The sequence below is a fragment of the Bradyrhizobium sp. HKCCYLR20261 genome, from assembly GCF_051168435.1.
GTDB lineage: Bacteria > Pseudomonadota > Alphaproteobacteria > Rhizobiales > Xanthobacteraceae > Bradyrhizobium.
Window position 1 is genome coordinate 1 of sequence record NZ_JBNPUZ010000008.1, and the last position, 343,417, is coordinate 343,417.

305 protein-coding genes, 3 tRNA genes and 1 riboswitch are annotated in these 343,417 nt (G+C 65.9%); of the genes, 180 read left to right on the forward strand and 128 right to left on the reverse strand.

The window, feature by feature from the left end:
* Positions 1 to 594: 594 nt before the first annotated feature.
* Positions 595 to 1,851 carry an aminopeptidase gene (locus ACQR1L_RS19805; RefSeq protein WP_434859605.1) on the forward strand — a complete coding sequence of 419 codons (1,257 nt, stop codon included), beginning with the start codon at positions 595 to 597 and terminating at the stop codon, positions 1,849 to 1,851.
* Positions 1,852 to 2,176: 325 nt separating this feature from the next.
* Positions 2,177 to 4,858, forward strand: a complete 2,682-nt coding sequence (locus ACQR1L_RS19810) for a methyl-accepting chemotaxis protein (protein WP_434859606.1) — start codon at positions 2,177 to 2,179, stop codon at positions 4,856 to 4,858.
* A gap of 93 nt (positions 4,859 to 4,951) precedes the next feature.
* On the opposite strand, the gene ACQR1L_RS19815 is transcribed toward ACQR1L_RS19810, so the two are convergent.
* Positions 4,952 to 5,422 carry a DUF4399 domain-containing protein gene (locus ACQR1L_RS19815; RefSeq protein ID WP_434859607.1) on the reverse strand — a complete coding sequence of 157 codons (471 nt, stop codon included), beginning with the start codon at positions 5,420 to 5,422 and terminating at the stop codon, positions 4,952 to 4,954.
* A gap of 326 nt (positions 5,423 to 5,748) precedes the next feature.
* Between ACQR1L_RS19815 and ACQR1L_RS19820 the strand changes: the two genes are divergently transcribed.
* Positions 5,749 to 6,201 carry a cupin domain-containing protein gene (locus ACQR1L_RS19820; RefSeq protein ID WP_434859608.1) on the forward strand — a complete coding sequence of 151 codons (453 nt, stop codon included), beginning with the start codon at positions 5,749 to 5,751 and terminating at the stop codon, positions 6,199 to 6,201.
* Here the strand turns inward: ACQR1L_RS19820 and ACQR1L_RS19825 are convergent.
* A complete protein-coding gene (locus ACQR1L_RS19825) occupies positions 6,198 to 7,013 on the reverse strand; it encodes an MBL fold metallo-hydrolase (RefSeq protein ID WP_434859609.1) in 816 nt (271 codons plus the stop codon). The genes ACQR1L_RS19820 and ACQR1L_RS19825 overlap by 4 nt on opposite strands.
* Before the next feature lie 111 nt (positions 7,014 to 7,124).
* Here ACQR1L_RS19825 and ACQR1L_RS19830 point away from each other — a divergent pair, with 111 nt between their 5' ends.
* Positions 7,125 to 8,027, forward strand: a complete 903-nt coding sequence (locus tag ACQR1L_RS19830) for an alpha/beta fold hydrolase (RefSeq protein ID WP_434859610.1) — start codon at positions 7,125 to 7,127, stop codon at positions 8,025 to 8,027.
* Positions 8,028 to 8,032: 5 nt separating this feature from the next.
* On the opposite strand, the gene ACQR1L_RS19835 is transcribed toward ACQR1L_RS19830, so the two are convergent.
* The 3 genes from ACQR1L_RS19835 to ACQR1L_RS19845 all read right to left on the reverse strand — a co-directional run bounded on the left by ACQR1L_RS19835 (position 8,033) and on the right by ACQR1L_RS19845 (position 11,220).
* Complete coding sequence (locus ACQR1L_RS19835; protein WP_434859611.1) at positions 8,033 to 9,559, reverse strand: permease; 1,527 nt, start codon at positions 9,557 to 9,559, stop codon at positions 8,033 to 8,035.
* Entirely contained in the window at positions 9,556 to 10,305 is a 750-nt protein-coding gene (locus ACQR1L_RS19840) for an ABC transporter ATP-binding protein (protein ID WP_434859612.1), read from the reverse strand. Before ACQR1L_RS19840 ends, ACQR1L_RS19835 begins: the two co-directional genes overlap by 4 nt.
* Before the next feature lie 195 nt (positions 10,306 to 10,500).
* Positions 10,501 to 11,220 carry a transglutaminase-like cysteine peptidase gene (locus ACQR1L_RS19845; protein ID WP_434859613.1) on the reverse strand — a complete coding sequence of 240 codons (720 nt, stop codon included), beginning with the start codon at positions 11,218 to 11,220 and terminating at the stop codon, positions 10,501 to 10,503.
* Between the two features lie 621 nt (positions 11,221 to 11,841).
* Between ACQR1L_RS19845 and ACQR1L_RS19850 the strand changes: the two genes are divergently transcribed.
* Positions 11,842 to 18,141, forward strand: a complete 6,300-nt coding sequence (locus ACQR1L_RS19850) for an Npun_F0296 family exosortase-dependent surface protein (protein WP_434859614.1) — start codon at positions 11,842 to 11,844, stop codon at positions 18,139 to 18,141.
* Between the two features lie 108 nt (positions 18,142 to 18,249).
* Positions 18,250 to 20,481 (forward strand): CHASE2 domain-containing protein, encoded by a 2,232-nt coding sequence (locus tag ACQR1L_RS19855; RefSeq protein ID WP_434859615.1) that lies wholly within the window; start codon positions 18,250 to 18,252, stop codon positions 20,479 to 20,481.
* 277 nt (positions 20,482 to 20,758) lie between these two features.
* Here the strand turns inward: ACQR1L_RS19855 and ACQR1L_RS19860 are convergent, their stop codons facing one another.
* Positions 20,759 to 22,354, reverse strand: coding sequence for an ABC transporter substrate-binding protein (locus ACQR1L_RS19860; RefSeq protein ID WP_434859616.1), 1,596 nt, complete (start codon positions 22,352 to 22,354; stop codon positions 20,759 to 20,761).
* 26 nt (positions 22,355 to 22,380) lie between these two features.
* Positions 22,381 to 22,623 carry a hypothetical protein gene (locus ACQR1L_RS19865; protein WP_434859617.1) on the reverse strand — a complete coding sequence of 81 codons (243 nt, stop codon included), beginning with the start codon at positions 22,621 to 22,623 and terminating at the stop codon, positions 22,381 to 22,383.
* Here ACQR1L_RS19865 and ACQR1L_RS19870 point away from each other — a divergent pair.
* The 10 genes from ACQR1L_RS19870 to ACQR1L_RS19915 all read left to right on the forward strand — a co-directional run bounded on the left by ACQR1L_RS19870 (position 22,604) and on the right by ACQR1L_RS19915 (position 34,131).
* Positions 22,604 to 24,220: an ABC transporter substrate-binding protein gene (locus ACQR1L_RS19870; RefSeq protein WP_434859618.1), complete on the forward strand. Its 1,617-nt coding sequence runs from the start codon at positions 22,604 to 22,606 to the stop codon at positions 24,218 to 24,220. The two genes, ACQR1L_RS19865 and ACQR1L_RS19870, sit on opposite strands and share 20 nt — an antisense overlap.
* Positions 24,221 to 24,477: 257 nt before the next feature.
* A complete protein-coding gene (locus ACQR1L_RS19875; RefSeq protein WP_434859619.1) occupies positions 24,478 to 25,431 on the forward strand; it encodes an ABC transporter permease in 954 nt (317 codons plus the stop codon).
* Positions 25,432 to 25,433: 2 nt separating this feature from the next.
* Positions 25,434 to 26,336, forward strand: coding sequence for an ABC transporter permease (locus ACQR1L_RS19880; RefSeq protein WP_434859620.1), 903 nt, complete (start codon positions 25,434 to 25,436; stop codon positions 26,334 to 26,336).
* Between the two features lie 223 nt (positions 26,337 to 26,559).
* Positions 26,560 to 27,606, forward strand: a complete 1,047-nt coding sequence (locus ACQR1L_RS19885) for an ABC transporter ATP-binding protein (protein ID WP_434859621.1) — start codon at positions 26,560 to 26,562, stop codon at positions 27,604 to 27,606.
* 25 nt (positions 27,607 to 27,631) lie between these two features.
* The gene (locus tag ACQR1L_RS19890) at positions 27,632 to 27,829 is read left to right on the forward strand and encodes a hypothetical protein (RefSeq protein WP_434859622.1); all 198 of its coding nucleotides are present in this window, start codon (positions 27,632 to 27,634) and stop codon (positions 27,827 to 27,829) included.
* On the forward strand, positions 27,826 to 29,238 hold the full coding sequence (locus tag ACQR1L_RS19895; protein WP_434859623.1) for an amidase: 1,413 nt from the start codon (positions 27,826 to 27,828) through the stop codon (positions 29,236 to 29,238). Before ACQR1L_RS19890 ends, ACQR1L_RS19895 begins: the two co-directional genes overlap by 4 nt.
* 247 nt (positions 29,239 to 29,485) lie before the next feature.
* Entirely contained in the window at positions 29,486 to 30,469 is a 984-nt protein-coding gene (locus ACQR1L_RS19900; RefSeq protein WP_434859624.1) for an ABC transporter ATP-binding protein, read from the forward strand.
* A 123-nt stretch (positions 30,470 to 30,592) separates the two neighbouring features.
* Positions 30,593 to 30,862: a GlsB/YeaQ/YmgE family stress response membrane protein gene (locus ACQR1L_RS19905; protein WP_009030922.1), complete on the forward strand. Its 270-nt coding sequence runs from the start codon at positions 30,593 to 30,595 to the stop codon at positions 30,860 to 30,862.
* Between the two features lie 189 nt (positions 30,863 to 31,051).
* Positions 31,052 to 32,794, forward strand: coding sequence for a type I secretion system permease/ATPase (locus tag ACQR1L_RS19910; RefSeq protein ID WP_434859625.1), 1,743 nt, complete (start codon positions 31,052 to 31,054; stop codon positions 32,792 to 32,794).
* Positions 32,791 to 34,131 (forward strand): HlyD family type I secretion periplasmic adaptor subunit, encoded by a 1,341-nt coding sequence (locus tag ACQR1L_RS19915; RefSeq protein WP_434859626.1) that lies wholly within the window; start codon positions 32,791 to 32,793, stop codon positions 34,129 to 34,131. Before ACQR1L_RS19910 ends, ACQR1L_RS19915 begins: the two co-directional genes overlap by 4 nt.
* 209 nt (positions 34,132 to 34,340) lie before the next feature.
* Here ACQR1L_RS19915 and ACQR1L_RS19920 read toward each other — a convergent pair whose 3' ends face one another.
* The 3 genes from ACQR1L_RS19920 to ACQR1L_RS19930 form a co-directional block, all read right to left on the reverse strand.
* Positions 34,341 to 34,823: a CinA family protein gene (locus tag ACQR1L_RS19920; RefSeq protein WP_434859627.1), complete on the reverse strand. Its 483-nt coding sequence runs from the start codon at positions 34,821 to 34,823 to the stop codon at positions 34,341 to 34,343.
* Between the two features lie 82 nt (positions 34,824 to 34,905).
* Positions 34,906 to 36,267, reverse strand: coding sequence for an MFS transporter (locus tag ACQR1L_RS19925; protein WP_434859628.1), 1,362 nt, complete (start codon positions 36,265 to 36,267; stop codon positions 34,906 to 34,908).
* A 123-nt stretch (positions 36,268 to 36,390) separates the two neighbouring features.
* Positions 36,391 to 37,308, reverse strand: coding sequence for a transcriptional regulator GcvA (locus ACQR1L_RS19930; protein ID WP_434859629.1), 918 nt, complete (start codon positions 37,306 to 37,308; stop codon positions 36,391 to 36,393).
* Between the two features lie 113 nt (positions 37,309 to 37,421).
* On the opposite strand from ACQR1L_RS19930, the gene ACQR1L_RS19935 reads away from it, so the two are divergent.
* Together ACQR1L_RS19935 and ACQR1L_RS19940 are read left to right on the forward strand one after the other, a co-directional pair.
* Complete coding sequence (locus ACQR1L_RS19935; protein ID WP_434859630.1) at positions 37,422 to 37,625, forward strand: DUF1127 domain-containing protein; 204 nt, start codon at positions 37,422 to 37,424, stop codon at positions 37,623 to 37,625.
* A gap of 75 nt (positions 37,626 to 37,700) precedes the next feature.
* Entirely contained in the window at positions 37,701 to 38,282 is a 582-nt protein-coding gene (locus tag ACQR1L_RS19940) for a GNAT family N-acetyltransferase (RefSeq protein WP_434859631.1), read from the forward strand.
* Between the two features lie 282 nt (positions 38,283 to 38,564).
* Here ACQR1L_RS19940 and ACQR1L_RS19945 read toward each other — a convergent pair whose 3' ends face one another.
* Positions 38,565 to 39,266, reverse strand: a complete 702-nt coding sequence (locus ACQR1L_RS19945; protein WP_434859632.1) for an SDR family NAD(P)-dependent oxidoreductase — start codon at positions 39,264 to 39,266, stop codon at positions 38,565 to 38,567.
* A 101-nt stretch (positions 39,267 to 39,367) separates the two neighbouring features.
* A complete protein-coding gene (locus ACQR1L_RS19950) occupies positions 39,368 to 40,387 on the reverse strand; it encodes a glutathione S-transferase family protein (RefSeq protein ID WP_434859633.1) in 1,020 nt (339 codons plus the stop codon).
* Between the two features lie 105 nt (positions 40,388 to 40,492).
* On the opposite strand from ACQR1L_RS19950, the gene ACQR1L_RS19955 reads away from it, so the two are divergent.
* Complete coding sequence (locus ACQR1L_RS19955; RefSeq protein WP_434859634.1) at positions 40,493 to 42,277, forward strand: acyl-CoA dehydrogenase family protein; 1,785 nt, start codon at positions 40,493 to 40,495, stop codon at positions 42,275 to 42,277.
* A 279-nt stretch (positions 42,278 to 42,556) separates the two neighbouring features.
* Positions 42,557 to 43,645, forward strand: coding sequence for a Zn-dependent alcohol dehydrogenase (locus tag ACQR1L_RS19960; RefSeq protein WP_434859635.1), 1,089 nt, complete (start codon positions 42,557 to 42,559; stop codon positions 43,643 to 43,645).
* A 175-nt stretch (positions 43,646 to 43,820) separates the two neighbouring features.
* On the opposite strand, the gene ACQR1L_RS19965 is transcribed toward ACQR1L_RS19960, so the two are convergent.
* The 3 genes from ACQR1L_RS19965 to mbfA form a co-directional block, all read right to left on the reverse strand.
* A complete protein-coding gene (locus ACQR1L_RS19965; protein WP_434859636.1) occupies positions 43,821 to 45,290 on the reverse strand; it encodes an amidase in 1,470 nt (489 codons plus the stop codon).
* A gap of 84 nt (positions 45,291 to 45,374) precedes the next feature.
* The gene (locus ACQR1L_RS19970) at positions 45,375 to 45,905 is read right to left on the reverse strand and encodes a cytochrome b (RefSeq protein WP_434859637.1); all 531 of its coding nucleotides are present in this window, start codon (positions 45,903 to 45,905) and stop codon (positions 45,375 to 45,377) included.
* Positions 45,906 to 45,977: 72 nt separating this feature from the next.
* A complete protein-coding gene (mbfA, locus tag ACQR1L_RS19975) occupies positions 45,978 to 46,949 on the reverse strand; it encodes an iron exporter MbfA (protein WP_434859638.1) in 972 nt (323 codons plus the stop codon).
* Between the two features lie 202 nt (positions 46,950 to 47,151).
* Between mbfA and ACQR1L_RS19980 the strand changes: the two genes are divergently transcribed.
* Complete coding sequence (locus ACQR1L_RS19980; protein ID WP_434859639.1) at positions 47,152 to 47,874, forward strand: hypothetical protein; 723 nt, start codon at positions 47,152 to 47,154, stop codon at positions 47,872 to 47,874.
* Positions 47,875 to 48,122: 248 nt separating this feature from the next.
* On the opposite strand, the gene ACQR1L_RS19985 is transcribed toward ACQR1L_RS19980, so the two are convergent.
* The 4 genes from ACQR1L_RS19985 to ACQR1L_RS20000 form a co-directional block, all read right to left on the reverse strand.
* On the reverse strand, positions 48,123 to 48,509 hold the full coding sequence (locus ACQR1L_RS19985; RefSeq protein WP_315722176.1) for a hypothetical protein: 387 nt from the start codon (positions 48,507 to 48,509) through the stop codon (positions 48,123 to 48,125).
* A gap of 97 nt (positions 48,510 to 48,606) precedes the next feature.
* Positions 48,607 to 49,677: an alpha/beta fold hydrolase gene (locus ACQR1L_RS19990; protein ID WP_434859883.1), complete on the reverse strand. Its 1,071-nt coding sequence runs from the start codon at positions 49,675 to 49,677 to the stop codon at positions 48,607 to 48,609.
* 236 nt (positions 49,678 to 49,913) lie between these two features.
* Complete coding sequence (locus ACQR1L_RS19995; protein ID WP_434859640.1) at positions 49,914 to 51,449, reverse strand: acyl-CoA synthetase; 1,536 nt, start codon at positions 51,447 to 51,449, stop codon at positions 49,914 to 49,916.
* A 172-nt stretch (positions 51,450 to 51,621) separates the two neighbouring features.
* Positions 51,622 to 52,794, reverse strand: coding sequence for an acetyl-CoA C-acetyltransferase (locus ACQR1L_RS20000; RefSeq protein WP_434859641.1), 1,173 nt, complete (start codon positions 52,792 to 52,794; stop codon positions 51,622 to 51,624).
* Positions 52,795 to 52,949: 155 nt separating this feature from the next.
* Between ACQR1L_RS20000 and ACQR1L_RS20005 the strand changes: the two genes are divergently transcribed.
* The 8 genes from ACQR1L_RS20005 to ACQR1L_RS20040 all read left to right on the forward strand — a co-directional run bounded on the left by ACQR1L_RS20005 (position 52,950) and on the right by ACQR1L_RS20040 (position 62,385).
* Positions 52,950 to 53,609: a TetR family transcriptional regulator gene (locus ACQR1L_RS20005; protein WP_434859884.1), complete on the forward strand. Its 660-nt coding sequence runs from the start codon at positions 52,950 to 52,952 to the stop codon at positions 53,607 to 53,609.
* A 57-nt stretch (positions 53,610 to 53,666) separates the two neighbouring features.
* Entirely contained in the window at positions 53,667 to 54,425 is a 759-nt protein-coding gene (locus tag ACQR1L_RS20010; RefSeq protein WP_434859642.1) for an SDR family NAD(P)-dependent oxidoreductase, read from the forward strand.
* Positions 54,426 to 54,578: 153 nt separating this feature from the next.
* Positions 54,579 to 55,385: an enoyl-CoA hydratase/isomerase family protein gene (locus ACQR1L_RS20015; RefSeq protein ID WP_434859643.1), complete on the forward strand. Its 807-nt coding sequence runs from the start codon at positions 54,579 to 54,581 to the stop codon at positions 55,383 to 55,385.
* 41 nt (positions 55,386 to 55,426) lie between these two features.
* Entirely contained in the window at positions 55,427 to 57,295 is a 1,869-nt protein-coding gene (locus ACQR1L_RS20020) for an AMP-binding protein (RefSeq protein WP_434859644.1), read from the forward strand.
* 158 nt (positions 57,296 to 57,453) lie between these two features.
* Complete coding sequence (locus tag ACQR1L_RS20025) at positions 57,454 to 58,581, forward strand: acyl-CoA dehydrogenase family protein (protein ID WP_434859645.1); 1,128 nt, start codon at positions 57,454 to 57,456, stop codon at positions 58,579 to 58,581.
* A gap of 185 nt (positions 58,582 to 58,766) precedes the next feature.
* Complete coding sequence (locus ACQR1L_RS20030) at positions 58,767 to 60,011, forward strand: acyl-CoA dehydrogenase (RefSeq protein WP_434859646.1); 1,245 nt, start codon at positions 58,767 to 58,769, stop codon at positions 60,009 to 60,011.
* Positions 60,012 to 60,245: 234 nt separating this feature from the next.
* The gene (locus ACQR1L_RS20035) at positions 60,246 to 61,493 is read left to right on the forward strand and encodes an acyl-CoA dehydrogenase (RefSeq protein ID WP_434859647.1); all 1,248 of its coding nucleotides are present in this window, start codon (positions 60,246 to 60,248) and stop codon (positions 61,491 to 61,493) included.
* A gap of 238 nt (positions 61,494 to 61,731) precedes the next feature.
* Positions 61,732 to 62,385, forward strand: coding sequence for a nitroreductase (locus ACQR1L_RS20040; RefSeq protein ID WP_434859885.1), 654 nt, complete (start codon positions 61,732 to 61,734; stop codon positions 62,383 to 62,385).
* 628 nt (positions 62,386 to 63,013) lie between these two features.
* Here the strand turns inward: ACQR1L_RS20040 and ACQR1L_RS20045 are convergent.
* The 4 genes from ACQR1L_RS20045 to ACQR1L_RS20060 form a co-directional block, all read right to left on the reverse strand.
* Complete coding sequence (locus ACQR1L_RS20045; protein WP_434859648.1) at positions 63,014 to 63,697, reverse strand: acyl-homoserine-lactone synthase; 684 nt, start codon at positions 63,695 to 63,697, stop codon at positions 63,014 to 63,016.
* 82 nt (positions 63,698 to 63,779) lie between these two features.
* A complete protein-coding gene (locus ACQR1L_RS20050) occupies positions 63,780 to 64,514 on the reverse strand; it encodes a helix-turn-helix transcriptional regulator (protein ID WP_434859649.1) in 735 nt (244 codons plus the stop codon).
* A 158-nt stretch (positions 64,515 to 64,672) separates the two neighbouring features.
* Positions 64,673 to 65,467: an enoyl-CoA hydratase/isomerase family protein gene (locus ACQR1L_RS20055; RefSeq protein WP_434859650.1), complete on the reverse strand. Its 795-nt coding sequence runs from the start codon at positions 65,465 to 65,467 to the stop codon at positions 64,673 to 64,675.
* The gene (locus tag ACQR1L_RS20060) at positions 65,464 to 66,579 is read right to left on the reverse strand and encodes a cyclic nucleotide-gated ion channel (protein WP_434859651.1); all 1,116 of its coding nucleotides are present in this window, start codon (positions 66,577 to 66,579) and stop codon (positions 65,464 to 65,466) included. The genes ACQR1L_RS20055 and ACQR1L_RS20060 overlap by 4 nt, the downstream gene beginning before the upstream one ends.
* Positions 66,580 to 66,864: 285 nt before the next feature.
* On the opposite strand from ACQR1L_RS20060, the gene ACQR1L_RS20065 reads away from it, so the two are divergent.
* From ACQR1L_RS20065 to ACQR1L_RS20080, 4 genes are all read left to right on the forward strand, one after another.
* Complete coding sequence (locus ACQR1L_RS20065) at positions 66,865 to 67,533, forward strand: Crp/Fnr family transcriptional regulator (RefSeq protein WP_434859652.1); 669 nt, start codon at positions 66,865 to 66,867, stop codon at positions 67,531 to 67,533.
* Between the two features lie 21 nt (positions 67,534 to 67,554).
* A complete protein-coding gene (locus tag ACQR1L_RS20070) occupies positions 67,555 to 68,436 on the forward strand; it encodes a DUF6537 domain-containing protein (RefSeq protein ID WP_434859653.1) in 882 nt (293 codons plus the stop codon).
* 292 nt (positions 68,437 to 68,728) lie between these two features.
* Positions 68,729 to 69,079, forward strand: a complete 351-nt coding sequence (locus tag ACQR1L_RS20075) for a DUF3307 domain-containing protein (RefSeq protein WP_434859886.1) — start codon at positions 68,729 to 68,731, stop codon at positions 69,077 to 69,079.
* A gap of 122 nt (positions 69,080 to 69,201) precedes the next feature.
* Entirely contained in the window at positions 69,202 to 69,594 is a 393-nt protein-coding gene (locus ACQR1L_RS20080; RefSeq protein ID WP_434859887.1) for a hypothetical protein, read from the forward strand.
* Positions 69,595 to 69,610: 16 nt separating this feature from the next.
* Here the strand turns inward: ACQR1L_RS20080 and ACQR1L_RS20085 are convergent, their stop codons facing one another.
* Positions 69,611 to 69,919, reverse strand: coding sequence for a YkgJ family cysteine cluster protein (locus tag ACQR1L_RS20085; RefSeq protein ID WP_434859654.1), 309 nt, complete (start codon positions 69,917 to 69,919; stop codon positions 69,611 to 69,613).
* Positions 69,912 to 70,610 carry a helix-turn-helix transcriptional regulator gene (locus ACQR1L_RS20090; RefSeq protein ID WP_434859655.1) on the reverse strand — a complete coding sequence of 233 codons (699 nt, stop codon included), beginning with the start codon at positions 70,608 to 70,610 and terminating at the stop codon, positions 69,912 to 69,914. The genes ACQR1L_RS20085 and ACQR1L_RS20090 overlap by 8 nt, the downstream gene beginning before the upstream one ends.
* 218 nt (positions 70,611 to 70,828) lie before the next feature.
* Between ACQR1L_RS20090 and ACQR1L_RS20095 the strand changes: the two genes are divergently transcribed.
* Entirely contained in the window at positions 70,829 to 71,557 is a 729-nt protein-coding gene (locus tag ACQR1L_RS20095; RefSeq protein ID WP_434859656.1) for a glutathione S-transferase family protein, read from the forward strand.
* A gap of 178 nt (positions 71,558 to 71,735) precedes the next feature.
* Here ACQR1L_RS20095 and ACQR1L_RS20100 read toward each other — a convergent pair whose 3' ends face one another.
* Entirely contained in the window at positions 71,736 to 72,356 is a 621-nt protein-coding gene (locus ACQR1L_RS20100) for a pyridoxamine 5'-phosphate oxidase family protein (protein WP_434859657.1), read from the reverse strand.
* A gap of 120 nt (positions 72,357 to 72,476) precedes the next feature.
* On the opposite strand from ACQR1L_RS20100, the gene ACQR1L_RS20105 reads away from it, so the two are divergent.
* The gene (locus ACQR1L_RS20105; RefSeq protein ID WP_434859658.1) at positions 72,477 to 73,361 is read left to right on the forward strand and encodes a LysR family transcriptional regulator; all 885 of its coding nucleotides are present in this window, start codon (positions 72,477 to 72,479) and stop codon (positions 73,359 to 73,361) included.
* A gap of 200 nt (positions 73,362 to 73,561) precedes the next feature.
* Here ACQR1L_RS20105 and ACQR1L_RS20110 read toward each other — a convergent pair whose 3' ends face one another.
* Complete coding sequence (locus ACQR1L_RS20110; protein ID WP_434859659.1) at positions 73,562 to 73,975, reverse strand: PaaI family thioesterase; 414 nt, start codon at positions 73,973 to 73,975, stop codon at positions 73,562 to 73,564.
* Between the two features lie 406 nt (positions 73,976 to 74,381).
* Here ACQR1L_RS20110 and ACQR1L_RS20115 point away from each other — a divergent pair, with 406 nt between their 5' ends.
* The 4 genes from ACQR1L_RS20115 to ACQR1L_RS20130 all read left to right on the forward strand — a co-directional run bounded on the left by ACQR1L_RS20115 (position 74,382) and on the right by ACQR1L_RS20130 (position 77,964).
* Entirely contained in the window at positions 74,382 to 75,401 is a 1,020-nt protein-coding gene (locus tag ACQR1L_RS20115; protein WP_434859660.1) for a TRAP transporter substrate-binding protein, read from the forward strand.
* 251 nt (positions 75,402 to 75,652) lie between these two features.
* Entirely contained in the window at positions 75,653 to 76,162 is a 510-nt protein-coding gene (locus ACQR1L_RS20120) for a TRAP transporter small permease (RefSeq protein WP_006611344.1), read from the forward strand.
* A gap of 6 nt (positions 76,163 to 76,168) precedes the next feature.
* On the forward strand, positions 76,169 to 77,488 hold the full coding sequence (locus ACQR1L_RS20125; RefSeq protein WP_434859661.1) for a TRAP transporter large permease: 1,320 nt from the start codon (positions 76,169 to 76,171) through the stop codon (positions 77,486 to 77,488).
* Positions 77,485 to 77,964, forward strand: a complete 480-nt coding sequence (locus tag ACQR1L_RS20130; RefSeq protein WP_434859662.1) for a DUF3237 domain-containing protein — start codon at positions 77,485 to 77,487, stop codon at positions 77,962 to 77,964. The genes ACQR1L_RS20125 and ACQR1L_RS20130 overlap by 4 nt, the downstream gene beginning before the upstream one ends.
* Positions 77,965 to 78,176: 212 nt before the next feature.
* On the opposite strand, the gene ACQR1L_RS20135 is transcribed toward ACQR1L_RS20130, so the two are convergent.
* Positions 78,177 to 78,515 (reverse strand): hypothetical protein, encoded by a 339-nt coding sequence (locus ACQR1L_RS20135; RefSeq protein ID WP_434859663.1) that lies wholly within the window; start codon positions 78,513 to 78,515, stop codon positions 78,177 to 78,179.
* A 1,005-nt stretch (positions 78,516 to 79,520) separates the two neighbouring features.
* Between ACQR1L_RS20135 and ACQR1L_RS20140 the strand changes: the two genes are divergently transcribed.
* The 6 genes from ACQR1L_RS20140 (at position 79,521) to ACQR1L_RS20165 (ending at position 85,955) form a co-directional block, all read left to right on the forward strand.
* Entirely contained in the window at positions 79,521 to 80,321 is an 801-nt protein-coding gene (locus ACQR1L_RS20140) for a crotonase/enoyl-CoA hydratase family protein (RefSeq protein WP_434859664.1), read from the forward strand.
* 1 nt (position 80,322) lies between these two features.
* The gene (locus tag ACQR1L_RS20145) at positions 80,323 to 82,224 is read left to right on the forward strand and encodes a feruloyl-CoA synthase (RefSeq protein WP_434859665.1); all 1,902 of its coding nucleotides are present in this window, start codon (positions 80,323 to 80,325) and stop codon (positions 82,222 to 82,224) included.
* A 24-nt stretch (positions 82,225 to 82,248) separates the two neighbouring features.
* Positions 82,249 to 83,013 (forward strand): SDR family NAD(P)-dependent oxidoreductase, encoded by a 765-nt coding sequence (locus ACQR1L_RS20150; RefSeq protein WP_434859666.1) that lies wholly within the window; start codon positions 82,249 to 82,251, stop codon positions 83,011 to 83,013.
* Between the two features lie 256 nt (positions 83,014 to 83,269).
* Positions 83,270 to 83,689 (forward strand): acyl-CoA thioesterase, encoded by a 420-nt coding sequence (locus ACQR1L_RS20155; RefSeq protein ID WP_011924132.1) that lies wholly within the window; start codon positions 83,270 to 83,272, stop codon positions 83,687 to 83,689.
* Positions 83,690 to 83,903: 214 nt separating this feature from the next.
* Entirely contained in the window at positions 83,904 to 85,049 is a 1,146-nt protein-coding gene (locus ACQR1L_RS20160; protein WP_434859667.1) for an ABC transporter substrate-binding protein, read from the forward strand.
* 99 nt (positions 85,050 to 85,148) lie between these two features.
* Complete coding sequence (locus ACQR1L_RS20165) at positions 85,149 to 85,955, forward strand: shikimate dehydrogenase family protein (RefSeq protein ID WP_434859668.1); 807 nt, start codon at positions 85,149 to 85,151, stop codon at positions 85,953 to 85,955.
* Positions 85,956 to 85,984: 29 nt separating this feature from the next.
* Here the strand turns inward: ACQR1L_RS20165 and ACQR1L_RS20170 are convergent, their stop codons facing one another.
* From ACQR1L_RS20170 to ACQR1L_RS20180, 3 genes are read right to left on the reverse strand one after another with little or no spacing between them, the layout of a single operon-like run.
* Positions 85,985 to 86,710, reverse strand: coding sequence for an ABC transporter ATP-binding protein (locus ACQR1L_RS20170; RefSeq protein WP_434859669.1), 726 nt, complete (start codon positions 86,708 to 86,710; stop codon positions 85,985 to 85,987).
* A complete protein-coding gene (locus ACQR1L_RS20175; protein WP_434859670.1) occupies positions 86,707 to 88,476 on the reverse strand; it encodes a branched-chain amino acid ABC transporter ATP-binding protein/permease in 1,770 nt (589 codons plus the stop codon). Before ACQR1L_RS20175 ends, ACQR1L_RS20170 begins: the two co-directional genes overlap by 4 nt.
* Positions 88,477 to 88,479: 3 nt before the next feature.
* Positions 88,480 to 89,520 carry a branched-chain amino acid ABC transporter permease gene (locus ACQR1L_RS20180; protein WP_434859671.1) on the reverse strand — a complete coding sequence of 347 codons (1,041 nt, stop codon included), beginning with the start codon at positions 89,518 to 89,520 and terminating at the stop codon, positions 88,480 to 88,482.
* 192 nt (positions 89,521 to 89,712) lie between these two features.
* Here ACQR1L_RS20180 and ACQR1L_RS20185 point away from each other — a divergent pair, with 192 nt between their 5' ends.
* Positions 89,713 to 90,219, forward strand: a complete 507-nt coding sequence (locus ACQR1L_RS20185) for a MarR family winged helix-turn-helix transcriptional regulator (protein WP_434859672.1) — start codon at positions 89,713 to 89,715, stop codon at positions 90,217 to 90,219.
* Between the two features lie 12 nt (positions 90,220 to 90,231).
* On the opposite strand, the gene ACQR1L_RS20190 is transcribed toward ACQR1L_RS20185, so the two are convergent.
* The 9 genes from ACQR1L_RS20190 to ACQR1L_RS20230 all read right to left on the reverse strand — a co-directional run bounded on the left by ACQR1L_RS20190 (position 90,232) and on the right by ACQR1L_RS20230 (position 100,187).
* Positions 90,232 to 91,512, reverse strand: coding sequence for a glycerate kinase type-2 family protein (locus ACQR1L_RS20190; RefSeq protein WP_434859673.1), 1,281 nt, complete (start codon positions 91,510 to 91,512; stop codon positions 90,232 to 90,234).
* Positions 91,513 to 91,540: 28 nt separating this feature from the next.
* Positions 91,541 to 92,764, reverse strand: coding sequence for an ABC transporter substrate-binding protein (locus ACQR1L_RS20195; RefSeq protein ID WP_434859674.1), 1,224 nt, complete (start codon positions 92,762 to 92,764; stop codon positions 91,541 to 91,543).
* Positions 92,765 to 93,007: 243 nt separating this feature from the next.
* Positions 93,008 to 94,231: an ABC transporter substrate-binding protein gene (locus ACQR1L_RS20200; protein WP_434859675.1), complete on the reverse strand. Its 1,224-nt coding sequence runs from the start codon at positions 94,229 to 94,231 to the stop codon at positions 93,008 to 93,010.
* Positions 94,232 to 94,571: 340 nt separating this feature from the next.
* Positions 94,572 to 95,795, reverse strand: a complete 1,224-nt coding sequence (locus tag ACQR1L_RS20205) for an ABC transporter substrate-binding protein (protein ID WP_434859676.1) — start codon at positions 95,793 to 95,795, stop codon at positions 94,572 to 94,574.
* A 10-nt stretch (positions 95,796 to 95,805) separates the two neighbouring features.
* Complete coding sequence (locus ACQR1L_RS20210) at positions 95,806 to 96,822, reverse strand: branched-chain amino acid ABC transporter permease (protein WP_434859677.1); 1,017 nt, start codon at positions 96,820 to 96,822, stop codon at positions 95,806 to 95,808.
* A 2-nt stretch (positions 96,823 to 96,824) separates the two neighbouring features.
* Positions 96,825 to 97,703 carry a branched-chain amino acid ABC transporter permease gene (locus tag ACQR1L_RS20215; RefSeq protein WP_434859678.1) on the reverse strand — a complete coding sequence of 293 codons (879 nt, stop codon included), beginning with the start codon at positions 97,701 to 97,703 and terminating at the stop codon, positions 96,825 to 96,827.
* A gap of 13 nt (positions 97,704 to 97,716) precedes the next feature.
* The gene (locus ACQR1L_RS20220) at positions 97,717 to 98,430 is read right to left on the reverse strand and encodes an ABC transporter ATP-binding protein (RefSeq protein ID WP_434859679.1); all 714 of its coding nucleotides are present in this window, start codon (positions 98,428 to 98,430) and stop codon (positions 97,717 to 97,719) included.
* Entirely contained in the window at positions 98,427 to 99,224 is a 798-nt protein-coding gene (locus ACQR1L_RS20225) for an ABC transporter ATP-binding protein (RefSeq protein ID WP_434859680.1), read from the reverse strand. Before ACQR1L_RS20225 ends, ACQR1L_RS20220 begins: the two co-directional genes overlap by 4 nt.
* Positions 99,225 to 99,290: 66 nt before the next feature.
* On the reverse strand, positions 99,291 to 100,187 hold the full coding sequence (locus tag ACQR1L_RS20230) for an IclR family transcriptional regulator (RefSeq protein WP_434859681.1): 897 nt from the start codon (positions 100,185 to 100,187) through the stop codon (positions 99,291 to 99,293).
* Positions 100,188 to 100,399: 212 nt separating this feature from the next.
* Here ACQR1L_RS20230 and ACQR1L_RS20235 point away from each other — a divergent pair, with 212 nt between their 5' ends.
* From ACQR1L_RS20235 to ACQR1L_RS20260, 6 genes are all read left to right on the forward strand, one after another.
* On the forward strand, positions 100,400 to 102,493 hold the full coding sequence (locus ACQR1L_RS20235; RefSeq protein ID WP_434859682.1) for a 3-hydroxyacyl-CoA dehydrogenase NAD-binding domain-containing protein: 2,094 nt from the start codon (positions 100,400 to 100,402) through the stop codon (positions 102,491 to 102,493).
* A gap of 181 nt (positions 102,494 to 102,674) precedes the next feature.
* Positions 102,675 to 104,339 carry a dicarboxylate--CoA ligase PimA gene (gene pimA, locus ACQR1L_RS20240; RefSeq protein WP_434859683.1) on the forward strand — a complete coding sequence of 555 codons (1,665 nt, stop codon included), beginning with the start codon at positions 102,675 to 102,677 and terminating at the stop codon, positions 104,337 to 104,339.
* Positions 104,340 to 104,358: 19 nt separating this feature from the next.
* Positions 104,359 to 105,546: an acetyl-CoA C-acyltransferase gene (locus ACQR1L_RS20245; RefSeq protein ID WP_434859684.1), complete on the forward strand. Its 1,188-nt coding sequence runs from the start codon at positions 104,359 to 104,361 to the stop codon at positions 105,544 to 105,546.
* Positions 105,547 to 105,785: 239 nt separating this feature from the next.
* Positions 105,786 to 106,976 (forward strand): pimeloyl-CoA dehydrogenase large subunit, encoded by a 1,191-nt coding sequence (pimC, locus tag ACQR1L_RS20250; protein WP_434859685.1) that lies wholly within the window; start codon positions 105,786 to 105,788, stop codon positions 106,974 to 106,976.
* 144 nt (positions 106,977 to 107,120) lie between these two features.
* A complete protein-coding gene (gene pimD, locus ACQR1L_RS20255; RefSeq protein ID WP_434859686.1) occupies positions 107,121 to 108,263 on the forward strand; it encodes a pimeloyl-CoA dehydrogenase small subunit in 1,143 nt (380 codons plus the stop codon).
* Between the two features lie 235 nt (positions 108,264 to 108,498).
* Positions 108,499 to 109,272 carry an SDR family NAD(P)-dependent oxidoreductase gene (locus ACQR1L_RS20260; protein ID WP_434859687.1) on the forward strand — a complete coding sequence of 258 codons (774 nt, stop codon included), beginning with the start codon at positions 108,499 to 108,501 and terminating at the stop codon, positions 109,270 to 109,272.
* 17 nt (positions 109,273 to 109,289) lie between these two features.
* Here the strand turns inward: ACQR1L_RS20260 and ACQR1L_RS20265 are convergent, their stop codons facing one another.
* Positions 109,290 to 110,909, reverse strand: coding sequence for an ABC transporter substrate-binding protein (locus ACQR1L_RS20265; protein WP_434859688.1), 1,620 nt, complete (start codon positions 110,907 to 110,909; stop codon positions 109,290 to 109,292).
* A gap of 147 nt (positions 110,910 to 111,056) precedes the next feature.
* Here ACQR1L_RS20265 and ACQR1L_RS20270 point away from each other — a divergent pair, with 147 nt between their 5' ends.
* The 3 genes from ACQR1L_RS20270 (at position 111,057) to poxB (ending at position 115,264) form a co-directional block, all read left to right on the forward strand.
* On the forward strand, positions 111,057 to 111,785 hold the full coding sequence (locus ACQR1L_RS20270) for an SDR family oxidoreductase (RefSeq protein WP_434859689.1): 729 nt from the start codon (positions 111,057 to 111,059) through the stop codon (positions 111,783 to 111,785).
* A gap of 518 nt (positions 111,786 to 112,303) precedes the next feature.
* The gene (locus ACQR1L_RS20275; protein WP_434859690.1) at positions 112,304 to 112,720 is read left to right on the forward strand and encodes a hypothetical protein; all 417 of its coding nucleotides are present in this window, start codon (positions 112,304 to 112,306) and stop codon (positions 112,718 to 112,720) included.
* Positions 112,721 to 113,533: 813 nt separating this feature from the next.
* Positions 113,534 to 115,264 (forward strand): ubiquinone-dependent pyruvate dehydrogenase, encoded by a 1,731-nt coding sequence (poxB, locus tag ACQR1L_RS20280; RefSeq protein WP_434859691.1) that lies wholly within the window; start codon positions 113,534 to 113,536, stop codon positions 115,262 to 115,264.
* Positions 115,265 to 115,699: 435 nt separating this feature from the next.
* Here the strand turns inward: poxB and ACQR1L_RS20285 are convergent.
* Positions 115,700 to 115,774 (reverse strand) — tRNA-Thr (locus tag ACQR1L_RS20285).
* 453 nt (positions 115,775 to 116,227) lie between these two features.
* Between ACQR1L_RS20285 and ACQR1L_RS20290 the strand changes: the two genes are divergently transcribed.
* The 10 genes from ACQR1L_RS20290 to ACQR1L_RS20335 all read left to right on the forward strand — a co-directional run bounded on the left by ACQR1L_RS20290 (position 116,228) and on the right by ACQR1L_RS20335 (position 123,748).
* Positions 116,228 to 116,407, forward strand: coding sequence for a hypothetical protein (locus tag ACQR1L_RS20290; protein ID WP_434859692.1), 180 nt, complete (start codon positions 116,228 to 116,230; stop codon positions 116,405 to 116,407).
* 22 nt (positions 116,408 to 116,429) lie between these two features.
* The gene (locus ACQR1L_RS20295; RefSeq protein ID WP_434859693.1) at positions 116,430 to 118,148 is read left to right on the forward strand and encodes an FAD-dependent oxidoreductase; all 1,719 of its coding nucleotides are present in this window, start codon (positions 116,430 to 116,432) and stop codon (positions 118,146 to 118,148) included.
* A 134-nt stretch (positions 118,149 to 118,282) separates the two neighbouring features.
* Entirely contained in the window at positions 118,283 to 119,572 is a 1,290-nt protein-coding gene (gene murA / locus ACQR1L_RS20300; RefSeq protein WP_434859694.1) for a UDP-N-acetylglucosamine 1-carboxyvinyltransferase, read from the forward strand.
* Positions 119,573 to 119,590: 18 nt separating this feature from the next.
* On the forward strand, positions 119,591 to 120,034 hold the full coding sequence (locus ACQR1L_RS20305; RefSeq protein ID WP_434859695.1) for a DUF2948 family protein: 444 nt from the start codon (positions 119,591 to 119,593) through the stop codon (positions 120,032 to 120,034).
* An 87-nt stretch (positions 120,035 to 120,121) separates the two neighbouring features.
* Positions 120,122 to 121,417, forward strand: a complete 1,296-nt coding sequence (gene hisD / locus ACQR1L_RS20310; protein WP_434859696.1) for a histidinol dehydrogenase — start codon at positions 120,122 to 120,124, stop codon at positions 121,415 to 121,417.
* Positions 121,414 to 121,920, forward strand: a complete 507-nt coding sequence (locus ACQR1L_RS20315; RefSeq protein WP_015663966.1) for a UPF0262 family protein — start codon at positions 121,414 to 121,416, stop codon at positions 121,918 to 121,920. The genes hisD and ACQR1L_RS20315 overlap by 4 nt, the downstream gene beginning before the upstream one ends.
* 51 nt (positions 121,921 to 121,971) lie before the next feature.
* The gene (locus ACQR1L_RS20320; protein WP_434859697.1) at positions 121,972 to 122,442 is read left to right on the forward strand and encodes a low molecular weight phosphatase family protein; all 471 of its coding nucleotides are present in this window, start codon (positions 121,972 to 121,974) and stop codon (positions 122,440 to 122,442) included.
* A gap of 180 nt (positions 122,443 to 122,622) precedes the next feature.
* A complete protein-coding gene (locus tag ACQR1L_RS20325) occupies positions 122,623 to 123,252 on the forward strand; it encodes a Maf-like protein (protein ID WP_008962300.1) in 630 nt (209 codons plus the stop codon).
* Positions 123,253 to 123,300: 48 nt separating this feature from the next.
* Entirely contained in the window at positions 123,301 to 123,498 is a 198-nt protein-coding gene (yacG, locus tag ACQR1L_RS20330; RefSeq protein ID WP_434859698.1) for a DNA gyrase inhibitor YacG, read from the forward strand.
* Between the two features lie 174 nt (positions 123,499 to 123,672).
* Positions 123,673 to 123,748, forward strand: a tRNA-Phe gene (locus ACQR1L_RS20335).
* A gap of 798 nt (positions 123,749 to 124,546) precedes the next feature.
* On the opposite strand, the gene ACQR1L_RS20340 is transcribed toward ACQR1L_RS20335, so the two are convergent.
* Positions 124,547 to 125,416, reverse strand: coding sequence for a hypothetical protein (locus ACQR1L_RS20340; RefSeq protein WP_434859699.1), 870 nt, complete (start codon positions 125,414 to 125,416; stop codon positions 124,547 to 124,549).
* 961 nt (positions 125,417 to 126,377) lie between these two features.
* Here ACQR1L_RS20340 and ACQR1L_RS20345 point away from each other — a divergent pair.
* The 3 genes from ACQR1L_RS20345 (at position 126,378) to ACQR1L_RS20355 (ending at position 127,658) form a co-directional block, all read left to right on the forward strand.
* Entirely contained in the window at positions 126,378 to 126,683 is a 306-nt protein-coding gene (locus ACQR1L_RS20345; RefSeq protein ID WP_434859700.1) for a HigA family addiction module antitoxin, read from the forward strand.
* A gap of 257 nt (positions 126,684 to 126,940) precedes the next feature.
* Positions 126,941 to 127,237 (forward strand): hypothetical protein, encoded by a 297-nt coding sequence (locus tag ACQR1L_RS20350; protein ID WP_434859701.1) that lies wholly within the window; start codon positions 126,941 to 126,943, stop codon positions 127,235 to 127,237.
* Between the two features lie 187 nt (positions 127,238 to 127,424).
* The gene (locus ACQR1L_RS20355) at positions 127,425 to 127,658 is read left to right on the forward strand and encodes a hypothetical protein (RefSeq protein ID WP_434859702.1); all 234 of its coding nucleotides are present in this window, start codon (positions 127,425 to 127,427) and stop codon (positions 127,656 to 127,658) included.
* 337 nt (positions 127,659 to 127,995) lie between these two features.
* On the opposite strand, the gene ACQR1L_RS20360 is transcribed toward ACQR1L_RS20355, so the two are convergent.
* Both ACQR1L_RS20360 and ACQR1L_RS20365 read right to left on the reverse strand, forming a co-directional pair.
* Positions 127,996 to 130,158 carry an exonuclease domain-containing protein gene (locus ACQR1L_RS20360; RefSeq protein WP_434859703.1) on the reverse strand — a complete coding sequence of 721 codons (2,163 nt, stop codon included), beginning with the start codon at positions 130,156 to 130,158 and terminating at the stop codon, positions 127,996 to 127,998.
* 193 nt (positions 130,159 to 130,351) lie between these two features.
* Positions 130,352 to 131,068 (reverse strand): acyl-homoserine-lactone synthase, encoded by a 717-nt coding sequence (locus tag ACQR1L_RS20365; protein WP_434859704.1) that lies wholly within the window; start codon positions 131,066 to 131,068, stop codon positions 130,352 to 130,354.
* A 537-nt stretch (positions 131,069 to 131,605) separates the two neighbouring features.
* Here ACQR1L_RS20365 and ACQR1L_RS20370 point away from each other — a divergent pair.
* Positions 131,606 to 132,556 (forward strand): helix-turn-helix transcriptional regulator, encoded by a 951-nt coding sequence (locus ACQR1L_RS20370; RefSeq protein WP_434859705.1) that lies wholly within the window; start codon positions 131,606 to 131,608, stop codon positions 132,554 to 132,556.
* Between the two features lie 133 nt (positions 132,557 to 132,689).
* Positions 132,690 to 134,255, forward strand: a complete 1,566-nt coding sequence (locus tag ACQR1L_RS20375; RefSeq protein WP_434859706.1) for an ABC transporter substrate-binding protein — start codon at positions 132,690 to 132,692, stop codon at positions 134,253 to 134,255.
* Here the strand turns inward: ACQR1L_RS20375 and ACQR1L_RS20380 are convergent.
* The gene (locus ACQR1L_RS20380) at positions 134,242 to 135,159 is read right to left on the reverse strand and encodes a LysR substrate-binding domain-containing protein (RefSeq protein WP_434859707.1); all 918 of its coding nucleotides are present in this window, start codon (positions 135,157 to 135,159) and stop codon (positions 134,242 to 134,244) included. The genes ACQR1L_RS20375 and ACQR1L_RS20380 overlap by 14 nt on opposite strands.
* 86 nt (positions 135,160 to 135,245) lie before the next feature.
* On the opposite strand from ACQR1L_RS20380, the gene ACQR1L_RS20385 reads away from it, so the two are divergent.
* The 7 genes from ACQR1L_RS20385 to ACQR1L_RS20415 all read left to right on the forward strand — a co-directional run bounded on the left by ACQR1L_RS20385 (position 135,246) and on the right by ACQR1L_RS20415 (position 141,923).
* Positions 135,246 to 136,364 (forward strand): NAD(P)/FAD-dependent oxidoreductase, encoded by a 1,119-nt coding sequence (locus tag ACQR1L_RS20385; protein WP_434859708.1) that lies wholly within the window; start codon positions 135,246 to 135,248, stop codon positions 136,362 to 136,364.
* The gene (locus ACQR1L_RS20390) at positions 136,345 to 136,638 is read left to right on the forward strand and encodes a (2Fe-2S)-binding protein (RefSeq protein ID WP_434859709.1); all 294 of its coding nucleotides are present in this window, start codon (positions 136,345 to 136,347) and stop codon (positions 136,636 to 136,638) included. The genes ACQR1L_RS20385 and ACQR1L_RS20390 overlap by 20 nt, the downstream gene beginning before the upstream one ends.
* Positions 136,635 to 138,029, forward strand: a complete 1,395-nt coding sequence (locus ACQR1L_RS20395; RefSeq protein ID WP_434859888.1) for an FAD-dependent oxidoreductase — start codon at positions 136,635 to 136,637, stop codon at positions 138,027 to 138,029. The genes ACQR1L_RS20390 and ACQR1L_RS20395 overlap by 4 nt, the downstream gene beginning before the upstream one ends.
* A gap of 76 nt (positions 138,030 to 138,105) precedes the next feature.
* Positions 138,106 to 139,044 (forward strand): ABC transporter permease, encoded by a 939-nt coding sequence (locus ACQR1L_RS20400; RefSeq protein ID WP_434859710.1) that lies wholly within the window; start codon positions 138,106 to 138,108, stop codon positions 139,042 to 139,044.
* The gene (locus ACQR1L_RS20405; protein WP_434859711.1) at positions 139,041 to 139,910 is read left to right on the forward strand and encodes an ABC transporter permease; all 870 of its coding nucleotides are present in this window, start codon (positions 139,041 to 139,043) and stop codon (positions 139,908 to 139,910) included. The genes ACQR1L_RS20400 and ACQR1L_RS20405 overlap by 4 nt, the downstream gene beginning before the upstream one ends.
* 4 nt (positions 139,911 to 139,914) lie before the next feature.
* On the forward strand, positions 139,915 to 140,910 hold the full coding sequence (locus tag ACQR1L_RS20410; RefSeq protein WP_434859712.1) for an ABC transporter ATP-binding protein: 996 nt from the start codon (positions 139,915 to 139,917) through the stop codon (positions 140,908 to 140,910).
* Complete coding sequence (locus ACQR1L_RS20415) at positions 140,910 to 141,923, forward strand: ABC transporter ATP-binding protein (RefSeq protein WP_434859713.1); 1,014 nt, start codon at positions 140,910 to 140,912, stop codon at positions 141,921 to 141,923. Before ACQR1L_RS20410 ends, ACQR1L_RS20415 begins: the two co-directional genes overlap by 1 nt.
* Before the next feature lie 46 nt (positions 141,924 to 141,969).
* On the opposite strand, the gene ACQR1L_RS20420 is transcribed toward ACQR1L_RS20415, so the two are convergent.
* A complete protein-coding gene (locus tag ACQR1L_RS20420) occupies positions 141,970 to 142,851 on the reverse strand; it encodes a winged helix-turn-helix transcriptional regulator (RefSeq protein ID WP_434859714.1) in 882 nt (293 codons plus the stop codon).
* A 241-nt stretch (positions 142,852 to 143,092) separates the two neighbouring features.
* On the opposite strand from ACQR1L_RS20420, the gene ACQR1L_RS20425 reads away from it, so the two are divergent.
* From ACQR1L_RS20425 to ACQR1L_RS20445, 5 genes are all read left to right on the forward strand, one after another.
* Positions 143,093 to 143,995, forward strand: a complete 903-nt coding sequence (locus tag ACQR1L_RS20425; protein WP_434859715.1) for a sugar phosphate isomerase/epimerase family protein — start codon at positions 143,093 to 143,095, stop codon at positions 143,993 to 143,995.
* Positions 143,996 to 144,343: 348 nt separating this feature from the next.
* Complete coding sequence (locus ACQR1L_RS20430; RefSeq protein ID WP_434859716.1) at positions 144,344 to 145,483, forward strand: NAD/NADP octopine/nopaline dehydrogenase family protein; 1,140 nt, start codon at positions 144,344 to 144,346, stop codon at positions 145,481 to 145,483.
* Between the two features lie 134 nt (positions 145,484 to 145,617).
* Positions 145,618 to 146,478: a DMT family transporter gene (locus ACQR1L_RS20435; RefSeq protein ID WP_434859717.1), complete on the forward strand. Its 861-nt coding sequence runs from the start codon at positions 145,618 to 145,620 to the stop codon at positions 146,476 to 146,478.
* A gap of 204 nt (positions 146,479 to 146,682) precedes the next feature.
* On the forward strand, positions 146,683 to 148,062 hold the full coding sequence (locus tag ACQR1L_RS20440; RefSeq protein WP_434859718.1) for an MmgE/PrpD family protein: 1,380 nt from the start codon (positions 146,683 to 146,685) through the stop codon (positions 148,060 to 148,062).
* Positions 148,063 to 148,662: 600 nt separating this feature from the next.
* Positions 148,663 to 149,112, forward strand: a complete 450-nt coding sequence (locus tag ACQR1L_RS20445) for a hypothetical protein (protein ID WP_434859719.1) — start codon at positions 148,663 to 148,665, stop codon at positions 149,110 to 149,112.
* An 82-nt stretch (positions 149,113 to 149,194) separates the two neighbouring features.
* Here the strand turns inward: ACQR1L_RS20445 and ACQR1L_RS20450 are convergent, their stop codons facing one another.
* The 3 genes from ACQR1L_RS20450 to ACQR1L_RS20460 form a co-directional block, all read right to left on the reverse strand.
* The gene (locus ACQR1L_RS20450; RefSeq protein WP_434859720.1) at positions 149,195 to 149,980 is read right to left on the reverse strand and encodes a class I SAM-dependent methyltransferase; all 786 of its coding nucleotides are present in this window, start codon (positions 149,978 to 149,980) and stop codon (positions 149,195 to 149,197) included.
* A gap of 56 nt (positions 149,981 to 150,036) precedes the next feature.
* Complete coding sequence (locus ACQR1L_RS20455) at positions 150,037 to 150,849, reverse strand: GntR family transcriptional regulator (protein ID WP_434859721.1); 813 nt, start codon at positions 150,847 to 150,849, stop codon at positions 150,037 to 150,039.
* Positions 150,850 to 150,940: 91 nt separating this feature from the next.
* Positions 150,941 to 151,975, reverse strand: coding sequence for an ABC transporter substrate-binding protein (locus ACQR1L_RS20460; RefSeq protein WP_434859722.1), 1,035 nt, complete (start codon positions 151,973 to 151,975; stop codon positions 150,941 to 150,943).
* A 544-nt stretch (positions 151,976 to 152,519) separates the two neighbouring features.
* Between ACQR1L_RS20460 and ACQR1L_RS20465 the strand changes: the two genes are divergently transcribed.
* Complete coding sequence (locus tag ACQR1L_RS20465) at positions 152,520 to 152,705, forward strand: hypothetical protein (protein ID WP_434859723.1); 186 nt, start codon at positions 152,520 to 152,522, stop codon at positions 152,703 to 152,705.
* Positions 152,706 to 152,756: 51 nt separating this feature from the next.
* Here the strand turns inward: ACQR1L_RS20465 and ubiG are convergent, their stop codons facing one another.
* From ubiG to ACQR1L_RS20485, 4 genes are all read right to left on the reverse strand, one after another.
* Positions 152,757 to 153,539: a bifunctional 2-polyprenyl-6-hydroxyphenol methylase/3-demethylubiquinol 3-O-methyltransferase UbiG gene (ubiG, locus tag ACQR1L_RS20470; RefSeq protein WP_434859724.1), complete on the reverse strand. Its 783-nt coding sequence runs from the start codon at positions 153,537 to 153,539 to the stop codon at positions 152,757 to 152,759.
* Between the two features lie 28 nt (positions 153,540 to 153,567).
* Positions 153,568 to 153,963 (reverse strand): DUF4149 domain-containing protein, encoded by a 396-nt coding sequence (locus ACQR1L_RS20475; RefSeq protein WP_434859725.1) that lies wholly within the window; start codon positions 153,961 to 153,963, stop codon positions 153,568 to 153,570.
* Positions 153,960 to 154,775: a methyltransferase family protein gene (locus ACQR1L_RS20480; RefSeq protein WP_434859726.1), complete on the reverse strand. Its 816-nt coding sequence runs from the start codon at positions 154,773 to 154,775 to the stop codon at positions 153,960 to 153,962. The genes ACQR1L_RS20475 and ACQR1L_RS20480 overlap by 4 nt, the downstream gene beginning before the upstream one ends.
* A gap of 89 nt (positions 154,776 to 154,864) precedes the next feature.
* Entirely contained in the window at positions 154,865 to 155,275 is a 411-nt protein-coding gene (locus tag ACQR1L_RS20485) for a flagellar basal body rod protein FlgC (RefSeq protein ID WP_434859727.1), read from the reverse strand.
* A gap of 213 nt (positions 155,276 to 155,488) precedes the next feature.
* Between ACQR1L_RS20485 and ACQR1L_RS20490 the strand changes: the two genes are divergently transcribed.
* Positions 155,489 to 157,117: a hypothetical protein gene (locus ACQR1L_RS20490; protein WP_434859728.1), complete on the forward strand. Its 1,629-nt coding sequence runs from the start codon at positions 155,489 to 155,491 to the stop codon at positions 157,115 to 157,117.
* On the opposite strand, the gene ACQR1L_RS20495 is transcribed toward ACQR1L_RS20490, so the two are convergent.
* Both ACQR1L_RS20495 and ACQR1L_RS20500 read right to left on the reverse strand, forming a co-directional pair.
* Positions 157,099 to 157,410 carry a hypothetical protein gene (locus ACQR1L_RS20495; protein WP_434859729.1) on the reverse strand — a complete coding sequence of 104 codons (312 nt, stop codon included), beginning with the start codon at positions 157,408 to 157,410 and terminating at the stop codon, positions 157,099 to 157,101. The two genes, ACQR1L_RS20490 and ACQR1L_RS20495, sit on opposite strands and share 19 nt — an antisense overlap.
* A gap of 83 nt (positions 157,411 to 157,493) precedes the next feature.
* Entirely contained in the window at positions 157,494 to 157,886 is a 393-nt protein-coding gene (locus ACQR1L_RS20500) for a hypothetical protein (protein ID WP_434859730.1), read from the reverse strand.
* A gap of 226 nt (positions 157,887 to 158,112) precedes the next feature.
* Between ACQR1L_RS20500 and ACQR1L_RS20505 the strand changes: the two genes are divergently transcribed.
* From ACQR1L_RS20505 to ACQR1L_RS20555, 11 genes are all read left to right on the forward strand, one after another.
* On the forward strand, positions 158,113 to 159,063 hold the full coding sequence (locus ACQR1L_RS20505) for a sugar-binding transcriptional regulator (protein ID WP_434859731.1): 951 nt from the start codon (positions 158,113 to 158,115) through the stop codon (positions 159,061 to 159,063).
* Between the two features lie 385 nt (positions 159,064 to 159,448).
* The gene (locus tag ACQR1L_RS20510) at positions 159,449 to 160,738 is read left to right on the forward strand and encodes an ABC transporter substrate-binding protein (protein ID WP_434859889.1); all 1,290 of its coding nucleotides are present in this window, start codon (positions 159,449 to 159,451) and stop codon (positions 160,736 to 160,738) included.
* A 462-nt stretch (positions 160,739 to 161,200) separates the two neighbouring features.
* Positions 161,201 to 162,073 carry a carbohydrate ABC transporter permease gene (locus tag ACQR1L_RS20515; protein ID WP_434859732.1) on the forward strand — a complete coding sequence of 291 codons (873 nt, stop codon included), beginning with the start codon at positions 161,201 to 161,203 and terminating at the stop codon, positions 162,071 to 162,073.
* Between the two features lie 2 nt (positions 162,074 to 162,075).
* Positions 162,076 to 162,906, forward strand: a complete 831-nt coding sequence (locus ACQR1L_RS20520; protein ID WP_315722290.1) for a carbohydrate ABC transporter permease — start codon at positions 162,076 to 162,078, stop codon at positions 162,904 to 162,906.
* Between the two features lie 14 nt (positions 162,907 to 162,920).
* The gene (locus ACQR1L_RS20525; protein ID WP_434859733.1) at positions 162,921 to 163,928 is read left to right on the forward strand and encodes an ABC transporter ATP-binding protein; all 1,008 of its coding nucleotides are present in this window, start codon (positions 162,921 to 162,923) and stop codon (positions 163,926 to 163,928) included.
* A 47-nt stretch (positions 163,929 to 163,975) separates the two neighbouring features.
* The gene (locus tag ACQR1L_RS20530; protein ID WP_434859734.1) at positions 163,976 to 164,749 is read left to right on the forward strand and encodes an SDR family NAD(P)-dependent oxidoreductase; all 774 of its coding nucleotides are present in this window, start codon (positions 163,976 to 163,978) and stop codon (positions 164,747 to 164,749) included.
* Positions 164,750 to 164,778: 29 nt separating this feature from the next.
* Positions 164,779 to 166,425, forward strand: coding sequence for an FGGY-family carbohydrate kinase (locus tag ACQR1L_RS20535; protein ID WP_434859735.1), 1,647 nt, complete (start codon positions 164,779 to 164,781; stop codon positions 166,423 to 166,425).
* 2 nt (positions 166,426 to 166,427) lie between these two features.
* The gene (locus ACQR1L_RS20540) at positions 166,428 to 167,375 is read left to right on the forward strand and encodes a carbohydrate kinase family protein (protein ID WP_434859736.1); all 948 of its coding nucleotides are present in this window, start codon (positions 166,428 to 166,430) and stop codon (positions 167,373 to 167,375) included.
* Positions 167,376 to 167,533: 158 nt separating this feature from the next.
* Positions 167,534 to 168,799, forward strand: coding sequence for a glucose-1-phosphate adenylyltransferase (gene glgC / locus ACQR1L_RS20545; protein WP_434859737.1), 1,266 nt, complete (start codon positions 167,534 to 167,536; stop codon positions 168,797 to 168,799).
* Positions 168,796 to 170,262: a glycogen synthase GlgA gene (glgA, locus tag ACQR1L_RS20550; protein WP_434859738.1), complete on the forward strand. Its 1,467-nt coding sequence runs from the start codon at positions 168,796 to 168,798 to the stop codon at positions 170,260 to 170,262. Before glgC ends, glgA begins: the two co-directional genes overlap by 4 nt.
* 357 nt (positions 170,263 to 170,619) lie before the next feature.
* Positions 170,620 to 172,089, forward strand: a complete 1,470-nt coding sequence (locus ACQR1L_RS20555; RefSeq protein WP_434859739.1) for an N-acyl-D-amino-acid deacylase family protein — start codon at positions 170,620 to 170,622, stop codon at positions 172,087 to 172,089.
* On the opposite strand, the gene ACQR1L_RS20560 is transcribed toward ACQR1L_RS20555, so the two are convergent.
* Positions 172,090 to 173,139, reverse strand: a complete 1,050-nt coding sequence (locus ACQR1L_RS20560) for a LacI family DNA-binding transcriptional regulator (RefSeq protein ID WP_434859740.1) — start codon at positions 173,137 to 173,139, stop codon at positions 172,090 to 172,092.
* A gap of 131 nt (positions 173,140 to 173,270) precedes the next feature.
* Here ACQR1L_RS20560 and ACQR1L_RS20565 point away from each other — a divergent pair, with 131 nt between their 5' ends.
* Together ACQR1L_RS20565 and ACQR1L_RS20570 are read left to right on the forward strand one after the other, a co-directional pair.
* Positions 173,271 to 174,572, forward strand: coding sequence for a M24 family metallopeptidase (locus ACQR1L_RS20565; protein WP_434859741.1), 1,302 nt, complete (start codon positions 173,271 to 173,273; stop codon positions 174,570 to 174,572).
* A 25-nt stretch (positions 174,573 to 174,597) separates the two neighbouring features.
* The gene (locus ACQR1L_RS20570) at positions 174,598 to 175,563 is read left to right on the forward strand and encodes an NAD(P)-dependent oxidoreductase (RefSeq protein ID WP_434859742.1); all 966 of its coding nucleotides are present in this window, start codon (positions 174,598 to 174,600) and stop codon (positions 175,561 to 175,563) included.
* Between the two features lie 204 nt (positions 175,564 to 175,767).
* Here ACQR1L_RS20570 and ACQR1L_RS20575 read toward each other — a convergent pair whose 3' ends face one another.
* The 3 genes from ACQR1L_RS20575 to ACQR1L_RS20585 form a co-directional block, all read right to left on the reverse strand.
* On the reverse strand, positions 175,768 to 177,081 hold the full coding sequence (locus tag ACQR1L_RS20575) for a tetratricopeptide repeat protein (RefSeq protein ID WP_434859743.1): 1,314 nt from the start codon (positions 177,079 to 177,081) through the stop codon (positions 175,768 to 175,770).
* A gap of 1 nt (position 177,082) precedes the next feature.
* Positions 177,083 to 178,093, reverse strand: coding sequence for an aldo/keto reductase (locus tag ACQR1L_RS20580; protein WP_434859744.1), 1,011 nt, complete (start codon positions 178,091 to 178,093; stop codon positions 177,083 to 177,085).
* 188 nt (positions 178,094 to 178,281) lie between these two features.
* Positions 178,282 to 178,704, reverse strand: a complete 423-nt coding sequence (locus ACQR1L_RS20585; protein WP_434859745.1) for a PaaI family thioesterase — start codon at positions 178,702 to 178,704, stop codon at positions 178,282 to 178,284.
* 82 nt (positions 178,705 to 178,786) lie between these two features.
* Between ACQR1L_RS20585 and ACQR1L_RS20590 the strand changes: the two genes are divergently transcribed.
* Complete coding sequence (locus ACQR1L_RS20590; protein ID WP_434859746.1) at positions 178,787 to 179,416, forward strand: NUDIX hydrolase; 630 nt, start codon at positions 178,787 to 178,789, stop codon at positions 179,414 to 179,416.
* 25 nt (positions 179,417 to 179,441) lie between these two features.
* A complete protein-coding gene (locus ACQR1L_RS20595) occupies positions 179,442 to 180,611 on the forward strand; it encodes a hypothetical protein (RefSeq protein WP_434859890.1) in 1,170 nt (389 codons plus the stop codon).
* A 253-nt stretch (positions 180,612 to 180,864) separates the two neighbouring features.
* On the opposite strand, the gene ACQR1L_RS20600 is transcribed toward ACQR1L_RS20595, so the two are convergent.
* A complete protein-coding gene (locus ACQR1L_RS20600) occupies positions 180,865 to 181,167 on the reverse strand; it encodes a hypothetical protein (RefSeq protein ID WP_434859747.1) in 303 nt (100 codons plus the stop codon).
* A gap of 178 nt (positions 181,168 to 181,345) precedes the next feature.
* Between ACQR1L_RS20600 and ACQR1L_RS20605 the strand changes: the two genes are divergently transcribed.
* The 5 genes from ACQR1L_RS20605 to ACQR1L_RS20625 all read left to right on the forward strand — a co-directional run bounded on the left by ACQR1L_RS20605 (position 181,346) and on the right by ACQR1L_RS20625 (position 186,424).
* A complete protein-coding gene (locus ACQR1L_RS20605; protein ID WP_434859748.1) occupies positions 181,346 to 181,825 on the forward strand; it encodes a hypothetical protein in 480 nt (159 codons plus the stop codon).
* A gap of 200 nt (positions 181,826 to 182,025) precedes the next feature.
* Positions 182,026 to 182,988 (forward strand): TAXI family TRAP transporter solute-binding subunit, encoded by a 963-nt coding sequence (locus ACQR1L_RS20610; RefSeq protein ID WP_434859749.1) that lies wholly within the window; start codon positions 182,026 to 182,028, stop codon positions 182,986 to 182,988.
* A 154-nt stretch (positions 182,989 to 183,142) separates the two neighbouring features.
* Positions 183,143 to 185,236 (forward strand): TRAP transporter permease, encoded by a 2,094-nt coding sequence (locus ACQR1L_RS20615; RefSeq protein ID WP_434859891.1) that lies wholly within the window; start codon positions 183,143 to 183,145, stop codon positions 185,234 to 185,236.
* Positions 185,233 to 185,604, forward strand: a complete 372-nt coding sequence (locus ACQR1L_RS20620; RefSeq protein ID WP_434859750.1) for a DUF1850 domain-containing protein — start codon at positions 185,233 to 185,235, stop codon at positions 185,602 to 185,604. Before ACQR1L_RS20615 ends, ACQR1L_RS20620 begins: the two co-directional genes overlap by 4 nt.
* Before the next feature lie 19 nt (positions 185,605 to 185,623).
* The gene (locus ACQR1L_RS20625) at positions 185,624 to 186,424 is read left to right on the forward strand and encodes an SDR family NAD(P)-dependent oxidoreductase (protein ID WP_434859751.1); all 801 of its coding nucleotides are present in this window, start codon (positions 185,624 to 185,626) and stop codon (positions 186,422 to 186,424) included.
* A 132-nt stretch (positions 186,425 to 186,556) separates the two neighbouring features.
* Here the strand turns inward: ACQR1L_RS20625 and ACQR1L_RS20630 are convergent, their stop codons facing one another.
* A complete protein-coding gene (locus ACQR1L_RS20630; RefSeq protein WP_434859752.1) occupies positions 186,557 to 187,327 on the reverse strand; it encodes a hypothetical protein in 771 nt (256 codons plus the stop codon).
* Between the two features lie 286 nt (positions 187,328 to 187,613).
* Here ACQR1L_RS20630 and ACQR1L_RS20635 point away from each other — a divergent pair, with 286 nt between their 5' ends.
* The 5 genes from ACQR1L_RS20635 to ACQR1L_RS20655 all read left to right on the forward strand — a co-directional run bounded on the left by ACQR1L_RS20635 (position 187,614) and on the right by ACQR1L_RS20655 (position 193,361).
* A complete protein-coding gene (locus ACQR1L_RS20635) occupies positions 187,614 to 188,381 on the forward strand; it encodes a tetratricopeptide repeat protein (RefSeq protein WP_434859753.1) in 768 nt (255 codons plus the stop codon).
* Positions 188,382 to 188,483: 102 nt separating this feature from the next.
* On the forward strand, positions 188,484 to 189,866 hold the full coding sequence (locus ACQR1L_RS20640) for a tetratricopeptide repeat protein (RefSeq protein ID WP_434859754.1): 1,383 nt from the start codon (positions 188,484 to 188,486) through the stop codon (positions 189,864 to 189,866).
* Between the two features lie 122 nt (positions 189,867 to 189,988).
* Complete coding sequence (locus ACQR1L_RS20645) at positions 189,989 to 191,893, forward strand: propionyl-CoA synthetase (protein ID WP_434859755.1); 1,905 nt, start codon at positions 189,989 to 189,991, stop codon at positions 191,891 to 191,893.
* Between the two features lie 275 nt (positions 191,894 to 192,168).
* A complete protein-coding gene (locus ACQR1L_RS20650) occupies positions 192,169 to 192,441 on the forward strand; it encodes a hypothetical protein (RefSeq protein ID WP_434859756.1) in 273 nt (90 codons plus the stop codon).
* 185 nt (positions 192,442 to 192,626) lie between these two features.
* Complete coding sequence (locus ACQR1L_RS20655; protein WP_434859757.1) at positions 192,627 to 193,361, forward strand: OmpW/AlkL family protein; 735 nt, start codon at positions 192,627 to 192,629, stop codon at positions 193,359 to 193,361.
* Between the two features lie 283 nt (positions 193,362 to 193,644).
* On the opposite strand, the gene ACQR1L_RS20660 is transcribed toward ACQR1L_RS20655, so the two are convergent.
* The gene (locus tag ACQR1L_RS20660) at positions 193,645 to 194,343 is read right to left on the reverse strand and encodes a DUF1013 domain-containing protein (protein ID WP_434859758.1); all 699 of its coding nucleotides are present in this window, start codon (positions 194,341 to 194,343) and stop codon (positions 193,645 to 193,647) included.
* 284 nt (positions 194,344 to 194,627) lie between these two features.
* Here ACQR1L_RS20660 and ispH point away from each other — a divergent pair, with 284 nt between their 5' ends.
* From ispH to rnhA, 3 genes are all read left to right on the forward strand, one after another.
* The gene (gene ispH, locus ACQR1L_RS20665; protein ID WP_035641886.1) at positions 194,628 to 195,596 is read left to right on the forward strand and encodes a 4-hydroxy-3-methylbut-2-enyl diphosphate reductase; all 969 of its coding nucleotides are present in this window, start codon (positions 194,628 to 194,630) and stop codon (positions 195,594 to 195,596) included.
* A 147-nt stretch (positions 195,597 to 195,743) separates the two neighbouring features.
* The gene (locus tag ACQR1L_RS20670; protein WP_434859759.1) at positions 195,744 to 196,715 is read left to right on the forward strand and encodes a homoserine kinase; all 972 of its coding nucleotides are present in this window, start codon (positions 195,744 to 195,746) and stop codon (positions 196,713 to 196,715) included.
* Positions 196,712 to 197,176 (forward strand): ribonuclease HI, encoded by a 465-nt coding sequence (gene rnhA, locus ACQR1L_RS20675; protein WP_434859760.1) that lies wholly within the window; start codon positions 196,712 to 196,714, stop codon positions 197,174 to 197,176. Before ACQR1L_RS20670 ends, rnhA begins: the two co-directional genes overlap by 4 nt.
* Before the next feature lie 187 nt (positions 197,177 to 197,363).
* Here the strand turns inward: rnhA and ACQR1L_RS20680 are convergent, their stop codons facing one another.
* The 5 genes from ACQR1L_RS20680 to ACQR1L_RS20700 all read right to left on the reverse strand — a co-directional run bounded on the left by ACQR1L_RS20680 (position 197,364) and on the right by ACQR1L_RS20700 (position 204,441).
* Positions 197,364 to 197,849: a peroxiredoxin gene (locus ACQR1L_RS20680; RefSeq protein WP_434859761.1), complete on the reverse strand. Its 486-nt coding sequence runs from the start codon at positions 197,847 to 197,849 to the stop codon at positions 197,364 to 197,366.
* Positions 197,850 to 198,017: 168 nt separating this feature from the next.
* A complete protein-coding gene (locus tag ACQR1L_RS20685; protein WP_434859762.1) occupies positions 198,018 to 199,709 on the reverse strand; it encodes a long-chain fatty acid--CoA ligase in 1,692 nt (563 codons plus the stop codon).
* Positions 199,710 to 199,907: 198 nt separating this feature from the next.
* The gene (locus ACQR1L_RS20690) at positions 199,908 to 201,335 is read right to left on the reverse strand and encodes a D-alanyl-D-alanine carboxypeptidase family protein (RefSeq protein ID WP_434859763.1); all 1,428 of its coding nucleotides are present in this window, start codon (positions 201,333 to 201,335) and stop codon (positions 199,908 to 199,910) included.
* Between the two features lie 174 nt (positions 201,336 to 201,509).
* On the reverse strand, positions 201,510 to 203,300 hold the full coding sequence (locus ACQR1L_RS20695; RefSeq protein ID WP_434859764.1) for a glucan ABC transporter ATP-binding protein/ permease: 1,791 nt from the start codon (positions 203,298 to 203,300) through the stop codon (positions 201,510 to 201,512).
* An 88-nt stretch (positions 203,301 to 203,388) separates the two neighbouring features.
* Positions 203,389 to 204,441: an ABC transporter substrate-binding protein gene (locus tag ACQR1L_RS20700; protein WP_434859765.1), complete on the reverse strand. Its 1,053-nt coding sequence runs from the start codon at positions 204,439 to 204,441 to the stop codon at positions 203,389 to 203,391.
* A gap of 278 nt (positions 204,442 to 204,719) precedes the next feature.
* Between ACQR1L_RS20700 and ACQR1L_RS20705 the strand changes: the two genes are divergently transcribed.
* The 5 genes from ACQR1L_RS20705 (at position 204,720) to ACQR1L_RS20725 (ending at position 208,011) form a co-directional block, all read left to right on the forward strand.
* Positions 204,720 to 205,118 carry a hypothetical protein gene (locus tag ACQR1L_RS20705; RefSeq protein ID WP_434859766.1) on the forward strand — a complete coding sequence of 133 codons (399 nt, stop codon included), beginning with the start codon at positions 204,720 to 204,722 and terminating at the stop codon, positions 205,116 to 205,118.
* 106 nt (positions 205,119 to 205,224) lie between these two features.
* On the forward strand, positions 205,225 to 205,626 hold the full coding sequence (gene hisE, locus ACQR1L_RS20710) for a phosphoribosyl-ATP diphosphatase (protein ID WP_434859767.1): 402 nt from the start codon (positions 205,225 to 205,227) through the stop codon (positions 205,624 to 205,626).
* Positions 205,627 to 205,699: 73 nt separating this feature from the next.
* A complete protein-coding gene (locus tag ACQR1L_RS20715; RefSeq protein WP_434859768.1) occupies positions 205,700 to 206,281 on the forward strand; it encodes a YqaA family protein in 582 nt (193 codons plus the stop codon).
* Positions 206,281 to 206,898 carry a hypothetical protein gene (locus ACQR1L_RS20720; protein ID WP_434859769.1) on the forward strand — a complete coding sequence of 206 codons (618 nt, stop codon included), beginning with the start codon at positions 206,281 to 206,283 and terminating at the stop codon, positions 206,896 to 206,898. The genes ACQR1L_RS20715 and ACQR1L_RS20720 overlap by 1 nt, the downstream gene beginning before the upstream one ends.
* Before the next feature lie 144 nt (positions 206,899 to 207,042).
* Complete coding sequence (locus tag ACQR1L_RS20725; RefSeq protein WP_434859770.1) at positions 207,043 to 208,011, forward strand: NAD(P)H-dependent flavin oxidoreductase; 969 nt, start codon at positions 207,043 to 207,045, stop codon at positions 208,009 to 208,011.
* Between the two features lie 302 nt (positions 208,012 to 208,313).
* On the opposite strand, the gene ACQR1L_RS20730 is transcribed toward ACQR1L_RS20725, so the two are convergent.
* The 4 genes from ACQR1L_RS20730 to ACQR1L_RS20745 all read right to left on the reverse strand — a co-directional run bounded on the left by ACQR1L_RS20730 (position 208,314) and on the right by ACQR1L_RS20745 (position 214,049).
* The gene (locus ACQR1L_RS20730; RefSeq protein ID WP_434859771.1) at positions 208,314 to 209,885 is read right to left on the reverse strand and encodes an ABC transporter substrate-binding protein; all 1,572 of its coding nucleotides are present in this window, start codon (positions 209,883 to 209,885) and stop codon (positions 208,314 to 208,316) included.
* A 213-nt stretch (positions 209,886 to 210,098) separates the two neighbouring features.
* Entirely contained in the window at positions 210,099 to 211,622 is a 1,524-nt protein-coding gene (locus ACQR1L_RS20735) for an ABC transporter substrate-binding protein (RefSeq protein ID WP_434859772.1), read from the reverse strand.
* A gap of 133 nt (positions 211,623 to 211,755) precedes the next feature.
* Positions 211,756 to 213,372, reverse strand: coding sequence for an ABC transporter substrate-binding protein (locus ACQR1L_RS20740; protein WP_434859773.1), 1,617 nt, complete (start codon positions 213,370 to 213,372; stop codon positions 211,756 to 211,758).
* A gap of 41 nt (positions 213,373 to 213,413) precedes the next feature.
* Positions 213,414 to 214,049 (reverse strand): hypothetical protein, encoded by a 636-nt coding sequence (locus ACQR1L_RS20745; protein ID WP_434859774.1) that lies wholly within the window; start codon positions 214,047 to 214,049, stop codon positions 213,414 to 213,416.
* Positions 214,050 to 214,572: 523 nt separating this feature from the next.
* On the opposite strand from ACQR1L_RS20745, the gene minC reads away from it, so the two are divergent.
* From minC to ACQR1L_RS20765, 4 genes are read left to right on the forward strand one after another with little or no spacing between them, the layout of a single operon-like run.
* Positions 214,573 to 215,262 (forward strand): septum site-determining protein MinC, encoded by a 690-nt coding sequence (gene minC / locus ACQR1L_RS20750; protein WP_434859775.1) that lies wholly within the window; start codon positions 214,573 to 214,575, stop codon positions 215,260 to 215,262.
* 20 nt (positions 215,263 to 215,282) lie between these two features.
* Entirely contained in the window at positions 215,283 to 216,098 is an 816-nt protein-coding gene (minD, locus tag ACQR1L_RS20755; protein ID WP_315722251.1) for a septum site-determining protein MinD, read from the forward strand.
* Positions 216,095 to 216,370, forward strand: a complete 276-nt coding sequence (gene minE / locus ACQR1L_RS20760; RefSeq protein WP_009029981.1) for a cell division topological specificity factor MinE — start codon at positions 216,095 to 216,097, stop codon at positions 216,368 to 216,370. Before minD ends, minE begins: the two co-directional genes overlap by 4 nt.
* A 21-nt stretch (positions 216,371 to 216,391) precedes the next feature.
* The gene (locus tag ACQR1L_RS20765; protein WP_434859776.1) at positions 216,392 to 217,165 is read left to right on the forward strand and encodes a thioesterase family protein; all 774 of its coding nucleotides are present in this window, start codon (positions 216,392 to 216,394) and stop codon (positions 217,163 to 217,165) included.
* A gap of 287 nt (positions 217,166 to 217,452) precedes the next feature.
* Here the strand turns inward: ACQR1L_RS20765 and ACQR1L_RS20770 are convergent, their stop codons facing one another.
* On the reverse strand, positions 217,453 to 219,144 hold the full coding sequence (locus ACQR1L_RS20770) for a methyl-accepting chemotaxis protein (protein ID WP_434859777.1): 1,692 nt from the start codon (positions 219,142 to 219,144) through the stop codon (positions 217,453 to 217,455).
* 213 nt (positions 219,145 to 219,357) lie between these two features.
* Here ACQR1L_RS20770 and ACQR1L_RS20775 point away from each other — a divergent pair, with 213 nt between their 5' ends.
* Positions 219,358 to 219,768 (forward strand): DUF1801 domain-containing protein, encoded by a 411-nt coding sequence (locus tag ACQR1L_RS20775; protein ID WP_434859778.1) that lies wholly within the window; start codon positions 219,358 to 219,360, stop codon positions 219,766 to 219,768.
* A 122-nt stretch (positions 219,769 to 219,890) separates the two neighbouring features.
* On the opposite strand, the gene ACQR1L_RS20780 is transcribed toward ACQR1L_RS20775, so the two are convergent.
* Positions 219,891 to 220,292: a hypothetical protein gene (locus ACQR1L_RS20780; protein WP_434859779.1), complete on the reverse strand. Its 402-nt coding sequence runs from the start codon at positions 220,290 to 220,292 to the stop codon at positions 219,891 to 219,893.
* A gap of 241 nt (positions 220,293 to 220,533) precedes the next feature.
* Here ACQR1L_RS20780 and ACQR1L_RS20785 point away from each other — a divergent pair, with 241 nt between their 5' ends.
* Together ACQR1L_RS20785 and ACQR1L_RS20790 are read left to right on the forward strand one after the other, a co-directional pair.
* Positions 220,534 to 221,370: a hypothetical protein gene (locus ACQR1L_RS20785; RefSeq protein WP_434859780.1), complete on the forward strand. Its 837-nt coding sequence runs from the start codon at positions 220,534 to 220,536 to the stop codon at positions 221,368 to 221,370.
* Between the two features lie 4 nt (positions 221,371 to 221,374).
* A complete protein-coding gene (locus ACQR1L_RS20790; protein ID WP_434859781.1) occupies positions 221,375 to 221,662 on the forward strand; it encodes a hypothetical protein in 288 nt (95 codons plus the stop codon).
* 1,190 nt (positions 221,663 to 222,852) lie between these two features.
* Here the strand turns inward: ACQR1L_RS20790 and ACQR1L_RS20795 are convergent.
* Entirely contained in the window at positions 222,853 to 224,415 is a 1,563-nt protein-coding gene (locus tag ACQR1L_RS20795) for an AMP-binding protein (protein ID WP_434859782.1), read from the reverse strand.
* A 154-nt stretch (positions 224,416 to 224,569) separates the two neighbouring features.
* Here ACQR1L_RS20795 and ACQR1L_RS20800 point away from each other — a divergent pair, with 154 nt between their 5' ends.
* From ACQR1L_RS20800 to ACQR1L_RS20815, 4 genes are all read left to right on the forward strand, one after another.
* Positions 224,570 to 225,169: a hypothetical protein gene (locus ACQR1L_RS20800; RefSeq protein ID WP_434859783.1), complete on the forward strand. Its 600-nt coding sequence runs from the start codon at positions 224,570 to 224,572 to the stop codon at positions 225,167 to 225,169.
* Positions 225,170 to 225,225: 56 nt separating this feature from the next.
* The gene (locus ACQR1L_RS20805; protein WP_434859784.1) at positions 225,226 to 226,194 is read left to right on the forward strand and encodes an NAD(P)H-dependent flavin oxidoreductase; all 969 of its coding nucleotides are present in this window, start codon (positions 225,226 to 225,228) and stop codon (positions 226,192 to 226,194) included.
* A gap of 96 nt (positions 226,195 to 226,290) precedes the next feature.
* Positions 226,291 to 226,557, forward strand: coding sequence for a hypothetical protein (locus ACQR1L_RS20810; RefSeq protein ID WP_434859785.1), 267 nt, complete (start codon positions 226,291 to 226,293; stop codon positions 226,555 to 226,557).
* 184 nt (positions 226,558 to 226,741) lie between these two features.
* Positions 226,742 to 227,368: a hypothetical protein gene (locus tag ACQR1L_RS20815; protein ID WP_434859892.1), complete on the forward strand. Its 627-nt coding sequence runs from the start codon at positions 226,742 to 226,744 to the stop codon at positions 227,366 to 227,368.
* A gap of 91 nt (positions 227,369 to 227,459) precedes the next feature.
* On the opposite strand, the gene ACQR1L_RS20820 is transcribed toward ACQR1L_RS20815, so the two are convergent.
* Together ACQR1L_RS20820 and ACQR1L_RS20825 are read right to left on the reverse strand one after the other, a co-directional pair.
* Positions 227,460 to 227,939, reverse strand: a complete 480-nt coding sequence (locus ACQR1L_RS20820) for a hypothetical protein (RefSeq protein ID WP_434859786.1) — start codon at positions 227,937 to 227,939, stop codon at positions 227,460 to 227,462.
* Positions 227,940 to 228,056: 117 nt separating this feature from the next.
* Positions 228,057 to 228,989 carry an SDR family NAD(P)-dependent oxidoreductase gene (locus tag ACQR1L_RS20825; protein WP_434859787.1) on the reverse strand — a complete coding sequence of 311 codons (933 nt, stop codon included), beginning with the start codon at positions 228,987 to 228,989 and terminating at the stop codon, positions 228,057 to 228,059.
* 87 nt (positions 228,990 to 229,076) lie between these two features.
* On the opposite strand from ACQR1L_RS20825, the gene ACQR1L_RS20830 reads away from it, so the two are divergent.
* On the forward strand, positions 229,077 to 229,733 hold the full coding sequence (locus ACQR1L_RS20830) for a TetR/AcrR family transcriptional regulator (protein ID WP_434859788.1): 657 nt from the start codon (positions 229,077 to 229,079) through the stop codon (positions 229,731 to 229,733).
* Between the two features lie 11 nt (positions 229,734 to 229,744).
* Here ACQR1L_RS20830 and ACQR1L_RS20835 read toward each other — a convergent pair whose 3' ends face one another.
* Positions 229,745 to 230,596, reverse strand: coding sequence for an SDR family oxidoreductase (locus ACQR1L_RS20835; RefSeq protein ID WP_434859789.1), 852 nt, complete (start codon positions 230,594 to 230,596; stop codon positions 229,745 to 229,747).
* A gap of 179 nt (positions 230,597 to 230,775) precedes the next feature.
* On the opposite strand from ACQR1L_RS20835, the gene ACQR1L_RS20840 reads away from it, so the two are divergent.
* The 5 genes from ACQR1L_RS20840 to ACQR1L_RS20860 all read left to right on the forward strand — a co-directional run bounded on the left by ACQR1L_RS20840 (position 230,776) and on the right by ACQR1L_RS20860 (position 237,118).
* The gene (locus ACQR1L_RS20840) at positions 230,776 to 232,812 is read left to right on the forward strand and encodes an NAD(+) synthase (RefSeq protein WP_434859790.1); all 2,037 of its coding nucleotides are present in this window, start codon (positions 230,776 to 230,778) and stop codon (positions 232,810 to 232,812) included.
* A 391-nt stretch (positions 232,813 to 233,203) separates the two neighbouring features.
* Positions 233,204 to 233,893, forward strand: a complete 690-nt coding sequence (locus tag ACQR1L_RS20845) for a substrate-binding domain-containing protein (protein WP_434859791.1) — start codon at positions 233,204 to 233,206, stop codon at positions 233,891 to 233,893.
* 16 nt (positions 233,894 to 233,909) lie between these two features.
* The gene (locus ACQR1L_RS20850) at positions 233,910 to 235,337 is read left to right on the forward strand and encodes a DUF6880 family protein (RefSeq protein WP_434859792.1); all 1,428 of its coding nucleotides are present in this window, start codon (positions 233,910 to 233,912) and stop codon (positions 235,335 to 235,337) included.
* Between the two features lie 148 nt (positions 235,338 to 235,485).
* A complete protein-coding gene (locus ACQR1L_RS20855) occupies positions 235,486 to 236,712 on the forward strand; it encodes an MFS transporter (protein WP_434859793.1) in 1,227 nt (408 codons plus the stop codon).
* A 163-nt stretch (positions 236,713 to 236,875) separates the two neighbouring features.
* Positions 236,876 to 237,118 (forward strand): hypothetical protein, encoded by a 243-nt coding sequence (locus ACQR1L_RS20860; RefSeq protein ID WP_434859794.1) that lies wholly within the window; start codon positions 236,876 to 236,878, stop codon positions 237,116 to 237,118.
* Between the two features lie 168 nt (positions 237,119 to 237,286).
* Here ACQR1L_RS20860 and ACQR1L_RS20865 read toward each other — a convergent pair whose 3' ends face one another.
* Both ACQR1L_RS20865 and ACQR1L_RS20870 read right to left on the reverse strand, forming a co-directional pair.
* On the reverse strand, positions 237,287 to 237,565 hold the full coding sequence (locus ACQR1L_RS20865) for a hypothetical protein (RefSeq protein ID WP_434859795.1): 279 nt from the start codon (positions 237,563 to 237,565) through the stop codon (positions 237,287 to 237,289).
* Between the two features lie 193 nt (positions 237,566 to 237,758).
* Entirely contained in the window at positions 237,759 to 237,881 is a 123-nt protein-coding gene (locus ACQR1L_RS20870; protein ID WP_434859796.1) for a hypothetical protein, read from the reverse strand.
* Between the two features lie 254 nt (positions 237,882 to 238,135).
* Between ACQR1L_RS20870 and ACQR1L_RS20875 the strand changes: the two genes are divergently transcribed.
* Entirely contained in the window at positions 238,136 to 239,425 is a 1,290-nt protein-coding gene (locus tag ACQR1L_RS20875; protein WP_434859797.1) for a hypothetical protein, read from the forward strand.
* A 765-nt stretch (positions 239,426 to 240,190) separates the two neighbouring features.
* Here the strand turns inward: ACQR1L_RS20875 and ACQR1L_RS20880 are convergent.
* Positions 240,191 to 240,275, reverse strand: a tRNA-Leu gene (locus ACQR1L_RS20880).
* A 171-nt stretch (positions 240,276 to 240,446) separates the two neighbouring features.
* Between ACQR1L_RS20880 and ACQR1L_RS20885 the strand changes: the two genes are divergently transcribed.
* On the forward strand, positions 240,447 to 240,986 hold the full coding sequence (locus ACQR1L_RS20885) for a disulfide bond formation protein B (RefSeq protein WP_434859798.1): 540 nt from the start codon (positions 240,447 to 240,449) through the stop codon (positions 240,984 to 240,986).
* On the opposite strand, the gene ACQR1L_RS20890 is transcribed toward ACQR1L_RS20885, so the two are convergent.
* Together ACQR1L_RS20890 and ACQR1L_RS20895 are read right to left on the reverse strand one after the other, a co-directional pair.
* Entirely contained in the window at positions 240,983 to 242,068 is a 1,086-nt protein-coding gene (locus tag ACQR1L_RS20890) for an AbrB family transcriptional regulator (protein WP_434859799.1), read from the reverse strand. The genes ACQR1L_RS20885 and ACQR1L_RS20890 overlap by 4 nt on opposite strands.
* 82 nt (positions 242,069 to 242,150) lie before the next feature.
* Positions 242,151 to 242,465: a hypothetical protein gene (locus ACQR1L_RS20895; RefSeq protein ID WP_434859800.1), complete on the reverse strand. Its 315-nt coding sequence runs from the start codon at positions 242,463 to 242,465 to the stop codon at positions 242,151 to 242,153.
* 191 nt (positions 242,466 to 242,656) lie between these two features.
* Here ACQR1L_RS20895 and ACQR1L_RS20900 point away from each other — a divergent pair, with 191 nt between their 5' ends.
* The 3 genes from ACQR1L_RS20900 to ACQR1L_RS20910 all read left to right on the forward strand — a co-directional run bounded on the left by ACQR1L_RS20900 (position 242,657) and on the right by ACQR1L_RS20910 (position 244,739).
* On the forward strand, positions 242,657 to 243,154 hold the full coding sequence (locus ACQR1L_RS20900; protein WP_434859801.1) for a hypothetical protein: 498 nt from the start codon (positions 242,657 to 242,659) through the stop codon (positions 243,152 to 243,154).
* A gap of 132 nt (positions 243,155 to 243,286) precedes the next feature.
* Positions 243,287 to 244,072, forward strand: coding sequence for a sulfite exporter TauE/SafE family protein (locus ACQR1L_RS20905; RefSeq protein WP_434859802.1), 786 nt, complete (start codon positions 243,287 to 243,289; stop codon positions 244,070 to 244,072).
* A gap of 4 nt (positions 244,073 to 244,076) precedes the next feature.
* Entirely contained in the window at positions 244,077 to 244,739 is a 663-nt protein-coding gene (locus ACQR1L_RS20910; protein ID WP_434859803.1) for a DsbA family protein, read from the forward strand.
* A 66-nt stretch (positions 244,740 to 244,805) separates the two neighbouring features.
* Here ACQR1L_RS20910 and ACQR1L_RS20915 read toward each other — a convergent pair whose 3' ends face one another.
* The 11 genes from ACQR1L_RS20915 to ACQR1L_RS20965 all read right to left on the reverse strand — a co-directional run bounded on the left by ACQR1L_RS20915 (position 244,806) and on the right by ACQR1L_RS20965 (position 255,799).
* A complete protein-coding gene (locus tag ACQR1L_RS20915; protein WP_434859804.1) occupies positions 244,806 to 245,012 on the reverse strand; it encodes a hypothetical protein in 207 nt (68 codons plus the stop codon).
* Between the two features lie 90 nt (positions 245,013 to 245,102).
* On the reverse strand, positions 245,103 to 245,921 hold the full coding sequence (locus tag ACQR1L_RS20920; RefSeq protein ID WP_434859805.1) for a hypothetical protein: 819 nt from the start codon (positions 245,919 to 245,921) through the stop codon (positions 245,103 to 245,105).
* A 4-nt stretch (positions 245,922 to 245,925) separates the two neighbouring features.
* On the reverse strand, positions 245,926 to 247,284 hold the full coding sequence (locus tag ACQR1L_RS20925; RefSeq protein ID WP_434859806.1) for a hypothetical protein: 1,359 nt from the start codon (positions 247,282 to 247,284) through the stop codon (positions 245,926 to 245,928).
* Between the two features lie 137 nt (positions 247,285 to 247,421).
* Positions 247,422 to 248,486 (reverse strand): phospholipase, encoded by a 1,065-nt coding sequence (locus ACQR1L_RS20930; protein ID WP_434859807.1) that lies wholly within the window; start codon positions 248,484 to 248,486, stop codon positions 247,422 to 247,424.
* A gap of 226 nt (positions 248,487 to 248,712) precedes the next feature.
* The gene (locus ACQR1L_RS20935) at positions 248,713 to 249,684 is read right to left on the reverse strand and encodes a S1C family serine protease (RefSeq protein WP_434859808.1); all 972 of its coding nucleotides are present in this window, start codon (positions 249,682 to 249,684) and stop codon (positions 248,713 to 248,715) included.
* Between the two features lie 169 nt (positions 249,685 to 249,853).
* Positions 249,854 to 250,159 carry a hypothetical protein gene (locus ACQR1L_RS20940; protein ID WP_434859809.1) on the reverse strand — a complete coding sequence of 102 codons (306 nt, stop codon included), beginning with the start codon at positions 250,157 to 250,159 and terminating at the stop codon, positions 249,854 to 249,856.
* Positions 250,143 to 251,246, reverse strand: coding sequence for a hypothetical protein (locus ACQR1L_RS20945; protein ID WP_434859810.1), 1,104 nt, complete (start codon positions 251,244 to 251,246; stop codon positions 250,143 to 250,145). Before ACQR1L_RS20945 ends, ACQR1L_RS20940 begins: the two co-directional genes overlap by 17 nt.
* Positions 251,243 to 251,683, reverse strand: coding sequence for a DUF4383 domain-containing protein (locus ACQR1L_RS20950; RefSeq protein WP_434859811.1), 441 nt, complete (start codon positions 251,681 to 251,683; stop codon positions 251,243 to 251,245). The genes ACQR1L_RS20945 and ACQR1L_RS20950 overlap by 4 nt, the downstream gene beginning before the upstream one ends.
* Positions 251,680 to 253,125 (reverse strand): FAD-binding oxidoreductase, encoded by a 1,446-nt coding sequence (locus ACQR1L_RS20955; RefSeq protein ID WP_434859812.1) that lies wholly within the window; start codon positions 253,123 to 253,125, stop codon positions 251,680 to 251,682. Before ACQR1L_RS20955 ends, ACQR1L_RS20950 begins: the two co-directional genes overlap by 4 nt.
* A gap of 69 nt (positions 253,126 to 253,194) precedes the next feature.
* On the reverse strand, positions 253,195 to 254,712 hold the full coding sequence (locus ACQR1L_RS20960; RefSeq protein WP_434859813.1) for an AMP-binding protein: 1,518 nt from the start codon (positions 254,710 to 254,712) through the stop codon (positions 253,195 to 253,197).
* A gap of 67 nt (positions 254,713 to 254,779) precedes the next feature.
* Complete coding sequence (locus ACQR1L_RS20965; protein WP_434859814.1) at positions 254,780 to 255,799, reverse strand: helix-turn-helix domain-containing protein; 1,020 nt, start codon at positions 255,797 to 255,799, stop codon at positions 254,780 to 254,782.
* A 154-nt stretch (positions 255,800 to 255,953) separates the two neighbouring features.
* Between ACQR1L_RS20965 and ACQR1L_RS20970 the strand changes: the two genes are divergently transcribed.
* On the forward strand, positions 255,954 to 257,939 hold the full coding sequence (locus ACQR1L_RS20970) for a primary-amine oxidase (RefSeq protein ID WP_434859893.1): 1,986 nt from the start codon (positions 255,954 to 255,956) through the stop codon (positions 257,937 to 257,939).
* Positions 257,940 to 258,284: 345 nt separating this feature from the next.
* Complete coding sequence (locus ACQR1L_RS20975) at positions 258,285 to 258,689, forward strand: four-helix bundle copper-binding protein (protein ID WP_434859815.1); 405 nt, start codon at positions 258,285 to 258,287, stop codon at positions 258,687 to 258,689.
* A 122-nt stretch (positions 258,690 to 258,811) separates the two neighbouring features.
* Here the strand turns inward: ACQR1L_RS20975 and ACQR1L_RS20980 are convergent, their stop codons facing one another.
* Positions 258,812 to 258,982, reverse strand: a complete 171-nt coding sequence (locus ACQR1L_RS20980) for a Flp family type IVb pilin (protein WP_434859816.1) — start codon at positions 258,980 to 258,982, stop codon at positions 258,812 to 258,814.
* Between the two features lie 160 nt (positions 258,983 to 259,142).
* Positions 259,143 to 260,690 (reverse strand): winged helix-turn-helix domain-containing protein, encoded by a 1,548-nt coding sequence (locus ACQR1L_RS20985; RefSeq protein WP_434859817.1) that lies wholly within the window; start codon positions 260,688 to 260,690, stop codon positions 259,143 to 259,145.
* A gap of 144 nt (positions 260,691 to 260,834) precedes the next feature.
* Here ACQR1L_RS20985 and ACQR1L_RS20990 point away from each other — a divergent pair, with 144 nt between their 5' ends.
* Complete coding sequence (locus tag ACQR1L_RS20990; protein ID WP_434859818.1) at positions 260,835 to 261,881, forward strand: alpha/beta fold hydrolase; 1,047 nt, start codon at positions 260,835 to 260,837, stop codon at positions 261,879 to 261,881.
* Here ACQR1L_RS20990 and ACQR1L_RS20995 read toward each other — a convergent pair.
* Complete coding sequence (locus ACQR1L_RS20995) at positions 261,878 to 262,459, reverse strand: GNAT family N-acetyltransferase (protein WP_434859819.1); 582 nt, start codon at positions 262,457 to 262,459, stop codon at positions 261,878 to 261,880. The two genes, ACQR1L_RS20990 and ACQR1L_RS20995, sit on opposite strands and share 4 nt — an antisense overlap.
* A gap of 331 nt (positions 262,460 to 262,790) precedes the next feature.
* Here ACQR1L_RS20995 and ACQR1L_RS21000 point away from each other — a divergent pair, with 331 nt between their 5' ends.
* The 3 genes from ACQR1L_RS21000 to ACQR1L_RS21010 all read left to right on the forward strand — a co-directional run bounded on the left by ACQR1L_RS21000 (position 262,791) and on the right by ACQR1L_RS21010 (position 267,473).
* A complete protein-coding gene (locus ACQR1L_RS21000) occupies positions 262,791 to 264,218 on the forward strand; it encodes a hypothetical protein (RefSeq protein WP_434859820.1) in 1,428 nt (475 codons plus the stop codon).
* Positions 264,219 to 264,235: 17 nt separating this feature from the next.
* The gene (locus ACQR1L_RS21005; RefSeq protein ID WP_434859821.1) at positions 264,236 to 265,627 is read left to right on the forward strand and encodes a hypothetical protein; all 1,392 of its coding nucleotides are present in this window, start codon (positions 264,236 to 264,238) and stop codon (positions 265,625 to 265,627) included.
* 289 nt (positions 265,628 to 265,916) lie between these two features.
* Entirely contained in the window at positions 265,917 to 267,473 is a 1,557-nt protein-coding gene (locus ACQR1L_RS21010) for a hypothetical protein (RefSeq protein ID WP_434859822.1), read from the forward strand.
* Positions 267,474 to 267,482: 9 nt separating this feature from the next.
* Here ACQR1L_RS21010 and ACQR1L_RS21015 read toward each other — a convergent pair whose 3' ends face one another.
* From ACQR1L_RS21015 to ACQR1L_RS21035, 5 genes are all read right to left on the reverse strand, one after another.
* Entirely contained in the window at positions 267,483 to 268,739 is a 1,257-nt protein-coding gene (locus tag ACQR1L_RS21015) for an Hsp70 family protein (RefSeq protein WP_434859823.1), read from the reverse strand.
* A 277-nt stretch (positions 268,740 to 269,016) separates the two neighbouring features.
* Entirely contained in the window at positions 269,017 to 270,186 is a 1,170-nt protein-coding gene (locus tag ACQR1L_RS21020) for an IS481 family transposase (RefSeq protein ID WP_434859824.1), read from the reverse strand.
* Positions 270,187 to 270,417: 231 nt separating this feature from the next.
* Positions 270,418 to 271,041, reverse strand: a complete 624-nt coding sequence (prfH, locus tag ACQR1L_RS21025) for a peptide chain release factor H (RefSeq protein WP_434859825.1) — start codon at positions 271,039 to 271,041, stop codon at positions 270,418 to 270,420.
* A complete protein-coding gene (locus tag ACQR1L_RS21030) occupies positions 271,038 to 272,177 on the reverse strand; it encodes an RNA ligase RtcB family protein (RefSeq protein WP_434859826.1) in 1,140 nt (379 codons plus the stop codon). Before ACQR1L_RS21030 ends, prfH begins: the two co-directional genes overlap by 4 nt.
* A 357-nt stretch (positions 272,178 to 272,534) precedes the next feature.
* On the reverse strand, positions 272,535 to 272,987 hold the full coding sequence (locus ACQR1L_RS21035) for a hypothetical protein (protein ID WP_434859827.1): 453 nt from the start codon (positions 272,985 to 272,987) through the stop codon (positions 272,535 to 272,537).
* Between the two features lie 346 nt (positions 272,988 to 273,333).
* Between ACQR1L_RS21035 and ACQR1L_RS21040 the strand changes: the two genes are divergently transcribed.
* Together ACQR1L_RS21040 and ACQR1L_RS21045 are read left to right on the forward strand one after the other, a co-directional pair.
* Entirely contained in the window at positions 273,334 to 274,563 is a 1,230-nt protein-coding gene (locus tag ACQR1L_RS21040) for an APC family permease (RefSeq protein WP_434859828.1), read from the forward strand.
* 28 nt (positions 274,564 to 274,591) lie between these two features.
* Positions 274,592 to 275,866 carry an MgtC/SapB family protein gene (locus tag ACQR1L_RS21045; protein WP_434859829.1) on the forward strand — a complete coding sequence of 425 codons (1,275 nt, stop codon included), beginning with the start codon at positions 274,592 to 274,594 and terminating at the stop codon, positions 275,864 to 275,866.
* Positions 275,867 to 275,876: 10 nt separating this feature from the next.
* Here the strand turns inward: ACQR1L_RS21045 and ACQR1L_RS21050 are convergent, their stop codons facing one another.
* From ACQR1L_RS21050 to ACQR1L_RS21070, 5 genes are all read right to left on the reverse strand, one after another.
* A complete protein-coding gene (locus ACQR1L_RS21050; protein ID WP_434859830.1) occupies positions 275,877 to 277,835 on the reverse strand; it encodes a putative bifunctional diguanylate cyclase/phosphodiesterase in 1,959 nt (652 codons plus the stop codon).
* Positions 277,836 to 278,083: 248 nt separating this feature from the next.
* The gene (locus tag ACQR1L_RS21055; RefSeq protein ID WP_009025578.1) at positions 278,084 to 278,641 is read right to left on the reverse strand and encodes an HNH endonuclease; all 558 of its coding nucleotides are present in this window, start codon (positions 278,639 to 278,641) and stop codon (positions 278,084 to 278,086) included.
* A 219-nt stretch (positions 278,642 to 278,860) separates the two neighbouring features.
* A complete protein-coding gene (locus ACQR1L_RS21060; RefSeq protein ID WP_434859831.1) occupies positions 278,861 to 279,835 on the reverse strand; it encodes a peptidyl-alpha-hydroxyglycine alpha-amidating lyase family protein in 975 nt (324 codons plus the stop codon).
* Positions 279,836 to 279,865: 30 nt separating this feature from the next.
* Positions 279,866 to 281,638, reverse strand: a complete 1,773-nt coding sequence (locus ACQR1L_RS21065) for a flavin-containing monooxygenase (protein WP_434859832.1) — start codon at positions 281,636 to 281,638, stop codon at positions 279,866 to 279,868.
* Between the two features lie 84 nt (positions 281,639 to 281,722).
* Positions 281,723 to 282,367: a DNA-3-methyladenine glycosylase family protein gene (locus tag ACQR1L_RS21070; protein ID WP_434859833.1), complete on the reverse strand. Its 645-nt coding sequence runs from the start codon at positions 282,365 to 282,367 to the stop codon at positions 281,723 to 281,725.
* Between the two features lie 90 nt (positions 282,368 to 282,457).
* Between ACQR1L_RS21070 and ACQR1L_RS21075 the strand changes: the two genes are divergently transcribed.
* The 3 genes from ACQR1L_RS21075 to ACQR1L_RS21085 all read left to right on the forward strand — a co-directional run bounded on the left by ACQR1L_RS21075 (position 282,458) and on the right by ACQR1L_RS21085 (position 285,838).
* Entirely contained in the window at positions 282,458 to 283,324 is an 867-nt protein-coding gene (locus ACQR1L_RS21075) for a nucleotidyltransferase domain-containing protein (RefSeq protein WP_434859834.1), read from the forward strand.
* On the forward strand, positions 283,324 to 284,193 hold the full coding sequence (gluQRS, locus tag ACQR1L_RS21080) for a tRNA glutamyl-Q(34) synthetase GluQRS (RefSeq protein ID WP_434859894.1): 870 nt from the start codon (positions 283,324 to 283,326) through the stop codon (positions 284,191 to 284,193). Before ACQR1L_RS21075 ends, gluQRS begins: the two co-directional genes overlap by 1 nt.
* A gap of 469 nt (positions 284,194 to 284,662) precedes the next feature.
* On the forward strand, positions 284,663 to 285,838 hold the full coding sequence (locus tag ACQR1L_RS21085; protein WP_434859835.1) for an ATP-binding protein: 1,176 nt from the start codon (positions 284,663 to 284,665) through the stop codon (positions 285,836 to 285,838).
* Here the strand turns inward: ACQR1L_RS21085 and ACQR1L_RS21090 are convergent.
* Positions 285,765 to 286,658 (reverse strand): YihY/virulence factor BrkB family protein, encoded by an 894-nt coding sequence (locus tag ACQR1L_RS21090; RefSeq protein WP_434859836.1) that lies wholly within the window; start codon positions 286,656 to 286,658, stop codon positions 285,765 to 285,767. The two genes, ACQR1L_RS21085 and ACQR1L_RS21090, sit on opposite strands and share 74 nt — an antisense overlap.
* A 130-nt stretch (positions 286,659 to 286,788) precedes the next feature.
* Between ACQR1L_RS21090 and ACQR1L_RS21095 the strand changes: the two genes are divergently transcribed.
* The 6 genes from ACQR1L_RS21095 to ACQR1L_RS21120 all read left to right on the forward strand — a co-directional run bounded on the left by ACQR1L_RS21095 (position 286,789) and on the right by ACQR1L_RS21120 (position 290,667).
* Entirely contained in the window at positions 286,789 to 286,983 is a 195-nt protein-coding gene (locus tag ACQR1L_RS21095) for a twin transmembrane helix small protein (protein WP_434859895.1), read from the forward strand.
* 57 nt (positions 286,984 to 287,040) lie between these two features.
* Entirely contained in the window at positions 287,041 to 287,613 is a 573-nt protein-coding gene (locus tag ACQR1L_RS21100; RefSeq protein ID WP_434859837.1) for a cob(I)yrinic acid a,c-diamide adenosyltransferase, read from the forward strand.
* A gap of 118 nt (positions 287,614 to 287,731) precedes the next feature.
* On the forward strand, positions 287,732 to 288,481 hold the full coding sequence (locus tag ACQR1L_RS21105) for an electron transfer flavoprotein subunit beta/FixA family protein (RefSeq protein ID WP_008964844.1): 750 nt from the start codon (positions 287,732 to 287,734) through the stop codon (positions 288,479 to 288,481).
* Positions 288,481 to 289,419 (forward strand): electron transfer flavoprotein subunit alpha/FixB family protein, encoded by a 939-nt coding sequence (locus tag ACQR1L_RS21110; RefSeq protein WP_434859838.1) that lies wholly within the window; start codon positions 288,481 to 288,483, stop codon positions 289,417 to 289,419. Before ACQR1L_RS21105 ends, ACQR1L_RS21110 begins: the two co-directional genes overlap by 1 nt.
* Before the next feature lie 98 nt (positions 289,420 to 289,517).
* The gene (locus ACQR1L_RS21115; protein ID WP_434859839.1) at positions 289,518 to 290,396 is read left to right on the forward strand and encodes a 3-hydroxybutyryl-CoA dehydrogenase; all 879 of its coding nucleotides are present in this window, start codon (positions 289,518 to 289,520) and stop codon (positions 290,394 to 290,396) included.
* Positions 290,397 to 290,469: 73 nt separating this feature from the next.
* A complete protein-coding gene (locus ACQR1L_RS21120; RefSeq protein WP_172111345.1) occupies positions 290,470 to 290,667 on the forward strand; it encodes a putative motility protein in 198 nt (65 codons plus the stop codon).
* A gap of 150 nt (positions 290,668 to 290,817) precedes the next feature.
* Here ACQR1L_RS21120 and tlpA read toward each other — a convergent pair whose 3' ends face one another.
* Entirely contained in the window at positions 290,818 to 291,507 is a 690-nt protein-coding gene (gene tlpA, locus ACQR1L_RS21125; protein WP_434859840.1) for a thiol:disulfide interchange protein TlpA, read from the reverse strand.
* Positions 291,508 to 291,604: 97 nt separating this feature from the next.
* Here tlpA and argH point away from each other — a divergent pair, with 97 nt between their 5' ends.
* The 3 genes from argH (at position 291,605) to lysA (ending at position 295,011) form a co-directional block, all read left to right on the forward strand.
* The gene (argH, locus tag ACQR1L_RS21130) at positions 291,605 to 292,996 is read left to right on the forward strand and encodes an argininosuccinate lyase (RefSeq protein WP_434859841.1); all 1,392 of its coding nucleotides are present in this window, start codon (positions 291,605 to 291,607) and stop codon (positions 292,994 to 292,996) included.
* Between the two features lie 112 nt (positions 292,997 to 293,108).
* A complete protein-coding gene (gene lptM, locus ACQR1L_RS21135; RefSeq protein WP_434859842.1) occupies positions 293,109 to 293,387 on the forward strand; it encodes an LPS translocon maturation chaperone LptM in 279 nt (92 codons plus the stop codon).
* A 358-nt stretch (positions 293,388 to 293,745) separates the two neighbouring features.
* Positions 293,746 to 295,011 (forward strand): diaminopimelate decarboxylase, encoded by a 1,266-nt coding sequence (gene lysA / locus ACQR1L_RS21140; protein WP_434859843.1) that lies wholly within the window; start codon positions 293,746 to 293,748, stop codon positions 295,009 to 295,011.
* 220 nt (positions 295,012 to 295,231) lie between these two features.
* On the opposite strand, the gene ACQR1L_RS21145 is transcribed toward lysA, so the two are convergent.
* Positions 295,232 to 295,528: a HigA family addiction module antitoxin gene (locus ACQR1L_RS21145; protein WP_434859844.1), complete on the reverse strand. Its 297-nt coding sequence runs from the start codon at positions 295,526 to 295,528 to the stop codon at positions 295,232 to 295,234.
* 192 nt (positions 295,529 to 295,720) lie between these two features.
* Here ACQR1L_RS21145 and argC point away from each other — a divergent pair, with 192 nt between their 5' ends.
* The gene (gene argC / locus ACQR1L_RS21150; RefSeq protein WP_434859845.1) at positions 295,721 to 296,695 is read left to right on the forward strand and encodes an N-acetyl-gamma-glutamyl-phosphate reductase; all 975 of its coding nucleotides are present in this window, start codon (positions 295,721 to 295,723) and stop codon (positions 296,693 to 296,695) included.
* Positions 296,696 to 296,796: 101 nt separating this feature from the next.
* On the opposite strand, the gene ACQR1L_RS21155 is transcribed toward argC, so the two are convergent.
* Positions 296,797 to 300,045 carry an NACHT domain-containing protein gene (locus ACQR1L_RS21155; RefSeq protein ID WP_434859846.1) on the reverse strand — a complete coding sequence of 1,083 codons (3,249 nt, stop codon included), beginning with the start codon at positions 300,043 to 300,045 and terminating at the stop codon, positions 296,797 to 296,799.
* Between the two features lie 741 nt (positions 300,046 to 300,786).
* Here ACQR1L_RS21155 and ACQR1L_RS21160 point away from each other — a divergent pair.
* Positions 300,787 to 303,414 (forward strand): TIGR02302 family protein, encoded by a 2,628-nt coding sequence (locus ACQR1L_RS21160; RefSeq protein ID WP_434859847.1) that lies wholly within the window; start codon positions 300,787 to 300,789, stop codon positions 303,412 to 303,414.
* 122 nt (positions 303,415 to 303,536) lie between these two features.
* Here the strand turns inward: ACQR1L_RS21160 and ACQR1L_RS21165 are convergent, their stop codons facing one another.
* Positions 303,537 to 304,412: a MurR/RpiR family transcriptional regulator gene (locus tag ACQR1L_RS21165; RefSeq protein ID WP_434859848.1), complete on the reverse strand. Its 876-nt coding sequence runs from the start codon at positions 304,410 to 304,412 to the stop codon at positions 303,537 to 303,539.
* Between the two features lie 168 nt (positions 304,413 to 304,580).
* On the opposite strand from ACQR1L_RS21165, the gene ACQR1L_RS21170 reads away from it, so the two are divergent.
* Positions 304,581 to 306,929 (forward strand): phosphocholine-specific phospholipase C, encoded by a 2,349-nt coding sequence (locus ACQR1L_RS21170; RefSeq protein ID WP_434859849.1) that lies wholly within the window; start codon positions 304,581 to 304,583, stop codon positions 306,927 to 306,929.
* A 53-nt stretch (positions 306,930 to 306,982) separates the two neighbouring features.
* Here ACQR1L_RS21170 and ACQR1L_RS21175 read toward each other — a convergent pair whose 3' ends face one another.
* Both ACQR1L_RS21175 and greA read right to left on the reverse strand, forming a co-directional pair.
* Positions 306,983 to 307,444, reverse strand: coding sequence for a metallophosphoesterase family protein (locus tag ACQR1L_RS21175; protein ID WP_434859850.1), 462 nt, complete (start codon positions 307,442 to 307,444; stop codon positions 306,983 to 306,985).
* A 29-nt stretch (positions 307,445 to 307,473) separates the two neighbouring features.
* Complete coding sequence (gene greA / locus ACQR1L_RS21180) at positions 307,474 to 307,956, reverse strand: transcription elongation factor GreA (RefSeq protein ID WP_434859851.1); 483 nt, start codon at positions 307,954 to 307,956, stop codon at positions 307,474 to 307,476.
* A gap of 183 nt (positions 307,957 to 308,139) precedes the next feature.
* Between greA and ACQR1L_RS21185 the strand changes: the two genes are divergently transcribed.
* The 7 genes from ACQR1L_RS21185 (at position 308,140) to ACQR1L_RS21215 (ending at position 314,698) form a co-directional block, all read left to right on the forward strand.
* On the forward strand, positions 308,140 to 309,003 hold the full coding sequence (locus tag ACQR1L_RS21185) for an IclR family transcriptional regulator (RefSeq protein ID WP_434859852.1): 864 nt from the start codon (positions 308,140 to 308,142) through the stop codon (positions 309,001 to 309,003).
* A 25-nt stretch (positions 309,004 to 309,028) separates the two neighbouring features.
* A complete protein-coding gene (locus ACQR1L_RS21190; RefSeq protein WP_434859853.1) occupies positions 309,029 to 309,973 on the forward strand; it encodes a dihydrodipicolinate synthase family protein in 945 nt (314 codons plus the stop codon).
* Positions 309,974 to 310,050: 77 nt separating this feature from the next.
* A complete protein-coding gene (locus tag ACQR1L_RS21195) occupies positions 310,051 to 310,872 on the forward strand; it encodes an ABC transporter ATP-binding protein (protein ID WP_434859854.1) in 822 nt (273 codons plus the stop codon).
* Positions 310,865 to 311,704 (forward strand): ABC transporter permease, encoded by an 840-nt coding sequence (locus tag ACQR1L_RS21200; protein WP_434859855.1) that lies wholly within the window; start codon positions 310,865 to 310,867, stop codon positions 311,702 to 311,704. Before ACQR1L_RS21195 ends, ACQR1L_RS21200 begins: the two co-directional genes overlap by 8 nt.
* Positions 311,705 to 311,721: 17 nt before the next feature.
* A complete protein-coding gene (locus ACQR1L_RS21205; protein ID WP_434859856.1) occupies positions 311,722 to 312,792 on the forward strand; it encodes an ABC transporter substrate-binding protein in 1,071 nt (356 codons plus the stop codon).
* The gene (locus ACQR1L_RS21210; RefSeq protein ID WP_434859857.1) at positions 312,789 to 313,496 is read left to right on the forward strand and encodes an SDR family NAD(P)-dependent oxidoreductase; all 708 of its coding nucleotides are present in this window, start codon (positions 312,789 to 312,791) and stop codon (positions 313,494 to 313,496) included. Before ACQR1L_RS21205 ends, ACQR1L_RS21210 begins: the two co-directional genes overlap by 4 nt.
* Before the next feature lie 32 nt (positions 313,497 to 313,528).
* Positions 313,529 to 314,698: a mandelate racemase/muconate lactonizing enzyme family protein gene (locus ACQR1L_RS21215; protein WP_434859858.1), complete on the forward strand. Its 1,170-nt coding sequence runs from the start codon at positions 313,529 to 313,531 to the stop codon at positions 314,696 to 314,698.
* Positions 314,699 to 315,686: 988 nt separating this feature from the next.
* Here ACQR1L_RS21215 and ACQR1L_RS21220 read toward each other — a convergent pair.
* Positions 315,687 to 316,067 (reverse strand): response regulator, encoded by a 381-nt coding sequence (locus ACQR1L_RS21220; protein ID WP_434859859.1) that lies wholly within the window; start codon positions 316,065 to 316,067, stop codon positions 315,687 to 315,689.
* Between the two features lie 54 nt (positions 316,068 to 316,121).
* The gene (locus tag ACQR1L_RS21225) at positions 316,122 to 316,970 is read right to left on the reverse strand and encodes an MJ0042-type zinc finger domain-containing protein (RefSeq protein ID WP_434859860.1); all 849 of its coding nucleotides are present in this window, start codon (positions 316,968 to 316,970) and stop codon (positions 316,122 to 316,124) included.
* 215 nt (positions 316,971 to 317,185) lie between these two features.
* Here ACQR1L_RS21225 and ftsE point away from each other — a divergent pair, with 215 nt between their 5' ends.
* The 4 genes from ftsE (at position 317,186) to ACQR1L_RS21245 (ending at position 320,552) form a co-directional block, all read left to right on the forward strand.
* Positions 317,186 to 317,845 carry a cell division ATP-binding protein FtsE gene (gene ftsE, locus ACQR1L_RS21230; protein ID WP_008962119.1) on the forward strand — a complete coding sequence of 220 codons (660 nt, stop codon included), beginning with the start codon at positions 317,186 to 317,188 and terminating at the stop codon, positions 317,843 to 317,845.
* Entirely contained in the window at positions 317,838 to 318,806 is a 969-nt protein-coding gene (locus ACQR1L_RS21235; protein ID WP_434859861.1) for a cell division protein FtsX, read from the forward strand. Before ftsE ends, ACQR1L_RS21235 begins: the two co-directional genes overlap by 8 nt.
* Positions 318,807 to 319,058: 252 nt before the next feature.
* Positions 319,059 to 319,772, forward strand: coding sequence for a YdcF family protein (locus ACQR1L_RS21240; RefSeq protein ID WP_434859862.1), 714 nt, complete (start codon positions 319,059 to 319,061; stop codon positions 319,770 to 319,772).
* A 12-nt stretch (positions 319,773 to 319,784) separates the two neighbouring features.
* Entirely contained in the window at positions 319,785 to 320,552 is a 768-nt protein-coding gene (locus tag ACQR1L_RS21245; RefSeq protein WP_434859863.1) for a lysophospholipid acyltransferase family protein, read from the forward strand.
* Positions 320,553 to 320,558: 6 nt separating this feature from the next.
* Here ACQR1L_RS21245 and ACQR1L_RS21250 read toward each other — a convergent pair whose 3' ends face one another.
* Positions 320,559 to 321,158: a gamma-glutamylcyclotransferase gene (locus tag ACQR1L_RS21250; protein ID WP_434859864.1), complete on the reverse strand. Its 600-nt coding sequence runs from the start codon at positions 321,156 to 321,158 to the stop codon at positions 320,559 to 320,561.
* 99 nt (positions 321,159 to 321,257) lie between these two features.
* On the opposite strand from ACQR1L_RS21250, the gene ACQR1L_RS21255 reads away from it, so the two are divergent.
* Positions 321,258 to 322,442, forward strand: coding sequence for a DUF2125 domain-containing protein (locus tag ACQR1L_RS21255; RefSeq protein WP_434859865.1), 1,185 nt, complete (start codon positions 321,258 to 321,260; stop codon positions 322,440 to 322,442).
* A 2-nt stretch (positions 322,443 to 322,444) separates the two neighbouring features.
* On the opposite strand, the gene ACQR1L_RS21260 is transcribed toward ACQR1L_RS21255, so the two are convergent.
* The 3 genes from ACQR1L_RS21260 to ACQR1L_RS21270 are packed head-to-tail and all read right to left on the reverse strand — an operon-like array spanning position 322,445 to position 325,347.
* Positions 322,445 to 323,380 carry a prephenate/arogenate dehydrogenase family protein gene (locus tag ACQR1L_RS21260; protein WP_434859866.1) on the reverse strand — a complete coding sequence of 312 codons (936 nt, stop codon included), beginning with the start codon at positions 323,378 to 323,380 and terminating at the stop codon, positions 322,445 to 322,447.
* Entirely contained in the window at positions 323,377 to 324,474 is a 1,098-nt protein-coding gene (gene hisC / locus ACQR1L_RS21265) for a histidinol-phosphate transaminase (RefSeq protein WP_434859867.1), read from the reverse strand. The genes ACQR1L_RS21260 and hisC overlap by 4 nt, the downstream gene beginning before the upstream one ends.
* 39 nt (positions 324,475 to 324,513) lie before the next feature.
* Entirely contained in the window at positions 324,514 to 325,347 is an 834-nt protein-coding gene (locus ACQR1L_RS21270) for a chorismate mutase (protein WP_434859868.1), read from the reverse strand.
* Positions 325,348 to 325,522: 175 nt separating this feature from the next.
* Positions 325,523 to 325,602: riboswitch (SAM riboswitch) on the forward strand.
* Positions 325,603 to 325,693: 91 nt separating this feature from the next.
* Here ACQR1L_RS21270 and metX point away from each other — a divergent pair.
* The 3 genes from metX (at position 325,694) to ACQR1L_RS21285 (ending at position 328,199) form a co-directional block, all read left to right on the forward strand.
* Entirely contained in the window at positions 325,694 to 326,908 is a 1,215-nt protein-coding gene (gene metX, locus ACQR1L_RS21275) for a homoserine O-acetyltransferase MetX (RefSeq protein ID WP_434859869.1), read from the forward strand.
* A gap of 3 nt (positions 326,909 to 326,911) precedes the next feature.
* Entirely contained in the window at positions 326,912 to 327,574 is a 663-nt protein-coding gene (gene metW / locus ACQR1L_RS21280; RefSeq protein WP_434859870.1) for a methionine biosynthesis protein MetW, read from the forward strand.
* Between the two features lie 334 nt (positions 327,575 to 327,908).
* Positions 327,909 to 328,199, forward strand: a complete 291-nt coding sequence (locus ACQR1L_RS21285; protein ID WP_434859871.1) for a GIY-YIG nuclease family protein — start codon at positions 327,909 to 327,911, stop codon at positions 328,197 to 328,199.
* A 674-nt stretch (positions 328,200 to 328,873) separates the two neighbouring features.
* Here the strand turns inward: ACQR1L_RS21285 and ACQR1L_RS21290 are convergent.
* The 4 genes from ACQR1L_RS21290 to ACQR1L_RS21305 form a co-directional block, all read right to left on the reverse strand.
* The gene (locus tag ACQR1L_RS21290; protein ID WP_434859872.1) at positions 328,874 to 330,850 is read right to left on the reverse strand and encodes a S8 family peptidase; all 1,977 of its coding nucleotides are present in this window, start codon (positions 330,848 to 330,850) and stop codon (positions 328,874 to 328,876) included.
* Between the two features lie 98 nt (positions 330,851 to 330,948).
* The gene (locus ACQR1L_RS21295; RefSeq protein WP_434859873.1) at positions 330,949 to 331,179 is read right to left on the reverse strand and encodes a hypothetical protein; all 231 of its coding nucleotides are present in this window, start codon (positions 331,177 to 331,179) and stop codon (positions 330,949 to 330,951) included.
* 113 nt (positions 331,180 to 331,292) lie between these two features.
* Positions 331,293 to 332,420 carry a hypothetical protein gene (locus ACQR1L_RS21300; RefSeq protein ID WP_434859874.1) on the reverse strand — a complete coding sequence of 376 codons (1,128 nt, stop codon included), beginning with the start codon at positions 332,418 to 332,420 and terminating at the stop codon, positions 331,293 to 331,295.
* Between the two features lie 178 nt (positions 332,421 to 332,598).
* Positions 332,599 to 333,330, reverse strand: a complete 732-nt coding sequence (locus tag ACQR1L_RS21305) for an AfsR/SARP family transcriptional regulator (RefSeq protein WP_434859875.1) — start codon at positions 333,328 to 333,330, stop codon at positions 332,599 to 332,601.
* A gap of 390 nt (positions 333,331 to 333,720) precedes the next feature.
* On the opposite strand from ACQR1L_RS21305, the gene ACQR1L_RS21310 reads away from it, so the two are divergent.
* A complete protein-coding gene (locus tag ACQR1L_RS21310) occupies positions 333,721 to 334,140 on the forward strand; it encodes a secondary thiamine-phosphate synthase enzyme YjbQ (protein WP_434859876.1) in 420 nt (139 codons plus the stop codon).
* 210 nt (positions 334,141 to 334,350) lie between these two features.
* Here ACQR1L_RS21310 and ACQR1L_RS21315 read toward each other — a convergent pair whose 3' ends face one another.
* Both ACQR1L_RS21315 and ACQR1L_RS21320 read right to left on the reverse strand, forming a co-directional pair.
* On the reverse strand, positions 334,351 to 334,758 hold the full coding sequence (locus ACQR1L_RS21315; protein ID WP_434859877.1) for a hypothetical protein: 408 nt from the start codon (positions 334,756 to 334,758) through the stop codon (positions 334,351 to 334,353).
* Positions 334,759 to 335,622, reverse strand: coding sequence for an alpha/beta fold hydrolase (locus ACQR1L_RS21320; protein ID WP_434859878.1), 864 nt, complete (start codon positions 335,620 to 335,622; stop codon positions 334,759 to 334,761). It lies immediately after the preceding gene.
* Positions 335,623 to 335,890: 268 nt separating this feature from the next.
* Between ACQR1L_RS21320 and ACQR1L_RS21325 the strand changes: the two genes are divergently transcribed.
* A complete protein-coding gene (locus tag ACQR1L_RS21325; protein WP_434859879.1) occupies positions 335,891 to 336,541 on the forward strand; it encodes a TIGR02594 family protein in 651 nt (216 codons plus the stop codon).
* A 332-nt stretch (positions 336,542 to 336,873) separates the two neighbouring features.
* Here the strand turns inward: ACQR1L_RS21325 and ACQR1L_RS21330 are convergent, their stop codons facing one another.
* A complete protein-coding gene (locus tag ACQR1L_RS21330; protein ID WP_434859880.1) occupies positions 336,874 to 337,659 on the reverse strand; it encodes an MOSC domain-containing protein in 786 nt (261 codons plus the stop codon).
* 224 nt (positions 337,660 to 337,883) lie between these two features.
* Between ACQR1L_RS21330 and clpB the strand changes: the two genes are divergently transcribed.
* Complete coding sequence (gene clpB, locus ACQR1L_RS21335) at positions 337,884 to 340,523, forward strand: ATP-dependent chaperone ClpB (RefSeq protein ID WP_434859881.1); 2,640 nt, start codon at positions 337,884 to 337,886, stop codon at positions 340,521 to 340,523.
* Between the two features lie 98 nt (positions 340,524 to 340,621).
* Here the strand turns inward: clpB and ACQR1L_RS21340 are convergent, their stop codons facing one another.
* Positions 340,622 to 342,679 carry a peptidoglycan DD-metalloendopeptidase family protein gene (locus tag ACQR1L_RS21340; RefSeq protein ID WP_434859882.1) on the reverse strand — a complete coding sequence of 686 codons (2,058 nt, stop codon included), beginning with the start codon at positions 342,677 to 342,679 and terminating at the stop codon, positions 340,622 to 340,624.
* Positions 342,680 to 343,417: the final 738 nt, after the last annotated feature.

The window sequence follows — 343,417 nt, forward strand, 5'->3', positions numbered from 1 at the left end:
CCGCACGGTCAAGTCGCGTGGTCCTGACACCCCGATGCTGGTGTCCCGCGCAAGGCGCGAGAAGCGCCTTGTCGCGAAAGGTGGCCAGAAAGCCCGGTGCACCTGGGAGAGCGCGAAGCAGCCGTAACGCCATCGCGCAGGGAGGGCCGGGTCGTTCCGGCTGGACCTGTGGTACCTGCCGCCTGCATTTTTTTCCGCAGGCGGGCCACGGGCCTCAGTCGAGGCCCGGCTCTCCCTGCACCCTCGGTGGAGAGGGTGACTGAACGAGCAACACTCGGACGCGAAAGCGGGCGCGAGGATGAATGTCTGTGCCACAATCCGTTGTCGTCCCGGACAAGCCGTGACGCGCAAGGCGCGTCGCGGCGCTGATCCGGGACCCATACTCCGCAGCGTTCGTATGAGGCACGCTGGAGCGGCCAGCTCGCGCAACGACTCCCCCGGTGGCTATGGGTCCCGGGTCGGCGCCACATCGCGCTGGCGCGCGCCGTGGCTTGCCCGGGACGACGGTGGAGAATGCGGCGCGGCCTTCGCCATTGACCGCTCCATCCATTGGCCTATCTCTTCAACATCCCAAGCAACGGAACTGGATACAAGATGACCGCACACCCCCGAAGCTTCGATACCGCTATCGATCCCGTGAAGCTTGACCGCCTTGCCGAGGTGGCGGTGAAGGTCGGGCTGCAACTGCGGCCGGGGCAGGATTTGCTGCTGACGGCGCCGTCGGTGGCGCTGCCGCTGGTGCGCAAGGTGGCCGAGCACGCCTACAAGGCCGGCGCCGGCATCGTGACCTCGTTCTTTTCCGACGAGGAGCTGACGCTCGCTCGCTATCGCTATGGTCACGACACCAGCTTCGACCGGGCCGCGGACTGGCTCTACCAGGGCATGGCCAAGGCGTTCACCGAGAACACCGCGCGGCTCGCGATCGTCGGTGACAATCCGATGCTGCTGTCGGGCCAGGATCCGGCCAAGGTCGCGCGCGCCAGCAAGGCCAACTCCAAGGCCTATCAGCCGGCGCTGGAGAAGATCACCAATTTCGAGACCAACTGGAACATCATCGCCTATCCGAGCCCGGCCTGGGCCAAGCTGGTTTTCCCTGATGTGCCGGAGGAGGTCGCGGTGGCGAAGCTTGCCGACGCGATCTTCGCCGCGTCGCGAGTCGACCGCGAGGATGCGGTGTCCGCCTGGGAGCGCCACAACGCGGTGCTGCGCGAGCGCACCGAATGGCTCAACGGCCAGCGCTTCCATGCGCTGCATTACACCGGCCCCGGCATGGATCTCACGATCGGCCTGGCCGACGGGCACGAATGGGAAGGCGGCGCCTCGACCGCGAAGAACGGCATCACCTGCAACGCCAACATCCCGACCGAGGAAGTGTTCACGACGCCGCATTGCCGCCGCGTGTCCGGTCACGTTCGAAGCTCCAAGCCGCTGTCCTACCAGGGCACGCTGATCGACGACATCCAGGTCAAGTTCGAAGAGGGCCGCATCGTCGAAGCAAAGGCGTCGAAGGGCGAGGAGGTGCTGAACAAGGTGCTCGACACCGACGAGGGCGCGCGCCGCCTCGGCGAGGTGGCACTGGTGCCGCACTCCTCGCCGATCTCCAAGAGCGGCCTGTTGTTCTACAACACGCTATTCGACGAGAACGCCGCCTCGCACATCGCGCTCGGCCAGTGCTACTCGAAGTGCTTCGTCAACGGCACCTCGCTGTCGCCGCAGCAGATCGCCGCGCAAGGCGGCAACCAGAGCCTGATCCATATCGACTGGATGATCGGCGCCGCCGAGACCAACATCGATGGCGTTCATGCCGATGGCCGCCGCGTGCCGGTGTTCCGCAACGGCGAGTGGGCGTAATCTGATTCGCGTGTTGGCGGTCCGTCGCATGACGGGCCGCCGACTGCACGAGAGCGTGAGTAGGGCTGTTGGGCAGCGCGTAGGTCGACGGGAAATCCCGTAAATCTACTGCATCCATGAGTTGAATTGTTTCGTCGTGCCTATCGTAATTAGTTCGTCATTAAGCAAAACGCATAAAACTCGCCGCTGTTACTTCATAGACGCATAGGGAACAGCGATGGTCGTTTCGGATGTGAGTCCGGCGCGCGGCGGAATTCGATTTGGGCTGAGAGGCCAAATTCTTTGTCTTGGAGTGGCCGGTGTTGCGGTCATCGGCTGCCTGTATTTGGCAGGCCTTTCGATCGAGCGGCGCAGCCAGCAGATCGCGGATCGCGTTGCAACGCTGGCCGGCCTGAGCGGCGGCATCCGGGAAGGGCTGTTGCAGGCGCGGGGGATTGCGACTGAATTCCTGCAGAACCCGTCGGACGCCAAGGTCGCGGCGCACGACCAGACCGTTACGTCGATCACGTCGCGGCTCGACCAGGTCGACCAGATCCTCGCGGCGAACCCGGATGACGAGACCGCGCGGCAGGCCGCCGCGTCGCGCGAGGCCGTCAACGGATATGCGAGCCGGTTCGCCAACCTCGTCGCCGCGCAGAAGCTCATCGGCTTCAACGAGAACGACGGCCTTCAGGGCAAGCTGCGCGGCGCCGTCCGCTCGATCGAGAGCCAGCTGACGAAATACGACCAGCCGCGCCTCGCCGTGCTGATGCTGATGATGCGCCGGCACGAGAAGGATTTCATGCTGCGCGGCGATCCCAAATATGGTGACGATCTGCGCAAGCGCGTCGACGAGTTCGGCCCCGAGCTCGCCAAGGCCGATCTGCCGGAGGCGGTCAAGGCCGAGATCGTCAAGCTGATGACCATCTATCGCGAGAGCTTCCTAGCCTACATGGCTGGACAAACCAAGCTGATGGCTGAAGCGGCCGAGCTGACGCGGCACTATGACAGCATCAGCCCGACCTTGCAGGCGATCAGGTCCGCGGCCGACCAGCGGCTCGGGGTGGTCAAGGCCGAGCTTGCCGCGGTCAAGGACTACGTGTTCTGGTCGATCTGCATCACGCTGCTGGTCACCGCCGCAGGCGCGTTCCTGTTCGGCCGCTGGCTCGCTTCGCCGCTGCTGCAGATGGCCCGCGCGATGGAGCGGCTGGCGCAGAACGATCTCGACGTCCGCCTCGAGAAGGTCAAGCGCCGCGACGAGGTCGGCCAGATCTCGCACGCGCTCGGCATCTTCCACGGCAAGCTGTTGGAGAACCGGCGCCTCACCGAGGAGCAGGCCAGGGCCAAGGAGGTTGCCGAGCGCGAGCGCAAACGGATGTTCGCCGAGATGTGGGAGCTGCTCGAGACGGATCTCGATTGCGCCGTCGCCGAGGTGATGACGATCAGCAGCGACGCCTCGACGCGCAGCGCGCAGGCCGTGTCGGAGGCGAAGACGATCGCGAGCGAGGCCGGCATGGTCGCGCAGGCCTCCGCCAGCGCGAGCAGCAACGTCACCACGGTGTCGAGCTCGGCGGAAGAGCTGTCGGCGACGGGACGGGAGATCGCGCAGCGCGCGGCCGAGACGGCAGAGCTCGCCAGCCGCGCGGCGCGCGAAGCGCAGCAGGCGGGATCGACGGTCGCTGCCTTGAGCGATGCCGCCGAGCAGATCTCCTCGGTGGTCAGCACGATCGCGGAGGTGGCGGCGCAGACCAATCTGCTGGCGCTCAACGCCACCATCGAGGCGGCGCGCGCCGGCGAGGCCGGCGCCGGGTTCGCGATCGTCGCGCATGAGGTCAAGGCGCTGGCGCGCAAGACGTCCGAGGCTGCCGACGACATCGCTCAGCGCATCGACCGCATCTCGAGCGCCACCTCGGACTCGACCGCCGTGATCAGCAAGATCAGTGCGGCGATCGGCAGCATCGATGGCGCGAGCGCCGCGATGGCCGCGGCGGCCGAGGAGCAGGAGGCGACCTTGCGCGAGGTCGCGCGCAGTCTCGCCGAGGCCTCGTCCGGCGTGGCCCTGGTCGCGGAGAATGTCACCCGGATCTCCAGCCGCTCGTCGCAGATCGAGCAGCAGACCCAGGCCGTGTCGGAGCTCGTGACCGGCACCAATGGCCGGGTCTCGGAGTTGCGCGCCAACCTCATGGTGTCGCTGCGCAGCTCGAGCGTCGGCGACCGCCGGACGTCCGACATGCGCCGGCCCGTGAGCATTGCCGCGCGCCTCCATGGCCGCGGAGGACATATCGACGGGACCGTGCTCGATCTCTCCGCGGGCGGCCTGCGCTTCCGCGCCGCGATGGATGTCGTCGGTCTTGCCGAGCAGCAGCCTGTGAAGGTGGACTGCGCGGCGTTCGGCGCGGTCGAAGGCGAGATCGTTGCGATCGGCAATCGCGACGTTCACGTCAGCTTTCGCGATGCCGGCGAGAGCGAGCATCGCGGTGTCACGGCCCTCCTCGCCAAGATCGACGGCGCCGACCAGGCTCAGGTCGATGCGGCAATGGCGGTGGCCGACAGGATCACGGCCGCGATCGAGCAGTCGATCGCGTCAGGCGAGAGCACCATCGCGACCTGGTTCGATTTCGACTACCGGCGGATTGCGGGCACCGATCCCGAGCAGTTCGAAGCTCCGTTCACGACCCTCTGCGACCGCTTGTTGGCGCCGCTCCAGGAGGCGGCCTTGGCCGCCGATCCGAACGTCGTGTTTTGCGTCGCGATCGACAGGAATGCCTACATCCCGACCCACAACCGCAAGGTCTCGCAGCCGCAACGGCCGGGCGACCAGGCCTGGAACGTCGCAAACAGCCGCAACCGCCGCTTCTATAAGGACCGCGCCGGCATGGCGGCTGCGCGAACGCTCCGCGGGCATCTCGCGCAACGCTACGAGCGCGACATGGGCGGCGGAGTCACGATGATCGTGAAGGAGATCGATGTGCCGATCAGGATCAGGGATCGCCACTGGGGCGGCCTGCGGCTGGCGTTCAAGACGTAGATGAGCGCGGGGTGTCAGAAATGCAGCAACGGGAGGCGGCGCAGCTCGCCGGATCACAAGCTGCGCGGCTCCGGACTCATGGAGACTTCGGACTTATGGAGACTTGGCCTGGGTGCTGGGCTCGACGGTGATGGTGATGCGCTCCGACATGACCGGCTTGTTGTGCGGGATGTGGCTCCAGTCGCCGAGCACGAGCTGCAGCGTGTGCTGGCCGGGCGTCAGAGGGACCGAGGCCTCGGTCTGGCCCTTGCCGAAATGCACGTGGCCGGCGTCCACGGGAATGGCCTCGTTCAGCGCGTCGCCCTCGAGCGCGGGCGCGTCGATCAGGAGGTGATGGTGGCCGGTGTTCGGGGCCTCGGTGCCGGACGGCGCGACGCCCATGCCGGACAGGCCGAAGCGGATCAGGACCGGCGAGGTCACCTTGTCGCCGTCCTTCAGGTTGATGAAGTAGGCCTTGGCGTTGTCGGGAGCCGGCGTCTCGCCGGCCATGACGAGGCTGGCGGCTGCGAGCGTGGTTGCGAGCGTGGCGGCGGACAGCGTGAGGGCGAGTCTCAGTCGGCGCATCCTGGAAATCCTTATCTCTGCGACGTCGGCAAATCTCTAAAGGTGAAGGCACGGCACAAGGCGGCGGAGGGCTACCGGAGGTGGCGCGACCGCATCTTGCAGTGCGGGCAAACAGTAGATCATCAGGTTTGGCGAGGCCGCGAACAAATTGCGGCGCCCGCGTGATGTTTATAGCGCTGGCGTGGTTGTGATGCGACCGCAGGTCGCGGCGATCCGATCAAATCTTAACGACCGCGGAAAGCACCGGTTAGGTGCAACCCGCTACGGTCGCGGGCTCATGCCGGCGCCCGCCGGAACATTTCAGCCCGATGCATTTGAGGTCCATGATGTCGCCGTCCCTGATCGAAACCGCCAATCTCACCGTCGACCTGGCGCCGGCGCCGATCGAGCCGTCCTGGATCATCGAGGGCAATCCGACCGCGACCTCCTGCACCATCGCGCGCAGCAGCGACGGCCTCGGGTCGACCATCGTCTGGCATTGCACCGAGGGCAAGTTCAACTGGTACTACGATTTCGACGAGACCATCCTGATCCTCGAAGGCGCGATCGTGCTGGAGAGCGAGGGGATGCCGGCGAAGCGTTACGGGCCGGGCGACGTGGTCTTCTTCCGCGACGGCGCGCATGCGAAGTGGCATGTCGAGGGCCACGTCAAGAAGCTCGCCTTCTGCCTGAAGACGCAGCCTTACGTGCTCGGGCTGGCGGTGCGCGTGATCAACAAGCTCAAGCGCATGTTCCTGACCCCGGAAGGTCGCCGCGGCACCAGCCTCGCGGGCGCCTAGACCCCGTCCAGGATAATAACGGTCGGACTCGACGGCAAAAGCTCGCGCGACATCTTCAAGGACCGCTCGGTGCGGCGGTCGATCTCGAACTGCTGGCCGATCTTGCGCATGAACTCATCGAGCGGCGTCGCGAAGCGGTGCATCGGCAGCACCACCGAGGCGCGCAGCCGCTTGGTGATCTCCGAGATGCCGTCCAGCGACATCGTGTAGGTGCCGTCGATCGGCACCATCACCACGTCGAGCCGGCCGATCGCGGCGAAATGCGTCTCGTCGAGCTTGACGTGCAGATGGCCGAGATGGCCGATGCACAGGCCGGCGACCTCGAAGATGAAGATCGAGTTGCCGTCCTTGATCATGTCGGCGCCGAGCGAGTCGCTGAAATAGCGGCGGATGTCGGTGGTGATGTTGCGGACCAGCACGTCGCCGATGCGCTCGAAGATCTGCGCCGGCTTGCCGTCGTCGCCCCAGCCGCGCAGCACGTGCGGGATGCGCGGATCGGGCGCCAGCGTGTAGTGCGTCGAATGCGCCCGGTTCATGGTGATGACGTCCGGCAGCCGCCCGACCTGATAGGCGCCGCTGTAGTCGGTGGCGATGCGGATGCCCATCGGCGTGTCGATGAAGTAGGTCGAATGACCGGCATAGGTGATCGTCACCTCGTTGGCGGCGGCCGTCCGGCGCAGGCTGACAGGCATCGCGCGCGGCGTGTTGCCGGCCATCGCGAGACACTCGCTGGTGCGCGGCCCCGATTGCGCCAGCGCAGGCGTTGCGAACGAGATCAGGACGGCGAGCAGCGAGACCAGCGAGCGCAGCATGTCGGTTCCCCTTCAACGGCAGCTGCGAGTGTAGCGCCTAAACCGCATCTTCACTATCCTCACCACAACGCACCGATCGATGAGGGCGGGTGGACGACGTGGGAGGATGTCATGACTGCTCGACTACAGCCGCTGCGCGAGATTGATGCAGGCGTGCTGCGCATTGCCTATTTCGAAAGCGGACCGGCCGATGGTCCGGCCGTCATCCTGCTGCACGGCTATCCCTACGACATCCACTCCTATGTCGACGTCGCGCCGCGCCTCGCCGCGCAGGGCTGCCGGGTGATCGTGCCCTACGTCCGCGGCTACGGGTCGACGTGCTTCCTTGATCCGTCGATACCGAGATCGGGTCAGCAGGCGGCGATCGGCGCCGACCTCATCGCGCTGATCGATGCGCTGGCGATCCCGCGTGCCGTGTTCGCCGGCTATGATTGGGGCGGACGGGCGGCCTGCGTTGGCGCGGCGCTGTGGCCGGAACGCTGCGCCGGTCTGGTCTCGGTGGGGGGCTATGCCATCCAGGATATCGCGAAGGCGCTCAAGCCTGCTTCGGTCCCGCAGGAATTTGCCTATTGGTATCAATGGTACTTCCAGACCGAACGCGGCCGCGCCGGGCTCGCCGCCCACCGCGCCGAAATCGCGCGGCTGCTGTGGCAGCAATGGTCACCGAACTGGCGCTTCGACGATGCGACCTTCGCGCGCTCGGCCGAGGCCTTCGACAATCCGGATCACGTCGATGTCGTGATCCATAGCTATCGCCACCGCTACGGCCTGGCCGAGGGGGACCCGCGCTATCAGGAGCTCGAACAACGGTTGGCGGCGCAGCCCGTCATCACCGCGCCCACGATCACGCTCGATGGCGATGCCGATGGCGTCACCCCGGCGACCGACGGCCGTGCGCACGCTGGAAAATTCAGCAACCGGATCGCGCATCGCGTGATCCCGCGCGCCGGCCACAATCTGCCGCAGGAGGCGCCCGAGGCGTTCACGGCTGCCGTCATGGAGGTGCTGCGCTGAAACTGTCAGGCCCGAGCCGGGCTCAGCTTCCAGGCGAAGAACAGCAGCGCTGCGGTCATCAGCCCGCAGATCACGGCCCCTTCGGGCAGCGCCAGCGCGAGCGCTGCAGTCGCAGCCCAGCCGATCGAGGAGAAGGCTTCCGCGAAGGTCGCGAGCCGGGACGAGGTCTGGCGGCGGCGGAACTGGCTGCGCCGCGCCTGGATGCGGAACCAGAGCTGGATCGCGGTGGAGGAGACGGTTGCGATCAGCACCGCGGCGGCGGTAACCGCCGCCTGGGCCGGAGCGATCCAGCCGAACGCGAGCACCAGGGGGGCGAAGATCAGCGTGATCGCGATCAGCACCACTTCGATCTTGGCGCGCACGATCCGCGAGGCCGGCAGGGGCGCCGTGGCGACCAGCTCCGGCGCGTCCTCGCCGGAGATCGTGAGCCAGGCCAGGCCGCCGGCGAGCTGGCCGGCGGCCATGACGATGACCGGCGTGATCAGGATGACGGCCTGCGAGCTGTCGGAATAGCTCCGCCACAGCAACAAGGCCGGCGGCACCAGATAGAGCAGCTGCATCAGCGTCTGCGAGATCAGCCAGGGGTCGCGCCGCAGCAGCATGAATTCCTTGCGGCGCAGCGCCTGCTGCCGCGAGCCGCCGCGGAACGCCCGGATCTTCGCGCCGGCGCGGGTCGAGACCCCCTGGGCCGCAGCGCTGATCGCCGTGTCGGCAAAGCGCGGCGAGAACACCAGCATGACGACGCCGAGCAGCAGCAATCCGGCAGCCAGCAGGATCAGCAGCGCCTGGCCGTCGCCGAGCGCCGCGCGCGCCGGCAGCCAGACGAGACTGTCGGGATCGGGCGCGATCGCCGCCGCGGCATCGGAGGTGAGGATGGCGAAGCGCGACAGCGTGCCATAGGACATGATGGCCGCGATCTGCAGCATGATCACGAACCCGGCGCCGATGACCGCGGCCAGGATCTGCGCCACCAGCCGTGTGCGCGCAGGACCGATCAGGCGGAACAGGATGATGGTGATGGCGATGGCGATCGCGGCGGCAGACAGTCCCACCGCTGCGACCACGACGAAGGCCGCGAGCCAGCGCACGCCGCCTTCGATCAGCAGGACGTCGACGAACGGTGTTGCCAGAAGCAGCGCCATGCTGGTCACGGACAGCGCGATCGCGGCAATCCGGACCGAGAAGATCTCGGCGAGTCGCACCGGCGACGACATGATCAAATCGAGATCGGCACGGGCGTAGAACACGCGCGTCACCGACTCGATCGCCTGCGACAGCATCAGGGCCCAGGACAGCATGATGGTCGCGGTGACGACGATCAGCGCGGTCTTGTCGAGCGGCGGCGCGAGGTCGGCATAGCGGCCGACCACGACCCAGGCCGGCACGTGCATGACCGCGCCGAACAGCACGAGGCCGATGATAGCCGCGCGCGTGCGGCGGCGCTTGCCGGCGGTGATCATGCCGAGCCATTCGCGCCAGGCGAGCCGGAGCTCGTGGCGCGCGAACCAGGCCAGCGTCGCCGCCCGCGTCATGCCGCGGACTCCACCTCGACGAGAGCGATGAAGAGTTCCTCGAGGCTGGTGTCGGTGCGGCCATTCTGCTGGCGCAGTTCGGCGAGCGTGCCCTCGGCAACCACGCGACCGGCGGCGATGACCCCGATCCGGTCGGCCATGCGCTCGGCGACTTCGAGGATGTGGGTCGTCATGATCACCGTGCCGCCGCGGCGGACGCGCTCGGCCAGCAGGCCCTTGACGTGGCGTGCGGAGACGGCGTCCAGACCGGTGAGCGGCTCGTCCAGGATGATCAGCCGGGGATCATGAATGAGCGCGCCCGCCAGCGCCACCTTCTGGCGCATGCCCTTGGAAAAGCCCTCACAGCGCTCGTGCAGATGCGGCTCGAGCCCGAGCGAGATCAAGAGATCGCGGGCGGTCTGGCCGGACGTCGAGGGATCGATGCCCCACAGCCCGGCGACGAATTCCAGATATTCGAGCGGCGTGAGCTTGTCGTAGATCATTGGCTCGTCGGAGACCCACGCCATCACCTGCTTGGCGGCGATCGGATCGCGCAGCGCATCGATGCCGAAGATTTCCACCTGTCCGGCATCCGGCCGCAGCAGCCCTGCGACCATGCGCAGGGTGGTGGTCTTGCCGGCGCCGTTGGGACCGACCAGCGCGTAGAACTCGCCCGAACGCACCACGAGGTCGAGGCCATCGACCGCCGGCCGTTCGAAGCATTTGGTGAGACCTCGCACGGCGAGGGCAGGGCTGTCTGGCATCATGACCGCTCGTTGGTTCGCGTCGGCAACTTGAACGCAACTCGTTGCGGCGCGGTGAACGGCCGCTCGATCACGTCGGCGGACGCCAGGTCGCGCCTCGAAGCAACGCGTTCCCCGGCGATTGGACCACCGCGTCCGGACGGGATCACGGCGATGATGGGGGCATCGATCCGATCTTTCCAGCTCGAATGCTGGAGGCTAGCGGGTCAAACCGGCCATCTCCGCCAGCATGGGGGCCGGCTGGAATCGGCCGATGCCTGTCTCGTCGAGCACGAACAAGGGGTGGATGCGCTGCGCATCGCTGTCCTCGATCATGGCCATGCGCTGGTTGTCGAGCAGCAGCCAGTGTCCGTCGAGGCGGGCGGCGGCGACGGCGTGATCCTCGCCGCGGACGATGTCGCGCAGGATCACGATGCGCAGGTCGTCCGCGTCGATCCCCGCCAGCCGCAGGGCGACGAACTTGGCGATCGCATAGTCCTCGCAGTCGCCGGCATGGCGATCGAAGGTCGCCAGCGGCGAGGCCCAGACGTCCATCTGGCCATACTGGTCGAGGTCGCTGGCCGGCCGGATGGACAGATTGATGGCGCGGTTGATCTCGCCGAGCCGGGCCCGGCCGGTGCGGAGACGGCCCTGGTCGACGATGGCCAAGAGGCTGAGCGCGGCCGGCGAAACGCAGTGCGCGCGGTCACCGTCGCACAGCGCCAATTGAACCCGCTCGTCGTCGAGCTTGCGCGCGAGCGCCGCCCATTTGCTGGCCAGCGAGCCCGTCTGCAGGTCGACGCGTATCAGCCCGAAAGGTTCTGCCGTCGCGCGAATGGTGGTTGCCAGTCCCAACGGCTGGCCGATCGGGCCTGCCCCTGCCGGATCGCCCGTCCAGACGACCGCGACGGTCGCGGCGACGGCCAGCGACGCGCGCATCAGCTTGAGAATAGTCATGTGACGCCCCATGCCCCAGATCTCCTCCGGCGCAATGCAGCGCCTGGCGGAACCCGATGTTGCATGCAGCATGGGCGGGGACCCCTTGGCCCAGACTTAAGGCCGGCGCACGGGCGATCAAATCTCGACCTTCACGCTGAACGTTGTGTTGCGCCGATGCGACAAATTCTAACGAAAGGCGAGCCAGGGTCGCGACCATCTCTCGGATTCGCGGCAAGGTTGTGGCCTGCGTCGAGCCGCAGCTCCTGCTAAATTGATGCAAATCTTTGATTCTTGTTGGCCCGATCACACTGCTCGACTTGAAATCCGATCATAAGGGTACGCCGGTGAGGATGCCGAGGTCAGGAAAGGTAATCATGTCTTCCAAAGTACTTCAGATTACTTTGGTTAGCCAAATGACGCTGACTGAATACTTGTAAGTGTTTTGCGGCGTCAGCCGAAAAGACGGCGAAATCTTGACATTATCGAAGCAATCCCGCGGGAGGCGCAGTTTCCAGCCCTCGGGGGCACAAGCTGAAGATGGTTCCTCCAGGCACCCACCAGTGATATGGACGCTTTGAACGCTCATTCTTATGTATTCATTAACCATAGTTCGGTGGCCCCGTGAATTACGCTGGCAAGTCTGACGCCGCGCTTTTCTCCGATGGCCTGGGCACCCCCGCGCACGCGTCTGTGCGGCTGGACGTGCCACCCGCTCACGCGCCGGCGGATGCGATCGTCGTTCCGGATGCGCATTTTCTGTTCAGTGCCGATTTCAAGCGATCCGGCGTCGATCTGATCCTGTCGTCAGACGGTCGAGACCTCGTGCTCCCCGACTATTTCAAGGGCGAGAAGCGGGCGCCGCTGGCCTCGCCGGATGGCGCGCATCTGACCGGCGACCTCGTCAATGCGCTGTCGGGCGCGGTGCAGGTCAGTCAGGCCGGCGCCGCCGCTGCGGGCGGCAAGGTGATCGGGCACGTGACGAAGCTGGTCGGCACCGCGACGGTGATCCGCAACGGCGTGTCGATCCTGCTTCACAACGGCGACAACGTCGAGAAGGGCGATATCGTCCAGTCCGGCTCGAATTCGACGCTCGGCATCACCTTCATCGACGGCACCGTGTTCGGCCTCTCCTCGAATGCGCGGATGGTGCTGAACGAGATGGTCTACGACCCCAACGGGTCGAACAACTCGTCGCTGATCAGCCTGGTCGCGGGCACGATCTCTTTCGTCGCCGGCGAGACCGCCAAGCATGGCGACATGAAGGTCGACACGCCGGTCGCGACCATGGGCATTCGCGGCACCGCCGTCCTGGTCGAGATCGATTTCAGCGTGCCGGGTCAGGGCGGTTTGCCGGACGCCAAGTTTCAGGTGCTGGTCGAGCCCGACGGGCGCACCGGATCCTACGTGCTGTTCGACAAGACGACGCTGCAGCCGATCGCCGTGGTCAACCAGGCCGGCCAGCAGATTCAGATCAGCAACGGCGTGGTGAACCAGAGCGCCGTGCCGCTCTCGCCGGATATCCAGAAGCTCATCAACGACGTGTTCTCGCTGAAGTTCACCGACAACACGAATCCGAAATCGAACACCCACTTCACCGATATCGGCGTGCTGCAGCCGTTGGCGCCCCTGACGCTGCCCAACGGCACCAGCGCGACGCCGATCATCAAGCTGACCGACACCACCACCCCGACCACGCCGTCGAGTACGACATCCGAGCAGCCGTCGCATCTTCCGGGCGCGCCGGAGGTCCGGATTCTCGACAGCAACGGTAAGCTGACGACGTCGTTCGGTCTGGTCGAGCGCGCCGGCCAGACCGGGAATACGACCGATTTCGACACCGTCCTCAGCCGGGTCAATTTCCTCGACGTCAATGCCATCGACAAGCCGACGGTCTCCGTCAGCTTCAAATCCTACGCCTACAAAAGCGTGGATCAGGCCGATGTCACGGGTTCGTTGAACGCCCTGCAAGTGCAGGACGTGATGGCGACGGCCGTGAAGATCACGGTGGTGCCCGATCCCACGAACAAGAACTTCGGCTCGGCAACGCTGACCTACAGCGTTCCGGACAAGTCCTTCGACTTCCTGGCCGCCGGCGAGACGCTGACGCTGACCTACGTGGTGCGTGTCGACAACAATTTCGCGCCGTCCAACGAGTATACGGAGGTGCCGATCACGATCACGGTGACCGGCACCAATGACAAGCCCGAGATCGTCGCGAGCGTCCCGACGGTTGCGTTCGAGGGCGGCACCAGCGTTCCCGGCGGGCCGCTGACATCAGATGATCCGACATCGGGCACGTTGACCTTCAAGGATGTCGATCTCACCGATACCCATACGGTCTCGGCCAAGCTGAGCAGCGCGGTTCTCGAGGGCGGTGGCAGCATCCCGCCGGCTCCGCTGGCGCTGTTCGAGCAGGCGCTGACGGCGTCGCTGGCGTTGGACAGCACCGGCAGCGGCACGGGCAAGATCAATTGGACCCTGGCCGACCTTCCGGTCTATGTCGCCGATTTCATCCCGGCCGGGAAGACCCTGACGCTCACCTACACGGTGACCTTGAAGGATTCGCAAGGCGCGACATCGACGCAGACGGTCACGGTCACCATTACCGGTACCGACGATCCCGCGGTGGTCTGGATCGCCACGACCCAGCCCGATGGGCAGAGCGGCGCCCAGGTCATGCTGTGGAGCGACGGCGCGAATTGGGCGACGGGCCTTGCTCCGACCGCGGCCGACGACGTCATCATCATCACCGATCAGTTGCACGGGTTGACGCCCGCCTTCCCGGTGACGATCGACTCGGCCGCCTTCGCCAAATCGGTGAGCCTGAACGATTTCGGCGGCGGGGCGGTCCCGCAGCTCGACAATCACAGCACGCTGACGATCAGCGGCGCGCTGACGGCCAAGGCCGATTCCCGCATCTACAATTTCTCGGATGCGATCCTCAGCGTCGGCGGGTCGGCGCAACTGCTCGACCAGAGCGAGCTGCACAATTCCGGCACGGTGCTGCTGGCGGGCGGCGGCGTGTTCGGCGCCTCGGCGATCATCAGCAACGTCGGAACGATCGAGCTCAGCGCCGGCACGCTGGTCGTGCATGCCGACGTCGAGAACGCCGGTGAGGATCGCTCCGGCTTGATCCAGGTCGACCTCGGCGCCACCCTGACTCTCGATGGCGGCAGCATCGACGGCGGCACCATCCTGATCCAGGGCGTGCCGGTCATCCAGAATATCGGGACGCTGCAGGACGGCGAGGAGAGTCCGGAGCAGCCCGGCGGGGTGCTGCAGTTGACGGGCGGAGCTGAGATCCGTGGCGGCGAGCTCGATAATTTCGGCACGGTCGATGTATCCGGTACAGGGAACACTCTCTCGAATGAGAGCGTGACCAATGTCGGCCTCATCGACATCAAGGCCGATGGCGAACTGACGCTGGACGGCGACACCAGCATCGACAATGCGGGCGGCAGCATCACGGTGGAAGACTCCGCGACGCTGGCTTTGACGCGCGCGAGCATCACCGCGGGCACGATCACCAACGAGTCTGGCGGAACGATCGCCTTTGCTGGCCATGGCGCCCTGATCGGAGGCATCGTCGACAATTCCGGCATCATCGCTGTGTCCGGCAGCGGCAATGCGTTGGAAGACGAAACGATCACGAATGCGGATGCCGCGGCGATCACCATTGCGCTGAGCGGGGCGCTGTCGCTGAGCGGCACGACCATCGCGGGCGGGGCCATCACCAGCGCTGGGACGATCTCGGTCGACGGCGACAGCGCCATCGACGGCAGCGCCGTCCAGGGCGGTGCCGTTCTGATCGGCGACAGCGTCGGACAGCTGGCGGAAGGTTCGGTGGTCCTCACCCTCGAGGGCGGCGCCGTGTTGACCGGCGTCGACGTGACGATCGGCGAGGGGGCGACGCTCGAGGTCGCATCGGCCGCGGGGGCGACCCTCGTCGATGTGTCCGTCGACAGCTCCGGCATCGTGCAGGTGGACGAGGGCGCGCTGCTGCTGATCGAGGACAGCACCATCACCGGCGGCGATCTCGTCAATCGCGGCACGGTGCACGTCGAGACCGAGGCGGCGACCACGTTCGACAATGTCACGATCGACAATGCCGGCGGCGTGATCATCATCGATGATGCCGGCGATATGCCGGTGCCGTCGACCCTGGTCCTGGACGGCAGCACAAGCCTCACTGGCGGAACGCTGAACGTCCAGATCGCGGGGACTCTGGAGATCGCCGGCCAGGGCGTAACCTTGTCGGGCGTGCAGGTCGAGAATTCCGGCGTGTTCATCGTCGATCTCGACGCGACCCTGGAACTGATCGGCACCACGGTCAGCGGCAGCGGTGAGCTGCACATCAGCGGCACGATCACGGCGAGTGGCCTGAGCGGCCTCAGCGGAACGATCTACAACGAAGGCACCATCGAGATCGTCGCCGGCACGTTCGAGATCACCGGCACTGTCGAAGGCTCTGGCCAGATCAAGGTCGATGCCGGCGCGACGCTGAAGGTCGATGGACATGTCGATCAGACCATCGACTTCAGCAGCGAGGGCAGCAGCGAACTCGTCGTCGACGACACCGGCCTCTCGGCCAAGATCGCCGGCCTCGGCGTCGGCGACAAGATCGACCTGACGACGATCGCCTGGAGCGCCACGACCACCGCGTCCTACGACGCGGAAACCGGCGTGCTCACCGTGACGGACGGTCAGGGGCACAGCATCAATCTGACCCTCGTCGGCGACTACAGCAACGCACATTTCGCCGGAAGCACCGACGGCCATGGCGGAACGCTGATCACGCTGATGGCAGAGGATGCTGCGCCTGTCATCGCCGATCCGGACCAGGCGGGTACGATCGCTGAAACGGCCGGGCAGACCGGGGTGGCCGACGCGCACAGCGTTGGCGGCACCATCGCGTTCACCGATATCGACCTGACGGATCGCCCGACCGCCTCGGTGCTTGCCGACGGACAGAGCGTGACCTGGACGGCGGCTGATCATCAGACAGACTTGTCAGGTCAACTGACCTCCAGCCAGATCGCGGCGCTGGAGCAGGCGCTTCAATTGAGCCATGGCGCCAACACCAACAATGGTGCGGTTGACTGGACCTATGCGATCGCCGACGGCGCGCTCGATTTCCTCGGTACCGGCGAGACCGTCACGGTGACCACCAAGGTCACGGTCGACGATCACCAGGGCGGTACCGCGATCTCGACGGTCGTCGTCACCATCACGGGGACCAACGATCAGCCCGTCATCACCTCAGACGCGCAGGCCGCGGAGATCTCCGAGCGGGAGGATACGTCCGGCTCGAAACTCCGAGATACGGCAACTGGCACCATCACCTTCATTGACGCCGATGTCACTGACACTCACGCAGTGAAGGTGACCGGCGTCGCGGTCGAGGGCGCGCAGGACGGTCTTCCGTCGGACAGTTCGGTCTTGCTGAGCTGGCTGTCGCTGGGGCCGCTGACGGATTCCGGCTCCGGAGGCACGGGATCTCAGTCCTGGACCTTCTCGGCCAAGGACAAGGGCTTCGACTATCTCGGCGTCGATCAGCAGGTGACGCTGACCTACACGGTGGAAATCGCGGACGGTCGTGGTGGCGTGGTCGACGTGCCCGTGACCATCACGGTCAAGGGCGCCAATGATGCGCCCGTCATTGTCGGTGAAACCAACCCGCCGGTTCAGACCGTGATCCTGGCGGAGCGGGCAATCGTGCTGGCGAGTTCCGCCACCACCAACACCGCGGGCATGGCAACCGAGACGTTCGATCACAACTCGCGGGACTTCGAAGGCGAGGGCCGCGGTCATGACGGCTTCTACAGCCAGGCCCTGCACGCAACCTTCACGGCGAGCGGCGCCGCGGGGATCGTGCAAGGCTCCTCGTCGGTGTCGTCGGCGCCCTACATGGATGGCGGCCGCGACCAGACCAAATATCTCACCATCGGCGCCAACGCGCACGAGACGATCACCTTCGACAGCATCAAGAACAGTTTCGGGCTGTATTGGGGATCGGTCGACAACTACAACAGCATCTCGTTCTACAACGGCACCAAGCTGGTCGCGTCCTATACAGGCAGCGACGTCGCGCCCTTGATCGCCAATGGCGGCCAGACGTCGTCTGCGTCGAACGGCTATGTCGAATTTCTCGGCCTGACGCCGTTCAACAAGGTCGTGCTCGCCAGCAGCCAGAACGCCTTCGAGCTGGACAATGTGTCGGCCGGCTACATCCCGGATCAGCCGGTGAAGCTGTCGAGCGACATGTCGGGCACTCTGACGGTTCGCGACAAGGATATCGGCGATACGCTGACCGCGTCCGTGCTCGGCCAGGGCATCGTCAAGTACAATGGCTCGTCGAGCTTGCCCGAGAATGTCCATCTTGACGCCCTGGCCAGCGCCGCGGCGATCACCTTCGACACCGCGACCTCCGATGGCCACAAGGAGGTGCTGCACTGGACCTATCATCCGGATGCTGTGAACCTGGATTTCCTCAAGCCGGGCGATACGCTGACCGTGACCTATCAGGCGGTCGTCAGCGATGGTCACGACACGTCCGGCGCCAAGTCGCTCACGATTACGCTGGCCGGCAACGGCGCATCGACGATCAACGGCACGGGCCAGGACGACAATTTCGTCAATGTCGGCGGCGGCGTCACGATCTTCGGCAAGGGCGGCAACGACACCTTCGTCTTCAACCCGAACTTCGGCAGCGCCACGATCGGCGACCTCAACCTCAACAAGGACGTCGTCGAGTTCGACCATTCGCTGTTCGCCAGCGTCGACGCGCTGGTGGCTGCGGCGCAGTCCGCCAACAACGGCCACGACACCGTCATCACCGATGCGGCGCATGATACGCTGACGCTCAAGGGCGTGACGCTGGAGCAGTTCAAGGCGCAGCACGACGGCTTCCACCTGGTTTGAGTCTGCGCTCGCCGCCGCGATGCGGATGGCGGGTTTGCCGAGCGCGACATCCCTTCGGGATGATCAGAAGTCTCGGATCGTCGGCCTCGGCGTGATATCGGATTCTTTATGAAGCGGTTGAGAGCAGTCCCACGATGGTTCGCGCGCAGGTTCGGCTATGCGCGTGCGATCTGCCTGCTGCTGATGATGGCCTTCGCGGCGCTACGCGTTGCCGACCCTGCGCTGGTGCAGGAACTGCGCCTGCGGACGTTCGACAATTTCCAGGCATTGAGTCCGCGGGTCAAGACTATTCGCCCGGTCACGATCGTGGACATCGACGAGAAGAGCGTTGCCGATCCCAAGCTCGGGCAGTGGCCCTGGCCCCGGACGCGAATTGCCGAGATCGTCGACAGATTGACCGAACTCGGTGCCCTCGTCATTGCATTCGACGTCGTGTTCGCCGAGCCCGACCGGCTCAATCCCGCCCTCGCCGCGGAGACCTTTCCCAATCTCGACGAGGCAACGCGAGAAAAGCTGAAGGCGCTGCCATCCAACGATCAGGTTTTGGCCGACGCCATACGACGGTCGCGCGTCGTTCTCGGGGAGACGGCGAGCCGCGACGTCCGGGCCGAACCCGACAAGACGCTGCCGGAGACCGGCTTTGCGGAACTGGGAGACCCGGTCCCTTTCATGGAGCCGTTCCCGGGGCTGCTGCGCAACGTACCGCTGATCGAGCACGCCGCAGCCGGGCGTGGCCTCTTCACCATCGAGCCGGAGCGCGACGGCATCGTCCGCCGGGTGCCCATGGTGATGCGGGCGCAGGACATCAAGATGCTGGCGCTGAGCTTCGAGACGCTGCGGGTCGTGGCCGGCGTGGACACGGTTCGGGTCAAGGCCGATACAGGTGGTATTACCAGCATCGGTTTCGGCCCCCTTCAGATTCCGACTGACGGCAACGCCAAGATCTGGGTGCATTACGCCAATCACGATCCGTCGATCTACGTCTCCGCGATCGATGTGCTCGAGGGGCGTGTGCCGCCGGAGAAGATCTCAAGAAAGCTGATCCTGATCGGACCATCCGCGATCGGCCTGAGCGACATCAAGACCACCCCGGTCTACGCGGCCATGCCGGGCGTAGAGGTGCATGCCCAGGTGCTTGAGTCGGTGCTCACGGGCTCGATCCTGACCAGGCCGTATTGGGGCATCGTCGTTGAATTCTTCGGCGCCGTGCTGCTCGGCCTGCTCGTCATCGTGTTCGCGCCCCGGCTCGGTGCCGTCACGCTGGTGCTCGTCGGAGCTGTGTTCGCGAGCGCGCTGCTGGGCGTCTCCTGGTACTTCTACAAGCAGCACCGGATCCTGATCGACTTCACCTATCCGATGCTGTCGACGACATCCATCTATCTGACGCTGATCTTCGCGAGCTTCATCCGCGAGCAGCAGCAGCGCAGGGAAATCCGCGGCTGGTTCGCGCAATACATGTCGCCGGTGCTGGTCGAGCAGCTCGCGCAATCGCCGGAGAAGCTCGTGCTCGGCGGCGAGGAGCGCGAGATGACAATCATGTTCTCGGACGTCCGCGGCTTCACCTCGATCTCGGAAAGCTATAAGCACGATCCGCAAGGTTTGACGGCGCTCATGAACCGCTTCCTGACACCGTTGACCGACGCGATCATCGCGCGCAAGGGCTACGTCGACAAATACATGGGCGATGCCATCATGGCATTCTGGAACGCGCCGCTCGACGATCGGGAGCACCAACTCAATGCCTGCACGGCTGCGCTCGACATGCTGGACAGGATCGACGAGGTCAATCGCGAGCGTGAGCAGGAGGCGGCCCATGGCGGTCATGTCTATATTCCGCTCAACGTCGGCATCGGCCTCAATACCGGCATCGGTGTCGTCGGCAACATGGGCTCGGAGCTGAAGAAGAACTATTCTGTGCTCGGCGACAGCGTGAACCTCGCCTCGCGTCTCGAAGGCCAGACCAAGGAATACGGTTTTCCGATCATCGTCGGCGCGGCGACCGCGATGGCGGTGAAGGACCGGCTTGCGATCCTCGAGCTCGACTTCATCATGGTGAAGGGCAAGTCCGAACCTGAAGTGATCTATGCGATCACCGGCCGCGAAGACGTGATGTATTCCGAGCGCTTCCAGCTGCTGCGCAACCTGACGATCGAGATGCTGGCTGCCTACCGCAGCCGCGACTGGGACGAGGCGCTGGCCGCGATCGCGCGAGGCCGGAAAAAGGATGAGGCGAAGGAACTGGCAAAGCTGTTCGATCTCTACGAAGAGCGTATCCGCGCCTATCAGCAGAGCCCGCCGCCGGACAATTGGAACGGCGCGCACGCCCTGACGTCGAAATAGCGCGGATGATCTGTAGGGTGGGCGAAGCGAAGCGTGCCCACCATCTTGCCAAAGAATATTGAGCGAGAACGGTGGGCACGGCGCTGCGCGCCTTTGCCCACCCTACGACGCGTCATTGTGCCGAGCCTGAACGCCAACGGTGTCATACCGTGTCGATTGGCGACGACAGCCTCTCCGCATCATTGCGAGGAGCGGAGCGACGAAGCAATCCAGAGTCGTTGGCGTGGCCCTGGATTGCTTCGCTTCGCTCGCAATGACGGAAGAGGGGGAGCTAACGTTACTCCGCCCCGATCGTCGTGAGGTCCTGGAACCAGTGCTGGGCCTGGACGAACTTCTTCACCTTCGGCGACAGCGCATGCGGGTTGGTGTCGTGCACGACCCAGACCAGCACGGCATCATCGACGACCTGCGCATGGGCCTGCGCAATCAGCTCGTCCTGCTTCGCCGGATCGAACGTCTGCTTGGCCTCGGCGATCAGCGCATCCACCTTGGGGTTCTTGTAGCCACCCCAGTTGACGCCCACAGGCGCGATCTGGTCGGAGGCGAAGAAGCGGACGATGGCGTAGAGCGGATCTGAGGTGACATAGGCGATGTTGTTGGCGGTGATGCCGGCGTTCATCTCGTCGGCCGCGCCCTTGCGCCAATGCGTGTAGAGCGTCTCGAGCTCGACGACCTTGAAGTCGATGTTGATGCCGATCTCCTTGAAGCTCTGCTGCAGATACTCGTTCATCGGCAGCGACAGCATCTGGCCGGTGCCGCCCTGTGCGATGATGAAGGTGGTCTTCAGCGGCTTGGCGGGCGAGTAGCCGGCCTCCTCGACCAGCTTCTTGGCGGCGGCGAGATCATATTTCAGCTCGAAGCTCGGCTTGCCGAACCACGGGCTCGACGGGTCGACCTGGCCCTTGGCCGGCTTGGCGAGACCGTTCATCAGGCCCACGACCTCATCGCGATTGATCGCGAGGTTGAGCGCCTTGCGCAGGCGGATGTCGGTCCAGGGCGAACCTGGAAGAACGCTGAGATGATAGTTCCAGACATGCGGCGTGACGTTGTCGACGAGCTTCATGCCGGCGGCCTTGAGCTGCGGCACCGCATCCGGTGCCGGCGTCTCGATCAGGTCGACTTGGCCGGCGAGCAGCGCATTGGTGCGCGTCAGCGCCTCCGGCATCGGCACCAGCACGAGCTTGTCGGTCCTCGGCAGCCGGTCCTTGTTCCAATATTCGGAATTCTTTGTTAGCTCCGCAAGCTCGCGCGGCACCAGTCTGGTCAGCTTGAACGGGCCGGTGCCCGAGGGCTGGCTGGCGAACTTGTCCCAATCCTTGCCGAGTTTCTCATATTGCGCCGGGCTTGAAATCAGGAACCACAGCATCTGATAGGGGAAGAAGGAGTCGACCGTCTTCGTCGTGATCTCGACCGTGGAGTCGTCGATCTTGGCGTAGCTCGCCACCGACGGAAGCCGTGTCTTGACCTGCGCGCTCTGCCGCTTGTCGAACTGCGGTGCCTTATCGTTGAGCACCTTGTCCAGATTCCAGATCACCGCATCGGCATTGAAGTCGCTGCCGTCGTGGAACTTCACGCCCTTGCGCAGAGTGAAGCGCCATTTGGTCTTGTCGGAATCGTCGACCTTCCACTCGGTGGCAAGGCCCGGGATCAGCTTGCCCGGCTTGTCGGCGACGCTCATGTCCCACGCAACCAGCGGATCGTAGATCGTGTATCCGGTAAACTGATAGGCGCCGGCGCCGCGATCGGGCTGGCCGGTCGTCAGCGGGATGTCGGCCATCGAGATGCCGTAGCGCAGAACCGTTTCAGCATGCGCGGCCATAGTAGAGATGCCGAGCGCAAGCGCAGTCGCCAGCAAGGACAATTTCATACGCATCAGTGTGAAGCTCCGTAAAAACCGGATCAAATTCGACGCGCCAAACCTGCAATACGGGTGCCAAGCCCTCCGGCGGGATCGTTTGAGCACAAACGGTTGTGACCACGCGTCGCAGGCGGGCGCTTGGGAGCACCGCTGGCATAGGCGTTGCATAATGCTGCCCAGAAATTAGCCAGCTGATCGGAGATCTCCATCGTGCTTTTGCGTCTTGCGACCTCACTGAAAAAGCGCGCGGCCGTTGCGACCGCGATGATGACGAGCGCCGCCATCCTCATGCTGCCGGCGCAGGCCGGCGCGGAGTCGGTGCTGCGCATCGGCATGACTGCCGCCGATATTCCGCGCACGCTCGGCCAGCCCGACCAGGGTTTTGAGGGGAACCGCTTCACCGGCCTCACGATGTACGACGCGCTGACGATGTGGGACCTGTCGTCCGCGGACAAGCCGAGCGTCGTCATTCCCGGCCTTGCCACCGAGTGGAAGGTGGACGACGCCGACAAGACCAAGTGGACCTTCAAGCTGCGTCCGGGCGTGACCTTCCACGATGGCGCGCCGTTCAATGCCGACGCCGTGGTGTGGAACGTCGAGAAGGTGCTGAAGCAGGACGCGCCGCAGTTCGATCCGAGCCAGGTCGGCGTCACCGCCTCGCGCATGCCGACGCTCGCCTCTGCGCGCAAGATCGATGATCTCACCGTCGAGCTGACGACCAAGGAGCCGGACAGCTTCCTGCCGATCAACCTCACCAATCTGTTCATGGCGAGCCCGGCGAAGTGGCAGAAGCTCTATGAGTCCGCCACCGGCGCCGATGACAAGGCGAAGTCGCAAGCCGCGTGGGCGGCGTTCGCCAAGGACGCCGCGGGCACAGGCCCGTGGAAGATGGCGAAGTTCACGCCGCGCGAGCGGCTGGAGCTCGTCAAGAACGAGGCCTATTGGGACAAGGCGCGCGTCCCAAAGACCGACAAGATGATCCTGTTGCCCATGCCGGAAGCGAATGCGCGCACCGCGGCGCTGCTGTCGGGGCAGGTCGATTGGGTCGAGGCGCCGGCGCCGGATGCGCTGCCGGAGATCAAGCAGCGCGGCTTCAAGCTCTACGCCAATGAGCAGCCGCATGTCTGGCCGTGGCAGTTCTCGCGCATCGAGGGCTCGCCGTGGAACGACATCCGCGTCCGCAAGGCCGCCAATCTCTGCATCGATCGCGAGGGCCTGCGCGACGGCCTGCTGGCCGGTCTGATGGTGCCGGCGAGCGGCACCTTCGAGAAGGGCCATCCCTGGCGCGGCAACGTCACCTTCGAGATCAAGTACGACAAGGCGGCCGCGCAGAAGCTGATGCAGGAGGCCGGCTACGGTCCGAACAAGAAGCTCGAGGTGAAGACGCAGACCTCGGCCTCCGGCTCGGGCCAGATGCAGCCGCTGCCGATGAACGAGTATCTGCAGCAGGCGCTGGCGGAGTGCTATTTCGACGTCAAGCTCGACGTCATCGAGTGGAACACGCTGTTCACCAACTGGCGCCGCGGCGCCAAGGATGCCTCGGCCAACGGCGCCAACGCCACCAACGTGACTTATGCGGCGATGGACCCGTTCTTCGCGCTGGTGCGCTTCCTGCAGTCGTCGATGGCGCCGCCGGTGTCGAATAATTGGGGCTTCATCAACAACCCGAAGTTCGATGAGCTGGTGAAAAAGGCGCGCCAGACCTTCGATCCGACCGAGCGCGACAAGGCGCTGGCCGAGCTGCATGCGGCGTCGGTCGATGATGCCGCCTTCCTCTACGTCGCCCACGACGTCGGCCCGCGCGCGATGAGCCCTAAGGTGAAAGGCGTGGTGCAGCCGAAGAGCTGGTTCATCGACTTCTCGCCGATCTCGGTGGAGTAGTTGTTGGCGTGGTGGAGTATTCGTCCACGTTCGCAGGCTGATCTCGCCGCTTGCCCCGCTGCGCTCCCTCCCCCCTTGCGGGGGAGGGGTGGGGAGGGGGGTACCCCGGCGGCAGTCTTCGTGGGGACCCCCACCCCCGACCCCTCCCCGCTGCCGACAATCGCTTCGCGATTGCGGCGTGGAGGAGGGGAGCTTTCTTCGTGACGCTTGTTTCTCGCGACTCTCTGCAGCGGTGGAGAGTCAACCGAAGGTGACTCGTGCTCTCTTATGCTGCCAGGCGGATGGTCTATGCGATCCCGATCATCATCGGTGTTGCGCTCGTCTGCTTCATGCTCGTTCACATCACGCCCGGTGATCCCCTCGTCGCCGTGCTGCCGGCCGACGCCTCGCAGGAACTGGCGCAGCAACTGCGCACCGCCTACGGCTTCGACAAGCCGCTGCCGGTGCAGTTCGGCCTGTGGCTGTGGCGCGCGGTCAATGGCGACCTCGGCAGCTCGATCGCGACCGGCCGTCCCGTGCTCGCCGAGGTCCTGCGCGCCGTGTCGAACACCGTGACGCTCGCGATCGCCGCCGCCATCATCGGCTTCTCGCTCGGCCTGTTCTTCGGCCTCGTCGCCGGCTACTTCCGCGACACCTGGATCGACAAGGTCGCGACCTCGATCGCGATCGCCGGCGTGTCCGTGCCACATTATTGGCTCGGCATGGTGCTGGTGATCATCTTCTCGGTCGAGCTGAACTGGCTGCCGGCTGTCGGCGCCGGTCCATCCGGCTCCGGCGCGTGGGCGTGGGACTGGGCGCATATCCGCTTCCTGATTCTGCCGGCGATCACCACCTCCGTCATTCCGATGGGCATCATCACGCGCACCGTGCGCGCGCTGACCGGCGACATCCTCAGCCAGGACTTCGTCGAGGCGCTGCGCGCGAAGGGACTGCTCGAGACGCAGGTGTTCCGCCACGTGCTGAAGAACGCCGCGCCGACGGCGCTCGCGGTGATGGGCCTGCAGCTCGGCTACATGCTGGGCGGTTCGATCCTGATCGAGACGGTGTTCTCCTGGCCGGGATCGGGCCTGCTGTTGAACTCGGCGATCTTCCAGCGCGATTTGCCGCTGCTGCAGGGCACGATCCTGGTGCTGGCGATGTTCTTCGTCATCCTCAACCTCGTGGTCGACATCGCGCAGGCCGCGATCGATCCGCGCATCAAGCGGGGCTAGCGATGAGCGTGAGTTCCCCGAGCGCGGTCAACGACCCGTCCCTGCAGGCCGCGCCAATGGCCAACGCGCGCGGCTATTGGGCCACCGTCGGCCGCCGCATCGTCCGGGACAAGGTCAGCATGGTCTGCGTCGCGATCCTGCTGCTGATCTTTCTCTCCGCCTTGCTCGCGCCCTATCTGCATCTCGCCGATCCCTATCAGGGCTCGATGATCCGCCGCCTGCGCCACATCGGCACGCCGAACTATCCGCTCGGCACCGACGAGCTTGGCCGCGACATGCTGGCGCGGCTGATCTATGGCGGCCGGCTGTCGCTCCTGATCGGGATTTCGCCGGTGATCCTGGCCTTCGGCATCGGCACCGTGCTCGGCCTCGTCGCCGGCTATGTCGGCGGCTGGGTCAACACGATGATCATGCGCACCATCGACGTGTTCTACGCCTTCCCCTCGGTGCTGCTGGCGATCGCGATCTCCGGCGCGCTCGGAGCGGGCATCACCAACTCCATCGTGTCGCTGACCATCGTGTTTGTGCCGCAGATCACGCGCGTCGCGGAGAGCGTCACCACGGGCGTGCGCAATCGCGACTTCGTCGAGGCGGCGCGGGCGTCGGGTGCGAATGCCTTCACGATCATGCGGGCGCACATGCTGGGCAACGTGCTCGGGCCGATCTTTGTTTATGCGACTGGCCTGATCTCGGTGTCGATGATTCTCGCGGCAGGTCTGTCGTTCCTCGGCCTCGGCACCAAGCCGCCGGAGCCGGAATGGGGGCTGATGCTCAACACGCTCCGCACAGCGATCTATGTGAATCCCTGGGTGGCCGCGCTACCCGGTGTGATGATCTTCGCTGTGTCGATCTGCTTCAATCTGCTGAGCGACGGCCTGCGCAGCGCGATGGATATCCGGAGCTGATGGTGATCATGCTGATTTGGAGCGACAATCGCGCGGCATCGGCAGTGCACCTCGCCCCGCTTGCGGGGAGAGGTCGGATCGCATCGACAGATGCAATCCGGGTGAGGGGGTACAGGTCTCACTTGAGGTACTTCCCATGCGGCTGCCCCTCACCCCAACCCTCTCCCCGTGAAGAACGGGGAGAGGGAGCGCACCGTCTCTGTCGCGTAAGTTCGGGTGCATCATGAGCGAAGCAGCAACCGTGACCGGTCTCGCGCCGATCGAAGACCTTGGCGGCAAGGCGCAGCCGTTGCTGCGCGTCGATGGGCTGACCAAGCATTTTCCCGTCCGCGGTGGCCTGTTCGGCGCGCGCAAGACGGTGCGGGCGGTGGATGATGTCTCGTTCAACATCGGCAAGGGCGAGACGGTCGGCATCGTCGGTGAGTCCGGTTGCGGCAAGTCGACGACGGCGCGGCTGCTGATGCACCTGATGGACCGCGATGCCGGCGAGATCATCTTCGACGGCCGGCAAGTTGGGCACGAGATCTCGCTGCGCGAGCTGCGCAGGGGCATGCAGATGGTGTTCCAGGACTCCTATGCCTCACTCAATCCGCGACTGACGATCGAGGAGTCGATCGCGTTCGGGCCGAAGGTGCATGGCATGGCCGACGGCGCGGCCCGCGCGCTGGCGCGCGAACTGCTCGGCAAGGTCGGTCTGCGACCGGAAACCTTCGCCAACCGCTATCCGCACGAGATCTCCGGCGGCCAGCGCCAGCGTGTCAACATCGCCCGCGCGCTCGCTCTCTCGCCTCGCCTCGTCATTCTCGACGAGGCCGTCTCCGCGCTCGACAAATCGGTCGAGGCGCAGGTGCTGAACCTGCTGATGGACCTGAAGCGCGAGTTCGGTCTGACCTATTTGTTCATCAGCCACGACCTCAACGTCATCAACTACATCTCCGACCGTGTGCTGGTGATGTATCTCGGCGAGGTGGTCGAACTCGGTCCGGTCGAGCAGGTCTGGGCCAAGCCGGCGCATCCCTATACGCGCGCGCTGCTGGCGGCGATGCCGTCCTCCGATCCGGACCGGCGCACCGAGACGCCGCCGCTGTCCGGCGATCCGCCCAATCCGATCGACCCACCGGCCGGCTGCCGCTTCCACACCCGCTGCCCGTTCGCCGAGGCGCTATGCGCGAATGCCGCGCCAAAACTGACGGAGCTGGATACAATGGGCCATCAGGCCGCCTGCCACATGGCGATCCCAGGCTCGGGACACAGCCGTGCACCGGCCTGACGGACACCAGAAGCGAGAAGCGCAGATGACCAGACCCACGCCCCAGCAAGTCCATGCCATCGCGGAGGCCTCCGGCCTGCCGGTCGACAAGGAGGTCGCGACCCGCATCGCCGAGTCGATCGGACCGGCCTTTGACGGCTTCGCCGCCGTCGCCGGGACGCTGCCGTTCGATCTGGAACCGGCGAGCTACGTCGTGGCGCAGACGCTGAAGGTGAGCCGATGAGCACCGAACCCGCATTGATGACGCTGACCGAGGTCGCCAAGGCGATCGCCGAGAAGAAGCTGTCCTCCGTCGAGGTCACGCGCTCCTGCCTGCACCGAATCGCGCAGTGGCAGCCGAAGCTGAACGCCTTCATGGCGATCGAGTCCGAGCCGGCGCTGAAGGCCGCCGCCGAGGCCGACGCGGTTCTGGCGAAGGACGGCCCGAAAGGGCCGCTGCACGGCGTGCCGCTCGCCCACAAGGACATGTACTACGAGGCCGGCCACGTCTCGACCTGCGGCTCGCTGATCCGCCGCGACTTCGTCGCGACGACCACCTCGACCGCGCTGCAGCGCCTGAAGGATGCCGGCGCGATCCGGCTCGGCACCCTGCAGATGGCCGAGTTCGCCTACGGCCCGACCGGCCACAACGCGCATTACGGTCCGGTGCACAATCCGTGGAAGCTCGGCTACGTCACCGGCGGCTCGTCGTCCGGTTCGGGCTCGGCGGTCGGTGCGCGCCTGACCTTCGCCGCGCTCGGCTCGGACACCGGCGGCTCGATCCGCATGCCCGCGAATTTCTGCGGCGTCACCGGCCTGAAGGTCACCTGGGGCCGGGTCAGCCGCGCCGGCGCAATGCCGCTGTCACAGTCGCTCGACACGGTTGGGCCGCTGGCGCAGACGGCGGAGGATTGCGCGCTGCTGCTCGGCCTGATGGCCGGCCCGGATCCGGAGGATCCGACCGCCAGCGCCGCGCCGGTGCAGGACTATGTCGCGGCCGTCAGAGCTTCGATGAAGGGCCTCAAGATCGGCGTGCCCAAGGCGTTCTATGTCGACGACCTCGATCCCGAGGTCGCGCGCTGCCTCGATGCGACGATCGTGGTGCTGAAGACCGAGGGCGCCGATGTCGTGCAGGTCGAGCTGCCCGACCAGCGCCAGCTCACCGCCGCCTGTCAGCTCGTGCTCGCGGTCGAGGCGGCCGCCTTCCACAAGCGCTGGATGATCGAGCGGCCGCAGGACTACGGCCCGCAGGTGCTGATGCGGCTGCAGAATGCGCTGGCCGTCTCCGGCGTGGCCTATCTCGAAGCGCTGCGCTGGCGCGGCGCGGCGCTGGCCGCGCATGTTGCGGCGACGTCGGGTGTCGACGCCGTGATCGCGCCGGTCTCGCCGCTGGTGACGCCCTCGATCGCTGACAGCGATGTCGGTGGCGCGCCGGGCGCGGAGGCCGTGATCCAGCGCATCACCCGCTTCACGCGGCCGGTCAACTACCTCGGCCTGCCGTCGCTCGCGATTCCAACGGGCTTCACGTCGACGGGGCTGCCGGTCGGCATGCAGCTGATCGGTCGCTCTTTCGACGAAGCCACGATCCTCACGATCGGCGCCGCGTTCCAGCGCGCCACCGACTTCCACGCGAAGGTGCCGACGCTGCAATGAGTGCTGGAGCCCTCACCGTTACCGCGAGGACGCTCGGCTCCCTCTCCCCGTTCTTACGGGGAGAGGGCTGGGGTGAGGGGCAGACGCACGGGAAGTGTACGCGGATAGACCTGTACCCTCTCACCCGGATTGCATCTTCGATGCAATCCGACCTCTCTCCGCAAGCGGGGAGAGGCTTGCACCGCATCTGCCGCAACAGCGGAGGACTCATGCCGGCGGCGTTCATTGCACCAGCGACAACTCAACCATGACCAACCTCGTCGAGATCAATAACCTCACCATCCGCTTCACCGGCGAGCGCACGGTGCATGCGGTGAACGATGTCAGCCTGTCGCTCGGCGACGGCGAGGTGCTGGGCCTGCTCGGCGAATCCGGCTCCGGCAAGAGCGTCACCATGCGCGCCCTGATGCGGTTGTTGCCGAAGAAGCGTTCGCAGATCTCAGGACAGGTCCATGTGATGGGCCGCGACGTCCTCGCCATGAGCGACGAGGAGCTGTCGCAGTTTCGCGGCCGCACGGTGTCGATGATCTTTCAGGAGCCGGGGCTGGCGCTCGATCCGGTCTACACAATCGGCCGGCAGATCGCCGAGACGGTGATGCGCCACGAAGGCAAGAGCTACGCGGAGGGTATGGCGCGGGCGCTGGAGATGCTCGATGTCGTCCGCATCCCCTCGGCCAAGCGCCGGCTGGAGTCCTATCCGCACGAGATGTCCGGCGGCATGCGGCAGCGCGCGATGATCGCGCTCGCGCTTGCCTGCCGACCGAAGGTTCTGCTCGCCGACGAGCCGACCACCGCGCTCGATGCCACCGTGCAGATCCAGATCCTGCTGCTGCTGCGCGAACTGCAGCGTGAGTTCGGCATGTCCGTCATCTTCGTCACCCACGATATCGGCGTCGCCATCGAGATCTGCGACCGGGTCGCGGTGATGTATGCTGGCCAGATCGTGGAGCAGGGATCCTTGCGCGACATCGTGCGGCAGCCCGTCCATCCCTATGCGCGCGGCCTGCTGGCGTCGACCGTCCATGGCGCCAAGCGCGGCGAGCGGCTGCAGACCATCCCCGGCACGCCGCCGTCGCTCGACCAGGCGCCGCAGAGCTGCTCGTTCGCGCCCCGCTGCAGCCACGCCCAGCCGCGCTGCTCGGAAGCGCTGCCGCCGCGTGTCGAGCTCGGACCGCAGCGGCTGGCGCGCTGCGTCCTCGCCGAAGCCCCGCCAAGTGTGGCGGCGACGTAACGGTTCGCGCGAAACAAGCTGGTCGCACGCGGGAACCATGCATCGCGTGTCGAAGCGCCGCAGCCGCCTCGCTAAGGTGCCGCCGTGCCGGACCGCCCGTCCGAGCCACGTCGAGGACACGCCATGCACGTATCGAACGAAGGTATTCTGGTCATCCTGTTCGTCGGCCTGATCGCGGGCTGGCTGGCCGGCAAGATCGTGCGCGGCACCGGCTTCGGTCTCATCGGCGACATCGTGATCGGCGTGCTCGGCGCGCTCGTCGCCAGCCTGATCTTCCCGCGGCTCGGCATCCGCCTCGGGACGGGCCTGGTTTCCGAGATCGTTTATTCGGCGCTCGGCGCCATCATCCTGCTGCTGGTGGTCCGGCTGGTGCGCACCGGCGGACGTCTCTGAGGCCGCGCATCGACGGCGCTGAACGTTTGCGCAGCGCCGCAAGACCTATCGGAGATATCGCCCGTTTACGCTGAATTGAGCGTCGTTGGACGCTCGCCTGAGGAATCAGTATATTTTGCCTTGGTTGCCGCCCGTTTCTGGTTTTGATCGGCGGCCACGCAGCTCATTTGATCGAAAGAGATGGTGGTGATGGCGGCCGCACCTCACGTGAGGCAATCCGAGCTGAGCGATGCCTTGCGCGGTTGCCGCAGCGCCTTCATCGGCGTCGGGCTGATGAGCTGCATCATCAACCTGCTGTATCTCACCGGCTCGATCTTCATGCTGGAGGTCTATGACCGGGTGCTGCCGAGCCGCTCGGTGCCGACCCTGATCGGCCTCATCATCATCGCCGCCGGTCTCTACATCGCCCAGGGCGCGCTGGACATGATCCGCAGCCGGATCCTCGGCCGCATCGGATCGGCGCTGGACGAGAGCCTGAATGCGCGCGTGTTCGACACGGTGGTGCGCTTGCCGCTGTCGGCCGGCGGCCGCAACGAAGGCCTGCAGCCGCTGCGCGACCTCGACAACATCAGGAGTTTCCTGGCGAGCCAGGGTCCGGGCGCATTCTTCGACCTGCCGTGGCTGCCGCTGTATCTGGCGATCTGCTTCGCGTTCCACGTCCTGCTCGGCGTCACCGCGCTGGTCGGCGCGATCATCCTGGTGACCTTGACGCTGATCACCGAGTTCCTCACCCGCACGCCCGCCAAGGAGGCGATGGGCCTCGCCGCCCGCCGCAACGATCTCGCCACCACCAGCCGCCGCAATGCCGAGGTGTTGGTCGCGATGGGCATGACCGGGCGGATGCTGCAGCGCTGGAACGAGACCAACGAGAAATATCTCGCCGGCAACCAGCGCGCCAGCGACGTCGCCGGCGGTCTGGGCGCCATCGCCAAGGTGCTGCGCATGATGCTGCAGTCCGCGGTGCTCGCGGTCGGCGCCTATCTCGTCATTCATCAGGAGGCGACCGCCGGGATCATCATTGCCGGCTCGATCCTGAGCGCGCGGGCGCTGGCACCGGTCGATCTCGCGATCGCGCATTGGAAGAGCTTTGTCGCGGCACGCCAGAGCTGGCATCGCCTCAACCAGCTGCTGCAGACCATGCCGCAGCGCGCGGCGCCCACGCTGCTGCAGCCGCCGGTCAGCAAGCTCGCGGTCGAGGGTGTCTCGATCGTCGCGCCTGGCGACACCAAGGCGATCGTCCAGGACGTGACGTTCGCGCTGTCGGCCGGCAACGGCTTGGGCATCATCGGCCCGAGTGCGTCGGGCAAGTCGTCGCTGGTGCGCGCGCTGGTGGGCGTCTGGCGTCCGGTGCGCGGCCATGTCCGGCTCGATGGCGCGGCGCTCGATCAATGGTCCTCGGACGAGCTCGGCCGCCATGTCGGCTACCTGCCGCAGGATGTCGAGCTGTTCGCCGGCACGGTGGCGCAGAACATCAGTCGCTTCGATCCGCAGGCCTCCGCCGACGGCATCATCGCCGCCGCAAAGGAGGCCGGCGTGCACGACATGATCATCAAGATGCGCGAGGGCTATGACACCCAGATCGGCGAGCAGGGCACAGCGCTGTCCGCCGGCCAGGCGCAGCGCGTGGCGCTTGCGCGCGCGCTCTATGGCAATCCGTTCCTGATCGTGCTGGACGAACCCAACTCCAATCTCGACACCGAAGGCGACGAGGCGTTGTCCCGCGCGGTGCGCTCGGCGCGGGCGCGCGGCGCGATCGTCGTCGTTGTCGCGCACCGGCCGATCGGCATCGAGGCGGTCGATCAGGTGCTGGTCATGAAGGATGGCCGCGCCCAGGCGTTCGGACCGAAGGAGACGGTGCTGGCGCAGGTGCTGCAGCCGCGTCCGCCGGCGCCGATCAAGATCGTGTCCGAGGCGGGAGTGACGAAGTCATGAGCAGCCAGGTGATCACCGGCCCCATTCCAGGCCTGCGCAAGCCGGCGAGTGTGCGCGAGTCGATCCGCCGTCACCTCCTGGTCGGCATGGGCGTCGTCATCGCTGTCGCCGGCGGGATGGGGGGCTGGGCGGCCACGCAGGAGATTTCCGGCGCGCTGATCGCGCCCGGCCAGATCGTGGTCGAATCCAACGTCAAGAAGGTGCAGCATCCGACCGGCGGCGTGGTCGGCGAGCTGCGCGCGCGCGACGGCGACGTGGTCAAGTCCGGCGACATCGTCGTCAGGCTCGACGACACCGTGACCAAGGCGTCGCTGGCCATCGTCACCAAGAATCTGGATGCGCTGCAGGCGCGCGCCGCCCGGCTCGAGGCCGAGCAGCGCGGCTGGGCCAAGATCCTGTTCCCGCCGCAGATCCTGCAGCGGATGAGCGATCCCGACGTCAAGAGCTTGACCGCAAGCGAGACCAAGCTGTTCGAGGTGCGCGTCAACGGCCGCATCGGCCAGAAGGCCCAGCTCCGCGAGCGCGTCGCCCAGCTGAGCGAGGAGATCGAGGGGCTGTCGGCGCAGGTCGCCGCCAAGGACCAGGAGATCGCGCTGGTGCAGAAGGAGCTCGATGGCGTGCGCCAGCTCTACGAGCAGCACCTGGTGCAGCTGTCGCGCCTGACCAGCCTGGAGCGCGACACGGCCCGCCTCAATGGCGAGCGCGCGCAATACATCGCCGCCCGCGCTCAGGCCAAGGGCAAGATCAGCGAGACCGAGCTGCAGATCATCCAGATCGACAAGGACATGGTCAGCGAGGTCTCCAAGGACCTGCGCGAGACCACCGACAAGATCGGCGAGTTCGTCGAGCGCAAGGTCACCGCCGAGGACCAGCTTCGCCGCGTCGACATCCGCGCGCCGCAGGACGGCATGGTGCTGCAGTCCTCGGTCCACACCGTGGGTGGCGTCATCACCGCGGGCGACACCATCATGCTGATCGTGCCGCAGAGCGACGACCTGCAGGTCGAGGCCAAGGTCAATCCGCAGGACATCGACAAGCTTCAGGTTGGCCAGAAGACCCTGCTGCGTCTGTCCGCCTTCAACCAGCGCACCACACCGGAGCTGAACGGCGTCGTCAGCCGCGTCTCGCCTGACGTCACCACCGACCAGCGCACCGGCCAGAGCTACTACACCATCCGCGTCTCGATGCCGCCCGAGGAGATCGCCCGGCTCGGCGACGTCAAGCTGATCCCGGGCATGCCGGTCGAGGCCTTCGTGCAGACCGGCGATCGCACCGTCATCTCGTATCTGATGAAGCCGCTGCACGACCAGCTGATGCGGGCGTTCCGGGAGAAGTGAGGGCTGCGGCTGTTCACTGGGCCACATCCGGCGCCACACATTCAGTGTCATCCCGGCGAACGCCGGGATCCATAGCCACAGGACCCCGTTGTGGCGCGAGATGCTCGTGACCTCCAGCGTCGCGCCTCACTTCTGCTGCGGCGTATGGGTCCCGGATCGGCGCCCGCCGACGCTTCGCTTCACCGGGCTTGTCCGGGACGACAGCGGGGCTATTCGGCGAGCTTCGTCAACAACAGCTGCAGCGCACTTTTCGCGAACAGCTGCATGTTGGCCGCTCGGTCGCTGCGGCCGCTCTCCAGCGTGACCACAGCGGACGCAGGCCCGGACACTGCAAAACACGCATGTCCCGCCGCATCGCCGTAGCGATTGCCGGTCGGGCCGGCCGCTCCGGTCTCCGACAATCCCCAATCGGTCGCAAAGCGTGTCCGGATTTGCCGCGCCAGCAGCTCGGCATAGGGCTCCGACGCCGAGCGGATGCCCTTCATCGCCTCGTCCGGAATGTCCATCAGCACGCGGCGGGCATCGCGCGTATAGACCACGACGCCGCCGAGGAAGTAGGCCGAGGCGCCGGGCACGGCGAGCAGCGCCGCGGCGATCAGGCCGCCCGCGGAGGATTCCGCGACCGCAATGGTCTGCTTGCGGGCGATGAGCCGCTCGGCAACCTTGCCGGCGACGGCGATCAGTTCATCCATGGCGATCCTCGTGTCCGCGCCGACCGGTAACAAAAAGGGCGGCATCCGATGATGCCGCCCTTGCCGTAAACAAACAACCCGGTCAGGCCGTCACCGGCTCGCGCGCCTGCACGGCCTGCTGGCCGCCGCGATAGACGATGGAGACGGCGATGAAGCTGAGCGCAGCCGCGAACATCAGCCAGATCCCCGGCGAGGCCGCGGCGAATGGCTTCACCGCAGCTCCCAGCCACTCGGCATGCGCGGTCTTTTCGGTCAGCCAGGTTGACGCCAGCGGCGTGAACGTGCCGAACAGCGCGGCCGCGAGGGCGAAGGCGATCGAGAAGCAGGTGGTGCGGACGTGGGCCGGTACGATCTCGACCAGCGCACCCAGCATGGCACCGCTGTAGACGCCGAAGTAGAACGAGAACAGCATCTCGACGGCGATCAGCTTGCCGAAGGTCGGCGACTGCACCAGCCAATAGAGCGCCGGCAGCGCCGTGAGGAACGAGAGGCCGGCGATGAAAAGGAGCACGGGCTTGCGGCCGATTCGATCGGAGACGGCGCCACCCACCGGGTTCCAGATGAAGTTGGTCACCGCGACCGCAAGCGTCACCAGCAGGCCGTCAGCCGTCGACAGATGCAGCTCCTTGCCGAAGCGAGGCGTGTAGACCGTCACGAAGTAGAACATCGTGGTGGTCAGAATGGCGATCATCATGCCAAGCAGCACGATCCGCCAGTTGGCGAGCGCCGACGCGAAGACTTCATTCGCCGTGGGATGCTTCTTCATGGCAAGGAAGGCCGGCGTTTCCTCGAGCGTGCGCCGCAGGAAGAAGATCAGCGGGATGATGAGGCAGCCGACGAAGAACGGGATCCGCCATTTGGCGACGCCTCCGCCGAAGACATCCAGCACCGTGTTCGACGGAATGTATTCGCTCAGCAGGTAGCCCAGGATCGACGCCACGAAGATCGCCACCTGCTGGCTCGACGACTGGAACGAGGTGTAGAAGCCGCGATTGCCGGGCGTGGCGATCTCGGCGAGATAGACGGACACTCCGCCGAGTTCCACGCCGGCCGAGAAGCCCTGCAGCAGGCGGCCGATCACGACGATGATAGGCGCGGCAATCCCGATCGCTTCATAGGTCGGGCAGAAGGCGATCACCACGGTCCCGACGGCCATGATTCCGAGCGTCACGATCAATCCTTGGCGCCGGCCGATCTTGTCGACATAGGCGCCGAGCACGATGGCGCCCAAGGGCCGCATCAGCGCACCGACCCAGAACACGGCGAACGCCTTGAGGACTGCGGTGGTCTCGTCGGCGGAAGGGAAGAACGCCTTCGCGATCGCATCGGAATAGAACCCGAACAGGAAGAAATCGAACTGTTCGAGGAAATTGCCGCTGGTGGCGCGCAGGATCGCGCCGATGCGCGATTGGAGGTTGGCCGGTGGGGTGGGGGGTGGTGACACGCGAAGAAACTCCTACCGTCGAGTGGCTCGTGTGCGGAAGAATTTCTGCGCCGGCCGAGGGGATGAGGTGCGGCAATCTGCCACGCCAGGCGGCCCTCGGCCAATCGATTTTCCGTCGATTCCTTAACGCAGTGACGGCTCTGCCGCGCGGTTCTGCTGCGCCGCACCCTTCAGCCACTGCCGGAACGCCTTCAGCTTCGGCGGATCGGTGCGGCCCTCGGGCGTGACCAAGTAAAAGCCGGCGTCGCTCGGCAGCGTCATCTTGAACGGGACCACCAGGCGCCCCTTGGCGATGTCGTCCTGGACATAGGCCGTGCGGCCGATCGCGACGCCAAGGCCGTCGATCGCGGCCTGGACGGTCATCAGCGACAGGTCGAAACTCAGCCGGCTCTGCCGGGACATCTCGACCGGCAGGCCCGCGGCAGTGAGCCACAGCCGCCAATCATCGTCATAGCCGCCGCTCGCCTGCAGCAGGGTGTGATGCGCGAGGTCTTCGGGGCAGCGCAGCGGCTTCGGTCCCTGCAGCAGTGTCGGGCTGCACACCGGAAACAGCTCGTCCGCCATCAGCCATTCCGCGCGCACGCCCGGCCAATGGCCGCGGCCATAGCGGATGGCGGCGTCGACATCGTCCTTGCGGAAGTCGACCAGGCTGGTCGAGGTCGTGATGCGGACATCGATCGTCGGATGGGCCTCCTGAAAGGTGGTCAGCCGTGGCAGCAGCCATTTGGCGGCCAGCGAGGCGATGGTCGAGACCGTCAGCACCTTCGCATTGTCCTTGCGCACCAGCCGCTCTGTCGCCAGCCGGAGATCGTCGAAGGCGGCGCGGACCAGCGGAAGGTAGTCGCGCGCCTGCGGTGTCAGCGCGAGGCTGCGGTTCTGGCGGACGAACAGGCGAATGCCGAGTTCGTCCTCCAAGCGCTTGATCTGATGGCTGATTGCGGTCTGCGTCACGTTCAACTCGGAGGCCGCGCGGGTGAAGCTGAGATGCCGCGCCGCAGCCTCGAATGCCCGCAATCCATTCAGCGACGGCAGCCGGGTCATCCAGGGCCTCCCAATAGCATGAGCTTATTTCATCCGAAACGGTAGTAAATGTCGTTTGTAGATGAAGAGCAAGCCTTTGATAGTGCAGCCTCACTGCTTTTCAGGAGGCTTTCATGTCCCTTTACGTCTCCTCGTCAATGACGAAACATCATGGTCCGGGCTTCTGGTCCGGGGTGGCCGAGCTGCTCTCCGCCTGGCGGTTCCGCTACCGCACAAGGCACGAGCTGGCGCAATGGTCGGAGCGTGACCTGCATGACCTCGGCCTGTCCCGCAGCGACATCGCCGCCGAGATCGACAAGCCGTTCTGGCGGGGTTGAGCCCCTCACTCATCCCGCCCCGCCGGCGCCGCTCCGCAAAGGAGGGCGCCGGCAACTCTCTCGCCGGAGCCCGCCATGTCGACGCCCGCCATCGCTGCATTCGCGTCCGCGTCCGACGTCATCACCACACGGCGTGGCGAGGAGGTGCGGCTGCGTTTCGTGACGCCCGGCGATGCCGAGGCGCTGCAGGACTACGTACGGTCGTTGAGCCCGCGCTCGCGGAATAAGCGCTTTCTTGGCGCGCTCAGCGAACTGCCCAAGGCCGTGCTCGACGATTTCGTCGCGCTCGGCCGCAATGATCGCTACAGCCTGTTCGGTGTGATGGAGCACGACGGTGTCGAGAGCATCGTCGCCGAGGCGCGCTATGCTCTGGATCGCAGCACGGGGCGCGTCGAATTCGGCCTGTCGGTGCATGACCGCTGGCAGGGTCACGGCATCGGCCCGGCGCTGATCGCGGATCTTGAGCGCCGCGCAGCCGCTCTCGGCGGGGTCACGCTGTCAGGCGACGCGCTGCGCACCAACGACGTGATGATCGCGCTGGCCAGGAAAGCCGGCTTCACGATCCAGCCGCACGCGGATGATTGGACTTTGGTGCGGTTCGAGAAGGGCGTAAGTGCCAGCCACGTGCATGTCGCCTTGCTTGACTTGATGAAATGACAGTCATCAGCTCTCCAGCGCTGCGGCCAAACTCGCAAGAACGTACGACGCACGGGGATCGATCGCGATGCCAATGATTGCGTCCTCTCCCCTTGTGGGAAAGGGCATGTAGGAAGGTGCTGCAAACTCGCTCGGGTGAGGGGTTTCTATCCACGAGCGTTGTTTGCCGAGAGAGACCCCTCACCCGACCGCGCTTGTGGACGGGCCAAACTTGCCCTCTCCCACAAGGGGAGAGGGCGCATTCACGTGCAGCCTGCTTCGTTGTCAGATGTTCAAGCGTACTCAGAACGTCTCCACCCACGGCCGCAGCTCCATCTCCCAGCTCCACGCGCTGCGCGGCTGCTGCAGCACGCTCCAATAGCTTGCCGCGATCGCGTCGGGGTCGAGCATCGAATCCGGGCGCTCGGCCGGCTCCTGCCGTGCGGCGCTCTTGATGCCGCCGTCGATGACGAAATGGGCGACGTGGATGCCCTGCGGCGACAGTTCGCGGGCCATGCTTTGGGCGAGGCCGCGCAGCGCGAACTTGCCCATCGCGAACGGCGCCGACTGCGCATAGCCCTTCACGCTGGCCGAGGCGCCGGTGAACAGGATGGCGCCGTGCTTGTTCGGCAGCATGCGCTGCGCCGCCTGCTGCGCCACCAGGAAGCCGCCGAAGGCGCTGACGGCGATCGATTCCTGCACCTCGGCCGGCACGAGGTCGGTGAGCGGGCCGCGCGCCCGGGCGCTGGCATTGTAGACGACGAGATCGGGCTCGCCGATCTCGCGCGAGACGAGGCCGAACAACCGCTCGACCTCTTCCGGATTGGTCGCATCACAGGGATAGGCGCGCGCGCCGGTTTCGCTGCACAGCGCGCCGAGCTTCTCGGTCTTGCGCGCGGCCAGCGCGACGCGGATCTTCTCGCGCGCGAACAGCCGCGCCAGCGAGGCGGAGAGCCCTTCGCCGGCACCGACGATCAGGGCGATCTTGTAGGCAGGGATGTCCATGGGCATGTCCTTGAAGGGGGCGTGGCCACGCGGCCGCTGTGCTCAAGCTAGTGCGGCGAGAGCCAACTTCCCACCACTCATTCCCACAATTTTGCCGCAGCTCAGGCCGCGGCGGTCTGTAGGGCTGCGAGGCAGCCGATCTCTTCCAGCACCACGTCCAGCCGGCTGCGGTCGTGCAGGAAAGCGTATTTCGAGCGCAGCATCGCCAGCGATCGCGCGTGATATTTTTGCGGCTTCTGCGTCCACACGACATCGCCGAGCTCGACGCTGAACGTGGCGCGGCTGTCCTTGATCGCCTTCTCGTTCGCGAGCGACCACGGCATGAACAGACCGCCGACCTGGCGTGTCAGGATTGGCATCAAGGTGAGCGACAATTCCGGCCACAGCTCGAACTCGCCTTCCGCGCGCGGCCACAGCATGCGCTGGATCCAGGCCAGCACATGCGGCGCCCGACCCTCGATCAGGGCGCCGGCGGTCGGGTCGGTCCAGAGTTCGTAGAACTGGCCCCACAGGCCGAAATCGCCATAGGCCGGCCTGCCGCCGAACAGATAGGGCCTCAGCGCGAGATGACGTTCCAGGAGATCGAGCATCTCGACGAAGCCCTGCTCGATTTGCGGCGCGTTGGCCTCGTTCGATCCGACATAGGCGAGGCGCGCGACCATGCGCGCGCGGATCTTGTCGGCGAGCCGCGCGACGTCGGCATCGGCGGCCTTCGGCGCGACCATGCGGGCGATGCGCCCGGCCGAGGCGCGCTGGTCGAGATCGCCGGCCCAGCGATAGTGGAACATCCACTTGTTGCCCCACTCGTCGCCGAACTCCTCAATGAGAGCGGAGATGAAACTGGTCAGCACGTCGCCGGGGTGGACCGAGGGTTCGGGAAAATCGAGCTCGAGCGCGTCGATGATCGGCGTCGAATCCTGCAGCGGCACCTCGTCGGGCGCGACCACCAGCGGCACGAGCGGCAGCTTGGCGTGGCGGGTGAACTCCGCCTCGGTTTCCGCGCTGCGCAATATCCACTGATGCGGAATGCCCTTGTAACGCAGATACGATCGCACCTTGACCGAATAGGGCGACATCTCCGCCCCGAAGATGCGATAAACATCCGTCGGCTGATTGGTCATGGACCGGCTCCCTCGAACCTGCGGGCGTGGGACTGGTGTACCCGATCAGATGCAACCTGAAGAGTCCATCAGAGACTTGAGAAAACGAACGGGGGCTTAACGCTCATGCACCAGTTCCTGAAGCGCGACGACGTCATGACGGGCGGGAAGAGGCCGGAGCTGCTGGCGCCCGATACCACCGGGCTGAACTTCTATCGCGCCGATCCCGCGCTTGCGGACCTCCTGCGCATCCACCTGCCCGACGCGCTGTTTCGTCACCTGGTGCCGCACCTCGATCGGCTCGGCGAGCTTGCCGGCGGCTATCTCGACGAATGTGCTAGGCTCGCCGACCGCCATGGGCCCGTGCTGCATCAGCGCGACCGCTTCGGCCGCGACGTGCAGTGGATCGAATATCATCCGGCCTATCGCGAGCTGGAGCGCGCGGCGTTCGGCGAGTTCGGCATTCACGCAATGTCGATCCGCAAGGGCATTCTCGGCTGGCCGAGCAAATATCCTGTTGTCGCGAAGCACGCCTTCACCTTCCTGTTCAATCAGGCGGAGTTCGGTCTCGGCTGTCCGATCAACGTCACCGACGGCTGCGCCAAGCTGCTTTCGAGCTTCGGCAGCGAGGCGCTCAAGGCCAGATATCTCGACGGCCTGACGCAGACCGACATGCGCAAGCTGACCCAGGGCGGCCAGTTCATGACGGAGAAGGAGGGCGGCTCCGATGTCGGCACGCTGACGACGGTCGCCGTGCCTGAGGGCGATCACTGGCGGCTGCACGGCGAGAAATGGTTCTGCTCGAACGCCGATGCGAAAGTGGTGATGCTGCTGGCGCGGCCCGAAGGCGCCGAGCTCGGCACGCGCGGCGTCGGCCTGTTCCTGATGCCGCGCTTCCTCGACGACGGCAGCCAGAACCGCTACCGGATCGTCCGTTTGAAGGCGAAGCTCGGCACCCGATCGATGGCGTCGGGTGAGATCAAGCTGGAGGGCGCGATCGCCTACGCGGTCGGCCGGCTCGACCGCGGCTTCGTGCAGATGGCCGAGATGGTCAACTCCTCGCGGCTGTCCAACGGCGTCAAGTCGACGGCGCTGATGCGGCGCGCCTGGCATGATGCGATCACGGTCGCGCGCAACCGCGTCGTGTTCGGACAGCGGATCGTCGACCTGCCGCTCGGCCGTCGCCAACTATTGAAGATATTGCTGCCGACCGAGCAGGCGCTGTCGATGAGCTTCCTCACCGCCGATGCGCTCGACCGTGCCGAGGGCGGCAGCCAGGATGCCGCTGCGCTCTTGCGCATCCTGACGCCGACCTTGAAATTCCGCGCGACCCGCGATGCCCGCAAGGTCTGCGGCGACGCGTTGGAGATGCGCGGCGGCATCGGCTATGTCGAAGAGTTCGCCACCTCCAGGCTGTTGCGTGATGCGCATCTCGGCTCGATCTGGGAAGGTACCGGCAACATCGTCGCGCTCGATGCACTCAAGCGCGCGGTCGGCCGTCATGGTGCGGAGGCGGCGCTGGCAGCCGATCTGCATGCGCGGCTCGACGACAGCGCCGCCGTGCCGCAGGCTTGGCGCGATCAGCTGCATCGACTTGTCGATCGCGCGGTCGGCTTTGCCCGTGAGGTGGCAGGTCGTGCCGACAACGAAGCGGAGTCGCGCCGCGCCACCAGCCTGCTGTATCACACGGCGAGCGCCGTCTCCCTCACCTGGGAAAGCGCGCGCATCCACGCGATGCGTGGCGATGCACGCCGGCTGTTGCTGGCGAAGTTGGTTGTTGATCATCGGCTGACGCCGTCAGATCCGTTCCGGCTCGCGGAAAATAAGACGGATGATACGATTGCCACGCTGCTGCTCGGTGAGCACGATGCGACCATGGCGGAGGTTGGCGAACTGATAGCTACGGCGTAGGCTGCTTTCAGTCGGATGGTCGTGATGAGCAAGGTGGTTGCCGCGGGCGCGGTTCTTACCTCGCCCCGCCAGGGCGAAGCGAAGCTTCGCTAGGGCGGGGAGAGGTCGGATTGCATCGGCAGATGCAATCCGGGTGAGGGGGTACAGGTCTTACTAATTCGCACCACTCGTGCGGCTGCCCCTCACCCCAACCCTCTCTCCGTGAAGGACGGGGAGAGGGAGCGCGGCGAGTGCGTCGAAACAGATGAGTAGCAAAAGAAAACAACAGGGAGAACGTCAATGAAAGCCGCCGTGCTGATGGAGGTCAACAAGCCGCTCGTCATCGAGGACATCAGCGTCCCTAAGCCGGGCCCGCGCGAGGTGCTGATCCGCACGAGCGTGGCCGGCCTCTGTCATTCGGATCTGCATTTCATCGAAGGGCTCTATCCGCATCCGCTGCCGGCCGTGCTCGGTCATGAATCGGCAGGGATCGTCGAACAGGTCGGCTCCGACGTCACCTATGTGAAGCCCGGCGATCATGTCGTCACCTGCCTGTCGGTGTTCTGCGGCACCTGCGACAACTGCACGACGGGCCGGCCGGTGCTGTGCACCGACACCACGGTGAAGATGCTGCCGGGTGCCGCCAACCGCCTGTCGTGGGGACGAAGTGAGAAGCTGCACCAGTTCCTCAATCTGTCGTCCTTCGCCGAGCAGATGCTGGTGCACGAGAACGCGATCGTGAAAATCCGCCAGGACATGCCGCTCGAGCTCGCTGCGCTGATCGGCTGCGGTGTGATCACCGGCTATGGCGCGGTCGTCAACACCGCGCGGGTGACGGCCGGCGAAACCGTCGCGGTGATCGGCTGCGGCGGCGTCGGCATGGCGGCGATCAACGGCGCGGAGATCGCCGGCGCGGGGCGCATCATCGCCATCGATACCAACCCCGCCAAGCTGCAGCTTGCGACGAAGCTCGGCGCCACCGACATCATCAATCCGGCCGATGGCGACGTCGTGGCGCAGGTGCGCGAACTCACCAGGGGCGGCGTGCATCACGCCTTCGAGGTGCTCGGACGCAAGGAGACCGCGGAGCAGGCCTTCGCGATGCTGGCGCCGGGTGGCACCGCGACCATCGTCGGCATGATCCCGTTTGGCCAGAAGATCGAGCTGCACGGCTTCGACTTCCTGCGCGAGCGCCGCATCCAGGGCTCGTCGATGGGCTCCAACCACTTCCGCGTCGACATGCCCAGGCTGGTCGAATTCTATCTGCGCGGCAAGCTGCACCTGGAGGACTGGATCTCCGCCAAGCTGAAGCTGTCCGAGATCAACGAGGGTTTTGCCAACATGAAGGCCGGCAAGACGCTGCGCAGCGTGATCATGTTCGATGCGTAGGGGGCTTGGTCACGTGTGACGTGGCTGAGACGTGGCGGCCTGCGTATCAGTTGCTCGTCATGCCCGGGCTCGACCCGGGCATCCATCCTCTCCCGAACGATGGATGGCCGGGTCAACCCCGGCCATGACAATGGAGAGGTTGGGTGAGACGCCGCCGAATAACTCGAAGACCGGACTAATCCGCAAACAGCGGTGGGGGCGTGAAGCCGCCGAACTCGCGCTCGATCAGTTCGGCGAGCTTGATCGGCGTGCGGTCTTCGAGGAAGGGGCCGACGATCTGCACGCCCACGGGCAGGCCGTCGGCGAGTCCGAGCGGAATCTGCGTGGCCGGCAGGCCGGGCAGGGTGGCGATGCCCGGCCAGGCGAGCTGGTCGTTGTAGTCGTGCTCGACGCCATCGATCTTGATGCGGCGCTCCCGCTGATCCGGCGAGTGGTCGTGCGGAAATGCCGGCGTCGGCATGATCGGGCAGATCACCGCGTCGAACTGCGCGAACAGGGCTCGCCACTGCGCGCGCAGGCCGAAGCGGGCGTTGTTGGCCTGCACCCAGTCGCGATGGCTGAGCGTGAGGCCGCGCAGCCGCTCGGCCGCGAGGCTCATCGCTTCCTTCGGCAAATGCGCGGCGGCCTGGCTGGCCTCGGCATGCACCTGCGGCGGCATGGTCGCGCCGAGGAAGCCGAGCAGCAGGCGCATATAGAGCCGGCTGGTGGTGGCGAAGTCCGGCAGCAGCGGGCTTTTCCTCACGACATTGACGCCGGCCTTCGCCAGATCAGCCGCGAGCCGCTCGATCGCGCCGCGCACGGCGCTGTCGGTTGGCAGCAGCGGATCGCTAGCGACCACCAGCACGCGGAAATCCTGCAGTCGCGCATGCCGCGGCGGCGGCAGCTCCAGCCGATACGCCTTGCCCGCTTCGAGCGGATCGGGGCCGGCCATCACGTCGAGCAGCAGCGACAGATCAGCCGCCGAGCGCGCCATCGGGCCGACCACGGCGAGGTCGGCCTCGTTCGGCAGCGGCTGGAACGGCGGCGGCGTGTGGCCGCGCGTCGGCACGAGGCCATAGGTCGGCTTGTGCGCGGTGACGCCGCAATGAAACGCCGGCACCCGCAGCGAGCCGCCGATATCCGAGCCGAGCGACAGCGAGCCGTAGCCGGCGGCGAGCGCCGCCGCCGATCCGCCGGACGAGCCGCCCGGCGTGCGGCCGAGATCGTAAGGGTTATTCGTCGTGCCGTAGATGTCGTTGTAACTCTGCCAGTCGCCGAGCCCGAGCGGCACGTTGGTCTTGCCGAGCACGATGCCGCCCGCGTCCTTCACGCGCGTCACCGTCAGCGCATCCTCGGCCGCGACGAAATTCTTCTGCTGCGGAAAGCCCCAGGTCGTCGGCAGGCCGGCGACGTTGTAGGATTCCTTAACCGTCAGCGGCAAGCCGAGCAGCGGGGCGCGCTCGCCACGTGCCAGCCGCGCGTCGGCCACGCGGGCGGCCTCCAGCGCGCGGTCGAAATCGCGCACGCACACGGCGTTGATCTTGTCGTCATGTCGCTGGATGCGGTCGATCGCGAGCTGAGTCAGCTCGACCGATGAGACCTCTCGATGTTCCAGAGCTTTTGCCGTCTCGACGGCGGTTGCGAACGTCCATTGCGATGCAGCCAAGGTCCTGCTCCCCGTACGCGTGGAGGTTCCTTTCTACCCCAGGTGCGCGGCAGGCGCTTGATCGAAATTGCGGAGGGCGCGCCGTCAACCGGGCAGCATGCGCTGCATGACGCGGTCGCGATAAACGAAGATGTGGGCCAGCGCCGCGCCGACATGCACGACGATCAGGATCAGCAGCAGCCACTCCGACGCCTGGTGCAGCCCGTCGATGGTGCGATTGCCGGCGGGATTGCGCGCCGCCAGCATCGGCAGCTGGAACAGATAGAAGTACGACACGCTCCAGCCGCGATAGGAAGCAAACAGCCAGCCGGTGATGGTCGTCGCCAGCACCATCACATAGAGCATCCAATGCACCGCCTCCGAGCTCAGCCGCTGCCACGCCGGCAGCGAGCCTTCCGGCGCAACGGGATGGGTGAGCCGCCAGACAAAGCGCAGCACGATCAGCAGCAGAATGGTGAGGCCGAACGAGACGTGCAGGATCATCGGCGCGCCCGGCGGCGTGTTGGCGTGCAGGTCGGGCATCAGCCAGCCGATCGGATATTGGATGGCGAGCAGCGCCACCACCAGCCAATGCAGGACCTTCGCGGGCGTGCCGTAGTGCAGGCGTGGTGTCATCACGAGCCTTCCGTTGCGATCGATGGGGCGCAATCGGCGCCGTGGCTGGACGTTCCGCCTGCCGAGGCGATGCTAGGCTGCGCCGATCAATATTCCCACACCCAGCACGATGATGCCGCCGAGCACGATCTGGAACACGGCCTGCATGAACGGCGTGTCCATGTAGCGCGCGCGAATATAGGCGATGGCCCAGAGTTCGAAGAACACGACGAGAGACGCGATCGCCGTCGCGATCCAGAACGCGTTGGGCCAGGAGTCCGGCACCAGATAGGGCATCGTATGGCCGAGGCCGCCGAGCGTCGTCATCGCGCCGCAGACAGCGCCGCGCAGCCACGGCGACCCGCGCCCCGTGAGCGAGCCGTCATCGGACAGCGCCTCGGCAAAGCCCATGCTGATGCCGGCGCCGATCGAGGCGGCGAGGCCGACCAGGAAGGTCTGGAAATTCTGATGCGTGGCAAAGGCGGCCGCGAACAGCGGCGCCAGCGTGGAGACCGATCCGTCCATCAATCCGGCGAGACCCGGCTGCACATATTGCAGCACGAACACGCGGCGCCGCGTCTCGTCTTCCTTGTCCCGGACGTCCGGGCTGAGGATCTTGTCGGTCAGTTGCGCGGCGACCTTCTCGTGGCCCTTCTCCGCCTCGGCGAGATCGCCGAGCAGCCGGCGCACGCCGACGTCCTTGGCCTGTTCGGCGGCCTTGGCATAGAAGCGCTCGGCTTCGAATTCCATGGTGCCGACTTCCTTGCGGATGGCGTCGAGCGACAGGTTCTTGGTCAGCCAGATCGGCCGGCGCTGCATGAAGCCCTTGACGTTCTCGCGCCGGATCGGCGGCAGGTTCTTGCCGAAGCGCTCCTCGTAGAGCTCGAGCAGCATGTGGCGGTGGCCCTTCTCCTCCTCGGCCATCTGCTCGAACAGTTTCGCCGAATCCGGATACCGCTCCGCCAGGTCTTCCGCGAAGCTCATGTAGATGCGGCCGTCTTCCTCTTCGGCCGAGATCGCGATCGCCAGGATCTCGCGCTCGGTGAGGTCGGCGAAATTCTTCATTCCAAGGTCCCCGGATTGCCGTTCTCAACGCAGTCGAGTTTAGAACGTTTCTAAACGCTATATGGTTTTGCCGCAGCGCGGTCAAACTGCCGCCGCGCGGTGGTCGCGAAACGTTTTCGTGAGGTCGCATTCAGGCCCCAGTCAGGGAACCCCTGGGCAAATTCACGGTTCGCGTTTCCGCTTGGCTACCTAAGGAGTTCCAATGACCAGCGTCAAATACCGGCTGAATGATCCGAGACTGGCGCCGCGACGGACCAGGATGGATATTCCGGGCTGGGCCGGCGAGCGGCAGCCGCGCGCGAATGGCTCGCACGAGCAGGTCTGGCACTGCGTGCCGTTCTCCGAAGGCGCGCAATACGGCATCGAGCTGTTCTATCCGTATGATTTCGAGCTGCAGGTGACGACGCGCGACGGCAAGCTGGAGCTGTCGGGCGATTGGGGCGAGCCGCCGAGCCCGAGCCTGCAATGGCCGCCGTTCCGCAATTTCGGCGATGCGTTCTACACCTATCAGATCCTGATCGATCTCAAGGTGCCGCCTGGCTTTGCGATCCGCACCGAGCCGCATCCGCGCTTCTACACCGACCGCACCGACACCTGCCCGATCGCGGTTCCGGCGCTGGTGCGCAATTTCTGGCCGATGCTGTTCTTCTGCGTGTTCAAGGCGCCGGCCGAGGGGCGCACGCATATCTTCCGTCCGGGCGAGCCGTTCGCGCAGGTGATCGTGATTCCCGAGGAGGCCAACTTCACGGTGGAGCCGATGAGCCCCGACGAGGCCGCCGAGCGCGAGCTGCAGTCGCGCCGCATCCACGCCAGCCGTCCGGTGCTCGCCAAGGAGACCGAATGGGTGTCGAGCACCGACACCGTGTTCGACGGCACCTACCGCCATCTCCACCGCGCGGCGAAGGAGAAGGCGCGCAAGTCCTGAGACCCGCGCCAAAGGAAAGCAGGACGATCGCATACGGCCCTGGAAGTTTTGCGCTCTCCTCTCTCCGCGTCGTCATACCCGGGCCTTCGCCGCGCCGAAGCGGCTTCGGTCGCGCAGGCGGGACAAGCCCGACCATGACGGACTAACAAGCTGCAGCCTCGCGATGCGGCAGCACCTTATTCAGCGCTTTCTCAAACGAAAGGGCGCCGACCTCATGGTCAGCGCCCTCAGCCTTCACCTTGCTACGATCAATAGCGATCGTAGTACCAGTGGTGATGGTGATGATGGTGGTGGTGATGGTAGTACCGGCGCGGCACCACATAGACCCGGGGACCGTAGCCATATCCATAGCCGGGGCCGTAGCCATAGCCGCGCCAGTAGCCATGGTGATGGTGGTGATGATGATGGTGGTGATGGTACCACTGCGCCAACTGCACCTTCGGCTCGGCCTCCGGCGGCGCCTGCTCGTCGAGCGCCTGCAGCACCTTGGCCGCATTCGGGATCGGCTCGAGCAGATCGGCGTAGGAATTGGCCTTCAGCACGTCGGTGGGGGCCGGAGCCGCTGACGCCTGGCCCGTGCCGAGCGCGCCGACAGCGGCGACCGCGCCCAACAAGCCTGCGATCTTCTTATCCATGAATTCATCTCCTGATGCGCATCGCCCGGATGCCAAAACGTCGCACCCCGAATGTTCGTTCCTCGATTCGCCTGGTGAGGCCGCAACGCGTCCAAAATCAGGCTGTCGATTTGTTCAGGAACGTGAACAGGAGCTCATTGACTTTGTCATGCTGCTCTTGCTGCACCCAATGTCCGGCGCGATCGATCAGCTCGCACAGGATCATGTTGGTGCACACGCGGGACTGCATCGTTTCAAGCACGCCGGGCCGTTGGTAGATGCCCCAGTCTTGCAGCCCTGAGATGAATGCGGACGGAACGTCGATGGTGCGGTCGGACCATGTCTGCAATTCCGCGTCGAACAGGCCTGACGTGCCGCAGCGATACCATTGCAGGCCGCCCTGGAAGCCGGTCCGTTCATATTCGGCGGCGTAGACCGCGAGCTCATGATCCGGCAGCCAGCGATTGCCCGCGATCGTCGCAGAGTCAGGCATCACCTCGGCGACGGTCTCGGCCATCGTCTTGTCCAGGTCCATGACGTAGTAGGTCGGTAGCTTCGACAGCTCGCTCGCTGTCCATGCCTGCAACGGCGCAGGCTTGTTGTCGGGCCAATCCGCGCTCTTGTGGTGATAATAGGCGCGCAGGAAAGCATGCAGACCCTGCGGCGCGCGATGCATGTCGGCGTTGGCCTCTCGCGTCGAGTAGTACCATTGATAGTGCTTGCGCGGCCGAGATAGCGCGGCCAGTTCGCGATGCACGGGATCCTCGGACGGAGCGAGAGCATGGTCAGCGGTGTCGAACGGTGCCGCCGGTGGGCCCGGGAACGGCGCGCTCATCATCACGACCGATCGAAACACGTCGGGGCGGATCAGGGCGCACCACGCCGCGACCGGGCTGCCGAAATCATGTCCGACGACCGCCGCGACGTGGCGATGGCCGAACGCATAGACGACGCCCAGCGCATCGCGCACCAGATTGGTGAAGCGGAACGGCGCGAGGTCGCCGTCATAGTCGGCGCTCCAGCCGGTGGTGCGGCCATAGCCGCGCTGGTCCGGCGCCAGCACGTGGTAACCCGCCGCCGCCAGCGCCGGCATCACCTTGCGCCAGCTATAGGCGAGCTCGGGAAAGCCGTGCAGCAGCAGTATGCATGGCCGGCCGGGCGTCTCGAAGCCAGCTTCGAGCACGTGCATGCGCAAGCCGTTGATGCCGTCGACGAAGCGGGAGCGGATGGTGGGAGGGAGAGGGAGCGGTGGCAGTGAGGAAGGAAAGATCATCGCGGCCCTCATCAGTGTCGTCCCGGCCTTGAGCCGGGACCCATAACCACAGGATAACGTGGGAAGGCGTGCTGGCAGCTCCAGCCTTCGCAAAACTTGCAACGGTGGCTATGGGTCCCGGCTCGAGGCCGGGACGACTCCGTTGCTTGTAGCTACGCCGCGCCCTTCTTCGGCCAATAGCGCTCGCGCAGGTGGCGCTTGACCAGCTTGCCGGTCGGGGTGCGCGGCAGCTCCGGCTCGAAGTCGATCGAGCGCGGGCATTTGATCGGCGACAGATGCTGGCGGCAGAACAGCATCAGCTGTTCCTCGAGCGCCTTGCCGGCGCGCGCCATGTCGTGCGGCTGCACGACGGCCTTGACCTCTTCGCCCATCTCCTCGTTCGGCACGCCGAACACCGCGACATCGGCGACATCCGGATGCGTGATCAGGACGTCCTCGGTCTCCTGCGGGTAGATGTTCACGCCGCCGGAGATGATCATGTAGGACTTGCGGTCGGTCAGATACAGGAAGCCGTCGGCATCGAGATAGCCGACATCGCCCAGCGTCGACCAGCCCTTGTCATTGTAGGCGCGCTTCGTCTTCTCCGGGTCGTTGTGATAGGAGAAAACAGGCGCATCGGCGAAATACACCGTGCCGATCTCGCCGGTCGGCATCTCCTGGTCGTCCTCGCCGAGGATCTTGATCTTGCCGACCACGGCCCGGCCGACGCTGCCGCGATGCTCCAACCATTGCTTGGAGGTGCAGACCGTGACGCCGTTGCCTTCGGAGCCGGCATAGTACTCGATCAGGATCGGCCCCCACCAGTCGATCATCCTGGCCTTGACGTCGACAGGGCAGGGCGCCGCCGCATGGATCGCGCCCTTCAGGGTGGAGACTTCGTAGCGCTTGCGGACATCCTCCGGCAGCTTGAGCATGCGCACGAACATCGTCGGCACCAGCTGCGACTGCGTGATCTTGTACGTCTGGACGAGCTTCAGGAACTCCTCGGCGTCGAAATGCTCCATGATGATCGACGTGCCGCCGAGCGTGATCGCTATCATGTTGAAGCGTAAGGGTGCCGCATGATACAGCGGCGCCGGCGAGAGATAGATGCTCTCGGCGTTCATGCCGCACATGTCGGCGCAGAGCACGCGCAGGAACTGGTTCGGCTGATCGATCGGGTTGCCCTCGAAATCCTTCTTGATGCCCTTCGGCCGCCCGGTCGTGCCCGACGAGTACAGCATGTCATAGCCGGCGACCTGGTCGGCGATCGGCGTCCTGGGCTGCGCGCCGGCTTCCTTGTCCCAGGAGCGAAAGCTGGGCTCGGGCTCGTCGACCATGAAGAACAGCGGGCCGTCAGCCGTGACGAGGTCGCGCACCTGCTCGGCGCATTTCGGCGAGGTGATGAAGACCTTGGCGCCGCAATCCTTGATGATATAGGCGATCTCGTCCTTGGTGAGGTAGCGGCTGATCGCGGTGTAGTAGAGGCCCGAGCGCTGCGCGGCCCAGGCGATCTCCATGAAGGCGAGCCGGTTCTCCATCAGGAAGGCGACGTGGTCGCCGGCCTTCAGCCCGAGCGATCGAAACAGCTGGGCGCCCTGGTTGGAGAGCTCGTCGAGCTCGCGATAGGTGATGGCCTTGCCGGTGCCGGCCATCTGATAGGCGATCTTGTCGGGATGGCTCTGGGCGTAAATGGACGGGTGGGTCATGATGGGCTCACCGCTAAATTAGGAAAAAGCTGTCGTCCCGGCCTTGAGCCGGGACCCATAACCACAGGGGCCTGTGGTGAGAGCGAGCTGTGGCTCCAGCTCGCCCAAAATCGATTTCGGTGGCTATGGGTCCCGGCTCAAGGCCGGGACGACACCGGTGGTGTTGCGAGAGCTACAGCCGCTCGACGATCGTCACGTTCGCCATGCCGCCGCCTTCGCACATCGTCTGCAGGCCGTAGCGCTTGTTGCGCTGCTTCAGCGCATGCAGCAAGGTCGTCATCAGCTTGGTGCCGGAGCCGCCGAGCGGATGGCCGAGCGCGATCGCGCCGCCATTGACGTTGAGACGGCTCGGATCGGCGCCGGTGGTCTTCAGCCACGCGGTCGGCACCGAGGCGAAGGCCTCGTTGACCTCGTAGAGGTCGATGTCGTCGATCGACATGCCGGCCTTCTGCAGCGCGCGCTGGGTCGCCGGCAGCGGCGCTTCCAGCATGATGACGGGATCGCCGCCCATCATGGTCATGTGGTGCACGCGCGCCAGCGGCTTGACGCCGAGCGACTTCAGGCCGCGCTCGTTGACGACCATCACGCCGGAGGCGCCGTCGCAGATCTGGCTGGCGGAGGCCGCCGTCAGCTTGCCGTTCTCGGCAATCAGCTTGACGCCCTTGATACCGTCGAGGCTGACGTCGAAACGGATGCCCTCGTCGATGTGGTGGGTGTCGGTGGAGCCGTCCGCGCGGGTGATCTGCAGCGGGATGATCTCGTCCTTGAAGTGCCCGGCTTGCGTTGCCGCGATCGCGCGCTGGTGGCTGTTATAGGCGTATTCGTCGAGCTCATCCTTCGAGAGACCGTACTTCTCCGCCATCATCTCCGCGCCGGTGAACTGGCTGAACTGGATGTTCGGATAGCGGCTCTCCATGCTCGGGCTCTTGTAGTGCCCGAAGCCGTTCTTCGCCGGCAAGGTGGAGGACAGGCCCATCGGCACGCGCGTCATCGACTCCACGCCGGCGGCGATCACCACATCCATCGCGCCCGACATCACCGCCTGCGCGGCGAAGTGCAGCGCCTGCTGCGACGAGCCGCACTGGCGGTCGATCGAGGTGCCCGGCACGCTCTCCGGCAGCTTCGAGGCCAGCACCGCATTGCGCGCGATGTTGGTCGACTGCTCACCGGTCTGCATGACGCAGCCCATGATCACGTCCTCGACCTGGTCCGGCGCGGCGCCGGAGCGCTCGACCAGCGCGTCCAGCACCTTCGCCGCCAGATCCGCCGGATGCCAGCCGGACAGACGCCCGCCTTTGCGACCGCCGGCCGTGCGCGCAGCCGCGACGATATAGGCTTCCGCCATGAGGTTTCCTCCCTAGACTTGGTTCGTTGATTGGGAGGGATTTAAATGCGCGATTGAGCTTTAGTCAATCGATCAATTAACTCTTGAGATCGCCTCCGGCTTCGGCTTATCTGGCCCCAACAATCAGGTGGGAAACGTCCAAGGTGGGCACCGTTTTGGGACCTCAGCTGCAGACCAGCGCGCCGGAGAAGCTTGCCGTGGGGCGGAATGCCACCGCGGAAAAGCTGCTGGATGCCGCCAGCGAGCTGATGATCCAGCGGTCCTCGATCGAGATCTCGCTCAGCGATATCGCCCAAAAGTCCGGCTCCAACGCCGCGCTGGTGAAATACCATTTCGGCAACAAGGACGGCCTGCTGCTGGCGCTGCTCGCGCGCGACGCGGCCACTGAGGTCGCCAATCTCGAATATCTCTTGGCGCAGCCCCTGCCGCCGACCGCCAAGCTGAAGCTGCACATCAGCGGCATCATCCGCGCCTATCACCGGTTTCCTTACATGAACCGGCTGATCCACTATCTCCTGCACGAGAGCAGCGCCGACGCCGCCAACGAGGTATCGAAATTCTTCGTCGCGCCGCTCTTGGAATTCCATCGCCGGCTGATCGAAGAGGGCATCGCCAAGGGCGAGTTCCGCGCCGTCGATCCCGTGCTGTTCTACACCAGCCTGATCGGCGCCTGCGATCACCTGTTCTTCGGCCGCCACGCCATGTCGCGCGCGATCGGCGTCGGCCCTGTCACCGACGAAGTCTGCCGCCAGTACATCGCCCACATGGAGGCGCTGATCTGCGGCGGGATATTGAAGAGGGCGAATGGCGAGTAGGTGTTTGCCGCTCGCTCCTTGCCGCCAACAAGAAACATCCACGGAGGAAACCTAACCATGCAGTTGAACAACGTTGCCGTTCTCATCACCGGCGGTGGCTCGGGTCTCGGCGCCGCCACGGCGCGCGCCATGGCCGCGAAGGGCGCCAAGATCGCCGTGCTCGATCAGAGCCTGGAGAATGCCGAGAAGGTCGCGGCCGAACTGAAGGGCGTCGCCCTGCATGCCGACGTCACCAATGAGGAGCAGGTCAAGGCCGGCATCGCCAAGGCCGAGGCCGCGCACGGCGTCGCCCGTGTGCTGGTGAACTGCGCCGGCATCGGCGGCTCGCAGCGCATCGTCGGCAAGGACGGCGTCTATCCGCTGGCGAAGTTCGCGCGCATCATTAACGTCAACCTGATCGGCACCTTCAACGTGCTGCGCCTGTTCGCCGAGCGCCTGGTCACCGCCGAGCCCATCGGCGAGGAGCGTGGCGTCGCCATCAACACCGCCAGCGTCGCGGCCTATGAAGGCCAGATCGGCCAGATCGCCTATTCGGCGTCGAAGGGCGGCGTCGTCGGCCTGACCCTGCCGGCCGCGCGCGATCTCGCCAGCCAGAAGATCCGCGTCAACACCATCGCGCCCGGCCTGTTCCTGACGCCGCTGCTGATGGGCCTGAACGAAGAAGCGCGCAAGAGCCTCGGCGCCCAGGTGCCGCATCCCGCCCGCCTCGGCGACGCCTCGGAATACGGCAACCTCGCCGTCCACATCGTCGAGAACCCGATGCTCAACGGCGAAACCATCCGCCTCGACGGCGCCATCCGCATGGCCCCGCGCTGACGGCAACCTCCGCTGTCGTCCCGGCCTTGAGCCGGGACCCATACTCCGCGGCGTCTGTGAGAAGCACTCTGGCAGACGCCGCGCCCTAACCAATGAAGCCGGTGGCTATGGATCCCGGCGTTCGCCGGGATGACGGTGAGGAAAGCGCGCGCCATGTCCCAACCGCTGCTGATCGAGCACGACAACGGTGTCGACCGGGTGACGCTCAATCGTCCGGAAAGCCTGAACGCGCTCGATCCCGCGCTGATCGACGCGCTTAATACCTATTTCGAAAGCCTGCAGCGCAATCGCACCACGCGCGTCGTCGTGCTCAAGGGCGCGGGCAAGAATTTCTGCGCCGGCCTCGATCTCAAGGCCGCGATGCAGCGGCGCGGCGGCGTCAACGAGCCGCCTGGTGTGACCGAATCCCTGGACTCGCAACGCCGCATCGCCGACATCGTGATGCTGATGCGGCGCTGTCCGCAGCCGATCATTGCGCTGGTGCAAGGCGCGGCCGCCGGCGGCGGCTTCGCGCTGGCGCTCGCCGCCGACATTCGCATTGCCACGCGCTCGGCCCGCATGAACTGCGCCTTCATCAAGCTCGGTCTGGGCGGCTGCGACATCGGCACCAGCTACTTTTTGCCGCGCCTCGTCGGCGTCTCCGTCGCCTCCGAGCTCATTCTCACCGGACGTTTCATCGGCGCCGAGCGCGCGCTGATGGTCGGGCTGGTGTCGGAGATCGTCGAAGAAGATCAGCTCGATGACGCCGCTGCGCCGATCATCGAGGCCATGATGACGGCCTCGCCGGTCGGGCTCCGCCTGTCGAAGGAATGTCTCAACATGAGCGTCGATGCCTCATCGATCGAGGCTGTCATCGCGATGGAAGACCGCAACCAGGTGCTGTGCAGCCGCTCGGAAGATTTCAAGGAAGGCATTGAAGCCTTTCTCCAGAAGCGCAAGCCGGTCTATACCAACCGCTAGATATCAAGATCCGCAAAGGACGATATTTCGGGAGACGCAAAATGGACGGGACGGCAGCGAAGGTGTTGGAGAAGCCGGCATTCCGCAAGGTCAATTGGCTGGCGCGCGACATCGATGTCGACAGGCGCGCGGATGGCGTGATCGTCATCAAGTCGCGGATTCCGCTGCAGGCCTATGAGCCGCATCTCGCCGCGCCGCTCGCGCGCTGGGCCAAGGAGGCGCCGACGCGGACCTGGCTCGCGCAGCGCACCGGCCCGGAGCGGCAATGGCGAAAGCTGTCCTATGCGGAGGCCAAGCGCACCGTCGACGGACTGACGCAAGGCCTGCTCAATCTGAAGCTCGACGGCCGTCCGGTCGCGATCCTCTCCGGCAATTCCATCGAGCATGCGCTGATGACGTTCGCCGCGATGCAGGCGCGCTCCCCGGCGGCGCCGGTATCGCCGGCCTATTCGCTGATGAGCCACGATCATCTCAAGCTGAAATATCTGTTCGGCCTGGTGAAGCCCGGCGTCGTGATGGTGCAGGACGGCCCGACCTTCGAGAAGGCGCTGAAGGCGCTCGATCTCGACGGCGTCACCGTGGTTCATGTCGCGCGTCCCTGCGAGGGCATTCCGAGCATCAGCTTCGCTGACCTCGCTGCAACGCCCGCGACCCACGACGTTGATGCCTCCATCGCGCAGATCACGCCCGACACCGTCGGCAAGCTGCTGTTCACCTCCGGCTCGACCGGGATGCCCAAGGCGGTCATCAACACCCAGCGCATGATGTGCGCCAATGCGGCGATGATGATGCAGACGCGCCCGCGCGCGCCGGGTGCGCCGATCTCCACGGTCCTGGATTGGATGCCGTGGAATCACACGATGGGCGGCAATGCGGCGTTCAACCCGCTGCTGATCGATGGCGGCACGCTGTACATCGACGACGGCCGCCCGATGCCCGGGATGTTCGAGGAGAGCCTCCGAAACTTGCGCGAGGTGTCGCCGACCTACTATGCCAACGTTCCCGCCGGCTACGCCGCGCTCGCCGCGGCGATGGAGAAGGACGACGCGCTGTGCCGCTCCTTCTTCAAGGATCTCGGCATCATGGCCTATGGCGGCGCGCGGCTGCCGGACGATCTCTACGAGCGCATGCAGGCGCTGGCCGTGAAAACCACCGGCGAGCGCATCGTGTTCTACACCGGCTGGGGCTCGACCGAGACCGCGCCGACCTCGACCGGCACCTATTGGAACACCGAGCGCGTCGGCCTGATCGGCCTGCCATTCCCCGGCGTCGAGCTGAAGATGGTGCCGACCGGCGACAAATACGAGCTGCGCCTGCGCGGCATCAACGTCATGCCCGGCTATTTCGGCCAGCCCGAGCTGACGGCAAAGGCGTTCGATGACGAAGGCTTCTATTGCATCGGCGACGCCGGCGTGTTCGTCGATCCCAATGATCCCGCGCAGGGCATCATTTTCGCCGGCCGCGTGGTCGAGGACTTCAAGCTGACCACCGGCACTTTCGTCCATGTGGGCTCGCTGCGCACCGATGCGATCGCGGCGGCGACGCCGGCGATTCATGACGCCCTGGTGGCGGGACAAGACCGTGAGTTCATTGGCCTGTTGGCATGGCCGAACCTGCATGCCTGCCGACAACTGGTCGGTAATCCCGAGGCGACGTTCGACGATGTAGTGAAGCATCCTGCGGTGATCGACTGCGTTCGCCGCGGCCTTCAGGCGCACAACAAGGACTGCGAGGGCGCCAGCAGCCGGCGCATCGGCCGCGCCATGCTGATGGCCGAGCCACCGTCGATCGACGGCCATGAACTGACCGACAAGGGCTACATCAACCAGCGCGCCGGCCTCGAACGCCGCGCCGCGCTGGTCGAGCGGCTCTATGCTGCCACGCCCGACAGCGACGTGATCGTGCTGTGATGAGGTCCCACTCTCTCCATTCGTCATTCCGGGATGCGTGCGAAGCACGCAGGCCCGGAATCCATAACCACGATCGTGCGTATGGATTCCGGGCTCGCGCTCCGCGCGCCCCGGAATGACGGCAACTTTAGATCCGACTTCCAAGGCGAGTGACATACATGAACTTCGATTTCTCCGACGACCAGAAACAGCTGCGGGACCAGGCGCGGAAATTCCTTGCCGAGAAGTGCCCGCCGAAAGCCGTGCGCGTCGTGCTCGACGGCAAGGAAACCTATGACCGCGCGCTGTGGAAGGGCTTTGCCGAGATGGGCTTTCTCGGCGTCGCCATCCCCGAGGAATATGGCGGAGCGGGCGCCGGCCACCTCGAACTCTGCGTGATCGCAGAAGAAGTCGGCCGCGCGCTGGCGCCGGTGCCGTTCTCGTCCACGGTCTATCTCGCGGCGGAAGCGCTGATGCTCGCTGGCAGCGATGCGCAGAAGCAGGCCTGGCTGCCGAAGATCGCGAGCGGCGAGACGATCGGCACGCTCGCTTTGTTCGAGGGTACCGGCAATCCGTCGCCGAAGGCGATCAAGCTCGAAGCTGGCAACGGCGTGCTCAACGGCACCAAGAAGCCGGTCGCCGACGGCGCGATCGCCGATCTCATCATCGTCGCTGCGCGCACCGCATCGACCGGACGCGACAGCGACATCTCGCTGTTCCTGGTCGACGCCAAGGCCGGCGGTGTCGAGGCCAAGGCGCTGACCAATCTCGATCCGACCCGCGGCCAGGCCGAGCTCACCTTCACGAATTGCAAGGCCGAGCCGCTCGGCGCGGCCGGCGAGGGCTGGAGCATCATCAGCCAGGTGCTCGACCGCGCGGCGGTGCTGACGGCGTTCGAGCAGGTCGGCGGCTCCGATCGCGCGCTGGAGATGGGCCGCGACTACGCGCTCGACCGCATCGCCTTCGGCCGGCCGATCGGGTCGTTCCAGGCGGTCAAGCACATGCTCGCCGACATGTACGTCTCGGCGACGCTCGCGCGCTCCAACGCCTATTACGGCGCCTGGGCGCTGTCGACCAACGCGCCGGAACTGCCGGAGGCCGCGGCCTCGGCGCGCATCAGCGCGACGCAGGCCTATCAGCACTGCGGCAAGAACAACATTCAGGTTCATGGCGGCATGGGCTTCACCTGGGAGTTCGACTGCCACATGTACTACCGCCGCGCCAACGCGCTCGCGCTCGGCCTCGGCAGCCTGTCCTATTGGGAAGACCAGCTGATCGACCGCATGCGCAAGCGCAACGCGGCGTGAGCCAAGCTTGAATGTGCCGTCGTCATTGCGAGGAGCCCACCGGGTCTCGCCTCCGGCGAGCCCGATGGCAGGCTCCGGCGACGAAGCAATCCAGAATCTTCGTTTGGCACTGGATTGCTTCGCTTCGCTCGCAATGACGATGTGGAAATTGACGGGTCAATTGCTACAACAGCAGGGTTTAGACCATGAACTTCGATGACACCCCGCAGGAGGCCGCGTTTCGCAGCCAGGCGCGTGCCTGGATCGCCGCGAACGCGCCCAAGCAGTATGAGGACGAACTGCGCGCGTCCTCGCTCGGACGCACCGCGCTGAAGAACGCCAACATTCTCGAGGTCGCAAAAGCCTGGCAGAAGAAGAAGGCCGACGCCGGCTGGGCCTGCCTGCACTGGCCCAAGGAATATGGCGGCCGCGGCGCCTCGCCGATCGAGCGCGTGATCTGGCAGCAGGAGGAGGGGCCGTTCGGCAAGCTCTCCGCGATGTTCATCATCGGCCACGGCATGTGCGGCCCGACCGTGATGGCCTACGCCTCCGAGGAGCACAAGCGGCAGTATCTGCCGCCGCTCGCCTCGGGCGAGAAGGTGTGGTGCCAGCTGTTCTCCGAGCCCGCCGGCGGCTCCGACGTGGCGGGCCTGCGCACCCGCGCCGAGAAGCGCGGCGACGAGTGGGTGATCAACGGCCAGAAGATCTGGACCTCGGGCGCGCACTACTCCGACTACGGCATCCTGCTGACGCGCACCGATCCGACGGTGCCGAAGCACAAGGGCCTCACGATGTTCTTCCTGGACATGAAGAGCCCCGGCGTCGAGGTCCGCCCGATCAAGCAGGCCAGCGGCCACTCGGATTTCAACGAGGTCTATTTCACCGACGTCGTGATCCCGGACTCGCAGCGGCTCGGGGCCGTCAATGACGGCTGGAACGTCGCGCTCACCACGCTGATGAACGAGCGTATGTCGATCGGCGCCGGCGTTGCCACCGGCTTCCCCGAACTGTTCGACTTCTGCTCCAACATCATGCTCGACGATCGCCCCGCGATCGAGGATCGCAACGTGCGCTCGAAGCTGGCGAACTGGGCGGTGAAGGCGAGCGGGCTGAAATACACCAGCATGCGCGCGATCTCGGCGCTGTCGAAGGGCGAGCGTCCCGGGCCGGAGAACTCGATCGGCAAGCTGGTCGCGGGCTCGATGGTGCAGGACGTCGCGACCTATGCGCTGGATTTGCAGGGCGCCGCCGGCGTGCTCAGCGGCCCCGAGGCTGACGTCGCCGGCAAATTCCAGGCGATGCTGCTGCGCGCGCCCGGCACCCGCGTCGAAGGCGGCACCGACGAGATCATGCGCAACATCATCGCCGAGCGCGTGCTCGGCCTGCCCGGAGACATCCGCGTCGACAAGGACCTGCCGTTCAACCAGGTCCCGACCAAGGGACGGGCGTAGACCCTCATCCTGAGGAGCTGCGCAGCAGCGTCTCGAAGGATGAGGCCGACATCACAGGCCTCATGGTTCGAGACGGCGCCAAGGGGCGCCTCCTCACCATGAGGAGAGATATTCAACGAAGTCGTAGGGCGGGTTAGCGCAGCGTAACCCGCCGATGGCTTCATCGATGTCAATCAAGCGGCGGGTTACGCCTTCGGCTAACCCGCCCTACGCATATCAAGTGAGGGTCAGGGCATGAACTTCGACGACACTCCGCAGGAAGCCGCATTCCGCGACACCGCGCGCGCCTGGGTCGCGGCCAATGCGCCGAAGGAGCTGGAGGAGGAGCTCGCGAGCTCCTCGCTCGGGCGCATCCGGCTCAAGCACGCCGACATCGTCGAGGTGGGCCAGGCCTGGCAGAAGAAGAAGTCCGATGCCGGCTGGGCCTGTCTGCACTGGCCGAAGGAGTATGGCGGCCGCGGCGCGACGCCGATCGAGCGCGTGATCTGGCAGCAGGAGGAGGGCGTCTACGGCAAGCTGACGCAGCCGTTCCAGATCGGCGAAGGCATGTGCGGCCCGACCGTGATGGCCTATGGCAGCGAGGCGCATAAGCGCCGCTATCTGCCGAAGCTGGCCTCGGGCGAGGAGATCTGGTGCCAGCTGTTCTCCGAGCCCGCCGGCGGCTCCGACGTCGCGGGACTGCGCACCCGCGCCGAGAAGCGCGGCGACGACTGGATCATCAACGGCCAGAAGATCTGGACCTCCGGCGCGCACTACTCGGACTATGGCCTGCTGATCACGCGCACCGATCCCAACGTGCCGAAGCACAAGGGGCTCACGATGTTCTTCCTGGACATGAAGAGCCCCGGCGTCGAGGTCCGTCCGATCAAGCAGGCCAACGGCATGCAGGAGTTCAACGAGGTCTATTTCACGGATGTCGTGATCCCGGACTCGCAGCGCCTCGGCGCCGTGGGTGACGGCTGGAACGTGTCGCTGACGACCTTGATGAACGAGCGCATGTCGATCGGCGCGCGGCTCGCGACCGGCTTCCCCGAGATGTTCGAGTTCTGCGCCAACCTGATGACCGACAACGGTCTCGCCATCGACGATCGCGCGACGCGCTCCAAGCTGGCGTCATGGGCTGTGAAGGCAAGCGGATTGAAGTACACGAGCTACCGCGCGATCTCGGCGCTGTCCAAGGGCGATCGGCCCGGCCCGGAAAACTCGATCGGCAAGCTGGTCGCCGGCGTCATGCTGCAGGACATCGCGAGCTACGCGATGGACCTCGAAGGCGCGGCTGGCGTGCTCACCGGCGCGGACGAGGCGGAGACGCAGGGCCAGTTCCAGCAGATGCTGCTGACCGCGCCGTCGATGCGCATCGCCGGCGGCACCGACGAGATCCTGCGCAACATCATCGCCGAACGCGTGCTCGGCCTGCCCGGCGACATCCGCGTCGACAAGGACGTGCCGTTCAACAAGGTGCCGACCAAGGGACGCGGCTAGCCACACACGCCGTCATTCCGGGGCAAGGCCGAAAGGCCTTGAACCCGGAATCCCGAGGTTGGCTTGCCGCTCTTTTTGTAATCTCGAGATTCCGGGTTCGGTCGCTTCGCGACCGCCCCGGAATGACTGGTGTGGAAGGGGGAGCGCGCGTGCGCTTCAATCGAAATCCAGGAAGGTCATGATGTCAGCAGCAGCGCCGAAGCCGGAGCAAGACGCGATCAACGTCCTCGAAGACCTCATGGCCGCGCGGTTCTCCTGCCGCAGCTTCCGCGCCGATCCCGTGCCGCGCGCGATCATCGAGCGCATCCTCACTGCCGCGCAGAAGACCGCGTCGTGGTGCAACAGCCAGCCGTGGCGGGTCGAGATCACATCGGGCGCGGCGACCGAGGCGTTTCGCAAGGTGATGTACACGGCGGCGTCGAGCGGAAAGCCGGCGTCGGGCGACTTTCCGTTTCCGCGTGAATACAACGGCGTCTATCTGGAGCGGCGGCGCGAGAGCGGCTTCCAGCTGTATAATGCGCTGGGCATCGCCAGGGGCGACAAGGCCGGATATGCCAAGCAGGCGCTGGAGAACTACAATTTGTTCGGCGCGCCGCATGTGGCGATCATCCATAGCGACGAGGCGCTCGGCACCTATGGCGCGATCGATTGCGGCGGCTATGTCACGAGCTTCATGCTGGCGGCGCAGGCGCTCGGCGTGGCCACGGTGCCGCAGGCCGCGCTGGCCTTTCATTCCGACCTGGTGCGCCGGCATTTCGGGCTCGGCGATGATCGCAGGATCGTCTGCGGCATCTCGTTCGGCTATCCCGATCTCGGCCACAAGGCCAACTCCTACCGCACCGAACGGGCGACGGTGGCCGACACCGTCCGTTTTCACGACGACGGCACCTGACCCGAGCGGCCGCGCGACGCAGCGGCGATGATGGTCCGAAAGCCGAGTGCGAGTTCCGATTGGCGGGACTCGGTGCTCCGGCCCAGGCGAAGCCGGGCCCATCGCACCTCGAAATTGCCTTCTGCGTTTACTTTTTTGACAAGCGACATCGGCGCCACACTGTGCCCGCCTGGGTGTCGTTCGCGTGCGGCTGTCGACAGGGCGTCCATGCAAGCGCCGGCGTTCGCATTCAAAGCTGTCCTGGAATCAAGGCGTTGTCGGAGGATGCCGCGGGCGAAGCGCCACGTCTCCTGCGTGAGACTTGCCGCAGCAGACCTAGTGGTTGCTGCTACTCGGCTTCGGCGCGCATTTTTCCTTGAGCTCATGGGCCTCGAGCAATGATATTGACAAAATCCTCTCTAACATTTTGAGTTGCATCGCCCGAGCATCAACGATGCAGAATTGTAGACGCTCGATGATCTTCTCGATTGAAGGTTCAGTCACGGCTCGAAACCTGAAGTGTCAGCGATGGATTCCATGAACACGCCGTCCAACCTTTACGCGCTCGAGGTGGATGAGGCGACGCTCCTTGGTCACCGCCTCTTGAAGGCATTCCATAAGCTCAGGCTGACGCGGCATCGGGAGCAGCTCATTGCGCTGGCTGAACGGCTGCTGGAAGATGAAGAAAGATATCCGGCAGGGCCCGGCGGTTGACGTCCTCGAGCCCTCGCCAGGTCAATGTCGGCCGCTTCAGACCGATCTGCTTGCATAGCGATTTCCAGGTCGATTCATCACAATCGACCAGGACGGCCATCACTGACATCCCGTCCATCAGATGAGGCACGCCGAGTGGCTTGGCCTTCCAGCCGCATTTCTCGAATCGCGGCAGCCACCAGCTTTCCAGCACGATCGAGAACGCCGTCAGCCCGATCGAGATGCCATATTCCATGATGGCGGTGAGCAGCAGCATGTCGATTCGCGGTCCGGCATGTTCGCCGCGCCGCTCTGGGATCACGAAGATCCGCGACAGTTCGTAGACGTCCGGGCGCTGGATCGGGCCGCGCAGATTGAGATAGGGGAAGATGTCGCTCATCAATGTCGGCATCAAGGTCGGCACCGCGCGCATCGCGCCGATCAGCTGGCCATGGTCGATGCAGAACAGGTAGACGGAATCATCGGTGTCGAACTGGTCGATCTCACGGCCGTCGGGACGATCGAGGGCCATCCATTTGCGCTGCTTGACGTAGATCTCGTGACGCAGCCGATAATACGGATCGAAATATGATTCGTAGAGCGCGCGATTATCTTTTCGAACGACATGAATCTCAGGCATCGAAACCCCCGGTCGTCTGAACAAATATGGGGTCTGCAGATTGCCGATGCGCTTCGATTGATCCAGTGGCAAAAACGCCAGATCAGATGGTGATCTCGCCGTTGACAAGCGCGGTCGCAACCGTCGCCGTCTTGTTCTTCGTCGCGAGCTTGCGCTGCGCCTCTTCGAGGTGCCAGCGCACGTTGCGCTCGGACACGCCGAGGATGCGCGCGGTCTCCCATGCGGTCTTGCCCCGCGCCGCCCAGCTCAGCACCTCGGCCTCGATCCGTGACAGCCGCCGGGTCGGGTTGCTCGTGGCGGTGCGCGCCAGCGCGCGCAGCCTGCTGTGGGTGAAGATGCTGATCAGATGCAGCGCGCCGCGCGCGTCTGGCGCCAGGTTCGGATGCTCGCCGGCCACGCTGACGGCGCCGACGGCGTCGTCATAGTGGATGGGCACGCAGAAGCCTTCGTTCAATCGGAAGTCCTTGGCACGCATCATCACCTCATGCGCGCCCGGCTCATCCTGCCGGTCATAGGGGGCTTCCGACCATGCGAATGGATTCAATGTGGAGAGGCAGTGCCGCGGAATTGGATCGCAGCGGTGAAACTGTTCCCGCGCGTACATGTCGAACCATTCACGCGGCCAACCATTCGCCAGCATGGTCTGCTGCAAGGATTGCCCCGGGGCGGGCACGCCGGCCATGATATAGGCGTGAAATCCCAGATCGCCGATCATCTTTTCGAACTGGGAGAGGACGCTCGCGCTGGTCTTCGACGCTTCGATCGCATCGACGTAGTCCAGTGCTCGTCGCCCCCAATACGCGTCCATCACTTGCATGTGAATTTCTCCGCCGGTGGTTCAAGCTAGCCACGGGCAAAAGGCTGTCAACCGCAAATTGGAGCTTTACGTCGATAGTTCGCTGAGCGTGTGTCCGCACACCGGCTGGATACAGGCCTTTGCATGCAAAATGAGTCCGACGCGTAGCTCGACGGCGCTCAGAATCGCGGCGGCCTTTTCTCTGCAAACGATTTCATGCCTTCACTGATCTCGGTCCCGGTGGTGCTGTCCTGATGCCTGCGGCGGGCCGCCGCATCGTCGAGCGCGCCGCGCGCGAATTCGTTAATGGCGCGCTTCATGCCCCGCATTGCCTGTGGCGCGTTGCCGGCCAGGATCGTCGCAAGACGGTCGACCTCCGCATCGAGGCCGTCGGCCGGCACCATGCGCGTGAGATAGCCGATCCGTAGCATCTCGGCGGCGTCGATCTTCTCCGCGGTCAGGAACAGGCGCTTCGCATGGTCGACGCCGAGGCGCGAGACGTAGCGCTTGATGCCGTTCGGATAGTAGTGCAGCCCGAGCCTGGCCGCCGGCATGAACATTTCGCCGCTGTCGACTCCGATCCGGAAATCGCAGGCCAGCGCGAGGTCCGTCGAGCCGCCATAGACGCCGCCATTGATCCGGCAGATCGTCGGCAGGGTCAGGTCCTCGAGCCGGTCGACCACGGCCTCGAAGGCCGGCGTGGAACGCCCGTCGGTGTCGCTGCCGGGCGCCGCGCCGATGGCGCCGAGGTCGAAGCCGGCGCTGAAGGCGCGTCCGGTGCCGGTCAGGACGAGCACCCGCAAGGTCGCATCCGCCTCGATCCGGTCGAACAGATCGAGCAGCGCGCCGAGATCCTCGGGCTGCAGCCGGTTGAGATGGCGGGGACGGTTGAGCCGGATCGTGGCGCGCGGGCCCTCGATCGTCAGGACCGGCGTGCTCGGCGCGTCCTCGATTGGGCTGTTCTGATCACTCATGTCCTGTTCTCCAAGGCGCGGCGCTGGGCTTCGGCATCGATGCTCCGCGCCAGATCGGGATGGCGTGCCATCAGCACGCGAAAATCGACGAGGTCGAGCACCAGCAGCTTCGACAGGTTGGTGGTGCTGATGTTGGCCGAGCGCAGATTGTTCCCAAGCAGCGCCATCTCGCCGAAGAACGCGCCCTCGCCGAGCCTGACCTTCTTGCCGGGAAGATCGACCTCGACCTCGCCCGCCGCGATGAAATACATGCAGTCGCCCGGCTCGCCCTTGCGGATCACGGTCGCGCGGGGCGGCAGGTCGATGGTGCGCAGCATCTGGGTGACGTCGGCGATGGTGGAAGGGCCGAGGCTGGCGAAGAACGGCACGCGGCTGACCAATTCCCAGGTCTTCAAGAAATTGTCGCGCCGGGTCTCGGCGGCAAAGCTGGTCGCCAGGATACCGGTCCAGAGCCCGAACACGCCAAGGCCCGAGATCATCACCATCGCGGCCACCGTCCGCCCCAGCGGGGTGATCGGCACCACGTCGCCATAGCCGGTCGTGGTGAGCGTGACGACGGCCCACCACATCGCCGAGGGGATGGTGCCGAAGGTGGTCGGCTGCACGTCATGTTCGAGCGTGTATTCCGCGACCGAGCCGAGAAACAGCACCAGCAGGAACAGCACCAGCACCGACAGCAGGGGGCGCGCCTCCACCACCATCACCCGGCGGAGCCGGCGCAGGCCGGGCACGCCCGGGATCACCTTCAGCGCCCAGGCGAACGCCAGCAGCCATGCGGTACGCGGTTCGACCCCCGCGGCCAAGGCGATCGGAACGGCGGTCGCGGAGGCCGCGTCCACCAGGCCGCGACCCGAGGTGAGGTAGGCGGTCGCCTGGTGCTTCCGAACGGCCGCCTGAACCCGGATCCCCCATTCGGCGACGAAGAAGGCAAGGCATCCGCATAACAGGGCGTAGATCCAGCCGTGCGCGGCCGCATAGGCCGCGTCCAACGTCAGCAGGACCATCGCGGCGTTGCCGAGCAGCATGACTGCATAGGCCACTCCGGTCATGTCGCGCCTGGCCGTTGCCGCCACGAACGCCGCCAGGGCAGGAGGTAACGGCGATTTGGCCATCGGATGGAGATGCCTGCGGCTGAGGAGGGATTGGGAAGGTGGCGCCGGCAAAGTGCCCCGACCGGGGAACCTGCGTCAACGATGCCGGGAGGGTGATTGCAGGGCTTTTGTCGGGCGGCTCGGCCGCCTGGCGGCGCGCGGGAATTTTGCGGGCGCGACTCAAATACCGGTTCAATCGTCGTCCGTTCGCCGTATATCAGAGACCGGCGCGCACACGCCAAATTGGGCAAGACGCGGCCGGCGAGCGTCCGTCCGCCTCGAGCAGCAAGGGTCTGGTTGATCCCAATGGATACGTCTCACCTGGTCGAACATGCAGGCGCCGCCGGCAGCCTCTTCGCATCGATCTTCGTGGTCGCCACGCTGTCGATGCGGACGATGATTCCGCTGCGCGTCTTCGCGATTCTCACCAACATTGTCCTGATCGCGACCGCCATCCCGATGCACAATTATCCCGTCCTGATCCTGCACGGCGTGCTGCTGCCGCTCAACAGCTACCGGCTGCACCAGATGCTGCAGCTCGTCCGCGACGTGAAGCAGTCGGTCAACAGCGACCTCTCCATGGAATGGCTGAAACCGTTCATGACGGAGCGCAAATGCGGCCCGGGCGAAGTCCTGTTCTACAAGGACGAGAAGGCCGACAGCATGTACTACATCGTCAGCGGCCGCTTCCGCCTGGTGGAGTCGGGCATTGAGCTTCCGGTCGGCGCCATCGTCGGCGAGTTCGGCATGATCTCGCCGTCCAATACGCGCACGCAGACGCTGGAATGCGTCGAGGGCGGGCTGATCCTGTCGGTGTCCTACGACCAGGTCGAGCAGCTCTACGTGCAGAACCCTGCCTTCGCCTTCTACTTCCTGCGCCTGGCCAGCGCGCGGCTGTTCCAGAACATCGAGACGCTCGAACGCCGGCTGGCGCAGCAGACCGCCGCGCAGGCGCCCGTGGCCAAGTCGGCGTGATCCGAGGGAGTTCGAGGCACCGTGGAGAGCGTCCGGTCTTCGCTGCGATACCTGTTCGCCGACTTCATCGGCGAGCACGACGGCGAGCCGCCCTTTCTGCCGGAGGGGTTGCCGGACGCGGCTGCTGAGGCGGTGAGCGAGGGCATCCACCTGCTGATGGAGTATCAGGGGGGAGCCTACGCGCAGCTCTATGTCGACCGCATCAAGCGTTTCGTACGCCGATCGAACCTCGATCCCGCCATTCTGCGCGAGATCGCCCAGCTGCTCGCCGCGCGGATGGCCTATGAGGACCCGATCCGGATCGCGCAGCTCAGGTTGATGAGCCTCAGCAGCGGGCGCAGGCCCGGCGGCCGCGAGACCGACGATGTCAGGCGGTTTCGGCTCGACGAGCTGCTAGGCGCATTGCCGCAGTCGATCGCCGAATCGATGCTGACGGGCTTCGAGCAGGTGGGCTGGCTCGGCCGGCGCCGGGTCAAGGTGCGCTTTTCCGTCCGGTCGCGGCTCGCGGTGCGCCGCCTCAAGATGATCGCCGGGCTGCGGCGCTGGCGGCTGCAGTCGGTGCGCTATGCCGAGGAGCGCGCCTGGGCCGAGCGCTGGCTGCACATGATCGCGCGGGCGCTGGACAAGCAGCCCGCAGCGGCGCCGGCCGTGATCGCGACGGCAACCATGATCCAGGGGCAGGGCGACGGCTACCGGCAGGGTCTCGCCGATTGGCACGCCATCATCGACGGTCTCGCCAAGCCCACCTTCGACGGCGTGCTGCCGATTCCGGATCTCGCCGCGGCGATTGCCGAGGCCCGTGCGGTCGCGCTGGCCGAGCCGGGGCATGGTGCGCTGAAGCGGACGATCGCCCAGATCCGGGCGCGGGCCCTGGCGGTTCCGAGCACCAGCGCTGCGGAGTGACGCCGCCGCCGGATCAGGTGCCCCGACTCATGCCCGGGCGGGGTAACCTTATTGTTGGCGGAGACGTACCGAGGGGTAGCGGAGTGCGATCCGAGGTTCCCTTTCGCGTGCAATTCGCCACCAGAGATGTCATAAGCGTCGCATACGCGTCGAATTGGCCGGGTATTCTCATCAGATTGCGCTGAACGCCTCCAGTTCTCGGTGCGTCCAAGGGTTAGTCGTAGCGAGAGCGTCAGCTTTGTCTTTTCCCTCTTTGTCGTCGCAGATCCCGGTTGCTGCGCTGGTCGGCTGGATGCTGCTGCTCACCTTCAAGCACATCATCGGCGACTTCGTGCTGCAGAATGCCTGGATGGCCTATGGCAAGGACCAGCGGAAAGGCTGGGCGCTGCCGCTTCTGGTGCACTGCCTCATCCATCTCGCCGTCGCCATGGTGCTGATCCTGATCGTCGCGCCGAAATTCTGGTTCGTGGCCGTGATCGACTTCGCCGTCCACATCACCATCGATCGCATCAAGGGCATCTGTTCGTCGCGCTTCGGCATCACCCTCGAGCATCCCTGGTTCTGGACGCTGATCGGCGTCGATCAGGCGCTGCATCATCTCACGGGATTTGGCCTGTCGATCTTCATGGCCGCCAACGGGTGAGCGCTTGCGGTGGCGCAGCACCTGCGCCGCTCTGTCAAGCTGAGGAACAGGCGATCGTTCGGTTTGGTTAACCGGACGTTAGCGATTCGCGCGGCATGTTCACCCTCATGGGAATCAAGACCGTGCTGCCTAGCCGTGACGCGTTCGACACCGACTCCTGCCCGGTGGGTGAGGACCTGCTCGGGGAGCTCTATCGCGCCGATGCCAACGGGCTGCCCGCCCTCGTGGACAGCGTCTCCGCCGACGTCCGCGCCATGCTGGCGCTGTTCTGCTACAGGCGCACGCATCTGCACGGGCTGGCGATCACGATCGCTTCGACCTGCACCGAGAAAGATCTGTCGCAGTTTGGCGGCCGGGTCGGATCGGCGCTCTACGCGCAATCGCGAGGTGCCCGGGGTGGCGCCGCCGTCGCCGCGTCGAGCCGCAAGCCGATCTCGCTGTCCACGAAGCCGCTGTCGGTGATGAAGCCGTTCGAGGACGATCTCGACGACGAGCTCGATCCGGTCACGGCCTGAGACGCCCTCAATCTCTTCAGACCAGCGGTGCGAGTCCGAACTTGCGCCGCGCCATCGTGCATTCGTCGTCGCCCGGCATGCAGATGCGGCACACCTCGGGGCGGATCGCATAGATCCGGCAGGCGACGGATCGCGCGATCTCGCCGTCCAGCGCGCAGCAACGGTCGCCCTCACAGCGCATCCCCGATAGCCGATCGTTGACCAGTTCGGCCGGGATCAGGTCGAGCGCGTCGTCCTCTTCGATCGTGAAGCGCGGCCAGTTCGACGAATAGGCGCAGCAGGCGCCGCAGCTCTGACAGGGGCTGGGGTCGACATCGTCAGACATCCTTGGGAACCTCCCACACCAGACTGCGCCGCCATTTCGCGCGCAGCGCCTCGCGCCGCTCGGGATATTTGTCGTCGAGATAGTCCGCCTCGACCACGCGGTCGGTGCGGAAGCTGCGGAAGTCGCGGCGCAGCTCGCACCAGGCGGCCAGAATCCGCACCGCGTCGTGATAGCCGATCGCGATCGGCCAGATCACGCGCTCGCTGTCGCGGCCCTGCTCGTCGCGATAGCGCAGTTTGATCTTGCGGCCCTCGTGAATCTGCGAGCGCGTGCGCGACATGTCGATGCGGTCGGGCTCGCGGGTCCAGGGCCGTGGCGCGCGGCTGGCCGGCTCCAGAACGAAGGGCCGCAAGCGTTCCGGCACGGTGTCGGCGATCTTGGCCATGAGATCCTCCGCCGCGCGGGCGAGCACCGGATCGGCATTCGCGGCCACCCATTGCGCGCCGAGCACGGCGGCCTCGATCTCGTCTGGCGTCAGCATCAGCGGCGGAAGATCGAAACCCTTCTCCAGGATGTAGCCCATGCCGGCCTCGCCGCGGATCGGCACGCGCTGGCCGATCAAGGTGGCGATGTCGCGATAGATCGTGCGTTTCGACGTCTCCAGCTCGGCCGCGATCGCATCCGCGGTCAGCGGACGGCGCGTGCGTCTCAGCACCTGGATGATCTGGAACAGCCGGTCGGCGCGTCTCATGGTGTGTCCCCGCGGAAGCGATCACCCCGCCGCTGCTGACACGATGTTGGCAGCAGCCCGTCCTTATAACGGGCCAACAACAGGATTGAAGGGGTGATGTCGATGATGATGTTTTATGGCCTGGGCCTCGCCACCACGCTACTGCCGCTGCTGACAGCATGGTGGCAGCAGCATGTTCGTAGCGTCCGCCGACTGCTCAGGAAGTCGGGAGTGCTGTCATGATCACGCTGTTCGGTTTGGGCGCGGGCTTCGGCCTGCCGGAAATCAGCCCCTTCGTCACCAAGACGGAGGTGCAGCTGAAGATGGCGGGTCTCGCCTATCGGAAACAACGGGCGATGCCGCCGGCGTCGCCCAAGGGGCAGTTGCCCTTCGTCGACGATGGCGGCGAGCTGATCGCGGACTCCACCTTCATCCGCGCCCATATCGAGCGCAAATACGGCTTCGACTTCGATCACGGTCTCGATGTGCGCGCGCGGGCGCAGGCCTGGGCGTTCGAGCGCATGATCGAGCATCATTTGTATTTCGCGCTCGTCGGCGCGCGCTGGGTCGATCCGGTCAACTTCGCCAAGGGACCGGCGCATTTCTTCGACGGCGTGCCGGCGGAGAAGCGCGAGAAGCTGCGCGAGGACGCGCAGTTCCGCGTCGCCGAGAACTATTTGATCTCCGGCCTCGGCCGCCACGCGCCCGACGAGGATATCGACCTCGCCGCGCGCTCGCTGCGTGCATTGTCGGTGCAGCTCGGCAACCGGCCCTATTTGATGGGCGACCGCCCCTGCGGCACCGACGCAACCGCCTTCGCCGTTATCGCCGGCATCCTCACGCCGTTCTTCGAGTCCGAGCTGCGCCGGCGGACGGAAGGCTTCGATAATCTCGTCGCCTATGCGGAGCGTATGATGACGACGTATTTCCCGGAGTTCGAGTGGGGCAGGGCGGCCGAGGCAGCGTGAGGACTCGTGCCACCGCCACCGTCGTTCCGGGGCAAGGCCGCAGGCCTTGAACCCGGAACCTCGAGATTGGCTTGCGTCCTTTGCTAACAACCACGGGATTCCGGGTTCGATCGCCAGCGCGCGCTGCGCGCTGACGATCGCCTCGGAATGACGGCCAAGACGCTAAACCCGACGGGTGCTAGCCCTCGCCCTTCAACCGCGCCACGTCGGCCTCCAACTCCGCGATCCTCGCATCGCGCACCGCCAGCGCGTCCGCGACGTCGGCCGCGTCGAACTTCTGCGGGATGTGCTGCGGGCAATTGGTGTCCCAGGCCTCGATCGTGAACAGGATCACCTGTTCCGGCCGCGCCTTGTAGCCCCTCGGCATCAGCGACGCCGTCAGCGCGGCGTCGTCCTCAACCACCCGCGCCGTGCCCCAGATCTTCACCCGGCGCCGATGCGCGTAGTCCATCACGAAGATATAGGCGCGCGGGTTCTCCGACAGGTTGCCCTGGGTGATGTACTGCTTATTGCCGCTGAAGTCGGCGAATGCCAGCGTCCGGCTGTCGAGCACCTTGAGGAAGCCCTTCGGCCCGCCGCGATGCTGGATGTAGGGCTGGCCATCGGCCGAGGCGGTGGCGAGATAGAAGCTCGTCGCCTCCGCGAGACGGCCGGCGAGGTCGGCGTCGACCTCGTGGCGAAAGCCGCGGGTCGCTTCGACATGGGCATAGCTGTCGCGCGAACCCTTGCGCGCCTGGATCGCCTTGGCCGCCGGGGAGAACATGACGTCGCCGGGCGGGCGGAGAGTTGTCTGGGTCATCGTGATGACTCCTTGTCGTTGCGGCAGTGCCTGCCGCCATGCCGACAATATGCTCCCGATCCCCTCCGGAAATAATCGGGCGCCTTGACACTGGATCATTGCAGATGCTGCAATGATGCCATGGACCGCATCGACGCCATGCAGGCCTTCGTGACGGTGGCCGATTTGAACGGCTTTGCGCCGGCGGCGCGGCGCATGAAGCTGTCGCCGTCGGCGGTGACACGCCTGATCGCCGCGCTCGAAGAGCATCTCGGGGTGCGGCTGCTGCAGCGCACGACCCGCTCGGTGACACTGACCGACGCCGGTCGGCGCTATCTCGAACGGACCAGGCGCATCCTGGCCGATCTCGAGGAGGCGGAGCTTGCCGCGGAGAGCGAGCGCCTGCAGCCGGCGGGACGCCTCATCGCGTCCGCCCCGGTGGGGTTTGGCCGCCTGCACGTCGGGCCTGTCGTCTCCGCCTATCTCACCCGCTATCCCGACGTATCGGCCGAGCTGCGCCTGGAGGATCGTCAGGTCAATCTGGTCGAGGACGGCATCGATTGCGCCGTGCGCATCGGTCATCTCGGCGATTCCTCGCTGGTCGCCCGCCAGGTCGGCAGCATGCGGCGGATCGTCGTCGGCGCGCCCGCCTATTTCAAAGCCAACGGCGAGCCGCGCGCGCCGGATGCCCTCGTCAAGCACCAGGCCATCCAGTTCGGCCATGCCGGCGATTGGCGGTTCGCGGGGGATGGCGAGGAGCTGCGCATCACCCTCAGCCCGCGGCTGATGACCAACAATGCCGACGCCGCCATCCAATATGCCGAGGCTGGTGGCGGCGTGACGCGCGTGCTGGCCTATCAGGCCGCCGAGGGGCTGCGCACCGGCCGGCTCAAGCGGGTGCTGGCAAAATACGAGCCGCCGCCGCTGCCGATCCACATCGTGTTTCCGAGCTCCCGGTTGCTCTCGGCCAAGGTCCGCGCGTTCATCGATTTGGTGACGGAGACCTGCAACTGGCGCTTCGGCTGATGCTTACGACGCCGCCACACCCCGTCATTCCGGGGCAAGGCCGAAGGCCTTGAACCCGGAATCTCGAGCTTGTCTTGCGCCGCTGTTCATCATCTCGAGATTCCGGGTTCAATCGACAACGCGCTGATGCGCGTTGCCGATTGCCCCGGAATGACGGGAGGAGGCGACCGGGCCGACGGGACACAGCCGATCGAGCCCGATCATTCCTTCTTCGGCACCACCCGAAACGTCGCGTTCGCCCGCGCGATGACGGCGTCGTCGGCGAGCACCAGGCTCTGCACGAAGCACAGCGTCCGGCCGCTCTTGATGACCTCGCTCTCGACGCTCAGCCACTGCCCGATCCCGGCGCTGCCGATATAGTCAACCGACAGGTTGATCGTGACCAGCGACAGCTCCCAGCCCAGCGCCTGGGCGCAGCTGTAGCCCATCGCATTGTCGGCGAGCGAGGCGATCAGCCCGCCATGGATCAGCCCGCGCGAATTGGTGTGCGGCGTGGCGAGCCGCAGGCCGAGGATGACGGCCTTGTCGGTTTTCTTCGCGTACAGCGGCTCCCAGGGATCGGTGAACGGGCTCTTGCGGAAATGCGGCTCGAAGCCGGCGGGGATGCTGCTCATGCGCGTCTCCATCGTTGCGGGCGATGTTCGCAGTCAACGACGTCCGCCCGGATTTTGCACCGCCTACAAAGTTTCAAACGGTTTTTGCGTGGACGTTTGAAACGGTCCGCGCGGATGCCGGGAGGGATGGTGCACGATGTCGCAGGGGGCGCTCCAGGCTCGCGGCAATTTCGCGGTGTGCCGATGCCGCCGTGCAATTTCGGGTGCATTGGAGATGCTTAACGTGTTAATGAATCGGCCACACGCCTGCAACTTTCGTCCGTCAGACTTGCGCTGGCTGGCGCGATAGGGTCCGCTCCGTGCGTGCAGCGGCGGCGGATCGCCGTCACGCTTGCAATGATGGTTATATGCTATAACAATGAAGCAAAGGGCCCTCGAAGGCCCATCGATGGAGGAGAACATCCCGATGAGGAAGACGCTTCTGGCGTTGGCGCTGGCTGCCGGTGTGACCACCCCCGCGCTCGCGCAGGACAAGACGTTCGATCTGAAGATTTCGCACTGGGTCCCGGCGAGCCATCCGCTGCAGAAGGCGCTGGAGGATTGGGCCGCGTCGGTCGAGAAGGCCTCCGGCGGCACCATCAAGGGCAAGGTGTTCCCGGCGCAGCAGCTCGGCAAGGCGTTCGACCATTACGACATGGCGCGCGACGGCATCGCCGACGTCACCTACGTCAATCCCGGCTATCAGCCCGGCCGTTTCCCGATCATCGGCGCCGGCGAGCTGCCGTTCCTGGTCTCCGATGCCAAGGGCGGCTCGGAAGGTCTCGACGCGTGGTATCGCAAATATGCCGAGAAGGAGATGAAGGACGTCAAGTACTGCCTCGCCTTCGTGCATACGCCCTCGGCCTTCCACACCCGCACCAAGAAGGTCGTCGTGCCCGAGGACGTCAAGGGCATGAAGATCCGCCCGGCGGACGCGACCATTGCGAACTTCGTCACCCTGCTCGGCGGCACCAATGTGCAGTCGTCGGCCCCTGAAGTGCGCGACATCATCGAGCGCGGCGTCGCCGACGGCGTCACCTTCCCCGCCGGTTCGCTGGTGCTGTTCGGCGTCGACAAGGTCACCAAGTTTCACATGGACGCGCCGTTCTACGTGACGACCTTCGTGTTCGTGATGAACAAGGACAAGTACAACCAGATGTCGGCGGCGCAGAAGAAGGCGATCGACGACAACTGCAACACCGAGACCGCCGGCAAGGTCGGCGAGCCCTGGGGCAAGTTCGAGGACGCCGGCGTCGACAAGATCAAGGCGCAGGCCGATCAGGAGGTCTACAAGCTGACCCCGGAGCAGACCGCCGCCTGGAAGAAGGCCTCCGAGCCGCTCTTCAAGACCTGGGCCGACGGCGTCAAGAAGACCGGCGTCGACGCCGACGCCGCCATGACCGAGCTGAAGGCCTCGCTCGCCAAGTACAACGCCCTGGCGCAGTAGCGTCTTCTGAGACCAGAGCTATCGCCGCAGCGACAGTGCGCTCCCTCTCCCCGTTCTTCACGGGGAGAGGGCTGGGGTGAGGGGCAGCCCCACGCACCGACCGTGCGGAGAGCCCCCTCACCCCAACTCTCTCCCCGCCTTAGCGAAGCTTTGCTTCGCTCTGGCGGGGCGAGGGAGCGCACCACCTGCTGCGCACGAGCTCGCTTCAAGCTCTTCGCGACTCAAGCCAACATTTGTGACACGGACACGCCATGCAGCGCGCCTTCATGGATCGGATCATCGACGGGATCGAGTGGATCGCCGCGTTCTTCGTCGGCATTGTCGCGCTCGACATCTTCCTGTCGGTGCTGTTGCGCAACACGCTGAACTACGCGATCCCGGATTCGTTCGACATCGGCCGCATGCTGCTCGGCATCCTGATCTTCTGGGGCATCGCTGCGACATCGTATCGCGGCACCCACATCACGGTCGATCTGATCTGGGGCAATGTCGGCCCGCGCTACCAGCGCTGGATCGACATCTTCGCCACCCTCGTCCTGCTGTTCGTCGTCACGGTGCAGACCTGGACCCTGTTCGACAAGGTGCGCGGCACCTATGAGGACAACGTCCTCACCTTCGATCTGCACATGCCGACCTGGCCATTCTTCGCCATCGCCTGGATCGGCGACGTCTCGGCGGTGCTGCTGATCGCCATCCGGACCTATCGCCTGATCTTCCATCCCGAGGAGATTCATGACCCTCACGTCAAGCCCACGGAGTAGTGCCGCATGAGCACGGATGCGGTCGCCGTCATCGGCTTCGTTGCCCTGTTCGCCCTGATGCTCCTGCGCGTGCCGGTCGGCATGGCGATGGGCCTCGTCGGCGTCTCCGGCTTCGCCTATCTCGTCAACGGCACGGCGGCGCTGAAGCTGGTCGGCCAGACCTCGATGCGCACGGTCACGGACTACACGTTCGGCGTGATTCCGATGTTCCTCTTGATGGGAACGTTCGTCTCCAACTCCGGCATGAGCAAGGAGTTGTTCCGCGCCGCCAACGGCTTCGTCGGCCATCTGCGCGGCGGCCTGGGCATCGCCACCGTCGCCGCCTGCGGCGGCTTCGCCGCGATCTGCGGCTCCTCGGTCGCGACCGCCGCGACCTTCTCCGCGGTGGCCTATCCCGAAATGCGCCGCTTCGGCTATCCGCAATCCTTCGCGACCGGCGTCATCGCCGCCGGCGGCACGCTCGGCGCGATGCTGCCGCCGTCGACCGTGCTCGCCGTCTACGGCATCATCACCGAGCAGGACATCGGCAAGCTGTTCATCGCCGGCATCATCCCGGGCCTGCTGGCGATGACCATGTACATGATCACCATCACGGTGATCGGCAAGGTCAGGCCGGATTTCCTCCCGAAGGGCGAGGCGCCGCCGTGGCGCGAGCGCATCGCGGGGCTGAAGGGCATCTGGGCGCCGGTGCTGCTGTTCCTGTTCGTGATCGGCGGTCTCTATGGCCTGCCGTTCCTGCCGCGCTTCACCCCGACCGAGGCCGGCGGCGTCGGCGCCACCGGCGCGTTCCTGATCGGCGTGTTCACCGGGCGGCTGAACAAGGAGAAGATCCTGGCCTCGCTGCTGCAGGCGACGCGCACCGCGGCGGCCGTTTTCACCGTGCTGATCGGCGCGCTGATCTTCGGCTACTTCCTGACGGTGACGCAGACCCCGCAGAAGGTGACGGAGTTTCTCACCGGCCTCGGCCTCGGCCCCTACGGCGTGCTGGCGCTGATCATGGTGATGTATCTCGTGCTCGGCTGCCTGATGGACGCCATGGCGATGATCATTCTGACCGTGCCGATCATCTTCCCGGTGATCTCGCATCTCGGCTTCGATCCGATCTGGTTCGGCGTCATCATCGTGATGACCGTCGAGCTCGGCCTGATCCATCCGCCGGTCGGCATGAACGTCTTCGTGATCAAATCGGTGGTGAAGGACGTGTCATTCTCGACGATCTTCAAGGGCGTGCTGCCCTTCGTCGCGACCGACCTGATCCGCCTGGTGATCCTGATCGCCTTCCCGCTGCTCGCCACCTGGCTGCCGCAACAGATGATGAACCGATGACCGCGCCCGTTCTCGAAACGAAGTACGTCTTCACCCTCACCGTCATGATCGGTGCCGTCACGACCGCCGGCGAGACCGGCATCGGCGTGCGCCGGATCATTCCGATCCATGGCGGCGAGGTGAAAGGTCCCGGCCTGAACGGCGAGGGCGTCAGCGGCAGGATCTGCAATTTCGGCGCCGACTTCCAGGTGATCCGTCCGAACGAGCTGATCGACCTCGAAGCCAAATACGGCTTCGAGACCGACGATGGCGCGACGATCTATGTCGAGAACCGCGGCATCCGCTTCGGGCCGGTCGACCTCTTGCAGAAGCTCAAGCGCGGCGAGCCTGTCGACCCCAAGCTGATCTACTTCCGCACCCACCCGCGCTTCGAGACCGGCCACGAAAAGTATCGCTGGCTGATGGGGCACGTTTTTGTCGGCTCGGCCGCGAGGCATGCGGACCGCGTCATCATCGACGTGCATGTGGTGTTGTAGGCCGGGCGGCCTGCATAGCGCGATCGCATAAGGCGGCCTCAGTTTGGCACTCGCCTGTCTCCACGGCGTCATGGCCGGGCTTGTCCCGGCCATCCACGTGGATCGGCATCCTGGGAACGACGTGGATGCCCGGGACAAGCCCGGGCATGACGGAGTAACTAACTGACCGCGGTAATCGTCTCGACAGCTTCGAATGCGCGACAGACGAGCAATTAGTCCTCGTCGTCCCAGCTCGAGGCGCGGCCATAGCCGCCGTGGTCGCAGGGGCGATAGCGGTGAGCCGGCACGTAGCTGTATCGCTCGTAACCGTAGCCGTCATACGCCGCGTCGCGGTAGTAGGAACGGTAGTGCGACCGGTAGACCGGCGCCGGCTCATAGGCTTGCGCTTCCGACGCGATGGCGCCGCCGACGAGGGCGCCGACCAGGAGACCACCGATCAGCGCCGCGTTGCGGCCGTCATGCGCCTGGGCCGGTGCGGCGCCGGCGAGCAAAGTGGCGGTCACGGCGAGCGCGGCGACGCCGCCAGCGAGAGATGTCTTCAGCGAAACCATGGTCCCCTCCATTGGGAAGTGTGGTGACGATGGAGGTTCTACAGCGCGCGCTTTGAAGCCACGCTGAATGCGACGTTGTCGGCCGTTCAGTTTCGGAGTCAGCCGCAGAGCACTGGCATGGAGCCGGCACATCGCCTCGACGGTGCATCGGATCATTCGACGCTCCGGCTGGGCGCGAGCAACCTGTTAGATGAGCCAGATCGTCGACCCATCCCACGGGTCATTCCGGGGCGCCCGCAGGGCGAGCCCGGAATCCATACTCCCGATGGTGGTTATGGATTCCGGGCTCGCCCTGCGGGCGCCCCGGAATGACGAGAGGAGATATCTCGCGACTGTCCAATCCGACCGATGGCTTTGCTCTTATTCTGTAAAATAAAAGTACCTTGCGTATTATCGGAAATCATGCTTAACTCCCGCCATCCCGTCCCAAGCCGAGGGGCGTTGCGCGCGATCGTCACGACACGCGGGGCGGGGAGCGGTGGCCGCGATCATGCCGCAGCGTGGCGAATGCCCGCGCGGACGAACGGCGTGGCGCGGACGCGAAGTCGCAGCGTGCTGGCACCCCGATGCTGGTGTCCCGCGCAATGCGTAAGCATTGTCGCGAATGGTGGCCAACAAGCCGGCGCACCAGGCAGACTGCGTATAAGCGTGAAAACCATCGTGCAGGGAAGGCCGGGCGTTCTCCGGCTGCACCTGTGGTACCTGCCGCCTGCATTTTTCAGCAGGCGGGCCGCAGGCGTCAGTCGGCGCCTGGCCTTCCCTGCGCCCTCTGCACATGAGGGTGAACGACATGAGCAAACCCCGGGCGCGAATCCGCCGCGGGAATGCCGCATCATGTCATTTGCCTTTGCGCTGCCGGGCCTTACGATGCCGCACACGCCGCGTCGCGTAGTTCAATCCGGCGCCGTTCATTTTGCATCGCACAACACGATCTCGGTGACCGGTTATTGACTCCTACCAAGATCGTTATAAAACATAACTATTCTGAACAGGACACAATAAGCGATGGGAAACGCCGACACGACGCCGACAGGTGATCCGTCTCTGCTGCAGATCGAACAGCAGGGCGCTGTCCTCACCATCGGGCTGAATCGCCCGGCCAAGCGCAATGCGCTCAATGACGGCATCATTCTCGCGATCGGCGATTGCTTCACCAGCCTGCCCGACGACGTCCGCTGCGTCGTGATCCACGGCCTCGGCGACAATTTCTCCTCGGGCCTCGATCTCTCCGAACTGCGCGAGCGTGACGCCACCGAAGGCCTGGTGCATTCGCAGATGTGGCACCGGGTGTTCGACCGCATCCAATATTGCCGCGTGCCGGTCATCGCCGCGCTGAAGGGCGCGGTGATCGGCGGCGGCCTCGAGCTTGCCTGCGCCGCGCATATCCGCGTCGCCGAGCCGTCGGCCTATTTCGCACTGCCCGAGGGCCAGCGCGGCATCTTCGTCGGCGGCGGCGGCTCGGTGCGCCTGCCGCGCCTGATCGGCGTCGCCCGCATGATGGACATGATGCTGACAGGCCGGGTCTACTCGGCGACCGAAGGCTCGTCCTACGGCTTCGCGCAATATCTCGTCGAGGCCGGCGCCGCGATGACGAAGGCGCTGGAGCTGGCGGCCAAGATCGCCAACAACGCGCCGCTGACCAACTTCGCCGTGCTGCAGGCGCTGCCGATGATCGCGGAAGCCAATCCGCAGACCGGCCTGCTGATGGAATCGCTGATGGCCACCGTCGCGCAGAGCGACAAGGAGGCCAAGGGCCGCATCCGCGCCTTCCTCGATCACAAGACAGCCAAAGTGAAGCCGACGTGACATGACCGCGCAAACAACAAAAATCACACAGGGAGGAACGGACAACACGGCGCGGAGCGCCAGTGTTCATCCGTTGCGCGCCATCTCCTTCAATGATCCCGTCGTCGACGTCGAGCGCCGCGACGACGGCACCATCTATCTCCGGCCGACGCAGCCGCTGGGTGACTTCCCGCAGCGGATCACCGACCGGCTGCATCACTTCGCCAAGGAAGCGCCCGAGCGCGTGTTCATGGCCGAGCGCGTCGGCCCGGAAGGCTGGCGCGAGCTGAGCTACGGCACGTTGCGGGCGGCGAGCCGCCACATCGCGTCCGGGCTGCTCGCCCGCGGCCTGTCCGCGGACCGCCCGGTGATGATCCTGTCCGGCAATTCGATCGACCACGCGCTCATTGCGTTCGGCTCGCTCTATGCCGGCGTGCCGTTCTGTCCGGTGTCGCCGGCCTATTCGCTGGTGTCGCGCGACTACGGCAAGCTCGCCTACCTGATGAAGCTGCTGACGCCCGGACTCGTCTTCGTCGACGACGCCGACAAGTTTGCGGACGCGCTGATCGCCAATGTGCCCGAGGGCGTCGAGATCGTGGCATCGTTCGGTGAGGTGCCGGGCCGCAAGATCACGATGCTGTCCGAGCTGATCGCCTCGCCGCTGTTTGCCGGCCTCGATGCGATCCATGACAAGATCGGCCCGGACACGATCGCGAAATTCCTGCTGACCTCGGGCTCGACCGGAAACCCGAAGGCCGTCATCAACACCCAGCGCATGATCTGCGCCAACCAGGTGATGATCCGCGAGACGCTCGCCTTCCTCAAGGACGAGCCGCCCGTCATCGTCGACTGGCTGCCGTGGAATCACACGTTTGGCGGCAACCACAACATCGGGCTCACGCTGTTCAACGGCGGCTCGATGTATCTCGACCAGGGCAAGCCGGTGCCCGGCGGCATCGAAGAGACCGTACGCAATCTGCGCGAGATCTCGCCGACCGTGTATTTCAACGTCCCCAAGGGCTACGAGTCGCTGCTGCCCTATTTCCGCGAGGACCCCAATCTGCGGAAGACCTTCTTCCGCCGGCTGCACGCGATGTTCTTCTCCGGCGCCGCGTTGGCGCCGCACGTCTGGAACGAGCTCGACGAGCTCTCGGTGTCCGAGACGGGATATCGCGTGCCGATGCTGACGGGCCTCGGCTCGACCGAAACCGCGCCGTTCTTCATGTCGGTCAATCCGCGCACCAGCCGGTCCGGCCACGTCGGTTTGCCAGTGCCGGGCAACGAGGCCAAGCTCGTGCCCAATAACGGCAAGATGGAAGTGCGTGCCAAGGGTCCGAACGTCACGCCGGGCTACTGGCGCCTGCCGGAAGTCTCGGCTGCGGCCTTCGACTCCGAAGGCTACTATCAGATGGGCGACGCGCTGAAGCCCGCCGATCCCAACGACTTCAATGCCGGCTTCGATTTCGATGGCCGCGTCGCCGAGGATTTCAAGCTCGCCTCGGGCACGTGGGTCTCGGTCGGGCCCCTGCGGGCGCGCTTTGTGGCTGCCTGCGCACCGCTGGCGCGTGACGTCATCATCGCCGGCATCAATCGCGACGAGATCGCCGCCATCGTCGTGCTTGACCTCGACGGCTGCCGCCTGATCAACGCGACGCTGCCGTTCGACGATCTCGCCGAAACCGCGTCGGATCCGCTGATCGTGGCCGCGTTCCGCGAGCGCTTCACGAAATTCCTGAAGACCGCGACCGGCTCGTCGACGCGGATCACGCGCGCGGTGCTGCTCGGCCTGCCGCTGTCGATCGACAAGGGCGAGGTCACCGACAAGGGCTCGATCAACCAGCGCGCCGTGCTGGAGAACCGCAAGGACCTGATCGAGCGCATCTACGCGTCGACACCGGACGACGACATCATCGTCGCCGGCTGATCAACGAACTAAGGGAGAGACGACATGTTGTTGAAGGATCAGGCCGCCATCGTCACCGGCGGTGCCTCGGGCCTCGGCGCCGCCACCGCCCGCAAGCTCGCCGCGCAGGGCGCCAAGGTCGCCGTGTTCGATCTCAACGCCAAGCTGGCGGAGGAGGTCGCGGCCGAGATCAAGGGCGTGCCGGTGATCTGCGACGTTTCCGACGCCGCTGGCGCGGAAGCAGCCGTGGCCAAGACGGTCGAGGCGCTCGGCCAGCAGCCGCGTGTGCTGGTGAACTGCGCCGGCATCGGCGTCGCCAAGCGCGTCGCCGGCCGCGACGGCCCGATGGCGCTGTCGGATTTCGAGAAGGTCATCAAGGTCAACCTGATCGGCTCGTTCAACATGCTCCGCCTGGTCACCAACGGCATGACCAAGCTGGAGCCGCAGGCGACCGGTGAGCGCGGCGTCGTCATCAACACGGCCTCGGTCGCGGCCTATGACGGCCAGATCGGGCAATCGGCCTATTCGGCGTCGAAGGGCGGCATCGTCGGCATGACCCTGCCGATCGCGCGCGAGCTGGCGCAGTTCGGCATCCGCGTGCTGACCATCGCGCCCGGCCTGTTCCTGACCCCGCTGCTCGCCAACCTGCCGCAGGAGGCCCAGGACTCGCTCGCCGCCGCGATTCCCTTCCCGCGCCGCCTGGGCGCCGCGGACGAGTTCGCCGCGCTGGCGCTGCACATGGTCGAGAACGCCTACCTCAACGGCGAAGTCGTCCGCCTCGACGGCTCGCTCCGCATGGCACCGAAGTAGGTGGCGCGCGCGGACGTTCATTGGGTTGTCATTCCGGGACGACGCGAAAGCGTCGGGCCCGGAATCCATTTGGCGTCTGGTTCGGTGGAGACATGGATTCCGGGCTCGCGCTTCGCGCGCCCCGGAATGACAACGGAGAGATCCGTAGGGTGGGCAAAGCGAAGCGTGCCCACCGCCCAAGTGAATGGTGGGCACGGCGCAATGCGCCTTTGCCCACCCTACAGACCGCTGTCGTCGTTGTAGCGAGGCTCAATCGATGTTCGTCAACCGCCGCGACGTGCAGATCCAGTGGGGCGACTGCGATCCCGCCAACATCGTCTACTATCCGCGCTACTTCGCAATGTTCGACGACGCGACCTCGGTGATGTTCGAGGCGGCCGGGTTCTCCAAGCAGGACATCGTCCGCCGCTACGGCCTGGTCGGCATTCCCATGGTCGACACCCGCGCGAAATTCTACATCCCCTCGACCTATGGCGACTGGATCACGATCGAGAGCCGGGTCGAGAGCATCAAGCGCTCGTCCTTCGACGTGACCCACAAGGTGTTCAAGGGCGAGGCGCTGGCGATCGAGGGTTTCGAGACGCGGGTGCTGGTCGGGCGCGATCCGGCGGACCCGGACAAGTTGAAATCGGCGCCGTTCCCGGAGGAGATGCGAGCCAAATTCCTCGGCGAATGAGGTGCGGCAATGGGTGCGACATGCGGCCGTCTTAAGGATGTTCAGCTGTCGTGCTTTGGTCGGATGGTGAGAAGTGATCTTCTCGTGTTCAATGCTATGATCACGTTTGGACACCTATCGGCCGGCCAACTGGAAGACGTCCCGGAACAGGGGCGGGACTGCAAACAGGATCGGCGGATCACGAGCTGAACCGAAAAGATTGAGGGAGGAATTGATGAGGAAGGCCTATCTGGCTGCGGCTGGCGTCATTGCGATGCTGGTGTCGGCTCCGGCGCTGGCGCAGACCAGCGAGATCACCATCGGCATCACCACGACCACGACGGGTCCGGGCGCAGCGCTCGGCATTCCCGAGCGCAATGCGCTGGAATTCGTGCCGAAGGAGATCGGCGGCGTGCCGCTGAAGGTGATCGTGCTCGACGACGGCGGCGATCCGACCACGGCGACCACCAACGCCCGCCGCTTCGTGACCGAATCCAAGGCCGACATCATCATGGGCTCGGCGCTGACCCCGCCGACCATCGCGGTGTCCAACGTCGCCAACGAGGCCGGCATTCCGCATTTCGGCCTGGCGCCGTTCCCGGTCACCCCGGAGCGCACCAAATGGTCGGTGGTGATGCCGCAGCCGGTGCCGATCATGGGCAAGGTGCTCTACGAGCACATGAAGGCTCATAACGTGAAGACCGTCGGCTACATCGGCTATTCCGACAGCTACGGCGATCTCTGGTTCAACGATCTGAAGAACCAGGGCGTGCCGATGGGCGTCACCATCGTCGACGAGGAGCGCTTCGCGCGTCCCGACACCTCGGTCACCGGCCAGGTGCTGAAGCTCGTCGCCGCCAACCCGGATGCGATCCTGGTCGGCGCCTCCGGCACCGCGGCGGCGCTGCCGCAGACCGAGCTGCGCGAACGCGGCTACACCGGCCTGATCTACCAGACCCACGGCGCGGCGAGCATGGACTTCATCCGCATCGCCGGCAAGGCGGCGGAAGGCGTGATCATGGCCTCGGGACCGGTGATGTCGCCGGAGACCCAGGACGACAGCGCGCTGACCAAGAAGCCCGGCCTCGAGCTGAACAAGGCCTATGAGGCCAAGTACGGCCCGAACAGCCGCAGCCAGTTCGCCGGCCACTCCTTCGACGCCTTCGAGATCCTCAAGCGCGTCATTCCGGCGGCGCTGAAGACCGCCAAGCCCGGCACGCCGGAGTTCCGCGAGGCGATCCGCCAGGCGCTGCTGAGCGAGAAGGACCTCGCGGCCTCGCAGGGCGTCTACAACTTCACCGAAAAGGACCGCTCCGGCCTCGACGACCGCGCCCGCATCATCCTGACCGTGAAGGACGGCAAATACGTCCCGGCCAAGTGAGCTGTACGGACCATAGCTTCAATCAGGAAAGGCCGGCTCGTTGAGCCGGCCTTTCGGCTATTTGCACGGCAATCTTTGTCGTTTTCCAAGAGGCCCGCGATGATCTTCGCCCCCACCGGCGCCACCAGGCTCCACATCATCATCGGCGATCCCATCGCGCAGGTCCGCGCGCCTGCCGGGGTCAGCGAAGCCTTCGCGGATCGCGAGAGCGACGCGATCCTGGTGGCGCTCCAGGTCGCGCCTGCCGATCTTGCCGACGTCCTGACGACCATGACGCGTGTGAAGAATCTCGACGGCATCGTCGCGACCATCCCGCACAAATTCGCCTGCTATCGCGCCTGCGCGACGGCGACCGAGCGCGCGCATTTCATCGGCGCCGTGAATCTGATGCGCCGCGGAGCCAACGGCAAGTGGCACGGCGACATGGTCGACGGGCTAGGGTTCGTCGGCGCAGCGAAGGCCGTGAGCTTCGATCCCACTGGCGTTCGCGCCTTGCAGGTGGGGGCAGGCGGTGCCGGCTCGGCGATTGCGCTGGCGCTGATCGATGCCGGTGTCCGCGAGCTCGCGATTCACGACAGCGATGCAGGCCGCCGCGATGCGCTGATCGCGCGTCTCAATGAGCGCGGCAAAGGCCGCGCTGTTATCGGCAGCAGCGACGCTGGTGGATTCGACATGGTCGTCAACGCGACACCTGCGGGCATGCAGTCGGGGGATCCTCTGCCGGTCGACATGGCAACCGTCAGCCCGTCAGCCTATTGCGGGTGTGTCATCACCAAGCCGGAGGTGTCGCCCTTCATCGCCGCCGCGCGTGAGCGCGGCTGCCTGACGGCGACCGGGATAGACATGTACCACGCCCTGGAGCGCGTGATGGTCGACTTCCTCTTGTCGCAGGAGGCGCCATCCTGAGACAGCGCCATCCCATTTTCAGGTTCGGCTCAGTGCGCGGCGGCCTCGGCAAAGCCGAGATAGCTCGCCGCGACGCGCTGGTCGGTGGCGATCTCGCTGGCCTTGCCGTTGAGCACGAACTCGCCGAGCTCCATGACATAGGCGCGGTCAGCGACCTTCAGCGCGGCCTTGGCGTTCTGCTCGACCAGCAGCACCGAGACGCCTTCCTCGCGCAGCTTGGCGACGATCTCGAAGATGCCGGCGACGATGATCGGCGCGAGCCCGAGGCTCGGCTCGTCCAGCATCAGCATCTTCGGCGAGCCCATCAGCGCGCGGCCCATCGCCAGCATCTGCTGCTCGCCACCCGACAGCGTGCCGGCGAGCTGTTTGCGCCGCTCCTTCAGCTTCGGAAACAGCGTGTAGACGTGCTCGAAGCCGCGCGCCGCGTGCGCCTTCGACATTCTGAAAGCGCCGAGCTGCAGATTGTCCTCGACATTCATGGTCGCGAACAGCTCGCGATGCTCCGGCACCAGGCAGAGGCCGCGCGCGACCCGGTCCTCGATCTCGTAGCGGGCGAGGTCCTCGCCCAGGAAGGAGACGCGGCCCTTGAGCGGAAACACGCCCATGATGGCGCTGAGCAATGTGGTCTTGCCGGCGCCGTTGGCGCCGATGATGGTGACGATCTCGTTCTCGGCCACGGTGAGCGAGACGGAGCGGACCGCTTCGACCTTGCCGTAGGAGACGTGGGCGTCGGTGACTTCCAGCAGGGTGCTCATGCGGCGGCTCCGAGATACGCCTTGATCACCTCGGGATTGGTCTTGATCGCGGCTGGTGTGCCCTCGGCGATCTTGGTGCCGAAATCGAGCACCACGATGCGGTCGGCGAGATCCATGACGAAGCCCATGTCGTGCTCGACCAGCAGCACCGACATGCCGCCGGCCCTGAGTTCGCGCAGCAGCGCGCCGAGGCGCTGCTTCTCCATGTGGCGCAGGCCGGCCGCGGGCTCGTCGAGCAGCAGCAGCATCGGATCGACGCACAGCGCGCGGGCGATCTCGACGATGCGCTGCTGGCCCAGGGACAGAGAGCCGGCGAGCTGGTGCATCTGGTCGCCGAGGCCGACGCGCTCGATCTGCCGCGCGGCTTCCGCCAGCAGCTTGGCCTCGTCGGCGCGGTCGAGCCGGAACATGCTGGACAGCGCGCCGGAATGGCCGCGCAGATGCGCGCCGATCGCGACGTTCTCCAGCACGGTCATGTCGGGCACCAGCTTGACGTGCTGGAAGGTGCGGGAAATGCCGAGCTTGACCACGTCCTGCGGCGGCGCGTTGCCGACGGCCTTGCCAAGCACCGAGATGTTGCCGGAGGTCGGCGGCAGCACGCCGGTGATCAGGTTGAAGGTCGTGCTCTTGCCGGCGCCGTTGGGACCGATCAGCGCGACGATCTCGCGGGCCTGGACGTCGAACGAGACGTTGTTGACCGCGACCACGCCGCCGAACTGCTTGCGCGCATTGTCGACCTGCAGCAGCACGTTCGGCGCCGAGGAGGAGCGCACGCGCGCGGGCAGCTCAATCGAGGTGTCCGGCTTCTTCGCGACGGGCTTGAACGGCAGCCGCGCGGTCAGCCACGGCCACAATCCGGTCGGCGCGAGCTGGAGGAGGGTGACGAGGAGGATGCCGAACACGATGGTCTCGAGCTGGCCCTCACCATGCAGCAGCAGCGGGAGATAGCTTTGCAGCACTTCCTTCAGCACCACGACGATCGCCGCACCGAGCACGCCGCCCCAGACATAGCCGGCGCCGCCGACCACCGCGACGAACAGATATTCGATGCCGGCCTGGGCGCCGAATGGCGTCGGGTTCACCGCGCGGGTGAAGTGCGCGTAGAGCCAGCCGGACAGGCCGGCGAGCACGGCGGCGTAGATGAACACCAGCAGCTTGGCGCGCGGCGAATACACACCGAACGCTTCGGCGGCGATGTGCCCGCGGCGCAGCGCGCGAATGGCGCGGCCGGTGCGGGAGTCCAGCAGGTTCATCGTCAGCAGCGCGGAGATCAGCACGGCGGCCCAGATCGCGTAATAGATCGTGCCGGGATCGAGCATCCTGAGGCTGCCGATCGACAGCGGCGGGATGCCGGAGATGCCGTCATTGCGGCCGAGGAAGGCGAGCTTGCTGAAGAGGTAGTAGAGGCCGAGACCCCAGGCCAGCGTGCCGAGCGGCAAATAGTGGCCGGACAGCCTGACGGTGACGAGGCCGAGCAGCACTGCGGCGAGGCCGGACACCAGCAGCGACAGCGGCAGGGTCAGCCAGGGGGAGACGCCATATTGCGCGGACAGGACCGCGGTCGTGTAGGCGCCGAAGCCGACGAAGGCGGCCTGGCCGAACGAGGTGAGGCCACCGACTCCGGTCAGCAGCACGAGGCCCATCGCGACCAGCGCGGACAGGCCGATATTGTCGAGCAGCACGATCCAGAACGGCGGCACGCCCGGGATGAACGGGATCGCCGCGACGAGGACGGCAAAGACGATGAGAGGCCAACGCTCGCGCACGGCTCAATCCTTCTCTTCTTCGACCGCGGGCGCGGCGAGCGAACGCAGCAGCAGGACCGGGATCAGCAGCGTGAAGACGATCACTTCCTTGAAGTTCGAGGCGTAGAACGAGGAGAACGCCTCGACGATGCCGACGACCAGCGCGGCGACCGCGGTCAGCGGATAGCTGATCAGGCCGCCGATGATCGCGGCGATGAAGCCCTTCAGGCCGATCAGGAATCCGGTGTCGTAATAGAGCGTGGTGATCGGCACGATCAGGATGCCGGAGAGCGCGCCGATGGTGGACGCCAGCAGGAAGGCGATCTGGCCGGACAGCGTCGTGCGGATGCCGACCAGGCGGGCGCCGAGACGATTGACCGCGGTGGCGCGCAGCGCCTTGCCGTACAGGGTCAGGCCGAAGAACAGCCACAGGCCGACGATGAAAGCGATGGTGATGCCGTAGACTGCCATGCCCTGGCCGGTGAAGCGCAGCGAGCCGAGCGTTGCGGTGGCGTTGAGCAGTGTCGGGCCGCGCTGGCCCTCGGCGCCGAAGAACAGCAGGCCGAGGCCTTGCAGCGCAAGATGCACGCCGACGGAGGCGATCAGCAGCACCAGCACCGAGGTGTGAGCCAGCGGCTGGAACACGATGCGATACAGCGACAGGCCGATGCTGGCGACGATCAGCAGCGACAGCACCAGGCTGACGCCGGCCGGCATGCGCTGGTCCGCTGCCCACATGCTGGCGAGCAGCACGACGACGGGGAAGGCGACGTGAAGGGCAGAGGCGCGCGCGATCTTCGGCAGATGCAGCGTCTTGCGCATCGCATAGAGGTCGAAGGCAAAGGCGACGAGGCCGATCACGACCGCGAGCTTCGCGGTGCCCGGCATGCGGCCGGCGGCGAGCGACGCGTAGGTCAGCGCGCCGTAAGTGACGAATTCGCCCTGAGGGATGAGGATGACGCGCGTGACGGCGAATACCAGCACCAGCGCCAGCCCAAGCAGGGCGTAGATCGCGCCGTTGGTAATGCCGTCCTGCAACAGGAACAGCAAGATCGTTGTGTTCAAGACAGGACGCTCCCCCTCTGTGGTGACCGCACGCCGTGGGGTGCCTTGCGCCCGCGGCTGGTCGGAGCAGTTGAATGGCTGCCCGTGTTTGATATAGTGGATAACAATTATCGATTATAATCTCAAGGCCGCTGTTCCGGCTGCGGCATTCGAGACCAGGGATGGAAGCGAAGATGAATTTGGCGGATCGCCATGTCCGATAGCGCCAGGCCCGTCAGCAAGCGGGAGAGCCGCAAGGAAGCTGCCGTAGCCGTCGAGGAGACGCAAGCGGTCCAGCTCGGCGAGCTCTCCGATCTGCTCGGCTATGTGCTGAAACGGGCGCAGTTGAAGGTGTTCGAGGACTTCCTTCGCTGCGTTGCACCCTTGCAGCTCACCCCGGCGCAGTTCTCGGTGTTGCTGCTGCTCGATGCCAATCCCGGCCGCAACCAGACCGAGATCGCCAACACGCTCGGTATCCTCCGGCCCAATTTCGTGTCCCTGCTGGACAGCCTGGAAAGCCGCGAGCTCTGTACCCGCGTCCGCTCGGCCAATGACCGGCGTTCGCATATCCTGCTGCTGACAGAGAAGGGCAAGGGCGTGCTCGCCCGCGCCAAGAAGCTGGTGGTCTCGAAGCACGAGGCGCGGCTCAACGAGCTGCTCGGCCCCGATGGGCGCGAGACGCTGCTGGCGATGCTGACCAAGATCGCGGAGGAGTTCTGAGGCGCCGTGCGCTCAGTCGACCAGGATCACCCTGACGTCGTTGACATTGGTCAGCGTCGGCCCGGTCTGCAGCAGCCCGCCGGTCGCGGCGAAGAACGCGGTGGCGTCGTTGTTGGCGAGATAGGCCTGAGGATCGAGATTTTGGCTTCGCATGGCCGCGATCACCTCGGCATCGACCAGCGCGCCCGCCGGATCGGAGGCGCTGCCGCCGCCGCCGTCGGCGCCGTCGGTGTCGCCGGCAAGCGCCGCGACGCCGTCCATGTCCTGCAGCAGGTCGGCGAGCGCGAGCGCATATTCCTGGTTCGGCCCGCCGCGCCCCTGGCCGCGCACGGTCACCGTGAGCTCGCCGCCGGAGATGATCGCCATGCGGCGGCCGAGTGCGCGGGCCTCGCGCGCCAGCTTGGCGTGATCGGCGGCGACCTCGCGGGCCTCGCCCTCGAGATCGGCGCCGAGGTCGAGCACGTCGTAGCCGGCCGCCTTGACGGCGGCGACGGCCGCTTCCAGCGAATTCGCGGGCCGCGCGATCAGCTCGAACGAGGCGCGGGCGAAGGCGGGATCACCGGGCTTGCAGCTCTCATTGGCGGCATCCTCAAGCGCCCGGGCAATCGCCGGGTCGACCTCGAGCTTGTATTTCGCGACGATCGCGCGGGCGTCCGCCAGCGTGGTCGGATCCGGCACGGTCGGGCCGGAGGCAATGGCCGAGGGATCGTCATGCGGCACGTCGGAGATCGCGAGCGTCACGATCTCGGCCTTCTGCCCGGCGCGGGCCAGCCGTCCGCCCTTGATGCGCGACAGATGCTTGCGGACGATGTTCATCTCGCCGATCGGCGCGCCCGAGCGCAGCAGCGCCCGGGTCAGCTGCTGCTTCTGCGCGAAGCTGACGCCGTGGACAGGGGCGACCCAGTTGGCGGAGCCGCCGCCGGAGATCAGCACCAGCATCAGGTCGTCGGCTTCGGCCGTCGCGGCCAGCTGCAGCGTGTCATCCGCGGCCTTCAGCCCGGCCTCGTCCGGCATCGGGTGGCCGGCTTCGATCACCTTGATCCGGCGCGTCGGCACGCCGTGACCATGGCGAGTAGTTGCGATGCCCACGAGCTTCGCGGGATCGAATCCGAGCGTGTCGAGATAGTGCCGCTCGGCGGCGACAGCCATGGCCGCTGCGCCCTTGCCGGCGGCGAGGCAGATGGTGCGACCCTTGGGCGCCGCCGGGAGGAAGCCCGGCAGCACGACGTCGGGATGCGCCGCGGCGACCGCGGCGTCGAAGATCGCGCGCAACAGCGGACGGCGGCTGGTCATGCGGTGCCGCCCGCGGATGCGCGATCGCCTACTTCAGCTCGCCGCTCATGACCTCGCCGAACAGCTGCCAGCGCTCGCCCTTGAACTGCATCAGCTGCAGCTGCTCGATCGGCTGGAAATCGTCGGGGCCGGTGGTCAGCGTGACGCCGGGCAGCAGCCCGCCTTGCGCAAACTGCTTCAGGCTTGCCGCCTGCTTCATGACATTCGCGCGAGTCAGTTCGTCGCCGCATCGCTTCAGCACCTCGACCATCGTGGTGGCGATGTTGTAGCCGGTCAGCGCCGACGAATCCACGGGGTTGATTTCCGGCAGATATTTGGCGAGCAGTTCGCGGAACGCGCCGAGGCCGGGGTCATTGGCCCACTGCGGATCGGAGGCATCCTTGGCGTAGGCGGCCGAGATCACGCCCTGCGAGTTCTCGACGCCGGCCGGCCGCATCACAGCGGCGGTCGAGGCGCTGACGTTCGAGATGATGGTGACCGGCTTCCAGCTCATCTCGCCGAGCTTCTTGATCGCCTGCGCGCCCGACTTCGGCGTGGTGAACAGCACGACGACGTCGGGATTGGCCGACTTCATCTTGACGATGTGCGACTCCACCGTCGGCTCGGCGATCTCGTAGCTCTCCTCCAGCACCACGCGCGAGGCATCGCCGAGACCGTCCTTGAGGCCCTTCAGATAGTCCTTGCCCATGTCGTCGTTCTGGTAGAGCACGGCGATCTTGCCGGTCGGCTGTTGCGCGTTGAGATATTTGCCGTAGATCCGCGCTTCCGACTGGTAGCTTGGCAGCCAGCCCATCGTCCACGGATTGGTCTTGGGCTCGTTCCACTTGGTCGCGCCGGTGGCCACGAACAGCTGCGGCACCTTCTTGGCATTCATGTATTTCTGGATCGCGGTGTTGGGCGCGGTGCCGAGCACGCCGAACAGGAACAGCACCTCGTCGCTCTCGATCAGCTTGCGCGCCTGCTCCACCGTCTTGGGCGGCGAATAGGCGTCGTCATACGAGATGAAGTTGATCTTGCGGCCGTTGATGCCGCCCTCGTCATTGACCTTCTTGAACACCGCGGACATCGCCTTACCGACCGAGCCGTAGGCCGAGGCCGGGCCGCTATAGGGAACGATGTTGCCGATCTTGATCTCGGTGTCGCTGGCGCCGGTGTCGTATTTCTTGTCGGCATAGGCGCTGCCGGCGGCGGCGCCGACGAGGGCGAGGCCGAGCAGGCCGGAGACGGTACGGCGGGTGAGGGCAGTGGTCACGTGGGGACTCCTTCGCGGCCTTGGAGCTTGGCCTTGTTGTTGGATCCGCCCGCAGCGCGGGCGACTCGTTTCACTCCGAAGCCGTCCCCATAGCCCAGCCGCGCGCGCGGCGTAACCGCCGCCGACGCATGACCGCCGCTCGTCCAACTCCTAGCTTAAGAAAGGCTTGGCAAAGATTGTTCAGATGAAGAAATGCCTCCTGCGGCGCGACGCCGCAGGAGGCATCATCGTTGCCGCCAGCGATCAGCCGCCGACGTCGGCCGAGATCACGTCGCCGAACAGCTCCCACTTCTCGCCCTTGAAGCGCATGAGCTGCAGCTGGCTCACCGGCGCGAAGTCCGTCGCCGACGTGTTGATCGAAATGCCCGGCAACAGCATCTCGCTCCGGAAGTTGCGCAGGGAGGCCGCCTGCTTCATCACGTTGGCGCGGGTCAGATCGTCACCGCACTGCTTCAGCACCTGCACCAGCGTCTGCGCCACGGCGTAGCCGACGACGGTGCCGCCGTCGAGCTTGTCGCCTTCCGGGAACTCCTTGGCCATGAAGTCGAGGAACTGCTTCATGCCGGCGTCGTCCTTCCATTGCGGATCGGAAACGTCCTTCAGGTAGGCGGCCGAGATGATGTCCTGCGAATTCTCGAAGCCCGCGGGCTTCAGCACGCTGCCGACCGAAGCCGACACGTTGTTGAGGAGATGCAGCGTCTTCCAATCGATTTCCTTGATCTTCTTGATCGCCTGCGCCGCGAATTTGGGCGTGGTGATGTTCATGAAGACGTCGGCGCCGGTGGTCTTGAGCTTCACGATGTGGCTGTCGATCGAGGGCTCGGCCGTTTCGTAGCTCTCCTCCATCACGATCATCGAGGCGGCCTTGGCGCCCAGCCCGTCCTTCAGCCCCTTCAGGTAGTCCTTGCCATAATCGTCATTCTGATACAGCACCGCGATCTTGGCGTCCGGCTTTTCCTTCAGCAGGTATTTGGCGTAGATGCGTGACTCGCTTTGGTAGTTCGGCTGCCAGCCCATGGTCCACGGGAAGTTGGACGGATCGTTCCACTTGGTGGCGCCGGTCGCGACGAACAGCTGCGGGACCTTCTTCGAGTTCATGTATTTCTGGATGGCGGTGTTCGGCGGCGTGCCCAGCGAATTGAAGATGAACAGCACCTCGTCGCTCTCGACCAGCTTGCGGGCCTGCTCCACGGTCTTCGGCGGCGAATAGGCGTCATCATAGGAGATGAAGTTGATCTTGCGGCCATTGATGCCGCCCTCGGCGTTGATCTTCTTGAAGTAGGCCGCTTCCGTCTTGCCGATGATGCCGTAGGCCGAGGCGGGCCCGCTATAGGGCATGATGTTGCCGATCTTGATCTCGGTGTCCGAAGCGCCGGTGTCGTATTTCTTGTCGGCGGCGGATGCGGTGGTGGAGGCGAAGGCGATGGCGGCGACTGAGGCGAGGGCTGCTCTGCGCGTGATCATCATTGTGCGTATCTCCCGTGTTGGTTCTCGATGACGTGTCGCGGCTTCCTTGCTGGAAGCTCTTGTTGACACGGGAACTATAGCAGAGCTGATGCGGCCACGCTGCGACATCACGGCACGGGCCGTGTTTTCGCGGCCGTTTTGGATGTGCAGTTGCGAGAGAGCGCAATCTCGGCGGGTGAGTGCTTTGCGAGAACAGCCTGAGATCAGTCGGGCGGTGTCGCTTCACCGCCGGTCGAACGGACGCTTCGGGCATGAAAAAGCCCTCCGTGCAGTGAGCACGGAGGGCCAGTGGAGATCGGCACCGCTCGTTGGCGGCGATGCGCGATGACTCGACTTTTAGCTACTCGACGGCGCCGCTGATGGCCTCGCCGAACAGCTCCCACTTCTCGCCCTTGAACCGCATCATCTGCAGTTGCTCGATCGGGGCGAAGTCGGTGGCCGAGGTGTTGATCTTGACGCCCGGAAGCAGCGTGTCCGGTGCAAAATCCTTCAGGCTCGCGGCCTGCTTCATGACGTTGGCGCGGGTGAGGTCGTCGCCGCACATCTGCAGCACCTTCACCAGCGTCTGCGCGGCGCCGTAGCCGTACACGGTCGAGCTGTCGAGCTTGTTGGCGTCGGGCGCGTACTGCGCGAGGAAGTCGAAGAACTTCTTCATGCCGGGATCATTGTCCCACTGCGCGTCAGCTGCATCCTTGGCGTAGGCGGCGGAGAGAATCCCTTGCGAGTTCTCGAAGCCGGCCGGCTTGATGACGCTGCCGACGGAGGCCGAGACGTTGACGACCAGATGCGTCGGATGCCAGTCGATCTCGGCGAGCTTCTTGATCGCCTGCGCCGCGAATTTCGGCGTGGTGACGCTGAAGAAGGTGTCGGCGCCGGAGGCCTTCAGCTTGACGATATGTCCGTCGATCGATGGCTCGGAAGTCTCGTAGCTCTCCTCCATCACGACCATCGAGGCGGCCTTGTCGCCGAGGCCGTCCTTGAGGCCTTTCAGGTAGTCTTTGCCGAAATCATCGTTCTGGAACAGCACGCCGATCTTGGCGCCCGGCTTCTCCTTCAGCAGGTACTTCGCATAGATGCGGCCCTCGCTCTGGTAGCTCGGCTGCCAGCCCATGGTCCACGGAAAGTTCTTCGGGTCGTTCCACTTGGTGGCGCCGGTGGCGACGAACAGCTGCGGAATCTTCTTGCCGTTGAGATATTTCTGGATCGCCGAGTTCGACGGCGTGCCGAGCGGATTGAAGACGAACAGCACCTCGTCGCTCTCGACCAGCTTGCGCACCTGCTCGACGGCTTTCGGCGGCGAGTAGGCGTCGTCATAGGTGACGAAGTTGATCTTGCGGCCGTTGATGCCGCCCTCGGCGTTGATCTTCTTGAAATACGCCTCCTCGGTCTTGCCGATCACGCCGTAGGCGGACGCGGGACCGCTATAGGGCATGATGTTGCCGATCTTGATCTCGGTGTCGGACGCGCCAGTGTCGTATTTCTTCTGGGCGAAGGCTGCGCCCGAGGTGAGGGCGACGACCGCCGTCGCGAGGGCGGCTAGCCGGAGTTGTTGAGCGACCTGCAAGAATTCCTCCTTAGTTTTTTCTGAGTTTGCCGAGCAGCTGCTGGGCCACCATCGCCACCTGCCGCGAGCCGTGCGGCACGAGGAAGATGACGAGGAACAGCAGTACGCCGAACACCGCGCCGGACAGGCCCTTGGAAATGCCTTCGGCGATGTTGGGAACGAAGATGATGAAGGCCGCGCCGACGAACGAGCCGGGCAGCCAGCCGACGCCACCGACGACCATGCCGAGGAACAGCGAGATCGCGAGCACGATCGTATAGCTGTCCGGCGCGACGAACTGCACCGCGATCGCGCCCAATCCGCCGGCGACGCCGGTGATTCCCGCGCTGACGCCGAACGCCAGCGTCTTGTAGGTTGCGACGTCGATGCCCATGGCGGAGGCGGCGATCTCGTTGTCGCGGATCGCCATGAACGCCCGGCCGGAGCGCGAGCGCAGCAGGTTCACCGAGAACACGTAGATCGCGATCGTGATCGCCAGGGTGAAGTAGTACAGCCACATGTCCTGGGACATCGGCAGGCCGAACGGCGCGTCGGGCTTGGTGACGACCAGACCCTGCACGCCGCCGGTCCAGTGCTCGAAGAAGCCGAGCTTGAGGATCTGCGGCATGGCGGTGGCGAGCGCAAAGGTGGCGAGCGCCAGATAGACGCCCGACAGCCGCAGCGCCGGCTGGCCGAACAGGAAGCCGAAGCCGAAGCAGATGACGCCGGCGATCGGCAGGGTCAGCGCGTAGTTGACGTTGTACTGCTCCATCAGGATCGCCGATGTATAGGCGCCGACGGCGTAGAACGCGCTCTGCCCGAGCGAGAACTGTCCGGAGCCGCCGGTCAGGATGTTCAGTGCCAGCACGGCGAGGCCATAGATCAGGAGCATCGTCATCTGGAAGATGATGAAGTTCTTGACGAACAGCGGCACGATCAGAAGCAGCAGCACGACAACGAAGGTGGTGCCGGAGCTCAGGGTCATGGCCCGCTTCGGAACGGCCTCGACCGCGGGCGCCTGGGATGCGATTTCCTCGACTGCGCTCATGATCAGACTCGCTTCACGATGTTGCGGCCGAACAGGCCGGCGGGTTTGATGACCAGGACGGAGATGATCAGGGCCAGCGCGATCGGCAGCTTCATCTCATTGCCCACGTGCGGGATGTAGGTGCCGGCGAGATTCTCGAAGATGCCGACCAGGAAGCCGCCGAGCACCGCGCCGAACGGGCTGGTGAGACCGCCGAGCACGGCCGCGGCGAAGCCATAGATCAGCACGCCGCCCATCATGTTGGGCTCGAGGAACACCACAGGTGCGATCAGCATGCCGGCGATCGAGCCGATCGCCGCCGCCATGCCCCAGCCCAGTGCGATCATCCAGGACGTGTTGATGCCGACCAGCCGTGCCGACTCGGGCAGCGCCGCCGCAGCCCGCATCGCGAGGCCGACGCGGGTGTACTGGAAGAAGAAGTACAGGCCGATCAGCAGCAGCAAGGTGATGCCGATCATGCCGGCCTGGTGGGTCGAGATGAGCTGGCTCCCGAGGAAGGGCGAGGAGCCGAACGGGGTCGGATACTGCTTGATCGTGAAGTCCCAGATCAGTCCGGCGCAGGAGTTGATGATCGAGAACAGCGCGATGAACCCGGCGACTTGCGTCAGGATCGGCGCCTTGGTCAGCGGCTTGAACAGCACGCGCTCGATGGCGATGCCGCCGGCAAAGGAGAACGCCAGCGTGACCACGAAGGCCGCCCAATAGGGCAGGCCCCATTGCATCAGCTGCCAGGAGATGAAGGTCGAGAACATCGCCATCTCGCCCTGCGCGAAGTTGAGATGGTCGATGGCCTGGTAGATCATCACGACGGCGAGCGCCATGCAGGCGTAGATCGCGCCCGTCGCGATGCCGGCCAGGACCTGGTTGGTGAAGAGTTCCATTGTCCCGCCTCCGTTAGTAGCCCAGATAGGATTTGCGGACGTTCTCGTCGTTCGCGATGTCCTTGGCGACACCCGACATGACGATACGGCCGGTCTCGATCACATAGGCCTGGTCGGCGAGCTCCAGCGCGAGCTGCGCGTTCTGCTCGACGACGAGGATCGAGACCTTCTCCTCGCGATTGATCTTGCCGAGAATGCCGAAGAGATCGCGGACCACCAGCGGCGCAAGGCCGAATGACGGCTCGTCGAGGAGCATCAGCCGGGGGCGCAGCATCAGGGCGCGGGCGACCGCGAGCATCTGCTGCTCGCCGCCCGAGAGGGTGCCGGCCTGCTGCGTGTGACGCTCCTTGAGCTTCGGAAAGTAGGAGTACATCCGCTCGATATCGGCAACAATGCCCGCCTTGTCGCTGCGGGTGATGGCGCCGAGCTGCAGATTTTCCTCCACCGTCATGTTGGTGAAGGTGCCGCGGCCCTGCGGCACATGCGCGATGCCGAAGCGGACGATGCTCTCGGTCGATTTGTTGTTGAGCGGCTTGCCCTCGAACTCGATCGCGCCGGTCGAGCGCACCATGTTGCAGATCGCGCGCAAGGTCGTGGTCTTGCCGGCACCGTTGGCGCCGAGCAGGGTCGTCAGCGAGCCCTCGTTGAGCGAGAAGGAGAGGCCGTGCAGGGCCTGGACCTGGCCGTAATAGGCGCGGAGATCCTTGACGTTCAGAAGCGCCGTCATTGATCCTTGCTCCCGAGATAGGCCTTGATGACGTCGGGATCGGCCTGCACCTGGGCCGGCGTGCCCTCGGCGAGCTTGCGGCCGAAATTCAGCGCCACGACGTGGTCGGCGATCGACATCACCAGACCCATGTGATGCTCGACCAGCAGCACGGTGATGTGACGATCGTCGCGGATGCGGCGGATCAGGTCGCCGAGCACATAGACTTCCTCGTGGTTGAGGCCGCCCGCGGGCTCGTCGAGCAGCAGGATCTTCGGATCGGCGGCGAGCGCGCGCGCCAGCTCGACGCGCTTCTGCGTGCCGAACGGCAGGCCGGACACGGTCTTGTGCGCGACCTCCTCGAGATTGAGATAAGCGAGGATCTCGTGAACCTTGGTGTTCATGGATTTCTCGCTGCGCCGGATCCACGCGAGCCGCAGCGAGTCCGAGATGATGTCGCTCGACGTCCGGGCATGGGTGCCGACGCGGACATTGTCGAGCACCGAGAGGTTCGGGAACAGCGCGACGTTCTGGAACGTGCGGCCGATGCCGATCTCGGCGATGCGATGCGGCGGCCGCGTCAGGATGCTGCGGCCTTCCATCAGGATGTCGCCGGCGCTCGGCTGGTACAGGCGGCTGAGGCAGTTGAACAGCGTCGTCTTGCCGGCGCCGTTCGGGCCGATGAGGCCGAGGATCTGGCCCTTCTGCATGTTGAACGACACGCCGTTCAGCGCGACGATGCCGCCGAACACGACGCTGACGTCGCGAACCGCGAGCAGCGGATCGTTCGTGGGGGCGAGTTGTGCCTGCGTCATCTCGTCTCGCCCCTCCCGAAATCGTTCAGATTGGGGCGCGGCGCCAGCCGACCGCGATGATGCAGGCTATCTGATACCCTCGGCAACACGGGCAACTTTTCCTCCTGGCTTCGGCTTTTTATTGAGGTCTTTGTGAGACGATTGGCTCGTCTGATTATTAGTCTGATTAGTTTGCGGCGCGAGTCCGCCAAGCGCCGCTTCGATTTTTCTTACCATCGCCACGAGGCGAGGTCCAATGTCGGTGAGCAGACGCTCTTCCGTGAAGCGGAATGCAGGCGCGCCGCAATTGATCGCGTAGGGACCCGTTCCATCATTGAGCCTCAGCGCCGCGGCGACGGCGTGGACATCGTCCTGCCACTCGCCGGCCGAGATCGCGAAGCCGTGCTTGGCGACAGTCTCGCCGGCGCGTTCGATGCCGTCGCGGATTTTCGGCCAGCGGTTGCCGTAATGCTCGCGCATCTCGCGCATGAGCGCCGCGCGCTCCTCTTCGGGGAGTGCCCAGAGATAGGCACGGCCCATCGCCGTGGTGGCGATCGGAATGCGTGAGCCGACGTCGAGTTCGACATTCACGACGCCATGCCGGCTCTGGCCGATATAGATCATGCTCAGGCGGTCGCGGCCGCCGATCGCCACCGCGCCGCCGGTCTCGCGCATCAATTGTTCGCGAAACGGCTCGGAGAGCTGGCGTACGCCGAGGTTGGCGAGCGCGGCATAGCCGAGCAGCAGCGCCGACGGCGCCAGCTGATACTTCTCGAAACGGGGAACCGGGGTGAGATAGCCGAGCTTCGTGAGCGTATAGGTCAGGCGCGACACCGTTGCCTTGGGCAAATTGGTGCGTGCGGCGATCTCCTGGTTGCCCAGCAGGCCGTCGTTCGGCCGGAAGGCGCGCAGCACTTCCAGGCCGCGCGACAGCGCAACGACGAAGTTGCGATCGGTCGCAGCTTTCTTCCCTGGGCGTTTCATGTCATCGGCTGTTGATTGATGAGCCTCGTTGACAACGCTCGTGCTTCAAAATAACCCTGCGTGTCAAGATGTGGAATTACGTTTCGCACTGCGGAATTGAGGTTCGGCAGCGGGTAGACGCAAGCAAGGCTGATACTCTGCGCAAATGAAGGTCCAACAATTGGCCGGTGCGTTAACCGGCCGCAAAGAAACGACATCCCAAGGAGCCTAGCGTGAGCGAAGTGGCAAAGCTTGATCGCCAAGACATCATCGGCATCGTCACCATCGACAGTCCGCCGGTCAATGCGCTGAGTGCCGCAGTTCGTGGCGGTATCCTCGACAACGTCAAGGCGGCGATCGACGATCCCACGATCAAGGCCATCGTCCTCACTTGTGGCGGCCGCACCTTCATCGCGGGCGCCGATATCACCGAATTCGGCAAGCCGCCGAAGCCGCCGGCGCTCAACGATGTGCTCAGCACGATCGAGAACAGCCCGAAGCCGGTGATCGCCGCGATTCACGGCACCGCGCTCGGCGGTGGCCTCGAAGTGGCGCTGGCCTGTCATTATCGTGTCGCCACCAAGGAGGCGAAGCTCGGTCTGCCCGAGGTGAAGCTCGGACTGCTGCCGGGTGCGGGCGGCACGCAGCGCCTGCCGCGTGCGGTCGGTCCGGAGCTCGCGGTCAAGATGATCGTCGGCGGCGATCCGATCAGCGCGGCCGAGGCGCACAAGAATGGCCTGATCGAGGAGATCGTCGAGGGGCCGGCGTCGGGCGGCGTGGAGTTTGCGCGCAAGGTGGTGGCGGAGAACCGCCCGCTGCGCAAGCTGCGTGATGACGATTCCAAGATTGCCGCCGCGAAGGCCGATCGCTCGATCTTCACCAATGCTGTGGCTGCGATCACCAAGAAGTCGCGCGGACTCGAGGCGCCGTTCGCAGCCGCCGACGCGGTCGGCTACGCGATCGACCTTCCGTTTGATGAAGGTCTGAAGCGCGAGCGCGAGGGCTTCCTCAAGCTCGTCGCCAGCGACCAGTCGAAGGCGCAGCGCTACGCGTTCTTCGCCGAGCGCGAGGCGGCCAAGATCGCCGGCGTGCCCGAGGGCACCAAGGGTCGCAAGGTCGAGCGCGTCGCCATCATCGGCGCGGGCACGATGGGCGGCGGCATCGCGATGTCGTTCGCCAATGCCGGTATCCCGGTCACCTTGATCGAGACCGCCGAGGAGCAGCTCAAGCGCGGCATGGGCATCATGCAGAAGAACTGGGAGGCGACCGCCGCGCGCGGCGGCATCCCGGCGGATGCACCGGCCAAGCGCATGGCGCTGATCGACGGCAAGGTCGGCCTGGAGAACGTCAAGGACGCCGACCTCGTCATCGAGGCGGTGTTCGAGACCATGGCGGTGAAGAAGGAAGTGTTCGGCAAGCTCGACCAATACGCCAAGCCCGGCGCCGTGCTGGCCTCCAACACCTCCTATCTGAACATCGACGCCATCGCCGCCGAGACCAGCCGTCCGCAGGACGTGCTCGGCATGCACTTCTTCTCGCCGGCCAACGTCATGAAGCTGTGCGAGATCGTGCGCGCCGACAAGACCGCGCCGGACGCGCTCGTCACCGCGGTGTCGATCGCGCGCAAGATCGCCAAGGTGCCGGCGGTGGTCGGCGTCTGCGACGGCTTCGTCGGCAACCGCATGCTGGCGCAGCGCGGCAAGCAGGCCGAGAAGCTGCTGTTCGAAGGCGCGCTGCCGCAGCAGGTCGACGCCGTCGTCACCAAGTTCGGCATGCCAATGGGCCCGTTCGCGATGGGCGACCTCGCCGGCCTCGACATCGGCTGGCGCTCGCGCAAGGACCGCGGCATCAAGAGCGAGATCGCGGACGCGCTGTGCGAAGCCGGCCGCTTCGGCCAGAAGACCGGCAAGGGCTACTACAAATACGAAGCCGGCTCGCGTGCGCCGCTGCCGGATCCGGATGTCGAGAAGCTGATCGACGAGACGCTCGCCAAGCTCGGCCTCAAGCGCCGCAATGTGAGCGACGAGGAGATCCTCGAGCGCATGATGTATCCGATGATCAACGAGGGCGCGAAGATCCTCGCCGAGGGCATCGCCGCGCGGCCGTCGGATATCGATGTCGTCTGGCTCTACGGCTATGGCTGGCCGATCTATCGCGGCGGCCCGATGTACTGGGCCGACAGCGTCGGCCTGAAGCACATCGTCGAGCGGCTCGCGTTCTACGCCAAGGAGACGAATGATCCGTCGCTGGAGCCGGCGCCGCTGCTGAAGCAGCTCGCGGACGAGGGCAAGACCTTTGCGTCGCTGGCGCAGGGGAAGGCCGCTTGAGAAAGCCCGACTGCCGCTCCGCGCGACAGTCTACTCCCCTCCCCCTTGCGGGGAGGGGTCGGGGGTGGGGGTCCACACGGGCAGTCTCGCCCGGGGCCACCCCCCTCCCTGCCCCTCCCCCACAAGGGGGGAGGGAACGGAAAGAGTGGGGCCGCCTTACGCCAACGGAAGTCGAGCTTGCATGACCCATCCCGGCGAACAGTTCTATCCCGAAGGCGTCCGCTGGGACGCGCCGATCGCGCGCGGCACCTTGCCGGATCTGCTGGCGAAGTCCGTCGCGGACTTCGGCGATCGCCATGCGCTGGAATTCCGCGATCGTCCGATCAGCTTCAACCAGCTCGCCGGCCACGTCGATCAGGCGGCCGCGGCGTTTCTCCGCGCCGGCTTCGGCAAGGGAGCCTCGATCGCGCTGTTCCTCAGCAACACGCCGGACCATCCGATCAATTTCTTCGGCGCGCTGAAAGCCGGCGCCCGGGTCGTGCATCTGTCGCCGCTCGACGGTGAGATCGCGCTGTCGCACAAGCTCAGCGACTCCGGCGCGCGCATCCTGGTGACGTCGAACCTGTCGGCGCTGCTGCCGATGGCGCTGAAGTTCCTGGCGAAGGGCCTGCTCGACCATTTGATCGTCTGCGAGGATGATGATTGGGGCAAGGTCCGCACGCAGCAAACGCCGCTGCCCGACAACCCCGCGATCACGACGCATCGCGCCTTCGTCGACGGCGCGGTGGCGCCCGCCGCCTGGCCTGACATCTCGCCCGACGACATCGCGTTGCTGCAATATACCGGCGGCACCACCGGCCTGCCCAAGGGCGCGATGCTGACGCATGGCAACCTTACCTCCGCGGTCTCGATCATCGAGATCTGGAGCCGCGCCACCCGGCCGCACCACGATGGCGCCGATCGCGTCATCTGCGTGCTGCCGCTGTTCCACATCTATGCGCTGAGCGTGGTGTTATTGACCGCGCTGCGCATCGGCACCCTGGTCTCGCTGCATCAGCGTTTCGACGTCGAGGCTGTCATGCGCGACATCGAGGTGAAGCGCGCGACCTATTTCCCGGGCGTGCCGACGATGTGGATCGCGATCGCCAATCTGCCCGATCTCGACAAGCGCGACCTGTCGTCGCTGACCAGCGTCGGCTCCGGCGGCGCGCCGCTGCCGGTCGAGGTCGCGCGCATCCTGGAGCGTCGCGTCGGCATGAAGCTGAAGAGCGGGTGGGGCATGACCGAGACCTGCTCGCCCGGCACCAGCCACCCGAAGGAAGGGCCGGACAAGCCCGGCTCGATCGGAATCGCACTGCCCGGCATCGAGATGGATGTCGTGTCGCTCGAAGATCCGTCGAAGGTGCTCGGCATCAACGAGGTCGGTGAGATCCGCGTCAAGGGGCCGAACGTCACCAAGGGTTATTGGAACCGGCCGGAGGAATCGGCGCAGTCCTTCGTCGGCGATCATTTCCTGACCGGTGACATCGGCTATGTCGATGCCGACGGCTTCTACTTCCTGGTCGACCGCAAGAAGGACATGATCATCTCCGGCGGCTTCAACGTCTATCCGCAGATGATAGAGCAGGCGATCTACACGCATCCTTCGGTGCAGGAGGTGATCGTGATCGGCATTCCCGACGCCTATCGCGGCGAGGCCGCGAAAGCCTTCATCAAGCTGCGCGACGGCTTTGCGCCGTTCCCGGTCGAGGAGCTCCGCACCTTCCTCACCGGCAAGCTCGGCAAGCACGAGCTGCCGGCGGCGGTCGAGTTCGTCGACGAGCTGCCGCGCACGCCGGTCGGCAAATTGTCGCGTCACGAATTGCGCCAGCAGCAATCATCAACATCTCACAGCAAACATCAGTAACAACAACAGGAGGTCGCCCATGACCGATGCCGTCATCGTTTCCACCGCCCGCACGCCGATCGGCAAGGCCTATCGCGGCGCGCTCAACGCCACCGGCGGCGCGACGCTGCTCGGCCACGCCATCGGCGAGGCGGTCAAGCGCGCCAAGATCGACCCGGCCGAGGTCGAGGACGTCGTGATGGGCGCGGCCCTGCAGCAGGGCTCGACCGGCGGCAACATCGCGCGCAAGGCGCTGCTGCGCGCTGGCCTGCCGGTGTCGGTCGGCGGCACCACCATCGACCGCCAGTGCGCCTCCGGCCTGCAGGCGATCGCGCTCGCGGCGCGCTCGGTGATCTTCGACGGCGTCGAGATCGCGGTCGGCGGCGGCGGCGAATCGATCTCGCTGGTCCAGAACGACAAGATGAACGCGTTCCAGGCCACCGACCCGGCGCTGCTCGAGATCAAGGGCGACGTCTACATGCCGATGATCGACACCGCCGAGGTGGTCGCCAAGCGCTACGGCATCTCGCGCGAGCGCCAGGACGAGTACGCGCTGGAGAGCCAGCGCCGCACCGCCGCTGCGCAGCAGGGCGGCAAGTTCAACGAGGAGCTGGCGCCGATCTCGACCAAGATGGCCGTGACCGACAAGGCCACCGGCAACATCTCGTTCAAGGACATCACCCTGTCGCAGGACGAGGGTCCGCGCCCCGAGACCACCGCTGAAGGCCTCGCCGGTCTCAAGGCCGTGCGCGGCGACGGCTTCACCATCACCGCCGGCAATGCCAGCCAGCTGTCGGACGGCGCCTCGGCCTCGGTGATCATGAGCGACAAGGAAGCCGCCAAGCGCGGCCTGCAGCCGCTCGGCATCTTCCGCGGCTTCGTCTCGCATGGTTGCGAGCCCGACGAGATGGGCATCGGCCCGGTGTTCGCGGTGCCGCGCCTGCTGAAGCGTCACGGTCTCACGGTCGATGACATCGGCCTGTGGGAGCTGAACGAGGCATTTGCCGTGCAGGTGATCTACTGCCGCGACAAGCTCGGCATCGACCCGGACAAGATCAACGTCAACGGCGGCGCGATCTCGGTCGGCCATCCCTACGGCATGTCGGGCGCGCGCCTCACCGGCCACGCGCTGATCGAAGGCCGTCGCCGCAAAGCCAAATACGCCGTCGTCACCATGTGCGTCGGCGGCGGCATGGGCGCCGCCGGCCTGTTCGAGGTGCTGCAGTAACAACCACAGCTGTCGTCCGGGCAAGCTCGGGCGGGATTATTTTAAGGTGTCGTCCCGGACAAGCCTGCAAGCGCAACGCGCTTGCGGGCGCAGATCCGGGACCCATACCGCGTGATGTCGCTTGGGGCATGATGGCCGACGCCTGTGCCTCTCACGTCCGCCGGTGGTTATGGGTCCCGGCTTTCGCCGGGACGACGACGGAATGTGACGAGAGATCGAGATACTAACGGGAGGATCCAATGGATCTTGCATTCACTAGGGAAGAGCAGGCGTTCCGCGAGGAAGTCCGGCAGTTCTTCAGGGACAACGTGCCCGCGGAGACACGGCGCAAGATGGTCGAGGGCCGGCATCTGTCGAAGGACGAGATGGTGGCTTGGTGGCGCATCCTCAACAAGAAGGGCTGGGGCGTCTCGCATTGGCCGACCGAATATGGCGGCACCGGCTGGAGTTCGGTGCAGCACTACATCTTCAACGAGGAGCTGCAGGCATATCCGGCGCCGCAGCCGCTCGCCTTCGGCGTCAGCATGGTCGGCCCGGTGATCTACACCTTCGGCAATGAGGAGCAGAAGAAGAAGTATCTGCCGCGCATCGCCAATGTCGACGACTGGTGGTGCCAGGGCTTCTCCGAGCCGGGGTCGGGCTCCGACCTCGCCTCGCTCAAGACCAAAGCCGAGCGCCGCGGCGACAAATGGATCATCAACGGCCAGAAGACCTGGACGACGCTCGCCCAGCACGCCGACATGATCTTCTGCCTGTGCCGCACCGATCCCTCCGCCAAGAAGCAGATGGGCATCTCCTTCATCGTCTTCAGCATGAAGTCGAAGGGCGTCACGGTGCGTCCGATCCAGACCATCGACGGCGGCCGCGAGGTCAACGAGGTGTTCTTCGACGACGTCGAGGTGCCCATCGAGAACCTGATCGGCGAGGAGAACAAGGGCTGGGACTACGCGAAATTCCTGCTCGGCAATGAGCGCACGGGGATTGCCCGCGTCGGTGTCTCCAAGGAGCGCATTCGCCGCATCAAGGAGCTCGCCGCCAAGGTCGAGTCCGGCGGCCGCCCGGTGCTGGAGGATCCGTCGTTCCGCGAGAAGCTCACGGCCTGCGAGGTCGAGCTGAAGGCGCTGGAGCTGACCCAGCTGCGCGTCGTGGCCGACGAGGGCAAGCACGGCAAGGGCAAGCCCAACCCGGCGTCCTCGGTGCTGAAGATCAAGGGCTCCGAGATCCAGCAGACCACCACCGAGCTGTTGATGGAAGTCATCGGCCCGTTCGCCGCCCCCTACGACGTCCATGGCGACGACGACAGCAACGAGACCATGGATTGGACCGCCCAGATCGCGCCGAGCTACTTCAACAACCGCAAGGTCTCGATCTACGGCGGCTCCAACGAGATCCAGCGCAACATCATCGCCAAGGCGGTGCTGGGGCTCTGACCTTGTGAGCCGCAGCGCTTCGACAACGCACGCCGTCATGGCCGGGCTTGACCCGGCCATCCACGCGTAGCCCGGTGGGCACGACGTGGATGCCCGCGACAAGCGCGGGCATGACGGAGAATGGGGATACTGGAGAGTCAACCAATGGATTTTGATCTCACCGAGGAGCAACGCCTCCTCAAGGACAGCATCGACGGCCTGCTGGCGGATGCCTATGATTTCGACAAGCGCAAGCTGTACATGAAGGAGAAGGGCGGCTGGAGCCAGGCGATCTGGTCCAAGCTCGCCGAGCAGGGCCTGCTCGGCCTGCCGTTCTCCGAGGAAGACGGCGGCTTCGGCGCCGGCGGCGTCGAGACCATGATCGTGATGGAAGCGATGGGCCGCGCGCTGGTGCTCGAGCCGTATCTCGCGACCGTGGTGCTGTCGGGCGGCTTCCTCCGCCACGCCGGCTCGGCCGCGCAGAAGGCGGCGCACCTGCCGGGCATCATCGACGGCAGCAAGACCTTCGCCTTTGCTCAGCTCGAGAAGCAGTCGCGCTACGATCTGTTCGACGTCGCGACGTCGGCCAAGAAGAAGGGCGACGGCTATGTCATCGACGGCGAGAAGTTCGTCGTGCTCAACGGCGAGAATGCCGACGCCCTGATCGTCACCGCGCGCACCTCCGGTGGCCAGCGCGACAAGTCCGGCATCGGTGTGTTCATCGTGCCGGCGGATGCCAAGGGCGTCACCCGCAAGGGCTATCCGACCCAGGACGGCCTGTACGCCGCGGACGTCACCTTCACCGGTGTCGAGGTCGGCGCTGATGCGGCCATCGGCGATCCCGCCAATGCGCTGCCGCTGATCGAGCGCGTCGTCGACGAGGCCCGCATCGCGCTGTGCGCGGAGGCGGTCGGCCTGATGGACGAGTCGCTCAAGACAACGGTCGAGTACATCAAGACGCGCAAGCAGTTCGGCGTCGCGATCGGCTCGTTCCAGTCGCTGCAGCATCGCGCCTCCGACATGTTCGTCGCGCTTGAGCAGGCCCGCTCGATGTCGATGTTCGCCACCATGGCCGCCGACTTCGACGACGCCAAGGAGCGCGCCACCTCGATCGCCGCGGCCAAGGTGCAGATCGGCAAGTCCGGCAAGTTCGTCGGCCAGCAGTCGATCCAGCTGCACGGCGGCATCGGCATGACGATGGAGGCCAAGATCGGCCACTACTTCAAGCGCCTGTCGATGATCGAGCTGACCTTCGGCGACACCGACTACCACATGCGCCGCGTCAGCGAGGCCGGTGGGCTGATCTAACAGGATGCGTCGTTGCCGGGCTTGACCCGGCAACCCATCGCCTTCGAATGATGGATGCGCGGGTCAAGCCCGCGTATGACGATCTGAGGCTCTTCGGTGCCTACGCTGGCTTGGCTCCGATGCGGTTTGATTTTTGAGCCGTCATTGCGAGCGAAGCGAAGCAATCCAGGGCGTCATGCGTTGCCCTGGATTGCTTCGTCGCTTCGCTCCTCGCAATGACGCGGAGGAACGAGCCATGACCCCCAATCCCTTCAACCTTGCCGGCCAGGTCGCCGTGATCACCGGCTCGAGCCGCGGCATCGGCCGTGCCTCGGCTGAATTGCTCGCGCAACTCGGCGCCAAGGTCGTGATCTCCAGCCGCAAGGCCGACGCCTGCGAGGAGGTCGCGGCCGGCATCCGCGCCAATGGCGGCGATGCGCATGTGATTCCCTGCAACATCTCGCGCAGGCCTGAGGTCGACGCGCTGATCGATGGCGCCGCGAAGCATTACGGCCGGGTCGACATCCTCGTCTGCAACGCCGCGGTGAACCCGTATTACGGACCGCTGCTCGACATCACCGACGAGGCCTTCGACAAGATCATGGGCTCGAACGTCAAGAGCAACCTGTGGCTCTGCGCCAAGGCGATCCCGCCGATGGCCGCGCGCGGGAAAGGCTCGGTCGTGATCGTCTCCTCGATCGGCGGCCTGCGCGGCTCGACCGTGATCGGCGCCTACGGCATCTCCAAGGCCGCCGACTTCTCGCTGTGCCGCAGCCTTGCCGGCGAATGGGGCCCGCAGGGCGTGCGCGTCAATTGCGTCGCGCCGGGCCTGGTCAAGACCGATTTCGCCCGCGCGCTGTGGGAGGACGAAGCCCGCCTGAAGCAGCGCTGCGCCACCACGCCGCTGCGGCGCATCGGCGAGCCGCACGAGATCGCCGGCGCGGTTGCCTATCTCGCCTCGGATGCCTCGACCTTCATGACCGGCCAGACCATCGTCGTCGATGGCGGCGTGACGACGGCGGCGGTGTAGCCGCCGCCGTTCGAGGGTTAGCCCTTGACGAACTGCCGGTAGTCCGGCTCGCGGTGGAACCAGAACTCATAGCCGCTCACCGGCTTCTGCATCGCGACGTCGTGGATCGGCTGGTTCAGCGGCACCACCGGCACCTCGCGCATGCACAGCGTGATGAAGGCCTTCACCGTCGCCTCGTACTCCGCGGCGTCTTCGGTGAAGCGCGCCTTGTCGATCAGCGCGTCCATCTCCTTGCTCTGGTAGGACGAGATGTTGAAGATCGAATTGCGGCCGTGGAAATTCCAATAGAAGTAGTATTCGGGATAATCGAGCCAGCCTGAGAAGCGGTTGAGCGCCATCGGCAGCTCCTTCTTGTTCAAGGTCGTCCGCCAGTTTGCGCCCGGGATCTTGTCGATGGCCGCCTTGATGCCGATCTTGGCGAGGTTCTCCTGGATCAGGATCGCCGTGGGCTCGCCGACGGTGGCCGTGCCGGCATCCAGCGACAGCGTCGTCTCGAGTCCTTCCAGGCCCGCCTCCTTCATCAGCGCCTTGGCCTTGTCGAGATCGGTGATGTAAGGGAAGGGCTGCGGCCACACCGGCTTGGTCGCCTCAGAAGCGCCGCCATACATCGGCACCGCGCGGCCGAAGAACGCGCTTGCCTGGATCTGCTCATAGGGCATCGCCCAGGCGATCGCCTGGCGTAGCTTGACATTGTCGAACGGCGGCTTCGCCGTATTCAGCGCCACGTACCACAGCGCGTTCGGGATCGGCACGCCCGTGACCTTGACCTTGCCTTCCTTGATGAGCTGATCGAAATCGCGCGGGGCGAAGCCGCTGGAGAGATCGGCATCGCCGCGCTCCAGCATCGCCCGCCGCGTGCCGGCCGAGGGAATGTCGCGCGCAATGATCCGCTTGATCTTCGGCAGCGGTCCGCACTTCCAATTGTCGAACCGGCTGAGAATGGTCTCGGTGCCGGCCTTCCAGCTCTCCACCTTGTAGGCGCCGCCGCCGGCCTCGTTGTTCTTCAGCCAGGCCAGCGCCCATGGGTCTTCGGTCGTCGCGTTCTTCTTCGCGAGCTCCGAATTGATCACGAACGGCACGACCACCGCGACGTTGAACAGCAACATCTTGTCCTTGCGGATGTAGTCGATGCGGAAGGTGTGGTCGTCGACGACGACGAACTGCTCCGGTTTCTCCAGCGAGCCGGCCGACATCTGGAACGTCGGGAAGCCGCCGACCGAGACGGCGCGGTCGAACGACCATTTGACGTCCTTCGCCGTCACCGGCGTGCCGTCGTGAAAGGTGGCGTCCTTGCGCAGCTTGAAGGTGCAGGATAGGCCGTCGGCGGCGACCTCCCAGCTCTCGGCGAGCTCCGGCGCCAAAGTGGCGCGATCGTACGAGGTCGTGCCGTCCGGCAACGTCTTCGCCGCATAGCTCAGCAGCCGGTCGTAGCAGTTCCAGGCGAGCCCATTGACGGTCTGGTTCGAGCCGACGCCCTGCATGTCCAGCGAGTTCGGTCCGAGCTCCTGCACCACCAGCAGCGTCTCGGCGCGGCCTTGCGCTAGCGCAAAGCGCGGGCCGAATGCGCTCAGCCCGGCGGCGCCCAAGCCGCCGAGCACGATGTGACGGCGTGTGATGTCGAAGTGCGAGCTGCTCATCGGGACCCCCCTGGCGTTGCGCGATATTGACGTTGTGCAAGGCAAGGGGCGTGCCAGTGATGCCCGATGCTGGCAGCCGATTGCTCCCGACATCGCGCGCCGCGTTTGCTAGACTCGCAGGCAAATCACAGAGGTGAGGAGGCGGCGATGGCGGCAGAACTCGACGGCAAGGTGGCTGCCGTCACCGGCGCGGCGTCGGGCATTGGGCTCGCCAGCAGCGAGGCGATGCTGGCGGCGGGCGCGCGCGTCGTGATGATCGATCGTGACGCCGCAGCGCTGGCGCGGCTGCGCGAGCGCCACGGCGACGCCGTGATCCCCCTCGTCATCGACCTGCTCGACGCCACGGATTGCGCCACGCTGCTGCCGCGCGTGCTGCAGTCCGCCGGCCGGCTCGACATCTTCCACGCCAATGCGGGCAGCTATCTCGGCGGCGACCTCGTCGACGCCAGGACCGATGCGATCGACCGCATGCTGAACCTCAACGTCAACGTCGTCATGAAGAATGTGCGCGACGTGCTGCCGCATATGATCGACCGTGGCTCCGGCGACATCGTCGTCACCAGCTCGCTCGCCGCGCACTACCCGACGCCGTGGGAGCCGGTCTATGCCTCTTCGAAATGGGCGATCGACTGTTTCGTCCAGACCACGCGCCGCCAGGTCTTCAAGCATGGCATCCGCATCGGCGCGATCTCGCCGGGCCCGGTGGTGACGGCGCTGATCGCCGACTGGCCGGCGGAGAAACTGAAGGAGGCGCGCGAGTCCGGCAGCCTGCTGGAGCCCACGGAAGTCGCCGACGTGATCCTGTTCATGCTGACGCGCCCACGCAACATGACCATCCGCGACGTCGTGATGCTGCCGACGAATTTCGATTTGTAGCCGCCTCTGATCAACGTCGGCGCGGCGCTGGCGGTGCACATCGCCCCGTTTGCGGCAGGGCTATTGCATATTGAGATGTAGGGTTCTCTCGACGAACCATCCTGACAGTCAGTTAATCCGTCATGCCCGAGCTTGTCCCGGGCATCCATGTGGCTCTCAGCGAGCCGAACGACGTAGAGGGCCGAGACGATGTGGAGGCGGATCAATACATCACTCCGATCTTCACATGCGATCGCACTCATTTGGCGGGGAGGGGAGTGAATGCTTCGTCCGAATAGACCGGGTGAAGGGGGACTCTCCGCGGGCGCGGTATCCGTAGAGGCCCTCCTTCACCCCAACTATCTCCCCGCAAGCGGAACGAGGGAGCTCGCCGCCCTTGCGGCAACCGCTCGGATACGACCACGACGCTTGGATGCCTGATTGCTGCTTTAGATGCGTATGCCGACCAGCTTACGGGTGAGTGATCTTGAATCTTTTTGGTGGTATCAGAAAAAGAGATATTTCGTAGGGGCGTTGGGATGCTTGAAGAGATTAGGTATCGCTGGGAGCTGAGAAAATATCTTAAAGCGCAGCGCGCGCTCTATCGGGCTTACGAAGATTTACCTCTCGAGGAAGATGAGAACGCTGACGTAAGCCCTAGACGCGGGGCGAGGTTTGAACTTGCCTATCAGACGGAGGCGACGGATTATTTTCGTTCAAAATATCTGATAGAGAAGGCCTATAGATATCACATGCCGCTTCCCAAAGATGGGGAAAGTTGGATTCAGCCGCGTGGTGCACCAGAACCGTTCCTCACGACAGAAGCAGCTCAAAAGCTACGTGCTGATATACGGGCGGAGCAAAAGGCTGAATGGGACTATTGGGCCAATAGGCTCACTCTGGTTTTGGCTTTGATCGGAAGCATCTTCGGTGTGCTGGCCTACTTCAAGAAGTAGATTCGTGCCGATCAGCACTATGTGCAGAGGAGTCGGGTCTCGGATAGTCCCCATTCAGCTTTGACAGGTTCTCCTTCAGCATGGGGACTACGGTGGCGCTGCGCCAAACATTAAAATTCGTGCATACCCGCCATGCCCAAACTGCCCGTCGTGCCAGTTTGCCGCACGAATTCGCCTTGTGTCGTCGGGCAAATCACCTGCACATTTCCGCCCGTCCCGTGCTCATCAACGAGGGGCGCTTCGCGGGTCGTCACGAGCGTTGAGCATGGGATGCGATGGCCGGATCGGAGTTGCGCTGCGCATTCGCGGGCGGACGAACAGCTTCGGTGCGGACGGAGAAGTCGCGTGGTCCTGGCCTCCCGACGCTGAGGTCAAGCCGCGCCGGCGCGAAAGCGCCGCGTGGTGATGGGGGCAAGACAGCCCGGTCCCCAGGGAGAGCGCGTATAATTCGTAAGCCCATCGCGCAGGGAGGGCCGGGTGTGTTCGGCCAGACCTGTGGTGACTGCCGCCTGCATTCTTTTTCGGCAGGCGGGCCACGGGCGCGGCCAGCGCCCGGCCTTCCCTGCGCCCTCGATCTCGAAGAGGGCGATTGAGCAGCAAAGCTCGGACGCAAGATGCGCCGCGAGGATGTGCTGTCATGGCCCGGATCACGGGCGCCGTCATTCTCCCGTCGTCGTCTCCGTCGCATGCCACGATCTGGAACTCCTGCTCACCGCGAGGTTTTGATTGGGGTGGCCTGGCTCATGCAATGTACGACAGGATCGACTCGGCCGCGCGTGCGGCCCTTCTCGTGACCAAAGGACTCATCAGCACATGACCACTCTTGCAGACCAGATCGTCGAGACGCTCGAGATTGTCGGCGTCAAGCGCATCTACGGCGTCGTCGGCGACAGCCTGAACGGGCTGACCGAGTCGCTGCGCGTTCGTCAGACCATCGACTGGGTGCATGTGCGCCATGAAGAGGCCGCGGCCTTCGCAGCGTCAGGTGAGTCGCAGATCACCGGCCAACTCGCGGTGTGCGCCGGCTCCTGCGGTCCAGGCAATCTGCATCTCATCAACGGTCTCTACGATGCGCAGCGCAGCCGCACCCCGGTGCTGGCGATCGCCGCGCACATCCCGTCGAGCGAGATCGGCGGCGGCTATTTCCAGGAGACGCATCCGCAGAACCTGTTCCGCGAATGCAGCGTCTATTGCGAGCTGATCTCCGATCCCGCGCAGATGCCGTTCGTGCTGGACAATGCGATCCGTGCCGCGCTCGGCGAGCGCGGCGTCGCCGTCATCGTCATTCCCGGCGACGTCGCGCTGAAGGCTGCGCCGAAGCGTGCGCTGCCGCTGGCGATTGGTCTCGTGCCGCCGAAGCCCGTGGTGCGCCCGGCCGAGCCGGAGCTCGATGCGCTGGCGGAGCTGCTCAATGGCGGCGAGCGTGTCACTCTGTTCTGCGGCCGCGGCTGTGCTGGCGCACATGCCGAGCTGATGCAGCTGGCCGAAACCTTGAAGAGCCCGATCGTGCATGCGCTCGGTGGCAAGGAGCATGTCGAGTACGACAATCCCTACGATGTCGGCCTCACCGGCTTCATCGGTTTCTCCTCCGGCTATCACGCCATGCACAGCTGCGACACGCTGCTGATGCTCGGCACCGATTTTCCCTACAAGCAGTTCATGCCCTCGGACATCAAGATCGCCCAGGTCGACATCAGGCCGAGCCAGCTCGGCCGCCGCGCGCGGCTCGATATCGGCGTGGTCGGCGATGTCGGCGAGACGCTTCGCGCGCTGCTGCCGAAGCTCACGGCGAAGTCGGACCGCAGCCATCTCGACGAGAACCTCAAGCGCTACGCCTCGGCGCGCAAAGGCCTCGACGATCTCGCGGCCGGAACGCCCGGCCGCCGGCCGATCCATCCGCAATATCTGACGCGGGTCATCAGCGAGAGCGCCGCGGAGGATGCCGTCTTCACCTTTGACGTCGGCACGCCGACGATCTGGGCCGCGCGCTACATCGCCATGAACGGCCGTCGCCGCCTGATCGGCTCGCTGGTGCACGGCTCGATGGCCAATGCGATGTCGCAAGGCATCGGCATCCAGGCTGCGCAAGCGGGGCGGCAGGTGATCTCCTTGTCCGGCGATGGCGGCTTCGCAATGCTGATGGGCGATCTGATCACGTTGAAGCAGATGAAGCTGCCGGTGAAGGTCGTGATCTACAACAATGGCACCCTCGGCTTCGTCGCGCTGGAGATGAAGGCCTCCGGCTTCGTCGAGCACGGCACCGACCTGGAGAACCCGGATTTCGCCGCGATGGCGCAGGCGATGGGCATCCACGGCCGCCGCGTCGAGGATCCCGGCGAGCTGCCGGGCGCGGTCGCCGACTGGCTCGCGCATGACGGTCCGTCCGTGCTCGATGTCGTCACCGCCAAGCAGGAGCTGTCGATGCCGCCGACCATCGGCCTCGAGCAGGTGAAAGGCTTCAGCGTCTGGCTGATCCGCGCCGTCATGAGCGGCCGCGGCGACGAGGTGATCGATCTGGCAAAGGAGAATCTGTTGCCGCGATGAGGGGAGGCGGATTCGAAGGTGAGGCGAGGGGGACTTGAGATACGGCGAGCTCGTGCAGCAGGCGATTGCGAACGGAGGCCAACCTGATGCCACGCCCGCGCTGCTCCCCCTCTCCCGCTTGCGGGGGAGGGCCGGGGTGGGGGTCGCCCCACCCACCGCCCTCGGAGTGGCCCCCACCCTCCCCCGCAAGCGGGAGAGGGAGCGCACCGCTGGCGTGGCCCGCATCTCGGCTCAAACTCTCTCAACGGGGCGGTCACCCTCTCCATGAACACGCCGGTTGGCGTGTTCATGGTCGATGTGCAGGACCCACTTGGGTGCCAGAACCTCATGGTGAGGAGCGCCGCGCCCGGGCCGAACGGTCGCGGCAGATCTCAAACGCGGCGCGTCTCGAACCATGAGGCCGAGATGGTGCGGTTACATTCTTGGGAGACGGAATGGTGCTGCCGGACAGGATTGAACTGTCGACCTCTCCCTTACCAAGGGAGTGCTCTACCACTGAGCTACGGCAGCAGGAACGCGACGGGGGCCGGCCCGAAGGCCGCGCCCGAACGCGGGCGGTTCTTGCCACAAGGTCCGGACATGCGCAAGCGCGGCTCGCCCGGTTTTCGGGGAAAGACGCAGATGCTTTTCGTCGAATCGGCGCGAAGGACCCCCGAATCGGTCCGAAATTGCCGGTTCGGCCCGCGATTCTCGCTCCTGGCCGTCGGAAGAGGCGGAATGAACGTGGTGGCCCAGCAACTCCCCATCCGGGCAGGCGACGCGGCCCGCAGCGGAACTTACCGTCTGCGGCGCATCGCCTCTTGGCTTTCGCGTCGGCGACATCAATTGTGCCCTCGTGGCGCGGGACAGTACCTGGCGGGGAGATCTTCGCCTCTCGGGCCGTGCGCTTCCTCTTCCGCAAGCCGGGCGAGGCAAGTGATGCGCAAGCCGCGATAGCTCGCACGATGTAGCGCGGGGAAGGGGATGACAGATCAGACCAGCAGGCCGGCGGCAAAGGGCGCACGCGAGGAGCGGCTGAAGCAGGCGCTGCGCGAGAACCTGAAGCGGCGCAAGGCGCAGAGCCGGGAGCGGAGCCAGGCGGCTGTCGAGAAGGACAGGGTCGATGCCGCTCCTGTCGACAGCTCCGATGATTCGAAGCGGTGAGACGAGTGAAGCGGGGAGCGTGATGACGGTGACTGACAGGACGACGGCGAGTGAAGCGGCCCAGCGCGCGGAGCTTGCGAAGACCTTTGCCCGCTTCGAACAGACGTTCCCTGAGCTGACGCCGGCCGAGATCGCGCGGCTGCGCGGCTTCGGCGAGATCCGCACCTATCGCGACGGCGATTGCCTGTTCGAGACCGGCAAGCCCGGGCCCGGCATGTTCGTCATCCTCAAGGGCCACGTCGCAATCACCCAGCGCGATGGCCTCGGCCACGTCACTCCGGTCATCGATCAGGGGCCTGGGCAGTTTCTTGCCGAGATCGCCCAGCTCTCGGGGCGCGTCGCGCTGGTCGACGGCCATGCCGAGGGCGAGGTCGAGGTCATCCTGATTCCGCCGGACAAGCTGCGCGCGCTGCTGATCGCCGAGGCCGAACTCGGCGAGCGCATCATGCGGGCGCTGATCCTGCGCCGGGTGAATCTCATTCAGGGCGGCGCCGGCGGCCCGGTCATGATCGGCCCGCCGCAATCGGCCGCGATCGCGCGGCTGCAGAGCTTTCTCACCCGCAACGGCTTTCCGCACCATCTGCTCGATCCCGCTGTCGATCACGACGCGGCCGACCTGATCGCGCGCTATTCGCCGACGCCAGCGGAGCTGCCGCTGGTCGTGGTGTCCGACGGCAGCGTGCTGCGCAATCCGAGCGAGACCGAGCTCGCGCGCGCCATCGGCATGATCGGCGGCCCGCGCGGCGAGAAGATCTATGACGTCGCCGTCGTCGGATGCGGACCGGCGGGGCTGGCGACGGCCGTGTATGGCGCGTCGGAAGGCCTGTCGGTCGCGGTGCTGGATCAGCGTGCCTTCGGCGGCCAAGCCGGCGCCAGCGCGCGCATCGAGAACTACTTTGGTTTTCCCACGGGGATCACCGGCCTCGCGCTGACCGCGCGCGCCTTCAACCAGGCGCAGAAATTCGGCGCCGAGATCATGATTCCGGTGTCTGTGACGGCGCTCGATTGCGAGCGCAGGAACGGCGCCTTCGTGCTGGCGCTGGAGGGCGGCGACGAGGTGCGTGCGCGATCGATCGTGGTCGCCAGCGGCGCTCGCTATCGCCGGCCGGATCTCGCCCGTCTCAAGGAGTTCGAGGGCCGCGGCGTCTGGTACTGGGCCTCGCCGATCGAGGCGCGGCTGTGCGCGGGCCGGGAGGTCGCGCTGGTCGGCGGCGGCAACTCGGCCGGCCAAGCCGCGGTGTTTCTGTCGGGGCACGTCAAGAAGGTGCGGATGATCGTCCGTGGCGGCGGTCTCGCGGCATCGATGTCGCGCTATCTGATCGAGCGCATCGAGGCGACGCCGAACATCGAGCTCTTGTTCAACACCGAGGTCGTCGCGCTCGACGGCGGCGCCGATATGGGGCTTGAGCGCATCACGCTGAAGAGCCGGCTGTCAGGCGAGGAGACGCCGGCGGAGATCAGCAACCTGTTTCTGTTCGTCGGCGCCGATCCGGCGACCGGCTGGCTCGGCGATTGCGGCGTGACGCTCGACCGCGCCGGCTTCGTCGTGACCGGCGCGCAGTCGGAGCAGAATGCCGGGCGGATGGTGTCGCCGCTGGAGACCTCGGTGCCCGGCGTTTTTGCCGTCGGTGACGTCCGGTCCGGCTCGGTGAAGCGGGTCGGCGGCGCGATCGGCGAGGGTGCCCAGGTGGTGGCGGCGCTGCACGGCTTTCTCGCCGATCCCCTGGTGCCGCCGGTCTGATCGCCGAGAGCACGGTCAGGGGATGACGATCCGGATGATACGACCTGCCGTTGCGAACTCATCAAATCGCCGTAATGTCGGTCCTGTTGCGCCCATCTCAGCCCGATTTCCCGGCCAGCTCCCATAGGACCAGCATGGATCGCATTCGCATCGTCGGCGGCAAACCGCTTCACGGCATCATCCCGATTTCGGGCGCGAAGAACGCTGCCCTGCCGCTGATGATCGCGGGCCTGCTGACGCCGGAGACGCTGATCCTCGACAACGTCCCCCGCCTGGCCGACGTCGCGCAGCTGCAGCGCATTCTCGGCAATCACGGCGTGGATATCATGTCCGTCGGGAAGCGCCCGGGCGATGGCCAGTACCAGGGCCAGACCCTGCAGATCTCGGCGGCCAACATCATCGACACCACCGCGCCGTACGAGCTGGTGTCGCGGATGCGCGCCAGCTTCTGGGTGATCGCGCCGCTGCTCGCGCGCATGCACGAGGCGCGGGTGTCCTTGCCCGGCGGCTGCGCCATCGGCACGCGGCCGGTGGATCTTCTGATCATGGCGCTCGAGAAGCTCGGCGCCAGCATCGAGATCGACGCCGGCTATGTCGTCGCCAAGGCCCCGGGCGGCCTGCGCGGCGGCACGATCGATTTTCCCAAGGTCACCGTCGGCGGCACCCATGTCGCGGTCATGGCTGCGGCGCTCGCCAGGGGTACGACAATCATCACCAACGCGGCCTGCGAGCCGGAGATCACCGATCTCGCCGACTGCCTCAACAAGATGGGCGCGCGCATCACCGGCGCTGGCACGCCTGTGATCGAGATCGAGGGCGTGGCGTCTCTGCACGGCGCGCGGCATACGGTGCTGCCTGACCGTATCGAAGCCGGCACCTACGCGATCGCCACCGCGATGACCGGCGGCGATGTCCATCTCGCCGGCGCGCGGCCGGAGCTGCTGCAATCGGCGCTCGATGTGCTGGCCGAGGCGGGCGCCGAGATCTCCAGCGACGCCGAGGGCATCCGCGTCGTCCGCAACGGCCACGGCATCCGCCCGGTGCAGGTCACCACCGCGCCGTTTCCCGGCTTCCCCACCGATCTCCAGGCCCAGCTGATGGCGCTGATGGTGCGGGCGCAGGGCGCATCCGCCATCACCGAGACCATCTTCGAGAACCGTTTCATGCACGTCCAGGAACTGGCCCGCTTCGGCGCGCGTATCAGTCTGGACGGCGAGACTGCGCGGATCGAGGGCATCTCGACCCTGCGCGGCGCGCCCGTGATGGCCACCGATCTGCGCGCCTCGGTCTCGCTGGTGATTGCCGGGCTCGCGGCGGAGGGCGAGACCATGATCAACCGCGTCTATCATCTCGATCGCGGCTTCGAGCGGCTGGAGGACAAGCTGCAGGCCTGCGGCGCGACGATCGAGCGCATCCGCGAGTGAGGTTGAAGGAATGATGTCGTGACCGACCGGCTCAAACTGATCGCGCTCGATGCCGACGATCTCGCCGTGATCTCCGCCCATGTGCAGGATGCGCGGGTGGCGCCGGCCGACATCATCTGGCGCCAGGCCGAGAAGCGGCTGGTCATCGGCATGAACCGGCTCGACTGGGACCAGGCCTTGCACGGCGAGGCCGAACCTCGCCGCCTGCTTGCCGCCTTGCGCTTCGACCGCGTGCTCGCCTGCAAGTCGCGCCGGATCGACCTCGCCGCGCCCGATGCCGCGCTGGAGCTGATCGGCATCGAATTCCATCCCGGCACCGACGCGCCCGCCGGCAGCGCGCTTCTGCTGTTCTCCCATGGCGGCGCGCTGCGGCTCGATGTCGAATGCCTGGAATGCGAGCTGACCGATCTCGGTGCCGACGATCTCGGCACCTCCGACGACGTGCCGCCGCTGACCGGGTAGGGGCCGGTTCAAAGGGTTGACGGCCCCGCGCTGCCGCGCCATTGAGCAGGGGGTCTGGGGCAGCCACCCCTTCGGAAAGTGCCAGAGATGCCCATTCGCCTGTCCCGCGCTCACGCCGATTTCGACACCCAGTTTCGGCAGTTTCTCGCCGCCAAGCGCGAGACCTCCGCCGACGTCGAAGCCGCCGCCCGCGCCATTGTCGACGACGTCGCCAGGCGCGGCGATGCGGCGCTGCTCGAGGCGACAGCCAAGTTCGACCGGCTGGAGCTGACCGCCGCCACGCTGCGCGTCACGCCCGCCGAGATCGAGGCGGCGGTGAAGGCCTGCGACCCGGCAACCGTCGATGCGCTGAAATTCGCGCGCGACCGCATCGAAGCCTTCCACCTGAAGCAGCTGCCCCAGGACCAGCGCTTCACCGATGCCGCCGGCGTCGAGCTCGGCTGGCGCTGGAGCGCGATCGAATCCGCCGGTCTTTACGTCCCCGGCGGCACCGCGGCGTATCCGTCCTCGGTGCTGATGAACGCCATTCCCGCCAAGGTCGCCGGCGTCGGCCGGCTGGTGATGGTGGTGCCGGCGCCGGACGGCAGGCTCAACCCGCTGGTGCTGGCGGCCGCGCATCTCGGCGGCGTCTCCGAGATCTACCGCGTCGGTGGCGCCCAGGCGGTGGCGGCGCTCGCGCATGGCACCGCGACGATCGCCCCCGTCGCCAAGATCGTCGGCCCCGGCAATGCCTATGTCGCCGCCGCCAAGCGGCTGGTGTTCGGCAAGGTCGGCATCGACATGATCGCCGGCCCGTCCGAGGTGCTGGTGATCGCCGATGACAGCGGCAATGCCGACTGGATCGCCGCCGATTTGCTCGCCCAGGCCGAGCACGATGCCAGCGCGCAATCGATTTTGATCACCGACAGCCGCCGCCTCGCCGACGACGTCGCTCGCGCCGTCGAGGGCCAGCTCAAGACCTTGCCGCGCGCCGCGATCGCCGGCGCGTCCTGGGCCGATTTCGGCGCCATCATCGAGGTCGACCATCTCGACCAGGCGGTGCCGCTGGCGGACGCCATCGCCGCCGAGCATCTCGAGATCATGACCGCCGATCCCGATGCGTTCGCGGCCAAGGTCCGCAATGCCGGCGCCATCTTCCTCGGCGCGCACACGCCGGAGGCGATCGGCGACTATGTCGGCGGCTCCAATCACGTGCTGCCCACCGCGCGCTCGGCGCGGTTCTCCTCCGGGCTCGGCGTGCTCGACTTCATGAAGCGCACGTCGCTGTTGAAATGCGGCCCGGAGCAGTTGCGCGCGCTGGGGCCAGCGGCGATGACTCTGGGCAAGGCCGAGGGTCTCGACGCCCATTCACGCTCCGTGGGAATACGCCTCAATCTGCCATGACCCAGCACCCGCCAGGCGACGACCGGACCAATCGCATCGTGGCGGTGACGCTCGACGAGGAGTCGATCGGCCGCTCCGGTCCGGACATCGAGCATGAGCGGGCGATCGCGATCTACGACCTCGTCGAGGAGAACCTGTTCGCGCCCGAGGGCGCCGACGGCGCCGGTCCCTTCACCTTGCATCTTGGCATCACCGCCAACCGGCTGATGTTCGACATCCGCCGCGAGGACGGCACCCCCGTCGTCACGCATCTCTTGTCGCTGTCGCCGTTCCGGCGGATCGTGAAGGACTATTTCATGATCTGCGACAGCTACTACCAGGCGATCCGCACCGCGACGCCCGACAAGATCGAGGCGATCGACATGGGCCGCCGCGGCATCCATGACGAGGGCTCGCGCACCCTGCAGGAGCGGCTCAAGGGCAAGGTGCGGGTCGATTTCGAGACCTCGCGCCGGCTGTTCACCTTGATCACGGTGCTGCACTGGAAGGGCGAGGGCCAGTGACGCCGCGCGCCCGTCTCGCGTCCCAGCTTCCGGCCAAGGGCGCCTAGCCGCATGGCCGAGGGGCCGCCGCGCGCGCGCCAGCCGCAGGCGGTGCTGTTCGCCTGCGGGCAGAACAGCGTGCGCTCGCCGATGGCCGAGAGCCTGCTGCGGCAGATGTTTCCGCACGCGCTCTATGTCCGCTCCGCCGGCGTCAAGAAGGGCGAGCTCGACCCGTTCGCCGTCTCCGTGATGGCCGAGCTCGGCCAGGACATCTCGCAGCACAAGCCCACCACCTTCGAGGAGCTCGAGGACTGGGAGGGCCTGAACTTCGACCTCATCATCACGCTCTCTCCGGAAGCGCACCACAAGGCCCTCGAGCTGACCCGCACCATCGCCGCCGACGTCGAATATTGGCCGACGCCCGATCCCACCACGACCGACGGCAATCGCGAGCAGAAGCTGTCGGCCTATCGCGAGGTCCTCGACGGCCTGTTCACGCGCATCCGCAAGCGCTTCGCCAAGCCCGGTCCGGCAGGTCTGTAGTTCCAAGTTCCCCCGCAAGGTGTCATCGAACCGAAATACCAACGTCGTCCGCCGCTCAAACTGAGCCCGTAGAGCAGGCTGTCGCAGCCTTGTCGCAGTCTCCGGGTTGTGGAATGGCACCCCTTCCGATAGGTTCCGCGCGCCCGCCCCGCCGTTTCCGAATCCCTCAGCGAAATCAGCATGCTCGGCCGTCCCAAAATCGTTCTTGCATCCGGCTCGCCGAGGCGTCTGGCGCTGCTCAACCAGGCCGGCATCGAGCCCGACGCGCTGCGCCCGGCCGATGTCGACGAGACGCCGAAGCGCGGCGAGCTGCCGCGCGCCTGCGCCAACCGCCTCGCGCGCGCCAAGGCCGATGCGGCGCTGAAATCCGTGCAGCTCGATGACGAGCTGCGCGGGTCCTTCATCATCTCCGCCGACACGGTGGTCGCGGTCGGCCGCCGCATCCTGCCCAAGGCCAATCTGGTCGACGAGGCCTCGCAGTGCCTGCGCCTGCTGTCGGGCCGCAACCACCGCGTCTACACCGCGATCACCCTGGTGACGCCGAAGGAGGCGTTCCGCCAGCGTCTGGTCGAGACCCGCGTCCGCTTCAAGCGGCTCAGCGAGGACGACATCCAGGCCTATATCGGCTCCGGCGAATGGCGCGGCAAGGCCGGCGGCTACGCCGTCCAGGGCATCGCCGGCTCGTTCGTGGTCAAGATGGTCGGCTCCTACACCAACGTCGTCGGCCTGCCGCTGTACGAGACCACGACCCTGCTCGCCGGCGAGGGCTTTCCGATCCGCTTCGGGTGGCTGAACACCGTCGGGGTGTAATCGCCCGACGGGGATGCATCCGGCGGCCTCGTCGCCTAAATAGCGGCCATGTCCGACGAATCGCCTCAACCGAACACCGCCGCCGCGGCCAAACCCATCCGCCGCTGCCCGATCTGCAACCGCCCCGCCGCGGACGCCTCGCGCCCGTTCTGCTCGTCGCGCTGCCGCGACGTCGACCTCAATCGCTGGCTCAGCGGCTCCTATGTCATCCCGGCCACCGAAGGCGACGAGGATGACGTCGAATAAACCAATGTTTTCATGTCCTTGCGCCGATGGCGCTAGCTCGCCGGGCGGTGTTTCGGCAACAGCTGCGCAGCTGCAAAAGGAATGTGAAAACTTCCGCGAACAGCGGTAGACAGCGCCGCCCGGTCTGACTATAAACCGCCGGCTTGCCGGGCTTTTTTGGCCCGAAAGAGACCTGCCCAGGTAGCTCAGTTGGTAGAGCATGCGACTGAAAATCGCAGTGTCGGTGGTTCGATTCCGCCCCTGGGCACCACGCTTCGCCCTGCGGGCTACGCGTGGCGCAGCCGAGCCGTAGCCCGTCGGGCGAAGCGTGCCCGGCGTAGCGTCTTCGCGAAGCCGGGCGTTTGAGCCCCCCAAGTGTCAGCTTCAGCCGCGCTCTTTAATCTCCGATCAACCCTGTCAAACAGCCTGCCGCTCGCCGCAGCTCACGCTCATGCGCCCGCAACCTCGCGGCTGGATCAGCCCGAGCTCTGCTGCAGATGGCGTCCTCATCAGAAGAGAGGGCGCAGGGAAGGCCGAGTGCCGACTGGCACCCGCGGCCCCCGTGCGAAACAGAGTGCACGGGGCAGGAACCACAGGCTCAGCCGGAAACAACCGGCCTTCCCTGCGCGATGGTTTGAACGGCTGCTCCGCGCTCTCCCAGGGGACCGGGCTTGCTTGCCCCCGTCATCGGCATCGTCGCCGATCAAGACACCAGCGTCGGGGTGTCGGGACCACACGGCTTGACCGTCCGCGACACGACGTTCGTCCGCACCCCCAATGAGATGCTGCGTCGCCCCGCGGCCACCGCTCCCCGCCGCAACGTCCCGTGACGATCGCGATACGCCCCTCTCAGTGCGGGCGGGATGGCGAGAATAAAACCACTGATTTGGGGACGGTGTCAATAAAAATTCTGGTATTCAGAATATCGAGTTGCGGGCGGCTGGGGACCGACCAAATCGGGGAATTGCGGCTACAGCGCTGCCACCGCAAAATTCACATCACTTGCGAAGATGCCGTGGAGTTGGCCAGGACTATGATCAATCGTCGTATGCGGGAGCCACCGGCCTCATTAAGGCCGGAATCGGCTCTTCTTCCTTTTCTTCAGCCGCGCGTAGAGGTCCGGCAGTTCGACCGGCGGACGGTTCTTCCCGCCTAGCTTCAACCATTTCTTGTAGTGGGCATCGAGCGCCTTCTTGGAAATGTGCATCATGTAGCCTACAGCGAGTGTGCTCTTGCCCTGATCGAATAAGCGGTATGCGATTTCGATGCCGCGGGCATTCAGCGTGCCGTTAGCCCGCTCATTTGCTGGATGGTACGGCCATAGTTCCTCAGGCAAATCGTCGGGCAGTTTAAGTTCCTCTACTAGCTTGCCAAGCTTTAGTTTGCGCCCTTCTTGCTGCGAGTAGATTTTCTTCTTGAGGACCTTGAGCTCACGCTCGTAGGTCTGTTCAGCGGAACGGAACCAGAGCTCACTCATCGAGAGCTCTAGTACGAAGTCGCGGCGCATCGCCGTATCAGGCAGGAAGCGGCGATAGAACTTCACGCGCTCTAACATTTCATAATCGTATTTTGGTGGAGAAATCTCTTTTATCCCCCGTATGAAGGCCGACCGACTCACATCGAAGGTCATCTTTTCCAGCTCGTGCGCAATGTTATTCCGATAGTTGACTATGCTGATGATTTCATCCCGCTGATGGTCAGTAATGTAGCCCTCCTTGGCGAGCCGTTCGACAACGGCGCGGTAATGTGGCGGACCTTTTGGAAACCACTTACTTTTGTCGTCGCGCCAGCGATCAGTTGCCTTGGCAGTGCCTACCAAGAATTGCTTGAGGCCTTCGGCATAGAAGAGCGTGAGCATCATTTCGAATGCGCGGTATTTGAGAATGTTGCGCTCAAGTGCCGGTAGCCTACTTCCCTCGGGATGACGATGGCGCGACACAATCTGCTCCGTTGCTTCCTAAAAATGCGTGCTCGCTGGATGTTTCATCCAGTCCACAATGAAAGAGTAGGCCTTGCTGATTGGGGTTGCGATTGTGTTGCATGAAAAGTCCTCTTGCTGTTGCCTGCGACGTCGCTGAATACTCTCGGGCCGATCAAACTGAGTTGCTCCTGCAGACCAGGCGGGAGATCTTGTTCCCCGCCAAATCATATGCGGGGCTTCAGGCGACTGTGTTCTAGCGTCTAGTAGATAAGTGTCGCCATTCTAGACGATCGGCAGCTGCTGTCAGATCGAAGGGACAGCTAGATGTCCAATAAGCGCGGCTATCGAAAAAGCCATAGGGTCATGGCTATGATAACAACGGCGGCAAAGATGCCCAACGGACCACGAGCGTCAAAATCGAAGCCGGGGCCCTTGAAGCGAAGTTGTTGGTTTGACATATGCGCAGCTCTCCATTGAGGAAACTTAAGAGCTGTCTTTCGGGGCGACTTAAGTATCTGTCCTACTTTTTTATTGGTTGGCAAGGGGCTCTGAATGAGAACAATCGAATTTTTGTCAAGCGCTTACTCGAATATGCGAGCGTGCATTTTCCGGTCGACATTGATGTAGATCCAGCTCTGCATCTTGGCTCGGCCAATTTTACGTGCAGCTTTACATGTAAACCCTGTGCACATTGGCAAGTGCCGTATCTTGAGCTGATTCGCTCTAGGAGACTGTAAAAAGCGGGTGCCAAGTATCTGCAGCCTGCCGGTGGCTCCATCTCGGAAGTTGCGCTATTTCAACGCCGTGGCTGATCTCTGCGACTTGCGACTGCCGCCCGGCAATCGTCTGTAGGCTCTGACGGGAGATCGCCAGGGGCAGCATCCGGTCCGGATCAACGATCTCATCCGGGTCTGTTTCATATGGGTGGCGGACGGCCCGACAACTTCGAGATCGTGGACTATCATTGAAAGGCGCTGCGATGACCAAGAAGCTGAAGCCGATGCATCCCGGTGAAGTCCTGCGCGAGGAGTTTCTCACTCCGCTCGGAATGTCCGCCGGCGCGCTCGCCAAAGTGTGCGGCCTACCACGGACACGGATCGAGCGGATCGCCAGCGAGCAGACCGGTATCACCGCCGTCACCGCGCTCCGGCTCGCCAAGGCGCTCGACACGACGCCGGAGCTCTGGCTCAACCTGCAGACGGACTACGACGTCCAGATCGCAAAGCGCAGCCTCGGCAAGACGCTCGACCGGATCGAGACGGTGAACAAGCCGCGAGCGGCGTGACCGGCGGCTGGCGTCGAGCAGGTCGGCTGCAGCAGTGTTGTGCACCGTCACCGTAATCTCGATTGGATGCCCGGAGTGCTGAATGATTCTCAACACGATGAATCTGATGGCTTGGCGGGCGCGAAACTTCGCGCAATGATATCGATCTTCGGCGGCGGCGACAGCACGGTTGGGCGCGGACGAAGGGGCCCCGTTCCGACGATCTTTTGCGATGACCTGCTCCTCGAGGCCCAGGAGCCAAACACCAAGTGAGGCCCGTGAAGGTCAAATTGCACGCACCCATGCCGTTCGTCGGTGCCGTAATAGCCATTATCATGGGTGGGCATGGTGTCTACAGCCTCAGCCAGTGGTACTCTACCGGAGCGCTCTGGGGGAATTTTCGTAGCAGAGGCGAGCCCAATCATTATCAGCTGATTACCTTTGGCGACCATCCGTTCAACTTTGCCGGCTTGTTCGGGCTTCATCTGCTGTTCATCCTGATAGGCTGCTTGGGATTCGTTTTCATCGCGAGAGAGATGCGGGCTTGGCTTGAGCGGCGCAAATCCGGCAGATAGGGGGGCGATCGTCGCCTTCAAGAATTGCGGTGACTGCACTGCCCCCTAACTTGCGCAGCAACCGTAAGTCCGTGCCAGCAACAGCCCGGATCCAATGTCGATGTGACCTCTCTCACAGCCCGCCACGCCATGGTACGTCAATATCGTCCCATGTGGTCCTGACACGCCGAACAAGGGAGCTGATGACATGCACAAGGGTGACTTCGCCAAGGGATCTGCGGTCGTCCTGGTGGTGACCGTCGCGGGATATCTGTCGACGATTTATGTCGACCACCGGTTTGCGGCGCGCGAGTCCGCGTCGCATGCGACGGCGAGCCCGCCGCCGGCAGCGTCCGCCTGCGTCGGCGACGATGGGCGGTGGCACAATTGGCCGTGGGCGAATGTGCCGATGCTTTCGCCGAAGTGCCGGAGTGGCGGCTAGGACGTGATGTGTTTCCACGAAATCGTATCAAAGCAGCCTCGCGCATTGTTTATTGCAGCGGCGCTGACTGGAAGGTCAACTGCGCGGCCACCTTTCCCCTCGAGGGTAGGGTCATCGCAGATGGCGATCGTAGTTCTGTGCCCGTCTCTCTCCACGTCGTCATGGCCGGGCTTGTCCCGGCCATCCACGTCGGTCCGCACGCTGAGAACGACGTGGATGCCCGGGCCTTCGCCGCGCCGAAGCGGCTTCGGACGCGCAGGCGGGCCGAGCCCGGGCATGACGGAGTAACTCATGTGCAGGATCGCTCGTCGCGACGGGCCCCGGTCGAGCCGAGAGCCTACGCCGCCTGCACCTCTTGTGCAGGGACGGCGTCGGCGCGCTTGGTGTTGATCAGGGTCAGCAGCCGCGCGGTGGCGCGGGCGTCGCACAAGGCGCGGTGGTGGTCCTCGAGCGCAATGTCGTAGATCGCGCAGAGTTGGCCGAGGCCGTAGGATTTGTGCCCGGGATATCCTCGCCGCATGCCCGTGCAGGTACACAGTTTCGGGAAGCGGAAGCGTCGCGCCAGCCGTTCGTATTCGGACGACAGGAAACCGTAGTCGAAGTTCACGTTGTGCGCGACGAAGATGCCGTCCTCCATGAACGCCATGAAGCTGTCGGCGATCTCGTGGAAGGCCGGCGCGTCGCGCACCATCTGGTTGGTGATGCCGGTCAGCTCGACGATCTTCGCCGGAATCGGCCGCTGCGGATTGATCAGCGCGTGCCACTCCGCGATCGGCTGGTGGTTGCGGACCTTCACGGCCCCGATCTCGGTGATGCGATCGCCGGCCGACCACGATCCCGTCGTCTCGATGTCGACGACGACATAGATCTGGTCGGGGTCGAAGCGGTAGTCGACGCGGCCGATTTCGGCCGGGATGCCCGCGTTATTCAGCTGGCGCAGCCGGGTCAGCTGATTGCGGCGGATGGCGTCGCCCTCGGCCTTGACCTCGACGAAGGAAAGCCTGCCGTCCCGCACCTGCAGCAGGTCGGGAAAGCCGTCGCGCATGCCGCGGAAGTCCTCGCACATCGCCCTGACGATGTCGGCGAGGCCATCGGCGTGGGCGCGTTCGAGCACGGCGCGCAGCGCATCCACCTGCACGCGCTCCCAGGCGAACAGGCCGTTGGGCCGTCCCCATCTCGCGGCGATGGTGCGCAGGATCAGCGGCAGTGCGGTCCTCGCCCTGATCTGCGCGAGCTTGCCGTCGATCTGCGCGGCGAAGCGGCGATGAAAGGTCCGGTCGCGCAGACACTGCGGCACCCAGTCGAAGCCGCTGTGGAGCTGGCCGGACTCGAACAGCTCGTCCCAGAACAACAGCCCGAACAAGGCGAGCCAGAGCGAGTTCTCGGTGACGTAGACCTCGCCGCCCTGGCGCCGCAGCACGCCGGCGACGCCGGCTTCGGGATGGCCGCGATGCAGGTCGTCGACGACGATCGTCCGCCCCGCGCGCAGCAGGGCCGTGCACAGGCCGGTGCGCTGTCCGCCGAACTTGCGGGCGTAGAAATCCGTCGCAAAGAGATGCTCGTGGTCGCTCTCGGGATCGTCGATCATGTCCCGCAGCAAGACCTCGGCCGCCTCCTTGTCGCCCCGCGCGTAGAGCAGGCGGACGAGGCGTTCGCGGCAATCGGCCGAGCCGCCGTCCCTGTAGAGCCGTTCGGCGAGTTCCTCCTCGCCCTGCTTCTCGAAGAACTGTCCGACCTCGCAGGCGGCGTGCGCCGCGAGGTCGGCGGCGTAGTCGGTGGTTCGCGGCGGGCCGTCGAGGATCGCCGCGGCCGTCTGCCGGTCGATCGCGGCGGAGCGCAGCGCGATCCGGTCCAGCACCTGGCTGTAGTGAAAGCAGGCATGCGCCTCGTCGGCGTCGGCGAAGCGCGCGCTGAAGGAGGTCTCCTTGTTGGTGCGCAGCACGCCGAGATCGCGCAGCGCAAAATTCTTCAGATTGTCGGCCGTCTTGCCGAAGTAGAGATACAGCAGGAATTCGATCGGGCGCGTGTTGTCCAGCGCGACGAAGCTCGCGGCGCCGCAATGCCGCGCGGCGGCCTCGAAGGGAATGGTCGACAGGAAGAACTCGGCCAGCGCCGGCTTCGACCAGGAGGCGCGGACCTCACGGCCGAACCCGGCCGCACGCGCGCCGTCGAGCAGGGCGGTCTTCGGCTGGCAGAGCACGAAGGCGGCATAGTCCTCGGACCGGAGGTTCCGGGCATGCCCGCAACCCATCAGCTCGCGGATCGCGGCCGGGAGATCGGCGATCTCCGGATATTTGAACAGCGCGCGATTGAAGATCGGTCCGTGCCGGTTGACCATCCTGATCAGCAGGCACTGCGCGTCCTTGGACAGGCGGCGAAAGCGCGCGGTGAACGCGCGATCATCGTCGCCGAGAATGTCGCCATAGGTCGTCTCGACGAACCCGAGCATTTCGACGAAGTGGTCGAGATAGTAATAGACCGGCAGCGTGGCAGGTTTCATGTGACGAGCCGGGATCCCATGCGTCTGGCTGACGACCGCGCCTGACGATCAGGCGAACGGGGCGATCGTTCGTTTTTTGTTCTGATCGGCGCATTTGTCAAGATCGACGGATGAAGGGGCCGGGCGACAGCGATGGCGCGGCACGGGTTCCGGCGCCGTCATGACATGATGTCGAACAGCTGATCTCGCCGCTTCAGTGGGCGTCGACGAGGGGACTCGTCGAAGCCGCGAGCCTGCTCGGCTCGGGCGCCGCGACAGCATCGCCGGCGAGGGCGAGCGACAGCGCCGTGGGCGCGACGTCGAGGACGTCGATGTTCTCCAGCGCCTGCCGCAGTCCCGTGTGTGCGCGCACGCGCGCGAGAACCGCCGCCGAGACCTCGATCGCGGCGGCTTCGATGGCGTGCCCTTGCAGCGACAGCGCCGGTCCGAGCGGGCGCACCGGGCAGCCATGGGCCGCAATGACGGTCTGGAACACCCAGGGCGGCATCACGCCGAGATAGGACGTGATGCCGTGGGCGACGCCGAATTCCTGGCAGGCCTGGATGAGCTGACCGATCACGCGGCGTCGCCCGCCGGCGCCCAACGCGCGATCGCAGCCGAATCGCGACGCCTCCCACACCTGATCGGCGTGCGGCAGCAGGCCATCCACCAGATCGGGCCACAGCGACTCGACCATGTAGGGGCGTGTCGTCGGAATCAGTCGCGCGGTGCCGAGCGCCTGATCGCGCTCGTCGACGACGACGATGTAGGTGGCCGCCGGCGTGTCGAACTCATCGTACTCCATGCGCTGATAGTGCGGCACGGACCATCCCTGGCGCTCGACGAACATCCTGTATCGCAGCCGATGGTGCGAGATCCACGCCTCGCCATGTTGATGGACGTTGTCCCACCTGACTGCAACGGTACGCATGAGCATCTTCCAATGGGCGACATGATAGGAAGGCGCAGACTAATCGGCTCGGCGCAAGCGCTGCAGCTACCCAGTCGAGTAGCGCGATGATCGAGCGAGCGCTGTGGCGCGGCTCCTCTCAGAAAAGCGGTCTCTGTCGAGCCGCGCCTCAATATCACCTATAATTCGACGCAATTCTGGGTTGTAATGTTGTGGAGTTCTTGGCTTTTGCAAGGCTCCCATGAGGGCCGTGGGAGCGGTCGGCGTGAATCGCCGAGGCCCCTGATCCGCGGGCGATGTGGACGAAGAGCCGACACGTCCAACTACGCCGTTCCGTACGTCACGCATGCCGGAAATGCTTTGTACATAGAGGCGAGCGCCTGAGAATGCTTGTTTAGCAGGCACTTCGCTGAGTCCCGCAGTCGGCATGCTCGTTCGTGCGGCCGGTCCTGGAGGATGGCAATGCTCATGACATGACGCAGCGTCCATATGATGAATCGAATGTGATCGTCATTTGCACGACGGACTGTACAATGATACAATCTACCTCAGGTTGGGATGAAGTTCGGACAAACAAGCGCCTGTTTTCAGCCTCGACAGAGGCGGGCGAGGGGGCACGAGCGGGCCGTCGGCGACCGGAAGGTCGCGGCGGAGTCGTTTTCACGATCAAGATCACGATCACACCGGGCCGGAAGTGCCGGACGTCTGCGCAGCTTTGTCTGCCGTGAGGTGGCTATGGACCTCTTCTGCTTCATCGATTGTGCCAACCGCACGCAGTCGCTGCCCGACCTGTTCGAGCTTCTCGTCGGTGCTGCGGCCGAGGAAGGTTTCGGCCAGGTGGCTTACGGCGCCTTGAACTACGTCGAAGCGATGCGGCTGCCCGATCACCCGATGCCGGCGATTGCGCTCAACTTTCCGTCCGCTTGGCGGAAGCATTATTTCGAGCGCAAGTATCACGAGATCGATCCGGTGGTCAGGCGCACCGCCTTTCACAGCAGGCCCTTCATGTGGGATCATCTGCTCAAGCAGGACCGGCTGCAGGTCGGCGAGCGCCGGGTCATCCATGAAAGCCGCGAGGCCGGCCTCAAGCACGGGATGAGCGTGCCGCTGTTCGGGCCGTCGGGGCGCATCTCGGTGCTGTCTTTTGCATCTCACTTCGACGACGCCGACCCCGGCCGGCGTCTCCATCATCTTCATGCCCTGGCGTGTCAGTTCCATGTCGCGTTCGGCGAGCTGGCGAGGCCTGCGACGAGCCACGAGATGATCGAGCTTTCGGAGCGCGAACGCGAATGCCTGCGGTGGACCGCGGAGGGCAAGTCCTCCTGGGATATCGGGATCATTCTCAAGATCAGCGAGAACACCATCAACTTCCACATCAAGAAAGCCATGAGGAAGCTCGGCACGACCAGCCGGACGGTCGCCGTGGTCAAGGCGATCAGGCTGGGTCTGATCGAGATTCCGGGCCTGTCCGGCTCGGTGATGTCGATGTGGCTCGACCCCACGGACTGAGCCGGTCGCGACGCCCTGATTGGCGGGAGCGCTCGGCCCATAACGTCGGAGAATAGGTCTCCTCGATTTCGGACTTTGACAGCGGTGCGGGACTCTTTCAGCCTGATGCCCGGGTAACGGGCGAGGCATCGGGATGAAGCATCTCCATATCGTGGCGTTCTGCATCGCTGTACTGGCGCTGACCGCCGGCGGCGTGTCGGCGGCCGAGGTGCCGGCGGGAGCCACCCTGCAGATGGGGGCCGGCGGATCGGACATCACCACGCTCGATCCCCATCGTGCGACGACCAGCACGGACAAGCCGCTGATCGGCCTGATGTTCAACGGCCTCGTCCGCTTCAGGCCGGGAAGTGCCGATTTCAAGGATCTCGAGCCGGACCTCGCCGAGCGCTGGGAAACGTCGGCGGACGGACGAAGCTGGACCTTCTTCCTGCGCAAGGACGTCAAGTTTCACGGCAATTGGGGACGCCTCACCGCGGACGATGTGGTCTATTCACTGACGCGCGCCGCCGATCCCAGCCGTTCGAGCTTCGCTGCGGACTTCGCCGCGGTCGAGAGCATCGCCAAGATCGACGACGGTGCGGTGCGGGTCACCCTGAAATATCCGGACCCGAACTTTCTCGGCCGCCTGTCCAACTATCACGGCGGCAACATCGTCAGCAAAAAGGCGGTCGAGGAGCTCGGCGACAAGTTCGGCTCCAATCCGGTCGGCACGGGGCCCTTCGCGTTTGCCGAGCACGAGACGCAGCGGCACGTGAAGCTGGTCGCGAACGAGAGCTACTTCCGCGGCCGGCCGCAGATCGGCGCCATCATGTACCGGACGATTCCTTCCGACAGCGCGCGCGAGCTCGCTTTTGCGTCGGGAGAGCTCGACCTCGTTCAGGGCCGCCGCGAGCAGCGCTGGGTCGATACGACCCGCCAGCGCGGCAACATGGTCGTCGATATCTTCCGCCCGGGAGAATTCCGGACCCTTCACATCAACGCCAGCATTCCGCCGCTCGACAATCTCAAGGTGAGGCAGGCGATCGCCGCCGCGGTCAATGTCGACGATCTCGTGCAGTTCGTCGGCAAGTCCGTCAGCCAGAAGGGCTGCTCGGTCGTGCCCCCCGGCTATATCGGAGAGGACTGCTCGCCGGGAGCCTATGGCTACGATCCCGTGAAGGCCAAGGCGCTTCTGGCCGAAGCCGGTTATGCCGACGGCATCACGCTCAAGGTCGTGGTCTCCAACATCTCGGCGATCCTGCCGACGATGGAAATCATTCAGCGCCAGCTTGCCAAGGCCGGAATCAAGCTGGACATGAGCGTCGTCGATCATGCGACGTATCAGAGCCAGATTCGCGGCAATGCCAGCGCGCTTGTGTTCTATGGCGCCGCCCGGTTTCCCGTCGCGGACACGTATCTGACGGAATTCTATCACTCGCGCTCGATCGTCGGAAAGCCGACCGCGGTGGCCAATTTCTCGCATTGCGATGTCGCCGACGACGACATCCAGGCGGCGCGCGTCGAAGGCCGTGCCGAGCGGCAGCAGGAGCTGTGGAAGGACGCCCAGCGCAAGATCCATGACGCCGTCTGCTCGGTTCCGCTGTTCGAGCTTCAGCAGGTCTGGGGACACAGCAAGCGCGTCAACTATGGTTACGAGCTCAAGGGCGCGATGAACCTGGCGCCGCTGATCACCGAGGCGACGACGCTCACGCCGCGCTGAGCGACTCCTGGGACAGGCGCGCAGCCGTGGTCCGCGCCTGCTGAAGAAAGGCATCGACCAGGCCGGCATTGCGGCTGTCGCGCATTCGGCAAAGCTGGAAATCGTAGGACAAGGCTGGTTCGAAGCGGCGGATGGACAGCCGGTCCTGCAGCCCGCTGAACATCAAGGGATGGACCAGCGACACGCCAAGGCCGGCCGCGACGAATTCGCAAAGGGTCGGCGAGACGTTGGCGACGAGCACGGTCTTGGGCCTGACATTGTAGGCATCGAACATCGTCGCGATGCACTGGCCGGCCTGGCTCTCGGGATCGAACGATACGAACGGAACGTTGTCGAGATCATCCGGCTCCACGACGTTCTTCGCGGCGAGCGGATGATCCGTCGGCATGATGCAGACGAGCGGTTGCTGCGTCAGCGGTTCGGCGATGACATAGGGGTTGTCGATCCGCGAACTGACAAGCCCGACGTCGAGCTTGCGCGTGACCAGCCAGTCCACGATCCATTCCGAGCTGCGCGACTTGACCGAGCAGAACACGTTGGGATGCTGCTGCAGGAAGCCCATCGTCGCCTGCTGAATGAAGGAGCGCGACAACGCCGGCATGACGCCGACGAGAAGCTGACCCTGCTCCTCGCGGCGAATCGCCTCCACCGCGTTCTCGACCTGGCGAACGCCCGCGAAGATGCGATCGATCTCCTTGTAGAGCCGCATGCCGCGCTCCGTCGGAGCAAGCCGGCCTTTGACGCGATCGAACAGATTGAGCCCCGTATCCTCCTCGAGATGCGCGATCAGTTTGCTCATCGCCGGCTGGGAGATGTTGAGGATCAAAGCGGCCCGGCTGATCGAGCCGCTCTCGATCACCGCCTTGAACGCCTCCACCTGTCGGAGATTGATCTGACGAGCCATCCCATAACCCTGAAGAATACAGCCACAGATTTTCGACTTTGACCAAATATCTCTTTTTGTCGTCATATTGGGCAAGAGGAAATCTGATGCATCCCGACATCATCGTTATCGGAGCTGGAACGGTCGGCGCGGCCATCGCCTACGGCCTTGCGCGACGACAGCAGCGCGTGCTCGTGCTCGACGGCGACGATCGCGACCACCGCGCGGCGCGGGCCAATTTCGGCCTTGTTTGGCTGCAGGGCAAAGGCCAGAACATGCCGGCCTATCAGCAGCTCTCGCGCCGGAGCGTGGACATGTGGTCCGACTTCGCGTCGGAGCTCACGGGCGTCGCCGGCATGGATTTGCAATATGAGCAGAACGGCGGATTGGCGTTCTGCCTTGGGGAGGACGCATTCGAGAAGCGTCGCCTCGACCTTCAGCGCTTGCACAATCAGCTCGGCGGAGCGGATGCGGATTGGCGAATGCTCGATCGCACCGAATTGGGCAAGCTGCTTCCGAACGTTCGGTTGGGGCCCGACCTGGCGGGGGCGAGCTTCGGCGAACGCGACGGGCATGCCAATCCGCTCCAGCTGCTTGCGGCGCTTCATGCCGGAATTTTGCGCCTGGGCGGGGAGCTGCGCCAGGCCGCTGCGGTGCGCCAGATCATTCCGAGCGAGGCGGGTTTCACGGTGGCATTCGGAACCGAGACCGTCAGCGCGCCGCGCCTGCTGATCGCGGCCGGCCTCGGATCTCAAGCGCTGGCGCGGCAGGTCGGGCTCGACATCCCGCTGCGGCCGCAGCGCGGGCAGATCCTGGTGACCGAGCGGCTCGAACCGTTTCTGCCGTTGCCGACGAGCGGCTTGCGTCAGACGAGGGAAGGCACCGTGATGATCGGTGCCACGCATGAGGAGGCGGGGTTCGACAGCTCGGCGACCGCGACCGCCGCGGCCGATCTCAGCCGGCGGACGGTTCGCATCGTGCCGGCTCTCAGGGAAGCGACGTTGGTCCGTCAGTGGGCCGGCTTGCGCATCATGACTCCCGATGGCTGCCCGGTCTATGCACAGTCAGCCAGGCATCGCGGAGCCTTCGTCGCGCTGTGTCACTCGGGCGTGACGCTCGCGGCGCTGCATGCCAGCGTCCTCGCTGATGCGATTGCAGCCGGGCAATTGCCGGGCTCGCTGGATATCTTCCACCAAAGGCGTTTCGATGTTCAGAAAGCTGCATGAGCCCGCCGAGACCGTCACCATCCAGGTCGACGGCGAGCCTCTGACGGCGGAGCCCGGCGAAAGCGTCGCCGCCGTCCTGCTGCGCCAAGCGGTCGTCTGGTCACGTGCGACGCCGGTCAAGAGTAACAGGCGAGCACCCTATTGCATGATCGGCGTCTGTTTCGATTGTCTTGCGCAGGTGGACGGCATCGCCTCCGTGCAGACCTGCATGACTCCGGTCCGGGACGGCATGACGGTTCAGCGCCAGCGGGGCAAACGGTGCCTGCCGTCATGACGAGTACTGACCTTCTCATCGTGGGGGCCGGCCCCGCCGGCATGACGGCCGCGATCACGGCCCGCCGGCATGGACTCGACGTTCTGGTCGTCGATGATCAGGTGTCCCCGGGCGGGCAGATCTGGCGCGCGGTCGAAACCGTGCCGGCGCCCAGGGGAGATATTCTCGGACGCACCTATCTGAGCGGACGGGCAACCACTGACGCGTTCCGCGCCAGCGGCGCGCGTTACATGCCTCGAACCCAGCTATGGCAGATCGAATCCGGCTTCCGCGCCTTCGTGACCCATGATGGCAAAGCCGAGACCATCAAGGCACGCGCCATCATCCTTGCGACGGGCGCCCAGGAACGGCCCGTCCCTTTCCCAGGTTGGACGCTCCCAGGCGTTCTCACCGTCGGTGCGGCTCAAGTCCTGCTGAAGACCGCGGGGCAGATTCCATCCAAGCCCGTCTGGGTCGCCGGTTGTGGTCCGCTGCCGCTTCTCTACCTGGTCCAGTTGCTCAACGCCGGAGGGCAGATCGCCGGCTATCTCGACACCACGCCGGCAGGCCGTCATTGGGCGGCTCTTCGGCATCTGCCGAATGCCTTGCGCGCCACGGGAGCGCTGCTCCAGGGCGTCGCGTGGACGTCCATGCTTCGACGGCGCCGCGTGCCCATCATCAAGCATGTCGTCGCGCTTGAGGCGCACGGGTCGGACCGCATCGCGTCGCTCAGCTATCGCACCGCCGATGGACGAGAGACGACCGTTTCCACGGACAATCTGCTGGTGCATGAAGGCGTCGTGCCGAGCGTGCACACGGCGCTCGGATTGGGCTGCGCCGTGGAATGGCGCGACGGGCAGGATTGCTATGTGCCGGTTCTCGACCCCTGGGGCGAGACGTCCAGGGCCGGCATCTTCATTGCCGGCGATGGCGCAGGCATTGCCGGGGCAAAGGCCGCGCAGCTTCGCGGTGCGCTTGCCGCGCAAAGAGTTGCGGTGGAGCTCGGATTTGCGAATGAGCAGGACGTGATGCGGGACGTCGTGCGCAGCCGGAAGATGCTGGCGCGCGAACTGGCCTTGCGGCCGTTCCTGGATGCCCTGTTCAGGCCTCGCGAGACTGTCTTCAATCCGTCCGACGAGACCGTCATATGCCGATGCGAAGAGGTGACGGCGCGGGAGATCCGGGCCATGGCGCAGATCGGCGGGGCCGGTCCGAACCAGATCAAGGCGTTCACGCGTGCGGGAATGGGGCCCTGCCAGGGGCGGCAATGCGGCTACACCGTCACGCGGCTGCTCGCCGACATTCACAAATGTCCTGCGAGCGAGATCGGCTTCTATCGCGTTCGTCCCCCGTTCAAGCCTGTGACGCTCGGAGAGCTGGCGACCCTCGATGACAAGGAGGATGCATTGTGAGCTATTCGCGTGCTTCGCGATCTGAACTTCAGCCGGGATGTTTTCGCCTTCAGTCGCGACCGATCGGGACGATCGCATGATCAACTTTGCCTTCAAGCGGCTGCTGCTGGCAATCCCGACGCTGCTCGTGATGCTCACCGCGATCTTCGTGCTGGTGCGTCTCGTTCCCGGTGACGCCGCATCCGTCATCCTGGGCGATCAGGCGACCGAAGCATCGCTTCGGGCGATGCGGGCCCGGCTCGGGCTCGATCAGCCGATCCTCACCCAGTATCTCCACTTCCTCGGAGAGGTGCTCACCGGAAATCTCGGGCAGTCCCTGAGCAGCGGCCGAACCGTCGTGCAGGAGGTGCTCTTGGTGCTGCCCTCGACCATCCAGCTCACATTGGCCGCCATCCTGATCGGACTCGTGCTCGGTCTCCCGCTGGGAATCCTGGCGGCGCTCGGCCGCAACAGCTGGATCGACTACGTGTCACGGCTCGTCTCGTTGCTCGGACTTTCCTTCCCGGCATTTGTGTCGGGCATTCTGCTGCTCATCGTCTTCGCGATCCACCTGGGCTGGTTTCCGGTTCTCACGTCGGACAGCTCCGATCCCCTCGACCGGCTGCGAAGCCTGGCCTTGCCCGCGCTGAATCTCGGGCTGATCCTGATGGCCTATGTGGTGCGCGTCACGCGGTCATCCATGCTCGGCGTGCTCGGCGAGGACTACATCCGCACGGCGCGCGCGAAGGGCGTCACGCCGGTTCGCCTCGTCCTGCGGCACGCTCTGCGCAACGGCCTCATTCCGGTGGTGACCGTCGTTGGTCTCTATTTCGGGACACTGATCGGAAACTCCGTGCTCACGGAGATCATCTTCAACCGGCCTGGGCTCGGGAAGCTGATCTTCGGCGCGCTCAATTCCCGCGACTACACGCTGCTCGAGGGATTGATGATCATCTTCGCGATTTGCGTCATCGTCGTGAACACGCTGACGGACATTACCTATGGGCTGATCGATCCGCGGGTGAAATACAAATGACGATCGAGATCGCGACCGTTGGTGTGTCGCAGCCCAGCCGGCTGTGGCTGGTGTTTTCCAGGAATCCCCTGTTCTGGCTGGGCGCTCTGCTCCTGGCGTTCATCGTGGCGGTCGCGGTGTTCGCGCCGCTGATCGCGCCGCACGATCCGCTGGAACAGAACATCGTCGCACGGCTCGAACCACCGTCCCGGGAGTTCCTGCTCGGCACGGACAATTACGGCCGCGATGTCCTGTCGCGCCTGATCTATGGAGCTCGCATATCCCTGATGGTCGGCTTCGTCGCGATCCTGATTGCGATGACGATCGGCTGCACCATCGGGATCGTCGCGGGCTATGCCGGGGGCTTGCTGGATCAGTTCGTGATGGGCGTCCTCGACGTCATGCTCTCCTTTCCGGCTCTGCTGCTCGGATTGATGATCGCGGCAATGCTCGGCGCGAGTCTGCAGAACCTCATCATCGCAATCGCCATCACGGAAATCGCGCCGTTCGCACGCGTTGCCCGCGCGCCGACGATTGCCTTGAAGCAGCAGGATTTCGTGATGGCCGGCCGGGCGCTCGGCTTCAGCCCGGTCCGGATCATGGGCGTCCATATTCTGCCTAACCTGATCTCGGATGTCGTGGTGATGAGTTCGCTGTGGATGGCGTCGGCGATCCGCACCGAGGCGTCCCTGAGCTTCATCGGTCTCGGCGTTCCGCCGCCGACGCCGACCTGGGGCAGCATGATCCGCGAAGGATTCGACAACATCCTCGACGCATGGTGGCTCGCGGTGTTTCCAAGCCTCGCGATCCTGCTGACCGTGCTTGCACTGAACCTGCTGGGCGACGCCCTGCGGGACGCCATCGATCCGAAGCTGAGGGCTGAGTAGCGACATGACATCCTTTCCGAGGCCGGCTCTCGACTTGCGCAACCTGCGGACCGAATTCCGGATCGGCGACCATTGGTATCCGGCCGTGCGCAATCTCTCGCTCGCGCTGATGCCGAACGAGACGCTGGCCGTGGTGGGCGAATCCGGCAGTGGCAAGAGCGTCACCGCGCTCTCGATCCTGCGCTTGCTTCCGCAGGCCGGGGCCCGCATCCAGGGCGGGGAAGTGCTGTTCGAGGGGCAGGATCTGGTGACCTTGTCCGAGCGGGACATGAGCACCATTCGCGGCAATTCGATCGCCATGATCTTCCAGGAGCCGATGACGAGCCTCAATCCGACGATGACGGTCGGCGACCAGATCGCGGAGGCGATCCTCATTCATCGCGGGGGCTCGCGCATCCAGGCCAAGGCCGAGGCGCTCCGGTTGTTGACGGAGGTCAAGATTCCCTCGCCGAAGAGCCGGCTCGACGAGTATCCGCATCAGTTTTCGGGCGGGATGCGCCAGCGCGTCATGATCGCCATGGCCCTCGCGTGCCATCCGAAGGTTCTCCTGGCCGACGAGCCGACCACGGCGCTGGACGTGACGATCCAGGCGCAGGTGCTGAGCCAGCTCGAAGAGCTGAAGCAGGCCTATGGCATGTCGATGCTGTTCATCACGCACAATCTTGGCGTGGTTGCACAGATCGCCGACCGGGTGGCGGTGATGTATGCAGGAGAGGTCGTGGAGCTTGCGAGTGTCGATGCGCTGTTCGCAAAGCCGATGCACCCCTATACGGCGGCGCTGCTGCGGGCGATGCCTCGAGCCGATCGGGCCAATGAAACGCTCGAGCCGATTCCCGGCAGTGTTCCCGCTCTGTCAGCCGTGCCGACAGGCTGCGCCTACGCGCCACGCTGCCCCTACAAGGATCGCAGTTGTACCGAGTTGCATCCGGAACTCGTGTCATCTGGTGATCCCGGACATCTGGTGCGCTGTCCCGTCAGACCGGCTGGAGGACTCCACTGATGACGACGTCTCTCGGCGACGGCGAATTCGTCGTACGCAACCTCTCCAAGAGTTTCGTGAGACACGGACGTTCGGGCGCCAACAATGTCCGGGCGGTCGATGACGTGTCCTTCCGCATCCCGAAGGGAACGTCCCTTGGACTCGTGGGAGAGTCCGGTTGTGGCAAGTCCACGGTCGCTCGCGCCATCCTTCGTCTCATCGAGCCCGATCGAGGATCCATCCTCTTCGACGGCATCGATGTGCGGGCCGCGAAGGGCGCCGCCTTGCGCGCGTTGCGGCGCCGGATGCAGATCGTGTTTCAGGATCCCTATTCGTCGCTCAACCCGCGCCGGACAATTCGGCAGACCCTGGAAGAGCCCCTCCGCGTTCATCTGCGCAGCTCATCCAAGGAGATCCGGGAGAAGGCGGAAGCGGCCATGGTCGAGGTCGGCCTGCCGCGCGACGCATTGGAGCGCTACCCGCACGAGTTCTCAGGCGGCCAGCGGCAACGAATCGGCATTGCGAGGGCGCTGGTCCTGGATCCCGAACTGGTGGTCGCCGACGAAGCGGTTTCAGCGCTCGACGTTTCGGTCCAGGCTCAAATTCTCCGGTTGCTGGAGGGGCTTCGCGAGCGTCGCGGCCTGTCCTTCCTGTTCGTTTCGCATGATCTCGGCGTGGTCCGTCATTTCTGCGACCGGGTCTGCGTGATGTATCTCGGCCGTATCGTCGAAGAGGGGCCGACGGTGGATGTTCTCGATCGTCCGCTGCATCCCTATACGAAGCTTCTGCGCGACAGCTATCCGATCCCGGACCCCAAGACGCGCCGGCCTCTGGTCCAGATCGTGGGAGAGGTGCCGTCTGCAACCAATCCGCCTCCGGGCTGCGGCTTCCATCCGCGTTGCCCGAGAGCGGAGGGGCCGTGTCGCGCCGAACCGCCACAACTGGAAACGTCGGGCGGCGACCGCGCCAGCGCCTGCTACTTCCCGGAAACGAGCGACGTCGCCTGGGGCAGCCTGCGCATCGGAGCGCGATGACCGAAGCCGGAGCTTCCTGGCAGGTCCGCGCGCGGGCGCCTCGGCTTCATCCCATGCGGTCGTCGCAGCTTCGCGTGCTCCTGACCAGTTCGGGGCGTGGAACGTAAGTGGTCGGCCCGTCCGGCGCGAAGTCGAGCGAATAGCCCAGTCCTCGGACCGTGCGGATGTAGTTCGGCTCGCCGCGTTCACAAAGAGCCTTGCGGATGCGGCTGATGTGCACATCGATCGAGCGCACGGCGTTTTCCTGGGTATGCGCCCGTATGCTGGATAGAATCTGCTCGCGCGAGAACACCTTTCGGGGGCTTTCGAGGAGGTGTTGCAGGATCCGATACTCGACAGGGCAGAGGCGAATGCAGCGGCCGCCTCGGGACACGCGATGCGCCTCGGACTCCATGACGATATCGGCAAACCGAAGCACCTTCGGACCGGGGCTGGCCGATGCGCGCAGCAGACCACGCAGCCGGTCGATGAAAATGTCCGGGAGAAACGGCTTCAAGATGTAGCTCGTCCGATCTGCATGGATGCATTCGTCCTCGAAACGAGGTGGAGCGCTCGCCATGATCAGCGTCGGGACGTGTTGCGTTGCCGGAGTCCGCTGCAACTGTTCGAGAGCGCCGGCGAGCCGGTCTCCGCACGCCATGTCGTCCAGGGCGATCACGCCGGGACGCGCGACCGTCGCGGCCGCGATCGCATCTGCCAAAGTGCCGATCAGCAGGCAGTCGAAGCCGTTGCTGTCGAGGATGTATTTCAGGAGGCTCGTGAAACTCTTGTCGCCGACCAGCAGGATGCGCGGTCTTGCGGGCATCGATGCGGACGGGGCTTCTTTGTCTGTCGCAGATGCATGGACCGGCATCTCGGCTTTGCCTGCGCCGGCGCGGTATTCGTCGGCCAGCTCGCTGTCATCGGCTAGGGCTGCTCTGTGCGACATTCCCGTCTCCATCGCTTGTCCGCTGGCGAGACCGAGTAGAGCAGCTTCCGGTAAGCATGGCAGCTACCAGACCGGATAGGGGATCGCGAGCCGCGCGCCTCTACCAGGGTTGGTAGTGGAAAGGGGAGTCTGGTCGCCCTAGCTTCGTACAGCAGGCTCTCCGTGCCGCAACCGTTCGCAATTCATCGATGCTTGGCGCTTCGGTCGAAGGACCCATGGTATGATTGTCGGGGAGGCACGAATGGCAGGCCGCATCGGCGTCATGCAGGGCGACCTCATGGAGCCCGCCGACAAACGGCGACGAGGTTTTCTCAGCGACCGTTGGCGCGAGGAATTCCGGCTTGCCCAGGAAGCTGGCTTCGCGCTGATGGAGTGGAGGATCGGTGAAGAACCGATCCTGATGAATCCCCTGATGTCGCCGATTGGACGCGAGCAACTGCGACAACTGAGCCGCGACTACGGCATCTGCATTCCGTCGTTGTCCGCTGATTTCATCTCGCAAGCGCCATTCTACGGGGTCACTGGCCGCGAGCATCGGGCGCGTCTCGATCTGCTCGGCGCCGTGATCGAGGCATGCGCCGAGATCGACATCACGAGCCTCGTGGTACCGCTCCCGCGTGGCCGGAATGAGCTGTCCTCGCGGGACGTGATGGCGTTCCGGTCCGGACTCGATCGGCTCTTGCCACTGCTCGAGGCTTGTGGCGTCGTCCTCTCGCTCGATGCCGATCTTGATCCGCAGTCACTGGCATCGCTCATTGCGCCATATCCCGCGGACCGGCTCGGCGTCACCTACACCATCGGGTGTCAATCACCGCTCAGCGCGGCCGCCGATGAGGTGTTTGCCGCTTACGGCGATCGGATCGTGAATGTCCACCTCGAGGGGTGGACTCGACACGTCGAGCGCGCTTCGCCTTGTCGTCAGCAAACCCACTTGGCCGACGCGCGCCATCGCCTGAGGCGCGCCGGCTATCGCGGCGATTTCATTCTTCAATCGCCATCCGGCAATTGTCGCGCGGCGGTGCTGGCCCAGTACGGCGCCATGGCGGCCACATGGTGGAGCGTCGGTGGGGCGGATCATCTCAGTCTCGCTCCAGGGATGACGGACGTGTCCGAGAGCCTGCAGGAACTGGCTCATACTCAATGACTGCTGGGCGACAGCCCTGCGAGGCAAACTCCCCGCATTGTTTGATTTGATCCTTTGCATTTGAAACGCTCGAGCTCTCGACGGGGCTGAAGCGTCATTTTGATCGCGTCGGCCGCGCGCTTGCGCGGGATGCCGGCGCGCGAGTTGTCTCACGCCAGATCGTGCTTGGCCGATGGAATCTTGCAGGTCGTGCAAGACAATTTGCGTCGTCTTCTAAGTAATTGTTGCAGCCAGAGCGCAGTCCATGAGCGGGATGCTGCCGTATGTTTACAGAATTATTATGTTGACCGAACCGCGCTGCTCTCAGAATACTTGCGTCTACTTTAGATTGTGTCAGGGAGCAGTGACATGCAGACGTCGGTTTCGATCATTGGTGCCGGGAATTGCGGGTGTGCTTTTGCGGCCGACCTCGCCGACCGAGGCGCGAACGTATTGTTGTACGCGCATCCCGAACATCGCCGGCATGCGGAGACAATCGAGCGCAAGGGCTATCTGGAAGCGGGAATGAAGATCGAAGGCCGCTTCCATCCGAAGGTCAGTTCGGACATGGCCGACGTCGTCCGATTCTCGAAATTCATCGTCATCACCGTTCCATCCTATGGTCACGACTCCATCCTGAGCGAGCTCGCGAAGTTCGACCTCAGCAGGCACGTCGTGATCTCGATCACCGGCAACTTCTTCGCGCTCATGGCGCGCCGGCAGATCAATGCGCGGTACATCCTGGAAACCGCGACCGCGCCCTACGCCTCGAGAATGCAGGATGGGAAAGTGACGGTGATGGGCATCAAGAGCGTGATGCCGATCGCGGCGATGCCCGTCGATGTCGATGACGATCTGCGCGATGAGATCGGCGCCATTTTCCCGATGCCGCTGGAGTGGCGCAGCAACGTTCTCGAGATCGGAATGTCCTGCATCACCGGCGTGATTCATCCGACGCCGGCCCTGATGAACACCGGCTGGATCGAGACGCGCAAGGGCGACTTCTATTTCTATCGCGAAGGCATGTCCGCCTCGGTCGCACGGGTGATCGGACAAGTCGACCAGGAGCGCATGGCGATCGCCAGGGAATTCGGTTTCAAGCCACAATCCGTCGTGGCGATCATGAACAGCTACTACAGCCGCGACTTCGCCGATTTCGGCGAGTTCGCCAGAGAGACGGTCGAACACAACACGACGAAGATGGCGCCGACGCACATGCGCGACAGGTTCATCGTGCAGGACGTCCCGTACGTGCTGGTTCCCTGGTTCGAACTCGGCGCCAAGGTCGGGCTGCATTGCACGGCGATCAAGTCGATCATCGACCTCGCCTCGATCGTCAATGACACGGACTATCTGGCGACCGGCCGAAACCTGCGCAGGCTGGGGCTGGATACCGCGTCGAAGGGGCAGGTGATCGAGACCTTCAGCGCCCCGATCGCGGCCTCAATCGCGGCCCCGATTGCGCCCTCGATCGCGCCCTGGGCCGACGAGCTTCGCCGCATCGCGTAAATCTTGGCCGCTTCTCGACGGCGAGGGCTCCCATGACACTCATCAGCAGCCGGCAGGTCGTGCCCCACGGATCGGCATCAACTCACCTGCCGGCGATCGGCTACAAGGTGCTCTCGGCAGCGGTGCTCGCCGTCATGTTCGCCCTGATCAAGAAGCTGGGCAGCGAGTACCCCGTCGGACAGATCGTCTTTGTTCGAAGCTTGTTCGCGCTGCTGCCGGTGCTCTGGCTCGTCCGGCGCCTCGGCGGCTGTCGCCTGCTTCGGACGGAGCGGCCGGGCGCGCATCTGCGCCGCTCGGTCGCCGGTCTATCCTCGCTGTTTTTCAGCTTTACCGCGGTCGGCATGCTGCCGCTGGCGACGGCGACGGCGCTCGGCTACGCCGCACCATTGTTCATTACGCTGTTCGCCATACCCCTGCTCGGCGAGAGCATCCGCCTGCATCGCCTCATCGCCGTCATCCTGGGGTTCGGCGGGGTGCTGCTGATGACCCATCCCGATGGCCGGAGCATCTCCCCTGGAGTTCTGATCGCGCTGGCCGGTGCGGTGGCGACGGCCTTTGCATTGATCTCCATCCGGCAGATGCGGGACACCGAGACGAGCATGGCTATCGTGTTCTACTTTTCACTGTCAGGAACAGTGGTGGGGGCGGCGACGCTGCCGTTCTCGGCCGTCTGGCCGACCCTGACGGATCTGCCGATCCTGGTCGCGATCGGTGTTCTCGGCGGTGCGGCCCAGCTTCTGCTCACCAAGGCCTACCAGATGGCGCCGGCCAGCGTCGTTGCGCCCTTCGAATACGCCACCTTCCTCTTCGCCTTTCTGCTCGGCCTGCTGGTCTGGCATGAAATGCCGGTGCCGATCGAGCTGGCCGGGATCGCGATCGTCATCGCCTCCAATCTGTGCATCGCGATGTACGAGCAGTTGGCCGGCGTGTCGTTGAAGCTTCGCTTGCCGGGCAAATGGCACCCCGTCCCGACGATCCGCGCCAGGAACGATTGAGCGGGCTCGCGCGCGCGTCCGCGCAATCCCATAACTCCGACGAATAGGCGTTGCTGATATTCGACTTTGACCTTGCCGCCCGCATTCGCGAGGAAGATGCTCAGAGCTTCGCGCCCCTTCGAGAGTGCTCCGTTTTGACTTGCGGGTCGGAACGCTGCGCTTTCCCCGATCCAGCATCCATGTCGATGATCCCCTGGAGGCCACATGACGTACACCGCTGCCGAGCTGTTGGCCGAATGGGTCAGCGCGAGCGACGTTCCGGAGGACGCCAAGGTCAGCGCGGCGAAATGCGTCTTCGATCTGATGACCGCAGCGATTGCCGGATATCAGACGCCGAATGCTGCGGCCGTCCGCCGCGTGGCGCGCGCGACGTGGGGCGAGGGCCCGGCGGAGATGTGGTTTTCAGGCGAGCGGTCGACCGCTGCGGGGGCAACCTTCGTCAACGCGGCCTGCGCATGCTCTCTCGATCTGGATGATGGCCACCGCGCCGCCTCGGGGCACCCGGGCGCCGCGATCATTCCGGGCGTGCTGTCGCTGCTCGGGAGCCCGTCCCTGGACGGGCAGCGCGCCCTGGCCGCGATTGCCATCGGATATGAGATCGGCGTGCGTATTTCCGCCGCCAGGGATCTGCGCAGCGTTCCCACCGTGAACAGCGGCCTGTGGAGCGGCCAGGCCGTCGCCGCCGCGGTCGGCTGGCTGAGAGGGTTGCCGCCGGGCCAGATCGCACACGCGATCTCGATCGCCGGCACGACGGCACCGAGCCAGTCGGCCACGCCCTACACCCGGTTCAGAGGCAACAGCGTCAAGGAGGGCATTCCGTGGGGCGCCGCCAACGGAATTCTGGCGGTCGATTTGGCCCGGCACGGCTTCACGGGGCCGGTCGACATCCTCGACAGTGCGGAGCGTTACGATCGCGCGCGGCTTCTCGACGGGCTGGGCACGAGCTGGCTCATCAACAGCACCTATTTCAAGCCCTATAGTTGCTGCCGCTGGATCCACGCGCCGATCGACGCGCTGCTGAGTTTGCTGACCGACCACGACATTCGGCCGGACGCCATCATCAATATCGATGTCGAGACCTTTGGCCGGTCCTTGACCCTGAGCAACGAGGTGGCGCCAGCCACGTTGGAGGGAGCGCAATACAGCCTTCCGTTCTGCCTGGGCGTCGCCGCGATCAGCGGCGCGCGGGCGTTGCTCCCCCTGAGCAACGAATCGCTCGCGGATGCACGCGCGATCGAGATCGCCGGCCGCGTGCGGATGACGGTCAATCCTGAATTCGAGCGCATGTTTCCGGCGGCGGTCCCCGGCCGAATCCGGATCACCACCAGCTCCGGCACGTTCGAGCGGACCGTGCTGGCGCCGAAGGGAGAGCCCACGAACCCGATGAGCTCAGACGACATCGGGATCAAGTTCCAGGCCATTGCGGCGGAGCGCGTCGACGCCGGTGTTGCGGCCGGGATTCGGCATGCGATTGGTGCGTTGCGGAGAGGCGATATCGCGCCATTGCACTCCATCCTGGGTGACAGGCTGTTCGCCACCCCGAGCGAGACCCCGGCTCCCGAACGGTGCGAGGTCGCCGAATAGGCGACCAGAGCCGAAGCGACAGCGACAGAAAATCTCGTCCCAATGCCGCGCCGACGGATCGAGAGGCACGGCGCCATGGCGGCCCGCTGCCATGCGCGGCGCGACCATTGCTGCAGAACTCCGTTCGCTCCGCGTGATTGGCGAGCTCTGGCTCGGTGCACGGCGCACCGAGGTCGGCCGTCCGGTCATATCAGGACCTGAGGGCCGCGCAGCCTGCCATCGGCATCGGACCACCATTCTCGGTAGCTCGCCAAGTGACGTCCTGCGTGGCATGAGTAGGATGCGGCGGCCGATGACGGCGTGCTGCTGAGAGCGCATCGCTGCGAACGGCTCCGCGTTCAATCACGGTGCTCGCCGGCGTCGATCAGTTGCGTGAGGATGTAGTTACAACCTAGAACTTAATGATTACGCGCCGAAACAGATATTGTATTGATGTTAATACGACTGAACGATATCGTCTGACACTGCAGAAGAAGGGAAGTCGCGGCGTCTACGAAGTGTACGTCGCTGATTTTCATCGATGACTTGCAGCGATGATTTGCAGCCGATCGGTTGTCGGCGACCTTCCACCGACTGAAAATCTCGGTTTGGAGATCGGTGATGTCTCTTGACGAAACATTGCGGATTTTGGCGACCGTCGAGCCGGGTGGTCTGGCGCTCGATCAGCTGGCCATCGATGACAGTCCCGATGCCGTGTTGGTTGCCCTCGGCCGCAGCTTCGAGGCCCTCTCCGCCGAACTCGCCGCGCTCCAGCAGCAAGATGCTCAGTGTGCTGCCGCCGCCTGTGAAGCGAAATCACACGTCACCGCGGTGGTCGCGCCCGGGCTGGAGCGCATGGAAGCCGTGCTGAATTCGCTCGACCCGATCGAGCGAGCGATCATGGCAATTCCGGCCAGGACGGTGGTCGGACTCGGTGTCAAGGCACGGCATGCTGCACATGTGCTGTCCAACTACTGGATGGACGTTCCCGAGAGCCTCGACTGGGATGCCCGAACCGTGCGCCACCTCATCGAGTCCGCGTGTTCGGTCGCCGGAGTGGAGCTGAGCTGAGGCCATCTGCGCTGGGTCGCCGGCGGCCGCCGGCACGCGCGTGGCACCAGGCGGGCTCGATGCCGCCGTCGAGATCCGAGAGCTAGCGGCGCCGCGCGATCAGGGCCTGGGATTCGATGACTTCAACGACGTGTCCATCGCTTGCGAAGGGCGCCATTTCCGTCGTCATGTCCTGCACGAGCTGATCCGTGAGCGCCCCGAGCTGTTCAGGCGAAGAGGTCGACATCGACAGGGCTCGATCGATCAGCCGTTCGACGGGAACCCGTCGCTGCTCGATTACCCCGATCCTGCTGAGCTGACTGAACGCGGACTCGAGCAGCAGTGCCTCGTGGCGCAACCGTTCGGGTGCGAAGCCGACGCTCCGGTTCGTGAACCGATCGACGACCTCCGAATAGCGCTTGTACCAGGTGTTCTGCGGCACATCCGGCCGGACGTCATTGAACAGCAGGACCGCGCCATCGTCTTCGATCAGCGCGTCGAGCGTGCGTAGCGTTGCGGCGCGGTCCATCCAATGAAACGCGCGCCCGATCGCCACCGCACGAAACCGGCCGAGCTGCGGCCCGAGATCGTATGAGCTGCCTTCGATCCATTCGATGTCGACTCCCGCGGTGGCGGCGAGCGCGGACGCAGCCTCCAGCATGGTCGGCTCCGGATCGACCCCGACGACCTGCCCGACGCGGGGGGCGAAGGCGATGCCGAGCCACCCCGGCCCACAGCCGAGGTCCATCAGCCTATGCTGTTTCGTCAGGTGCAGGTGGTCGGCCACGGTCTGGATCAGCGCTTGCGCATAGTTCGGCCGTCCGGCCACGTAATGACGGACCGTCGATGCAAAGCGAGGGAACGAGGAGGAAGCTGGTTCGAACGTCATCTGTGTCGATCAAGGCGCGAGGAGAGGCCGGTATCGCGTGACGCTTCCGGACGATGCTAGAAATCTTTGAGCGGCATGCGAAGCTCGTAGGTTGCGGGAGGAGCCAGAAGCTCGAAATGCTGGATCGGCCGCCCGGCGCTGTCGAAATGGATGCGCACGACCTTCAAGAGCGGCGCGCCGATCGCGACGTTGAGACGCGCGGCGACGATCGGGTCGGCCGCAGCCGCCGTCACGATCTGCTCGCCCGACGTGAAGGTGATCCCGAACTTTTGCAGGATGGCATAGAGCGAACCACCCTCCATGTCGTCCGGACCAAATTGCCGTCCGATCGCCTCCGGAATGTAGGTCGTGACCTGCATGATCGGCCAATCATTCATGTAGCGTATTCGGACCGTCCGCTGGAAGAGGTCGCCCGGCCCGGCCCTGAAGTGCTCGCGAATGTGCCGAGGTGCCGGCTTGAAGTCGAACTCCACGACGTGAGCTCTCGTCGTGCGCACAATCTCGCGATTGCGCGCAGCGAGGTCCATCATCGGTACCGTGAGAGGCTCGGGTCGCGAGAGCTCGCGGACGAAGGTGCCGATACCTTGCCGGCGCTCGATCAGGCCGAGTTCATTGAGCGTGTCCAAGGCCGATCGGACCGTCACGCGCGAGACGCCGAACAGAGCGGCCAGCTCCGCTTCGGTGGGAAGCGGCTCTCCTTGCGCATAGCGCCGCTCCGCGATCTCGTCCTGCAGAACCAGGAAGACCTGATGATGCAGCGGAATGTCGCGCCGTCGCCGCGCCAGCAGCGCGGCCCGTCCCTTCGACAGCTTGGGCTTGTCCGCCGATTCCGTTTTCCGCTGCCGCTTTTTGGCGACGGTGGCGGACACGTTCAATTGCTGCGACAGTCGCGGCGCCACAGCCTAGCCTTGATGCAACAATGCTGCGGGTGGGGTCATCGGGCTGCAGCCTTCCAAGAGTTCATCGTGATGCCAGCGCCTCGTGAGCCTTGTCGACGAACTCGTTGGTGAATGTCTGCGCGAGGTCGACCTGAACGCCGCGCAGTTGAGGGTCGACGGTCGACAGCACGCGATAGGCGATGCTCGCACCCTCGGGACTGAACCGGCCATCAGGAGAAAACATGTCCCGCGTGCCCCGGATGGAGGCGATGAAGACGCTGCGATCGGGCTTGGCCCATTCCTCGGGAAGTGCATCGGCGATGTCTTCGACCGATGCGCGCTCGATCCACTGCAGAGCGCGCACCATCGCGACGGCCACGGCCTGGAGTGTCCCGGGATTTCGGTCGATGAAATCCGACCGCGCGTAGATCGTCCCCGAGGGATAAAGGCCGCCGAAGATTCCGATCGTGCCTTCGTTGGTCCGGGTATCGGCGACCAGCTTGACGTCGCCTGCAGTCGTCAGCGCGGTGAGGGCGGGTTCTCCGGTGACGACCGCGTCGACGGCGCCGTTGCGAATCGCCGCCACGGCGCCGGTGCCGCCGCCGACACTGACGAAGGACATGTCGGCCGGGGAGACGCCAGCTTGCAGCGCGATGTACTCCACCATGAACTGGGTTTGGGATCCGAGCGCAGTGACTCCGATCTTCATGCCTCTCAGGCTGCTCGGGTCGCGATACTCGGATGCCTTGTCTTTTTGCAACGCCAACGCGAAGGTCGGGTGTCTGCCAAACAGAACGACACCGACAATCTTCTGACCTTTTGCGTGCATCTGGATGGTATGGTCGAAGGCCCCGGCCGTGAGTTCAGCGCTTCCGGCCACGAGAGCCTGGAGCGCCTTGGATCCGCCGCTGACGTCGAGAATCTCCGGGTCGAGGCCGGCGTCCTTGAAGAAGCCGAGTCGCTCTGCGAGCGTCACCGGTGCATATTGCAGGAAGGCCTTTCCGCCGATCGTGATCCGGACCTTGGACGTCTCGATCGAGGTGCCCGCCTTCGCCAAGCTCGGCAGGCCGCACAACGCCACGAACGGAAGCCCCAGGAAACTACGTCGCTGCAACACTGGCCGGGTCTCGCGGAGCTTTGGAGGGGAGCGTGCGCGGTCGTGATTCGATCTCACCAAACCAACACTTCTGAATCATACGAATGATCATTCGCCCGAGCAAGGCAAAAGCTCGCCGAGGTTGCAAATGTCGATCGCACGTTTGGCGATTGTCGTATCAAAATACGACCAAAAATTGTCATTCAGGAAATCGAGCGCTGTCGAGTTGCCAGGTCGACTCGTCATCTGGATTCGACCTACCACATGCTCTCGTCGAGAGCCGCGAGCCCCGGATCCTGCTTGCTGAACGAAAGCGTGACGGAGCCGCAGACCACGGCGGTCTCACCGTGCTCACCTGTCCCGCGACGCCGAGGTCGGATCAGGTCAGTCACGTCACGGCAACTCGGTGTTGGAGCCGGCCGTGCGAAGCGATCGAGCGGAGATGGGCTGAGGCGGTGCGGGCTCGCAAGCATCCCAGTTGCGTGCTACGGTCCTGGCGGAGTGGCAGCGCGGCTTGGTCATCCCTCTCGGGCGCTGTTGCGTTGTGGGATGATCTGGAGGTCCCATGTTCGTCGACCTGCCCGGCTACTGGCCGCACGAGCCGAAGCCCGAACCGCCGAAGCGGCGACTGTCAGCCGGTCGTGAAAAGCTGCTGCTCGCGTTGCTCGGCTTCAACATGGTGATGCTGGTCGTCGCGCCGATCGGCGGCGCGACGCTGATCCATTGGCTCATCGCCGTGTTGGCGCGCTGAGACTGCCTGTCGTTAAGACCTGTCGCCGCGGTCCGGGAGCGGAGCGCTGGCTCAAGGCATCCGCCGGAAGATCTGCAGATAGTTGGTCGATGGCCGGCCGCCGATCGACCAGCGCATCGTCAGCGGATTGAGCTCCACGGCCACCGTCTCGATCGCAACGAACCGGCGCGGCGCCAGCAGGGCCTGCAGCTCGGCCGGCTTGACGAAGCGGCGCCAATCATGCGTGCCGCGCGGCAGCCAGCCGAGAATGTATTCCGCGCCGATGATCGCCTTCACGAACGACACCGGCGTGCGATTCAAGGTGCCGATCACGAGCAGGCCGCCGGGGCGCACGAGATCGGCGACATGACCGACGAAGCGGGCGAGATCGGCGACGTGCTCGACGACCTCGAGCGTCAGCACGATGTCGGCGCGCGCGCCCTCGGACAGGAGATCCTCGGCCAGCGCGTGGCGATAGGCGACTGAGGCGCCCTGCTTGCGTGCGTGATCGGCGGCGACGAGTACGTTGCGCTCGGCCGCGTCGATGCCGAGCGTGGCAGCGCCGAGCCGCGACAACGGCTCGGTGACGATGCCCGCGCCGCAACCGACATCGATGATCTCAAGGCCAGCCAGCGGCTCGGACGCGGCGGGATCGCGGCCGACCAGCGCCGGCAGCCGGCCGCAGAGATACTCGACCCGGGCGGCGTTGAAGGCATGGACAAGCTTGAACGCGCCGTCCGGCTTCCACCATTCCTCGGCAAGCCGCGAGAACCGCGCGATCTCCGCGGGGTCGATGGTCGAGGGCCCTTCGGCGGTGGCGGCGAAGGCGGGCTTCACGGCGTCCTTGTAGAGCATCGTCGTGGTCCTTTTTCCGGTGCGGCCACTATCGCGCGAGGCGAAGCAGCACGGCGGCGCTCAGCACGATATGGATCAAGGTGAGTGCGACCGAGGCGCCATGAAGGCGCGCAAAGCGGCGCTTCTCGCCGGCGTCGGTCGCGCGGTTGATGGCCGGCATCAGGATCTGCCGGGCGAGCACCGCCGTCAGCGCGATCGCGGCCAGGGCGGAGCTCACAAGAGCGTCGACGCCGAGCGCGAGAAGGCCCGCGGCAGCCGCGGCTGCGATCACGAACAGATAGAAATGCGGAAAGGCGCTGCGGATCAGCGTTCGCGTCGTGTCGGCCGGGAGCGCGCTGAACAGGAACGGGGCGAAGCCGAACGAGAACAGCGTCATGCCGCCGAACAACAGCGCGGTGATGAGCAGGGCGGCGGCGTTGATCATGGCGAGGGGTCCGAGCGTATCGGCCAGCGCGGCAGCATGTAAGGCACGCGGGAGCGATAGGTTTCAAACCGCGCGCCGTAGATGTCCGTGAAGCGCCGTTCCTTGAAGCGCGGCGCGAGCAGGCAATAGGCCGTCAGCACACATGCGACGGCGAGCTGATCCGGCGTCCACACCGGCACCGTCCAGAGCGACAGCGCGAACGACAGATAGATCGGTTGGCGGATCAGCGCGAACAGGCCTGTCACGGGCATGTCGGGAAAGCGCGGCGGCTTGTTCGCGGCCAGCGACAGCCAGCCGAGCGCGCCGGATTGCACCTCGACGCCGGCGTCCCAGCTCGCCTTGATCAGCAGCACCCAGGTGCCGGCATAAGCGAGGCAGAGGATGACAAGGGCTGTGCCTTCCGCGCGCCACCAGATCACGCCGCTCGGCGTCCACAGCGCAAACAGCGACAACAGCTGTAGCGATGCGATGATCGCGTAATGCGTGGTGGCGAGCGTCGCGCCATGCTTGCCGAGACGTGCGAGCCAGCGGCGTCCGGGACCGAGCAGCAGCGAATGCACCAGCGGAAACTGCAGCAGCAGGGCCGCGTTGGCGGCAAGGGACCACGGCCAGGGCACGCGGCCGAAGCTTGCGCTCATGCCGAAGAACATCGCCGTGATCATCGCGAGCACCGCCAGCGCGAACAGAGCGTGGCAGACGAGGCCCGTGACCACCGCGATGACGATGCGGCCCTTGCCGCGAGGCGCGGCCAGGGCGGAGCGCAGCAGCGCCGTGAGGCGGGAGAGGTGGGAGATGTCGGTCGGGGTGCTCACAGTCCGGCTACGCCGGGCGCGGGGACGCGGATTTCAGCAGATCATCACGGATGCGTGAGTGCCGCGGCCGTGGTCCGAAGCCTGAGGGCTCAGACCTTCATGTCGATGACGATGCGGCTCATCTCGTCGCTCGCCCTCAGCACGCGCGCATTGGCGGCAAAGCTGTATTTGGCGACGAGCTGGCTGATCATCTCCTGCGCGAGATCGACATTGGGGGCGGCGACGAGGCCGTCCTTGTTGGCAAACGGCGCCGTCGGCTGGTAGCTGGGCGAGGTCCCGTTGCTGGCCTTGGTGATGGTGGTCTGCGTGCCGCCGCCGGCGACGTCGCTCTGCACCAGTTCGAGCGGGTCATAGGCCTTCGGCGCACCGGCCGGCAGAGAGCCATCCGCATCCGGCAGCGCGCCGGTGCTCATCGCATTGGCGACGTTGGAGGCCGACACTTCGAGCCGGCGCGTGGCCGCGTTCATGCCGGAGACAGCGTTGGAAGCGATGGGGCTCATGGGACGCAAGCTAAGACCGGAGCCTGCGAAGCAACCGTCAAGGCGGGCAGGGGCATTCGAGGCTCGAGAGTAAGGCTTTGTTTACCCTCGTGACGCGTTGTCGAAGGCCGATGATCGGCCACGGTGCCGGCATGTTCACAGTGGATTGCTGTTGAAGACCATGTCTGCGGGCCTCCGTCTGCGGTAAATTCAAGGCCTTCAAGGAGTTCCGTCATGCCCAAATCTGGCGCCCAAACTGCCGGTCTCGAGCACCACGCCAGGAAGCTTGCTGTGGGCTTTGCCAAGGGGCGGCTGCCGCAGCCGACGCCGGAGCTCGAGCGCTTCCTGCTCAGCAACGCCACCGAGATCTTCGCGGCGTCCGAGGGCGTGTGCCGTCACATGCCGCCCGCCGGCGACGACGAACCGCTCGGCATCGCCTATCTGTTCCTGCTGCAGATGCTGCTTTCGGGCCTGAACGAGCGGGCCAAGCGCGGCGCCAAGGATGCCGCCGAGCTCATCGCGAACTTCCAGTCCGATCTCGCCGCCCGCGTCGAAGACGGCGAGATCGAGGGCACGCTGCTGGCCTATCTCGGCGGCGCGCTGCAGCAGGCCGGCATCGCTCCATCTCCGGAGCTCGCTGCGGCCTCGTCCGAACTCGTCGACGAGGATGACGACGAACTGCTGCCGGGCGATATCGGCCAGGTGCTCGATGAACTGCTCGAAGCCTGCGACGGCGACCCGTTCGAGATGGTGACCTCGTTCGCGCAGGGTGCGCACCTTCTCGCTGATGAAGCGAAGGTCGCTGTGGTCACCCATCTCGCACATCAGGAGCAGCCCGATGCGCGCGCGGCCGCGGTGCTGTTCCTGCAGAACGGCAGCGCGGCGGTGCGCAAGGCCGCCGCCGCGGTGCTGGCGGAGCGGGCCTCGGCCCTGTCGCCGATCGATCTCCGGCGTGTGATCGCGATGCGCAACTGGCGGCCGGAGCGCGAGCGCGCGGCCGTCGATGCGATCATCCAGAAGGCTCGCGCGGCCGGCGTGGACTGCGCCCCCTGGGACAAGGGGGCGGTCGATGAGCTCAAGTCCAGCCCGATCGACGGCTCCGGCGCGCAGTTGCTGATCGCGGTCTCTCCGGTCGACCGCAAGACGAAGCGGATGGCGACCATCTTCACGTGCGAGGGGATTACGGAGGCCATGAGCAGCCCGCCGCAGCCCGTCCCGACGGTCAAGAAGCTGGTGGCGGAAGTGGCGACGCACGGCCCGGTGCTGGACGTCAGCCGCGGCTTCATCGACCGCATGATCGCGCATCATCTCGCTCTCACCGTCAAAGCCGGTGATGTGCCGCCGGCGGGGCTGCTGGAGGTCGCGGAAACGATCGGCGGCGCCGCGTGGCAGCCGGAGCGGATCGACTGCCGCGCGGCACTGGACGCGCTGATCGCCGACCTGCCGGACGATCTGCGCAATCCCGAGGATGTCGCTCAGGCGCTGGCCGACAGCGGTGAGATTTCAGATCTCGACGAGATCGAAGGTTCCTGGTTCGAGGACAATGCCGAACTGGAGCAGAAGGTGAAGAGCGCGAGCCAGCGCGCCCGGGAGAAGCTTCCCGCGAAGCTGCTGCAGGACAATGGTGCGATCGGCGCGCAGCGGACGCGCTGGGCGGAGCTGTTCGTGCTGACCGCGCTGTGGATGCGCGAGGGGCCGCCGGGCGATTGGCTCAGCTGGGCCGATCTCGCCGTGGTCGCGCGCGCCGTGCTCGACGGCCATGATCTCGCGGAGATCGGGCTGATGCGCAACATCGCGGAGCGGACGGTCGCGGCTCTCGCCCGCGAGGAGGACGACGACGATCTTCAGGACGACCTGTTCTGATCGTCGTGAAGGCAGGCCAGGGCGCCTGCGACATCGTCGCGCGTGGCAACGAGCACATAGTCCCCGCGCGCCGCTGACACGCCGCCGGTGATGACGACCGCGCGCTTCGGGCACAGGCCGAAGCAGCTCGTCATGACGACGCGCGGCGGCTTGCGGCCGGATGGGGCTGCAAGCCGGGTCTCGCGCTTGATCGCCTTCTTGATTCCCTTGGCGTCATCGCTGCGCTTCAGGCATTTGCGGCAAACGAATACGGGAGCCGGGCGGCGCGGGCGGATGAGGGTGGGGGAAGCCATGAGGTGGAGCTAAGTCGCTGAGCGATCCGCCGCACCCTTCGGGACTGCGCGGCCGCTTTGCGGCAGACGCGGTTCCGACGCCCTCAGTCCGTGGCGCGGCGGGCCAGCAGCCAGCGCGTGCCGAGGCCGATGGCGAGCGCCGGCAGCACGACCATGGCGCCTGCGACGATCGCGAACACCAGCTCCAATGGCCACAGATTGTGCGATGTCGGATCAACAGCGGTGTGCCGCCAGATCGGCACGATGACGATGCTCGGCACGGTCGCGATCATCACCTGCGCGATGCGCCGCGGCGCGGCGGCCTCGGTGACGACCAGGATATAGGTCAGGAGGCCGAGCAGCAGCGCGCCGGGCAGGATTGCAAACTGGCCGCGGTTCAGCTCGGCGTAGGACAGCCGCCAATAGGGGATGCCGATCGCCAGCACGACGACGACATAGCCAAGCGCCAGCGCGATGAGGCCGGTGACCATCTTCATGCCCGGAGGTTGGCATGGCGCGATTTAAAGCCGTCTAACCGCCAGCGGTGAGCTATTGCCCGGCAGCCGGGCATATGATCTGGTTCTTGCTCGCGCAATGCCGGCATTCTGGGGACGGGCGCGGCCCGCCGGTTCCAGCTGGCCGGACGGCCATGTCATAGTGCCGCTGATCCCGCTCGGATGAGGGGCTGGACGAGGCATATCGGGAAGGAGACCGCTCGGCACCATGGCGGGCAGCGACAGCGACAAATCACGGCTCGACGACGCCGCCCGCGCCGGCTGGCTGTATTTCATCGCCGGCCATACCCAGGACGAGATCGCCCGGATGCTGCAGGTGTCGCGCGCCTCGGCGCAGCGGCTGGTGTCGTTGTGCCTCGCCGAGCGGCTGATCACGTTCCGGCTCGAACATCCCATCGCCTCCTGCATGGCGCTTGCCGCGCAGCTCAAGGAACGCTTCGCGCTGGTCCATAGCGAGGTGGTGCCGACCGATCCGGCCGCGCCGACGGGAGCCGCTGGGATTGCCGAGCGCTGCGCCAATCTGCTCGAGACCACCCTGCGCGCCGAGACGCCCGTCATCATCGCGCTCGGCACCGGCCGCGCGGTCCGCGCCGCGGTCGAGCGGGTCACGCCGGTCGACCGGCCCGAGCATCAGATCGTCTCGCTGGTCGGCAATATCCTGGCGGATGGCTCGGCAAGCTTCTTCGACACCGTCGGCCGGCTCGCGGACCGCACCGGCGCGCGGCACTATCCGATGCCGTTGCCGTTCCTGATGGGCAGCGAGGATGAGCGCGACCGCATGGTCCGGCTCGATGCCATCGCCAAGGTCAAGGCGGTCGCGGACAAGGCCGACCTCAAGCTGGTCGGCATCGGCCAGATGGACCAGAAGGCGCAGATGCATGTCGACGGCTTCGTCACCCGCGACGAGCTCACCGAGATGATGCGGCTGGGCGCGATCGGCGAGATCACCGGCTGGGCCTATGATGCCAAGGGCCGGGTGATCGACGGCGGCATCAACCGCCGCCTGACCAGCATCGCGCCGGATGTGCCGGCGCGCGCGATGACCATCGCGGCGGCGCTGGGACCGGCGAAGATCGCAGCGATCCGCGCGGCGCTGACGGGTCGGCTGATCAACGGCCTCATCACCGACGAGGCCACCGCGCGCGCCGTGCTGGCGTAGCCGCCACTCTTTCCGCCCGTCATTCCGGGGCATTCGCGCGCAGCGCGGATGAGCCCGGAATCCATAATCACAGCTCGGCGTTTTGAGACGAGATGCCCACCCCGAGCGTGCCCCAAACCCCTCCCTGTGGGTATGGGTTCCGGACTCGCGCTGGCGCGCGCCCCGGAACGACGGGCGGGGTGAGAGACGCGATCTTCAGCCGCGCGTTTAATCTTTGAGAGATCGCCTCCCGCATCGCACAACCTTTGCGTGAGAGCGCATGCTTGACAAAGTCTGACCGTTGTTGTGAACATCAGCCCAGCCCGTGAGCATATGTTCAAAAGACACGGGAAGGGAGGAGACCGTGAAGACCATCTTCACTCGCACGCGCACGCTTGCCGCCCTGATGGGCGCCGCCACGCTGCTGACCACGCTGCCGGCATCGGCCGAGACCACCCTGACCATCGCCACCGTCAACAATGGCGACATGATCCGGATGCAGGGCCTGACCGGCGAATTCACCAAGGCCAATCCCGACATCCAGGTGAAGTGGGTGACCCTGGAAGAGAACGTGCTGCGCCAGCGCGTCACCACCGACATCGCCACCAAGGGCGGCCAGTTCGACATCCTCACCATCGGCACCTACGAAGTGCCGATCTGGGCCAAGAAGAACTGGCTAGTGCCGCTCGACAAGCTCGGCGCCGATTATGACGCGAACGACATCCTGCCGAAGATCAAGGACGCCGTGTCCGTCGACGGCAAGCTCTACGCCGCGCCGTTCTACGGCGAGAGCTCGATGGTGATGTACCGAACCGACCTGTTCGAGAAGGCCGGTCTGAAGATGCCGGAGAGCCCGACCTGGGACTTCGTGATCGACGCCGCCAAGAAGCTGACCGACAAGCAGGCCGGCACGTTCGGCATCTGCCTGCGCGGCAAGGCCGGCTGGGGCGAGAACATGGCGTTCCTGACGGCGATGTCGAACTCGTTCGGCGCGCGCTGGTTCGACGAGAAATGGCAGCCGCAGTTCAACACGCCGGAATGGAAGAAGACGCTGTCGACCTATGTCGACCTGATGAAGGAGGCCGGCCCTCCCGGCGCCAGCTCCAACGGCTTCAACGAGAACCTCGCGCTGTTCAACTCCGGCAAATGCGCGATGTGGATCGACGCCACCGTGGCGGCCTCGTTCGTGACCAATCCGAAGGAGTCCAAGGTCGCCGACAAGGTCGGCTTCGCGCTGGCGCCCAACACCGGCCTCGGCAAGAACGCCAACTGGCTGTGGGCGTGGAATCTCGCGATCCCCGCCGGCTCGAAGAAGACCGAGGCGGCCGAGAAGTTCATCGCCTGGGCGACCAGCAAGGACTACACCAAGCTCGTCGCCTCCAAGGAAGGCTGGGCCAACGTGCCGCCGGGCACGCGCACCTCGCTGTATAAGAACGAGGAGTACCTGAAGGTCGCGCCGTTCGCGAAGATCACGCTCGCCTCGATCGATGCGGCTGATCCGAGCAAGCCAACGGTGAAGCCCGTGCCCTATGTCGGCGTGCAATACGCCGCCATCCCCGAATTCCAGGGCATCGGCACCGCGGTCGGTCAGCAGTTCTCGGCGGCACTGGCGGGATCGATGACCGTCGATGCGGCGCTGAGCGCGGCGCAGTCCGCCACCGAACGCGAGATGAAGCGCGCCGGCTACATCAAATAGGCCCGCCAAAAAGGCGCGCACATCCATCAGCTCGACTCGAAACTCCTCCCGAGCTGATCACTGGCGGCCATCCCTCCCCACAAGGGATGGCCGCATTTTCTCTCTGGCTTGGATCGATCTCTCACCGCGACGGCGGTGCGCTCCCTCTCCCCGTCCTTCACGGGGAGAGGGTTGGGGTGAGGGGCAGCCACACCCACCGACCTCGCGGAGAGCCCCCCTCACCCGGATTGCATCTTTCGATGCAATCCGACCTCTCCCCGCCCTAGCGAAGCTTCGCTTCGCCCTGGCGGGGCGAGGTGCACCGAGCCCGTAGCTTGTTCGGGCGCGATACAGGCGCTTCTTTGTCGTCATTGCGAGGAGCGAAGCCACGAAGCAATCCAGAGTTCCATCGACGCCCCTGGATTGCTTCGCTTCGCTCGCAATGACGGCAGTGATCGATCATCGAGCAGAACGGATCGCAACATGGCCACCCGACAAACTCAACTGCTCGCCCGGGCGCTGATGTCGCCGGCGGTCATCCTGTTGTTCATCTGGATGATCGTGCCGCTGGCGCTGACGATCTACTTCTCGACCCTGCACTACAGCCTGCTCGATCCCGGCTCCGAGAGCTTCGTCGGCCTGGAGAATTTCGAGTACTTCCTCACCGATCCCGCCTTCCTCGCGTCGCTGCAGAACACCCTCGTCCTGGTCGGCTCGGTGCTGCTGCTCACCATCGGCCTCGGCATTCCCCTGGCGATCCTGCTCGACCAGCCCGTGATCGGCCGCAATTTCATCCGTCTGATGGTGATCGCGCCGTTCTTCGTGATGCCGACGGTCAGCGCGCTGGTGTGGAAGAACCTCTTGATGCACCCGGTGTCCGGGCTGTTCGCATGGATCGCGACCTCGCTCGGCATGACGCCGATCGACTGGTTCACCGACGCACCGCTGCTTGCGGTGATCTTCATCGTCGCCTGGCAATGGCTGCCGTTCGCGACGTTGATCCTCCTCACCGCGCTGCAGTCGCTCGACGAGGAGCAGAAGGAGGCCGCCGAGATGGACGGTGCCGGCGCGCTGTCGCGCTTCATCTATCTGACCTTGCCGCATCTGGCGCGGCCGATCACGGTGGTGATCCTGATCGAGACCATCTTCCTGCTCACCGTGTTCGCCGAGATCTTCGTCACGACAGGCGGCGGGCCGGGGCTGCAGACCACCAACATCGCCTTCCTGGTCTATTCGCAGGCGCTGATCCAGTTCGACGTCGGCACGGCCTCGGCCGGCGGCCTGGTCGCGGTGGTCATCGCCAACATCGTCGCGTTCTTCCTGGTCCGCATCGTCGGCCGCAATCTGGAGGCGTGAGCATGGCGCGCAAGGTCACCGGACGTCACGTCGTGATCTCAACGGTCGGCGCGTGGCTCGCCGGCTTCGTGATCTTCTTCCCGATCCTGTGGATGGTGCTGGCGAGCTTCAAGACCGAACTGGAGGCGTTCGCGACGCCGCCCTCGTTCCTGTTCTTCCACTGGACCACCGAGAACTACGTCACCGTGCAGGAACGCAGCGACTATCTGCATCACGCGCTGAACTCGTTGATCGTCGCCGGCGGCTCGACCTTGATCGCGATGCTGATCGCGATTCCCGCGGCATGGTCGATGGCGTTTTCGCCGACCAAGCGCACCAAGGACATCCTGCTCTGGATGCTCTCGACCAAGATGATGCCGCCGGTCGGCGTGCTCGTGCCGATCTATCTGATCTACAAGAACCTCGGCCTGCTCGACACCCGCACCGGGCTCGTCTTCATCCTGTGTCTCGGCAATCTGCCGATCGTGATCTGGATGCTGTTCACCTACTTCAAGGAGATCCCGAAGGATATCCTCGAAGCCGCACGAATGGACGGCGCCACGATCGGGCGCGAGCTGATCTATGTGCTGACGCCGATGGCGATCCCCGGGCTCGCCTCGACCTTGCTGCTCAATCTGATCCTGGCGTGGAACGAGGCGTTCTGGACCTTGAACCTGTCGACGTTGGAAGCCGCGCCGCTGACGACCTTCATCGCCTCCTATTCGAGCCCCGAGGGCCTGTTCTGGGCGCGGCTGTCGGCGGCCTCCACGCTCGCGATCGCGCCGATCCTGATCATCGGCTGGTTCAGCCAGAAGCAGCTCGTGCGCGGGCTGACCTTCGGCGCAGTGAAGTAACGAAAGGGCCGATCATGGGACGGATCACGCTGGAGGGTGTGCAAAAATCGTTCGGGCCGGTGCACATCATCAAGGGCGCTGACCTCGACATCCCGGACGGCGCTTTCGTGGTGTTCGTCGGCCCGTCCGGCTGCGGCAAGACCACCTTGCTGCGGCTGATCGCGGGGCTGGAGGATGTCTCCGGCGGACGCATCCTGATCGACGGCAACAACGTCGTCGACGTGCCGCCGGCCAAGCGCGGCCTGTCGATGGTGTTCCAGTCCTATGCGCTGTATCCGCATATGAGCGTGCGCGGCAACATCGCCTTCGGCCTGAAGATGGCCGGGCTGCCGAAGGCCGAGATCAACCAGAAGGTCGAGGCGGCCGCGGCGACCTTGAACCTCACGCCCTATCTCGACCGCAAGCCGCGCGAGCTCTCCGGCGGCCAGCGCCAGCGCGTCGCGATCGGTCGGGCCATCGTACGCGAGCCCAAGGCGTTCCTGTTCGACGAGCCGCTGTCCAATCTGGACGCCGCGCTGCGCGTGCAGATGCGGCTCGAGGTGACACGGCTGCAGAAGCAGCTCGGCACCACCGCGATCTATGTGACTCATGACCAGGTCGAGGCCATGACCATGGCCGACAAGATCGTGGTGCTCAACGCCGGCCGCATCGAGCAGTACGGCTCGCCGATCGAGCTGTATCAGCGCCCGGCCAACCTGTTCGTCGCCGGCTTCATCGGTTCGCCGAAGATGAACTTTATTGTCGGCGAGGAAGCCGCACGGCGCGGCGCCACCACGATCGGTGTGCGGCCGGAGCATATCGGCATCGTCGATGACGGCGGCGAGGGCTGGCGCGGCAAGGTTGTTATCGCCGAGCATCTCGGCAGCGACACGTTTCTCTATGTCGACGCCGGCGCGCTGGGCACGCTGACGGTGCGCTGCGTCGGCGAGAAGCGGCTCAGCGCCGGCGATGCCGTGACTTTGCGGCCCGAGCCCAAACGCATCTACCGTTTCGACGAGAACGGCAACTCCATTTTCGCATGAAAGGTGACGTCCCCTCCGGGCGTCAACGACAACCACGGACGACGACGATGTATCTGGAAAAATTCAAGCTGAACGGCAAGACCGCGCTGATCACCGGCGGTGCGCAGGGCATCGGCCTTGCCTGTGTCGAGGCGCTGGCGGAGGCGGGCGCGCATGTGGTCATCGCTGATCGCGATGCCAAGGCCGCGGCGGACGCGCAGGCCGCGATGAAGGCCAAGGGCTTCACCACCGAAACCGCGCTGATGGATGTCACCAATTCGGCGCAAGTGAGCGCGGTGGCCGATGATCTCGTGGCGCGCCACGGCAAGGTCGACATCCTCGTCAACAATGCCGGCATCGCCCGCAGCGAGACGCCGGCCGAGACGGTCACCGACGAGCATTGGCTGAACGTGCTCGATGTCAATCTCAACGGCACGTTCTGGTGCTGCCGCGCCTTCGGCAAGCACATGCTCCAGGCCAACAGCGGCACCATCGTCAATATCGGCTCGATGTCCGGCTTCATCGTCAACAAGCCGCAGGAGCAATGCTTCTACAACGCCTCCAAGGCCGCGGTGCACCATCTGACCAAGTCGCTGGCTGCCGAATGGGGCGCGCGCGGGATCCGCGTCAACGCGGTCGCACCGACCTATATCGAGACGCCGCTCAACGCCTTCGTGAAGAGCAATCCGCGCATGTACGACGCCTGGATCGGCGGAACCCCGATGGCCCGCATGGGCCAGGTCGAGGAGATCGCCTCGGTCGTGCTGTTCCTGGCCTCGGAGGCGGCAAGTTTGATGACCGGCAGCGTCGTCGTTGTCGATGGCGGCTACACTTGCTGGTAAGCTCGCGTCAAAATTGACGGGAGCAGACCATGGTCAGGGCCTTTGTCGGTGTCGATGTCGGCACATCCAGCACGCGCGCCGGGATTTTCGACGAAACCGGGCGGCTGCTTGCCGCAGCGCGACATCAGATCCAGACCTGGCACGAGGCCGGTGATGTTGTCGAGCAATCCTCCGACGACATCTGGCGCGCCTGCTGCGCCTCGGTCAAAGCCGCGCTGGCGGAAGCGGCCATCGCGCCGGAGCTGATCAAGGGCATCGGCTTCGACGCGACCTGCTCGCTGGTGGCGCTGGACGCCTCGGGCACGCCGGTCACCGTGAGCAGCTCCGGCGATGCCGCGCGCAACGTCATCGTCTGGATGGATCACCGTGCGCTGGCCGAGGCGCGCGACATCAACGCGACCGAAGACGAAGTGCTGCGCTATGTCGGCGGCTCGATCTCGCCGGAGATGGAGATGCCGAAGCTGCTGTGGCTGAAGCGGCATCTGCGTGCGAGCTTCGACGCCGCCGGGCACTTCTTCGACCTCGCTGATTTCCTCACCTGGCGCGCCACCGGCTCGCTCGCGCGCTCGATGTGCACGGTCACCTGCAAGTGGAATTATCTGGCGCATGAGACGCGCTGGAGCGCGAGCTACTTCCGCCGGATCGGGCTCGAGGAGTTCGTCACCGAGGATTATGCGCGGATCGGCACCGAGATCGTCGCGCCGGGCACGCCGCTGGGTCAGGGTTTGTCGCGCGCAGCCGCGGCGGAGCTGGGCCTCGTCGAAGGGACGCCGGTCGGGGCGGCGCTGATCGACGCCCATGCCGGCGGCATCGGCGCGATCGGCGGGCGCGCGGCGGACGGCGGCGAGGTCGACGTCTGCAATCGTCTCGCCTACATCATGGGGACCTCGGCCTGCATCATGGCGACGACGCGCGCGCCGTCCTTCGTGCCCGGCGTGTGGGGACCATATTACCAGGGCATGGTGCCCGGCTTCTGGCTCAACGAGGGCGGGCAGTCCGCGGCGGGCGCGGCGATCGATCATCTGCTGCGCTCGCATCCCGCGGCGCCGGAGGCCACGGCGGCCGCCCGCGCCGAGGGGCTCGATGTGATCAGCTTCCTGGAGAAGCGGATCATGGCGCGCGCGCCGAGCGTCGGTGCGGCGGCGCTGCTCGCCCGCGACATCCACATCTTGCCCGAATTTCTCGGCAACCGCTCGCCCTATGCAGACCCGGATTCGCGTGCCGTGATCGCCGGCCTCGATCTCGACGCCGATATCGGCGCGATGGAGCGGCTGTTCGTCGCGGGCCTCTGCGGCCTCGCCTATGGGCTGGCCGACGTCATCGATGCCTTTGCCGCCAATGGCGTCACCAGCCGGACCTTGGTGATGGCCGGCGGCGCTTCGCGCAGCCCGCTGGTGCGCCAGATCATGGCCGATACGATCGGGCTGACGGTGGCGCTTCCGGGCACCCAGGAGCCGGTGCTGCTCGGCGCGGCGATGCTCGGCGCCGTCGCCAGCGGCGCCTTCCGCTCGATCGGCGACACTATGGCCTCGATGTCGACGCTCGGCCGTCTGAGCGAGCCGACCGACCCGGGCGTTGCCGACTTCCACCGCCGCAAGCGCCGCATCCACGGCCTGCTGCGGACGCTTGATCGCGACAGCCGTTCCGTGATGCATGGGGCCGGTGGAGAGAGTTGACCATGATCCTGAGCTGCGGTGATGCGCTGATCGATTTCGTCCCGGCCAAATCGGCCGATGGGCGCGACGTGCTGAGGCCGGTGGTCGGCGGCTCCTGCCTCAACGTCGCCGTCGGGCTGGCGCGGCTGGGTGCGCCGACCGGCTTCGTCGGCGGCATCTCGACCGACCTGTTCGGCACCATGATCGCGGCCCATGCCCAGGGCTCGGATGTCGATCTCCGCTATGCCACGCGCAGCCCCGACCAGACCACGCTCGCCTTCGTGCACCATGTCGGCAACGAGGCGCAATACGCGTTCTACGATGCCGAGACCGCCGCGCGGAAATGGACCTACCGGCCGGACACCATTCCCTTCGCCACCATCGACGCCCTCCATGTCGGCTCGACCACGCTGATCCACGACCAGGGTGCGCAGCAGACCCGCGCGATGATCGATGCGACGCACGGCGCGGTCACGATCTCCTTCGATCCGAACTGCCGGCCGAACCTCGTGACCGACAAGGCGGCCTATGTCACTGACATGGATGAGTTCGCCGCTCGTGCCGACCTGGTCAAGATGTCGGATGTCGATTTCGACTTCCTGCACGGCCACGACGATTACGCGACGCAGGCCGAGGCGCTGCTGGCGCGCGGCACCAGCCTCGTCGTCATCACCCGCGGGCCGGAGGGCGCGCTCGGCTGGCACGCCCAAGCGGGTGCGGTCGAGGTTGCGGTCCCCAAGGTTAACGTGGTCGATACGATCGGCGCCGGTGACACGTTCCAGGCGGCGATGCTGTTCGCGTTGCGCAAGCTCGGCCGGATCGGCCGGGATGCGCTCAAGGCCTTGAGCACGGCCGAATTGCGCAAGGTGCTCGCCTTTGCCGCCGCATGCGCCGCCGTCACCTGCACGCGCGAAGGCGCCGACCCGCCGCGCTGGGCCGAGATGGCCGCGGCATGGAATGACCTCGGCTGAAGAGCTGGGCTGACAAGCTGGGCTGAAGCACCCCATTGCACTCGCGATTGGGAACTGGTTGGCTGTTCCCCCGTCATATGAGAGGACCGGTCGTCGTGCCGAATCGTCGGGCCGCGGCCGAAATGATGACGCGACAACGAGTTGCAGGGAGGAGAACAATGGCACAAGCCGCAAGGACCGAGCCGCTGTCCCGTCATGCGCTGGCCTTCGTTCTGGCCGGCGGGCGCGGCAGCCGCCTCTTGGAGCTGACCGACCGGCGGGCCAAGCCCGCGGTCTATTTCGGCGGCAAGTCGCGGATCATCGATTTTGCGTTGTCGAACGCCGTCAATTCCGGCATCCGGCGCATCGCGGTGGCGACGCAGTACAAGGCGCACAGCCTGATCCGCCATCTGCAGAACGGCTGGAACTTCTTCCGTCCCGAGCGCAACGAGAGTTTCGACATCCTGCCCGCGAGCCAGCGCGTCTCGGAGACGATGTGGTACGTCGGGACGGCCGATGCCGTGTACCAGAACATCGACATTCTCGAGAGCTACAATTCGAAATATATCGTCGTGCTTGCCGGCGACCACATCTACAAGATGGACTACGAGCTGATGCTGCAGCAGCATGTCGACCAGCGCGCCGACGTCACCGTCGGCTGCCTGGAGACGCCGCGCGCGGAATCCTCGGGCTTCGGCATCCTCCACATCAACGAGGACGAGACGATCCGGGACTTCATCGAGAAGCCGGCCGATCCGCCGCCGATCCCCGGCAAGCCCGACAAGTCGCTCGCCAGCATGGGCATCTATGTCTTCGACGCCAAATTCCTCTACGACGAGCTGAAGCGCGACGCCGCCGATCCGAACTCGAACCATGATTTCGGCCGCGACATCATCCCCTACATCGTCAAGAACGGCCGCGCGGTGGCGCATCAGTTCGCCCGCTCCTGCGTCCGGGCCGGCGACGACAAACGCAGCTATTGGCGCGATGTCGGCACGGTCGATGCCTATTGGGCGGCCAACCTGGACCTGACCGATGTGACGCCGGAGCTGGATCTCTACGATCGTGCCTGGCCGATCTGGACCTATTCGGAGATCACGCCGCCGGCGAAGTTCGTGCATGCGGACGACGGCCGCCGCGGCGAGGCCGTCTGCTCGCTGGTGTCCGGCGGATGCATCGTTTCCGGCGCCTCCGTGCAACGGTCGCTGCTGTTCACCGGCGCCCATCTGCATTCCTATTCCAAGGTGCACAACGCGGTGCTGCTGCCTTACGTGAACGTCGCGCGCCATGCGCGGCTGACCAACGTCGTGGTCGACCGCGGCGTGCAGATTCCGGAAGGGCTCGTCGTCGGCGAGGATCCGGAGTTCGACGCCAAGCGCTTCAGGACCACCGAGAACGGCGTTACCTTGATCACTCAGCCGATGATCGACGGGCTCAATTCATGACGCCACTGCGCGTTCTGTCGGTTGCCTCCGAAGTCTATCCCATCGTCAAGACCGGCGGCCTCGCCGACGTCGTCGGCGCGCTGCCCTGGGCGCTGATGGCCGAGGACGTCGAGGTCCGCACGCTCATCCCCGGCTATCCCGCGGTGATGAAGGCCCTCGAGCAGGCCAAGGAGATCAGCTCGCTGCCGAATTTCTTCGGCGGCAATGCGCGGCTGCTCGGCGGCAGCCATGGCGCGCTCGACCTGTTCGTGCTCGATGCGCCGCATCTCTATGACCGCGAGGGCAACCCGTATCTCGGGCCCGATGGCAAGGACTGGCCGGACAACCCGTTCCGCTTCGCGGCCCTGGCGCGCGCGGCCTCCTATATCGGGCTCGGCGCTGTCCCGAGCTTCGTGCCCGATGTCGTCCATGGCCACGACTGGCAGGCCGGGCTCATCCCGGCCTATCTCTTGTACAGCCATCGGCCGCACCCCGGCACGGTCATCACCGTGCACAATCTGGCCTTCCAGGGCCGTTTTCCCCGCCACTTCCTGCCGCCGCTCGGCTTGCCGCCGGAGTCGTTCTCGATCTACGGCCTCGAATATTACGGCGACATCAGCTTCCTGAAGGCGGGGCTGCAATTCGCCGACAAGATCACCACGGTGTCGCCGACCTATGCGCGGGAGATCCAGAGCGACGAGCAGGGCATGGGCCTCGGCGGCCTGTTGCGCCAGCGCTCGTCGGATCTCGTCGGCATTCTCAACGGCATTGATACGACGGTGTGGGACCCCGGCAGCGACCCCGCGATCCCGTCGCATTTCGGAATCGAAAAGCTCGAGGCGCGTGCGCCCAACAAGGCCGCGCTGCAGGCGCGCATGGGCTTACAGGCGTCGCCCGAGACGTTCCTGCTCGGCGTCGTCAGCCGGCTGACCTCGCAGAAGGGCCTCGACCTGCTGCTGTCGTGCCTGCCGACCTTGACCAGCGCCGGCATCCAGCTGGCGCTGCTCGGCGACGGCGAGGCGGACTTGCGCGATGCCTTCCGCGCCGCCGCCGCGCGCCACCCGGGACAGATCGGCGTTCTCATCGGCTATGACGAGCAGCTCGCGCATCTGATCCAGGCTGGCTGCGATGCGCTGGTGGTGCCGTCGCGGTTCGAGCCGTGCGGGCTGACGCAGCTCTGCGCGCTGCGCTACGGAGCGCTCCCGATCGTCACGTCGGTCGGTGGTCTCGCCGACACCGTGATCGACGAGACCGAGGCCGGCGTCGCCGCGACCGGCTTCAAATGCGCTGCCGTCACCGCCGAGGCGCTCGACCAGACCCTGCGCCGCGCCGCCGCCGCGTTCTACGCCGCCCGCAGCAACGCCTCGAACTGGACGCGCATGCAGCTCAACGCCATGCTGACGGATGTGTCGTGGCGGCATCGGGCCGGGCGTTACGCCGAGCTATACCGCCAGATCGTCGCGCAGCGACGGCCGGCGGGGTAGTTCCCAGATCGTTCGGCTTGCTCGGTCCCTTACCTCTCCCCGCGCGCGGGGAGAGGTCGGATTGCATCGAAGATGCAATCCGGGTGAGGGGGCCCTCCGCGATGTCGGTGGGCGTGGCTGCCCCTCACCCCAACCCTCTCAGCGCGAGCGGAGCTCGTCGCGCCCCTGTGAAGGACGGGGAGAGGGAGCAGACCGTCATCGCCGCTCGGCAAGTGCTCGACACAGTTGATCGGCAACAGAGCGCTCGACCATATTGGCAGGGCCACCCAGCGTTCTGCTCATGCCGATCGCACTGGACGCATCGCGATGGCGAGCTGATAGTCACGCCAGTTTTCATACCACGCTGTGCGAGACCTTATGACCGACACCACGCCTTCGTCCTCCTTCGATCTCATCATCCGTCGCGGCACCGTGATCGACGGGACGCGCGCGCCGCGGTTCGAGGCGGATGTCGGCATCAAGGATGGCCGGATCGTCGCCATCGGCGAACTCGATCAGCGCAGGGCAGACCGGATCATCGACGCCACCGGCCGCATCGTCGCGCCCGGCTTCATCGATGCGCATACCCATGACGATAGCGCGGTGCTGGTCGATCCCGGCATGACCTGCAAGGTCTCGCAGGGCGTCACCTCGGTCGTGACCGGCAATTGCGGCGTCAGCATCGCGCCGCTGAAGCCGGGCTCGCCGCGGCCGATGCCGCTTGGGCTGCTGTCGCCCGGTGACGGCCGCGTCGCCGAGTACGCCTCATTCGCGGACTACGTGGCCGCCCTGCGCGCGGCTCCGTCCGCCGTGAATGTCGCGCCGATGACCGGCCACACGTCGCTGCGTGCGTCCGTCGTGAGCGATCTCGGCCGCGCGGCGACCGAGAGCGAAATCGCCGAGATGCGCGCCTATGTGCAGGAGGCGCTGGACGCCGGCGCGATCGGCGTCTCCACCGGCACGTTCTATCCGCCGGCCGAGGCGGCACCGACCGACGAGATCATCGAGGTCTGCCGCCCGCTCACCGGTAGCGGCGGCGTCTATGCGACGCATATGCGCAACGAGGCGGACGACGTCGTCAAATCGCTGGAGGAGAGCTTTGCCATCGGCAAGGCGCTCGACGTCCAGGTCGTGATCTCGCACCACAAGGTGGTGGGCCCGGCGAATTTCGGCCGGACGAAGGAGACGCTGCCGCTGTTGACCAAGGCGATGAGCTGCCAATGCGTCGCGCTCGACTGCTATCCCTACAACGCTTCCTCGACCATGCTGCACACCGATCCGGCCAAGCTGCAGGTCAAGGTCGTCGTGGCCGCCTCGAAGCCGCATCCGGAGATGGCGGGGCGGGACCTCGCCGACATCGCCGCAAGCTGGGGCGTCGACCGGCTCGAAGCCGCGAAGCGGCTGCAGCCGGCGTCCGCGATCTACTTCTCGATGGACGAGGCCGACGTACGCACGATCCTCGCTTTCGAGCCGACCATGATCGGCTCCGACGGCCTGCCGTTCGGCGAGCGGCCGCATCCGCGGCTCTGGGGCACGTTCCCGCGCGTGCTCGGCTACTACTGCCGGGAGCTCGAGCTGTTCTCGCTGGAGACCGCGGTCTGGAAGATGAGCGGCCTCACGGCGCAGAATTTCGGCATCAAGGGCCGCGGCACGCTCGCGGTCGGCCATCATGCCGACATCACGATCTTCGACGCGGCCAGCGTGCGCGACAGCGCGACCTATGACGACCCTTGCGTGCCCGCCGCCGGCATCGAGGCCGTGATCGTCAATGGCGCGCTGACCTGGTGGCAGGGCGCGCACCAGAATGCGCGGGCCGGGCAGGTGATCACGCGCGCATCATTGCACTGATCAGCGCGGTCGCGCCGTCGATCCGCGGGTGATGAGCTGCGGCGGCAAGACGACGTGCTCGTCCACGACGCCGCGACCCGCGATGCGCGCCAGCAGCAGACGTGCCGCCGCTTCGCCCATGTCGCGCTGCGCGATCCGCACGGTGGTGAGCGGCGGCGACACGAGGTCGACGAACGGCATGTCGTTGTGGCCGACCACCGACACATCGCTCGGGCAGGCGAGGCCGCACGCGGCGAGCGCGTCATAGACGCCGAGCGCGAGCAGGTCGTTGGCGGCGACGATCGCCGTCGGCCGCGTCCGGCGCGCGAGGAGGCGCAGCGCGGCTTCGCGACCGGCGTCCCGCGTGTAGGCCTCGGCGATCTCGATCGGCATGTGACGCGCGGACAGGCCAGCGTCTCTCGCGCTGGCCTCGAAACCTGCGCGCCGGCGCACGCCGGTCGAGATGTGCTGCGGGCCGGCGACATGGCCGATGCGCCGGTGCCCGAGCCCGACGAGATGCTCGACGGCCAGCCGCATGCCGGCGGCGTCATCGCTGGCAGCCGAGGGCAGCAGGCCGGCGGCATCGACGCGGTTGACGAGCACGACCGGCAAGGCTGCGTCGAGGCAATGCTGCACGACATCGTCGCGCAGGGTCACCGTGGCCAGCACCAGCCCATCGACCCCTCTGGCAATCAGGCGGTCGACCAGATCCTGCTCCGAACCCTTGCTGCCGACGTCGACGACGATGGTCGCGTAGCCCTCCGCATTGAGGTGATCGGCAATGCCGGAGAGCACCGGCGGGAAGCCGGGGTCGGCGATATCAGGCGCGAGCACGCCGATCAGCCCGCTGCGGCCGGTGCGCAGACCCTTGGCCGCCATGTTGAGGCGATAGCCGAGCGCGTTGGCGGCGGCCCGAATCCGTTCGGCGACGTCGGTCGCGACCAGGTGCTTCATCGCCGGGCTCAGCGCACGCGACACGGTCGACGGATGTACGCCGCAGCGCGCCGCAACGTCCTTGATCGTCGGGCGCGAGGAGGCAACCTCACGCGAGCCCGACGCAGGTCGCACCATCCGAGTCATGTCCAGCCCCTGGTTCTGCGGCGCAGCAACATTTCCATCCTGTCTTACCTTGACACCCTTAACGTGCATGCAATAAATCGGCTAATGCAATCGATTGCAATAACCGAACGGGAAACGTCCACATGACAGCGAGCGCGCTGAAACCCCATCTGGTCAGCCCCGAGCATCTCGATCCGCATTGGCGCTGGAGCCGGGCGATCCCCTCGCACGGCCATGTCTCGGTCGATTTCGAGCGCCGCGTCGATTTCGATCGTCTCAGGCGGTACCGGCTGGCACGGGCGCGACAGGCCCTCAAGAACTCGGGCTGCGGTGCGCTGCTGCTGTTCGACGTCAACAACATCCGCTACGTCTCCGGCACCAAGATCGGCGAATGGGAGCGCGACAAGCTCTGCCGCTTTGCGCTCTTGGCCGGCGACGGCGAGCCGATCGTGTGGGATTTCGGATCGGCCGCCGTGCACCACCGCATCTTCTGTGATTGGTTGGCACCGGAGAACTGCCGCGCCGGCATGCTCGGCATGCGCGGCACCGTGCCGCCGGCCGTCGGGCTGATGAAGGCGCATGCCGAGGAGGTGATGAGCCTCTTGCGCGCCGCCGGCGTCGCCGACATGCCGGTCGGTGTCGACCTCGCGGAGACCGCGATGTTCTTCGAGCTGCAGAAGGCCGGCATGAAGGTGGTCGACGGCCAGCAGGTGATGCTGGACGCGCGCGAGATCAAGAACATCGACGAGATCATGCTGCTCAACCAGGCCGCGGCGATGGTCGACGGCGTCTATCACTCGATCTACGAGAACCTGAAGCCGGGCGTGCGCGAGAACGACATCGTCGCGCACGCCAACAAGATGCTCTACGAGATGGGCTCCGACGACGTCGAGGCCATCAACGCCATCTCCGGCGAGCGCTGCAATCCGCATCCGCACAATTTCACCGACCGCATCCTGCGCCCGGGCGATCAGGCATTCTTCGACATCCTGCAGTCCTACCAGGGCTACCGCACTTGCTACTACCGCACCTTCAATGTCGGCCGCGCGACGCCTGCGCAGCACGACGCCTACAAGCGCTGCCGCGAATGGCTCGACAACGCGATCGCGCTGATCAAGCCGGGCGTCTCGACCGACACCGTCGCCAAGGTGTGGCCGGCGGCCGAAGAGTTCGGCTTTCCCTCGGAGATGGCCGCGTTCGGCCTGCAGTTCGGCCATGGCCTCGGCCTCGCCCTGCACGAGCGCCCGATCATCTCGCGGCTGGTCTCGCTGGACAATCCGATGGAGATCAAGACCGGCATGGTGTTCGCGCTGGAAACCTACTGCCCGGCCAGTGACGGCTTCTCCGCCGCGCGCATCGAGGAAGAGGTCGTCGTCACCGATAAGGGCTGCCAGGTGATCACGCTGTTCCCCGCGGAAGAGCTGCCGATTGCCAACCGCTACTAAGCGACTTTGAGAGGGAGTTACGCAGATGGCAGCGACGCATTCGCTCGGCTGGATCGGCATGGGGCGTATGGGCTATCCGATGGCCGAGCGCCTGCTGAAGGCCGGCCACAAGGTCGCAATCTTCAATCGCACCCGCGCCAAGGCCGAGCCGCTCGCGGCGAAGGGCGGCGTGATCGTCGACCATCCGAGCGACCTCGCGTCATGCGACATCGTTTTCTCGATGGTGTCGACGGGCAAGGATCTGGAGCAGGTCTATTTCGGCGACAATGGCGTCGTCGCGTCGGGCGCGGGTCCACGTCCGAAGATCCTGGTCGACTGCTCCTCGATCGGTGTCGAGCAATCCGAGGCGATCGATGCCAGGCTGAAGCAGCTCGGTTGCGCATTCGTGCGCGCGCCGGTGTCCGGCAATGGCAAATGCGTCAAGGCCGGCAAGCTGTCGTCAGTCGTGTCGGGCCCCAAGGCCGCATTCGACGCGATCGAGCCGTATCTTGCGAAGATCGCCGTCTCCGGCGTGTCCTATGTCGGCGAGGGCGAACTCGCGCGGATCTGTAAGATCGCGCACAACGTCTTCCTCGGCGTCGTGATCCAGAACCTTGCCGAGATTACCATCCTGGCGCAGAAAGCGGGCGTGCCGCGCCATGCCTTCCTCGACTTCATGAATGCCAGCGTGATGGGCTCGACCTTCACCAGGTACAAGAGCAACGCGCTGGTCAATCTCGACTGGACCACGACCTTCACGCCGACCTTGCTGCGCAAGGATCTCGATCTCGGTCTGTCGGCGGCGCGTCAGCTCGACGTGGCGATGCCGGTGACCGCGGCGACGCGCGAGGCGCTGCAGGCCCATGTCGGTGCGGCCTCGCTGCAATCGGATCCCGCCGCCTATCTGGAGAAGGATTTTGCCGCGCTGCTGGAGACGGTCGCGCTGGCCGCGGGACTCAAGCTGCAGCCGGAGAACGTGCCGATGCCGACCGGGTTGGAGACGGAGGGTTAGCGTAGCGGGCAGGGTCACAATTACTGTCATTCCGGGGCAAGGCCGCAGGCCTTGAACCCGGAATCTCGAGCTTGTCTTGCGCCTGTTTCCAACAATCTCGGGATTCCGGGTTCAATCGCCAACGCGCCGCCGCTTCGCGCCGTCGCATTGACGATTGCCCCGGAATGACGGCGAAGGGGCTGAAGCTCGCTTGAAGCCGCCTTCCTACTCCGCAGCCAGCGCCCGCCAGCGCGTGTCGCGCGCGGAGGGGCGGCGGTGCAGGCGGGCGTCGAGGAGCTCGCGTGCCTTCGCGAGGTCGCCGCTGCGGATCAGGGCCAGGATGTAGGTATCCTCGATCACCTCGCGCTGCGCGTGGCTGCCGCCGATGCGGGCGAGGTCGCCGATGACAGGTGTGAGCTCGCGCGCGCAGGCGCGCCAATTCTCCTCGGCGAAGGCCCGCAGGGCGCGCAGCATGTTGGGCACGATCGGCCCCGCCGGGAGCTTGGCCTCGAGCTGTCGCCGCTCGATTGCGGCGAGACGCCCCTTGAGAGCCGCGGTGTCATGGGTGGCCGCGCCGATCATCATCAGATGCATCTCGACGAAGGCGAGTGTCGAGCCGGTGAAACGCGGGCTGGCATAGGCCGCGACCTCGGTCCACGCGCCATCCGGTACGAGGTCGTTCTCCGCCCTCAGCCGCCACAGCAGCGAGGCGCAGTCCGACAGCGTGTTGAGCGGCGGCGCCGTGTCCATCGTCGGCACCAGCACGTCGGTATAGACGGCCAGTGCCTTGGCGGCATCGCCGCGGTCGAGCGCGCCCAGCGCCTGATGCCAGCAGATGTGACCGTGCAGCATGCCGGTGCGGTCATAGCCGCCGATCCAATCGTCGACGAGCCTATCTGCCTCATCATAGGCGCCGGCCTCGAACATCGCATGCAGCAGCGCGTGAACGGCATAGGCGTTGTTCCGGCGCAGCGCAAAACCGCGCTCGGTGATGGCGCGGCCCTGCGCCACGTCGCCGGCCTCGGTCAACGCCCAGCCATGGTTGGACATGAACCACCAGTCCTCGCCATAGGCGGCGGCAAAGCGGTCGCAGAGGTCGCGCCGGGCGGCGTCGTGATCCCTCCGGCCGGAGAAGGCGAGCAGACCGAAGGCGCCGAGCGGCAGCGCCATGATCATGGCATCGCGCGGCCATTTCTCCAGATGCGCCAGCGTCGATGTCAGCGCGTCCGCGCTGCGGCCTTCGATGGCCAGTGTCATCGTCGCAACGTTGCTCTGCTCGCGCTCCGTGCCGCGCTTGGCGACGAGGTCGCGGGCGCGCTTGATCGTCTGCAGCGCCGCTTCCCGCTGCATGTAGATCGCGTGGATACGGGCCCGCGCGGCGTGGGCCAGCGCAAAATCCGGATCGAGCATGATGGCGCGTTCGAAGGCGTCCGTCGCGCCCGGCCAGAACGCGAGCAGGAGATCCACGCCTTCGCGATAGGCGGCAGCCGCCTCGGCGGAGGCGGTCGAAAGCGGCAGGCCGTAGCGATCCTGTTCCATCTCAGCCCACCCGCGGCCTGCGGCCTTCGATCGGATAGGCCGGATCGTTGTAGCCCGGAGTCGAGGCATGGCCGGTGACCACCAGACGGTCGATCATCGCCTCGTCATCGGCGGCGAACGGATAGTCCAGTGCGCGGATGTAGTCGTCCCACTGCGCCTCCGTGCGTGGACCCGCGATCACCGAGCTGATGAAGGCGGAGTTGAGCACCCAGGCGACGGCGAACTGGCCGGGCGTGAAACCCTTGGCCTCGGCGTGGCGCTTGATCTCCTGCGCCAGCTTCAACGATTCCGGCCGCCACTCGGTCTGCATCATCCTGGAGTCGTTGCGTCCGGCGCGCGTCTCCTTGTCGGGCGGCGCATCGGGACTGTACTTGGCCGTGAGCACGCCGCGCGCCAGCGGGCTGTAGGGCACGACGCCCAGGCCGTAATAGCCGCAGGCCGGCAGATGCTCGACCTCCGGCATGCGGTTCATCGCGTTGTAATAGGGCTGGCTGACGACGGGACGATCGATGCCCATCGCGTCACAGAGATTGCAGATCTCGGCGACGCGCCAGGCACGGTAGTTGGAGACGCCGAAATAGCGGATCTTGCCGGCACGCAGCAGGTCCCCGATCGCCCGCACCGTCTCCGCCAGCGGCGTCGCGTGATCTTCCTTGTGCAGATAGTAGATGTCGATGTGGCCGGTGCCGAGCCGTTTCAGGCTCTCGTCGGCCGCCTGCAGCACCCAGCGCCGCGACAGTCCGGCGCGGTTGGGATCATCGCCCATCGGATTGGCAAGCTTGGTGGCGACGATCCAGCGGTCGCGCTCCCGCGCGATGGCGCGGCCGACGACCTCTTCCGAGGCGCCCTTGTTGTAGGCATCGGCGGTGTCGATGAAATTGATTCCGGCGTCACGCGCCTTGGCGATGATGCGCCCTGAGGCCGCCTCGTCGGTCGGGCCGCCGAACATCATCGTGCCCAGGCAGATCGGCGACACTTTCAGGCCGGAGCGGCCGAGCTGGCGATAGTTCATTGAGGCCTCATTCCTGCCATACGCGCAGATGGATTTGATCGAAGATAGCTCGCTCCGCGCGTCATTGCGAGCGCAGCGAAGCAATCCAGGGTCGCGCGCGTAGCCCTCTGGATTGCTTCCGCCTTCGCCCCGCGGGCTTCGGCGGACACGTCGCTGCGCTCGCAATGACGGCGGAGAGAGTGGGGCTCTCACTCGCTCTTCAAAATCTTGAATACGCCCGAGGCCATCGCGATCACGCGGTCGGCGGCCGTGACCTCGGTCGTGATGAACACCAGGCTGCGGGTGATCCGCACCACATGCGGCCGCGATACCAGGGTCTCGCCGATCTTGCCGGACTCGACGAAATGCGTGTCGAACTGGATCGTGGCCATATGCTCCTTGCCGGCGGCATAGCGGGCGGTCATGCCGCAGCTCCGGTCGGCGAGGGTCATGATCACGCCGCCCTGGACGAGCCCGCGCCGATTGTGGTGCTTGTCTTCCGTGACGATGGCGTATTCGTGCACGCCCTCGACGACCCGCTGCCACAGCGGGCCGATCAGATGCAGGAAGCCGGAGGTGTCGACGATCTCCCAGCCGTCGGACTTCATTTTCGCCGCGGCTGATTTCGTCATCGCTGAAGACCTTCCTCGTCGCGTCCAATTGCGGTTCTCTCGGTCGTTTCATCCGTCGCCGGCCTGGTGTAGTCAAGCTTGCATGGCCATGCCGTTCGACGATGCCACACGACGGAAAATCGAGACCTGCTGCGCGGGCTTCGTACGGCTGGACACGATGCCGGAAACGCCGCCGCTCAAGCGCGCGGCCGTCGCCATCGCACTGGCCCCGCATGACGTCACCGGCGCCACCACGCTGCTGCTCACCCTGCGGGCATCCGGACTGCGCAGCCATGGCGGCCAATGGGCCCTGCCGGGCGGGCGCTGCGATGCCGGCGAGACGCCAATCGAGGGCGCTCTGCGCGAGCTGGACGAAGAACTCGGGCTGACATTGATGCCGGACGCCGTGCTCGGCCTGCTCGACGACTACCCGACCCGGTCGGGCTATCTGATTACCCCCGTCATCGTCTGGGCGACCAATGGCCGCACGCTGCGGCCAAATCCCGACGAGGTCGCCTCGGTGCATCGAATCGGGCTCGATGCGGTCACCGCGGATGACGCGTTCGATTTCACCGCGATACCCGAAAGCACGCGGCGCGTGATCCGCTTTCACGCCCGCGAGGGCCTGATCCACGCGCCCACCGCCGCTTTGATCTATCAGTTCCGCGAAGTGCTGGCCGGCCGCGACACCCGCGTGCACGACCTGGAACAGCCGGTGTTTGCCTGGAAGTAACCACCGTTTCGGCTACAAGGGCGGCATGCTGCATCAGCCGATTCGCAAGCTTGCCCTGATTCTCGCCTGCGCTGTCGCGGGCGCGTCGCCGCTGCTCGCCCGGGAACCCGCCCCGCGCGATGCGCTGGCCCAGATGGCCTCGCCGGCCGCAATTGCCGAGTACCAGCGCAAGCTCGCCGAATACCAGCAGGCGCGCGCGGAGTTCGACCAGGAGGCGGGCGCCTATTGGAAGGCGATTTCGGACAAGCGCCGCATTCGCAACGCCAAGCGTCGCGACCGCCAGCCGATCGGGCTCGACGACTATGTGCTGGAGCAGCCGCCGGTCTATACCGGACCGAAGCGGCCGGTGAACCCCGAGCCGGAGCCCGAGGGCGAGCCGCGCGAGCGGAAGTACATTCCGGTCGTCGCCGATCTCCTGAAGGCGGCGCAGGAGCATTTCCAATGGTCGCCGCAGCGGCCAACCAATGACATCGACTTCAAGCGTGCCTATGCCCGTTTCGCAGCGGCGTCGGGGCTGACCCGTGAGCAGGCGGTGCGCGTCTATTCCTTCGAGACCGGCGGCAATGGCCGCCACGACTCGCAATCGGGTTTCAAGGGCAACCGCGCGATCTCGACCGCGATCGGCTACAATCAATTGCTGACGGCCAATACGGTCGAACTGCTCGCGGAGCAGGGGCCGCTGTTCATCCGCCTACTCGGCGAGCGCGTGGCGCAGACCTCGGGTCCCGCGCGGGGCGCGATGGAGCACAAGCTCTCGGTCCTGAAGAAGATGGTCGCCATCGCACGCTCGGTGCCGGACGAGTGGTCGGCCCATGAGAAGATGGGCAACACCCCGCAAGGGTGGGCCATGCATGCGATGGTGCTCGACATCGATGTCGGGCCGATGCTGCAGACCCACAAGCTGCTGACGTCGGTGCTATTCGCGCGCGCCAAGGGCTACACGCGGCCGCTGTCGGCCGCCGAGCTCGAGATGATGAACCTCACCGGCGACGGCACCGGCTTCGACATGGTGACGATGCCGCAGGAGATGCGCGACCAGGTTCCGACCGCGAACTTCTTCCAGCGCGGCGGCTACGAGCGCAACCCGGTTGCGGTTCGTCACAACACGGTGGCGAAGCTGCTCGCGGTCACCGATGCCAGGATGGATTCGCTCAGCAACCTACCGGGCGCCAAGGAACTGGCGGCGGCGTTCTGAGGAGTGTCTTGCCATCGCAGGAGTGAGCGAAACGCGCTCGCACCACATTCACCGCCGTCGTCCCGGGCAAGCCTTGACGTCGCATCGCGACGGCAAGGCGCCGACCCGGGACCCATAGCCACAGGACGTGGGGGGGGCGATGAGTCTGGCTCCAGCGTGCTCACCAATGGAGGGCGGTGGTTATGGGTCCCGGCTCGGAGGCCGGGACGACACCGTTGATGAGGCGCGATCGGGCCCAATGTCACAGGCGAACTCACTCGTCCGCGCCGAACGAGAAGCTGCCGTCGCCTTCGAGATAGGGCGCGGTCCGCATGTAGAGCTGGCCGTTCTGGCCGACGAAGAACAGCGTTCCCTTCGGCACCTTCTTGGCGCCCTTCAGCAGCATGTCGGCATTCCTGGTGCCCATCTTGTAGGCCAGCGTCTTGCCGTCCTTGCCGTAGGCGTAGGCCATGTCGGTTCTCAGCTCCCATGGCTCCGGCGGAGCCGCCTGGGCCGCACCCGAAAGCATCAACAGCATTCCGGCGAGAACGAATGCCCGGGTCAACGTCGTCGTCATCATTCCTCTCCAGGTCAGGCTTCTTCGAACAAATCACGAACAACGCGGCGTCCCGCGCACGAGCTGGATTACCGCTTGGCCGCAACCGGTTCGGGATTTTCCGTCATCGATTCCGCGACTATCCTGCAGCCATGGTCTAGAAACATGAAGCAAGAAAATCGGGTTGGGGATGATTCGAATGAAGCTCGTCACGAAAATCGGGATCGGTGCGGCGTTTTCGCTGACGACCTTGATGTCCGCCGCGCATGCCGACGAATTCAAGCTCTGGAACGGCCAGCGGATCGCCTGCAGCAGCGGCCGCGCCGCCGGCAAGCTCGATACCCGCGTCTGCCGCTCTTATACCTATCTGTTCAACGTGAAGACCTCGGAGTATTTCCGCTGCCAGATGACCTTGTCGCTGACGCGCGACAACAAGGAGGTCATCAACGTCCAGGTTGATGGCGGCTGCGCCAAGAAGCCGCGGGTCTTCGAGGCCGACTCGAAGTACGAGTTCGATGCGACCGAGACCGAGCCGGCCAATACCAACTCCTTCTTCGGCAATGGCGGCTATTCGCTCTGGGTCGCGGACACGACCCAGCAGAAGCTGCGGGGCTGCATCACGATCTCGTCTGGGCTGGGCTCAGACATTTCCAAATGCCTCGACATGAACTTCCAATGAGACGTCCGGCTGGAGTGGTGCGCTCCCGGCCCGCGGTCGAGCGCATCTGTCGATGAAGCCTGAGAGCTCGTCAATGCAGGGTTGAAACCGTCCTCTGCCGGTTCCTGGCTGGATCTGCGTCGCGGCGTGGCCGTCTTTCGGATGGGTTGACCCCGCGCCCGCATCCGTCCAATTTGCCGGCAAAATCAACGGGAGGACCCATGCGCTTCTTGAAATTCTCAGGCACTGCAACCGCTTTGATCATGGCCGCGGCCTGCCTGCTGGCCGCGCCCGCGGCGCAGGCGCAGAGCTTCATCAACGTGCTGACCGGCGGCACCTCCGGCGTGTATTATCCGCTCGGCGTCGCGATCGGGAAGATCTACGGCGACAAGATCCCGAACGTGAAGACCCAGGTGCAGGCCACCAAGGCCTCGGTCGAGAACCTGATCCTGCTGCAGCAGGGCCGCGGCGAGCTCGCCTTCGCGCTCGGCGACTCCCTGAAAGCGGCCTGGAACGGCGAGGAGGAGGCCGGCTTCAAGAGCAAGCTGGACAAGCTGCGCACGCTCGGCGCGATCTACCCGAACTACATCCAGATCGTCGCGACCGCCGAGTCCGGCATCAAGACCTTGGCCGACCTGAAGGGCAAGAGCCTGTCGGTCGGCGCGCCGAAGTCCGGCACCGAGCTGAACTCGCGCGCGATCCTCGCCGCCGCCGGCATGAGCTACAAGGATCTCGGCAAGGTCGAGTATCTGCCGTTCGCCGAATCGGTCGATCTGATGAAGAACCGCCAGCTCGGCGCGACCTTGCAATCGGCCGGTCTCGGCGTCGCCTCGCTGAAGGATCTGTCGACCTCGTCGCCGATCACCGTGGTCTCGGTGCCGAAGGAGGTCGTCGACAAGATCGGATCGCCGTTCGTGGCCGCGACCATCCCGGCCAACACCTATACCGGCCAGGACAAGGACGTGCCGACCGCGGCCGTCATCAATTATCTCGTCACTAGCTCCGCGGTCTCCGACGATCTCGCCTACCAGATGACGAAGCTGATCTTCGAGTCGCTGCCCGAGCTGGTCAACGCGCACGCCGCCGGCAAGGAGATCAAGCTGGAAACCGCGGCGCAGGACAGCCCGGTGCCGCTGCATCCGGGCGCGATCCGCTACTACAAGGAAAAAGGCGTCCTGAAGTAAGGGCGCTGTTTCTCCGGCCTGCATCGCAGGACCGTTCGCATCCGACTGCGCGGGACCTGCTCCCGCGCAGTCTTATCGTTTCAGGTGGCTGCCGCTGGACGGCAGCATCTGGCAAGGGCGTGCTGGGGGCATCATGACGATCGAAGCCGTGAACATGGAGACGCCGGTCAAGGTCGAGTTCGACAATTTCGAGCACGGCTTTCCCGAAGGTTTTGGCCCCGGCCGCTGGGCCTATCTCGCCTATGGCATCGGTCTCGCTTTCGCGCTGTTCCAGCTCTACGTCGCCGCCTTCAACTATCTGCCGAGCCAGGTCGTGCGCGGCGTCCATGTCGGCTTCCTGCTGCTGCTCACCTTCGGCCTGATCGGCAATTTCACCGCCAAGACGGATGCCGGCCGCATCGCCGGCTGGACCATCGGGGCGATCGGCTTCCTGTGCGGCCTGTATCAGTGGATCTTCTATGCCGACCTGATCGCCCGTGACGGCGATCCCACCCGCACCGACCTCGTCGTCGGAACCTTGCTCGCCGTCCTGATCTTCGAAGGCACGCGCCGCCTGATGGGCCTGGCGCTGCCGCTGATGTGCGGCGCCTGCCTGCTGTACTGGTTCTTCGGCCAGTATCTGCCGGCGCCTCTCAACCATCGCGGCTATGATTTCGACCAGGTGATCACGCATCTGTCGTTCGGCACCGAGGGCTTCTACGGCGTGCCGATCTATGTCTCCGCGACCTACATCTTCCTGTTTATCCTGTTCGGCTCGTTCCTCGAACATGCCGGCATGATCCAGCTCTTCACTGACGTCTCGCTCGGCCTGTTCGGGCGCACCCGCGGCGGCCCGGCCAAGGTCGCGGTGTTCGCCTCGGGCATGATGGGCACGATCTCCGGCTCTGGCGTCGCCAATGTCGTCACCGTCGGCCAGTTCACGATTCCCTTGATGATCCGGTTCGGCTACCGCCGCGCCTTCGCCGCTGGTGTCGAGGCCACGGCCTCGATGGGCGGGCAGATCATGCCGCCGGTGATGGGCGCGGTCGCCTTCATCATGGCCGAGACGCTCGGCGTGGACTACTCGGTGATCGTCAAGGCCGCCGTCATCCCCGCCATTCTCTACTTCGCCTCCGCCTTCTGGATGGTGCACCTGGAAGCCGGCAAGCACGGCCTCACCGGCATGAAGCCGTCGGAGATCCCGAGCGCCTGGAAGGCGCTGGTCGCGCGCTGGTACCTCGTGCTGCCGCTCGCGGCTCTCGTCTACATGCTGTTCGAGGGCTTCACGCCGCTCTATGCCGGCTCGATGGGACTGGCGCTCACCGTGGCGCTGATCCTGGGCACCTCGATCACGATGGGCTTTTCCAACCAGGTGCTGCGCTACGTGTTCTGGATCGGGCTCGCGCTCGTGGTCGGCGCGTTGTCACGCAACGGGCTGCAGATCGTTCCCGTCGCTTCCGTCGTGGTCGCGTTGGTCATCATCACCGGCTTCGTCCGGGGCGGCATGGCGACGCTGCACGCCTGCCGCGACTCGCTGGCCGAAAGCGCCAAGTCGGCGCTCACCGTCGGCATGGCCTGCGCCATCGTCGGCGTCATCATCGGCATGATGACGCAGACCGGCGTCGGCTCGATCTTCGGCAGCTGGGTGATCGGTTTGGGTAAGACCAGCCTGTTCGCGGCGCTGATCATGACCATGCTGCTGTCGATCCTGCTCGGCACGGGCATTCCGACCATCCCGACCTACATCATCACGGCCGCGCTCGCCGCGCCCGCGCTCGCCAAGCTCGGCGTGCCCCTGATCGCGAGCCACATGTTCGCGTTTTACTACGGCATCATGGCCGACCTCTCGCCGCCGGTGGCTCTCGCCGCGCTCGCTGCCGCACCGATCGCCAAGGAGAACCCCGACAAGATCGGCTGGGAGGCAATGCGCATCGCGCTCGCCGGCTATGTCATTCCCTTCTTGTTCGTCTATTCGCCGGCGCTGATGCTGCAGGCGGGCGATCCGATGGAGGCGCAGATCGGCTTCTACGGGGCGGTGGCGTATGCCTTCGTCAAGGCCCTCGTCGCGATCGGCCTGTTCGGCATGGTCGCGATCGGCTTCCTCTATACCCGCATGACCTTGATCGAGCGGCTGCTGGCGTTCATCGCGTCGGTCTGCCTGCTCGGCGAATTCCCCTATAGCGACGTGCTGGGCTTCGCGCTGGCGGTGGTGATCGTCGGCTGGCAATGGCGGCAGCGGCCGCCTTCGCCTGTGGCGGCGTCCGCTTGAGCCTCTGTCTCGCGACGTCGGGTGTGGTGAAAGCGCTGGCGCTGGCCGGCTTCACTTTGGCCTGGACGCATTCGGTCGAGAAGACCGCCTGGCAGGAGGATTGGCGCGTCACGGCCGATGGCCTGCAACTGGTGCAGGCCCGTGTGAAGGGCTCCGGTGCCGGCATGGAGCCGCCGCCGGAGGCGCGGCTGGTCGATGGATGGTACCAATGGTCCGTCGATCGCGAGCCGCTGTCGCGCATCGTGCTCGCCAATTCCGGCGCCGCCGGCGAATGGCGGATCTGTCACGACGGACAATGCCAGACGATCTCGGAGATTGTCGGCCATGATATCGGCGCCACGATTACGATGAGCGCCTGCAACGAATAACAAACAACGGGAGAGCGCGATGAGACGTCTCGAGGGCAAGGTGGCGCTGGTGGTGGGCGCCGGCTCGATCGGGCCGGGCTGGGGCAACGGCAAGGCGACCGCAGTGACCTTCGCGCGGCAGGGCGCGAAGGTGTTCTGCGTCGACCGCAACAGGGAAGCGGCGGCCGAGACGGCCGCGATCATTTCAGGCGAAGGCGGGCAGGCCGAGGCCTACACCGCCGACGTGTCGAAGGCGGCCGAGGTCGAGGCGATGGTCAAGGCCTGCTTGGCTGCCTATGGCCGCATCGACGTGCTCGACAACAATGTCGGCATTGCCGAGATGGGCAGCGTCGTCGATGTCGAGGAGGCCGAATGGGACCGCGTGTTCGCGGTCAACCTCAAGAGCGCCTATCTCGCGATGAAGCACGTCATTCCGGTCATGGTCGGGCAGGGCGGCGGCTCGATCATCAACATCTCGTCGGTCGCCTCGATCCGGCAGGTCGGCATCTCCTATGTCAGCTACGGCGCCAGCAAGGCGGCCATGAACCAGATGACGCGCACGACAGCGGTCGAGTTCGCGCCCAAGCATGTCCGCGTTAACGCGATCCTGCCCGGGCTGATGAAGACGCCGATGGTTGAGCATTCCGCAGGCCTGGCTGCGAGCTACGCCAAGGGCGATGTCGAGGAGATGTGGAAGAAGCGAGATGCGCAGGTGCCGATGGGGCACATGGGCGACGCATTCGACGTCGCCAACGCGGCGCTGTTCCTCGCGTCGGACGAGTCGAAATACGTCACCGGCATCACGCTGGTGGTCGACGGCGGGCTGACCTGCCGGAGTTGAGTCGAGTCTGTGAGACTTTTCTCCGTCATTGCGAGCAAAGCGAAGCAATCCAGGGGCTCTGCAAGGACTCTGGATTGCTTCGTCGCCTTCGGCGCCTCGCAATGACGGCGGTGGGTGACTGAAGAGCAGTGGCTACTGCGCCATCGCCAGGATGCTGCCGCCGATCGCATGCCACGCCGGCGTGATGCTGATCGGCCAGTTCAGGAGCTTCACCGCGATCAGCGCAAGGCCGCCATAGACATAGACCGGATGGACCCGCCCGAACGTGCGGCGGTCGTAGATGATGGCGACGACGAGCAGCAGATAGGCGACGAAGGCCGGCGGGATGGTGACGAACACCGGCGGCGGGCCGAGCGGGCCGGGCGGTGCGAGGAAAGTAAGAAACCAGCGCGCCACGGCGGCGTCGAGCAGCGAGATGCCGGCGAGCAGCATCAGCCGCTTGTGCGTCTCCGGCCGCCGCGCGTACATGACGGCGAGGGCAAACACGACGGCGAAGAAGGCGATGCCGCTGAGCGGCACGATCGCGAACGCGATGCCTTCATTGGGCTGGCCGATCGCGGCGGAGCGTTTCATCGCTTCAACCGCCACCAGGAACCCGAAGATCGTCATCGCGGTGGCGAGCGAGACGCCGAAGATGCCGAGCGAGCGGTGCCAGGCGGTCCGGCCTGACGCGGCAAGCCACGTCTGGAGGGTGAAGTACAGCGTCCAGGTGAAGAACAGGAAGCCGTGGAAATGAACCACGGGCGCGCCGGAGAACGAGCCGCGCGCCAGCGGCATCCAGTAGGTCGGCGCAAAGCCGAGGAAGGCGGTGGCCATGCAGGCCAGGGCCATGTTGAAATAAAAATAGCGCGCCGGGGACGCAATGACGCCGCGTGCGCGCGAATGCTCTGTCAGGATCGTCATGGAGGTTGTGTCTGCCGCGACTGCCTGAGGTTCAATTCCCGTGCTATCGCCAAGGCCTCGCTGCATCCACGAGTTCGCGAGCCGGACGCGTCGGATGATCACGCGCATGTCAGTTGCCTGCGGGGACGACTCGGCACGGGCGGCGGCAGCATGTCGGCGCGGAAGGACTTCCGCGGCCGCGCCGCGGCTGTATAGTTGACGGAAAGCACTGCTTTGCCGCCGTTGTCCGGCTTGTCCACGCCTTGAGAGAACCAGCCGCTTGCTGATATCCGCTTTAGCGCAGGCCATGAACGTTCGCCGCGGGAATGCGCGGCTGGCCGCGCTCATCACCTCCGGATTGTTGTTCGCGACGGCGGCGCACGCCGTGGGCGCGGCCGAACCGGGCAAGGAGCCCTTGGTCGACGCCGCCGCTTGCATCGCGGCGTCCGAAGCGCGTGACGGCGACAAGGTCCTGACCGAATGCGGGGCGCTGATCGACAATGCCAAGGTTCCCAAGAGCGACCGCATCAATGCGCTGATCGCGCGCGCCTCGATCTACATCATCCGGGGTGAGGCCGATCGCGCGATCGCCGACTATGGCGTCGCCCTGCAGCTCGATCCGACGCTGGCCAACATCTTCAACGCGCGTGGCGAGCTGTATCGAAAGAAGGGCGACCGCCCGAAGGCCCTGGCCGATTTCGCCGCGGCGCTACGGCTCAACCCGGATCACGTCAGCGCGCGCAGCAACTATCATGACCTCGCCGTCGAGCTCGAGCGTCTCGGCGCGCAGATGGCGGTAGCCGGGCGTCCGAGCTTCAACTGTGCCGGCGCGCGCCGCGCGGTCGAGAAGGCGATCTGCGCCGATCCCGAACTGGCCAATCTCGATCGCGAGATCGACGGCTCGCATGCGCGGGTGATGCGCGAGGCCCAGGGGCCTGCGGCCGCGCGGGCCCTGCAGCGCGAGCAGGAGGCCTTCGTTTCGAAGCGAAACGCCTCGTATGGCCGGCCCGGCTACGATCTCAAGAAGGCGATGCAGGATCGGCTGCGGCGGTTGAACGGCGTCGACGGCTATTAACCATCGGCCAGCGGCTTGAACCCGGTTCCGGGCGCGGACGACAACGGGGGAGACCAGCATCTCCCAGTTGCACCCGTCGGATTCAGAGCCGAGACCACAGCTATGCACACCGTCCGTCATTCGCTTTCATCCCGATCCTCTTACCGCACGCTCCGCCTCGCGGCCGGTTTCGTTCTCGGTCTCGGAGCCCTCCCGGCCTTTGCCGCGGACACGGACTGCACATGGGGCAGCAAGGCGCCGCCGGCGGAGCTGATCACCGCCTGCACGGCCGTGATCGAGCAGGCCTCGAGCTCGCCGAAGGACCAGTCCATGGCGCTCGTCGTCCGTGCCGACATCCGCGCGCGGACGCCCGGTGGAATGACCCAGGCGCTCAAGGATTTTGACCGCGCCATCGCCCTCGACGGCAAGAACGCCCGCGCATACCGGCTGCGCGGCGACTACCTGCGGGTGGCCGGTGGCGATGCCAACAAGGCGGCGGCCGATCTCAGCATGGCGATCTCGCTCGATCCGAACGACGCCGAAGCCTATGAGGAGCGCGGCGTCGTCTATGTCACGCAGCGCCGGCTCGATCGCGCCTTGGCCGATTTCGACCAGGCCATCCGGCTGAAGCCGGATTTCGCGCAGGCCTATGCCGACCGCGGCGTCGCGTTCTATCTGCGCGGCGACAATGAGAAGGCGGTGCGCGACTATGACGAGGCCATCCGCCTCGATCCGGACCGTCCCCGCACCTTCACCAATCGCGGCGCGGCCTACAAGAAGCTCGGCCAGATGGACAAGGCGCTTGCCGATGACAGCGAGGCGATCCGCCGCGATCCGAAGGTGCCGGAATATTACGACAATCGCGGCCTCACCTACGCCGCCATGAAGGAGTACGACAAGGCGATCGCCGACTACGACCAGGCGATCAAGATGCAGCCGAAGGCGAATTTCCTGACCAACCGCGGCGACGCCTATCAGTACAAGAACGAGCTCGGCTCGGCCCTGAGCGACTACGATGCGGCGTTGCGCCTTGATCCGGATTTCGCGTCCACCTACAACAACCGCGCCGTTCTGTTCAAGAAGATGGGCGAACGCGCCAAAGCCCTCGCCGACTATGAAGCCGCGCTGCGCCTGAATCCGGGTAACGAAAACGCGGCGGAAGGCCGTCGCGCGATGCTCGCCGAGATCAAGAAGTTCGGTGCCGAGGCGCCGCGTCCGCTGAACGCGCCGTCGGAGCGCAGCGGGCCGTCGTTCGATTGCGCCACCGCCCGGCGCGAGGTCGAGAAGGTCATCTGTGCGGACCCGCAATTGTCGGTGCTCGACCTCGGCATTTCCCAGGGCTATGCGAAGCTCCTGAAATCGTCCCGTGGCCGCGCCGCCGCCGAGCTGCGCAGCACGCAGCGCGATTTCCTGAGTGAACGTAACGCCCGGTTCGGCAAGCCCGGCTACGACCTTCGTCTAGCCCTGCAGCGCCGCCTCGACACGCTTCGGGACGCCGCCGATTGATCCATCCGGGAAAATGACCGGGCCGCAAGGCCTCGCCTGATCCAGATCAATTCATGACGGCTTGAACTGTCGCTTTGTCCCGGACAATAGTCGGGAATAAACAGAGATCTTGGGGAAACGTCATGAGCGCTGCCAGCCGCTATCACGAGGTCCATGCCCGGTCGGTGCAGGACCCCGAAGGGTTCTGGGCCGAGGCCGCCCGCGCGATCGACTGGATCGAGCCGGCCAAGAAGGTGTTCGATCCCACGATGGGCGCCTATGGCCGCTGGTTTGCCGGCGCCGTCGTCAACACCTGCTACAACGCGCTCGACCGCCACGTCGCCGCCGGCCGTGGCGACCAGCTGGCGCTGATCCACGATTCGCCTCTCACCAATTCGGTCACCCGGCTCAGTTATGCCGAGATGCTGAAGGAGGTGCAGACGCTCGCCGCGATCATGCAGGATTTCGGCGTGGGCAAGGGCGACCGCGTCATCCTGTACATGCCGATGGTCCCGGAGGCGATGGTCGCGATGCTCGCCTGTGCGCGCATAGGCGCGGTGCATTCGGTGGTGTTCGGCGGCTTCGCGGCCAAGGAGCTCGCGACCCGCATCGACGACGCGACGCCGAAGCTGGTGCTGTCGGCGAGCTGCGGCATCGAGCCCGGCCGCATCGTGCAGTACAAGCAGCTGCTCGACCAGGCGATCGATCTCGCCGACAACCGGCCCAAGGCGTGCATCATTCTCCAACGTCCCGAGCATGTCTGCGAGCTGAAGCCCGGCCGCGACTATGATTGGGCGGCGCTGCGCAAATCGGCGCTGGCCAACGGCAAGCTCGCGCCTTGCGTGCCCGTGCTCGCGACCGATCCGCTCTACGTCCTCTACACCTCCGGGACGACGGGCAAGCCGAAGGGCGTGGTACGCGACAATGGCGGGCATCTGGTCGCGCTGAAATGGTCGATGGAGAATCTTTACGGCATCAAGCCCGGCGAAGTCTGGTGGTGCGGCTCGGATATCGGCTGGGTGGTCGGCCACAGCTACATCATCTACGGCCCGCTGATCCACGGCGCGACCTCGGTGATGTATGAGGGCAAGCCGGTCGGCACGCCCGATGCCGGTGCGTTCTGGCGCGTCATCGCCGATCACAAGGCGGTGGCGCTGTTCACCGCGCCGACCGCGTTCCGCGCCATCCGCAAGGAGGACCCTGAAGGGACGCTGCTGCGAAAATACGACCTGTCGCAGTTCCGCACGCTGTTCCTCGCCGGCGAGCGCGCCGATCCGCCGACGGTGGAATGGGCCGAGCAGCAGCTCAAGGTGCCGGTGATCGATCATTGGTGGCAGACCGAGACCGGCTGGTGCATCGCCGGCAATCCGGTCGGCCTCGGCCTGTTGCCGGTCAAGCACGGCTCGCCGACCGTGCCGATGCCTGGCTATCAGGTCGACATCGTCGACGAGGCGGCCAAGCCCGTGCCCGCCAACACCATGGGCTCTATCGTAATCAAGCTGCCGATGCCGCCGGGCTGCCTGCCGACCTTGTGGCAGCAGGAGGACCGCTTCAAGGAATCCTACCTCAGCGAATTCCCGGGCTACTACAAGACCTCCGACGCCGGCTTCAAGGACGAGGACGGCTACGTCTTCGTCATGGGCCGCACCGACGACATCATCAATGTCGCCGGCCACCGGCTGTCGACCGGCGGCATGGAGGAGATCCTGGCGTCGCATCCGGACGTGGCGGAGTGTGCTGTGCTCGGCATCAAGGATGCGATCAAGGGCGAGGTGCCCTGCGGCTTCATCGTGCTCAAGGCCGGCGTGTCGCGCAGCCCGTCCGAGATCGAGAAGGAAATCGTGGCGCTGGTGCGCGACAAGCTCGGCCCGGTCGCCGCCTTCAAGCTCGCCATCACCGTCGGCCGGCTGCCGAAGACGCGCTCCGGCAAGATCCTGCGCGGCACCATCAAGAAGATCGCCGACGGCGAGCAATGGAGCATGCCGGCCACGATCGAGGATCCCAAGGTGCTGGAAGAAATCGGCGAGGCGCTGAAGAGCCGGGTGTAGTGGTTACCTGCGTGAATACGCTGCTTAATGTGCAGCACCGGTGTCTACGCCAACCCTCATGGTGAGGAGCGTCGCCCTTGCGACGCGTCTCGAACCATGAGGCCCGCGCTGGGGCCTCGCCCTTCGAGACGCCCGCCTTCGGCGTGCTCCTCAGGGTGAGGGGTGGAAGACGTCTTCGTGACACGAGAGGCGATTGCCGCACCGGGCTTGACCCCGGCGTCCATTGCCGTCAAGCAACGGCTTCAAACCGCCGATTGACGAGAATGGACCGCCCGATGCGACAGACCTCCGCCCGCCTGGCCTTGGTGCTGATGGCCGCTCTTTCGCTGACGGCTTGTGCCTCTCGCAATCAGGGTCCTGCGGTCGCGCTCGGCAATGACGACGACGACGCGGTGTGCCAGGCCGGCGGCAAGGTCGCGCAGGGGTCCGCGGAATACGTCGCCTGCCGCAAGGATCGCGACGTGCAGCGGCAGCGCGCCGAGGCGCGGGCCGATCGGCGGCAGCGCGATCTCGGCGAATACATGATGAATCATCCCGATCGGCCCTGACGCGCGATTGCAAGTACGTCTCATCGCGCGTGACCGCGCTGCAACACTCGCGACCACATTGGCGTCGCTGACGGGCCGTTTGATCGAGATCAAATTCAACACGGTGTCGTCCCTGCCACAGGTGTGACTGCAAGGCGCGGTTTTGCTCGCGCAAATGTAGCTCAAGTGTGGCTATGGGGACCTCGATGAACAGAACATTCCAAATCTCGTCGTCGCTGCTGGTGCTGGCGGCGGTCTGCGGAGCGATGGGCTCCGCGCAAGCAGCCGATCTGCCTGCGGCGGCGCCGGTCTATACCAAGGCGCCGGTGGTCGAGGCCTGGAATCCCTGGATGCTGCGCGTCCGCGCGCTCGGCGTGCTGCCGGATGGCGGCAGCTCCAGCGTGAACGTCGCCGGCGTGCCGGCGCTGTCGTCGCCGAATTCCGGCCTGAAGATCTCCAACCAGGTCGTGCCAGAGCTCGACATCAGCTACTTCTTTACCAAGAACATCGCGGCCGAGCTGATCCTCGGCGTGACGCGGCACTCGATCAGCGGCACCGGCACGCTGGATGGCCTCAACATCGGCAAGGCCTGGCTGCTGCCGCCGACGCTCACGCTGCAATATCACTTCACCGATTTCGGCGCCTTCAAGCCCTATATCGGCGCCGGCGTGAACTACACGGTGTTCTTCAACCAGAGCGCCGCCAACCAGGTCGTGAACGGTCTTGCCGTCACCAACCTGCACATCTCCAACCAGTGGGGCGCGGCGGTTCAGTTCGGCTTCGACTACATGCTCGACAAGCATTGGGGCCTGAACGTCGACGTCAAGAAGCTCTGGCTGCAGCCGAACTACTCGGCGACCGTCAATGGCGCGATTCCGATCACCGGCCGCGCCAACATCGACCCCTGGCTGGTCGGCGCCGGCGTCACCTACAAGTTCTGATCGTCGCGTTCCTCCCAAGACTACCATGGCGCCGGTTTACCGGCGCCATTTTTTTGGAACTATGCGTGGGTCGCGAGCCGCGGGACTGTCAAACTGGTGTCGTCCCGGCCTTGAGCCGGGAGCCATACGCCGCAGCGGCTGTGAGGAATCAGGTGCTGAGTCACGACCATCTCGGGCCGTCACGCAAGCCGGTGGCTATGGGTCCCGGCGTTCGTCGGGACGACACCTTTGATGGGGACAGTCGCCTGCGAATCGATGCCTGAGAGATGGACCCTCGCGCGTCCTACTCTTCCTCTTCTTCCTCTTGCTTCTTGCCGCCGAGGGTCTTGAGCTTGGCGAACACGGCGTCGACGTTGAGGTCGTCCTCGTCGCGGCCGGCCGGCTCGTACTCGTCCTTGCGGGTGGTCTCCGAGGCCGGCAGCAGGGTGGCGCCGCTGTAATTGGCGTCGAGCGGCTTCTCCTTGGCGGCGCGCTGCACCTCGAAATCGAGCTCGATCTGCGAGCACAGGCCGAGCGTCACCGGGTCCATCGGCGTGAGCGTCTGGGCGTTCCAATGGGTGCGGTCGCGGACGCTGGCGATGGTGGTCTTGGTGGTGCCGACGAGGCGCATGATCTGCGCGTCCTTCAGCTCCGGATGGTTGCGCACCAGCCAGAGGATGGCGCTCGGGCGCTCGTGGCGGCGCGACACCGGGGTGTAGCGCGGGCCCTTGCGCTTCGGCTGCGGCGGCAGCACGACCTTGCTCTCCTGCAGCCTGAGCCGGTAATTCGGGTCACGCTCGGCCTTTTCGATCTCCTCGCGGGTCAACTGCCCGGTCGAGATCGGGTCCATGCCCTTGATGCCCTGGGCGGCGTCGCCGTCGGCGATCGCGCGCACCTCCAGCGGGTGCATCTTGGTAAAATCGGCGACCTGGTCGAAGGTCAGCGCGGTGTTGTCGACCAGCCACACGGCAGTTGCCTTCGGCATCAGCGGGGCGTTGCTCATGGCAAATCTCCTTTGTGCTCCGCCCCGGCCCGGGGGGCGAAACCTGCGGTCATCGGCGATGACGGGGAATTCGCCCTATATAAGCCGTCCCGGGGGCGGGGCGCAATGGCCTGACGAAAACGGCCTTGACAGGGCTCGAAAGCAGTCCCAAGTCGTACCCAAACGCAATCTAGCTCGAAGCCGTGCCGTCTCGACCGCCCCCGCTTGCCGGCCCGGGGTGCTCCGGTCGCCGCAACCAGCCCGCACAGATCAGGCCAATAGATCAGCCCATGTCAGATCACCCGATGGCAGCCAAACCAGACCTCAAAATCGTGCTTTGTTCGCCGCGCGGCTTCTGCGCCGGCGTGGTCCGCGCCATCGACACCGTGGAGCGGGCGCTCGCCATCTATGGCGCCCCGGTCTATGTCCGCCACGAGATCGTGCACAATAAATACGTCGTCGACAGCCTGAAGACCAAGGGCGCGATCTTCGTCGAGGAACTGGCCGAGATTCCTGACAGTACCAACGCACCGGTGGTGTTCTCGGCACATGGCGTGCCGAAATCGGTTCCCGCCGAGGCCCAGGCGCGCAATTTCTTCTCGCTGGACGCGACCTGTCCGTTGGTCACCAAGGTCCACCGCGAGGCGGCCATCCACTTCAAGCGCGGCCGCGAGATCCTGCTGATCGGTCATTCTCACCATCCGGAAGTGGTCGGCACCGTCGGCCAGCTCCCGCCGGGCGCCGTCACCCTGATCGAGACCGCCGAGGACGCGGCGACCTTCACGCCGAAGGACCCGAACAATCTCGCCTTTGTGACCCAGACCACGCTGTCGATCGACGACACCGCCGATATCGTTGCCGTGCTGAAGGGCCGCTTCCCGAACATCTCGGGCCCGCACAAGGAAGACATCTGCTACGCCACCACCAACCGTCAGCTGGCGGTCAAGAAGGTGGCGCCGGTGGTCGATGCCCTGATCGTGGTCGGCGCGCCGAACTCGTCGAATTCGCAGCGCCTGCGCGAGGTCGCCGAGCGCGAGGGTTGCCCGATCGCGGTGCTTGCGCAGCGCGCCTCGGACATCGACTGGAAGCGCTTCGAGGGCATCAAGAGCCTCGGCATCACCGCCGGCGCCTCGGCCCCCGAGGTGATCGTCGAGGAGATCATGGGCGCGTTCGCCGAGCGATACGTGCTGCATGTCGAGACCGTCTCGGCCGCGGAGGAAAATGAATTCTTCCCGCTGCCGCGCTCGCTGCGTCCGGAAGCGGCGGCCGAGTAATTCGGCCGCTTCTTTTCCGTCCGACGCGCCCGATCGGCCTTGAACGCGGCGCCTGCATGCGCGATGAAGGCGCAACGGGCCTCCCTGGTTTCGAAGTTCGCATCGGGGGAGGCGAGGGCAGGCGAACTTCGACCATCAGGATAGGGCATGGCGGTCTACACCGACGTCGCCGCCGACGAGCTCGCGGACTTTCTCAAGACCTACGACATCGGCGAGCTGCTCTCCTACAAGGGCATTGCCGAGGGCGTCGAGAACTCCAACTTCCTGCTCCACACCACCAAGGGCTCCTTCATCCTCACGCTCTATGAGAAGCGCGTGGCGGTGGACGATCTGCCGTACTTTCTGGGTTTGATGGCGCATCTCGCCGCGCGCGGCGTCAGCTGCCCGCAGCCCGCGCGCAACCGCGACGGCGCGGTGTATTCCAGCCTGTCGGGCCGCCCTGCGGCGATCATCAACTTTCTGGAAGGGATGTGGCCGCGCAAGCCGGCTGTGGTGCATTGCGCGGGGGTCGGCGAGGCGCTGGCGCGGATGCATCTCGCCGGCCGCGACTTCCCGCTGGTGCGCACGAATCCGCTGTCGGTGTCCGGCTGGCAATCATTGTTCGCCCAGGCCGCCGATCGCGCCGACTACGTGCAGGCCGGCCTCTCGGCGCTGCTGTCGACCGAGCTCGATCACCTCGCGCGCGCCTGGCCGACGCATCTGCCGGAAGGCGTCATCCATGCCGACCTGTTTCCGGACAACGTGTTCTTCCTCGGCGATCATCTGTCGGGCCTGATCGACTTCCCGTTCTCCTGCAACGACATCCTCGCCTATGACGTCGCGATCTGCCTGAACGCGTGGTGCTTCGAGGCCGATCATTCGCTCAACGTCACCAAGGCGCGCGCCTTCTTCAACGCCTATGGCCGGGCGCGACCGCTGTCGGAGGCGGAGCTGGAGGCGCTGCCGCTGCTCGCGCGCGGCGCGGCGATCCGCTTCCTGCTGACGCGGCTGGTCGACTGGCTAAATGTGCCCGCGGGCGCGCTGGTGAAGCCGAAGGACCCGCTCGAATATGTCCGCAAGCTGCGCTTCCATCAGGCGGTGACCAGCGCGCGCGACTACGGCCTTGGAGCTGCGGCATGAGCGAGCCTCCGGTCGTCAGCATCTTCACTGATGGCGCCTGCTCCGGGAATCCGGGCCCTGGCGGCTGGGGCGCGATCCTGCGCTTCGGCGACAAGGAAAAAGAGCTGAAGGGCGGCGAGCCGCACACCACCAACAACCGCATGGAGCTGATGGCGGCGATCTCGGCGCTGGAAGCGCTTAAGAAGTCGTGCCAGGTCGAGCTCTACACCGACAGCCAATATGTCCGTCAGGGCATCACCGGCTGGATCCATGGCTGGAAGCGCAACGGCTGGAAGACGGCGGACAAGAAGCCGGTCAAGAACGCCGAGCTGTGGCAGCGCCTGGATGCGGCGCTGAAGCCGCACAAGGTCAACTGGCACTGGGTCAAGGGCCACGCCGGCCACCCCGAGAACGAGCGCGCGGATCAGTTGGCGCGCGACGGCGTGGCGATGGCGCGGATGCAGAAGAACGTGCGGGGCTGACGAGTTAGTTAGCCGGGGTCCTTGCCTCACCTTCACCTGTCATCGCCCGGCTTGACCGGGTGATCCAGTACCCGCCGGCGGTCGTGCTCTGCCGAGAGGCCGCGGCGTACTGGATTCCCCGCTTGCGCGGGGAATGACACTATTTGTGGGGAGGCGGTGTGCCTCAAGTCTCGACAGGTCGAACGACTTACAGCTGCCCGAGCAGCGTGTCGCCGCCGGAGACCTCGACCTTGCCCGGGGCGGCTTCGAGGTTCAGCTTGGTGACCTTGCCGTCCTCGACCAGCATCGAATAGCGCTTGGAGCGGAGGCCGAGGCCGTGGGCGGTGGCGTCGAGCTCCATGCCGATCGCCTTGGTGAACTCGGCGCTGCCGTCCGCCAGGAACACGGCCTCGTCGCGCTGGTCGGTATCGCGCTTCCAGGCGTTCATCACGAAGGCGTCGTTGACGGAGACGATCGCGATGGTGTCGACGCCCTTGTCCTTCAGGGCATAAGCGTTGAGGAAGATGCTGGGCAGATGCATCTTGTGGCAGGTGCCGGTGTAGGCGCCGGGCACGGCGAACAGCGCGACCTTCTTGCCCTTGAAGATGTCGTCGGTGGTTTTGACCTGCGGGCCTTCCTCGCTCATCACGCGGAACTGGGCCTGCGGCAGCTTTTCGCCAACCTGGATCGTCATATCGAAACTCCTTCCCCTGGATCTGCCTTGCAAACGGGCGTTTGCGAACGGATCTCTGCGAATGTGTCTTGCGCGGTGCGCGCTACACTATTCGGCGGGCTGCAAACGGCAACGGCCCGCCGCGTTCACGACTCCGTCATCGCACAACGGTGCTGCGCTGCCAACGGATCAGGCCGCAGCCGCCGGCTTCTTCTTTTCATCACGCAGCTCGCGGCGCAGGATCTTGCCGACATTGGTCTTCGGCAGCTCGGTCCTGAACTCGATCTGCTTCGGCACCTTGTAGTTCGTCAGCTGCTCGTGGCAGTGCTTGACGATATCCTCGGGGGTGAGGTTCGGGTCCTTCTTCACCACGAAGGCCTTGACGACCTCGCCGGTTTTTTCGTCCGGAAGCCCGATGACGGCGGTCTCCAGCACGCCCGGATGGGCGGCGATGACCTCCTCGACCTCGTTGGGATAGACGTTGAAGCCGGACACCAGGATCATGTCCTTCTTCCGGTCTACGATCTTGATCGAGCCGTCCGCGGCCATCACACCGATGTCGCCGGTGCGGAAGAAGCCGTCCGAGGTCATGACTTTCGCGGTCTCGTCCGGCCTGTTCCAATAGCCGGCCATGACCTGCGGGCCCTTAGCGCAGATCTCGCCGGGCTGGCCGAGCGGCACCTCGTTGCCGTCGTCATCGCGGATCGAGAGCCAGGTCGAGGGCAGGGGCAGGCCGATCGTGCCGGTGAAATCGGTCGAGGTCGGCACGTTGCAGGTCAGGACCGGCGCGGTCTCCGACAGGCCATAGCCCTCGGCGATGCTGCAGCCGGTCACCTGTTTCCACTGGTCGGCCACCGGCTTCTGCACGGCCATGCCGCCGCCGTTCGAAACCTTCAGCTTGGAGAAGTCGATCTTCTTGAAATCGGGATGATGCAGCAGGCCGTTGTACAGCGTGTTGACGGCCGGGAACGTGTTGACCTGGTACTTCATCAGCTCCTTGATGAAGCCCGCGATGTCGCGCGGGTTGGGGATCAGCAGGTTGGCGCCGCCGGCGCGCACCGCGAGCAGGAAGCAGCAGGTCAGCGCGAAGATGTGGTAGAGCGGCAGCGCGCAGACGATCAGGAGCTGATCGACATGCGGCGGCTTGTCCATCACCGGCTGCAGCCAGGCGTCGTTCTGTAGCACGTTGGCGACAACGTTGCGGTGGAGCAGCGTGGCGCCCTTCGAGACGCCGGTGGTGCCGCCGGTATATTGCAGGAAGGCGACGTCGTCCGGACCGATCACCGGCTTCTGAAAGCGCTTGCCGCGGCCGGCGGCGAGCGCGTCGTTGAACGGCACCGCGCCCGGCAGCGAGAACGCCGGCACCATCTTCTTCAAACGGCGGACGACGAGGTTGACGATCACCCCCTTGAAGCCGAGCAGGTCGCCCATGCTGGCGATGACGATGTGCTTGACCTGGGTGTGGCCGACCACCTGCTGCACGGTGTGGGCAAAATTCTCCAGCACGATGATCGCCTCGGCGCCGGAATCCTTGAGCTGGTGCTCGAGCTCGCGCGGCGTGTACAGCGGATTGACGTTCACCACCGCATAGCCGGCGCGCAGCACCGCCGAGATCGCGACCGGATATTGCAGCACGTTCGGCATCATCAGCGCGACGCGCGCGCCTTTCGCCAGACCCAGGCCCTGCAGATAGGCGCCCATCGCGACCGACATCTCGTCGAGCTCGCGATAGCTGATCGCCTTGTCCATGCAGATGAAGGCGCGGCGGTCGGCAAACTTCTTGAAGCTCTCTTCCAGCAGCTCGACCAGCGATTGGTACTTGCTGGGCTCGATATCGGCGGGAACGCCGGCCGGATAGTGCTTGAGCCAGATGCGCTCCATGAACCTTCCCTCTCCTGATCGTCTTTTATGGTCGCTTGATGTGCCGGCGCGCCGGTCGTCCCGGGGGGCGGCATTCGGCGGCCAAAATCTCACCTCCGGCCGGGCAAGGCAAGCGGTCGGGGCGTAGACGAAAGAGGGACGGGGAGAACGCCGTGCCGGCGCCGTGGCCGGCTGCCAGCGCGGGTGTGCGACGCGGGATCAGCCGTCCTTCGGCGCGGGCTTGCCGTCGGTTTTCGGCTTGGCGGCCGCCTTGGGCTTGGCCGGCTTGGCGGCCGTGTCGGAAGCCGCTGATTTTGGGCTGGATTCGTGCTTGGCGGCGTGCCGGGCGGCGGCCGGCTTGGCGTCGGACGTTTTCGCCTCCGAGGGCTTGGAGCCTGGCTTGGCCGCGGGCTTTGCATCCGCCTCGGACTTGGCGGCGGTGCGGGTGGCTGGCTTCGCCTCTTTGCCGGCGGCGGTGGCATGCGCCTTCTTGCCGCGGCGCTTGGCCGGGGTCTGCGCATCGGCGTCGGCCGCGACCGCCGCGATCAGGGCCGCGCCGGTGCGGGTGGGACCGGTATAGACCAGCACGGGCTCGGAGGGGGCGGGGGCTGCGGCCAGCAGCTCGGACGGCTTCATCGTCGGCGCCTGCAGGCCGGCGAGCAGGGTGCCTCCGGTCGATTCGCCCTCGGCGCCGGCAATCGTCTCCTCGCCGTCATCGTCGCTGGCCGGCCGGTGTCGCCTGCCGTTGCACATGTCGTCGCGCAGGTTCGGCGGCGTCGCGTCGACGGGGGCAAGCTGCTCGACATTGCCGAGCGGCGATTTCAGCCAGCTCAGCTGGTTGCCGTTGAAGCCGCGGTCGAGCATCTGGATCGCGCGCACCGCCCGCATCTGGCCCGAGGAGGCGCCGAGCACGACCGCGATCAGGCGCTTGCCATTGCGCGTCGCCGAGGCCACGAGATTGTAGCCGGAGGCGCAGATGAAGCCGGTCTTGAAGCCGTCGGCGCCGGGATAGCGCCCGATCAACCGGTTGAAGTTCTGCACCACGCGGCGGCCGTAGCGGATCGAGGGGATGTGCACGAAATATTCGTATTCGGGCAGGTCGCGGATGATCGCCCGCGCCAGGATCGCGAGGTCGCGTGCCGATGTGATCTGTCCATCGGCGGGCAGGCCGTTCGGATTGACGTAGCTCGTCTGCGTCATGCCGAGCTTGCGCGCGGTGTCGTTCATCATCGCCGAGAAGCCGTCGATCGAGCCTCCGACACCTTCCGCCAGCACCACCGCCATGTCGTTGGCGGACTTCACCAGCATCATCTTCAGCGCGTTGTCGACGGTCAGCTGCGTGCCTGGCCGGTAACCCATCTTCGACGGCGACTGCGATGCCGCGGTCGGCGACACCGTGAACAGGGTGTCGAGCGAGATCTTGCCTTCCTTCACCGCCTTCAGCGTCACATAGGCCGTCATCAGCTTGGTGACGGAGGCGGGGTACCACGGATAGGTCGCGTTCTGTGCCTCCAGCACCTTGCCGGTATCGGCTTCGACGAGCAGCAGCGCTTCGGCCTGGGCCAGGCGCGGCGCGAGCAAGAGAGCGGCAGCGAGAGCGAGAACTTTCAGCGAGGAATAGCGGGACAACAGGCGAAGCGTCTGCACTGGTCTGGTCCGGTCCTTTGAGAACCCGCCTCGCATCGCGAGGTGGGCAAGAGGGCTTTCGGGTTTCAAGCGTGTCCGGCGCCGCGTCGGTTGCGGCAGGTCGCGAACCTATACCGGCTCGATCCTGGTTAACAGGGGCCAGCCATTCAATTCCACGATGAAAGCGTCCCGCGATCAGGCCTTGACGGTGTTGCCGTCGCCCTCCGGCGCGGTGAGCGACGCGCGCGCATTCTCCTGCACCATGAACTGGGCCTTTGCCAGTTCCGAGAAATGACCGCCTCTGGCAACGAGTTCATCGAACGTTCCGCTTTCGATCACGCGTCCGTTCGCAAACACCAGGATCCTGGTGGCGTTGCGGATGGTGGAGAGCCGATGCGCGATCACGAAGGTCGTGCGTCCCTTCATCACCTCGTCGAGCGCCGCATTGAGCTTGGCCTCGGTCACGGCATCGAGCGCCGAGGTCGCCTCGTCGAGAATCAGGATCGGCGGGTCCTTCAGCAGCGCGCGGGCGATCGACAGCCGCTGGCGCTCGCCGCCCGACAGCATGCGGCCGCGCTCGCCGGCATTGGTGTCGAAGCCCTGCTCGGCGCGGTCGATGAACTCCAGCGCCTGGGCGCGGGCTGCGGCTGTGCGCAGCTCCTCGTCGGTCGCATCGGGCTTGCCGACCAGCAGGTTCTCGCGGATCGAGCGGTTGAACAGCAGCGCCTCCTGGAACACGACGCCGATGTTCCGTCTGAGCGATGCGAGCTTCAATCCGCGCACGTCCATGCCGTCGATCTTGATGAAGCCGGATTGCGGATCGAAGGCGCGATGCAGCAGCGCGATCGCGGTCGACTTGCCGGCGCCGGTGGGGCCGACCAGCGCGATGGTCTGGCCTGGCAGCGCGGTGAAGCTGAGATCCTCCACCGCCGGCCGCTTGCCGTCATAGGAGAACGACACGTCGTTGAATTCGACGAGGCCGGACAGCCGGCTGACCTCGATCGCATCCGGGCGGTCGCGCACCGCGGGCACGGCGTCGAGCACGGTGAAGAATTCGGCGAGCCGCGGCGCCTCCATGAACACGTTGTTGATGAAGGACACGACCTGCTCGAGCTTCTGGATCAGCATGGTCGCGAACGACACGAACATCACGATCTCGCCGACCGAGGTCAGCCCGGCCTGGTGCAGGGCGATGCCGAGTGTGAAGATCGCGAGCACGGTGATCGTGGTGGAGGCGCGCGTGATCACCGTCACCAGCGCCCACCAGCCGAGCACCGGCATCTGCACCGAGAGCAACTGGCCCGCCACGCTGCGCAGGCCCTGCACCTCGGCATCGATGCGCACGAAGCTCTGCACCAGCGCGACATTGCCGAGCGCGTCGGAGGCCCGCGCCGAGAGATCGCTGTAATGCTCCTCGACCTCGCTCTGCATGCCGTAGGTCTTGCGCACCACGAGCGTGGTCAGCACCGTGAACACCACGCAGAGCACGAACAGCAGGATCGCGAGCCGCCAGTTGAGGTACAGCGACAGCGGCAGCAGCACGAGCACCGACATGATCGCGGCGAAGTGCTCGCGGAAGAACGACAGCCACAGCTTCCACAGCGCGTCGGTGCCGTTGATCATCACCTTCATCAGCCGTCCCGAATGCGTGCCGGAGTGGAACGTCAGCGGCAGCTGCAGGATGTGCTCGAAATAGCTGGTCAGCACCGCGTGGCGCTGGCGATGCGCGAGGCGGTCGGCCTGCAGGGCGACCCATGCGCTTGCGAGGATCGTGAACAGGCCAAACGCCGCCCAGGCCGCGAGCAGCGGCCAGGCCGTCGCTGTCGAGGCGTTGCCCGACAATGAGTCGACGATGCGTCCGAACAGCACCGGCTCGGCGAACTGCGCCACCGCCAGCGCCAGGTTGGCCACGGCGACGATCCAGCCCAGCCGCGCCTCCTTTCCAAGCAATTGAAGCACGCGGAGATAGATGCGGAGCAGGGACATGGCAGGGCGCTTCGTGAGCAGAGATGGAATCACCGCCGGCCGGCGGCTCACCCGATGTTAGCAAGGGATCGGCAATCGCGGCGAGCGCTCAATTGACGAGGCGACTGTCGGCCGGCGGCAGAAAGCCGTTGTCGAAGATATCGGCCGGAGCCGGGCGCTTGTGGGTGAATTTGCGATCCTCGGCGATCTGGTCGAGCGCGCGCTCGAACCGGGCGGGATCGATGCCCCCGAGGCCGTCGCGGCGGACGTCCGACGTCAGCACATTGTCGGCGAGCACGGCCTGCAGCCGCTCCAGTTCCAGCTCGCGCGATGGATCGTCCATCTTGCTCGCCACCTCGGTGATGGCCGCCGCCGGGTCCTTGATGGCGAGCAGCACGCCCGAGGTCAGCGCCCGCAGAAAGCCTTTCACGGCTCCCGGCTGCTTGGCGGCAAAGCCGGGGCTGACGATCACCGCGTGGCCATAGGCCTCGCAGCCATAGTCGGCGAAGCGCAGCACGGCGAGATCGGCGGCCGGCACGCCGCGGTCGCGCAGATTGATCGCCGAGAGGTAGGAGAAGCCGCTGACGGCGTCGACCTGTCCGGCGGACAGGATCGGCTCGCGCACCGCCGCGCCGACGCGCGACAGCTTGATCGTCTCCGCCTTGAGATGATTGTGCTTCACCACCGCCGGCCACAGCCGGATCGAGAGATCGCCCTCGGCGACGCCGACCGTCTTGCCCTCGATGTCGGCGAGCGCGTTGATGCCGCGACTCTTGCGTGCGATGATCGCATAGGGCGCCTTGTTGAACAGCACGAACACGGCCTTGATCGGCTGGCTGTTGGTGCCGTCGCGATAGCGGATCAGCTCGTTGATGTCGGCGAGCGCCATATCGGCCTCACCGGCCGCCACGCGGGCGATCGCCTCGGTCGAGCCCTTGGCCGTGGTCATCGTGACGGTGACGCCCTCGGCGCCGAACAGGCCGCGGCTGCCGGCGAGCACGAACGGCGCCAGGCTGCCATCGAGCGCGCGGTCCAGCGCGAACATCACCGCGACCGGGCGCTTCGGCTCCTCAGCGCTCGCGCGTCCTGAGGGCAACCATCCAGGCGCGACAGCCGCGAGCAGCGCCAGAGCAAGCAGGGTGATGGGTCGTCGCATACGCATCAGGTCACGCGCATCAGGTCACGCCGGTATTGACGAGGCCGCATGGTCTCGGCGCCGGTATTCTAATCAGTTCAGCGGCCGCGACGGCGATCTCGATGTGTCAATTTCGTGACAACGCCGCTCGGGGCCGGCGGTGCTTGATCATGTCCGATGGAATCTGAACGGTCCATGAGCAAGGCCTGCGGCGATTTGCGGCTTCGACTCGCGGTTTCGCCGGGGGAACTGTCACCCCAGTTGAGGAGTTGATTTGGCGAGTTTTGATCACACGGAGGATCCACATGATCGCACAGCGCGGAAGTTTTTCACGCTTTGGCCGTGCTACCGTCCTGGCGACGGTGGCCGCGGTGACGTTGACGACTGTTGCGCCGACCCTCGCCTTCGCCGGCTCCGCGCCGGCTGACAAGGGCACTGTCGCCAAGACGGCCAATGACGGCGGCCTGACCGACGTCAGCGCGCGCCGGCGCCACTATCGCGGCAATGGCGGTGCGGCGGCTGCCGCGGCCTTCGCCGGCATCGTCGGCACGGGTCTCGCCATCGCCGCGGCGCAGAACCGTCGCGCCTACTACGAGGACCACTATTACTACGGTCGTCCGGCCCATTACGGCTACGGCCCCGGCTATAACTATTATGGCGGCGGCGGTCCGTATTACGGCGGTGGCTACTACAATCGCTGGTGATCAACGATCACCCCTCAGAAAATCCGCCGGCCTCGCGCCGGCGGATTTTTTCATGTCTGCCGCACTCGTTAACACCACCGCCATTGATTTTAACTATTGTGGCCGAATGACTGATTCGATCGAGCGGCTCTATCGCGCAGTTCTCGCGGCGAGGGATCTGGATCCCGCGCGCTCGCGCACGGCCAAGCTGATGCAGCAGGGCACCGGCAAGATGGCCAAGAAGCTCGCCGAGGAGGCGATCGAGGTCGCCATCGATGCCGTCGGCGGCGATACGCAGGCGGTGGTGCGCGAAAGCGCCGACCTGATCTACAATCTCGCCGTGCTGTGGGCCGAGCTGGGCATCCAGCCGGAGGACGTCTGGCGCGAGATGGAGCGGCGCGAGCTGATGCTCGGCATCGCGGAGAAACTGCCGAAATCGCCGGTGAAGGTCGCCAAGGCGGCGTCTGCGCGTGTTCCGGGGCGACCGATCGTCGCGGCCGACAACCGGATCATCCGCAAGCGGCATTAGCGTCGCCGAATGGGCACATCGCCCAAAGACAAACGCATGGACAAATGCGGCCCGGTTTGCTTCATCCCCGGCCATGCTCAAACGGATCTACGATTGGTGTATCGACGCCGCCCACAAGCCGCATGCTCTCTGGATCATGGCGGCGATCGCCTTCGCTGAAAGCTCGTTCTTTCCGGTGCCGCCGGATGTGATGCTGATTCCGATGTCGCTGGCGAAGCCGCAACGCGCCTGGCTGTTCGCCGGCGTCTGCACCGCGGCCTCGGTCGCCGGCGGCGTGGTCGGCTATGCCATCGGCGCGCTGCTCTACGACTCGCTCGGCCAATGGCTGATCCATCTCTATGGTCTCGGCGACAAGGTCGACGCCTTCCGCGCCTCCTACGCCGAATGGGGCGCCATCATCATCCTCCTCAAGGGGCTGACGCCGATCCCGTACAAGCTCGTCACGATCACGTCGGGCTTTGCCGGCTACAACCTGTTCCTGTTCGTCATCTGCTCGATCGTAGCCCGTGGCGGCCGCTTCTTCATCGCCGCGATCCTGCTCAATCGCTACGGCGAATGGATCAGGGTGCACATCGAGAAGCATCTCGGCCTGTGGGTGGCGATCGGCGCGGCCGTGCTGGTGGCGGGCTTCGTCATCGCCGTGAAGCTCATCTGATGCGGACGCGGCGCGCCGGGCTGATCGCAGGTTCGGCCTTGATCGCGGCGATGCTGTTCACGGCCGCGGCATGGGCGCAATCGGCCCCTGGCGCTGGCCTGCGCGAGGCACCGCCGCCGCAGCCACCTGCCGCCACGCCGCCTCCGCCGCCCTCCAATCCCGGTCTGGTGGAAGAACTCGGCAAGCTGTTCGACAAGATGTCGATCATCCCGCTGAAGCGCCCCGAGCCCGCCGAGCCGCCTGCGACGGACGATGGCGCGCAGGCCGCGCCGTCGGAGCCGCCGCAGCCGCCACGGCAGGCCGTCCAGCCGCCCGCGCCCAAAGGCGGCGACAACCAGGGCGGCGTCCTGAAGGAGACCGGCGACACGCTCTCGCGGCTCGCCAAACCGTCCACGATGGTGTCCGGCCGCATCGTCTGCCCGATCGCCACCAACGGCACGCCGGACTGCAAGCTCGGCGCCGACAAATTGTGCCAAGGCAAGGGCTACAAGGAAGGCAAGAGCCTCAACACCGATTCCGCCGAGACCTGCTCGGCAAAGGTGCTGATCCCCGGTCGCCAGCGCAAGCCGGACGACTGCCGCACCGATACCTTCGTAACCTCGGCGCTCTGCCAGTAGACCGTCGCGTTCTGGCCAGCGCCTCAACGCAAGACCCTCCACGGGCTTTTCCGGTCCCTCTGCGAGCGAATTGCCATCACGGCATGATGTCGGGCATGCTCGGGATCACGAGCGACCGCATTTCACCAAGAGGAATTCCTGTCCATGTCCATGCCCGCCTTGTTCAAGGGACGCCTGTCGATCCCGGTGATCGGCTCGCCGCTGTTCATCATCTCCGTGCCCGACCTGGTGATCGCGCAATGCAAGGCCGGCATCGTCGGCTCGTTTCCCGCGCTGAACGCGCGCCCGGCCGCGCTGCTCGACGAATGGCTGGCGCGCATCACCGAGGAACTCGCCGCCTACGACCGCGCGCATCCCGAGCGTCCATCGGCGCCGTTCGCGGTCAACCAGATCGTGCACCGCTCCAACAACCGGCTCGAGCAGGATCTGGCGCTGTGCGAGAAGTACAAGGTGCCGATGATGATCACCTCGCTCGGCGCACGCGAGGAGCTGAACCAGGCGGCGCATGCCTGGGGCGGCATCGTCTTCCACGACGTCATCAATCAGTTCTTCGCCCACAAGGCGATCGAGAAGGGCGCTGACGGCCTGATCCTGGTCGCGGCCGGCGCCGGCGGCCATGCCGGCACGATCTCGCCGTTCGCCTTCGTTGCGGAGACGCGCAGCTGGTTCGACGGTCCGATCGCGCTGTCGGGCGCCATCGCCAACGGCCGCGCGATCCGCGCCGCCCGCATCCTCGGCGCCGACTTCGCCTATATCGGCTCGGCCTTCATCGCCACCAAGGAGGCCAATGCGGTCGAGAACTACAAGGACATGATCACCAAGTCCGGTGCCGACGACATCGTCTATTCGAACCTGTTCACCGGCGTGCATGGCAACTACCTGAAGCCGTCGATCGTCGCCGCCGGCCTCGATCCGGACAATCTGCCGACCTCCGACCCCTCGAAGATGAGCTTCGGCACCGATGCCTCCGGCGAGCGAGCCAAGCCGAAGGCGTGGAAGGAGATCTGGGGCTCCGGCCAGGGCATCGGCGCCATCAAGGAGGTGCTGCCCGCCGCCGAGCTGATCGCCCGCTTCAAGAAGGAATACGACGAGGCCATTGATCCGCCGCTGTGAGCTTGCGGCCTGCGGCCGTGCTCCCATCTCGGTGTCATTCCGGGGCGACGCGCGCCAGCGCGATGAGCCCGGAATCCATCGGGCTGCATGATCTGCCGTGAGATGGATTCCGGGCTCGTGCTGCGCACGCCCCGGAATGACGGAGCAGAGAGCTTCCGCTGCGATTGGAGCAGCCGCGAGCTGCGGGCCGTCGCAATGCTACCTACGCGAAAGCGATGAGCCACCGCATCACGTCAAACGGAAAAACGCGGCAGCCGGGGCTGCCGCGTTTCTGTCTCGGGGTCCCGCTGGGATCGACGGGGCTATTCGAGCTCGATCGCCTGGAACTTGCCGCGCTCGTCGAGCGCGGTGCCCCAGATCTTGTGCGATGCCTGGTGTTCGGCGCGGCCGAAGCCGAGCTTGGCGCCGAGGCCGAGATCGATGCTCTGCATGTTCTCCAGCGTGTCGATCAGCGCCTCGGTGTCGAGCTGCGGACCGACCTTGCGCAGCGCCTGGATCAGGACGTTGGCGGCGACATAGCCCTCGAACGAGACGTAGGACGGCGCCTCGCCCGGGAAGTACTTCTCCAGCGCGCCCTTGTATTCGAGGACCGCGCTGGAATAGCCGCCGACCGCCGGCACCACCTGGGTGACGATCACGCCCGAGGCATAGCGCGGGCCGAGCAGCATCAGCTCATCCGACAGCTCGGTCGAGCCGACGAAGGAGACGTTGGTGTAGATCATGCTCGGGTAGAGGTCGCGGGTCTTCTCGATGAACTTCGCGGCCGCCCGGTAGGTCGCCACCATGACGATCGCCTTGGGCGGGGTCTTCATCGCGCGGAGCTGATTCACCGCCTCGTCGACGTCGACCGTGTTGCGCTTGTAGTTGAAGCGCGTGATCGCGGTGTCGGCTAGGCCGAGCGAGCGGAATGCCTTCGCCACGCCGGAGAAGCCGGCATCGCCATAGGCATCCTGCTGCGCGAACACGGCGATGTCACGCGGCTGCAGGCGGCGCAGCTTCACGAGATAGCGCACGACCGTGTCGGTCTCTTCCGCATAGCTGGCGCGATAGTTGAAGACGTAGCGATCCGGCGGATCGTTGCGCAGGATGTTGGCCCCGGTGAACGCCCCGTAGAACAGGGTCCGGCGCTGCAGGGCGTAGGGCATGGCGACGGCCGACGTCGGCGTGCCGACATTGCCGATGAAGCCGAACACCTTGTCCTTTTCGTAGAGCTGCTTCATCGCATCGAGCGTGCGCGACGGCTCGTAACCGTCGTCGGCGGAATAGAGCCGCAGCGATCGGCCGGCGACGCCGCCGGAATCATTGGCGCGGTTGAAGGCGGCCTCGATGCCCATCTTCATCTGCCGTCCGAGCTCTTTCGACGCCCCGGAGAACGGAGCGGCGATGCCGAAGCGGATCTCGTTGGCGTTGACGCCCTGGACATTGCTGGCGGCGGGCGGCGGCAGGGTGGCTGTTGGCGCGGTGGCTGCGACGGCCGCGGACGGCGCGATCACCCCGGCAAGGCTGGTGGCCGTCTGGCTCGGCGCGCTCTGCCCCAATGAGCGCTCGAGTTCGGCCAATTGGCGTCCAGCCGTGTTGCAGTCGGTCTGCGCTGCGCCCACGCGGTTGCGCCCGTCCGCGACATAGCCGTTGAAGACGCGCGTGAGTTCGTCGCGATCCGAGCCGCCCGTGGATGCCTCCCGGATCACCTCGCGAAACTTGTCGACAATGGCCTGAACGCGGCCCTGGTCGATCGCCTGACACGCGGACGCTGCTCCCACGATCGGACCGACCCGGCTCGCGAGATTACGTACGACATCCGCATTGGTGCCCGCCGCGCTGGCGGGAGTTGCGAGCAATGCCGCAACCAGAAACACGCTAGAACGAAAGCTCATTGCCACTATCCCACTATCGACCCCAATCCAGGTCTTCCGCCTGGTGAATTGACGCTCTGTCCGCGACGGATAAGCCATAAGACCGTCACCATGCACAGACCAGCCTTTCCTAAGAGCATGACCATTTCGGTAACCCGGCACGGCTTTCTCGGATCATGCTTTAGAACCTGCTAACGGAGCGAATCCACCACCTCTTCCCCTTCGAAGCTAATTCTACTCAAGTTCGATCGCCTGGTACGTGCCGGTTTCATCGAGGGCAGTGCCCCAGATCTTGTGCGAAGCCTGATGCTCGGCGCGTCCAAACGCGAGCGTCGTGCCGAGGCCGAGATCGAGGCTGCGCATCGATTCGAGCGTGTCGACCAGACGCTCGGTGTCGAGCGGATTGGTCTGCTTCAGCGCCTGAATCAGGATGGTCGCCGCGATGTAGCCCTCCAGAGACGTGTAGTCCGGCGCTTCGCCGGGCGCGTATTTGGCAAGCGCATTCTTGTAGTCGAGCACGAGGCTCGAATAGCCCGAAACCGCCGGCACGCCCTGCGTCACGATGACGCCGTTGGTGAAGCGCGGCCCGAGCAGCTTCAATTCGGTCGCAAGCGACGTCGATCCGACGGCGGAGACGTTGGCGTAGATCAGGCCCGGTATCGCATCGCGTGTCTTCTCGATGAACTTCGCGGCGGCGCGGTCCGTCGCCACCATGATGATGGCCTTCAGCGCGGGCTTGTGCGCCTTGATCTTGTTGATCGCATCGTCGACCTCCATCGTGGCGCGCGGAAAGGTGAAGCGCGCCACGGCGTCGCTGATGTTCAGCTGGCGATAGGCCTTCGCCACGCCGGCGAAGGCATCGTCGCCATAGGCGTCATCCTGCTGGAAGACGCCGATCTGCTTGGGCGGAATGCGCTTCAGCTTGATGAGGTAGTTGACGATCGCGGCCGCCTCCTCGGAATAGCTGGCGCGATAGTTGAACACATAGCGGTCCGGCGGGTCACGGCGGACCACGGCGGCGCCCGAGTTTGGCGCGAAGAACAACGCGCGCCGCTCGAGCGCATAGGGAATGGCGACCTGGGCGTTGGCGGTGCCGATGTTGCCGATGAAGCCGAACACCTGCTCCTTGTCGTAGAGCTGCGTCATCGCCGCGAGGGTGCGGTTTGGGTCGTATCCATCATCCGCCGCGACCAGCCGCAGGGTGCGGCCGTTGATGCCGCCGGAATCATTGGCGCGGGCGAACGCGGCCTCGATCCCCTGCCGCATCTGGCGGCCCGTCTCCTTGCGGATGCCGGTGAAAGGCAACACCATGCCGAAGCGGATCTCGCGATCAGTGATGCCACGAACGGGCCCGGTGCTGACGGCCCCGATCGTCGCGTCCGCCTTGGCGGGCGGGGTAGCTGCGGCCGGCTGGCCGAGCGAGCGCTCGAGTTCGGTGAGCTGACGTTCGGCCGCCACGCAGGTGGCCTGCGAGGTCCCCGTCCGACTACGGCCCTCGGCGATGTAGCCGTTGAAGGTGCGCGTCAGCAGGTCGCGCTCGGTATCGTTCGTCGTGGCCTGGCGGATCGCTTCGCGGAATTTGTCGACGATGGTCTGCACGCGGCCCTGCGCGATGTCGGGGCAGGCCGAGGCCTGTCCCACGACCGGCCCGACACGGCCCGCAAGCTCCCGGACGACGTCGGGAGCCGCCGCCAGAGCGGGGCCGAAGGGAGCGGCGAGCAGGCCCCCCAGGATCAACGCGGACCAACGAATGGCCATCGAACTATCCACCTTCTCAGTTGCTTCCAACCCTCATTGTTCTGCTATTCGCGGCATTTCGAATTAATGTGGGGTTTCTCTGTCGTCGATTTGTCGTCGTCGTCGTCCGGACCGTGCTGCCTCCAGCGGTATCCTATTCAAGTTCGACAGGTTGGTAGGTCCCGCTTTCGTTGAGTGCGGTGCCCCAGATCTTGTGCGAGGCCTGGTGCTCGGCCCGCCCGAAGCCGAGTTGCGCGCCGAGGCCGAGATCGATGTTGCGCATGTTCTCGAGCGTCTCGACCAGCTGCTCGGTGTCGAAGCTCGGGCCGGCGCGCTTCAATCCCTCGATCAGGATGTTCGCGGAAATGTAGCCTTCGAGCGATGTGTAGTCCGGCGGCTCGCCCGGGAAGTACTTGGCGAGGGCGCTCTTGTAGTCCAGCACCAGGCTGGAATAGCCGGAGACGCCCGGCACCGCCTGGGTGACGATCACGCCGTCGGCGTAGCGCGGTCCGAGCAGCAGCAGCTCGCTGGCGAGCGCCGAGCCGCCGACCGCGGAGATGTTGGCGAAGATCGCGCCCGGAAACACGCCATGGGCCTTTTCGATGAACTTGGCGGCCGCGCGGGTGGTCGCCAGCATCACCACGGCCTTGACCGGCGTCTTCAGCAGCTTCAACTGATTGATCGCGTCGTCGACCTCGACGGTGTTGCGCGGATAGTTGACCCGCACGATCGAATTGTCGCTGGCGCCGAGCGCGCGGAACGCCTTGGCGACGCCGGCGAAGCCCGCATCGCCGAACGCGTCGTTCTGCGCGAACACGACGATCTGCCTGGGCTGCAGCCGGCGCATCTTGACGAGATAGCGCACCAGCGCGTCGGTTTCCTCGGCATAGCTCGGCCGATAGTTGAAGACGTAGCGGTCCGGCGGGTCGTGGCGCACTACGTTGGCGCCGGTATAGGGCGCGAAGAACAGCGCGCGGCGCTCGAGCGCGTAGGGGATCGCGACCGCCGCGGTGGCGGAGCCGAGATTGCCGATATAGCCGAACACCTGCTCATTGTCGTAGAGCTGCTTCATCGCATCGAGCGTGCGCGCCGGATCATAGCCGTCGTCGGCGGTGACCAGCTTCAGCACGCGGCCGTTGACGCCGCCGGCCTCGTTGACGCGGTTGAAGGCGGCCTCGATGCCGACCTTCAGCAGCCGCCCGGTCTCCTTCACCGGCCCGGCATAGGGGATCACCATGCCGAGCTTGATCTCGCTTTGCGTCACGCCGCGGACGTTGCCGGCGGGCGGCAGCATTTGGGCCGGCGTCGTCGCAGCCTGCGCCATGGCCGGCCCGAAGCTCACGATCGGCCTGTTCGTGGGCGGCGCCGCGATCGACTGTTCGAGATCGGCGAGCAGGCGCTCGGCGCCGGGGCAATCCATCCGGCCCGACGTGACGAGGCTGCGGCCCTCCGCCACGTAGTTGTCGAGCAGGCGCGTCAATTCGTCCCGATCGGCCTCGCTGCTTGCGGCCTCGCGAATGACGAGCTGGAATTTCTCAAGGATGGCCTGGATGCGCGGACGCGCAATGTCGCGGCAGGCCAGCGCGGCGCCGATGATCGGACCGACGCGGCCGCCGAGCTGGCGCGCCACGCTCACGTTTTCGCCGGGCGCAGCAACGGCTCCGCTCGGCGCGGCTCCGCTCGCGATCAGCGTCGCGAGCAGGGCGGCTGCGATACGGGCGTGAGCCTGCGTTCGGCGTGCTGCCGCTTTCTGCGGTAGGACGTCGGTCATCGTCGCCTGTAAGGTGTTGGAAACGGATCAGTCGTAGAGGGTTAGCGAACCCGCTCCATCTGACCCGTCTTCTGGTTCCACTGCATGAACTGCTGCAGCATCGGCTTTTCGGACGTATCGGCCTCTGCCGCCGGCGCCGGAGCGTCCGCGAGCAGCGACTTGAACTGCGTCAGGGCAGGGGCCGGCGGCTCGACCCGCTCGGGCAGCGCGCTGGTCTGGTCGGCTTTGACGTCCTGCACGTCGGCGGCGACCGGCGGCAGCGACTTCATCGACTGCACGGCGGCGACGAAGGACGAGCTCGCATCGGGCTGGCGCCACACCGGGACGATGTTGACGAAGAACAGCGCGACCACGGCGGCGACGCCGGTGGCGGCGGCGAAACGGCCGGCGATCTTGAACACGACCGAGCGGCGGTCGCGCTCACGCTCGAGATCCGGCGGCTCGCGCATGACCTGCGGATTCAGCGACTGGCGGAGGGATTCGAACACGGCGGTCTCCAGGCGAGCATCGAGTGGACCCTGCTGTCCCGGAGCGGGACGCTCGGCCGCCTCCGCTGCCTTGGCGGTGTCACCGACGAGAGATAGACGTGCTGCTTCCGGGCGTTCCCGCAGCCACCGCGGCGCATAGTGCAGCGGGTCTTGCGGGTTCATCGGATTCTGTTCACTCAACGAACTCATACGCTACTCCTCTGACGCTCGATTCCGGTAAACTGATGCGCTTCTGCCACGGTCGTGAGAGCAGTTTTCGAGCCAGGTGCGAGAGCGCGTCTGCCACGTCAGTTCAGCCGGAATCCTTTGCAGAATCGGGCGCTTCGCGTCGATCAGCGATCGCACGCCAAAGGCCTTGTCCTGCCTGGCGCCAGAGTACGGTGAACGTACCGTTAGCGCCTCCCTCGATCCCATGCCCCGCCCCCTGACGAGTGTCAATTGATCGGAACCGCCTAAAGCCATCGGCTCCGAATTATATGTACGTTAAAGTTATCATCATGATGTGATCGAAATGAGGCATGACAGGTCTTGACGCAGATGTTCGGAATTTGCGTCTCAATCGCGCCAAGATTCGGCCTCGATTCGATCATCATCGAAGCATGTCAGGCGTGCGTCTGTCGATTTTCGAGCGACTTAGCCGCGATTTAACCATCCGTTAACCATCTGGCGCCGACAGTTAACCAATCACTAAGAAGGGTTGGGTCGGATGGTCATGAGTGCCAGCGCTGAAGCGGTACGTCCTCTTATTCGTCTGCGCGGGCGCTCCTACGTCGCCTTCGTGTTCTCGCCGGTGGTGCCGATCGCCGACTGGCTCAACGAGCTCGACGCGACCCTGAAGGGCTCGCCCGGCTTCTTCGTCGGCAAGCCGATCGTGCTCGATCTCTCCGCGGTGGACCTGAGCCCGCTCGCGATCACGCATCTCGTCAAGAGCATCGAGGCGCGCAACATCCGCGTGCTCGGCCTCGAAGGCGTCGAGCCGGGCCGGCTGTCGCCCGGCATGCCGCCGCTCTTGTCCGGCGGCCGCCACTGCGCCGTGCAGGAGATCGAGCCGGAGAAGCCGGCGTTGCAGCCGCCGACCTCGCTGCTGCTCGATCAGCCCGTGCGCTCCGGCCAGTCGATCGTGTTTCCCGACGGCGACGTCACCGTGCTCGGCGCGGTGTCGTCGGGCGCCGAGATCGTCGCCGGCGGCTCCATCCACATCTACGGCGCGCTGCGCGGCCGCGCGATGGCCGGCATCAACGGCAACTCCGCGGCGCGCATCTACTGCCAGAAGATCGAGGCCGAGCTGGTCGCGATCGACGGCTACTACCAGACCGCCGAACAGATCGACGATGCATTGCGCGGCCGAGCCGCCCAGGCGCGGCTCGAAGGTCATTCCATGAAGATCGTTGCATTGAACTGAGTAGCAGGAGGATTCGAAAAATGGCGAAAGTACTTGTGGTGACGTCGGGCAAGGGTGGCGTCGGCAAGACCACCACCACGGCGGCGATGGGCGCGGCGCTGGCGCAGGCCGGCGAGAAGGTCGTGGTGGTCGATTTCGACGTCGGCCTGCGCAACCTCGATCTCGTGCTCGGCGCCGAGCGCCGCGTCGTGTTCGATCTCATCAACGTCGTGCATGGCGTCGCCAAGCTGCCGCAGGCGCTGATCCGCGACAAGCGGCTGGAGAATCTCTGGCTGCTGCCGGCCTCGCAGACCAAGGACAAGGACGCGCTGACCGAGGACGGCGTCGGCCGTGTCATCCACGAGCTGCGCAAGAGCTTCGACTGGGTGATCTGCGACAGTCCCGCCGGCATCGAGCGCGGCGCCATGCTCGCGATGCGCTATGCCGACGAGGCGCTGATCGTCACCAATCCGGAGGTGTCGTCGGTGCGCGATTCCGACCGCATCATCGGCATGCTCGATTCCAAGACCGTGCGCGCCGAGAATGGCGAGCGCGTCGAGAAGCACATCCTCATCACCCGTTACGATGCCGGCCGCGCCGCGCGCGGCGAGATGCTGTCGATCGAGGACGTGCTGGAAATCCTGGCGACGCCGCTGCTCGGCATCGTGCCGGAAAGCCAGGACGTGCTGCGCGCCTCCAATGTCGGCTGCCCGGTCACGCTCAACAGCCCGGCCAGTGCGCCGGCGCGCGCCTATCACGACGCGATGCGGCGCCTGCTGGGCGAGCAGGTCGAGATGCAGATCCCGACCGAGCGCAAGGGCCTGATGAACCTGCTGCTCGGACGGAGGGCTGCATGAGCGTATTGCGGCTCTTTACCGGACGTGCAGCCTCGGCGCCGGTCGCGCGCGAGCGGCTGCAGATCCTGCTCGCGCATGAGCGCAGCCTGCGCGGCCAGCCCGATCTGCTGATGCAGCTGCGCGAGGAAATCCTCGCCGTGGTTTCGCGCCATGTGCTACTCGATCCGGACAAGGTCATCGTCCGCATGGACCGGGGGAAACATGTCTCGACGCTCGAGGTCGACATCGAACTGCCGAACGGCGCCGATCGCGCCTTTGCCAGCGCCGGCTGAGACGTGGCGAGGCGTGCGCTGATGCGGCCGATCTTCCGCGTCGCGGACAACAGCGTCACCGTCAGCCCCGATGCCGCCGGACCCTGGGATCCGACCATGCAGCATGGGTCCGCGCCCTCGGCGCTGGCCGTCTGGGCGGCCGAACGCATCCCGACCAAGTCGCCGATGCGCATCGCCCGCGTCACCATCGATCTGATGCGCCCGGTGCCGCTCGCAGAACTGACGGTCGAGACGGAAGTACTGCGCGAGGGCCGCAAGATCCAGCTCTGTGCGGTGCGCCTGCGCGCCGGCGATACGGTGGTGGTCACGGCGACGGTGCTGAAGATCAGGCAGGATGCGGTGCCGCTGCCGGAGGATGTCCGCGAGCTGCCGGTCGATCTCGTCGGCCCTGATGACGCCCAGCCCGAGCCCGCCGATTTCTCCACCAGCCCCTTCGTCCGCGGCATGACCTTGCGCGCCGCGCGCGGCCGCTTCGGCGTGCGCGGTCCCGGCGCGATCTGGTATCGCGTCGACTGGCCGCTGGTCGAGGGACACGCGGTGTCGCAAGCGATGCGCGCGGTGGTCGCCAGCGATTTCTGCAACGGCACCTCGGCCGCGCTCGACTTCCACAGCTACACGTTCCTCAATGCCGACCTCACCGTCAACATGGCCCGCGAGCCGGTCGGCGAATGGATTTTGCTGGACGCCGAGAGCTGGATCGGCCCGGACGGCGCGGGGCTGGCAATGGCGCGGCTGGGGGATGTGAGGGGGTATTTCGGACGGGTGGTGCAGAGCCTGGTGATCGAGAAGCGGTGAGGGGAGTGCACCCGATCGCGTCTCGATCGTGATCTGGCGGCGCTTTGTCCCCGCAAACGGTGCGCTCCCCTCCCCCTTGCGGGGAGGGGTCGGGGGTGGGGGTCTCCGAGTTCCGCTATTAGTCGTAGGGCGCGGAGCGAAGCTCCCACGCGAGGCTACGCACAGTAAATCTAGCTACTCACGACGTTCATCGCCCGGGGACCCCCACCCCCAACCCCTCCCCGCAAGGGGGAGGGGAGCTCACCGCTGTCGCGGCGAGAGCGGGGCCACTTAGAATGATCTCTCCGTTACGCCGCCCGCACCGTGCTCAGGAACCGTCCCACCTCCAGCTTCAGCTTGTTGCTGTCCTGTGACAGCGACTGCGCCGCTGACAGCACCTGCGTGGAGGCCGAGCCGGTCTCGCTGGCGCCGCGCTGGACGTCGGTGATGTTGGACGACACCTCGTGCGTGCCTTGCGCGGCCTGCTGGATGTTGCGCGAGATCTCCTGCGTGGCGGCGCCCTGTTCCTCGACGGCCGCGGCGATGGTCGATGAGATTTCGGCGAGCTTCTCGATCGTGCCGCTGATCTCCCTGATGGCGCCGACCGACTCTTGCGTCGCCGCCTGAATGCCGGCGATCTGCTGGCCGATCTCGCCCGTCGCCTTCGCCGTCTGCTCGGCGAGCGCCTTGACCTCGGTCGCGACCACCGCGAAGCCGCGGCCGGCATCGCCGGCGCGCGCCGCCTCGATCGTGGCGTTCAGCGCCAGCAGGTTGGTCTGGCCGGCGATGGTGTTGATCAGTTCGACCACATCGCCGATGCGCGCCGCCGCCTTCGACAGCTCGCTGACGCGGTCATTGGTCTTGCGCGCCTGATCCACCGCCTCGTTGGCGATCCGCGCGGAGTCCTGCACCTGCCGGCTGATCTCGGTCACCGACGAGCTCAACTCTTCCGTCGCCGACGCCACCGACTGCACATTGGCGGTCGCCTGCTCGGAGGCCGCGGCCACCGTGGTGGTGCGCTGCTGCGTCCGCTCGGCGGTCGAGGTCAAGGTCGTGGCGGAGGCTTCGAGCTCGGTCGACGCCGAGGAGACCGTGTTGATGATCTCGCCGACGGCGCCCTCGAAGCGGTTGGCCAGCTCGTTCATGTCGCGCTTGCGCTGCGCTGCCGCGTGCTTCTCGGCCTCTGCCTGCTCGGCGCGCAGCTTCTCGGTCTCGATCGCGTTGGTCTTGAACACCTGCACGGCGCCGGCCATGTTGCCGATCTCGTCCTTGCGGCCCACGCCGGGGATGTCGGCCCGCATGTCGCCGCCGGCGAGACGGCGCATCGCCTCGGTCATCGCGGTGATCGGCCGCGCCACGCCGGCCACGATCAGATAGCCCATGGTGATGCAGAGCAGGGCGGCCAGCGCGATCACGCCGAAGATCCAGATCCGCGAGGACGTATAGACGGCTGCGCCCCTGTCGGCTTCCTTCTTGCCTTGCTCGACATTGAACGCGAGGTCCTGCTCCAGCGCCTTGCGCACGCCGGCGAAAGTGTCCCGCATGCGGCCGAGGAACAGCGCCCTGGCGGCCTCGATCTGGTTCTTGCCAATCAACTCCTGCAACTGCTTGCCATCGGTGAGATAGGCATCCCACGAGCTCTTGAAGGCCGCGACGATGGCCTTCTCTTCCGGCGTCGTCACCGTCGGCTCGTAGAGACGCCAGTTCTTCTCGAAGTACTGATGGGCGTCCGTCATGTACTTCTCGTATTGGCTTCGTTCCGCCGCCGTGGTCACCATCAGCATCTGGCCCTCGCGGCTGCGATATTGTTCCGTAGCCTTCGCCATGGCGCCGATCCATCCAGTGGCCGGCAGCCAGTTGTCGCGCACTTCCGCCGCCGAGCCGTTCACGCTCGACAGGCGATCGATCGAGAAGCCGCCGAGCCCCATCGCAGTGAGCAGCACCACGCCGAACGCCATGAGAACCTTGTTGCGAATGGACAGGTTGGAAAAGAACGACATGAGCAACTCCAAATCGGGTCGGTCCGGGAGGATCGATGGGGGGATAGGCCCGGGCAGAGCAGCGCGCGGCTCGTCTGCGGATGGTGGCTCGTCGTTGAGTCGCCGTATGGGGCTTGCGGTGATTAGCGCGCGAACAATTAAACTTTGCCCTAAAGTTGTGCAGAGTATGCTGGCCGTAGAACTACGGTTCAACGAGTGCAGGGAGGGGCAAGGATGATGAGAAAGCCGGGTGCGGCCGCGGAACCTCACGAGGCGTCGGCCTCGCAACTGATCGACGCAAGGATCAAGGAACTCGGCGACTGGCGCGGCGCGATGCTGGCGCGCGTCCGCGGCCTGATCAAACAGGCCGATCCCGACGTGGTCGAAGAATGGAAATGGCGCGGCGTTCCCGTGTGGTCGCATGCCGGCATCATCTGCACGGGCGAGAGCTACAAGGCCTATCTCAAGCTGACCTTCGCCAAGGGCGCCGTGCTGCCTGATCCGAACAACCTCTTCAACGCCAGCCTCGACGGCAACGTCCGCCGCGCCATCGACATTCACGAAGGCGACGAGATCGACGAGACCGCGTTCAAGGAATTGATCCGGGCCGCGGTGAAGCTGAATGCGACCAAGGGGAAGCGGTAGGCTCCGCGGAGGCATGAGCGTTCGGCTCCCTATGATGCAGCATGGCGTCGAGCGCGCTCTTCTGACTGGTAAGGTGCTCGCACGGCACCCGACCGCGTCCTGATCAATCCATTCATGTCAGATCAATCGATGTCGGACCACGCGACGATCGTCTCGCGGGCCGGCGATACGCCAAAGCGAGCCCGCTTGTATCGAGCACGCGCGCGGTCGGCTTTCAGGCGATCACCGATGGCAATCTTCAGCGCCTCATGTCGTTCCCGGTCGCCAGGCAGAGCAGGATGGGTGTGATGCGGGACCTCGCCTCGCTTGAACGCCGCGTCCCAGCGCAGCCAGATGTCCCAGTCTTCGACGATGAGAGCAAAGAGCTGCGGGTCGACCGGCGAGACGAAATACGTGTCGCCATAGTCCTCCGTGCTATGGTCGAATTCCGCCTCGTAAATGTGCGGAACGCCGTCGACGTCCGCCAAGCCGAGACGCGGGCCGTCGTAGTAGTCGTTGACAGTATAGACGCGATCCCAGGCCATCGGTCCCCTTCGCTCATGGTCGAGTGCCCACGCTCAGTTGCGTAGGAACGAGAAACAGGATAATGAACGCTCACTCAACTTCAACGCAGGAGGCGACGATGTCCAGACTCACGCGCTTCCCGGGCTCGCTGCGCGATCATTGACGCAGGCGCCGGGATGATTGTCCCGGCTACGATTTGACGATTTCACACTTCATCAAAAAGCCCGCGGCCGTCCTGGCCTGCGTTTGAACAGTCGTGTCATGACATCTCATCTATTGCTTGCTCCCCGCCGGGAGCTGGTGCGTTCGTCGCTGTGCGAACGCCGGCTGCGGCGTTATTCGTCTCGCTTTCAATCCCGCGTCCGCGCCTGCGCGATGCGGCACCCGCATCTCGCCGATCTTGCGGTGAGCTTTCCGGCGCTGCTGTTCGCGCTGGCGGTGCCGCGCCGGACGATCGATCCGCAGCCGGCGATCGCCAGCGTCATCGCCGGACGCTCACTCACCATCGCCGCTGCCCTGGCGGCGCTGCCGGTGTGGCTGCGCAAGCTGCCGCCGGAGGCGTTCATCCGTCCGATCGACCCGCGGCCGAACGGCGAACTGTTCCGGCGGCAGATCGGCAATCACTTGCCGCGATCGCCGAAGCTGATGCCGATCTGGCTGCAGCTCGTGGCCGAGATGGCCGCGCTCGCGCATGAGCCGGCCGCGGTGTGGATCGCGCGCGAACTGGTCCGCGTGCCGAAGATGGTGAGGCGGGAGCGCGCGCATCTGCTGGCGCTGTGGATCTGGTTCTCCGGACAGCCTGGCTGCTTCGCTCACGGACTGATCGAGCGGCCGTGGACGCCGGACATCAGGCTCGACGCCGCGCTGACGGCCGCCTTCGATTGGCGCAGGCACGTCGCTGCATCTCAACCTCGGTCAACGGCCGGTCAGCGACATGTGGCTCGATCCTGGCCGCATCGGCGACTACGAGTTCCGGCCGCTCTCGGATGTTTCCGATCTGATCGGGGAGGCGGTCGCCATGCGCAATTGTGTCCGCACCTATGGCGGCGACATTGCTCATGGTCGGGCGCGGCTGTGGAGCGTGCGCCGCCGGGGTGAACGTGTGGCGACGCTCGAGGTCGGCCGTCATTGGCGCGATCCTTTGTTGAACATCTTTCAGCTCACGGGGCCCGGCAATGCGGCCGTGTCTCGTGAGCTGTGGTGGGCGGCGCGACGCTGGCTGCACCTGCACGATCTCGCGCTGATCGACCCACCCATGATCAAACGGGGGGAGGCCCCGTTCGACCTCGCCACCTGGCGCGCGCTGTGGAGACCGTATTGGGTCGCCAAGCGGCGGATTCCGGATTGGCTGCCGCTCGCTCCGTCGCGTGATGCGTTCGGGGCCCTGTGAACTTGCGGATCGGCCCTCCGATGCGCTCGCGCGCATCGTAGCTCGTCCGGGACGACAGCGGCGGGTGAGGCGCGACCCCTGTCAAACAACTCAGTACCGTAGGGTGGGCAAAGGCGCGCCCAGCTACTTGCTTGCGACGCCGAGCTATCGCGCGCCGTGCCCACCATCGTCACCACCGATGCGGATGCGCGGTGGGCACGCGACCGCCCTGCGGGCGGCTGCTTTGCCCACCCTACGGCCTGCCATGTCTTGATTTGCCCGACGACCACATTTGGGCTCGAGCTCATCGCTGTTGAAGAACGATCGGGACAACGACAGGCCGTGCGCCGACACGTCGAATTCCCCAATTGGTTCAAGCTGATTTGGCCTGTCCAGACGCCGCGCGAAAAATAATTGTCTTTGTATTTTCCGAAATTCATGTTCTCCGCATCCCGCCTCATCCACGAGGGGCGCTTCGCGAACGTCACGACGCGTTGGGGTGGGAGGCGGTGGCCGCGATGAGGCGCAGCGTGCTCTGAGCATGCCGACGTACGTCTCGTCGCGGACGGTGAAGTCGCAGGGTCCTGGCCTCCCGACGCTGAGGTCTGCGCAACGCATGAAACGCGTTGTCGCTACGGTGGCAAACAAGCCCGGTCGCCGGGGAGACTGCGTATAATCCGTCAACCCATCGCGCAGGGAGGGCCGGGTCTGTCCGGCCGAACCTGTGGTTCTGCCGCGTGCTTTGTTTGCTGCACGCGGACCGCAGGCCTCGGTCGAGGCCTGGCCTTCCCTGCACCCTCCGTTCCGATGGAGGGGACGACTGCAGCAAGACTCGGACGCAGATGCGCCGCGAGGCTGCGATGCCGTGTTCGCAACTCGCCCGGCGCACTCCGCTGTCGTCCCGGCGAACGCCGGGACCCATAACCACAGGCCGACGCATGAGGCACGCTTGTCGATCCAGCTTCGCTCACCACATCCTGCTGTGGTTATGGATCCCGGGTCGCGCTGCGCTTGCCCGGGACGACAGGGGAGTGCGGCGCTGGCAGGTGGGGCTGATCAGACATCCGCGCCATCCCGCCGTCGTGACTCGGTCGTTCGTAAGACCCCCGTCATTGCGAGCGAAGCGAAGCAATCCAGGGCCATGCGTGCCGCCCCTGGATTGCTTCGCTTCGCTCGCAATGACGAAGGAATATAGCCGCGTCGCCGCGCCGCTACCCCACCATCCGCCCGCGCCCTTCCCAATACCGCGCGCGCAGCACCTTCTTGTCGATCTTTCCCACCCCCGTGACCGGCAGCTCCTTCACGAACTCGATCCGCTTCGGCGCATGCGCCGAGCCCTTGCGCGCTTTGACCAGCTCGATCAGCGCATTTGCGTCAGGCTGCGCCCCCGCGCGCGGCACCACGATCGCGGTGACGGCCTCGCCCCATTTGTCGTCGGGCACGCCGACCACCGCGCACATTGCGACGTCGGCGTGCTGAGTCAGCACGTCCTCGATCTCGCGCGGGAAGATGTTGAAGCCGCCGGAGACGATCATGTCCTTCTTGCGGTCGAGGATGTACATGTAGCCGCGCTCGTCGCGGCGGGCGATGTCGCCGGTGTGCAGCCAGCCGTTCTTCAACGTTTCGGCGGTGATGTCGGGCCGCTTCCAATACTCCGTCATGACATGCGGCGCGCGCACGCAGATCTCGCCGGCCTCGCCCTGCGCGACCTCCTGATCATTGTCATCGAGGATCTTGACCTCGCAGGCGGCGATCGGGAAGCCGCACGACAAAAACAGCTCCGGCTGCTTCGGATCGTGGTCGGCCTTGCGCAGCACCGAGACCGGATAGCATTCGGTCTGGCCATAGAGCTGCGAGAACACCGGGCCGATGCGCTCGATGCCTTCGACGAGGCGCGTCGGCGACATCGCCGAGGCGCCGTACAGCACGAGCTCGAGCGAGGAGAGATCGGTTTTAGCCAGCGCCGGATGATCGAGCAGCACGTAGATCATGGTCGGCACGAACAGGGTGAAGTTGATGCGCTCACGTTCGATCGTCTTCAGCACGGCTTCGGGATCGAAGCCCTTGAGCATGTGGACGGTGCCGCCGCGCATCAGGGTCGGCAGCACCTTGGTGCCGGCGACATGGCTGATCGGCGCCACCGTCAGATAGCGCGCGCGCTCGGGGATCTCGAAGTCGGCCAGGATCGCGGGGGCGAAGCCGCCATATTCGCGGTGGTGACGCAGCGCGCCCTTCGACTTGCCGGTGGTGCCACCGGTGTAGTTCAAGGTCGCGACATCGTCCGGCATGGCGAAATTGCGCGCCGTGGCATGGCCGGCCTGATCGAGGGCCGCCAGCAGGTCCGATCCATATCCGGCCGGTCCGAGCGTGAAGACGTGCCGGACTCCATCGGCGCGTGCGGCCAGCTCGCCGCCGCGGTCGCGGAACGCCGCCGCATCGATCACCAGCACCTGCGATTCGGAATCCGCGAGCTGGAACAGCTGATCCTCGAGCGAGCCCAGCGGATGCAGCCAGGTGATCGCGAGGCGCGACAATTGTGCGGCCATGCCGGCGCACCAGGTGTCGGCGCGGTTCGCGGTGAGGAACGCGACACATGTTCCCGGCCGCAGGCCGAGCCGCATGAACACGCCCTGCATCCGCCCGATCAGGTCGATCGCGCCCTGATAGGACAACGATCCATCCGGCCAGCTGAAGGCGGTGCGCGTCGGATGCCGCGACAGCGTCAGCAAGGTCTGCTCGCAGACGACCGGAAACGAATGAAGCTGATGGCTCATGGAACGTCCTCCCGAATGCCGCGATCGTTGTTGCGTCGCATGGCTTGTGACGAAAGCTATCAGAATGCGGGTCGCGCTCAAGCGCGTCACGATGCCGTCCGGAACATCGTCGCGCGCGCCGCGTTGCCCGCCCGAACAATCAGGGAGTACGGCCATGCGCAGCTCGACAGCTTTCTTTGCAGGCGCGGGAACGGTTGCGATCGCCGTCGCAGTCGGTCTCGGTGGCGGGCTCGTCATCGCCGAGAAGATGAATCCAAAGACGCCTGTGCTCGAAGCCCGCGCCGAGCGTCCGGCGCCGGAAGCCTCACCGAGCCCGACCGCGTCGTCCTATCTCGTAGCCACCCAGGCGGCTGCGATCACGCCGGTCAAGGTTGCGCCGGCCGCCGCAGAACCGGCTCCGGTCACGCCGGTGTCGACCGAGCCCGCGGCGCAGCCGTCGGCCTCCCCGGTTACGGCGGCCGCGGCTCAAGCCGCGCCCGGTGCGCAAGACACATCGCAGAGCAGCGGCCCGGAGAAAGTTGCGGACAAGGCGCCGGATGCGGATCAGAAATCGCGCGAGGCCGACCGAAAGCGTACGGCCGAGCAGCGTCGCGCCGAGCGGCACCGGCAATATGTCGAACGCCGCCGTCTGCGTCGCGAGCAGGATCTGCGCGCGGTCGAGCAGGCCGTGCGCGACGATTCCACGCCGCGGACTTATGCGGCGCAGCCGGTCGGCATGGACGGGCCGCGCTTCAGCTTCTTCGGCGACGATTGATCGCGCGACGCCGCCTCGCTATCCCTTGGTCAAACACGGACCAGGGAGGAGACGCGGTGCAGCAGACGAGATGGGCCAGCCTGCGCGCGCGGCTGCGATTGCCGCTGATCGCGGCGCCGATGTTTCTGGTCTCGGGCGTCGAGCTGGTGAGCGCGGCCTGCCTGAACGGCGTCATCGGCGCGTTCCCCACCGTCAACTGCCGCACGTCAGACGAACTCGACGCGTGGCTGCGCGAGATTCGCGCTCGGCTTGCGCGCGCGGGCGAGGTCGGCGGCGCCGCGGCCGCGCCGCCGTGCCCCAACCTGATCGTGCACCGGTCGAATGCGCGGCTGGCGGACGATCTCGCGGTGCTGCTGCGGCACAAGCCCGAGCTCGTCATCACTTCGGTCGGCTCGCCGACGCCGGTCATCGCGCCGCTGCATGATGCCGGTGCGCTTGTGTTTGCCGACGTCGCCTCGATCCGTCATGCCGAGCGCGCGGTCCAGGCCGGCGCCGACGGGCTCGTGCTGCTGACGGCGGGGGCGGGCGGCCAGACCGGCTGGCTCAATCCGTTCGCCTTCGTGCGCGCGGTCCGCGGCTTCTTCGACGGCCCGCTGGTGCTCGCCGGCGGCATCAGCGACGGCGTCGCGCTGCGTGCGGCGCAAGTGCTCGGCTGCGAGCTCGCCTACATGGGCACCAAGTTCATCGCGACGCAGGAGAGCATGGCCGATCCGCGCTACAAGGCGATGCTGGTCGAGAGCTCCGCCGATGACGTGCTGCTGACCTCGGCCTTCACCGGCCTGCCGACCAGCATGCTCAGGCCCTCGATCGTCGCCGCCGGGCTCGATCCTGACGATCTGCCGGCGCGCGGAGCGATCGAGATCGGCAAGGACATCGACATCGGCGCGCGCGAGCGGCGGCCGACGCGCTGGCGCGACATCTGGAGCGCCGGCCATGCGACGTCGGGCGTCACCGACATTCCCGCCGTGGCCGAGCTCGTCGCGCGCACGGCAGATGAATACCGTCATGCCGGCTTGCCGGGATAGAACACCGTGTAGTTCAGTCAGCGAGGGCGGCAACTTAAGTCAGCATTAACCATCCGGTCTCACAATCCACCGAGTTGAATGAGGTGGAAATGCGCAATGGGACTGGCGTGGGTGGATAAGAAGGAGCGGGCGACGCTCGAAGAGATCCGGATCCGGGTCGGACACGCCCTGCAGCGGCATCCGCTCTGCCGAAACGTTCAGTTCGACATCATGAGTGTTGCGCGCACCGCCCGTGGCGGGAACTGGACCATCAGCCTGCATTCGGTGGAACCCGAAGCGCTGTGGGAAGCCTCCGACATCGTCGCCGACATCCAGGCGGCCTATGACCTGGACATGCCTGCCGAGCTGTCTTCGGCGGCCTGAGAAAAAAATATCCGCCATGTTCACAGGGCGGAATGGTGGCCCGGGTGTTTCTGTGGCATCGTAAAGCCTTAATTAACTCCCACTTTACGGCAAAGTGCGGCCTGTCGGCCGGGATACGGAGATGTGCGTGACGAAGTCGATCGCTTTTGTCGCTTTGCTGGGCGTGCTGATCGCCGGCGCCGCCGTGACGAGCGTCCTGATGCGGGACAGCGTGCCTTCGGCCGGTGCGATGATGCCGGCCGTGGTGGCCAAGAGCCCGACCTCCAACCGTGAAGCCAAGGGCGATCGCCTCGCGATGGTCACACTTGCGGCCCCCGAGGAGAAGCAGCAGGCGGCCGCCTCGAAGGCGTCGCTCCGCCAGGCCTATGCCTATGCGCCGGCCGAGCCGGAGATGCCGAAGGCGCCGGCGGCTGCCGCCGTCACCGCCGAGCCGATCGTGCCGAAGTCCAAGATCCTCGCCAAGAGCGAGCCGGCGCCGGCGCCGCTGAAGCCGGAGGTGCAGAAGGCCTATTCGCTGCTGTCGGACACGCAGATCGCCGGCATCAAGGAGCGGCTGCGGCTGTCCTCGAGCCAGGAATATTATTGGCCGGCGGTGGAGACCGCTTTGCGTGCGGTCGCCAGGAAGATTCACACCGCGCGGCAGGGCGCCGCCAAGCCGGGCGCGGTGGCGATCGATCCGGATTCGGACGAGGTGCAGCAGCTCAAGTCCGCGGCGATGCCGCTGCTGTGGCAGCTGCGCGAGGACCAGAAGGACGAAGTCCGCCGGCTCGCCCGCACCATCGGCCTCGACAAGGTGGCCTCCGCGATCTGAGGCCGGCGTGACGTCACGCGGCCAGCGTTGCCACATGAAACAAATGAAAAAGGCCGCGCCAAGCGCGGCCTTCATGCGTTTCGGGTGTTTTTCAGCGGGCCGGCGGATTGGCCTCCGGATGACCGCCGCTTTCCGGACCAGCGCCGGTCGGCGACGAGGCGGGAGCGGTGCGCAGGTCCGGATCGGGCCGGGCGGGCTGGGTCATGGTCGGGGCCTGCGGCGGGGTGATCGCCGCGCCGGCGCCCACGGTGGTGCCGCGGTCGGTGTTGGTCGGCGCGGTCGGAACCGCGGTCGGCTTGTCGCCGCCGGCAAAGCGGGTCGCGCCGCCGCTCTGGTAGCCGGCGACCAGCAGGCCGGCGACGACGAGCCCGAGCACGACCATGCCGCCGATCTCGGGCAGTGCGCCTGAGGGCGCTATGCCGCGGCCGCGGCCATCGCCTTCGAGTGCGACCGCCGCGATCTCGCGGTTCTGGCGCGAACGCAGGAACGCGAGGAATGCGCCGGCGGCAATGACGATGCCGGCGGCGAGGGTGAAGAACATCAGCCAACTGATGGGTTGATCGCCTTGCATGTCGAACATCCTTCGTGTGAGGGGGATGCGACGTCCAGTCGCGTCAGCCCCGCATGACAATCTCTGTTCGTGGCAATCGCCGATGGTGCGAAAGGTTTCGTGGGGTTTCTCAAAAACTCAGCCGCTGCCGCCGTCCGAACTCAGCGCCGCGCCGGTCGTGTAGGTCAGTTCGGGGGAAGCCATGGCGACGGCGAACTCGGCGATTTCCTCGGGCGAGGCCATGCGCTTGAGGCCGGGCATCTTGGCGCGAGCCCATTGCGTCGCGGCGATCTGCCACGCCGCATCCGGCATGCCTTCCGTGCCGGCCACGCGGCGGACCAGCGCGGTGTCGGTGGTCCCCGGCAGGATCGCGTTGATGCGGATGTTGTCGTCGGCGTAGTCGAGCGCCGCCGACCTGATCAGCCCGATCAGTCCCGCCTTGGTTGCCGTGTAGATGCTCCGGCGCGGCCCCGTGCGATGCGCCACCGAGGACGAGGTGACGAGGATCGTGCCGCCGCCGCGTGCCAGCATCTCGGCGATCTCGTATTTCATGGCGAAGAACACGCCGCGCAGATTGGTGTCGACGATGTCGTTCCAGTCACCGGCCTCGTATTCGTGCAGCGGCTTTTCGATCGTGATGCCGGCGTTGTTGAGAGCGATGTCGAGGCTGCCGAAGCTCGCGATGGTCTGCGCCACGAGGTCGCGCATCTCCGCTTCGACACGGACGTCGGCCCGGATATAGCGCGCGCGGCCGCCCTGGGTCTTGATCTCGGCTTCGAGCTCGCGGCCCAGTTCCTCACGCCGTCCGCAGAACACGACGGCCGCACCCTGGCGGGCGAAAGCGATCGCGGCGGCGCGGCCGATCCCTGACGTGGCGCCGGTGATCAGCACGGTCTTGCCGGCAAACCGCTTCGGCGCTGCGATGATGGTCGGAGCGGGACGTTGGCTTGCCTGCGCCACCGCCGCGGCGCCCGCAATCGCACCCAGCGCGAGCCCTCCGGCGGCGCCGGCCAGGGCGCTCCGCCGGGAGGTCATGGACGACGCCGGCGGAGAGATGTTCGCTTTGGTCATGGATCGGCTCCCGGTCTGGTTTCATCTGGATATGAGCAGTGTTAACATCATCAGACCGAATATGATCACTGTCAACATTGATTTGCGATGACCAAGCCGCCTGCCAAAACGCCGTCCACGACACCGCCCTCCCAGGCCCAGGGCAGGCCCTATCACCACGGCGACTTGAAACGTGCGCTGATCGGGGCGGCGACCGGCCTGCTCGAGCAGGAGGGGGCGGAGGCGCTGTCGTTCCGGGCGGTCGCACGCGCGGCCGGAGTGTCGCAATCCGCGCCCTACAATCATTTCGCCGGCAAGGCGGACCTGCTCGCGACCATCGCGGAGGCCGGCTTCGTTGCCCTGGCCGCCGCGCAGACCGAGGCCGCGGCGCGCTGGCCGGCCGGGGAGGATCGGCTCACCGGCCTCGGCCTCGACTACATCCGTTTCGCAGTGAGGCAGCCGCAGCTCTACCGCCTGATGTTCGGCGTCGGGGTGAACGATTGGCACGCTCACCCCGACGTCTCCGCCGCGAAGCGGGCGACGTTTGCGCCTTTGCGCCAGGCTCTCGCGGAATTTCTCGGTTCAACTGCTCCGGCGGCAGCGCTCGAACAGGCCGCGGTGGCGGCCTGGGGGCTCGCGCATGGGCTGGCCATGCTCCGGATCGACGGCTCGCTCGCCGGCCATGACGGCGAGGCCGGGCCGGAAGAGGGGGCTTTGCGGCTGTTCGGGCGCGGGCTGCGCGCGGCCTGCGCAGCCGTCTCCTGAGCCGTGTTTGCTCAGCTCCGCCCTTCGCCTGCCGCCCACAGCGCGTCCAGCCCGGCGCGATAGGTCGGATAGGCGAACACCAGGCCAAGGTCCTGCTTGGCCCTGCTGTTCCGGATGCGGCGGTTGCTGGCGTAGAAGCTCTTCGCCATCGGCGACAGGTCGACGCTGTCGAACGGCAGCTCCGGCGGTGGCGCGATGCCCATCAGCTTTGCGGCGTAGGCGATGACGTCCTGCGGCGGCGCCGGCTCGTCGTCGACGATGTTCCAGGCGCCGCCGGTCTCGCGCCGGATCGCGCCCCAAATCGCGCCGGCGATGTCGTCGACGTGGATGCGGTTGAACACCTGGCCCGGCTTGACGATGCGCCGCGCGCGGCCGGCGCGCAGCTCGACCAGCGCGTTGCGGCCGGGACCGTAGATGCCGCCGAGCCGGAGCACCGCCAGCCGGTCGCCGATCCGGCTTTTCCACTCCTGCTCGACGCGGACGCGCGCCTGCACCCGGTCCTGCTCCGGCGCCAGCGGCGTGTCCTCGTCGATCCAGGCGCCCTGGTGGTCGCCATAAACGCCGACGGTGGAGAGATAGACGACGCGTGCGCGGCCCGACGTGATCGCATCCCCGAAATGCGTCAGCGCCGGATCATCGCCTGCGCCGGGCGGCGCCGAGATCAGCACGACATCCGCTTCGGCCGCCTTGGTCAGCGTCGCCGCGGCCGGCACCGTGCCGTCGAACAGATCGATGTCATGGGGCGCCAGTTGCGCGCGTGTCTCGGCGCTGCGCACCGTGCCGCCGATCCGTGCCAAGGCGCTGCCATGCATGGCGACGAAGCGCTGGACGCTATAGCCGAAGCCGATGACGAAGAGATTCATGCCTGCGCTGGACCGGAGCTGCTCGAATGGACTCGGACCCGAGTTAGCCGTCCCTGGGCGGCCAGTGCAAATCAAATGACGTGCCGTCTGCGACTGCGGCGGTGCTGACCTGCCGCCCTTGTCATGGCTCCCGTCATGGAACATGTCTTATGATCAGGCGACAGGAGATGGACTGCCCGATGAACTTCCATTCGATCTACCGCCATGGCTTTGCCCGCGTCGCCGCCTGCGTCACCGCATCCAGCGTCGCCAATCCGACCGCCAACGCGGCGGCGATCCTGGCGGCCGCACGCGCCTGCCACGACAACGGCGCGGCGGTCGCGGTCTTCCCCGAGTTGTGCCTGTCCGGCTACGCCATCGAGGACCTGGTCAAGCAGGATCCGCTGCTCGACGCCGTGCAACGTGGCCTGCTCACCCTGGTCGAGGCCTCGCACGATCTGATGCCGGTGCTGATCGTTGGCGCGCCGCTGCGCTTTGCGCACCGCGTCTACAATTGTGCCGTCGTGATCCATCGCGGCGAGGTGCTCGGCGTCATTCCGAAGAGCTATCTGCCGACCTATCGCGAGTTCTACGAAGCCCGCCACTTCGCCTCCGGCGCCGGCATCCGCGGCGAGATGATCGAGGTCGCCGAAACCATGGCGCCGTTCGGCACCGACCTGCTGTTCGCCGCCGCCGATGTCGCCGGCCTCGTGATCGGCGTCGAGATCTGCGAGGACATGTGGGTCCCGGTCACGCCCGCCTCCGAGCTCGCGCTCGCCGGTGCCACCGTGCTCGCCAATCTCTCCGGCAGTCCGATCACTGTCGGCCGCGCCGAGTCACGCTCGCTGCTGTGCCGCTCCACCTCCGCGCGCTGCCTCGCCGCCTACATCTACGCCGCCGCCGGTGTCGGTGAGTCCACCACCGATCTCGCCTGGGACGGCCAGACCTCGATCTTCGAGAACGGCGCGCTGCTCGCCGAGAGCGCGCGCTTCCGCCAGACCGGCCAGACCATCTTCGCTGACGTCGATCTCGACCTGCTGCGGCAGGAGCGCGCGCTGATGGGCACGTTTGACGACAATGCGCGCGCGCAAGACCAGGGCGTGCATTGGCGCCGCATCGGCTTCGAGCTGCAGCCGACGGAGGCCGACATCGGCTTCCGGCGCAGCATCGAGCGCTTTCCGTTCGTGCCGAGCGATCCCGCGCGGCTCGATCAGGACTGCTACGAGGCCTACAACATCCAGGTCGCCGGCCTGACGCAGCGGCTGCGCGCCACCGGCACCAAGCGCATCGTGATCGGCGTCTCCGGCGGCCTCGATTCCACGCATGCGCTGATCGTCGCCGCCAAGGCGATGGACCTGCTCGGCCTGCCGCGCACCAACATCCTCGCTTATACGATGCCGGGCTTCGCCACGGGCGCGCAGAGCAAGTCCTACGCGCATGCGCTGATGACGTCGCTCGAGGTCAGCGCCGCCGAGCTCGACATTCGCCCCGCGGCGACGCAGATGCTGAAGGACATCGGCCATCCCTTCGGCCGCGGCGAGGAGGTCTACGACGTCACCTTCGAGAACGTGCAGGCAGGCCTGCGCACCGATTATCTGTTCCGCCTGGCCAACGACCGCGGCGGGATCGTGCTCGGCACTGGCGATCTCTCCGAGCTGGCGCTCGGATGGTGTACCTATGGCGTCGGCGATCAGATGGCGCATTACAACGTCAATGCCGGCGTGCCGAAGACACTGATCCAGCATCTCATCCGCTGGGTCATCGCCTCGCATCAGTTCTCGGCCGATGTCGACCGCACCTTGGAAGCCGTGCTCTCCGCCGAGATCTCGCCGGAGCTTGTGCCGGTGAAGGAGGGCGAGACGCCGCAGAGCACGCAGGCCGCGATCGGCCCCTATGAGCTGCAGGACTTCAACCTGTTCTACACGCTGCGCTACGGCCTGCGCCCGTCGAAGATCGCCTTCATGGCGCATCACGCCTGGAAGAACGCGCGCGAGGGCGCCTGGCCGCCGCATTTCCCGGATGACAAGCGCAACGCCTATGCGCTCGGCGACATCAGGAAGTGGCTCGAGGTGTTCCTCAAGCGCTTCTTCGCCTTCAGCCAGTTCAAGCGCTCGGCGATGCCCAACGGCCCGAAGGTGGTGGCGGGCGGAGCGCTGTCCCCCCGCGGCGACTGGCGCGCGCCGTCCGACGGCAATGCCGCAGCGTGGCTGGAGGACCTGGAGAGCGTGCCGAAGTAGGGGCTGCGGTTTGGACGACGAGGCGCGATGTCTCAGCACGGGCAGTGCGCTCCCTCTCCCCGTTCTTACGGGGAGAGGGTCGGGGTGAGGGGCAGCCCCACGAGCAGACTTAGTTATGAGACCGGAGTCTCCTTCTGCAGCAAGAAATCTGCGATGTAGTCGACCTTCCGAAGCGTTTTCATCGCAATCGTGCCCCATGAACACCGCCGATGCCGCTGCCCCTCACCCCAACCCTCTCCCCGTGAAGAACGGGGAGAGGGAGCGCAGCGGCGCTCGCCGCGATGACGTCGCATCCCTCTGCCTTGCCCCGCGGCCCCGCTTGCCATACCGATAAGACGTCGCAGCGCGTCGTCTCGGAGCGCTGCAATTCTCTCGTCCAACGGAGTCTCCCATGAGCGTCACCGCCGCCGGCATTTCCTCGATGGCGACCCGGCAGATCCTCGCCGAGCTCGCGGCCGCCTATGAGGAGGCGACCGGGGAGGTGATCACCATCGAATCCGTCGGCGGCGTCGATGCCGCCAAGCGCATCCGCGCCGGCGAAGCGTTCGACTTCGCGGTGCTGGCCTCCGACGCGCTGCAGAAGCTCGAGGCCGACGGCCATCTGGTCGCCGGCAGCATCATCGAGATCGCGGAATCGCCGATGGCGATGGCGGTGCGCGCGGGCGCTGCAAAACCCGATCCGCTCGACGAGGCCGCCGTGCGCAAGGCGATGGAGACCGCCAAGGCGATCGGCATCTCCACCGGCCCGAGCGGCACCCATGTCCAGAAGCTCGCCCGCGACTGGGGCCTGGAGGGCGACGGCGCCTCGCGGCTGGTGCAGGCCAAGCCCGGAATTCCCGTGGCAAAACTCCTCGCCGATGGCGAGGTCGATGTCGGCTTCCAGCAGCTCAGCGAGATGCTCGGCGCCCCCGGCATCGACATCGTAGGCCTGCTGCCCGAAGCGCTGCAGCCGGGCACGGTGTTCGCAGCCGCGCTCTGCAAGGCCGGCGCGCACGCGGACGCCGCGCGCGCCTTCATCGAATACCTCGTCTCGGACGAGACCGCCGAGACAAAGCGCCAGCACGGCATGACCCCCGTGTGAGCCAGAGAGGACTGCCATGGTCTCCAGCGCGCCGCTGACTGCCAAGGCCCTGGAGCAGCTCGGGGCGCAGCGCCTCGCCGAGCTGCTGCTGGAGGTCGCCGAGCGCGATGCGGCGATCAAGCGGCGCCTGAAGCTCGAGGTCGCGACCCCGGCCAAGGTCGCAACCGAGCTGCGCAAGCGGATGACGCAGATCGCCCGCGCCACGACCTTCCTCGAGCGCAACAAGCTGCGCCCGCTGGCCGGCGATCTCGAGGCGCTGCGCGGCAGCATCACCAAGCAGGTCGCGGAACACGACGCATCGGCGGCGCTGGAGCTGATGTGGCAGTTCATGGATCTGGCGAACGGCGTCCTCAGCCGCTGTGACGACAGCGACGGCGTGCTTCACGACATCTTCTGCGCGGCCTGCGCCGATCTCGGCCCGCTGGCTGAGGCCGCCAAGGCCGATCCCATCGCCCTGGCCGACCGCGTCTTCATCGCTCTCGACCGCAATGCCTATGCACAATATGGCGATCTGATCGAGACGGTGGCCCCGGCGCTCGGCGAGCGCGGGCTTGCGCATCTCAAACAGCGCTTCGTCGAATTCGCCAAGACACCGGTCGAACGCCCCTCGCTAACCCAACGCAGGGCCGCGGGTTGGGGCAGCAGCGATGCCCGTTATGAGCAGGAGGCGGAGCAGCACCGCCGCAGCAGCAATTGCCGCGCAGCGTTGCTGGCCATCGCGGATGCGACCCATGACGTCGACCTCTACATCGCGCAATTCGACGAGGAGGAGAGCAGGCGGTCGGAGATCGCGGCCTATATCGCCCTGCGGCTGCTCTCGGCCGGGCGGGCCACGGAGGCGCTGCAGGTCCTCGACGCCGCCGAGCTTCGCAATCCGAGCCGTCCCGATCCGGATTGGGAGGATGCGCGCATCGAGGTGCTCGACGGCCTCGGACGTGGCGAGGAGGCGCAGGCCGCGCGCTGGGCCTGCTTTGCGCGCAGCCTCGACGCACGGCAGTTGCGCGCTCATCTCAAGCGCCTGCCGGACTTCGACGACGTCGAGGCCGAGCGGCGCGCGCTCGATCACGTCGAACAGTTCCCGCGATTGATATGGGCGCTCGACTTCCTGATCCGCTGGCCGGCGCTGGATCGCGCCGCGAAGCTCGTGCTGGCGCGCAGCCGCGAGCTGAACGGCGAGGCCTATCACGTGCTCGCCCCGGCCGCTGATGCGCTCGCCGGCAAGCATCCGCTTGCCGCCACGCTGCTGCTGCGCGCGATGATCGACGACACGCTGCAGGGCAGCCGCACCAGCCGCTATCGTCATGCCGCCCGCGATCTGCTCGAATGCAGCAGCCTCGCTGCGGTCATCGCGGATTTCGGCCCTGTCGAGCCGCACGCGGCCTATCTCGCGCGCCTGAAGTTCGAGCATGGCCGCAAGGCGAGCTTCTGGGACCTGATGAGTTGACGCGGAACGTTCGATCGCGTGATGTCGCAGCGATTGACCGCGATATCCTGCGGTTCCGCACGGTCGCCCAGAAAAAATGCGGTTCCGTGTCGTCTCGGCGCTAATCCACACGTCTTCCCGAAAGAGCCGGGTAGAACGGAGACGACCGATGAACGCATCTCGCTATCGCTGGGTGATCGTGGCGGCGGGAGGCGTGCTCGGCTGCGTCGCCGTCGGCGGCCTGTTCTCGCTGCCGGTGTTCCTCAAGCCGATGGCCGCCGCGACCGGCTGGTCGGTCGCGGGCATCTCCAGCGCGCTGACGATCGGCTTCCTGGCGATGGCCTGCACCAGCATGGCCTGGGGCACGCTGTCCGACCGCATCGGTCCGCGGCCCGTGCTGCTGATCGGCTCGACCCTGCTCGCGTTGAGTCTTCTGCTGGCCAGCCTGACATCATCGCTGCTGATGTTCCAACTGCTGTTCGGCCTGATCGCGGGCGTCGCGACCGCGGCGATCTTTCCGCCGGTCATGGCGACCGTCACCGGCTGGTTCGACACCCATCGCAGCCTCGCGGTCTCCCTGGTGTCGGCCGGCATGGGTGTGGCGCCGATGACGATGTCGCCGCTCGCGGCCTGGCTCGTCTCGACCTATGACTGGCGCACCGCAATGCAGTGCATCGCGGCCATCGTCGCCGCCATCATGATCCCGACCTCGCTGCTGGTCGGCCGCCCGCCTCTGTCCGCGCCCGGCGCCGTCCTCGCGGCTGGGCCTGACGCCGCGCCGGCCGAGATGACACGATCGGCGGCGCTGCGCTCGCCGCAGTTCCTCATCCTGCTCGCCACCAACTTCTTCTGCTGCGCAACGCATTCCGGCCCGATCATCCACACCGTCAGCTACGCCGTCACCTGCGGCATCCCGCTGATGGCGGCGGTGACGATCTACAGCATCGAGGGCCTTGCCGGCCTCGGCGGCCGCATCGCCTTCGGCCTGCTCGGCGACCGCTTCGGCGCCAAGCGCGTGCTCGTCCTCGGCCTGCTGGCGCAGGCGTTTGGCGCGCTCGCCTATGTCGCCGTGCGCGATCTCGCCGCGTTCTACGCGGTCGCCGCGGCCTTCGGCTTCCTCTATGCCGGCACCATGCCGCTCTACGCATCGATCGCGCGCGACAACTTTCCGCAGAGCATCATGGGCACGGTGATCGGCGGCACCGCGATGGCCGGCAGCCTGGGCATGGCGACCGGCCCGCTCGCCGGCGGCCTGATCTATGACAGCTTTGCCAGCTACACGTGGCTCTATGTCGGCTCCTGGGTGATGGGCCTCGGCGCCGTCCTGATGATGATGACGTTCAGGCCGTTCCCGAAAACGCAGCCGGCGGCGGCGCCGGTGCAGGCCACGGCGTGAGCCTGTTGCGAAGCAGCAATCGCCCGCTGCGCCACGACTAACAGCATTCCGTTCCTCATCAGGCAGATCCAGCGCACACCGACGCTTGATCGGTGATCCGGAACGCGGTCGTCAGCAGCGGGTTGGGCGAGCGTGTCGTTTCAACCCGATGGAGATCGGATCCATGAAGAAGACTCAGCTCGCCCTCGCCACGCTCGTCGCCCTCAGCTTCGCCGCCGCGCCGTTCGCCGCCGAAGCCAAGCACCACAAGAAGCATCAGTCGTCGATGTCGACGAACTCGTCGCAGACCACCGGCGCCAACATGCAGCCCGGCGGCGGCAACATGAAGTCCGGTCGCGATTCCACCTCGTCGAGCCAGGGCAATGTCGGCCCGGGCACGAACCAGGCGGGGAGCATGGGGAAGTAGTTGGCGCGATTGCGAGGCTCCCGTCGGATGGCTCTTTGCAGGAGCTGTCCGATCGGAGCTATCGTCCCAGTTCGTCTTCGACGATCGAGAGCACGACACGGTCGGCATCCTCAGTCTTGACGGCCCAGCGGTGGATCGGGCGTGGCGCGCCGGGAATGCGTTCCAGCCTTACGCTGCGCGCTTTGCCGCTGTCAGATAGAGGTCGATCACCTCGCCCGGAATGATCTCGTCCTCCGCACCGATGATGAGGGTGAAGCGGCCCTCGTATCTGCTGATCGCCGCGTAGGCCGGCGAGTCGCGATAGGAGCCCGGTCGTCTGAGCGCGTCGGTGAATGCAGGGCTGAAGGTGTTCGCCTCGGTGGCGGCGCCGTACGCCGCCGGACAGAACAGGACGAGATGTGACGGCTTCAGCTCTTCGCTGAGGCGCGACGCCAGATGCTCTCCCATGCTGGTCCCGATCAGGACCGGTGCTGTGGTCTAATCGAGCTCGACCGCCACGACCGACTCCTCGTGCATTCGCTTCGCGAAGCCCGACCCGCTCATCTTGCCCGAGCTGTCGCGATGTCCGGAGAAGTCGAACGGACGGTCCCCAGCCTAGCTTGACGAGATGCGCGGCGAGGTAGTCCATCCGTGTGAAGTTCTAGAGGCCAGCGCCGTGCAGCGACGGCACACGCGGCAGCGTTTCCTTCGCCGGAAGATCGATCGTCACGCGCAGGCGTTCCGAATCGGAGTGCAGGTCGAAGTCACGTGACAGTGCGGGCATCGGAGGAATCCTGATCGCGATGGCCAAAGCGGCTCGCAGAGGCCGGGTGGATCCGGGTCGAAGTTCGGCCCTCGTCGGCGCTGCCCGGTCAAGCTTCTGGAGCTGCCATCCCTCGCCCCGGTGTCGCACAGTACTCTACTTTTGATTGTTCCGCTATATCTTATCATCTAAAGTTTTCTTTGCCTGTGCCCGGCCGTTCGGACGCCGCCGTTCGAATCGAACAAGACAACGTTGTTCAGCGGGAGGAGCGACCCATGAAGGATCTCAGTCGATTGCGGCAGCAGGTGAGAGCAGCCTGGGCCAAGGTGCCACCGGAAAAAAAGCCGAAGCTGCAGCTGAAGATGCTCGACGCTCACAACCATGCTCTGGCGGCGCGGAGCAAGGCAGTCGCGGCCGTCTTGCGTCCGGCTCCTCGCGAACTCGCGGCATTGCACCGTCTGCTCAATGACGACCTCGACGGCGAAATGCTCGCGCCGGGCGCTGCGGCTCCGGCCGACTTCTTCACCAATGTTGGGCCGGATGGCCAGGTCTATTTCGGCGGCGTCGATTTTGACTCCACGGATCCCGGGTGGGCCTATTGCTTCCCGGCGATGGTGTTGACCGAAGGCTCGACGCCACCGTTCGCGGTCGGCAAAACAATTCAGATTCCGGACAGCGCCACGCTGGCCCTTCTCGGCGATTGGGGCGGAGCGAACCCGCCAGCCTTGGCGGTCGGTGCTGCCGCAAAGCTTTCCGATTACTTGATTCACCTCGGCGACGTCTACTATGCGGGCACCAACGGCGGCGACATTCTGGACCCCTACGAGTCGACGAACCTCGTCGACGTTTGGCCAGGCGCCGTCGGGAGATCGTTTACGCTCAACTCCAATCACGAAATGTATGCTCACGCCACCGGCTACGCCTCGGCTCTGGCTCAGGCACCGTTCTCGGCACAGGGCGGCAATTGCTTCGCGCTCTACAACAACTCGTTCCGCATCGTCGGTCTCGATTCCGCTTATTATGCACCGGACAACCAGCTCGAAGACTTCCCTGGTTACATGATCGGCAGCTTGGGCCCGGACGGCGGCCAGTTGCAGTTTCTGCAGCAGCAGATCTCTCAGCTCACGGCCGGGCAACGCCTGATCCTGCTCACGCACCACAACGGCTTGAACCTGGACGGGTCGATCCCGACGGCGGCTGACGATCCCTATTTGCTATGGCAGCAGGTGACACGGTGCTTGCAACAGCTCCCGGCTGCCGCCAGCCAAAGCGTCTTGTGGTACTGGGGCCATGTGCATGCGGGCGCGGTGTACAGACCTCAATCGATCAATGGGATCACCATCTATCCGCGGTGCTGTGGGCATGGTTGCATCCCTTGGGGTGTCGCCTCCGATCTGAGCCAATCCAACAACGTGCTCTGGTTCGAAAGCCAGGTTGTGGGACCGGGCGAAAGCTATTTCGTTACCAATGGCTACGCCACCTTGAAGCTCAACGGCGCGTCACTGACGGAGTCGTTCTGGAATCAGAAAGGCGAGCTGTCCTGGTCGACACCGCCAGCGGCGTGAGGCTCTGCGAAAGGAGCTTGGTCCCCATAGAAGCAGCCTGCAAGGCAGCAGGTGAGTGAACTGCGCCGGACGGCCAATTTCGCTCGCTGCGGCAATCGCTCGCCTCCGTTCAAGAGCTTCCTGCAAAAATATTCCACTACTATTTTTCCGAAAATCATGTTCTACTCCCTGCATTCCGCCTCGATGCAGAGGGCGTACGCGTCGTCACGATACGTGGAGGTGGGCTGCGATGGACGTGGATGCGGCGCCGGACGAGCGCTCGTGTCGCGGACGGAGAAGTCGTGTGGTCCCGGCCTCCCGGTGCTGAGGTCAAGTCCGTGTCGTTGCTCGACGGCAGGCGCGGGCGATGGGGGCAAAAAGCCGGTCCCCAAGGAGAGCACGAAGGACACCGTTAAAACCAGCGCGCAGGGAGGGTCGGGTCTGTCCGGCTGGACCTGTGGTACCTGCCGCCTGCATTTTTTCCGCAGGCGGGCCACGGGCCTCAGTCGAGGTCCGGCTCTCCCTGCGCCTCTGATGTGTTTCGAGGCGTGCGACGGATGCATCGCTCGGGCTGAACAAGCCGCGAGAGTGCGTGCGCATGTGTGGAGCGACCGTGTGGTTGACGGCGCGTGGCTGTTTGACAGTGTTGATCCGAGATGCGAGAGCGCGGCTCAAGCGAGACTTGGGGGGCTCAAACGTCCGGCTTCGCCAAGAGGCTTCGCCGGACACGCTTCGCCCTGCGGGCTCCTGCGCGGCTGCGCCACGCGTAGCCCGCAGGGCGAAGCGTGGTGCCCCTGGCCGGAATCGAACCAGCACTCCTTGCGGAACTCGATTTTGAGTCGAGCGCGTCTACCAGTTCCGCCACAGGGGCATTCGCGATGGACCCTGTGCAGGAACCAGCGAAGCGGGCCGGACTATAGCGGGCGGCGGGGCGGGGTCAACCCGCACGGACGTGATGGCGTCTCATCTCGACAGCTTTCGCGGGCCGGAGTAGGAGCCGGAACGGCGCCGGCGCGAGGCCGGCGACATGTGCGAGGGACCGATGACCCAGACCTCCGTGATGGCCCACCCGGCGGCCGGGCGCATCAGCCCCGCCGTGACCGCCGCCCTGCTCGCGGCCGGCATCTCCGCGGCCGCGCTGGCCGGCGCCTGGTACATGCAGCTGGTCTGGGGCCTGCAGCCCTGCGAGCTCTGCCTCAAGCAGCGCTGGGCCTATTACGCGATCGTGCCGCTCGGGCTGGTCATTGCGCTGGCCGCGAGAGGCGGCGCGCCACGCGTGCTCGTGCTCGCCGGCCTCGGCCTGATCGCGCTGGCGGCGCTCGGCAATGCCGGGCTCGGCGTCTACCATTCCGGCGTCGAATGGGGCTTCTGGCCGGGGCCGACCGAATGCACCGGGCCGATCGGCAATCTCGGCAGCGCCGGCACGCTGCTGGATCGGCTGGACAGCGTCCATGTCGTGCGCTGCGACGAGGTGCAATTCCGCTTCCTCGGCCTCTCGCTGGCCGGCTACAGCGTGCTGATCTCGCTCTTCATCGCCGCGATCGCGGGCTGGGGCCTCACCCGCAAGACGGCTGCCGCCTAATCGTCGACGTCCTCCTGCGGCCGTCCGAACAGATGGACGATACCGGGGGTGGCGATGGTGACGAAGACGAAGCGCGAGAGGTGATGCGCGCCGACGAAGATCGGGTCGATGTGCAGGGTCAGCGCCAGCGCCATCATGGCGTCCATCGCGCCGGGCGCGAAGGCGACGATGGTGTCGGAAAAGCGCACATGCGTCGTCAGCACGATCACGGTCACGAAGGCGGCGGAGATCGCCACCGCGATCGCGAACGAGCCGAGCGCGGCCCTGAGATGTCCGACCAGGGTCTTGACCCGCATCCGCGCGAAGCGGCTGCCGATCAGGGCGCCGATGCCGATCAGCGCCACGCCTCGCATCCAGTCCGGCAGGCCGCCTTCGACGAGGCCAGTGCCGTGCAGGACGCCGCTGGCAACCATCGCGCCGAACAGCCAGCTCGCCGGAAACTTGATCAGCTGCATCAGCATGGCGGCGACCAGCGAGGCCACCAGCAGCACGAGCAGGCCGAGCGGCGAGGCGACGCTCTGGTCGAGCGAGACCGGCGCCGCCGGCGCAACGCCGGCGATGGCCAGAACCAGCGGCAGCGCTGCGGTCAGGATGATGACGCGCAGCGTCTGCACCACCGCGATCGCCGGCAGATCGGCGCCGCGTTCGACCGCGAGCAGCGTGATCTGCGACAGCGCGCCGGGGCTGCCGGCGAGCAGCGCCGAGGTGCGGTCCCAGCCGTGGACGTGCTGCAGATACAGGCTGGAGCCGAAGGTCGAGCAGAACGTCGCGAGCGCCAGCAGGCCGATCGTCACCGGATAGGCGCTGACATGGGTGATCAGTTCGCGCGAGACGATCGCGCCGATGGAGATGCCGAGCAGCAGCAGGATCGTCTGGGTCAGGATCGGCGGCATCGCCAGCGGGCGGCCGGCGATGGCGGCAATCCCGGTCGCGATCATCGCGCCCGAGATCAGGCCGCCCGGCAGATGGGCGAACAGGAAGATCAGGCCGCCGGCGGTGCCGAGCGCGAGCGTCTCGAGCGCGCTCAAGGTCTTGGCGCGGTCCGGCAGCTCGAAGGGGAGGGAGGAGATGATCTGGCGCACGCTGGGCTATATGCCAAAGCCTGCGTTGCGGAACAATGAACGCGGCCGCCGAGGGGCCATGCGCGCGCGGCCGCCGTCCCGATCATTTCGGCTTGTCGGGCGCTGCCGGAGCCGCGGGAGCCGAAGCCGGCGCTGTGAGTGCCGCCGCCTTCTCCTGCTTGCAGGCGGAGCGGAATTTGCCGCGGGCCTTGCCGCGGAAGATGCCCTGTTCGTCGGCTTCCTTCGAGCAGGCCATCGAGATCGTCCGGCGCGTGGTCTTGTCGAGGGTCGAGAACTTGTCGGTGGCGGCGTCGGGACGGTTTGGCAGCGTCAATCCAGGTTGCGACCAGGCGGGACCCGCGGCCAACAGGGTGGCGATGGCGGCGGCTGCGAGCGCCGCGCGGGCAGTGAATTTCATGCAGAAGTCCTCGATTGAAACGGTCCGGCGCGATGTCCGGCGATGCTGAACCCGGTGTGAATGGAATGATCCGGATCGTCGCGCGAGGCAAATTATATTTTCGCGACGCCACGCTCCCGCCTGCTTTGTCGTGCGCGGGCGGCTCGCTAGTATCATAGTCCCATTCAACATGCTCCACAGGGAGATCTGGGATGAGTTTTCACGCAAAATCGTTGGTTGCTCCGTCGCTCGCTGCACTGGCCGCGATCGGCCTCGCGACGTTCGCCGCCGCGCCGGCGCAGGCGCTGACGGCGCAGGAATGCAGCGCCAAGTACAAGCAGGCGAAGGACGCCGGCACGCTGAACGGCCAGAAGTGGAACGACTTCCGCAAGGCCCAGTGCGGCAGCGACGCCACCGCCGCGGCACCGGCCGCTGCTCCGGCGGCACCCGCTGCCGAGGCGAAGCCCGCCAAGGAGGCCAAGTCGGCCGCCAAGGAGGAAGCGGCTCCGGCGCCGAGCGGCCCGGCCGTGTTCCCGACTGCGGTCGATCAGAAATACGCCAAGGAAAAACCGGGCACGGCCCGCATGCATACGTGCGTCGATCAGTACAACGCCAACAAGGCCACCAACGCCAATGGCGGCTTGAAGTGGATCCAGAAGGGCGGCGGCTACTTCAGCGAATGCACCAAGAAGCTGAAGGGCGCGGCCTGAGCCGACGCAGCGCAGCATCTTCACTGGCCGGAGGCGTGACGCCTCCGGCCGCTTCTCCGAATCGCAACGGCATTGCTGCTCCGGTGAATTTGGGGCTTGCCTTGATGGCCGGGACATGAATCTGCTCCGGCCATGATCTCTGCTCTTCAAGGCGTGCTCGGTCTGTTGTGCGGCGCGATGGTCGGGTTTTCGCTCGGCCTCGTCGGCGGCGGCGGCTCGGTGCTGGCGGTGCCGCTGATGGTCTATGTCGTCGGCGTGCCGGAGCCGCACATCGCGATCGGATCCAGCGCCATCGCGGTCGCCACCAATGCCGCGATCAACCTCGCCAATCACGCGCGCGGGGGCACCGTGATCTGGCCGATCGCGGCGCTGTTCGCGGCGGCCGGCATCGTCGGCGCCTTCACCGGCTCGCTGCTCGGCAAGATGGTCGACGGTCAGAAGCTGCTGGCGCTGTTCGCGCTGGTGATGATGGTGATCGCGCTCCTGATGCTGAAGACGCGCGCGCGCATCGGCATCCCCGACGTCAAGATGAGCATGGCCAATGTGCCGGCGATCCTCGGCTTCGGTCTCGCCACCGGCACGCTGTCCGGCTTCTTCGGCATCGGCGGCGGCTTCCTGATCGTGCCGGCGCTGATGGCGGCGACGGGCATGCCGATCATGAATGCAGTGAGTTCGTCGCTGGTCGCGGTGACCACGTTCGGTCTCACCACGGCGGCGAGCTATGCGTGGTCCGGCCTGGTCGCCTGGGATCTTGCCGGACTGTTCATCGCTGGCGGTATCGCCGGGGGCCTTGCCGGCACCCGGCTGGCGCGCCATCTCTCGGAGCGGCGCGGCGCGCTGAACATCGTGTTTTCGGTCGTGATCGCAGCGGTGGCGCTGTATATGCTGACCCGCAGCCTGCTGCACATCTGGAGCTGATTTGATGACACGCCGCATGTCGGACGACACTTCGCTGACCGCCAGCCGGCGCGGCGTCCTCCAACTCCTTGGTGCGGCCGCCGCGCTGGCGTCGTGGCCGGGCATGGCCCGCGCCCAGGGAGCCGACGAGCCTGACGAAGCCTCGGTGCTGCGCGATCCCGATGCGCCGGTGCTCGGCAATGCCGCCGGCGACATCGCGATCGTCGAATGGTTCGACTACAATTGCCCGTATTGCCGCAAGCTCGACCCCGAGCTGCAGCAGGTCGTGCACGACGACGGCAAGGTGCGCTGGGTGCTGAAGGAATGGCCGATCCTGGGCCCGGCCTCGGTCGCTGCGGCGCGGATGGCGCTGGCCTGCAAATATCAGGACAAATACGCGAAGGCGCATGAGGCGCTGATCGGCACCAGCTCGAAGCTGACGGAGTCGCGCATCGATGAGCTGCTCGCGGAGGGCGGCATCGACGTCGATCGCGCCAAGCGCGACCTCTCCGCCAATAGCAAGGCGATCGACGCGATGCTCGCCCGCAACGACAGCCAGGCGCGTGGCCTGCGTTTCCGTGGCACGCCGTCCTTCATCGTCGGCAAGTTCAGGGTCCCCGGCGTGCTGACGATGGCGCAGTTCGAGCAGGTCATCGCCGACGCACGCAAGGCCAAGGCGGCGAACTGATTGGACACGCAAAAGGCGCCCCGACCGGAGTCGAGGCGCCTGTCAGATAAGGATCGGTCGTGCTGATTACTTCGACGAGATGCGCACCCAGTCGTCATGCGCGCGGGTCTTCAGCGAATTCCAGCTGTCCGAGGCGACGTCCCAGTTCACGATCGTCCGGCGCGTCTGCGCCGAGGCGCCGTTGGCGACTTCAGACGTCTGCATCGAATCATGGATATAGACGCCGAACCCGAGAAGGAGCGCGCCAAGGATCATTCCCACGAACGTCCGCATAGTCATGTTCTCCAGTGTGACGGCCGATAACGCCGCCGTCCAGGCTTGGTTCCGCCGTCGCGGCGGAAGGTTCAAGCCGGACCTGACAAACTAACTGCGAGGTTTTTCGGGACGGGAATCCGGCATCGCCGTGACGAGATTGAGTGCTTTCAACTCGTCCGGCTTGAATGTGAACAGCTGGTCATGTGGCGTCTCCATCGCGTGCACCCAGACCTTGAGATCGATCCCCATGTCGGCGAGATGACGCTGGCAGCGCGCGGAGACGTTCTGGGCCACGCTCATGTCGTCGCCGGACCGCACTGTTGCGGCGGAAGGGACCGCGGCAATCTGATGCACGCCGATGACCGCCTTCTCGCCGGCGCGGCGCTCGACGCCGCCGGCGAACATGAGCGGACAGGACGAGGCGCAGTATTTCCCTGCCTCCACCTCGGTCGCGAACTTCTTCGTTCGGATCAGGCGCCCCATCGCGAGCGCGTCGGCGACCGAGCCGCCCGGCGAGTTCAGCACCACCGTCTTGATATACTCGCCGTAGCGCTCGACCGTGTCGGCAAAGGCGCGCGCGCTGCCCGGCGTGATCGTGCCGGTCGCGTAGAGGCGGCCCGCACCACGCAGCTCGAATGTGATCGGTTGCTGCAGGGCGCGATCGCCTTGCGGCAGCGGCATCAGCCGCTTCATCAGCGGCGCCAGAACGGAAGGGGTATCCGTCGGCGTGTCCGCCGGCTCGCGCTGAACGTCGAGCTGAGGCGGGGCCGCATCGGGGAGTGCGTGCGGCGCATTCATCTCGAGCAGGTCCGCGGCCAGCACTGCGACGGTCACGACGACAATGCTGCGGAACACCCAGCGCAGGATGCTCTCGTCCGGATTGCCGGCGAGCCAGGCGTGAACGCGCTGGTTCAGGGCGGAGGCCACGCAACTACTTCCCGATCCGTGCCGACGACAAAGTGGTGACGTTCTCGTCGGCCGCGTTGGCTGTCGCGGGCTGCGGCTCGGCAGGCGGCGCAACCGCCGGCTCGCCCGGCCCGACGACCGGCCGCGCCTCCGCTGCGCGCCGCGCGTCTTCGACTTCGCGCGCGATCTGCAGCGCCGTGACGAGATCGCTCGCCGTCAGGCTCGACGCGCTCACGGCCGGCAGGCCCTCGCGGCGGATGGCGGCATGGACGACGCACAGGATCAGCACGAGGACCGCCGGCATCAGGTCGATCGAGATCGCGCCGGCCCAGCTCGGGATGAAGTCGCCGGCGTAGCGCAGCACGGCCTCGGCGGGGGACAGCGACTGGAACCTCGTCGGCTCGATGCGGGGCAGGGCCAGGATCTTGTCGGCGGCATCCGCGAGCGAGGCGGCCTGCGTCGCGATCGCGCCCTCCACCTTGCCGACCACGGCGGTCTGCCGCTCCGCGAGATCGCCGCTGCGTCCCCCTGCGGCAGGCGCGATGAAGCCGGCCGTGAGCGAGGTCGCGGCGCGCTTGACCGCGGGCGCCACCGACGTCTGCTGCAGATTGGCGATCACGCCCATCAAGGTCAGCGACTCCGTGGCGAAGGCGTCGCTGCGTGTCGCGATCGGGCCGCGGTCGGAGATCAGCTCGCGCATCTTGGCGAGGCTCTTGCTGCCCTGCTCGTACAGCGCGGAGACGCGCTTGCCGGAGTCCTGCACCTGCTGCCCCAGGCCATCGAGCTGCGTCGACATCTGCGTCAGCAGCTGGACCACGGTGCCGGAGCCCGAGGTGCCGGTGAGCGAGCCGGCGCGCTCGGCGTCGGCAAGCTTGGCGAAGCGCGAGGAGGCGAGCTGGATGTCCGGCAGCAGGCTCTGTGCCGCGATCGCCTGGCTGTTGGCACGATCGAGATCGCGCGTGTAGTTCTGCACCGTGATGGCGAGATGCTGCTGGATGGCGGCGGCGCCGGCCAGCGCCGAAGCATTCAGCCAGGACGACATTGCGACGATCATCAGCGAGCCCAGCAGCATGCAGCCGCCCATCAGCAGCCGGCCCATCAGGCTGGTCACATGCGGCATGAACTGCATCATGAACACCCAGAAGGCGTAGATGCCGACGGAGACCGCGACCGAATAGATCACTGCGGCGAAGAACACCGTCGTGGGACTGCCGTTGAGCAGCTCGCGGACGCCGAGATAGGTGTAGACGCCGGCAGCCAGCGCCAGGATCGCGGTCGTGAGCTTGAGCGTGACCTCGAGGCGGTTCACGCCGTCGGCGAGCACGACGGACGTGGCGGAGCGGGCAGACGAGACTTGCGCAACGGACGCGGCAGGCGAGGGCATAAGCGGACCTTTGGCGGCCTCATGACCGCCCCTGTGCAGCGCCCCCGCTGTATGGCTAGGCTGCTATCAATGAGAACAAAATCCGCCGAGATTGTGTCCCCGGCATTACCGATCGGCCATGTCGGGCGCAGCGCGCCTCAGCGCATCAGCCAGCGCAGCAGCTCGACATTGGCTTCGCGCGGGTAGCAATGGCTGAGATCGTCGATCTCGCGATAGATCAACTCAGCGCCCGATTTGGCCAGCGCATCGCGCGTGTGCCGCGCGATCTCGACCGGGAACATCCAGTCGAGCCGGCCGTGCACGATCTGGATCGGCAGGCCGCGCAGGCGATCGCGATCGGCGATCTGCGCCATCAGAGGATGGAACGTCGCGGCCACCGGCGCGAGGTGGGTGAAGGGCGAGCCGGCCTGCAGTCCGCTGACATAGCAGAAGGTGCCGCCGTCACTCATTCCGGTCAGCAACATGCGGGCGGGATCGACGGCGACGCGGCTGCGTACGAGATCGAGGATGCGGATCAGGTTCGGCGTATCGGCGTCCTCGCCCATCAGAGCCCAGGTCGGCCCCGTCGCGGTCGGCGCCACCAGGATGGCGCCGAGGCTGCGCGCAGCACGCATCCAGGCCCAGAGAAAATCACGGCCGTTGGCGCTGCCGCCATGCAGCGCCATCACCAGCGGCCAGGCGCGATCAGCCGTGTAGTACTCCGGCACATACAGCGAAAAGCCGCCGCGATTGCCGATCTCGTTGTGATCGTGAAACACGGCGTCCTTGCCGGCGGAGGTCGCCAGCAGCTGCCGTAGCGCGTCGTTCGCGCCGATAGCCGGTTCGAGGAAGAATTCGCTCAGGGGCGGCAGTGTCGCCGCAAGCGGGAACAGCGCCTCGAGGGCGCGCGGCAGCTGGCGAAGGGCCCTGAACACGTCGACGAGATCGCCTTGTCCGCCCTGCACCGCGCGCAGGCCCGCGAACGACATCAGCGCCGCATCGGCTGCGGTATCGAAGGCGATCCGGATGTGGGAAAAGTCCGCCGGCCATGACGTCAGATGCGCGCGCGCGACCTGCAGCGCGTGGTCGGGATCACCGATCTCTGACATCACGCGGTCGAAGTCCGGCGGGTTCAGGTAGCGGGCGACGTAGGACAGGGCTTCGAGCGACTGCAGCAGTGGCGGCAACACGATGAGAATGTCATCCACCACGGCATCCGTCATGCAGGTCTCCTGGATCCAGCGGGGCAGGTCGTCTCACCCACGGGCAATCATCATCTCGGCACGCCGCTCGTCGCGCGATGCGGCAATGTCGTGACGCGGCTCGCCCAAGTCAACACGCGCGCGAAGGCTGTCAGCGTTTGCTGATGAATTGAGCCGACGCAGGAGGCTTCATGTCGAAGTTGTGGCCGAACTGCGGCGGGATGTGCCGCGCGACGCGCCTGCCCGCTCAGTGCAGCCGCGGCGCCTTCAAGAGCTTGGCGCGATCGGTCGAGGCGATGGTGACGTCGAAGGTGACGCCCTCATGATGCACCGTCAGCGGCACATCGACCCCGGCTGCGCCGAGCGCCCAGAGCTTGCGATAGAATTCGCTCTGGCTCGTGACCTTGTCGCCGTTGATGCCGAGGATCACGTCCCCGGCCTTGAGCTCGGCGCGCGCCGCCGGTCCGTTGTCGGAGACGCCGATCACGACGACGCGGTCCTCGACCTCGGTCGCGTACATGCCAAGCCAGGGACGGGCCGGCTTGTTGACGCGGCCGAAGCGGCGCAGGTCATCGATGATCGGCTTCAGCAGATCGATCGGCACCACCATGTTGACGTGCTCGGCCTTGGCATCGCGCTCGCGCTCGAGCTGCAGTGAGCCGATCCCGATCAATTCACCCTTCGCCGAGATCAGTCCGGTGCCGCCCCAGTTCGGATGCGCGGGATGGGTGAAGATCGCCTCGTCCAGCAGATACTCCCAATAGCCCGCGAATTCCTGCTTGGCGATGATCTGGCTTGCCACCGAGCGCGTCCGGCCGCCGGCGCCGCCGAGCACGACATGGTCGCCGATCTTCGTCTCGGCCGACGATCCGAGCGGCAGCGCCGGCAGATCCAGCTGTCCCAGCGCCTGCACCAGGCCGAAGCCGGTCGTGAAGTCGAAGCCGAGCACATGACCTTGCACTACCCGGCCATCATTGAGGTGCAGCCAGACCGACTCCGCTTCGGTGATCAGATAGCCGATGGTCAGCACCAGCCCGTCGTCGATGACGACGGCGTTGCCGGCGCGCTCGGTGCCCAGCGTTTCCGCGCTGAAGGCATCCGGCGGGATGATGGCATGCAGGCCCACGATCGAGGACAAGACGTGGTCGAGGTCGTACTGATAGTCTTCGGCACGAGGCTGGAAGGCAAACGGCACTTTCCATTCGGTCAAAGAAGGCATTTCGTTCTCCTGCCAGTCGACCCTCCCCGGAGGGAGCGTCGACCAGGCGTCTGTTCTGTGTCGCGTGACCGCCTCAGCGTGACCGCGAGCTTAACATCTTTGCGCGGCGGCGCCAGTTCCAGGGGCGTCCGCCCGAGTGTCGGAAAACCCAGCGCCCGCCACGCGGTGACTAGAGGCGTCCGCAGCGCTTGCCCATGATCGGCCAGACCAGCCAGGCGCCGGCAGCGTAGAGGCTGCCGATCGTCGTGGCCCCCGGCCGTGCCGAGACGTGGAAACGCCCGGCATCGAGCAAGGCTCCATCGGAGGCGACGATTGCGGGAATCATGCGGTCCGACGGGCCGAAGACGACGACGGCCTCGGGCTTGATCAGCAGCGTCATGGCGGCCATGCCGGCAAACCACGCCACGGCGACCGCCGCCGCGCCCATGACGGGGACGGAGCGGGCCGGCTGGGACCGATCAATAGTCGTAGGCATGCTCGAACGTATATCCGGCGGCGTCGAAACGGGCGATGTCCTGAACCAGCGACCGGACCGGCACGTCGACGCCGATGCGGCGCGCGCCGGGACGGGACTGGACCGGGACACTGAATATAGGCAGCCCGTCGAAAGCTGCCAGCCGGCCGTCGCCGGGCGGAATGACGATGGTCACCAGGATGCGGTGGTTGCCGGCGACCTCGCCGAACGCGGCGCCGGGATGCCGTCCGAGCTCCCGCGCGAAGGCGTCGAACTTGGCGTAGCGCTCGGTCTCGACCAGCACGCCCTTGCCGCCCTTGCTGTCGGTGACCTCGCGGATCACCTTCACGCCGGGGATGGCGGCCAGCTCGGCCGCAGGCAGGCCGGTAACGACGCTCCGGATCGTCAGGACGGCCGGATCGTATCCCGCAGCATAGCCGATGATCGCGGCGTAGGCGGCCCGTCCCGCATATTGCAGGCTGAGGGAGAACCGGCGCTCGACCGAGCGCAGCGATGGCACGAAGGGTGTCTCGCGCCAGAACTGATGGAGCTTGGCGGCGAAGGGATAGCGATACCACGGCGTCTGATAGAGAAACGCCGCGTAGTCCTTCAGCAAAGCGAGGTTGAACGCGTCCTCCGCTGTCTTGACGCCTTCGGTGGTCTCCGCGCTGAGCGCGCCGATGGTCTTCTCATAGCCGCCCTGCAGCGCCATCTCGGCGGTGAAGCTGAAGCCAATGACGTAGTTGGTGAGCTTCTGGTCCGATGTCGCGGGACCGGATCCCGCCGCCTGGCGTGTCGCCCGGCACAGGCTGCGCCAGAAACCGCTGATGCTCGTCAGGTAATGGAATTGCGACTCGGAGCTCTGGCCGGTGACATCGGCGAGATCGCGATAGGCGTGGACGATGTACCATTCGGGGAAGGTCAGGAAGCTGTCGCCCTGCGAACGGGCGTAGCCGGGATCGGTGATTCCGTAGTCCGAAGTCACGGCGGGGGTCGGCACGTCCGCCGTGCACACCGTCTCCACGGTGGCCACGGTGGTCGCGATGCCGATCGCGGCGGCCGCGGCGAGGGCACCGAAAAGAACCAGGGCTTTGCGACGCAGGCTCATGCGATGGCGGCCTGCCTGCGCCAGGGCGACCAGCCGACAGCTATACCGATCGCGCCCAGCGCGAGATGCGGCAGGCTGGAGAGCAGCTTCACCAGCCAGGACGTGTTGCGGATGCCGTCGATGATGATGGACAGATCGAGATAGCCGGAGCCGGTGAACACACCCATCACGCCGTCGAGGAAATACAGCGAGCCGAAGACGCGCAGGAAGAAGATGGCGCTGCGGCGGGACAGCATCGCGCCGAGCGCCCACAGGCCGGAGGCGACATGCAGCGCGTCCTTGTAGATGTCGAGCTGAAACAGGCCGAAGACGCGGCCCTGCGCATCGATGAAGGCGGGGATGTAGTCGGTCGCCGCGGCGAACAGCAGCGCCACGGCGAGCGCGAGGGCTGCGATGCGATAGCGGTCCAGGGAGAATCCGTCGGCTGAGGTCGTCATGCGAAATAGGCGTCCCACATCGCGTTGCGGAACAGAAGGTTCGGATCATAGTGCCGCTTGGCGGCGACGAAGCGCGCAACGGCCGGATAGGCCTTCTCGACCTGGTCGCGGCGCGCATGCAGACGATACGGCAGATAGAACGCGCCGCCAATCGCGGTGATGCGGTCGATGAGGGCTTCCGTCGTGCGCAGCATGTCGACCTCGCCCTCCGGCGAGGTGACTTGCGAGAACGACATCACCGCCGCGATGCGGCGCACCGGCGCGATGGTCAGCGCCGGCGTCTTGTCCTCGGCGACGTAACGCAGGGTGACGTTGAGGAATTCCGCGCGCGCCTTCGGGATGATCTCGCGGCAGGCGGTGAGGAACTCGCCGAACCGCTCGGGCGCGACGAAGTATTCATGCAGAATGTCGGTGCGGTGCATGTCCTTCTGCGCGAGGTTCGCGACCGGCTCGGCCATCAGCGAGTTGCGCGTGTAGTGGCTGTCGGAGATGGCGGGGCCGAGCCGCGTCTCCATGAACCAGCGCAGACCCTTGGCGACCTCCCAGCCGGTCTGCGCGCGATAGATCGTGTTCGCGACGCCGGTCAGCTTGCCCGAGCTCGCCACCGGCGGCAGCGTCGCGGGCGCATCCGGCGCGGGGCGGAAGCTGACGAGCAGCGCGTCATCGAAGAATGCCTTGCGCGACACCGACATCCGGCCATAGGCCATCTTCACGTTGGGATCGCCATCGATGCTGCGCGTGAACGCCTCCGCGAACGTCTCCGGCGCCATGCGCTCGAAGCGCGGCTCCAGCAGCACGTTCGGCACCATCTCGACCTCGAGGTCGACGATGATCCCGAACAGGCCATAGCCGCCCATGGCAAGGCCGAACAGCTCGGCATTCTCGGTGCGCGAGCACTGCACCAGCGTGCCGTCGGCGAGCAGCATGCGGATCGATTTCACCGTCGACCCGAACGGGCCGTACGGCACCGGCCATCCATGGGCGTTGACGCTGAACGTGCTGCCGACGCCGAAATCGCTGTTGGACTGCATCACGGCGGGCGAGAAGCCCTTGGCGTCGAGCGTGGCGATGACGTCCCACCAGCGGTTGCCGGCGGCGGTACGATAGGTCCGTGCCGCCGTGTCGAGCTCGATGGCGCCGCCGTCGAGCGTGATGGCGGTGCCGTCGCGTGGCAGGCTCTGGCCGCCCATCGAATGCCGGGCGACGGCGGCGGTCACCGGCCGCTTCGCGGCGGCAGCCTCCTTCAGCTCCGCGCGCAGCCGCGCGATGAGATCGTCGGTTGCTGGCTTCGAAATCACGACATGCTTGGCGACGGGCGTCGGGTTAAGCCGGCTGGCGTCGTTGAGGATTGTGCGCGGCTCGGCGCGCGCCCCCGGCATCCGCGCCAGGGGCAGCGCCGCAGCCGTGGCTGCGGTGCCGAGAAACCGTCGTCGTGAGATCATGGCGTGCGCACTCCTGACTGATTGGGAGTCTACGCCAGCATCGTAAACGTTCGAAAAATTGGCGGCCGATCAGTCCGCCGAGGGACGCAAGCGGGCGGGAACCAGCCGGAAGTCGCGGCCATCCTTCAGCCACGCCGCGCGCTCGTCGCGCAGCAGCGTTCGCCGCACCTTCCCGGAATCGTCGCGCAGCATCACATCGACCAGCTCATAGCTTTCGGGATGCTTGTAGCGCGACAGCCGGTCCGCCAGGAACGCGCCCATGCCGTCGACGATCGCCTGCGCGTCCTTGGCGCGATCGATCTCGACGATCGCATGCACGCGCTGGCCGAGTTCGGGATCGGGCAGGCCGACGACGACGCAGGAGCGGATGTCGGGATGCGCCATCAGCGCCGCCTCGACCTCGGCCGGATAGATGTTGGCGCCGCCGCGCAGCACCATGTCGGCGAGCCGGTCGCCGAGATAGAGATAGCCGTCGGCATCGAGCCGGCCGATGTCGCCGAGCGATTCCCAGCCGTCGGCGCGCCGCTTTGGCTCGGCGCCGAGATAGTGATAGGTGCTGCCGGGACCATCCGCCGGAAGGAAGTAGATCTCGCCGCTCTCGCCGGGCGCGACGTCATGGCCGTCGGGGCCGAGGATGCGCAAGCCGCAGGTGTCGTCGATCTTGCCGACCGAGCCCTTGTGCTGCAGCCATTCGGTTCCGGAAATGATGGTGCGTCCCTGCCGCTCGGTGCCGCCATAGAGCTCGTAGACGCGCTCGGGGCCGAGCCACTCGATCCATTTCTCCTTCAGCCATGCCGGCATCGGCGCGGCCATGTGGAACACCATCTTCAGGCTCGACACATCGTAGCTGTTGCGCACCGCCTCCGGCAGCGCCCAGATCCGGTGCATCATGGTCGGGACGAAATTGACCCACTGAATGCGCTGCGCCTGGATCAGCCGCAGCGTTTCCTCGGCGTCGAACTTGACCATGCCGGTCAAGGTGCCGCCGGCGAACAGCGCGTAGTGCGATACGATGAAGGGGGCGTTGTGATACAGCGGCCCGGGATTGAGCAGCGACGCACCCTTCGGTATCCCGAGCGGAGGCTCGGCCGCGGTGTCGGTCACCGCGGGCTGATGATCGAGGATCACCTTGGGGCGCCCTGTCGAACCGCCCGATGTCATCGCCTTCCAATAGCGCGACACCGGCGCGGTCAGCGGCTCGTCTGAGAATCCCTGGGGTGTGAAATCGGCGGGCAGCGTATTCGGCGCATTCCAATCGGCCTCGCCGCCGACCACCAGCGACGGCTTGAGGATCTCCAGCACGGCCGCGGCTTCGCCGCGCGGCAATCGCCACGACAGCGAGGTCGGCGTGGCGCCGCATTTCCACACCGCAAAACTGGTCTCGAACAGCGCATTGCCGTTGGGCAGGCCGATCGCGACGAAGTCGCCGGGCTTGACGCCCTTGGCGGCGAAGGCGCGGGCGCGCGCATTGGCGCGGCGTTCGAGCTGCTCCCAGGTGAGGCGATCGGCTCCGTGCTGAACAGCGATGCTGTCTTTGGGTTTGCGCTCGGCGTACCAGCGCGGCACATCCGCCATCGGGATCAGCATCTCGTCCTCCGCACCATCGGCGCGTTGCTTGTGCGCCGTTCTTGGTCGGCAGCTCGCGCGGCCGACGTCAATGATGCGAGACGTTGTGCCTCATCTCGGAAGACGCGTCCATACGCGCACGCCGTAGGGTTTCGGATGGCAGTTCTGCGAAATGGCGCTTGTAGTCGAGCGAGAACTGGCTGAAGTGCCAGAAGCCGTGGCGCACGGCGACATCGTAAATTCCGTCACGTGGATCCCGCGACGATTTGAGGTCGCGCCGCACGCGATTGAGGCGCACCGCGCGCCAATAGGCCAGGGGACTGGTGCCGAGCACGTCCCGGAAGCAGTAGCTCAGCTTGCGGTGGCTGACGCCGACCGCCTTGCAGACATCCAGCAATGAAATGGATCGCTCCGATGAGGCGAGCATCAGGTCGCAGGCCCGATCGACGATGCGCTTGCGCGCGGCGCCGCTGCGGCTGTCATCGCAAGGCCGTGCGTCCGGCAACAGGTCGGTGATCGCCAGCAGCAGGCCGTCCTGCAACGTAGCGGCGGACGCTGCGTCCTGCGGCAGTTCCGTGTGCGCGCAAGGCGGTGTGTCGAGTATCGCCAGCGCGGCCCGGAAGCGAGCCAGCGTCGCGGCCGGCGCCGAGATCGCGCGCATCCGATGGCGCAGGCCACGCGGCAATTCGATCGCCAATTGGCTGGCGATCTCGTCGATGAGTTGGGCCGACAGGGTTACGCCGCGCAGAGCGAAGCCCCGCGGCGTGCAGATGTCGACCTCGGCATCGAAGGACACGATCAGTGCGTCATGCGTGATGCTGGCGCCGTTGACCTTCACCGGGCCTTCGCCGCCGCAGGGCACGGCCAGGCCGCAGCAGTCGCGGCCGAGTTCGCCATGCTGCCGCACCTGCTGGCTCGTCACCTCGTGGAAGACGTCGAGGCGCGGCATCGACAACTGCGTAAAGTTGCCACGGAAGGCGCCGGCGCTGATCTGGTCATAGCGCAGCCGCCAGCCGCCGAGCTTGGCGCAATGCTCGTCGACATCGGCGCTTGTCGTCTGCACGAAGCCAGGGCGCGCCACGCTGCTATGGGTCGGGTTCAAGCTCATGACATCACGGCGAAATTGAATGCGCAGTTGCAAGACGCGCGCCAGCGTGACCCGCCGGCCGGTCCGGCGTGCGATCTTGCCCGATTTCGATAACGCTGTCCTGCGTCTGATTGGCAGTCTCGCACGCCATGACCGGCCCTATCAGGAGATCGTCGTGCAGGACATCGCCGCAATCGCCATCAGCCATCCGCTCGATCCGCTGACGTCGCACGAGATCGCCGCGGCCTGCCGTCTGGTGCGTGCGAGCGCGGCATCCGCCGAGAATTGCCGCTTCCCCATCGTGCGGCTCGAGGAGCCAACCAAGGCGGAACTCGTGGCCGCCGACGGCGGGCAGGCGCTGCCGCGCAAGGCCTTCGTGGTCTCGCTCGACATCCAGAGCGGCGAGTCGATCGAGCATGTCGTTGATCTCGGCGCCGAGGCCGTCGTCGCGCGCAAGGTGGTGCCGAACCGCGAGGCACCCTACGGCCAGCCCCCGGTCATGCTGGAGGAGTTCTTCCGCTGCGAGGCCGCGGTGAAGGCCGATGCCGGCTGGCGCAGGGCGATGCATCGTCGCGGACTGACAGACAAGGACATCGAGCTGGTGCAGGTCGATCCGTTCTCGTCGGGCTTCTTCGACCTGTCGTTCGAGCGTGGCGCCCGCATCGTGCGCGCCGTGAGCTATTTCCGCGAGCATCCGCAGGACAACGGCTATGCGCATCCGATCGAAGGCGTGGTCGCCGTCGTCGACCTGATCGCCGGGAGGGTCCTCGATCTGACAGATGAAGACCCGGTCGTTCCGATCCCGCGCAAGAAGCGCAACTACGGCGCCCATGAGGTGACGGCGCCGCGCACCGACATCAAGCCGCTGAACATCGAGCAGCCGCAGGGGCCGAGCTTCACGGTCGATGGCTGGAAGGTCGAGTGGCAGAAATGGAGCTTCCGCGTCGGCTTCACGCCGCGCGAGGGTCTCGTGCTGCATCGGCTGTGCTATCAGGACGGCGAGCGCACGCGCCCTATCATTCATCGCGCCAGCGTCACTGAGATGGTCGTGCCTTACGCCGATCCGACCGCCAATCATTTCTGGAAGTCGGCGTTCGATGCCGGCGAATATGGTCTCGGCATGCTCGCCAACGCGCTGGAGCTCGGCTGCGACTGTCTCGGCAACATTCATTATTTCGACGTGCCCGCCGCCGACAGCAAGGGCGAGCCGTTCGTGATGCAGAACGCGATCTGCATGCATGAGGAGGACTACGGCATCCTCTGGAAGCACTACGAGTTCCGCAACGGCCTGTTCGAGGTGCGGCGCTCGCGCCGGCTCGTCATCAGCTTCTTCGCCACCGTCGGCAATTACGACTACGGCTTCTACTGGTACCTGTACCAGGACGGCACCATCCAGCTCGAATGCAAGCTGACCGGCATCATCCAGACCGCGGCGGTGGCGCCCGGCGCGACCTATCCCTGGGGCGGCATGGTCGACGACAATCTCGGCGGCCCGACGCACCAGCATTTCTTCAACGCGCGCCTGCACATGGACATCGACGGCGGCGGCAACACCGTCACCGAGCACGAATTCGTGCCGCGGCCGTGGGGCCGCGACAATCCGCATGGCAACGTGTTCGACACCACCAGCCGCGTGCTGGCGCGCGAGCGCGACGCGGCGCGCCTCGCCAATGGCGAGACCGGGCGCTACTGGAAGATCTCCAATCCCAACGAGAGTAATTCGGTCGGCGCGGCGCCCGGCTACAAGCTGGTGGTCAATCCGAGCCCGGTGATGCTGGCGCAGGAGGGCAGCTTCGTGCGCAGCCGCGGCGGCTTTGCCACCAAGCATGTCTGGGTCACGGCCTACGATCCGGCGGAGAAATACGCGAGCGGCGACTATCCGAACGTGCACGCCGGCGGCGACGGCCTGCCGCGCTACATCGCGCACAACCGCAATATCGAGAACACCGACATCGTCGTCTGGCATTCGTTCGGGCACACGCATGTGTGCAAGCCGGAGGACTTTCCGATCATGCCGGTGGAGTATGCGGGCTTCATGCTCAAGCCAGTCGGCTTCTTCGCCGCCAATGCCGGGTTCGACATCCCCGCGGAGCGGAATGCGAAGAGTGTGCTGAGTGCAGAGGGGGCGGCAGGCACGGATGGCGGCAGTTGCTGTCACTGAGCAGTGCTGTCGGTGACAAAGCTGCTGACACGCGGCGGAGCAGAGGTGCATATCGGTTGTCTCCCGGCATCCGCACCGCTCTGTCCACTCCCCTCCCCCTTGCGGGGAGGGGTCGGGGGTGGGGGTCCCCGCGGGTGGTCTCACCTCCGGATTCCCTTAGGGTCGACGTCCAAACGAAGCTCATCGCCCGGGGACCCCCACCCCCAACCCCTCCCCGCAAGGGGGAGGGGAGCGCACCGCCTTCGTCGCGTGATGGTGGGCTTCAGTGAAATCGCATCATGCTTCTAGAACCTTTTCCGTGCGCGATCATTGACGCGAGGCGGAGGCTGACTGATGGGAGGTCCCATGCACGCCCAACAAATGATCGAAACCCATCCGCATGTCCGCGGGCAGGTCGATGACGCGCTGATCCGCTGCATCGAGGAGTGCTATTCCTGCGCCCAGATCTGCACATCCTGCGCGGATGCATGTCTTGGCGAGGAGAGCGTCGCCGAACTGACCCAGTGCATCCGGCTCAACCTCGATTGCGCCGATGTCTGCAACATCACGGGCCGCCTCGCCACGCGGCGCACCGGCTCGGACCAGGAGATGATCCGCCGCATGCTCGATGCCTGTGCCGCCGCGTGCCGGCTATGCGCGGAGGAATGCGAGCAGCACGCCGGCACGCATGCGCATTGCCGGATCTGCGCCGAATCCTGCCGCCGCTGCATGAGCGCCTGCGAGGACGCTGGCCGCAACATGGCGCATTGAGGCGCCGCGCAGTGTGTAAAAAGAAGTGTGTCAAAAGATAAGGCCGGGCACGAGGCCCGGCCTGTCCGACCATGGCAACCGGATTGCTCCGGCCCTGAGAACGCCATTACAGACGGCAAGTATCAGCCACCGTTCAGCTTGGTCGTGAGCGTCGTGAAGATGCCTTCGAGCGTGAGCCCGAGCTTGTTGAGAATGGTAATGATGGCGAGGGCGATGCCGGCGGCAATGAGGCCGTATTCGATGGCAGTCGCGCCCGATTCATCTTCATAAAATTTGAGTAGCAATGTCGTCATCGATCCCCTTCGCCTTCAGGCGAAGTCCCTCATGGAGCAGTGACCGCGAAACTACGGGATGGAACCTAAGGTAGTGTGAATGGCTTGTCGCCAAGTTTCCTCACTCGGATCGAAATGGCAGAAATTCCAGTTGTAGCCGGTGTCGTTGCACGCAGCGGCCTCAGGCCGGCACGCCGGCCGCGCGCAGAGAGTCCGCGTAGGTTGTGGCCATGCGGCCGACGGGGAAGGGAATTCGCGCCAGGAATCCGGAGACCGTGAGCTGTGGTTCGAGCGTCAGCAACTGACGCGCGGCCTCCGTCGCGCGAGCGAGATCGCCGGCGCCGACGCGCGCGACGATCAGGACGCGCAGCGCAACGGCGAAGCGGCGGTTCTGGGCGAGCGCACGTTCGGCCCAGTGGATCGCGCTGGCGAAATCCTCGTCGGCGACGGCGCACACGGCCATGGCGCCGGCGGCGAGCCAGCTGCGCGGATCGCGCGGATTGAGGCGCTGCGCCCGTTCGATCTGCGCCCGGCCTTCGGCGGCATGTCCGGCCATGGCTTCGATCCAGCCGCTCAGCGTCAGCGCCACGGCGGAGTTCGGATTGATGTCGAGCGATCGCTTGAACATGTCGCGCGCGGGCGCGATGTCGTCGGCCATGTTCCAGATCGCGAACGCCGCCATCCACAGCACCTGGGCATCGTTCGGCGCGCGTTCGCTGGCCTGCCAGGCGCGCGCGACGGCGGCTTCGCAATAGTTCTCGTCGGCTTCGCTCCAGCCTTGAAAGTGGCGCAGCGCCTGGCAATAGGCCGACGCGGCCATCGCCGGCGCGTAGGCGGGATCGATGGCCAGCGCCTCGTCGAGACACGCGATCGCTGCGGCGAGGCTGTCGGGCGTGAACGCGTCGCGCAGGCTCGCGGCGCGCAGCAGCAGATCATAGGCCGCGGGATGCGGCGAGGGCATGGTCCGGCGCCGCTCGCCTTCCGCCTGTTCGAGCGTCGGCTCGATCGCGGCGACGATGCTGCCGGTGATGCGATCCTGCAGCGCGAAGACATCGTCCAGCTGGCCGTCGAACCGCTCGGCCCACAGATGCGCGCCGGACCTGGCATCGATCAGCTGCCCGTTGATGCGCAGCTGCGCGCCTGCGCGACGCACGCTGCCTTCGAGCACGTAGCCGACGCCGAGCTCGCGTCCGACCTCGCGCAGGTCGACGGCCCGCCCCTTGTAGGTGAAGGAGGAGTTGCGCGCGATCACCACGAGGCCGCTGCAACGCGACAGCGCGGTGATGATGTCCTCGGCGATCCCGTCGGCGAAATAGTCCTGGTCCGGATCGCCGCTCATATTGGTGAACGGCAGCACCGCGATCGCGGGGCCATCGAACGCGCTCGCGGCAGCCGGCATGCTGGGTGTCGGTTCACGGACCTCGCCCGTGAAGCGGATGCCCTTGCGCGGGATGGTGCGGATCAGGCGCTGGGTCTCGCCGCTGTCGCCGATCGCGCTGCGCGCCGCGCTGATGCGGCTCGCCAGCGTCGCCTCGGAGACGATGCGCCCGCCCCACACTTCGGCGAGGATCTCGTCGCGGCTGACGACCCGTTCGCGCGTCCTGATCAGGAAGGCGAGCAGGTCGAACACCTGCGGTTCCAGCGCGACCAGCACGTCGCCACGGCGCAGCTCGCGGCGGCCGGGATCCAGCACGAAGTCGTCGAAGCAAAACACCACATGCGCCGCCATGTCTGGTCCCGCGGAAACGGCTCACCTTCGGACCTCGGGAGCCGCAGAATCAAGCTGCTCTCCAGGAAAAATCAATGCCGTCTCCAAGCGCATCCGGACAGCAGGGGGCACAAGGGATGACAGACCCCAATCCGGAGACCCGTCATGCCCTTCGTCCCTCACGACCGTCGCCGGTTCCTCACGCTTGCGGGAACCGCCATCGCCGCGCTTCAGCTCGGTTCCGGCGCCGTCCGCGCGCAGGGCTTCAAGAGCGGGGCGAAGCTGCCTGAGATCCGTCCGGGAACCTCAACCACGCTGGGCCCGATCAAGCAGGTCACGGCCGGTGAACTCAGTATCGGCTATGCCGAGATCGGTCCTGGCGATGGATCCGTGGTGATCCTGCTGCACGGCTGGCCCTATGACATGCACAGCTTCGCGGACGTCGCGCCGGCTCTGGCCGCGGCCGGCCATCGCGTGATCATTCCGCATCTGCGCGGCTACGGCACGACGCGGCTGCTGTCGCCGACGGCCTTGCGCAGCGGCCAGCCGGTCGCGGTGGCCGCCGACATCGTCGCGCTGATGGATGCGCTCGGGATCAAGGCGGCGACGCTCGCCGGCTATGATTGGGGCGCGCGCACCGCCAACATCATCGCCGCGCTGTGGCCGGAGCGCTGCAAGGCGATGGTCTCCGTCAGCGGCTATCTGATCGGCAGCCAGCAGGCCGGACGCATGCCGTTGCCGCCAGCCGCCGAGCTGCAATGGTGGTATCAGTTCTACTTCGCGACCGAGCGCGGCCGCGAGGGCTACGACAAGAACCGGCGCGACTTCGCCAGATTGATCTGGCGGACGGCGTCGCCGCAATGGGCGTTCGACGATGCGACCTTCGCGCGCAGCGCGGCAGCCTTCGACAATCCCGATCACGTCGACATCGTCGTGCACAATTATCGCTGGCGGCTCGGTCTTGTCGCGGGCGAGGCGAAGTATGATGCGCTCGAAGCGAAGCTCGCGACGTTTCCCGCGATCAACGTGCCCACGATCACGATGGAAGGCGACGCCAATGGCGCGCTACATCCCGCGCCGGAAACCTATGCCAAGAAATTCACCGGCCGCTATGAGCACCGCCTGATCACCGGCGGCATCGGCCACAATCTGCCGCAGGAGGCGCCGCGGGCCTTTGCGCAGGCGGTGATCGACGTGACGGCCGGCGTCTAGCGGTCTCCGGCGGGAGGCGGCTGCGAACCTCGGTAACGCAGCCACGCCTTCCGCCGCACGATCCATCGCTCGGTTCGCGTCTCGCCATTGTGGTGCGGGAGTGCGATATGACCGATGAACTCCGCGCCGGTCTTCTGCTTGACGCGGCGCGAGGCGGCGTTGCTCGCGACATTGCAGACATAGAAATGATCGAGCCCGAGCGGGCCGAAGGCGAAGTCGTTCACGGCGGCGATCGCCTCGCTCATCAGTCCCTGATGCCAATAGGGCTCTGCGAGCCAGAAGCCGCGGTGGCCCTTGCGTGACTCGACGCGTGGCCGGAAGTGGATGTTGCCGATCGCCGTGCCATCGCCGTCCCGCAGCACCAGCACCCATTGATAGATCTCCTCGCCGGCCGCGATCTTGTCGAGTTGCAGCTTCACGAAGGTCGCGGCGCCATCGTCCGGATAGGGCCAGGGCACGACGGCGGCGAGGGTGCGGATGATGTTCCAGTTGTTGAAGTGGCGCTGGATCGCGGGCGCGTCTGCGACCGCCAGCGGGCGCAGCAAAAGGCGGGCGGTATGCAACGTGGGCGTGAGCATGCGACATCCTGTCGTTAACCAATACGGACGGCTAGCCCTTGCCGCGACCGCCCATCAAAAAGCTATCCATTTGATTCATAATGTGTTTCAGCCGAATTAAGGTTACGGGGAACTTTCGTTCCCGTGATGGAACCCGACGCTTCCACAACGCTGCATTGCGGTGCATTAATCGAACACACGCAATTGCAAGGATGCAGCGTGTGTACAACCGCCGGAGGTATCATAGGCGGGGCGGGCTCAGGGTTGCGCCCATGAGGTGTTGGAAATGAAACGCGGGACGGCGGGACATCAGTCGCGTAGGTCGCAGGCGCAGCGCGCGTTCGATCCATGCATGTGGCGTACGCGGCAACTCAGCCGGCCGATTCCCTTCTACGGCTCGGAGCTGTTTCAACTCGGCTGTCCGCCGCTGGCCTCCTTCATCGCCGCCTTCCTCGGCTGCCTCATGACCTTGCACATGAGTGCATCCGGCGTGTCGCCGTCGATCGCCTCGTCCACCGCCACGCTGCTGTTGAGCGCGTCGTTGATCCTGACGCGGACGGCGACGCTGGTGCCCGGCACGTTCTTCTCCTCGGCCTATGGCGGGAGCTTCATCGGCATGACACCGGTGGCACTGCTCAACGCCAGCGTCATCCGCGCCGGGCTGCCACTCGACGCTGCCTTCGTGTTGTTGTCACTATTCGGCGGATTGGTGTTCAGCCTCGGCTGTGCGCTCGACATGTGGGTGCAGGGCGGACTGGCGCGCGGCTATGGCGGACGATTGGGCGCGCTCGCAGCGGTCGCATCGTTCCTGTTCGTCGGCCTGGCGCCGCTGGCTGGGCCGGGCGGCGAGCTGTTTCCGATCTCGCGCAGGGGCGTGCTGGAGTTCGGTCTCCTCGATGCCGCCATCACGCTGGCGCTGTGCAGCGCCGGCATGCTGGCGACGATGGGCGCATTGCGCTGGGCGCCGGTCGCCGGCTCGGGCCGCGCTGTGCGCATCTTCGTCGCCGCGACCTTGGCGTTCGCAGGTCTCGTGATCCTGCATCTGCTCGGCCGCGATCCCGCTGACCTCGAGGCCTTCTATGCCGGGTGCTTTCTCGGTATGTCGACGCAGCGGCGCCTGCGCAGCCTCGCCCAGGCCGCGGCCGCGGCGATGCTGCTGACGGGGCTGCTGATCCTGACCTTCCCGATCCTTCCGGCGGTGGGCGGCAGCCTCGGCTATGTCGCCTTCGTCTCGGTCGTTTTCGTCGATGCATCGGTCCGGCTGTTCGTCGAGGCCGGGGAATCGCCGCGGCAGACGATGGTGGCCTTCGGGCGAGGGCTGCTCGCCGCAGCCGCGATTCTTGCCGTGCTGCTGTCGAGTGAAATGCTGTGGCAACGGCCGCTGCTGCCGGCCGGTCCAATCGTCCGAGCGGATAGCGCCGTCGAACCGCAGGTCCGGCCCGTCACCCCGCCGGTGGACATCAGCGGCGAGACCTCGTCGCCCCGCCGACCGTTTGCGCCGCCCGCGATTCCGCCCGATCTGCCGACGCAGATCCTGCGCCCCGAGGCCGGTGCGCCGCTCGCCGCAGAAGACTCGCGCGAGCCCGCGAGCACGATCACCGAAGAGCCGTCCCGGCGAATCCGCCCTGGCCCGGTCGTTGCCACGCCGGCGGCGCCGGTAAGGCGTCCGCAGATCCGCGCCGTTCCGCCGGCGATTGCGCGGACCCGCATCATGGCCCGGCACGAGGTGCAGCCCGCTCCGGAATGGCAACCCGATCCGTCGACCTTGGCAGGTCCGTGACAATGGACCCCGAGGAGATGGAGCGGTCGTCCGAGCCCGGCGCTTCCGGCAAGCCCCGTCCTTCACTCCACGCCGCACCGCTCGCGTCCTTCGCCGGGGCCTTCCTCGGCTGTCTCGCGACGCTGCACCTGAGCACGCTCGGCCTGACCCCTGCGATTGCATCGGCGGTTGCCACGCTGCTGCTCTGCGCCAGCATCGTTGCGGCGCCGACCCGAAGTCTGCTGCCGGCGACATTCTCCTCCTCGGTCTTCGGCGGCAGCTTCAGCGGGATGACTCCGGTCGCGCTGTTGAGCGAAAGCGTCGCCCGTGCCGGCTTGCCGGTCGAGAGCTCCTTCGTCCTGCTGTCGCTGTTCTGCGGTCTCGTCTTCGGCTGCGTCTGCGCCGGCGAGGTGCGGCTGCGCGTCGTGCTGCTCAAGGGCTATGGCGGCCGCTTCGGCGCGCTTGCCGCGCTCGGCTCGTGCGCTTTCCTCACGCTCATTCCGATGCTCGGCCCCGCGCGGACGCCGCTGCGCATCGCGGGGCTGCCGGGCTACCACGAGGGCCCCGGCCACGCGCTGCTGATGCTGGCGGCTTGCAGCGTCGGGATGTTCGCGACCCTGTTCGCGCTGAAATGGCCGCGCGTGACCGATGCGGGACGTGCGTCGCGGGTGTTCGTCTCGGCTGCCGTGGCCTGCGCGGGACTCGTCATCCTGCAGCGGCTCACCGGGGCCGATGCCTGTTTCTCCGACGCGTACTACGCCGGGTGTTTCGTCGGCATGTCGTCGCCGCAGCGCTTGCGCGGGACGATGCAGCCGCTGCTGGCGGCCGTTACGCTGACGATGCTGCTGCTGCTGGCGGCGCCGGTCCTGCCGAGCGTCGGCGGCAGCCTCGGTTTGGCGGCCTTCGTGGCGGTCGCAAGCGTCGACGCCGGGCGTCGCGTCATCGACGCCGCCACGCGGTCGCTGAGCCGCCCTGCGCTGATCGGGATCGGCAGGTCTCTTGCCACAGCGGTCGCGATTGCCGCGGTGCTGCTGCCGAATGATCTGCTCCTATGGCAGCACCGCGCGGACCCGCAATCGATTCTGCTGCCGCCGGCCGACGAGGACGAGCTGTCAGGCATTGCGATGGAGGCTGAGGTCCCGGTCGATGAGCCCTTGTCCTTTGCGGAGCCGGCGCCCGAACCGCCGTTCCTGACCCTTCCGCCATCGCTGCCCAACGAGCCGCGTGAGCGTCACGCGGCGCCTCAACCGGTGCGTCAGGCCGATCCCCGTCCGTTGGACACGAGCCGCCGCAAACAGCGCGAGCGCACCAAGGCTGCCACGGCGCCGCGCCACCCCGCTGCTGCCGCGCGCAGTCAGTCGCGCGTGTCCCCGCCTGCGCCGCGGCCGCCGCGACGGATTCCGCAGGATGCGTCACCGCGGCGACGCTGAGCACGCTCAACAAGGTGCCATCGGGCGGGCGTGGTGCCGCTGCGGCCGCGCAACATGGCACGGCAGGACGCGTAACCCGTGCCGAGAGGACGCCCGATCCGGTCCACATCAGCGGGGCCGTGACGGCGGACCGTCAGCCTTTTTACGGCGATAACCTGCCATCGCCACAGGTTTGCGCGTGTTTCGCCATGTTTCGACATCATCGTGCACAACGCGGTGCTTAGCGGGTCTCGTCTGGCGGTGGGGGCCGCGGGGGGACCCGGCCGATCCACAGGGGGGTGGTTCGCCAATGCAGCAGGCCTCTGATTGCACGGCATGGCGACCAGGCCTGCCGGTCGTGTACGAGCCGCGTCCTCGGCCGCGGCGTTTCGATCTCCCGGTCGCACTTCTGGTCTCGTTCGTGGGCGCCGGTCTCGGCTGCCTCGCGACCTTGCAGCTGAGCGCGTTGGGCCTGTCACCCGCGCTGGCCTCGGCGGCGGTGACGGTCGTGCTGTGCGCAGGTCTGGTCATTGCGTCCCCGGACAATCTGGCGGCGACCGCCTTTTCGTCTTCGGTCTACGGCGGCAGCTTCAGCGGCATGACGCCGATCGGACAGCTCAGCGACAGTGTCGCGCGCACGGGACTGCCTCACGAGGCGTCGCTCTATCTGCTGTCGATCTTCTGCGGCCTGCTGTTCTGCCTTCTGACGGCTGTCGAGGTGCAGCGGCGCATCGTGCTGTTGCAGGGCTATGGCGGTCGACTGGGCGTGCTGGCAGCGATCGGATCGCTGCTGTTCGTCACGCTCGGGCCATGGCTCGCCGGACATGGCGAATCCCTGCGTCTTGCGCATCTCAATCAGTTCGACCAGGAGTTCGTCGGCGCGCTCGCCATTCTTGCGGCCTGTGTCGCCGGGACGTTCCTGACCATCTTCGTCCAGCGGCTTCCGCAGGTGGCAAGAGCGGGGCGGGCCGACCGCACCTTCGCCTCGGCCACCCTGGCGTTCGCCGGAATGGCGATCATGCAGGCGCTCTGGCCCGACCAGCGCTGTCTCGTCGATGCCTACTATGCCGGGTGCTTTCTCGGCATGTCGTCACCGCAGCGACTGTCCGGACCGCTGCAGCCGATGGTGGCCGCGCTGACCCTCACATTGGTGCTGGTTCAGGCCTCGACGGTTCTGCCGATGGTCGGCGGCAGCCTCGGTCTTGCGGCGTTCATTGCGGCGGCCGGTGTCGACCTGGTCTGGCGCGCCGCTGCCACGCTGCCGGCTCCGATACGATCCATGAAGGTCGGGCTTGGCCCGAGCATGGCCGCCGCCTTGACGGTCGCGGGGTGTCTGGTGCCGGGCCAGATGTTTCACAAGCTGGTCGACGAGACGACCGGCGTCCTGAGCGAGGCCACTCCGGTCTTGGCTCCGGTTGTTGCCGCCCTGCCTGACGAGCAGGTCGTGGACGCGCCCCCGCCGGACGCCGCATCGCCTGCGCCGCTCGCTGCTGCGGCCGAACCTGCTCCGCTTCTCGCCATTGCTGCGCAGGCCGAGCCCGTCGCGCCTGACGTCACGTCGCGTGTGGAGGCGCCTGCCGACGCCGCCCTCATGCCGGTCCCGGCACCACGTGCCGAGCCGCCGCGGGCGCAGCGCGCGAGGCGGACCGGCTCGGGGTCTTCGCCTTCGGCCAATCCGGGGCCCTGGGGTATCATCCTGACCGCTGAGCCCGCGCGGACCGGCACGACCGGTGCGCGATCTGGTCGTGCCAGGACAGCGCCGGTCCGTGTCGTCGACACGGCGCCGGCCGTATCGCAGCCCGCAACGCGCTCGCAGAGCGCGTCGCGGAGGCCGGCGCGGTCGGCCGCGACCGCCTCCAGCGAATGAGCCGCGCGGTCAGCCGAACTTGCGCCGGGCGTCGAGCGCAAGTCCGATGCCGACGCTGCCGAGCAGGTCGGTCTCGGCGACGCGTGCTGCCGGAAACAGCGCGAGGATCGCCTCACGCAGCGCCGGCACCATGCTCGAACCGCCGGTGAGGAAGATCGTGTTGATCGCCGTGGCCTCTACCGCGGCATCATCCAGCAGCGTCGTGACGGTGCGGACAACGCGCGCGACGGAATCGGCGATGGCGCGGTCGAAATCGCGGCGCGTGAACTTGATGCGCGCCCACTCGTCCTTCTCCGACAGCACCGAGGTCAGCGACTTCGCCGCGGTGAGCGCGATCTTGGCCTGTTCGACGCCGATCGCCAGCGTATGGCCGCGATGCTCCTCGACCACCTTGATGAAGCGATCGACGAGATCGCGCCGCTCGGCCTCGTAGCGGATCTGGCGCAGCTCGTGAACGACGCCCTTCTTGTAGAGCTGGTTGATGCGGTGCCAGGTGGCGAGCTCGTGATAATAGGCGGTCGGCAGCTCGCGCTTGCCGTCGGCGGTCAGGCTGCCATAGCCGAGATGCGGCATGACGCTCTTCAAGCTCAGCAGCCGGTCGAAATCGGTGCCGCCGATGTGAATGCCGCCATTGGCAAGGATGTCGTCCTCGCGATGCGCCTTGGCGCGCCGCTCCGGCGAGACGCGCACGATCGAGAAGTCAGAGGTACCGCCGCCGATGTCGACGATCAGCACCAGCTCCTCGCGATTCACCTGCTGCTCGTAATCGAGCGCGGCCGCGATCGGCTCGTATTGGAAGGCAATGTGCTTGAAGCCCTGCTCGCGCGCGATCTGCTCGAGTGCGTTTTGCGCCTCGGCATCGGCCGCGTCGTCCTTGTCGACGAAGCGCACGGGGCGGCCGAGCACGACCTGGCTGATCTCGTGGCCCAGCCGCGTCTCGATCTGCGTCTTCAAATGCGCGAAGAAGAAGCCGAGAATGCCGGAGAACGGCACCGCCTTCTGCCGGATGTAGGTCTTCTCGTGGATCAGCGCGGTGCCGAGAATGCTCTTCAGCGCGCGCATGAAGCGGCCGTCATGGCCGGTCAGATAGCGCTCGATCGCCGCGCGCCCGAACTGCACGCCGTGATCCTCGAAATCGAAGAACATCGCGCTCGGCAACGTCCGCTGCTCGCCCTCCAGCGCGATGAGCTGTGCGCAGGCGGGATCGCTGAGGCCGACCGTGGTGTTCGAAGTGCCGAAGTCGATGCCGCAATGGGCCGCTGCCATGCTCGTCTCGTTTTCCGTCCGGGGAGGGCGGACCGCTTAGCCGTTTCGCGGTGCAATGTCATGTGCGAATGTGAGGCATGAGGGGATGGGAAATCCGCAGATGGTGCATGGCTTACCCGCGCAGCGACCTCCGACCGGCGTTCACCGCAATCGATGTGGGAATGGGCCGTACCGACGACGAATCCTGCCAATTAGTTACTCCGTCATGCCCGGGCTTGTCCCGTGCATCCACGTCGTCCTCAGGATGCCGAACGGCGTGGATGGCCGGGACAAGTGTTTAGCCCGGGGAGATAGCCGACACCTGTTCGGGGACATCACCGACACTTTTGCCATTCGTCAAGTTGATCGTCGCGACTTGATGGGCAGCGAAGAAGACTCCGTATTGGCCATCGACGGAGAGGGGCCTGATGGCCAGACGTTCGCCTCCAAAGGCTTGTGGGACCTTCCACAGACGGCCTTTGAAGTGGACATAGGACTTTGTGGTGGACACGGAACGAACAGTCTCGGTGCTGTCGTATTCTGGCGAAGGCAGGCGATCCGGCATCATTCGCGGGCTCGGCCGGTAGCGGCTCGCCGGTACCTGCTGATTGAGTGCCTCATGGGGGCGCTCGAAGTTGTAGACCTCCCGCCAGGCATCGAAGGCGTCTTGTGCTGCTGTCAGATTGCGGAAGCAGCGCAAGGCAAACACTTCTGCATTGAGCGTGCGATGGAAGCGTTCGTCCTTGCCCCGGCTCTGTGGATGGTAGGGACGGCTGCGGATCACCGAGACACCGAGCTTGAGCAGCCAGACAGAGAATCTCGTCCAATGTTCGCCGGACGAATCCGACCACGGCGAGCCGTTGTCGACGAAGACGGCGTCCGGCAAGCCATAATGACGGAACGTCGTCCGCAGCCTGTCGCGCACGGTCTCATCGCGTTGATCGGCGCAGGCCTGCAGGCACAGATCGAAGCGCGAGTAGTCGTCCAGCACGGTCAAGGGATGGCATTGCACGTTGTTGCCGACCCGAACCCAACCTTTGAAATCCATCTGCCACAGCAGGTTTGGAGCCGACATCTCGAAGCGCTCCGTGGCCGGCGGGCCACCTGGCGCGGGCACGATCCGACCGGTCCGGCGCAGGATTTCGTGAATGGTCGACAGCGCTGGCGAACTGTGACCGGCCCGTTCCAGACAGCTCGCGATCTTGCGTGCCCCCCACGCAGGATGAGCATCCCTGACGGCAAGGATGCGCTCCTCGAGCTCGGCAGCAGTGCGCGCCGGGCTCGTACGCGGCCGGCGCGATCGTTCGATCAGCTCCTGACTGGCCTGCTTACGCTGGATCCACTTGTAACCCGTGGAGGGATGAATGCCGAAGCGCCGGCACAGATCGCGCCGGTTGGCCCCTTCCTGCAGTGCAAGCCGCACGAACTCCCGCCTCTGTTCCATTACCGACACCTCGCGCCAGGGCATGGACTTGGCCTCCCAAACCGCCAAATCCTTGCATTATGACGTGTCGGCTATGTCTCCGAACACCTGTCGGTGATGTATCCGGGCTGAACAACAAGCCCGGCCATGACGACGTGGAGACACGCGGGCGCAAAAGTCGGAACGTCATGCGACCACCCCGCTCGCGAGCGGGGTGGTTTTCGCGGGGCGCGGGTCTAGCGGCGAGGAAAGTTTCATTCCCCCGCCGCACCTCGCTCACCCCGCCGGCCTGAACGCCGGGCCCTCGAAGCGCAGGCCGGGGGCGCCGCGTTCGACGCCATCATGCGCGGCCTGCACCAGGCGGGCCTCACCCGCCTCGGCGACGCGCGCGCGGCCGTCGAGCAGCGCGGCGAGGCGCGCGAGCGCCAGCGCCTTGTTGCGGTGCTGGGAGCGGCCGTCGCGGGCGATGGCGGCGAGGCCGCTCGGCAAATGGACGGCGCGCACCGCGCTCTCGGTCGTGTTCTGGTGCTGGCCGCCGGGACCGCCGGCGCGGAAGCTCTCGAACCTGACGTCGCCGGTCGCCAGCGCCGGGATCTGCGCGGGCAGCGGCAGGTCGACGACGCCGACGAACCAGTTCTTGCGCCCGTGATGCGGTCGCAGCGGACTGCGGCACACCCAGAGCAGCGAGCCCCGCGTCCAGCGTTGCGCGAGCGCGTCGGCGCTCGGCCCGTCCAGCACGGCGATCGCGCTGGCCGGTCCGTTCCGATCCGTGTCGCCTTGCGCGATGGCGTAGTCGCACGCCGCGGTCTCGGCTTCACTGGCGAGCCGCGCGAGCGCATGGGCGACCGCGATCCGGCATTCCGCCGGACCGCGTCCCGATGTGAGGAGCAGCCGTCTCATCGGCGGTCCTCCTTCGGCCGCCGCTCGGTGGCGATCTTCTTCACCGTCACCAGCGGCCGGAAGGAGGCGACGACGCGCGCGAGTCCGAACGCTTCGAGATCGGCGATCACGCCTGCGATCGGCTTGTAGGCCTCCGGCGCCTCCTCGGCGAGCAGCGCGCGGTCCTCGCAGATCACGCGGCCGCCGAACGGATTGCGCGCCAGCCGCTCGCGATCCGATTTGGTGGCACCGACCCGGCCGATCATCGACGACCGGTCGAACTTGCGTCCGGCGCCATGCGCGATCGACCACAGCGCCTCCTTCGGCGCCGTGGCGAGCGGCGCGACCAGATAGGACAGCGCGCCGCGCGAGCCCGGCACGACGACGAGGCCATGGTCGGACGGCGCTGCCCCCTTCCGGTGCAGCACGCCCTCGCGGCGATGGACCACGCAATTGTGCGAGCATTCGCAGACGGGATCGGCCTCGCAGCGCAACGCCGAGGCCGCACGCCGCGCGATGAGGCCGCGGTTGAGCCGGGCCCAGCGCAACGCGTGGTCATGCGCCGCGAGATAGGCCTGGCCATCCGCGCTGTCAGGCGCGAGCGGCTTCAAGCCATCAGTGACCTGCCGTTCGAGCAGCGCATGGCCAAGGCCGCGCGAGCCCGAATGCACCAGCAGAAAGGCGCGATCGCGATCGATGCCGCAGGTCGCATCGAACACCTGCTCGACCGCCTGCAACTCGCAGAAGTGATTGCCGCCGCCGATCGTACCGAGCGACGTGTCGAAGTCGGACGATGCCAGCCCATGCGAGGCCAACTCGCCTGCGATGTCGCCGACATAAGGCTTGGCGATGTCGCGCAGCCGGTCGGCCGCCTTGTCGATGCGGATGCGGCGCGAGGCGAGATCGAGCTGATACAAAGCCATGCCGCAGCCGGCGTCGGCGCCGACGAAGGCCGGATGGATGCGGTCGGCGAGGATGGCGCAGCCGACAGGGCCGAACTTGCCGGGATGCAGATCCGGCAGGCCGGCGACCGCGCGCACGCCGTCGATGTCAGCCACCGTTTCGAGCTGGCGCACGGCGGCGCCCTCGATCCAGGAGCTGGACGAGTAGAAGCCGTGGACCGGCGCACGGCCGTCCACGCGATGGGAATTGCCCATGTGGGTACCTTGGAGAGATCAGGAGATATGGCAGGGGACTAACAGCGCGCGCGAACGCACGCATGCCTGGCCACACCTCGCCTCACGCGAGGATCAGGCCCGGCGGCTCCTGGCGGAGCAACGGATGATCGCAGTCATCGCTCTCTCCTCGTTCGGCGGAGCGGAATGCTCGACGCCGGCCGCGTACTAATCACATCACGATCGCATTGGCAATGTGCGGAATTCAATCGCTGTCGCGCTGTGACGCCCAGGACACGGATGCCTCATTTGATCCGGGTCGCTCGCAATGACGTGGTGAGGTTGCGCGGCGACAACGGCGCATCCGCCCGCGGCCGGCAAGCCACGCGCATCCCGCGATCAGAACAGCGCCAGAAAATCGCCGACGAAATAGATGATCGCCATCACGATCAGAACGCCCATCAGCACGAAGGAGAGCTGCACGGCGATCGCGCAGCCGCCCAACGTCGTCGCCATCGCCGCGATGTGACGCTCCTCGCGACGGAGCTGGCCGATCACGCCGAGGATGATCGCGAGCAGGCCGAACGACACCGCGGCCAAGGGCAGTTGCTGGTGCAGCCGGTCGGTCCACGATCTCTCGCGCGCCGGCGCCTGGTCGTCGACGCCCTTGATGTGCGCCACCAGCCGGTCCTTGACGCGGTGTCCGACGTCGACGATGACCTTGTCGATGGGCGGCGGCGGATCGATCATCGGCAGCACCCAGTGCGGCAGGATCGCTGCAACGAGAGCGAGCAGTCCCACCAGGCTGCCGATCGAGCCGAGGCGGCGTGAACGCGCGATCGTCTCCGTCATTGACGTCCGTCTCCCAGGCCGTCACATGCGCAACCCGGCGACGCCGTCGCGACGGGAGCCACACCTGCTGGACCAAATGCCGGATCATCTGTCGGCCGTCGGCGAGATCTGGTTCAAATCGCCCCGCACAGGGGGCGATCGATCAGCACAGCTCGGGCGCTGTGTGCCGCGAGAGCGCAAAGGCATGTCTGGATCAGCGCTTCGCGATGAAGCGCTGGGCGGCCGAATGCCGCAGCCGCCGGGAGCGGGGCGCATACTCCGATTGACCGGGATCAAGAGCGCTCGCGTTCGGTCATCTAAGCCCCTACAACCTCTGTTGCCGTCGTGACGAAGAATGGACCTCGTGGTGCCGCAAACTGAAATCGTGCCTTCGCCCGGCTTGCGGCGGCGGCTCGGGCTTGCCTTGCTCGTCCTCTACGGCACCGGCGTGACCGTCGGGGCCGGGATCTACGTCCTGATCGGCGCGGTCGCGGGGCATGCCGGCAGCTATTCGTCCTGGGCGTTTGCGCTGGCGGCGTTCGTGATGGCGTTCACCGCCGCGTCCTATGCCGAGCTCGCGACGCGCTATCCCGTCAGTGCCGGCGAGGCTGCCTATGTAAGGGCGGCGTTCAAGTCACGGCTGCTGTCCACTGCGACAGGCTCGCTGCGGCTCGCCACCGGCATCATCGCCGCGGCCGCGGTGACGCTCGGCGGCGCCGGCTACATCCGGCAACTGATCGATATGCCGACGCCGGTGATCGCGATGGCGATCGTGATCGCGCTCGGCGTGGTCGCGTCCTGGGGCATCCTGGAATCGGTGATGCTGGCCGGCCTGCTGACCTTGATCGAGACCGGCGGACTGATGTGGATCGTCGTCTCGGCCGTCTCTTCCGGCGTCTCGTTCGCCCCAGCCTTGCTGGCGCCGCCGCCGCTCGAACTCGGCGTCCTCTCCGGCATCACCTTCGCGGGCCTGCTCGCGTTCTTCGCCTTCGTCGGCTTCGAGGACCTCGCCAATGTCGTCGAGGAAGCCAAGGACCCGCAGCGGAACATTCCACGCGCGATGGCGCTCACCTTGCTGATCACATCGGTGCTCTATGTCCTGATCGCGGCGATCGCGGTCAGCGCCGTCCCGCCGGGCGTGCTGGCGGCCTCGCCGGCGCCGCTCAGCCTGGTGTTCAATGCCGTGGCGGGCATCAGTCCTGCGACCTTCACCGCGATCGCGATCGTGTCGACGCTCAACACGGTGCTCGCGCAAATGACGATGACGGCCCGCGTCGTCTACGGCATGGCGGAGCAGGGCGACCTGCCGCGCATCGCCGGCCGCGTCGATCCGCGCACCGGCACGCCGCTGATCGCGACCGGCCTCGTGGTGCTGGCCGTGATCCTGCTCGCTCTGGCCTTTCCGCTCGAGCATCTGGCGGAAGGGACCTCGCTCGCGACGCTGACGATCTTCGCCATCGTCAATCTGTGCCTGCTGCGGATTCGCGTCATGCACCTCGGCTCCGATCGCGCCCTCGTGCGCGTGCCGCTCTGGGTCCCCGTGCTCGGCCTCGTCACCTGCCTGCTGATGATCATCAGCGCCTTCGTGGCGCCGTGAGCGGGAAGGGCCCTTCAGGACCATGCCGATGCCGGAGCTCATGAGCGTCCATCCCGAGATCGTCGCGATCGGCGTCGCGCTCGGCATCGGACTGCTGATCGGGCTCGAGCGCGAGCGCCGCAAGGGCGAGGGACCGGGGCGTTCGGCGGCGGGCCTGCGTACCTTCGCCGCGGCCTCGCTTGCGGGGGCGATCGGCATGCTGACCGGCGGCAAGCTGCTGCTGGCAGTCGTCGCGGCCGGCATCATGGTTTTGACCGCGATCGCCTATCTGCGCGCGCGCAGCGACGATCCCGGACTGACGTCGGAGACGGCGCTGATCCTCACCGTGCTGCTCGGCGGCCTCGCCGTGGAGCGTCCGGCCCTGGCCGCGGGTGTCGCCGTCGTGCTGGCCGTGCTGCTGGCGGCGCGGCCGGCGCTGCACGGCTTCGTCCGCTCGGTGCTCAGCGAGAGCGAGCTCAAGGACGGGCTGATCTTCGCGGCGGCGACGTTCGTCGTGCTGCCGCTGCTGCCCGATCAGCCGATCGGTCCGTTTGGTGCACTGAACCTGCGCGGCGTCTGGATGCTCGTCGTGCTGATGATGGCGATCGGCGCGGCCGGGCATGTCGCGATGCGGCTGCTCGGCGCGCGCGGCGGGCTGGCGGTCTCCGGCTTCGCCTCGGGCTTCGTCTCAAGCACCGCCACGATCGGCGCGATGGGCGCGCGCGCACGCAAGGCGCCGGAGCTGAGCGGGGCCGCAGCCGCCGGCGCGACGCTGTCCACCGTCGCCACGATCGTTCAGCTCGCGGCGGTGCTGGCGGCAACCAGCCTGCCGGCGCTGCATGCGCTGCTCGTTCCGCTGCTATGCGCCGGCGCCGCCGCCGTGATCTACGGCGCGATCTTCACGATCTCCGGACTGCGATCGAGCGGTGCGGCGGACCTGCCGCCGGGACACGCCTTCAGCCTGCCGGGCGCCCTGCTGCTGGCGCTGACGATCTCGGCGGTGCTGGTGCTGTCAGCGGGCCTGCGCGAGGCGTTCGGCGAGACCGGCCTGGTGGTGAGCGCGGGGGTCGCCGGTCTCGTCGATACGCACGCGCCGGCGATGGCAGCGGCCACGCTCGTGGCGTCCGGCAAGATCGGCGCGGCTGATGCAGTGGTTCCGATCCTGGCGGCGCTGTCGGCGAACACGATCAGCAAGATCGTGGTGGCCTGGACCAGCGGCGGCTCGTCCTTTGCGCTGCGGCTGATCCCCGGCCTGATCCTCGTCATCGCCGCTGCATGGGCCGGCGCCTTGATGCCGAGCCTTGCTCATGTCCTGCAGCCATGACCGCGCCAACCTACGCGCTGCGCGGCAGCTGCTCGATCGCGGCGGTCGCGCTGCGGTGCCGGACCAGCCAGGCGATGGCATCGTCCTCCTTCATCGGCTTGCCGTACAGCCAGCCCTGGCCGTAGGAGCAGCCGAGCATGCGCAGGCACTGCGCGTCCTCCTCGCGTTCGACGCCCTCGGCGATGATGCGGTGGCCGAGCGGCAACGCCACCGCGGTGATCGCGGCGACGAGCTGCTGGTCTCGGCGATTGCCGGCGATGCCGTCGATGAAGGAGCGGTCGATCTTGACGGTGTCGATCTCCACCGCCATCAGGTTGGCGATCGAGGAATGGCCGACGCCGAAATCGTCGATGGCGAGCGCAAAGCCGTGCTGGTCGATCAGCTTGAGCTCGTCGGCGCAGCGCTTGGGATCGAACATCGCCTCCTCGGTGACCTCGATCTCGATCCGCTTGGGATCGACGCCGTAGCGTTCGGTGACCAGCTTGAGCGTCTGCGCCGGCGAATGGATCGGAAACTCGCGCGGCGAGACGTTGACCGACACCTTGATGCCGTGCGCCTTCTTGCGGTCAAGCGCGCGCAGGAACGCGCAGGCGCGCTCGCCGACGAACTCCGTGAGCTGTCCGGACAGGCGCAACCGGATCGCGGCCGAGACGATGTCCGGCGGCGGGATCATCCCGGCGCAAGGATGCTTCCAGCGCAGCAGCGCCTCGAAGCCGATGACCTCGCGGCTGGCCATCGCGACCTGCGGCTGGAATTCGACATGCAGCTCGCGCCGCGCCAGCGCGGTGGCCAGTTCGACATCGAGCCGCCGCTGCATGGTCAGCGCCGATTGCATGTTGTCGTCGAAGACGCGCATGCAGGCGCGGCCGTCATCCTTGGCGCGGTACAGCGCGGCGTCGGCGCGCGCGGAAAGCTCCTCGATGTCGATGGCGCCGCCGGCTTGCGCGGCGATACCGATCGAGCAGCTGACGCTCAGGGGCTGGCCTGCGATCAGGACCGGCCGCAGCAGCGCCGCGATCAGCCGCTCGCCAAGCGCGATCGCGCGGCTGCCGGCCTCCGCTCCCTGCAGCACCACGATGAACTCGTCGCCGCCCAGCCGCACCGGCAGATCGTCGTCGCTGCAGGCCGACCGCAGCAGCGCTGCGACGGTCTGCAGCACGCGGTCGCCGGCGTCGTGACCGCGGGTGTCGTTGATGGTCTTGAAGTTGTCGACGTCGAACAGCAGGAACGCCACGCCCCGGCCCGCCGCGCAGGCGTGGCCTGCGACGCTGCGGAAATGGCTGCGGTTGGCGAGGCCGGTCAGCGAGTCCGTCCGCACCAGCCGCTCGAGCGTCTGGTTGGCGACGGCGACGGACTCCGCGAGCTCCGTCGCCGCGATGGTCGTACGCTGGCCGGCGATGAAGTTGCGCTCGCCGAGCCGGGCGGCGCGGAACAGCATCACCGTCAGGAAGGCGATGTCGGCGGCGACGATGGAGCCGACATCGCCGCCGGACAGCAGCATCCGCAGGATCGTGGCGCCCATCAGCGGGGCGCCGAAGGCGATGGCCATCGGCGAATAAGCGAGGCTCTGGATGATCGCGCCGGTGGTGGCGCCGGCCATGATGAAGACGATGTCGTTGACGTTGTGGGCCTGGGTGAAGACCGGCAGGCCGAGCGGGACGACCGACCACAGCGATCCGCTGGCCAGCGCCATGACCGTCAGCGCGCGCAGCACGCGCGCCGGATCGCGCTCGATCTGTCCCGACGATTTCAACCGCGAGACCCACGCGGCGCGCAGCACGGCGAAGACGGTCGCGGCAGCCAGCCACCACAGGATCGGCGTGCTGCCCTCCCGCAGATAGATCAGCAGCGCCAGCGAAATCGCGATGGCGACGTTGGCGAACAGCGTCAGCGCGACGTTCTGCAGCGAGCTCGCTGCCTGGGCCTTCGCCAGCGCCGCCGCCTGGGGGTCGGTGGAAGCGGTCTGCATGCGAAGCGGATGGCCCTGCGGATGGATGACATGGGGACGAGCCAGCCCTGTCGGCGGCCCATGCGGCGGCGCACGAGCATGCTGAACGGGGACCTAAGGCCGGGTTAATCGGACGGATAATACTGCTTACGGTTGACCGCCCGAGCGCCGCAACGAAGACGGCGGGACGCTCGCCGGCGGCCGGCGCAACCGGTCGGCATGGCGGCCAAGGCGCCATCCGACTGCAACGACCAGGACGATGCAGCCCGCTACGGATCGAGCTCGGTGTCCCAATAGAGATAGTCGAGCCAGCTGTCGTGCAAATAGTTCGGCGGAAACAGCCGGCCGTTGCGATGGAGCTGGTGGACGGTCGGCGCGTAGGGCGCCTGCTTGGGGAACATCTTGGCCTGCTGCGGCGTCAGATTGCCCTTCTTCAGATTGCAGGGCGAGCAGGCGGCGACGACGTTTTCCCAGGTGGTCTGGCCACCCTTGCTGCGGGGGATGACGTGGTCGAAGGTCAGGTCGTCGCCGGAGTGGCAGTACTGGCAGGCGAAGCGGTCGCGGAGGAAGACGTTGAAGCGGGTGAAGGCCGGATGGGTCGTCGGCTTCACGAAGGATTTCAGCGAGACCACACTAGGCAGCTGGATCTCGAACGATGGACTTCGGATCGCTCTGTCGTAGTACTCGACAATATTGACGCGATCGAGGAACACCGCCTTGATCGCGTCTTGCCACGACCAGAGAGACAGCGGGTAGTAACTCAGCGGCCGGAAGTCCGCGTTCAGCACCAACACCGGCCAACCGCCTTGCGAGACATGTGCGTTCAAGTAACGCTCCTGCCCTCCATAACGGCTGCGAAGCAGCATGCCCCGACATACTACATGCAGCGTGACGGGATTGTGAAGCCCCAAGAATGGCTTGACATGGCTTCTCCCCGCCTTCGCGCATCGGGTCAAAGGGCGTCGGAAGCGTGGCGGTGTCGCGTTCTGCCGCAGTGCAACTCACTTGCAGAAGGGGACCCGTCCGAGGGGCCTATTGGGCCGGTCTCAGGCCGGCACACGCTCCAGCTTCTGCAGGCAGCGGTGGGTTCTGACCTCGTCGGGCATCGGCCGGTCCGGGAAGCTCGTGCTCCAGTTGGTGACGCCGACCTCGCCGACATAGATGTCGCCGCGGCTGTCGATGGCGAGGCCATGCGGCGCCAGAAAACGCCCTGTTTCCAGGCCAGGACCGTGTTCGCCGCCGAGCCGCGCCAGCCGCCGGCCGCCGGAATCCGTGATGGTGAGGCGCGGTCCGAGATTGGGAACGTTGAGATTGACCGGCAGGCCCGGGCCGAGTTCGCCGATGATGAAGGTCTTGCGCTTGGCGCCGCAGGCGCACAGCGCGCAGGGCCGGTGCAGGTTGTTCCATTGCGTCTCGTAGCGGCCGTCGCCATCGAAGATCTGGATGCGGTTGTTCTCACGGTCGGCGACGTACACGAAGCCGTCGGCATCGGTCGCGATGTTGTGAACGATGTTGAACCGGCCGGGGTCCGAGCCCGGCTCGCCCCAGCTTCTGATCAGCTTGCCGTCCGGCGTGTATTTGTGGACCCGCGCATTGCCATAGCCGTCCGACACGTAGATCTCACCGGACGGCGACAGCGCGGTGTGGGTGCAGCGGTTGAACGGCTCGCCGCTCATGAACGGGCTTGGGCGCTCCGGCAGGCCGATCGTCAGCAGCACCTTGCCGTCGGGCGTGCATTTGCGCACGGTATGGTCGCCGTCATCGGTGCAGTAGAGATTGTCGTCGGCATCGATCGACAGGCCATGGGCGCGGCTGAACAGGCCTTCGCCCCAGCTCCGCAGAAAATTGCCGTCGCGATCGAACACGATCATCGGATGGACGCCGCGGTTGAAGGCGTAGACGCGATCCCTGCTGTCGACGGCGACCGAGGCGACGTCGGTCAGCGCAAACCCCTCGGGCAGCTTCGCCCAGCCCTTGACGACGCGATAGGTGTAGTCGCCGGTGCCGAGGGTCGCGGACATGCCATGGTCTCCGTGTTCCAGTCGGGCCATTCAGCCCGATACGCCGGCCGGCAGCAAGCCCTCCTCGATGGCCTTGATCTGCAGCGCGAGGTATTTGGAGTTGATGCGGCACTGCGCGAGGCTGCCGGCGATGAAGTACAGCCCGGGCTGCGGCGTGCGCGTGTACATGTTGCGCAGCTCCTGTCCGTCGCCGAAGCCCCAGATCGGCCCGATCAGGTCGGCGGTGGAGTCGCCGAACAGCCGGCGCACCAGCACCTCCTGCGGCTTGTAGCCGGTGGCGAGCACGATCAGGTCGGCCGCCAGTCTGCGTCCATCCGTCAGCTCGGCCCCTTCGGGGCCAAAGCGTGCGATCGCATCGAACTGGATGAGCTGGACCGCGCCGCTGACGAGCAGGTCGGAGCAGCCGACGTTGAAGTAGTAGCCGCCGCCGCGGGTGAGATATTTGAACTGCCAGCCGGTGCCGTCTTCGCCGAAATCGAGCTTGAAGCCGATCCGCGCGAGGCCGTCGAGCAGCGCGTGGTCGAGCTGCTTCGACTGTTCCGTCAGCATCTGGTGGCTGCGCCGGCCCAGCGCCAGCGGCATCGACGCCGCGATCAGGTCGTTGTCCTCGAGCGTGCCGTCATTGTAGGCGGCATAAGCGAGCTGCGCCGAAGGCTCGATGTTCGTGACCAGCGTCGGCGCCCGCTGCACCATGGTGACCTCGGCGCCGCTGGCATGAAGGTCCTGCGCGATGTCGTGGCCGGAATTGCCGGTGCCGATCACCAGCGCCCGCTTGCCCCGCCAGGCCTCGCCATCGCCATACTGGCTGGAATGCAGCACCGTGCCGGTGTAGTCGGCGAGGCCCGGCAGCCCCGGCCGGTTGGGAATGCCGCTGACGCCGGTCGCCATGACGATATGGCGCGGCCGCATCGTACGCTCGCTGCCGTCGGCGCGGCGCAGCGTCACGGTCCAGCGCGCCGTCGCCTCGTCATAGGTGCCGCCTTCGAACTCGGTCTCGGTCCAGACGTTCAGTTCCAGCGCTTCGGCATAGGCCTCGAACCAGTTGGCGAGCTTGTCCTTGGGGATGTAGACCGGCCAGCCCGGCGGAAACGGCATGTAGGGCATGTGATTGACCTGCACCTGGTTGTGCAGGGTCAGGGCGTGATAGCGCTTGCGCCAGTTGTCGCCGATCCGGGTCTCGCGATCGACCACCAGCGTGTCGATCTGCAGCATGGTCAGCCGCGCGGCGATGGCGAGCCCCGCCTGGCCGGCGCCGATCACCAGCACGGCGGGATCGCGATCGGCATAGGCGCGCGCGGCCTCGCGCTGGTCGAGCCAGTTCGGCCCGCGGAAGTCGCGCGAATAGGATTGGCCGCGCGGCCGGCGGGCGCCGATCGGTTCCTCGAAGCCTTTGAGTTCATCCAGCGCGGTCAGCAATGTCCAGGCCTTCAGCCGCTGGCCATCGGCGGCATCCGGGATCAGCCTGGCGATGCCGGAGCCGCGGCCCTGGATGGTTTCGAACTGAAAGAACGCCTCGATGCTGTCGGCGCCGGCGCGCCTGATGTGGCGCGGGGCGGCGCGTCCCGTCGCGATGGCGAAGGCACGCGGCGCGGCCGCGCGCGCATCCGCCGGCAACTCGTGCAGGATCGCCTCGCGCCCGTTGAGCGTCTTGATGCGCCAGCTCAGCGCCAGCACGTCGCGCCAGTAGCTGTCGGCCAGGAACAGGCTTGCGAGATCGCCGGCGTCGGGCGCTACGAGCGCCTGTGCGAACGCGGCGAGCCAGCCCTCGACAGCAGCCGTGAGGTCGTGCGTCCGGTCGAGCATGCGTATCCTCCCGGCCGTCATGTTCGTGCGGCCTCGTCGTTTGCCGCAGAGCGTAACCCGGGACCGACGCGGACGGATAGGGGTCTATCCGACGACGCCCTCGCGCTGCTTGATCACGCGGTAATAGCTCCACCACAGATGCGCCGCTGCGCCGCGCAGCGGCCGCCAGCCTTCCGCGAGTGGCATCATCTGCTTCGCGGTCGGCCGGGTGGCCAGGCCAAGCCCGACCTTCACCGCCTCCTGCACGGCGAGGTCGCCCGCCGGCCAGGCATCGCCATGGCCGAGACAGAACAGCAGATAGACGTCCGCGGTCCACGGGCCGATGCCGGGCAGGGCGGTCAGCGTCGCGTGCGCCGCGTCGGCGTCCTCATTGGCGAGCACGTCGAGGTTCAGCCGCCCGGCGCCGAGCTCGCGCGCGATGTGCTTGAGTGTCTTGATCTTGGCGGCGGACAGCCCGAGCCGCCCCAGCCGGTCGGCCCGGGCGCGGCGGATCGCGTCCGCGTCGAACGGATCGAACGCCGCCTGCAGCCGGCCCCAGATCGCCGCCGCGCTGGCGGTGGACAGCTGCTGGCCGCAGACGATGTGGGCGATCCCGGCAAAGCCCGGCTCCCGTCGCCGCAACGCCGGCATGCCGGTGGCTGCGAGGATCGGCACGAGTCGCGTGTCCTGCCTGACGAGATCGCGGATCGCATCCTCCAGAACGGTCTGGCTGTCGAGATGGAGGGTCACGTCTCGCCACCCCAAGTTGCGCGATGTCTCGCCGGGTGGACGCCACGGAGAGCCGGGGCTAAGGCAGCATCAGTCAAGGTTGGAACTCTCATGAACTTGCGTCACATCCCCTCCGACATGGACCGCGACAAGGTGGCCGGGGTCGACGCCCTGCTCGATCGCGTCGTTCGCGAGCACGGCATGTTTCTGCCCCTCGCCGTCGAAAGCGGCAGCCGCGCCTGGGGCTTCGCCTCGCCCGACAGCGACTATGATTGCCGGTTCGTCTATGTGCGGCGCGCGGCGGATCATATCAAGCCATGGCCGGTCCGCGACGTCATCGAGTTTCCGCTGCAGGACGATTTCGATGCCAATGGCTGGGATCTCGCCAAGGCGCTGCGCCTGCTGCTGAAGGGCAATGCCGTCATCATCGAGTGGCTGCGCTCGCCGGTGGTGTATCGCGGCATGGCGTGGTTTCGGGACGACTTCCTCGCCTTTGCGAGACGCGCCGCGAAGCGTGACGCGATTGCGCGGCACTATCTGCATCTCGGTGAGCGGCAGCGCCGGGTGTATTTCGGCGATGGCACCAGCGTCGCGCAGAAGAAGATTTTCTATGCGTTGCGGCCAGCCGCGACGCTGCGCTGGCTCCGCTTGAATCCGACCGAAGCGGTGGCGCCGATGCATTTCCCGACCTTGATGGCGGAGTGCGATCCGCCGGCCGCATTGGGCGCGGAGGTGGCGGATCTCATGCGCCGCAAGGCGTTGACACACGAGCTGGGCAGCGCGGCGCTGCCGATGGCCGTCGCCGACTTCATCGATGCCGAGTTCGAGCTCGCGCGCTCGGCCTTCGGCGACGGTCGGGGAAGCACGGCCGAGATGATGCAGGAAGCGGAGCAATTCTACCGGACCGTGGTCGAGCGTCTGGAAGCCGAAGCTCAGGGAAGCGGAACGGAGCGATCTGTTTCGTCGATCTCGCCATGATGCCACCCGTTTTCCGATTTGCCCCCAGTCCGAACGGCTATCTCCATCTCGGCCATGCCTATTCGGCGCTGCTGAATGTCCGGCGCGCTCAGGAGAGCGGCGGCCGCTTCCTGCTGCGCATCGAGGATATCGACCCGACCCGCTGCCGGCCGGACTACGAGCAGGCGATCACCGAGGACCTTGCCTGGCTCGGCATCACCTGGGAGCTGCCGGTGCGGCGGCAGTCGGAGCATCTCGCCGAGTATGGCGTGGCGCTGGCGCGGCTGCAGGCGATGGGACTGGTGTATCCGAGCTTCGAGAGCCGCGCCGAGATCGCGCGGCTGGTGGCGCAGCGGGATGCCGATGGCGGCTGGCCGCGCGATCCCGACGGCGCGCCGCTCTATCCCGGCGCGGCGAAGGCCGTGCCTGCAGCGCGTCGTGGGGAGCTGATGAGCAGCGGCGCGCCCTATGCCTTGCGACTCGATATGGACGCGGCGGTCGCGCGCGCTGGGCGGCTGGACTGGGACGAGGTCGGCTGCGGGCCCGACGGCGAGGCCGGGACGATCGAAGCCAGGCCGGCGGCCTGGGGCGACGTCATCCTCGCCCGCAAGGACACGCCCACGAGCTACCACCTCTCGGTGGTGGTCGACGACGCGCTGCAGGGCGTGACCGAGGTGGTGCGCGGGCAGGATCTGTTTCATGCGACCAGCGTGCACCGACTCTTGCAGGTCTTGCTCGGGCTGCCGGCGCCGGCCTACCGGCACCACCAACTGATTCGCGACGACCAGGGTCACAAGCTGTCCAAGTCCACTCTGGCGACCGGATTGCGCACATTGCGCGCCGAAGGCGTCTCGCCGGCGGAAATCCGACACAGGATCGGCTTGGTGTAGCCGCGTCTCGGCGCAAGTCCCGCTGTCTGCGCATGTTTCCGGCGGGGACAACCTCCGGGGCATCGTGACACCCGGAAACGACCGTGCCATGCTGCCCGATAGCGCGGGTTAATCGGGAGCTTCAATCGAAAGCGGCACGACCAGACATGACAAGAGAAGTGCCCCTTCGTTTTGCGGAGTTCATGTCACAGGGGCCATGATGAAGCGCGTTCGGAACACGAGTACGGGGCGTCGGGCCCGCCCGGCCAAGCCGGCTGCCAAGCGCGCCGGTACAAGTAAGGCGCCTGCTGCAAAGGCGGTCTCGAAAGCATCGCGCCCGACGGCGAAGGCTGCGGCGCCGGTCAAGGAGCGCGCGAAGGCGCGGCCGCTGAAAAAGCACGTTCCTCAGGTCACGGCGATGGCAGGGGGGCAGCGGAGCGCGGCCAAGGCCAAACATCGAAAGCCCGAGGCAGCAAAGCTCGCTCCAGCAATGGCGCCGGGCCCGGGCGTGGTCGAGGCGGCGCTCGCGGTGTTCGCCCACGAGGTCCGCACCCCTCTGACCGGAATTCTCGCGATCAGCGATCTGCTCGCCACCTCCGAGCTCGGCGAGCGCGAGCGGCGCTGGGTGGACACGATCAAGGCCGGCGCGGAGCATCTCTCGAGCCTGGCGACGCTGTTCGTCGATGCCGCAAAGGACGAGACCACCGGGGCGCTGCTGCGGGAGGATCTGTTCGATCTGCGCGTGCTGGCGCGGGCCGCGGGGGACTCGCTGGCGGGCCGGGCCGCGGCCAAGGGGCTGGAGGCCAAGGTCGAGGTCTCCGACGCCTTGCCAGGGCTCGTCGTCGGCGATCCCGTGCGCCTGCGCGCCGCGCTCGAGAACCTGATCGACAATGCGGTGAAGTTCACCGAGCAGGGCGGGGTGGCGCTGGGGATCGCGCTGGCCGGCAAGGCAGGTCGGGGCAAGGCGTCGCGGAGCCCGGCCAAGGGCAGGGTCGCCGTGGCCTTCCATATCTCGGATTCCGGCATCGGCCTGACCCTGCAGGAGATCAAGCGGCTGTTCCGGCCGTTCAGCCAGGCCAATGTCTCGATCGCCTCGCGGTTCGGCGGCGCCGGGCTTGGCCTGTCCTCTGTGCGGCAGCTGGCGCGCGCCATGGGAGGCGACGTCGCGGTGGAGCCGCACGAGGGCGGCGGCACGACCTTCACGCTGACGGTGACGCTGACAGTGGCGGCGACGCCGCGGGCCACGGCGGCCGGCGGCGAGGACGGCGTCACCCTGGCGCCGACGCGGCCGCTGCGCATCCTCGGCGTCGAGGACAATCCGTTCGGCCGCGTCGTGCTCAACACCATCCTGAACGAGCTCGGCCATCAGGCCGAGTTCATCGGCCGCGGCGAGGCCGCGCCCGAACGCATCGCGTCCGGCCACTACGACGCCGTGCTGATGGACATGGTGCTGCCGGGCATCAACGGCATCGAGGCGATCGCGCAGATCCGCGCCCTCGACGCGCCGCATGGCGACATCCCGATCATCGGGGTGTCCGGGCGCGGCGAGGACGAGACGGCATCGCGCGCCGCAGGCGCGGACGCGTTCCTGCTCAAGCCCGTTTCGCCGCGGGCTCTAGCGACTGCGCTTCTTGCAGCGACACACCGCGCGGGAGCCGCGACTTGATGATCGACGCGTTCAACTCGCCGCCATACACGAAGATCGCGGCGATGAAATACAGGAACACCAGCGCGATGATCACCGAGGCGAGCCCCGCATACATCGTCACGTAGTTGTTGGCGAAACGCGCCAGATACTGGCCGAACACGATGCCCGACACCAGCGAGGCGACGAAAGTGAAGACGATGCCGGGCATGATCTGCATGAAGCTGCGGCGGCCCGCCGGCAGCCAGGCGTGCAGGATGAACAGCGCGACGATCAGCGCGCTGATGGTGATGCCGTAGCGCGTCAGGTTGACGAAGCTCTCATTGGCCTCGACCGCCAGCGGCAAGTAGCGTCGGGCGGTCGCCAGCATCAGCGGGCCGAGCACGATCAGGAACGACATCGCGAGTGCCGTCACGGCGGCGACCAGCGTGTAGCCGATCGATTCCAGCCGCAGCCAGTACCAGCGGCGCTGCTCGATCACCCCGTAGGCGCGGTTGAGCGCGACCCGCAGCGCCTCGACGCCGTTCGAGGCGAAGTAGACCGCGAGCACGGCGCCGATGGTCAGCGCATCGGTCCGGGTCGTGGTCAGGACATCGTGGATCTCGCCGGTCAACGCGTCCGCCACCTGGGCCGGCCAGGTCTCGAGGATCAGGGTGGCGGCCTGGTCGGCGAGGTCCTTGGAGCCGAGGAAGCCCGCCAGCGAGGTCAGGACGATCAGGAAAGGAAACAGCGCCATCAGGGTCGAGAGCGCGATATGGCTCGCGATCGCCCAGCCGTCATCGGCGAGGAACGTGTAGAACGCATCCATGACGACGTGGAAGATGTAGCGAAGCGCCTTCACCTGTCCCTGCACTCCGCAACATTTTTGGGTTCATACCATCCAATAATACGGTCCCGAAAGCCAGCGGTTGCAGGGCCGGATGCGGCGATCCGGCATGGCGCTCCTGCGTCGGCGGTGTTATCTAGCCCAAATGGCTTCACTCCTCGGTAAATTCATCCTTCCGATCGCCGTTGGCGCGGTCGCCCTGGTGCTGTTTCTCGGCCTGGTCAACATGACGCGCGGCGGCTCGCCCAACCTGTCGCAGAAGCTGATGCGCTGGCGGGTGATCCTGCAGTTCGTGGCGATCGTCATTGCCATGGCGACGATCTGGGCCATGGGACACTGAAAATGGGCGCTGAGACGGGACGCTGAGACGTCGAGACAAGGATATTGAGATTTCAGCATGGTGGTTCTGAATCGCATCTACACGCGGACCGGCGACGACGGCACGACGGCGCTCGGCAACGGCGAGCGCCGGCCGAAGTTTGATCTGCGCGTCTCCGCCTATGGAACCGTCGATGAGACCAACGCCGCGATCGGGGTGGTGCGGCTGCATCTGGCCGACGCGCCCGAGATCGATGCGATGCTCGGCCTGATCCAGAACGACCTGTTCGACCTCGGCGCGGATCTGGCGGTGCCTCAGCGCGAGGGCAAGGCGGAGCGGCTGCGCGTCGTGGCGAGCCAGGTCGATCGCCTAGAGCGCGACATCGACACGTTGAATGAGCGGCTCGCGCCGCTCACCTCGTTCGTGCTGCCCGGGGGAACTCCGGCAGCCGCGCATCTGCACGTCGCGCGCACCATTTGCCGCAGGGCGGAACGGATCATGGCGGAACTCGCTTCCCGACCGGACGAGCCGGTCAGCGAGGCTGCCATTCGTTATGTGAACCGGTTGTCGGATTTCCTGTTCGTGGCCAGCCGCGCCGCCAACCGGAACGGGGCCGGCGACGTGTTGTGGGTGCCGGGGCAAAACCGTTAACCCGGCGGCGTGCGGGGTGGCGTTTTTTCGCCCCTCGCGCGTTGACCGGGGGGTAAGGGCGCTTTAGGTTCCGCGCCCGAAAGATCAACCCCGGACAATTTAGAGCGAAAGAGGATCGATGAAGGTTCTGGTGCCGGTCAAGCGGGTGGTCGACTACAACGTCAAGGTCCGCGTCAAGAGCGACGGATCGGGCGTTGAGCTCGCCAACGTCAAGATGTCGATGAATCCGTTCGACGAGATCGCCGTCGAGGAAGCGCTGCGGCTCAAGGAAGCCGGCAAGGCAACCGAGGTCGTTGTGGTCTCGATCGGGCCTGCGCAGGCCTCGGAGACCATCCGCACTGCGCTCGCGATGGGCGCGGATCGCGGCATCCTGGTCAAGGCCGAAGGCAATGTGGAACCGCTCGCGGTCGCCAAGATCCTCAAGGCCGTCGCTCAGGAAGAGCAGCCGGGACTGATCATCCTCGGCAAGCAGGCGATCGACGACGATTCGAACCAGACCGGCCAGATGCTGGCCGCGCTGCTCGGCTGGGCGCAGGCGACCTTCGCCTCCAAGCTCGAGGTCGAAGGAAGCGACTTCAAGGTCACCCGCGAGGTCGATGGCGGCCTGCAGACCGTGAAGCTGAAGGGACCGGCGATCGTCACCACCGATCTCCGCCTCAACGAGCCGCGCTATGCGTCGCTGCCGAACATCATGAAGGCGAAGAAGAAGCCGATCGCCGAGAAGACCGCCGCCGACACCGGTGTCGATCTCACGCCGCGGCTCGAAGTGCTCAAGACCGCCGAGCCTGCGGGCCGCAAGGCCGGCGTCAAGGTGAAGGACGTCGCCGAGCTCGTTTCCAAACTCAAGACCGAGGCGGGGGTGCTCTGATGGCCACGCTGCTGATTGCTGAACACGACAATGCCGGGATCAAGGACGCGACCAACAAGGCGCTGACGGCGGCTGCCGCGCTCGGCGCCGATGTCGACGTGCTGGTCGCCGGCCAGGGCGCCAAGGGTGCGGCGGAGGCCGCCGCCAAGCTCGCCGGCGTCAAGAAGGTGCTGCTGGCCGACGATGCGGCCTACGCGCATGACCTCGCCGAGCCGCTGGCCGATCTCGTCGTCAAGCTCGCCGCCAACTACGACGCGGTCGTCGCGCCCGCGACCTCGCGCTTCAAGAACGTGATGCCGCGCATCGCCGCCCTGCTCGACGTGATGCAGGTGTCGGAGATCATCAAGGTCGTCGCGCCCGACACGTTCGAGCGGCCGATCTACGCCGGCAACGCGATCCAGACCGTGAAGTCGAAGGACGCCAAGAAGGTCATCACCGTGCGTACCTCCACGTTCGCCGCTGCGGCTGGCGAAGGCGGCAGCGCGTCGGTCGAGACGGTGGCGGCAGCCGGTGATCCGGCGCTGTCGAGCTTCGTCGGCGAGGAGGTCGCCAAGAGCGATCGTCCCGAGCTGACCTCGGCCAAGATCATCGTCTCCGGCGGCCGTGCGATGCAGAGCCGCGAGAACTTCGCCAAGTACATCGAGCCGCTCGCCGACAAGCTCGGCGCCGGCGTCGGCGCCTCGCGCGCCGCGGTCGACGCGGGCTACGCGCCGAACGACTGGCAGGTCGGCCAGACCGGCAAGGTGGTCGCTCCGGAACTCTACGTGGCGGTCGGCATTTCAGGCGCCATTCAGCATCTGGCCGGCATGAAGGACTCCAAGGTGATCGTTGCGATCAACAAGGACGAGGACGCGCCGATCTTCCAGGTCGCCGATTACGGCCTGGTAGCGGATCTTTACCAAGCGGTGCCGGAGCTGACGGACGCGCTCGGCAAGTAACGCGATGAACACCGGCCGCATGGGACCTTGGCGGCCGGTGTTCCTTCTTCAAGGGGTTGGACGGGCATCTGCAGTGCGCCGTCCCGGTGGATGACAACATGGCTCAGATCAACAAGCTCGGTGTGATCGGCGCAGGACAGATGGGCAACGGCATCGCGCACGTTGCCGCGCTGGCCGGTCTCGACGTGGTGCTCAACGACGTCACGGCCGATCGCTTGAAGTCGGGCATGGCCACCATCAACGGCAACCTGACCCGCCAGGTGGCGAAGAAGGTCATCACCGAGGAGGCTCGGGGCGATGCGCTCAAGCACATCTCGCTGACCGAAACTCTGGATGGCCTCGCCGATTGCGACCTCGTCATCGAGACCGCGATCGAGAAGGAGGACGTCAAGCGCAAGATCTTCCACGATCTCTGCGCCGTCCTGAAGCCGGAAGCAATCATCGCCTCCAACACCTCGTCGATCTCGATCACGCGGCTTGCCGCCTGCACCGACCGGCCCGAGCGCTTCATCGGCATCCACTTCATGAACCCGGTTCCGCTGATGGAGCTGGTGGAGCTGATCCGCGGCATTGCCACCGACGACGCCACCTTCGAGGCGGCCAAGGAGTTCGTCGGCCGTCTCGGCAAGCAGGTCGCCGTCTCCGAGGATTTCCCGGCCTTCATCGTCAACCGCGTGCTGCTGCCGATGATCAACGAGGCGATCTACACGCTTTACGAGGGCGTGGGGAACGTCGAGGCGATCGACGCGGCGATGAAGCTCGGCGCGCATCACCCGATGGGGCCGCTCGAGCTGGCCGATTTCATCGGCCTCGATACCTGTCTGTCGATCATGCAGGTGCTGCATGAGGGCCTCGCCGACTCCAAGTACCGGCCGTGTCCGCTGCTGGTGAAATATGTCGAGGCCGGCTGGCTTGGCCGCAAGACGCAGCGCGGCTTCTACGATTATCGCGGCCCCAAGCCGGTGCCGACCCGCTGAAACAATCCGAAACGAACGACACGCTTCGTTAAGGCTGAGCGGTTACCGTTCAGCTCAGACGAGGTATGTGCGTATGGATATGAGCTTGGTGGCTGCGGTCATGGCGCAGCAAGCGAGTGCGACCCAGCAGCAGGTCGCGACGTCGGTCTTGAAGCAGAATTTGGACGCGCAGAAGGACGCCGTCCTGACCCTGCTCGGCGGCGCCCAGCAGACGCTGTCGCTCGCCAATGTCGGCCCGGGTGTGGGCGGCAACCTCAATATCGCCGCCTGAGCGCGACGACTTCTTTTCCCTCATCCACGGTCATTCCGGGGCGATGCGGAGCATCGAACCCGGAATCCAGAGTTTGTCGGACTCATCTCGAGATTCCGGGTTCAGCCCTTAAGGGCTGCCCCGGAATGACGGCCGTGGGGATAGAAAGACCTACAGCCCTGCGGCGGCCTTCGACGTCGCGGCCTGGATCAGCTTGAGCGCGTCGGCGCTGTCCCATTCGGCCGGTCCCGCGATGGTCGCGATCTCGCAGCCATTGCCGTCGACCAGCACCGAGGTCGGCATGCCAAGCGCACGGCCGACCGCCTTCAGATCCTGGAACACCTTTGCTTTCGCGTCGCTGAAATAGGCAAGCTGCGTCAGCTTGGCGTCGGCGAGGAACGTCTTCGGCTTCTCCGGGTCGCGGGTGTCGATGTTGACCGCGACCACCTGGAAGGCGTCGCTGCCGAGCTTGGCCTGCAGCCCGTCCAGCGCCGGCATCTCCTTGCGGCAGGGCACGCACCAGGTCGCCCAGAGGTTCAACAGCACCGTCTTGCCGCGGAAATCCGACAGCTTCGCCGGCTTGCCCGCGGCATCCTCGAACGCCAGGTCCGGCAGCCGCAGCGGCGCCTTGGCGGCGGTCAGCGCCGCCACTTCGCCCTTGATCAGCGGCGCCAGCCGCGCGGCGGTGTCGACCGCGGCCTGACAGGCCTGGTCGCCGGCCGGCTTGCCCTTCAAGAACCCGCCAAAGGCCACCGCCGCAATGCCGGCCACGGCGATGACCGCCACGGCACCGGCGATCAGCACGGTTCGGCCGCGCGAGGCGGGGCGGGCAGGGGACGTCTCTGGCTTATCGTTTGTCATCTCGGGTCGGTTGCGGCTATCAGAGGCGCGAATTTCAGGGCGCACGAAACGGTGTGTCCCATCCAGACGCGGTCATCAAGGTTTAAGAGCGGCAGGCATGAGCAACAAGATGTGGGGCGGCCGGTTCACGGAACGTCCCGACGAGATCATGGAGGACATCAACGTCTCGATCGACGTCGATCGCCACCTCTACGCGCAGGACATCGCTGCGTCCAAGGCGCACGCCGCCATGCTCGCCGCCCAGGGCATCATCACCGCGGGTGATGCGAAAAATATCGGGAAGGGTCTAGACACGATCCTGTCAGAGATCACCAAGGGCTCGTTCGAATTCAAGCGCGCGCTCGAAGACATCCATATGAACGTCGAGAGCCGGCTGTCCGAGCTGATCGGCCCCGCCGCCGGCCGGCTGCACACCGCGCGCTCGCGCAACGACCAGGTCGCGACCGATTTCCGCCTGTTCGTCCGCGACACCATCGACGACATCGACGCCGCGCTGGCCGCCTACCAGCAGGCGCTCGCGACCCGCGCGCTGGAATTCGCCGGCACCGTCATGCCCGGCTTCACCCATCTGCAGACCGCCCAGCCGGTGACTTTCGGCCACCATCTCCTGGCCTATGTCGAGATGGCCGGCCGCGACCGCGGCCGCTTCCTCGACGCCCGCAAGCGCCTCAATGAATCGCCGCTGGGCGCGGCTGCGCTCGCCGGCACCTCGTTCCCGATCGACCGCCACGCCACCGCCGAAGCGCTCGGCTTCGACCGCCCGATGGCCAATTCGCTCGATGCCGTCTCCGACCGCGACTTCGTGCTGGAGACGCTCTCGGCCGCATCGATCTGCGCCGTGCATCTGTCGCGCTTCGCCGAGGAGATCGTGATCTGGACCTCGCCTTTGGTCGGCCTGATCAAACTGTCGGACAAGTTCACCACCGGCTCCTCGATCATGCCGCAGAAGCGCAATCCGGATGCCGCCGAGCTGGTCCGCGCCAAAACGGGGCGCGTCATCGGCGCGCTCAACGGGCTCCTGATCGTGATGAAGGGCCTGCCGCTCGCCTATCAGAAGGACATGCAGGAGGATAAGCAGGGCGCGATGGAGGCCTTCGCCGCGCTGTCGCTGGCGATCAGGGCCATGACCGGCATGGCGCTCGATCTGGTGCCGGACGAGGCCCGCATGAAGGCCGCCGCCGGCGAGGGCTACGCCACCGCCACCGATCTCGCCGACTGGCTGGTCCGCACCCTGAAGATGCCGTTCCGCGAGGCCCATCACGTCACGGGCCGCATCGTCGGCTTAGCGTCGAAGCAGGGCGTCGCGCTGCACGAGCTGCCGCTGAAGGCGATGCAGGAGGTCGAGCCGAAGATCACCGCCGACGTGCTCGGCGTGCTGAGCGTGGAATCGTCCGTGAAGAGCCGCACCAGCTTCGGCGGCACCGCGCCGAAGAACGTGGCCTCCCAGGCCAAGGCCTGGCTGAAGCGGCTGGAAAAACAGCGAAAGTAGGGCCCGGCCCCGAGATTTGATCGCCCCAATTTGATCTCCCTGGCGTGGCACTCCGGCACTCGTCAGGGCGGATCAACCTCTGTATGGTGCCGCCCGCATGGGGATTCCACACGTGAATAGCGCTCGCCGTCCAACCTCCGCCGCCCGGATCGTTCTCGTCCTGGGCGCTTCCGCGCTGCTGCTGGCCGCCTGCGGCCGCAAGGGCCCGTTGGACCTGCCCGCCAATTCCCCGCCGGCGCCCCAGCTCTCGGCTGCCCCGACCGACACCGCGACCGAGGCCGCCAACAAGCCCGGCCTGTTCAACTCCGGCTACGGCGCCGACGGCGCCCCGGCCGCCGCCCGCGGCCAGAAGAAATCCTTCGTCCTGGATCCGCTGCTGGACAGCAAATAAGCCTTCGGCTCGCGGGAGCAGTTTCCCTTCGCTACAGTCCCGCTCTCCATGATTTCGTCATTCCGGGGCATTCGCGCGCAGCGCGAATGAGCCCGGAATCCATAGCCACAGGCCGCTGCGGCGTGGCGAGCCGGCAACTCCGAGCGTGCCCCACACGGCATCCTGGGGTTATGGGTTCCGGGCTCGCGCTTCGCGCGCCCCGGAACGACATCGAATGCGATCGCCCGCGCCTGGATGCGCGGAGCTGCGGGACACCCTCCAGGGAGGGTGGCAGCGCGGGTTTGACATTCCACCCCATTTCCCGGCAATTCGCCGCCACAATCACCCTTTTCGCAGCCCCGCGCGCGGACCAAAACCCATGAACCATTTCGACTACCGCGACGGCGTGCTGCACGCCGAGGCCGTCAATCTCGCTGATCTTGCAGCCCAGGTCGGCACCCCCTTCTACTGCTACTCCACCGCTACCCTGGAGCGGCACTACCGCGTGTTCGCGGACGCCTTCGCCGGCCAGGACGTGCTGATCTGCTACGCGATGAAGGCCAATTCCAACCAGTCGGTGCTGCGCACGCTCGCCAAGTGTGGGGCCGGCGCCGACGTCGTCTCCGGCGGAGAGCTGAAGCGCGCGCTGGCGGCCGGCATCCCGTCGCGGAAAATCGTGTTCTCCGGCGTCGGCAAGACCGAGGCCGAGCTGCGCGCCGCGCTCGCCGCCGACATCCACTGCCTCAACATCGAATCCGAGCCCGAGCTCGACCTGCTGGCGCGGCTCGCCGTCGAGACCGGCCACACCGCCCGCATCTCCATCCGCGTCAACCCGGACGTCGATGCCGGCACGCACGCCAAGATCTCGACCGGCAAGTCGGAGAACAAGTTCGGCATCCCGCTGGACCACGCCCGCAAGGTCTACGCCCGCGCCGCCAAGATGCCGGGCATCAAGGTCACCGGCGTCGACGTCCATATCGGCAGCCAGATCACCGATCTCGGCCCGATGGAGACCGCCTTCCGCATATTGACTGAATTCGTGCAGACCCTGCGCGCCGACGGCCACGACATCTCCCATGTCGATTTCGGCGGCGGCCTCGGCATCCCCTATCACATGGACCGCGCCGTGCCGCCGGAGCCCGCAGCCTATGCCGCGATGGTCAAGCGCATCTCGCACAATCTCGGCTGCACCCTGATGTTCGAGCCCGGCCGCATGATCGTCGGCAATGCCGGTATCCTGGTTGCCAAGGTGATCTATGTGAAGCACGGCGAGGCCAAGAACTTCGTCATCATCGACGCCGCGATGAACGACCTGATCCGCCCGACGCTCTACGAGGCGCATCACGACATTCTCCCCGTCAAGCAGCCCGCGCCGAACGCGCCGGCCTTCGTGGCCGACGTCGTCGGCCCGGTCTGCGAAAGCGGCGACTACCTCGCGCTCGACCGCGCGCTGCCGGAGCCCAAGCCGGGCGATCTCTTGGCCATCATGACCGCAGGCGCCTACGGCGCCGTGCAGGCCTGCACCTACAACACCCGCGCTCTGGTGCCCGAGGTGCTCGTCAAGGGCGACCAATCCGCCGTGATCCGCCCGCGCATCGAGGTCGAGCAACTGATCGCGATGGACACCCCGGCGCCGTGGCTGTGAGGGGCGCTATCGCCCCGACACCTTACCCGCGCTGTTGCGCTCGCCTGTCTCCACAACGTCATGCCCGGGCTTGTCCCGGGCATCCACGTCCATCCGAGCGCGCAGAGCGACGTGGATGGCCGGGACAAGCCCGGCCATGACGGAGTAACTGATAAGCAGGTCGTTCGGCGCACCAGCATAGATCGTCGTGACTGCCACGATCCTCCTGCCGAGTTGTTACTCACACTGCTTCGTAAGCCGCGATCCTCTCTATTTCAGGCGCGAGCGTGTCTTCCGCTGTTTCGAGATCGTATCGCGCCTGCATATTCACCCAGAATGCACCGCCGGTCTTGAAGAATTTGCCGAGCCGCAGCGCGGTGTCGGCCGTCACCGGTTTCTCTTCACGCGCAATGCGCTCGATCCGGGTGCGCGGTACGTTCAGCGCGGCGGCGACCGCATAGGGCGTGAGCTTGAGCGGAACGAGGAACTCCTCCCGCAGGATTTCACCGGGATGAACCGGCGGCAGCTTCTTCGCCATCTGCGTTCTCGCATGTCTGTGGCCACATCGGACTTGTTCCGGCGCTCGGGGGCAAGGCTGACGGCCGCAGCCTGGTTTGCTTATTGACCATGGTGATTTTAGTTTAACCCGGATCAGGCGCCTCCGCGAGATCGCGTTCCCTGGTCGATTCCCGACCTGATCGGTCACACTGTTCTGCGAGGACCCCCACCCATGAGCATCCGCGTCGGCATCGTCGGCATCTCCGGTTTTGGCGGCGGCGAGGCGATGCGCCTGGTCGCGGGGCATCCCGCATTCGAGCTGGTCTACGCCGCGGGCGAGGGCAGCGCCGGCCAGCGTCTGGCGCAGCGCTTCCCCGGCGTGCCCGCAAAACTCGCCGATCTCGTGATCGAGAAGTGGGACCCCGCGCGCCTGCCGCCGCTCGACGTGCTGTTCGCCTCGCTCCCGACCGGCGCCTCGCGCGAGGCGCTGGCGCGCGTGCCGGGCCACGTGAAGATCGTCGACATCGGCGGCGACCACCGCTACGCCGACGGCTGGACCTACGGCCTCGCCGACGTCTGGCCCGGCGAGATCGCGGGCCAGACCCGCATCGCCAATCCCGGCTGCTTCCCGGCGGCGGCGCTGACCCCGCTGGCGCCGCTGCTCGCCGCAAAACTGATCTCGCCCGAGAACATCGTGATCGATGCCAAGACCGGCATCTCCGGCGCCGGCCGCGGCGGCGACAGCAAATTCGGCTACGCCGAGAGCAACGAGAACCTGATCCCCTACGGCCTGCTCAGGCACGTCCACATGCCCGAGATCGAAAGCACGATCGCGCGCCTCGGCGGCGGCAGCGCCACCGGCCTCGTGTTCACGCCGCATCTGGTGCCGATGACCCGCGGCATCCTCGCCACCATCTACGCCCGCGGCCGCGCCACCGCGGCGCAATGCCTCGACGCCGCCCGCCGCTTCTACGCCAACAGTGCCTTCGTCCGCGTCACCGACACGCCGCCGCAGACCAAATGGGCCACCGGCTCCAACCTCGCCTTCGTCAGCTACGCCGCCGACTCCGAGCGCAACCTGGTGATCGCGCTCGGCGTCGTCGACAATCTCGGCAAGGGCGCCGCCGGGCAGGCGGTGCAGAATGCGAACCTGATGTGCGGGCTGCCGGAGACGGCGGGGCTGGAGGGGGCGCCGGTTTGGCCGTGAACCTCTGCTAGCTAGGCACCTTAGTTCGTGCGCAGCTCTTTTGCTGCCTTACCCAAATGGTAACGAACGCATTCGCCCCATGAAGCCGGATCCTCAGTCAGCTAACTTGCGTTGATCCAATTGTCCAGCGCCGGAGGACGAGCCCTGTGGGGGTAACGACGGGCGAGTCGTCGTACGAAGTCTCTTCGAGATTGAATCAGGCCTGATCGAGCGCCCTTCTGGCCAAACATCGCCACCTCCATTTGGCTAAGGACTGCAAGCGACAACAAGTACGCACTGAGTGCGTTGGGGCGCATCGAAATAGAGCTATAGCTAAATGGGTATTGGTGATCATCTTGAAACGCAAGATCGATATCTCGAGCGACACCCTTGCTCGGTGACGGAGCGCAGATGGTCTCGCCTCCAAGAACCTGCGAAAGAAATTGGATGAGTGGATCGGGATCGACGTCAATCCAGGGCGTTAGCGAGACGGGACTAAGCTGACTACTCAGTACTCTCGCTAAATGGACTACCGCTGTGCGACATGTGCAAAACGGAGTATGCAGATAAGAATACAGTACTTCATGGCTAAACACGCCAAAGAACCGTCTGATTTCAATTGGCGAGATCTCGATGGCCATACGAGCATGATTGATGTCAGTTTGACCAGCTTCAATTAGCCTTGGTAATGTCGCTTCTTTTGCCGTTTTCATTAGGTTCAAATATGATTTTGTAAGATTGGGCCTCTGGCGAACGAATGCCATCTTGCTCCTGCGCCGAAGCGGGCCGCCTGAGAGGATGCTGACAATGAAGCCGCGCTGTTCGAAGCCTTGCGTGACCGCGAAGGTGAACGAAGCTCTTGCAACTTGATCAAGAATTTGAATGCGGTTGCCTGCGTGAACTACGCAATGAGAGAGTGCAATTGAGACAAACGTCTCGCCCGATGCGCCAACGTTTATTAGTCTTCGAATTACCTTATCTAAGGCCTCTCGATATTGCATCTCGGACATAACAAGATATTCGAGTGCCCGCGAGAAGAAAACGATAGCATTTGCTGCTTCGTAGTTTGAATTGTGCGTGGCTTCGACCAAATTCACCAGCTCTGAGACCGCTTCTTGAATCTTTCTAGGTTCTCGAAATGTAAACATTTGCAAAGATAGATGGTTCACAACATCCATCTCGCCGTTGATTATCCTAGGGCTTAGCTTTCTTATCAATTCTACGGTCGAGTCGATCTGTGCGTTCGCGTATCGCGCGTAAAAGTACTCTAGGAACGTTCTATGTGTGAACTTAAATACATCTGCCCCGATCTCGGAAAGTACCCAGGCTCGTCCAGTAAGAAAGTCTACTAACGATTTTGAGACTTGGACGCTCTTGGCCTTTTCTTCATACCACCGAGAGAAGTACGACTTGACCTTGGCAAATAACCAATCCTTCGAAACCCCCTCTTCTAGTTCGGGTCTACCGAAAATTTCATTGGCTAAGAACCCAAAGAGATCTATTAGTTCAAAGTCAGATGGAATCCCAAACAGAATGCCGCGGTTTTGGTCCCATCTTTCGAACATAAGGGTCGCGCACTCTTTGTAGATTTCTGGTCGATTGGCGGGCACGTCGCCTTTGATCGCATAAAGCCAAACCATAAGAGCAAGCATGAGTGGGTTAACACGCAGGTCGCTCGCGTTCTTTGATGTTTGGTCGAGAAAGCTCGTTACCTCCCGGTCTACCGAGCTTTCTTTTACTCCCTTGATAACCGCGAGCGACTTCCGGCTGTAGCTTGAGATTTGCTCGGGGCCGAACTCGGCCAACGACAAGCATTCATACTGAGGGTCAAGAGGTGCGTCCATGTAGCCGACAAAACGTGAGGTGACGACTATCGACGCTGCAGGAAATGTGTTTGCGAACTGCTCAATTAGCTCTACGTATTCGCGTCTTGTCTTGATGCTGAGGACCTCGTCCAGTCCATCGAAGAGTACGACTGCCGTTCCACTAATGAGGGAGTATCTTACAAACTCTTCGATCTCTTGTCTTTCGTCGTTCAGTAAATCTTGAAGATCCTCAATGATTGATTCCAATATAGATAGATTGGGGTTTTGTCGTTTTCGGGTTTCGAATGCTCTCAAGACGAGGCGAAGTGGTACTCTTTGTCGAGCGGGATCTATACCTTTTCGTTCAAAGTGTTCGATTGAAAGCGAAACAAATCGTGCAAACTCAAAGCAAATATGCTGAACTGTAGTTGACTTTCCACCTCCCGGGTCGCCAAGGATCACTGTCCGTCGTAAGGTATTGCGTAGCTCTCCGTAGCCAATTTCAAAAGCGTCTTGGTTGGATTCTGTGTTGACGCTTTTCTTGCCAGTTCGCTTTGGTATTGAAAGTTCGTCGTAGTTAAGGCGAGTGAAGCGGGGCTCAATAAACAGTTTTGATACGGAGTATTTGCGTGCGCCGCGGGTGGTTTCGACTGTAATGTATCGATGCTTAGCTTCGATTTGTTTGCAAAGCTTTAGGCGGATTTCATCGATTCGGGGCTTGGATAAGTTCCTGCGGGCATTGAAGATCTGTATTTCGTTTACGGTCTTCAAGAGGCTGTCGACTTTATAGCAAATCGCATTCGATTTCGCTGCAATAGAAGATAGTAGCTCGCCTTCGCTCGATAGCATGTTGTATTGAGCCCTAACTGCTGTCTCGAGGGCTTGGAAAAGCTGGGCTGGAAAGTCTTTGAACTCCGGAGTGGTTTTGTAATTTTCTATCACGGCGTCGAATATGTGCTTTGCAGCACCGCTGTCGCCGCCTTTCAAGACTGTTTCCGTTATGACTTCTGGAAATGCGGACCGATTTAGCTCGCTCAGAAAATCGTCGAGCCGCTTTGTGTTCGATTCGAAGCGATTGGCTATGATGACTTGAACGTCATCGATGGCTTGTTTGAAGCGTTTAGCTTGCTCATCTTTCGGATTGACTAGTGCGCGTTCTATTGCTTGACGGCGCTGAACAGAGACGAGGCTGCCGCCGACGATTCTGGTCAGGCCGCCGTAAACAATATTTGAAACTACACCGATTGCGATGTCTGCGCCGATCATACCTGAGTCCGATGAATTCGATTGATATGGAATCGAATACAACAAAAGGTAGAAAGCCGGATAGGTCAATGCTCTGGACAGAGGCAATTCGCAGTTTTCGTCAGGAGATTTGACGGCAGTTGCTTTGGCGAGTGTGACGGTTTTAGGAGGTCGTTGGATATGCTGCGGTGCGGCGACTTGACGGTGATCATCTCGGCGCGGTGACGGATGAAAACGTCTTCGATGCCGCCGAAGAACGGCTCGCAGCAAGGGAGTCGGCGCTACACCCGGAATTTTGTCTTGCGCTTTATCCGAAATCATGCTCTACTCCCCACATCCCGTCCCGCTGAGGGGGCGCTTCGCGATCGTCACGGACGTCGGGTGCGGGATGCGGTGGGCGCATGGGGACGCAGCGCGGGCTTGCTCGCGCGGACGAACGATCCCGGTGCGACGAGGAAGTCGCGTGGTTCTGGCATCCCGGTGCTGATGCCAAGTGGGCGAGGACGTGTCGTCCGCGACGGGGCCAACAAGCCGGTCCCCGGGAAGAGCGCGTATAATTCGTAACACCATCGCGCAGGGAAGGCCGGGTGATCCCGGCTGAGCCTGTGGTTCTGCCGCGTGCTTATTTGTTGCACGCGGACCGCAGGTGCCAGTCGGCACCTGGCCTTCCCTGCGCCCTCTGTTTGAGGAGGGTGAGATGTCGGGCATCACTCGGGCGCGGATCGCGTCGCGGGAGCGATGGGGCTTGGCTTGCGCAAGGTGTCTCCGCGGGATGGTTGGTCGTGTGTCTCGTGATGTTCGCCACGGGCGTCATTGCGAGCGGAGCGAAGCAATCCAGGGTCACGCGCGCAGCCCCTGGATTGCTTCGCTGCGCTCGCAATGACGGAGATTGGGGCGGACGCCTGTGCCATACCTTCGGGCGCCACACCCGTAACTCCCCGGGAACCGGCCCGGTCACACTCCCGTGTGGACGGCCTGCGCAGGCGGGAAAGTCTTGGCACGGTGCGTGCCTCATGGATGCCTTTGTGGTAGGGTGAACATCCGGGCAACCTGGAGAGACTGTTGAGCGGCCTCACGAACGAGCCGGCCTCGCCGGCAAGCAGCACTCCCGATCGGCTTTCCAGCGATGCCCTCGCGCGGCTGAAGCTGACGCAGGCGCTGAAGCGGGCGCGGTATGCCATCGCCTGGGAGCGCGGCTGGCCGCATCTGGCGCGGCTGCTGATGGTCATCGGCCTGTTCCTGATCGTGTCCTGGGCCGGATTATGGCTCGGCCTGCCGTTCGCGGCGCGCATGATCGGCGTGTCGCTGTTTCTGCTGCTTTTGCTCGGCGCAGCCGTTCCGATGCTCAGATATCGCTGGCCGAGCCGCGAGGAGGGCCTGTCGCGGCTCGATCGCGGCTCCGGCATCGCGCATCGCCCGGCCACCGCGCTCACCGACACCCTCACCAGCAAGGATCCGATCGCGCAGGCGCTGTGGCAGGCGCAGCGCGAGCGCACGCTCGCCTCGGTCAAGCGCATCCGCGCCGGCACGCCGCGGCCGCGGCTGTTGCTGCACGATCCCTGGGCGGTGCGCGCGCTGGTCGTCGTGCTGCTGGTCGCCACCTATTTTGCCGCCGGCGACGAGCGGCCGATGCGCGTGGCGTCCGCGTTCGACTGGAACGGCGTGATGACGCCGGTCGCGATCCGCGTCGATGCCTGGGTCAAGCCGCCGCTCTATACCGCGAAGCCGCCGATCATCCTCTCCGCCGCCAACAAGGAAGGCGCGGTGCCGGCGAACGGCCCGATCGTGGTGCCCGCGGGCTCGACCCTGATCATTCGCTCCAGCGGCGGCACGCTCGACGTCATCACCGGCGGCGGCGTCACCGAGGCCGCGGCGAACGAGGTCGCCGCCGGCGAAGCCGCGCCGAAGGGCACCACCGAGAAGCATTATGTCATCAAGTCCGACGGCACGGTGCATGTGCGCGCGCCGGCCGGCCAGCCGCAATGGGTGTTCGCGGCGACGCCGGACAAGCCGCCGGTCATCAGCATGGCCAAGGACCCCGAGCGCCAGGCGCGGGGATCGCTGAAACTGTCCTACAAGATCGAGGATGATTACGGCGTCACCGAAGCCCGCGCCAAGGTCGCCGCGCGTGCCGCCGAGACCAAGCCGGATGCGCAAACGGCGCGGCCGCTGTTCCAGCCGCCGGAGTTTCCGCTGGTGCTGCCGAACGCGCGCACCCGCAACGGCCTCGGCCAGACCGTCAAGGACCTGAGCGAGGACCCCTATGCCGGCGCCGACGTCACGCTGACCCTGACCGCCAAGGACGAGGCCGGCAACGAGGGCAAGAGCGAACCGTTCGAGACCAAGCTGCCGGAGCGGCTGTTCACAAAACCTTTGGCGCGGGCGCTGATCGAGCAGCGCCGGATCCTGGCGCTCGACGGCAACCGCAATGCCGACGTGTTCACCGCGCTCGATGCGCTGGCGATCGCCCCCGAGCTGTTCTCGCCGGAGCTCGGCCAGTATCTCGGCCTGCGCGCGGTGACACGCCAGCTCGAGGCCGCGCGCACCGACGATGCGCTGCGCGAGGTCGTCGCGAATCTCTGGGCGCTCGCGGTCACGATCGAGGACGGCAACATCTCTGACGTCGACAAGGCGCTGCGCGCGGCGCAGGACGCGCTGAAGCAGGCGCTGGAGCGCGGCGCCAGCGACGAGGAGATCAAGAAGCTCGCCGAGGATCTGCGCAAGGCGATGGACAACTACATGCGCCAGCTCGCCGAGCAGCTGCGCAACAACCCGCAGATGGCGCAGCGGCCGCTCGACCAGAACACCAAGGTGCTGCGCCAGCAGGACCTGCAGAACATGATCGACCGCATGGAGCGGCTGTCGCGCCAGGGCGACAAGGAGGGCGCGCGCGAGCTGCTCGAGCAGCTGCAGCAGATGCTGGAGAATCTGCAGATGGCGCAGCCCGGCCAGGGCGGCGACCAGGACATGGAGCAGGCGCTCAACGAGCTCGGCGACATGATCCGCAAGCAGCAGCAGCTCCGCGACAAGACCTTCAAGCAGGGCCAGGACTCCCGGCGCAACCGCGGCAAGAATCAGCAGGGCCAGCAGGGTGACCAGGACCCAAGCATGGGCGACCTGCAGCAGGACCAGCAGGCGCTGCGCGACCGGCTGAAGCAGTTGCAGGAGCAGCTCGCCAAGCGCGGCATGGGCCAGAAGGGCGAAAAGGGACAGAAGGGTCAGAAAGGCCAGAAGGGGCAGCAGGGCCAGCAGGGCGATCCCGGTGATCAGGGCGAGCAGGGCGATGCCGGCGACGGGCTCGACGAGGCCGACGGCGCGATGGGCGATGCCGGCAGCCAGCTCGGCGACAGCAACGCCGACGGTGCCGTGGAATCGCAGGGCAAGGCGCTCGATGCGCTGCGCAAGGGCGCGCAGAGCCTCGCCGAGGCGATGCAGCAGGGCGACGGCGACCAGCCTGGCGACGGCCCCGGTCAGCGCGCCGGCCGCCAGCAGGGCGCGCAGCAGACCGATCCGCTGGGACGTCCGATGCATCCGGGCCGCGACATCGACGATTTCTCGCAGAAGATTCCAGGCGAGATCGACGTCCAGCGCGTGAGGCGCATTCTGGAAGAACTGCGCCGCCGCCTCGGCGATCAGTCTCGGCCGCAGGTCGAGCTCGACTACATCGAGCGGCTGCTGAAGGACTATTAGAGCATGATCCGGAAAAGTGGAAACCGGTTTTCCGAAAAGATCATGCTCAAACAAAAAGATAAGATCATGATGCGTTTCCGTCGAAACGCATCATGATCTAGGTCGCGCGCGGGCTGCGGATATCAGTAGCGCTTCTCGGACAGGATGCGCGCCGCGTGCTGCAGCTTCTCGACCGAGCGCTCGGTGTCGGTCAGCGCGCAGCAGCTGACCAGGGTATCGATGATCGCGAGCTGCGCGACGCGGCTGCTCATCGCCTCCGGGCGATAGCGCGTCTCGTTGGCGACGGTGTAGAGCAGCACCTCGCAATGCGCCGCCAGCGGCGACTTGCCGAGCCGGGTGATGCCGATGGTCCGTGCGCCCGCCGCCTGCGCCAGCTTGGTCGCCAGCACGGTCTCGACCGTGCTGCCGGAATGCGACACGGTGACGGTGGCAACCTCAGGGCCAGTCATTCCGGCGCTGACGGCCTGGACATGGGAGTCGACGATGGCATTCGCGGCGAGGCCGAGCTGCAGCAGTCGATAGGAGAGATCCTGCGCCACCGGCGCCGAGCTGCCGATGCCGTAGATCTCGATCCGCCGCGCCTCGCGCAGCAGCTTCGCCGCCAGCGCCAGCGCGTCCATCGACAGCAGCCGCCGCGTCTCCTGCAGCGAGGCGGCATGGGCGGCGAAGATGTGGTCGGTGACCGCCGCCGGATCATCGCCGCGATGCAGATCCTCCTGGATCAGCCTGACCGGCTCGATCAGGTCCCGCGCCAGCATGATCTTGAGCTCCTGGAAGCCGCGCACGCCCACCCGCCGGCAGAACGACACGATCGTCCCCTCGCTGACACCGCAGGCCTCCGCTACCTCCGTGATCGACATGTGGATGAACGGCTCCGGCCGCCCGACCACCAGCTCCGCAATCTGCCGCGCCTTCGGCGGCAGCTCGGTCTGCAGCTCCCGCACGCGGGACAGGATGCCGGTCGCCGCCGGCCCGGAGCTGAAGGTGGAACCCGTCACGCAAGCCTCATGCGGTTGACTGAGAAAATCTCATCGTGAATCAGATCATAAATAAATATTTCACAGCCACGTCAAGTCGCACTGCTACCCCTTCGGCCGCTCCCAGGCGGAGGCCGTTGCCCGGCCGCCGCCGATGTCCTCTCCAGGATTTCAGAAGGCCGAAACATCATGACAACACGTCGCGACTTTCTCGCAGGCGCCACGGCGGCGGCGACTTTCGCCAGCATCCGCCAGGCATTGGCCATTCCGGCGCGGCGCCGGACCGGCACCATTCAGGACGTCAAGCACATCGTCATCCTGATGCAGGAGAACCGTTCCTTCGACCATTACTTCGGCACGCTGCGCGGCGTCCGCGGCTTCGGCGACCGTTTCCCGATCCCGCTGGAGAGCGGCAAGCCGGTCTGGTTCCAGTCCGACGGCACCCGCGAGATCCCGCCCTACCACCGCGACTCCACGACCTCCAATGCGCTGGTCGGCTACGGCACGCCGCATTCCTTCGGCGACAGCCAGGCGGCGTGGAATCAGGGCAAGATGGGCTATTGGGCGAAGTACAAGACGCCCTACGCGATGGGCTATTTCGGCCGCGACGACATCCCGTTCCAGTTCGCGCTCGCCGAGGCGTTCACGATCTGCGACGCCTACCACGCCTCGATCACCACCGGCACCGATCCCAACCGCATCGTGTTCTGGTCCGGCTCCAACTTCAATCCGGCGCTGCGCGCGCAGGGCATCAACTCCACCACCAACGATGCCGAGCCGAACAATCTGCGCTGCTGGCCGAACCCGCACACTTGGGTCGCGGGCCAGCCGCAGCCGCAGGCGAGCTACAAATATGTCGGCAGCGACTTCAACTGGGACACGCTGCCGGATCTCCTGAACAAGGCCGGCGTCAGCTGGCACATCTATCAGGACATGAACGACAACTGGACCGGCGCTATGCACGGCTGTCTCGCGTTCTCCAGCTTCCGCCACGCACAGCCGAACGATCCGAACTATGTGCACGGCCTGACCGGCGGTCCGGACTATCTCGACCGGCTGAAGGCCGACGTCATGGCCGGCACCCTGCCGCAGGTGTCCTGGATCCTGCCGACGCAGGCGAACTCCGAGCATCCCGGCGGCGGCAGCCCGACCCGCGCCGGCAATTTCACCGACCAGGTGCTGGAGGCGCTGACGGCCAACCCGGAGGTCTGGAGCCAGACCGTCTTCTTCCTGACCTTCGACGAGAACGACGGCTTCTTCGATCATCTGCCGGCGCCGGCCGTGCCGTCCTACGACATCAACGGCAGACTGATGGGCAAGGCGACCCTGCCGCTCGACGGCGAGTATTTCTCCAACGCCGTCGGCAACGTCCTCACCGCGACCGATACGATCAGCGGCAACATCCGGCCCTGGGGCCTCTCCGCGCGCGTGCCGATGTATGTGGTGTCGCCGTGGAGCAAGGGCGGCTGGGTCAACTCGCAGGTGTTCGACCACACCTCGGTCGGCCGCTTCCTGGAGAAGCGCTTCGGCATCAAGGTCGAGGCCATCAGCCCGTGGCACCGCGCCGTCTCGGGCGATCTGACCTCCGCGTTCGATTTCGCCAGCCCGAACGATCCGCGCTTCCCGGAGCTGCCCGACCAGAGCAACTGGCAGGCGTCGGACGCGCACCAGAAGACGCTGCCGGCGCCCGTCGCGCCCGCGACGCCGCAGCCGCTGTTCCAGGAGACCGGCGCGCGCTACTCCCGCCCGCTGCCCTACATCCTGCACGCCACCGCGAAGGTCGATGCGGCCTCCGGCAAGGTGAAGCTGCTGTTCGCCAACACCGGCTTCGCCGGCGCCGTCTTCCATGTCTACGACAAGCTGCACCTCGACCTTATCCCGCGCCGCTACACCGTCGAGGCGGGCAAGATGCTGGATGACGAATGGAGTGTCGGCCCTGACGGGCTGTACGATCTCTGGGTGCTCGGCCCGAACGGCTTCCATCGCCACTTCAAGGGCGATGTCGGCAAGGTCAGGCAGGCACATGCGGCCAACCCCGAGATCTTCGTCGGCTACAACCTGTTCGAGGGCGGCCTGCACATGCAGCTGCGCAACGACGGCCAGGGCCGCGTGAATTTCGCGGTGAAGTCCAACGCGATCTATGGACCGCTGCAGGCCGTCACGGCGTCGGTGTCGGCCGCGCTGGAGCCGATGTGCCCGGGCTTCGGTCCGCGGCCCGACGTGCATCCGGTCGGCTTCGGCCCCGTCCCGGGCTTCCGTCCGGCGCCGGATTTCGATGCTCCGGGCTTCGGCTTCGGTGCGCCGAGCTTCTTCCCCGGCCCGAGCCATGGCGGTCCCTCGACCTCGTGGACCGTCAAGGCGTCGGCGCCCGGCCACCACGGCGAGCTGTACTGGCACCTGCGCAAGTCCGGCCTGTGGTACGACTTCGTCGTCACCAGCGACACCGATGACAGCTTCTACCGCCGCGTCGCCGGACACATCGAGACCGGCCGTCCCTCGTTCAGCGATCCCGGCATGGCGCTCGCCGATCGGTTCTGATCGCGGTGTGCCTAATCAGTTGCGGAGGGCGCCCCTGGGCGCCCTCTCGCCATTCAGCCGCCGCCGAGATCGTGAATCAACGGCGACAGACTGCCCGAGGAGATATCGAGCGTCGCCAGCGTGATCGGCAGCTTGAAGCGACGCGGTCCCGCACTGCCGGGATTCAAGTAGACCAAGCCATCGCGGGTCTCGATGCGGGCGCGATGCGAGTGGCCGGAGATGACCATGTCGATGCCCTCGGCAGCCGGATCGATTGTGAGATCATGGACGTCATGCACGACATGAAAGCGTCTGCCGCCAAGTTCGACGGTCTGGGTCGCAGGATAGGCCTTCGCCCATTCCGCGCTGTCGATGTTGCCGCGGATCGCGGTGACCGGTGCGATGGCGCGGAGATGATCGATGATCTCAGGACGGCCGATGTCGCCGGCGTGGATGATATGATCGGCGCCGCCGAGGCGTTGCTTCGCTTCCGGGCGGAGCAGGCCGTGCGTGTCCGAGATGATGCCGATGCGCATGTCGGAAGCTCACCTGATGCGTTGAGCGCTTATGCGATGCTCAGGATTTCCAGCTCCTGGCCCGATGCTTCGATCACGTCGCCGACCGCCTTGCCCATCAGCAGCCGCGCGACCGGCGCGACGTGGGAGATCATGCCGAGCTTCGGGTCGGCTTCGTCCTCGCCGACGATTGCGTAGGTCTGCACGCGGCCGTCGCCGCGCCTGAACGTCACCGTGCTGCCGAACGCGATCGTCGTGGTGGAGGCGGGCGGTGGCATCACCTGCGCGGTGCGCAGCCGCGCCGAGAAATAGCGTGCATCGCGCAACGGCAGCGCCTGCTCACGCCGGCGCTCGTTGACGTCCTCGATCGCTTGCGCCGCCTCGTAGGCCGCCTGCGCCTGATGAAGCTGATCCTGAAGCGCCTTCAACCCCGCCTCGGTGACGAGGTTCGGATGCGGCGAGACCGGCCGGTCCGGCAGGATCGTCTCTGCAGCCGTTTCGGCGCTCTCCTCCTTGGTGAATGCAACGCTCACGCGGGTCTCCTGCAGGCGCCGCCGGATGCGCAGCGCGTCGGGGAGAGATCATGCGGCGGAGACGAATTTCAAGCGGCCCGGTGAGCGCCATGCGCACGCGACGGCTCGCCCCTTGACAGGCGTCGACAACGCAGCTTGAATATACGAACTATAGTTCGCAATCCGAACCCTAGCAAGCTGAGAATGTCCGCCATCGAGACGGGCGTCAAGCAGGAAACGTCGGAGCCTTCCGTGGACGAGGAAACCAAGGCCGCGAAAAGCGTCGTGCAGTCGCTGGCCAAGGGCTTTCAGGTGCTGAATGCCTTCACCAGCGAGGAGCCCGAACTGGTGCTCGCCGACGTCGCGCGCCGCGCGGGGCTCGACAAGGGCACCACGTTCCGGCTGCTGAACACGCTCGTCATGCTCGGCTATGTCGAGAAGGTCGGAGACACGCGCCGCTTCCGCCTGACGCTGAAATGCCTCGACCTCGGCTTCAACGCGATCGCGCGCTCCGAGCTGCGCGACCAGGCGCGGCCAATTCTCCGGAGTCTGGTCGGCGAGATGAACGAGGCCGCCTCTCTCGCCGTGCTCGACGGCAGCGACATCGTCTATGTCGAGCGCATCCAGGCCGGCCTCGTCCGGCTCGGCGTCGACGTCCGCATCGGCAGCCGCGCGCCGGTCTATTCCACCGCTGTCGGTCAGGCGCTGCTCGCGCTGCTTCCGGTGGAGACGCAGATCGAGGTGCTCGAAGCGCAGCCGCGCATCAAGCGCACGGAGACCACGATCACCGATCTCGACGCGCTGTTGCAGCGCCTGCGCCACGTCAAGATCGCCGGCTACGCACTCTCGAATCAGGAAAACGCGCCGGGGCTGTGCGTGCTCGCGGCTCCCGTCGTCGATCGCGACGGCGTTCCGCTCGCTGCGATCAGCGTCGCCGCGCCGACGATGCGCATCTCGGCCGAGGCGTTCGAGCGCATGGGCGTGGCGCCGCTGCTGCGCGCTGCCGCGCAGCTGTCGCGCGCGCTCGAAGCCATGGGCGGCGCCACCGCCACCGTTTCCAACCGATGACACCAGAACTCACGAGGAACCCGACATGAGCGTCATGACCAACTTCAAGGGGATCATCCCGGCGATCGCCGTCCCCTTCAACGCCGACCACTCGATCGACGAGGCGGAGCTGACGCGCTACGCGGCCTGGCTCGGCAAGCGCCGCGGCATCGTCGGCATCATGACCAATGGCCACACCGGCGAGGTGTTCAGCCTCACCGCCAGGGAGCGCGCGGAGGTCACGCGCATCGTCGCCAAGGCGCTCGCCGGCATCTGCCCGACCATCTCCTCCGTCGTCTGCGAAGGCATCAAGGACGGCATCGAGCATGCGCTGATGGCCAAGGAGGCCGGCGCCGCCGCGCTCGACATCATGCCGCCGCATCACTGGCTGCGCTTCGGCTTCAAGCGCGAGCACTGCCTCGACTACTTCAGCGCGATCGGCGAGGCGACGAGGCTGCCGTTGATCGTGCACGTCTATCCGGCCTGGACGCGCGCCTCGTTCTCGTCGGAGCTGCTCGCCGAGCTCGCCCGCCTCGATCACGTCCAGGCGTTCAAGATCGGCACCCGCGAGATGAACAAATACGCCCGCGACCTCAAGGCGATCCGCGCGGCGGCGCCGCACAAGGCGCTGCTCACCTGCCACGACGAATATCTGCTGGCCTCGATGGTGCAGGGCGTCGACGGCGCGCTGGTCGGCTTCGCCTCGCTGATACCGGACCTAATCCACGATCTGTTCACCGCCGTCACCGCCGGTGATCTCAAGCTCGCGATGAAGCTGCAAAGCATGATCGATCCGCTGAAGGACGCGGTGTATGGCGCGGGCGAGCCGACCGGCGAGGCCCATGGCCGCATGAAAGCCGCGATGCAGGTGGCCGGCGTCATTCGCGACGCCACCGTGCGTCCGCCGACGCATGCGCCGAGCGCCGATGAGATGGCCGCGATCCGCGCCGCGGTGGCCGCGGCCGGACTGACGGTGCAGGCTGCGGCCTGAGTTTGCGACGAGGCGACAGCCGGGCCTGGCCCGGCTGCCGCCGCTAAATCAACGAACAAGATTCCGGGTGGACGCTCATGCTGATGATGGATGTCGAGACCGCACCCCGGCGCGCCGCGCCGGACGACGTGCTGATCGCGATCGACCAGGTCTCGAAGACCTACGTCTCCGCCTCCGGCGCGGCGGTGCATGCGCTGAGCCGCATCTCCCTCGACATCAAGCCGGGCGAATTCGTCTGCGTCGTCGGTCCGTCCGGCTGCGGCAAGAGCACCTTGCTGCGTCTCCTCGCGGGTCTCGACAGCTATAGCGAGGGGCGCCTGCTGCTCGATGGCGAGAAGGTCGCCGGTCCCTCACGCAAGGTCGGCGTCGTGTTCCAGGCCGCCAATTTGCTGCCGTGGATGACGGTGCGCGATAATGTCGGGCTGCCCCTGCGCGTCGGCGGCCAGCATGCGCCAGCCGGCGAGCGCATCGAGCGCCTGCTCGCCGTCACCGGCCTCGGCGATTTCGGCGACAAATACCCTTACGAGCTGTCCGGCGGCATGCAGCAGCGCGCCGGCATCTGCCGCGCGCTCGCGCGGGATCCGGAAATCCTGCTGATGGACGAGCCGTTCGGCGCGCTGGATGCGCTGACGCGCGAGCGGCTGAACCTCGAACTGCAGCGAATCTGGCAGGAGAACCGCAAGACCATCCTGCTGATCACGCACTCGATCTCCGAGGCGATCTTCCTGGCTGACCGCGTCGTCGTGATGTCGGCACGCCCCGGCCGCATCCTCGCCGATCTTCACGTCCCGATCCCGCGGCCCCGGACGTTCGACGACATCGTGCTGCATCCGGACTACGCGCGGCTCGCCAAGGAGGTCCGCGGACTGCTCAATGCCCAGGAGCACGGCCATGACTGATCTCGCCAACATCGCCGCGCCCGCCATGACCCAGCACCCGCCCAAATCACGCCGCCGTCTCAGCCTGGGCTCGCCGATCGCGTGGATCGGTCTCGCCGTGCTGCTCCTGAGCTGGATCGCCGCCGTCAAGCTGCTGAACATCCCGTCCTACATCCTGCCGAAGCCCGAGGCCGTCATCCGCGCGCTGTGGTCCGGGCTCGCCGTTAGTCCGGCCAGTCCGCTCGGCTACTACCTTCCACTATGGAGCACGCTGAGCAACGCCGCCGCCGGCTGCGCCATCGGCGTCGGTCTCGGCCTCGTCATCGGCTCGCTGATGGCCGAAGTTGAAGCCATCGAGCGCCTCGTGATGCCCTATGCCTTCGCACTGCAGAGCCTGCCGAAGGTGGCAATCGCGCCGCTGATCGTGATCTGGTTCGGCTTCGGCGACGGCTCGAAGATCGCGATCTCGGCGCTGCTGTCGTTCTTCCCGGTACTGATCAACAGCTTTACGGGCCTGCGCGCCGTCGAGCCGGAGCGGATCGACCTGATGCGCTCGCTCTCGGCCTCGCGCTTTGAGACCTATCGCATCGTCAAGCTGCCCAACGCCGCGCCCTTCATTTTCGCCGGCCTCGACATGGCGGTGGTGTACGCGCTGCTCGGCGCCATCGTCGCCGAGTTTCTCGGCGCGCAGCGTGGCATGGGCGTCGTGATCACCCAGGCGCAAGCGGTGTCGGATGTCGCCGGCGTGTTCGCCGCGCTGATCATCCTCGGTGTGCTCGGCATCGTACTGCACGGGATCGTGCGCTGGTGCGAGTCCAAGGTCGTGCATTGGGGTGCGAACAGAAAGAAATAAGAACGGGAGGAACGAACATGGTTTCGCGCAGGTCATTCCTGAAGGGCAGCGCCGGCGCGGCGCTGCTGATGAGCAGTGTGCCGACCCGCCTGATGGCGGCTGACGCCAAGAAGCTCCGCTTCGGCGTCGGGCTCAAGGCGCTCAACGCCACTGTCATCAATTGCGTGATCGGCGAGGCGCTCGGCTACAACGCGCAGGAAGGTTTCTCGCTCGACGTCCAGGCGCTCGGCACCAACGCCAACGTCCAGGTCGCGACCGATCGCGGCACCGTGGCGATCGGCGTGGGCGTGCCCTCGACGGCGCTGCCGCTGCTCGCCAAGGGCGAATGGAGCGGCGCCAAAATGTTCTATCAGTACACTTACCCCTACAAATGGGATATCGCCGTTCCGCCCGGTTCGGCGCTCAAGAGCTATACGGATCTGAAGGGCAGGAAGATCGGCGTCTCCGATTTCGGCGCCACCGAATATCCGGTGACCAAGAACGTGCTGAAGGCGCTCGGTCTCGATCCGGAGAAGGATGTGAGCTTCGTCGCCGTGGGCAACGGCACGCCGGCGGGCGTCGCCCTGCAGCGCGGCGTCATCGATGCGCTCGCCTATTTCGACACCGGCTTCGGCCAGATCGAGGCCGCCGGCATCGAGCTGGCCTATCTGCCACGACCGACCACCATCCCGATGGTCGGCGGCCAGTTCCTGATCGCGATGCCCACAACGTTCGAGAAGGATCGCGATCTCCTGATCGGCTTCGGCCGGTCGGTGTGCAAGGCCTCGCAGTTCCTGATCGCCAATCCCGCCGCCGGCGCCAGGGCGTTCCTCAAGCTCTATCCCGAGACGGCGCCGCGGGGCGCCAGCGAGGACGACGCGGTCAAGGCCGTGCTGCAGTCGATCAGCCGCCGCATCAAGCTCTATACGCCGCCCTATGCCGACACCAAGATGGGCGCGATCAACGAGCAGGAGTTCCGCACGGAAGCCGCGATGAACGGGCTCGACATCAAGGACTACAATGCGCTCTACACCAATGAGCTGATCGAGACGATCAACAATTTCGATGCGGTGAAGGTCAAGGCCGAGGCGGCTACGTACAAGGGATGACGGCAGAGCATCACGACAGCGGCTCCGGTGTTCGCCACGCGGTGGTGACCGGAACCAGTTCGGGCATCGGCCGCGCCATTGCCGAGCACCTGCTGGCCAGCGGCTGGCGCGTGACCGGGATCGATCGCGCGCCGTCGCCGTTCTCGCATGCGGGCTTCGCCGGCTTGCAGGCCGAGCTCGGCGACTCCCATGCGTTGGCTGCGCGACTTGCCGACATCGGCTCGGTGACCGCGCTCGTTCACGCCGCCGGCTACATGCGCGTTGGCCGGCTCGGCGAGCTCGCGCCCGACAATGGCGAGGGCATGTGGCGAGTCCATGTCGGCGCGGCCGAGGCGCTGGCCAATGCGCTGGCTCCCCACATGAGCGACGGCGGCCGCATCGTGCTGATCGGCAGCCGCACCGCCAATGGCGCCGCGGGACGCAGCCAATATGCCGCGACCAAGGCGGCGCTCACGGGCCTCGCGCGCTCCTGGGCGATCGAGCTGGCGCCGCGCCGCATCACCGTCAACGTCATCGCGCCGGCCGCCACCGACACGCCGTTCCTGCGCGATCCCGGCCGCGCCGGCACCGCGCCGGTGCTGCCGCCGATGGGCCGCTTCGTCGATCCCGCGGAAGTCGCCGCGCTGACCGCCTTCCTGCTGTCGGGCGAGGCAGGCGCCATCACCGGACAGAGCATCACCATCTGCGCAGGCGCTTCGCTCTAGGGGCAGCGCGCGACCACGACCAGGAGACTACCATGACCGTTCGTATCGTCGACGTCCGCGAGGTGACGAAGCCGATCTCATCACCCATCCGCAACGCCTATATCGACTTCACCAAGATGACGTCGAGCCTGGTCGCGGTCATCACCAACGTGGAACGCAACGGGCGACCCGTCGTCGGCTACGGCTTCAACTCCAACGGCCGCTACGGCCAAGGTGGCCTGATCCGCGAGCGGTTTCGCGCACGCCTGCTGGAGGCCGATCCGGCCTCGCTGCTGGATGCGACCAGGGACAACATCGATCCCGACAAGGCCTGGGCGGCGATGATGAGCAACGAGAAGCCCGGCGGTCACGGCGAGCGCTCGGTCGCGGTCGGCACGCTCGACATGGCGATCTGGGACGCGGTCGCCAAGATCGCGGACAAGCCGCTGTTCCGCCTGCTCGCAGAGCGTCACGACCGCAAGGCCGATCCGCGCGTCTTCGTCTACGCCGCCGGCGGCTACTACTATCCCGGCAAGGATCTCTCGGCCCTGCGCCGCGAGATGCGCGGCTATCTCGAGCGCGGCTATAACGTCGTGAAGATGAAGATCGGCGGCGCGCCGATCGACGAGGACCGCCGGCGCATCGAAGTCGTGCTCGAGGAGATCGGCCCGAGCAATCAGCTCGCCGTCGACGCCAATGGCCGCTTCGACCTGGAGACGGCGATCGCCTACGCCAAGATGTTGAGTGACTACCAGCTGTTCTGGTACGAGGAGGCCGGCGATCCGCTCGACTATCATCTGCAGGCGACTCTGGCCGACTTCTATCCCGGCCCGATGGCCACCGGCGAGAACCTGTTCAGCCATCAGGACGCCCGCAACCTGATCCGCTATGGCGGCATGCGCCCGGACCGCGACTGGCTGCAGTTCGACTGCGCGCTGTCCTATGGCCTGTGCGAATATCTGCGCACGCTCGACGTGCTCAAGACCCACGGCTGGTCGCCGTCGCGCTGCATCCCGCATGGCGGCCACCAGATGTCGCTCAACATCGCCGCCGGCCTCGGCCTCGGCGGCAATGAGAGCTATCCCGACTTGTTCCAGCCCTATGGCGGCTTCCCCGACGGGGTGAAGGTGGTCGACGGCCACATCACCATGCCCGATCTCCCCGGCATCGGCTTCGAAGGCAAGTCGGATCTGTATGCGGAGATGCGCGCGCTGAGTGCATGAGGCGCGAATGTCGAGCAACAAACTCGGTGTCGTCCCGGACAAGCGCGCGGTACGCGTGCGCAGATCCGGACCCATATCCCCAGGGGGGAGGTTCGAGGCACGACGGCAGATCGATTTCGCCCAGCCACATCCGCCGCAGCGTATTGGTCCCGGGTCAGCGCCCGTCAACGCTGCGCGTTGCCGAGCTTGCCCGGGACGACACCCGATGTGAGACGCCTGCGAGGAACGTCCACTGAGTTCGTTGCTGCTGATACGCCCGACGGGCAATTTGCTCATGGCTCCCCTGTGCCAATTGCCCGTCGAGCCAGTTTGTCGCACGGCTCAAGCCTTGTGTCGTCGGGCAAATCACCTGCACATTTCCGCGCATCCCGCCTCACTCGGAAGGGGCGTTGCGCGCGATCGTCACGACACGCGAGGCGGGGATGCGATGGCCGCGAGAGCTCGCAGCATGTCTTCATCGATGTGCGGACGAACGGGCGCTTGCGGACGGTCAAGTCGCGTGGTCCTGGCCTCCCGACGCTGAGGTCAAGTGCGCGCTGCTGCGGAGAGCACGGCGTGGACGACGGTGGCCAACAAGCCGGCGCACCGGGGAGATCGCGAAGCAGCCGTCAACCCATCGCGCAGGGAATGCCGGAATGTCGGCTGAACCTGTGGTACCTGCCGCCTGCATTTCTTTCCGCAGGCGGGCCATGGGTGAGGCCTTCACCCGGCATTCCCTGCGCCCTCCGACTTTTGAGGGTGACGATGATCAGCACAACTCGGGCATGAGATGCCGCGGGGATCGCCTGCGCGCGCCAAGACAAAGGTGTCGTCCCGGAGCAAGCCGCGACGTCACGAAGCGACGGCGAGGCGCCGACCCGAGACCCCATAACCCAAGGGAGATGTGACTTGCGCGGGATGGAGGATCAGCGTGGTGTTTCAACGACCGCCGGTGGCTATGGATCCCGGCGTTCGCCGGGATGACGGCGGAAAATGGGAGTGCGGCGCCTCACGCCTTTGCCGCCTTCGAGGCCAGTGCGTCGGCGACCGCGGTGCGGATGTCGGCAACCGAGAACGGCTTGGTGATCACGTCATGCGCGATGGCGCTGAGATTGGAGGCGCGCTCGCGCTGGTGGGCGAAGCCGGTCATCAGGAGGATCGTCAGATCGGGGAAATCGCGCGCCGCCGACAGCGCCAGCGCGATGCCGTCCATCACGGGCATCTGGATGTCGGTCAGCAGCAGGTCGAAGGCGCCGTTTTCGCGGGTGAGAATGTCGAGCGCCTCGGCGCCGTCCTGCGCCGTGACCGTCTCGTGGCCGTCCATCGCGATCGCGCGGGCGACCAGCGTCCGCATCGAATCCTCGTCGTCGGCGATCAGCACGCGCGACATGTCGTTTCGTCTCCGTCTCGCGGGCCCCGCGGGCGACCCACGAGACCGGAACCATCATGCACTGCCGGCGGCGAGATCGCGCCGGTTGAAGAACCGTATATCGATATTGCGTCCTTCGGGAGGGGGCGAGGCCAAGCGCGACTTGAACGTCGTGCGTTCACCGGGCTTGAGCGCGGTCTGCTCGAGCAGCGCGTTCCAGGCATAGATCTCCATGCCCTGCGCGTCGCGCACACTGAACCGAAGCCGGGGCAGGTCCACGGCCTTTTTGGTCATGCTCACGATCGTGCCTTCGATCACCAGCACCGGCTTGCCGTCCACGGTCTCGGTCGCGATCTTCACGTCCTTGAAGGACAGCCCGCGGAGGTTCACATCGAGCCCGACGAGTCTGTAGAACGATGCCGTCTGCGGCAGCAGCCGGACGACGTCCGCCCGCCAGAAGACGAGCGCGATCGCGGCCGCCGCCATGGCGGCGGTGAGCGCCGGCAGTTTGAGCAGCTTCCTGCCGGGAAAATCCGGCAAGGACGGGCGCTTCAGATGTCTGGTGAGGCCGGAGAGGCGCGCGAGCCGGCCCTGCGGCTCGGTTTCGGCGGATGCATCGCTGGGCTCCTCCGCGGCGACATCCTCGGGCCAGCCGGCGGCGATCGGCGGGCTGTCAACCTCCGGCGGCTGTTCGTCGGGTTCCTCCCGGGCCAGGGCCTCCCATTCGTCGGCCGCATCGCGCGGCGCAGGGGCCGCGTCGGCCTCGGCCATCGCCGGCATCGGCGCAGGCGCCTCGACGGCGTCCTCGGGGCGGGCCAGCCAAACCTCCTTGCAACGGGCACAGCGCACGCTGCGGCCCGCCATACCCAGGGTTGCCACGTCGATGGCATAAGATGTCGTACAATGGGGGCAAACGATGAACATCGCGCCTGTTCTCCAAACGGCCATTGCCGCTTTGTTTCCGGCAGTTCGTGCTACAAGGACCCCCATGTGGACGAACTTCGGAACTCAATCGTACGAATGGTACATGGCAACCATTAACGAACCGGAAACCATAACGGGCGCTCAATCGGGCTATCGTACCACCGGGGTTGTGGCGCGCGGGTCGGTTCCGCACGCCGTCCGACGGAGCTGACGCTTTGGTTCGGTTCGAAAATGTTGGGCTGCGCTATGGACTGGGGCCGGAAATCCTCCGCGACCTCACTTTCCAGATTCCGGCCCATTCCTTTCAATTTCTCACCGGCCCTTCGGGCGCCGGCAAGACGTCGCTGCTCAAGCTCCTGTTTCTGTCGCTGAGGCCGACCCGTGGGTTGGTCAACCTGTTCGGCTATGACATCTCGCTGCTCAGCAAGGAGGAGATCGCCGATCTGCGCAAGCGGATCGGCATCGTGCTGCAGGACTTCCGGCTGCTCGACCACATGACCACCTATGAAAACGTCGCGCTGCCCTTCCGCGTGATGGGGCGCGACGAGTCGAGCTATCGCAAGGAGGTCATCGATCTCCTCAAATGGGTCGGCCTCGGCGAGCGCATGGATGCGCTGCCGCCGATCCTGTCGGGCGGCGAGAAGCAGCGTGCTGCGATCGCGCGCGCCGTCATTTCGCGGCCGCAACTGCTGCTCGCGGACGAGCCGACCGGCAACGTCGATCCGACGCTCGGACGCCGGCTGCTGCGGCTGTTCATCGAGTTGAACCGCTCGGGCACGGCGGTGATCATCGCAACCCACGACATCACGCTGATGGACCAGTACGAGGCCCGCCGGCTGGTGCTGCATCAGGGACGGCTGCACATCTATGAGTAGCGTAGACGATCGCGGCCTTCTGGTCGATCTCGGCGATGACCGCCCGCAGCTGCCGGCGCAGGCCCGCATCGTGTCCCCCATCGTGCCGCGTGCCTCGATCGCCGGCCGCGCCCTGGTTGCGGTGGTGGCGATCATGACCTTCCTGGCCTCGATCACCACCGGCGCGGTGCTGCTGGTCAGCGAGTCCGCGGCCGAATGGCAGTCGGAGGTGGCGAGCGAGATCACGGTGCAGGTGCGCCCGCGGACCGGCCGTGATCTGGAGCGCGACACGGCGCTGGTGACGGAAGCGATGCGGGCGCAGACCGGCATCGTCGAGGTCAGGCCGTTCAGCAAGGACGAGTCGAGCAAGCTGCTGGAGCCGTGGCTCGGCAGCGGCCTGTCGTTCGACGAACTGCCGGTGCCGCGCGTCATCATCGCCCGGGTCCAGCCGGGCACGCCATTCGATCTCGCGGCGCTGCGTACACGGGTTGCGCAGGTCGTGCCGACCGCCAGCGTCGATGATCATCGCGCCTGGATCGAGCGGATGCGGTCGATGACCGGCGCCACGCTGTTCGCCGGCTTCGGCATCCTCCTGCTGGTGATCGCGGCGACCATCATCTCGGTGTCCTTCGCGACCCGCGGCGCCATGGCGGCGAACCGGCCGATCGTCGAGGTGCTGCATTTCGTCGGCGCGGGCGACCGCTACATCGCCAATCATTTCCTGCGTCATTTCCTTCAGCTCGGCCTCGAAGGCGGCGTGATCGGCGGCGGGTTGGCGATGCTCGGCTTCGGCTTCTCGGAGTCGATCGCAAACTGGTTCTCCGGCACGCCGGTCGGGGATCAGTTCGCCGCGCTGCTCGGAACGTTCTCGCTGCGGCCCATCGGTTATGTGGTGATCGCGCTGCAGGCGATCGTAATCGCGGCGGTGACGGGCTGGGCCGCGCGCCGCACCCTGTTCACGACATTGGCGAGCATCGATTGACGGTGGTCTGTCCCCAGCCGTTTGGTTGCGGATTTCACTCCGCCCGAAAACCGCCTAAAATCGTTTGCGCCGGGTGAGGCAGGACAGGGGTGAGCGGGGTCACGAACACGGGCACGGTCGTGCGCCAGGATGGCGGCGAGCGAACGTGATCGGGGGACCGGCGAAACCTGCCAGCGCTCCCGGACTTGAACGACGGGATCGCGCGACGGCATGGCGTCGCGCGCCAGCAGCCAAGGACGATCCAGGCACGGCATGGGGCCAGAGACCGACGATAGCAGACGCAAGCTGCCGCTCTATGTGGTGGCGGGGCGCGCGCTTGCCGGCGCCGTGGCGACGCTGGGACTCGGTTTCTTCGTCGCCGCCGTCGGCTTCGTCGGCTTCCTGTCGCAGCTGCGCGGCGCCGAGATCAAGCCCGAGCGCAAGGCGGACGGCATCGTGGTCTTGACCGGCGGCTCGTCCCGCGTGTCGGACGCGGTGGAACTTCTCGCCGGTGGCTACGGTCGCAGGTTGCTGATCTCCGGCGTTCATCCGACCAATGATGCGAATGATATCACCAGGTCGCTGCCGGAGGCGCGGTCGTTCATCAATTGCTGCGTCGATCTCGACTATTCGGCGATCAATACCCGCAGCAACGCCGCCCAGACGCGGCGCTGGGCCGGCGAGCGCGGCTTCAAGTCGCTGATCGTGGTGACGTCGAACTATCACATGCCGCGCGCCATCGTGGAGCTGTCGCACGCGATGCCGAGCATGGATCTCATTCCCTATGCCGTCGTCGGCGAGAAATGGCGCGACGAGCCGTGGTGGACCAGCGCGCCGACGCTCAGGCTGCTGCTGTCGGAATATGCCAAATATGTCGCCGCAGAGGTGCGGCTGCGACTTGCCGATCTCGGGATCGATCTCGTGCCCGAGGCCGAGCCGCCGACCGGCTCGGTGCCGCGCCGGCCGGCGACGGCGCAAGCCAATTGAACTGGGTTTCTGATGGTCTCGATCTTCCTGCGTTCGCTCCTGTTCAACATCCTGTTCTATCCGAACTTCGTATTCTGGGCGCTGGTCGCGCTGCCGACGCTCGCGATGCCGCGCAAGGCGCTGCTGCGCGTGGCGAACTGGTGGGGCCAGAGCAACATCCTGTTGATGCGTGCCATCTGCAACATCCGCGTCGAGTATCGCGGCGTCGAGAAGATCCCGAAGGGGCCGCTGATCGTCGCCGCCAAGCACCAGTCGATGTGGGAGACGATCTCGCTGCTGCACTTCTTCGACGCGCCGTTCTTCGTGCTGAAGCGCGAGCTGCTGCGGATTCCCTTGTTCGGGCAGTATCTGCTCAAGGCGAACATGATCGCCATCGACCGCAGCTCCGGCGCCCGCGCCTTGAAGCAGGTGATGCGGCGGGCTGCGGAAGAGGTGAAGCACGGCCGGCAGTTCGTGATCTTTCCCGAGGGCACGCGGCGCCCGGCGGGCGCGCCGCCGGACTACAAGGGCGGCGTCGGCCTGATCTACACGGATTGCGGCGTGCCTTGCCTGCCGGTGGCGCTGAACTCGGGTCTGTTCTGGCCGCGCCGCACGTTCCTCCGCTATCCCGGCACGCTGGTGGTGGAGTTTCTCGATCCGCTGCCGCCGGGCCTGCCGCGCGACGAGTTCATGACGCGCCTCCAAACCATGATCGAGGAGGCGACCGGCCGTCTCGTCGCCGCAGGGCAGGTCGAGCAGGCGCAACTGTTCGGCCGCGTGCCGGCCGAAGTGCAGGCTTGATGCGCGTCACGCTGCGCCTCCGGACGGCGGATGCAGCGAGTGGCCGTCGTCGTGCAACATCGTCGCCAGCCGATGCAACTGCGTGTCGCGAAAACCCTGCGCTTCGATCGCGTGCACGGTCGAGATCACGTAGTCGCGATTGGCGCCGGACTGGCCGTGACCCTGGCGGACATGACGCAACTGCTCCTGCAACGACAGCCGGCCGGCATATTGCACATGGCCGCGATCGACCACGTAGACCAGCGCGCTCACCCGCTCGCGCGCGTCGCCTTCGAGCCATACAGAGCGTGTCACCTCGCGGTAGACCGAGGTCACCTGCTCGCGAGCCCGCAAATACGCGATCGTCTCGTCGCGTTTTGTTTCCGCAACCCGGAACGCAATCCCGCGACAGGCCCCGCCGCGATCCAGGCCGAGCACGAGCCCGGGTTTTTCGGGCGTGCCGCGATGGACGAAGGAGTAGACGCACAACGCGCGATGCTCGCCGATCAGCCGTGCCGGCACCTGCTCGACGAAGTCGAAACCGGGACGCCACATCAGCGAGCCATAGCCGAACACCCAGAGGTCACCTTGGGGAAGCTCGCGTGGGGAGAGGGTCATTGCGGACATGACAGCGGACGCCTAAGTGTGGGGCTCGCGAATTGTTAACTTATGTACACAATCCGTGATCGCGGAATCGCCAAAATTGCTGCCCAAAGGGTGTCCTGCATGTCTCGATTGCCACAAGCGCGCCGCAGGCGCCCGCTCTGGGGGCTCTTCATTGCCCCCGTCTTGCTCCTGATCGCCGCCGTCGGCTGGAGCGCCTTCTGGTTCTTCGCTGCTTCGCAGGTCGATGTCCAGGCCGACGCCTGGCGCGCGCGTGAGGCGAAGTCCGGCCGCGTCTATGATTGCGCCAAGCGCTCCGTCGCCGGCTTTCCGTTCCGCCTCGAGGTGCGCTGTTCGGATCCGAGCGTCGCGCTGTTCTCGCAGGCGGCGGGCACACCGTTGATGAACGCCAAGCTCGACGAGATCCTGGTCGTCGCGCAGGTGTGGGACCCGAAGCGGGTCATCGCCGAGTTCAAGGGACCGGCAAAGATCGCCGATGGCCGCGGCCCGGATTCGTTCGTCGTCAATTGGCAGGTCGGCCAGGCCAGCGTCCGCGGCCTCCCCGGACCGCCGCAACGCGCCGACCTCGTGTTCGAACAGCCGACCATCGATCGCATCGAGGGCAACGCCGCCGTACCCACAGCGCGTGCCGACCACGCGGAACTGCATGGCCGGCTGGCCGAGGGCACGCCGTCGGATCATCCGGTGCTGGAAACCGCGCTGCAGATTGCCAACGGCAGCATCCAGGGTGGCCATCCGCTGCTCGCCGAACCCTTCAACACGGACATCCAGGCCCGCGTCACCGGGCTGAAGGATTTCCGCCCCAAACCCTGGCCGGAGCGGTTTCGCGAGATCCAGGCGGCGGGCGGTCATGTCGAGATCGTCCAGTCGCGCATCCAGCAGGGCGAACTACTCGCGGTCGCCTCGGGTACGCTGACCTTGACGGCCAACGGCAACATCGATGGCGAGGTGCAGATGACAGTGGCCGGGATCGAAAAGGTCATCCCGGCGCTCGGCCTCGACAAGATGCTCGAAAACGGCGTGCCGCAGGGGACGCTCGATCGCGTCGCGCCCGGCGTGAAGTCGCAGGACGTCAACAATCTGTTGGGCGCGCTCGATCGCGCCATTCCCGGCCTCGGCAAGGTCGTCAAGCAGAACGCCAATGTCGGCGTCGCGCTCGGCATCAATGCGCTCGGCAAGGAGGCAACGCTCGAGGGACGCAAGGCGCGGACCTTCCCGCTGCGCTTCTCCGATGGCGTCGTCGTGCTCGGTCCGTTCAAGGTCGCCCGCGTTCCTCCGCTGTTCTGATCTCAGGGCTTCTTGAGCTGCGGCAGCGGCCGGCCGAAATCCGGCGCCGCCGAATCCTGGCCGATGTCGACGATGCCGCGGCGGATCGCGCGCGTGCGGGTGAAGTGATCGAACAGCGCCTCGCCATCGCCGCGCCGGATCGCCCGCGTCAGCTTCGACAGATCCTCGGTAAAGGTGCCGAGCATATCGAGCACGGCGTCCTTGTTGCTCAGGAAAATGTCGCGCCACATCGTCGGGTCTGACGCGGCGATGCGGGTGAAGTCGCGGAAGCCGCCGGCGGAGAACTTGATCACCTCGGACTCCGTCACCTGGGCCAGCTCGTCGGCGGTGCCGACGATGGTGTAGGCGATCAGATGCGGCAGATGGCTGGTGATCGCGAGCACGCGGTCATGATGATCCGGCGTCATGATCTCGACCTTGGCCCCCAGCGCCGCCCAGAACGCGCGCAGATGATCGATCGCGCCGGCATCGACGCCGTCGGGCGGCGTCAGGATGCACCAGCGGTTGATGAACAGCTCGGCGAAGCCGGAGTCCGGTCCCGAATTCTCTGTGCCGGCGACCGGATGGGCCGGCACGAAATGAACGTGCGCGGGCAGATGCGGGGCCATGTCGCGGACGATCGCGCCCTTGACCGAGCCGACGTCGGAGACGATGGCGCCGGGCTTGAGATGCGGAGCGATCTCCGCCGCGACCGGGCCGCAAGCGCCGACGGGAATGCAGAGGATGACGAGATCGGCGTCCTTCACGGCTTCAGCATTGCTCTCGACGACACGGTCGACGATGCCGAGCTCGGCGACGCGGGCGCGCGTCTTCTCCGAGCGCGCCGTGGTGATGATCTCGCCGGCGACGCCTTGCAGCTTGGCCGCGCGCGCGATCGAGCCGCCGATCAGGCCGAAGCCGATCAGCGCTACACGTTCGAAATGCCCTTCGACGCTCACGTCGCCCCCATGAAGTCACGAAGCGCATCGATCACGAGACGGTTGGCTTCCTCGGTGCCGATCGTCATGCGCAAGGCGTTCGGCAGCTTGTAGTTGGCGACCGCGCGCAGCACGAGGCCGCGCCGGGTCAGGAATTCGTCCGCCTCGACCGCGGTCTTGCCCGTCTCGGTCGGAAAGTGGATCAGGATGAAATTGGTGACGCTCGGCGTCACCTTGAGCCCGAGCTTGCCGATCTCCTCGGTGAGCCGGTTGCGCCACGTCTCCGTGTGCGTCTTCGACATCTGCTGATGCGCCGTGTCCTCGATCGCCGCGACGGCCGCGAGCATCGCCGGCGCCGACACGTTGAACGGCCCGCGAATGCGGTTGATGGCATCGACGATGTGGGCGGGTCCGAACATCCAGCCGACGCGCAGTGCCGCGAGGCCGTGGATCTTGGAGAAGGTGTGGGTCACCACGGTGTTCTCGGTGGTCGCCACCAGCTCGAGGCCGAACTCATAATCGTTGCGCGAGACGTAGTCGGCATAGGCGGCGTCGAGCACCAGCAGGACATGCGCGGGCAGGCCGGCGCGCAGCCGCCTGACCTCGTCGAACGGGATGTAGGTGCCGGTCGGATTGTTCGGGTTGGCGAGCCAGACGAGCTTGGTGCGTGGCGTCACCGCGGCGAGGATCGCATCGACGTCGGTGCGGTACTCGGTCTCCGCGGCCACGACGTTCTTGGCGCCGCAGGCCATGGTGGCGATCGGATAGACGAGAAAGCCGTGCGCCGTGGAGATCGCCTCATCACCCTCGCGCAGGAACGTGTGCGCCAGGAGATTGAGGATCTCGTCGGAGCCGGCGCCGCAGACGATGCGGTCGGGATCGAGGCCGTAGGTGCGGCCGATCGCTTCGCGCAGCACCCGCGAGGTGCCTTCCGGATAGTCCTCCAGATGCGTGGCCGCGCTCTTGAAGGCCTCGATGGCCTTCGGCGAGGGGCCGAACGGGGTCTCGTTGGCCGACAGCTTGAACACCTTGCGGCCGGGCTCGGGCTTGGGGCTCTTGCCGGGCGTGTAGGGTGCGATGTCGAGAATGCCGGGGTTCGGCACGGGGCGGTTCATCATCAACTCCGGACAATCATCTCGGGCGCAAGGTTGGCCTCAGCTCGGAACCGTATAGCGTTTCGCATGGCCGCCGACGAGCGCCGCCGAGCGCACCGAGGCGCCCGCCGCGATCAGCGCGGCCTTGATGCTGTCGAGGTTCGACGGCGCCTCGATCGACACCAAAAGAGCGGCGCTGTCGAAGGCGGTATCGGGCACCGCGACGACGTCCGCCAGCGGCGACAGCGCCCGCGACACCTGCGCATTCCAGCCGGAGACGCGGATGCTCCAGGTCTCGACCTCCAGCACCAGTGCGTCGTCGGCGACGCGCGACACCGCGAACACCGGCAGCGCGGCCGGATGGTCGGCACGCTCGATGAAGGGCAGCCGCGCGATGATCTTCGGCGCGCCGACAGGCTCGAGCGTGATCCACCATGGCGTATGGCCCGAGGTCGTCGATACCAGCGCCAGATCGCCCTTCGAGCGCGCCACTGCTTCAACCGCGGCCTGGGCGCTGAAATGGGCGACGTAGGGCACGACGAAGCCGAAATGGAACCTCGCGGAGTCACGCATCGCGGACTCGCCGACCGAGACGTCGGCATGCACCGAGAACGGCGCCTGGACATAGGTGAAGGTCGAGACGATCACCCGCCAGATGCCCTCGACGGTGTCCAGCGGCAGGATGCCGCGATGGCGCTGCACCAGGCGGCGCATCATGTCGGCCTCGCGCGCCGGGCGGAACGCCGAGCCGACCTCCTGGGTCTTCTTGACCTTGATCAGCCGGTCGATGATGTCGGCCCGCTGCATCAGCAAGTGGTGCACCTGCTCGTCGATCGCGTCGATCTCCTTGCGCAGATCGGCGAGCGAGGGCGGGGCGGGCGGCGGGTTCGACATGTCCGGATCACTCTGCGCGGGGGGAACGGGTTGCCGTTCTGTCCGATGCGCCGGGCCTGTGCAACAGCAAGTTTACCTTGTGCTGCCTAGGCTTGGCTGGTCTGCAGCCGTGGAAAGCCCGATCGGCGGTCAACCCCAGCTTGCCTTGACGAGGAGCGCCCGCGGGACTAGTTTCTGCTCGTTCCGTGGTCATTTGAGCCGGCCGGCTTGCAGCCACGTTAAAAAACTCGCTAAACAGGCCGGGGACGTTATCGATCCCGGCCGAACCCCAGTTCAGGCCGGGTTTTTCATGGCCTGATATGTCACGTGGTTCGGGAGCCCTTGCCGGAAGGCCGGGGTGAGAGACATGACAGGCCTGACGCCGAAATCCACCTCCGCGCTGCGCAGCGTTGCGCCGGAAGAGCGTTCGCACGAGGTCGACCATCCGAGCTCGCTGGTCGCGCAGTTCGGCGCCGACAAGCCGCTCAAGCTCGATTGCGGCGTCGACCTCTCGCCGTTCCAGATCGCCTACCAGACCTATGGCGAGCTGAACGCCGACAAGTCCAATGCCGTGCTGATCTGCCACGCGCTGACCGGCGACCAGCATGTCGCCAACCGCCATCCGATGACCGGCAAGCCCGGCTGGTGGGAGACCTTGGTCGGCCCCGGACGGCCACTCGATCCCGCGCGCTACTTCATCATCTGCTCGAACGTGATCGGCGGCTGCATGGGCTCGACCGGCCCGGCCTCGCTGAACCCGACGACCGGCAAGGTGTGGGGTCTCGACTTCCCGATCATCACCATTCCCGACATGGTGCGCGCGCAGGCGATGCTGATCGATCATCTCGGCATCGACACCCTGTTCGCCGTGGTCGGCGGCTCGATGGGTGGCATGCAGGCGCTGCAATGGACGGTGGCCTATCCTCACCGCGTGTTCGCGAATCTCGCGATCGCCTGCGCGACGCGGCATTCGGCGCAGAACATCGCCTTCCACGAGCTCGGCCGCCAGGCTGTCATGGCCGATCCGGAATGGGATCACGGCCGCTACGCCGACAAGGCCACGCATCCGCATCGCGGGCTGGCGGTGGCGCGGATGGCGGCGCACATCACCTATCTGTCGGACGCCGCGCTGCATCGCAAGTTCGGCCGCCGCATGCAGGACCGCGAGCTGCCGACCTTCTCGTTCGATGCTGATTTCCAGGTCGAGAGCTATCTGCGCTACCAGGGCTCGTCCTTCGTCGAGCGCTTCGACGCCAACTCCTATCTCTATCTGACGCGGGCGATGGACTATTTCGACATCGCCGCCGACCATGACGGCGTGCTGGCCGCGGCGTTCCGCGGCATCCAGACCCGGTTCTGCGTGGTGTCGTTCACCAGCGACTGGCTGTTTCCGACGTCGGAGTCGCGGGTGCTGGTGCATGCGCTGAACGCGTCGAGCGCGCGGGTGTCGTTCGCGGAGATCGAGACCGACAAGGGGCATGACGCGTTCCTGCTCGACGTGCCCGAATTCTTCGAGATCGCCAGCGCGTTTCTCGACTCGGCCGGCAAGGCGCGCGGCCTCAAGCCTGCGACGGGAGGCTGAGCCATGAGCCTGCAAGGTGTGTTGCCGCTGGACGGCTTTTCCGGCGGTGAGGTGCTGGCCTATCGCCCCGATCATCTGTTGATCGCCGGCATGGTCGAGCGCGGCTCCAAGGTGCTCGACATCGGCTGCGGCGACGGCGATCTGTTGCAACTCTTGGAGAGCCGCGGCATCGACGGCCGCGGCATCGAGCTGTCGCGCGAGGGCGTCAACCATTGCGTCGCCAAGGGGCTCGCGGTGGTGCAGGGCGATGCCGACACCGATCTCGTCGACTATCCCGACGACGCCTTCGACTACGTAATCTTGTCGCAGACCCTGCAGGCGACGCGCCGGCCGAAGGCCGTGCTCGAAAATCTGCTGCGCATCGGCCGCCGCGCCATCGTCACTTTCCCGAATTTCGGCTTCTGGCGGCTGCGCCTGCAACTGCTCGTCGGCGGCCACATGCCGCGCACCGACAATCTGCCCTTCACCTGGTACGACACGCCCAACATTCATTTCTGCACCATCAAGGACTTCGTGCAGCTCTGCGACGAGATCGACGTGAAGATGGAGCGCGCGGTCGCTCTTGATAGTTACGGCCGTCCATTGCGCGTGGCCATGCCCTGGTGGTTCTGGAACATGTTCGGCGAGCAGGGCGTGTTTCTGCTGAGCCGGGGGGAACGGCGGTAGGGGCGCCGTCCGCTGCCCAGCATGCTGTAGACGTTTGTGTCCCGCTCTCTCAACCGTCATGGCCGGGCTTGTCCCGGCCATCCACGTCGTGCGGCACCCTGAGAACCACGTGGATGCCCGGGACGGAGCCCGGGCATGACGAGTAACCCAATTGCGACATGGGACGGAGTGGGTGATGGTCGACCTCTCTCCACCGTCATGGCCGGGCCTGTCCCGGCCATCCGCGTCGTGCGGCATCCTGAGAACCGCGTGGATGCCCGGGACTGCGCCCGGGCATGACGAGCAAATCAGTTGCCATATTGCTCGTGACAATGGCTCGTCGTAGTATCCCGCGATGGCGGGTGGCTACGTGTATTTCATGACCAATCGTCCCAATGGCACGATCTATGTCGGCGTGACCAGCAATCTTGTGCAACGCGTCTATCAGCATCGGTGTGGTCTGATCGACGGCTTCACCAAGCGATATGGCTTGAGGCGGCTGGTCTACTTCGAGATCTTCGACGATATCCAAAGCGCCATCCAGCGCGAGCACAACATCAAGCATTGGTCGCGCGCGTGGAAGGTTGGGCTGATCGTTGCAAGCAACCCCGACTGGAACGATCTCTACGATACGATCGTAATGTAGATCGCGGATGCGGAGCGACGTGGATGGCCGGGACAAGCCCGGCCATGACGAGCTTGGGGTTGGCGTTTTTCACTTTTCAAAGATCCGATGTGGTTGAGACAAGGCATAAACCTCCCGCCGCGCATCCGCGCCCGGGCTCTGCATCAGTCTCGCCTCTGGAAAACGCAGAGGCGCAGGGAAGGCCGGATGCTGGCCGCACCCATGGCCCGCCTGCGAGAAAAAATGCAGGCGGCAGGTACCACAGGTACGAGCCGGGAACACCCAGCCTTCCCTGCGCGATGGTTTGACGGCTGCTTCGCGTTCTCCCTGGTGCGCCGGGCTTTCTGGCCACCATCCCCATGAGAAGCGAAAGCCTCGCCATGAGTTGACATCAGCGTCGGGATGTCAGGACCGCGCGACTTGACCGTGCGCATCGGAATTGTTCGTCCGCGCGAGCGAACTCACGCGCAACCCGACACGCCCACCGCATCCCACCTCAGCGTTCGTGACGACCGCGATACGCCCCTCTTGCAGTGAGGCGGGACGGACGGAAATCTGCAGCTGATTTGCCCGACGAGGCAAGGCTCGACGTTGCGACAAACTAACACGACGGGCAGTTGATGCATGAGATCCATGCGCAAACTGCCCGTCGTGCAATCAGGTGAGTCCACAGGTCTTGGCGCGTGTCACGAGGCCTACAGCAATCCGACCTTGTGCATCATGTCGCGGATCTGGGACGGGGTGGGGTCACCGATCGGCGGGCTCTGCGCGCCGGCCGTGGTCGCCGGCCCCCTCGCAACGGGGCTTGATCCGTTCAGCTTCCCGTTCGGCGCCTGCGGCGGGATCGCCGACGGCGCCGCGCCCTGTGTCAGTCCGAGCAGGCGGCGCAGCACGTCGAGCGACGGATCGGCAGAGGGTGCCGTGGTGACGCTGCTCTCGAGTCCGAGCGCGCGCATCGCGTTCGGCAGGCCGGCGCCCGAACGGTTGGGATCGCCGAACTGCAACGGCGTCGCCGTCTCCTTCAGGATCTGGAACAGCCGCTCCACACGCCGCGCGTCGCGGGTTGCGAACGGCCCCTTGAAGTCGGGATGATGCGCGAGCACCAGCGCGGCGAGGCCGGTGACGTGCGGCGTCGCCATCGAGGTGCCGTCCCACGCGCCGAAGCCGTCCGACGGGAGCGACGACACGATGCCGACGCCCGGCGCGCAGACGTCGATCTCCGGGCCGAAGCAGGAGAACTTCGCCGGGAAATAGCCGTCGCTGCTGCGGAAGCCGTCGAGGGCCTGCTGGGCGTGAAAGCTGTCCTCGGGGAATTCGCCCCACTTTCCCATCGCGGCGACGGACAGGCAGTGCGGCGTCGAGCCGGGAAACTGCACCGGGCCTGATGAGTTGCCTGCGGCGACGATGCAGGCCAGACCCAACTGCTTGGCGCGGAGGATGCGGTCCTCGATGATCTGCGACGGCTCGCCACCACCGAGACTCATATTGGCGACGTCGATGCCATGCTCCATGCAGTAGTCCAGCGCCTCGACGAGATCGCTGAAGCGGCCGCCTGGGAAAATCCGGCAGACGTGGATTTCGGCCGCCGGAGCGAAGCCGCGAATGCCGCCGCCGGATCCGACCGGACCACCGGCGATGATGCCGGCACAATGCGAGCCATGACCGATGGTGTCGACGGTCCAGGCGGCGGGATCGGTACCGACGATGCTCTTCCCGATGGAGACACCGTGCAGATTGCGATGCGTCGGCGCCGTGCCGGAGTCGATGATCGCGATCTTGATGCCCGCACCATTATAGGTGAGGGGCAGACGATCGAGCCCCATGGCGCGCTGGCCCCAGCCCAGGAGCTGCTGGCCGGGGAAGCCGTTCAGATAGGCGCCCAGCGTCTTGGCGGCGATGCGGTTCACGCTGTCGGGCACCAGTTGCGGACGCTCGAGCCAGAACGTCCAGTAATCCACGCGCGGCTTGATCAGGATGGAGCGGATGGTGTCGGGCGTTTCGCCCTGGATCCGGAGCGTGACGCGGCCGCTGCCGTCGGTGACGCCCTGGACCGGCCACACGCTGCCGAACACATACACTTCCGTCTCGGGCAGGGGACCGCTTTCGCCAATCACTTCGATCGTCGTCGAGAACCCGTCGGCGAGCGGAACGAGAACGCCGGGATTGGGCAGCGCATGCGGCGCGGGCATCTGCGGCAGCGTCGGATCGAGCATGTAGGTGAGCGGCACGTCGCGCTCGACGGCAAGCCGCGCACCGGCCTGGCTCTTCAGCAACTCGGCCTTGTCGGGCGCCATGCGGGCGAGCACCATCGGACCGAGCGGCGCCTGTCCGGGGTCGGCGCTCTGAAACCCGAACAGCCGCGGCGGCTGGATCGTCTTCACGACGTCGATCTCGGGACTGCCCGTCAATTGCTGGACGATGAAGTCGGCGCTGAAGGTGCCGAGCCCCATCTGCTGCCGCGGCGCCAGGATGTACTGCGCCCGCCGCTGCGCCACCGTCGCGACCGCCTGGCCCTTCGGTGGCGCAGCGTTGCCGCTGTCCGCTCGAGCCGTGGCTTGGGGGGCAGGGGACGCCTGGGGTGTCACCGCTGCCGCGGCTTGCGCCGGAGCAGCCGTGTCGGCGGCCGGCTGGTCGCCAGTTGCGGGCTGTGCTCCCGTTCCATTGACGGCCATGGCCGCCAGATCCTTCTGATCGGAACTATCAGGTTTGCTTCGTGCGGCCATTTGGGGGCTCCCTCATCCTCGTCACATCGTCGGTGACGCAGCGGCTGTCAGCCGGCGTCAAAGGGTTTCAGCGGAGCATTCGGCTCCACCACGATCGTGCGGAAGGTCGATCGAAGATGATCGGCCTGGGTCTTGGTCATGGAGAGGATGACGACATCGGGCGCGACTTGTCCGACGCGCTTGACGCTCGGCTCGTTGCTGAGATGATCGGCGAGCTGACCGGACTTCACCGGCTCGCCTTGGACGATGAATTCCTGCGGTGCGTTGGGATCCGCCATGTGTCGTTTCCTCCGTGTCAGGTCAGCGGCGGGCGGACGTTGCGTGCGCCCGCCGCTTCGCGCTTCGTCTCCCACGCGCCGATGCCGTGGGCCTCTGCTTCAGATCTGTCGCGCTAGTGCATCGTGCCGGCCTGGCCGTTGCTGAAGGTGCCGAGCGGCTGCCCGAAGGTGGGGGGGCGGTATCCGCCATAGCCGCCCTGTCCCATCTTCTTCAGCACGTTCCAGAAGCCCTGCAGCTCCATGTCGGTCGGCTGGGCCGCGGGAGCGGCTTGCGGACCTGCGCTGAAGATGCCGAGGCTGTGGCCGACATCGAGGCCGGTCTGCACGCCCTGTCCGATCTTCTTCAGCACGCTCCAGAAGCTCTGCAACTCCATGTCGGTCGGCTGTGCCGCAGGAGCGGCTTGCGGACCGGCGCTGAAGATGCCGAGCTTGTGGCCGACATCGAGGCCGGTCTGCGCACCCTGGGCGATCTTCTTCAGCACGCTCCAGAAGCCCTGCAGCTCCATGTCCGTCGGCTGCGACGGAGCGGTCGCCTGCGGGCCGGCGCTGAAGATGCCGAGGTTGTGGCCGACATTGAGACCGGTCTGCACGCCCTGTCCGATCTTCTTCAGCACGCTCCAGAAGCTCTGCAGCTCCATGTCGGTCGGCTGCGCGATGGGAGCCGCCTGCGGACCGGCGCTGAAGATGCCGAGGGTGTGGCCGACATTGAGGCCGGTCTGGACGCCCTGTCCGATCTTCTTGAGCACGCTCCAGAAGCCCTGCAGCTCCATGTCGGTCGGCTGCGCCGCAGCGGCCGCCTGCGGATCGGCGCTGAAGATGCCGAGCTTGTGGCCGACATCGAGACCGGTCTGCGCGCCCTGGGCGATCTTCTTCAGCACGCTCCAGAAGCTCTGCAGCTCCATGTCGGTCGGCTGCGACGGAGCGGCCGCCTGCGGATCGGCGCTGAAGATGCCGAGATTGTGGCCGACGTTGAGCCCGGTCTGGACGCCCTGGCCGATCTTCTTCAGCACGCTCCAGAAGCCCTGCAGTTCCATCTCGGACGGCTGTTCCGTGCCGGGTGCGACCGAGAACGGAAGGAACCCGCCAGCGATGCCGCCCGCGACGCTGCCGATGTTGCCGCCGGTCTTGCCGCCGATCACGCGTCCGATCACCTGGCCGGCGATCTTGCCGAGAACGGAGCCGAAGATGCCTTCGGGATTGAGCTGGCTGAAATCCTCAGTCTGCTGCTGCATGCCACTCATGGTGTGTCTCCTCGCTTGTTGCTTGAGCCCGAGCGGCGCGCTGATTCCGCTTCAGGAACCGATGATGCGCGACGTCGATCGAGACCGAGGGTGCACGTTCAGGCGTGATGCAGGTGTCAAGCGGAGCGTGAATGTGCCGTCAAAATCAGTCGCGCGATGCGCGAGGCCGCACACGATTTCACACGCGCATCATGCGCCTGATCTCGCGCTGCAGGCTTTCGGTTTCGCTCTCGGGCACCGCGCCGACCTGCCGGCGCAGGATGCTGCGGCAAAAGTCATACTGACGCAGCGCATCGGCCCGGCGGCCCTGTTGCGCGTAGCAGCGCATCAAGGTGCGGTGCACGTCCTCCTGCAGCGGATCCGCGGCGAGGACGCGCAGCGAAAAGGTCGTGGCGATCTCGACGTGCTCGCGGCCGCCGACATCGAGCAGGCCGGCGATGGCCCGTGTCGCCTGGATTCGCAATCGCTGGCGTTCGGCCGACAGCCAGGCTTCGAAGGCGCATGAGGTCGGACTGATGCCGTCGAGCAGTTCTCCCCGGAACAGTTCGGCCGCGCGGGCCATCGACTCCAGATCATCCGATCGGAGGAGGTGTTCGAACTCCTGCACGTCGGTGCTGACAGCGTTGGCTGGGACGCGGAGGTCGTCGCGTTCCGTGGCGATGACGGCAGTGCATTGCGGCAGCATCCGCCGCAAGGTCAGCAGCGTCTGCCGCAGATTGGCGCGCGCATTGTCCCCGAAGCGTCCCTCCCAGAGGAGCGCCGCAAGCTTGCCGCGTGAAATGCCGTGCGGAGAGGTGAGGGCGAGATAGCCCAGCAGCGTCGCGGCCTTGCGGCTCGGGATGACGATCTCCTCGCCGGAGAGCTGCCGGATTTCGACACCGCCAAAGAGATTGATACGCAACAGGCCCATTGTCTCTCTCCTCTGAATGGTGACTCGCGTCGATCGGCCTCAGTCCATCAAGTTCGAGCGTCCTCGCGCGATAAGAATGAGCGGCTCTCGGACCAAGCGGGTTCGCACCGTGGTCGCCCAATGGCGAGCCGCCATGTTGATTGTCGTCATCGTCGAAATGAGATTGGCAATGCAGTTATGTCTTGCTGCATCACGCTAGGTTCAATTTTTGATTGCATTGCGGCGGGCGGTTGCATTGCCCGTTCTTGCGGTGTGCACGTCACCATATTGAGGCTACAGATAGACGCCCGCGCGCGGTATGAGATGTGAGCTGGATTACACTTCGCAGCCCGGCGTCACGCCCGCATCCGTGTCGCAGAGGGACATGGCTAACTGACAGGACCGATCGCGATGAAATCCTTCCGCAAGGAACTCTGGTTCCAGACGCCCGGCCGGCGCGCCTTCATCAACATCACCGGAGATGTCGAGGCGGCCTTGAAGGAGAGCGGCGTGCGCGAGGGGCTGGTGCTGGTCAATGCCATGCACATCACCGCGTCGGTCTTCATCAATGACGATGAGAGCGGGCTGCATCACGACTACGAGCAGTGGCTCGAGAAGCTCGCACCGCACGAGCCGGTCTCCGGTTATCGCCACAACCGCACCGGCGAGGACAATGCCGATGCGCATATGAAGCGGCAGGTGATGGGTCGCGAGGTCGTGGTGGCGATCACGCAAGGCAAGCTCGACTTCGGTCCGTGGGAGCAGATCTTCTACGGCGAGTTCGACGGCGGCCGGCGCAAGCGGGCGCTGATCAAGATCATCGGGGAGTAGGGCGATGTCATCAGACCCGGTCGTCATTGCGAGGAGCGCAAGCGACGAAGCAATCCAGGGGCTACGCGTGAGGTCCTTCGGTGTGGCCCCTGGATCGCTTCGCTGCGCTCGCGATGACGGAGGGAGGGCGGCCGCGGCCTCCGCTGTCATGCGTGCGCCGGTGGGCATCCAGCACGCCGCAGCTTCTCGGGGGACCTACAGCAGGCGAGACTAGAACGGCTCGCATGCGGCATTTTCAGACTTTGTCCGGCATAGATACGTGTAAACCCGGCGGTCGCTTCCGGCCTCAATCGTGAAACTCTGCCCATCGATGGCAGTGATATCGCCGAATCTCTCGCCGCCTAAGCGGAGCTCATTGCCGCTGAGCATGTATTCTTCGCTCCAATCCCATGCGTCGTGTGCGTGATAGGTGAGGCCGTCGGCCACACCGTCAGGCCGGAAGCAGATCTTGTGGGACGCCTCCAATCTGGTGCGCTCCACTCTGTTCTTCGTGTCTGTCTTGTAGAGGTTGTATTCCCAACAAGCGCCGATGATCGTGGACGGCTCGGCTGCCTTGGCCGACACCGTCGATGTTGCGATGAGAGCGGCCGCTGCGAGCGCTAAATTGATTTTCGGCATTCATGCTCCCGATGACCGCGGATCGCGCGGCTCCCATCGCCCGGCCGCCACCAGCGCGATGAAACGCTCCACGGCCTCGTTGAACAGCGCCGGCTCCTCCAGGTTCAATACATGCCCCGACTTCGGAAAGACCGCCAGACCCGACGCCGGCAGGTGCCGCTTCAGGAATAGGCTCGGCTCGATGCAGGCGTCGTCCTCGTCGCCGCAGATGATCAGGGCCGGCGTGGTCACGCGGCGGATGGCGTCCGTCATCGTGTAGATCGACGGCCTCGCGCCTTGGAAGCCGCGCATGGTGTTGGCCGAGCCTTTGGCGTCATGGCGGGCCAGGGCGGCGTAGAAGTCGGCGTGGCCGCGCGGGTCCTTGACCAGGAAGGGGATGCGGCCGGGGGCCTCGCGCGTGACCTTGGCGGTCTCGGCTGAGCCAAGCGTCTCGAACTGCTCGGCGGTGGCACGGCACTGCGCGCGGAAGGCGTCGAGCTGCGCGAGGTCCGAACCGGAGCCGACCCCAGCCAGCACCATGGAGCGGATGCGATCCGGCGCGTTCAGCGCCACCTGCAGCGACGAATAGGAGCCCATCGACAGGCCGACGAAGTGCGCGCTGTCAAGGCCGAGGTGATCGAGCACGGCCAGCGCGTCGGTATGGAAATGCACGTAGCTGTAGACGTCGGGCGACGCCGGCACGTCCGAGGGCGTATAGCCGCGGGCAGAGTAGGCGATGCAGCGGTGGCGGCGCGCGAAGAAGCGCAGCTGCGGCTCCCAATTGGTGTGGTCGGCTGCGAACTCATGCAGGAAGATGAGCGGCGTGCCGGCGCCGACCTCTTCAAAATACAGGCGAACGCCGTCTCTCGCCGTGGCGTAGGGCATCGTCAGCTCCTCCCGTGTCGCGTGCCCGATCATGACTGATCGCGCTGTGCGCGACAACGCAGCGTGTCCTGGTGCGATTTTGGCCGCACAATAAGCGCGGAATCACCCTCTCGTCGCCACTTTTTCGCCATCCATGGTCATGGTTTCGTCACATCCCGACTTTTTACGGACCCCGCTGGCGGCTCGAACGGAGCCGGGCTGAGGACACGGGGGTGCAGGTCAGGGGGCCAAAGTCAGGTCCTCGGGGGAAGTAACAGAAGGAACGAGTATGGTTGTGTCTACCCTTCGCCGGTCGCTTCACGTCGTTGCGCTCACCATGGGAGCGGCTGTGATTGCCGCCACTGCAACACCGGCTCAAGCCCGTCCGCATCACGGCTCGGGGCATCACGCCCACCGCAGCCATGGCGGGCATCACTACACGAAACATCATCACCGTCGTACGGCCCGGATGTCGCGCTGGGAGCGCGGCGTAGCGCGGATGCAGGTCACCGGCGTCGCCGATGCGCACGCCAGCCTGATGATGCCGGGAACGGCGTCCGAGGGCATGGGCATGTCCGGCGGTTTCGGCGGCGGCAGCAGCGTCGTCTCGGCGGCGCGCAGCTACATCGGCGGCGGCAATCCGACGGGACGGCGCAGCCTGTGGTGCGCGCGCTTCATGAACATGGTGCTGGAGCGCACCGGCCATCGCGGCACCGGCTCGGACATGGCGCGCTCGTTCGCGAGCTATGGCCAGCGCGTCTCCGGCCCGCAGGTCGGCGCCATCGCCGTGATGAGCCGCCGCGGCGGCGGTCACGTCGGCGTCGTCTCGGGCGTCGATGCCCAGGGCAATCCGATCGTCATCTCCGGCAACAACGGCAACCGCGTCCGCGAGACGGCGGTCTCGCGTGGCCGCGTGTACGCGTATGTGATGCCGAACTGATTAGTTCGCTCAACTCGGACTGATGAGCTGCGCCGTCGCGGCTTGCTCGGTCAGCGCCTCCCCCGCGTGCGGGGGAGGTCGTATCGCATCGAAGATGCGATGCGGCTGGGGGCCTCTCTCTCCCCGCGACGACTTCCCGTGGGGCGCCCCCACCCCAGCCCTCCCCCGCAAGCGGGAGAGGGGGCGCACTGTCGGCGTGGTGAGATATCGGGTCCAACGATTCGGCAATGTCGTCATTGCGAGCGAAGCGAAGCAATCCAGAGTGCCGCCCACGATTCTGGATTGCTTCGTCGCCTGCGGCTCCTCGCAATGACGCGCGGAAAAATCTGAACTCACACCAGCCGCGGCTGCTCGACCGCGAGCTCATCGCCGACCGCGATGTCGCCGGCTTCGATGACCTCGGCGTAGATGCCGCATTCGTTGTTGCCGCGGGCCTGCATCAGCGCGGGCGGGATGTCGAGGTCGCGCGCGGCGGTGTCGGGATCGACGTTGACGGCGGCGCAGCGGGTGGTGGTCTTGACCACCTTCAGCCGCGCCGAACCGATCCGCAGGGTCTCGCCGAGCAGCGTGGCCTCGTGCCAGGCCGGCCAGCCGGTGACGTAGATGTTGGCGCGGAAGCGCAGCGGATGCACGGTCGCGCTGACCAGCTTTTCGATCTCGGTGACGGAGGCGAGGTTGATGATCGAGACGACCTTGCGCGCCAGATCGGTGAAGGCGTAGCCGCCGCCGGACAGCAGCCTGGCCGGGCCGCGCAGCTCATCGGCGAACTCGCGCGCGAAGAACGCCTCGATGGCGGCCCGTCCTTCGGCGCTTTCGAGATCGGCTTGCGCGACGATCGCGCCGTCCTTGCGGATGGTGAGGATGTTGGTCGCGTCCTCGAAATGGGTCTTGAACCCCGCCAGGCGCTCGTTCCGCATCAGCATCAGATAGGCCGTCTTCGGCTTCCACACCGGCGCCGCCGGATCGAAGCCGGTCGGGCCGTTCTCCAGCGCGTAGCGCCGGTCGGCCGGCAGGGTCTCGCCGACCCGCAAGGGCGCCGCCTGGAGCGGTTCCGGGGTAAGGCCCTTGACCGGGTAGCGGTACAGGCCGGTGATGCGCGCGGAAGGGATCTGGGTCATGCCGCCTCATAGGAGATTCCTTACCTGCCGGCCAGGGCACACGAATTTGTGAAACGACCTCTTCCGTTTTCAGCAGGCCTTCCCACATTTCGTGTCAAGCCGGGCCACAGGCCGGCGACGTCACGGGTTGCGGCGTTGACGGACGTCAACGTGTGCCCATCGAAACCCAATGAAGATGCTGGAACCGTGCCTTCGGGGCGTCACAGCAGGCTGAGGGAAACATCATGAATATCGACAAATATACCGAGCGCGCGCGGGGCTTCATTCAATCGGCGCAGTCGCTGGCGGTGCGCGACGGACACCAGCAGTTCTCGCCGCTGCATCTCCTGAAAGTCCTGCTCGACGATGGCGAAGGCCTCGCAGGCGGTCTGATCGATCGGGCCGGCGGCAATTCGCGCGCGATCCTGAAAGCGACCGAAGACGCGCTCGGCAAGATGCCGAAAGTGTCGGGCAGCGGCGCCGGGCAGATCTATCTGTCGCCCGAACTGGCGCGCGCCTTCGACGCGGCGGAGAAGGCGGCCGAGAAAGCCGGCGACAGCTTCGTCACGGTGGAGCGGCTGCTGCTCGGGCTCGCGCTCGACAAGAACAGCGAGACCGGAAGCATTCTCGCCAAGGGCGGCGTCACCGCGCAGAATCTCAACGCGGCGATCGAGAGCTTGCGCAAGGGGCGCACGGCCGACTCGGCGACTGCCGAGAACGCCTATGATGCGCTGAAGAAATATGCCCGCGACCTGACCCAGGCGGCGCGCGACGGCAAGCTCGATCCGGTGATCGGCCGCGACGAGGAGATCCGGCGTACGATTCAAGTGCTATCACGGCGCACCAAGAACAATCCCGTGCTGATCGGCGAGCCCGGCGTCGGCAAGACCGCGATCGTCGAGGGCCTCGCCCTGCGCATCGTCAATGGCGACGTGCCGGAGAGCCTGAAGGACAAGCGGCTGCTGTCGCTCGATCTCGGCGCGCTGATCGCCGGCGCCAAATATCGCGGCGAGTTCGAGGAGCGGCTGAAGGCCGTGCTGCAGGAGGTCACGGCCGCTGAAGGCACCTTCGTGCTGTTCATCGACGAGATGCACACCCTGATCGGCGCCGGCAAGGCCGATGGCGCGATGGATGCGTCGAACCTGCTGAAGCCTGCGCTCGCCCGCGGCGAGCTGCACTGCATCGGCGCGACCACGCTCGACGAGTACCAGAAGCATGTCGAGAAGGACGCCGCGCTCGCCCGCCGGTTCCAGCCCGTCTACGTCACCGAGCCCACGGTCGAGGACACGATCTCGATCCTGCGCGGGCTGAAGGACAAATACGAGCAGCATCACGGCGTGCGCATCACCGACTCCGCGCTGGTGGCCTCCGCCACGCTGTCGAACCGCTACATCACCGACCGCTTCCTCCCCGACAAGGCCATCGACCTGATGGACGAGGCGGCGGCGCGGCTGAAGATGCAGGTCGACTCGAAGCCCGAGGAGCTCGACTCGCTCGACCGCGAGATCATCCGGCTCAAGATCGAGCAGGAGGCCTTGAAGAAGGAGAGCGATCTCGGCTCCAAGACGAGGCTGCAGGCGCTGGAGAAGGAGCTTGCCGATCTCGAGGAGAAGTCGGCGTCGCTGACCGCGAAGTGGAGCGCCGAGAAGGACAAGCTGTCGAACGCGCAGAAGCTCAAGAGCGAGCTGGACGCGCTTCGCATCGAGCTCGCCAATGCGCAGCGCCGCGGCGAGTACCAGAAGGCGGGCGAGCTGGCCTATGGCCGCATCCCCGAGCTGGAGAAGCGGCTGGCCGACATCGAGGCCAAGGAGAATGCCGGCGAGATGATGGAGGAGGCGGTCACCGCCAACCACATCGCGCAGGTGGTCTCGCGCTGGACCGGCGTTCCCGTCGACAAGATGCTCGAGGGCGAGAAGGACAAGCTGCTGCGGATGGAGGAGAGCCTCGGCAAGAGGGTCATCGGTCAGTTTGAGGCCGTGCATGCGGTCGCGACCGCCGTCCGTCGCTCGCGCGCCGGCCTGCAGGACCCGCACCGGCCGATGGGCTCGTTCATGTTCCTAGGCCCGACCGGCGTCGGCAAGACCGAGCTGACGAAAGCGCTCGCCGGCTATCTGTTCGACGACGAGACCGCGATGGTTCGCCTCGACATGTCCGAGTACATGGAGAAGCACTCGGTGTCGCGGCTGATCGGTGCGCCTCCCGGCTATGTCGGCTATGACGAGGGCGGGGCGCTGACCGAGGCCGTGCGGCGCCGGCCGTATCAGGTCGTGCTGTTCGACGAGATCGAGAAGGCGCATCCGGATGTGTTCAACGTGCTCTTGCAGGTGCTCGACGACGGCCGCCTGACCGATGGTCAGGGCCGCACCGTCGACTTCCGCAACACGCTGATCATCATGACCTCGAATCTCGGCTCCGAGTTCCTGGTCAATCAGCCGGAGGGCGAGGATACGTCTGAGGTGCGCGAACTGGTGATGGGCACGGTGCGCGGGCATTTCCGGCCCGAGTTCCTCAACCGCGTCGACGAGATCATCCTGTTCCACCGCTTGCAGAAGAGCGAGATGGGCCGGATCGTCGAGATCCAGTTCGCTCGTCTCCAGAAGCTCTTGGAGGATCGCAAGATCACGCTGTCGCTGGACGATGATGCCCGCGACTGGCTCGCCGCCAAGGGCTGGGATCCGGCCTATGGCGCGCGTCCGCTGAAGCGGGTGATCCAGCGCAGCGTGCAGGATCCGCTCGCCGAGATGATTCTCGCCGGCGACATCAAGGATGGCGACAAGGTCGCCATCTCCTCGGAAGGCAATGTGCTGACCTTCAACGGCCGCGCGCATCGCACCGCGGAGATCGCGACGTTCGAGGCTCCGATCCCGAAGCGCAAGCTGAACTGAGCCCGGCGATCGGCCGCACTCAGACGGCCAGCATTGAAACGGCAACGGCCCGCGCTCAGCGCGGGCCGTTTGCGTTCGGGGCCGACCGGGGAGCGAGGCTACCGGTTGACCTGGATCGGTCCGGCATCGGAGATGCGCGAGGCGCCGGCGCCGCGGGTGGTCATCATCTGGTCGACGCGGTCGCGCTCCTTTTCGAAGGAGGCCATGATCTGGCCCTCGAGCGAGCGGCCGCGCGGCAGCTTCACGCGCATCGGGTCGACGAAGCGGCCGTTGACCAGGATTTCGTAGTGCACGTGCGGGCCGGTCGACATGCCGGTCGAGCCGACGAAGCCGATCACCTGGCCCTGGCGCACGCGCTTGCCGGGCTCCATGCCCTTGGCGAACGCGGACAGATGGCCGTAGGCCGTCTCGTAGCCGTTGTTGTGCTTGATGCGGATATACTTGCCGTAGCCGCCTTCGGTGCCGACCTTCTCGAGCACGCCGTTGCCGGAGGCGAAAATCGGCGTGCCGTAGGCGGTGGCCCAGTCGACGCCGGTGTGCATCTTCACATAGCCGAGGATCGGGTGGCGGCGGCCGCCGAAGCCGGAGCGCATGATCGCGTTGTTGACGGGCTTGCGGACCAGGAACTTCTTCGCGCTCTTGCCGGTCTCGTCGTAATAGTCGACGACGCTGTCGTCGGGCGTCTGGAACCGGTAGTATTTCTTGGTCTCGCCGCCGACCGTGAGCGAGGCGAACAGCACCTCGGTCTTGTCGTTGTTGCCCGGCTTGTCGTCGTCGTCGCCCGCATAGAACACGTCGAACGAGTCGCCCGGCTGCACCTTGCGCTGGAAGTCGACGTCGTAGGAATAGATCCGGATCATGTCCTCGATGACTGGCGCCGGCACCTTATTGCGCATCGCCGTCTCGTAGATGCTCTGGTAGAGGCGGACGCCGGTGCCGTCATCCTCGTCGTCATTGGTATTGTCGGCGGTCTCGGTGACCGTATTCATGCTCTGCACGTCGACGGCGACGTAGCGGCCGAGGTCGGACAGCGCCGCGACGGCTTCGATCATGGTGTCGTTGGCGACGACGACGCGGACCGGCTGCAGGCGGGCGCCGGGGGCAGGGCTGGTCGGCGCCATCAGGATGCGCAGCTTCTCGCCTTCCTTCAGCCCGCCGTCACGGCCGCGGGCGCCGAGCTGAGCGGCGATCGCCTTGGCCTCGTCGGGCGTGGCGCCCTGGTCGCGCAGAATCGTCGCGACCGTATCGCCCTTTTTCACCAGATGGACGCGCTCGCCGAGCGGATTGCCGCCGGTGATCTGGTCCTTGGTCTTGGGCAGCAGGGTCACGTTTTCCGGAACCACCCGCGTCTCGAACCCGGCATAGGGGTCCGGCGCGCTGCCGTCGCTGGCGTAGGACAGCTTGATATCGCCGCCCTGCACGGCGCCGGAGACATCGGCCGCGGCGTTGGCGAGCGAGGCATAGCGGACGCCGCCGGTGTTGCCGCGCCAGTTGGCCGCATCGCGCACGCGCATGACGATCTCGTCGAGCGCCACCGAGGCCGCGATCTTGGCCTTCGGCAGCACGGTCGCGAGGTCCTTGGTGACGAATGACACTTCGGCGTCGGGCTCGACCGCCTCGGGATTGTTGGGATCCTCGCCGGAGCCGGTCTTGTCGTTGTCGGTGTCGCTGAGCAGGCGCTGCGCGTTGAACGGAGGAATCTTCGCCGACAGATCGCTCGTGGTCATCGAGAGGTTGCCGGAGATCCGTACATAGGGACGGACCCGGATCACCTCGCGCGTCCCCGCGCGGGTCACGGTGGAGATACGCACGACGTTGCGGGCGGCGGCCGCTTCGCTCGGCGGCGGCAGGCGATCGCTCTTGCGCAGGGTGGCGACGCGATCATTGGCGCCGAACGCGCCGCGCAACGCGCTCTCCACCCGCTCGGGCATGCGCGCGAAGGTCATCTCGCCGTCGAGCGACGCAAAAACGGCGCCGCCGATGAGAGCCGCGCCGCACAGACCCGTCAGAATCGTGCCGGAAAACCATTGGACGGAGACGCGACGGCGATCGATCACCGCGGCTTCGGAGCCATCGACCGATAGCGGCGGCTCATGACCGAGATCGATCATGCCGACCTCGCGTCCATACCCCCCGCGTGACGTCCGATGGTTCAACCTCAGTCCCCCAAGTTCAAAGTCAGCACCGAGATCACTCAGCTGCCGGTTGGCGTAGCGTTAGCGTCTAAGACAAACGGCTCGGAATGATGGCGCGTCTCTGACGGTTCGAGGCTCTTGGGTGTCGAACCCTGCAAACCGCCAACCGCTGTTGTTCTTCAGGATCTCTCGATGTCGTCTCGGTCGTCTGAATCGGGCGAAGGGCTCGCCAATTCCTTGATCTGGATCATCCGTGAGCCGATGGCGCTCCCCGCTGGAGCCAAATCAGCTCAGGTCGATGCTTAACAAATCGTCGCAGGATTGTGGCCCAAGTGGGGCACGATGTCCGCAAGAAATCGGGCATCCGGGTGGCTACGGAAAAAAATCACCCGATGCGACGATTTCATGAAATTGGTCGTTGACACCCCGATCGGCTCCCCCTATACACCCGATCACTGAGCGCGGCGCCGCTTCGGGACACACCGAGGCGAGCATTCGCGCCAATACTGCTCCTCACTTCGTTGAGTGGTGCACAACCGGTAGAACCCGGTTGCCCATCGCCGTCGAATAAGGTTGCGGAACCCCTCCAAGAGAGGGTGGGACTGAGGTCCCGGGCTGTTTGACAAGTGAAGATGAAGAAAGAGAAACGTGGACGGCGGAGTCCTTGCGGGTCTCGGGATTGAGGGCTTCGGCTTTTGGTTCTGAGATCGGACGAGAAGACTTCGGCGGACAATGTTTCAAAGGTAACACCATGGTCTT

Bases quoted from the DNA above. Each gene is read 5' to 3' on its own strand.
- ACQR1L_RS19805 (WP_434859605.1), top strand. From the start codon at position 595: ATGACCGCACACCCCCGAAGCTTCGATACCGCTATCGATCCCGTGAAG.
- ACQR1L_RS19815 (WP_434859607.1), bottom strand. From the start codon at position 5,422: ATGCGCCGACTGAGACTCGCCCTCACGCTGTCCGCCGCCACGCTCGCA.
- ACQR1L_RS19820 (WP_434859608.1), top strand. From the start codon at position 5,749: ATGTCGCCGTCCCTGATCGAAACCGCCAATCTCACCGTCGACCTGGCG.
- ACQR1L_RS19825 (WP_434859609.1), bottom strand. From the start codon at position 7,013: ATGCTGCGCTCGCTGGTCTCGCTGCTCGCCGTCCTGATCTCGTTCGCA.
- ACQR1L_RS19830 (WP_434859610.1), top strand. From the start codon at position 7,125: ATGACTGCTCGACTACAGCCGCTGCGCGAGATTGATGCAGGCGTGCTG.
- ACQR1L_RS19835 (WP_434859611.1), bottom strand. From the start codon at position 9,559: ATGACGCGGGCGGCGACGCTGGCCTGGTTCGCGCGCCACGAGCTCCGG.
- ACQR1L_RS19840 (WP_434859612.1), bottom strand. From the start codon at position 10,305: ATGATGCCAGACAGCCCTGCCCTCGCCGTGCGAGGTCTCACCAAATGC.
- ACQR1L_RS19845 (WP_434859613.1), bottom strand. From the start codon at position 11,220: ATGCGCGCGTCGCTGGCCGTCGCCGCGACCGTCGCGGTCGTCTGGACG.
- ACQR1L_RS19855 (WP_434859615.1), top strand. From the start codon at position 18,250: ATGAAGCGGTTGAGAGCAGTCCCACGATGGTTCGCGCGCAGGTTCGGC.
- ACQR1L_RS19860 (WP_434859616.1), bottom strand. From the start codon at position 22,354: ATGCGTATGAAATTGTCCTTGCTGGCGACTGCGCTTGCGCTCGGCATC.
- ACQR1L_RS19870 (WP_434859618.1), top strand. From the start codon at position 22,604: ATGATGACGAGCGCCGCCATCCTCATGCTGCCGGCGCAGGCCGGCGCG.
- ACQR1L_RS19865 (WP_434859617.1), bottom strand. From the start codon at position 22,623: ATGGCGGCGCTCGTCATCATCGCGGTCGCAACGGCCGCGCGCTTTTTC.
- ACQR1L_RS19880 (WP_434859620.1), top strand. From the start codon at position 25,434: ATGAGCGTGAGTTCCCCGAGCGCGGTCAACGACCCGTCCCTGCAGGCC.
- ACQR1L_RS19885 (WP_434859621.1), top strand. From the start codon at position 26,560: ATGAGCGAAGCAGCAACCGTGACCGGTCTCGCGCCGATCGAAGACCTT.
- ACQR1L_RS19890 (WP_434859622.1), top strand. From the start codon at position 27,632: ATGACCAGACCCACGCCCCAGCAAGTCCATGCCATCGCGGAGGCCTCC.
- ACQR1L_RS19895 (WP_434859623.1), top strand. From the start codon at position 27,826: ATGAGCACCGAACCCGCATTGATGACGCTGACCGAGGTCGCCAAGGCG.
- ACQR1L_RS19900 (WP_434859624.1), top strand. From the start codon at position 29,486: ATGACCAACCTCGTCGAGATCAATAACCTCACCATCCGCTTCACCGGC.
- ACQR1L_RS19905 (WP_009030922.1), top strand. From the start codon at position 30,593: ATGCACGTATCGAACGAAGGTATTCTGGTCATCCTGTTCGTCGGCCTG.
- ACQR1L_RS19910 (WP_434859625.1), top strand. From the start codon at position 31,052: ATGGCGGCCGCACCTCACGTGAGGCAATCCGAGCTGAGCGATGCCTTG.
- ACQR1L_RS19915 (WP_434859626.1), top strand. From the start codon at position 32,791: ATGAGCAGCCAGGTGATCACCGGCCCCATTCCAGGCCTGCGCAAGCCG.
- ACQR1L_RS19920 (WP_434859627.1), bottom strand. From the start codon at position 34,823: ATGGATGAACTGATCGCCGTCGCCGGCAAGGTTGCCGAGCGGCTCATC.
- ACQR1L_RS19930 (WP_434859629.1), bottom strand. From the start codon at position 37,308: ATGACCCGGCTGCCGTCGCTGAATGGATTGCGGGCATTCGAGGCTGCG.
- ACQR1L_RS19935 (WP_434859630.1), top strand. From the start codon at position 37,422: ATGTCCCTTTACGTCTCCTCGTCAATGACGAAACATCATGGTCCGGGC.
- ACQR1L_RS19940 (WP_434859631.1), top strand. From the start codon at position 37,701: ATGTCGACGCCCGCCATCGCTGCATTCGCGTCCGCGTCCGACGTCATC.
- ACQR1L_RS19945 (WP_434859632.1), bottom strand. From the start codon at position 39,266: ATGGACATCCCTGCCTACAAGATCGCCCTGATCGTCGGTGCCGGCGAA.
- ACQR1L_RS19950 (WP_434859633.1), bottom strand. From the start codon at position 40,387: ATGACCAATCAGCCGACGGATGTTTATCGCATCTTCGGGGCGGAGATG.
- ACQR1L_RS19955 (WP_434859634.1), top strand. From the start codon at position 40,493: ATGCACCAGTTCCTGAAGCGCGACGACGTCATGACGGGCGGGAAGAGG.
- ACQR1L_RS19960 (WP_434859635.1), top strand. From the start codon at position 42,557: ATGAAAGCCGCCGTGCTGATGGAGGTCAACAAGCCGCTCGTCATCGAG.
- ACQR1L_RS19970 (WP_434859637.1), bottom strand. From the start codon at position 45,905: ATGACACCACGCCTGCACTACGGCACGCCCGCGAAGGTCCTGCATTGG.
- mbfA (WP_434859638.1), bottom strand. From the start codon at position 46,949: ATGAAGAATTTCGCCGACCTCACCGAGCGCGAGATCCTGGCGATCGCG.
- ACQR1L_RS19980 (WP_434859639.1), top strand. From the start codon at position 47,152: ATGACCAGCGTCAAATACCGGCTGAATGATCCGAGACTGGCGCCGCGA.
- ACQR1L_RS19985 (WP_315722176.1), bottom strand. From the start codon at position 48,509: ATGGATAAGAAGATCGCAGGCTTGTTGGGCGCGGTCGCCGCTGTCGGC.
- ACQR1L_RS19990 (WP_434859883.1), bottom strand. From the start codon at position 49,677: ATGCACGTGCTCGAAGCTGGCTTCGAGACGCCCGGCCGGCCATGCATA.
- ACQR1L_RS19995 (WP_434859640.1), bottom strand. From the start codon at position 51,449: ATGACCCACCCGTCCATTTACGCCCAGAGCCATCCCGACAAGATCGCC.
- ACQR1L_RS20000 (WP_434859641.1), bottom strand. From the start codon at position 52,794: ATGGCGGAAGCCTATATCGTCGCGGCTGCGCGCACGGCCGGCGGTCGC.
- ACQR1L_RS20010 (WP_434859642.1), top strand. From the start codon at position 53,667: ATGCAGTTGAACAACGTTGCCGTTCTCATCACCGGCGGTGGCTCGGGT.
- ACQR1L_RS20015 (WP_434859643.1), top strand. From the start codon at position 54,579: ATGTCCCAACCGCTGCTGATCGAGCACGACAACGGTGTCGACCGGGTG.
- ACQR1L_RS20020 (WP_434859644.1), top strand. From the start codon at position 55,427: ATGGACGGGACGGCAGCGAAGGTGTTGGAGAAGCCGGCATTCCGCAAG.
- ACQR1L_RS20025 (WP_434859645.1), top strand. From the start codon at position 57,454: ATGAACTTCGATTTCTCCGACGACCAGAAACAGCTGCGGGACCAGGCG.
- ACQR1L_RS20030 (WP_434859646.1), top strand. From the start codon at position 58,767: ATGAACTTCGATGACACCCCGCAGGAGGCCGCGTTTCGCAGCCAGGCG.
- ACQR1L_RS20035 (WP_434859647.1), top strand. From the start codon at position 60,246: ATGAACTTCGACGACACTCCGCAGGAAGCCGCATTCCGCGACACCGCG.
- ACQR1L_RS20040 (WP_434859885.1), top strand. From the start codon at position 61,732: ATGGCCGCGCGGTTCTCCTGCCGCAGCTTCCGCGCCGATCCCGTGCCG.
- ACQR1L_RS20045 (WP_434859648.1), bottom strand. From the start codon at position 63,697: ATGCCTGAGATTCATGTCGTTCGAAAAGATAATCGCGCGCTCTACGAA.
- ACQR1L_RS20050 (WP_434859649.1), bottom strand. From the start codon at position 64,514: ATGCAAGTGATGGACGCGTATTGGGGGCGACGAGCACTGGACTACGTC.
- ACQR1L_RS20055 (WP_434859650.1), bottom strand. From the start codon at position 65,467: ATGAGTGATCAGAACAGCCCAATCGAGGACGCGCCGAGCACGCCGGTC.
- ACQR1L_RS20060 (WP_434859651.1), bottom strand. From the start codon at position 66,579: ATGGCCAAATCGCCGTTACCTCCTGCCCTGGCGGCGTTCGTGGCGGCA.
- ACQR1L_RS20065 (WP_434859652.1), top strand. From the start codon at position 66,865: ATGGATACGTCTCACCTGGTCGAACATGCAGGCGCCGCCGGCAGCCTC.
- ACQR1L_RS20075 (WP_434859886.1), top strand. From the start codon at position 68,729: ATGCTGCTGCTCACCTTCAAGCACATCATCGGCGACTTCGTGCTGCAG.
- ACQR1L_RS20085 (WP_434859654.1), bottom strand. From the start codon at position 69,919: ATGTCTGACGATGTCGACCCCAGCCCCTGTCAGAGCTGCGGCGCCTGC.
- ACQR1L_RS20090 (WP_434859655.1), bottom strand. From the start codon at position 70,610: ATGAGACGCGCCGACCGGCTGTTCCAGATCATCCAGGTGCTGAGACGC.
- ACQR1L_RS20095 (WP_434859656.1), top strand. From the start codon at position 70,829: ATGATCACGCTGTTCGGTTTGGGCGCGGGCTTCGGCCTGCCGGAAATC.
- ACQR1L_RS20100 (WP_434859657.1), bottom strand. From the start codon at position 72,356: ATGACCCAGACAACTCTCCGCCCGCCCGGCGACGTCATGTTCTCCCCG.
- ACQR1L_RS20105 (WP_434859658.1), top strand. From the start codon at position 72,477: ATGGACCGCATCGACGCCATGCAGGCCTTCGTGACGGTGGCCGATTTG.
- ACQR1L_RS20110 (WP_434859659.1), bottom strand. From the start codon at position 73,975: ATGAGCAGCATCCCCGCCGGCTTCGAGCCGCATTTCCGCAAGAGCCCG.
- ACQR1L_RS20115 (WP_434859660.1), top strand. From the start codon at position 74,382: ATGAGGAAGACGCTTCTGGCGTTGGCGCTGGCTGCCGGTGTGACCACC.
- ACQR1L_RS20120 (WP_006611344.1), top strand. From the start codon at position 75,653: ATGCAGCGCGCCTTCATGGATCGGATCATCGACGGGATCGAGTGGATC.
- ACQR1L_RS20125 (WP_434859661.1), top strand. From the start codon at position 76,169: ATGAGCACGGATGCGGTCGCCGTCATCGGCTTCGTTGCCCTGTTCGCC.
- ACQR1L_RS20130 (WP_434859662.1), top strand. From the start codon at position 77,485: ATGACCGCGCCCGTTCTCGAAACGAAGTACGTCTTCACCCTCACCGTC.
- ACQR1L_RS20135 (WP_434859663.1), bottom strand. From the start codon at position 78,515: ATGGTTTCGCTGAAGACATCTCTCGCTGGCGGCGTCGCCGCGCTCGCC.
- ACQR1L_RS20140 (WP_434859664.1), top strand. From the start codon at position 79,521: ATGGGAAACGCCGACACGACGCCGACAGGTGATCCGTCTCTGCTGCAG.
- ACQR1L_RS20145 (WP_434859665.1), top strand. From the start codon at position 80,323: ATGACCGCGCAAACAACAAAAATCACACAGGGAGGAACGGACAACACG.
- ACQR1L_RS20150 (WP_434859666.1), top strand. From the start codon at position 82,249: ATGTTGTTGAAGGATCAGGCCGCCATCGTCACCGGCGGTGCCTCGGGC.
- ACQR1L_RS20155 (WP_011924132.1), top strand. From the start codon at position 83,270: ATGTTCGTCAACCGCCGCGACGTGCAGATCCAGTGGGGCGACTGCGAT.
- ACQR1L_RS20160 (WP_434859667.1), top strand. From the start codon at position 83,904: ATGAGGAAGGCCTATCTGGCTGCGGCTGGCGTCATTGCGATGCTGGTG.
- ACQR1L_RS20165 (WP_434859668.1), top strand. From the start codon at position 85,149: ATGATCTTCGCCCCCACCGGCGCCACCAGGCTCCACATCATCATCGGC.
- ACQR1L_RS20170 (WP_434859669.1), bottom strand. From the start codon at position 86,710: ATGAGCACCCTGCTGGAAGTCACCGACGCCCACGTCTCCTACGGCAAG.
- ACQR1L_RS20185 (WP_434859672.1), top strand. From the start codon at position 89,713: ATGTCCGATAGCGCCAGGCCCGTCAGCAAGCGGGAGAGCCGCAAGGAA.
- ACQR1L_RS20190 (WP_434859673.1), bottom strand. From the start codon at position 91,512: ATGACCAGCCGCCGTCCGCTGTTGCGCGCGATCTTCGACGCCGCGGTC.
- ACQR1L_RS20200 (WP_434859675.1), bottom strand. From the start codon at position 94,231: ATGATGATCACGCGCAGAGCAGCCCTCGCCTCAGTCGCCGCCATCGCC.
- ACQR1L_RS20210 (WP_434859677.1), bottom strand. From the start codon at position 96,822: ATGAGCGCAGTCGAGGAAATCGCATCCCAGGCGCCCGCGGTCGAGGCC.
- ACQR1L_RS20215 (WP_434859678.1), bottom strand. From the start codon at position 97,703: ATGGAACTCTTCACCAACCAGGTCCTGGCCGGCATCGCGACGGGCGCG.
- ACQR1L_RS20220 (WP_434859679.1), bottom strand. From the start codon at position 98,430: ATGACGGCGCTTCTGAACGTCAAGGATCTCCGCGCCTATTACGGCCAG.
- ACQR1L_RS20225 (WP_434859680.1), bottom strand. From the start codon at position 99,224: ATGACGCAGGCACAACTCGCCCCCACGAACGATCCGCTGCTCGCGGTT.
- ACQR1L_RS20230 (WP_434859681.1), bottom strand. From the start codon at position 100,187: ATGAAACGCCCAGGGAAGAAAGCTGCGACCGATCGCAACTTCGTCGTT.
- pimA (WP_434859683.1), top strand. From the start codon at position 102,675: ATGACCCATCCCGGCGAACAGTTCTATCCCGAAGGCGTCCGCTGGGAC.
- ACQR1L_RS20245 (WP_434859684.1), top strand. From the start codon at position 104,359: ATGACCGATGCCGTCATCGTTTCCACCGCCCGCACGCCGATCGGCAAG.
- pimC (WP_434859685.1), top strand. From the start codon at position 105,786: ATGGATCTTGCATTCACTAGGGAAGAGCAGGCGTTCCGCGAGGAAGTC.
- pimD (WP_434859686.1), top strand. From the start codon at position 107,121: ATGGATTTTGATCTCACCGAGGAGCAACGCCTCCTCAAGGACAGCATC.
- ACQR1L_RS20260 (WP_434859687.1), top strand. From the start codon at position 108,499: ATGACCCCCAATCCCTTCAACCTTGCCGGCCAGGTCGCCGTGATCACC.
- ACQR1L_RS20265 (WP_434859688.1), bottom strand. From the start codon at position 110,909: ATGAGCAGCTCGCACTTCGACATCACACGCCGTCACATCGTGCTCGGC.
- ACQR1L_RS20270 (WP_434859689.1), top strand. From the start codon at position 111,057: ATGGCGGCAGAACTCGACGGCAAGGTGGCTGCCGTCACCGGCGCGGCG.
- ACQR1L_RS20275 (WP_434859690.1), top strand. From the start codon at position 112,304: ATGCTTGAAGAGATTAGGTATCGCTGGGAGCTGAGAAAATATCTTAAA.
- poxB (WP_434859691.1), top strand. From the start codon at position 113,534: ATGACCACTCTTGCAGACCAGATCGTCGAGACGCTCGAGATTGTCGGC.
- ACQR1L_RS20290 (WP_434859692.1), top strand. From the start codon at position 116,228: ATGACAGATCAGACCAGCAGGCCGGCGGCAAAGGGCGCACGCGAGGAG.
- ACQR1L_RS20295 (WP_434859693.1), top strand. From the start codon at position 116,430: ATGACGGTGACTGACAGGACGACGGCGAGTGAAGCGGCCCAGCGCGCG.
- murA (WP_434859694.1), top strand. From the start codon at position 118,283: ATGGATCGCATTCGCATCGTCGGCGGCAAACCGCTTCACGGCATCATC.
- hisD (WP_434859696.1), top strand. From the start codon at position 120,122: ATGCCCATTCGCCTGTCCCGCGCTCACGCCGATTTCGACACCCAGTTT.
- ACQR1L_RS20315 (WP_015663966.1), top strand. From the start codon at position 121,414: ATGACCCAGCACCCGCCAGGCGACGACCGGACCAATCGCATCGTGGCG.
- ACQR1L_RS20320 (WP_434859697.1), top strand. From the start codon at position 121,972: ATGGCCGAGGGGCCGCCGCGCGCGCGCCAGCCGCAGGCGGTGCTGTTC.
- ACQR1L_RS20325 (WP_008962300.1), top strand. From the start codon at position 122,623: ATGCTCGGCCGTCCCAAAATCGTTCTTGCATCCGGCTCGCCGAGGCGT.
- yacG (WP_434859698.1), top strand. From the start codon at position 123,301: ATGTCCGACGAATCGCCTCAACCGAACACCGCCGCCGCGGCCAAACCC.
- ACQR1L_RS20345 (WP_434859700.1), top strand. From the start codon at position 126,378: ATGACCAAGAAGCTGAAGCCGATGCATCCCGGTGAAGTCCTGCGCGAG.
- ACQR1L_RS20355 (WP_434859702.1), top strand. From the start codon at position 127,425: ATGCACAAGGGTGACTTCGCCAAGGGATCTGCGGTCGTCCTGGTGGTG.
- ACQR1L_RS20360 (WP_434859703.1), bottom strand. From the start codon at position 130,158: ATGAAACCTGCCACGCTGCCGGTCTATTACTATCTCGACCACTTCGTC.
- ACQR1L_RS20365 (WP_434859704.1), bottom strand. From the start codon at position 131,068: ATGCGTACCGTTGCAGTCAGGTGGGACAACGTCCATCAACATGGCGAG.
- ACQR1L_RS20370 (WP_434859705.1), top strand. From the start codon at position 131,606: ATGAAGTTCGGACAAACAAGCGCCTGTTTTCAGCCTCGACAGAGGCGG.
- ACQR1L_RS20375 (WP_434859706.1), top strand. From the start codon at position 132,690: ATGAAGCATCTCCATATCGTGGCGTTCTGCATCGCTGTACTGGCGCTG.
- ACQR1L_RS20380 (WP_434859707.1), bottom strand. From the start codon at position 135,159: ATGGCTCGTCAGATCAATCTCCGACAGGTGGAGGCGTTCAAGGCGGTG.
- ACQR1L_RS20385 (WP_434859708.1), top strand. From the start codon at position 135,246: ATGCATCCCGACATCATCGTTATCGGAGCTGGAACGGTCGGCGCGGCC.
- ACQR1L_RS20390 (WP_434859709.1), top strand. From the start codon at position 136,345: ATGTTCAGAAAGCTGCATGAGCCCGCCGAGACCGTCACCATCCAGGTC.
- ACQR1L_RS20395 (WP_434859888.1), top strand. From the start codon at position 136,635: ATGACGAGTACTGACCTTCTCATCGTGGGGGCCGGCCCCGCCGGCATG.
- ACQR1L_RS20400 (WP_434859710.1), top strand. From the start codon at position 138,106: ATGATCAACTTTGCCTTCAAGCGGCTGCTGCTGGCAATCCCGACGCTG.
- ACQR1L_RS20405 (WP_434859711.1), top strand. From the start codon at position 139,041: ATGACGATCGAGATCGCGACCGTTGGTGTGTCGCAGCCCAGCCGGCTG.
- ACQR1L_RS20410 (WP_434859712.1), top strand. From the start codon at position 139,915: ATGACATCCTTTCCGAGGCCGGCTCTCGACTTGCGCAACCTGCGGACC.
- ACQR1L_RS20415 (WP_434859713.1), top strand. From the start codon at position 140,910: ATGACGACGTCTCTCGGCGACGGCGAATTCGTCGTACGCAACCTCTCC.
- ACQR1L_RS20420 (WP_434859714.1), bottom strand. From the start codon at position 142,851: ATGTCGCACAGAGCAGCCCTAGCCGATGACAGCGAGCTGGCCGACGAA.
- ACQR1L_RS20425 (WP_434859715.1), top strand. From the start codon at position 143,093: ATGGCAGGCCGCATCGGCGTCATGCAGGGCGACCTCATGGAGCCCGCC.
- ACQR1L_RS20430 (WP_434859716.1), top strand. From the start codon at position 144,344: ATGCAGACGTCGGTTTCGATCATTGGTGCCGGGAATTGCGGGTGTGCT.
- ACQR1L_RS20435 (WP_434859717.1), top strand. From the start codon at position 145,618: ATGTTCGCCCTGATCAAGAAGCTGGGCAGCGAGTACCCCGTCGGACAG.
- ACQR1L_RS20440 (WP_434859718.1), top strand. From the start codon at position 146,683: ATGACGTACACCGCTGCCGAGCTGTTGGCCGAATGGGTCAGCGCGAGC.
- ACQR1L_RS20445 (WP_434859719.1), top strand. From the start codon at position 148,663: ATGTCTCTTGACGAAACATTGCGGATTTTGGCGACCGTCGAGCCGGGT.
- ACQR1L_RS20450 (WP_434859720.1), bottom strand. From the start codon at position 149,980: ATGACGTTCGAACCAGCTTCCTCCTCGTTCCCTCGCTTTGCATCGACG.
- ACQR1L_RS20465 (WP_434859723.1), top strand. From the start codon at position 152,520: ATGTTCGTCGACCTGCCCGGCTACTGGCCGCACGAGCCGAAGCCCGAA.
- ubiG (WP_434859724.1), bottom strand. From the start codon at position 153,539: ATGCTCTACAAGGACGCCGTGAAGCCCGCCTTCGCCGCCACCGCCGAA.
- ACQR1L_RS20475 (WP_434859725.1), bottom strand. From the start codon at position 153,963: ATGATCAACGCCGCCGCCCTGCTCATCACCGCGCTGTTGTTCGGCGGC.
- ACQR1L_RS20485 (WP_434859727.1), bottom strand. From the start codon at position 155,275: ATGAGCCCCATCGCTTCCAACGCTGTCTCCGGCATGAACGCGGCCACG.
- ACQR1L_RS20490 (WP_434859728.1), top strand. From the start codon at position 155,489: ATGCCCAAATCTGGCGCCCAAACTGCCGGTCTCGAGCACCACGCCAGG.
- ACQR1L_RS20495 (WP_434859729.1), bottom strand. From the start codon at position 157,410: ATGGCTTCCCCCACCCTCATCCGCCCGCGCCGCCCGGCTCCCGTATTC.
- ACQR1L_RS20500 (WP_434859730.1), bottom strand. From the start codon at position 157,886: ATGAAGATGGTCACCGGCCTCATCGCGCTGGCGCTTGGCTATGTCGTC.
- ACQR1L_RS20505 (WP_434859731.1), top strand. From the start codon at position 158,113: ATGGCGGGCAGCGACAGCGACAAATCACGGCTCGACGACGCCGCCCGC.
- ACQR1L_RS20510 (WP_434859889.1), top strand. From the start codon at position 159,449: ATGGGCGCCGCCACGCTGCTGACCACGCTGCCGGCATCGGCCGAGACC.
- ACQR1L_RS20515 (WP_434859732.1), top strand. From the start codon at position 161,201: ATGGCCACCCGACAAACTCAACTGCTCGCCCGGGCGCTGATGTCGCCG.
- ACQR1L_RS20520 (WP_315722290.1), top strand. From the start codon at position 162,076: ATGGCGCGCAAGGTCACCGGACGTCACGTCGTGATCTCAACGGTCGGC.
- ACQR1L_RS20525 (WP_434859733.1), top strand. From the start codon at position 162,921: ATGGGACGGATCACGCTGGAGGGTGTGCAAAAATCGTTCGGGCCGGTG.
- ACQR1L_RS20530 (WP_434859734.1), top strand. From the start codon at position 163,976: ATGTATCTGGAAAAATTCAAGCTGAACGGCAAGACCGCGCTGATCACC.
- ACQR1L_RS20535 (WP_434859735.1), top strand. From the start codon at position 164,779: ATGGTCAGGGCCTTTGTCGGTGTCGATGTCGGCACATCCAGCACGCGC.
- ACQR1L_RS20540 (WP_434859736.1), top strand. From the start codon at position 166,428: ATGATCCTGAGCTGCGGTGATGCGCTGATCGATTTCGTCCCGGCCAAA.
- glgC (WP_434859737.1), top strand. From the start codon at position 167,534: ATGGCACAAGCCGCAAGGACCGAGCCGCTGTCCCGTCATGCGCTGGCC.
- glgA (WP_434859738.1), top strand. From the start codon at position 168,796: ATGACGCCACTGCGCGTTCTGTCGGTTGCCTCCGAAGTCTATCCCATC.
- ACQR1L_RS20555 (WP_434859739.1), top strand. From the start codon at position 170,620: ATGACCGACACCACGCCTTCGTCCTCCTTCGATCTCATCATCCGTCGC.
- ACQR1L_RS20560 (WP_434859740.1), bottom strand. From the start codon at position 173,139: ATGGTGCGACCTGCGTCGGGCTCGCGTGAGGTTGCCTCCTCGCGCCCG.
- ACQR1L_RS20565 (WP_434859741.1), top strand. From the start codon at position 173,271: ATGACAGCGAGCGCGCTGAAACCCCATCTGGTCAGCCCCGAGCATCTC.
- ACQR1L_RS20570 (WP_434859742.1), top strand. From the start codon at position 174,598: ATGGCAGCGACGCATTCGCTCGGCTGGATCGGCATGGGGCGTATGGGC.
- ACQR1L_RS20575 (WP_434859743.1), bottom strand. From the start codon at position 177,081: ATGGAACAGGATCGCTACGGCCTGCCGCTTTCGACCGCCTCCGCCGAG.
- ACQR1L_RS20580 (WP_434859744.1), bottom strand. From the start codon at position 178,093: ATGAACTATCGCCAGCTCGGCCGCTCCGGCCTGAAAGTGTCGCCGATC.
- ACQR1L_RS20585 (WP_434859745.1), bottom strand. From the start codon at position 178,704: ATGACGAAATCAGCCGCGGCGAAAATGAAGTCCGACGGCTGGGAGATC.
- ACQR1L_RS20590 (WP_434859746.1), top strand. From the start codon at position 178,787: ATGGCCATGCCGTTCGACGATGCCACACGACGGAAAATCGAGACCTGC.
- ACQR1L_RS20595 (WP_434859890.1), top strand. From the start codon at position 179,442: ATGCTGCATCAGCCGATTCGCAAGCTTGCCCTGATTCTCGCCTGCGCT.
- ACQR1L_RS20600 (WP_434859747.1), bottom strand. From the start codon at position 181,167: ATGACGACGACGTTGACCCGGGCATTCGTTCTCGCCGGAATGCTGTTG.
- ACQR1L_RS20605 (WP_434859748.1), top strand. From the start codon at position 181,346: ATGAAGCTCGTCACGAAAATCGGGATCGGTGCGGCGTTTTCGCTGACG.
- ACQR1L_RS20610 (WP_434859749.1), top strand. From the start codon at position 182,026: ATGCGCTTCTTGAAATTCTCAGGCACTGCAACCGCTTTGATCATGGCC.
- ACQR1L_RS20615 (WP_434859891.1), top strand. From the start codon at position 183,143: ATGGAGACGCCGGTCAAGGTCGAGTTCGACAATTTCGAGCACGGCTTT.
- ACQR1L_RS20625 (WP_434859751.1), top strand. From the start codon at position 185,624: ATGAGACGTCTCGAGGGCAAGGTGGCGCTGGTGGTGGGCGCCGGCTCG.
- ACQR1L_RS20630 (WP_434859752.1), bottom strand. From the start codon at position 187,327: ATGACGATCCTGACAGAGCATTCGCGCGCACGCGGCGTCATTGCGTCC.
- ACQR1L_RS20635 (WP_434859753.1), top strand. From the start codon at position 187,614: ATGAACGTTCGCCGCGGGAATGCGCGGCTGGCCGCGCTCATCACCTCC.
- ACQR1L_RS20640 (WP_434859754.1), top strand. From the start codon at position 188,484: ATGCACACCGTCCGTCATTCGCTTTCATCCCGATCCTCTTACCGCACG.
- ACQR1L_RS20645 (WP_434859755.1), top strand. From the start codon at position 189,989: ATGAGCGCTGCCAGCCGCTATCACGAGGTCCATGCCCGGTCGGTGCAG.
- ACQR1L_RS20650 (WP_434859756.1), top strand. From the start codon at position 192,169: ATGCGACAGACCTCCGCCCGCCTGGCCTTGGTGCTGATGGCCGCTCTT.
- ACQR1L_RS20655 (WP_434859757.1), top strand. From the start codon at position 192,627: ATGAACAGAACATTCCAAATCTCGTCGTCGCTGCTGGTGCTGGCGGCG.
- ACQR1L_RS20660 (WP_434859758.1), bottom strand. From the start codon at position 194,343: ATGAGCAACGCCCCGCTGATGCCGAAGGCAACTGCCGTGTGGCTGGTC.
- ispH (WP_035641886.1), top strand. From the start codon at position 194,628: ATGGCAGCCAAACCAGACCTCAAAATCGTGCTTTGTTCGCCGCGCGGC.
- ACQR1L_RS20670 (WP_434859759.1), top strand. From the start codon at position 195,744: ATGGCGGTCTACACCGACGTCGCCGCCGACGAGCTCGCGGACTTTCTC.
- rnhA (WP_434859760.1), top strand. From the start codon at position 196,712: ATGAGCGAGCCTCCGGTCGTCAGCATCTTCACTGATGGCGCCTGCTCC.
- ACQR1L_RS20680 (WP_434859761.1), bottom strand. From the start codon at position 197,849: ATGACGATCCAGGTTGGCGAAAAGCTGCCGCAGGCCCAGTTCCGCGTG.
- ACQR1L_RS20685 (WP_434859762.1), bottom strand. From the start codon at position 199,709: ATGGAGCGCATCTGGCTCAAGCACTATCCGGCCGGCGTTCCCGCCGAT.
- ACQR1L_RS20695 (WP_434859764.1), bottom strand. From the start codon at position 203,300: ATGTCCCTGCTCCGCATCTATCTCCGCGTGCTTCAATTGCTTGGAAAG.
- ACQR1L_RS20700 (WP_434859765.1), bottom strand. From the start codon at position 204,441: ATGCGTATGCGACGACCCATCACCCTGCTTGCTCTGGCGCTGCTCGCG.
- ACQR1L_RS20705 (WP_434859766.1), top strand. From the start codon at position 204,720: ATGATCGCACAGCGCGGAAGTTTTTCACGCTTTGGCCGTGCTACCGTC.
- hisE (WP_434859767.1), top strand. From the start codon at position 205,225: ATGACTGATTCGATCGAGCGGCTCTATCGCGCAGTTCTCGCGGCGAGG.
- ACQR1L_RS20715 (WP_434859768.1), top strand. From the start codon at position 205,700: ATGCTCAAACGGATCTACGATTGGTGTATCGACGCCGCCCACAAGCCG.
- ACQR1L_RS20720 (WP_434859769.1), top strand. From the start codon at position 206,281: ATGCGGACGCGGCGCGCCGGGCTGATCGCAGGTTCGGCCTTGATCGCG.
- ACQR1L_RS20725 (WP_434859770.1), top strand. From the start codon at position 207,043: ATGTCCATGCCCGCCTTGTTCAAGGGACGCCTGTCGATCCCGGTGATC.
- ACQR1L_RS20730 (WP_434859771.1), bottom strand. From the start codon at position 209,885: ATGAGCTTTCGTTCTAGCGTGTTTCTGGTTGCGGCATTGCTCGCAACT.
- ACQR1L_RS20735 (WP_434859772.1), bottom strand. From the start codon at position 211,622: ATGGCCATTCGTTGGTCCGCGTTGATCCTGGGGGGCCTGCTCGCCGCT.
- ACQR1L_RS20740 (WP_434859773.1), bottom strand. From the start codon at position 213,372: ATGACCGACGTCCTACCGCAGAAAGCGGCAGCACGCCGAACGCAGGCT.
- ACQR1L_RS20745 (WP_434859774.1), bottom strand. From the start codon at position 214,049: ATGAGTTCGTTGAGTGAACAGAATCCGATGAACCCGCAAGACCCGCTG.
- minC (WP_434859775.1), top strand. From the start codon at position 214,573: ATGAGTGCCAGCGCTGAAGCGGTACGTCCTCTTATTCGTCTGCGCGGG.
- minD (WP_315722251.1), top strand. From the start codon at position 215,283: ATGGCGAAAGTACTTGTGGTGACGTCGGGCAAGGGTGGCGTCGGCAAG.
- minE (WP_009029981.1), top strand. From the start codon at position 216,095: ATGAGCGTATTGCGGCTCTTTACCGGACGTGCAGCCTCGGCGCCGGTC.
- ACQR1L_RS20765 (WP_434859776.1), top strand. From the start codon at position 216,392: ATGCGGCCGATCTTCCGCGTCGCGGACAACAGCGTCACCGTCAGCCCC.
- ACQR1L_RS20770 (WP_434859777.1), bottom strand. From the start codon at position 219,144: ATGTCGTTCTTTTCCAACCTGTCCATTCGCAACAAGGTTCTCATGGCG.
- ACQR1L_RS20775 (WP_434859778.1), top strand. From the start codon at position 219,358: ATGATGAGAAAGCCGGGTGCGGCCGCGGAACCTCACGAGGCGTCGGCC.
- ACQR1L_RS20780 (WP_434859779.1), bottom strand. From the start codon at position 220,292: ATGGCCTGGGATCGCGTCTATACTGTCAACGACTACTACGACGGCCCG.
- ACQR1L_RS20785 (WP_434859780.1), top strand. From the start codon at position 220,534: ATGACATCTCATCTATTGCTTGCTCCCCGCCGGGAGCTGGTGCGTTCG.
- ACQR1L_RS20795 (WP_434859782.1), bottom strand. From the start codon at position 224,415: ATGAGCCATCAGCTTCATTCGTTTCCGGTCGTCTGCGAGCAGACCTTG.
- ACQR1L_RS20800 (WP_434859783.1), top strand. From the start codon at position 224,570: ATGCGCAGCTCGACAGCTTTCTTTGCAGGCGCGGGAACGGTTGCGATC.
- ACQR1L_RS20810 (WP_434859785.1), top strand. From the start codon at position 226,291: ATGGGACTGGCGTGGGTGGATAAGAAGGAGCGGGCGACGCTCGAAGAG.
- ACQR1L_RS20820 (WP_434859786.1), bottom strand. From the start codon at position 227,939: ATGCAAGGCGATCAACCCATCAGTTGGCTGATGTTCTTCACCCTCGCC.
- ACQR1L_RS20825 (WP_434859787.1), bottom strand. From the start codon at position 228,989: ATGACCAAAGCGAACATCTCTCCGCCGGCGTCGTCCATGACCTCCCGG.
- ACQR1L_RS20830 (WP_434859788.1), top strand. From the start codon at position 229,077: ATGACCAAGCCGCCTGCCAAAACGCCGTCCACGACACCGCCCTCCCAG.
- ACQR1L_RS20835 (WP_434859789.1), bottom strand. From the start codon at position 230,596: ATGAATCTCTTCGTCATCGGCTTCGGCTATAGCGTCCAGCGCTTCGTC.
- ACQR1L_RS20840 (WP_434859790.1), top strand. From the start codon at position 230,776: ATGAACTTCCATTCGATCTACCGCCATGGCTTTGCCCGCGTCGCCGCC.
- ACQR1L_RS20845 (WP_434859791.1), top strand. From the start codon at position 233,204: ATGAGCGTCACCGCCGCCGGCATTTCCTCGATGGCGACCCGGCAGATC.
- ACQR1L_RS20850 (WP_434859792.1), top strand. From the start codon at position 233,910: ATGGTCTCCAGCGCGCCGCTGACTGCCAAGGCCCTGGAGCAGCTCGGG.
- ACQR1L_RS20855 (WP_434859793.1), top strand. From the start codon at position 235,486: ATGAACGCATCTCGCTATCGCTGGGTGATCGTGGCGGCGGGAGGCGTG.
- ACQR1L_RS20860 (WP_434859794.1), top strand. From the start codon at position 236,876: ATGAAGAAGACTCAGCTCGCCCTCGCCACGCTCGTCGCCCTCAGCTTC.
- ACQR1L_RS20865 (WP_434859795.1), bottom strand. From the start codon at position 237,565: ATGGGAGAGCATCTGGCGTCGCGCCTCAGCGAAGAGCTGAAGCCGTCA.
- ACQR1L_RS20870 (WP_434859796.1), bottom strand. From the start codon at position 237,881: ATGCCCGCACTGTCACGTGACTTCGACCTGCACTCCGATTCGGAACGC.
- ACQR1L_RS20875 (WP_434859797.1), top strand. From the start codon at position 238,136: ATGAAGGATCTCAGTCGATTGCGGCAGCAGGTGAGAGCAGCCTGGGCC.
- ACQR1L_RS20885 (WP_434859798.1), top strand. From the start codon at position 240,447: ATGACCCAGACCTCCGTGATGGCCCACCCGGCGGCCGGGCGCATCAGC.
- ACQR1L_RS20895 (WP_434859800.1), bottom strand. From the start codon at position 242,465: ATGAAATTCACTGCCCGCGCGGCGCTCGCAGCCGCCGCCATCGCCACC.
- ACQR1L_RS20900 (WP_434859801.1), top strand. From the start codon at position 242,657: ATGAGTTTTCACGCAAAATCGTTGGTTGCTCCGTCGCTCGCTGCACTG.
- ACQR1L_RS20905 (WP_434859802.1), top strand. From the start codon at position 243,287: ATGATCTCTGCTCTTCAAGGCGTGCTCGGTCTGTTGTGCGGCGCGATG.
- ACQR1L_RS20910 (WP_434859803.1), top strand. From the start codon at position 244,077: ATGACACGCCGCATGTCGGACGACACTTCGCTGACCGCCAGCCGGCGC.
- ACQR1L_RS20915 (WP_434859804.1), bottom strand. From the start codon at position 245,012: ATGCGGACGTTCGTGGGAATGATCCTTGGCGCGCTCCTTCTCGGGTTC.
- ACQR1L_RS20925 (WP_434859806.1), bottom strand. From the start codon at position 247,284: ATGCCCTCGCCTGCCGCGTCCGTTGCGCAAGTCTCGTCTGCCCGCTCC.
- ACQR1L_RS20930 (WP_434859807.1), bottom strand. From the start codon at position 248,486: ATGACGGATGCCGTGGTGGATGACATTCTCATCGTGTTGCCGCCACTG.
- ACQR1L_RS20935 (WP_434859808.1), bottom strand. From the start codon at position 249,684: ATGCCTTCTTTGACCGAATGGAAAGTGCCGTTTGCCTTCCAGCCTCGT.
- ACQR1L_RS20940 (WP_434859809.1), bottom strand. From the start codon at position 250,159: ATGCCTACGACTATTGATCGGTCCCAGCCGGCCCGCTCCGTCCCCGTC.
- ACQR1L_RS20945 (WP_434859810.1), bottom strand. From the start codon at position 251,246: ATGAGCCTGCGTCGCAAAGCCCTGGTTCTTTTCGGTGCCCTCGCCGCG.
- ACQR1L_RS20950 (WP_434859811.1), bottom strand. From the start codon at position 251,683: ATGACGACCTCAGCCGACGGATTCTCCCTGGACCGCTATCGCATCGCA.
- ACQR1L_RS20955 (WP_434859812.1), bottom strand. From the start codon at position 253,125: ATGATCTCACGACGACGGTTTCTCGGCACCGCAGCCACGGCTGCGGCG.
- ACQR1L_RS20960 (WP_434859813.1), bottom strand. From the start codon at position 254,712: ATGCTGATCCCGATGGCGGATGTGCCGCGCTGGTACGCCGAGCGCAAA.
- ACQR1L_RS20965 (WP_434859814.1), bottom strand. From the start codon at position 255,799: ATGAGCTTGAACCCGACCCATAGCAGCGTGGCGCGCCCTGGCTTCGTG.
- ACQR1L_RS20975 (WP_434859815.1), top strand. From the start codon at position 258,285: ATGCACGCCCAACAAATGATCGAAACCCATCCGCATGTCCGCGGGCAG.
- ACQR1L_RS20980 (WP_434859816.1), bottom strand. From the start codon at position 258,982: ATGACGACATTGCTACTCAAATTTTATGAAGATGAATCGGGCGCGACT.
- ACQR1L_RS20985 (WP_434859817.1), bottom strand. From the start codon at position 260,690: ATGGCGGCGCATGTGGTGTTTTGCTTCGACGACTTCGTGCTGGATCCC.
- ACQR1L_RS20990 (WP_434859818.1), top strand. From the start codon at position 260,835: ATGCCCTTCGTCCCTCACGACCGTCGCCGGTTCCTCACGCTTGCGGGA.
- ACQR1L_RS20995 (WP_434859819.1), bottom strand. From the start codon at position 262,459: ATGCTCACGCCCACGTTGCATACCGCCCGCCTTTTGCTGCGCCCGCTG.
- ACQR1L_RS21000 (WP_434859820.1), top strand. From the start codon at position 262,791: ATGTGGCGTACGCGGCAACTCAGCCGGCCGATTCCCTTCTACGGCTCG.
- ACQR1L_RS21005 (WP_434859821.1), top strand. From the start codon at position 264,236: ATGGAGCGGTCGTCCGAGCCCGGCGCTTCCGGCAAGCCCCGTCCTTCA.
- ACQR1L_RS21010 (WP_434859822.1), top strand. From the start codon at position 265,917: ATGCAGCAGGCCTCTGATTGCACGGCATGGCGACCAGGCCTGCCGGTC.
- ACQR1L_RS21015 (WP_434859823.1), bottom strand. From the start codon at position 268,739: ATGGCAGCGGCCCATTGCGGCATCGACTTCGGCACTTCGAACACCACG.
- ACQR1L_RS21020 (WP_434859824.1), bottom strand. From the start codon at position 270,186: ATGCCCTGGCGCGAGGTGTCGGTAATGGAACAGAGGCGGGAGTTCGTG.
- prfH (WP_434859825.1), bottom strand. From the start codon at position 271,041: ATGAGACGGCTGCTCCTCACATCGGGACGCGGTCCGGCGGAATGCCGG.
- ACQR1L_RS21030 (WP_434859826.1), bottom strand. From the start codon at position 272,177: ATGGGCAATTCCCATCGCGTGGACGGCCGTGCGCCGGTCCACGGCTTC.
- ACQR1L_RS21035 (WP_434859827.1), bottom strand. From the start codon at position 272,987: ATGACGGAGACGATCGCGCGTTCACGCCGCCTCGGCTCGATCGGCAGC.
- ACQR1L_RS21045 (WP_434859829.1), top strand. From the start codon at position 274,592: ATGCCGGAGCTCATGAGCGTCCATCCCGAGATCGTCGCGATCGGCGTC.
- ACQR1L_RS21050 (WP_434859830.1), bottom strand. From the start codon at position 277,835: ATGCAGACCGCTTCCACCGACCCCCAGGCGGCGGCGCTGGCGAAGGCC.
- ACQR1L_RS21060 (WP_434859831.1), bottom strand. From the start codon at position 279,835: ATGTCCGCGACCCTCGGCACCGGCGACTACACCTATCGCGTCGTCAAG.
- ACQR1L_RS21065 (WP_434859832.1), bottom strand. From the start codon at position 281,638: ATGCTCGACCGGACGCACGACCTCACGGCTGCTGTCGAGGGCTGGCTC.
- ACQR1L_RS21075 (WP_434859834.1), top strand. From the start codon at position 282,458: ATGAACTTGCGTCACATCCCCTCCGACATGGACCGCGACAAGGTGGCC.
- gluQRS (WP_434859894.1), top strand. From the start codon at position 283,324: ATGCCACCCGTTTTCCGATTTGCCCCCAGTCCGAACGGCTATCTCCAT.
- ACQR1L_RS21085 (WP_434859835.1), top strand. From the start codon at position 284,663: ATGGCGCCGGGCCCGGGCGTGGTCGAGGCGGCGCTCGCGGTGTTCGCC.
- ACQR1L_RS21095 (WP_434859895.1), top strand. From the start codon at position 286,789: ATGGCTTCACTCCTCGGTAAATTCATCCTTCCGATCGCCGTTGGCGCG.
- ACQR1L_RS21100 (WP_434859837.1), top strand. From the start codon at position 287,041: ATGGTGGTTCTGAATCGCATCTACACGCGGACCGGCGACGACGGCACG.
- ACQR1L_RS21105 (WP_008964844.1), top strand. From the start codon at position 287,732: ATGAAGGTTCTGGTGCCGGTCAAGCGGGTGGTCGACTACAACGTCAAG.
- ACQR1L_RS21110 (WP_434859838.1), top strand. From the start codon at position 288,481: ATGGCCACGCTGCTGATTGCTGAACACGACAATGCCGGGATCAAGGAC.
- ACQR1L_RS21115 (WP_434859839.1), top strand. From the start codon at position 289,518: ATGGCTCAGATCAACAAGCTCGGTGTGATCGGCGCAGGACAGATGGGC.
- ACQR1L_RS21120 (WP_172111345.1), top strand. From the start codon at position 290,470: ATGGATATGAGCTTGGTGGCTGCGGTCATGGCGCAGCAAGCGAGTGCG.
- tlpA (WP_434859840.1), bottom strand. From the start codon at position 291,507: ATGACAAACGATAAGCCAGAGACGTCCCCTGCCCGCCCCGCCTCGCGC.
- argH (WP_434859841.1), top strand. From the start codon at position 291,605: ATGAGCAACAAGATGTGGGGCGGCCGGTTCACGGAACGTCCCGACGAG.
- lysA (WP_434859843.1), top strand. From the start codon at position 293,746: ATGAACCATTTCGACTACCGCGACGGCGTGCTGCACGCCGAGGCCGTC.
- ACQR1L_RS21145 (WP_434859844.1), bottom strand. From the start codon at position 295,528: ATGGCGAAGAAGCTGCCGCCGGTTCATCCCGGTGAAATCCTGCGGGAG.
- argC (WP_434859845.1), top strand. From the start codon at position 295,721: ATGAGCATCCGCGTCGGCATCGTCGGCATCTCCGGTTTTGGCGGCGGC.
- ACQR1L_RS21155 (WP_434859846.1), bottom strand. From the start codon at position 300,045: ATGATTTCGGATAAAGCGCAAGACAAAATTCCGGGTGTAGCGCCGACT.
- ACQR1L_RS21170 (WP_434859849.1), top strand. From the start codon at position 304,581: ATGACAACACGTCGCGACTTTCTCGCAGGCGCCACGGCGGCGGCGACT.
- ACQR1L_RS21175 (WP_434859850.1), bottom strand. From the start codon at position 307,444: ATGCGCATCGGCATCATCTCGGACACGCACGGCCTGCTCCGCCCGGAA.
- ACQR1L_RS21185 (WP_434859852.1), top strand. From the start codon at position 308,140: ATGTCCGCCATCGAGACGGGCGTCAAGCAGGAAACGTCGGAGCCTTCC.
- ACQR1L_RS21190 (WP_434859853.1), top strand. From the start codon at position 309,029: ATGAGCGTCATGACCAACTTCAAGGGGATCATCCCGGCGATCGCCGTC.
- ACQR1L_RS21195 (WP_434859854.1), top strand. From the start codon at position 310,051: ATGCTGATGATGGATGTCGAGACCGCACCCCGGCGCGCCGCGCCGGAC.
- ACQR1L_RS21200 (WP_434859855.1), top strand. From the start codon at position 310,865: ATGACTGATCTCGCCAACATCGCCGCGCCCGCCATGACCCAGCACCCG.
- ACQR1L_RS21205 (WP_434859856.1), top strand. From the start codon at position 311,722: ATGGTTTCGCGCAGGTCATTCCTGAAGGGCAGCGCCGGCGCGGCGCTG.
- ACQR1L_RS21210 (WP_434859857.1), top strand. From the start codon at position 312,789: ATGACGGCAGAGCATCACGACAGCGGCTCCGGTGTTCGCCACGCGGTG.
- ACQR1L_RS21215 (WP_434859858.1), top strand. From the start codon at position 313,529: ATGACCGTTCGTATCGTCGACGTCCGCGAGGTGACGAAGCCGATCTCA.
- ACQR1L_RS21220 (WP_434859859.1), bottom strand. From the start codon at position 316,067: ATGTCGCGCGTGCTGATCGCCGACGACGAGGATTCGATGCGGACGCTG.
- ACQR1L_RS21225 (WP_434859860.1), bottom strand. From the start codon at position 316,970: ATGTTCATCGTTTGCCCCCATTGTACGACATCTTATGCCATCGACGTG.
- ACQR1L_RS21235 (WP_434859861.1), top strand. From the start codon at position 317,838: ATGAGTAGCGTAGACGATCGCGGCCTTCTGGTCGATCTCGGCGATGAC.
- ACQR1L_RS21240 (WP_434859862.1), top strand. From the start codon at position 319,059: ATGGGGCCAGAGACCGACGATAGCAGACGCAAGCTGCCGCTCTATGTG.
- ACQR1L_RS21245 (WP_434859863.1), top strand. From the start codon at position 319,785: ATGGTCTCGATCTTCCTGCGTTCGCTCCTGTTCAACATCCTGTTCTAT.
- ACQR1L_RS21250 (WP_434859864.1), bottom strand. From the start codon at position 321,158: ATGTCCGCAATGACCCTCTCCCCACGCGAGCTTCCCCAAGGTGACCTC.
- ACQR1L_RS21255 (WP_434859865.1), top strand. From the start codon at position 321,258: ATGTCTCGATTGCCACAAGCGCGCCGCAGGCGCCCGCTCTGGGGGCTC.
- hisC (WP_434859867.1), bottom strand. From the start codon at position 324,474: ATGAACCGCCCCGTGCCGAACCCCGGCATTCTCGACATCGCACCCTAC.
- ACQR1L_RS21270 (WP_434859868.1), bottom strand. From the start codon at position 325,347: ATGTCGAACCCGCCGCCCGCCCCGCCCTCGCTCGCCGATCTGCGCAAG.
- metX (WP_434859869.1), top strand. From the start codon at position 325,694: ATGACAGGCCTGACGCCGAAATCCACCTCCGCGCTGCGCAGCGTTGCG.
- metW (WP_434859870.1), top strand. From the start codon at position 326,912: ATGAGCCTGCAAGGTGTGTTGCCGCTGGACGGCTTTTCCGGCGGTGAG.
- ACQR1L_RS21285 (WP_434859871.1), top strand. From the start codon at position 327,909: ATGGCGGGTGGCTACGTGTATTTCATGACCAATCGTCCCAATGGCACG.
- ACQR1L_RS21290 (WP_434859872.1), bottom strand. From the start codon at position 330,850: ATGGCCGTCAATGGAACGGGAGCACAGCCCGCAACTGGCGACCAGCCG.
- ACQR1L_RS21295 (WP_434859873.1), bottom strand. From the start codon at position 331,179: ATGGCGGATCCCAACGCACCGCAGGAATTCATCGTCCAAGGCGAGCCG.
- ACQR1L_RS21300 (WP_434859874.1), bottom strand. From the start codon at position 332,420: ATGAGTGGCATGCAGCAGCAGACTGAGGATTTCAGCCAGCTCAATCCC.
- ACQR1L_RS21305 (WP_434859875.1), bottom strand. From the start codon at position 333,330: ATGGGCCTGTTGCGTATCAATCTCTTTGGCGGTGTCGAAATCCGGCAG.
- ACQR1L_RS21310 (WP_434859876.1), top strand. From the start codon at position 333,721: ATGAAATCCTTCCGCAAGGAACTCTGGTTCCAGACGCCCGGCCGGCGC.
- ACQR1L_RS21315 (WP_434859877.1), bottom strand. From the start codon at position 334,758: ATGCCGAAAATCAATTTAGCGCTCGCAGCGGCCGCTCTCATCGCAACA.
- ACQR1L_RS21320 (WP_434859878.1), bottom strand. From the start codon at position 335,622: ATGCCCTACGCCACGGCGAGAGACGGCGTTCGCCTGTATTTTGAAGAG.
- ACQR1L_RS21325 (WP_434859879.1), top strand. From the start codon at position 335,891: ATGGTTGTGTCTACCCTTCGCCGGTCGCTTCACGTCGTTGCGCTCACC.
- ACQR1L_RS21330 (WP_434859880.1), bottom strand. From the start codon at position 337,659: ATGACCCAGATCCCTTCCGCGCGCATCACCGGCCTGTACCGCTACCCG.
- clpB (WP_434859881.1), top strand. From the start codon at position 337,884: ATGAATATCGACAAATATACCGAGCGCGCGCGGGGCTTCATTCAATCG.